Here is a 461373-nt window from a genome sequence, read left to right on the forward strand (position 1 = left end):
GCGACCTGTTACATTATTACACTTGCAGCGATGATGGAGAGAAGCGGGCTGGAAAAAGAAGACTTACAGATGGAGTCAGAAGGCATTGTCGACGTCACAAAAGGAGTCTTTACATACAAAAAGATCATTCACCGTCCCTCTGTCGTGCTTAAACATGATGCTTCACAAGACGACGTCGCATTGGCGCACAAGCTTTGTAAAAAAGCGGAGTCGTCATGCATGATTTCGCGTGCAATTCAAGGAAATGTCGAGCTGCAGCTTGAAGCCTCTGTGAAACTGGGTGGAGAATAAAGAAAACAGACGGTCACTCACAGACCGTCTGTTTTTTATCTTCAGCGTGGGCTTTCGATTGATTTAGCACGACCACGCCTGCAATGACAAGCGTGAGACCGAATACACCTTTTAAACTGATGGTTTCGCCAAAAAGCAAAAACCCGACAATTGCTGTAAGCGCGGTACCAACGCCCGACCATGTTGCATACGCGCTTGATAAGTCAATTGTTTTTAAAGAAAAGCTTAGAAACGTAAAAGCAGAAAGAAATCCGACTATGACTCCGGCAATGGGCCAGGCTTGTGTAAATCCTTCTGAAAGCTTCAGCATCGTGCTCCCAAACACTTCAGATACAATGGCGAGAGCCAAATAAAGCAATCCTCTCATCTTCATCACTCCTTTACTGCCAATTAAGTAACACGACCCCTGATAGTAATAAAAGAATCCCGATAAGCCCTTTGGCATTCAGATCTTCCTTGAACCATTTTACTCCGATCACTGTCGTCAGCACCGTGCCCGCCCCGCTCCAAGTCGCATAGGAGAGGCTCAGGGGAATATGGTTTAAAGTCAGGGACAGCATATAAAAGGCGAGGGAATAGCCAATGACGACCAAAGCACTTGGCTTCCACTTTTTGAAGCCATCAGATACTTTCAGCATGGCTGCTCCTATCGATTCCGAACATATGGCAATCGTGAGGAATATATATCCTATCAACATCATAAATTCTCCTCACTATATTTTTAGATTAGAAAAAAACTTCAGCTAGAAAAATATTAGTGTATGCCTATGTATGAGTCAAGAGATTCATTTTCACACACTTAAAAAGACCCCTTTTTAAGGGGCCTTTTGCGTTTAATAATAATAAGGGAACGGGGCATACGGATAATAGGGGTATCCGCCATAAAAATAAGGATTAAATAAAGCGCTTCCTATAAGCCCGCCTGCAAGGCCGCCGATAAACGGTCCTCCAAAAAATCCGAATGGCCGGCCAAACCCAAACCCATAACCAAATCCGGGTCTTCCAAATCCGTAACCGAACCCGAACGGTCTTCCAAACCCAAATGGTCTCCCGAATCCGAACGGTCTTCCAAATATTCTTGTATCTTCAGGGCTGAAATGCTCTAACTCGTTCATGTTTTCTTTCCTCCTGTAATAAAGTGTAGATGATGCAGTGTATTCACCCCTGCCCGGATTTGATTGGGCGAATCGAGGAAAAGGAGGATGTGAACACATTGGGCCTGTATCCATCTGACTGGTCAAAAGCACCGCCCCACGCACATGCTTATCATGTCAAAACAACGAGAGAACAGGGCCATTATCATCTCATTGAAGGGTTTACTCAGCCGGCAAACGGATCAAATACCGATCAGCATACACATTACTATACAGGGATCACTTCATTTGAAAACGGCCATTTTCATCGGTATTACGGAATCTCAGGACCGGCGATTCCTTTAGCAGATGGCACACATTATCATGAAATCGAAGAAACGACGTATCTGGCCTATAACGAGCCGATTGAGATCCAGTACGGAGGGGTTGTGTACGATCCCGGAGATGACAGAAGAAAAACGCATCGTCATACCCTGAAAGGAAGGACAAGGGAAATTGTCGGCAATGAGCCGCTCGGCTGGTAGAAGGATGTTTACCGATGCAAAAAAAGGGCAAAATGGATAGGTGGTTGTCCATGTTGAATGCTATAATGGGGGGAGATTTATAAAAGAGAGTGATACATATTGAATAATACGAAGCAGCCCGTTGTCATTTTAGTCGGACCGACGGCAGTGGGGAAAACCAATTTAAGTATTCAGCTAGCCAAATCCTTAAACGCGGAAATTATCAGCGGAGATTCAATGCAGATTTATAAAGGGATGGATATTGGAACAGCTAAAATTACCGAACAGGAGATGGAGGGAGTGCCCCACCATCTGATTGACATTTTAGATCCCCAAGACTCTTTCTCTACTGCCGATTATCAAAGCTTAGTAAGAAATAAAATCAGCGAGATTGCAAATAGTGGAAAGCTTCCGATGATTGTCGGCGGTACAGGGCTTTATATACAATCTGTGCTTTACGATTATACATTTACGGAAGAGGCAAATGATCCCGTGTTTCGAGAGAGCATGCAAATGGCTGCTGAGCGGGAAGGCGCTGACTTTCTTCATGCCAAACTTGCTGCAGCAGATCCCGAGGCAGCAGCTGCGATTCATCCGAATAATACAAGAAGAGTCATTCGCGCACTGGAAATTTTACATACGTCCGGAAAAACGATGTCCCAGCATTTGAAGGAACAAAAACGAGAACTTCTGTACAATGCAGTGTTAATTGGCCTGACAATGGATAGAGACACGCTCTACGAAAGAATTAATCAGCGGGTCGATATGATGATGGAGTCAGGCCTTCTTCCGGAAGTGAAACGCTTATACGACAAGAACGTGAGAGACTGTCAATCAATACAGGCGATAGGCTATAAAGAGCTGTATGCATATTTTGACGGTTTTGTGACACTTTCCGATGCTGTCGAACAGCTAAAGCAGAACTCGAGGCGGTATGCGAAACGCCAGCTGACGTGGTTTCGCAACAAAATGCAGGTCACATGGTTCGATATGACACCGCCTGTTGATATGGAGCTGAAAAAAAAGGAAATTTTCACACATATAGCAGGAAAACTCGAACTTTAATCGAAACTGTATGATATAGAGAATCAAGGAGGACGAAACATGAAACCGATTAATATTCAGGATCAGTTTTTGAATCAAATCCGGAAAGAAAATACGTATGTCACTGTTTTTTTGCTGAACGGCTTTCAGTTGCGGGGCCAGGTGAAAGGCTTTGATAACTTTACCGTATTGTTGGAATCGGAAGGTAAGCAGCAGCTTATATATAAACATGCGATCTCAACGTTTGCGCCGCAAAAAAACGTCCAGCTTGAACTCGAATAGATCAAAAAATGCCATGTCAAGACATGAGGAAAGGCTGCCGGGGGTTCCCGGCGGCCATTTTTAACATGCATCCACTTTTGCTCCAAGCTTTGTGTAAGCTGACCATGCCAAGGCACGGTCTTTTTTTATGAGAACAACATACGGAAGTGGAAATGGTATATTATGTATAAAATGAATTTGGGAGTGATCGACCTTGTTTGAAAGTGAAGCAGAACTGAGACGAATCAGGATTGCACTTGTATGGATAGCTGTCTTTTTACTGTTCGGGGCGTGCGGGAATCAAGATACCATTATTGAAACATACAGCGGCAATTCAGACTATGAAACGCCTCAGCCCACCTCGTTTCCACTTGAACATAACCATTTTGGCGTTATGGAGGACGGCTATATCAAAATTTATGAGTATAATGAGTCCCGCAATGAGGTAAAGCTGAAGAAAGAATACGCGGATGATGAGCTTGAATAAAATTCACAAGCATTCGAATTTACAAAGCGGATGCCAGCCGCTAAACTAAATACAGACACAGATCAAACAGAGGGTGAAAACATGAAGCATAAAGTGATCGTGAATCATTGGGAAGAAATTTGCGAAGATGATTCTTGCTATGAATACGGAACAAGTATCATTGTGAACGGAAAAGAATTAATCAGAGAAGCGTCAATTATCACTGCTTTGAAGGCGGTTTTAGAAGAGATCGGCGCGGATGTTGAAATAGAAGAAACAGTAGAGAGCGAAAAATGCTGTGATAGCTTAAGAAAAAAAAATCTAGACTACTAAGCAGTTTTTTTTCATGTTATGATATACATCGGCTAAAAACGACACCCCGAGTAGGACGAGAGATGATTCTCGTTCTGCTCTCTTTTTTGGGCCCTAATGAGTCTGCCCATTTGCCTGATTTGATCAAAATATGAATTTTTCATAAAAACGAATCTATATATTGTGTTTTTGCTAGAGGGTAGTATACTATATATAGTGTTAGTGATGAGAGATTCATATTTTTTGATAGGTCGTGATAAAACGTGGTACAAATCATATTTGATTCGAAAACAGGGAATGTTCAGCGGTTTGTGAATAAAACAGGCTTTCAGCAGATACGCAAGGTGGACGAAATGGACCACGTGGACACTCCGTTTGTTTTGGTCACCTACACGACAAACTTCGGCCAGGTACCGGCATCAACACAATCATTTCTCGAAAAATACGCCCATCTCTTATTAGGAGTCGCTGCGAGCGGCAACAAAGTATGGGGCGATAACTTTGCAAAAAGCGCCGATACCATTTCAAGACAATATCAGGTGCCGATCTTGCACAAATTTGAACTCAGCGGCACATCTAAAGACGTTGAATTGTTTACTCAGGAGGTAGAAAGAGTTGTCACAAAATCAAGTGCCAAAATGGATCCAGTTAAATAACGAAATCATGATCCAAAAAGATGGAAAATTCCAGTTTGATAAGGATAAAGAGGCTGTACATAGCTATTTTGTAGACTATATCAATCAAAACACAGTGTACTTTCACGATTTAAAAGAGAAGCTGGATTATTTGATTGAAAACCAATACTACGAAGAGGAGTTCTTAAGCCTTTATTCTTTTGAAGACATTAAAGAAGTGTTTAAGACAGCTTACGCAAAGAAGTTTCGTTTTCCTTCCTTCATGAGTGCGTTTAAATTTTATAATGACTATGCTTTGAAAACGAATGACAAGAAAAGAATCCTCGAGCGTTATGAGGACCGGATCTCAATTGTTGCGCTGTTCTTCGCAAACGGCGACACTGAGAAAGCAAAGGAATATGTGCACCTGATGATCAATCAGGAATATCAGCCGAGCACACCGACATTTTTGAATGCCGGCAGAAAACGCCGCGGAGAACTTGTGAGCTGCTTCTTGCTGGAAGTCAATGATTCCTTAAACGACATTTCAAGAGCGATCGATATCTCCATGCAGCTTTCTAAACTGGGCGGAGGGGTTTCTCTTAACCTGTCCAAGCTTCGCGCGAAAGGTGAAGCCATCAAAGATGTTGAGAATGCGACAAAAGGCGTTGTAGGCGTCATGAAGCTTCTTGATAACGCGTTCCGTTACGCTGACCAAATGGGACAAAGACAAGGCTCTGGCGCGGCGTACTTAAATATTTTCCACCGCGATATCAATGATTTTCTTGATACGAAAAAGATTTCTGCGGATGAAGATGTGCGTGTCAAAACGCTTTCGATCGGTGTTGTCATTCCGGATAAGTTCGTTGAGCTTGCACGCGAGGACAAAGCGGCTTATGTATTCTACCCGCACACGATTTATAAAGAGTACGGCCAGCACATGGATGAGATGGACATGAACGAAATGTACGACAAGTTTGTCGACAACCCTCGGGTGAAAAAGGAAAAAATCAACCCGCGGAAACTGCTTGAAAAATTGGCGATGCTTCGTTCTGAATCAGGCTATCCATACATCATGTTCCAAGATAACGTCAATAAAGTGCATGCGAATAACCATATTTCGAAGGTCAAATTTTCTAACCTTTGCTCTGAAGTGCTGCAGGCATCTCAAGTTTCTTCATACACAGACTATGATGAAGAAGATGAAATCGGTCTGGATATTTCCTGCAACCTGGGCTCGCTTAACATTCTCAATGTCATGGAGCATAAATCAATCGAAAAGACAGTCAAGCTTGCGACAGACTCTTTAACACACGTGTCTGAAACAACTGACATCCGTAATGCGCCTGCTGTAAGACGGGCAAACAAAGCGATGAAATCAATCGGCCTCGGTGCTATGAACCTTCACGGCTACCTTGCGCAAAACGGCATTGCGTATGAAAGCCCGGAAGCGCGTGACTTTGCAAACACGTTCTTTATGATGGTGAACTTCTACTCCATCCAGCGTTCTGCGGAAATCGCAAAAGAGAAGGGCGAAACGTTTGATCAATATGAAGGCTCAACCTATGCGACAGGTGAATACTTTGACAAATACGTTTCTACTGATTTCTCACCGAAATATGAAAAAATCGCTAATCTGTTTGAAGGTATGCATATCCCGACGACAGAGGACTGGAAAAAGCTAAAAGCATTTGTGGCTGAACACGGTATGTATCACAGCTACAGATTATGCATTGCGCCAACAGGCTCTATCTCATACGTCCAATCAAGTACGGCGTCTGTTATGCCGATTATGGAACGCATTGAAGAACGAACATACGGCAACTCAAAAACGTACTACCCAATGCCTGGGCTTGCATCTAATAACTGGTTCTTCTATAAAGAAGCCTACGATATGGACATGTTCAAGGTTGTGGATATGATCGCCACTATCCAGCAGCACATTGATCAGGGAATCAGCTTTACATTGTTCTTAAAAGACACAATGACGACCCGTGATTTAAACCGAATCGATCTGTATGCACATCATAGAGGAATTAAAACCATTTACTATGCAAGAACGAAAGATACTGGGCAAGACAGCTGCCTTTCTTGTGTTGTTTGATTAAAGGAGAGTTTATAGTGACAAAAATTTATGACGCAGCAAACTGGTCAAAGCATGAAGACGATTTTACCCAAATGTTCTATAACCAAAACGTGAAACAGTTCTGGCTTCCGGAAGAGATTGCTTTAAACGGCGATCTCCTCACATGGAAGTACCTCGGAAAAAATGAGCAGGACACTTATATGAAGGTACTGGCCGGACTTACGCTTCTTGATACAGAACAGGGGAATACGGGGATGCCGATCGTGGCTGAACACGTAGATGGCCACCAGCGGAAAGCGGTGCTGAACTTTATGGCAATGATGGAGAACGCTGTCCATGCGAAGTCGTACTCTAATATTTTCATGACCCTTGCACCGACTGAAACGATCAATGAAGTATTTGAATGGGTTAAACAAAATAAATATTTGCAGAAAAAAGCGCAAATGATTGTCGGGCTTTACAAAGCCATTCAAAAAGATGATGAAATTTCACTGTTCAAAGCGATGGTTGCTTCCGTCTATCTGGAAAGCTTCCTTTTCTACAGCGGTTTCTATTATCCGTTATATTTCTACGGACAAGGAAAACTGATGCAAAGCGGTGAGATCATTAACCTGATCCTTCGTGACGAAGCGATTCACGGCGTGTATGTCGGTCTCCTTGCTCAGGAAATTTATAATAAACAGACAGAAGAGAAAAAAGCAGAGCTTCGTGAATTTGCGATTGACCTTCTGAATCAGTTATATGAAAATGAGCTTGAATATACAGAGGACTTGTACGATCAAGTCGGACTCTCACACGATGTAAAGAAATTCATCCGCTATAATGCGAATAAAGCGCTGATGAACCTTGGATTTGATCCATACTTCGAAGAGGAAGACATTAATCCGATCGTTTTAAACGGATTAAACACAAAAACAAAATCGCATGACTTCTTCTCTATGAAGGGGAATGGTTATAAAAAAGCGACAGTTGAGCCGCTCAAAGATGATGACTTTTATTTTGAAGATGAAAAAGAGCAGATATAATATCTGCTCTTTTCGGCTTGAAGGTTCAAATGAGGAGGACGCAGTACCCATGGGAAAAATGGACGAAATGATTTTAGTTGCCCCGCGCGATGATGTGTTTAAGAAAGAAAGCTTAACCTTCCAGGGCGTGTACAGTGAAGATAGCAGAGTAGCCGAAATCATGGCTCAGATTGAAGCGGCCTATCGTGAAATGAGAAGAGGGGACGCAGAAGAAGATCCGCGCTTCAAGCAGCCGATACCTTATGTCGTCATTAAGCGTGAAGATGAAGTTTTTCTTTACGAGCGGCTGGCTGGCGGCGGTGAATCACGACTGCACAACAAGCTTTCTCTCGGCTTTGGCGGTCATATGAACGCCATCGAAGGGGCAGCTTCATTTGCTGAAGTCTTAAAGCTGAACACAGACCGTGAGCTTGAGGAAGAACTGCAAATAAATGAAGAAGATAAACAGGCGATTGTCACACTGGGATTGATCAATGATGATGAAAACAGTGTTGGCAAAGTGCATATCGGTATTCTTTCTGCGCTTCAATTAAAGCCTGGCGCACAAGTGGAAGTGAAGGAGAAAGAACAAATTGCGGGTAAATGGATGAAAGTCTCTGAATTAAAACAGGATGACATCTATAACCGTCTGGAAACATGGTCACAATTTGTTGTTGATATTCTTGAATAAAAAACCCGGTTTCTCGCGATGAGGAGCCGGGTTTTTTTATGAGACGCTCGTCCCCGTCTCAGCTATGATTCCAAGATCACAATAGCGTCAAAGCCGGCATTTTTCGCTCTGGCAGCGAGGGTGTCTGCATTGTCTTTGGATGAAAATGCGCCAATCTGCACTTTGTATAATCCGTCCTTTAAAAGGACAATCGAGTCAAAACCTTTGGCTTCGGCTTTACTTGCGAGCGAGTCGGCATTCGCTTTGACTTTAAATGCGCCGATTTGAACCTTATATAACCCTGAGCTGGAAGTCTTTTTAAGGTTAAAGGCTTGCTCCAGCCCGTTTGCATGTCCTCTCGCTAAGCTTTGAATAAAACTGCTCGTTTTCAGCTTATTTGCATCGGCAACGGTATCAATGAAACCGTTCTCGGTCAAGAGGGCAGGCATTGCCGACTCCCTTAGGACGTGGAAGTTCGCTGTTTTTTTGCCGCGATCGGCAAAGTCGACAGCTTGTATCACTTCAGAGTGAATTGTCGATTGATAAGTCGTCGTCGGGGCTCCTACACCTGGATAAATATAGCTTTCAAAACCTGTGCCTCCCCCGGAATTAACGTGAATGGACAAAAAGAAATCTGCTCCCCAGTTATTTGCGGCATTTGTCCGGTCGTTTAAGCTGACATATTGGTCGCTTGTCCGGCTCAGCAGCAGAGAAACGCCTTCATATTCATTAGTTAATATTGTACGTAAGGCTAAAGCGATTTGCAGGGTTAACGTTTTTTCCTGAAGGCCATTACCTGTTGCGCCTGGATCAGACCCGCCATGGCCAGGATCAATAAAAATTTTAACCATTTTTCATCACCTCATTACAGGATATGAAAAAACCCGGCTTCTGCTTGTACGATTATCATTCAACTAAAAAATGAGGAAATAACCCTTTCAAATTCGGAAATTATTTCTCGGGAAAGCGCACAATTCAACATGAAGCGACAACAGATACGGTCCGACATGAAATCTGTGCATACGCCATATGTTTGTAAGTACTATGGGTTCGGTTAACCTGCACTGATTCCTGCTGGTTTTAAGCTTTGCGTTCATATTAAATCAAGCATTTGAAACGTAAATTGATGAGAAAAGCTCCTTTCATTAAAGACACCACTTTATAAATCGAAAAAAAGAAAAACACTTCAGGTATCTTAGGGCGGGTAATACGCTTCGTACAAAAAACAGCCCGTTGCATGAAAAAAGGATTGGCGAATGGAGAAAATAATGAGAAAGAAGTTCACCTTAATACTCTGACAAAATGATTAAAAACAAAATCTCATGGTTTGTCCACCCCATGTCCGTGAATACAATAAGAAATAAAGTATTTCTCGGGAAAGCGCAGGATTCCTTATTGTTCCCGAAAAAAGCAATTGTTTCGACACATGATAGGCGTTTGTCACAATCGGCATCCGCTTGAATATCATATAGAGAGAACAGAGAGGTGAAGATGTTGGAGCGCGCTGTGACTTATAAAAACAACGGACAGATCAACATTATTCTGAACGGGCAAAAGCAGGTGCTGACGAATGCTGAGGCAGAGGCGGAATATCAGGCTGCATTGCAAAAAAACGAAGCAAAGCACGGCATTTTGAAGGAAATCGAAAAAGAGATGAGCGCATTAGTTGGGATGGAGGAAATGAAACGCAACATCAAGGAAATATACGCCTGGATTTTTGTGAACCAAAAACGCGCGGAGCAAGGCTTGAAGGTTGGAAAGCAAGCGCTGCACATGATGTTTAAAGGAAATCCGGGAACGGGAAAAACGACGGTTGCACGGCTCATTGGCAAGCTGTTCTTTGAAATGAATGTCCTGTCAAAAGGCCACTTAATAGAAGCGGAGCGGGCTGACCTGGTCGGGGAGTATATCGGACACACCGCCCAAAAGACGAGAGATTTAATCAAAAAGTCATTAGGTGGCATTTTGTTTATAGACGAAGCCTACTCGCTGGCAAGAGGCGGCGAAAAGGACTTTGGGAAAGAAGCGATCGACACACTTGTAAAGCATATGGAAGACAAACAGCATGAGTTTATTTTGATACTCGCTGGATATTCACGGGAAATGGATCATTTTCTCTCGTTAAATCCCGGTCTCCAATCAAGATTTCCCATCTCCATTGATTTTCCGGATTACTCTGTGACCCAGCTCATGGAGATTGCGAAACGAATGATCGATGAAAGGGAATACCAGCTCAGTCAAGAAGCGGAATGGAAATTGAAAGATTACTTAATGACAGTGAAAAGCACGACAAGCCCCATTAAATTCAGCAATGGACGTTTTGTCAGAAATGTGATCGAAAAATCGATCAGAGCACAAGCCATGAGGCTTTTAATGGGAGACCAATACTTAAAAAGCGACTTGATGACCATCAAAAGCCAAGATCTTTCCATTAAAGAAGAAGCATCTGGATCTGCATAGACCTCTCAGTTTTTGAGAGGTCTGTTTTTTGCTCGTATTTCCGCTTTTCAAAGCAATCGATTTGTGGTATACACATGCAGGGTTTGGTATGATAATACTACTGCCCAATATGCAAAAGAAAGGAACATCCATTTGAACGAACAAGAAACGATTCAGGAGAAAGCCATTTTAGTCGGATGTCAGCTGCCGCATATCACGGATGAGCATTTTGAAAATTCTATGGAAGAGCTAGCATCTCTGACGAAAACAGCAGACGGAAAAGTACTGACCAGCGTCACACAAAAACGGAACAGGGCTGACGCCGCTACATATATAGGAAAAGGGAAGGTAGAAGAGCTGAAGGCACTGGTGGAAGAGCTTGAAGCTGATCTCCTCATCTTTAATGATGAACTGTCGCCAAGTCAGCTGAAGTCATTGGCAACAGCAATTGAAGTGAAGATGATTGACCGCACGCAATTGATATTAGATATTTTTGCAAAGCGGGCGAGAACGAGAGAAGGCAAACTTCAAATTGAGCTGGCTCAGCTGCAATATGCACTGCCGCGTCTGACGGGACAAGGGATCAACCTTTCCCGGCAAGGCGGAGGAATTGGGGCAAGAGGTCCCGGGGAAACGAAACTGGAAACCGACCGCCGCCATATCAGAAATCGCATTCATGAAATCAACACACAGCTTTCCACTGTCATTCGCCATAGAAGCCGATACCGTGAAAGAAGAAAGAAAAACGGTGTGCTTCAAATTGCGCTTGTCGGCTATACAAACGCAGGGAAATCAACATGGTTCAACCGCCTGACGAGTGCTGACAGCTATGAAGAAGACCTCCTGTTTGCCACGCTCGATCCAATGACCAGAAAAATGGTCCTGCCAAGCGGCTACAGTGTTCTTCTTTCAGATACAGTAGGATTTATTCAGGATCTTCCGACGACATTGATTGCTGCATTCCGCTCAACGCTTGAGGAAGTAAAAGAAGCGGATTTGATCCTGCATTTAATTGATTCTTCAAATGAGGATTATGCGGGACATGAAAAAACAGTGCTTGGGCTTCTCGAGGAGCTTGAAGCAGATGATATCCCGATGCTGACGGCTTACAATAAACGTGATCAAAAACTGCCTGATTTTATACCGTCCGCCGGAAGGGATCACATTATGGTCAGTGCGAAATTTGAGGACGACGCTGCAGCCTTTAAAGAAGCGATTCAGCGCTATTTGCGCCAAGAACTGTTAACGTCTTTTGAAGCACATGTGCCGGCAAGTGAAGGGAAGCTCCTTTCCAGAATCAAATCGGAAACGATGGTAGACCGCTTCTATTTTAATGAAGAAAATGAACAGTATGACATATCCGGCTATGTCCAAGAAGAGCAAAGTATCATCGGTGAATTAAAGAAGTATATGTAGGAAGGAAAAATAAAGACATGTTTGACACATTAACACACGGAGAATTATTGAAGAAAACGGCAATGGAAGTGGAAGCGGACATTGCCGGCATTCATAAACAAATAGAAGAAATCAGCGAGCGAAATGAGTGGAGAGTGCTTCAAAGCTATAGAAAACACAAAGTAAGCGACACTCATTTCACGCCGTCTACTGGATACGGCTATGATGATATCGGAAGAGACACGCTTGAAAGCATATATGCGGATGTGTTTGGCGGAGAAGCGGGGCTTGTAAGGCCGCAAATCATTTCAGGCACACATGCCATTTCGATTGCTTTGTTCGGTGTCCTCAGACCGGGGGACGAGCTTCTTTATATCACGGGCAAGCCGTATGATACGCTAGAGGAAATTGTGGGCGTCAGAGGCGGAGAAAACGCTGGATCGTTAAAGGATTTTCAAATCGGCTATAATGCGGTTGATCTGACGAAAGAGGGAAAGATAGACTATGATGCAGTCGCCGCTGCGATCAATCCGAAGACCAAAGTAATCGGCATTCAGCGCTCAAAAGGATATGCGAATCGCCCTTCTTTCTTAATTAGTGAAATAAAAGAAATGATCCGTTTTGTAAAAGAAATCAATGAAAACCTGATCGTCTTTGTGGATAACTGTTACGGAGAATTTGTGGAAGAGCTTGAGCCTTGCCATGTCGGAGCCGATCTGATGGCGGGATCTCTCATTAAAAATCCCGGCGGCGGCCTTGCGAAAACAGGCGGCTACCTCGTCGGAAAAGCGAAATGGATTGAAGCTTGTTCATACCGTATGACGTCACCTGGCATCGGCAGAGAAGTAGGGGCATCTCTTTACTCGCTCCAAGAAATGTACCAAGGCTTCTTTTTGGCGCCTCACGTTGTGTCTCAAAGTTTAAAGGGAGCGGTGTTTACAGCGAGATTCCTTGAAAAACTGGGCTTCACTTCAAACCCGAAATGGGATGCGAAAAGAACGGATTTGATACAATCCGTTGAGTTTTCTGACAGAGAAAAGATGATTGCTTTTTGCCAGGCTATTCAATTTGCATCGCCAATCAATGCTCATGTGACGCCTTATCCAGCCTACATGCCGGGATACGAAAATGATGTCATTATGGCAGCAGGCACGTTTATTCAAGGAGCAAGCATCGAATTATCAGCTGATGGCCCTATCCGCCCGCCGTATGTAGCGTATGTTCAGGGAGGATTAACCTATTCGCATGTGAAGAATGCCATATGCAGTGCAGTGGATTCATTGATGGAAAAGCAATTAATTTAAATTTTTTAAAAATTTCTCTGTATTTGATGTTAAGAATCCTTACATCGTATTGACACAAAATATAACATCACCTATAATGAAACTAAGTTAAGAAAAGGAGGAAATTGAGATGAGTGATAATATTCGCCGCTCAATGCCTTTATTTCCAATAGGAATTGTCATGCAGTTAACTGAGTTATCAGCAAGACAAATTCGATATTATGAGGAGAATGGACTGATATTTCCAGCCAGAAGTGAAGGGAATAGACGATTATTTTCATTTCATGATGTAGATAAACTGTTAGAAATCAAGCACCTGATAGAACAAGGTGTAAACATGGCAGGAATTAAACAGATTCTGGCGAAAGCCGAAGCCGAGCCAGAACAAAAACAAAGCGAGAAGACGAAAAAACCAATGAAACATGATCTGTCCGATGACGAACTGAGACAGCTCCTGAAAAACGAGCTCATGCAAGCCGGCCGTTTTCAAAGAGGGAATACATTCCGTCAAGGCGACATGTCCCGCTTCTTTCATTAATCCGTTAGCAACTGTTTTGCTATATACATTTACCTTTTAAGAGGAGGAATTTTACCAAATGGCAAAGTACACTAGAGAAGATATCGAAACATTAGTAAAAGAAGAAAACGTGAAGTATATCCGTCTTCAATTTACTGACATTCTTGGAACGATCAAGAATGTTGAGATTCCTGTAAGCCAGCTTGGAAAAGCGCTTGATAATAAAGTCATGTTTGACGGTTCTTCTATTGAGGGATTCGTTCGTATCGAAGAGTCAGACATGTACCTGTATCCAGATCTAAATACATTTGTTATCTTCCCATGGACAGCTGAAAAAGGTAAAGTAGCACGTTTCATCTGTGATATTTACAATCCGGATGGCACACCTTTCGAAGGTGACCCGCGAAACAACTTAAAACGGATTCTGAAAGAAATGGAAGACCTCGGCTTCAGTGATTTTAACCTTGGACCTGAGCCTGAATTCTTCTTATTCAAATTGGACGAAAAAGGCGAGCCAACGCTTGAACTAAACGACAAAGGCGGATATTTCGACTTAGCGCCAACTGATTTAGGAGAAAACTGCCGCCGCGATATCGTACTTGAGCTTGAAGAGATGGGCTTTGAAATCGAAGCGTCTCACCACGAAGTAGCACCTGGTCAGCATGAAATCGACTTTAAATATGCTGGAGCAGTCCGCTCTTGTGATGACATCCAAACATTTAAACTAGTTGTCAAAACAATTGCCCGCAAACACGGCCTGCATGCGACATTTATGCCAAAACCATTGTTCGGTGTGAACGGTTCAGGTATGCACTGCAATCTATCACTCTTCAAAAATGGTGTTAACGCATTCTTTGACGAAAACGCAGATCTTCAGTTAAGTGAAACAGCGAAACACTTCATTGCAGGTATCGTGAAGCACGCAACAAGCTTTACAGCAGTAACAAACCCGACAGTAAACTCATACAAACGTCTTGTTCCTGGCTATGAAGCACCTTGCTATGTAGCATGGAGCGCGCAAAACAGAAGCCCACTTATCCGTATCCCGGCTTCTCGCGGAATCAGCACACGTGTTGAAGTACGCAGCGTAGACCCAGCTGCAAACCCATACCTTGCACTTAGCGTATTGCTTGCTGCAGGATTAGACGGAATCAAAAACAAACTGGAAGCACCGGCTCCAATCGACCGCAACATCTATGTGATGAGCAAAGAAGAGCGCATGGAAAACGGAATCGTTGACCTTCCAGCAACACTTGCGGAAGCACTAGAAGAATTCAAATCAAACGAAGTCATGGTCAAAGCGCTGGGCGAGCACCTATTCGAACACTTCATCGAAGCAAAAGAAATCGAATGGGATATGTTCCGCACGCAAGTACATCCTTGGGAACGCGAACAGTATATGTCTCAGTATTAATCTTTCAATCCCTTGGCACTATTGGTGTCAAGGGATTTTTTGATTCGTTAACAATTTTAATAACTTAATATAAATCATAGACCACCCAAAAAACACCCAAAAAACACCCGCAAAAAACAATAAAAAAATTGCTCCATAATTGTGGAGATATAATCTTTGTACTTATTCATTGAATCCCTATCAATCTTTTTGCTGATGTGTGAGTAAATATCTGACGTAACTTGAATACTTTTATGACCCAGTCGTTCTTCTACATATTTCATTGAAGCACCTGACTCAAGGAACAAAACAGCATGTGTGTCATGAAGGGCGTGAATAGGGAGTTTCTAGACCAGCTTTATTTAGTATTCGGACAAAAGCATTATAATGGAACCATCTTTGCGAGTGAAGACTAAGTTAAGGTCATGGTGAAAGATCCCGTTAAGCTGAAGTTTATCTTCGTTTTGTCGTTTTCTAAGTTCGTGAAGTTCATTTACCAACCTTTGATCAATAGTAATAATACGCCTGGATGTATAAGTCTTAGGGTCGCCAAATAATTCATCTTTTGAAGCTGCTTTAAAATCTAGAGTTTAGAAATTGAGCTGGTTTTATTTTTTAAATCAATATCTGACCACTGTAAAGCAGCAGTCTCGCCTTTGTGCATGCCAGTATTTCCGAGTGTTTTAAAGAAAATATAGTACATTTAACCATATTCATATGCTACACGTAAAAAAAGAGGTATGTCATCGCAATTGATAAACTCCATATTGTATTCTCGTTTTTTATTTGTTTTAATCTCGATACCATAACAAGGATTTTTTCGAGCTTTCCTAATATTGCTGCTTTCTCCATTGCATTTCGCATTGTTGTGTGGATAATTTTGGTGGCTAATATAAGAATTGGTTATCGTTGCCGCTCGGCCGTCTGTCGGGAAAACTGCTTTTTGCTTAAACGTTGCGACAAATTTTATGGGTAGTTCAGTAAATCAATATAGCGGCGGTGCAGTAGGTATTTTCGCTCTTGAAATGTCACATAAGTAGCTCTTAAAAAGAATGGCTTCCATTCTCGGAAATATCAATGCAGATGCAATGCGAACGGGAAATTTGACAGCGAATGACTGGAACAAGCTTTCACAAGCAAATGGTATTCTTGGTTCTGCGGATCTAAGAATATTTGACCGCCCAGGCGTCACAGTAAACGAAATATGGTCAAAGGCAAGGAAAATGAAAGAGGAGTATGCCGGCAAGGATATCTTGATCATTATTGATTATTTGCAACTGATTACAGGGTCAGCAAAACATAGGGGGAATAGAACACAGGAAATAGGCGAAATAAGCCGCATGCTCAAGCATATGGCCCAAGAGTTAGACGTTTGTGTGATTGCTCTTAGTCAGCTTTCCAGGGGTGAACAGCGGCAGGATAAGCGCCCAATGATGTCTGATATTAGGGAATCAGGGCAAATCGAACAGGACGCGGATGTCATTGGGTTTCTTTATCGGGACGATTATTATGACAAGGAAAGCGAAAGTAAAAACATAATTGAAATCATTATTGCAAAACAGAGAAATGGTCCGGTTGATACTGTCTCACTGGCGTTCATTAAAGAATATGGCTTGTTCTTAAATTTGGAGCGCAGATTTGACAGTAAGGGATTGGTATCGAGAAGCGCTGCGGCATAATTATTATTCTCTCATTCTGCTGATAGAGTTTTTGGTTTATGAGAAGAAAGCAATAAGATTAGAAGATAATGATAAAGTGCTCAAATTTTATATGCAAGAAAGTTTAAACTCAGAATGAATTCACTTTTGTTTCAATATGAAAAGTCCAAAAAAAGGAGTTAATTATGAGAATAAAAGATTTAAAAATTGATGCTAGTAAAAATAGGCTAGAGCTTGATATAATTAATAATAGGAATAACTTTACTATCGTGGTAGCTGATAGGAAAGCGAAATTAATTCAACTTCCTTCTCATGGAGAAACCAAAATAATAACTCACCAAGGAAGAGTAAAACGGATTAGATTTGATGAAGGGGAAGAATTTTGATTTTTTATTGAAAGGGGTAATTTCATGAGAATAATTTCTCTGAAGATCACAAAATTATTTGGTAAAGATTATGAATTGAATTTCAATAATAATTTAAATGTACTAGTCGGCCTAAATGGAAGTGGTAAAACTACAATTTTGAATATAATTCATGATCTATGTCAAGACAATCTTAAAGAATTATTTCAGTATCGTTTTGATTATCTTGAAATGAAATATAAAATCGGCAGAACAGAAAAAAAATTAGTTATTGAACATAATTTAAGTAAGAAATGTTATATTGTTAAATTCCCCAAAGAAGCAGCTACACTGAGAATTGGATCAGAAAGAAAAAATGAAATTAAAGAAATTTATTATGATGAAAAAAGCAGAGCACTAGAAATAAAATACCAAGAAGATGGTGGTGAAATTTTCGGATTGAGGGAAATTATAGATGATGATTTTTTGCAGTTAATGGAAACTGAGTTGAGTTCTCTCTATATACCTCTTTCAAGAAAAATAAAAAGGACTGCTCGAATATCTCCTAGAGCGAAAGGCTATCTGAAAAAACCTAATCTAACTAATAATATTGATGAATCAACTTTCACATGCGAAAAAAACTTAACTCGTTATATTACTGATATCAAATACAGAGAAAACAGGATATATAATATTACTCAGAAATCATTACTGAAGAAGTTTTTTGCTCTTTCTTCAGTTGATATTGTACAAGCAAAAGATGAATATGACTTTAAACTAACTCAAGAAGAAAAAGGGTTGTTAGTAAAATACGATTTACACGGACCATACAATGATTTATTGAATCAATATTATGAAACATTACCGTCTTATCAACAAGATAATGTTATGAGTGTAAATGAGTATGCTACTCACTTAATTGCACTTGAACAACTTAAAAAATTCAATGGGATTTTGAAGTATATTGAAGGAAGGCATCGCATTACAAATAGTTTAAACGAGAAGCTACACCAATTAGAAGAAAGTATAAATGTCTTTTATAAGGACACAAATAAAAAAATTATTTTACAAAGAAGTGATACCTTCTTAGAATCAGAAGTAGAGTTTATTAATTTAGAAACTGGTGAAAAAAGTAGTGTTCTTAAACTATCCTCAGGAGAAAAACAATTATTTATATTATTAGTAAGTTCAATGCTAAGAGATACAGATGATGAAAAAAAAGGAAGAGTTTTGTTGATCGATGAACCGGAACTCTCATTACATATAGAGTGGCAAAGACAACTGCTTAATATTCTAACAAATGTTATTGGTGATCAACAGTTAATTATTGCCACGCATTCTCCTGAAATAGTAGGGGAATTTGAGCCTTTTTGTTTACAGATTAAAGGAGTACCTAGTAAATGACAGAATTACCTAAGTACAGCGTTCAAGCTAAAAAAAATTTAAGTATTTTTTACTCCCAATATCAAGAAAAACATTTTTACATTGAAGATAAAAAAAATGAAACACAAAATGCATATAGGTTGTTATTATCTAAGTTATTTAAAGGAAAGTATGAAATAAAAAGAGTTTTCTCCCTTGAAAATAAAGATGGTGTATTAAGGGCATGTCGAGAAAACACTAACCCTGATAATTATTATATAGTTGATAGAGATTTAGATCCTTTTTTAGATGATTTTGAAGATCTAAGTTCCATTTACAACAACTTAATAATTTTAGAAAGATATTGTTTTGAAAACTATTTAATTAATGAAAATACATTCAATGATGTATTATTATTTGATTTAGATGAATCACAAATATTAGGAGAGTTCAGGAAATGGAAAGAGAGCGTCTATGATGATTTTATTATGTTATTTAAAATAGCATTGATTTCACGTAAATACAATTTATCTAGTACAATTACGGATAAAGAGTATGTGTATCTTATAAACGATAGTCATTTGTTAGATCCCGAAAAAATAGATAAACTGTTTGAAAAGAAAAAAAAGGAGTTATTGGATAAAGATATTGATATTATGGTAGAACTAGATGAAATAAGTCCATTAATAACTAATGATAAACAACTTTTTCATACATTTATCTCAGGTAAATTTTTATGGGCGAGCATTAAACGATACATTAAGAATTTAACAAAGAATTTAAATGCGGGTAAGGGGATAAATGATAAATATTTAATCACTAATTTCATTCATTGTATCGATATAGAGTCATTTGAGTTTATAAAAAAAAGAGTTTCATAGAGTTCCATATCTACCAGTAAACTGGAGACGTCAAACCTCAGCGTAATGCTGTATGTTTTGACGTCTTTTTTTATTAAGCAAAATCTCTACCGGTTGGCCTTGCCATGGAGGATATGCCTATAGAGAGGTTTATTCACGTATATATGTTGTTTTAAATGGGCCGGCATCGTTTTAAACTCAGCTCTTGTTGAGGCGTTCATAGGGTCTACTGCAAAAGGAAGTGTTTACGGAGGCGTTAAGAAAGTGTAAAGGTAATAACCTCGCCCGAAAAGCCCGTCTCATAAGGCGGGCTTTAAATAATCCACTTTATCCCATGAAAGAGCGCCTTTGCGGCTCAGGCTATCTAAAAACACTTATATCAAGTCGACTAAGTTGATGACCAAAATCAAGACTAAAATTTGATCAAAAAATATAACTAATCATACATACTGTATTACAATTTTATACGAATGAACTGCTGATACGCGTGATAAATAAGGGTTTTCATTGCTATACATTATGTATATTATCTGAAGAATCATGTTCCGCACGCAAGTACATCCTTGGGAACGCGAACAGTATATGTTTCAATATTAATCTTTCAATCTCTTGGCACTATTGGTGTCGGGGGATTTTTTATGTTAATAGGTAATAAATTATGGAGCGGCACTGCTAAAAAGCAGGGTCACTTTTATCTATGTCACTAATAAGTCTATGTACTAAATTTTCAATTAGAAAAATAATTCTATACTTAAGGAAAGCAATACGCATAAATAATTCGACAAACTCTGTGATAAATCCATTGTTCAATACTTCTACCAGCAATAATAAGATGAGTGGGTAGATGTTTATCATTGACATCATAACCAAATAAATCAATAATTACGATGAAATCTAAATCAATTTTCAAAAAGGAGATTTCTATGAAAAAATTGACTATCTTCTCCGGGGGATTAGGAGTGGTTTTTTCTGTACTGGCTCAACTGTTTGCGGTTATAGATGACTCTTACACTTTGGGGAACTTATGGTTTTTAGGTGCTTTGGCAGGAATTATAACCATGTTTGCTTCAATCCAGACAAATAATAAAATAGTCTTCAGCATATTATTAATTATTAGTTCAATAATAGGTCTACTTGGAACTGGTCTTGTATACATCATACCAACACTGTTCAATATAATAATAATTTATAAATTTTAAAAAGTAAGCCAATGGTAAAAAAGGTTCTTTTTTTATTTAGTATCCCTTTGACAAGGTCAGTAATGATGTTTATGCTTGCAACTGGTCCACACAGCTGGGACTTCCGTGGGCATGATTATCGAACGCCATGTTTCTAGGATACCGGAATTGAAACATTTGCTGAGGCATTCCGTGAAGCTGATCACTAAATGACCATTTTCATAGAGGCACGTCTAAAGAAGCTATCATAGGAGGACAACACTGTGTGGAAAGCTTTAAGTCAATTACTCAAGAAACAGAAAAATCAAAGCCCACTCGATGAGGGTTATATACAGATTCCAGAAAAGGATTTTAATCTAGAATTAAAACAAATGATATTTGAGTTGGAGAGCCAGGGGGAAGTAGTATCGAAAAAGCTGCAGAATAAGTATATAGATGTTTTTGAAGCACAGGGTAAACCAAACCTTAGCATCAAAATTTGTAGAGACATAGATGGAGATGTGCTAAATGATTTTACAGCTGAGAGATGTTTTGAAAAAGAGTACCGTTCACAAATAGCAATTAATTACTATCAACCTGCAATAGTCTGTGATGAAGAATTAGACTGTATCACAATGGATTTGTGGTATTACTACGGTGGATATAAGGGTACAGGTTATGGAACATTATTCGATTTAAATAATAATGACTTAGAAAAAGAAATTGAAGAGACGCTAATATTTTTACTCAATGACAAACAATTCGAGAAATAAAAAAGAAAGCCGCAAAGGGCTTTCAATCAACTGATGAAGCTAAGAAAAGCGTTTAAGAATTAGCTCTTGGGTGACAGCGAGTTTTCTGGGAAGGGAGCAGACAACATTAAAGCATTTTATCATGATCATGCCGGCATTCATGGAAATTGCTTTCTTAAGCATCATTTCTGCAAACTTGTAGATGCAAAGATGTAAGATGCTTACATAGAAGAGTCATTTTTAAAACATGAGCTGGCTAACGATTACACAAAATCAAAATTCATTATGTCTGAACAAAAGAAAACGATGAAAGACATTCTGAATAACATCATTGAATAAATATCTTAGAGGATAAAAAAGTGAATTGGTCAAAGGAATTGAAATATTTTAAAAGGCTATCAGGCTCCAAAACGCTTGCAATAGATTTAGAAATCCAAATGAATATTTAAGTATTTGTTTTCAGGTTTAGTGATAACTATGTCTATACTTAAAATTATATCCATTTGATAATCCAGAGAGAAAAACCTTTGCACTGCATAGTCATTGTTGTTTTGTAGTAGGTGATATACATTAATGCCCCGTTTAATAGGGGAAAGAACCACGATATCTAAGCTGTTGGTACCCTTGCCAGCAGCTATTATAAAACGTTTTTGTGACTTTGAGTTGCTCTTTCTTAGTCTGATAAAACTTCTTCATTAGCGTCCGCTTCTCAATCTAGGATATGTAAAATCCTCAATCTCATTGCAAATTCCCCAAAAGCTTTTTCTGTCTTTAAATCAAGTCCAAACTTCATTCTCTCGGCCGTCTAAGAAGCTAATTTACTGCTTCTTCTTTTCAGGTTCCATGTACCGGTCTTTACAGTGTCTGGGAGAAAAAGTGATTCAGGGCATTCATCTTTTTTTATTTCAGCTAGCGAAGTGAAAGACCGATGGCATTTTTCCTGCATATAATAGCTGGAACTATTCAAAAAGGCAGGGAATGAAGTTGAGTGAATGATGTGATTGTAAATGGAGGTTTTGAAACAGGCAATCTGACGGGCTGGGCTTCTGCAAATACGTCCGTTATTAATACTTTTGCCCATTCTGGAAGATATTCCGCACAGTTTTTCAGTAACCAGCCGTATGCTTTTTTAGGGCAGATCGTGCCTGTCGTTTCTGGACAATCTCTGATATTCATCGTTTCGCTTGGGAGAATTGGAAACAATTCCAGTCCCCAAGTAACTATACAAATTTTATTTGTTAACAGTGAAGGCGAAGAGATTGAAGGCGGACAGGAAATTATCATTGCTTCCGGAAATTTGCCAAATGTCTCATTTAATACATGGAATGAAATATATAGAACAATTGAAACCCCCGCTGAAGCAGTAAACGCAGTAGTGGTAATAAGTAAAACTACTTTTGGGTCTGTTCTAATTGATGATGTTTCTTTAATAGAGTCTGCTGGGGGAATTGGACCGACTGGACCAACAGGAGCAACCGGTCCAACAGGAGTAACAGGAACAACAGGTGCAACTGGAGTAACAGGGGCAACAGGAGCCACAGGAGTAACAGGAGCAACTGGAGCAACTGGAGTAACAGGGGCAACAGGAGCCACAGGAGTAACAGGAGCAACTGGAGCAACTGGAGTAACTGGTGCAACAGGAGTAACAGGAGCAACTGGAGCCACTGGATTACCAGGTTTAACCGGACCAACTGGTGCAACGGGAGTAACCGGACCAACTGGTGCAACGGGAGTAACCGGACCAACTGGTGCAACGGGAGTAACCGGACCAACTGGTGCAACGGGAGTAACCGGATCAACAGGAGCAACGGGAGTAACAGGAGAAACAGGAGCAACCGGACCAACTGGTGCAACGGGAGTAACTGGTGCAACAGGATCAACCGGAGCAACTGGAGTAACGGGAGTAACAGGATCAACAGGAGCAACGGGAGTAACAGGAGAAACAGGAGCAACCGGACCAACTGGTGCAACGGGAGTAACAGGAGACACCGGTCCAACCGGAGTAACAGGAGAAACAGGAGCAACCGGACCAACTGGTGCAACGGGAGTAACAGGAGACACCGGTCCAACCGGAGAAACAGGATCAACAGGAGCAACCGGAGAAACAGGAGCAACTGGAGTAACAGGTGTAACAGGTGCAACCGGACCAACTGGTCCAACTGGAGAAACTGGAGCAACCGGACCAACGGGAGCAACAGGCGCAACAGGAGTAACGGGAGTAACAGGGGCAACTGGTGCAACCGGAGTAACGGGATCAACCGGATCAACAGGAGCAACGGGACCAACAGGATCAACAGGATCAACAGGATCAACAGGAGTAACTGGTGCAACAGGAGCCACAGGAGTAACAGGTGTAACAGGATCAACTGGAGTAACAGGTGTAACAGGAGCAACCGGACCAACTGGTCCAACTGGAGAAACTGGAGCAACCGGACCAACTGGTGCAACGGGAGTAACTGGTGCAACGGGAGTAACTGGTGCAACGGGAGTAACAGGATCAACAGGAGCAACAGGAGTAACCGGAGCTACAGGAGTAACAGGATCAACAGGAGCAACAGGATCAACAGGAGCAACGGGAGTAACAGGATCAACAGGAGCAACCGGACCAACTGGTGCAACGGGAGTAACTGGTGCAACAGGATCAACCGGAGCAACTGGAGCAACTGGAGTAACCGGAGTAACAGGAGTAACAGGAGAAACTGGAGCTACAGGAGTAACAGGAGCAACTGGAGCAACTGGTGCAACGGGATCAACAGGATCAACCGGAGCAACAGGCGCAACAGGACCAACGGGAGCAACAGGCGCAACCGGAGTAACGGGAGAAACAGGATCAACCGGAGCAACTGGTGCAACGGGAGTAACCGGAGCTACAGGAGTCACCGGAGAAACAGGAGCAACGGGAGTAACCGGAGCTACAGGAGTCACAGGAGAAACAGGAGCTACAGGAGTAACAGGAGAAACAGGAGCTACAGGAGTCACAGGAGAAACAGGAGCAACGGGAGTAACCGGAGCCACTGGAGCAACCGGACCAACTGGTGCAACGGGAGTAACAGGAGCAACGGGAGTAACCGGAGCCACTGGAGCAACCGGACCAACTGGTGCAACGGGAGTAACTGGTGCAACGGGAGTAACTGGTGCAACGGGAGTAACTGGAGCAACGGGAGTAACAGGATCAACAGGATCAACAGGAGTAACCGGAGCTACAGGAGCAACTGGTGCAACGGGAGTAACAGGATCAACAGGAGCAACCGGACCAACTGGTGCAACGGGAGTAACTGGTGCAACAGGATCAACCGGAGCAACTGGAGCAACTGGAGTAACAGGAGTAACAGGAGAAACTGGAGCCACAGGAGTAACGGGAGAAACAGGATCAACCGGAGCAACTGGAGCTACAGGAGTAACAGGAGCTACAGGAGTAACAGGAGTAACAGGAGTAACAGGAGTAACAGGAGTAACAGGTGCAACAGGATCAACTGGAGTAACAGGAGTAACAGGAGTAACAGGAGTAACAGGTGCAACAGGACCAACTGGTCCAACTGGAGCAACCGGACCAACTGGTGCAACGGGAGTAACTGGTGCAACAGGATCAACCGGAGCAACTGGAGCAACTGGAGTAACTGGAGTAACAGGAGTAACAGGAGAAACTGGAGCCACAGGAGTAATAGGAGAAACTGGAGCTACAGGATCAACCGGAGTAACTGGTGCAACAGGAGCCACAGGAGTAACAGGTGTAACAGGATCAACTGGAGTAACAGGTGTAACAGGTGCAACCGGACCAACTGGTCCAACTGGAGAAACTGGAGCAACCGGACCAACTGGTGCAACGGGAGTAACTGGTGCAACAGGATCAACCGGAGCAACTGGATCAACTGGAGTAACAGGAGTAACAGGAGAAACTGGAGCCACAGGAGTAATAGGAGAAACTGGAGCTACAGGAGTAACAGGAGACACCGGTCCAACCGGAGTAACAGGAGAAACTGGAGCAACCGGACCAACTGGAGCAACTGGAGTAACCGGAGCTACAGGAGTAACAGGATCAACAGGAGCCACTGGTGCAACGGGAGTAACAGGATCAACAGGACCAACTGGTCCAACAGGAGAAACTGGAGCAACCGGATCAACCGGAGCAACTGGAGTAACCGGAGCCACTGGAGTAACAGGACCAACTGGTGCAACGGGAGTAACTGGAGAAACTGGAGCAACCGGACCAACTGGAGCAACTGGAGTAACCGGAGCTACAGGAGTAACAGGATCAACAGGATCAACTGGTGCAACGGGAGTAACAGGATCAACAGGACCAACTGGTCCAACAGGAGAAACTGGAGCAACCGGATCAACCGGAGCCACTGGTGCAACAGGACCAACTGGAGCAACTGGAGTAACCGGAGCCACTGGAGTAACAGGACCAACTGGTGCAACGGGAGTAACTGGAGCAACCGGATCAACCGGAGCAACCGGAGTAACAGGAGTAACAGGAGTAACGGGAGCCACAGGAGCAACCGGACCAACTGGTGCAACTGGAGTAACAGGATCAACAGGATCAACGGGAGTAACAGGATCAACAGGAGCAACAGGACCAACTGGTCCAACAGGAGAAACTGGAGCAACCGGATCAACCGGAGCCACAGGAGCCACAGGAGCCACAGGAGCCACAGGAGTAACAGGTGCAACCGGAGTAACAGGAGTAACCGGAGCAACTGGAGTAACTGGTGCAACAGGAGTGACAGGAGTAACAGGAGTAACAGGAGTAACAGGAGTAACAGGAGCAACCGGATCAACTGGTTCAACTGGAGAAACTGGCGCAACAGGAGCAACCGGAGCCACTGGATCAACCGGAGCAACAGGAGTAACCGGAGTAACCGGAGCTACAGGAGTAACAGGAGAAACTGGATCAACGGGAGTAACGGGAGCCACGGGAGTAACCGGAGCCACAGGATCAACAGGACCAACTGGTCCAACAGGAGAAACTGGATCAACGGGAGTAACGGGAGCCACGGGAGTAACCGGAGCCACAGGATCAACAGGACCAACTGGTCCAACAGGAGAAACTGGAGCAACAGGAGTAACGGGAGTAACTGGATCAACCGGAGTAACAGGAGAAACTGGAGCCACAGGAGTCACAGGAGCTACTGGAGCCACAGGAGCTACTGGAGAAACTGGTGCAACTGGAGATACAGGACCAACCGGATCAACAGGAGTAACAGGATCAACGGGAGAAACAGGAGCAACCGGAGCAACTGGAGCAACAGGATCAACCGGAGCAACTGGTCCAACCGGAGTAACAGGAGTAACGGGAGCAACCGGAGTAACAGGAGTAACGGGAGCAACCGGAGCAACTGGAGCAACAGGAGCAACGGGACCAACAGGATCAACAGGATCAACTGGATCAACAGGATCAACAGGATCAACTGGAGCAACAGGATCAACCGGAGCAACTGGTGCAACGGGAGTAACTGGAGCTACTGGAGCTACTGGAGTAACAGGAGACACCGGTCCAACCGGAGTAACAGGAGTAACAGGTGCAACCGGAGCAACTGGTTCAACTGGAGAAACTGGCGCAACAGGATCAACCGGAGCCACTGGATCAACCGGAGCCACTGGATCAACCGGAGCAACTGGTGCAACGGGAGTAACTGGAGCTACTGGAGCTACTGGAGTAACAGGAGACACCGGTCCAACCGGAGTAACAGGAGTAACAGGTGCAACCGGATCAACTGGTTCAACTGGAGAAACTGGCGCAACAGGATCAACCGGAGCAACCGGAGCAACAGGATCAACAGGATCAACAGGAGTAACCGGAGTAACCGGAGCTACAGGAGTAACAGGAGAAACTGGATCAACGGGAGTAACGGGAGCAACCGGAGCCACAGGATCAACAGGACCAACTGGTCCAACAGGAGAAACTGGAGCAACAGGAGTAACGGGAGTAACTGGATCAACCGGAGTAACAGGAGAAACTGGAGCCACAGGAGTCACAGGAGCTACTGGAGAAACTGGCGCAACAGGAGTTACTGGAGCCACAGGAGCTACTGGAGAAACTGGTGCAACTGGAGATACAGGACCAACCGGATCAACAGGAGTAACAGGATCAACGGGAGAAACAGGATCAACCGGAGCAACTGGTCCAACCGGAGTAACAGGAGTAACGGGAGCAACCGGAGCAACCGGAGCCACAGGAGCCACAGGAGCCACAGGAGCCACAGGAGCCACAGGAGTAACAGGTGCAACCGGAGTAACAGGAGTAACCGGAGCAACTGGAGTAACTGGTGCAACAGGAGTGACAGGAGTAACAGGAGTAACAGGAGTAACAGGAGTAACAGGAGCAACCGGATCAACTGGTTCAACTGGAGAAACTGGCGCAACAGGAGCAACCGGAGCCACTGGATCAACCGGAGCAACAGGAGTAACCGGAGTAACCGGAGCTACAGGAGTAACAGGAGAAACTGGATCAACGGGAGTAACGGGAGCCACGGGAGTAACCGGAGCCACAGGATCAACAGGACCAACTGGTCCAACAGGAGAAACTGGATCAACGGGAGTAACGGGAGCCACGGGAGTAACCGGAGCCACAGGATCAACAGGACCAACTGGTCCAACAGGAGAAACTGGAGCAACAGGAGTAACGGGAGTAACTGGATCAACCGGAGTAACAGGAGAAACTGGAGCCACAGGAGTCACAGGAGCTACTGGAGAAACTGGCGCAACAGGAGTTACTGGAGCCACAGGAGCTACTGGAGAAACTGGTGCAACTGGAGATACAGGACCAACCGGATCAACAGGAGTAACAGGATCAACGGGAGAAACAGGAGCAACCGGAGCAACTGGAGCAACAGGATCAACCGGAGCAACTGGTCCAACCGGAGTAACAGGAGTAACGGGAGCAACCGGAGTAACAGGAGTAACGGGAGCAACCGGAGCAACTGGAGCAACAGGAGCAACGGGACCAACAGGATCAACAGGATCAACTGGAGCAACAGGATCAACAGGATCAACTGGAGCAACAGGATCAACCGGAGCAACTGGTGCAACGGGAGTAACTGGAGCTACTGGAGTAACAGGAGACACCGGTCCAACCGGAGTAACAGGAGTAACAGGAGCAACCGGATCAACTGGTTCAACTGGAGAAACTGGCGCAACAGGATCAACCGGAGCCACTGGATCAACCGGAGCCACTGGATCAACCGGAGCAACTGGTGCAACGGGAGTAACTGGAGCTACTGGAGCTACTGGAGTAACAGGAGACACCGGTCCAACCGGAGTAACAGGAGTAACAGGTGCAACCGGATCAACTGGTTCAACTGGAGAAACTGGCGCAACAGGATCAACCGGAGCAACCGGAGCAACAGGATCAACAGGATCAACAGGAGTAACCGGAGTAACCGGAGCTACAGGAGTAACAGGAGAAACTGGATCAACGGGAGTAACGGGAGCAACCGGAGCCACAGGATCAACAGGACCAACTGGTCCAACAGGAGAAACTGGAGCAACAGGAGTAACGGGAGTAACTGGATCAACCGGAGTAACAGGAGAAACTGGAGCCACAGGAGTCACAGGAGCTACTGGAGAAACTGGCGCAACAGGAGTTACTGGAGCCACAGGAGCTACTGGAGAAACTGGTGCAACTGGAGATACAGGACCAACCGGATCAACAGGAGTAACAGGATCAACGGGAGAAACAGGATCAACCGGAGCAACTGGTCCAACCGGAGTAACAGGAGTAACGGGAGCAACCGGACCAACTGGTGCAACGGGAGTAACCGGACCAACTGGTGCAACGGGAGAAACAGGATCAACAGGATCAACAGGATCAACAGGATCAACAGGAGTAACAGGATCAACAGGACCAACTGGAGCAACTGGATCAACCGGAGCAACTGGTGCAACGGGAGTAACTGGTGCAACGGGAGTAACTGGTGCAACAGGATCAACAGGAGCAACCGGAGTAACCGGAGCAACTGGAGTAACTGGTGCAACAGGAGTGACAGGAGTAACCGGAGCAACGGGAGTAACTGGGTCAACCGGATCAACGGGAGTAACAGGTGCCACAGGACCAACAGGACCAACCGGTTCAACCGGGGCAAATCCACAGCTGTTTTACAGTGAAATAGCAGGCCCCGTTCCGCTTGCTATTAACGGTACTGAAACGTCGATTGGTACTTTAAGTGTGCCAACAGTCGCAGGACAATTAATAAAATTAGACCTTGCCATTTCTGTAGATGTTACAACGACAGCTAACTCAAACTTTACTTTTCAAACCAGAATTTATAGAAACGGAGTATTAGTAGATACACGCTCCGTCCAAAGAAATGTCAACGCTGCAATTACGTCAAGATTTCCAATTGCTACAACGTATGTAGATGCTACAACGGTCACAGGCACGACTTCTTATGATATTAGGATAATCTTCACAACAGTAAGTAATGTGAGTGGCAGCAGCGCACTAAACCTAGATATAAATGCTATTAGGTTCCCTTAATAATAGAGAATTAAAAAATCACTTTTTTAAAAAAATTCAAGCATATGAAACAAGAAACCTACTTTTAAACAGTAGGTTTCTTTGTCGTGGTATTGAAACCTTAACATGTCTCGGAATATTCCTCCAAAAATTTTTTAAGGTAATAAGAATACTGGTCTGTATCAAACTCATTGCCGCATGCATGTAAGACCCAAGGCTCTTTCTGATGAGGGATGCCGATAGTATATCCTTTTTTTCTAAACTCAAAGCATTGAGAAGTATCGTATAAATGCCACCCGTCAAAAATCTCTTTTCGCCATGGAACATCGTACTGAGTCGCAAGTAATAAACCGTCTAATGCTTGAACTGCTTTCACAGTTTCATCAATTTCATCAAACAATAAATAGTTGTACGTGCTGCGGTATTCAATGACTTTTCCGGCTTTTTTAGAAGCCTCCCACCAAATCCCGCTTTGCGGCACTTCTTCACCTCCTATGACGCCTATCATGCCAAGCTGATCATTGTGCTGAAAGACATGGAGAATATCATAAATAAAGGAACGATTGATGATAAATGTGTCCTGATGTAAATACACTTTATATTTTGAGTCAGAGTCCTCCATTGCCGCCTGGTAGCCCGAGGCCATACTGTCTGCGTCTCGGATATTGATTAATTTTACCTTCATATGCGGCGGTACAGAAAGAGACTGAATATGTCTTAGACAGAGATCATAAAGGGTATCGTCATTCACGCATGTAATGAAGCTAATTGAATTTTCGTTTGTATGCTGATTCATCTTTTCTCTGCCTTTATGACATATTGATAGGCTCTGGCCTCCTCCTCAAGATCTGCATGGTGAATTCCCATGCATGATCTGACATAAGCAAGTTTGCTGATCATTTTTTCATAATAATGAGTCGTAAAAACAATAGGCTCGATTTGGCTGATCTTGTAGCCTGTTTCATGAAACATCTTTTTCATTTCCTCCAAGGTGAAAAAACGGAAGTGTGTTTTATCGAGCAGCCCTGCCTGTATATACGTCCATTTGCCGGACAGGAGACTTTCGAAAATCGAGATATGTCCGATATTCGGGATGCTTGCCAAGATGCTCCCTGTTTCTTTTACGTAAGGCTTGATGTTACCTAAAACTGCCCACGGGTCTATTAAGTGCTCCAGAACATCACCGAAGATAATGTGATCAAATGTGTTTTTTTGAAAAGGTAGTTTCAGTGTTTCAATGTCTCCCGTTATTACTTCATCAATATAATGTGTTGCTTTTTCGGCAGCTGGTAGATAAGACTCAATCCCATAATAGGAGCAATTCGTTTTTTTCTTCACAGCTGCGCCAAACAAACCTTCAGCACATCCGACTTCAAGAATGGTTTTCGCATGCGGTTCTATCAGATCAAATAGCTGCCAGTTGATGCCTTTGTAATACTCTTTATCTTTTAGCTCATACTCTTTCATAGAATCGGCAAGTGAATTTTTATTGATTTCCATGATGTTCACCCCCGGAGCCGTTCTGCATCTTTAGAATATCTTCAAAATATTTTTTGTTGGCTAGCATTCTTGAATCATGGGGGCGGTATTGTAATGCCGATTCATTATGCTGATAGGCAAGCTGATGCTGGCCGAGTTTATCGTAGCAGACAGCTAATTGCAGGTGGGGAAGCCAGGTCGCGCAGGCGCGGTTTTGAAAAGCCAGGTTTTCTGCTCCTTTGTTTTCTATTGCTTTTTCATACCAATAGACCGCACTTTGAAAATCGTTTTTTTCTAAAAAAGAGTATCCCAGCCTGCAGCAGGTTTCTGCTCTAGGAGGTCCATAGACGAGCGTGTGGAGCACCCAGCTTAATTCTTTTTCCTTCAGCCCCAATGAATGATAGCAGTCTGCTAATTTATTGCACGCTCTGATATTATCCTCGACCCATCCCTGCTTCGTTTGTAAAAAACGTAAATAGTACTCAATCGCTTGCTCCATTTTTCCGTGATCACACAACTCGTTCGCATAGTAAAATAAATCTCTTGGAGAAAAATCCTTTCCTGACGAGGCCATTTTTTCATAAATTCGGAGGTTGCGATCCGCGTCATGGCTAAGTGGCAGGTGAGAAACCGCTGCATCACTGTGGTGAAGTTTCCCATATACTTCTAGGTATTCATGAACCGCGCCGATCCATTTAAAGCTCTTTTCCCGTTTTACGAGCCGGTATCTCCTTAAGCTGGATGTGACGTTATTTTCTTCATCAAAAGCCAAATGGTATTTCATTGAGACCGCGTCTATATCCGGGTCAAGCGTTCTTTTTAAATCCAATAACAGCTCTTGATCCTTCTTGGTAAACACGTCGTCGGCGTCAAGCCATAAGATATAGTCGGATGTCGCCTGCTGAAACGAAAAATTTCGGGCTGCCGCAAAATCGTCAATCCATTTAAAATCAAAGATTCTGTCTGTATAGCGAGCAGCAATGTCTTTCGTCTTGTCAACTGACCCGGTATCCACAATATTGATCTCATCAGCTATCTCCTGCACAGAATCTAAGCATCGGCCAATAACAGCCTCTTCATTTTTTACAATCATGCATAAACTGATTGAAATCACATCGCCACCTCCGTTTTATTCTGTTTTTTCTTTATGGCATGGACAAACATGTAATCAATATGGGCATGTTTTGACAAGTGATCCATAGACAAACCAAATTGCCCGGCAAGGAATTGAAGTTCTTGTAAAAAGAGCTGTATGTTTAATTCAGTACCGGAGGAATGGGAGGTGATGGATTTTATGTCATAAAGATATTCAGGAAATAGGGTATTTACGTTGCGAGGTGTGATGAAATGTGTGTACGTCGATGCACCACATAATAAAGAGAAAAATGTATCTGCATAGGCAGTATTTGGGATGCTGCAAATCAGCGAGCCAGATGGCTTTAGATAAACGGCAAGAGTCTCAATTGTATGTCTGGGATTTTTCGAGCAGTTTAAAAGGTCACCGATCAAAATGACATCGAAAAAGGCCTTAGGGTAAGGGAGGTCGCATGTTTCCACATCTGCCGAAATGACTTGTTCGTAATAGGGGCTTGCAATGGTCTGTAATAACTCATCCTTTTCAATCCCATACAATAAACAGGATTGCCGGTTCAAAAGCTCTGTCCCCGCAGCTCCCGTGCCGCAACCGATATGTAATATAGAGTCGGCTTCCGCTGGCACAAGTGCTGTCAGCTGGGGCTGGGAGTCAAAGAATGTTGTTACATCCACCTTCCATTTATCGATGAAGCGTTGCCGGTTTTCTTCATATAATTGACTGATGCTTAAATCTGGATTGCCTGTAAACGTGGCATGACCGTGATGGTGGACAAACGAATCAAGAGCGATTTTTAGCTGATACCCCGCTTGCAGTACGCGAAGGCTTAAATCATCGTCCTCAAATGAACCGCCTACAAAACGTTCATCAAAACCGCCGACTTGATCCAACACCTTCTTTTTGACAAGCAGGCAAAATCCGACCAGTCTCAATACAGCTTTTGACCTGCCTCGCTGCTGCAGACAGTAAAGACGAGAAAAATCTTCAATTTCTTCAACTTTTGTATAGTTAACGGGAACTTGCTGCGGACCGCTGACATAATTGCTTACAGGCCCGACCATACCGATTTTATCATCCTGATAAAGCAGCTTGATCATTGGCTCCAGCCATTGATTTGTTACAACAGTATCATTGTTTAAAAAAAGAATATTGTCCCCTGAGGCAACTTCAAGGCCCTGATTACAGGCTTTTGCGAAGCCTTCGTTCGTTTTATTAAAAATCGCCTTAATTGAAGTTATCTGTTTGAGGTAGTCACGTGTACCGTCATGAGAGCCGTTATCTATAACAATTACTTCTATACAGTCATTATTCGTATGCTTCCATATGCTCTCCAAGCATTGTTTTGTTAAAGCTAATTGATTATAAGTCAGAACAATAATACTCGTTTTCACCATAACCTCCGCCCTTCGCCATATCATTCGGATACTATATGTATATCGTAATGTTCAGACGGAATGATTCTTTCCTGTAAAAAGGAGAACGCTGCTTAAACGTAAAAATGTGAATGGTTTTTTAAAGAAAAAGTCGATGAATTTGTTTTACATTTAGTTTTCCCTTAAGGGGATCAACAAGGTTGGGGAATTCAGGGAAATAGGGATGATAAGTTGCCTTAACCAGTTTGTATGAAAGTTATATTTAATTCTTTCTATATTAAATGGTGAATTAGGAGTTATTTAAAGGAGAATACCGATGAGGGCATTATTTTATTTAATACGTTTATAGCAGGGGAGAAGGACGACATATCGGTCAGATAGAAATTTTTATATAGGTTTCGTGACTTTAACTAACAATCATTAATATTGTTCTTCGGCAAAGGGAACTTAAATCAAACTTTCAAAGTGGATGTAGGACCAAAGGGATCAATTATGATTTATAGAATGTTTTTTGTAACTGAAACTAGTTGAGTACTACTTTAGAAAGAATCATCGTGTACATATAAACAATGAGACAACATAATTTAATGAAATGGACATCAATGATGTTTCCAGAACATTTAACGTAGTTTAAATAAGATTTGATTGACGTATCAGAAATTGAAAAACCGTCCTTAGATGAGCAACATATTGAAGAGATGGATCTTCTAGTCTATGAGGCACTGAAATTTAACAAAGAATTGCTATCGAGACTATTTGAGATACGTCGTAAATCCACAAATAAAATCTGTTTTTGAGAAATGTTTAATTCTTAAAATGGTTAATCAATTTAAGTGCTTCATTTAAGTCTCTTATAAGCCGGTAAAGCTTACTGGAGGACACAAATCATAAAAATCCCCCCTCAAAATTTTTGAGGGGGAATAATACATATTTAAGAAGTGTGACCTCTACTTGCAACTTCAAATGAGCCTTTCTCAATAAAATACCCAATACTGGCAGTATGTCCTCTGCGTGCTTCTTGGACATCTTTTTGAGTGTTAGTTAAATAAATACTTACAAATCCAATTAAAACAATGGCTAAAATAAAGAAAGATGCATGCTTAAGTTTCATAAAGACAATCCCCTCTCTGAATTTGTTTACGGGCATAAAGCACTTTCTCATAATAAGTAACAGCCACTTTATGGTCTTCTTTTTCATTGTAATACTTCGCTGCATCTGATGCTAAATCCTCCATGTCTGAAAGCATTGATTTTACTTCTAAATAATTTAAAATCGAATTTAATTTTTCTTTGTCGTTATCAACATATAAGGCCTGAATGAATTCAAACATTTTTGCCATAATCTCATCATTTAAATTTTTGGACAAAGACAGACCGTGTGCACACCAAGAAATTCCCTCGGAGTGGTTTTTCATTTTAAATGTGGTTTTTGTCAACATAAGTAAGATGTCTAATAAACGATTTGAGTGCTCATATCCCTTATCCTGGTATACTCTAATGCCCTCCTTAAAGTACTCAGATGCCTTTTCATAAGCTTCCTCAGCAAATGAACATAAGCCAAGATTGTACAGAGATGATCCGATTAATCGTGACATATTGATTTCTCTAGATTTGTCTAGGGCATCTTTAAAATGAGGGATCGCTTTTTCAGGGAAGTCCATATCCAAATAGTTCAGACCGATGACAAATGAGCATTGAATAACTCTTACAGTGTAGTTTTCATGTGCTTTATAACTATCGATTGCTTGAACAATGTGATGCATCGACATATGTGTTTGCTTCATATGATAATAAATTTCTGCAATTTTGTAGTGGAATTCTGCTCGTTCAATTTCATCTGCAATAAGTGATAATTTTCTCTCGGCTTGCTTATAGAAGCTTATGGCATTAAGATATTCGTATTGTTCAAATTCATACATTCCCCGGAAAAAATTAAAATAATATTCAAGAATCCCTTTCAAATCAGTTTGGTTACTTTCGATCTTTTCTAATAAGTCTGAAATTTTAGGGCGTTCCTCGTTCATTGTTTTGGGTTCAAGGTAATCCAACATCAATTGATGGCGAAAACACATGAGAGAATAGTACAGCAATAAATCTTGATCTTCCTTCATATGCCTTATTTCTTCCTCGATTTCAGCTTTCAATATTTCCGAATCTGGGACACTAAACAATCTTATGTATTTATACCACTCATTTATTTTTACTCCGACTTTAGATGAAGAGATCATTTGCTCCAACACAAGCCCTCCTATATTGAATATGTAATATTTTATCATATTTAAATGAATAAGGAAGATTAATGTTATCTTAAAAAACAAAAAAGCCTCCTGTTAAATTAAGATTGAGAATCATATTCCATTGCTTGTTCACAGTCAGAAATCCTTGAGTTGTTCTAGCAAGAGGCAATATTGTTGAATAAGGATAGTTTTAAAGAGGTTATTGTTGTCTTCATATTGAAATAAAGATTAAGTATATTAGAGGGGAGTTGCTTTAATGCACATAACAACAAAAAGGTTATTGATACGTGAATTTGAATTCAAAGATTGGCAAGCTGTATATGAGTATACATCTGATAGTAATGTAATGAAGTATATACCTGAAGGGGTTTTTACTGAAGAAGATGCAAAGGCACTTGTAAGTAAAAACAAAGGTGATAACGCTGAAAAATTCCCTGTCATACTAATAGAAGAAGACTTTGTTATAGGCCATATTGTTTTTTATAAGTATTTTGGTGAACATACATATGAAATTGGGTGGGTGTTTAATCCGAATTATCAAAATAAAGGGTATGCTTCTGAGGCTGCCCAAGCTATCTTGGAATATGGATTTAAAGAAATGAACTTACATAGGATTATAGCTACGTGTCAACCTGAGAATATTCCTTCATACCGAGTTATGGAGAAGATCGGAATGAGAAGAGAAGGATTTTTTAAAAAATGTATTCCGAAAGGCAATGAATGGTGGGATGAATATTATTACGCTATTTTAGAGGAAGAGTGGAATTGTAAGAGGGGTAATGCAGGAATTTGAAACCATAACAGCTATAGAACGTATAGTGATAGTAGGGCTTATAGTGGTTAATATGAATGATGTGAGAGGGGTATCCAAATGCAAATTCATCTCACCAAAAGCGGAAAACAAGACAATCATCATAAATGGTTAGGAACTGTCTTGCTCAGTTGGGGAACATTCGTATTTGCTTTGTTTTTTGCTACTTTAGTCGGTTCACTGGCTAGCCAAGCAGGAGCTTCCAAGCTTTTGAAGCAAGGCATCCAAGCAGGTTTAGTCACATTAATAACTGTCCCGTTGCTCTATATTCTTCTTAAACGGATGTCTAGTAGACCCTTTTATTCTATAGGACTGTCTGGGTGGCGGCAAGCCATTCCGAAAGCCATAATAGGAGCAATATATGTGATTGTATTATCCGGGTCTGGTTTCGCTATCGCCCATTTATTAGGCTGGATCAAAGTTACGCAATTCCACTTCTCTGTCCATTTAGTGACAGCATTGCTCTTAAATATGATTATTGCATTCTTTTATGAAGCTTATCCAGAGGAATTAACTTTTCGTGGGACGGTGTACTATGCTCTAAATAAGCGTTGGAACTGTTTTATGGCCTTACTCCTACAACCAATCCTGTTTGTGCTTGCACCAATAATTGTAAGTGTTTTGCAATATATAGTTGGAATTGAATCACCTGCTATCACATTAGATTACATCGTTTTATTGTTGACTTTTGGATGCATCCTTCAACTCCTGCGTATTGTAACAGGAAGCTTATGGACGTCTATCGCTTTTCATCTGGTCTTTCTCGAAAATTCTCGGTTCTTCGTCCTGCAGGGGAAGGAGCGCTTTATTACCTATGAAGAAATTGTTCCGGGAACAGGTGCGCTGTTTGTGATCTTTTTTATGTTGCTTACTGTCGGTACTCTACTATTAATACCTGTTGCAATAACTCGCCGAAATACTATTCCATGGCGGAAGAATGAAAAATGCGACCAAGATGTTTAATTTCTAAGTAGAACAGTAGTTTTAAAGTGATTTTAAGGAGGATCTAGACAATGTTGAAGAAGCATTCATGATGAAAGATTAGTAGATTTTGATTCTCAAGGTGGAAACCTTATTAGTGTTTATTTAGTTACTCACTTTGAGTTATCTGATCAATCGTATTCTTTTGGGTATGAAGCATAATTGTTCGTATGCAATGGATATTCTAAGCGTTAAAGAAGAACTTGATTTCGATTTCCCATTTAATATGCTTGCAATAAAAAGCTACGTACAAGAATTAATAAAAATGTTAGGGATTGATATCACTCTGCCTGAAATGAAAGAAAGAGATTTTGACAAACTTTCTCAAGACTAAATAAAACTACAATTTTAAGGAGAACGGAGACTTGCTTTTAATATGAATATTAGAAAAGCTGCAGCTATTTTTTCAATCACGATTCCAATTATCTCAGCTATCTTAATTATTAATTTTTTTACGGGAGTTATGTCAATTCCATGGCAAGGAATGCCGGTGTTTTTTCCATTATTACTTTCTCCTATAGGAATCATTTTAGCGTTCGTTTCAATGAAGACAAATAAACGGTGTGCTGTATATGGGATTGTCTTAAATGCAATTATGTTTCCATTTCCTTTTTTCTGGTTTATCGGAGGGGCTTTGTTATTTGGAGTTTAAAATCCATTAGGCATTACGCTTATAAATTGGTATTTTCTAGCTTGTCAAAAGAAGGAATAAAAAACTTCAGAATTGCTTGGCTTTACTTTATGTTGAAAGGGGTCGAGTAAGGTGGATAGGAAAAAGGATGAAATACAAAGAAAATATAGGGAACAAATGAGGGAGAAGAAAGAACGAGAAAAAGAAGATGGCAGTTCACATACTTTTGAAATTGTTGTTGTGCTAGCCATTATCATTTTGATGTTTTTCTTTAATTCAGTTTTCAAGGCTTTTTAGATATTGTACAGATGACTTTCAGGATGTTTGAAAAAATAACCCTTTGAGATATATACCGCATGAAAGTATTGAAGGACTTATGAAAATTCAAGAGCCAGTTGAATATTAATAATTAATCACCAAATAATGGGGACGTAAAATGAAATTGTATAATGAATTTATCAATATAGCTAAAACGTTTAATAAAGAGTTAGACATAATTCCATTATTATATGGATCTTTAGGTCTTGAAAAGGTAACTGGGTTAGACTTTTCCCCAGAAGATATTGATCTCCTTATTCCTTTAATTTTTTTAGAGGAAAAGTGGGAAAAACTAAAAAGTGATGGAACTGCATGGATACAAAATGGTTGATTTACATGAGCATGAATTTAAGAAAACTAATACAAAAATAGGCATTGCTTACATTGAGGATTTAAAACCATTTGCAGATGTAGACTATAATAACCTAGAGGTTTTTGAAGATGGCGGAGCGAAATATCATTTGCTAACGATTGATGATTACCTCAAGGTTTATAAAAAGTCTTTATTAGATGGTTATAGAAGAAAGAAGAAAAATCATAAAGACCAAAGTAAAATTAACATATTGAATAAATTAATACGGAATTAATTTCTGTATTCTCTTTTGTTTCCAGTCTCAATTAAAATTTTTAAGATTAAAATAAGTTTGAAAGGATAAATCATAGTGTTTAACACAGCCATTAATCCTCAGATAGTCAAATAGCCATTTCTATTCCGGTTGAAAGCTTCTCTATTTTTACTTCTTATTTATCTTTCCTGTATTGATATATGTATGTAGGGTTGGACTTATAACATAAACTATTCTGGCCATTCCTGTTCTTTCAATTCATGACCGGGCTTGCCATCAGCATAAATCTAGGCTAACAGTCTCCATACATCAAAAATGTAACTTACCACTAACCAATTCCTTATTTCGCATAGATCATCTTTGTCATGTGTTTACACAAGAATCTGTTTTGGACTAATCGACGTTAATCGATCCATGATATTCGCAAATATTTGAGACACAGAATATAACGAAACAGTCAAAAATCAATATTTAATTCATTCTGTTTAAACTTTCTGAAAAAGATGTTGAAAAAGTCGAAAGGATTTTATAATATTAAATCAAGTTAGTTTGTTCGATCAACAAACTAATAAGATGAACTTTCATTGTCCACAAGATAAGGTCTTACTAATATGGATGGAAGGGGGATAAGAGGATCGATTTAATGGAGCTAAACAATATAAAAAACGAAAGAATGAGGCTTTTATCCTTTTCCAGGTATATAAGGTATGACGAAAAAAGATGAATTTTGTGCTTGCTGATCACCATATTTTTTTGCACTGTTTTGAAAGCGCTTTTATAAAAGTTTACTGACCGTAAATTCGAGAAATTGTTATACCGTTTCACACTGTTCCATATTAAAGGATCGAAAAGGGGAGAAATCATGCTCAGTGAAAATGTAAAGAAGATTAGCATGGTTGAAAAAGTTGGATATGCGTCTGGAGATTTTGCTTGTAATTTAATTTATGCAACAGTGTCTACGTATCTTTTGTTCTTCTATACAGATGTTTTTGGTTTATCGGCAGCAGCAGCCGGTACTATGTTTTTAGTGGTTAGAATAATCGACGCTCTCGCTGATCCTTTTATCGGAACAATAGTTGACAGAACGAACAGCAGATTTGGACGCTTTAGACCGTATCTTTTATTCGGAGCTTTTCCATTTGTCATACTGGCAATACTCTGTTTTACAACACCAGACTTTTCGGATATGGGGAAATTAATATATGCCTATATAACCTATGTTGGCTTGTCGCTTACATACACAACGATAAACGTTCCATATGGCGCGTTAACTTCTGCAATGACTAGAAATAATCAAGAAGTGGTTAGTATAACTTCTGTTCGCATGTTATTTGCGAATCTTGGGGGACTTGTCGTTGCATTTTTTGTTCCCTTACTGGCTGCTTATTTAAGCGATACTTCCGGCAACGAGTCTCTTGGCTGGCAACTAACCATGGGTATTTTGGGAATGATAGGCGGGTGCCTTTTAATCTTTTGTTTTAAAAGCACAAAAGAGCGGGTCACTCTTCAAAAATCCGAAGAGAAAATTAAATTTACGGATATATTTGAGCAGTTTCGTGTTAATCGTCCACTTGTTGTATTAAGTATTTTCTTTATTATTATTTTTGGAGTGAATTCCATCAGTAATTCGGTTGGCATTTACTACGTAACGTATAACTTAGAAAGAGAGGATTTGGTGAAGTGGTACGGTTTGATAGGAAGTTTGCCCGCTTTGGTCATTTTACCGTTTATTCCAAGGCTTCATCAATTTTTGGGGAAAAAGAAATTACTAAACTATGCATTATTACTGAATATTATCGGCCTTTTAGCTTTACTGTTTGTTCCGACAAGTAATGTTTACCTCATACTTTTCTGTCGATTAATCGCTGCTGCTGGAAGTCTCACTGCCGGGGGATATATGTGGGCGCTTATTCCTGAAACAATTGAATATGGAGAGTACAGGACTGGGAAAAGAATGGGTGGGCTCATTTACGCTATAATCGGATTTTTCTTTAAGTTTGGTATGGCCTTAGGAGGAGTTGTTCCGGGTCTGGTTCTTGATAAGTTTGGATATGTAGCAAATCAGGCACAAACCCCGACGGCATTAATGGGGATTTTAATTACAACAACCATTATTCCCGTGTTCTTGCTTGTTCTAGCTTTAATTGATATTAATTTCTATAACTTAGATGAGAAAAAATATAAAAACATGGTTCGAGAATTAGAGAATAGAGACAAAGTTTATTTGGATCATATTGATGATTTCAAGGCTTAAAAAAGAAAATAAACTGAGGAGGAGTCCCAAATGAAGATTACCAATCCAGTACTCAAAGGATTCAATCCCGATCCAAGTATTTGTAGGGCAGGAGAGGATTATTATATCGCGGTATCTACATTTGAGTGGTTTCCGGGAGTCCAGATACACCACTCAAAAGATTTAGTAAATTGGCACTTAGTTGCACATCCATTACAGAGAGTTTCACAATTAGACATGAAAGGAAATCCAAATTCAGGTGGGGTTTGGGCACCATGTTTAAGCTATAGTGATGGGAAGTTTTGGCTGATCTATACGGATGTTAAGGTAGTAGATGGCGCATGGAAAGATTGTCACAATTATTTAGTTACTTGTGAAACGATTAATGGTGATTGGAGTGAGCCGATTACATTAAATAGCTCGGGGTTTGATGCTTCTTTGTTCCATGATACTGATGGAAAAAAGTATTTATTAAATATGTTATGGGATCACCGTATTGATCGGCACTCATTTGGAGGAATTGTTATACAGGAATATTCTGATAAAGAGCAAAAATTAATCGGTAAACCAAAAGTTATATTTGAAGGAACGGATAGAAAACTGACAGAAGCTCCGCACCTTTATCATATCGGGAACTATTATTATTTATTAACTGCAGAAGGAGGAACACGGTACGAACATGCTGCTACAATTGCCCGTTCTGCAAATATTGAGGGGCCATATGAAGTTCATCCCGATAATCCAATCTTAACGTCATGGCATGACCCAGGAAATTCATTGCAAAAATGTGGTCATGCATCCATTGTTCAAACACATACAGATGAGTGGTATTTAGCTCATTTAACGGGACGTCCTATTCATCCTGACGATGATTCAATTTTTCAGCAGAGAGGATACTGTCCTTTGGGCAGAGAAACAGCTATTCAAAAACTTTACTGGAAAGATGAATGGCCCTATGTAGTAGGTGGAAAAGAAGGAAGCTTGGAGGTAGATGCACCTTCTATACCCGAAACAATATTTGAAGCAACGTACCCGGAAGTTGATGAATTTGAGGATTCAACATTAAATATAAATTTTCAAACTTTAAGGATTCCATTCACGAATGAATTAGGTTCATTGACTCAAGCGCCAAATCATTTACGATTATTCGGTCATGAATCATTGACCTCGACATTTACTCAGGCATTTGTAGCCAGACGCTGGCAAAGTCTCCATTTTGAAGCCGAAACTGCTGTTGAGTTTTATCCGGAAAATTTTCAACAAGCCGCTGGATTGGTGAATTACTACAATACAGAGAACTGGACGGCTCTTCAAGTCACGCATGATGAAGAACTTGGCCGCATTCTTGAATTAACAATATGTGACAACTTTTCTTTTTCACAGCCATTACACAATAAAATTGTTATTCCTCGTGAAGTAAAGTATGTATATTTAAGAGTAAATATTGAAAAGGACAAATATTATTATTTCTATTCTTTTAACAAAGAAGATTGGCACAAAATTGACATTGCACTGGAATCGAAAAAATTATCAGATGATTACATCCGTGGGGGAGGATTCTTCACAGGGGCCTTTGTAGGGATGCAATGCCAAGATACCAGTGGTAATCATATTCCGGCCGACTTTAGATATTTTCGTTATAAAGAAAAATAATTTGCACATGAAAAAGGAGATTTCTATTTTAGAACTCCTTTTTCATACGAGAAGGTGCCTATATCACTATTGCTTCAGAAATATTCCTAGAATAAAAAAGCTCATCTTTAAAGATGAGCTGTCCATTCCATTAAAATTACATTGTAACCATGTCCAGAAAATGATCAATCACAATGGAGGACATTCCTAATGCCGGCGCATTCTGTCCTAAGGAAGATGGCAATAATTCATAGCTATTGCCTAATTGGGAATAAACCCTTGACGATACTTCACTTCTCATTGAATTTAAAACCATAGGATGCGATTCAATTATGCTATTTCTTAAAATTACGGCTTGTGGGTTGAAAGTATTTAGAATATTGGTAAGGCCTATTCCTAAATAGAATCCAAAATTTTGTAATGCATTTAAGGTTCCGATATCATTCAGATGGGCGAGGTCTATGATATCTTGATAGGACAGTTTTTTCTCTTTGGTCTGAAGAGATTTTAATAAAGCCTTCTCTGAAGCATACAATTCCCAGCAGCCTCGGTTTCCGCAACTGCATTTAGGACCATTAAAGTCTATTGTCATATGTCCCATTTCTCCAGAAAAGCCGCTTACTCCTCTATATAAATGGTTGTTGATAATAACACCGATCCCTATCCCTGTGCTGATACTTACGTAAATAATGTTATCGTGATTTTTTGCAGCTCCAAATACTTTCTCTCCATATGCGCCAGCATTTGCCTCATTTTCAATAAAAACAGGCACATTGTACTTCTCTTGTATCGAAGATTTTAAGTCAATATCTCTCCAGTTGGAGTTCGGAGTGAAAACAATTTTTTGATCTTTATCAATGAGTCCAGGCACGCAAATACCTATACCAATAAGCCCGTATGGAGATTGGGGCATATGCGTTATAAAGTGATGAATCATATCAATCAAAATGTCTTTCGTTATTTCTGGAGAATTGGATTCCAAATGACGGTATTGATCAAGAACGATCGTTCCTTCAAGGTCTGTTAAAATGCCATTAATATAATCCACACCAACATCTATTCCTACGGAGTATCCTGCCTTTTTATTAAAAACAAGCATGACAGGTCTTCTTCCGCCACTTGATTGTCCTTGACCTATTTCAAATACCAGATTTTCTTTCATTAACGTGTTTACCTGTGATGAAACAGTTGATTTATTTAATCCAGTCATTTCAGATAATTTTGCTCTTGAAATAGGTGAATTTTTAAGTATTTCTTTTAATAATAACTTTTGATTTACTTTTTTAACAAAGGCTTGATCTGCGATATCCACTTCATCCACTCCATTTGTATAACCTTTAAATTAAGTATGAACATAGTACATAGCGAATCTTATCTTAATTATATCTAATGTGTTCATAAAAAACTAAAAAAATATTGAAAATACTGACGAGGTTATATAAGATGAAAATAAGTTAGTTTGTTTAAACAACAAACTAACAGGTAATGTACTTACTATATGAAATAAAATGCATCTGTATTTGAATGAATTTATTTTTAAGGGGGAAATCACATGGCTCAATCTCATTCCAGTTCAATCAACTATTTTGGAAGCGCAAACAAAGTGGTTTACGAAGGGAAAGATTCGACTAATCCTTTAGCATTTAAATATTATAATCCTCAAGAAGTAATCGGCGGAAAAACGATGAAAGAGCATTTGCGATTTTCTATTGCCTATTGGCATACATTTACCGCTGATGGAACAGACGTTTTTGGAGCAGCTACGATGCAAAGACCATGGGATCACTATAAAGGCATGGATCTAGCGAAGGTGAGAGTAGAAGCAGCATTTGAGATGTTTGAAAAACTAGATACACCATTCTTTGCTTTTCATGACCGGGATATTGCACCAGAAGGCAGTACGCTAAAAGAGACAAACCAAAATTTAGATATGATCGTGGGCATGATTAAAGATTACATGAAAAATAGCGGCGTTAAGCTATTATGGAATACCGCAAACATGTTTACGAATCCCCGTTTCGTCCATGGTGCCGCGACTTCTTGCAATGCAGATGTGTTTGCGTATGCTGCAGCACAAGTGAAAAAAGGGTTAGAAACAGCAAAAGAGCTTGGCGCTGAGAACTATGTATTTTGGGGCGGCCGTGAAGGATATGAAACATTGTTAAATACCGATTTAAAATTTGAGCTTGATAATTTGGCTAGATTTATGCATATGGCAGTGGATTATGCGAAGGAAATCGGGTACACAGGGCAGTTTTTGATTGAGCCAAAACCAAAAGAGCCGACCACCCATCAATACGATACAGATGCAGCAACAACCATTGCCTTTTTGAAGCAATATGGCTTAGACAATCACTTTAAATTAAATCTTGAAGCCAATCATGCCACATTAGCCGGGCATACATTCGAACATGAATTGCGCATGGCAAGAGTACATGGTCTGCTTGGCTCTGTTGACGCAAACCAGGGTCATCCTCTTTTAGGCTGGGACACGGATGAATTTCCGACGGATTTATATTCTACGACATTAGCAATGTACGAAATCCTGCAAAATGGCGGCCTTGGAAGCGGCGGATTAAACTTTGACGCGAAGGTCAGAAGATCTTCTTTCGAGCCTGATGATCTAATATATGCCCATATTGCAGGGATGGATGCATTTGCAAGAGGATTGAAAGTTGCCCACAAATTAATCGAAGATCGTGTGTTTGAAGATGTGATTCAACATCGTTACCGCAGCTTTACTGAAGGGATTGGTCTTGAAATTATAGAAGGAAGAGCTAATTTCCACACACTTGAGCAATATGCGCTAAATCATAAATTAATTAAAAACGAATCTGGAAGACAGGAGAAATTAAAAGCGATATTGAACCAATACATTTTAGAAGTATAACAGGATAAGCTCCAGATCCTGCCATCAATACCAAATCACTGAATTACCCGTCATGATTCCTTTCCTATTGCTTGTTGTTATGACGGGTAACTTCTATAATTAGGATTTATTTAGAGTGAATGGTTTTTTAAAAGGACAAGGAGTGAAAAAATGAAGTATGTCATTGGAATAGATCTTGGAACGAGTGCTGTTAAAACCATTTTAGTTAATCAAAACGGCAAGGTTTGTGCAGAAACGTCCAAAAGGTACCCGCTCATCCAAGAGAAGGCTGGATATAGTGAGCAAAATCCTGAGGACTGGGTGCAGCAAACAATTGAAGCATTGGCTGAATTGGTTTCTATATCCAATGTTCAAGCCAAGGATATTGACGGGATAAGCTATTCGGGACAAATGCATGGATTAGTACTGCTTGACCAAGATCGTCAGGTGTTACGTAATGCAATTCTTTGGAATGATACCAGAACAACGCCTCAATGTATCCGGATGACCGAGAAATTTGGCGATCATCTTCTTGACATCACAAAAAACCGTGTTTTAGAAGGGTTTACATTACCTAAAATGTTATGGGTAAAGGAACATGAACCTGAGCTTTTTAAAAAAACTGCTGTTTTTTTGCTTCCGAAAGACTACGTGAGATTCCGTATGACCGGTGCCATTCACACCGAATACTCCGATGCAGCAGGAACTTTACTTTTACATATTACTCGCAAGGAGTGGAGCAATGATATTTGCAATCAAATTGGTATTTCTGCAGATATGTGTCCTCCGCTTGTTGAATCTCATGATTGTGTAGGATCGCTGCTTCCGCACGTTGCCGCCAAGACCGGGCTATTAGAAAAAACAAAAGTGTACGCTGGGGGAGCAGATAATGCTTGCGGCGCTATTGGAGCAGGTATCCTTTCTTCCGGAAAAACATTATGCAGTATTGGGACCTCAGGGGTCATACTTTCCTACGAAGAAGAAAAAGAAAGAGACTTTAAAGGGAAAGTCCACTTTTTTAATCATGGAAAAAAGAATTCTTTTTATACGATGGGCGTCACGCTCGCTGCAGGATACAGCTTGGACTGGTTTAAAAGAACGTTTGCACCAGACGAATCGTTTGAGCAATTATTGCAGGGGGTGGAAGCTATTCCGATAGGAGCCAATGGACTGCTATACACTCCTTATTTGGTTGGTGAAAGAACGCCGCATGCTGATTCTTCTATTCGGGGAAGCTTGATCGGAATGGATGGAGCCCATAATAGAAAGCATTTTTTGAGGGCAATAATGGAAGGTATCACATTCTCTTTACATGAATCAATTGAGCTATTCCGCGAAGCGGGAAAATCAGTTCATACTGTTGTTTCTATTGGTGGGGGAGCTAAAAATGATACGTGGCTGCAAATGCAAGCTGATATTTTCAATACGAGGGTAATTAAGTTAGAAAATGAACAAGGGCCAGCTATGGGGGCTGCAATGCTGGCTGCCTTTGGAAGCGGATGGTTTGAATCCCTTGAAGAATGTGCAGAGCAGTTCATTCGTGAGGCTGCTGCATTTTATCCAAAGGCGCAAAATGTTCAAAAATATAAAACACTATTTGATTTGTATAAGAACATTTATACTCACACAAAGGATCTCAATACAGCTTTGAAGAGCTTTCGAAAAAACTAATGATGTTATTGTCCGGAGATCAACCGAAAAACAATTAATGATCAATCATCATCAAAGGCCTTTGATGACATGGCTGCCTTCTTTTGAAAAGATGGTGAGAATAAGGTATCGCAACCTTTAAACAGTATTGGAGTGTCCAGCAGACAAAACGAACGAGCGGAACCGTATTCTGTCAGCGAACACTTCAAGAAGTGGGGAAGCTTAGGAATGCCAATGGGTAAGATGTATGAAACCGCGCTAACGACGGTAGAGGGATCTCTTGATTTATGATGAAATAGGAAGGATGTTTACACACAAATAATCCCCTCACATTGACGTGAAGGGGTGTTTTTTATTATCTACACTATCTAAATAGGATAATATAGGGTGTTACTATACAGCGGAAATTTTACAGGCATAGTTGCATGATTTTAGCTTGATAAGCAGAATGGAAACTAGACACGCCATTTCTCTTTCTCATTCTTTGGAAACTGCTTTCTGCTAGGTTTGCTGCTTTTTTAACAGGCAGTGTATTTCTATTTCACACAGCCGTTAAATCCTCTGTTAGTCACATAACCACTCTTACTCCAAATTGACAGTTTTTCTGATTTTGCTTCTTGCTCATCTTGTCTGAATTGGTCTATGTATGTTGTGTTAGGCTCATATACATATGCTACTCTGGCCAATCCCTCTTTTAATAATGTCTCTTGAACAGATTTGCCGTCAACATAAACGTATGCTAACAGTCTTCCATACTTATCTCTGCGATCGCCTTTATCAAATTCCAGCTGTAGCTTACCGCTGTTGACCAATTCTTTATTTCGTTTCGACGCATCCTCACCGTATGGTTGAACACAAGAATTTGGTTTCTTCGTCTCAGGTGTATCAACGAGCAAGTAGCGAACTGTGTCTTTCTTTCCGTTGTAAATAACCTTAATCGTATCTCCATCTATTGCTCTATCTAATGTAACATTGACCAATTTCTTCTGCTTTTTTGAATGAGGCGTGCCGGCCTTTTGTTCTGTCTGATTATATTCATTAGATTGAGTATCTTGAGAGACTTGCTCCGTCCCATTAGAATCTGAATGGTTTTTGGCTGCGTGATGTGATCCGCAAGCTGCCAAAGTAATACTTAAAACGATTGCGATCATACTGATCAAAATCTTCTTCATATTGATTCCCTCTTTATCATTTTCTCTTTTCGCGATTAAACATCATCATTATAACGATATGGACATTTTTTGTGAATGGAAAACTTCAAGGGAACTTATAACATTCAAATTGCCTTTGGTTAACTTCACAACGAGATGATCAAAACATCACCACCACATAGCGGAAATAAATAATTCTGAAAATAATATTGACTGAAAATGCTTTTGGAATTATGATAATATGAGAAATGACAATAATGTGACAAAAACATTACTACAATATAACAACTAATAGCTTAGGTATTCTATTGGCTAAAAATGCAAACGGTTACAAATCCAGAGGTGAAAATCTAAGATAGAGATGACTTTAGTTTTGACTCAATATCCACACTGAAAGAGTTTATTAAGTATTCTTAATAAAGGCAGGGGAAATGGATATGAATGAACATCGAAATCGAAGGTTGAAATTAATAATGATTTCAGCAACTTTTGGAGGGCTTCTCTTTGGATATGACACCGGAGTTATAAATGGAGCTTTACCTTTTATGGCAAGGCCAGATCAGCTTGATTTAACACCGGTTACAGAAGGGCTTGTTACGAGTATTCTTTTATTAGGTGCCGCGTTTGGAGCGTTGTTATGCGGAAGATTGGCTGATCGATATGGCCGCCGTAAAATGATCCTTAATCTTTCCTTTTTATTTTTCCTGGCATCACTGGGAACAGCGTTAGCACCTAACGTTTTCATCATGGCGGTCTTTCGTTTTTTACTGGGGCTGGCTGTTGGAGGAGCCTCGGCGATGGTGCCGGCCTTTTTAGCAGAAATGGCACCGCATGAAAAGAGAGGGCGTATGGTAACCCAAAATGAACTAATGATTGTTGGCGGGCAATTTTTAGCATATGTTTTTAATGCGATCCTCGGTGTAACAATGGCAAATACGGGACATGTTTGGAGATACATGCTTGTCATTTGTGCTGTACCGGCTATCATGTTATTTGCCAGTATGCTTAAGGTACCAGAAAGCCCCCGATGGCTAATCTCCAAAGGCAAAAACAGTGAGGCGCTGCGAGTTCTTAAACAAATTCGAGAAGATAAACGTGCAGAAGCTGAATGTAGAGAAATTCAAGAAGCGGTAGAAAAAGATACAGCACTAGAAAAGGCATCACTCAAGGACTTTTCTACACCATGGCTGCGCCGTCTTTTATGGATTGGAATCGGTGTTGCCATCGTGAATCAAATTACAGGTGTGAACTCGATTATGTATTATGGCACACAAATCCTTAAAGAATCTGGTTTTGGTACAAAAGCGGCTTTAATCGCTAATATTGGAAATGGGCTGATATCAGTTATTGCAGTTATATTTGGGATTTGGCTGGTCGGAAAAGTGAGACGGCGTCCAATATTATTGATTGGTTTGGCGGGGACGACTACAGCGCTCCTATTGATTGCGATTTTCTCAATTGTGCTTGATGGATCTATGGCACTTCCTTATGTAGTGCTTTCTTTGACCGTTTTATTTCTTGCCTTTATGCAAGGGTGTGTAGGACCTGTGACTTGGCTTGTCATAGCGGAAATATTCCCTCAAAGGTTAAGAGGACTTGGTTCTGGGATAAGTGTTTTTTTCCTTTGGATATTAAACTTTGTGATCGGTTTTGCTTTCCCGATCTTGCTTAGCTCTGTAGGTTTGTCTTTTACATTCTTTATATTTGTGGCTTTAGGTGTATTGGCAATCGGTTTTGTATACAAATTCATGCCGGAAACAAAGGGGCGTACACTTGAAGAATTAGAAGAGCATTTTCGTTCTCGACACGATCATAATACTCCTGAACAATCAGTTATTGAGGTATAAATATGTTGAAAATCTCTCTTCTTATAGGAGGGATTTTTTTAGTTTCAGAAAAAACAAAATCCCTCTACCAGAGGGATTTTGATTCAGCATTTTAAGATGTTCTACACGTATAATACTGGAGTTGATACTTTAAAAATCTCGCCATCTCTTATATAAAAACGAGGGATGCGGCGGCTTAATGTAGACACGACTTCATAGTTAATCGTATTGAGCATTTCAGCCACTTCATCAACGGAAATCTCGGCTCCTTTTTGCTTACCGTAAATCACGACTTCTTCTCCTTGTTTACCTTCACCGTTTTCTCCTAAACTGACCATGATCATATCCATTGTTACTCTTCCCGCCACTGGCACTCGTTTTCCGCGATGAAGAACAAACCCGCGATTGGAAAGGGCACGAGAATAGCCGTCAGCATAGCCAATCGGGAGTGTAGCAATGACTTCATTAGGTTCTGCGACGTATGTAGCACCATAGCTAACGGTTCGGGGTTCTGTACGCATGGTTTTCACATAAGCGATGCGTGCCTTTAAACTTAACGCAGGTTCAAGCTTAACGAGATTTAGTTGTTTAATATAGGCTGAAGGATATAAACCATATAAGCCGATACCTAAACGGATCATATCAGCGCTAAATTCCGGAAATGCGATAGCTGCAGCCGTGTTGCACATATGCACGGTGGGCAGCTCAATCCCCTGTTTTTTTAAAAAGCTGAGAAAACTGATGAATTTTTCGTGCTGCAGCTTTGTGAGTGTTGTGTCCGGTTCATCAGCTGTCGAAAAATGTGTGAAAATCCCTGTCCATCTGAGGAATTTACTTGCCTTTAAGGCTTTCACTACTTCTAAAAGTTCTTCCTTTGTGCGTACACCTAATCGTCCCATGCCGGTATCCACGTTAATATGAATGGCCAGCCGGTTAGCACTCGCTTCTTTTTCCAATATCTCGTTTGCTTCTTTCATCCAATCAACCTGAAATGCTGATAATGTTATATTCCAAGCTGCTGACTTCTTTACACAACTAAGGGATGTAAAACCAAGCACAAGGATAGGCGCTGTAATCCCAGCTTTTCGTAAAACGATTCCTTCCTCCACACTGGCAACAGCGAGCTCACTCGCCCCGTGTTCCAGTGCATGGCGTGCCACTTCTATAGACCCGTGACCATAACCGTTCGCTTTTACGACAGCCATAATTTTGCTCTTATGTGGAATATGACGGCGAATCGCTCGCAAATTCTTTTTAACGGCATCAAGATTGACTTCGATCCAAACTTCTCGGCAAAGCTTTATCATCAACGCTTCCTTCCTTCTTATGGATTATAAATACCACCTATTGCTGCAAGAATAAATGTTAATTGTTGGATGATTCGATCTTATTTTATTCAACTTTATTTGAAATCATTCAACAGCAAATCCATGTGATACGAGAAGGTGCCTATCAATGTTCGAATAATAGCAAGTACGGGATACATGAGGCTTGTAAGTGGGGTGTTAATGGGTACGGCGACCGAGGATTACAAAAATGATTATTTGTTTTGGGACATTTTTTTCTAAGGGTAGATGATAACGAGAAATCTAATCAGGAAATACTTACCGTTGTTATGAACATTGGAAGAACCTTTTAAATGAGAAGGGCTGAGGAAATTCTGTAAAAGGTAATCGGTTGAAAAGGCAGTCGATTCCTTGTTCCATAAACCTAACATTAGAGTATATAATTAAACTCGTATTCACAAAAATCGTTTAAGTAAGGGGTATACATGAATAGGGGAGTTAGTTTTCAAATACCGAATGAATATGGAAATTTTCTATGGAGAATACTGCAGCCGGTAGAAATAGCTAATTATAGGTGGCAAACGAGTGGGGAATCTTATTTTGTTGTAGAAGGAGAGCTCGATGATGAGGAGCTTTTTCATGACTACGCAATTGTTGAAGGGGCAGTTTTTGAGCAACAATTAAAAACGAATCAGTACTATACCATTTTCGTTGAACTGAAAGCATTTCCATATGGAAAAATGGTTAATCAAGTCAATACATATGCTGACAGTGATTGCGAACTTGTCCTTTTGATAGCAGATAATAGCTACGTTTCGATTTACTGTAAAAACAAAAAATTCATTGAAAAACTTTACTTCAATGCTTTACAGAATGATTTTGAAGACGTTCAATTTATAACTGATGAAAATGACACAAGAACAAGCCTTACTGTATGATAGTCAATAAAAATTAAAGGAGCTAGTACATGACAATGCAAATTAAAATCAAGTATCTAGATGAAACACAAACAAGAATCAGCAAAATTGAGCAGGGAGACTGGATTGATCTTCGGGCAGCTGAAGATGTAACAATCAAAAAAGATGAATTTAAGCTTGTCCCATTAGGTGTTGCAATGGAACTGCCTGAAGGTTACGAAGCACATGTCGTCCCTCGTTCAAGTACATATAAGAACTTTGGCGTTATTCAAACAAATTCAATGGGTGTTATCGATGAGTCATATAAGGGTGACAACGATTTCTGGTTCTTTCCTGCTTATGCATTGCGTGATACTGAAATTAAGAAGGGTGATCGTATCTGCCAGTTTAGAATCATGAAGAAAATGCCGGCGGTTGAATTGGTTGAAGTCGAGCATTTGGGAAACGAGGATAGAGGAGGACTCGGTTCAACAGGTACTAAGTAAACAAAATAAATCCTTGGCTGTCTTCATGCTGTGTGATTGATCAATGGAGGTTTCAGCCAAGGTACATATAAATATTATGTATAAAATGAATATTTTAATACGAAGGATTTAATTAAAAACACATTTTAAAAAGGGAAGTTTTGAAAAAGTGAAATAGTAATAACTAAAGTCGATAAAGAACCTAAAGATGTCAAAGAAACAATTTTACTGGTGCTTTGCTTTTTTGAAGGTTTACTTAGCTCGTGGATAACTGTCCCCCATAAAAGCATGGATGCTAAAATTATAATACTTATATACATATAGATGCTCCTTTTATTATATTTACATTTTTATCGATTTTACCACTTTTAGGATTGAGTTGTCGATGAAACAAGCATCTCTATAAAGAAATACTTTTATCTAAATTTTTATAAGTAGGGGAAGGCAACTACAAACTAGTAATGCCACTAATAATAAGCCAAGTTAAATGACATGTGTTCATTAATAATTGAATTTACAGCAGCCATGAGACAAGTTCAAAATATAAGATGAAATGATACATAAGACTTTACAAAAAAAATCTGAGTATCGACGATAAATATCATAAAAAAGCCCCCGGTATGTCGCCGGGGAATAAATAGACGTTTAAGAGATTTAGTGATGTTTTTTATATGATTCGACAAAATCATAATAATGATCATCGTCATCATAATACTTTTTTTCGTAATGATAATCGTGATCATCGTAATACTTTTTATCATGGTCATCATACTTTTTATCATAATCATAATGTTTTTTATCATGATCATAATACTTGTCGCAATCATAATGCTTCTTATCATTGTCGTAATACTTTTTGTAATATGTTTTTTTCCAAGTGTAATACTCTTCTTTATATTTTTTATAATAACCCAATTAAATTCCTCCTTTATTTTATTCGAATTTAATTTATGAAGTTTAAATGATATGGTATGGTCAAATGAAATAAGAATAGTAAAAAGAGACTGTTTAAAACACTTTCTGAAAAACAAAACGGATAGCTGTTTAAGAGAGAGCACTCAATCACTGTAAAATAATAGTAAAGTGTATAGGGAAGATTAGTATACGTAAAAAGGGACTTTCTCATTGAAGAATATTTGAACGTTATGGTTAAGATTCAAGAGCTCTATGATGTGATTTTTAACACTGCTTTTGAAGGATTTAGAGTTAGACATCAAAAACAAACAGCAAAACCGGTTAGAAACAGATCATATAAGGAATAAACCGCTGCCAAATAGCATAAAAAAATGAATGAAATTAGAGAGAATTTATTTTAAAGAAAGCCCAATTGCACATGGACAAATGACAATTGATATTGAGGTAAAATACAATGCATTAAATCAGAAAAAGCTATTGGAGGATTTAATGTGTTTAGACAATTTCCAATTTGGTATACACAAACACCTAACTATTTGAATTTTTATGTGCCGCAATATCAAACCATTTCTTATAATCCTCAACAATGTTATCAACGGTGTATGTACCAAACTGGCGGTAACTATGAGCTATGTGACAGACTATGTTATGGAGAAATACAGGTGTAAAAGAGGGGGGACTAACTCCTCTTTAAACACACAGTGAGTGGAATAAGATCCTCACTTTATCTGCGCGTGCTTAGTATTTGCGATAATATTGCATTCGTAATAAATTATGCTTAGCAACTGTAAATGAAAGAAGGATATGAATAGTTATGACGCAATTCGATAAACAATACAATTCAATCATTAAGGATATTATGAATAATGGTATCTCAGACGAAGAATTTAATGTAAGAACCAAGTGGGACTCTGATGGGACACCGGCTCATACACTAAGCGTGATTAGTAAACAAATGAGATTCGACAACTCAGAGGTTCCGATTTTAACGACAAAAAAGGTTGCCTGGAAAACAGCCATTAAAGAGTTGCTCTGGATTTGGCAGCTGAAATCTAATGATGTTAATGATTTAAACAAGATGGGCGTACATATTTGGGATCAGTGGAAACAAGAAGACGGCACCATCGGACATGCATATGGATTTCAGCTGGGGAAGAAAAACAGAAGTCTAAATGGAGAAAAAGTGGATCAGGTTGATTATCTTCTTCATCAATTGCAGAACAACCCGTCTTCACGCAGACACATTACAATGCTATGGAATCCTGATGAATTAGACGCAATGGCCTTAACGCCATGTGTATACGAAACACAATGGTACGTTAAACATGGGAAACTCCACCTTGAGGTAAGAGCACGGAGCAATGACATGGCATTGGGAAATCCATTCAATGTATTCCAGTACAATGTGTTGCAGCGCATGATTGCTCAAGTGACTGGTTATGAGCTTGGTGAATATATCTTTAACATTGGGGATTGCCATGTGTACACACGTCATATAGAAAATTTGAAAATTCAAATGGAAAGAGAACAGTTTGAAGCACCTGAACTATGGATCAATCCTGAAGTGAAAGATTTTTATAACTTTACCATTGATGATTTCAAATTAATCAACTATAAACATGGGGACAAGCTTTTATTTGAGGTAGCGGTTTAATGCTGCCTTTTTATTGTGCAGTGAATGGATAGCAGGTATCCTATTTTCATTAAGCAATCTGGAAGATGAATAAAAATTGAAGGACAAACACGTATAATACATAAAAAAGATTAACTCTACAGTTAATCTTTTTTATTCAGAAGAAAATATCCTAACTTTGAAACTAAATACAAAGTAAAAGCAATCATTACAGTTCTAGATATTACAATTCCATGAATAGCTAGATCATATCCAGCAGGTACCAACGCATTTGTATTACACATAAAATATATAGATATTAGAAGTGCTACAATAACTAAAATCATTCCAAAAAGACTTGTTTTTTCATATTTCATACCAATTTCCACCCTTATTAAAGTTAGGTTTAAACAAAAGAGCTGAAGAAACGAACTATGACCAGTATGCTCCAAAGAAAACCGCCAGACAATGCTGGCGGATTTTTGCGGCTTCGTTTATTTATTAACAGAGATCGTAACGTTATTTCCTGCAACTGAAACCTTTGCGAAATCCTGTGTATCTACCACAGGAGTGACGGCTTTATTGTCGATTGTGATGTTGTTAAAAGATGTCGAAAAGGTTGCTTTGATCGCATCACGCTGGCTTTCATACGAAACAGCCGCGGTAGCAAGGGTTTTCCATTTTGAAATCGTGCCGATGTTGGTTCCTTGAATTTCTGTGATAATCCGTCCGGTGTAGCCGTCATTGTTCGTTCCCCAAAGGGTCATGCGCGTATTGCCGCTTAAATTTTTATAGATTGTCATTTGGACTGTGCTTCCAGGGCGGAAGCCTTTATTGTATGTGAATTTGTCTTTTCCTTCGATGTACGTTTCTTCATTTTTGGACCCAACCTTCATGAGGGGCTTCCAGACGTTGTATTGTTTGCTGTACTGAAGCCCGATATCGGCTTCAGTTCCGCTTGTTGCCCTAAAGCCAGAATAAATATAGGGAGTAGAGACCGAGTCGTTGTTTTTGACAGTTTCAGGAAGTGTGATTTTAGCTGTAAAAACGGTGCCCGTACTGTTCAGGTAGACACGGCCGCCGATTCCGTTAGGCAGCTGGGATGCTGCTTTTGCGACTTGAGCGTCTACCGCGCGTAAGCCTGGTATACCTGATGAAAGGGTTCCGAAAAGAACTGCTGTTCCTACTGCACCTGCAATCAATACTTTTTTCACCAAAATTCCCCCTTTAGATAGTGGTTTCGCTATTTATTATACCTTATTTTGGAACTGGATTAATGTATATAAATCGACAAAATATTTCATTTTGAGTGAAGTAAGGGACGAAACGCTTCGCCAAACTGAAAGCTATATACCTTTATCAGAGGAAAGAATGAGATCAAAATCGTTTTAACCGATTTGAAATTTTCCTCAAAATAAAAGTACAAATGCTTAAAGAAACGATCATTAAAAGGATGCCCGCTATCGTTTCCCAGCCTGTAAAAAAGAGGTGACGTTTCATCAATGTCTGTCCTTGTAAAATGATAAAAGCACAGATACCGACTAAGAAAAGAAAACAAATACTTAGGATTGCTAACGCTTTACGTGAGTATGTTTTCATTTCATCTTTAAAATACAGCAATACGAAAACAAAGCAGATAACATTGGCTATTGTGCTTATCATCTCAAAGCTTTTCATGACAACTGATATAAATAGACAAAGTAAAATGAGATAAAATACGATGTTTCTATACAAAAAACCTCTCCTTTTATGTATGATCCTCAAAGAGTTTATAAAAGTTTCTTTGTAACTGCAATAAACTGAATGCGCTCACTTATGAACTAACTAAACTATGTACTAAATATTCACTATTCTTTTTCAGATTCAGTCACCAAGGTTTTCATAGAAAGGGGAGCTTCAGAAATATACATATAGTGCACAAACAAAAAAAGACCCGGCAATAGCCGGGGGAAAGTAAAAACGAGGAGATGTTAATGGCGTTTAGTAGTGTTTTTTATGCTTTTTATACTCTACAACATAATCATAGTCTTTTTTATCGTGATCATAATATTTTTTATCATAGTCATCATATTTTTTGTCGTAATCACAGTCATCATATTTTTTATCATATTCGTAATACTTCTTATAATACGTTTTTTTGACCGTATAATACTCTTCTTTGTATTTTTTGTAATAACCCATATATACTCCTCCTTTATTTTTACTACGCTTTATTATACGGCGAGTAGATTTTGCGGCTTGGACAGTTAAAATCATAGAAGGAAAAAAGGGCTGTCCAAATGATTAAAAAAAGACAGATGACACAAAAACAAAAAAAATAAAGAGCCGATTTTTCATCGGCCCAAACGATTTATCCTACATTTGTTTGTCTTCTTTGTTTTCTGAGTCATTTTTTCTGATATCCTGAGTCAGTCCGCTTGTTGCTTGTTTAAATTCTGATAAGGCTTTTCCTGCTGCACGGCCAAGCGCCGGCAGTTTATCAGGCCCAAATACTAAAAAACCCACAAACAAAATAACGAGTATTTTTGTGAAGCTTAATTCCATATCCTTTTCCCCCCTGATTGAAGTACAACCTTTTAAACAAATTATAAGAGATAGCAGTACAAATGGGAATGCATTTATTTTGAACATTTAAAACCAAAACAAAGGCGGATTCATAAAACGGCTGCTGCTGAATATAATGTCCAATGCCACCTGCCTAAGAAGCGGGGAGGCAGACTGGATCAATTATGTAGCTCTGCCGGAAATGATACAAACGTATCTGCGGCTATCATTGAAATAGAGGAGTGGTGTAGCTATGAGATTCACTAAGGTAGTTGGATTTTTGTCTGTTTTAGGGTTTGCTGCGGTTTTTCCATTAACGGCACAAGCAGAAAAAGCCGGAACTGCGGGGGCTGGAGAGTGGGATAAGTTAGGGACTTACACATATACTTACTCAAGTCCGACGGTATACTCAACCGGAGGAGATTTTAGAGTGTGCCTTTCAGGAAGCACTCCTTTTTCTGTCTCACTGCACTTATATGAAGATGATCCCGGTGACAATCCTGATGATTATGTAGGGGCAAACTATTTTTCACCCGGAGAATGCCACACCTTTGGCAGTATTGGAAAATTTGTAGATGGGAGCAATAACAAGGCCGAGTTCTTTGTTACCGATTACTCTGGTAAATCTAAAACTGTTACGTTTTATGATTGATGGACTCAAATTGTGAAGTATAACCCTTGGGAAAAAACAAAAAAGAGAGATACCTCTCTCTTTTTTATGCTTCGATAGCCTTACGAAGCCGTTCATTTACAATGCCAGTCCAGCCGCCATCCATCTTGCCGCGAACGACGGAGCTTTTCTCGTTTGCTTTGCCGATCACTTCATTCGGCTCTTTCCAGCCGCTGTGAATAAGGGTAAACCCTGTCTTTTCCCCCAAGTCTTCTAATTGAAAGGTAACGACCCATCCTTCTGTATCCCATTCAAAAGAAAGTTCAGTTGGAGCTTGAACAGCCAAAACTTTACAAGGGGACGGCCCAAACGGTGATTGTAAGTGAAATTCTTGTCCTTCTTTGAGCTGAAAGTCATTGGGCATAAACCACTTGGCAATGCCTTCTGAAGTAGAGACTGTCTCCCAGACTTTCTGAATGGGAGCCTCTAGGGTAATGATTTTCGTAATATCTGGTAATGTATTTTCGTTGTTTTGAGCCATTTCGTTTACCTCTTGACATATGATGTTTTTTCAATTCAATCATATAATAACTAATAAGATCATGTCCATAGCGTGCATTATTTATGCTAGAGCTGCTGTTCAACAGCGTGTCAGTCGCCAGTCTGATCTGTGAATGGGAGAATTCTGCATGTTCGAGAAAGAGAGAGACGTGTATGTTGTCATTTCGTTCATGCTTGTTTGCTCAGCCGCAACTGTTATGTTTGAACTGGAATTCCTGTTCAGCCAATTTATTTTGCGATTTTTGTTTTAATAGTAAATGAGCCATTTTCTAAAACAGGAGGTTTTTTATGCTTGGAAAAATCAAAGCAGCCATTGATAACAGTCCAGGGAAGCCGGCCAGAATTTTAGTTAGTGAAAAAGCGTTTCAGCAATTAGAGGAAGAAATGCGCTATGTTTACGTTTCCAAACCGAAAACGATAATGGGGATTCCTGTGGAAGTTTCAGATCAGGCAGAAAGCTTCAAGCTGGAATTTTAGTTTTCCCAGACTGCTAAAAGGCTCATTTTGTGTTAATTATGCAAAATGGTCAGGTTGATTTCTTTAAAAGCATGATGAAATGTTCATCATGTTTTTTTTATTGAGAAAAAAGACGAACATAAAAAATAGGTATACGGGAAAAATAATCCTATTAGAGAGAGGGGAAATGACAGATGGATAACATGATATCAACACTTACTGATTGGAATGTGTGGTTTCAAGCGTTAGTAGTATTTCTCGTTCCATATGTAATCTATAAAGTGTTTACTTGGATTCATGTATAAGAAGGTGCAATGATGAGGTGGCGGAACAATCAGTACAAAACACAGAAGCAGCATAAATCAGATTATTCGACAGCTGAAAAGCAGGATCAGGATGTGTTAACCGGTAACATCGGATGCGATTTAGAACATGTAAAAAGAAAAATAGGACATAACGGGGACGTTCATTTCCGTGAGCTTGAAATCACTCAATTACATGTGAAAGCGGCATTGATCTTTGTTGAAGGACTGTCTGATCAGGACTTGATTAATAAAGGACTATCAGTGTTAGTCATGAATCAACCTAATCAGGTAAGCGATGAAATTTCTCAATCCGGCAAAGGTATTTTAACTTCGAAACAGATAAAAAATCAATTCGTATCAATCGGTGATGTCATAGAATCAGAGAAAATCAGTGATATCGTGTTGAATGTTTTCATGGGGTCGACAGCGCTTCTCATTGATGGAATACCGCAGGCCTTTCTTCTGGGAACTGTAAAAAAACAAAATCGAAGTATCGAGGAGCCGCTTTCAGAAGCGCTTGTCAGAGGGCCGCGCACAGGCTTTACAGAAGAGTTGAGTACGAATACAGCTCTTTTGAGACAGCAAGGAAAAAATGATCAATTAACATTGCAGAGATTTGAAGTAGGAACACGATTAAAAAAGGATTTAATCATCGCTTATATGAATGACATTGCAGATCCAAAAGTAGTCGAGGAAGTAAGAAAAAGAGTGAGAGGGATTGAGATCGATCATTTGCCGGAGTCAGGCTACGTTGAACAGTTAATTGAGGATAATTACTTGAGCCCATTCCCGCAAGTACAGAGTACAGAACGTCCTGATCGCGTCATAAGCGGACTAATGGAAGGAAGAGTAGCCATTCTGCTTGACGGCACTCCGTTTGCTTTGATTGTTCCAGTCACTTTCAGCATGATGCTTCAATCGCCTGAAGATTATTATGAACGGTGGTTCCCGAGCTCGCTCATCAGATTGCTGAGGTTCATCGCAGCAATGATAACGTTATTTGCACCCGCTTTATATATATCATTTATTTCTTTTCATCCTGGGTTAATTCCGACCAAGCTGGCGATTTCAATTTCCGGGACGCGCCAAGGTGTTCCGTTCCCATCCCTCATAGAAGCCTTATTTATGGAAGTCGCGATCGAAATTTTAAGAGAGGCGGGGCTTCGTCTGCCAAAACCGATTGGACCCGCAATTGGCATAGTTGGCGGATTAATCATCGGGGAAGCAGCTGTGCAGGCGGGGATTGTCAGTCCAATCATGGTCATTGTTGTTGCGCTCACAGCAATTTCTTCATTTGCCATCCCGCATTATAGCACAGGTATAGCACTTCGGATGCTTCGGTTTGGCGCGATGTTTTGTGCGGCGGTGTTTGGATTGTTTGGAGTCATTATGTATTATCTGCTGCTAAGCAGCCATGTCGTAAAACTAAAGAGCTTTGGTGTGCCATACGCAAGTCCGGCAGTGCCCTATCAATTAAAAGATTGGAAAGACTTTGTTATCAGAATGCCTCTTTTAGTTATGAAGCGCCGGCCTAAAATGATGAATACAGATAATACAAAACGGGTGAAGTGATGAACTCGACAGGATGGTGATAAAGTCTCATGTTCAGCCCAACCAGTAAAATCACAACCGCTCAGGCAACGATTATCATCATTAATTATATGCTTGCTGCCGGAGTTCTTACGCTCCCTCGGACAGTAACAGAACAAACACAATCTCCTGATGGATGGATTTCAATTTTATTAGGCGGGGTCCTAGCGGTAATAGCCGGGATGATTATCGTTAAATTAAGCCAGCAGTATCCTAAGGAGACCTTTTATGAATACTCCCGACATATTGTAGGAAAATGGCTCGGGCATCTGATCAGTATTGTTTTTATTACTTATTTTCTGGCACTCGGTGCATTTGAAGTCAGAGTCATGTCCGAAATCGTGGATTTTTTTCTCCTCGAAGGGACACCGTCTTGGGCCATCATTATGACAGTTCTTTGGATTGGGATTTATTCAATTACACAAGGCCTAGATCCGATTGCACGGCTTTTTGAAATGATTTTTCCGATTACGGTCATCATCTTTTTAACGATAGCCCTCATGAGTTTAGGCATATTTGAGATCAACAATTTGCGCCCTGTATTAGGTGATGGAATCATGCCGGTTCTTAGAGGAGTAAAGACAACGAACCTTTCATTTACATGTTCAGAAATTATGTTTATTTTAGTAGCATTTATGAAAAAGCCGAAAAATGCGGTGAAAGCAGTTGTGATCGGAACAAGCGTTGTGACCAGTTTTTATATGATTACACTGATTATGGTCATCGGTGCACTATCAGTTGAGGGAGTTGTGACGAGAACATGGCCGGGGCTTGATCTGATGAGAAGTTTTGAAATACCTGGTTTAATATTTGAACGGTTTGAATCATTTCTGCTTGTGATTTGGATTATGCAGCTTTTTGCCACGTTTATTATCACTTTTTATGCAGCTTCCCTGGGAGTCTCACAAGTTTTTAAAAAGAAACCCCTTTCATGTATGTTTGGGCTGCTTCCTGTTATTTATATCCTCTCTTGCATGCCGAAAAATGAAAATGACGTCTTTATATTGGGCGATACGGTAAGTCATATCGCTTTGTATATATTTGGCGCATTGCCGATTTTGCTGTTAGTCATTTCGAAATGGAGGAAAAGAGGTGAAAAGTAAACTAAAACGTCAATTGCCTGCTATGGTCATGGTATGTTTGCTGATGATTTGCGTAACAGGATGCTGGAGCAGCCGAGAAATAGAAGATCTGGGTCTCACATTCGCTATCGCAATTGATAAAGGAAAAGAAACGAACACTGAAAAAGAGTTAAAAGAAGAGGGCGGGAGCTATCCGAAAAAAGACAACATTACGCTGACCTATCAATTTGTTAATGAAAAAGCGGCAGGCGCGGGCACTGGCGGGGGAGGCGGTAGCGGACAAGGAGCGCAAAAAGCGTATATTAATATTAGTGAAACAGGGGATTCATTACAGCAGATCGGAAGTGAGGTTGCACTAAGGCGGGACCGAGAAGTGTTTAGCCCGCATTTAAAAGTTGTTGTCATGAGTGAAGATGTGCTGCACACATTTCCTATCGACGAAATGCTGGATCAATTTTTTCGTGATAATGAAATCAGGCTAAGCTGTCTTGTTTTATCTGCTAAAGGGGAAGCAAGAGAAGCTCTCCAGCTGAAAGAGAACGGAGAAATTCCGGCTTTTCGGCTGATTGGATTAGGTGAAAATGAACATAAAGTTTCCAAAATTCTTTCCCCTGTGACACTCGCGAAACTAATTGGAAAACTGCATTCTGGCAGCAGCTTTTTACTGCAAAATGTGGTCGCAGCGAATGGAGCGATCAAGTATGCCGGAGCAGCTGTAATTAACGGAAAGTCGAAAAAAATGATCGGCACCTTAAATGAATATGAAACTGAGGGGATTACATGGATTAGAGGGGAAGGAAAAGGCGGGGTTGTCAAAAGCCATGATAAAAAGAGCCAACAGACGTTAGCGTACGATATCAATAAAATCAAAAGCAAAATTCATCCAATCGTAAAAGGGACGGATATTTCATTCCATGTCGATATTGAATCAGAAGGCGATTTGGTTGAAAACTGGAACACAAAAGAGGCGTTGGACACCCAGTTTATAGATCGTCTCGAAACGACTATTGAAAACGAAGTAAAGAAAATAGTTGGTCATGTATTAAAAAAAATCCAGCATGATTATAAAGCAGATGTTGCGGGTTTTGATGAATCTTTAAGACTTACATATCCTCACTTATGGAAAAGGGTGAAAAATAACTGGGATGACACCTTCAGTAAAGCCGACATCACATATAGTGTGAACGTCACAATTACTCATTACGGCACGGTTAAAACTCAGTAATGAATCCCAAGGAAGAGAAGGAAACCTCTCTTCTCTTTTTTATGCATTTTTTAGGATAAAGATACTTTTTTTGGAGAGATATACACTTTTCAAATCGACCAATATGCTAATATAGGAATTGCTTGAAATAGAAGGGAGAAGGGGCTGTGAGGCAGAAACCGATTTATGTAGAAATCGAAATGAAATCTGATCTGGATACACTCTGGGAATATACACAAAACCCATCACTGCATAAGGAATGGGATCTCCGGTTTTCAAATATTACGTATTTGAATAGACAACCATGCGAAAAACAGAAGTTTCTTTACGAAACAAAAATAGGCTTTGGATTAAAGGTGTCAGGTACTGGAGAAACCGTCGGTGTTTTCAACAAATGTTCATCTGAAAGGTCTTCTTCACTGGCTTTTGGCTCTGATCATCCACTATCTCTGATTCGGCATGGAAGCGGCTACTGGAAGTATATACAGAGAGAAAATGGGAAAATGACGTTTTTAACACAGTACCAATACAAAACAGCCTACGGACTGCCGGGAAGATGGATCGATCGTTTATTATTTCGACCGCTGCTTGGCTGGGCGACTGCCTGGAGCTTTGATGCATTAAGGCTTTGGGTTGAGCAAAATAAACATCCGAAGCGCTTCATTCGATCCGCTATCATCTATGTGTTCATGTGTCTGTTTTTCAGCCTGTTTTGGTTCTATCAAGGCTTTGCAGGTGTTAAGACAAGCATATTGGCAGGAACAGCGGAGATAGGCTTAGCTATTTTGTGGCTGATTCCTTTAAAAAGAAAATGGATCATTCATGGTGTCCAGGCTTGTATTTTTGCTGGGTTTGCTTGTCTAGGTTCCGAAATATTCATGTGGGTTCTATTGAGTGTGTTTTCCGCTGCAAGCGGCGCTCTTAGCCTGCAGCTCCCCAGTGCCAGGCGCACAAAACGAAAGAGAAAGAAGTGACATTGTGAGTTCGATTTATGAAAAATCAATTATTAACTATCATTTGCTGCATCCCAAGCTGCAGAAACGGTACCAATTAGACGGGTCTCATACATTCAGCGGGACGGGAACGATGTCAGAAATAAGCGGAAGCTCTTTTCTGGTTAGAATGCTGTTAAAGCTGGGTGTTTTTTTCAGATGCTTCTTTTCTGAGAGAGGCAAAGACATTCCATTTACAATACAAAATAGAACTTGTCTTTTGAAATCGCAACATACAGGGATAGAATGGAAGCGTACATTTTTCTTTAAAGGCAAAAAACGTTATTTTGACGCGATAATGATATATGACGAGAAAGAAAATAGAATACTTGATTTCTTCGGCAAACCTCATCTGCTGCTGTCTGTTTTGACGTTCGAGGCATCTCATGACGGCTCTCTTACGATCACATCGGGAAAGCAATGGCTATTAATATGCGGAAAAAGAATCCCGCTGCCGAAATGGCTGACCGGTACATCCGTAGTTTGCGAAACGTTTGATGAAAAAAAGAATTGTTTCACCATTGAAGTGCATGTGCAAAATACAATTCTTGGCACTCTTTTCTTTTATAAAGGAACGTTTCAGGAGGAAGAGAGAGAATCATGAAACGAAATGGCATAGTCAGTGCGCTTTGTTTTATAGGATTTCTTGCAGCGGAAGCACCGGATATTTCAGTGGCAGAGGCACTCGTTTTGTTATCCATTCTTTTTTTTGTGCCGGGAATTTTCCCTTTTGTTTTTCGTCAATCGCCGGTTCGTGCTGCTCAGTTTATGGAATATGGGCTAATCCAGTGCTATCCGGCAGCCGCATTCTTTGCGGTGCTGGCTCTAGTGACGGAGGTTGGAGGTTTCGCGCTAATCTGGTGGATGTACACAGTTTTTATTGCATTGTATGCGATCCTCCGCCTTTGGGAAACAAAGATACATAGAATCGAAGAGACATCAGTTTTGTTCGGTCTTATTTATTTGGCGGGAGGAGGATTTTGGTTTTTTGCTTATGCTGCCCATTTGCAGATCATGCAATTTGGCCCTCTCATCATTTTGCTGACTGCTGTCCACTTTCACTATTCTGCTTTTCTGATCCCGATCTTCAACGGCTTACTCGGCAGAACCATTAGAAAACATCGGATGTTGTATAGTTGGATAACATGGGTGATTTTGCTTTCGCCCCTTCTTATCGCACTGGGCATCACATATTCAAAAACACTTGATGTCATTGCGGTTAGCATTTATATGGCGGCGATTTATCTTCATGCATTTTTGGTGTTCACGGCAGCTTTTCGCACCAAGATGGGGACATTTCTTATTCGGCTTTCTTCCGCTGTTTTAATGATAACGATTGCTTTCTCGATGATTTATTCATTTGGTGTATTTCGGCAAGAAGTTACATTGACCATCAATCAGATGATTTGGATTCACGGTTTTGTCAACGCGTTTGGTGTTATCTTGCCCGCTCTCATAGGGTGGAGAATAGAGGATCCGAAGCCTTTTGATGCAGACAGTGTAAAGACATTCAGCCGTATCTACGGAAAAAGAAAGATTGGAGAAGAATTTTTAGCTAACATTCAAGCTGAAAATAACGCTCGGTACAGCGGACTTGTGGATGATATGGACAGCCTGCGTTCAAAAGATTTTTCACCAGAAAAACTGGCGCCACTCATTCTTTCGTTTTATGAACAAACCATCGAATACAATATTAAAGCAAAAGTAACATGGAGCACGTGGTTTTGGCCGCTTGCAATTATTTACGAATGGTTCAGCAGAAGAATCGGCCAAATACATCTTTCGACGAACCCTGACTGGTATAGGATGTACAGCAAGATAAAAGGTGTTCCTTCGAAAAAAGACGGAAGGGAAAGAGTTCGTGCCTGGATTAGAACAAATGAAAAAAACGAAACCATTTTTACTGCGCTATATTCAATGTACCGTTCAAATGGAGAGGGGTATATGAATATTTCTTTGCCGCTTCCATTCAGCAGCATGACAGGTATTTTAAAACCATATCATCATCAGGAGAAGCTGGTTTTAACAAGCAGGCGGAGAAAAAGCAGAGCGGGGGATGAGGGAATTTATCTGCAAACAAGAGCGGGAACTTGTCCGCTTCCTTTATCTGAAACCTTTCTGATAGAAGCTGCACATGACAACAAATTAACCGCTGTTCATCATATGTGGCTGTTTGGAATAAAATTTCTAACTGTTCATTACAGCATTACACATATTAACCAGCCTATTGAAAGAACCTAACACAAAGAAGAAGCTTCGTCTGCCAGTTGTAATAGATGCACTGTTTTAAAAAAATTCTGCGCCGCATCAAGACAGGAAAGGAAGGGTTTATGGTGTTTTATATCAGTTTATTTCTGATTCTTTGGCTGGCTGCGGGGTTTGCAGTGGGAATGAAACAAGTGTATGTCGATCAGCTGTTTGATAAAGCTGTGATCGAAAGGATGGAAAAAGAAGCGAATGATCATGGACACGCTGACCGGATGATCAAACAGCGCGCCCTTTATATTGCAGCAGTGACATTAAGCGGGTTTATTTCTGTTTATTATGAAATGAAAACAATCCCGCAAAGGCGAAACATAAGAAAAATTGAAAAAAACATCATGAAATTAAATCAAGCAAAAAAACGAAGAATGAAGAGAAAATAAAAATGCACAGGCCAAAGGGCAGGTGCATTTTTGTTTTGTATGGAAATGGGGGAGGTGGTGCCAGCTTACTTTTCATAAATTCAAAAATGAGAAGAACAGCGCCCGGGCTAATGGTATATAATATTGTGAATTTAACAAAAATTTAACAAGGAGGACAAGAGAATTCGTGCTAAAGCCTCAAAGAGACCTACATCCTGTTGATTTGGACTTAGAGGCGGAGTAGATGAAACCGGCCAAAGTATCCCTGCTCCGCCGTTTGCTCCATTCCTTGAAGCATGTTGATTGTAACATAGCCAAACGTTTTCCATCAACTATTAAAATTGTAAAATTATTGTTTATTTTTATGGTATTTACTCCGATTTCTTCAATTTATGCTGAAGATGTATATCAGAATTTTGAGGAATTAAAAAACAATGAAGATCCTTCTGATTACGACATTTTTACGAAAGAAACCGGAAGCCCTGTTCTTGTTTTAGCTATTCACGGAGGAGGTATTGAAGGCGGGACAAGTGAAGTAGCGAGAGAGCTCAGCAAAGAGTACTCGATGTATTTATTTGAAGGCTTAAAATCGACAGGAAACTCAGTCCTGCACATTACGAGCACGCACTTTGATGAACCTCGGGCCCTTAAAATGACGGGAAATCATGAATATGTCATTTCATTACACGGGTACGCAGAAGAAGATCAGCAGATCGAAGTCGGCGGTACAGATCGCGTAAGAGCGGCAGATTTAGTTGAGAAATTGCAGCATGCCGGTTTTCCTGCTGTATTGCTCAATACGGACCATCCACATGCGGGTGTTAGTCCGAATAACATTGCAAATAAATCAAAAACAGGTTTAAGTATCCAGATAGAAATGAGCACTGGCTTTCGAAAGTCTTTGTTCGGCATCTTTTCTTTAAAAAGCAGAGCTGTTACTCAAAATGAGAGGTTTTATAAGTTTACAGAAGTGATGTTCCGTTTTCTCAAAAATAGCTACTGAAAAATAGGAGGCGATAAGACAGCCTCCTATTTTTTATGCTTCTCATTCGTTTCGGGAAACAGCTCGTCCGCGGCTTCCGTTTGATACTGCAACGTGTTATCTCTCGCTGACAGTTCATTTCGGAAATTTTCATCAAGTACATTTTTCAGTAAATACCGATGAAAAAAGTATTCAAAAACAGTAAGACAGGCAGCAGAAAGGAGAGCTGCTCCAAATGGTGAGAAATCGTTTCTTGTTTGGGTTAAAACAAATACCCAAAGAATAACGAATGAAAGGCCAAAGTCAGCCAATGAAGCTGTAATATTGTTTGTTCTGGGTAAGATGAGCATGTCACCAGAAAGATAGGAAACAAAACCTAAGAAAAGTGCAATAAACATCACACTTAAAAAGGATGCGTGATAGACTCTGTCCAATATCACATATAAAAGGGCGAGAGTGAAAGCAATCTTTGAAGCAAGCGCAATGATATGTTTCATTTGACCACCTAATTTGTTATTTTTGAAGAAAATTCTTGGACGTAAACAAATGATAAATAATGCAATTCAAAACCATTCATAATGGTCATGTTACTATTTTAAACAGTCCGTTTTTGTTTACACTGGTATTTTTTTTCAGCAGTATGAAACTTTCTTATGAAAAAAGACGTATATGTGGATGATCAGCTTTCAAGGGGGGAATGATTTGTGGAGATAAAAGGAATCAATCACTTGCTATTTTCAGTTTCGCATTTGGATACATCGATTGATTTTTATCAAAAAGTGTTTGATGCAAAGCTTTTGGTAAAGGGAAGAACAACTGCATATTTTGACATGAACGGCATCTGGCTAGCGCTTAATGAAGAACCAGACATCCCGAGAAATGACATTAAGCTTTCTTATACCCATATTGCTTTTACAATTGAAGATCATGAATTTGAGGAGGTATCAGCTAAATTAAAAAGACTTCATGTCAATATTCTGCCTGGCAGAGAACGAGATGAACGCGATCGAAAATCAATTTATTTTACCGACCCTGACGGCCACAAATTTGAATTTCATACCGGAACCCTTCAAGACAGGCTTCGATATTACAAACAAGAAAAAAACCATATGCACTTTTATGATGAAACGGCCTTTTGATATCACACACCATATTTCATATAAGGTTAAATTGAAAGAAGGGTGTTGGTGGAGACTTTATGTTTGGGGAAGGTTTCTACCCGATTAGTTCAACGATGCCATATCTTTTGAACTGCACAAGTGATTGGGTGCAGGTGAAATTGAAATACATATTACATTTTATATGAAGAAAGCAAGCTGTTTTAACAGAGTGTTGAACTACCTAAACTATGTACTAAATTTTCAGTTATATCAATTGCCTCGCCCTTTAATAAATATAAAACCGCATCCTTCCACGACCTAAAAAATGAAACGTTTTTAAGAAGATAGCGTCTAATATTCTAAACGTACATATTTTGAACAAAAGTTTCCTGAAGGAAAGAAAATTTCTTGACTTCAACAATTGTTTGGTGGATAATTATGGTGTAAACATGATGTTCTTTTTCCTCCTATTCAGGCTCGCACCCAAAAGTCAGGGCGAGCCTGCTTTTTTTGAACAACAAACCCCCTCTCCGTAAAGGAAAAGGGGGTTATTTCATGCATCTGATAGATCAATAGATTAATGGACGGTTCTGAACACGCCAATCACTTTCCCTAGAATGCTGACATTCTGCAAAATGATAGGTTCCATCGTTGGGTTCTCAGGCTGCAAGCGAATGTGTGTATCCTCTTTATAGAATCGTTTTACAGTTGCTTCATCATCTTCTGTCATCGCAACTACAATTTCCCCATTGTTCGCTGTGTTTTGCTGTTTAACGATGACATAGTCCTTATCGAGAATACCAGCATCTATCATACTGTCTCCCATAATCTCCAGCATAAATACATGCTCGTCTGGAGGAACCATGCGGTCAGGGAGCGGAAAATATTCTTCAATATTTTCTACTGCAGTAATAGGAGATCCCGCCGTGACTTTACCGATGACTGGTACATTAACGACCTGGCTTTGCGGAATGTCTACTTCTTCATCAAGAATTTCTATTGCTCTTGGTTTTGTCGGATCCCGTCTGATCAGCCCTTTTGTTTCCAAGCGGGCCAAATGGCCGTGGACAGTAGAGCTGGACGCAAGCCCGACAGCCTCTCCGATCTCTCTCACGGAAGGCGGATATCCTTTTGATTTAACCTCTGCTTTAATAAAACGGAGGATATCAAGTTGCCTTTTTGATAGCTTCGTCATTTTTCGCACCTCAAAACGTCGATTTTAAGAAGATTATAGCATGATTTTCCTTACAGTACAAACATAGGTTCGAAAAAACAATTGACAGAAACGTTTGTTCGTATATACTGAAATTATAAAAATGCGAACAAACATTCCTGTTGGAGGTTATGATCATGAGTAAAGAATCTATTATTTTTGTCGGTCTGTTCACAGTGATTTTGAGCGCGGTTATCCTTATGCTGTCATATACAAGCAGCGACCAAGAGCTTAATCAGTATGTTAAAATAGAAGTCCAGCAAGGCGACACACTTTGGTCAATTGCTGATCAGGTAGCAGATACAAAAAAGATAAACAAAAATGATTTTATTGAATGGGTAGCTGATAAAAATCAACTTCAAACCTCTGATATCCAGCCGGGTGATGAGTTAGTGATCCCATTGAAAAAGAAGCATCAGGATGCATATGAATTAGCAACTGTAAGATAGAGAGGAAAGAGAGATAAAATGAAAGCACTCATTTATGCCCGCGTAAGCACAAATAAAGAACAGCAGGAAACGTCATTAAAGCGGCAGGAGGAGGAGCTTACGGCCATTGCAGCGGAGAACGGCATGGAAGTGGTCAAAGTGATTTCAGAAAAAGCCAGCGGATATGAAATGGATCGGGATGGTGTATTTGAGCTGCTTGATGAGATTAAGAACGCTGGAATTGATGTCATTTTGGTTCAGGATGAGACAAGGCTCGGACGGGGAAACGCAAAAATCGCACTGCTTCATTGTATTTATAGAGAAGGTGTGAAAGTCTATACAACGGCTCATAGAGGTGAACTGGAGTTATCGGAGGCTGACTCAATGGTCTTGGAAATCGTCAGCATTGTGGAAGAGTATCAGCGAAAGATTCACAACATGAAAATCAGACGGGGAATGAAACGTGCAGTAAAAAACGGTTTTAAACCGCAAAAAAACTTAAAAAACCAACATGGGAACAGTGGAAAAGAAAAAATAGAGGTGCCAATCTCAGAGATCGTCCGCCTGAGAGCGAATAAACTGACGTTTGCTGAAATCGCGGCTACCCTAAGAGGGTTTGGCTATGATGTCTCTAAAGCAACCGTTCACCGGCGTTTTCAGGAATACATAGAGAATGAAGAGACAGCAGAGTGAATCAGTTGTAAAACTTTTTTTGATCTAGTACTATATAGACAAAATGCAATAAAGGAGTTTAACATGATTTCAAACGCGAAAATTGCCAGAATTAATGAACTTGCTGCCAAAGCTAAAGCTGGCGTTATTACAGAAGAAGAAAAAGCCGAACAGCAAAAGCTCCGTCAAGAGTACTTGAAAGGTTTTCGTTCTTCTATGAAGAACACGTTAAAAAGTGTGAAAATCATTGACCCAGAAGGCAATGATGTTACACCAGAAAAGCTAAAAAGAGAACAAAGAAATAACAAACTTCACTAATATAAGAGGAATACGGCAATATCGTATTCCTCTTTTGCATATACTATAATCAAAACTCTTATGTGACAAAATTCAACAAGTTTCTCTCAAATTTAAGCTGAAACAGTTGAGAAAAAGTCGTCAGACATTTATGATGTAAGGGTACAACACATAAGGAAGGGGATTTTTATGGATACAATTGAAAAGAAATCAGTTGCTACCATTCGCACACTGTCAATAGACGCTATTGAAAAAGCAAATTCTGGTCACCCAGGGATGCCGATGGGGGCCGCTCCAATGGCATACACGCTGTGGACAAAATTTATGAACGTAAGTCCGGCAAACCCTGGCTGGTTTAACCGTGACCGTTTTGTTTTATCTGCTGGACACGGGTCAGCACTATTATACAGCATGCTTCATTTAAGCGGGTTTGATCTTAGTATTGAAGATCTTAAGGGATTCCGCCAGTGGGGCAGCAAAACACCAGGACATCCGGAATTCGGACATACTGCCGGTGTTGATGCTACAACAGGTCCGCTTGGCCAAGGAATTGCCATGGCAGTCGGTATGGCAATTGCTGAACGCCATTTAGCGGAAACATACAACCGCGATTCATTTAACGTAGTCGATCATTATACATACAGTATTTGCGGTGATGGTGATTTAATGGAAGGTATTTCTTCTGAAGCCGCTTCACTCGCAGGCCATCTTCAGCTTGGCCGTCTGATCGTACTATACGATTCTAATGACATCTCTCTTGATGGAGACCTCGACCGTTCATTCTCTGAAAACGTGAAACAGCGTTTTGAAGCAATGAATTGGGAAGTTCTTTATGTTGAGGATGGAAACAATATTGAAGAATTAACAGCGGCTATCGAAAAAGCACGCCAAAATGAAAAGAAACCTACATTAATTGAAGTGAAAACGACAATCGGATTCGGTTCACCTAACCGTGCCGGTACATCCGGTGTTCACGGTGCGCCGCTTGGTAAAGAGGAAAGCAAATTAACAAAAGAAGCTTATGCGTGGACATATGAAGAAGACTTCTACGTTCCGTCAGAAGTTTATGAGCATTTCGCTGCAGCTGTTAAAGAATCAGGTGAGAAAAAAGAACAAGAATGGAATGCTCAATTCGCTAAATATAAAGAAGTTTATCCTGAACTTGCTGAACAGCTTGAACTGGCAATCAAAGGAGAGCTTCCGAAGGACTGGGATCAAGAGGTTCCTGTGTATGAAAAAGGAAGCAGCCTGGCATCCCGTGCATCTTCCGGTGAAGTTCTCAACGGACTTGCGAAAAAAATTCCTTTCTTTGTCGGAGGTTCTGCTGACCTAGCGGGATCGAACAAAACGACTATTAAAAATGCCGGTGATTTTACAGCGGTTGATTACTCAGGCAAAAACTTCTGGTTTGGTGTACGTGAATTTGCGATGGGTGCAGCCTTAAACGGTATGGCGCTTCATGGCGGTCTTCGTGTATTCGGCGGAACTTTCTTTGTCTTCTCTGATTACCTGCGTCCTGCGATTCGCCTTGCAGCGTTAATGGGCCTTCCTGTGACATATGTCTTCACACATGACAGTATTGCGGTAGGTGAAGACGGTCCGACGCACGAGCCTGTTGAACAGCTTGCTTCACTCCGTGCGATGCCTAACCTTTCTTTGATCCGTCCAGCAGACGGCAATGAGACAGCAGCAGCATGGAAGCTTGCAGTGCAAAGCACTGACCACCCAACAGCGCTAGTGCTTACACGTCAAAACCTTCCTACCATCGATCAAACATCTGAAGAAGCATTGGCAGGAGTAGAAAAAGGTGCATATGTCGTTTCTAAATCTAAAAACGAAACACCTGATGCTCTTCTCATCGCTTCCGGATCAGAGGTAGGTCTTGCAATTGAAGCGCAGGCTGAATTGGCAAAAGAAAATATCGATGTTTCTGTTGTCAGCATGCCTTCAATGGACCGTTTTGAGAAACAATCTGATGAATACAAAAACGAAGTCCTTCCTGCAGATGTGAAAAAACGTCTTGCAATTGAAATGGGCTCATCATTTGGATGGGGCAAATACACAGGGCTTGAAGGTGACGTTCTCGGCATAGACCGATTCGGTGCATCTGCTCCTGGTGAAACCATCATTAACGAATACGGCTTCTCAGTTCCGAACGTAGTGAATCGAGTTAAGGCATTAATCAATAAGTAAGCTTTTGAAAGAGGATGAGTCAAATCATCCTCTTTTTCTTGTTTATCCGACAAAAATAGTATTGGCTGTTTAACAGTAATAGACAATTCTTTCTTTTCTTCTTTTGTATAATAGAGAGCAAATGAAATGCTGCTGGAAAAGGGGATGAAAAGATGGAACGTCACTACTATACGTACCTGATCAAAGAGGAATTTGCCAATCACTATTTCGGCCGGGAATCGGTTATGTTTGAGCTGTTTCAAGACTATCATTGGACAAGCCTTGAAAAGCAGCAGTATGAAATGACAGAGAAACAGATTCAATATATTACACAACCAATCCCGATTTTACATATGCATCAGCGGTTAAAAATGAATTTAAACAAGACGGATTACAGGCAGCTGGATTATATTTATAGAATAGCTTTGCCGAAAGCAAAAGGCCACGCGACGTTTATGATGAAGGAGCACATGATAGAAATTGTGGCTTCGGGAGATTACGAGGCAGAAACGATATTCTTTGAAGTGTTAAGAAAAGTAAGCCCTTGCTTTTTAGCAATGGATTTCAATTCGAAGCGTTACGGATGGCTAAATCCGGTGAAAGAAAGAAATTTTGTCTAAAACCGAAGAAAAAGAGATGTAAATGTTGTATAATAGCTTTTGGTTTAGTACACTTTAAACTAGACAACATGAAGGAGGAAATAAAATGACTTTATGGGTTGGCATCCTAGTGGGCGTTGTTGCATTGCTCATAGGTGTTGCACTCGGGTTTTTTATTGCTCGTAAATATATGATGAGCTACCTGAAAAAGAATCCGCCTATTAATGAACAAATGTTACGCATGATGATGATGCAAATGGGAATGAAACCTTCTCAGAAGAAAATCAATCAAATGATGAAAGCCATGAATAATCAAACGAAATAATACGTAAAGATTATGATATAGAGAAACATGGTTATAAAATAAAAAACCCTTATACGGGTTTTTTATTTTGCAATCATTCATCACCCGCTACTGCTCGAAGGCGCTGCTTTTGATATTGTATGAGAAGATGGTCAAGCTCCTGACTGAGCTCTATCGTAATATGAGATGTCATTCCGTTCGCCATGACAATTTGCAGCAGCTCTGCTCTTTTTTTTTCAATTTCTTTTAATAGATGCTCTCTAATCACAGGGATGTATCCTTTCATACATTAGATCTTCAAAGTGAATGTTTATATTATATCCATATTTATACTAATTTTCAAATGAGAAGGAGTATAATGTCTCAATGTCAAATTAAATTATATAAGTTTTTTCTGAAAATAGAAATCCTTCAAGTGAAAGTGTTAAAAAAATGAAATGATTTTGTCATAACTTGAAGGAATGTCAAATCATGAAGGGATGATGACATGGGAGACGTGAATTATTTTTTGACATTCGGTGCGGGGTTTTTATCCTTTATTTCGCCTTGCTGCCTGCCGCTTTATCCAGCTTTTTTGTCATATATTACAGGGGTCAGCATGGACGATGTAAAAACAGAAAAGCTGCTGCTGCAGAAAAGAAGCCTGTTTCATACTTTGTGTTTTTTGCTTGGCTTTTCAGTCATTTTTATTGCTTTAGGCTATGGAACATCTTTTATTGGCAGCCTGTTTAGGGATTATCACGATGCGATTCGGCAAATTGGCGCGTTGCTTATTATTTTGTTCGGTTTCATTACACTCGGTGTGTTCCGGCCTGAGGCTATGATGAAAGAGCGGAGAATCCATTTTAAGCATAAACCAACCGGGTTTTTAGGGTCGGTCTTAATCGGAATGGCATTTGCAGCTGGATGGACACCATGTACCGGTCCGATATTAGCTGCTGTTATCACACTTGCAGGCACCAATCCGGGTTCAGCGGTGCCATACATGATGTTATATGTACTCGGTTTTGCGGTACCGTTTCTTTTATTGTCTTTTTTTATCACAAAGCTGAAGTGGATAAGGAAGAACCAGCTTTTCATTATGAAAGCTGGCGGCGTTTTGATGATTGTGATTGGTGTGCTGTTATTCTTTAATTGGATGAGCCTGATCATTATTTTGCTGTCAGATCTTTTTGGAGGCTTTACTGGTTTTTGACGGTAAATTACTTTCGTACTACTACTAATCCTTTTGTTTTTGGTACAATAAGACTATTATCTGTGGAAATCGATTGTTGGAGGGGAATATGACAAGAGTTTTAGTTGTAGACGACGCCAAGTTCATGAGAGTGAAAATCAGAGAGATCTTGGAAGAGGCAAATTACATAATCGCAGGCGAAGCGGCGGACGGTGAACAAGCAGCGGACCTGTATAAAAAACTGCGACCGGACCTTGTGACAATGGATATTACAATGCCGGTGAAAAACGGCATAAAAGCGCTTCGTGATATCTTAACCTTTGATCCTAAAGCGAAGGTCATCATGTGCACCGCCATGCGCCAGCAAAGAATTGTAACGGAAGCAATTGAGCTGGGGGCAAAGGATTTTATTGTTAAGCCGTTTGAGGAAACAAAAGTGCTGGAAGCTGTAAGCCGCGTTATGGGACATTAAAGTCATTTCTTTTCAAAATGGTTTTTTTTATTGTTTTGGAGTATAGTATATAGTATCAACACTCCGAGAAACAAAGGAATGATAAATATGATGATTATAGTTTCATCGATTATTGCTGTGTTAATGGCTGTAGCTGTGATGGTGGTCAGAATAAAGTCCTCTGACAAGCCTGTTTCACCAAAAAAAATCATTCTTCCGCCGATTTTTATGAGTACGGGAGCGTTAATGTTTTTATTTCCAGTATTTTGGGTAACTGGTGCAGAGTTTTTGGAAGCATTCACTTTAGGTGTGATTTTCTCTATTTTTCTAATCAAAACTTCTAAGTTCGAAATTAAAAATAATGAAATTTACATGAAACGCTCTAAAGCATTTGTTTTTATATTAGTCGGTCTTTTGGTGATCAGAATTGTGATGAAATCAATCTTGAGCACATCAATCGATTATGGTGCACTGAGCGGAATGTTTTGGATTCTGGCTTTCGGTATGATTGTGCCTTGGAGAATCGCCATGTATTTATCATATCGAAAACTTCATAACGAGCTGCAGTCAGCTAATATTCAAATGAATTAAAAAACCTTTCCTCTTGTCAGGAAAGGTTTTTTATTTGAGAAGGGTCTGATAAGGTTCCAAATCGATTTTTTTGTCCCGCAGATGCCTTTTTAAGAAGGTATGGTCTCTTTTAGGAGTTGCGAGAATATAGCCTTTGATCATAAGTTGCTGATCAATCTTTGCTACCTTTTCTTTTAATGCAAGCTCACCGATTTTGCCTGCGATTTTGGCTTTTGCTGCATCTCTGAACAGCTCTGGCACCGGCGCAGTCAATTCATCTAGAAACTGTTTGTTTTCATCGTTCCATAAATGTCTGCTGTTTTCAATATAGTAATCCTGCCAATCAAGCTCTGATCTGCCGTCCTCTTTTGGTAAACGCTTTAAAAACTTTCGAAACATGAAAAAACCGCCGATTGATAATAAGACTACCATCATGATCACCCAAAACAGAATAAACCATAAAAACCATCCTTCCAGCATCAAGCATTCCCCCTTATTCTAACCATATTGTATACGAAGAGAGATTAGAAGAACACAGTAAAAAAAGAATAGAAAAAAGTGATAGACGTCTAGTCAAAAGAGATAGTAGATCATATTCTATTGTATAGTGAATCTGCTATTTGGCCATGGGAGAGTCACTAGAGGGTATTTGACGATAAATGGACGGAAAAAAAAGTCACTTTCATAATAGGGGATGAAAGTGACTTTTTATGTTTAGCTGAGAGGAAATTGAAGAGAAAAAGAAGAGCCATCTTCTGTTTCTTTATTGACGGCGACTGTGAGTATTTGATTTTCGCATTCGGCTTGAATGGTTTTGTCATTAAAATAAAAAGGAAGCATCATTTGTTTTTCAAAAGTCTGTCCTGACGATTTGACAGTTAAGATGAACTCGCATCCAGAAAGGGTAACTGTTACTTGTGTAGGCTGTAAAAAAGTCAGATCCGCTTCTATAATATACTGCTGACTTGTTTCATATAAATCAATAGGCAATGTTTCGTCGTACCAGGCGAAGGGGTCTTCAAAAAATTGCCGAAGCCATTCATCCATACTATCGAAATCATTCGCATCGTTGCGTTTTGAATGGTTCATGGAAGCATTCCTCCACATATCAACCTTGCTTAACATCATATGCGGTGGATTATAAATGGGTGAACGCATAAAAAAACAGACACTAAGGTCTGCTTTTCTTACATATCATGGCTTGAGTTGTGCTTTTGTCTTGTATGGTTTCGGTTCTTTACTTTTTTGCTTCCGCTTAGAGGCTCGGGTTGTCCGGGATTGTGTCCTTTAGGGGCGTTTTTATGCATATCTTTACTTGTATTCTTATTGGTCATAAATTGAGAACCTCCTTAAAAGAGTTCGGTGTTATTGATTGGTTTTTCTTTTTTTGTTATTTTGGCGTTCTGCTTCAGTCAGTACAAGCTGGTCGTTTTCAATATAGCCGGCGCCTTTGCCTTGGCTTTTTGCGTCATTCATTCCGTTAATGACGTGATTCGCTTTTCTTTTGACCATCATTATCACCTCAATCATAATATGGCTCCTTTTATTGTGTTATATGAGAGAGCGTAAACAGTAAAAATTACCGGTACATTTTTCTCATAAGTCGAACTTATTGTATTTAATAAAAACATTGATATTTACTTATGTATGATTTTGTTTTAATATGAAATTGTGAGAAAATTGTGATGGAATGTAATGTTCATCTGAGAATGATCTGATCTGAAGGGGGATTTTGGAGAATGGCAAACGAGCAAAAAACTGCAGCAAAAGACGTTTTCCAAGCGAGAAAAACGTTTACTACAAATGGGAAAACATATCATTACTACTCTTTAAAAGCGTTAGAAGATTCAGGTATAGGAAAGGTTTCGAAGCTTCCTTATTCCATCAAAGTTCTTTTAGAATCCGTATTGCGTCAAGTTGACGGCTTCGTTATCAAAAAAGAACACGTGGAAAATTTGGCAAAATGGGGAACTGCCGAATTAAAGGATATCGACGTTCCGTTCAAACCGTCTCGTGTTATTTTACAAGACTTCACAGGGGTTCCGGCAGTAGTAGATCTGGCTTCACTGCGTAAAGCAATGGCAGCTGTCGGCGGAGATCCTGATAAAATCAACCCTGAAATTCCTGTTGATCTCGTTATCGACCACTCTGTACAGGTAGATAAAGCGGGTACAGAAGATGCATTAGCAGTAAATATGGACTTGGAATTCGAAAGAAATGCAGAGCGCTACAAATTTTTAAGCTGGGCAAAGAAAGCGTTTAACAATTATCAGGCAGTGCCGCCTGCAACAGGTATTGTGCACCAGGTCAACCTTGAGTTCTTGGCAAGTGTTGTCCATGCCATTGAAGAAGACGGCGAGCTTGTAACGTATCCTGATACGCTTGTCGGAACAGACTCACACACAACAATGATTAACGGTATCGGTGTTCTCGGCTGGGGTGTCGGTGGAATTGAAGCTGAAGCGGGAATGCTTGGACAGCCTTCTTACTTCCCAGTTCCAGAGGTAATCGGCGCGAAACTTGTCGGCAAGCTTCCAAACGGAACAACAGCTACTGACTTGGCGTTAAAAGTAACACAAGTGCTGCGCGAAAAAGGCGTTGTCGGTAAATTTGTTGAATTCTTCGGGCCAGGAGTTGCTGAACTGCCGCTCGCAGACCGCGCAACAATTGCGAATATGGCTCCGGAATACGGTGCTACATGCGGATTCTTCCCAGTAGATGAAGAAGCGCTTAACTACCTGCGCCTGACTGGCCGTGATCCTGAACATATTGATGTTGTTGAAGCATACTGCAGAAGCAATGGCTTGTTCTACACTCCTGATGCGGAAGACCCTCAATTTACTGATGTGGTTGAAATTGACCTGTCTCAAATTGAAGCAAACTTATCGGGTCCAAAGCGTCCTCAGGATTTGATCCCGTTATCTGCTATGCAGGAAACGTTTAAAAAGCACTTAGTCAGCCCTGCAGGTAACCAAGGATTCGGTTTAAATGCTGAGGAAGAAAATAAAGAAATTAAGTTTAAACTCCTTAACGGTGAAGAAACAGTTATGAAAACGGGTGCGATCGCCATTGCTGCGATTACAAGCTGTACAAATACATCAAACCCATACGTTCTGATCGGCGCCGGACTGGTAGCGAAAAAAGCGGTTGAGTTAGGGCTTAAGGTGCCTAATTACGTGAAAACGTCACTTGCACCGGGTTCTAAAGTTGTTACAGGATATCTTGTGAATTCAGGCCTTCTTCCATACATGAAAGAGCTTGGCTTTAACCTCGTTGGGTACGGCTGTACAACATGTATCGGGAACTCAGGTCCGCTTTCACCGGAAATCGAAGAAGCGGTTGCGAAAAATGATCTTCTGATTACGTCTGTCCTTTCCGGAAACCGTAACTTTGAAGGACGTATTCACCCGCTTGTTAAAGGCAACTATCTTGCTTCACCGCCGCTTGTTGTGGCATATGCGCTGGCTGGAACGGTAAACATTAACTTGAAAACTGATCCAATCGGTGTGGGCAAGGATGGTCAAAACGTATACTTTAATGATATTTGGCCGTCAATGGACGAAATCAATGCACTTGTTAAGCAAACTGTTACGCCAGAGCTATTCCGCAAAGAGTATGAAACAGTATTTGATGACAACAAGCGCTGGAACGAAATTGAAACAACAGATGAAGCTTTATATAAATGGGATAGCGAGTCAACTTACATTCAAAATCCGCCATTCTTCGAAGAAATGTCTGTTGAGCCAGGCAAGGTTGAACCATTAAAAGGTTTGCGTGTTGTCGGTAAATTCGGCGATTCAGTCACAACTGACCATATTTCTCCTGCGGGGGCAATCGGAAAAGATACGCCTGCCGGAAAGTACTTGCAAGAAAAAGGTGTTTCTCCTCGTGACTTTAACTCCTACGGTTCCCGCCGCGGAAACCATGAAGTCATGATGAGAGGAACATTTGCAAACATTCGCATCAAAAACCAAATTGCACCGGGTACAGAGGGTGGATTTACGACGTACTGGCCGACTGGTGAAGTAACATCCATCTATGATGCGTGCATGAAATACAAAGAAGATAAAACTGGTCTTGTCGTATTAGCAGGAAAAGACTATGGTATGGGATCTTCACGTGACTGGGCTGCAAAAGGAACAAACCTTCTCGGCATCAGAACGGTCATTGCAGAGAGCTTCGAAAGAATTCACAGGAGCAACCTTGTATTCATGGGTGTGCTGCCGCTTCAGTTTAAACAAGGTGAAAATGCGGATACACTCGGCTTAACGGGTAAAGAAGTCATCGAGGTAGATGTTGATGAAACAGTTCGTCCTCGTGACCTTGTGACTGTAAGAGCAATCAATGAAGACGGCAATGTAACAACTTTTGAAGCAGTCGTCCGCTTTGATAGTGAAGTTGAAATTGATTACTACCGCCATGGCGGCATCCTTCAAATGGTGCTTCGTGAAAAAATGAAGCAGTCCTGATGAATACAATAGGAAGAGAAGGCATTTCGCTTTCTCTTCTTTTTATGACACAATTTATGACACAATGTGCTGCGGAGGTGGCATATGCTGAAAAAATGGTTCGCAGGGATTCTGCTTATCATGCTTGCCGGTTATACGGGATGGAATTTATATCAAACATACAGCAAAAAAGAAGTCGGAATTCAAGAGGGGAAACAAGCACCTGATTTTACTTTGAAAACGCTGTCAGGAGAGAAAAGCTCTTTACAGGATGCAAAAGGCAAAAAAGTGCTGCTCAATTTTTGGGCAACTTGGTGTAAGCCGTGCCGTCAGGAAATGCCTGCGATGGAAAAGCTGCAAAAAGAGTACGCCGACAAACTTGCGGTTGTTGCGGTAAATTTCACTTCAGCTGAGAAAAGTGAGAAACAGGTCCGAGCGTTTGCTGATACGTATGATTTAACGTTCCCCATTCTGATTGATAAAAAAGGGATCAATGCTGACTATAACGTGATGTCATATCCAACGACATATATCTTAGATGAAAAAGGTGTTATCCAAGACATACACGTTGGCACCATGACAAAAAAAGAAATGGAACGAAAACTGGATCTTGATTAGATTCAGTTTTTTTTATGCTCAGATATGCTTACAAGTTTTCAGAATTGGAAAAAATAAAAGAATATGCGGAGGTGAGAAGCGTGAAGAAGATGAGAAAACGTTCTTTTCATGAGCTCGTCATGGAAAACAAAAAAGAGCTGATGACCAATACAGAGTATTTAAATCAGCTTGAGGAAAAGCTTGAACAGCGATTTAAGCAAAAATAACCTTTAATTTGTATTCATGTTTACCCCTCCTTTTGAGAAACCTATCTGTTGAGGAGGGATAAACATGGGAAACAACAAGAAAAACGGTCAGCCTCAATATGCTCCAAGCCACTTGGGTACAAAGCCTGTAAAATATAAAGCCAATAAAGGGGAAAAAATGCATGATACTTCAGGTCAGCGGCCGATCATCATGCAGACAAAAGGCGAGTAGCGAAAAATCGAGTTTATTTCTAGGAGGTACATCCGAATGACAAAGAACCAAAATCAATATCAGCAGCCTAATCCTGATGATCGCTCTGACAATGTGGAAAAATTGCAGGATATGGTTCAAAATACAATTGAAAATATAGAAGAAGCAGAAGCATCAATGGAGTTTGCTTCAGGAGAAGATAAACAGCGTATCAAAGAAAAAAATGCAAGACGCGAACAGAGCATTGAAGCGTTTCGTAATGAAATACAGGACGAATCTGCAGCGAGACAGAACGGATACCGTTCTTAAAAAACCAGGGAAACCTGGTTTTTTTCTTTCTGATTTGGTTATGGTAAAATGGGGCTAAATTGACGTTAAGGGAGCAGAGTAATCTTGCATGTATCAAAAAAAGAAATAGAAGTGCGTTATGCAGAAACAGATCAAATGGGGATTGTCTATCACGCAAATTATCTTGTGTGGATGGAGGTCGGCAGAACGGCCTTAATTAAGGACTTAGGCTTTTTATATAGTGATATGGAAAAAAGAGGCGTTCTGTCCCCAGTCGTTGATATCAACATTTCCTATAAAAAGCCGCTTCATTACGGAGAAACCGCGGTTGTACATACATGGATAGAGGAATATAACGGCTTTAAAACCGTCTATGGTTATCACATTTATAATCCGGCCGGTGAGCTTTCCATCAAAGCCACTTCATCTCATATTTGTGTGGATAAAGAAAGCTTTAAGCCAATTCAATTCCGCAAAGCTTTTCCTGATTGGCACACAGCATATGAAAAGGCCAAAAAATAGGGAAGTGAACGGGATATGGCGTTTGGTGTGAAACGGGAGGAACTTAACCGGTGGAAACAAGCAGTGAAAAGAGGAGAAATCGCATTTTTAACACATTACTGGCTGGATGACCGATTTCCAGAAGCAAGGACTGTGACAAAAGCCGGCTGTGCAGACATTGATAAGCTGGTTCAGTGGGGAGCGGCGTACGGGTTAAAAAAAGAATGGATCCATAAGAAAAGTGAATTTCCTCACTTCGATCTGCTGGGTGAAACACAAAAATATATTTTAGAACAAGAAAACCTAACCGATCATCTTATACGATTTCATTTGTAAAAAAAGAACGCACATGATGTGCGTTCTTTTTTATTGGTATTCAAAAACCGGTTCATTAGCGTCTTTTGAATAGCTGACGAGAAGGTCGTGGTTATCAAAGTACCATAAATCACTTTCTTCAATAAAGAAGGTAATGCCGTCAGCTTCTGCAGTGACTCCAGCCTCTTGTGGGGCATCTTTCGCTACACCGAGAGAAAAACCCTTTTGAACGTTGCTGCAGCCTCCATAGCGGACGAAAAAGCGAACCTGGTCTCCGCTTTCCAAATCGAGTTCTTCTTTATACCAGTTCAATGCGTCTTCGTTAATTGTCATATTCATAACAGAACACCCCTTTGTTCTTCATTTGAATTTTCTCTATTATAAACGTATTAGGCTATTCTGTGTCAAAAGAGAAGTTTTTTAAGCTTATAGCCATTTTACTTTAGGTTCTGTTTTATTGATAATTCGTTTAATGTTCGCTCGGTGTCTGTATATCACAAAAATAGTGAGCAGGGTAACGACAATCAATAAATACGTATCATGGACAAAGAAGCTATATATAACAGTATAGATCCCTGTTAACATCGATGAGAGAGAAACAAATTTAGTCAGGTATAAAAAGATGAAGAATACCGCAACCATCGTGACAAATAACAGGGGTGCGTAAAACAGCAAAACGCCTCCTGATGTCGCCACGGCTTTACCGCCTTTAAATTTGGCGAAGATGGGAAACACGTGGCCTAAAACCGCAAAGACTCCTGCAAGAAGCGGGTGAATATCAACATGCATGAGAAAAGGCAATGCAGTTGCCAGTGTCCCTTTCAAAATATCTCCGGCTATGACGACCGAACCAGCTTTTACACCTAATGTACGGAATGCATTGGTAGCGCCTAAGTTGCCGCTTCCGTGCTCCCGAATATCAATTCCCTTGGCAAGCTTGCCCACAATTAAGCCAGATGGAATGCTGCCTATCAAGTAGGCCAAAATAATCAATAAAGCAATTAACATCTACATTTCTCCTTTTTCAAATTCCCTTCTTTTTATTTTAACATGAGATGTCATGATCTGATGATAAGTTTTTTTGTAAAGTTTGCTTACAAATCCAATCAAACATGCATCATATTTTGATTTCTCCTGTTTTGATCGTGTAAAATAAGTGAAAAAGGAGTGACACACGATGCAAAACCCTTCTAAAGCGGAAATTAAAGAGATTCTTCAAAGAAGCAAACGTATAGCGGTAGTAGGGCTTTCAGACCGTCCGGATAGAACATCACATATGGTTTCAAAAGCAATGCAGGACGCAGGTTATGAAATTATCCCTGTGAACCCGACAATTGATGAGGCGCTAGGTGTCAAAGCCGTTTCATCTTTAAAAGAGATTGATGGTCCGATTGACATCGTCAATGTATTCAGGCGCTCAGAACAGCTTCCCGGAGTGGCGGAAGAGTTTTTAGAGACAGATGCGCCAGTATTTTGGGCACAGCAAGGGCTAGTTAATGAGGAAGCATACCAGATGCTAAAAGAAAAAGGCAGAACGGTTATCATGGATCTGTGCATAAAAGTGGCACACGCTGTAACAAAATAGGTGCAGAACTGCAAAAATCCTTGTAAATTCAAGGATTTTTGCTTTTTAATTTTAAGATATTGTTTGCGTATTACGGTGAAACAGATACAATAAAGCTTGAACAGCTTTTTTTGAATACCTTGTCCAGCTGGGTTTCGGCCGTTCGATTTGCGAAGGTCTGCTGCTTTATATATAATAAACAAACATACGTTCTCATAGTGTAAAAACAGCACTAGCCGATGTTTTGAGAAGAACTGATTCGTTAGCTCTATGTTGCGATTGCAAACATATTGGTTATAATGAAGAGTCCAAGGCAGTACTGGCTCGAGGCGAGGTTTATAAAAAATATCTTATATACAAATGATGTGTAACACTGAAAAAGAGAAAGACAATGTTAGTTTTTGAAAGGGGTTTGTACGTTTGGCTAGAAAACAGCAATTTGATTACAACGAAGATGCCATACAGGTGCTCGAAGGCCTTGAGGCTGTCAGGAAAAGGCCGGGTATGTATATTGGCTCCACTGACGCGCGGGGTTTGCACCACTTGGTTTATGAAATTGTAGATAACTCTGTCGACGAGGTGCTTGCCGGCCATGGAGATCACATAATCGTCAAAATACATAAAGACAATAGTATTTCTGTACAGGATAGAGGCCGCGGCATGCCGACCGGAATGCATAAGCTCGGCAAACCAACCCCTGAAGTGATTTTAACGGTGCTTCATGCCGGAGGAAAATTCGGCCAAGGCGGCTATAAGACAAGCGGCGGGCTCCACGGAGTTGGTGCATCAGTCGTGAATGCTTTATCTGAATGGCTGACGGTTACCATTGAGCGGGACGGTTTTGTCTATCAGCAGCGATTTGAAAATGGAGGAAAACCGGTTACATCTCTCGAAAAGATCGGCAAAACAAAAAAGACGGGAACTCTTACACACTTTAAGCCAGATCCAACGATGTTCAGCACAACCACTTATAATTTTGAAACGCTCTCTGAGCGCTTAAGAGAGTCTGCGTTTTTGTTAAAAGGACTGAAAATTGAGCTGATTGATGAACGCAATGACCAGCATGAGGTCTTTTATTATGAAAACGGCATAGAAGCGTTTGTTGCTTATTTAAATGAAGAAAAAGACGTCTTGTCTGAAGTGGTCTCGTTTGAGGGTGAGCATCATTCTATAGAAGTGGACTTTGCGTTCCAGTTTAACGATGGTTATTCTGAAAATATTTTGTCGTTTGTCAACAATGTCAGAACAAAAGACGGCGGGACGCATGAGTCAGGTGCAAAAACTGCGATGACGCGTGCTTTTAATGAATATGCGCGAAAAGTGGCTTTGCTGAAAGAAAAGGATAAGAACCTTGAAGGCACCGATATAAGGGAAGGGCTTTCAGCCATTATTTCTGTCCGCATTCCTGAGGAGCTTCTTCAATTTGAGGGACAAACAAAAGGAAAGCTCGGTACCAGTGAAGCAAGATCAGCGGTTGATGCGATTGTTTCAGAGCAGCTTGCTTACTTTTTAGAGGAAAATCGGGACACCGCAACGCTTCTTGTCAAAAAAGCAATCAAGGCGAGTCAGGCGCGCGAAGCGGCACGCAAAGCCCGTGAAGAAGCAAGAAGCGGCAAAAAACGAAAAAAATCAGAAGCGACTTTAAGCGGAAAGCTGACGCCTGCGGGTTCAAGAAACCCGGCAAAAAATGAATTGTATCTCGTTGAGGGAGATTCAGCAGGCGGGTCAGCCAAACAGGGAAGAGACCGCAGATTCCAAGCGGTTCTGCCTTTACGCGGTAAAGTCATTAATACAGAAAAAGCTAAGCTTGCTGATATCTTTAAAAATGAAGAGATCAATACGATCATTCATGCGATCGGCGGGGGAGTCGGAGCAGATTTCTCAATCGATGACATCAACTACGACAAAATCATCATTATGACCGATGCCGATACTGACGGCGCCCATATTCAAGTGCTGCTTCTTACCTTTTTCTATCGCTATATGAAACCGCTCATTGAGCATGGCAAGGTGTTCATTGCACTGCCACCTTTATATAAGGTCAGTAAAGGAAGCGGGAAAAAGGAAATCATTGAATATGCATGGTCTGATGAAGAGATGGGTGATGTCCTGAAAAAAGTCGGCAAAGGCTATACCATTCAACGATATAAGGGTCTTGGAGAGATGAACGCAGACCAGCTGTGGGAAACGACGATGAATCCTGAGTCCCGCACACTTGTTAGGGTCAAAATTGACGATGCGGCACGTGTAGAGAGACGTGTAACGACGCTAATGGGAGACAAAGTAGAGCCGCGCAGAAAGTGGATTGAGAAAAACGTCGCTTTCGGCTTAGATGAAGAAAGCAATATTTTAGAAAATGAAAACTTATCGGTCGCTGAGGAGGTTTAATGATTGTCACAGCCAGAATTATTTCATGATTTACCATTAGAAGAGGTGATCGGCGACCGTTTTGGACGCTACAGTAAATATATTATTCAAGACAGGGCGCTGCCCGATGCGAGAGACGGCTTAAAGCCGGTACAGCGCAGAATTCTGTATGCAATGCATACAGATGGAAACACGTTTGATAAAAACTTCAGAAAAGCGGCCAAAACGGTCGGTAACGTCATCGGTAACTATCATCCGCACGGTGACAGCTCGGTTTATGAAGCAATGGTACGGATGAGCCAGGATTGGAAAGTTCGTAATGTGTTAATCGAAATGCATGGAAACAATGGAAGCATCGACGGAGATCCCCCGGCAGCCATGCGTTATACAGAGGCACGATTATCTCCGATTGCATCTGAGCTTCTTCGGGATATTGACAAAAACACGGTTGAATTTGTGCCGAACTTTGATGATACAAGCAAGGAGCCTGTCGTACTCCCGGCGATGTTTCCTAACCTATTGGTCAACGGATCTACCGGGATTTCAGCAGGATACGCGACCGACATTCCCCCTCATCATCTGGGAGAAGTCATTGATGCTGTCATTAAGCGTATTCAAATGCCATCTTGCTCTGTTGATGAACTTATGGAAGTCATTAAAGGGCCTGATTTTCCGACAGGCGGTATTATTCAGGGCGTTGACGGGATAAGAAAAGCTTACGAAACCGGAAAAGGAAAAATCATTATCCGCGGAAAGGCTGAAATTGAAACAATCAGAGGCGGACGAGAACAAATTGTCATTACTGAAATTCCATTTGAAGTAAATAAAGCAAACCTTGTAAAAAAAATGGACGAGTTCCGTATTGATAAAAAGGTTGAAGGCATCTCAGAGGTTCGTGATGAAACGGATCGAACAGGGCTGAGAGTGGTCATTGAACTGAAAAAAGAAGCTGATGCCAAAGGCATTTTGAATTTCTTATACAAAAATACTGATTTGCAGATCACATATAACTTCAATATGGTGGCTATCCATAACCGCCGTCCGATGCTGATGAGCCTGCCGTCTATTTTGGATGCATATATCGGACACCAAAAGGAAGTTGTCACAAACCGGTCCGTTTACGAGCTTCAAAAAGCAAAAGACAGACATCATATCGTAGAAGGGCTCATGAAAGCTTTGTCTATTTTGGATGAAGTGATTGCAACAATCCGTTCTTCTAGCGATAAACGTGACGCTAAAAACAATTTGATCGCCAAATATGAATTTACAGAGCCTCAGGCTGAAGCCATCGTGTCATTGCAGCTATATCGTTTAACCAATACAGATATCACAGCGCTTAAGGAAGAGGCAGAAGAGCTCGGTAAAAAAATTGAAGAGCTCGAATCTATTCTGAGCAATGATAAAAAACTGCTAAAAGTGATTACAAACAGCTTAAAAGCACTGAAAAAGAAATATGCAGATACGAGACGCTCCGTGATTGAAGAAAAAATTGAAGAAATTAAAATCAATCTCGAGGTCATGGTTGCATCTGAGGATGTATATGTAACTGTTACGAAGGATGGTTACCTAAAACGGACGAGCCAGCGCTCATTTGCCGCTTCCAACGGTCAGGATTTCGGAATGAAAGATACGGACAGGATGCTGCATCAGTTTGAAATGAATACGACTGACGTGCTGCTGCTCTTTACGAACAAAGGAAGCTATATCTATTGTCCTGTTCACCAGCTGCCTGATATCAGGTGGAAGGACATGGGCCAGCATTTTTCAAATCTGATCACTATTGACCGTGATGAAACGATTGTAAAGGCCATACCGATAAAAGAATTTGATCCGTCGGCATATCTTCTATTCTTTACGAAAAACGGGATGGTGAAAAAGACAGAGCTTACCCATTATAAAGCACAGCGTTATTCTAAGGCACTTGTAGCCTTAAATCTGAAGGGTGAAGATGAACTGATCGATGTACATGTAACAAATGGGGAAAGCCAGATCTTTATGGCCACTCACTTAGGGTACGGCCTATGGTTTGGAGAAGACGAAGTGAATGTAGTTGGCGCGCGTGCGGCAGGTGTCAAAGGGATTAACTTAAAAGAGGATGACTTTGTTGTCTCTGGTGAGATCCTTCAGCAATCTGATTCAATTGTCTTGTTCACACAGCGGGGAGCGGTAAAACGCATGAGTCTTTCTGAGTTCGAGAAGACATCCCGTGCAAAACGCGGTGTCGTAATGCTAAGGGAACTGAAAAAGAATCCTCACCGTGTTGTAGCACTGTTCGCTTGCGGTCTTGAACAGCGACTAATGGCAGAAACAGAAAAAGGCGACAGAAAAGAACTGCAGGCAAAAGAGTTGCGGACAAACGACAGATACAGCAATGGCTCTTTCTTTTTTGATGAAGAGGAATCAGGCAAGGTTACAGCTGTTTGGCGCCTTCATACAGAACAATAATAAAAAACCCGCTCATACTATACGAGCGGGTTTCGTTATTTTTTATCAGCTTTCATGGTTGGTGAATAGATCTGTTACAGCATGAATGACTTCAATCCCCTGCCATACAAATAAATTCAGCGCTGTGAAAGAAAATAAGCCTAAAATCACCATTCTTAAGATAAACAACATGTTAAACAGCCTCCTCATATTTTCGTTACATAATCGGGTGATGTTGAACATGAAGTTTGCCGAAATAAGACGATTGATAAAATTTGGCCAGTATAAAGCTTTTTTTCCGCTGACGTCTGCGGGAATATCCCGTACTTTTGCTTTCAGCGGTCAGCAGCAGAACAGCCATTGCCCATAAAGCGGTCAGCGTAAATGCCCCTGTGATGGATTTCTTCTCATCATCAGCATTTTGGCCGGCTTTCATTTCATGCATTTCCTGCTGGTCGGCTACGGCTTTATAATGATGGCCGATATCAAAGGCGTGGGGAATTGAGAGCAAATGAAAACTGGCAATCGCCAAGAATAAGATGGATGCTTTCAATATCGTTACTTTTTTCAAATGATCTCCCCCTCCTTTAATATTACTGAATATTTTTATAATAATACCCCAATCCATCCTAAAAGTAAACCTGATTTATTAAATTTAAAAATAAATTTAACCTTGTTAAGTATATATCTTTTTGCTTATTTTTGAAAGAGAAAACTTCTTTTATTAGCATATGTATACCCGGTTTATGGTGTGAATAAAAACATATTTTAAATGATATGTTTGTTGTTTAGGGTTTATTACTTTATTTAAGAGCTAAATCATAGGGAAGGCAAGAGAATGGGAAGAAATCATTACATTGTTAATAGGGCACTCTTAATTAAATGCCAGCTTGCAAGGAATGTTTTTATTCGTAGGAAAATAATAGAGAAGGGATCAACAGAGTAACATCTGGATATGACAATATTCTTCTCGAAAAAACTTCCTAATTCGTCATATTGTGATATAATAAAACTCGTTATGTTAAAAAATCTAACATCAAAATCGAATTCGTGTTGAATTGATGAAAACGGGAGGTAAATATGGAGTCTTTTTTCAATAGTTTGATTAATATTCCAAGTGATTTCATCTGGAAATACCTATTTTATATTTTAATAGGGCTTGGATTATTTTTTACCATACGTTTTGGTTTTATCCAATTCCGTTATTTTATTGAAATGTTCAGAATAGTAGGGGAGAAGCCGGAAGGAAATAAAGGTGTTTCATCTATGCAGGCATTCTTTATTTCGGCCGCATCCCGAGTCGGCACAGGGAATTTGACTGGTGTAGCCTTAGCAATTGCGACAGGCGGACCAGGCGCTGTATTTTGGATGTGGGTAGTGGCTGCAGTAGGTATGGCTTCAAGCTTTGTTGAGAGTACGTTAGCGCAGCTTTATAAGGTGAGAGACGGGGAGGATTTCCGCGGAGGGCCGGCCTACTATATTCAAAAGGGTCTTGGTGCCAGATGGCTTGGCATTATTTTTGCTGTCTTAATTACTGTCTCATTCGGCTTGATTTTTAACGCTGTTCAAACAAATACAATTGCTGGAGCATTGGATGGCGCATTCCATGTGAATAAAATAGTTGTAGCCATAGTTCTGGCGGTTTTAACTGCGTTTATCATTTTCGGCGGTTTAAAACGTGTTGTCGCTGTTTCACAGTTAATTGTGCCGGTTATGGCAGGCATTTATATCCTTATCGCTTTATTTGTTGTGATCACAAATATTACGGCTTTCCCTGGTGTTATCGCTACAATTGTTAAAAACGCTTTAGGTTTTGAACAAGTTGTCGGCGGCGGAATTGGCGGCATCATCGTTATCGGTGCGCAGCGCGGACTTTTCTCAAACGAAGCAGGGATGGGAAGCGCTCCAAATGCGGCTGCAACAGCTCATGTATCCCATCCGGCTAAGCAAGGATTTATTCAAACATTAGGCGTATTTTTCGATACATTTATCGTATGTACGTCCACAGCATTTATCATTTTGCTGTATAGTGTAACACCAAAAGGCGATGGTATCCAAGTCACACAGGCTGCCCTTAATCATCATATTGGAGGCTGGGCGCCGACTTTCATCGCAGTCGCAATGTTCTTGTTTGCATTCAGTTCAGTTGTCGGCAACTATTATTATGGTGAGACAAATATTGAATTTATTAAAACAAGCAAAACATGGTTGAATATATACCGGATTGCGGTTATTGCTATGGTTGTGTATGGATCTTTATCAGGCTTCCAAATCGTTTGGGATATGGCGGACCTCTTTATGGGTATCATGGCGCTGATCAACTTAATTGTGATTACGCTGCTGTCAAACGTTGCTTACAAAGTGTATAAAGATTACGCGAAACAGCGTAAGCAAGGACTTGATCCTGTGTTTAAAGCGAAAAACATCCCAGGGCTGAAAAACGCTGAAACATGGGAAGATGAGAAACAAGAAGCATAATATAAATATAAAACAAAGCTGCATTCAATTGTTGAATGCAGCTTTTTCATTATTGGAAATAAATTTAATTTTTCGACTCGATTGAAAAATGACGTGTAAAGTCCCAACTCAGTCCGGTTTTCTTTGTTCTATATGTGTCATGTGTATCTTATTCAATAGAGATAGAGCAAATTGACAGGCTTTTAAACCTCCCAAAAACAAGAAATTAGGTTGATAGACAATCATGAGAAAGATTTTTACAATGAGTTCATGCTCATAAGAAGTGAAGAGCCAAAATGATGCGAAGGAGGAAAAGATCAGATATGAAACGGTCAATCTCGATTTTTATTACGTGTTTATTGATTACGTTATTGACAATGGGCGGCATGATGGCTTCGCCGGCATCAGCAGCAGGGACAAAAACGCCAGTAGCCAAGAATGGCCAGCTTAGCATAAAAGGTACACAGCTCGTTAACCGAGACGGTAAAGCGGTACAGCTGAAGGGGATCAGTTCACACGGATTGCAATGGTATGGAGAATATGTCAATAAAGACAGCTTAAAATGGCTGAGGGACGATTGGGGTATCACCGTTTTCCGTGCAGCGATGTATACGGCAGATGGCGGTTATATTGACAACCCGTCCGTGAAAAATAAAGTAAAAGAAGCGGTTGAAGCGGCAAAAGAGCTTGGGATATATGTCATCATTGACTGGCATATCTTAAATGACGGTAATCCAAACCAAAATAAAGAGAAGGCAAAAGAATTTTTCAAGGAAATGTCAAGTCTTTACGGAAACACGCCAAACGTCATTTATGAAATTGCAAACGAACCAAACGGTGATGTGAACTGGAAGCGTGATATTAAACCGTATGCGGAAGAAGTGATTTCCGTTATCCGCAAAAATGATCCAGACAACATTATCATTGTCGGAACCGGTACATGGAGCCAGGATGTAAATGATGCTGCCGATGACCAGCTAAAAGATGCAAACGTTATGTACGCACTTCATTTTTACGCCGGCACACACGGCCAGTTTTTACGGGATAAAGCAAACTATGCACTCAGCAAAGGAGCGCCTATTTTTGTGACAGAATGGGGGACAAGTGATGCTTCCGGAAATGGCGGTGTATTCCTTGATCAATCGCGGGAATGGCTGAAATATCTCGATAGCAAGACCATTAGCTGGGTGAACTGGAATCTTTCTGATAAGCAGGAATCATCCTCAGCTTTAAAGCCGGGGGCATCTAAAACAGGCGGCTGGCGGTTGTCAGATTTATCTGCTTCAGGAACATTCGTTAGAGAAAACATTCTCGGCACCAAAGATTCGACGAAGGACATTCCTGAAAAGCCAACACAAGATAAACCCACACAGGAAAACGGTATTTCTGTACAATACAGAGCAGGGGATGGGGGTATGAACAGCAACCAAATCAGTCCGCAGCTTCAAATAAAAAATAACGGCAATACCACGGTTGATTTAAAAGATGTCACTGCCCGTTACTGGTATAACGCGAAAAACAAAGGCCAAAATTTTGACTGTGACTACGCGCAGCTTGGATGCGGCAATATGACACACAAGTTTGTGACGTTGCATAAACCAAAGCAAGGTGCAGATACCTATCTGGAACTTGGGTTTAAAAACGGAACGCTGGCACCAGGAGCAAGCACAGGGAATATTCAGCTTCGTCTTCACAATGATGACTGGTGCAATTATGCACAAAGCGGCGATTATTCCTTTTTCAAATCAAATACGTTTAAAACAACGAAAAAAATCACATTATATGATCAAGGAAAACTGATTTGGGGAACAGAACCAAATTAGTTAAGCTTTTTTTGGCGGACATCAGTAACGATGTCCGTTTTTATCATCTAATAGGAGGTTTGCGTTGTGGATGAAATACTGAAACAGTATATGGTGATGTACAAAGAAATGAGTAATGTGATAAATGGTCCGGACTATCCAGGTAAGGAAAAAGACATCCAGCATCAAAAAGATCAGATCGAAGTTTACGAAAAACAGCTGCAGCAAGGATTTTCTACAGATTATGACTATGATGTGTTTGCTGACTCTGTTATCAAATGCGCATATGGCGATATGACGCTGGAGGATTTAGAAGCCGTTTATTATGGATTGACAACGCCATTTTTTTGATTTGTCATTCAGCAGAAAAATTTCAATTTCTGTCTCACTAACTTAAGTATACTTTTATATTGAGACAGAAATTTATTTATTTTGTTTACTTCCTAGAATATATATTATGTAAACTAGAAAAGATGAAGATTAAAGCTTTGCTGTTTTTATGTACATCCTTTCTTCTTCCTGTAATTCAGCAACAAAATAAAAAAGCGATTTCCCAATCGGAAAATCGCCAATTATGTGTGCCTTATGTGCTCTTAACGATTTACAACAAATGTTGTCACGCTTTGAGCTGGAAGATGGGCCCAAAAATGATTGCCTGATACAGTGAGATTCGTTCCAGGTTGTAGATTGCTGCTGCTGCTCGTGATCCATCTAGATACGTTTGAAGCAGATCCATTCTGCAAAACAAAGTTTTGGTTGACTCCTGTGTTGCTTTTATTGATAGCAACAATAACGACCTTGTTGTCACCTTTATAGGCTGACACGTAAACGTTCGCATTAGGGTTTTTCGTTGCATCAATCCTTACATAGCCGGGACGCACAAACTTTGAGAAATGAGCCATATTGTAGCCGCGTTTGCTGATCGTACCATCTTCTTTCATAGGTCCATATGATCTTCGGATGTACCACCATACATAAGCTTGAAAGTCCCCCTCTACCATCGCATTGTGAATATGCTGTGAAACATCCAATGCCTCAGGCCATCGATCCGCCGAGTTGTTATCACTGTTTGGATAGTATACTTCCGTCATCCAAAGGTCCTTCCCCGCTCCTTTTTGTTTGAAAAGAGGATAAGGGAATTGGCTGACCTGGGTGCCGTACAGGTGAGTTCCGAGAATATCCATATTGGCAAGAGCCTGCGGATCGTTCAAGATCGGGTCTGACAAATTCTTTAAGTATTGAAAAGACTCAGGTGCAATGACGCGGGCATTGATCGAGCCGGCGTTTTCTCTCATAAAGCGAAGTATTTCTTGCGGCGTCCACCACGTCCACTCGTGAGCGTAATCAGGCTCGTTTTGTACCGAAATCGCGTAAAGATTCACACCATTATTCTTCATGAAGGTAACAAAATCGTTAAGATGCTGCGCGTATGCTGCGTACTTGTTGTATTTCAGCCGTTTAGCCGATGTGTCACCATTACGATTAAAGGTCTCAACCATATCACTTGGAGGATTCCAAGGAGAAGCAAAAACGATTGCTCCATGTTTGACCGCACTCTTTGCAGTCTCCACCTCTTTATACCAATTATTTCGATTTTCATCTACATGAATTCTTAAGATTGAAAATCCTAACTGGTTCTGTCCATTGCCAAAAGCAGTTTCTCTTTGAGCTGCTGTAAGATCCCCAGTCCAAGCCGGATGATTCATCCCTCCAAAACCGCGAATCACTTGTTTCTCTGCAGATACATTAACTGTTACATCACTTGCTGCCAAAACTTCAGTAGCGCCTGGCCCTAACATGACTGACAACATAGTGAAACATACTAATAGTACACAAATTGTTTTTTTTATGCGTGGAATCATTTATTTCTCTCCTTCGTAATGTGTCTTTTACGGTATTAAAAAATCTGCATGGCATATCCATAATGGCGGGCTGTCCCGGTGCTGGCCCGTACTTCACCCGCCTCGTTTTTAAGCGGTCCCATTACGAGTACTATCTTTGCGTAAACTGCCAGTAATCAAAATTAAACAAGTTTCCTGTACCTGTTCCGGTAAATACAAAGAATACTTTGTGCACACCGGTTGCCCCGCTTACTGCAGTTTCTATTTCTCTCCACGTTTGCGCTCCACCTGTGGAAGGTACATTCAGAGTTCCAACAAGCTTACCATCAGCACTATCGAGGCGCACTTCTATTTTCCCGCCTAAAGTGGATGCTACATTTGCTTTAAATGTCCTGGCACCGCCCGCTCCGAAGTCTGCATTTCCTACAGCAATCCAGTCTCCATTTTGAATGCTTGTTACATGCTGATTATTTACTGGCCCGCCGGGTGCTGTGGACTTCTCTGTCAAAATGCGTCCATTCCAAGCAAACGTTTCAGCTTCTACCCGGTTATAAGGATTCAAATTGGAAAGCTGTGTTACACCTGCATAATTTGCTGCTACCTCTTGGATGGATCCATCTGGGTTATGCACCAGCTTATTAATATGGGGAGAACGGTATCCTTTGCCGGCCCCGAACAGAGCGGAACTGACAGTTTGCGCGTGGTACACCACATACCACTCGTTTTTAAAATTGAAAACAGCATGATGGTTGTTTCCGCCACCTCCGAAAAATGCGCCCGGATTTTTCAGGAAATGCCCTCTATATGTAAAGGGACCCATGGGATTTGAACTGGTCATGTAGCCGATCTCACCCGGGGGTTTATCGGCCGGGTGCGTGCCGCCGAAATTAATGCAATAGGAGTAATAATATGTTCCGTTATACTTGTGCAATCCCGAATCTTCAAACATGAAAGGCGCATCAATTGTAGATGCACTTCCAACAACACTTGTCATATCAGGCCCCAATTTTATGACTCTAGCCGTTTTAGGATTGGCCCATTGTGCCTGCGTTGGATTTGAACCGCCAGGAACGCCTCCCCCGGCATACAGGTAACCGGTGCCGTCATCATCTACAAATACTGCCGGATCAAAAAGCCATACAACACCAGACATTCCTGGCGTACTTGGCATAACGAGCGGTTTTCCGATTGGGTCGGTCCATGGACCAATCGGGCTGTCTGCGGTGAGAACCCCGATACCTCCGCCGCTGTTTGCGAAATAAAGGAAGAATTTATCCTTGCCATTAATTTTTTTAACTGCGATTGACGGTGCCCATGACGCACCTGCCCATTTTGCAATTCCCCGGCCTTCATTAGCTCCATTGGCACCTGCTACCGGAATGGCTCCGTGGTCTGTCCAGTTCACCATATCCGCTGAAGATATGACGAATACTCTATTCAAATTGGCAAATGAATTATCTTTAATTGTTCCGTTGCTATTATATTCATAGTCATCACTTGACATATAGATGTAGACTCTTCCGTTATAGGTCAGCGCAACCGGATCCGCTCCCAAATGATGGTCGATAAGCGGGTTTGAATTCCCTATATGTTTTGCAATTGTAGTACCTGTGGCAGCATACGCAGACTTCCCAGCTAAGCAGCTCAATAGTAAAGCAAAAACAAATAAACATACGCTACACTTTTTCCTCATCACTTAACAGCCTCCTTTTTCCTTAAAATGAAGGGTTCTTTTGAAATTTGTTAACAACAGGTCATGAAGACTGCACCACTTGTTTCTTCAAGATCAATCTAGAAAAGTTCCCCCATTCCTAGCGGTCATTGTCCAGAAAATAAAATGGCGAATTGTTCAAGTCCCCTATAACGCTTGAGCAGGTATGTATATTTATTCAAAAAAATCCCTTTATCTAACATCCTACATTATTAAAAAAATAGTGTATAGAATACTTTTGGAGGAATTCGTGTTCGATTCTACAAAGGAACTGGATACATTTATTCATTGTTTAGATGGGGCTACATATACGGTTGTTACCGACTCTTCTTCGCTTAGACTGTTCCCTCGATTATTGACATAATAGACATCATCTCTGCTGATAGGGAATCAAGGCTTAAAACCACTCAATCTATTGAAGTATTGTTCTCTTCTTTGCAAGACCTTTCGTTATCATTTCGCCCTCTTCCCCTGCGAAATATGTCATATTTTTTCATCTTTATGTAATGAGCGTTTTCGAAAAATCAGCGGTTCATGCCGCTGCTTTTTAAAGAGTATAAAAACTATTGAGCAGTATACCCGCTTTTTCATGTTTTGTTCATATTTTATTAATTGTTTATTCAACACTGTCCGCTATAGTAATCCATATCAACAAATATGACTGCGACTCGCATCTTTTATGAAGGGAGGTCCGTTACGCTGAAAGAAAAAATAAAGACCTTAGGCCGTTTTTGCACCGTAGGCGTCGGCAATACGCTGATAGATTTTGGTGTCTTCTTTCTTCTTACCGCTTGTCATGTCTCTTATCTGCCGGCGCAGATCTGCTCCTATACTGCAGGTATCGTCAACAGCTATGTGTGGAACCGGAATTGGACGTTTTGTGTGAAACGTAAGGCTGACGGGAAAGAGATCGTGCGTTTTCTCATGATTAATATTGCCGCGTCGGGGATCACCTTTTTGCTGCTTTATTTGTTTCAAAATTGCGGCTGCTCGCTTTTGGTGAGTAAGCTCGCCGCCACTATCGGCGGAATGATGATGAATTTTATCGGAAACCGAATCTGGGTATTTGGAGATTCACTGAAAAACATACAGGATCAGGAGTGAGGATGAATGAGAAAAAAAGTGAGAAAAGCAGTTATTCCCGCAGCGGGTTTAGGAACGAGATTTCTGCCGGCGACAAAGGCGCAGCCTAAAGAAATGCTCCCAATCGTCGACAAACCAGCAATCCAATATATTGTAGAAGAGGCCGCAGAGTCAGGAATTGAAGATATACTGATTATTACAGGGAGAAACAAACGCTCGATTGAAGATCATTTTGATCGATCGGTAGAATTGGAATTCAATCTCCGGGAAAAAGGCAAGACGGAGACACTTAAGGAAATGCAGCAGATTGCCGATTTGGCCAACATTCATTACATCCGCCAGAAAGAACCGCTCGGATTAGGCCATGCGGTGCTGTGTGCGGAGCATTTTATCGGAGATGAGCCTTTTGCTGTTCTCTTAGGTGATGATATTATGGTGTCTGAAACACCGGCTCTTCGGCAATTAATGGATGTATATGACGTTTATGGCACAGAGGTTGTCGGTGTACAGTCAGTTCTCCCTGAGGATGTCAGCAAATATGGTATTATAAATACATCAGGGTCTCAAGGGCATGTATACGAAGTGAACGATTTAGTGGAAAAGCCTTCTCCTGAAGAAGCACCTTCGGAAATCGCAGTAATGGGACGTTATGTGCTGAATTCTTCGATCTTCTCCGTTTTGAAGACAATTGGCAGAGGCGCGGGCAACGAAATTCAGCTGACAGATGCGCTTCGTGAGGTTTGCCGTAAGGAGCCGATCTATGCCCGGCTGCTGGAAGGAAATCGATATGACATTGGCGATAAGCTGGGCTGTTTTAAAGCGAGCACCGAAATCGGCTTAATGCGTCCCGAAATGAGATCTCAGCTTTTGGCCTATTTAGAAGATGTGATCAAATGGGAAACGAAAGAAATGCTGCGGTAAAAAAATTGTAACCATCTTGCTCGTCAATCAGTCATATAATAGTGAAAAAGATTAGGACAGGTTGTGAAGAATGTGGGCAGTTTGATAAGCGAAATTTTAACATGGCTGACGAACATGGGATATGCGGGTATTGCGATTGGGTTAATGATTGAAATCATTCCGAGTGAGATTGTATTAGCTTATGGCGGCTATATGGTATCGGAGGGCACGATTGGATTTATTGGCGCAATTATTGCGGGTGTTATCGGGGGCACCATTGCCCAGATCTTTATTTACTGGATCGGCCGCTATGGCGGCAGGCCATTTCTGGACAAATACGGGAAGTATTTATTGATTAAAAAGCATCATATCGACATGTCGGAAAACTGGTTTCAGAAATACGGCGCCGGAGTTGTCTTCTCGGCTCGTTTTATACCGGTTGTCAGACATGCCATATCCATTCCGGCAGGTATTGCCAGAATGCCTTTTCTCAAATTTGTGGTACTGACTGTGCTTGCTATCATTCCATGGTCTATCCTGTTTGTTTATTTAGGCATACAGCTAGGAAGCCAGTGGGATGATGTTGAGAATATAGCAGGCACTTATACAACACCGATTATGATATTGGCTGTTGTCGTGATAGCCCTTTATTTTGTGATTAAGAAACGTACAGCCATATTTAAACGATAGCTAGCAGATATGCATAGGGGTGACTGACGCTCCCCTATGCATATTTTTTTACTTCCGATGTTGATTTGCCAGCTTCAGATTCTCCGCTAAAAATGCGACAAACACTTCATCCCGCACGAGCGATGCGGCATAATTTCTCTTAATAAACCATTCTGCCTCTTCAAACGATGCGAATGTTTCGTCTTGGGTTTCTCCGTTAATTTGAATATTCCATTCGTTGTCTAAAGGGAAAAGAAAAAATCTCATTTGTGCGCGATTTTCATATAATGATCCATTCGCAGATCCCTTTAGATTATAGATGTTACGGAAGGCATCCGGCCGTACAGGATCAATACGGAAAGCTTCAGCTACAAACAACTCGTATACTTCATCGGTTATTGAACAGCCGGACGCTTTTGCATGCCCTCCGCCGCCATATCGGCCGGCGATTTCTGACACATCGATGTAATCATGAATGGTGCGGAGACTGACTCGTTTTGACCCCATGCTCAAAATCGCAATGTAATCGAGGTGCGGATTATCTTTCCCTAGCCTGTTCCCCAGCTCTGAATGGTACGATTCAGCGTGAACGATGCCTACACAGTGTTCGTGAACAAAGGTTTGTACCATTTCCCTTTTCTTTCTGCGGAGGTAGCGCTCGATTTTTTCGTCTTCTAAATCAAGCAGTTTTTCTTCAAAATCATCGAAGAAAAATTCGTCATGCGCGGAAAGGCGCTGGATCATTTTTGCTTCAAATTCATCGATTGACAGCAAAAAGAAAAGATCATTAAGCCGCTTCGCCTGTTTTTGATCGTACCGCTCCCACTCCCATGTATCGTATTGGCGGACGAGCTCTGTGAATTGATCTAAGGCGTTTGTCGGTTTCATGAAGCCATTTTCAACGAGATAGCCATATAAAAGCGATGTCGCGGATGTGAGCCTTCCATCATCGTATTCCACCTGGACAAATCCCCATTCATGCTCATTCAAATGAAGGGCTGTTTTATGATGGTCAATGAGCTTCACTTTGCCCCCTGCATGAAAATACTCATTCAATCTCTCTTCGTTTTCTTCATTGACGGCGAGATCGGTGATGAATAACGCGTCCTGTCTGTTGCTCTCCTTCGCTTTTTCTAAAAAGTACTGCACCTGTGCGTTTAAGCCGTTGACAGAGTTATACCGGACCTCTACGTCTTTTCCGAACGCTAATTTTGCTACGATTCCGCACCCTACTCCGTCCAAGTCGTTATGTGAATATAAATGATACATAATGTGGGCCCCTTTTTATGATAAACTGACAATTGCCGCTAGAGGTGCGGCAGCCTTTATTTACTATTCTAAAAAACAAAGTGTTTTATGCAAATGTAATTAGTTGACATAATGTTGTTATTGTAAATATATAAAGGAGCGCTTTTTACGCTCCTAAGTTCTTGCTTTTATACTGGATAAACCGGATGCTTTCGATTGGTAAATGTCATTTCCTTTGTCATGTATGCCTTGAGCCGTTTGGCCAGCTCATCACGCAGCGAATTGGCTGGGATAACAGCATCAATGATCATTTCTGAAGCCAGACGGTAGATATTGATGTCCTCTTTATATTCTTCCCGTTTGCTGCTGATAAATGCGGCTCTCTCTTCTTCTGGCAGCTCGGCGATTTTTTTAGCGTAGACAGCGTTTACAGCGGCCTCAGGGCCCATGACGGCGATTTGGGCGGTTGGGAGCGCTAGACAGCAATCCGGTTCAAATGCCGGCCCTGCCATTGCATACAACCCCGCTCCGTACGCTTTTCGGACAATGACAGAGAGCTTTGGAACAGTTGCCTCCGACATCGCAGAAATCATTTTCGCTCCGTGTCTGATAATCCCAGCCTGTTCTACTTTAGTGCCAATCATAAAACCGGGGATATCGGCTAAGAACAGCAATGGGATATGAAAAGCGTCACATAAGGTAATAAACTTAGCCGCTTTGTCTGCTGAATCGTGGAATAAGACGCCTCCTTTTACCTTCGGCTGGTTTGCAACAATGCCGACAGGCTGTCCGTGGATTCGTGCGAGGCCCGTCAATAATTCCGGTGCAAATAAGGCTTTGATCTCAAAAAATGAGTCTTCATCTATGATCCGCTCAATCAGCTCATGCATATCAAAAGGCGCGTTTTGATTTTGCGGAATGACGTCAGCAAGCGGAGTTTCGAAGTGTTTTGGCGGGCGTTTCTCATGAATGGGCGCTTTTTCTTGAAAATTTGCCGGAAAGTAAGACAAATAAGCCCGCGCCAGTTGTATGGCTTCTTCTTCAGTTTCTGCAAGAATATCTCCGCAGCCGGAGATTGAGCAATGCATGCGGGCGCCACCCATTTCTTCGAGAGACACTTTTTCGCCAATAACCATTTCCGCCATCCTTGGCGAACCTAAATACATGGAGGCGTTACCGTCTACCATAACGACGATATCACAGAAGGCCGGAATATAAGCGCCACCTGCTGCAGATGGTCCGAAAAGCAGACAGATTTGCGGAATGCGTCCTGATAATTTGACTTGATTGTAAAAAATTCTTCCTGCACCGCGTCTCCCTGGAAAGACATTGATTTGGTCGGTAATTCGGGCGCCTGCCGAATCGACTAAATAAATGAGCGGACAGTTTAATTTTTCGGCGGTTTCTTGAATTCTGATGATTTTTTCAACTGTTTTAGCTCCCCATGACCCCGCTTTCACTGTTGAATCATTCGCCATGACGCAAACAGTTTGGCCGCCGATTTTGCCGATAGCGGTGACAACTCCGTCAGCGGGAAGCCCGTCTGACATACATTCCGCAAAAAAAGCGTCTTCTAGCTCAATGTCATCGTCAAAGAGAAGGGAAAGCCGCTCTCTGACAAAGAGCTTGCCTTTTTCCCGATTGCTTTGATGATACTTTTCCGCTCCGCCTTTTCGAATCCGTTCAGCCCGTTCTGTTCGTTCCTTTTCATAATCCATGAGCATTGCCTCCCTTTTATATTCCCTTGTATACGGCCCGTCTTTTTTCTTGAAAGGCCTGAAGCCCTTCTCTCCTGTCTTTTGTCGGGATGGTTTGTTCATACGCTTTTTGTTCAATCGCAAGGCCTGTAGCGAGATCTGTCTCCAATCCTTTATTGATTGCAAATTTAGCCTGACGGACAGCGATCGGCCCGTTGGCAGAAATGGCTGCGGCCAGTTCCTCTGCTTTTGGCATAAGGTCACAAGGAGCCGTGACATGCTCTACAAGGCCGATTTCTTTTGCTTCGTGTGCGGTCACGCGTCTGCCTGTATAAATGAATTCTTTTGCTTTTCCTCTGCCAATCAGCCGGGGCAGCCTTTGGGTCCCTCCAGCGCCCGGGATAATAGCTAACCCTGTTTCCGGAAGTCCCAGCACAGCTGCTTCAGTTGCGATTCGAAGGTCGCATGCCAATGCCAATTCTAGTCCGCCGCCTAATGCGCTTCCATTTATCGCAGCTATGACCGGCTGCGGCAAGGCATCAAGTAACGCCGCCGTTCTTTGAATGAGAGATACACTTTCCAGAACCTGATCTTCTTTCAGTTTTATCCGTTCCTTCAGGTCTGCCCCTGCACAAAACGCTTTTTCACCGGTGCCTGTGAGGATGACGCAACGGATGTTTGAGTTGAATTCAATTTCCTGAAGAACCATTTGCAGGTTTCTAAGCATTTCCGCTGAAAGAGCATTTGCTGCCTGAGGCCTGTTTAAGGTGATCAACGCAATATGTTCATTTTTAACAGTAAAAAGAATAGAGTCTCCCATTGTATGCGTCCTCCCTTTTATCAAGATGATTTAAACACCTGTAAATTTCTGCTTGGCAGCGGTTTGCCCATTTTTTCTTCTATCCATTTGGCCGCAGATAGCAGTTTTTCTAGCTTTACATTTGTTTTGATATCCATCTGTTCAAGCATGTACACGATATCCTCAGTTGCGGCGTTTCCTGATGAACCTGGCGCATATGGGCATCCCCCAAGCCCGCCTGCCGAGCCGTCGAACACCGTGATGCCCATTTGGAGTGCTGTGACCATGTTGGCCAGAGCTGTTCCTCTCGTATCATGAAAATGCAGGGCAATTTGATTAGCCGGGAATCGTGCCAAAAGAGCTTCAAGTACAGTTTCCACTTGGGCGGGATTAGCCGCTCCAATCGTATCTCCAAGCGACAATTCAGAAATCCCAAATTCAAATAGAGCTTCTGAAAGGCGAATGACTTGTTCAATGGGGACATCTTTTTCGTACGGACAGCCGAAAACAGTCGAGAGGTAGGCTCTTGTTGTGAGGTTTGCTTTTTGTGCGTCGTTGTTTACTTGTTTGAGTATATGAAGGGATTCAGAAGTGGATTTATTGATGTTTTTTCTGTTGTGCGTCTCGCTGGCGGACATAAAAACGCAAGCCTCGTTAATGCCTCCTTCAAGCGCATTCTCCAGTCCTCTTTGATTCGGGACAAGTGCCGCGTACGTTACCCCTTTTAAACGGTCGATGCCTTTTGCTACGTCGATAGCATCTCGAAGCGCCGGAATCCATTTCGGGTGAACGAAGGATGTGATTTCAATATACGAAAGCCCTGTCCGGGAAAGCTGGTTGATCCAGGTTATTTTATCCTCTGTTGCGATCCATATGGGCTCGTTTTGTAAGCCGTCACGCGGGCCGACTTCTTTGATTGTCACTTTTTTAGGATATGACATGGTCTTCCTCCAAATTATTGAGTGGAATCGCTCAGTTCGAGCAGTACGTCTCCTTCATTTACAAAGTCGCCTTCATTTTTTTTGACTTCTTTTACGACTCCGCTTCTATCTGCAACGATCGGGATTTCCATTTTCATCGATTCCAAAATGGCTACCTCCTGGCCCTTTTCGATTTGGTCGCCGGCTTTGACGTGGACTTTCCACAGGTTTCCTGCCATTTGTATGCTAACCGTCATGACAACTGCCTCCTTTATAGGTGTTGTTTCAAAAAGTCAGTCGTGACATCCCCTTCTTTAAATGCCTTTGTTGCCGCAGCCTGTATGAGAAGCGGAAGATTTGTTTTGATTCCCTCTACACGATAGTCGCGAAGCGCTGTCTCTAGTTTTTCAATTGCTTCTGTTCTGGTTTGGCCTTTAACAATCATCTTAGCGATCATCGGGTCATAAAAAGGGGTAACGGTGCTGTCTTTTGCTACCGCACATTCGTGTCTGACTCCTTTTTGGTCAGGAAGTGAAAACGCAGTGATCGTACCCGGTGACGGGAAGAAGGTCTTGGGATCTTCCGCGTATATTCGAACCTCTATCGCATGCCCGTTCCGTTGGATGTCTTTTTGGGAGAATGTGAGTGTATGGCCCGCAGCAATCCGCAGCTGCTGCTCAACTAAGTCCAGGCCTGTTATTTCTTCAGTCACGGGGTGTTCAACTTGCAGTCTCGTATTCATTTCGAGGAAATAAAAATTTTGCTTCTGGTCAACTATAAATTCGATGGTGCCTGCGTTCGTATAGCCGATTGCCTTCGCTGCTTTTACCGCTGTTTGCCCGATCTTCATTCTTAGTTCATCGTCTACAAATGGAGACGGTGCTTCTTCAATGACTTTTTGGTGGCGCCTCTGAACAGAGCAATCACGTTCAAACAGATGTACTGTATGGCCGTGTTGATCGGCCAAAAGCTGAACCTCGATGTGACGCGCATGTTCAATAACTTTTTCTATATACATCGACCCGTCACCGAAAAAATCTGCTGCGCGCTTTTTGTTTCCCTCGTACGCTTTTTTTAATGCTTCTTCATTTTCAACACGCTGCATTCCGATGCCCCCTCCGCCCGCTGAAGCTTTCAGCATGACAGGATAGCCGATTTGACTTGCGGTGCGGCAGGCTGCCTCTATATCTCCGAGGGATTCAGAAACGCCCGGCACCACAGGGACACCTGCAGCCTCCATTGCTTTTCGCGCTTCAATTTTGCTGCCCATCTTTGCGATGATATCAGGGGAAGGTCCGATAAACACGATGTTTTCTTGCTTGCAGCGTTCAGCGAATCGGCTGTTTTCTGATAACAATCCATATCCAGGGTGGATCGCGTCGGCATTTGCTTTTTTCGCCGTCTTTATGATTCTCTCTATATTTAAATAACTTTCACTGACTCTCGATTCCCCGATCAAATAAGCCTCTGTAGCGGCTTTTGTATGGAGCGCGTCCTTGTCTGCTTCTGAATAAACAGCGACCGTTTTAATGCCGAGACGGCTGCATGTTCGGATAATTCTCATTGCAATTTCTCCGCGGTTGGCGATCAGTACTTTTGTAAACATGATTTCACCTCATTTACTTGATGATAGGTTGAACATTTCAATCGTTTTTTCTCGCAGTTTATATTTTTGAATTTTGCCTGAGGCCGTCATCGGATAGTCATCCGTAAAAATAACATAACGCGGAATTTTGTGGCGGGCGATTGTCCCTTTGCAATAGGCTTTAAGCTCATCAGGTGAAACGCTTTTACCGTCTTTCAGTTTAATCCAGGCTGCAGCTTCCTCCCCGAATTTGGCGTCAGGCACACCAACCACCTGTACATCTAAAACAGCGGGATGCCGGTATAAAAATTCTTCAATTTCCCGCGGATAAATGTTCTCGCCGCCTCTGATGAGCATATCTTTTAATCTTCCGGTGATGCGGCAGTACCCGTCTTCATCCATGACAGCAAGATCTCCGGTAAACAGCCATCCGTCATGATTGATTGCTTTTCTGGTCGCTTCTTTGTCTTTATAATAGCCTTTCATGACGTGATAGCCACGGGTGCACAGTTCTCCCTGCATGCCTCTTTGAACTTCTTGACATGTCCCAGGTTCTACAATTTTCACCTCAGTATGTGGCAGGGCGCGGCCGGTTGTTTCGACTCTTCTTATGAAGGAATCATTTGCTCTCGTTTGCGTAATGACTGGCGAGGCTTCGGTTTGTCCATAGGCGATCGTAATGTCTTTCATGCCCATCCTTTCAATCACAGCTTTCATCACTTCACTTGGACAGGGAGAGCCGGCCATGATTCCTGTTCGGAGCGTCGATAGATCATATGCATCAAAATCCGGATGATGCAGCTCGGCGATAAACATGGTAGGCACACCATGGAGCGCTGTGCATTTCTCTTTTTCTACCGTTTTAAGGACGGTAACGGGATCAAATTCTTGCACGGGTATCATGGCTGCCCCGACGGATACACATGCCAAAACCCCAAGCACGCATCCAAAGCAGTGAAAAAACGGAACCGGGATGCACATGCGGTCTTGAGAGGTTAAAACCATACATTCAGCGATATTGGCAGCGTTATTGATGACATTAAAATGGGTCAGCATCACGCCTTTCGGAAACCCTGTCGTTCCTGATGTGTATTGCATATTAATCACATCGTCTTTATCCAGGCTGTTCATTCTTTCTTCCAGCTCAGCATCTGTCACTGTTTTCGCCAATATCTCTGTATCGTCCCAATGATACATGCCAGCCAACCGTTTATTGCCAATATAGATCAGCGTTTTTAAAAAGGGATAGCGTTCAGATTTCAGTTGGCCGGGCTTTGCTTCTTGCAGTTCTGGAATTAAACTGTTTACGATGTCTGGATAAGAAGTGCCCCTGTATGAATCCATGATAATAAGCGCGGCGGCATCCGATTGCTTTAACAAGTAGTCCAGTTCGTGTGCTTGATAATTGGTATTGACGGTTACGAGCACGGCTCCGATCTTTGCAGTTGCGAACTGGACGGCAAGCCATTCAGGGATATTAGAAGCCCATATGGCGACGTGGTCTCCTTTTCCAATCCCCATCCGCATGAGACCTTTAGCGGTTTGACGGCACAGACTGTTAAATTGAGCGTACGTATAACGGATATTTCGGTCTGGATACACAACAGCGTCTCGATCGGGATACGCATCAGCTGTTTGTTCCAGCAGCCTGCCGATTGTGGAATGGATGAGTTCAGCCATTCATTGTTCCTCCTTTCTTAATGATAGGAAAGCGTTTACATTTTTATTTTAAAAGCTGTCTGGCGATCACGAGACGCTGAATTTCAGATGTGCCTTCACCGATTTCCATTAATTTTGCGTCCCGCAGCATCCGTTCCACCCCATACTCTTTCATATAGCCTGAACCTCCATGGATTTGAATGGCTTGATTGCAAGCTCTTGTCGCCATTTCAGATGCGAATAGCTTGGCGTACGCCGCTTCTTTGGTGAACGGGCGGTTATGGTCTTTCAGCCAGGCGGCTTTTAACACCATTTGCCGTGCCAGATCAATTTCCATCGCCATGTCAGCAAGCTTAAATTGAATCGCTTGAAAGGAAGAAATCGGCTGTCCAAACTGCTTTCGTTCTTTCGCATATGCCAATGATGCGTCAAGGGCCGCTTGGGCAATGCCGACTGCAAGAGCAGCGATGGAGATTCGCCCTCCGTCCAGCGTATATAGAAACTGTTTAAACCCTTTTGTTGGATCGCCAAGTAAGTTGGCCGCAGGCACTCTTACATCCTCAAGCAAAATTTCCGCTGTATTCGATCCGCGGACGCCCATTTTATCGTACGGGCTCGTAATCGTAAGTCCTGGTGTGTCAGTTGGCACGATTAATGCGGAGATGATGTTTTTTCCGTCTTTGTTTTTGCCTGTTACGGCGGTTACAATAACTGTGCGTGCGTAGCTTGCATTAGTGATCCAGCACTTTTCGCCGTTGATTACATACTCGTCACCATTTGAAATCGCTTTTGTTTGAGTGCCTCCTGCATCTGAGCCGGCATTTGGCTCCGTCAGGCCGAATGATCCGAGTGCTGTGCCTGAAGCCAGCGGCGTCAAATGCGTCTGTTTTTGCTCTTCTGTTCCGAAGTAGTATAGAGGGCTTGCACCTAGCGAGACCGCTGCAGCATAGCTTAATCCAGTACTGCCGCAGGCTTTGCCGACTTCTTCAACCGCTAAGGCATATGAAATCGTATCACCGCCAGATCCGCCATATTCTTCTGGAAATGGAATACCCATCAGACCGAGTTCACCCATTTTTTCAAATGTTTGCATCGGGAACTCGCCTGTTTGATCTACATGTTCAGCGTGAGGAGCAATTTCTTTTTTCGCAAAATCTTTTACCATTTCACGCACCATTTGTTGTTCTTTTGTCAGCTCAAAATTCACATCGTTTCCTCCTTCACATCTTTGTAACATCCTATTAGGCGAGTTCTATAATCATTCCCTGACAAGAAAAGTCTGAAAATTAAAACTGAATCATTTTTTATGTGATAATTTCAGCGGAATGAGCAAATACATGCAGTAGGCGCATACCATCCATATCGCAAACGCAATAACTTGGCCCTTTGATAAAGCCGGGAAGATGAGGGAGATTCCAAAGGGAAATCGTATCAATCAATAAACCGACCGCTGATCCCCATATACCTAGCTTGATCACTACGAACTGTGATTGATCGAGTTTTTGATAGAGAAAGAACACAAGGCATAAAACAAGAGCGGTGCCCGCTCCCAAGAGAAGAAAGTTCGGCAAAAAGGCTTCTTCAGCCGGATCAGTCAACACAGCATCTCCGAACAGCACAAAAAATAATGTGGCAACTAACCAGACTAGAAATGAAAACGTAAAACACGTCCTGTACGTGTTTCTCTTCGATTTTATTTAGCACTAGTTTCTCAGATTCCAATAATGGAAAATGTCCAAACACCGCCTCCATATTCATGTGAATCTCACCTTTGTTTTTTAAAAAAATACAGCGGTTTACCATCGTTTCCTGTCTCCAAAATCACTTTTAAAAAAAGACGACTTAGAAAGCCGTCCTTCTCATTTCTTATTTTGTTGTTCGTTTGGAAGCCTTGCTTTCGTTATGAAGCCGGTCTGCTGAAGTGACATAATACGTATATTTCTTGTTAGGATCTGCCGTGTTATCTAAGAAGGTTTGCTGCTCATGTGTTTTTCTTTGCGTTGCCAGCAATGTTCTCTGCTTTTTCCCTTCGGCTCTGTATATCGCATAATAGGCTGTTTCTTTCGTTTTTTGATTTGATGGGTGATCTTTAATCTGCAGAAGATTGCCGTTTTTGTCTTCGGTGACTTTCGTAAGCTTCGGTTTTTTTGGGGCGGTATTGTCAAGCCAAGGCATTTGCGGAACCAGTGCCGGCTTGCTGTAAAGATCGGTGCTGAGCCTGTCTTTGATGCCAAGCGGATTTTTGTTGAGGTCCTTGAGGCTGAAATGCATGCTTCCTTTCACCAGTTCAAGCTGGCGGTTCAAAGTGATTTGCCGCACATATTCCTCAGGGTCGGACCAAGGCGGATCAAAATTGTTATTGATTTTATATGCTGCCTGGCCAATATATAAGTGAACAGGCCTATTTTTGACTTCATTGCTCCACCAATCAGCCAGCACGTCGTACGCCGCTGCGTTAAAGCCGATACTCCAATAAATTTGCGGAGCAATATAATCGATGTCGCCTTCTTGGATCCAATGCCTTGTGTCTGCATATAGATCGTCATAATTTCTGACGCCTGCTTTTGTATTCGATCCGGTCGGGTCATCTGCGGCGTTTCTCCATACTCCAAAGGGACTGATGCCGAATTTGACATACGGTTTTGCAGCTTTAATTGTTTGGTTGATTTGTTTGACAAGCTGGTTCACATTGTCCCGCCGCCAGTCATCGATATTAGAAAAAGCGTCTTTTCCGTATTGTTCATACTGTGCTTGATCAGGAAATTCCTGTCCTGCTATTTTATAAGGGTAAAAATAATCATCCATATGAACAGCATCGATATCATAATGTTTTACGACTTCTTCAATGCCTTTGACGATAAAATCTCTCGCTTCTGGAATGCCTGGATGATAATACAGCTGGTTTCCGTAGGCGGCAACCCAATCTGGATGTTTTCTTGCCGGGTGACTCTCAGACAATTTATTAAGATCTGTATGATTCATTGTAATACGGTAAGGGTTAAACCACGCGTGAAATTCCAAATTTCGTTTATGGGTTTCTTCAATCATAAATGCAAGAGGATCATAGCCCGGGTCCTTCCCTTGGACACCAGTTAAGTATTCCGACCAAGGCCCGTAAGCTGACGGATAAAAGGCATCAGCCGTCGGTTTAATCTGAACAATAACGGCATTCATTCCCATTTTCTGCACATCGTCCAGCAGTTTGATATACTCCTGTTTTTGCTCTTTCACAGATAACCCTTTTTTGGACGGCCAATCAATATTTAATACGGAAGCAATCCATACGGCTCTCAGCTCCCTGTCAGACTGCGCATTGGCCATAAACGGAACGGAAATGACAAACGTTCCGATGATCAAGCTGACAAGGAAACGGACAATCGACTTTTGGCAAACCTTCATTCTGTTTCTTCTCCCCCATTACATCACTTTCACTATTCGCTATTACGGTATTCCCGGGCTATAAAAGGGTGATTAACAGAATGTCTATCTCACTAAATAAACGAAAAAAGTCCTAAAGCATGTTGTGAACCGCTTTTAGGACTTTTTATCATTCATCATGGTTTGCAGACTTTTTAACACGTCAATAAGTTTTACGCCGACACCGACAGCCGTTTCAAGGATCGCTTGTGCTCCGGCAATGGCTAAAATAAAGATCAGCGGTATTGCAATACGAGGCAAAAATAGATAGCCAAGTCCGATCAAGATGGCACACCAAACACCGGCACACCAGTAGCAATTGAGCATGTATCCAAAGTTAGAAGCCGGCACGCTTTTTTCATCTACATGCCCGTTTTGATCAACAATCCTTTTCTTTTTCATAAAAGGTTTTCGGATAAATTCTGTGATTTTGTCGAATACAATCAAATGTGTCAGCCTGTAACTGGCTAGAATCAGCATGATAAACGTAAGAAAAGATAGATGATCCATGACAAGCCTCCAAGAAAAAGGATGATGTTATCATTCCCTAGTGTCATCGATCCATTCTTTGATACAAAAAGAAGCGGACAGAGAATGCCTCTGTCCGCGAATCCGCTCTATTGTTTGTGCGGGATTGCTTTATTTGAAGTGATCTTTTCTAAAATGTCGAGGATGATGTCAGCATTCTTTTCAGCATATGTTCCTTCCAGCATGTCTTTATGAGCGCCAAAACCCGTGTACTCACTATAGTTTCCACAGGCGCCTTCCCATTTCGTTAAGCCTGTATTCTCGCTGGTTTCGGGGCGGATTCCAGCTTCGATGAAATGAATGCTTGCTTTGATGTGCCCTTCATTCAGCAATTGTGCCCAATATGCCTGATAGTTTCTTTTTTTCTTCATCACCTTTTCTCTGACTGCTTCAGGCAGATATGCTGCAGATTCGTCATTCCCGGTATCGATAGGCAAAGGCTGTTCTTTTAGATAAGCGTCCACGATAATGAAGTCGCTGACTTCCAATCCTTTGCGCTCCATAGCCTGTGCCACTTCAAAAGCTAGGTTTCCGCCTGCAGAGTAGCCTAATAAAACGTATGGGCCCTCAGGCTGTATGTCAGTCATGCAATTAACATATTGTTCAATGCGGGTGTCTTGTTCAATAAAGTGAAACCCGTATACGGCTGCCTTCTCATTCAGCAATAAAGCAAGGTCTTTGAAATAAATGCCAAATCCTGATATCGGCGGGAAGCAGAAAAGATTTTGCGCGCCGTACTGGTTCAGTTTGATCACATGCTGTTCATCTGCCGCTGTCAGCTGTTTAGAATAAAGTTTTTCGGCAATCTGAGCGATTGTCGGATGTTCGAACAAGAAATCAATCGGTATGTCAATGTGCTGCTGATGTTTTAGTGTATGTATGACTTGCAGTGCTTTTAGTGAATGTCCGCCAATAGCAAAGAAGTCATCATCAATACTGATTGTGTTAACACCGAGGACTTGCTTCCAAATGTTCGCCAATTCTTCTTCAACCAAGTTTCTTGGCAATATGATGTCCTGTCGTTTGGCAGGCTTATTTTCTGGAATAGGCAGCGCGCTGCGGTCTATTTTTCCGTTTCCGGTAAGCGGCATCCGCTCCACACGCACCCAGTGCTGCGGGATCATATAGTCTGGAAGCACACGCGCCAAATCGGCGCGAAAATCCGTATCTGTTTTTTTGTGATCACCGACGTAATGAGTGTACAGCTGCGCCTCTCCATCTTTTTCTCTCAATGTCACTGCTGCTTCTTGAACGCCTTCCATTTCTAACAGGCGCGCTTCTATTTCGGCAGGCTCAATTCGTTTTCCGCGGATTTTCATTTGCCTGTCAATTCTGCTGATGTATTCTAAGTTTCCATCAGGCAGCCAGCGCGCCAAATCACCGGTACGGTATATTCTTTCTCCAGGCAAGAAAGGATGAGGAGAAAAAACAGCATTTGTCAGGTCATCTTTGTTCAAATAGCCTTTAGCGACCCCATCACCGCCAACACAAAGCTCGCCGGGAACGCCTATTGGCAAAAGACGTCCTTTTGTATCTAAGATGTAAGCGGTGCTATTGCTGATTGGTTTTCCAATCGGAATCGGCCCCGCATAGTCTCTCTTCATTTCAAAAAAGGTTGAAAAAGTCGTGTTTTCCGTAGGCCCGTAAATATTATGAAGCGCGAGATCTGGACAGGCGTGCCTGACAGCATTCATCAGGGCAGGAGAGAGTGCTTCTCCTCCGACATATAACGTATGGAGTCCGCGAAACATGTCAGCTCGTACCTGTGCCAGCTGATTAAAAAGAGCCGTCGTTAAAAATAGCACTGTGATGCCATTTTCAAGCAAATACGCTCCAAACCGATCAGGTGTCAGCATTGTCGATTTATCAATGATATGAAGGCTTGCGCCATTTAAAAGCGCCCCGAACATTTCAAAGGTGACGGCGTCAAAGCTGATAGATCCAGTCATAATAAACCGGTCATCACCGGACGCAGACGTGTAATTGCTGTTGCTGACAAGGGACACGACATTGCGATTCGTGATCATGACCCCTTTCGGCCGGCCTGTTGATCCTGAGGTATACATGATGTACGCAAGATCATCCGGGCTGGAGCTGATATTAATAGGGATATCGTTCTCTTCCATCAATCCCTGCGCATCTGAAATGATACATGTTCCTGAGAACGCAGCGTTTTGCTCCAATCCCTTTTGAACAATCAGCATTTTTGCCTGCGTTTCCTCAAGCATAAAGCTGACTCGTTCAGGCGGAAGCTCCGCATCAAGCGGGAGGTATGCTCCCCCTGCTTTTAATACGGCAAGCACACTGATCATGAATTCGGGAGAATGTGCAGCCAATATTCCGGCTGTCTCGTTTTTCCGAAATCCCTTTTGAATTAACTCTCTGGCGAGCGCATTAGAGCGTTTATCAAGCTCTTTATACGAAATAGACATATTGCCATACACAAGTGCGGTATGGTCTGGCGTCTTTTCTGCTTGTTCGCGAAATAAATCGATAATTGTATGATTCTTTGGATACTCCGTTTTTGTATTGTTGAACTGTGTGACAATCTGCTCTTTTTCTGTTGCATCAAGAAAAGAAAAATCAGCAATTGGCATATGAGGGTGCTGTGCAGCTGTGCTAAGCGCTTGCGTAAATTGCCTCTTGATACAGCTGATCCAGGCAGCATCGTAAACGAATGCATTATAGCTGAACTTGATGACAAGCTCTTCGCCAGGAGCAACGACAAGATTAAAGTTATATCCTGATTGCTCGGATACTTGAACTTGATCGATTTGCAGCGGTGAATCGGTTTGATCAGCGGAATCGGCGATTTTCTGCTGTAACGGATAGTTTTCAAAGACGATAATGTGATCAATCAGTTCCTGTTTTAATGCGGTGTTTGCCTGAATATCAAATAAAGGCTGGCAGGTAAACGGCTCAGCTTCCAGCATTTCTTTCTGGCAGCGTATGAGCAGCTCGTGAAACGTTTCGTCTTGGTGTGTTTTAATTCGAATCGGTATGGTATTGATAAACAACCCTATCATTTGCTCCACGCCTGGGATTTCTGACGGTCTTCCTGATACAACCGCACCAAACACAACGTCGTCTGTGCGGTTATATTGCTGCAGCATTACACCCCAGACAGCCTGAATAAGGGTAGCGAGCGTGACGCTGTGTTGTTTGGCAGTCTCTTTCAGCTTGTCTGTCAGTGGTTTATTTAATGAAAATATCAAATCTTCACGGTGATAACCTTCTTTTGTTTCTTTATCAGACACACGAGGCAGAGGTGATGGAGTGCTGTAGTTTTTTAAATAGGTATCCCAGTAGGCCGCTGCTTTTTCTTTGTCTCGGTTTGTCAGCCAGGAAATATAGGTGCTGTACGGACGGACAGGGTCTAATGAAAGCGGTTTTCCTGCATGAATCGATTGATAAATTTGCATAAATTCCTGCATAACAATACCTAGGCACCATCCGTCCATTAAAATATGATGGTGACTCCAGATACAGACATGTTCATCTTTAGCTGTTTTGAATAGAGAAATCCGCATCAGCATGTCTTTTTGCAGATCAAAGCCTTTTTGTTTGTCCTTCTCTTTAAAGCGTTCAATATACTCATTCTGATCGTTTGTTGGCAGATGGGAAATGTCTTCGCTGTACAAATGGAATTCACGTTCTGTCATCACGACTTGCCGAGGTCCCGACAAATGCGGGACGTGCGGCAAAAACACGGTTCTGAAAATATCATGGCGGTCGATAATGGCTTGAATGCTGCGCTGAAACCATTCATAGCTGAGGCTTCCTTTAATGGTGAAGAGCGACTGCTCAACGTATGCCCCCTCCTCTTTACGGAGGAAGGAATGAAACAGCATTCCCTCCTGCATATGACTCAGAGGATAAATGTTCTTGATTTTTTTAATGTTATCCATAGTGTCTGCACCTTTCTTCACGGTTTCATTAGTGAAAACTTAGCATATCAGCAATCTCTTGCAGCGCGTCCTCGGTCAGTTCTTGATCATCAAAATCACTGATCGTCTTTTCTGTTTCTCTTTTGTTCTGGCAGTGTTCGATCAGCTGTAATAAAAATTGACGGCATGTTTCGCTAAGCTGTTCGATGGTTTTGCGCTGAAAGCGGGCATTGTCATAAGTCATATTGACAGTCAATTTTCCTTCTGCAGCGATTGCGCTGATATCCAGCGACTGTTCACGGTTCCATGTTGTGCTGATATCACCTCCGGCACCAAGCGGAGAGAATGAGAAGGCGTCCTCCTCAGGTACTTCAGCTGTGCTGCCGCTTTCAAATTGACCAAGATAATTGAAGCTGATTTCTGGTGCCCCTATGAAATCGATGTCTTTTTTGCCAGGCGGAGTCAAATATTTAATGACGCCGTAGCCGAATCCTTTGTCAGGTACACGTCTCAGTGTATCTTTTGTTGTTTTTAGCACATGAACCATGTATTCTTCCGAGTCTGGCAAGTCTGCGTTCAGTTTAATCAATAACGGATAAATGGCGGTAAACCATCCAACCGTCCGGCTCACATCTATTCCTTCTAATACATCCTCTCGCCCGTGGCCCTCTAATGATAGTTTGAAGGCGGATTGATTGGTCCAATGGCGCAGCGCAAGAATGACAGAAGCGAGCAGCATGTCCTGCGTATCAGTGTTATATGCGCTGTTGGCGTCTTTTAAGAGTGCTGCTGTCTCTATATCGTTTAAGGTAAACGAAATTGTGGACCGTTGTCCCTCGTGTGCTCTAGTTCCATCGATTTGATCAAAAGGCAATGCCTCTGTTTGATACTCTTCGGCTTCGCGCCAATACTTGAGCTGCTTCATTAGCTGCTGGCTTTCAGCGTAGTCAGAGAGCTTTTTCGCGTACGCTTTAAACGAGCTTGTTTTAGGCGGCAGTTTGATATCCTCCCCGCCAGCAGCTTGGCGATACCCTAAAGCCAAATCTTCAAGCAGAACCCGCCATGAGATGCCGTCAACGACGAGGTGATGAGCAGATAAAAATAAGAAATCACCGTCAATTGTGTGGAAAAGACCGGCTTGCAGCAGCGGACCATTCTTCAAATCCATTTTCTGCTGAATATCAAGTACATGGCGTTTGATAATAGGCTCATACGCTCTATTTCCATCAGTGCCGTCCGGAGCTGATAAATCAATCATCTGAAGGCCGTACAACGCGTCGTCCGAATGACTGAGCGGCCGATTATATTGATCCCACTTTCCTTGTTCATTCTGTGTAAACACCACTCGCAGCGCATCATGATGACACGTTATTGCTTTTAACGTTTTTCGCAGTGCGTCTTCTTGTACAGAGGTGCTTCGATGCAGCATTACGGACTGATTAAAATGGTGTTTTTCTTTTATATCTTGAGAAAGAAACCATTTTTGAACAGGCGACCATTGTACATCTCCCTCAACCGCAGCTTGGCTGGAACTTGTATCTGAATCACGGATATAAGCTGCCAATTCTTGAATGGTCGGATGGCTAAACAAATCTTTCATTGCCATTTGCTTGCCTATCCGGTGAAGCCGCGCAGATACCTGTAACGCTTTGATTGAATCTCCGCCAAGTTCAAAGAACGAATCAGCTGTTCCGATCTTTTCTGCCCCCAGTACTTCTTTCCATATATCTGCCAGTATTTGTTCCATTTTGCTGGCTGGCGGGAGGAATGGACGTTCACCTTCGTAGTTGTATACAGGTTTTGGAAGTGCTCCGCGATCCAGCTTGCCGTTTGGTGACAATGGAAGTGAGTCCAGTTTTTCAATAAACGCAGGGTGCATAAACACCGGCAGCTTGTTTTGTAATTCTGAGCGTACAGCATTTGTGCTCAACTCTGGTTTTGTCACCACATAAGCACTTAATTCGGTTTGTCCTGACGCTGTTACATGAGCAACTACTGCGGCGTCTTTTACACCATTTATACACCGGATGACCGATTCAATTTCTTTCGTTTCTACACGGTATCCTCTGATTTTGACTTGATCATCGATTCTTCCGAGATATTCGAGTGTACCGTCGGCCATCCATCTGGCGGCGTCTCCTGTTCGGTACATTCGTGTTTCGGGTTTAAATGGATTCTGCGTGAATGCTCTCTCTGTCAGTTCTGGAAGATTGACGTACCCTCTTGCAAGCCCTGTTCCTGCTATACAAAGCTCTCCCGCAACACCGATTGGCTGAAGCTGATGATTGCTATTTAAAATCAGCACTTGAGTCCCGTCAATCGGCTGGCCGATGCTTACGTATGCCTGCTTTTCCATATGTCTCATGACGGTAGTCGCCACGCTGTTTTCTGTCGGTCCATATTCGTTGGCGAGTTCGGTATGCGGACATATAGCTAAGCTGCGGTCGATCAATTCGCGGTCAGCCGCTTCTCCCGCCAGTGTGACGACTCTAAGTGTCTTTACATCTTCCGGCTGCACTACGTCCAAAAGCGCTCGATATAAAACAGGCACAATAATCATATGTGTAATCCGTTGACGAGACAGCTGATGCTTAATGGCCAGAATATCCTTCGCTTCCTCTTCATAAAGCAAAACGGCTTTTGCACCTGACAAAAGCGGTGTGAACATACTAGTTAAAAAGCCGTCAAATGAGAAAGAAAAGAGCTGCAGGATGGTATCTGTCTCGTTGAATGCATAAGCGTTTCGCCGCCACTGAAGAGTGTTGGCAATACCTTTATGCTCGACCATTACCCCTTTTGGACGGCCCGTCGTTCCAGAGGTATAGATGATATAAGCCAAATGATGGGCAGACGACATTTGCGGCAGCGGCGATTTATCGTCTGCCTCTACGTTTTCTATCGTCAAGATCTCTCCTTCAAAGTCAGCAAGTACTCCCCGATCCGCTTCATTTATTGTCATCAGCAGTTTCGTTCCGCTGTCGCTGAGGATATAGCGTTTCCGTTCTGTCGGGTATTCAGGATCAATGGGAACGTAACAGCCTCCGGCTTTCCACACACCAAGTATGGATGCTATCATACTGAACGAACGATTCATCATGATGCCTACTGGTGTGTCCGGCTTAACACCTCGGCTGCGCAATGCACGTGCGATTCCATTGGACCACTCGTCCAACTCTTGATACGTCAGTGTTTTGTCTCCGCTGACAAGTGCAGAAGCTTTTGGTGTTCGTGCGGCTTGCTGCTCAAACAATTGACTGATTGTTTGAACTCCGTATTGATTCGCCTGCCCGGTGTTAAACTCATTAAGCAGCTGGTGCCGCTCTTCTTGGGTCAGGATTTCGATATGGTTGAGTGTCACCTCCGGGTTTTTACCGATGATGCTAAGTACATTTGTTAAATGCGATGCCCAGCGTTCAATGGTGGTTTTCTCGAACAATGCGGTTGAATATTCAAAAAGGAAATGAATGTTTCCGTCGCCCTCAGATGCCTGTAGTGTCAAATCGAATTTAGAAACGAGATGAGAAACTTGTGCCGGCTTCATTTGCAAATCATGAAGATGCAATGGCTCGTAATCATTATTTTGAACAACTAACATCGCATCAAACACTGGATTCCGGCTCATATCCCGTGTCAATTCAAGCTTATCGACAAGCTCTTCGAACGGGTAATCTTGGTGCTCAAAGGCTTCCAATGCTGTCTCACGCACTTCCTGCAAATACTGTACAAACGGCTTCCCGCCCTCCGGGCGCGTCCGAAGCGCCAGCGTGTTCACAAACATGCCGAGTATCGGCTCAAGATCCTTGTACGGCCGGCCGGCAATTGGCGAGCCGACGATGATATCTTCCTGTCCGCTTAAGCGTGACAAGAACGCGGTGTAAGCCGCAAGGAGCACCATGTACAGTGTGCTTCCGTTTTCTCGTGCCAGTTTGTGAAGGCCTGATGCAACCTCTGGATCCAGGGTAAATGAGACCTTGTCACCCGCGAAGCTTCGCACCGGCGGGCGGGCATGATCAGCAGGAAGATCCAGCACAGGCAGCTCGCCCTCGAGCTGCTTCAGCCAGTACGCCTCCTGCGTTTTGTACGCATCTCCTGTTTTAAATCCTTCTTGCCATACGGCATAATCTTTATATTGAATGCGCAGTGCCGGAAGATTCCGATTATTGTACAGCTCGCCGAATTCCCGAATCAGAATGTTGACGGAAACACCGTCTGAAATGATGTGATGCATATCAACCAGCAACAGGTGCCGCTCATTTGATACCTTTACGATTTGGGCACGGAACAGCGGCGCTTGGCTGAGATCAAACGGTTTGATAAATGCAGCTGCGGCCTCCTGTTCGGTTCGTGCGCCGAGAACTGTAGTCTGTAACGTAAACGGCACCTCGTCATGGATGCGCTGCACCGGATCGCCTCCTGCGTCCTGTTCGAAGGCGGTCCGAAGCGACTCGTGGCGCTTGATCAGCTCTTTGAAAGCTCTGTCCATCCTTTCAGGGTTGAGCTTCCCTTCGAGCTCTAACACAGCCGGCATATTGTAGCCTGTCCCTCCGTCCTCCAGCTGCTGAAGGACATAAATCCGCTTTTGGGCAGAGGAAACCGGATAGGTTTCCTGTTTTTCAGCGGGCTTAATCGCTTCATATGGACTGTCCGTTCCTTCACGGATAACGGTAGCCAGTCCTTCTACCGTCGGATGGGCAAACACATCTTTTAGCGGCACCTGTACATCGAATTCTTTGGCGATCCGTGAGACAAGCGCCGTTGCTTTTAAGGAATGTCCCCCGCGGTCAAAAAAGTTGTCGTGAATCCCGACAGGGCCATTTTTCAGCACGTCCTCCCACAGCTGAGAAAGCTTCATCTCAGTCACGTTTCTCGGCGCCGTGTAGGTCTCCGCATCTGCCGCTCCGTCAGGAGCTGGCAGGGCGTTTCGGTCGAGCTTTCCGCTTGGCGTAACCGGCCACTGTTCCATCTCTATCATATAGGCTGGGACCATGTAGCCCGGCAACAGTCTCTCAAGCTGTGCCCGCACTTCGTTTCTTCCGAGCCCTTCTATATAAGCGCATAATTCCGGCTCGCCGCTGTCTGTCCGTACGGTAACGGCCGCTTCTCTTACACCTTCTATGCTTCTTAGTGCCGCTTCAATTTCTCCCGGCTCAATCCGGTAGCCGCGGATTTTCACCTGATCATCCAACCGCCCGAGGAATTCAATATTCCCGTCAGGGAGCCAGCGCGCCACATCCCCGGTTTTGTACATGCGTTCACCCGGGTAAAACGGGTCCTCAAGAAAACGCTCCTCCGTTAATGCCGGCCGATTCAAATAACCTCTGGCAACACCCGCTCCGGCAATGTATAGTTCACCGATACATCCAAAAGGCAGCATCCGCTGATTCTGATTCAGGATATATAATCTGACATGATGAACAGGTTTTCCAATTGGGATCCGTTCAAGTTTTTCATGCGGCGGACAATCAAAGAATGCAGCTTCTACGGTTGCTTCCGTTGGCCCATAGGAATTGGTTATTGAAACATTTGGAAGCAACTCGTGAAATCGGGAGACAAGATGGGTCCCCAACTGTTCTCCCCCAGAAAACACTCGCTTGAGTCTGTTTGTCTTAAACGGTACAGAGCGATATTTTATATGTTCTAAAAATGCATGGAGCATTGAAGGCACAAAATGCATAGCTGTGATCTTTTGTTCTTCTATGGCCTTCACGATCACTTCAGGTTCTTTTTCGCCTCCCTGAGGAAGCAGATAAACAGAAGCACCGGCATAAGACCACCAAAACAGTTCCCATATTGAAGCGTCAAATGAATAAGATGTTTTATGCATAATCACATCTGATTGGTTCAGTTGATAACGGGACTGAAGGGAATTCAAAAAATTCACCGCTGATCGATGTTCAACTTCAACACCCTTAGGCCTCCCGGTAGAGCCGGATGTATAGATGACATATGCTAAAGATTGCGGGAGAACGTCCACATTCGGATTGGACAAACGATGTTTCAGCCCGCTATTTGTCTGATTGAGATAGACAATCTCCCATGCAAATGCCGGAACATGCAGGCCGTCAGACTGAAGCAGGAGAATGTTTGTACCGCTGTCCTCCAGCAGAAAGCTGATTCGTTCTTCCGGATAATCCGGGTCAATGGGCAGATAAGCGCCGCCAGCTTTAAGAATGCCAAAAATGCCAATCAGCATTTCAGGCGAACGCCTTCCCATAATGGCAACTGTTGTTTCAGATTTTACTCCTCGTCCGATCAGCTCCCAGGCGATACGGTTAGCCTGTTCATTCAATTCTTTGTAGGTCATCGCTCCATCTTCAAAAACAACAGCCGTCTGATCAGGCGTTTTTGCTGCCTGCTGTTCGAGTGCATAGTGGAGCGTTTGATTCATTGAATAGCCCGTCTCCTCAAACAGATGGCATGATTCAATGAGATCTCGCTCTTCTTCTTTTGTTAAGATTGGAATATTGTCCAATTCTGTTTCAGGACTGGCAGCTGTATGTTCCACAAGCGTGGTGAAAAGGCTGGCCCACCTTTGGATGGTTTCTTTCTCAAACAAAGCTGTACTGTATTCAAACTGACAGAAAAGCTCGGAATCATGTTCTGTAACGTATAGGGAAATATCAAATTTTGATATTGGGTGCACCAAGTCGTTCCACTGAAGCTGTACATCATTCATTTTTAGCTTTTGCTGTTCCATATTCTGAAGGACTAGCGTTGTGTCAAACAAAGGATTCCGGCTCATTTCCCGCTGCACACCGAGTTTGTCCACAAGCTCTTCAAACGGGTAATCCTGATGATCATACGCTTCTAGTGCCGTCTGTCTGACTTCTTTCAGAAATTCCTCAAATGTCTTATTACCCGCCGGGCGTGTGCGGAGAGCCAGTGTATTGACGAACATCCCAAGAACAGCTTCAAGGTCGGCATGGGGCCGTCCGGCGATAGGTGAACCAATCACGATATCATCCTGACCGCTTAACCGAGACAAAAAGGCTGAATACAAAGCGAGAAGCGTCATATAAAGCGTGCTTCTGTTTTTATGGGCGAGCCGCTTTATGCGGGCCGTGATCTCTTTGTCCAATTGAAAGGTTACTTTTCCGCCTATGAATTGCCGTTCTGCCGGACGTCGTTTATCTGTTGGAAGCTCCAGTATAGGAAGATCCCCGCTAAACTGCTGCTGCCAGTAAGTCTCCTGCTTTTGGTACGAGTCTCCCTTTTTAAATTTCTGCTGCCATACGGCGTAATCTTTATATTGGATCCGCAATGGCTTAAGCTGCCGGTTTGCATAAAGATCGGTAAATTCTCGGATTAGGAGCTGAACGGATACGCCATCTGAAATGATATGGTGCATATCCACCAGCAATACATGCTTCTCGTTTGACACTTCTATAAGGCCTGCTCTAAATAATGGCGCCTGGCTGAGATCAAAGGGACGGACAAATCCCTCGATAGTGGTCTCTTTACTTAACGTAAACGGCACTTCGGTGTGGATACGCTGAACCGGCTCGTCATCAGCTCCGGATACAAAGGAAGTTCGAAGCGGCTCATGCCGGCTGATCAGTTCTTTACATACAGCAGACAGTTTGGCGACATCCAGTGCACCTTCCAGTTCTAAGACCGCAGGCATGTTATAGGCGACACCCTCATCAAGCTGTTGAAGCACATAGATTCGTTTTTGGGCCGAAGATACAGGATATGTATCCCGTTTTTCTGCTGGTTCAATTGCTGCATACGGATTTTGTTCTGCCTCTCGAATGATTAAAGCTAATCCTTCAACAGTCGGATGAGCAAAGATGTCCTTAAGTGAAACTTGCACATGGAATTCCTTTGCGATCCGTGACATAAGCACTGTTGCTTTTAACGAGTGGCCGCCATTGTCAAAAAAGTTGTCTTGGATGCCTACATGCCCATTCTTTAGCACATCTTCAAATAGTTGCGAAAGCTTTGCCTCTAACAGATTTCGAGGGGCAGTATATGGGTTTCCGCTGATTGAAGCATCTGGCTCCGGAAGTGCTGCGCGATCTACTTTTCCGTTTGGGGTAAGAGGTATGCTGTCAACCCATACCCATTTCGCCGGAATCATGTATTCTGGGAGCTCACTAGCCATATAACTGCGTAAATCTATTGCATTCAGCTTTTGTACACTGCAATAGTAAGCGCATAATTCATGTTCACCGTTTTGATCTTGCCAGATGAGAATGGCAGCCTCACTAATGTCCGGATGATTCATTAGCGTGACTTCGATTTCTTGCGGCTCAATTCGATAACCTCTGATTTTCACTTGATTGTCTGCCCGTCCGATATATTCGATGTTGCCGTCTTCAAGCCGTCTGGCCAAATCACCTGTACGGTACATAATCACACCAGGCCTGAATGGGTCGGATGAAAATTTGTCGCTTGTCAGTTTATCGTGATTGACATATCCTCTGGCAACACTTGCGCCGGAAATATAGAGTTCGCCTGGTACGCCGCATGGCTGAAGCTGTTTTTGATGATTCAAAATATATAGATCAGTACAGCCTATCGGTTTACCGATTGGCGGAAGCTCAGGAATAGGGTCTCCAGGATGAATGGTATACGTAGATACCACATGAGTTTCTGAAGGTCCGTAATGATTGTGCAGGTGTATGCCGCGTTCACGCAACACATTTTGGAAAAGGTCTGAAATCATTAATTGTTCCCCGGCTGCGATCAGGTGTTTGACGCCATCAGGAAACGAGTTCGCAAGTTCTCGCTCGCTGAAAATCATTTTGATAAAAGCAGTTGGGAGAAACACAATATTCGTCTGATGCTTGTTTATAAATGTAAACAGCTGAGGCACATCTCTTTTTATGTCTTCTGGAACGATGTGGAGTGTGCCGCCTTTCAGAAGCGCAGAAAATATTTCTTGATAGCAGACGTCGAAGGAAGGTGTCGCAAATTGCAGAACATCTGCTTCAAAGTCAATGCCGGAGTGAGTATATTCGAATTTCAGCAAGTTAGCCATGTTTCGATGCTCAAATTGAACACCCTTTGGTTTACCTGTTGTGCCTGATGTATAAATCATATACAGCAGATCGTCAGCATCGTTGACTGACTTTATGTTACTGCCGTCTACTTTGCTTTCGATATCTTCTGGATGAGTGATAATGTAATTGTCTTCTAACGATGAGGAAAGATGCGCTTGTGAAACAACATGCGAACAGCCGCAATCATGCAGAATATAACGGATTCTGTCAGCCGGGTAATGCGGATCAACCGGAACAATGGCGCCGCCTGCCTTTAAGATACCAAGAACACCTGTGATAAACGCCGCTGAGCGTTCCATCATAATCGCAACGGGTTCCTGTCTCACAACGCCTTTCATTCGTAAATGCCGTGCCAATCTGTTAGCCGCTTTATTCAGTTCTCTGTATGTTAATGAGCAGGCTTGATCAATTACAGCATGAGCATCTGGTGTCTTTTCCGCTTGCTTTTCAAACATGGCATGGATGGTTTCGTAAACTGGTGTTTGATCTGTGATTTCTCCAATCAGCTGCCGCTTTTCAGTATCTGTCGTGATATCGATTTCTTCAGGTGGAAGATTCGGATTATTTAAGATTTGTGATACAGCATTCAGAAGATGCTCTTTGACAGAGAGCACAAAAGACCGATCGTGCTGCTCCGCATCATAGTTCATTTTGATATGAATTTCTTCCCCTGGCGCCACCATAAGATAAAAGCTGTAGTTGGTTTCATCTGCGACAGTGAAATTATGAATCTGAAAAAGATCAGAAGCATGTTCCTGTTTGTTCAGCATTTGAATCTCTTGCTGCACCGGATAGTTTTCAAATACGAGAATATGATCAATCAGTCCTTGCTTAACAGCTGAGCGGGATTGAATCTCATATAAAGGGTGGTAGCTGTACGCTTCAGCGGCAAGACGGTCTTTTTGCATATCTTTTATAAGTTGAAGAAATGGCGTTTTTGCCCCCTGCACCCGAACTGGCATCGTATTAATGAAAAGACCGACCATATGTTCAATGCCTTCGATTTCCGCAGGTCTTCCTGAAATGACAGAACCGAATACGGCGTCATCGTTATTATTATATTTTTGCAGCAGAATGCCCCAAATGGTATGGAAAATCGTACTGAGTGTCACTTCTTCTCTAGCAGCAAGCTCTGAAAGCCTGCTGCTTTCTTCCTTAGAGAATGAAAATGTAACGTGTTCCTGCCTGCTTTTTCCCTTTGTTTTTTTCTGCTTCGGGAGCACGGTTTGCTGTTCGTGGCCGGAAAGATAATGGTCCCAATAAGAAACCGCCTGCTCTTTGTCTTGCTCCATCAGCCATTTGATATACTTTCCGTATGGCTGGACCGGCTCCAATGTTATAGGGGATGCATTTACATAAGATGCGTAAATATGCAGAAACTCCTTTAGCACAATGCTGAGGCACCAACCGTCCATCATGATATGATGAAAGGTCCAAATGCAGGAGTACTGGCTCTCTCCTGTTTGAATAAGAGCGATGCGCATGAGCACATCCTTTTGCAAATGAAACCCCCGGTCCCGGTCCTTTTCTTTCCATTGCTCGATAAACTGTGATTGCTCCGCCTCGTTTAAATGAGTAATGTTTTCTTCCAGGACGATGACATTTCGTTCTCTCAGAACAACCTGCTGGGGGGAGGAAACATTTTGGCTGATAAAAATCGTTCTGAAAATATCATGTCTTTCTACAAGAGCGTTGATGCTGTTTTGAAAAAACTGCGGGTTGACTTTTCCTTCTATTGTAAAAGAAGCTTGCTCAACATATGCCTGTGAATCTTTTTGCAGGAGGGAATGGAAAAGCATCCCTTCCTGCATGTAAGACAGCGGATAAATATCCTGAATTGAATTCGCTTTTGTCATGTTCATGTCTCCCTGTCACGATTTTCTACAATTCTTCCACCAAGCTGGATATGCTGTCCAAGTCCTCTGCCGTTAATGATTGACTGCTGAAATCGCTCAGTGTCTTTTCTGCTTTCTGTTGACCGGCGCAGTGTTTCATAATGTCCAGCAAAAAGTGTTCAATCCTGTTAATAAGCTGCTCCATTGTGTTTTTGTGAAAGCGGGCTGGCGGATAACTAAGATTGAAATGGAGCTTTTTGTCTGCTGCCATTGCGCTCATCTCGATGATTTGCTCACGCTTCCATGTATGAGTGATATCCTTTCCGCTACCAAGGCTTGATGGGCGGAAGGTGTCCTGTCTTTCGATGTCGTTGAACTGGCCCAAATAGTTAAAGCTGATTTCAGGTGTTTTTGAAAACGTAATGCTTTTATTTTCAGGGTGTGTAAGGTATTTCAGCATACCGTAACCTACCCCTTTGTTTGGTATCCGGCCCAGTGTATCTTTAACGGTTTTTACTGAGGTTCCGAGCTCATCCCTATGATTTTCAAAGCTTATGAGGGCCGGGTACATGGATGTAAACCAGCCGACCGTCCTGCTGATATCTAACTCTGGCAGAATGTGTTCTCTCCCGTGTCCTTCCATAGCGATACGGAGCTTGCTTCCTCCTGTCCATTCACAAATCGCCAAGGATGCTGCGGTTAACAGAATATCTTGTGTATCTGTGCCATAGGCGTGATTGACGTTTTGCAGCAAGACGGCGGTGTCTGCTTCAGTCAGTGAAAAGCTTAATGAGTCCCTTTTGCTGAAGTCGATGTTCACATGATGCGGTATTTCATAGGGCAGTTCTGCGGCTTGCTGTTCTTCTACACTTCGCCAATACGCCTCTTCGCGAATCAGCTTACTGCTTTGGGCATATTCCTGTATGCGTCTTGCGTATTCCTGGTAGGAATCCGTTTTAGGCGGAAGCTGGATCGTCTGGCCTGCAGCAGCTTGTTGATATCCGGCTGACAAATCCTCCAGCAAAATCCGCCATGAGACACCATCAACGACAAGGTGATGGATCGCAAGGAACAAGTAATCTCCGGTCAGTGTTTTAAACAAAGCGGCGTGCAACAATGGTCCTTCCTGTAAATTGATGCTTTGCTGAAGATCTGCAACTTCTTGTTTGATTTTCGTCTCCCAGCCGCTTTCTGACTGTGAAAGATCAGAGATTCTTAAGTTGTATAGCTGTGACTCATGAATGCCTTGGTTGATTTGAATCCATCGCCTATCATCGTTGCGATAAACCATCCGAAGCGCATCATGATGCTCCGCCAGTTTTTTCAAGGCTGGTCTAAGGGCGTTTTCAGACAAACGTCCAGAATGGAATAGCATGACAGACTGATTGAAATGGTGTCTTTCTTCAATATCTTGTGAAAAAAACCATTGCTGAACAGGCGTCCAAGGAACGTCTCCCTGAACGGGTCCTTGCTCTATGATTCTCTCTGACTTACGGATAAATGGTGATAAGTCCTTTATCTTTGGATGACGGAATAAATCACTTACCTGCAAGCTTAGTCCATAGCGCCCAAGGCGTGCAGAAACTTGAAGGGCTTTGATTGAATCTCCGCCCAATTCAAAAAACGAATCCTCTATTCCGATCCTCTGGATGCCGAGAACCTCCTGCCAGATCAACACAAGTTGGTCTTCAAGGTCATTTCGAGGCGGAGCGTACGTTTGTTTAGATGTGAAATTTGGTTCAGGAAGTACTTTTCGGTTCAATTTGCCGTTTGATGTGAGCGGAAGAGTCTCCATTTCAATAATGTACGCCGGGATCATATAGTTTGGCAGCGAACGCGCGAGAAGTGAACGCACTTGTTCAGCATTCGTGCCTGCTTTTACGCTGATATAGCCAAACAGCTCTTTGCTCCCGGTCTGGGCTGTACGTGCTAACACTGCGGCTTCTTTGACCCCGTCTATTTGACGAAGCGCTGATTCGATTTCACCCAGCTCCACCCGATAGCCTCTGACTTTTACTTGATCATCAATACGGCCAATGTACTCAATTGTGCCATCAGGAAGCCAGCGCGCCAGATCACCTGTGCGATACAGTCGATCGCCAGGTGCAAATGGATGTGGGACAAATTTCTCTTTCGTTAAATCAGGACGGCCCAAATATCCTCTGGCGACGCCATCTCCGCCGACACAAAGTTCACCGACAGCTCCGACCGGCTGCAGCACTCCCCATTGATTTAAGATATAAGCGGTGGAATTACCAACCGGCCGCCCGATCGGAATGGAAAGTTCATATGTTTTTTGAATGTGAAGGCATGTCGAAAAAGTTGTATTTTCGGTAGGGCCATATCCATTCCATATAGATACTTCAGGGCAGACATTTCTGATTTGATTGACGTGGCTCGGCGACAAAGCTTCTCCGCCTATAATCAAATGTTTCAGCTGTGAAAATGTTTGTTCATTTTGTTCTGTCAAATGATTGAATAGAGAAGATGTCAGCCAAATCGTTGTGATTCCTTGATGTTCTATGTACCTCTTAAGCTGATGGGAATCGAGAAATGTTTGTTGATCGGACAGATGCAAAGCGGCACCATTTAGCAGCGGTCCGAAAATTTCAAATGACCCAACGTCGAAACCGATTGATGATGTCATCAGAAGGCGGTCTTCAGGTGTAAATGTAATATAATTGCTGTTTTTAACAAGACGAATTACACTTCGCTGCTCAATCATGACACCCTTTGGTTTACCGGTTGATCCAGAAGTATAAATGATATATGCGAGTGAATGTGGCCCTGCTGAAGAATCAACGTTCTTCGTTTTTCCTTGCTTTTGAATATCTTCGATTATGATTTGTTCACATTCAATGTCTAATAGTTGTTTTTCTGTTTTTTCAGATTGAAGGAGTAATGCCGCCCCGCTGTCTGACAGCATATAAGCTATTCGTTCAACAGGCAGATCAGAAGCAATAGGCAGATAGGCTCCCCCGGCTTTTAGAATGCCCAGCATTCCTGCAATGAGTTCTGGTGTTCTGCCTGTCAACAAGGCTACAACACTATCAGGCCCTACGCCCTTTATCTGTAGAACTGAGGCAATTTGATTTGCCCAGCTGTTCAGGTCCTCGTAAGTGAATACTTGGGTGTCGCTGACAATTGCTACAGCATTAGGCGTTTGTTCTGCCTGCATTTCAAAGAGTCTGCTGATGGTTTCATTTCTTGGATAATCTATTGTTGTACGATTGAGCTCGTGGATAAGGTAATGGGTCTCATCCTCATTCAGGATATTTATTGTTCCGAGAGCGGCTTTGTTGTCTTTGATGATGGAGAGTAACATATTGATGAAGTATTGAAGCCACTTTTCTATCGTTTTTTTCTTATATAAGTCAGTACTAAACTCCATTTGGAACGTCAGCAAACCGTGGGGCTGTTCTTGGGCATATAGGGTTAAATCAAATTTGGACGTTTGATGCCCATTGTTTGCTGCAGGTTTGAGACAAAGTTCATCCAGCTCCAACGATTCCTGATCCATGTTTTGAAGAACAAACATCACATCAAACAGCGGATTCCGGCTCATATCCCTTGTCAATTCAAGCTTATCGACAAGCTCTTCGAACGGATAATCCTGATGTTCATAGGCTTCCAATGCAGTGTCGCGCACTTCCTGCAAATACTGTACAAACGGCTTCCCGCCCTCCGGGCGTGTCCGCAGCGCCAGCGTGTTCACAAACATGCCGAGTATCGGCTCAAGATCCTTGTGCGGCCGGCCGGCAATTGGCGAGCCAACGATGATATCTTCCTGTCCGCTTAAGCGTGACAAGAACGCGGTGTAAGCCGCAAGGAGCACCATGTACAGTGTGCTTCCGTTTTCTCGTGCCAGCTTGTGAAGGCCTGATGTAACCTCTGGTTCCAGCGTAAATGAGACCTTGTCACCCGCGAAGCTTCGCACCGGCGGGCGGGCATGATCAGCCGGAAGATCCAGCACAGGCAGCTCGCCCTCGAGCTGCTTCAGCCAGTACGCCCCCTGCATTTTGTACGCGTCCCCTGTTTTAAATCCTTCTTGCCATACGGCGTAGTCTTTATATTGAATGCGCAGTGCCGGAAGCTTCCGATTATTGTACAGCTCGCCGAATTCCCGAATCAGAATGTTGACGGAAACACCGTCTGAAATGATGTGATGCATATCAACCAGCAATAGGTGCCGCTCATCTGATACCTTTACGATTTGGGCACGGAACAGCGGCGCTTGGCTGAGATCAAACGGTTTGATAAATGCGGCTGCGGCCTCCTCTTCGGTTCGTGCGCCGAGAGCTGTAGGCTGTAACGTAAATGGCACCTCGTCATGGATGCGCTGCACCGGATCGCCCCCTGCGTCCTGTTCGAAGGCGGTCCGAAGCGACTCGTGCCGCTTGATCAGCTCTTTGAAAGCTCTGTCCATCCTTTCAGGGTTGAGCTTCCCTTCGAGCTCTAACACAGCCGGCATATTGTAGCCTGTCCCTCCGTCCTCCAGCTGCTGAAGGACATAAATCCGCTTTTGGGCAGAGGAAACCGGATAGGTTTCCTGCTTTTCAGCGGGCTTAATCGCTTCATATGGACTGTCCGTTCCTTCATGGATAACGGTAGCCAGTCCTTCTACTGTCGGATGGGCAAACACATCTTTTAGCGGCACCTGTACATCGAATTCTTTGGCGATCCGTGAGACAAGCGCCGTTGCTTTTAAGGAATGTCCCCCGCGGTCAAAAAAGTTGTCGTGAATCCCGACAGGGCCATTTTTCAGCACGTCCTCCCACAGCTGAGAAAGCTTCATCTCAGTCACGTTTCTCGGCGCTGTGTAGGTCTCCGCATCTGCCGCTCCGCCAGGAGCTGGCAGGGCGTTTCGGTCGAGCTTTCCGCTTGGCGTAACCGGCCACTGTTCCATCTCTATCATATGGGCTGGGACCATGTAGCCCGGCAACAGTCTTTCAAGCTGTGCCCGCACTTCGTTTCTTCCGAGCCCTTCTATATAAGCGCATAATTCCGGCTCGCCGCTGTCTGTCCGTACGGTAACAGCCGCTTCTCTTACACCTTCTATACTTCTTAGTGCCGCTTCAATTTCTCCCGGCTCAATCCGGTAGCCGCGGATTTTCACCTGATCATCCAACCGCCCGAGGAATTCAATATTCCCGTCAGGGAGCCAGCGCGCCACATCCCCGGTTTTGTACATGCGTTCACCCGGGTAAAACGGGTCCTCAAGAAAACGCTCCTCCGTTAATGCCGGCCGATTCAAATAACCTCTGGCAACACCCGCTCCGGCAATGTACAGTTCGCCGGCGACACTAGAAGGCTGTACGGCTAAATGCGGATCTAAAACATACAAACGCGCACCGGGTACGGGCTTTCCAATCGGGATCCGCAAGCGGTCCCTGTCCCGCTCTGGATCCAACACGTAAAATGCCGCGTCTACCGTTGCTTCTGTCGGCCCGTAGCCATGGATTAATGATACCTGCGGCAATACAGAAGCAAAACGGGCTGCCGTACGCGGCGCAAGCGGTTCACCTCCGGCGAATACACGCTTCAGGCTTGTCCTGTCACTCAGCCTTTCGATTTCCGCTTGATCGAGAAAGCTGTTCAGCATAGCCGGAATAAAATGAGCCGTTGTCACGTTTTCCTGATGAATGGCTTGTACGATCAACGCGGGGTCTTTTTCCCAGCCGGGCGGAAGCAGATACGCCGAAGCACCGGAAAGAGTCCACCAAAACAGCTGCCACACAGACGCATCAAAGGAAAAAGAGGTTTTCACCATGACAATGTCATCTTCCGAAAGCGGAAACTGGTGCTGCATGCCGGTCAGAAAGGAAACAGCCTGGCGGTGCTCAACGGCCACTCCTTTCGGCTGCCCGGTAGAGCCTGATGTATAGATGACATAGGCGAGAGATCCGCCGTCAGCAGGAGTAAACTCATGGTTTTCTGCTTTTTCGCTCGCAAGAGATGTCATGTCCACTTCAAGCGTTTCGCCAGAAAAGTTTGGTGCGGAGCATCCCGGCTGTGTCAGCAAGAGCGATGCCCCGCTGTCTTTCAGCATGTAGCTCAGCCGCTCCCTTGGATACGCAGGATCAAGCGGCAAATACGCCCCTCCGGCCTTCAATACAGCAAGGACAGCGATCAGCATGTCAGGTGAGCGTTCAGACAGGACACCGACGATACTTTCGTTTGTGACGCCGCGTGCCGCAAGGTGCGCAGCCAGCCGGCTGGCATACATATCAAGCTCAGCGTATGTCAGCGAACCGCCTGAAAAGCGAATGGCCAGCCGCTCCGGTGTGAAAGCCGCCTGTCGCTCAAACAGGCCATGCAGGGTTGGCGCTTCAGGTGAAACAGATACTGTCCTGTTATTTTGAGAAACGATTTTCCGTGTTTTGTCCTCATCTAGCAATGTCATCTTTGACACAGGAAGAGATGGATCAGAGATGACGTCAGAGATCATGTGCTGTAAATAATCTTTTATTTCGGACATCATATTTGGTTGATAAGTGCCTGTATGAAAATGAATCCGAACGTACAAAGTACGCCCTGGAATCACTTTGACACTGCATCTATAATTAGTTACCTCTTCCATCTCAAAATCTTTTACGGAGAAATCAAATGATCCAGCTTGATTCAGCTCTTCAATCTCTTGTTGAGTAGGTGTATTTTCAAAGACGATAATATGATCAATCAGCTCTTGTTTAAGAGCACTCTGCGCCTGAATGTCATATAAAGGGAAGTAACTATACGCTTCTGCTTCAGTCATGTCCTTTTGCATTCCACTGACTAGGTCAGAAAAAGACAGAAAATCACTTTGGACTCGAATAGGAATGGTATTGATAAAAAGTCCGACCATGTTTTCCACATCTTTTAGCTCAGAAGGTCTGCCTGATATAACTGATCCGAACACAGCATCGTCGCGGCGATTGAACTTTTGGAGCATGATTCCCCATAAAGCTTGGAAAACAGTGTTAAGTGTCGCACCACATGCTGCAGCGATTTTCTGTAATTCGGAGGTTTCTTTTTCAGGAATGGTAAACGTGATCTGCTGTAATGTCCCGTCCGACATTTGATCTGTTCTTTTTGGCAGAGGCGAAGCTTTTTCGAAATGCTGAAGCCTTTTTTTCCAATACTCAGCTGCTTCTTCACGCTCTTGCTGCATCAGCCATTTAATATACGTCCCGTACGGCTGTACGGGAGGCAAATCAGGAAATTGCCCTTTTCCAAGCGCTTGATAAAGATGGAGAAAGTCTTTAATGACGATGCCTAAACACCAGCCATCCATTAAAATATGATGGTGGCTCCAGATACAGACATAATGATCAGGCGCCCATTTTAAAATAGATATTCTCATCAGTACATCCGTTTGGAGATCAAAGCCTTTTGATTTGTCCTGTTCTTTGAATGCCTCTGTACAATGTTCTTTATCTTTTTCATTGAGATGAGAAATATCTTCAACATGAACATGGCAATGACGTTGCTTGAGCACGACTTGACGAGGTTTGGCTACATTTTTATAGATGAATGCTGTTCGAAAGATATCGTACCTGTCAAAAACAGCATCCATACTTTTCTGGAAACGCTCCAAGTCAAGCTGTCCATGGATCGTAAAAGAAGCCTGTTCAAAATAAGCTCTCGACTGCTCATCATACAATGAGTGAAAAAGCATCCCTTCCTGCATAAATGACAAAGGGTATATATCCTGTATTTCAGGTTGCTGCGGCATCAGTGAATCTCCTCTCCTATAGTTTGTTGACGGCTCCCATGATCTCACTCAATTCATCAAGCGTTAAGTCTTCATCAGTGAAATCAGATGCGCTCCACTCTCGGTTTTCTTTGCCGGTACAATGCTCAATGATATTTTCCAGAGTCTGTTTAAAATGCCTGGAAAATGTTTGGATTGTTTTTTCCTCAAATTGAACCCTGTTATAGATGATGTGCATGTTCAGGCACCCCGAAGAAACGGCGCCGCTGATATCCAGTGCATAAGGACGCTCCCAGTTCGGGCTGATCTCATTTCCTGGCTTGATGTCAGACACCTCAAAGGCATTTGATTGAATATCCTGATCAAACTGGCCTAAATAATTAAAGCTGATTTCTGGGCTGTTTTTCTGAGAGCCCCATCTTTTGCTGATATATTTCAGCACGCCGTAGCCCGCGCCTTTATGCGGTATACGGTGCAGCATATCTTTTGTCTGTTTAATAAGGTGGCCCAGCCGCTCTTCTTTGTCCTTATGATCGGAATCTCTCATATCAAGCCACACAGGATAAATGGAGGTGAACCAGCCAACAGTTCTGCTAATATCGATGTCCTCAAGATATGATTCCCTTCCGTGGCCCTCCATGCTGATTTTAAATTGGTTATTTCCCGTCCATTTCTGCAAAGCAAGACCTAAAGCTGTCAGAAGGATATCATTCATCTCCGTGCTGTAAGCTTTATGTGCAGCCGTTAATAGTAATTCTGTGTGATGGCGAGATAGCTCAAAATCAATCACTTCTGTATCTTTGAATGTGTTAGATGCTGCGTCATTGTCTTTTGGAATAGGCTGGATGTGACGGCTCTCGCACTCATCCCAGTACGCTGCTTCGCGTTGCACCTGGCGGCTTTTAGAGTAGTCAGCTATTCTTTGTGAATACGTTAAATATGAATCTGTTTTTTGCGGCAGTTTAATAGATTCTCCTGAGACTGCCTGTTTGTAAGCACCTGAAAAATCCTCGAACAAAATTCGCCAGGAAACCGCATCAACAACTAAGTGATGAATCGTCAGAAATAAATGGTCACCATTCTCGGTTCTAAACAATCCAGCGTGAAGCAAGGGGCCGGTTTCCAAACGAATATGTTCTTGCATCCGGCTGGCTGCTTCCTCAATCGTGTTCCGTGCTTCTGTTAGGCTATCCTTTACATCAAACAGTTCAAGTGCATATAGCTCCTCATCTGAAAGATCTATCCCTCTGTTTATCTGCACCTGCCTGCCATCTTCATGCCGGCATACGATTCTCAGTGCATCATGATGAGTCACAAGGCTTTTTAGTACTTTTCTAAGCGCAGCCTCATCAAATCGTTCAGCCCGGTAGATCATAACGGATTGGTTAAAATGATGGCTTTCCAGAGATTGTGAGAAAAACCACTGCTGGATAGGTGTCCAAGTAATCTCGCCTTTGACCGGGCCTTGGTCAATGGCGCGTACGTCTTTTCGAACCCGGGCGGACAGTTCACCAAGAGTCTGATGTTCAAACATCTCACGTACTGTCGTTTCAAATCCACGCTGCTTCAGTCTGGCACAAACCTGCAGCGCTTTAATAGAGTCTCCGCCAAGCTCAAAGAAATTGGCGCTTACACCCAGCTCATCTACATTAAGAAGCTCCTCCCAAATTTCAGCCATCACCGTTTCAATCTCATTTCTAGGACTGATATCATCAGCTGTATAAGCGTGTTTTTCAGGCTCTGGCAGGGCTTTCTGATCGAGCTTTCCATTAACAGTCACCGGGATGCTGTCAATTTGTATCATACGGGCAGGCAGCATAAAGTCAGGCAAGGCGTTTTTTAGGTAAGTTCGGATGTCTGATATATTCGCAGCCTGTTGATCTTTTATCACCATATATGCATATATAGCTGTTTGCCCTTGCTCGTCTGCTCTGGTAATGACAGCCGCCTCTTTAATCATTGGATACTGAAGAAGTGCCGCTTGGATTTCGCCTAACTCAATACGGTGCCCTCTGACTTTCACCTGCTCATCAATGCGGCCTAAGTATTCCAGCTCGCCATTTGACAGGCGCTTAGCAAGATCTCCTGTTCGGTATAATCTGTCTCCCGGAAGATAAGGATTGGATACAAAACGGTCACCGGTCAGCTCATCTCTGTTGAGATATCCCCGTGCCACACCTTCGCCGCCTATATACAGCTCCCCTGGAACTCCGATCGGCTGCAGATTCATATGAGCATCCATCACATAAGCCTGCAGAGTTGAAAGCGGCCGTCCGATATTGCTTTTATTTTTTGCAATGTCTGCTGCGGACAATTTTTTGAATGTTACATGGACCGTTGTTTCTGTAATACCGTACATATTAATCAAATCAGTATGAGGATATTTTTCATTCCAGCTTTGAAGCAATCCGGGCTGTAAGGCTTCGCCGCCAAAAATCACGTAGCGGATGTTTAAATGATCTGTATGATTTTGATCTTCAAGCATCAAGCCGGAAAAAGCAGTCGGGGTCTGATTGAGTACAGTGACGCGTTCTTTTTTTAACAATAATCGGAATGCATGGGGGTCACGGGCTGTTTCTTTAGAGACCACGACTAATGTACCTCCGTTCAATAGTGCACCGAACATCTCCCATACAGAGAAATCAAAGCAATAAGAATGAAATAACGTCCAGATGTCTTCATGGTTAAATTCAAAAGGCAGGTTTTGATGCTTCAAGAGACTGATCACATTGCGGTGCTCGACAATGACGCCCTTTGGCTGGCCAGTCGTTCCAGATGTGTATATCACGTATGCGGGCTGATCTGTTACTATTTCTTGAATGTTTGCATCAGCCGGAATTGAGTCGTTTTCACATTCATCGATATACAAAATATGCCCGGTGTAGTCTGCAGGTTTGTTTTGACCGCGCTCTGTCAGCAGCCGTTTTGCTCCGCTGTCATTGAGCATAAAGCTAATACGCTCCTTGGGATATTCAGGATCAATCGGCAAATAGGCCCCGCCAGCTTTTAAAATCGATAAAACGCCAATGATCATATCAGGTGACCGATCGAGCATCAGACCGACGATATCGCCAATTCTCACCCCTTGTTTGATCAGCATAGCAGCTGCCCGCTCGGCTTTTTCATTCAGGTCTCGATACGTAAGCTGAGAATGGCCGCACACCACTGCGATATGCTCCGGATATTTAGCGGCTTGCTTTTCAAATAAGCTTACTATGTTTTCATTTCTGGGATAAGCTGCATACTGCCCCATTTTTTCAAGGAGCAACCTACGCTCTGCAGCAGGAAGCAATTGCATGTCCGAAATTCTCATCTCGGTATCCGCCGTTACCCCTTTCACCAATTCAATAAAATAGGATGCCCACTGCGTAATGGTTTCTTCTTCAAAAAGAGCAGTGCTGTATTCAAAACGGCAGCGTATTCCACTCGGATGCTCCTCAGCGTGTAATGTTAAATCGAATTTAGATATATCATGTTTAGGAGTGACAGACGAAATCGACAGACCAGGCACTTCGAACCGAAAATCTTCACTGCTTTGAAGCACAAGCATCGCATCGAACAGCGGGTTGCGATTTACCTCCCGATTTGTATCGAGCTTATCTGCCAGCTCCTCAAAAGGATAATCCTGATGCTCGTAAGCGGTCAGAGCCAGGTGGCGAATGTCCTGCAAATAGGAGCTGAACGTTTTGTGGCCCTCGGGCTGGCTGCGCATCGCCAATGTATTGACGAACATCCCGATGACGCGCTCCAGATCAGCGTGCGGTCTTCCGGCAGCAGGCGAACCGACAACAATATCCTCTTGCCCGCTTAGCTTAGATAACAAAATAGAATAGACAGCCAGAAGAATCATATACAATGTTGTTCCCGTTTCAGCCATTAAACGGTGCAGTTCATCAGCCATGTCTTTATCAATGTTGACTTCAATTGTTCCACCGCTGAAATCAGGGAGACGCGGCCTTGTTTTATCAAGCGGTAATTCTAGTGTAGGAAGACTCCCGCCAAGCTGACCGAGCCAGTAGGCCTCCTGTTTTTTGTATAGCTCTTTCGGGTGCTTCTCTTGCTGCCAAACAGCAAAATCCTTATAATGCAGGTTTAAAGCTGGCAACTCTTTTCCGCAATATAAGTCAGTAAATTCTTGGACAAGAGTGCTCATCGAGACACCGTCGGCAATAATATGGTGCATATCGAGCAGCAAAAAGCCGCGATTATTGCCCATTGTAATGACACATGCTCTAAAAAGCGGACCGGATGATAGATCAAACGGTTTGATAAAAGTCTCGATTGCAGACTCAAGCATTTGTTCTGATTCCATTTCAAGCTCTTTTAGATCAAAAGCTATCTCTGGATAAATGATCTGCACAGGCTCGTCTCTGTCAAGCACAAAAACAGTCCGTAATGCTTCATGCCGATTCACAAGTTCTGCGAGAACGCTTCTCAACCGCTGGCGATTCAGATTTCCGCGTAATTCAAGTACAGCTGGCATGTTGTAGCCTGTGCTGTCATCTGCCAGCTGATGAAGAGCATATAATCGTTTTTGCGAGAAAGACAGTGGATAGACATCTCTTTGATCCGCAGGTTCAATCTGTGTAAAAGCGTGTTCTTTTAAGCTCATCAATTTGCCCGCCATGCTTTCAACCGTCGGATATGAAAACACCTCACTGAGCGGCAGCTCGACATTAAGCTTTTTATGTATTCTTGATACCAGTGCGGCCGCTTTTAAGGACTGTCCGCCTAACTGAAAGAAATCATCACGAATGCCGATTTGCTGTTTATTCAGCACATCTTCCCAAATATGTGCGAGATCAGCTTCGATTAAGGTTCGGGGCGCCATATATGTGACACTCGTATTGTTTTCTGGTTCAGGAAGCGCAAACCTGTCAAGCTTGCCGCTGGATGTTAATGGCATCCGGCCGATGTTGATAATACTTGCTGGGATCATATAGGACGGCAATGTCCCGGCAAGATGCTGATACAAATCTGGGAGGCTGTTTCCCTTTTCTGGAACGATATAAGCAACAAGCTCCTTTTCCTCAGCAGAAACATCACGGGCCAGTACCGCGGCTTCCTTTACCCCCGGTGCTTGTCGAAGAACTGTTTCAATCTCTCTCAGTTCAATACGGTAACCCCTAATTTTTACTTGATCATCAAAACGTCCAATATATTCAATCGTTCCATCAGGCAAAAAGCGGCCTGCATCACCTGTTCGGTATAAACGTTCCCCTTCAAGGAATGGATGATCGGAGAATGCTTTCTGTGTCAGCTCTTGCTGATTGTAGTATCCTCTCGCAAGACCCGCGCCGGAAATACACAGTTCACCCGCCGCGCCGATCGGCTGCATTTGATTTCCGTGCAAAACAAATACTTTTGTGTTTCTGATCGGGTGTCCGATCGTGATCCTCTCTTTTTCATTCAGATGCCGCAATATTGTTGTTGCCACACTGTTTTCTGTGGGCCCGTATTCATTTGCCAGTTCTGCAGAAGGACAAATCATTTGACTCAACTCAAGCAGATCAGGCGTGACCGCTTCACCCGCAAATGTCACAATACGAAGACTTTTTGCATCGTCAGCAGTCATCACTTCCAATAACACCCTGTACAGGGAAGGAACAATGATCATATGGCTGACCTTATAACGGGCTATTTTTCGCTTAAGGGCCAGCACATCCTTCGCTTCGTCATCTGTTGTCAGCAGTACGCACGCACCAGATAAAAGCGGGGTAAATAAGCTCGTTACACAGCCGTCAAACACGTACGAAAACAAATGGAGGGATATATCCTGTTCGGTCATGCCATACTCTTCCCGTCTCCATTGCAATGTATTGGCAATACCGTGATGATCAACTAAAACCCCTTTAGGGCGCCCCGTCGTTCCCGACGTATAGATCAAGTAGGCTAGGTCACCTGGCGGCATATTTGGCGCTTCTGTTTGGTAACTTTCTGTATGTTCTATCGTTATCGTATTTCCTTCATAGGACGGAGGGATCAAGGAAATAAGGTCTTCTTCTATCAGCAATTGAGCCGCTTGACTGTCCTTCAGCAGGAAAGAAAGACGTTCTGCTGGAAAATGTGGATCAAGCGGCATATAAGCGCCGCCTGCTTTCCAAATCCCAAGCAAAGCTGCAGGCATTTCCATTGACCGGCCCATCATTACAGCAACGATATCTCCAGATCCAACACCTTTTTCTATCAGGGCGTGCGCAATCTGATTGGCTCTTATATTTAATTGGCGATAGGTCCAGCATTCGTCTCCCATTTTCAATGCAGCAGCTTCAGGTGTTTTGTGAGCTTGTTCCTCGAACAATTGAGGTATTGTTTTGTTCACATAAGGACGCTCAGTTTCGTTAAACAATTGGATAACCTGTTGCTCCTCCGGCGGCACGATATTGATGTCACTGACGGCAACATCGGGATTTGTCAAAATGCAATCCAGTGCTTGCTTTAGATGCCCCTGAATTCTCAGCATCTCCTCCCGCTCGTAAACGTCTGCGTTGTAGCTGAATTTGATATAAAATGATTCTCCCGGAACGATAACGATATTAAAGTCGTAATTGGTTTGTTCCGACATTGAAATGTCACTCAGCTTCAGAGCGCCTTCGTCATTTTCACTCTCCACGCTTAATGCCTGATGAAGCTGTACAGGGTAATTTTCAAAAACAAAAATATGATCGATCAACCCTTGCTTCAATGGACTATGGTTTTGAATCTCATAAAGCGGATAATAGCCATGCTGTTCAGATGATAAAATATCCTCCTGCACGGATTTGACCAGCGAAGAAAACGTTATGCCTTCCGCAGATCGGATTCGCACTGGAACAGTATTGATAAACAAGCCGACCATTGATTCAATCCCGTCAATCGCTGACGGGCGTCCCGAAATGACGGAGCCAAAAACGGCATCATCTGCAGCATTATATCGATGGAGCAGCACGCCCCAAATACTCATAAACAGCGTGTTTAATGTCACTCCCCAGTTTTGGGCAGCCTCTGTCAGTTTCTCAACTATATCCGGCGCTAATGAAAAGCTGACCTGGGCGGCTTTATAATCCCCCTCTGCCGTGCGGCGCCTTATTCGGGGAATAGAAGCAGTATTGCCGTACTCCTTCAAATATTCGCTCCAGTAGGCAGCAGTCTCTTCTTGATCTTGTTCTCCGAGCCATTCAATATAACGGCTGTACGGCACCGTGCTGCCAAGCTGTACAGGTGAGTTATTTTTGAGCGAATCATACATGCTGAAAAACTCTTTAAGAATAATGCCGAGACACCACCCATCCATGATGATATGGTGATGTGTCCAGACACATGTATATTGGCTGTCTCCTCTATCAAAAAGGGCAAGACGCATTAAAGGATCTTTTTGCAAATCAAATCCTTTTTCCCGATCCTTAGTCATAAAAGCATCAATCAGCGCCTGCTGTTCTTGATCAGCCAGGCGAGAAATATCTTCTCTATATACTGTCAATTCCCGGTTTGATAAGACTACCTGCTGCGGACCTGTAAGATCTGGTACTTCTTTAATGAAAATCGTTCTGAAAATATCATATCTAGAAACAAGAAGGTTTAAGCTCTTTTGAAACGAGTCGACGCATAGATTCCCTGTGATCGTAAACGAGGTCTGTTCGATATATGCTTTCGAGCTGAAATCCATTAGTGAATGAAACAGCATTCCTTCCTGCATGTGCGATAACGGATAAATATCTTGAATTTGTGCCGATTGTGCCATCAATTCCACACACCTTTTCAAAAGTTAAAGATCTTTCACGAGATCTTCGATGCTAGATAATGCAGACAACGTTAATTCCTTATTGCTGAAATCGCTCAATGTTTTTTCGCGTGCTTTTTTCTGCGAACAATGCTCAATCGTCTCGATAAGATGCCTGTGAAAACGATCCATAAAGCACTCAATTGAGTGTTTGCTGAACACCTGGGTGTATACCGCTTTTACTTGAAGCCGTCCGTCCGTAATGAGAGCATTGATGTCCAGCTCATACTCTCGTTCTCTCTCACCCGCTATTTCGTAACGGGGCTGGTAATATGATAATTGAAACGTTTCAGCTTCCTTCTCTTCGCTAAATTGACCGAGATAATTAAAGCTGACCTCAGGCTCTTTATGCCGCAGTTCTCCTATCTGTGTTAACAATCCGTATCCAGTTCCTTTGTTCGGTACTCTTCTCAGCATATCTTTAGTCGTCTTAATTCGGTATGCGAGCTGATCCTCGAAAGGCTCGGGAATACCCATGTCTAGCAGAATAGGATAAATGGAAGTAAACCATCCAACGGTCCTTGAAATATCAATGTTGGGCACATGCCTTTCTCTGCCGTGTCCCTCAGTGCTGATCACGATTTGGTCATGCCCAGTCCATTCAGAAAGCGCCATTCCTAAAGCCGTAAGCAAAAGTTCGTTGGCATCAGTGCCATAGGCTTGCTGGGTTTCAAACAGCAATTTTTCAGTCCAGTCCCCGGATAGTACAAACGCTGCTGCGTCGCTATTCATTTGGAGTCTGTCTGGTACATTTTCTATGTCCTTAGGAAGAAAAGCAGTGTGAGCGTCTAAAATCGTTTGCCAATACGTTTTCTCTGAAAGCAATTGTTTACTTTCAGCTATTTGGGTAAGACCATCGGCGTAGGATAAATAAGAATCCGTTTTTGGCGGTAATTGGATTTCTTTCTTTTCTAAAGCCTGTTGATATGCTGCAGCTAAATCTTCAAGCAGAATTCTCCAAGAAACGCCATCTATCACAAGATGATGAAGTGCAATCAGCAAATGATCCCCTTCTGCCGTTTTAAACAAACCTGCTTGCAGCAAAGGCCCTTTTTCTACATTCATTTTGCTTTGAATGACGGTTTCCTCAGCGGCAAGTTTTTCATCAAGATGAGCCCTTTCTAGCGATGCTTTTGTCCAATCTGAAATATAAAGGCCAAACAGTTCATGATCCTTGTGATTGATTCCGCGATTAAACTGAATGACATGGCCGTTTTGGTCACGTTGGAAAATCATGCGAATGGCATCATGATGCTCGGTTATTTTACGCAGCGCTAGATGAAGCGCGTTAGCATTGAATCCTTTTTCACTGAAAAGCATGACGGACTGGTTGTAATGATAGTGAAAAGCATGTACCTGTCCGAAAAATCTTCGCTGAATCGGGGTGAGTTCAGCTTCACCTTCCGCAGGTCCCTGGTCCGCTTGAGATGCCAATGGTGTGATATGTCCGCATAGTTCCTGAATCGTTGAATAACGGAATAAGTCGCGTATTGTCATGCTCCAGCCTTCAGCTGCCAGACGTGCTGCTACTTGTAATGCTTTAATTGAGTCTCCGCCAAGCTCAAAAAAGGAATCGTGAATGCCGACTCGTGACATGCTCAGTACATCTTCCCATATATACGCCATCGTTTTTTGTATGTCGTTAACTGGTGCGGTATATGGACGCGATAACACATTATTTGGAGCCGGCAAGGCATTTCTGTCCAGCTTTCCGTTTAGGGTTAGCGGCATGTTTTCTAAAGGAATCAGATGTGCAGGAATCATATACGCTGGTAGCTTCTTTGTTAAAGCAGCACGGAGAGCATTCGTATTGACGTCTGAAGGCACAATATATGCTGCCAAACCAGCCTGTCCATTTTTATCATGCTGAACGGCAACAGCAGCTTCTCTGACAAGCCCCGTTTGAAGCAGAACACTTTCAATTTCTTCTGTTTCAATTCTGTATCCATTTATCTTTACTTGATAATCCATTCGGCCAAGAAGCCGGATCGTTCCGTTTGGAAGCCAGCATGCTCGATCACCGGTTCTGTACAGCCTTTCTCCAGAGACAAATGGATTTTCTGTAAATTTCATTTGCGTTAAGTCAGGTTTATGATGATAGCCTTTCGCAACACCTGCCCCGCCGATGCACAGCTCGCCGGCAACACCGATCGGCTGAATTTGATCAGTCTGGTTGAGTACGTACATGTGTACATTCGGCAGCGGGCTGCCGATTGGTACGTTATCTCCCGTACACTCTCCACCCATACTGGTTTCATAGAAGCTCGAATCAATGGTTGCCTCTGTGACACCATAGCTATTAATGATGCGCATGCTTTGGCCAAAGCGATCTGTCAATGTTTTGAAATCTTGAGCTTTCACCATGTCGGAGCCAAGAATCAGTATGTCTAAGTCAGGAAGCTTGAACTGGTTACGGTATACATACTCCATCACCGGGATAATGAGAGCCGGTGTCGACTCCATCACCGTGATTCTCTGAGAGTTCATGATTTTATATATTTCAGCAGGTTCCAGCCGTGTTTCATCTGGGCAAACGATTAGAGTCCCGCCGTTGGTCAATGTTCTCGCCAAATCTCCTGAGAAGACATCGAATGAAAAGCTCGCGATTTGAAGCAGTCTGACAGGCTTCCGATCCAGTTCATAAATTTGACGCCAAGCAAGAGCAGCATGAGTAAAGTTCTGATAGGTGACAATAACACCTTTAGGCGCACCCGTCGTTCCTGACGTATAAATGATATATACCGGCTCTTCAGGAGCAGGAGATAAGTTAAGGTTGCAGTTACTTTCTTCATAAGTGCTTTCATCGTCAAGGCAGATATGAGACATCTCAGATTCAGGCAAGTTTGAAATCAAATGCTTCAATTTCTGCTGTGAAAGTAGAATATCTGCTCCGCTATCACGAAGAATATATTCAATACGAGCTTTTGGATAATGTGAATCGATTGGGATATACACTCCGCCAGCTTTCATCACTGCCAGCACCCCAACAATTGCATCAATGGACCGCTTGGCTAAAACAGCCACAGTTGGCTTCGGTCCTTTTCTGTTTTGCAATGTTCGTGCCAGACGATTGGCTCTTTCATTTAGAAGCCGATAGCTAATCTCTGTTTCGTTATCAATAACAGCTATATGTTCTGGAATTTCTTCAGCTTTCGCTTCAAATATGCGATGAAAAGGAACATCTTTTTGAGCAAATTCAACCTGAGTTTTGTTAAATCCAAAGACTATTTTTTGTTTTTCTTTATCACTAAGTATGTTTATTTGTGCAAGGCTTGTTTCAGGAGTTGAAAGTGCCTCATGCAGAAATTCGATAAAATGATCAGCCCAGCGTTCAATCGTAGCTTTCAGGAATACTTCTGTACTAAATTCCATTTCGCAGCAAATAGATCCACTTATTTCCGTAGCTATTAATGTGATATCAAATAAAGAAATGTGATGTGCGAAATTGACAGGCCGGACTTTTATTTCTCTCAGATCCATGTCCTGTTTTTCCACATTTTGAAGGATAAACATCGCATCAAACACTGGGTTCCGGCTCATATCTCGTGTCAATTCAAGCTTATCGACAAGCTCTTCGAATGGGTAATCCTGGTGCTCAAAGGCTTCCAATGCTGTCTCACGCACTTCCTGCAAATACTGTACGAATGGCTTCCCGCCCTCTGGGCGCGTCCGAAGCCCCAGCGTGTTCACAAACATGCCGAGTATCGGCTCAAGATCCTTGTGCGGCCGGCCGGCAATTGGCGAGCCGACGATGATATCTTCCTGTCCGCTTAAGCGTGACAAGAACGCGGTGTAAGCCGCAAGGAGCACCATGTACAGTGTGCTTCCGTTTTCTCGTGCCAGCTTGTGAAGGCCTGATGCAACCTCTTGATCCAGCGTAAATGAGACCTTGTCACCCGCGAAGCTTCGCACCGGCGGGCGGGCATGATCAGCCGGAAGATCCAGCACAGGCAGCTCGCCCTCGAGCTGCTTCAGCCAGTACGCCCCCTGCGTTTTGTACGCGTCTCCTGTTTTGAATCCTTCTTGCCATACGGCATAATCTTTATATTGAATGCGCAGTGCCGGAAGCTTCCGATTATTGTACAGCTCGCCGAATTCCCGAATCAGAATGTTGACGGAAACACCGTCTGAAATGATGTGATGCATATCAACCAGCAACAGGTGCCGCTCATCTGATACCTTTACGATTTGGGCACGGAACAGCGGCGCTTGGCTGAGATCAAACGGTTTGATAAATGCGGCTGCGGCCTCCTGTTCGGTTCGTTCGCCGAGAACTGTAGTCTGTAACGTAAACGGCACTTCGTCATGGATGCGCTGCACCGGATCGCCTCCTGCGTCCTGTTCGAAGGAGGTCCGAAGCGACTCGTGGCGCTTGATCAGCTCTTTGAAAGCTCTGTCCATCCTTTCAGGGTTGAGCTTCCCTTCGAGCTCTAACACAGCCGGCATATTGTAGCCTGTTCCTCCGTCCTCCAGCTGCTGAAGGACATAAATCCGCTTTTGGGCAGAGGAAACCGGATAGGTTTCCTGTTTTTCAGCGGGTTTAATCGCTTCATATGGACTGTCCGTTCCTTCACGGATAACGGTAGCCAGTCCTTCTACCGTCGGATGGGCAAACACATCTCTTAGCGGCACCTGTACATCGAATTCTTTGGCGATCCGTGAGACAAGCGCTGTTGCTTTTAAGGAATGCCCCCCGCGGTCAAAAAAGTTATCGTGAATCCCGACAGGGCCATTTTTCAGCACGTCCTCCCACAGCTGAGAAAGCTTCATCTCAGTCACGTTTCTCGGCGCTGTGTAGGTCTCCGCATTTGCCGCTCCGCCAGGAGCTGGCAGGGCGTTTCGGTCGAGCTTTCCGCTTGGTGTAACCGGCCACTGTTCCATTTCTATCATATAGGCTGGGACCATGTAGCCCGGCAACAGTCTCTCAAGCTGCGCTCGGACTTCGTTTCTTTGGAGCCCTTCTACATAAGCGCATAATTCCGGCTCCCCGCTGTCTGTCCGTACGGTAACGGCCGCCTCTCTTACACCTTCTATGCTTCTTAGTGCCGCTTCAATCTCTCCCGGCTCAATCCGGTAGCCGCGGATTTTCACCTGATCATCCGTGCGCCCGAGGAATTCAACATTCCCGTCAGGGAGCCAGCGAGCCACATCCCCGGTTTTGTACATGCGTTCACCCGGGTAAAACGGGTCTTCAAGAAAACGCTCCTCCGTTAATGCCGGCCGATTCAAATAACCTCTGGCAACACCCGCTCCGGCAATGTACAGTTCGCCGGCGACACTAGAAGGCTGTACGGCTAAATGCGGATCTAAAACATACAAACGCGCACCGGGTACGGGCTTTCCAATCGGGATCCGCAAGCGGTCCCTGTCCCGCTCTGGGTCCAACACGTAAAATGCCGCGTCTACCGTTGCTTCTGTCGGCCCGTAACCATGGATTAATGATGCCTGCGGCAATACAGAAGCAAAACGGGCTGCTGTACGGGGCGCAAGCGGTTCACCTCCGGCGAATACACGCTTTAGGTTTGTTCCGTCACCGAGCGCTAACATTTCCGCTTGATCGAGAAAGCTGTTCAGCATAGCCGGAATAAAATGAGCCGTTGTCACTTTTTCCTGATGAATGGCTTTTACGATCAATGCGGAGTCTTTTTCCCAGCCGGGCGGAAGCAGATACGCCGAAGCACCGGAAAGAGCCCACCAAAACAGCTGCCACACAGACGCATCAAAGGAAAAAGAGGTTTTCACCATGACAATGTCATCTTCCGAAAGCGGAAACTGGTACTGCATGCCGGTCAGAAAAGAAACAGCCTGGCGATGCTCAACAGCTACCCCTTTTGGCTGCCCGGTGGACCCCGACGTATAAATGACATAGGCGAGAGAACCGCCGTCAGCAGGAGTAAACAGATGGTTTTCTGCTTTTTCGCTCGCAAGAGATGTCATGTCCACTTCAAGCGTTTCGCCAGAAAAGTTCGGGGCGGAGCATCCCGACTGTGTCAGCAAGAGTGATGCCCCGCTGTCTTTCAGCATGTAGCTCAGCCGCTCCTTTGGATACGCAGGATCAAGCGGCAAATACGCCCCGCCGGCCTTCAGTACAGCAAGGACAGCGATCAGCATGTCAGGTGACCGTTCAGACAGGACACCGACGATACTTTCGTTTGTGACGCCGCGTGCCGCAAGGTGCGCAGCCAGCCGGCTGGCGTACATGTCAAGCTCAGCGTATGTCAGCAAACCGCCTGAAAAGCGAATGGCCGGCCGCTCCGGTGTGGAAGCTGCCTGTCGCTCAAACAGCCCATGCAGGGTGAAAACTTTAGACGAAACAGCTTCCGTCTTGTTAAACTCATACAACAATTTTTGCTTTTCTCTGGTATTCGTCATATCTAATTCTCTTATAAAGCTGTGCGGATGTTGAAGGGCGTTTTCCAGTATGGTAAGCAGATGAGATTGTATTCGTTTAATATCCTCAAGAGAAAACAAGGTATTTTGATAGTCGAAATTTAATTGAATGGTTCCATTGTCTATCCGTTCTTGTATTTGAACTGAAAGCTCATTCGCGGTGTATCCGCTGAAATAAAGCGCTGTTTCATAGTCAAAATCATCTGCATTATGCCACTGAAGTGGCTGATACTGCATAGATATACCGATAAGGTTGTGTAAATCCTTCTGTTCATTTCTTAATTCATTTACAAGCAAATTATAAGGAAACCGTTGATGACGCATAACAGAAAGCTGTTCCCTGCCTATTGTGCGGACAAAGGAAAGAAAATCTGTGTCAGGATCAACCGTTATTCTGATTGGAAGAGAACTAACGAACATGCCGAGCATTTCTTTTTCAGCCTTTGACCCTCTGTTGCCATAGTAGGTGCCAATGGCAAGATCTTTTTTAGAAGTGATTCGGCTGATGCATATGTAAAATGAAGCCATAAATAAGGAAATGATATTGATCTTGTGTTCTTCGCAGAAGATTCGAATCGTTTGCTCTAGATCAGGTGAAAGAATGATGGTGTCTCTGGATGCAGATGTGCTCTGTTTTTGTAAGGACGTCTGGTCGGCTAACGAGTGGTATTCCAACGGGTGCTCAAAGGTTTGCGTCCAAAATAAACGGTCCTTTGCAAACCGCGGAGATTGTAGATATTGACTCTCTTTTTCGATGTAACTCAAGTAAGAAGGTTCCGGCTGATCAGGTAAAGGATCTTTCTTTTTCATTTTTTGATAAAGATCTATAATTTGATTTCCCATCACATTTAAAGAGATTCCATCCATTATGATATGATGGAATTTCGCAAATAGCCAAACTTCATGAGAGTCAATTCTAAGGAGGTAAAATTGATAAAGAGGCGAGTTGAACAGTTTAAATGGAATGCTCGCTTGATCCTGAATCCATTGCTCTATTTCTATCATTTCAACATTTGAAAAATCAATTATTCTAAGTGGATAATATTTATATTCAGTAAGGTGCAATCGCGGCTCAAGCTCTTCTCCTTCTAACAGCTGAAATCTAATGGCGTCGTTGCGGGAGATGGAATGATTCAGCGCTCCCTCTAGAGTATCAAGCTCAATATTGCCTTTGAATTTCACACAGGCTGTGAGATTGCAAATGCTGGTATCTGGCTCCAGCAGTTCGGTAAACCACACTCTCCTTTGGGCATGGGTTAAAGAATAAGTATGTTCGCTCAACGGATTCCCTCCAGTTCTCATAATAAGAGGATAAGAAAAAGTAGAAAAAAGCAGAAAAATGACAATAAAAGAAATTATATGACTATATAATCCATATATGCACTATATTAACGGATATTTTTTAAAGTACAATAAAAAACATTAAATTTTTATAACATTTTTTTGAATATAGTATTATTTCTTTATTTTTCGTTTCTTTTTTTATCAAATTTCCGGATATAAAGTGATAAAAGTATTGTTTTACATAAGGTCTTATACACTACTTTTTAATCGAACTAATTTGCTTTTGGCATCATTCTTCTAATTGTTGGAAGGTTCGACAAAGCGTTATTACAGACATAAAAAAACCTGTTTTCTCTTGGAAAACAGGTCTGTCGCTATTATTGATTTGCCAAAATGACAGCGATTTGATCCTCAATATCTTTTCCATCCTCTTCATCAATCAATCCATTTAGAAGAATAGAGAAAACAAGTTTTTTTCCGCTCTTTGTTTCTGCGTACCCCGATAGAGAGCTTACCGTACTGAGCGTTCCGGTTTTTGCTCTTACTTTTCCTTGTGCAGGAGTGTCTTTCATGCGGTTTCTCAGCGTTCCGCCCACCATTCTGTCAGGATTGCCCGCAACAGGTAAAGAATTTAGATAAGCCGAGAACCAACTCTGATCCTGAATGTCATATAACAGCTGTGAAAGTTGATCTGAGGATACAGCATCAATATGTGAGATTCCTGATCCGTCCCTTAAGACGAGTGATTTAGAATCAACACCAAATTCCGGAAGCGTACTGTTTAACACTTCGAGCCCCTTTTCCCAGCTCCCTTCTCCTTTTTTCACTTTCCCCATCTCTTTTACGAGCACTTCGGCATGTCCGTTATTACTTAATTTCATGAACGGCACAAAAAGTTTCGATAAAGGCATTGAGCGATGAGAGAGCAGCACATCTGAAGAACTAGGTGCTTCACCCGTCTTGATGTCCCCTTTCACAGTAATACCTTGTTTTTTTAGTGACTGCTTAAATAAATCTAAGGCATATCCGGCAGGCTCCCAGACAGAAATCCATTCCTTTGTCTTGTTTGCGTCAACCGGTACGCTCCCTTCAATTGTAATCGTGTTTGTTCCATGCTCTCTTTCGATTGTGAGGTCTTTCTCTGAACCGGCAGCAGTCGTTTCAGCACCGTTCTTTATCGTTATATAATCGGTTTTCGGAGAGATAGACACGGCAGGCTCTTCCCCTTCTTTTTGATTTGGGGTGACCTCAACAATCACAGTGCCTGCATCATAGTCTTCATTTGGAGACGCTGTTAGAGCGGAGATTGGCGCGCCATAATATGTGTATTCATCGCTCCAAGGCATATCAGGTGATAATCGCATGTCATCATACCACGTATCATCACCGATCAGATTGCCTTTAATTACTTTTACGCCGGAATGTTTCAATTTCTCAGCCATTTTGTCAAAATCAGATGGTAAAAGTGTCGGATCACCTTTCCCTTTCAAATAAAGGTTACCATTCAGCTTTTTCCCTTTCAGTGTGCCATCCGTCCGGACCTCGGTTGTAAAAGAATAGTTCTCGCCAAGGACAGAAAGTGCCGCGGCCGCTGTCAAGAGCTTTAGAGAAGAGGCAGGTCTCATTCGGGTGTCTCCTGAATGTTCATATAGAACAGCACCTGTTTCCGCAGAGCGAACGGTGATGCCGGCCATTGCGCCTTCGAGGGCAGGATGATCAGCTAAAATCTTATCGATCTGCTCGGAAAGTGCATCTTGTTTTTCAGCGGCAAGCGCATCCTGATGCATATAAGGCACCGAAGCAACGACGAAAAGCAGTAAAACAGCAACATAAAGCTTTATGCTTTTTTTCATTAATTTCCCCGCCTCTCTGCGCTTTATCATTGGCTATTGATGATTCAGTTCAATGGTGATACTGCTTTTAGCTGTCGTTTCTTCTCCCGGCTCCAGCACTTGTAAACCAGTGAGTGACGAAGGTAAATCAAGATTTACAGCGTTTGTCACCCATGTGTAAGGTTCAGGGCATAAATACCCTTGTTTTCCGTCCGCATTGTATACAACCCAATGGTTAAACTGTTCATCTGCCTTATAAATAATGCTGATATGTGCATGTTGATGATAAATGACTGCCTGGTTTTCTCCGCCCCTCTTCTGATAAGAAGATAAAAAGACATCATCCAGCTGCTTGTGGCGCAAATCCATTCCTTCATGCAAAGCTTCTTTATTCGGTACATCCATCAGTTTCCCGGTCGGCAGCAGGCGTTCATCCAACTCCCATTGCTGATCTGCTGTCAGGGAGAATAACGAGCTTTCTGCCGGAAACACAAATGTAGTATGATAACCAATTCCCCAAGGAAACGCTTCCTTTCCTTTGTTCATGACCGTCGCATGTTTAAATAGGGTATTCCCCTTGATCGTGTATGTCATCCGAACGACGGCATGATGAGGAAATTGATTCTGCACATGGGGAAGCTCAGAAAGATCAATTTCTGTTTCAACAATCACTCCTTCATCAGTTTTCTTCGTGGTCACGACATTCCACTTTTCATGGTAAAGAAACCCGTGAAGATGGTTGTGTTTATCCTTCTCGTTGATATCAAAATGATACGTTCTGCCCCGGAAACTGAATGTACCGTCACTTATGCGGTTAGGCGGAAACAGGATTGGAATGCCATACAATGTTGGTGTGTCGTGAAATCTTTCTGCTGTTTCCGGTTCACGCAAAAGCTGGACATTTGTTGTTTTGTCCACGAGAGAAATGACGTTGCTCCCCCACTCAGGGACAACAATCATTTCTAGATGTTCGTTGCCCGCTTTGATGGCCGGCGTTCCCAAATACGTGATTTTCTCAATAAAGTTTGCCATGTTTACTCAACCTCTCCTTGATTCATTGCTAGTATAAGAATTCAATGTACTGTACCATATTTCCTCCATTTTATATTTTCCCCTATCAAATAAAAAAACACCGTTCAAACTTATGAACGGTGTGATTCGGAGGCTATTGGATGAGACGTGTGATTTGTTTCTTTTTCCAGACGAATTGATAATACCCATAAATCAACAGCAGGCTGACGGCAAACGCAGCCGGATAGCCAACCCAAACGCCGAGTATTTCAAGCTGTGTGTAGTGAGAAAGCACGAACGCGACAGGCACCTCAACTCCCCAGATTGCAAAAATACTGATGACGGTCGGCCATAAAACCGTTCCGCTTGCCCGCATCGTTGCAGAAATAATTTGGGCATTTCCAAACAGCAAATAGCTCCACAATGTAATCATCAAAAGACGGTGCGCAATGTAAAGCGTCTCTTGCTCGGTTAAAAATAACGATAAAATCTGATGTGAAAAAACATAGATCAGAATGATCAGTACGCCGCCAATGATATAATTCAGCCAAATCCCCACGCGAATGACCTGCTTTAAGCGGTCAAACTCGTTCGCTCCGATCGATTGCGCAGCGAAAATAGAAACCGCAATACCAAGGCTGACGGCCGGCATCTGTACATAGCTGGCTACCTGGTTGACCACTCCGTATGCAGCTGTTGCATTAGAGCCGTAATGATTGACGAATGAAATAACCGCTATCTCTGATAATGAGACAAGAATCATATTGATGCTTGCTGGGACCCCAAGACGCAGCAGGAGAACCAGCAGTTCCTTATCCATTTTCAAATAACGACGCACTGTTTTATCAAATTGCAGCGGGTGTTTTCGCTTTCGTAAATACACCATTAACACGAGAAAAGTCGCAATCGTGGAAATGACAGTTGCATATGCCGAGCCGTATATGCCCAGTTTCGGAAAACCAAACATGCCAAGGATTAAGACAGGCAAAAGCGCGATGTTGATGACCGTGCTCACAATCAGCGTATAAAACGGTGTCTTAGAATCCCCTGTTCCGCGCAAAAAGGTAGTATATGCAAAATATAAAAACATAAACGGCATAGCATAAAATAAAATACGTGCATAGTTAGCGCTGACATGAATGACATTTTCAGGTGTTCCCATTAAACGAAGGATATCCAGAGTGAAAATACTGCCGATGACGGCTAACACAACGCCTAATAAAAATGTAAACGTGAGCGTCGTCCCGACAACAGCCTTTAGCCGTTCCTCATTTTTCGCTCCATAAGCTTGTCCGATCAGAATCGAACTTCCTGAACCGATCCCAATCGTAAATGAGATTAAAAGAAAAAATAACGGGAAAAAGGATGATACAGCTGCCACTGCATCAACACCGAGCCATCTGCCTACAGCCATCATCCCGACTAGCTGGCCGACTGATTGCAGCACATTGCTTAGCAGAAGCGGCACCAAAAAGAGTGACATCGACCGCCAAACTGATGGTTTGCTTTTCTTTTGAGTTACAAGAGGTTCTTGTGATGTTTCCATATTAAAGGACTCCTTTATTTGAAATCGTTTTTAAACATGCCCTTATTTTTTGACAAAAACAGGATATGTAACATGTTATTATTCATCACTGCACATATGAAACCCTTCCCGATTCTTCTAATTTTACACATCTTTTTAGCTTATGAAGAATAAACTAGCAAGTAATGGCGTATTTTTTGTGAGTAAAAGAATAAAAAATAATTTATGCAAAAGTATTGTAATCTACCCGTAATTATTGTAACATTTGTAACATAAGAGAAAGAGATTTTGAAGGAGAGAGCGATAATGAAAAAATGTCTTCTATTTCTAACAACCATTGCACTTATTCTGTCATTAAGCACAAATGCATTTGCGAAAAATACATCAGGCGATTTATCACAAAAACAAGCATTACAGTTGGCATTATCCGCTAGAGAACATTTTTGGAACACCATGAGCGGCCACAATCCGAAGGTGAAAAAAGCAGTTTGCCCATCAGGCACATTCGAGTATCAAAATCTTCAATATGTATACATGTGCAGTGATCTAGGCACTAAAGCAAAAGCGGTGAATTACTTAACTCCTATTTTTACAAAAACAGCAATCGAAAAAGGCTTTAAAGATTATCATTTCACTGTTTCAAAAGGAAAACTTGCTGTTCCAATCGGTGACGGAGACAATCTTTTGAATTGGAAAAAATCAACTGCTAAACTGATCTCTAAAAAAGGCAGCACAATCACATACGAATTTACCGTCCCTACATTAGACGGATCCCCTTCTGCAAAACGGAAAGTGACATTTGTGAAAGAAAACAAAAAATGGAAAGTCAATCAATTTGACGCAGTTATATAAGAAAAACGCCCGGTATAAGCGGGCGTTTTTTATTTGGTCTGCATAAAGAAAGACAACAGGCGAAAAGTGCCTGTTGTCTTTTTGTGAATATAACGCTCTAGGAGAGATTCGAACTCCCGACCTGCAGTTTAGGAAACTGCTGCACTATCCGCTGTGCTACTAGAGCTTTTAGTATTTATATAGTAGCTCTGATGATCAATATTTTCAAGCGATTTGTATTAAAGCCCTCCAAAAACCTTATATGCGGCTCTTGTTGTATCTTCATCAATACCAATATACCGCATTGTAATTGATGGTGATGAATGATTTAGTATTCTCTGCAGCTCGGCGATGTCTTTCGTTCGCTGATAAAAATGATAGCCAAACGTTTTCCGGAGTGTATGCGTCCCTATCTCCTCAAGTCCGCACGCCGCAGCGGCCTCTCTTAAAATTCTGTAGGCCTGAATGCGGGAAATCGGCTTTCTGGTCCGCACTGATTTAAAAAGATATTCGTTTTCCTTCATGTCTTTCGTATACTCGTATATTTCCTGTTTCAGCGATTCTAAAATAAGAATCTTTCTTTTCTTTTTCGTTTTGCTTTCAGTCGCCCATAAATGATCTTTATTTTGAACGTCCTTCACTTGCAGCGGCAGAATATCAGAAATGCGAAGCGCGCTGTTGATGCCGAAAATAAACAGAAAATAATCCCGCTTGTTTTTGTTAAGCAAATACTGTTTGACTTCTTGGATTTTCTCTAGACTGCGAATCGGCTGTACAATATGCATCAAAAAACTCCTTAAAAACCGTCATGTAACGTTTTGAGGTCTATGTTACTATTATAGCTGAAAAACGTTGAATGTCAAAGTGCGGCGGCGTTTATGTAACATAATATACATAGTGTTACATAAGCTTTTAAAAAAGCTTCTTCCAACCTTCACCCTATAAAATAAGCTTTAAAGCCTCTTATAAAGCTTTTAACCTCTTGGATACCTATCCCTCTACTAATCATCAAAAAACCTCTTAAAACGAAATCTGACACTCCCAATTTTCTGGAGCTTCCGCAAAAATATACAAAAAAAGACACAATTTCAAATTGTGTCCTAATCCTCATCCTTTACATCAATATCTTCCGGGATCGGTTCATTTAATATTTCCTGCACCAGTGCTTTGTAATTCTCCAGCTGTTCGAGATGCGTTTTGAACTGTTCCTTATAAATCAAAAATTGCTCCCCGTCATGAACGGCTCTGATTTTCCCTTCGAGCACCAAGCTTTTAATATAATCCTCTGAAAGATTTGTATATTCTGCTGTTTCTTCAATCGTTAAATACATATAGCAGTCCCTTCTTAATCCGTATGCTGATTCTAATATAGCACATGGCTCATATCAATATAATCAATTTTGCACAGAAAAACCGCTTTATGTACTATATAATATACCATTTGTCACTTGTGAAAACGCTGTAATTTTTTTACGCTAAGATTGTAACAATACAGCTTCATATAGGAGGGAGAACATGAAAAGAACGTGGAACGTCTGTTTAACAGCTCTGCTTAGTGTTCTGTTAGTCGCTGGAAGTGTCCCTTTTCACGCGGAAGCTAAAAAACCGCCCAAAAGCTACGATGAGTACAAACAAGTAGATGTAGGAAAAGACGGCATGGTTGCGACCGCACATCCTCTTGCTTCTGAAATCGGTGCTGATGTGCTGAAAAAAGGAGGAAATGCTATTGACGCAGCGGTTGCCATTCAATTTGCACTCAATGTAACAGAGCCGATGATGTCAGGCATTGGCGGCGGCGGTTTTATGATGGTGTATGATGGAAAAACGAAGGATACAACGATAATCGACAGCCGTGAGCGTGCTCCAGCAGGCGCAACCCCTGACATGTTTTTGGATGAAAACGGCAAAGCAATTCCTTTCTCTGAACGTGTGACAAAAGGTACTGCCGTTGGTGTTCCAGGCACGCTGAAAGGGTTGGAAGAAGCCTTGGATAAATGGGGAACCCGTTCAATGAAGCAATTAATTACCCCTTCTATTAAACTCGCTGACAAAGGCTTTCCGATTGATTCAGTGTTGGCAGATGCCATTTCTGATTATCAGGAAAAACTTTCACGGACTGCCGCAAAAGATGTGTTTTTGCCAAATGGCAAGCCGCTGAAAGAAGGCGATACCCTTATTCAAAAAGATTTGGCCAAAACGTTTAAACTTATTCGCTCCAAAGGCACTGACGCTTTTTATAAAGGAAAATTCGCCAAGGCGCTTTCTGACACTGTCCAGGATTTCGGCGGATCAATGACGAAAGAAGATTTAGAAAATTACGACATCACAATTGATGAACCGATTTGGGGAGACTATCAAGGCTATCAAATCGCTACCACCCCTCCTCCAAGCTCCGGCGGTATTTTCTTATTGCAAATGCTGAAAATACTTGATGATTTTAACCTTTCACAATACGATGTCCGCTCATGGGAAAAATATCAGCTGCTTGCTGAAACGATGCATTTGTCTTATGCCGACCGTGCGTCTTACGCAGGTGATCCCGAATTTGTAAATGTTCCTCTCAAAGGCCTGCTTCACCCCGATTATATTAAAGAACGCCAGCAATTAATCAACCTAGATCAAGTGAATAAAAAACCGAAAGCCGGTGACCCTTGGAAATACCAAGAAGGATCAGCAAACTATAAACAAGTTGAACAGCCGAAAGACAAAGTAGAAGGCCAAACAACCCACTTTACAGTTGCTGATCGATGGGGAAATGTTGTTTCTTACACAACAACAATCGAACAGCTATTCGGAACGGGTATTATGGTCCCTGATTACGGTGTTATTTTAAACAATGAATTAACGGATTTTGATGCGATACCAGGCGGAGCTAACGAAGTACAGCCAAACAAACGGCCTTTAAGCAGCATGACCCCGACGATTTTATTTAAGGATGACAAGCCTGTCCTCACGGTTGGATCTCCTGGCGGGGCCACAATTATTTCATCCGTTTTGCAAACCATTCTCTACCACATTGAATATGGTATGGAATTAAAAGCAGCTGTTGAAGAGCCGAGAATTTACACAAACAGTATGAGCTCTTACCGTTACGAAGACGGAGTTCCTAAAGATGTCCTCAGCAAGCTGAACGGCATGGGCCACAAATTCGGCACAAGTCCGGTGGATATCGGAAACGTGCAAAGCATATCGATCGACCATGAAAACGGCACCTTTAAAGGTGTAGCTGATTCAAGCAGAAACGGCGCGGCGATCGGCATTAATTTAAAACGTAAATAAATTAAAAAACTGTACTCGCTTCAAATGAGTACAGTTTTTTATGCAGATCTTTAATAACAACGGGCATTGCTGATGCTCTGTATCCCTGATTGCAAGAATGATGACTGCTTCTTTGACAAAATCTTTATTCTGCTAATGCACGTCTATCTTCATCTTTTCATTTCGTTTATCTCATCAAGAAATGTCTGAAACGCACTCGTAATAAAAAAGTCTTTCCTGTATATAAAGACGATCTCTAAGTCTTGATATGCTGGTGGCAATTGATGAATCCATACATTTGTACGATGCTCGGAGCAGTCAACAGCGGACTTTGGGAGCAGCGCCGTACCCATCCCAGCGGAAACACCTTTTATAATAGCCTCCAATGTGCCATTCTCTATGATTTTTTGATTGTGTATGTCTGCTTCCTCTAGTAATCTTTTGACCCTGTCACGATGAGAACAGCCAGCCCCAAAAAAGAGCATCGGCTGCTGAAGCATGTCTTCTGCCGTCCCTTCTCGTGATGAAATCAAAACTAATTCATCATGGGAGACATGGAGTTGTCTAACTGCAGCGTGCTCAACCGGCCCATATACAAAAGCGCCATCAACTTTATGATCAAGAACCTGTTGAATCAAATGATGCGTATCAGCTGTGTTCACTGATAAATCCACTTCAGGAAAACGCCTGAGGAAGGATGCTGCATGCTCAGGCAGATGCGTTACCGCCGTCGTTTCCAGTGATCCGATCCGCAAAGGCCCTTTCGGATGCCGGCTCATCTGTGCCGATTTTTCAGCTTCGTCTAACAGCAATAATACTTGATCAGCATATTGCAAAAGATTTTCTCCCACAGCAGTCAGCTTCATTCCCCGATTCGTTCGATGAAAAAGCCTGATATTCAAATCTTCCTCAAGGTTATGCACTCTGGCTGTCACATTCGACTGAACATAATTCAGCATTTGGGCTGCTTTCGTTATGCTTCCTTCGCGAGCAACAGCCTGAAAAATCTTTAAATCTCCGCTTTCCACGCGCTCTCACCTGCTTGCTATGATGAAAAGTGATATTGGCTATCATATTTGTTCATTTTACTCGAAGAAAACCGCTATGTAAAATATGTAAAGATATGAGAATACAATTCAATGAGGAGGCAGACAGCATGAAAGCTGTAATTCACAACGGAAAAGCCGGTCTTCTGGGGTTATCAGTTCAGGACGTTCCATCAACAAAGCCTGGATACGGAGAGGTAAAGGTTAGATTAAAATCTGCGGGTCTGAATCATCGTGACTTGTTTCTTATGAAAAACAAATCTGAACAAGATCCTCACGTGATCCTCGGTTCTGACGGCGCGGGTATCATTGAAGAGATTGGTGAAGGCGTGAAAAATGTTACTGTTCAGACAGAAGTAGTCATTTTCCCGACATTGAACTGGGATTTGACAGAGAATGTTCCACCTGTACCTGAGATTCTGGGAGGTCCTTCGGACGGAACACTTGCTGAATATGTGATCATTCCTTCACAAAATGCAATCAAAAAACCTGCTTATTTATCTTGGGAAGAAGCGGGCGTTTTACCTTTATCCGCTTTAACTGCATATCGGGCCTTGTTTACAAAGGGGCAATTAAAAAAAGGCGAGCATCTATTGATACCCGGCATCGGAAGCGGGGTTGCAACCTACGCTTTATTGATGGCTAAAGCGATTGGGGCAACAGTAAGCGTGACCTCCCGCAGTGAGGAGAAAAGAAAAAGGGCGCTGCAATTAGGTGCTGATTACGCATTTGACAGCTACAACAATTGGGATGAGCAGTTGCAGGGAAAAAAGGCGGATGTTGTTCTTGACAGCATAGGACCTGCCCTCTTTTCGGAATACTTCCGCCATGTAAAACCAAATGGCCGTATTGTCAGCTTTGGGGCAAGCTCAGGGGATAATCTCAGTTTTCCGGTGCGTTCTTTATTCTTTCCTCAGGTCAATGTTTTGGGAACCTCGATGGGAAGCGGTGAGGAATTTCAAGCTATGCTCGCTTTCATTGACAAACATAAGCTGCGGCCTGTAATTGACCGGATATATCCTTTAGAAAAAGCATGTGAAGCATATAAAAGAATGCAGGAAGGCAGACAGTTTGGAAACATCGGGATCGTAATGGAATAAAAAAAGAAACCGGCTGGCAGCCAGACCGGTTTCTCTTATATGATAATCCCCTTTATTTACGGAAGAACTGAACTCCCCATCAAATATCGATCCACTTCCCGCGCCACTTCACGGCCTTCATTAATCGCCCATACGATTAAGCTTTGGCCTCTTCTTGCATCCCCTGCGGCGAATACACCATCGATATTTGTTTGATAATCCCCATATGCTGCACTGATTTTGTTATTTACTGAATCAACACCGAACTGTTTCAACAGCGGCTGTTCTGTGCCTTCAAAGCCGATAGCGATAAAGACAAGCTGAGCAGGCCATACTTTTTCCGTTCCAGGCAGCTCGCGGAACTCGTATTTACCATGCTCATTTTTCACTTTTTCCATTTGGATGGTATGAAGCTCTTTCAGCTTTCCGTTTTTATCCGCGACCATTTTTGTCGTTTGAATGGAGTATTCTCTCGGATCTCTTCTGAATTTTGCTTCTGCTTCCTCGTATGCATATTCAAGCGTAAAGACGTGTGGCTGTTCAGGCCACATATTGTCATTCGTGCGGGCTGGCGGAAGTTTCGGGTGTTTGCCGAATTGGTGCACACTTTTGGCTTTTTGACGCAGAGCGGTAGCCACACAGTCAGCTCCTGTATCTCCGCCTCCGATTACGATGACATCTTTCCCTTTGGCATCAATGAATTGCTTGTCTTTAAAATTAGAATCTAAATAGCTTTTTGTTGCAAGTGTGAGGTAGTCCATCGCGTAATGGACTCCTTTTGAGTCGCGTCCTTCAATTAAGAGGTCCCGCTGTTTTTGAGCGCCTGTGCATAAGATCACAGCATCAAATTGCTCCTTTAGCTCATCAGCTGTAATGTCAACTCCGATTTCTGTGTTCGTTACAAAATCAATTCCCTCTTGCGTCAGCAATTTAATTCGGCGTTCTACAATGCCCTTCTCAAGCTTCATGTTTGGAATGCCGTATGTTAAAAGGCCGCCCGCTCTGTCTGCTCGTTCAAAAACAGTGACGGAATGTCCCGCTTGATTCAGCTGGTCAGCACTCGCCAGTCCGGCTGGGCCTGACCCGACGATGGCCACTTTTTTGCCTGTTCGTTTTTTAGGAATTCTAGGTTGAATCCAGCCGTTCTCAAATCCTTTGTCGATAATGGTTCGCTCGATATTTTTAATTGAAACGGCCGGGTCTGAAATCGCTAAAGTGCATGATCCTTCACAAGGAGCGGGACATACCCGCCCTGTGAATTCAGGAAAGTTGTTTGTTTTCAAAAGGCGTTCCAATGCTTCCTTCCATCTGCCCCGGTAGACAAGATCATTCCATTCAGGAATTAAGTTGTAAATCGGACAGCCGGATGTAAATCCGTTAATGTCCGCACCGATCTGGCAAAACGGTGTACCGCAATCCATACACCGCGCCCCCTGCCGTTTCGATGCTTCTTCTGAAAAAGGAGCAGAATATTCTTTCCAATCCTTTAAGCGAGTGAGAGGGTCCCGCTCCGCAGGTTTTTCTCGTTTGATCTCCATAAATCCAGTTGGTTTCCCCATGTTCCTCTCCCCTTCCTTACTGTACTACCGCTTGTTTTTGTCCCGATGCTGCTGTATTCTGCTTTGGCTTCGTGTTGGCCTCAAAAGCGAACATGATGGCTTCTTCATCTGATAAACCTGCAGCTTTTTGCTCTTGGATGCTTGCAAGCATTTGTTTATAGTTTTTCGGAATGACTTTGACGAATTTTTTCACACTGTCTTCCCATTGATCAAGCAAATCTTCTGCTTTTTGGCTGTTTGTATACGCAGTATGTCTTTCAAGCATTGCTTTGATTTGCTGGATTTCTTTCTCGTCCTCTAATGATTCAAATAAAATCATCTCAAGGTTGCATTTGCGTTTAAACGCTTTGACATCTTCGGTCAGTACATAAGCGATTCCGCCGGACATACCTGCCGCAAAGTTTTTGCCTACATCACCGAGAACGACAACGCTGCCGCCAGTCATGTATTCACAGCCGTGGTCGCCGATGCCTTCTACAACTACGTTCACACCGCTGTTTCGAACGGCAAAGCGTTCACCAGCACGCCCGTTAATATATGCTTCTCCGCTTGTCGCACCGTAAAAAGCCACGTTGCCGATAATGACATTGTCATCCGAAGCAGAGTTGAATCCTTCTGGTGACTTGACGATGATTTTTCCGCCAGAAAGCCCTTTTCCGACGTAATCATTTGAGTCTCCGTCTAAATAAAGCGTCATCCCTTTAGGAACGAAAGCTCCAAAGCTTTGGCCGGCTGATCCGGTAAAGTGCAGCTTGATTGTATCTTCAGGAAGCCCTTCTTCTCCGTAACGCTTTGAGATTTCACTGCCGGTTATCGTTCCGGCTACACGGTTTGTATTGTTGATTTCGATAGAAACTTCCGCTTCTTTTCCAGACTCGATGGCTTCTTGTACGGCCGGGAGAATCGCTGTAATATCAAGTGATTGATCAATTTTATGATTTTGCGGCGATTGGAACGTCCGCACCCCTTCAGGCTGATAAAGAAGGGTAGACAAATCAAGCTGGCTTGCTTTCCAGTGCTCCTTTGCCCGTTCACTTACATGAAGTACATCAGTGCGGCCGATCATTTCATCAAATGTCCTGAAGCCTAACGCAGCCATGTACTCACGAACCTCTTCGGCAATGAACAGCATATAGTTCACAATATGGTCAGGATCTCCCATGAACTTTTTGCGAAGCTCTGGATTTTGTGTCGCTACACCGACAGGGCATGTATCCAAATGGCAGGCACGCATCATGACACAGCCGAGTACAACTAACGGAGCCGTTGCGAAACCAAATTCTTCGGCGCCGAGCAAGGCAGCCATCACAACGTCGCGGCCCGTCATGAGCTTTCCGTCTGTTTCTAATACAACACGGTCACGAAGTCCGTTCAGCATTAATGTTTGATGTGCTTCTGCAAGGCCAAGCTCCCACGGAAGCCCTGTATGTTTAATACTGGTTTTCGGAGAAGCGCCTGTACCTCCGTCATAGCCGCTGATCACAATGACATCTGCAGTCGCTTTGGCAACACCTGCAGCAATTGTTCCTACACCTGCTTTTGACACCAGCTTTACGCTGATTCTTGCGTCACGGTTGGCATTTTTCAAATCGTGGATCAGCTGGGCTAAATCCTCAATCGAATAAATGTCATGGTGTGGCGGAGGTGAGATTAATCCGACACCTGGCGTTGAACCGCGGACATTGGCAACCCATGGATATACCTTGTTGCCAGGAAGCTGCCCGCCTTCACCCGGCTTAGCACCTTGAGCCATTTTAATCTGCAGCTCATCAGCATTGACGAGGTAATGGCTTTTGACACCAAACCGTCCGGATGCAATTTGTTTGATCGCACTTCTTCTATCATCGCCGTTCTCATCTGGAACAAAGCGTTTGGGATCTTCTCCGCCTTCACCGCTGTTGCTTTTTCCTCCAAGACGGTTCATTGCGATTGCTAAAGCTTCATGCGCTTCCTTACTCAAGGACCCGAATGACATCGCACCCGTTTTAAAACGTTTGACAATCGATTCAGCGGATTCAACCTCCTCCAACTTCAAAGGCTTGCGGTTTCCGTCAAATGCGAACAAGTTCCGCAAAAATCCGATGCGTTCTTCATCAGCTGCTTTTGTATACTGTTTAAACAGATTGTAATCATTTCTGCGGCACGCCCATTGCAAAGTATGAATCGTTTTCGGATTAAACGCGTGATGCTCTCCGCCATTTCTCCATTGGAAGTCACTTCCCGGTTCAAGCGTTTTGCTGTAATCATCCTGATACGCTTCCCGGTGGCGGCGCTGTGCCTCTTCTGCAATTGTTTGTAAATCGATGCCGCCTAGCTGTGATGCAGTACCTGTGAAATAGCGGTCGATCACATCGCGGCTGATTCCTACCGCCTCAAAGATTTGGGCGCCTCTGTAGCTTTGCACAGTTGAAATCCCCATCTTGGACATCACTTTTACGACGCCCTCAGTAATGCTTTTTCCATATTTGCTGACCGCTTCTTCATAGCTGATATCCAAACGGCCTTCATCAATTTCCTGCTTGTAGGTCGCATAAGCGAGATAAGGATTAATCGCATCTGCTCCATAACCGATTAACGCTGCAAAGTGATGCACTTCACGTGCTTCTCCCGATTCCACAATAATGCTGACCTTTGTACGCAGCCCTTTGCGGATTAAGTGCTGGTGCAGCGCGCTTACTGCCAGAAGCGGCGGAATTGGTGTCAGTCGTTCATTCATCTTTTTGTCTGATAAAATTAACAAACTTACGCCTTGGCTGATGGCTTTCTCTGCCTGTGTGAACATGTCCTTTAATCCGCGTTCAAGATCTTCTGAAAACAGCACATCAATTTTTTGGCTTTTTAAATCAGGATGAACAATCGTTTTCAATGCGTAAAACTGTTCATTGGATAAAACGGGTGTATACAGTTTAATCCGGCGAACATTTCGTTCACTTGGATGAAGAAGATCGCCTTCCACACCGAGCCAAGTCATCGTTGAAGTGACAAGCTGCTCACGAATCGCGTCGATTGGCGGGTTCGTTACTTGTGCAAACAGCTGTTTAAAGTAGTTAAACAGTGATTGCGCTCGGTCAGAAAGTACAGCAAGCGGCGCGTCATTCCCCATTGAACCAAGTGGATCTTTGCCTTCTTTAATAACAGGAATTAGATATTTTTGGATATCTTCATATGTGTATCCGAATGCCTTCTGGCGAGTAAGAAGATCACTAAATTGTTCTTCTTCTCTTGACTCCGGATCAGGATTTACTTGTACAAGCTCTTCTTCAAGCCATTTTTGGTACGGATACTCAGTTGCAATTTGTGTTTTGACTTCCTCATCGGAGATAATACGGCCTTCTTCCAGGTCGATTAAAAGCATTTTCCCAGGCTCAAGGCGGTTTTTATATAAAACGTTTTCCTGTTCAACTTCAATAACGCCTACTTCAGATGAGAAAATAATATAATCATCTTTTGTGACATAATAACGGGCCGGACGGAGACCATTCCGGTCAAGGATCGCCCCGATTTGTTTACCGTCAGTAAATGAAATGGCTGTCGGTCCGTCCCAAGGCTCCATCAGGGAGCTATGGTACTCGTAGAACGCCCTTTTTTCCTTGGACATATGCGTATTTTCCGTCCAAGGCTCTGGAATGAGCATCATTGCCGTATGTGCCGGTTTGCGTCCAGCCATCACAAAAAACTCAAATGCGTTATCCAAAATGGAAGAGTCACTGCCGTCAGCATTGAGAATCGGCAAAATCTTGTTTAAGTCCTCACCGAAGCTTTCAGAAACAAATTGCTGCTCACGTGCTCTCATCCAGTTGATATTTCCGCGAAGGGTGTTAATTTCACCGTTGTGAACCAAATAGCGGTTAGGATGCGCTCTTTCCCATGTAGGGAATGTATTGGTACTGAAGCGTGAATGAACGAGCGCAAAAGCAGAAACGAATGCTTCGTCTTGCAGATCAGAATAAAATGCATCAACCTGTTCAGGTGTTAAAAGGCCTTTGTAAACAATGGTCTGGCTTGAAAGACTGGCAAAATAAAAATCAAGACCTTCCGTTACTCCCCAATTTTCAGCCTGTTTACGAATGACATACAATTTTCGTTCAAAAGATAAATTGTCCTTTAGATCAGAATTTGCGCCGATAAATACCTGACGGACAAACGGACAGCTTTTTTGCGCCACTGTTCCGATTTTTCCGACATTTACAGGTACAGTTCTCCATCCAAGAACGACTTGGCCTTCTTGTTCAATCAGTGCATTGATTTGCTTTTCAATTTTTTTTCTTTCATCTTCTTTCTGTGAGAAAAAGACCATTCCTACCCCGTAACGTTCTTTTTCTGGCAGATTGATGTCTTTGCACTCTTTTCTAAAGAAAGCATCAGGGATTTGAACCAGTAAGCCGGCTCCGTCTCCTGTATCCGGATCACTGCCTTGCCCTCCTCTATGGTCTAGCTGGCAAAGCATCTTAAGTCCTTGTTTGACAATGTCGTGAGTCTGCTTGCCCTTTAAGTGTGCATATAGGCCGATTCCGCATGCATCATGTTCAAATTCAGGACGGTAGAGACCTTGAGCTTTTGGCATTTGATTGTACGTCATAATTCCTCTCCCCCGATCAATTTCCGATAATACCGGTCATAAAATCTAACAACTCTATAATCATTGTAGGTTTTCAAAACGATATAAACAATATATAATTTAGATCAAAAGAATCTCAAAATGAGATAGATGGATGTGAGACAAACATGGAGCTGCGCCAACTGCGTTATTTTATGGAGGTGGCTGAAAGAGAACACGTTTCAGAAGCCGCTGATCATTTGCATGTGGCCCAATCAGCAATCAGCAGACAAATTGCCAATCTTGAAGAAGAATTAAATGTGACCTTATTTGAGCGTGAAGGGAGAAATATCAAACTCACGCCAATCGGAAAAGAATTTTTGATTCATGTGAAAACGGCGATGAAAGCCATTGATTATGCGAAAGAACAAATTGATGAGTATCTTGACCCGCATCGCGGAACGGTAAAGATCGGCTTTCCTACAAGCCTCGCCAGCCAGCTTTTGCCGACTGTCATTTCAGCGTTTAAAGAAGAATATCCGCACGTCGAATTTTTGCTGCGCCAAGGCTCCTATAAGTTTCTGATTGAAGCTGTCAGAAACCGCGATATTGATCTGGCCTTATTAGGGCCGGTGCCGACGAATTTCTCTGACATAACGGGAAAAATATTATTTACTGAAAAAATTTACGCGCTTGTTCCATTAAATCATCCGCTTGCTAAACAAAAAACGGTTCATTTAATCGATTTGCGCAACGACCAATTTGTATTGTTCCCGGAAGGATTTGTACTTAGAGAGATGGCAATCGATACTTGCAAACAAGCAGGTTTTGCTCCTCTCGTTTCCACGGAGGGTGAGGATTTGGATGCGATCAAAGGGTTAGTGTCCGCAGGAATGGGCGTTACCCTTCTGCCTGAAAGTACTTTTGCTGAAACAACACCTCGTTTTACTGTGAAAATTCCAATTGAGTTCCCTCAAGTAAAACGGACTGTCGGAATCATTAAACCGAAAAATAGAGAGCTTGCGCCTTCCGCGAATGATTTTTATGAGTTTGTCATTCAATTTTTCTCTAAGCTGGAGCAGTATCAATAAAAAAATGAACCCGAGCTTCTATATAGAAGCTTCGGGTTTTTTTCTGCAAATTAATTTACAGGTAAAGAAAAATCCACATGGCAAACAAATGCTTCTTGATCAATTAGAGCTCTGTTTGTCAGTTCCTTTTTCTTTTCCGGTTCTTGAAGCTGTACAGAAGAGTAATTGACGATTCCAAGGCCGATTTCCGTCCCTTTTGAATCCATCAGCCGAACAACTGAACCGCTTTTGAATTTCCCTTTAATCTTCTGTACACCGTCCAGGTATAAACACGATTGGCCGTTTGTTATTTTTCGTGAACAATCATCTGATAAAATCATTTCACCTTCCGGACCGGAATTAAAAGCGATCCATTGCTCCTTTTGATTCAACGGAAGCGTTCCTTCTGCTTCAAAATAGGTGCCTTCCGCCTGTTCATGAACGGCGTGGTATAAAATATCGCCAGCATCTGCCTGACCTAGGAAACCTTTAATGCCAGACGCCATTACGATTTTAAACGCATCAAGCTTAGAGCGCATGCCGCCGGTGCCAACGATGCTTCCAGTGTCACCTGCGCATGCTTCGATATCAGGTGTTATTTCACTCACCCGCTGTATCCTTTTCGCTTCTGGATTTGTGCGCGGATTGCCGTCATATAATCCGTCTATATCTGATAAAATCACAAGCATATCTGCATCAATCAATCCTGCGACTTTTGCTGCGAGCGTATCATTGTCGCCAAACTTGAGCCGATTGACGGTAACTGTGTCATTTTCGTTTATGATCGGGATGATGCCGCGCTCGAGCAGTACATTCATTGTATTCCTGACATTGTTGTATCGATATTCATCAGAAAAATCGCTTCTCGTAATTAAAATTTGGGATGCGACATAGCCGTGTGCCAAAAACAGCTTTGAATAAGCCTCCATCAGCAATCCCTGGCCGATTGAAGCTGATGCTTGTTTTTCTGGAAGCTTCTCGGGCCTTTGGATAAATCCGAGCTTCCGATATCCCGCCGCCACTGCGCCTGAGGAAACCAAAATCACTTCATAACCGGCGTCTTTGAGTTTGACGACCTGGTCGACCAACGCTTCTAATTTTCGAATGCTGATTTCTCCATGAAGGCTTGTTAATGAACTGCTTCCAATCTTCACAACGACTCTTTTCATGCTTGTATCAGGCGTCACTTTATCACTCCTGATAGCGGCGCTGCAGTTTTTTCGATATCTTCGCTGATTTCCTTTGAACGCTTAGCAGCATGCTTTATTGCTTGAGAAATCGCTTCTCCGCTGCCGCTCTTTTTCAAGGCTTGCAGCCCCGCTGCTGTCGTTCCGTTCGGTGACGTGATATTATCTCTTAAGATCTCAGGATGTTCTCCTGTTTCCATGAGCATTTTTGCGGCACCTAAAAGTGTCTGTGCGCCGATGCTTCGAGATAACTGTTTATCGAGGCCCGCTTCCTCGCCTGTCTTTTCAATGAATTCCATTAAATAATAAAAATACGCGGGTCCGCTGCCTGCAATTCCGGTGAATATATCCATTTGATTTTCTTGGATTGTATAGACTTCGCCCATGCATCCGAGCAATGCTTCGGCCAGCTTCTTCAGGTCTTCCGACACATATTTGCCAAGGGCAATAGCTGTTGCAGAAGCGCCAATCATACTAGAAGTGTTGGGCATCACTCTGACAACCGGCTGTTCATTAAGCAATGATTGTTCAATAAAAGAGGTAGTTATGCCGGCAAGGACCGACAATATTAATTGATGGGGTTGAATACGTGATTTTAGTGATGACAGAGCGTTTTCGGCGTCTTTTGGCTTCATTGCCAAAATGAGCACATCCATGTCTTCAATACATAGTTGGTTCGGCAAGGCGCCTTTAATGCCATATTGAAGTTCAAGTTCAGTTAATCGCTCTGTATTGCTGCGGTTTGTAACGCAGATGTTTTGTTTCGGGATTTTGTTGGCACGAACGATACCTGATATCATTCCTTCCGCCATAGATCCTGCTCCTATAAAGGCTACTTTCTTTTGATCAAAGATCGGTAACATCTCCTTTGTTCGCTTTTTTGTTCGCATTTTCACACGTTTAAAATGTTACCACGTGAGGAAATGATGTCAAGTTTGAAGGTCATCATTGATTTGTATTGTTTCTTTTCGACAAATATGTATAATGAAAAGCAGAAAACACCCGGTTCACACTGCTGCGCCGGGTGTTTGTTTCTATTAAAAATTATCTGAGAGAGCTTTTTCAATCAGTTTTTTACAGCGATCCAGCTCTACCTTCAGCTGTTTTTTATATAGCTTGGCGGCTTCGTAATCTTTAAATTGATAGAGGACGACTTCCTGGAGCTTAGCCCCTTCTTTTTTTACTTTAATTTGTTTTAGTATCCCGTCATCAAGAAGCTCATGCAAAGACCGGTATACTTCTGTATGATTTGGTTTAAAACCAATCTCTTTAAATTCAGACCGAAGTACTTCAAGCAGCTTTAACCCATAGAGTCTCTCTTGCTCTGTCATCGTTATCATATAAAGCTTCAAAAATGCGCGCTGTTTCACTAAAAAGCCTGTTGAACTCCTTTTTTCTTCTTTCATCATATGCACTCCTTTTTCTGTCACTGACAACACTATGTACTAAATATTCAATTTTCTTTTAATGTTTTCCTTCTTTATATTAAAGACTGATAGTTCAGTCATTAAATGTTTACTGATTATAGGTGTAGCGGAAAAAATAAATTCCTACTGAACATTTGGTACATAGTTTTCTTAGTTCTATTATAGCCTGTATTCACTGCTATCTTCAATTTAAACGATTGTCAGGTTTACATATCGCATTTTACCGGTACGGATTTCATTCAAATAAAAAAACCTGTCGAAAGACAGGTTTTCATTTTTAAGGATTTGTTGACCATAATCCCGCTGTTTTGATGAAAATACGAGGATCTAATTTCAATTGTGCCACCATGTACTCAGCAAGATCCTCAGGCTGCATAACTTTTTCAGGATTACCGTCTGTTAAGTTCAATTCGATAGACATATCACTAGCGACAGTGCTCGGCGTTAACGCGCTGACTCTGATATTATGCTTTCTCACTTCTTGCATAAGAGACTCTGTTAACCCGAGAACGGCAAATTTAGAAGCGCTGTAAGCACTTGTTGCAGCAGCTCCTCTTTGACCCGCTGTAGACGAAATATTAATGATGTCTCCGGCTTTGCGTTCGATCATTTCCGGAAGCACCGCGCGCGTGACATGGTACACACCCATTAGGTTGACTTGAATAATATTTTCCCACTCATCGGCTGACAGATCTAAGAAACCGCCAAATTTGCTGATGCCGGCATTATTAATGAGAATATCGATATCACCGAGCTGTTCCTTCACTTGAGCTACAGCTTGGTTAACCTGATCGGCATCTTTTACATCTGCAGCAGCAAATGCAGCTTTTACACCAAGCGCTTTGACTTCTTCAGCCACTTTTTCTACATTAGCGGAAGTCCGGCCAATTAACCCGATATTCACGCCTTCTTTGGCAAGCGCCAGAGCAGTAGCGCGGCCAATTCCTCTGCCTCCGCCTGTGATTAGTGCAGTTTTATGTTGTAAACTTTGCAATTGAAGCACCCTTTCTCTGTTTACATATGTACGATATCACATTATAAGTACAATACATCCAATACGCAAATCAAACGAACTGTGTAAATATCATTTCTTCTGATTAAAAAAACGGATACAGGGTAATGACATAAGAAAAGGAGTGAACATATGATTATAGTTTATATCAGTCTTGCAGTATTAGCAGTTTCTATTATCTTCTTAGGAGTTACCGTGATTCAAAACAAGAAAAAAATGGACCCTGCACTAAAGGAGCTTTCCTCTGTTACGCAGGCTATGCAAAAACAAATCGAAGGATTAAAAACAGAAACAGAGCTGCTGACGCAAAAACAAAAGAAGATTCAGCAGGATGTCCAAATGAAAAAATCCGCGTTTCAGCAGTCCGCAGCTGAAGTAAAAGAAGTTCCTAAAGCTGTTAAAGAGGTGTGGCAGGCTGGCCATTTAAATAGCAGGTCATGATGAATGATATCCCGTTGTTTCGATCAGAATGGACAATGGGATATCATTTTTTGAGGAGGCTTTCGCATGATAGTAAACCGCAGCTGCTTAAAGGAGTTCACAGAAAAACTACATTCTCTTCCCTCTTCACTTACAAAGTCGGATTTACTTATTTCTCCATTTCATCTCCATCAAGAAAATGAACTTGACATCTACTATTCACCTCATAATGAATATATCAATCGGACTGCTACGATTGTGATTGCCGGGATCACGCCGGGTTTTTCCCAGATGAAAACAGCGTACGAAACAGCAGTCGAAAGTCTGCGGCAAGGCCGCACTCTTGAGCAAATGGCGGTAGATACAAAAATAGCAGCGGGTTTCTCCGGGTCGATGAGACATAACCTTATCACCATGCTGGATTTATGCGGGCTGCCGCAAGCTTTCGGCATTCAAAGCGCCGCAAAGCTTTTTGGAGACTTACGGCATATGCTCCATACAACTTCCGTTATTAAATATCCTGTCTTTATCCAGCAAAAAAACTATACCGGATACAAACCGGCTATCACTCATTCTCCTATCCTAAACAACTATGCTTTTGGGCACTTCCCTGCGGAGCTTCACCATGTGACGGGACCAGCTCTTCTCATTCCGTTAGGAAAAGCGGCCGAAACAGTATGTGAAACATTGACCAGACAGCACAGCCTCCAGAATATGATTTGCCTTAACGGCTTTCCCCATCCATCAGGCGCGAACGGCCATCGTTTGAAACAATTCAGCAAAAACAAAGAGCAACTAGAAACACAAATTCGTTCCTTTGCTTCATTGGTTGATTTCGCTATAGAAAAGAGGAAATAAAAGGGATATGATAAACAAAAACACAAACGCGGGGAGTGGTTGAATGTTTCCTATATTAGAAACCGATCGGCTTACACTTAGGCAAATCACAGATCAGGATGCGGAAGCCATTTTTGCTTGTTTCTCAAACGATGAGGTGACACGCTATTATGGGCTTGAAAACATGGAATCTATAGAACAGGCCATTTCAATGATTCAAACGTTTGCTGCCCTCTATCAAGAAAAACGCGGTATACGGTGGGGAATTGAAAGACGGGACACTAAAGAACTGATCGGAACAATTGGCTTTCACGCTCTGGCCCAAAAGCATAGGCGCGCGGAAATCGGTTATGAAATCATCCCGGAGCATTGGCGAAACGGATTTGCATCAGAAGTCATTTCAAAGGTCGTATCTTACGGATTTTCTGCCCTTGGACTGACGCGTATTGGCGCAGTTGTATTTATCGCTAATGAAGCATCAAATCGTCTGCTTCTAAAAATGGGTTTTCAAAAAGAAGGCGTTTTAAGACAGTACATGTATCAAAATGGGACTCCATATGATACAAATGTGTACTCTATTGTAAAACCAAGAGAATGACGGCATTCTCTTGGTTTGTGCCACATCCCTTTTCCTTTAAAAAGATAAAAAAGCGCCCCTCAAACAGGGCGCTTTCTAATTAAGATGCATATTGAGGAGATGTTTCCTCCTTAACTGCTTTTTCCTCAGGTATATTAATACATTTCGTCAAGACCGCACTTGCAAGGTAAAGGGCCGCAAAGATCCAGACCACGCCTTGCGCACCGACGAGACCGATAAACAGCCAAGCGAGTGCGGGGCCGACAAACGCTGATAAACCTGCAGCCAAATTCAATACAGACATAGCTGCCCCTTTATCTTTTCCTGCCACCGTCGGCACAATTGCACCAATCGGCACATAGCCTGCCAGCAAACCGCCCCAAATAAAGCCGATCACGCTGACAACCGCTAAGCTTCCGCCGGAGAAAACAGGTGCGTAGTATAATAAGAGGGTGAAAATGCCGCAGCCGACTCCGCCGAACCAAATAACAGTATTTTTCCAGCCGAATTTATCGCCGACAATACCAAAGATAAGGTTAAACACAATGTTCCCCAGGAAAATCGTTCCCCAAATTTGCAGCCACACATTGGTTGAAATTCCATGCTGGGCCATGTGCATCGGCAAAAAGACTGGAAAACCATATGTACCAATGCTGTTGATGATTCTGATGATTCCGCCTGTAAGCACGCGCGGATTTGTAAATAGAATCGTAACCCCTTTTAAAAGCTCCTCAGCTGTTTCTGATCTTTTTCTTTTCTTCTTTTCAAAACGGTCTTTATTGATAAACAATGCAAAAAATGCACCGAGGCATACCCAGAAAATAGAGCTCCAAAGCGTATTCAAATAACCGAACGCTTTGATCGCGTAGCTTGAGTACCAAGCGCCGAACACAAACATGCCGAGGCAATATGCAATCCAAAACCAGCCGACAGCAGTGCTCAGTTTGCTTTGCGGTGTTCTGTAAATGACCCATGTCAAGAAAGAATAAGCAAAAAGCGGGTAACCTAACCCTTTTACGAAGTAAGTCACATACATCACTGGCAGGTTCAGCTGTTCAAATCCAAATACGATAAAAGCAGCTGTACCGATCACATAAAACAACAGCCCCATAAACATCGTTCGTTTTGCGCCAAATGCTTCGAGACATACACCCGAAAACCAGGAAGCTATGGCAAGCGCAATTCCGTATATACTAAAAATGGAAGCGGACTGCTGAACGGTGAGCCCGTTTTCGATCAAAAAAGGACTGAGCCAGCCTTGTTCAAGGCCATCTCCCATCATAAACAAAACAACCCCTAAAAATCCCCAGGCAAGCCGCTTCGGTATTCCTATTTTATCCAACATATCTGTCTCCTCCTTAGATGCTCATATCAATCAATTACCGTATTACCTTATTAAAGTTGAAAATTAAATGATTCCTCAAAACAGCAGAAATGCCGCCTTAAATTAATACTTTGCTTTCTGAACCTGAAAAAAAGCGCTGTGTTTGCTTCCATTTCTCATATAAAGCCAATTCTGTCTGACAGTCCTTCGGTTCGATCACCCGGACATTTGCTGACATCTCCTCCGTTAATTGAAAGGTTTCATTGCAAATGACTGCAGCTCCAACAACAGATGCCTGATGATATCCCTCTTGGACATAGACCTTTTTTTGAAGAAGATCCGCGATATATTGAGTGAGCGCTTTGCTTTGGAATCCCCCTCCGCACACCCAAACATAGTCACGTTCAAACGGAGTAACCTCTGTTAAAATGTCAAAGTTCCATTTGATTGAAAATGCGATCTCTTCTAGCGCTGCACGTACAAAATGTGCCCTCTTTAAATGTGCTGACAGCGGGGCATCAAAAAGAAAACCGCCTCTCGTTAACGCATTCTTTTCAGCCGATAAATAAGAGCCGAGAGCCGCTACACATGCATGGTCTTCTTTTGCAAGTGCAGAAATCTCCTCCTCCATTACTTCGTACGTTTCATTCGGATAAAAAATCTGTTTTAATTTTTGATAATTCAAGCCGGTAATTCCCGGATTCGTTTCCACAAGCCAATGCCCTTGATCTGTATGACAGTTCAGCCAGGCTTTATGTTTTGTGTCGCCATGATCTGCAGTAATTTTGGTTATTGGCGTTGTTGTCCCTGATACAATGACAATGTCCTCAAGTCCAGCTCCGGTGCTTTTGACAGCCAGCTGTGTATCCCCGCCCCCTGCTATAACCTTAGCATTTATTGAAAGGCCTAATTCGGATGCATATTCATTTGCTATCGTTCCAATTGCTGTTCCCGCTCTTACAAGAGGCGGAAGGATAGATGGAGAAAAGCCGAATATGTCGCACATCTCTTCTGACCAAGTGTTTTGCTTCACATCAAACAGCAGGGTTTCTGTTGCCTGTGATGGTTCATATGTTAATATTCCGCTCAGTTGGTACGTCACCCAATCACTGATGCTAGTAAAGCTTGCAGTCTTTTCCCATAAAGAGGGCTGGCACTGTTTTAATCCATAAAGCTTGAGCGCGGAAAAAAGTGCGGTTGGCAGGCGGCCTGTGCGGCTGTATATCTCTTCCCGATCGGGAATGCTCGCCTCCCACTCTCGACCGCGGTTATCGATGTTCGGCAGCCCAAGAAAAGAATCGCCGTTTTGATCGATCAGAACAATCCCCTGTCTTTGACTCGTCGATGTCAAACCAATGATGTCAATATCACACGAACGGGATAGCACACGTTTTGCCAAATTCATCACCTGCTTCCACAGCACCTGAGGAGAAAAATAACGGCTGTCCGGGTAAAGCGTCTCTGTGGAATACACGATGTCCTCCCGTTCAACTGTTAGAACACTGCCAGTTACACTCACGACCGCTACCCTCGCATTGCCTGTGCCAATATCAAAAACGAGATAGCCTTTTTGTTTTTTCATTCTGTTAGCCTCCTTTCTTATACCCCTGTTTTCAGTTCGTCCTTGTTATACATTGTCGGAATATTAAGAGTTTTTTCACCCTTCCACTTTTTGAGGGCTTTATTCAGTATCGTCACGTGATGATCCTCCACTTCAAATGTTGCTCCAGCGAGATGCGGTGTTGCCAGAACATTAGGCAATGAAATCAATTCATAATCTGATTCCTCTGGAGGTTCATGATAAAAAACGTCTAATATCGCACCTCTGATTTTGTGTTCTTTTAATACAGATAAAAGATCTTCACGGTTTACAACAACTGCTCTTGAAGTATTGACGAAAATCGCACTCTGTTTCATCAGATCAAAATACTTCCGATCAATAAATCCAAGTGTTTCCTCAGTACGAGGCAGATGGACAGAAACGATATCACTGTCTGAAAACACCGTTTTAAGAGATACTTTTTCATACAGCGGATGATCGTCTTGAATGAATGGATCGTAATACTTTATTTTACAGTCAAACGCAGTCAGCAGTTTTGCAATCCTTTGGCCAACCGCCCCGAACCCAATCATGCCAACCGTTTTTCCTGTTAATTCATTTCCTTTAAATTTGACATAAGCCTGCAGGTAATCACTGTTCCACTTTCCATCCTTCAGCCATTGATTCGAGGCGCTGGTATGGCGCAGAAAGGAAATCACATTTCCAATAAACATTTCAGCAACGGCTTGTGCATTCCGCCCTGGTGTATAAAAAACAGGTATGCCTCTTTTTGAGGCAGCTGCCACATCCACATTGGAGGGCATTCCCCTGCAAACACCGACAAATGAAAGTTCGGGAACAGAAGCAAATACGCTGTCTGTTACCTGATCAAGTTCAGTAATCAAGCCTGTCGCATTTGTTGCTTTTAGCAGCTGAATGAGTTCATCCTCCCGATATGCCCGGCCTTGTTCCTTCCAAGATTGATAAGCAACTGAGCCAAACAAGTTTTCTAGCTCTTTTCGTCCTTCTTCGTTGTACGGTGCTGTAACCAAAACCGTCATGGTGCAAAACATCCTTTTCATCGTATTTTTTCATAAAAAAATCTCTTTCCGCAGATGGAAAGAGATTCATATATAGGCGCGCTCTGTTACAGGCAGACGCCGGTATAAACCTTGCTTTCCTATCTTTCAAGCTGACGCTTGCTGGAATTGGCACAATAATGTTGCCGAGGTTTCATAGGGCCAGTCCCTCCACCTCTCTGGATAGAAAATGTTGAGTATGTAATTTTCAGAATGAAGAATACGTTTATCATAAAGAAGTCTCAGATTGATGTCAATCTCTTTTTTCAGAATTGACGTTATCATCCGAAATGTTATAATTCTTACAAAATATCTAACTAGAGAGAGGAACTGGGCCATGAAATCTTTTGCCACACAACAAAACGGCATTTTCAAATCCGTTTGCTCGCTGGACTGCCCGGATCAGTGCGGATTGTTAATACATAAAAAAGACGGGAAAATCGTAAAAATGCAAGGAGACCCTGATCATCCTGTCACAGCCGGAAACATATGCAACAAAGTCCGGAATATGACGGAGCGCATATATGATGAAAAGCGGCTGACTACACCGCTCAAACGAACAGGTGCGAAAGGCCAAGCGATATTTGAACCGATTTCTTGGGAAGAGGCAATCGATACGATCACCTCCCGCTGGAAACAGCTGATTGATGCAGAGGGAGCTGAAAGCATACTTCCTTACAGCTTTTACGGAAATATGGGGAAATTGACAGCTGAAGGAATGGACCGCCGCTTTTTTTACCGCATGGGGTCAAGCCAGCTTGAACGGACGATTTGCAGCAAAGCGGGATCTGAAGGCTATAAATATACAATGGGCATAAGCGCGGGAATCGACCCTGAGGAAACCATTCATACAAAACTATTTATTTTTTGGGGAATAAATGCGGTCAGCACAAACATGCACCAAATTACGATCGCCCAAAAAGCGCGAAAACAAGGTGCCAAAATTGTCGTGATCGATGTGCATAAAAATCAAACAGGACGTCTTGCAGATTGGTTTATCCCAATAAAACCGGGAACCGACAGTGCACTTGCTCTTGGCATCATGCACATTTTATTTAAAGAAAACCTTCATGATGAAGCATTTCTGTCCAAGTACACGGTTGGCTATGAAGAGCTCCGTGAACACGTGAAACAATATGATCCTGAAAAGGTATCGACGATCACCGGTGTCAGTACCGAAGATATTTACCGACTGGCAAAAATGTACGGGGAAACCTCCCCTTCTTTTATCAGAATCGGAAACGGACCCCAGCATCACGATAACGGCGGGATGATTGTAAGGACGATTGCCTGTCTTCCGGCGATCACCGGCCAATGGCTGCATAAAGGGGGCGGCGCAATTAAGCATAACAGCGGAATTTTAGAATATAACACAAATGCCTTGCAGCGGCCCGACTTATTGAAAGGACGCACACCGAGGTCGTTTAATATGAATCAGCTTGGCAAGGTGCTTTTGGAAACAGATCCGCCTATCCGCTCTCTATTTATTTACGGAACAAACCCTGCCGTCGTCGCGCCCGAAGCAAACAAAGTCAGACAGGGCTTGCTGCGGGAAGACTTGTGTACTGTGGTTCATGATTTGTTTTTAACGGAAACGGCTGCATATGCGGACATTGTACTGCCTGCAACATCCGCTTTTGAGAACACTGATTTTTATACTTCCTACTGGCACCATTACATTCAGCTTCAGCAGCCGGTGATTGAGAACTATGGAGAAAGCAAGTCTAACACTGAGGTGTTCCGATTACTGGCTGAAGCAATGGGATTCACAGACCAGGAGCTCAAGGATTCAGATGAAGAATTAATCCGCCAAGCGCTTGACCATCCAGATAATCCGCATTTGGCAGAGATTAATTACGATTCGCTTACTAAGCATTCATTTATGAAAGCGAAACGCAATAAACCGCTGTTTCCTGGCAAACTTCCAACGCCAAGCGGAAAAATAGAATTATATTCAGAACAAATGAAACAAGCTGGCTTCCCGGCTTTACCAACATTTACGCCTCTTGTAACCGATAATGAACATCCGTTTATGTATGTTCCGGCGCCAAACCATAATTTCTTAAACTCAACGTTTTCAAACAATGAAAAACACATCAAACTCGAAAAGACGCCAAAGCTCTTTATCAACACAAAAGATGCTGAAGTACATGGAATCGTTGATGGGGCTCCTGTACGAGTTTGGAACAGCCGGGGAGAATGTGAGCTGACCGCATCAGTCGGAGAACAAGTACTGCCAGGTGTCGTTGTCAGCCAAGGATTATGGGCAGATGAGCAAGGAAAAAAACAGCTTGTAAACGCGCTAACCCCAGACCGATTGTCCGATATGGGCGGCGGCGCCACCTTTTTTTCAGGACGCGTGCAGATTGAAAAGGTTTGAAAAATAATGAAACCGCTAGTATGCCAAGCCCGTATAACATAACATCGACATAATGGAGTCATACACATGGACGTTTTTTTAGGAATTGGTATTGCTTTGGCTGGATATTTTATCGGTGAAGGCTTAAAGCAGATGAACCATACAAAAGGTAGTGAACAAAATGATATCTTGCTTATTAAAGAACGGGATATTTACTTTTACATCGGACTTTTTTTAGGAATAACAACGACTGAAGCAAAACAGTTAGCTGGAGACATGGCAGACCTGCCTTACATCGAAATAAACGGAAAAAAATATGTCCAGAAACATATGTTAAAAGATTGGACATTCACATTAGTTGAAAAACATCAGGGTGAATAAAACAAATCTGAGGAGAGCGAGATTCATTGTCACGCTCTCCTCTGTTTAGCTGTATGGATTGACCGCCACCAAAACTTTGTTCCATAAGCGCTGATAAAACGATAAACCACCATCTATGTTCTTTCCTCAAACAACTCAAGATGCCCGTTCCACAACAATAGTTTTTATATTCCGATGACGTGATGATCTTGATGAACGTATGTATCGTAAAACACTTAGAAAACCTATTCGGTTCGAATGTGTGCTCTCATTATGCCCCCATACTGCGCCTTTATCCACGGAGGATTTTTTTAAAAAAATATGAAACCTAAAGCTTTTAGATCCTGAATTTTTATTGAACCTCCATATTTCTCCGATTGGTGAAAATTAGCCTATACACCGGAAGCTGTACGTTTATAAAGGATCAGAGAATCCCATAACCAGTAAATCACTGCAGCCGCAATACTTAACAAATAATAAAAGTACGATTGCATTGTCCATGCTATTGACGCAGGTTCATTGATAACAAAAAACAGGAAAGCTGCGATAAAAGCAACCACACTGTAAATCAATAGGTACATGATATTGAAAGTTCTCGCTTTTTTCTGCAACTTCATTTGGAGCGGAACAGCAAAAAGGCCATACACCACAAAACCGTATAATAAAGCAATTGCTCCTGTAAACAATGCAATTATCATATCGCCATACATAACAAAAGAATAAAATCCTAAAAACAAACCAAATGTTAGGCTGGATAGCCCTAATGTCATTAAATAATATGATGCGCTTTTTTTCATTTTTTCACCCCCCTTGTTTGATTTATTCACAGTGCTGTTAGTATAAATTCACAACCTTTGTATTTCTTTTATCGAGATGTCTTCCCCAACAATGCGATGATAAAAAGTTTCAAAAATACGACTTTTTATTAAATAATACGACTGGCATGAAAATGCCTCTCCTCATTGGCCAAAGCGCGAATGAAAAAAGTGCATGAATACCTGATCAACAGACAAAATAAGAAGAGTTGATATTCAACACTTTTCGTAAAGGAGTGAAACCAATGAGTAAAAAGGGAATTCAAAATTCAAGTATTGAACAAATGAGAAATGACCATGAGACTGAAACAGCTTTTAAAGCAGATGATCCTAAAAAACATGGTTCTGAGCCTAAAAGAACGAAATAAGTTCTTACCCCCACTAAAATATCAATAATCTGGAGGAAGTAAAGTGACTCAAAAAAACGGTGCAGACAGACCTGATGATTATAAAAGATTTTCTTCATTAGACAAGGAATATGATTTTCAGCAATCTATAAGCAGCAATACTGAGACAGAAAGTGTAAACACTGAAACACAAACTCATAACAAAGAAAACAAAAATGACACAACAGATGTAGCCGGGAAATACTTTGAGCCCTCAGATTATAAAGGAAGCACGCAATTGGAAAAAGGATTGGCTGAAACTCATGAACAGGTGAGCGATGACTATTTTGAAGGAACGATCGATCAAAATTTGGACTAGCCATACAAACGGAGCTAACTTAAAAGAAGTCAGTTAGCTCCGTTTGTAGAAACAACCACAGTAAAAGTAGCCAACCCCCACCGAATAAGATGGGGGTTGCACGTAAGTAGCCTGTTTAATATTTAAAACGATTAATGACGGTTTGAAGCTCTTCTGCCAACTGAGATAGAGATTCTGCGGCATAGGAGATTTCCTCCATTGAATGTAGCTGTTCCTCTGATGATTTTGCAACCGCTTCTGTATTTGCTGACGTTTCTTTTGTACCAGCAGCCAATGTATGAACTGTGTGCTGAATCACTTCAACGCCTGAAGTAAGCTGTTGAGTTGCTGCTGCAACTTCTTGTATTTGAGAAGTGACCTGTTCCACAAGGTTCAGTATTTCATTGAAATTTCCTGTTGTCTCTTGAGAAAGAACAATACCTGAGCTCACATTTTCTTGAACAACTTTAATATTATTTACCGTTTCTATCGATTCGTTTTGGATGGTCGCTACCACCGATTGGATGTGGTTTGCTGATTTATTTGTTTCATCCGCTAATTTCCGAACTTCTTCAGCCACCACGGCAAATCCTTTTCCTTGCTCTCCGGCTCTGGCCGCCTCGATCGCTGCATTTAGTGCCAACAAATTTGTCTGCTCTGAAATCGTCGTGATAAGCGAAGAGATATCGCTGATTTCTGCTGTGCTCGCTACCAATGTTTGCAATCCATTGCCGGCTGAATCTACAGATTTATCAATGAATTTCATCTGATCTAACATCTTGTTGACGGACTTAGAGCCTATTTCAGCTTTGTCTCTCATCGAAGAAGAAAGATCCGCTATGTTCCCTGTATTTGAAGCGACTGATGATATACTGTCTAATAATTCAGTGATGGATTCTGCGCTCTTTTCTGTCATTGAGCTTTGCTTCACATTGCTGTCGGCAGCCATCTGCATGGCTCGTGAAATATGTTCAGATGTTGATTTCGATTCTTCCGCGCTTGCCGATAATTCTTCGGAGGAAGCGGCGACTTGTTCAGATGAGCTGCTGATCTGCTTCACAATTTGAGTTAATGAATGAGTAAAAGAATTAAACGATTGGGCAAGCTGGCCAAATTCATCTTTATTTTTCACAATGACTTTTTTGGTTAAATCAGCGTCGCCGTGTGCAATTTCCTCCAGCTGCTTATTTATGCTTCTTAGTGGCACCATAATGGACTTTAACAGCATTATGCTTAGAACAATGCCTAATATTACTGATATCCCTGTGACAATGATAATGAGCGATTGACTCATTTTCCCATTGCCCCGTATTTCATCCTTTAGATCCTCTACCTCTTGATCCAGGCGATCAGACAGCTTATTGACAGCCGGATCTACGACTTCTTTTCTTAATGTTCTTTCTTCTCCAAAATGGATGGTTTCTGCTTTTTTAGGATTTGAAGAGTAGGCTGTTACTACCTGCTGATTCAAAGCTCTATACTGAGTAAAACTTGTCTTAATGTCTTCAATATTGGATTGATACTTCTCTTCATCAATCAAGTCATTAACCCGGTCAAGGCTCTTTAAGACATCGTCTGCTTTTTCCTTCATACCCTCGTCGTATTCTTTGTCTCCGGTAATCAAGAAGCCTCTTTCATCATTTGATAACCCGGTCAATTCATATTGGATGTGTTTTATCTCTTTTTGGAATTCCATTTTGTCTTTAAGTTCTTCATTCTTTTTCACAGTAGAAGAAATCATAAATACTGAGGAGCCTCCAATTCCAATAATTGAAACAACTAATATTGATATAATCCCCAGCAATTTTGTTTTCACTTTCATGTGTCGTTTTCCCTTTCTGCACGATGTAATCGCTGAAATAAAATATGTTCAAGCGCGTTTGAATCCAATTCGCTTACGCTCATGTCCATAATATCGACACGTGTTATCAAGTTTTATAGTGCTATTTTCATATGAATAAGCAAATTCTTTACGGCTCTAAATCTTCAGAAAGGCTTCACGAAAAATTGACTGTCTTTTGTCGTATAAGTCACTCTTATTCTCATTTTCTATTAGGCATACAAAAAAGGCTTTTCCCACCTCAAATTGGCTGAACCGGCTGTTTTCTCGAAAATATAATACAATACGCAGCATAATATGAAGGAGCGAAACTTAAATGGGGATCATCAATGGAAAAGAATTCATTGACCGATTGAATAAACTAGAAAACGAAATATGGTATGATGGCGAAAAAATAAAGGGTAACATTTCTGAGCATCCTGCATTTAAAGGAATAATCAAAACAAAAAGCTCACTTTATGAACTGCAAACAAAGGATGAGTTAATACATGAAATGACTTATTGCCTTCCTGGAGATCATAATCGAATCGGCCTTTCCTATCTCCAGCCTAAAACCAAAAATGATTTGAAAAAAAGAAGGACCATGATTGAACATTGGGCTAGACATACTCACGGAATGATGGGGAGAAGTCCGGATTACATGAATACGGTTATGATGAGCTTTGCTTCGTCAGCGGAGCTTCTAAAAGATAAAGAGAATTGCTTTCCTGAACATATACTAGATATGTATGAACAAGCTGCTAAGCATGACCTTTCTTTTACCCATACATTCATTACTCCGCAAGTGAACCGGTCACAGTCCTATTTTGGGCTAAGTGAAAAACCGATATCTGCTAAAGTCATTGATAGAACCGAAAAAGGTTTAATGATTCATGGCGCACGACTGCTTGCAACACAAGGCGGATTGACCGATGAAATCTTGGTTTTTTCAGCGCCTAAATTTTTCTTTGAAACAGATGAAGCTTATGCTTTTTCAATCCCTTCTAATACAAAAGGCGTAAAATTCATCACAAGAGAATCATTTGTATTAAGCGACTCTTCCTTTAATCATCCCTTAAGCTCAAGGTATGAAGAAATGGATTCAATTGTGGTTTTTGATCATGTGTTAGTGCCGTGGAATCGTGTGTTTTTTTACGATAATGTGGAAGCAGCTAAAGATTTTATGACAAAAAGCTCCTTTCATGCCTTTACCTTTCACCAGGTTGTCATTAGGCAAATGATAAAAATTGAATTTCTATTAGGTGTTGCACAGCTTCTTGTCGACACCATTAATGTTTCCGAATATCAGCACATACAAGAAAAGCTCTCAGAAATCATTGTGGGATTGGAAACAATCAAAGCGCTCATTGACAAATCGGAAAATGATGCTCAGTTAGATGAATTCGGCTATATGCGACCCTCTTTAATTCCTCTTCAAGTCATCAGTACAATCATTCCTAAGCTATATCCTCGATTTACTGAAATCATACAATTAATTGGAGCTAGCGGAATGGTGACATTGCCTACCGAAAATGCATTTGACTCAGAGATACGGGAAGATCTTGACCAATATCTTCAAGCAACCAATACAAATGCTGAAGAACGTGTGAAAATTTTCCGTTTGGCATGGGATTTAACAATGAGTTCATTCGGAACTAGACAAACTCACTATGAAAGATACTTTTTCGGAGATCCTATTCGGATTTCAAGCAGGCTGTATACCAGTTATCCAAAGCAGGAGCAGTTGAACATGATTAAAACATTTTTACATGCAGATGCAGAACAATGAAAAAACAGCGGGAAAAGATCCGCTGTTTCGTATTTTTTATTCAGGAAACTGAACATGGCCCGGTACAGTATAGGCTTTGGACGTTCCGCTTTCAGGCAGCTTCGGAATGGTGTCTTTCACAACTTTTCCGCGGATGTCAGTCATTCTGACTTTGAGAGAGCCTGTCCCTAAATTCGTACTCACAAAATGGTTATAGTCCATTTTCTCCATGTTGATCCACTTACCATCCTTTTCATATTCCATTTTCATAACAGGATACTTGTGATTTCTGACTTGGATTGCTGCCCACCACCTGCTGCTGCCTTCTTTGATCCGGTACGTGAAATTGCCGGTGATTGGGGCTTTGACAACACGCCATTTAATATTGATTTTTCCGTCTTTCATATTGCCGATTTTACGGAAGGCATTAGGTGACAGATCAAGAGCTCCCCGAGCGCCTTCGGGATAAAGATCAGTAACATATACGGTTGTTTTCCCTTTTGGCCCTTCAACTTCCAAATAAGAGCCGGCAAGTGCTGCTTTTACTCCTCCGTAATTGAGATCCGCCGGATTTATTGCAGTAATCTCCATATCGGAAGGAATGGGATCCAGCAGGAAAGCTCCTCCTGAATAACCTGACCCTGTATACGTTGCATAACCTTCATGCAGGTCGTCATATGCTGCCGAAGCTTGCGGCGAAAAACAGAGGATCGTCAACAAAACCATACCAACAAATGCACTCATGATCTTTTTCATATTTGGTCCTCCTCAAACCAGACTTCAAATGAGAATCATTATCATTATAAGACTCAATCCATCTGGTTTGAAAGAGGAAATAGATTCATAGATGATTTTAAGGCAAATTCACTATCATTCATATATCAAATGTAGGTACTTATGAAAAAGCCAATACAAATGAACGAATGTGCACTTCAGCCGAATGTCTTATTTTTCCCTCTCAAAATTCGCATTACAATAACGAAATGAAACAGGCTGTTGGCCTGATAACAGCTACACAGGAAAAGCTATTTTTCCCCGCTCAGTTTCAACTTAGCTGTCATCATAATGCCAAATATCAGCACAATCGGAACCCAAATAATGAAGTGATAAAAATCAGGCTCAGCCAGAGCAACAATAATAGCCCCCACACAATACAAAATAATAGCCAGTGCTCTTAACACAGTATCTCTTAAGAAAGTCTTCTTTTGCTTCTTAAAAAACAAACGGCCGGATATATCCTCTAAAAGAGAAGCCAAAGTGCCGGTCAACACAGTTGAAGAAATACCTGCGATCCCCAGTTTTTTTGCTGCTGTAGTTTGAATCCCCATAGAAATGCTCATGAGTATAATCAGAATGTGCACAGGAACAAATGCCCGGTAAAAAGAAAGACAAGCAAAGACAAACAAAATGAATGCTTCAAGTGCGAGGGCTTTTGTCACAGCAGAAGGCCAAAGGGTATTTTCCGCCTTTCCGACCATCAATGTGGCAATGATCACGCCGCATATAAATCCGATTAGCGCAATCAAGGAATTAAAAACAGTGACCTGAATGGATTTGCCGATAGCTAACCCCAATAATACAATGTTTCCAGTCATATTAGCTGTGAACACATGTCCCAGGCTTAAATACCCGATTACATCCACGATTCCAGCTGTTAAACATAAAAGTGATAGCAAGGTGTTTCGATAAGCTGCTGCAGTCAACGGTGTATCAATCCTTTCTTCTATTTCAATTGTTAGTATGTCTTTTGGCGCAATCTCTATTTTTTAAGTAACCCAACATTAATTAGGAAGATAGAACCTATCATTCCTTTCCATTAACTGTAATAATAATCCCGCAAGGAAATGATTAAAATTGAAAGGAAGCATATTGTGATGAAACGACTTTGTTTATGGTTCACCGTCTTTAGCTTGTTTTTGGTTCTCTTGCCTGGAAAAGCATTAGGTGCAGTCGATTTTCCGAATACCTCAACAAATGGCCTTTTAGGTTTTGCCGGAAATGCCAAAAATGAAAAAGGCATCTCTAAAACGGGCACAACGGGTGGAAAAAACGGGCAGATTGTTTACATTCAAAGCGTAAATGATTTAAAAACCCATCTAGGAGGATCCACTCCGAAAATTTTAGTGCTTCAAAATGATCTTTCCGCATCTGCGAAAACAACAGTTACCATTGGCTCAAATAAAACACTCGTGGGCTCTTACGCGAAAAAAACGCTGAAAAATATTTATTTAACAACTTCATCAGCTTCTGGAAATGTCATTTTTCAAAATTTAACGTTTGAACACAGTCCGCAGATTAACGGAAATAATGATATCCAGCTTTATTTAGATTCCGGTATGAACTATTGGATTGATCACGTCACATTCTCAGGTCATAGCTATAATGCAAGCGGAAGCGATTTGGATAAACTCGTGTATATCGGAAAATCCGCAGATTATATCACGATCAGCAACTCAAAATTTGCGAATCATAAATACGGTTTGATTTTAGGATACCCGGATGATTCTCAACATCAATATGACGGCTACCCCCACATGACAATCGCCAATAATTATTTTGAGAACTTGTATGTTAGAGGCCCAGGTCTGATGAGATACGGTTACTTTCATGTTAAAAACAATTACAGCAATAATTTTAACCAGGCGATTACAATTGCTACAAAAGCAAAAATATATTCCGAATATAATTACTTTGGGAAAGGCAGTGAAAAAGGCGGCATCCTTGACGACAAGGGCACTGGTTATTTCAAAGACATAGGCAGCTATCCATCACTCAACAAGCAAACCTCTCCGCTGACTTCTTGGAATCCCGGGTCAAACTATAGCTATCGTGTCCAAACGCCGGAATATACAAAAGAATTTGTCACGAAATATGCCGGATCACAAAGTACAACTCTGGTATTTGGCTACTGATATAAAAGAGGCCCTGCGTTAAAAACGCTGTGCCTCTTTTTATACTATAGGCTATTTTTAAGCGATCCTTGTAATTCTATCAAGATCCAGCGTCGGTCAAACCAAAAAGCATATGTTCTTTTCCACAATAACTTCTTAACTGGCTTTCTTATTATACCAGTTTATCGCAAGTGAAAAGAAATCATTGTTCAGGACCTGTATTAAATGAACGTTCGTCCCACAAACTATTCAAAAACCCCTAAAAAGGATGATGGATATGTGCGGCAGGTTTACTTTGTACTCTGCATTTGATGATATTATTGACCAATTTGACATCGATCAATTTTTTCCTAAAGGTGAATACCAGCCAAGCTATAATGTCGCACCATCACAAAACATCCTTGCAATCATCAATGATGGATCAAATAATCGCTTAGGCAAGCTTAGATGGGGACTTATTCCACCTTGGGCAAAAGATGAAAAGATCGGTTATAAAATGATCAATGCTCGAGCCGAAACAATTACCGAGAAACCGGCCTTTCGAAGACCGCTTGTCAGCAAACGCTGCATCATACCAGCAGACAGTTTTTATGAATGGAAACGGCTTGATTCCAAAACCAAAATCCCAATGCGGATCAAATTGAAATCATCTGCTCTTTTTGCGTTTGCTGGCTTATATGAAAAGTGGAGCACACATCAAGGAGATCCTCTTTATACCTGCACCATCATAACAACTGAGCCTAATGAGTTCATGAAAGATATACACGACCGAATGCCGGTTATATTGGCCCATGATCATGAAAAGGAGTGGCTTAACCCCCAAAATACAAGCCCTGATTATCTGCAAAGCTTGCTGCTGCCTTATGATGCTGATGACATGGAAGCATACCAGGTTTCATCATTAGTAAATTCACCTAAAAATAATTCAGCTGAGCTTCTTGATGCAGAAAATCATATGTAGTGATTGAAATTCTCTAGTAAGAACTTGTCAATAGCTTTGTTCCTTAGGTGCCAATCCCTCTAGTAATTATGAATATTTAGTATATAGATCAATTAGTTTTCGATATCAGTTCGAAATAATTTTATTATGTAAACTTAAATAAGCAATGTTATCCCTTTCATATAAAATAGTTTACATTTTTATAAAATCGCTTCACCTTTCTATTTTGTCAGCAAAAAAACTGAACCACATTAAACTTATGAAACCTGCCGCACCTGTGATTGCAAATATGATATAAGCCCATAGAGGTAAATCCATACACTTTCCCTCCTAAGAATTAAATGAAATTTCTTTCATCTTACATGGAGGTCTTCTTTCTTTTGTTTATCCAGTGTAATACTTAATAATATGTTGATGAATGCAGCTGGGAAATATATAAATCCCACTCCAAGAATGCCTAGTATCGTACTTAAACTTACTATGTAATTCTTTGTCATCGTTTGACTATCAATCAATATTAGAAGTGAAATCAATCCAGCTAAAACACCTATAAACCAAGCATCGCCAACAGCATAAGAATCATCCAGCATCCCTAACCATCGCCCCAATATAGAGCTCCCAATGGCAGTCAAACTGGATAAAAATATGAGTGCTTTCATTTCTTGTCCTCCTTTAAAGCCAATCAAACTGGTAGAAATCGGCCATTGAATTCCCATTATCGAATGGTTATCATTTCCACATTAACATTTTAAAGCTCATTACAATACGATTCAAGCAGAAAAACCCTACATAACGTATATATAGGGATTTGATAAAACACAGGCCAACACCCAGCTCTAGTTACTTTAAGACCACTGTGTGATCGGTTCAGTCTTTACGTACCGGGATATTTCACAACAGGCACTTTCTTCTTACGCAGAGAATCAAGCATGACTGATCCAGCATTCAAGTTGCTTTGCACTAATTCTTTAGGCGTCAATGCCATCCACTGATTGAGTGACACATCTGCATAGCGGTTACTTTTGAACATTTCTAAAAACCATAATGTTTCTGTACCAGTGTTTTGTATATAGTGGCCGGCATTAGAAGGCACGTATCCAACGTCGCCTGCTCTATAATCAAATGTGCGGGCAGTCCCATTTCCGATAAATACCGTCATTCGTCCCTGTCCTGTTAGATAATATTGCCACTCATCGCTATTGGGATGCCAATGAAGCTCTCTCATCGCGCCAGGCTCAATCTGAACAAGTGCAGCGGCTATCGTTTTTGAAATTGGGAAGTTAGAAGAATCCACAATTCGTACACTCCCCCCTGGCATTTGAATTGGGGGTTGATTTAACAGCTCGTGTTTAAAGGTCATGGGGACTTTTCCATATGGTGACTGAATGTCTTCACTCGCGACTGATCCCGGCACATTCCCTTGGTAAATATAGACTTGCTCAGACGGAAGAGAGTTGAAAGCATTCTCTGGGACACCGAAATTTGCAGACAGAACGTCTTTTGGTGTGTGTGCAAGCCAATCTGAAATGGTTAACGTTGAAAACTCAGAAAAGTTTCCATCATCGAATACGAGCAGAAACTCGCAGTGTTCCAATCCCTGTATGGAATGCGGAATTCCTGCCGGGAAGTACCAAAGGTCGCCGGGACCAACATCAGCAATGAAATTTCGTCCGTCTTGGTCAACAGCGGTGATACGTGCCCGTCCCAAAAGCATATAAGCCCACTCCGCTTGCTTATGCCAATGAAGCTCACGGACGCCTCCCGCAGTTAAGCTCATGTTTACACCTGCAATCGCAGTCGAAATCGGAAGCTGTCTTACGGTAATTTCTCTTGACCAGCCGCCGTGATCTAATTTCATGGGAGCATCTGAGAATGAAAATCTCAAGTTAGGAATCATACCCTCATCTGTAACAGGCGGAACAAGTATATTCGGATTTTGAATATCCCGCATTATATTTCGCGGGCCTGCATCAATAGCTCCAGCTCCATCACTTCGAATAGGCTGCGGCACGTTTCTGTCATCATGATTGATTGGTTGTTGTTCCAACAGCATGCACCTCGTTTTAGAAATGAACAAGATTTTATTTCAGCCTATGCAGAATCTTAGATTGCTGTGCCTAGGAATCCGCAAATAAAAAAGTGACCACCAATGTGATCACAAATACATCAAATAAGCTATTTTTTATACCATGGCTTCTTATGTAATTTGATTTCTTCTGTCTGTTTTTTCTGGCCTGTCTTCCACTCCACTTTCACTAATACATCATGTCCTATCACTTCATCTTCAGGCATATAATCAAAGGTGGCAATATGGTCCTCCATGCGTCCCCCACCTGGCATTTCATCACCTGTGTATTCTGACAAATCATAATTTTCCCTGTCATCATACATTTTACCATCTATGTATAAGGTGATTTTTTCTATGACAGTCCTCTTTTCGTCCTTCTTACTCCCCTGCCAATACAGATTTAGAAAATAATTGGGTCCAATTGAAGTTTTGTCTGATTTTTCAAGGTTAGACATCCACAGTCCGCTTTTCCCGCTGCCCTCATATTTCACTTTGTTTCCTGACACCATTACAAATAATGTGCTAATGCAGATGATCAAGAATCCAGCAATGATCAATAGCCATTTCTTAATATTGTTCTTTTTTCTCATCCTTTTCCCCACTTCCCTAACTCTTTAGTAGGAAAATATGATCAAAATGTTACCGAAAAGAAAATAAAAAAGAGCTAATGATCTAACAGATGACTGTCTAAACTTTTGACTTAAATTAAAGCGCTCTCTAAAGACAAGATTAAAACGTATAACAGCTCTTAATTGCATTTTTTGTTTCATTGAGTCAAGAACCTTAAAATGGCTTTTTATTATTAAAAATCAAGCTAGTGTATTAAGTAATTTTTCAAATTTATTTATACTCATGATCTCGTGAGTCACAAATCTCCCATCAAAAAAACGCTAAAAGTTGTCCATAGCTGGTGACTTTTGTGCCTCTTCTTTCGATGATAACTGAATTGACTGAAATTGAACTCTGAAAATTTCGAAATTAGAGTTTTTTAATAATGAACGGGCTGCACTTGTTTAGGTGTTACTGTCATTATCAGTAAAATGTTAAGTTGAAATGCGCAGTCAGTCACAAAGTCTCTATTCGTATTCAATAAAGACCTTGTGATCATCGACAACATTTCACTCCATCGGATAATGTATCCAAAAGTCCTCCTCTGGTTCTTCTCTATAGTCATTAATCACAGTCACTTTGACATTTGACTCAGCTATGATTGGTTTTCTAACAATTATTTTCGTTTTTTCCTCAGGCAAAGTAAGAGATCGAATCATCAAAGCCATTCTATCTTTACTGTCTAATTAACGCCATCTTCAGTGAATTTAAAGGTCTGTTTTAAATTGCGTCCTTCTTGCCCCTTCTGTGTCCAAATTATAACAACTTCTAATTCAGAGGCTTTATCTGCCAGCATAAAATGATTGAACTTCAGCGGTGAGCCATCATTTAAACTTTCAGCTAACATTTTAGAATCTTCTTTTGGTTTGTCACAATTTTCATCGAGGCATCCAAAAAGTGAAAATCTTGTGATTGAATCAGGGTCATTTCTATACAATTGCACATCCACTGTAGCTGCTTTTTCCCCTATATTTTTTACTTCCAAGGAATATACTTGATATTCTCCTTTTTGAGGTCTCGCAAATTCCTTTACATTTTTTGCTTCACTTACTTTTACTGACCACTGGTCTGTTTTTTGTGTAATAGGCAACACCGTAAAAGTCAGGGCATGCGCTTTTGATTGGCAAAACGTAAATCCAACTGCTGTAAAAACAATTACAGAAAATAATACCCTTTTCACTTCATTTATCCCTCCTTCCTTTTCACTGGCCGCTCCTTAAAGAATTGATTTTGAGCAATCTACAAGCTCTCTTAACCAAAACCTTACCTGAGGTTTTGTCTTTTTACTGCTCTGCATTTATTTCTTTCGGTATCCGAGATGGAGCTTTGGGGATTTTTCTCAATTTGCTGTTTATCACATCAGAAGAGTATAGCGTAATAATCATACTTCCCCCATACCTTTTTGCCCGAATTAAGATTGGTTGGTTATATTGGTTTTGAAAGCGAAAGTCAGGCCCTCCCCAGCTTACCGTCGCATCCCGTCCGGGCGGTACATATGGTACACTTCTAGTATGAGAATAGCGCTGAACGATCTGCAGTCCTGCACGATCAACTGCATTAAATAGAGTTGAGGACACCTGACAAATTCCTCCTCCTACACCTTCAGACAACTCCCCTTTTACAATAATGGGTGCACTTTTATATCCTTTGTTCCGAGTTCTCATTCCCACAACTTGGTTAAACGAAAACGTCTCATTAGGGAAAACAACGTGATTGTCGATTGCTTTTGCAGAAAGAGAAATATTGTGTGAACGGCTTTTATTGCTTGAGTTAAAATACGTCACGTACTGACCAAGCTGCTGCGTACTGATGTGAGCTAGCAGCTCGCTGTCAACTTTCGGATAAATGTTCATTTCCGGCACTTCTATCTTGGAGGGACCTTGCCCATAAAAATACGCATAAAACTTTTCCATAAACGCCTGTTGATACAGTTTGTAGCCAACCCTGCCCGGGACGATGCTTCCATGATCGTTAAGGACAGCATTTATCGGCTCACGGTACACTTTCTGATCAAGCTGTTTGATGAATTTACTGTATTTTTCATAGTCAACCATTGGAGTGCCGGGAAGAGGCATTGTAAAGTCTTCACGGTTAACAGTGGCGATCGTCCGTCCTTGCTGTGTGACCGTTAAACTGTCCTGCGGCTCACTCGGCTGAGCCAATAAAAAAAGACCAGTGATCAAAATTTGTATCATAAGTCGGTTTACCTCCCGATCATTAGTATGAACAGCCGCTTATCCTTTGATGTATTTCTTCCCATCGTTCGTTTGAATCTTTAGACGTTGATAAAAACCTTCATAAAAGAGCTTAGCTTTATGTTCACACCGATCCCTGAGCTCACTGAGGCACACGGTTCATTCAGTCGGCAAGTTTGCAGTAGTTCAGTATCTCCCAGTGATGAGGGATGCTTTTTTGTCTTGTCAAAAATGAAAAGGGTCTCCTATAACAACAACAAATCAATCCATTTCAATATTTTTTTATTGAGAAACGATAATTTTTTTGTTACATTCAATTAGACAACAAATAAATGAGGTGCTTGTTATGAATCGAATGTCGACAATTTTTTTAAAGATAGCTTTGGTTCTTATTGGAATTCCAATTCTTGCTTTATGCATTTTTTTAGTGCCTAAGATAGCCAACTATTCAGCAGAATTATTTCCAAATATCGCTTATATAAAATATCTCGTTTTCATCTATTTGTATGTAACGGCGTTACCTTTTTACTTTGCTCTTTATCAAGCGTTCAAACTTTTAAGCTATATTGACAAAAACAAAGCTTTCTCGGGTTTGTCTGTAAGAGCTTTGAAGAATATAAAATATTGTGCAGTCACTATCAGTATCTTTTACGCAGCAGGCATGCCTGTCTTTTATCTGATGGCCGAGATAGACGACGCCCCGGGTATCATTGTGATCGGATTGGTTATTATTTTTGCTTCAATGGTGATTGCGGTCTTTGCTGCTGTTCTTCAAAAACTGTTAAAAGAAGCGATAGATATAAAATCAGAAAATGACTTAACGGTCTGAGGTGATGACATGGCGATTATTATCAACATTGATGTGATGCTTGCTAAGAGGAAAATGAGCGTAACAGAGCTTTCAGAGAGAGTTGGCATCACCATGGCTAATCTTTCGATATTGAAAAACGGAAAAGCAAAGGCTATTCGATTATCAACTTTAGAAGCGATTTGCAAGGCTTTAGAATGTCAGCCCGGGGATATATTGGAATACCGAAGTAATGAAGACACACAGGATTCGTAAAAAAATAGGTAAGATCAACAGAAAAATAAAGTGATTGGCGGTGAGCTTATGGACATAAACTTATATCCATCTAGCTACTATACTAAGCGTCCCTTCCATACACGAAGAACACAACTATGGAGGAGGCATACATCATGAGAGCAATAAAACAAATCGTTCATTTTGGCTGGGAACAAGCCCTTTCATGCTTGTTTCCTGCCGTTATTTTTGCCTCTTTGGCTATTACGCAAATCATCCCACTGCCCTTCTTGCCGCGATATGACTGGCTGCTCATTATCTGCGTTCTCATGCAATTGTGGATGGTGCGTTCCGGTCTTGAAACTAGGGATGAATTAAAAGTGATCACATTATTCCACCTTATTGGGCTTGCTCTGGAACTTTTTAAAGTCCATATGGGCTCCTGGTCTTACCCAGAAGAAGGATACTCCAAAATATTTGGAGTACCTTTGTATAGCGGCTTTATGTACGCAAGTGTAGCCAGTTATTTGTGCCAGGCATGGAGAAGGCTTAAGGTTGAGCTGGTTAAGTGGCCGCCTTTTTTTGCAGTTGTTCCGCTTGCCGCAGCGATTTATTTGAATTTTTTCACCCACCATTTTTCTATAGATATTCGATGGTGGTTATCTGGGCTTGTCATCATTGTCTTTTGGCAAACATGGGTTACATACGAGGTGAATGGAGCTCGTTACCGTATGCCGCTCGCACTTTCTTTTGTACTCATCGGATTTTTTATATGGATAGCGGAAAATATCGCTACGTTTTTTGGAGCTTGGAAATATCCAAACCAAATCGATACATGGAGTCTTGTACACCTTGGAAAGGTAAGTTCATGGCTCTTGCTAGTGATTGTTAGCTTTCTTATAGTAGCATCATTAAAACAAGTTAAGGAGCAGAGTCCCACAAAGACAGAGATGGATGAATCTTTTTCTTAGCATACAAGGTCACAAATAGAGTGAAAAGCAACGTTCAAATGGTTGCTTTTTTCTTTTATGTAACTCTTCCGGTGAGTATTCATCTTCTTCAAATTTCATCGCAACACGATAACTGATTCAGATTACCACTGCTTTCAACACCTTGATAAACTCATGCGCCGCCGGCGTTATCTCTTCAAATGAATGTGCGATGACGCCAATATCGCGTGTGACCCTAGGAAAGATGTCCTTTTTAATCAATTGATGCGGGACAGATGAAAGTGTAAAGTTTGAAATGATGCCGATACCCAAATTATTTTTAACCATATTAATCAAGGTTTCGGCATTTTGCACAGTTAAGTTTTCCTTTAATTCGATGTTGTATTGCGAAAATGCGTTTGACATCGCGATTTCATGACCGCCTTTACAAAAAATGAGGTCATCTTGATATGTTTCAAGGTCGACATGCTTTTCAAGTTTTAATTCGTCACGCTGTGGCGGGATGACGGCCACCATATAGTCGTTACACAATAGCTGATTTTCAAACGGTTCAAATGGAGATGCTGCGATCCCGATATCAACCGTCCGATCTTCAACCCATCCTTTTATTTGGCCAGAGGTTCCTTCGATCAATTCTATGCGGATCAGCGGGTAGTTTGATCTGAATGCCGCAATCGCCTGTGGCATGATATTTGTTGAAACTGCAGGAAATGAACCAATTTTCACCTTCCCGTTTAACAGCTTGTTTTCCCGGTTGGCTACTTGATATATTTTGCTTTCAATTCCCTTCATTTGCCTCGCCAGCAGCAATATTTCTTTTCCGATGTCAGTCAGCATTAAACCATGATGTTTATCCCTGATCAATAATTTGAGCTGCAGTGAGCTCTCCAGGTTTTTTATCGCTTTGCTTACCGCCGGCTGAGAGATGAACAATTCTTTTGCCGCTTCTGTAATATTTAATTTCTCCCCGACTTTTACAAATATGTGAAGATGGTTCATGTTCATAACCATTTGGTTATACCCCCAATAATAAAAATGTATTTCAGTTATACATAAATGTAACATATGATAGAAACCAGCACGATATTTAAACAAGAAAGGCGGCTTCATTATGGTAAAAGTTATGCTGGGAATCATATCTGTCACACTTATTTGGGGTTATACTTGGGTTGCGATGAAAGTAGGAATTCATGACATCCCCCCGCTTTTATTTTCGGGTTTGCGCCTGTTCATCGGAGCAGTTCCTTTATTTCTCATTCTCTTCATCCAAAGAAAAAAGCTTTCAATTCAAAAAGAACATCTCAAAAGCTATATTCTCATGAGCCTGTTGATGGGGCTGGGCTATATGGGAATTTTGACGTATGGAATGCAGTTTGTCGATTCAGGGAAAACCTCTGTTTTAGTATATACAATGCCTATATTTGTTACGGTGATCAGCCATTTTTCATTAAACGAGAAAATGAATGTGTATAAAACGATGGGACTGGTCTGCGGCCTCTTCGGACTGTTATTTATATTTGGAAAGGAAATGCTCAATATCGATCAAAGCGCTTTATTTGGGGAGCTGTGCGTACTTGCGGCAGCGCTTAGCTGGGGAATCGCGAATGTGTTCAGCAAGCTACAATTCAAGCATATCGATATTATTCACATGAATGCCTGGCACCTTATGATGGGAGCCGTCATGTTATTGGTGTTTTCCTTTATATTGGAGCCGGTCCCTTCAGCCGAGTGGACATATCAGGCGGTGTGGTCATTGCTGTTTAATGGCTTGCTTTCCACCGGCTTTACCTTTGTCGTATGGTTTTGGGTGCTCAATCAAATCCAAGCGTCAAAAGCATCCATGGCATTAATGTTTGTTCCCGTATTGGCCCTATTCTTTGGATGGCTGCAATTGAACGAACAGATCACCATCAATATTATCCTCGGCGCACTGCTGATATGCTGCGGGATTTTTATGAATACATTTACATTTTCACGACGGAAAGTGTGAATGATATACATTTCCCCTGTCATTTGGGCTTCATGTGACAGGAGACGACTATAAGTCTTCTAGAATCGTGACGACAGCCTATTAAACAATGAAAAAAGCTAATGTCTGCATGTAGACATTAGCTTGGCTGGCGTTTAGGCTGGTGAGAATCCAGATTCTTTTTTATTACCATTCTGGCTGATCAAACTGAAAACCGTATAGACCTTTTACTTTAACATCTCCGCAATCTGGATCTTTTGTCAAAATCAAATAATGAGTCTTATAAGGCATCGTCTCAACTCGATCAGTTGCACTCAAATCAAAATGATCCCCTGAGAAGTTTTTTTCACTAACGGTTATTTCATATCCTGACAAAGTCATTCGCATGATTCTTGCGTTAATTGTACATCCTTCAGTATCGAAAATGGTGAATCTGTACCCAAAGTGAGATGTCCAACGGTTTGAATTTTGGTCATCAGACTTCATAAACCATTTTTCATTTTCTGTCATTGTAAAACTCACTTTCTCCTCATCTTTCACGATAACGGCCGAAGCTTCCCCTACATGGATAGTGAAAGCCAAAAGAAATGTAAAAGCTAACATCAACATCTTTTTCAAAAGAGTTCCTCCCGATATCTTTTACTTCAATATATTGGAAGGGTCTGTTCTGATCAAGACAGTCTTCTCCAAATGAATCTTTAGCACCATGAAATGAGCCTTAATAAGAACAGTTTTAACCCAAATCAAACTCTATTCGAAATAAGGCCTACCAATCTATATTCTTTTTTAGAGTTTCTGCATTTCTTTATTTAGCTCCTAGACACATATAAAAAATGCTCCTATAAGTTCAGGAGCACTACAAAAAACTGCTAAAGTGTTTTCTATCGATTTATTGTATTCATTAGCTCAAAGAAATATTCAGGCTTTTGAGTCTTATTTAGCTTATACCATGAACGCAATGTATCTGGTGCAAATACATCTAATTTTTTCAATACTTCTACCGCAAATTCCAGAGGAGCAATTCCTGATGCAGTAACCAAATTTTTATCAGATACTGCTGGTTCCTTTTCATATAGTGTTTCTCCTTTGTAATTAGGGCAGACCATTTTCATATACTCTAGGTCATTGCTTGTGTGCTTTCTCGAATTTAAGTATCCTTCATTCGCGAGGCCCAAGGTTGCCCCACAAATTGCAGCAATAGTCGTGCCGAGCTTTAAAGCGTCGCCAACTTTTTTCAAGATCGGCTGATGAATATCTTCTCCCCAAGTGTTTCCTCCGGGTAAAATGATAAGATCTTGACTCCCAAGAGTACATTCGTCAAGAGAAATATCTGGTTTTATGCTTAATCCTCCCAACGTAGTTATCATTTCTTTATTAACCCCTACTGTAACTACTTTTAAAGATGCTGCATCTTGTTTAAAGTATCTCCCTGAGTTTAGTTCCGCAATTAAATATCCATATTCCCAGTCTGACATTGTGTGAAATACGTAGAGATAAACTTTTCTCGTTTGCATCCAATAACACTCCAATCACAATTGATAAAGCTTTCTAATAGATGACTTTGCTGACAGCCATTGTCAGCATATGTAATCTGATTTGCCTATTCTTATATAATACCATGTAGGTGGGCAATTGCCCTTGTTCTCCCAACTTATTGAAAATATAAGATCAATTGATTCTATGTTTACTAGCTCAAAGGGGTTTGTTACACTAACTGTCATGGGAAACATTTCATTGGAAATATCTATTCCTGCTTTTGTGATGTGAATTAGAAGGTAATACAAAATCATTTGAATGAGGAGGCCTGATGAAGTTGAAAAATAAAGCGTCAATAAAATTCGGAATATGTGTTGGGCTTTTATGTTTAAGCATTACTGTTTTCACACCTTTTTTCAACTCAACACATGCCGAAGCAAAATCCATAGAAGACACAAACATGGCAAGCTGTATAACGAATAAAAAATTTGTTCAACTTGAGAAAAAATTTGATGCCAGGCTTGGTGTTTATGCAATTGATACAGGTTCAAACAAGACAATCGCCTATCGGCCGAATGAGCGATTTGCTTACGCATCAACCTATAAAGTTCTAGCCGCAGCTGCTGTCCTGAAGAAAAACTCAATTGAAAAACTTAATGAAGTCATCCGCTACAGCAAGGACGATCTTGTTACATATTCTCCAATCACAGAGAAACACCTAGATACAGGCATGAGCCTAAAAGAAATCTCGGAAGCGGCTATCCGTTACAGCGATAATACCGCTGGGAACATCTTGCTGCAACAGCTTGGCGGCCCTAAAGGTTTTGAAAAGTCACTGAAACAGATTGGTGATCATGTAACGAAAGCTAAACGATTCGAGACGGATCTAAACTCTGCGATTCCTGGTGATATTCGTGACACAAGCACCGCAAAAACACTGGCAACCGATCTTAAAGCCTTCACTTTAGATAACACTCTCACGACTGACAAACGCACGATCTTAACCGATTGGATGCGAGGCAATGCTACTGGTGACGAACTGATTCGGGCAGGCGCTCCAATAGGATGGGAAGTCGGCGATAAATCCGGAGCCGGAAGTTACGGGACACGAAACGACATTGCTATCGTTTGGCCGCCTAACAAAGCTCCTATTGTTTTGGCAATTCTGTCAAACCGCTTTACAAAAGATGCTAATTATGATAGTGCTCTTATCGCTGAGGCTGCAAAAGTCGTCCTTAACGATCTCAAATAAAGTGTTTAGCCTTTTGCCACAAAGGAAAAGACATTACTTTTTTAACTCCTACCGTTCATTTTTTGATGAACGGTTCTTTCATAAGACCTCTAGAATCAGATATTTAAACACCACAAAATTAAACGTTATTATAATTAACGGCAAGTTTTCATTCTATGGAACAAGTAAAGTTTGACCTGACAAGAATTAAGATTAAGCACCCTAAAATCCATTTTCTTCTCCTTCAAGTAAACATACAATGCAGACAACTCTCTTAAGTCTCTTATTCTGTGACCAATTTGTAATACTCATTGATATTCGGACTCTCTTCCCAATATTTCGTCTCGTTCGAAGACACTAACATATCAAACCACTTGAATTAACATAACTGAACTTGATATCGGTCACTGGCAGTTTCAATGCAATAGAACAACATTTGTTGTCTCAGAGGTTATCTATATGAGAATTCAACAATTTTTTTTATAATAATTCATATTTTTGTATCGTTGCACTTGGTGGATTTGACTCTTTAAGTGTATGGAACCACACTTTTATTTTTTCACCTCTTTTGAGATCATCTGTGTTATCAATCTCACTTAATCCTACAATTACTATGTTATTTTTAAACTTGTTCATAAGTTGTCCTTCAGAAAGATCGTAATCTTCTTTTACTGGAGCTTTTGTATCGGTAATGAGAATTGCCCTTTCATTGTCTTTAAGCACGACATAGCCTACTAGGCTCTGCATCTTTGTTTCGTCACCGTTTTGTTCACTTTTATTGCAGCCTGCAAGAAAAATAATGAGCACTATCAAGCTTACTCCAATTTTCGGCAACCTTTCTCCCTCCCGTCATGTTTAACAATCTCACTCCATAACTACATATCAATAAACTGTAGTGTAAACCTATCCAGAAACTTCTTCATTTTCTCATATTGAATCTTTTACAAGCTGTTAATACACAGACTAAATCGGGTAAAAATTCGTAGAGGTGATTTCATTGAATGATGATCATAAAGTAACTCATTACTCTTCATTTATTTTTTCAACAATCATGGTATTGGTGGTCGCCCTCTTTCCACAATACACTTCTTGGTTTGTAACAGTTTTCTTCTTGGGTTTTGCACTTATCTATACATTCCAAAAACATAAAACAAGTTCTTCAAAAGCAATATCTTATATTTCGTATTTTTTATTCATTGTTTCATTGACTTACACTTTAGTTAATATGTAATAGTAATCCTCCCTTTGTGGGAGGATTTTTTGTTTAAGCTTATTTCTAAGTGCTTTTGGACCTCTATCTATAATGATAAAACTATCTGAACCAATTTTTTCTTCCGATCTTTGTCTTCGTAAATAGCAACATTGTGGCGTGTCATTAATGTAATACCGCCCATTTTAAACTCTTTTTGTTCTTTAAAATAAACAACAGGGACATTCACCAAACGGATCTACTTCTTTTTGTTCTTTCTCAAATGTTCGTATGTGGTTGCCTTCGAACCATACCCTTACTCTTATTCCGCTTTCAAACTCATTATTGTATGCTGCTTCTTTTTGGGTTCCAGCATAAATATACTTATCATTACTGTCGTCTACTATATATTTGCTCCCTTTAAAATCGAGATTTTTACTTTTTATGATCCGTTATTCACTTTCAAAATAACTTCCAATTACAACATAATATATGTATAAATTATAAATGGAGTTGATGTAATTGAAGATTAGGAAAATCTTATTGAGTTCTGCTTTATCCTTTGGCATGCTCATATCTGCGGTTCCCGCATTGGCTGCTGGCACTTCGTCTGAGGTTGCAGTAAAAAGTGATGAATATGATTATGACACTATATACCGCATTAGTCCTCTGCCAATGGACTTCCAGCCAACAATAGAATACAACGGTTATACTTATAAGCTTACACGTCATTATTTTGATTACTCAATCGGGTTTTACACGGCTATTTATACAAAAGTTGTTTAAATTTATAAAGGAGCTTTTTAGCTCCTTTTTCTCTTGTTTTAAGCACAAATACAAGTTTAAATGCTGGTAATAAAAAATTCACTTTAAAGAAGCGCCGCCCGCAAAATGCGGCTTTTGCACACTACGCCAATTTTATATAGAAAAGCCAGACCTCCTCCAAGAGGTTCCAGCTTTTCTTAATGGGCTATCGATCTTCGTTAGTTCAACGGGGACTTTTTATCATTCGGTACAAATTCAGCCTCCCGACTTCTAGTTAGGGCTGATGGGGGGATATCTGATGGCTCCCTGCACACATCAGACATTATAAGATTTCAATGTAGCCTTCTGTACCGTGAACGCGAATTCGTTGCCCATCTTTTATCAGCTTGGCAGCATTTTCAACGCCAACAACTGCAGGTAAGCCATATTCACGCGCTATAACAGCTCCATGGGTCATCAGTCCACCAACTTCGGTGACTAAGCCTTTTATGGATACAAACAATGGTGTCCAGCTTGGATCGGTAAAGGAGGTAACTAATATATCTCCATCTTCTAAATCAGCATCTTCCATGTTTAAAATGACACGCGCTCGCCCCTCTATCACTCCGGAGGAAACAGGTAGACCTACAATCGCTCCGGCTGGGAGATTTTCTCGTTTATACTCACCTGTAACGATTTCACCATCAGACGTGATAACACGTGGTGGAGATAGTTTTTCATATAATGTGTACTCGGCTTTTCGTGTACTGATGATTTGATAATCCAGTTTATGTGTGCGTACGACTTCGTGAAGTTCTTCAAAAGTGAGATAGTATATATCTTCTTTTTCATGAATAACGCCCGCTTCCACGAGTCGTTCGGCTTCTTTCAGTAAAGCCTGCTTATAAACGAAGTATCGATTAACCATGCCGTATTTTGGATATTCCCTAAACCCGCTGAAATTCCGGATGATATCTATCATTCGTTTTGTTTCTTTGGCTTTTTGTTCACCATCCGGTAATTGCTTTAATCGATCTAATAACTCTTGTTCTTTCTTCAAAGCTTCCTGTCGCCCTTGCTCAAATTTCCGATGGCCGACATTAGGCTCAAAATTTTTAATATTATTAAGAATCATTGGGACAAGTGTAGTTGGTTTTTCGCTCCATCGAGTTCTTGTAATATCAATTTCTCCGGTACATCGCATTCCGTATTTGCTGAGATAATCATAGATCGCGTCTCGGGTTTTGCTTCCGCCATCAAACTTAGCCAGTTCATCCAAAAAATTATCATCTTTTACTTGTTGTAAGTAATCAATTACCTCTGGATAAGGACGAATCACATCTGCGACGTCTAATAGCGCAAGACCCATTTCTGAAGTAATATTATGGGGTACAGATTGAGAAAGCGTATCTGCTGCGTTTTTTTCACCTAACCACTCGTTCATTTTTTCGTTAATCCATAATGAAGCATTCATAGCAGTTCGAATCACAACCGAACTTTCTGGGTTAAATAAAATCTTCTTTAATTCCTGGATATCTTCTAGAATAAAACGAAATAAATCTGATCCTGATTTCGTTTGGATGTTTTGTTTTAACTCTTCTATCGATGTTTGACTGCTCTCAATCAAATCAGACACGATTGTCGGATCGTTTTCAACTTGAGCCGGCATATCTGCATTGCCTCTGCTGGGATTTGGTGCTGTTTTATCATTTGGTATCGACTTTATGAAATCTCGTCGCTTTATTATGGTCATAAGTGCGTCTTTTAAGAGCTGATCGTGCTGCCCCATGCCTTTTAAGAAAACTTCTCTGCTGTCAGGGGATGCCAGATGATGTGTGACATCAACAAATAGCCTTCCACCGGCTTTACGCATGGGTGCAGCAGTCGTCAACAGAAAAAAAGACAATCCCAGTGGTTTTATGGGATCCGTCATCATTTGTTGATGACCAACAGAAATATAGACGTGATTTTCTTGGTCACTCGCTTCAGGGATGGGGAATAAAGTAGTGATTGGACGACTCTGTACAATATAAAAAGTATCGCGGGCCAAACACCATTCGATATCTTGCGGCTGGCCGAAATGAGCTTCGATCTGTCTTCCAATGCGTGCCAGCTGTAAAATTTGTTCATCAGTCAGTGTTTGAGCCTTTTGCTGATCAGAATCGATCTGCTGTGTTTCTGTTCCGCCTTCTTTTCGTCCGTAGATAGCCAATTTTTTAGTTGCTATTCTCTTATCGATGATTTGCCCATCCTGTACTTTATAACAATCGGCAGATACCAAGCCAGAAACCAGTGCCTCACCAAGTCCAAAACCGGCATCGATGGATAACACCTTTCGGCTTGAGGTAATCGGATCAGCGGTAAATAAAATCCCCGAAGCTTGAGGGAAAACCATCCTTTGAACGATAACGGATAAATAAACTTGGCTGTGGTCAAATCCATTTTGCATACGGTAAATAACCGCGCGATCCGTAAATAGGGACGCCCAGCATTTACTGATATGCTGCAAGATTGCATCGACGCCGATAATATTTAAATAGGTGTCTTGTTGACCGGCAAAAGAAGCATGTGGTAAATCTTCAGCAGTCGCACTAGAACGCACGGCATAGGCATGTTCCTCGCCAAACTGGGAGAGATATTGAGCAACTGCTTTCACAACATCAGAAGGAATGCCTACTTCCATAATGATTTGCCGAATCTTTCTGCTGATGTTACCAATTTGATCTCGGTCCTCAACTTTTAGCATGGTCAATTGATCCAACAACACTTGTAACGTTTCGTTTTGTTCGATGGCTTTTTGATATCCTACTGTTGTGACACAAAATCCTTCTGGTACTTGTATACCTTGAATTTTTGATAATTCCCCTAAATGTAACCCTTTTCCTCCAACAAGCGAAAGCTGTGTTTTTTCAATTTCATGTAAACCGAGAACCAAAGAACTCATTCTACATCTCCCCTTCAAAAAAAATATTGACAAGAGCTTCCTAGCAGGATATAATAAAATTATAAAATGGACATCTATAACTTCTAACTAGAAAGCGCACGTAGTGTGATTATATCACCGTGGCTATTTTTGTGCAATATAAAAAGAACCTGGGCAATTTCACCAGGTTCTTTCTTAATTTCCATAGCTAGTCGCATTAAAAAACTTGGTTCGAGCTGATACAATCCTCTAAGGAAATCCTAAAGTTGGGTTCTTTTCGAACTAACCTGTCTTGTTCCGTAGAGTCCCCATTTATAAATTAGACTTTTTGTTCTTAACAGTCCCACCTTTAACTAGTATAAAGTTATGAGGATCTGGCTAACTACTGAGATATTTTTATTTTGAGTAAGGCTTATGTTTGATATAGAAGGGTTATGTAAAGGTGTCTGTTGTGAGCAAGCGCTGACTACAAAAAATTGATAGCATTTTCATTTAAATACCATTCTATTAACCTATAGGAAAAGTTATAAAACCAGATGGAGAATACCCTACCTCCAGCAATTGCAAGGCCGTTCACCTAGTAGAAAACAACCTTTAACCATTACTAATGATTTTAATAATCATTGATTATAAAACTTCTCAAGGAACGATCAGCAGCCCGTTAGCTACCCCTGATTAAAGATGATCTGCTACCACACTGTTACGTTAGAACTTCCACTACTTTGATATCCTTCTGTCGCCATGACTTGGTAAGCCCAATTACTGCCCAGATTCATTCCATGGCTCTTCCATGCGTTCACATGATTGCTGAAAGTGATTGTAGCGTTGCTTCCAGTTGGTCTCTTCGTCTGGCGAACACTCCAGTACTGCGTAAAAGTAGTGCGATCGCCATCAATGGAAGGTGCGTTATAACGTGTAGTTGTATATATGTCATATGTACCCCCATCACTTTTTACAGTACCTTTATACGTTCCAGTAGGTCTATAAGTACCCCATGAATCCACTACATAATATTCTATGAGAGGTGATCTCGTCCAACCATATAAAGTTAAATATCCATTGCCATTCGGTGCCCAAACTCCGGCATTATAGTTTATCGTCCTAAATGGCGAACCTGTAGTCCAACCTTTACCAACAACGAAATTTCCGGTATTAGACCAATTAACACTGTAATTCCCGCCAGACCCATTGACGGCGTTTACTATACCGCCCCCATCAGTCCAATTTTGCCAGTAGTCTGTGCTAGCTGCAGAGGCGGTTGCCGAAAACAAGCTAATACTCATTAAAGCTGCCGATAATCCAACTAAGAAATTCTTTTTAAACTTAAACATATGTTACCTCCTATAATATTTTTTCCAACTTTGAGGTAGCACTCGTATACATTTAAAACATTTTTAATTACTAACGCCAAAGCTTTTGATCGTCCCCTTCAGTATAATACCACGAATTCATGAGCAAATATTAAAAGTATTTGTAATTTAATTACAAATACCTAGAAATGCATTATAAGTGGCCTTGTTCCACCATATCCTGATCCTTTTTTCGCAGGATCACAATTCTTGTTTCTAATTCAGATGGAGTAATACTGTAATGAATTCCCATTGAACCATTGCGTATGGAGATATACAGTAGAGATTGTGAAATCATTGTAGCTGACCCAGGTGGTGCTCTTGACTTTGAAGCTGCAGTGCAACGTTTCATGTCCAAAAAATCAGTCCATAAGGTAGTTTACTGTGTCTTTGATGTAATTTGATGGGTATTCAATCGCTAATAAGCCACTCAGTGAACGCAAAAATATGCTTTTAGATCTCAACCTTGACCATGATAATGTATTTGTTATTGAAGGCCTGCAAGGAAACGAATTAGCTTACTTTAATCTGGCCAAAGAAAAGAAATCAGCTTGTGATATTGCAGTGGACAATGGTTTTTCGGGAACTGTAAATGTGCACTCTTGATCTTCAGGCATCTCAAAAAGTCTCGATCCTGTTTTTCTTTTTTAAACGCAGGAGACGCAGCTAACACTACACTTCCCTGTCTCTCCATATTTCCTACAACAGCAAGATACTATGTTAAAGGATTAAGCCCCATTGCAACAGCCGATACAGAAGCATAAAACACAAAGTATATTCTTACGTGGAAATTGTGAGTAATCCATCATTGTATGTAACTCCTATGATGTTATTCATGTTGATATATACTGTGTTGTTATGTTGATCTTTAACGTGAAGCTTGTGTTGTTCAAAATTAATGTAATGAACTCTACCGGCGGCATTTTCAAACAAATCCATAGTTTAAAAGTTTGAATTTCAAAAAAATTCAAGTTCTTCAGAAACGAAAACGCCCATCTCTTCAATTTGTTGATCATCTCAATTTTTGATCCATCAATCAAATCTTGTTTAAGCTGTATTAAATGTTCTGGAGCATCATTGATATCCATTGATTGTTCCTCGATCCCTAAACATATCGACTCACTCCTTTATTGATCTAATACTAATAGAACGATCGTTCTCGTTTTAACGCAAATCAGAACAAAGGTTCGATGTATGTTAGAAATAAAATATAAAGGTCAATAATGATATACGTAGTATTAATAAAGGAGAAATTCTTATCGACGAGGGAGAGTGAGATGGTGAATGAAGAAGAGGTTAATTGGATTTTTGATTTTAGTTCCTGTTTTGATTATATCGGGTATTACTTTAATCGAATCAAACAAAAAAGCACCTGAAGAAGTTTTAGAAAGTGCTTGGGATGAATTTGGTTTATTTAGTTTTCAAATTGGAATAACAGATCCGGCAATTACAATTGGCATGGATCAAACCAAAAGTGAAGCAAAGCTCCGTGAATATTTAGAACATAATCTGTCAAGAGAAGCAAAGGAAAAATATAAGATCTATATATTTAAAGATGATATTGAAAAGTTGAACAAAGAACATCGAGAGTATCTGAAAGCAAATAACTCTAATAAATAAAATGCCCAGCACTTTTACTAAGCTGGGCTCTATTTCAAATTCAAATTGAATTTTTGTAAGCATTAACTGCTTCGTTTCGCAACAGCATATTATCTTTGTTAACCATGCCTAAGTTGTAAGCTTTTTTGATAATATCTAATACCTGAGAATCTAACGCCGAAAGATTACCGCCTGGATTAAATCTTGATTTCCAATAATCTAAAGACTTATTTAGGTCAAGTGAGCTTTTTTTGTTCTCGGGTTTAACTACTTCATTTTTCTCAAGTTTTTCACAGAATTCACTAAAACCAATGGATTTACTGGGAGCTGAGTTATTTCCCCCGTATCCTTCTGTAGCCAAGCTGCAAAATGCTAAGAATTTCGGATCATAAATAAGATCACTTGAGTTTACATTTACCATCGATAAGCACGATCCTTTCAGAGCTTTTTATAATTGTAGCACCTTTTCCATTTTTACACATGTTAAATATCGACAATCATTCAAATGATTTAATAAGGCTCTGATAAATTTTAATGTTGATAAATACGCAAAAATAAAAAGAAACCATAGTAGATAGGGTTTCCTTCAATCTTGTTTATGTAACGCACCCGATTCTGGAACAATTAATTTTCTCAAATAAGACGGTTCTCTAAAGATTCGATTGCCAGTTTTAGTGCAGTTAAGCGACGCTCATTTAATGTTTTTTGAGAACTGCCTTCTTTTGCTTTTGCTATTTGTTTTTCAATAGATGGAATGATATCTTGTAGAACTTCTTTATTAGTCAATATGATTTCTTGCTCATAGCAAAAATCTTCACCATTCCAAGTACCTTTTAGGCTTTCTAAACCAATTTTTACAGCGTTCAGTCTCTTTTTGACAAGAGATGTGTTTGAACCTTTTTCTGTCGTGCTTTTATAAGCATTTGAAAGTTTACTAAAAGTTGATTCCAAGGATTTAATGGACAAATCTTGAATTTCTTGGCTAACAATCTTCATATACAATCCTCACTTTTCATTTTGAAAACAACAAATCAACACTTTTTAACAATCCTACTCAATAGCTGAATTAGGACTACGCCTTGAATTTTGCGAGTCGCAAACTACCATATGTGTCTGTCATTTCAATTGTAAATGATGTTAATAGAAATTCTATTAAATGCTGTTGTCAATATATTGTTTGAATTTATAACGTCAAGGGAATTTAGCATAGTATTTCCTGCACATTAAGTTTGCTCACTCAAGGGAGTTTTGCTCATCCCCTATGAAAGAGGGTGAGGCTATGTCAACATCCAGGCATTAATGATAATGCTTGCATTCGGGTCATTTGTAATTGCCCTGTTGACATATATAAATAAAAAATAGACCTCCCTTGAGCCTAAGAACCTGAAGGGATAGGTCTACCAAGAAATCACATCGAGCAAGCCCTTTAGTGGGTAGCTTTAGTACAGAGACGGGGTGTTGATAGCACCCTAGTCTTTTTATTTTATGCATTTTTTATACTTTAAAAAGCATAATCCTTATCCTAATTATAACCATATAGAAATGTTATTTGAATACAATTGCTTTATGGATAAAACCATTATTTTATTTGGATTGAGGATGTGCAACTCAAGTGTATCTATTGAGCAATTGCAATACTTTTACTTAATCGTCCCAGTCTTCATCCTCATCCCAGTCATCTTTCGCTTCCTGAATCTTATTATAAAAAAATTCAATAAAGCTGTCTGCAACAGTATCTTGATAACCAATTACCCTATCCCATTCAACTACAGGGCATTCTCCGTCTTTCATTTTATTTGTATCTAGACAGTAAGCAAAGTAATCAACATCTTCAATAACCACAAGTCCATCAGTAAGGCCATAGTGTTCTTTATATTCATTAGTTCTATTTACAACTGATGCATGATCAAAGTTGTAACCTAAAACTAAAACGCCGAATAAACCACCAGCACCGTATTTTTCTAAAAACCATTTATAGCTATTGGGAAGATCGCATTGGAGGTTTTCTTCAATGCGACCAATGTTTTCATGACTTGCGCCTTCTGTAAATATAGCATTTTGTTTATTTTCATTAATAAAGTTCTCAACCTTTGAATAAACCATATAAGCACCTCAATTCTCATTTTCAAATTGTTTCGCTCTCCACTTCCAATATCTCTTTCTAAAGCTCTCGTATTGTGCTTTTAAAACCTTATCGTTTCTAAAACTTTCACCATCAGACTTAAGCTGATGAATGACATCACTATATTTTGTATGTAAACTGTTCGGGATTTCAAGCATTGGGCCAGGTTCTTCTTGAATCAAGTGATGTAGATTAATCTGTGTGCCATCTTTTGCATAAGGGGCATTCCCGTTTTTCATTAGCTGAAGATTTGTAACGCCGAATTCTGTTTTTTGATTAATATCTATATCTTTCATAGTATACACTCTTCGACTTACATCTTTAACTTTCCCCTTCGCCTTTACCTTCCCCTTTATATCATACGCTTCATACTTTTCTTTATTTAGCCATGGGGGACTTATCTTTTGGCCAGTAAACGGTTTTCTTGTTCCATCTGGTATTTTCTTCGCATTAGTCAAAAGTTCATTCTTAAGGTTTTGGCTATCAACCACATTGTATGGCACGTTATCTGCTAGAGCAAGCTTATACTTAGGGTTGTAAGGCAGCAAATCTGGAATCTTAACGTCCTTGATTTTCTTACCTGCTTGACTTGCTTTATTTATTACCTTGCCCGCTGCATCTGCTTTGTTAATGGCTCCTGCACCTTTGGTTCCAAAAACAGCTACTGCCACTGAACCAACAGCATAGGTAACCCATCTTGATCTAGAATAGGCATCTCCATTCACCATATCCTTTTGATATGACTCTTCTATTGCTGCTGAAATGGCATCGTAAGTTTTCACTGGATGAATAACTGCATTCCCCAGTGCTGAGAGTGTTTCTCCTGGATCGGTGATGAAATCCCATATGCCGGTTACAGTGTCTTTACCAACATCATATAAGCCTACTCCTACACCTTTTACGATATCCCAAGTGATTTCTCCTGCTCCTTCTAGTTGCTTCGCTTGTTCAATTTGCACTGCAAGCTGTACTTGAGCTGGCTCCAGATTCTCGTACCCTACTTTCTTAGCAATCTCTAAATATTCATCAGGGTCAGAGACACCGTCATTAAGTTTTTTCTTTAATTCCTTGATTTCACGTTCCTTTGCTTCTTCTTTCTTCACGCTTAAGTAAGCTTCAGAATGCTTCTCTATATCGCCTTTTTTCTTATGTATGTCACTTTCTCTATACGCTTTGGCGTTATAGTGAATCGGAGTGGCGTTCTTCCCTTTGCCTGTTGATTCCTGCAGCTTTTTAAAATCTTGCTGGATGAACTGTTCGTTAGGCTCTGTTTCGACGTATTCTGTTTTTAAATCCTCATCAAGCTTGTTTAGCTTATCGATTGTTTTTTCACGTTTGTCATCTGCAGAAGAAAGTTTTTCTTTGAAGTCTTCTATTGAAAATATTTCAAGGGGAAGAATATCATTGATGTCGTTTAATATGTCTTTCATTGCTTTTTTCTGTTCAGACATAATGGATTTTGATTTTGTATAGGCTTTAGCCAACTCGTGTTCTAAAAAGGATTCTTCTATGTAAGCATCAGACATCTTAGCATCTTCAAGTTTTGCAGACATGCTGCTTAAGAAAGCAATCTTCATGTCAATTAAATCAATCCATTGATCAGTAACACCGACATGATCATGATAAAATGCTTTAATGTTGTCAGCACCCTTGCCTGAAAACTCACTGTCATCTAGGGTAGTTCCTTATACTCTTTGGTTCTTTTATCGGCCTCAAAGGAGTAATGAATCAGCCTCAAATACCTTCATATCATTTCTCCTTCCTAGACTACTCTATGTAGGTTTTACCACAGTAATCTATTTGAATAACAGAAAAAGACAGCCAAAATGACTGTCTTATACATCACACTATCTTGTTCTATAATAATTTTCTGCGGTATAGTAGCGCCAATCCCAAAAAGATTCCCCATTGCATTGTATATACCGATCTAGAAATATCTCAAAATTTAAATTTAATGGTGTATACTCTCCTATTGCTAATATAAACAGATAGTTGGGATCCCCTTTATCCAATTTATCTTTGTCGATCATCAAATGACACCCTTCTAATAAGTGACCAATTGGGATACCATTGATACCCTCAAACAAAGCCTCATATTTTAATTCTTCTTCAATCTCTTCAAGGCTAAATAAATAAAGTCCTCCACCTATATTCTCCCCATCAGAAAGAATTTCAAAAATTTTCGCACCGTTATGTAGTGTCAAGAACTTCTGATAATCCTCTGGAAGGGTAAGCTGGTGTTTAGCCTCAAAGCTTTGAATGTCATTCAGGGTTGCTTTGTCCGGTGAAAAAGTAACAAGGAACTCCATGATGTCACCTTCTGAACAAAACGATTTAATGGCTCCTTTTACATCTAAAAGACTTTTCAAGCCATTTACCGTCTTATGAACAAAGTTAGTCACATACATCACCCCTTTATTTCCTTTTAACAATAACCTTTCAAATTCCAAAAGATGTGAACAGATCGTGATAGGTGCTCTTTTCAGTGAATATAATGCAATAAATTCTAAAAAGAGGTGCCTTCAAAAAGTGAATTCTCTAATGAATGATGACATGGTAAAGATCATTCGAAATGGCCTTAGCGCATCGCAGCATCCAAAGCGCATTCTTGTTGTAGGAGCTGGATTGTCCGGGCTTGTATCAGCATCATTGCTGAAAAATGCCGGTCACAGAGTAACGATTCTCGAAGCGAGCGGCAGAGCGGGCGGCCGGGTCTGCACTTTGAGATCTCCCTTTAGTGATGATTTGTATTTCAACGCTGGCCCGATGCGCATACCGAATAACCATTCGTTAACCTTAGAATATATCAAAAAATTCAAATTGCCAACAAATGTATTTACCAACAGAACCCCGATGGACATTATTTATGCAAATGGAATCAAAACACGTCTCCAAGTTTTTGAACGAGCTCCTGGAATATTGAGATATCCAGTTGCACCAAATGAACAAGGGAAAACGTCTGAAGAGCTGATGCTTTCTTTACTGCAGCCTATTCTAAATTTTATCAATCAAAATCCAGCGAGAAATTGGCGGATTGTCGAAGAACAATACAAAAATCATTCGTTAAGCTCTTTTTTAAACACGTATTTTTCATATGGTGCGATCGATATGATCGGTGTACTTTTGGATATGGAAGCGTATATGGGGATGTCCCTTGTTGAAGTATTGCGGGAATCTATCTTTTTTTCATCGCCCGCTCACTTCTATGAGATAACTGGCGGCATGGATCTGCTGCCTCACGCGTTTCTTCCTCAATTAAAAACAAACATTCTATACCATCAAAAAATGATGAAAATGTCTCAGGGTGAAAATAGGGTTACGATCCATTGTCAGCATCAACAAACGGCAGAATTCACATCATTCACAGCTGATCTCGCTATTGTAACCATTCCTTTTTCAACATTGCGATTTGTAAAAGTCGAACCATACCATTCATTCTCGTACTATAAACGAAGGGCAATCCGTGAGCTAAACTATATCAGTGCAACAAAAATCGGCATAGAGTTTAAAAGTCGATTTTGGGAAAAAGCCGGTCAGCGCGGCGGCAAATCTATTACTGATCTTCCGATTCGTTTTTCATATTATCCAAGCAGAAATATTGGAGCAAATGGACATGCCGTCATTCTGGCGAGTTATACTTGGGCTGATGAGGCACTAATATGGGACAGTCTTTCAGAAGGAGAGCGAATCCAGTATACTTTACTGAATTTATCTGAAATCTATGGTGATATTGTGTGGTCTGAATTTGTGTCTGGCACTTCTTTTAGCTGGAGCCAGTACCCGTATTCTGCAGGAGGTTTTACAGCTTTCGAACCAGGACAAGAATTAGAGCTGTATCCCTATATTCCTGTCCCTGAGGGCAGAATTCATTTCGCCGGAGAACACGCCTCACTCACTCATGCGTGGATGCAAGGCGCGATTGAATCTGGAATACGTGTTGCTTATGAGGTCAATCGCTTACCTTAGATCATGCTCACCTTTTGTACTAAAAGATTATTACATTTCATATAATAAGATCTTGATTAGACGAACAAATTCAATCACTATAACAAAGTAATCCTTGCATTCCTTCGCTCTCCATGCTATATTCATATAGCGATGAGCTGAATTGTGTAAGCCGATGTACATGCCTTTACGGCACACACGAATGTGGCGTGTGGTGCATCGCCTCAATACGCAAAAGACGTTTGCCTTAGGCAAACGTCTTTTGCGTTATCCGATTTTTGTGCCGTTTGGGACAGGCTGATCCGGCTGCAAAAGGACGACGTCGGCCTGGCCGGGTATGCCGCCGAGGACCAAGACTTCCGATTTAAATCCGGCGATCCGGCGGGGCGGAAAGTTCACGACTGCTATGACTTGCTTGTTGACGAGACCTTCCGGCTGGTAACGCTTCGTGATCTGCGCACTCGATTGTTTTATGCCGATTTCTGTCCCAAAATCTATTACAAGCTTGATTGCCGGTACTCTTGCTTCAGGAAATTCTTCCGCTTTTACAATTGTTCCCGTTCTGATATCCAATTTCTCAAAGTCTTCAATGACTGCCATATCAATAACTCCTTTTTCTCCTATTGTAAAGGAGATATTCAAGATTCGTTTAACCAAATAGCCATTATTTTTTATCTGAATATAAGGTGTTTCGATACAGGCGGGGCGGCATTCCTGTGCTTTTTGTGAACCATCTTGTAAAAGAAGAAAGGTTTTGAAAGCCCAGCGCCTCGCTCACGACGGTAAGGGTTTCATTTCTCTCCATCAGCATTCGTTTTGCTTCCTCAAGGCGAAGGTCGGCAATATAGTGCTGCGGGGACTTCCCTGTCTGTTTTTTGAACCAGCTTGAATAGTAAGCTGGGTGATAATGCTCGAGTTCTGCCAGCTTCTTAATCGTCAGCCGCTCAAATAAATGGCTGTGAATGTATGCAATTGAGGCATAGCTATGGGATTGAAGCTTTTCTTTTATGTATTGTACTAGCATATGAAGCGAGTTGGCTGTTCCGGCCTTTGCTTCCTCTGTCAGCAAGTACCTGATCGAAGACCAGAAAGGATCGAGTGCAGCTTCAATTCCCGATCCTGCACGATACTCATCAATTTTCATTGCATGAAGCGGAACATCCAGTACAAGACATTCATTTCTTCCGATAGAACGGAAGCGATGCTCACACTGCGGCGGAATATATAAAAAATGGTCCGGATTTAATTTCACCTGGCGCCCCTCAGTCTCAAGATCTATACTCCCTTCAAGCGGAAAAAGAAATTGGCTGTACGCGTGCTTATGTGAATGATAAAGGCGTGTGTATGTCCGTTTTTCGCAAATTATCTCTTGAAGCGAGTCCATTAGCAAACACCTTCCTTTGCTCATCTTTTAATCCGGTAATGGTGTTCCGATATAGGCGAAAATCCGATTTTTTCATATAAAGAAACTGCCGCCAGATTTTCTTTCATCACTTGTAAAAACATGCGTTCCGCTCCGTTGTTTTTTGCCCATTCAGTCAATACCCTGATCACTTGGGTTCCTGCCCCTTTTCCTCTGTGCTCCTCAGCTACAACGATATTACTAAGTCCGCCATAACCATCAATGACAGAAACCGTGCCAAGCGCTGTCAGGCTTTCTTTGTCATACATCTTGAAAAAAGTTTTACACGGCGGCATGCGTTCGAAAATGTGTTTGTAACCTTTGTGACGCTCGGGTGAAAACCCTTCTAATTGAATAAATTCATCTATCCAAACAGATGATGGCTCTTGTTCCCACTTGTATGTAAATCGGCTGTTGTCATTTGTTCGGCTCATAATTGACCGGCACAACGCTGTCATCTGGAAGCACTCGTCTACCTTTTCATAACGGCTGTCTGCCAATGCGTCATCAAGCCCTTTCGGTGATGCGTTGCTAATATGAAAACAAACAGGTAAGCCTAAACTTTGATAAAAAAGTTCGGCCTCTAGCTGAAAATCCCCTTCAGGCATATCCGCAGACGTCCATACGCTATTTGCCCTTTTGGTTACGCCAAAATTCGCTCTGAGAAGCCATTGCCCTATGCTTTTTTGAAAATAAGCCGGCCATGAAGCTGCCGCTAATCGTTCAATCTTGTGAATGTCATCCATTGCATAATGCCTCTCCCCTATGTATACTCCCTTGATATTATACAATATTCAGAAATATAAGACATCCATTTATTTGTTTACATAATATTTTTATTGTTTATTAATAATCCTGACAAAAATGTCCGAATTGAAAATGACAGGCTTTCTAAAATGTCCTCCTCACGTTCAAATGCTTCTTTTGCGATTAAAGCAGTAAAGCCATGCAGCAGGCTTCTAAGCCCCCTTGTCGCATGAATGGCAGTCTTTTCACTTGCATAGCCGTTTTCAATGAGCAGCTTCGTCACAAGACAGACAATTTGGTCAGAGACGATTTCCGTCCGTTTGTCCTGAACCTTAAGCAGAGCCGCTTCATAATATCCGGGATTTTCAATTGCAAAATCAACATATGCATGTGCTAAAGAAAGCATCGCGGAATCTCCCTTTAGTTCAGTTACGGAGTCCGCCATTTGATCAAAAAGCTTTGTCAGTCCTCTAACAGCAAGTTCTGCTCTGATCGCTTGCAGCCCGTTGATATGGTTATACAATGACGGGGAGCGTACATTCATTTTTTTAGAAAGTGCCGCAAGTGAGACACCATTTACCCCTTCCTGATCGGCAATCTCCGCTGCAGCGTCTACAATCATTTTTTGGGTCAAACCTATTCTCGGTGACATGCTCATCATCCTTTCTTTGCTTTTTGGATTGCCTGTCTCATCCGCTCTGAAGGTGATCGCAGGAATTTTCCATGTCCGACAGCGAGACAGGAAGGCGCCTTATCTGCGAGCAATTGTGCACTTTTGATGGCCTCCTCCTTATTCCATGTGGCGAAAGCGGGAAAAGGAAACGTCCATTTTATCTGGCCTGATACAGCGATTCCTCCGTGCAACTGAAACGCATCTCCTGCTATTAAAGTGCCGTTTCTTGTATCAAGAAATGACATGCTGCCCGGTGTATGGCCCGGTGTTGGAATGGCAAGCAGAGAACCAATTGTTTCACCGCCCGTCAGCAGTTGGTGAGGCTTTGTTTGTATGTGTTTCGGAATACCTCCTTTTATAGGCGTCTGCGGCTCATCTTGCCGCAAGGATGTGTCACCTTGCAGCAAGAATGAATCCCGTTCCGAGATCATGACCTTTGCATGCGGAAATGTTTGTGCCAATGTATCCAGTGATCCGACATGGTCCCCATGTGCATGAGTCAGTAAAATATGCTGAAGCGGTTTTCCAAGCTGATTCACAGCTTGAATAATCCCTTTATAGCTGCCTGGCAGTGCGGCATCAATAAGGGTGACTTCGTTTTCTTCCTCTACTAAATAGCAATTAACCGGAAACAATGCTGGAAAAAAAGTCAGCTGCCAAACCGTTTGGTACTGAGTCATTCTCATCTTTTTATTCCTCCTAATAAAAACTAATGGTGTTAGTTTTATTATTAACTAACACCATTAGTTTTTCAAGAGTTTATTATTTTTTTATCGCTACATAAATGTTAACTTGTGCTCGCTGTGGCACTGCGGCACTTTGATCATACATCTCAAAGTCACCTGTAAACGTGCGCAGATGCCGCTTATCCCAAGTCCAAATTTCCTTCCACGTTTCAAGCACAATCTCTTCAATAGGGCCGATTCTGGAAGTGAAAACGGCGTAAGCGGAAGCCGGCAAATCAATGTTTTCATATGGTCCCGGAAGAATGTCGTCGTATTCCTGAAACGTTCCGACTGAAAACGTATAAAACCCATTCGTCTCTTGTTCATAATTCGAATATAAGGCAATAATGCTCTTGTCTTTTTCAGCCTGTGATAAAAGAGCGCTCATATCCTGCTTCCAGAATTGATCCCACAGTGCCGGAATCCTCCTTTCTTCCGTCATTTCCAGTGCGTTGCTTGTCCGTTGTGACAGTCCGGCAAATCGTTTCCGGTCTAAGTGTGTTATATGTGAAAAGCCCATACGATCTCCTCCTTTTTTTAAGATTATAGACAAAGAAACCTGACAACAGTGTGTCAGGTTTCATATATTTTTTGCATGTGATGAATGGTTTCTTTTACTTTCTCCCGTATATAAAGAGGCTGCAGAACCTCAATATCCTTTCCGAACTGGAGCAAAAAACCGATCAGCCATTGATCTTCTGGAAGTGAAATCACTGCCCGGCAGATTTCATCTTCATCACAGTGAAGGACATCATATCCGAACCATTCACCTATGCGCTGACGTGCTGCCGGCTGAACAAGAATAACCAATTCAGTTAAACGGTCCTTTTGGTACCAACTCTTATCCCATGGCAAAGTGTCCAGCTGAATGTCTTTTCTGATAAAGGTCTGATGTAAGATGGCCAGATCTTTCATCCGATTTAGTTTAAAAAAACGAAAATCATTTCTTACCAGGCAATAGGCATATAAATACCAGTGCCCCGCCTTGCAAACCAATGTATAAGGTTCAGTTTCCCGAAGTAGTGTTTCCCCGCTTGCGCTTGTATATGTAAAAGATATCGTTGACAATCGATCGATAGCAGCGCTGATATTCTCACGAAGCGCCTTTTGATCCTCGGTATGACCCCATGCCGTCATGTCAATAAACCATTTTTCTGTTTGGTGCTTAAATGCTTGAGCAGAGTGCTCCGGTATAAGGTGTTTAATTTTTTGATAGGCTGTGCTGTGAGAAATTGGTTCATACATAGATGAAACGCTTTGCAAAGCGGAAGCAATTGCAAACAATTCCTCCTCCTTCAGCCACTCTCTTTCAAGCCGATACGTTTCCATGATGCCAATTCCGCCCCCGGAACCCTGTGAGGTCACAATCGGAATACCAGCCCTATTGATCGTCTCAATATCACGGTAAATTGTTCTGACAGATACTTCAAACAGCTCAGCAAGCTCTGCAGCCTGCACTTGTTTTTTGCTGATCAATAACACAACCATCGCTAACAAACGTTCCAGTTTCATTCTGCGCACCTTTTCTTCTTGTATTTCCATCAAAACAATCATAACATTTTGATAAAGCTTGGGCATATCTATTATGCCGCCGAATACCCCTCGCATATGTTATGAAAACAGGGGTTTCCCCCTCTTTTTTGTGTTCAGTATTTTATTTCAGCTACTATTTCCAACCGGATAAGCATACACTTCTCAACGGAGGGGATTTCACATCATGCATTTTACACTTCAAAGCGTTTATCCTGCCATGATTATCATCTTTTTTCTGTATAAAAAAATTAAAAGGTCCATCGGATACCAGCCGCTGAAGCCCCGCTGGCTGTTCACCCGCATCATTCTTTTCTCGCTGTTTGCTTTTGGCCTTTCAATCTTCAGCGCCATCCACCCTTTTTTATATGGATATCTCATTTTGGGCATTCTTGGTGGATGGCTCCTTGTCTTTTTCGCTAAGAAAAACATCTCCTTTGAAAAACGCAGAGGAAAGATCTATTTTCGGACTCATATTTGGGTAGAGGTGATTCTCTTAACTTTATTTCTATCAAGATTTCTGTATCGAGTGACGGAGCTTTATCTTACCTCACCTGATCTAAACAGCCTTGGATCATACAGTCAGTCAATCGGAACGGACCCTCTGACAATTGGCGTCTGTTTTCTGATAGCCGTTTATTATATCGGTTTTTCTTCTTTTGTCATCAAGCTCAGCAGAAACGAACTCGAACAGCACGAATACAATAAAGAAAAAGACATCCTTGCCCGCTAACAGCGAGTTAAGCAAGGATGTCTTTTTCAATCATGCTGTGTATGATGGATCATTTGCTGAAGAACATCTAAAACATGTTCATCCTCCGGAGAGTAATAAATCGATGTTCCTTCTCTGCGCGATTTGACAAGCCGAAGATTTTTCAAAAATCTAAGCTGGTGGGACACGGTGGATTGCAGTAAATTCAGCTTTTCTGCAATTCCGTTTACAGCATGCTCACCCTGGGACAATAAATGGAGAATCCTGATTCGGGTTGGATCAGAAAGCGCTTTGAATGTTTGCGCGACTAGAAACAGCGTCTCCTCGTCCAGATCAGCAGCCGATTGTTCCGTTTCTCTAAATTCAGTCATATGTATCACCTTTCTTTATTCATAGTTTTATCTTATAACAAATGCGCTTGAGTGCAAACCAGCCTGCTTGTATTCCATTTCAATCTCATAGTTTAAATTTATGTTTCAAATCAGGTTTTTACTTGGTCTGATTTGTCGTTCTATGTCATAATAAAAAGGTCATACTGCTCCAAACATTGAGGGTGAAACACAGTGAAGAAAAAGAGAAAAGGCTGTTTCGCTGCCGCGGGTTTTATGATGATTTTTGTCTTTGTCATCGCCTCTTTTTTATTGGTCCTGCTTTTTTTCAACCGGGATTTAATCAAAAAACTTCCGATCGATACGAAAACGATTGTTTTAGAACGTTTAACCGATTACAAACCCTTGGTGGAAGAAGAGCTTGAAAGCCAAGGACTCTCTCATTATACATCACTCATATTAGGCATGATGTATCAGGAGTCAAAAGGAAAAGGCAATGATCCCATGCAGTCCTCTGAATCTCTGGGGTTAAAACGCAATGAGATAACAGACCCTCAACTCAGTGTTAAACAAGGCATCAAGCAATTTACCCTCATGTACAAGACCGGTAAGGAAAAAGGCGTGGATTTGGATACCATTATTCAAAGCTACAACATGGGGGCAGGTTACATTGATTTTGTAGCTGAACATGGAGGAACGCATACTGAGGAATTGGCAAAACAATACTCCGAGCAGCAAGTCAAAAAAAATCCTGATCTGTATACTTGCGGGGGAAATGCGAAAAATTTCCGCTATCCGTATTGCTACGGTGATTATACGTATGCAGAAAAAGTAAAAGAAAAAACAAAAACTGTTGAAGAATCTTTGCAGGTTGCAACACTTGAAACCATGGAATCCAAGGCTCATGAATAAGAGTCTATCAATTTACTGACAAAAGCCCAAAAATGAATTTGGGCTTTTGCCATGTTTACATGTAAAAAAAGCCATACTGAGTATGGCTTTTAATAATACGGTGAAATCATCAAATATACAATAACGCCTGTAAGGCTTACATACAGCCATAGAGGCATTGTCCATCTCGCAATTTTTTTGTGGCGCTCTACCTGCATGCTGAAGCCTCTGATCAGCGTAAACAGCGCAAGCGGCACAATGATTGCAGAAAGGCAGATATGTGTAATTAAAATAAAGAAATAAATCGGGCGCATAATACCTTCTCCGCCATAGAGCGTGTTTTCCGCAATCGAGTGGTACGTCACATAGCAAATCAAAAATAGTAATGTTGTTGTGAATGCGGCCAAAATAAAGCGTTTGTGAGCTTTGATATTTTTCTGTTTAATCATAATCAGCGCGGCCAATAAGAAGATAAACGTAAAGCTGTTGAATATCGCATTCAGCATTGGCAAAATGTGAATATTCGCATGGCTGAACTGATCTAATTTAGGCATAAAAAACAGCACTGCGATTAAACCGTTAATCAGAACTGTCAGCGTAAGGACAATCCCCGTGTAATTTTTCGGTTTATTTTCTGTTTGGTTCATTTGGTGACCTCTCCTAATTTGTACTGGCTATCCAAATCGTATGCAAATTCAAAGAAGATGTCAACGGTTTCGATTGCTTCGTCAGAAATTAGACACACTTCAAAGGCCGGAGGCTATTAGCCCCGGCCTGTTAGGTTTACGCCTCTTTTATCAAATGTTCAATGACCTTATGTTCATTTTCATTCAGCAGGTTCTTTTGAATTTTCGAATTGATGGGTTTATTCATATGCTGATCCAAGATATCGGCCGTTTCTTTATCCCCGGCAATAACCATTCGTTCCCATCTTTTCGCGGCAGCTTTTTGATCAAGGCTGGCAGCCAGCCGCTTATACAGTCTCGATTGGTTCTCTGTTACATGTTCCCTCATCCGGTTCTCTTCAAATGGTGGCGCTTTGTCTACAGCGGAATAGCTATTCTTCCAAGACTCATTGATCATATCATACTCATAACGCTCCACCGCCTCAATTTTTCCTAAAACGGTTTCAATAATTTTCACTTCATGCTGCTGAGTTAAAATAAACGCCGTACTTGGGTATGCCTTGCGCAATTCCTTCAGCTGATCCAGGACAGCTGTTTCTTCCCAGTAAAATCTTGTATCTACAGGGACTTGAAGCTTAATAGGTTCCCATATGCCGCTGTCGGAAACAAAAAACACGAGACTGCGGGGCATGTCTTTTCCCATTGCATTCAAGTATTGATTCATTTTAGCCCTGATTCCATCCAGACACTTTTCCTCCTCTGGATCACTAGCTGCCAAATACTCTTTTAATCGGCTGAATCCTGACTTTAGGGCAATCTTCCATTCTCCCCCCTGCTGCTCTGGATCTCTCATGTCTGTATTGAGATACAGAGAGAGAATTTTATCCGGCGGTTCCAATTGGACATACTGTAATTTGTTAATCAATGAATCAATCGCCATTCCGATTCCTCCTTTTTCACAGGTTAGTTTTCTTTTTCCTCTCTTAAAAACGATCAAACCTGACTTTCCGCTAATTTCTAGTAATAATGGAATTGTTGTTTACAATACGCCTCTCTTCTAATACAATTGGTAACTGTGTTTCTAAGCTGTTTTTTGAAAGGAGTTTGATCTTGTTTACTATTAAAGAAAAAAATCGTCAAGAGCTTGAAGAAGAACTAAATGATTTAGAATTTCAAATTTATCGCATGCAGGAGAATATGAAGGATTTATCTAAAGATGCCAAAGTGCTTGGTATTGATCAATCGAAACATGATGAGTGGATGATTGTTTCCTCGATTGATGATGGCCAAACATGCAAAATTATGCTAACTGATTGTAAAACGGCATACCGAGGAAAAGGCTGTTTTTCACTTGTAGCGTCTTACAAGGACGATGCCATTCATATAGGGGATATAAAAGGCCCTCCGAATCACGGGTTTGGCTCCATTTGCATGAAATATTTAAAAGATATTGCAAGAGACCATAATATACCGAAAGTCACCGGAGACATCGCCAAACGGGATTGGAATCATGTAGACCGGCTGATTCACTTTTATGAAAAACATCACTTCAAAGTTTGTATCGATCATGATACCCAATCCGGCAGCATTAAGTGGGTTGATTTGTAAAAAAAGTCTGGAAGAAAGAGCCAAGATATGCTGTAATGGTATAAAACCATTGATGGAGGGGTTCTATGTACGCCTCAAAACTGAAAAAGGGAGACGAAATCCGGATCGTGTCTCCCGCGACCAGCATGTCTATATTATCAAATGAAGCAAAAATCCAAGCAAAAACGGCGTTAGAACGTTTAGGTTATCGGGTAACCATCGCTGAACACGCAAATGAATGTAATGAATTTGATTCATCCTCTATCGAGTCAAGAGTCAATGATCTGCACGCTGCCTTTTTTGATCCAGGCGTCAAAGCGATTTTAACGACACTCGGAGGGTTTAATTCAAATCACCTGCTGCGCTATCTTGATTACGAGAAAATCAAACGACATCCTAAAATCCTGTGCGGCTATTCCGATATAACCGCTCTTTGCAACGCTATTTATCAAAAAACGGGTCTTGTTACGTATTCAGGTCCCCACTTCTCAACATTTGCAATGAAAAAAGGACTCGATTATACAGAGGAGTATTTTCTTTCTTGCTGCGCTTCAGACGATTCGTTTGAAATTCACCCCTCAAGTGAGTGGAGCGATGATCGCTGGTTTTTGGATCAAGAAAACAGGCGTTTTTATCCTAATAACGGCCCTGTTGTAATCCAAGAAGGTTATGCGGAAGGCACTTTAATTGGCGGAAACTTATGCACGCTTAATTTGCTGCAGGGTACGGAGTATTTTCCTGAAACAGAACATACTATTTTATTGATTGAAGATGATTATATGTCAGACATCCACATGTTTGACCGCGATCTGCAATCACTCATCCACCTCCCCGCTTTTTCACATGTAAAGGCGATTTTGATCGGCAGATTTCAGAAAGCATCAAACGTATCAATGGATCTTGTAAAAGCCATGATCGAAACAAAAAAAGAATTATCCGGCATCCCGATCATCGCAAATATAAATGCCGGACATACTTCGCCAATTGCCACGTTCCCTATAGGAGGAACATGCAGGATTGAAGCTATTTCGGGCACATCACGAATATGGATTGATAAACATTAATCAGCTTGTAAATTTTTTTACAAGCTTTTTTAGCGCAATCGGTTATGCAAGCCGCACGCGACATGACAAATGTCATATAGGAGGCATGATGTGTGCTACTACAAAGATATCTTCCTCTTTCGTATACTTAAGCGAGACACACAATGAGAGGATACTTACTATGACTGAACAAACCATTGCACATAAACAAAAACAGCTGACAAAGCAAGTCGCTGCATTTGCTCAGCCTGAAACAAAAAACAGCCTGATTCAGCTTTTAAACACGTTTATCCCATTCTTCAGCCTATGGTTTCTTGCTTATCTCAGCCTCGATGTCTCCTATCTTCTTACGTTAGCATTAACGGTGATTGCCGCAGGTTTTCTGACAAGAATTTTTATCATCTTCCATGACTGCTGCCATCAATCTTTTTTCAAACAAAAACGCTATAACCACATTCTCGGTTTTCTGACAGGTGTCCTGACTTTATTCCCGTATCTTCAATGGCAGCACAGCCATTCGATTCATCATGCAACTAGCAGCAATCTGGATAAACGCGGAACAGGAGACATCTGGATGTTAACAGTAAACGAATATAAAGCTGCATCCAGACGAACAAAGCTTGCATACAGACTTTATAGAAACCCGTTTATCATGTTTATTCTCGGACCGATTTATGTTTTTCTGATCACGAACCGTTTTAACAAAAAAGGCTCAAGACGCAAGGAACGTGTAAACACATACCTTACGAATCTGGCAATTGTCGCGTTGGCTGCCGCTTGCTGTCTGATCTTTGGCTGGCAATCGTTTTTACTGGTGCAAGGCCCGATATTTCTGATTTCAGGTTCAATCGGTGTTTGGCTGTTTTATGTGCAGCATACCTTTGAAGATTCTTATTTTGAAGCGGATGAAAACTGGAGCTACGTTCAGGCTGCTGTTGAAGGCAGTTCATTTTATAAACTCCCGAAACTGCTTCAATGGCTAACAGGCAATATCGGTTACCACCACGTTCATCATTTGAGTCCAAAGGTGCCTAACTATAAGCTTGAAGTTGCTCATGAACATCACGAACCATTAAAAAACGTACCGACAATCACCTTAAAAACAAGCCTGCAATCACTCGCGTTCCGTCTATGGGATGAAGATAACAAACAGTTTGTGTCATTTCGGGCTATAAAACATATACCTGTAAGCCTTCCGCCTGATTCACCAGAAAAACAGAAGCTGCGGAAGAATGCCTGATGATAAAGGAGGTCTTCTAATATACTAGAAGGCTTCCTTTTTATTGTTGGAGGGTGCATTCTGGCTTTCACAATGATAAAGTTACAAGTAAGATGAAAAGCTGAAAATGAGGTAAGATCATGATTAAAAATCATTTTACATTTCAAAAACTAAACGGGATTACGCCCTATATATGGACGATATTTTTCATCCTCCCCTTCTACTTTATATGGAAATCATCATCTACATTTGTTATTATTGTCGGCATCATTTTGACGCTTTTATTTTTTTCGGTATATCGATTTGCTTTTGTCTCAAAAGGCTGGACCATTTATTTGTGGGGATTTTTATTAATTGGCATTTCAACCGCCTCCATTACCCTGTTCAGTTATATTTATTTTGCTTTTTTTATCGCGTATTTTATTGGAAACATTAAGGAACGCGTCCCTTTTCATATTTTATATTATGTCCATTTAATAAGCGCAGCCGTCGCAGCCAATTTCAGTCTCGTATTAAAAAAGGAATTCTTTCTGACACAAATTCCTTTTGTCGTCATTACCCTCATCAGCGCAATTTTATTGCCCTTTAGTATAAGAAGCCGCAAGGAGCGCGAACGGCTTGAAGAAAAGCTCGAGGATGCAAATGAACGGATTGCAGAACTGGTAAAATTAGAAGAGCGTCAGCGAATTGCCCGCGATCTCCATGATACGCTTGGGCAAAAGCTTTCTCTTATTGGTTTAAAAAGCGACTTAGCAAGAAAATTGATTTACAAAGATCCCGAACAAGCAGCTCGTGAACTGAAAAGTGTTCAGCAAACAGCGCGAACTTCTTTAAATGAAGTAAGAAAAATCGTTTCCTCTATGAAGGGCATCCGGCTCAAGGATGAACTGATCAACATCAAACAAATTCTCGAAGCAGCTGACATTATGTTTATCTATGAAGAAGAGAAATGGCCTGAAAATATCTCATTGCTGAATGAAAACATTTTGAGCATGTGCTTAAAGGAAGCTGTCACAAATGTCGTCAAACACAGCCAGGCTAAAACTTGCCGAGTAGACATTCAGCAGCTCTGGAAGGAAGTTGTGATTACAGTGTCTGACGATGGAACATTCAAAGGAGAAGAAAATTCCTTTTCAAAAGGACATGGCTTACTCGGGATGAGAGAACGGCTTGAGTTTGCAAACGGAAGCCTTCACATCGATACCGAAAACGGAACCAAGCTTACCATGGCAATTCCTAATAATTCAAAATAAACATAAAGGATGGCTTATATGATTAGTATATTTATTGCAGAAGATCAGCAAATGCTGCTGGGCGCTTTAGGATCACTTTTAAACCTAGAAGACGATATGGAAGTCGTAGGCAAAGGTACAACCGGCCAAGATGCTGTTGATTTTGTCAAAAAACGCCAGCCTGATGTATGTATTATGGACATTGAAATGCCCGGAAAAACAGGGCTTGAAGCTGCTGAGGAGCTAAAAGATACAGGCTGCAAAATTATCATCTTAACCACCTTCGCCAGACCCGGTTACTTTCAGAGAGCTATTAAAGCTGGAGTTAAAGGCTATTTGTTAAAAGACAGTCCGAGTGAAGAGCTGGCCAACGCCATCCGTAGCGTCATGAATGGAAAACGCATCTATGCACCTGAGCTGATGGAGGACTTATACAGCGAAGCTAACCCTCTTACAGATAGAGAAAAAGAAGTGCTTGAACTTGTGGCTGACGGTAAAAACACAAAAGAAATCGCTCAGGAACTCAGCATCAAAAGCGGGACGGTGCGGAATTATATCTCAATGATTCTAGAAAAGCTTGAAGTGAAAAATCGAATTGAAGCCATTACCCGGTCAAAGGAAAAAGGCTGGTTTAAATAAAAAAGGATCTTGGCATCTGCCAGGATCCTTTTTTTAACCTGAAATTCCCGTTTGAGAACCTCGCCGCAACCAGAAGAATTAAACTGATCCATATCCTCGCTCCTATGCCCGCTGAACGATTGCTTGGTTAACAGCCCAATAAAAGACTGGATTGAATGATATCCCTGTTAAAATAGTCGGCCATTGCACATCAGCAGAATTTCAGATATTGATTGTATTGTATTTTCAGTATGACAAAGTTGTGCCACTTCGCTCCCGAAGCTGCCATGCCCAACTGCAAGAGCCTAATAACACAATTAAAAACCGTCTGAAATCAATCCGAATCCGTCAATGGCATCTGCTACATCCAACTGCTTATTATCTGCCAAAAAAGATACAACACCAGCTCGTTTCGCTGATCAAAGATAGTAACAACCAGCTATAAATGTCATGATGCCGAATGTCTCTGTAATACGGAATCAATCTTTTAACCCGAGAGCCCCTGAATCGCACATAAAGAGAAAAACGGGACCACTTTCTTTTATCAGCATATGATATAAACAGCTCTAAGCAGAACAAAAAAAGACACAAGCCAAAAGCTCATGTCTTTTTATCACAATCTATATTATTAGTTTAAGACTTTAACTCTTACAGTTTTGACGCCCCAATTAGAAGCATCACTTTTACTTGGTACAAATACGTCGATTTTATTTCCTTTAATAGCGCCGCCAGTGTCTGCTGCTGTTGCTTCCCCGTAGCCTTCAACATAGACTTTAGAACCTAGCGGAATTACATTAGGATCAACCGCAATAACTTTCGCGTTCGGGTTCTTATTTAAGTCAATGCCTGTAGCTGTAACGCCGGAAATGCCGCCGTCGTTAGCAGTGTAAGCAGTAGCAGTAACTGTTAGTTCTTTTGAAGCTTCTTGATTATTTGTATTTGATTGAACAGCCTTCTCCTCTGTGTTAACAGAAGTTTCTGCCTCAGCCTTTGTTTCTTGTTTAGGTTGCTGTTGTACAGCTTCTTGTTTAGGTTGCTCTTTTTGCACAGCCTCTTGTTTTGGCGCAGCTTGAGGTGCGTTTGTTTGCGCATTCTCAGTAGCTGTGTTTTCTGCTGTTGCCTGACCTTTTACTGAAAGAGTTGATCCAGCATAGATCATGTCAGAGCTTAAGTTATTCCAAACTTTCAGGTTGTTGACTGTCGTGCCGAATTTTTGAGCAATCTTAGAAAGCGTATCTCCCGCTTTAATTGTATATTGCCCAGTCGTGGTTGTTTCTTCTGAAGAAATGGTCAGTTTTTCTCCTGCAATGATTTTATCAGAAGTTAACTTGTTCCATTCTTTTAAGTCCTTTAGGTTCACTCCATTTTTCTGAGAGATTCCCCAGAGCGTATCACCCTTTTGCACCGTAATTTCTTTTGCAGAAGCGTGAGCTCCGAATGCAGTTGTTGAAAGTGCAGCAACTGCCACAAAGGACATAATCGTCTTCTTCATAAGTAAATCCTCCCTTGTTAGCTTTTTATTGGCGGCTAACAGGTGATATCGTAACACACGTAAATGTCAAATCAATAACAAAAAGATATGATTTAGATTACAGTTCCTTTACATGAAGGATTTCTCTCTGATGGAAAGACTTGCTGAACCCTTGATATAATAGGCTTAGCAGGTCTTTTTATTTTGAGGCGAAACAGAGAAAATAAAATGTGTTTTTTATAGAAAAAAAGATTGTTTTTCTGTTTTTTTAGTCTGTCATCCTTGCATAAGCTTGTATTTCTTGTAAAAAAAGCCGGCCGTATTTTGCTCTTTTTTGTTCTCCGACTCCTTTTATAGACAAAAGTTCATCATCATTTACGGGCTGTTTTCCTGACATTTCTTTTAACGTTTGGTCAGAGAAAACAACAAATGGCGGAACACCCTGCTCAGCCGCAATTTCTTTCCGAACCATGCGCAATCGTTCAAATAGCTCGTCATTTTCAGTAATCGCTGCCGCTTTTAACGCTTCTTTTCTCGCTACTGATAATTCTCCTTTCAGCACATTCCTTCCTTTACTGCTGACAAAAAGAGTCGGAAACGTTCCGTCTGACATCCTGATGAAGTCGTCAGAAATAAGAAATTCGATAAAATCGCTGATTTCGCCAACGGATTGGTGTTTTAATATCCCGTATGTTGAAAGGTCTGAAAAGCCGTTTTCAAGAACTTTTTTATTTTTGGAGCCGGCAAGCACCTGGGCAACCATCGTCTTGCCAAACCGTTCTTTCATGCGAATGATACAAGATAAGACCATTTGCGCCTCCCGCGTCACGTCATGGGCCGCTCTTGTATCGGTACAGTTTCCGCACTGTCCGCACGCATCAGGCTCCTTTTCTCCGAAATACATAAGGATAAAACGCTGCAGACAATCTTCGGTATGACAGTAGTCGACCATTTGTCTCAGCTTTTTTAAATCCTGCTTTTGTTTCTCTTCATGTTCTGATTGCTCAATTAAGAAGCGCTGTACCATAATATCCTGCGGTGAAAACAGGAGAACACATTCACTGGCAAGACCGTCCCGTCCAGCTCGTCCTGCCTCTTGATAATAGCTTTCCATATCTTTCGGAATTTGTGCATGCAGAACAAATCTGATATTTGATTTATCAATACCCATTCCAAAAGCAGAGGTTGCCACCATCACTTGAAGCTCATCATTTAGAAACCTTTCCTGCTGCTCTTTTCTCTCATCATCAGCCATACCTCCATGATACCGGCCTGCCCTGACATGATTTCGTTTCAATCTCTCATATATCCGATCAGCTTCTTTTCTGGTCGCTGTATAGACAATTCCTGCTTCATGCCTGTTGTTTTGCACATATTCGTCTATAAACCGATCTTTATTTTCTCCTTTTACTACTTTAAAGGTTAAATTCTCTCGGGAAAATCCGGTATATACCGTGTTTTCTTTTGGAATATGCAGCTGTTTGCAAATATCATCATGAACCTCGGGTGTGGCTGTTGCTGTTAACGCCATGATGACAGGCTTGTCGTGTAATTCACGGAACAAGATTTCAATATTCCTGTAGCTTGGCCTGAAATCATGGCCCCATTGAGAAATACAGTGCGCCTCGTCTATTGCGACCAAAGGAACATCTATGCCCTGCAAAATCCGGATAAACTCTGTGGACGTTAGTCGCTCTGGTGTAATGTAAAAAAGCTTATAAGCCCCTTCTTTGAGTCCGTTCAGCCTCTCATATATTTCCTGATTGGATTGTGTGCTGTTAATGTAGGCGGCGTTAATCCCCGCTTCTTCTAACGCATCAACTTGATCCTTCATCAAGGAAATCAACGGTGATATGACGATCGTCGTCCCTTCAAACATTAATGCCGGAATTTGATAGCAAATCGATTTGCCGCCTCCCGTCGGCATAATGCAGGCCGTATTTTGCCTCGCTTCCGTCACCAAGCGGATCGCTTCATCTTGGCCGCTCCGAAACTTCTCATAACCAAAATAATGAGCCAGAAGGGATTGGGCTCTATGTAACATAACGTGTAAACCTCGCTTTTCCTTGAATTTCTCCCATCATATCATAAAAAAGCGGCCTTCATTTCTTTCACACAAAAATGGAATATTCACTATACCAACCTTTTTAGATAAAATAAAAAGCCATTTCCAAAAAGGAAATGGCTTTCGCTACGTCTTGCCGTATGCAAGTAAGAAAGTTTTAAACCACCACTCCTCAAAGTGGGTGTTTGCAGAAACGTTCCTGTCGTCCTCTGCAATGGAGGCATGACATTCCGGCTTCGATATAAAACTCCCTATTACAGCTTAAAGGTTAAAACTTAATTAACAATACGCACAAAGTAGCTTCTTTAATATAGTACACCATCAGGCGGTTTTAATCAAGAGGTCAGAACAATTGTTTAGAAAAACTTTTTCCAGTGAATAAAACTGCTTTTTCTCCAAAATACCTGACAATTCGACAAACAAAAAATATATTACAATAAAAAAAACAGCCTTTTTCGCTAAAAGCGAATGATTATTTTCTTCTATATTAATGTGTATATACAAAAAGACTCCTATTTGAAACGATAGGAGTCTTGGCTTTATTAGAATTTTGCAGCAAGATCTTTTGCTTCTTGTAAACCTTTTTCAACGATTTCTTGCGCTTGATCAGGTGCTGCGTTATGTCCTTCGATGACAACTGTGTGCAAGTCTTGAACACCCCAGAAACCAAGAACTGTTTTCATGAAGTTTAATGACATTTCAAGTGCAGCCATTGGTCCTTCTGAGTAGACACCGCCGCGAGCGTTAAGAAGCGCAACTTTTTTGTCGCCCATTAAACCGACTGGTCCTTCTTGTGTGTATTTGAATGTAACGCCTGCGCGAGACAGATAATCAACATAAGTATGAAGCACTGCTGGCACTGTGAAGTTCCAAAGCGGGAATGCGAAAACAACTTTGTCAGCTTTTACAAACTGGTTCAGATATTTGTCAGCAATTGCTGCTTGTTTTTTCTCATCTTCTGTCATTTCCATTCCTTGACCTGCTTTAAATGTTCCGTTAATCATATCTCTGCCAAGGTAAGGAAGGTTTTCCTTATGAAGATCTAATTCAACCACTTCATCATTAGGGTTGTTTTCTTTATAAGCAGCTAAGAAAGCTTCGTAAAGTTTAGTTGAAACGCCTTCTTCAGCTGTACGGTCGCTTGATTTTACAAATAAAACTGTAGACATTTGTATTCCTCCCGGTAAACTTTTTATATTTACTTACAAATAGTATGTTACTTTCTTTTTTATGCAAAGTCAATCACTTTATTTTGAATATGAGATTTTTTTTCAAAAAAAAGCAAGTACATCTAATATCGGTGTACTTGCTTGCCATTTTTACTTCGAATCTTGTTCACGATCCAAGATTTCATACGTCTGCGAGCTTTTTTGATCAATTGTTTCTTTGTTGGATAAGTCTTTTACCTGTTCATGAAACTCTCTTTCATAAGAAGGAGCATCTGTCTCCAGATCATCCTCCACATCAGCTTGGGCCTCAACTGTCATTCTTGCATAAGGAACAGCTTCAAGTCTTTCGTAAGGAATCTCTTGACCGGTTTTTTCACACACGCCGTAAGTTCCGTCTTTCATCTTTTGTAATGCACGGTTGACCTCCTCTAACAGCTCCCGGTCAATCTCTCTCACTGTTTGGTCTGTCATCCGGTCTGTGACGAGCGTCCCGTGGTCTGCCATATGGTTGTCAACCCCATTGGAAAGCTCCCCCACTTCTTCCGTCATTGATTCTGTTTCCTTTTTCTCGCCAGACAATTCTTTTTGCATATCGAGCAATTTATGATAGAGATGCTGTGTTTGTTCTTTTGTCAGTGCCATGTATATCCTCTCCTTTCTATCCTGTTTCCCGTTTTGCCTTCTGTCAAACATGGGAACATCGATGGAAAGATGAGCTACTGCCTTTTTGAACGGATCGTGAACGCTGGCGTCGATGGTGCTTCAGGTTTTCGTTGGCACTTTTTGTCCTTCTCTTCTGGCGGTATATAATAGGTTGCGCCTATATTTAATCTGCCGCTCAGTTCATCAATGGTCAGCTCGCCGAATTCAAGATGATAGTCAATTTTTTCGACATTCAGCGTTTCAATATGTATATAGGTTTCTTCAGACTCCTGTTTGCTGCTTTGTTTTTGTTTCTCAATCACTGAGAGTCTTTCTTCACATTCACGCAGTTTGTCAAGTTCTGGTTTCAAGCAATGCCTGATCAGCGACCGGAACATTTTTTTCATGACATCACGACCCTTTGCATACTCCTCTTTCGTCTACATATATAATGAGGTATATCCCATAGAAAGGAGAGATTTTCATGCTTCCGACTAACATCAATATTTCTCATCTCAAGACTAACTCGATAGGCACCGGCTCATCCCTTACCTTTGGTTCTGCGGAGTTAAGGAACAGGTGCTCTGCTATCAAAAGAAATAACGGTTTTGGGGAACAAAATGCAGATGTTATTGTTATGGTCATTCCGATTGAATCAATTGATGACCGTGATGGGGCAGATGCACTCAGTATGAAAATCAATCATCAATAACAATGGTTTTCGCTTGACCTTCGTCTTTTTGAATAGTGATGTATAGGATTCCGTCTTTAAAAATGGCATTCATCTTTCCATGAAGATGATCGGAAAGCGGAATTTTCTTTTCAAAACTTCCGTATTTCCCTTCTTTTTGGCGAAAGTCCTGTTCATTAAAATAGGAAAAGCGCTGCCCCTTCACCACTAAATAATCTCCGTACGATAATATGTGAACGTCTTGTTTACGGTAGCCTGGAAGATAAATTAAAAACTGCACTTCCGCAACGGTATCTACAATATCCATGCTCGGAAATGAAGCATCTCCTTTCCCTCGCTGATCTTGCTGCGCAAACGGAAACGGAGATTGGCCATTTGTCATAAAAGGGGTTTTTTGGTCTTCATCAAATACCTGTTTCCAAAAGTCACCGCCATACATCTGCTGTGCGAATTCCATCCACTGCTTCATCTTTTCGAAATCCATTTGAAGCCCCCTGTCTTAACATACTTTATAACCGCCAGCATACAACTATAGAAAGGAGGTTTGCCTGTGGTTCAACCAACTCCGTATATCAATATTAATATTTTCATGCTGAAAATTAATTCCTTTGAAAATGCTTCAGCGGTTAACGTAGGACAAAATTTATTGGCAGAATGGCAAAATTCAGATAAAAAAAATCAAGGCTACGGACAGAATTTTGGAGATGCGAGCGGATTTATGGGCACGAGAAGCCATGTGGATGACAGAGACCAAATTGATTCTCCGGCCTCTTTTGAAAGTGAAGCGGTTAACTCCTCAATCAAAAGGAAGTGATGAGATGTTCTTTTCTCCCTCCGTCGTGAATGTCGGCGGATTTAAAATCAATACGATGGACCGTGGTTCCTCTTTAACACTCGGTCCGTATCAGCAGGTCGATTACTTTTTATCAGCTAAAATAAATCAAGGGTTTGGAGAAGAAAATGGCGACTTTACTCCTCTTGTCGTACCGATTTCAAATGTATTAGATGCAGATCTCGTTGATTCGAACTCAGCGAAAAACAGTGTGGTGTAATAAGAACAGGGCGCACATGCCCTGTTCTTGTTTTTAAATATAAAAAAAAGCCTAACCATTTTTTGAACGGCTGGCTCATTAAATATTCAGCTGCACAAATGCTTTGTCAGCACCGCCTGAACCTCGCTTAAATCGGTGTCTTTCGCAAATTCTAATTCGAACGTTTTGCTTCTTGTCATCAATAAAAGCCCAGTGTCCGGATCAAACATTCCCGCTTCTTGGATGGCAAAGCTTTCAATTGTTTTATATGGAAGAAATACACGAACCTTCTTTTTAGAAAACATTTTATTGTCAAAGAAAATGATCCGCTTATTTGTAAAGCAAATTTGGTCGACTCGGAGCTTATAAATCGATTCTATTCTTTCCCCTTCAACGAGCAAAGCCTCAAGCTTCTTTGCGTCCGTTGATCTGCTAACAGAAAAAATACCCAATGAAGAACCCCTCTTTCTGCATTTATCTATTTGTTTTATCATTCACTACATAAAAATAAGTCCTTTATCCCTATATAAGAATACGACATAGAAGACATTTAAACCATTACGAACAGATTACATTTTTCAAATTTTTGATTTGTTTTTTGGCTTTTAAGCTGTTGTCATCAAGTAATACGCACATATAGAGAAAAAAGTTTCAATATTCAGCAATGTTTTTATAAAAAAGCGGTTTTTAATGATATTTTTCATTTTGTTTTATATTTCCTGTTTTAAACACAAAAAAACCGCAGCTGTGCTGCGGATTATGTATCGATGTTTTAACAAAATCTGTATGATGCTTCAAGGAAGCATTACATCTCTTCGAAGTATTCTTTATAATAGCCGCCGACTTTATTCGTATTGTCGACCACAAAGAGAAACTCCTCTGTTTCATTTTTTACTTCATATTCTTTTCCCGGCGTTAAAACGCGGTTTACAATATATTTTTTTGCGTTTGTCTGCACACACTTTACTTTTTTAATTGTTTCTTTTTCAAGCCAATTTTTATGAATCATGATGAAATCTCCTTTTCTTATCTATAAGCTTATTGTAGCTTTTTTCTTTTGTAAATTGCAATATCGGTTATTCATTGATTTTGTCTTGATTTCTATTATAGAATGTTTGTATACGCTTACGTTTGAAGCAACTATCACAGCTTATTTCTGCTAATCAATCCAGGAATCAATGTGCTATCACCAAGAATCTCAGAACAGACCATAAAAAATGACTGGAGGTTTGTTACGGATGAGTTCTTTAACGATGCAAGTGACGAAAAGGCTGGAGACATTTTTACAGGGAACAAAGAAGCTTTATATTGACGGAAAGTTTGTTCCTAGTGCCTCAGGGGCAACCTTTGACACTCCAAACCCGGCGACTGGCGAAACCTTGATGACGCTGTATGAAGCCCAGGCTGCGGATGTGGACAAAGCGGTTAAAGCTGCCCGGAAAGCCTTTGACCAAGGTGAATGGAGAACAATGTCTCCAGCTTCGAGAAGCAGACTGATGTATAAGCTGGCAGACTTAATGGAAGAGCATAAAACTGAGCTTGCTCAGCTTGAAACACTTGATAATGGGAAACCGATCAATGAAACGACTAATGGAGATATTCCGCTGGCTATTGAGCATATGCGCTATTACGCCGGCTGGTGTACAAAAATAACAGGACAGACGATTCCGGTTTCCGGCGCTTATTTTAATTATACGCGTCATGAGCCTGTCGGTGTCGTCGGCCAGATCATTCCATGGAATTTCCCGCTCCTGATGGCGATGTGGAAAATGGGCGCGGCACTTGCAACAGGCTGTACAATCGTCCTCAAACCGGCTGAACAAACACCGCTTTCAGCTCTTTATTTGGCAGAATTAATTGACCAAGCCGGTTTCCCTGCCGGTGTAATCAACATCATCCCAGGATTCGGTGAAGATGCGGGAGAAGCGCTGACGAACCACGAAGCGGTTGATAAAATTGCCTTTACCGGTTCCACTGAAATCGGAAAGAAAATCATGTCCACCGCAGCGAAAAGCATTAAGCGTGTTACATTGGAGCTGGGCGGAAAATCGCCTAATATTCTTCTGCCGGATGCGAATTTGAAAAAAGCCATCCCGGGCGCTTTAAACGGTGTGATGTTTAACCAGGGCCAAGTCTGCTGTGCGGGCTCACGTGTCTTCATTCATAAAGACCAATATGATGAAGTTGTTGATGAAATGGCGGCCTATGCTGAGTCACTCCGCCAAGGAGCGGGACTTCATAAAGATACTCAAATCGGGCCTCTCGTAAGCAAGGAACAGCATGAGCGCGTTCTTTCCTATATTCAAAAAGGAAAAGATGAAGGAGCAAAAGCAGTGACCGGCGGAAGCTGTCCTTTTGAAGCAGGATATTTTGTCGCACCGACTGTGTTTGCGAATGTTGAAGACGAAATGACCATCGCAAAAGAAGAAATTTTCGGACCCGTGCTGACTGCAATTCCGTACGAAACTGTCGATGAAGTTATTGAACGGGCAAACCATTCAGAATATGGGCTTGCGGCCGGACTATGGACAGAGAATGTCAAGCAGGCTCACTATATCGCGGACCGACTTCAAGCCGGAACCGTTTGGGTGAACTGCTATAATGTGTTTGACGCGGCGTCTCCATTTGGCGGTTATAAACAGTCAGGACTCGGACGAGAAATGGGATCATATGCCTTGGATAATTACACAGAAGTCAAAAGTGTATGGATAAACCTTGAAGACTAACATGTATGTTTAAAAAACTGCTGCATGCCAGCAGTTTTTTTCTTTCTGTAATGGCAGTAAAAGACGCTGAATATATATGCTTCTGAAGGAGTTGAGCGTGATGGGCACACTTCAGGAGAAAGTGAGGCGTTTTCAAAAGAAAACCATTACCGAGTTAAGAGACAGGCAAAATGCTGATGGTTCATGGACATTTTGCTTTGAAGGACCAATCTTGACAAATTCCTTTTTTATTTTGCTCCTTACCTCACTAGATGAAGGCGAAAATGAAAAAGAACTGATATCATCCCTTGCAGCCGGCATTCATGCAAAACAGCAGCCAGACGGCACATTTATCAACTATCCCGATGAAACGCGCGGAAATCTAACGGCTACCGTCCAAGGATATGTCGGGATGCTGGCTTCAGGATGTTTTCACAGATCTGAGCTGCACATGAAGAAAGCTGAACAATTTATCATCTCACATGGTGGTTTGAGACATGTTCATTTTATGACAAAATGGATGCTTGCCGCGAACGGGCTTTATCCTTGGCCTGCTTTGTATTTACCATTATCACTCATGGCGCTCCCCCCAACATTGCCGATTCATTTCTATCAGTTCAGTTCATATGCCCGTATTCATTTTGCTCCTATGGCTGTAACACTCAATCAGCGATTTGTCCTTATTAACCGCAATATTTCATCTCTTCACCATCTCGATCCGCACATGACAAAAAATCCTTTCACTTGGCTTCGATCTGATGCTTTCGAAGAAAGAGATCTCACGTCTATTTTGTCACATTGGAAACGCGTTTTTCATGCATCATTTGCTTTTCAGCAGCTGGGCCTACAGACAGCTAAAACGTATATGCTGGACCGGATTGAAAAAGATGGAACATTATACAGCTATGCGAGCGCAACCATATTTATGGTTTACAGCCTTCTGTCACTTGGTGTGTCACGCTATTCCCCTGTTATCAGGAGGGCGATTACCGGCATTAAATCACTGGTGACTAAATGCAACGGGATTCCTTATCTGGAAAACTCTACATCAACTGTTTGGGATACAGCTCTAATCAGCTATGCCCTTCAAAAAAATGGTGTGACCGAAACGGATGGCTCTGTTACAAAAGCAGCCGACTTTTTGCTAGAACGCCAGCATACCAAAATAGCAGATTGGTCTGTCAAAAATCCAAATTCAGTTCCTGGCGGCTGGGGGTTTTCAAACATTAATACAAATAACCCTGACTGTGACGACACTGCAGCCGTTTTAAAAGCGATTCCCCGCAATCATTCTCCTGCAGCATGGGAGCGAGGGGTATCTTGGCTTTTATCGATGCAAAACAATGACGGCGGATTTTCTGCTTTCGAAAAAAACGTGAACCACCCACTGATCCGCCTTCTGCCGCTTGAATCCGCCGAGGACGCTGCAGTTGACCCTTCAACCGCCGACCTCACCGGACGTGTACTGCACTTTTTAGGCGAGAAAGTTGGCTTCACAGAAAAACATCAACATATTCAACGCGCAGTGAAGTGGCTTTTCGAACATCAGGAACAAAATGGGTCTTGGTACGGCAGATGGGGTGTTTGCTACATTTACGGCACTTGGGCTGCCCTTACTGGTATGCATGCATGCGGGGTTGACCGAAAGCATCCCGGTATACAAAAGGCTCTGCGTTGGCTCAAATCCATACAAAATGATGATGGAAGCTGGGGAGAATCCTGCAAAAGCGCCGAAATCAAAACATATGTACCGCTTCATAGAGGAACCATTGTACAAACGGCCTGGGCTTTAGACGCTTTGCTCACATATGAAAATTCCGAACATCCGTCTGTTGTGAAAGGCATGCAATACCTTACCGACAGCAGTTCGCATAGCGCCGATAGCCTCGCGTATCCAGCAGGGATCGGATTGCCGAAGCAATTTTATATTCGCTATCACAGTTATCCATATGTATTCTCTTTGCTGGCTGTCGGGAAATATTTAGATTCTATTGAAAAGGAGACAGCAAATGAAACGTGAATCTTATCAAACGGAGATGTTCAATTGGTGTGAAGCCCTGAAAGATCAGATTCAAAAGCGAGGACAGCTTGACCAGTTTGAAGATCAAATCGACAAGATGATTGAGGCTCTGGAAGATGACCAAACAACAGAAGAAGATTGGTATAAACAGGCCGCTGCCCTTTACCGGGATATTACAGAATCAGATGATACAAGTGAAAGACGCGCATATGTCCCTATAGGGAAACACGTGCTGCCAAAGCTTCCTTACAAATACTCCGCCTTAGAACCTTATATTTCACGCGATATTATGGTCCTTCATCATACAAAACATCATCAAAGCTATGTCGATGGCCTGAACAAAGCAGAATCAGAGCTTAAAAAAGCGAGAGCAACAAAGAATTATGACTTAATCACTCATTGGGAAAGAGAGCTTGCGTTCCATGGAGCAGGCCATTATTTGCACAGTATTTTTTGGTTTTCTATGCATCCAAACGGAAAACGGCGTCCTACAGGGGCATTGTTCCAAATGATAGACCTTTCATTTGGAAGCTATTCCGCTTTTAAAGAACATTTTACCCAGGCCGCTAAAAAAGTGGAAGGCGTCGGCTGGGCCATTCTGGTCTGGGCACCTCGATCAGGACGGCTGGAGATTTTAACGGCAGAAAAACACCAGCTCTTCAGCCAATGGGATGTAATCCCCCTTTTACCGCTTGACGTATGGGAGCATGCCTACTATTTGCAATATAAAAATGACCGGGCCAGCTATGTCGACCACTGGTGGAATGTCGTGGATTGGCGCGAGGCAGAAAAACGTTTTGAGCAGGCAAAAGAAGTCGTTTGGAAGCTCTATTAAAAAAAGCCCCCTTTCCCCGGGGGCTTCGTGTTTTAAAAAATCCCTACCACATGCAAAAACACGATGATGATGGCAACAGGAGATAGATATCGAATGAGCAGCAGCCAAACCGCAAACCACTTTCGTTTGAGATTGGAACCGCTTTTCAGCTCGTCAAACAAATCCTGTTTCGGTATTTTTAGCGGAACAAAAATCGAAATCAGTAACGCACCTAACGGCATTAAAATATTGCTCACAAGATAGTCAGCCGCATCAAAAATAGACAGATGAAATATAGAGACGTCACTTAAGACACCGTATGATAATGCAGACGGCACACCGACAATAAAAATAGCAATTCCGCCTAACCAAGCGAATCGTTTTCTCTTATTGACATCGCCTTTCGACAGTACTGCGACCAAAATTTCCAGCATTGAAAAAGCAGATGTCAATGCAGCAAATAAAAATAGAAGTAAAAATGCTAATAAAAAGATAATTCCGAACGGCATTTGATTAAACACAGTCGGCAGCACGTTAAATAACAGAACCGGGCCTTGGTCTGGTTTGAGGCCGAATGAAAAGACAGCTGGAAAAATCGCAATTCCGGCCATTACAGCAACAAGCATGTTCATAACAGTTACAGATACAGCGGACTGTACCAGATTTTCCTGTTTCTCTAAATAAGCGCTATACGTTACCATGACAGATACACCGACACTTAATAAGAAAAAGGATTGTCCCATTGCATATAAAATGGTATTGGCATCAATTGCAGTTAAATCAGGCATCAGGAAAAATTTGATTCCTTCCATCGCGCCATCAAGTGTAACCGAACGCACCATTAAAATGATGAATAATAGAAAAAGCGCCGGCATTAATACTTGGCTTGCTTTTTCAATTCCGCTGCTTACCCCTTTTGCAACAACTAAAATTGTTACCACCATAAAGAGCAGCTGGCCTCCTACAGCCAAATAAGGATTTGAAATGGTACTTGCAAATATCGTATCAAAACCAGATGTTTGCGATAAACCGCCAGTGAAGCCTTTTATAATATAAATTAAAATCCATCCGCCGACGACACTGTAGAAAGATAGAAGAATAAAGCACGTCACCATGCCTAAATAACCGATCCAATGCCACTTCGTTCCTGGAGCAAGTGTTTTATAGGACTGAACGGCATCTTTCTGTGTTCTTCTGCCTATGATGAATTCACCTAACAATAAAGGCAGTCCGATTAAAACCGTAAATAAAATAAAAATAAGTAAAAATGCGCCTCCTCCGCTGGTTCCGGCAACATATGGGAATTTCCATATCGCACCAAGCCCGATAGCTGATCCTGCCGCGGCTAAAATAAAGCCGAGCTTCGAAGACCATTGATTTGCTTCCTTCACCGTATCACTCCTATTTGATCTAACCATTATAAAGGTTCATTGTAAGAATATCTTCCTATATAGTCAAGAACATTTTGATTAGTTTACATCATATATCTATAGACATCTGTCAAAAACTAATATTGAATTATTCAGAAAATTATTTATAATAAGAGAATGTTATGAAATTTGTAAGAATTTCTGCTGAAGTTCTTGATAAGTGTGTTAGGAGTGTTTTTATGGACATCATTAGAAAAATAAGTCATTTTGCAGGACAAACCTTTGGCATATGGGTCATTGTTTTTGCAGTGCTGGGATTTTCTTTCCCATCTTTATTTACGTGGATCAGTTCTTATATTACGATTTTTCTTGGCATTATCATGTTTGGGATGGGCCTTACACTGCAAGCCGATGATTTCAAAGAGCTAGTCAGAAAGCCTTGGCAAGTTATTATTGGAGTAATAGCTCAGTATACGATCATGCCGCTCGTTGCTTTCGGCCTCGCATTTGGGCTTCATCTTCCAGCTGAAATCGCAGTTGGTGTTATACTTGTCGGCTGCTGTCCCGGGGGAACTGCATCTAATGTTATGACATTCTTAGCAAAAGGAAATACTGCCCTTTCTGTTGCGGTTACGACAATTTCTACCTTATTGGCACCTGTTGTAACACCGTTGTTGATTATGCTGTTTGCCAAAGAATGGCTTCCTGTCTCGCCGGGGTCTTTGTTTATCTCAATCTTACAGGCGGTTTTATTTCCGATCATTGCAGGTCTGATTGTCAAAATGTTTTTCAGAAAACAAGTGGCAAAAGCCGTACATGCTCTTCCTCTTGTTTCTGTCATTGGCATCGTTGCGATTGTCTCAGCTGTCGTCAGCGGCAATCGGGAAAATCTGCTTCAATCGGGGTTGCTCATTTTTTCAGTTGTTATCCTGCATAACGGTATCGGTTATTTACTTGGGTTTCTTTGTGCAAAGCTTTTAAAAATGGATTACCCGTCTCAAAAAGCGATCGCAATCGAAGTCGGCATGCAAAACTCCGGACTTGGGGCTGCACTTGCCACGGCTCATTTCTCACCGCTATCTGCCGTACCAAGCGCAATATTCAGTGTGTGGCATAACCTTTCAGGTTCTATGCTTGCAACATATTGGTCAAAAAAAGTAAAAAAGAAACAAGCTGGATCCAAAAGCAGCAATCCATCACTTTAAATATGCATCAAAAAAGGTACATCACTTTATCGTGATGTACCCTTTTTATTATCCTTCTAATAAAAGCTGTTCAGGATCTTCCAGTAAATTTTTGATTGTCACGAGGAAACCAACCGCTTCTTTACCGTCTACAATTCGGTGATCATAAGATAAAGCGATATACATCATCGGACGGTTTTCGAAACGCTCTTCATCAATGGCTACAGGACGCAGCTGAATCTTATGCATGCCCAGTATACCGACTTGCGGGCTGTTTAAAATTGGAGTTGACATCAATGAACCGAAAGTCCCTCCGTTTGTAATCGTGAAGGAGCCTCCCTGAAGCTCACTAAGGGTTAATTTATTGTTTCTTGCTTTTTTCGCAAGCTCGCCGATCTCTTTTTCGATTCCTGCAAATGTCAGGCGATCCGCATCCCGCACAACCGGAACGACAAGGCCTTCATCAGCCGCAACAGCGATTCCGATATCGTAGAATTTTTTAACGATCAACTCATCGCCTTGAATTTCTGCATTCAACAGCGGATATTTTTTCAATGCAGCGACGACCGCTTTCGTGAAGAAAGACATAAAGCCGAGCTTCACTTCATTTTGCTCAAAGAATTGATCTTTGCGGCGTTTTCTGAGATTCATGACAGCCGTCATGTCCACTTCATTAAATGTGGTCAGCATCGCTGATGTTTGCTGTACCTCTACAAGGCGTTTTGCAATCGTTTGTCTGCGGCGTGACATTTTTTGCACTTCAACAGGTTTTTCAAAGCTTTGCTGTGCTTTTTGAGCCTGAGGCTGCTGCTTTTGCTGAGGAGCCGGTTTTGATGCCGGTTTTTCGTACGCTTCGACATCCTGCTTGCGCACTCTTCCAAGCGGATCTCCAGTTGGAACTTGAGACAGGTCAATTCCTTTTTCTCTCGCAAGCTTACGGGCCGACGGAGAAGCGATCGTTCTTGATTTTGCTTCAGATTGTGCTTCCTCGCTCACCTCTTGTGCAGCTGGTTCAGCCTGTTTCTCTTCTTTTACGCTTTCCTTGCTTTCTGCTTTCTCTGTAGGAGCAGGGGCAGAACTTTCACCCGCGCCTTCTGAAATCGTACCGATAATTTCTCCGACCTGGACGGTATCACCCGAATCTTTCAATACCTCTTGAAGTACACCCGATTCTTCTGCTGTCAATTCAACATTCACTTTATCCGTTTCTAGTTCAAGCAGATATTCACCCTGTTCTACATAGTCACCAGGCTGCTTTAACCATTGGGCTATTGTTCCTTCTGAGATTGATTCTGCTAATTCAGGTACCTTAATTTCCGCCATTTTTTCATTTCCCCCTTAGTTTTTGCGAGTCAAGCTATCAGATACAATACGTTCCTGTTCTTTTTTATGAACTGTCGGATCTCCCTCTGCAGGGCTGGATCGTCTTCTTCGACCAATATATTGAACGCTTACTCCCTCTGGTGCAATCTCTGTCAAATACGGGCTGATATAACCCCAAGCCCCCATGTTCTGCGGCTCTTCCTGCACCCAAACGATTTCTTTCAGGTTCGGAAGTTTTGCAAATAATTCTTTGACTCCTTTTGCCGGGAATGGATACAGCTGTTCGATTCTCGCAATGTGAAGCCACTCTTTACCGTCTTCTAACTTATTAAAATGATCACTGATGTCTATAGACACTTTACCGCTGGATAATACAAGTCTGGTTACTTTTTCATAGTCATGAGAAAGTCCCGACTGTTCATAAACAGGCTGAAAGCGGCTTTCGCTGAGCTCCTGCACTTCCGACACCGTATTTGGGTTGCGAAGAAGGCTCTTCGGCGTCATAATGACGAGCGGTCTGATTTCTTCACGAAGCAGCATTTTAGCCTGTCTTCTTAAAATATGGAAATACTGTGCCGCGCTTGTCAGGTTGGCAACCGTCCAGTTGTTTTCCGCTGCAAGCTGCAGGAATCGCTCGATTCTTCCGCTTGAGTGCTCAGGCCCCTGTCCCTCGTAACCGTGCGGGAGCAGCATGACTAATCCGGATTTTTGGCCCCATTTCGCGCGTCCGGCAGAAATAAATTGGTCAAAATACACTTGAGCAGCGTTGGCAAAATCTCCATACTGTGCTTCCCACAAAACAAGCGTTTCCGGTGAATGCACGTTATAGCCGTATTCAAAACCGAGAACCGATCCTTCAGACAGCGGGCTGTTATGAACAGCAAATGATGTGCTGCAGTCAGATAAGTGATGAAGCGGCACAAATTCTTTGCCCGTCTCACTGTCATGAAGCACAAGGTTTCTTTGGGCGAACGTTCCGCGCTCGGAATCCTGTCCTGTTAAACGAATCGGTGTTCCGTCTTTCAAAATTGAAGCAAACGCGAGTGATTCTGCCAAAGACCATTCCACTTTTCTGTCATCATCGAACGCCTTGGCGCGTCTTTCTAAAATGCGCTTTAGCTTGCCGAAAACATTAAATGACTCCGGCCAGTTGATCAATTCGCCATTCAGCTTGCGGAGCACATCAAAATCAATCGAAGTGTCCACATCTGGGAAACCGTTTGATACAGGCTCTGGAAGTTCAATTTCACAAGCAGTGTGTTCCTTTTTAGACGGAACTTTCTGATATGCATCCTCAATGCGCTTCGTTACCGATTTTTCGATGTTTTGAACGACTTCCTCGGTAAGCACGCCTTCTTTTACCAGCTTTTCAGCGAAAATTTGTTTGACGGTCGGATGCTTTCTGACAGCATCATACAGCATTGGCTGAGTGGTTGATGGTTCATCCATTTCGTTGTGTCCATAGCGTCTGTACCCGATCAAATCAATCAGAAAATCCTTGTTGAATGTTTTTCGGTATTCGACCGCAAACTTAACAGCTGAAAGACAAGCTTCAGGATCGTCCGCATTCACGTGAACAATCGGAATTTCATAACCCTTGGCCAGGTCGCTGGCATATTTTGTCGATCTGGATTCAGCGCTTTCTGTTGTAAATCCGATCATGTTATTGGCGATAATATGAATCGCACCACCTACTTGATACCCTTTTAAAGAGCTTAAATTCAATGTTTCAGCTACAATTCCTTCCCCAGGGAATGCAGCGTCTCCATGGATTAAAATGGCAAGCGATTTTGTTTCATCTTGTACCGGGTATCCGCTTTGTGTTCGCGTTTCCTGTGCTGCTCTTGTGCTGCCTTCAACAATCGGATTGATAAATTCCAAGTGGCTCGGATTGTTCGCTAACGTAATGCGCGCTGATTTTGTTTCAGCGTCTTGAAGCTCCCGATTCGCCCCCAAATGGTATTTGACATCCCCTGTCCATCCGTAGCTGATTCCAATTGATCCCTCAGACGGGACAAGATCTTTATTCGGCGCATGCTGGAATTCAGAGAAGATGATTTCATACGGTTTGCCGAGCACATGTGCCAAGACATTCAGGCGTCCCCTGTGCGCCATCCCGATGTTGACGCTTGTCGTACCTGATTTGACAGATTGTGCAATAATGTCATCAAGCACTGGAACAAGAGCGTCCAGACCCTCAATGGAAAAGCGCTTCTGCCCGACGAATGTGCGGTGCAAAAACTGCTCGAAGCCCTCTACTTCAGTCAGTCTTTCCAGCACAGCTGACAGTTTTTCAGCTGAGTTCTTCTGGAACAGCTCGCCAGATTCAATCTTTCTTGTCAGCCACTCGCGCTCTTTGAAGTCATGCACATGGTCAAATTCAAAAGAGATGGTTCTTTTATACGTATTTCGTAAATACTGAATGGCTTCTAAACCGTTCGTAATGTTTTTAGGAGCGTCTTTGCAGATGACAGACGCAGGTATTGCTTTTATTTCCTCTTCTGTTAGCCCGTAATCGGATAATGGAAAAAGTTCGCTCTTTTTCTCATCCTTTCTGAGCGGATTGACGGAAGCGTTCAAATGGCCATAGGTTCGGATATCTTCTGCAAGTCTGACTGCGGATGCGATCTTTTGAATCAGATCGGCTGTAACACGTCCCTTTTCTTTTGTTCCCGAGGCCTCTTTTATATCGCTTGGCGGAGCACCGAGCTCGTCGAACATTTCCTTCAAATCCGGGTCAATGCTGTTCGGATCCTGGGTATACTGATCGTAAAGCTCCAGCGCATAGCCGAGGTTCGGACCGTAAAAATCTTCCCAATTCATTCGTTGTTTCATACTATTTTGAAACATTTGAATATTACCCCCAACTTAAATAATCAAGTGATTGATTCACTATCTTGAAATAACTTTCGAACGCTGTGTCCAAAATTATGTAATAAAAACGCTTCCAACGATATTTTACCACTGTTTGCAATTTGATTCTACCTTGATTGTTCACAAAATAGTAAAAAACCTTTATAAAAAACAAAAAATTTAATCATTCGAAAAAACAAACGCCAAAAAGCATAGGATTAAGGGCTATCCTATGCTTTTATGAAGCAGTTTTTTCAGCAGCGGATACAAAACATCCGGTAGCTGATCAACATCCGGGACAAATATACTGAATTTTCCGTACATATCCTGGATCGTCTTCATTTGCGATTCTTCTATTTCTGAGTTGGAGAGAAAAACATTTATCACTTCTATTCCTCTTTTTCGGGCTTCGATAACCGCCTCACTTGTATCAACGATCCCATTTTGTTCGTAGCCAAATGCGGCCGGCTCTCCATCTGAGAAAACAATTAAGAACTTTTGCGCCTCGCTGCGATGCAGCATTTTTTTCGTCATCTGCCTAATTGCGTACCCGTCACGGTTATCTTCCTCTGGCTCAAGCTGCATAATGGCCGGTCCAGACTCTTGTCTTAATGATGATTGGAAGGGAATAACCGTATTGAAATAGTTTGGCTGGCTTGTTTCGGTTGCATCATTTGTGTCCTCCCAAAAACCGACAATCTGATGCGGAACCGCTACCGATTTCAACGCTTCGTGAAACAGCACGATTCCTCGTTTTGTTTCGTCCATTTTGTCGAACATGCTGGCTGAACAATCGACCAGCAATGTAAAAACTGCGTCGATTTCTGAAGATGGTTCTTGCTTTTTGTAGAACAGGCGCGGATTTCGCTCAGTGAAGTAACGAAGAAGCTTATTGTTCAGTCTCCCGGCATGAAGGTCTGTTCTCGGCAATGTTTTTTTATGCTCCAGCGTTTTTTGAATCATTTGTTTTAAACGCTTTTGATACGATTCAATCGTTTTTGCCTGCTGTTTATAAGAAAGCTCTTCTTCACTGGTTGCCGGCTGCGGTTCTTTATAAATTGGAAATGCATATTTATTTTCTTTGCCGTCAGCCATACCCGCTCCGTTCGGCTGGTCTTTTTGGGACTCCAGCGCTTCCAGCTTGGAATAGTCTTTCCGTTTCGTTTGTCTGGCTGATCCTTGAACAGAGCCAAGGGCCTGATCTCCGTCGTCGCCTTCCCTTGAAGCATCTTTTCCTAAATCTGATTTTGCGCCGTGTTCAATATCAAATTGAAGGAAGCTTTTAGACGGTGCTTCAGTTTCCCGGTGCCATGTCGGCATTTCTTCTTCATGGATATCCTCATCACCGTCTGATTGTTTTGGAAGCGTGATGTCATCACTCAGCTTCGGCGCTTTTTTCTCTTCTTCAAATAACGGCTGTTCTGCAGCTTTTGCGTAATCAAGCTCAGGCAAAAAGAAGTAGGTGTTTAACATGTCTTTATCGAGTACCTCTTCAAGTCCGTCCATGAGGTCCTCAACAATTTTCAGAACCTGCCGTGTCGAATCTGCTTCATACACACGCAAGAGCTGCTGCTCAATAAACGGGCGCATCAGATCGATATCTTCACGCATGGATGGAAGGGTCTCGAGCGGCGATTTCGCTGTGAGCTTGACATAGATCGCGCAAAAGAGCGCATCGGTAAAAATGCTTCGTTCCAAATTTAAGGTCAGCTGGGTTGAGAAATGTTTTCTGTACATGTCTTTTCGCTTCGCAAATACATGTTTCGTACCCGGACGCTCACGTTTGATGCATTCTTCGATCCTAATGTCTTCAAGCAGCATAAAGAGCTGCTTGGCAAAACTTTTAAAGGTGAGATGACGATGGGTATCATTCAAAAAGTTCGCAAACTCATGCAGCGAGCTATATCTTGTTCCGACTGAACGCAGGTAGACGTCGCTTTTCAGACCCGCTTCCATGTCCTCAGCTGCCCTGTCTTTCCAAAAGTGGCTCATATAGATTTTCTTTTCGAATGGATTGTAATAGGACTGAACGCCATACTCCACTTCTACCGCTTCACTCTTGGTGAGTGTTTTGGCCAAATCAGTCAGCATCATAAATAAAAATGAATCAATCGTGCTGTCGTTAAATTTGATAAATTTCATCGCAGCCCCCTCATTCAAACAGAGTTTCTGCAATATTTCGGACGGCCGCTTTTTCCCGATCATCATCAAGCTTTTCTACAATTCCCCGCTCAATGGCACGACGCGGCGGAATATAAGCAGCTAAATCACATGTATCGATTAAAGCTCTGATGGACGCCGCTTCTTCAGACACCTGTCCGTTATTGGCCTGAACGATCAAGTCAGAGGAAAGCGTGATAAATCTGTCAATCAATTTCTCGTCTTTCAGGGCTGACTGAGACATGAGCACTTGTTTCAGCAGCTCGCCTTTAATATAAGGCACATCAATGATGACAAAACGGTTTTTCAACGCTTCATTCAGAGGAACAGTTCCGACATAGCCTTCATTGATGGCTGCAATGACTCCGAAACCGCTTTTAGCCCGTATGACCTCGCCTGTAAACGGATTTGTCATCATTTTTCTGTAATCTAATACACCGTTTAAAATAGGCAGTGTTTCCGGCTTCGCCATATTGATTTCATCTATATAAAGAAAATGGCCTTCCTTCATTGCCTTTGTAACAGGTCCTGAAACAAACTCGATTGTCGCCTGGCCAGATTGATTTTCAATCGTTTTATAACCGACCAATGCCTCAGCGTCCAAGTCGACTGAACAGTTGACGCTGTGCATCGGTTTATGAAAATAGCTGGACAATGTTTCTGCCAACTTTGTTTTTCCTGAACCTGTAGGCCCTTTCAGCAGGACATTTTTCCCCATGGCTAATGCAATAATGGCGTCAAATAAAATGGCTTCATCCTCCGCCTCATAGCCTGATGTTCCTATAAGCGATTGAAACTCCGGGGAAATAGGCTGCTCTTTATATGATAAAAGCTTTTGTTGTATATCTTCCGGCAATGTTAAGTGCTGTAGTTGAGTTGTCATAGACAGATTCCCTTTCCTATTCATATTCCATTAACGAGTATACTAAAAAAGCCCCTGTATGCTCAATACAAAAGGGCTTGGATGATATTACTGCTTCTCGTTATTTCCCAAAAGGGCTCCGCAGACAATACGCGCACCGGAATTGCCGCTTGGGTTTGTCAGATAATCGTCGGCTTGTTCATGAATAATAAATGCACTTCCGTCCTCGTCGAGAATATTTAGTTTACTTCCTTTTTTCAGTGAAGTGTCAGGCGCATTCATAATGACATCTACCTTTCCATCAGCACCGACTTCAAGGTTCGGCAGATCTCCGGCATGATGCCCCATCGGATTATTGAAGCCGTGTTCTTTGTTCAGTGGATTAAAGGGACCGCCCGCTGATTCAAAATCCGGCCTGACACAAGAACCTTTCTCATAAATATGAAAACCGAGAGAAGCACCTGGACGCAGGCTGTTTGCGGAAATATGAATATCGAGGCCTTCATCATCTGATTCTTTGATCTCTATAAAACCGACTGCTTTCCCTTCACGATTGACCAGCTGGACATGATGACCAAACGCTGACGTTTCAACCACTTTTTTTTCCGGCACCCGGTTAGGAGGGTCTGGAGGTTTTTTTTGTCCGCATCCGGCAACTCCCAGTGCCGTCAGCATCATCAACAGCAAGAGACGGTGCATACTGTCTCCCCCTTGTTTTTTCTAACAGTGTGGTCAATCATTGTCTGGTATAAACAAAAAAGCCTATAAAAGGCTTTTTGTCATACTCATTTTTAAAAATAACTTCTGGCGCCCAAGTACCGCTGTTTCCAATACGAATTGCTGAGATTGGAAATGTCGACGCCCGATGAGCTTGCATGAATAAAATCACCGCCGCCTAGATAAATCCCCATATGAGACGGGCCGGATTTATATGTGGTAAAGAAGACAAAGTCTCCTACTGACGGCTGGCTGACTTTCTGCATGACATTCCAATATCCTGCCGTACTCAATCTTGATATAGATGATACATTATTAATGAGGTAATAAATGAAGCCGCTGCAATCAAAACCGGCAGGCGTGTTTCCGCCCCATCGGTAAGGAACTCCGACATATTTTTTCGCTTCCGTGATCATTCTGTCAATCTTCGAGCCTATTTGAATGTTTGACCCTGAGTTATCTTTTGGCTTTGTTGGCTTTGTCGGATGTGAAGGATTAGATTTTGATGCTCCCGAAATAGTCAGAACCTGCCCGATTTGCAGCACATCCGATGATAAATTGTTTTTATCACGGATGCTTTGGACAGTGACTCCGAGCCGATTTGCAATTTTCCACAGCGAATCGCCTGCTTTTACCTTGTACGTCGTTGTTTTTGAGGGATTGGAGTTTGACGGCTTTTTGGAACCGCTGTTTCCGTTCTTAGGTGAACTGCTTCCTTTTATTTTGAGCACCTGTTTAGGATAAAGTGTATCTGATGTTAAGCCATTTAAGGTTTTTAATTCGGCTACAGTCATATTTAAGCTGTTTGCGATTTTCCACAGTGAGTCACCAAGCTTGACCGTATATGTACTTTTTGAAGAACCTGAAGAATTGGAACCGCTGTTTTTCTTTGATCCATTTGTTCCGCTTGAACTGCTTGTCCCTTTGATCTTAAGCTTTTGCCCCGGACGAATCAGGTCACTGCTCAGGCTGTTTAAGCTTTTAAGCTCAGAAACACTCATTTTATGATTTTTAGCAATCATCCATAGGGAATCACCATATGCAACTGTGTATGTTGACGTTTTGCTTGAATTAGATGGGGATGTCGTGCTTTTTTTGCTGCTTTCAGGAACCTTAAGACTTTGTCCGACATAAAGCACCGTTGATTTCAATTTGTTTTCGGATTTCAGAGCTGATATTGTCGTATCATACTGGCGGGAAAGTTTCCAAAGAGAGTCACCGCTTTTTACTTTTATCGTTTTTGCTTCCGCTGGTGCTGCGGCCATCGACGACCCAACAACTGCAGAAACAGCCAAGCCGGCTACAATCTTCTTTTTCATTCATTCAACCTCCTAAACTGTTTTTTGTAAAACAGCTAGTATTTTGTTTCCAAAAATGGTACACAACTGTTTTATCGTCAATTTTTCAGCAAGTTAAACCCTTTTCAAACATTTGGCGCAGTATTTTCAGCATCGTTCGACCTTTAAACCTTCAAATAAACATCCAACATTTTACATAAGCACGATATGTTTTTCGAAAGTCTAAGGAACTATTTAAGTGAGGGTAAAAATGATGGTTTTCTATTGATGAACGAAGCAGTTTCTCCTCCTTTCTTGTCTATTTTTCTAATCAATTCTCTATCGGCGTATCAAATCCCTTCCTCTGCATTCTTATGAAATGGCAAAAAGCCTGTTCTTTCGATAAGAACAGGCTTTTACACTATGCGTTTGCTGATTGAGTTTTTTGTTTTACAGCTTCAAGAATGGTATCGGCCGCTTTTTTAGAGCCGCCTGCGGCTTTCAGTGATTGTCCAATTTCTTTTGCCTTTTCAGCATACGAACGATTATTCATTACATCTTGTATCGTCTCTTTCAGAAGGCTTTCAGATAATTCTTCTTTTTTTAACACTTTTCCTGCGCCGACTTTTTCCACCTGATCTGCGACAACAAATTGGTCGCCTCCCATCGGAATGACAACGAGCGGGGTTTCAAAATACAAACCTTCACTTGTGCTATTCATTCCGCCGTGTGTCACAAATAAGCTGGCTCTTTTCAATATCTCAAGCTGAGGGACATACGGGCGTACAATGAAATTCTCCGGAATGTCGTTTAACTCACTTGTTTTAATATGCTTGCCGATGGAAAGCACAACTTTACCGTCAAAGTCCTTACACACTTCAAGGCATTGATTAAAAAACTGCTTTTGATTATTAAAAATGGTTCCCATTGAAATAAACAGCACGTTTTCATTGTCAATCTGATCAAATGGGAAATCATTGTTCCCGGCTCTTTCTGTAATGGAAGGACCGACAAATACATATCGCTCGCCAAATTGCTCAGCCAGTGGCTGAAATTCCCTTGATGTAAAGACGATTGTCAAGTCACCATCAGCTAAAAAAACATCAAATGGCTTCTTGATCTCTGCTTGAAAATCAGCATTTAACGTTTCTGCAAGCTGCTGGTATGATTCATAATGAGGCGAATCTTCAAGTGATCCTTTCATGTACGCTCCCATCATTTCCTTCGCAAATTCCTCATTCATCGCAAAGGTTGTACACAATGAAAATCTTGGCAGCTTCAGCATGTTGGCAATGACTTTACCCGCGAGAAGATGGTGATCATATATGACATAATCATACGATTCATGTTTGACTTCCTCATAAATATGAGTCGCGATATCCTTACAGGCTTTCAAAAAAGCGCAGAGCATTTCTGTGAAATCTCTTTCTTCATCGCCGGTTGCGTTTTTCCCGAAGTAATCTCCTCTGAAATCATGATACTCACGAAACTCTATATCAAGAGCTGTGATTTTTTCTTTATATTCCTTCACTGCGTAGTACGTAATGTTTTCTCCCCGGGATTTCAGCTCCTTCATCACACCGATAGAGGGATTAATATGCCCTTCACCGGGGAAACCGATCATTAATACATTTGCCATGCGGCAGCACCTTCCTTTGAAAATTTATATAATATTTTATACGGTACTATAAATACATAAACAGGTAAAGTATTTCACTTGATTAATATTCATTACATATAACTTTTCTACCAGTTTATATTCCCTGTCTTCAAGACAAAAAGCATTCAGCTTGAAGCGAATGCTTTAATAAAGATACGAATTCAGTCATTTTGTCTCATGATAGGATTCTTAATCAGGCCCTTTTTATTATTTTTACGTTCTTGGTGAAATTAACGGATATAATACACCGTCTTTGGCAAACGACATCTTCCCTGTTTCCTCTGAAACCACGAGCACCAGTGCATCCGTATAGCCCGACATACCGAGAGCCGCCCGGTGCCGGGTTCCCAAATGGATATCCACTTCCTTAGTCGTCAGCGGGAGCACATTGGCTGCTGACACGAGTTTGTTTTCCCTCACTAACAAAGCGCCGTCATGAAGAGGGTTTCCGGGAAAAAAGATGCTTTCAATTAATGAAGAGCTGATCTCGGCGTGCAGGGCGGTGCCTTTTTGAATAAAATGTTCAACCGGGTCTGCTCTTTCAATCACAATTAAAGCTCCATGCTTATGTTCCGATAAGGCTTTAATCGCCTTGGCCAGCTCAATAAATGCCGGCGTAAATTCCTCAATGTATGATTGCAAATAAAAGGAGGATGCAATCCCCTGCATGTCCTGAAAAACGTGCCCCAAATCATCTAATTCACAAAGGAGACACTGGTCTTTTTCGTGAAGCGTTTTCAAGATTAGAGATGCATCACCTAATATTTGCTCTAAGTATACCTGTATTTTCCCCTTGAACGCATTTTCTGATATCTGCTCATAGTGCATAATCTTCATCTCCTGTTCAAATTTCCAACTTTTCACGAATGCTTATCTTATTGATGCACATTCTATTGGTAAAGGAGGGATGTAAAGAATGGAAATCGAAAGAATCATTCAGTATATTTGCACCTTTTTAGGCGTGATTTCGCTTTCTTTTATTTATGCCCAAATGTTTAGAAAAACGAAACCGACAAAAAAAGAATAGGCCCGGCGTTCATTGCTTTTTATACATAAAATGTTATAATTTCTCTCGTTATGAAAAAGAAACGGAGATCAATGTATGAAAGAAACTCAAAACGCCCGGGAAAAAATCAAACAGCTCTTGCACATTTTAATACCGATATTCATTACCCAGGCGGGGCTTTCTCTTATGACTTTTCTAGATACGGTGATGTCAGGGAAAGTCAGCCCCGCTGATTTAGCGGGTGTCGCGATTGGCTCAAGCCTTTGGACCCCTGTTTACACAGGACTTGCAGGTATATTAATGGCGGTCACCCCGATTGTCGCTCAGCTATTAGGCGCAGAGAAAAAACAGAAGATCCCATTTACTGTTTTACAGGCTGTATACGTGGCCGCGCTACTTAGCATCGCCGTTTTATTGATTGGATATGCTGCAGTTGACCTTATTCTTGGCCGATTGAACCTTGATATTCACGTGCATCAGATTGCTAAACACTTTTTAGGCTTTTTATCACTGGGAATTTTCCCTTTATTTGTTTACACCGTGTTGAGATCATTCATCGACTCATTAGGAAAAACGAGAGTCACCATGATGATTACACTCAGTTCTCTTCCGATCAATTTTGTATTGAATTATGTATTTATCTTCGGGAAGTTCGGAATGCCGGCACTTGGGGGTGTCGGCGCGGGGCTGGCATCCGCGTTAACTTATTGGTGTATCTGCATCATCAGTTTTTTCATTATTCATAAAAACGCACCGTTTTCTGAATACGGGATTTTCCTTACCATGTATAAGTTCTCTTGGAAAGCATGCAAAAATTTGCTCAAAATCGGGCTGCCTATTGGGTTCGCCGTGTTTTTTGAAACGAGCATTTTCGCAGCTGTCACGCTTCTAATGAGCCATTTTCATACAGTGACCATCGCGTCCCACCAGGCAGCCATGAATTTTGCGTCTCTTTTATATATGCTGCCGCTCAGCGTATCTATGGCTTTAACAATTGTTGTCGGGTTTGAAGCTGGTGCAGCCCGTTTTAAGGATGCACGCTCATATAGCTTAATCGGCATCATGATGGCGATCGGCTTTTCTTTATTCACTGCCGCCTGTATCCTTTTATTCAGAGAGCAAATTGCGGGCATGTACACCTCTGACCCCGATGTGCTCCGGCTGACACAGCACTTTTTAATTTATGCGCTATTTTTTCAGCTTTCCGATGCTGTTGCCGCACCGATCCAGGGAGCACTCAGAGGGTACAAAGATGTGAACTATACGCTTGCGGCCGCTTTTGTCTCTTACTGGGTCATTGGCCTTCCGGTCGGTTATATGGTCGGTACGTTTACAAGCCTAGGTGCATTCGGCTATTGGATTGGATTAATAGCGGGACTCGCCGCCGGAGCAGTTGGGCTGTTTTTCAGGCTGGCAAAACTGCAAAAACGTTATTCGTAAAAACAACACATTTAAAAGAGGTGATCAATCATGGCAAAAAACAAAAAATTATTCGAGTATCTTTCCCAGCATGCGGAAACCATCAGTTCAACATGGTATGAAACAATCGAGGAGACTGATCCCAATTCCATTTATGCCTCAACAGACCCTGTTGTCATTCACAATTTAAAGAGCCAGAATCTTGCCTTTAACTATAAAATAAACCGTATTTTTATAGATGATGAGGACGTATACTTGCCTATACTGAAAGAATGGGCCTTTGAAGTCACACAGGATCAAGAGCATTTAAAAACTCCTATCCACTATATTATTCGGGAGTTTGTCAGAGTGAGAGATTTATATGTTTCCTATGTGAAAGAATTTGTCCATCTCAATCAGGATACTGTGAAAAGCGAAGAAGCCGAAGACCTGTATCACGCCCTTATAAAAGCGTTTGATCTTGTGATTCATATTTTTATAGAAGAAATGTACAAAAACACAAGCCTTCAGCTTCAGGCCCAAAAAGATATGATTACTGAATTGAGCGCTCCGGTCATCGTGCTGTTTCACAGCGTCGGACTGCTGCCTTTAATCGGAGATATTGATACAGTCCGCGCCAAGCTGATTATGGAAAACACACTGCATCAATGTGCGAAAAAAAAGGTGACACAACTGTATATTGATTTGTCAGGAGTAGCTGTGATTGATACGATGGTTGCCCATCAGCTGTTCAGTCTGATTGAGGCGCTTCGTTTAATCGGTGTTTCTTCAACTTTGTCTGGAATCCGTCCGGAAATCGCGCAAACAGCGGTTCAGCTAGGTTTGTCTTTCGAAGGTATTTCCTTGAGATCCACTCTCGCTTCAGCAATTGCATCGGACTTAAAATTAAAAAAGGTATAAGGCTTAAGGCCTTATACCTTTTTGATTAATCATTCCATTGATACGTCCAATATATTTCTTCTTCAAACCATGTTGCCATAACAGGTTCATTATTTTTCAATTTCTCTTCAAGCTCTCTGAGCATGCCTTCTGTTTGTGTGCGGTGAGCTCTTAACGCATTCATTTTAATATCAGCTACTTCTTTGATATCAAGTACGACATCAGCTTCGCCGAGAACCTCTTCTCTGTTGCGGGTAATGGCCATGCAGATTGTGCGCGGACGGTCTTCTTTCTTTTTGCGGTATAATGCACGGATAACCGCTTCCCCGCATGCATCATGGTCAGGGTGCACACCGTGTCCGGGATAAAATGTGACAATTAAACTTGGTTTTACATCATCTATGATCTCTTCCATGATATCAGCTAAATACTCATCATCTTCAAATTCGAGCGTTTTGTCACGGAGTCCAAGCATACGAAGGTCATTGATATCCATTTCTTTGCAAGCGTTGATGAGCTCTTGTTTTCTTAGCAGCGGCAACGTTTCACGATTCGCGAAAAATGGATCGCCCATATTTCTGCCCATTTCACCTAAAGTGGCGCAGGCATACGTAACGGGAATGTCTTTTTTTCTGTTTAAGGCAATGAGGCCTGCCACTCCATATGATTCATCATCAGGGTGAGGCAGGATTACTAGTACATGTTCTTTCATTATTATTCACCCTTTTCTTTAAACTGTGAACGGTTTTTCGCTGATTTGCAGAGAAATAGCCAGTTTACCGCCCGGCAGGTGTCCCGCCATTAATAAACGGTTTTCTTCATCTACCGTGTATTCAGTCAAGCCTTCAGCATAAATCCAGCCTTCTTCTGTTTTCAAGCCAACGCGGTAAGGCCCGTTGCCTTTGATTTTTGCCTGATGATAAGTGACTTTTGCATTGCGGATATACGCAACAACCGTCATGTTCTTTTCATTTAAGTGCGCTGAATAAGAACCTGTGGTGGTTTCTAAATGGATATATACAGGGCGGTCCGCATATCGTTCTAAAGAAGCTTGCACATCTTCTTTTATGATTGCTTTCATGATTGCTCCCCTCTTTCTTCTTTTAAATACTCTGCACGTTTTGTATGTAATTTGACCAGCTGATATTTCACAGCCGGTTCGAGCTGTGAATTCACGATGCGCTGAATCGCGGCAAAATATTTTTCCAGCATCGGTTTTCGGAGTCTTGGATGTGTTCGTTTATCCAAAAGCTCAAGATCAATCGCCTCTGCTACCGCTTCTGCATTATCATGTGCGAGAGATCGGTTATTCCAAAGTGAAGCATAGGCTTTCACTATCTCTTTATCATTGTCCATCGTCTTGCTCCTTTATGTCTTACATACATGAAATGATTATACATAATATATGCATCAGCTGAAAAGCCAAAGGCCTCAATGGCTTTTTGACGCCCGTTTCCACTTCACTTGTGAAAACGTAAACAAGAGCAGCGCAGCCCATATACAGCTGAATGTAAAAGCCTTCGAGCTTGAAAATGGCTCATGGTAAACAAACAGCCCGATCAGAAGGGTAATGGTCGGCGCAATATATTGTAAGATACCGACTTGATACAGTGGCAGCCGTTTCGCTCCTTCCGCAAACAATAAGAGCGGCAAAGCCGTAAACACACCGGCCAAAAAGAGAAGCAGCCACGTCCCTCCGCTTTCTGCACCCGCTGGCTGAACATGTCCGCTGAACAGCAAATACCCTAATGCAATCGGCATAATCATGAATGTTTCCAGTGTTAAACCGATGGCGCTCGGCAGGCTTGTTCTTTTTTTGCTTAACCCGTACAGCCCAAAGCTGAATGCGAGGAGAAGCGCAACATAAGGAATGGAGCCGTATTGGAACGCCGAGATGATGACACCGGCTGCCGCAATCGAAACGGCCACTAATTGCAGGCGATTCAGTTTTTCCTTTAAAAATAAAATCCCAAGGAGCACTGATACAAGCGGATTAATGTAATAGCCAAGACTAGCCTCAAGCAAAAAGCCGTGGTTGACAGCCCATATGTATACAAACCAGTTGATCGAAATCAGGATAGAAGCAAGAAATAAAGAGAGGATCCCTCCGTTCTTTTTCAGAGAGCGCAGCTCCTGCCATCCTATTTTCCATTGCCGCAAGAAAAAAAGTACGATACACATAAAAACAAAAGACCATATAATACGATGAGCCAAAATATCAAGAGCCGGCAGCTGTTCGAGAAGCTTCCAATAGAGCGGAAACAGGCCCCACATGATAAAGGAAGCGGCTGTGTAAATAACGCCTTTTTTTGTTTCTGAATATTGCATTTATATCCCTGCCTTTCTTTAGAGCATCTTATATTATATCACGTGAAAGATCTGGCGGGCATATACTATTTTGTCCGTGAAGAAAGGATGTGAAGACAATGTTTGAGTGGAACAAGTACTTTCCTTTCCACAATCAATTTTCTAAAGAAGCATTAAAAAAAGCTGATCCGAAAGAAGTTGAAACGTATGTCAATCGTGTGATGGAAAGTGTGTTCGGCAGTGATTATGCGGCTCAATTTCCTTTCCGCGATCCTCTCCCCCAAAAAGAACAGCCCGCCAAACCTGATGTCAAACCTGATATTGATATATTCGAAACTGCAGACCATGTGTTTGTAAAGGTGCCAATCAGCGAAGAATGGCTGGAACAAGTGAGAATCAAACACACATCTCACGAATTATGGTTGGAAAACTTCCCAAGAGCAGATCATCCGAAAAAAGTAAATCTTCCTTGTTTAGTCAAACGCAAAGGAACAAAAGCCGTCTATAAGGATGGACTTCTGGAAGTCATGTTTCAAAAGCAGCAAGACTACAATATGTCCGAGGTAGAAATCATCCGATAAAAAACGGCCTGCAATCGATGCAGGCCGTTTTTATTAATAGAAGCCGGGATATCCCCCGTATGGCACGCCGGCACCAAAACCGTACGGTCCGCCTCCGTATCCATAAGGGCCAGGAGGATAGGCATAGGGACGAGAATAGTTAAACAGCGCACTTCCGAGAAAACCGCCTAATAAACCGCCGACTAGAGGAGCGCCAAACAAAAAAGGACTACGCGCCGGATATCCGGCTGGACCTGGGATTCCGCGATAACACGAATGATGAGGGTACATGATTTTTTCCTCCTTTATGTCTGCCTATACGTAAAGTATTCAGCAAGGAAGAAAAACGATTGGGCTACGGACTGTCTATGATTGTTACATCACAAGCCCTGCCAATAACACACAGCCGAGTCCTGTAACCGAAAGAACTGTTGTAAGCAGCGTCCAGGTTTGAAATGTTTCTTTCATGCTCAAGCCGAAAAATTCCTTTACCATCCAAAATCCTGCATCATTTACATGACACGCAATGACACTGCCGGCTCCTGTTGCAAGCACCATTAACGCGGGGTTTACACTGCCAGCTTCCATAAGCGGAGCTGCCATTCCCGCTGTGGTAAGTGCAGCCACGGTAGCAGAGCCTAGACACAGACGCAGAACCGCGGCGATGGTCCATGCAACGAATAGCGGCGACATGTTTGTTTGGCGGAAAAAATCAGCGACATAATCGCCGACCCCGCCGTCAATCAGCACCTGTTTAAACGCTCCTCCCCCTCCTATGATGAGCAGCATCATCGCAATTTGCGAAATTGATTCTGAAATAGATCTGCTGATTTCCTGCATAGATATTTTACGGGCATATCCCATCGTATAGAGTGCAAGCAACAGCGAAATGAGCATTGCCGTTCCCGGAGTGCCGATAAATTCTATAATGTCTTTTCCTTTTGAATGTTCATTCAATAATAAAGAAAAAACTGTTGCCATTGCCATAAAGATAACCGGGAATAAAGACGTGACAGCACTGATCGCAAAGCCCGGTGTTTCATCCAGCTGAAATTCTTTCCTCGGTCCTAACCCCGATAAGTTTCCATGCTTTTGATACGCACCAGGAAACCGTTTCATCGCAAATTTATTAAATAAAGGCCCGGCAATCATAGTTGTCGGAACAGCGATGATGATTCCAAAAAGCAGCACCTGGCCAATATGGGCACCGTATGCAACTGAGATAGCAGTTGGAGCAGGATGCGGGGGCAAAAATCCGTGAGTAACATTTAAGGCGGCGGCCATCGGGATTCCCATATACAGAAAAGGCATTTTTAATTCTTTAGCAATCGCGTAAACAATCGGTATCAACAGAACAAGACCCACTTCAAAAAACAGCGCAATACCGATGATAAAAGAGGCAACCACAACCGCCGCCTGTATTCGTTTCCTCCCGAATTTGTCAATCAGCGTAATGGCAATCCGGTAGCCGCCCCCAGCATCAGAGACAAGCCTCCCAAGCATCGCGCCAAGTCCAGACACTAAAGCTAAATGCCCCAGCTGCCCGCCAATTCCAGTCTCAATTGAAAGAACAATTTGATTGATATCCATTCCAAGTCCGATGGCTACTAAAAATGAAACGACAATCAGTGAGACAAAGGTATTTAATTTTACTTTAATAATGAGAAATAACAGAATCAGCACTCCGACAGCTACAATTAAAATCGGCATGGTACCCCTCCAAAAGTGTTTTATATGATTCTCGCGACAATGTTTTGGCGCTTTTCATGCCTAGATGAAAAGAAAACGCTTTCATCAATAACTAAAAACGTCTTGGTTATATGATTGTTATCTTTTGATCAACTAATATGTTCATACTAATCTCCTAATCAATGACTGTCAATCGTTTTTATGAGCTTGTCTCGATTACCTTTCGCCTAACTAAATGATGTATTAGTTATATGTTGATTAACTTTTGGTTATATGTTATGTTTTTTAGAGTTGTCTGCCAATCATTATATCTATCCATTGTCTGGAAGCAAATGAACCAATATGAGAACAGACGGATAACAACTTCACAAGAGGAGGAGTACACATGCCATTATTGCGTTTTGATGTAATTGAGGGCCGTGACGAAAAATCGCTGCAATTGTTATTAGATACTGCTCACCAAGCCATGGTTGAAGCATTTGGTGTTCCGGAAAGAGACCGTTATCAAATTGTCCATCAGCATCCCGCAAACGAGCTTATAATCCAAGATACGGAATTAGGGTTTCAGAGAACCAAGGATCTGGTCATCATCAGTATGACCAGCAAAGCAAGAACCGAAAGCCAAAAGGAAAAATTGTATGCTCTGCTTGCTGAAAGGCTAGAAGAAAAATGCGGAATTTCCCCTGAAGACCTCATGGTATCTATTACTGAGAATGGTGACGCAGACTGGAGTTTCGGTCTCGGTGAGGCGCAATTTTTGAATGGAAAACTATAAGCTTTCGTCTCCCCATAAAAAAGAAGAGAGAGCTCCAAAGAAGCTCTCTCTTTTTTTCATAAATGCGGAAGTCATCAGTATAGAAGCATCCAGCAATACGAAAAACCTGGATCTCCTTTTAGATCCGGTTTAAATGCCAATAGGAAGCTGACTTTGGCCGAAAATATAAAATTTTGCTGATTTGCATAATAAGATACATCATAATCCCCATTTACAATAGGTTGGATGTTATAGCTTATTGATCATTTCCTATTTTATATATCCCCTTCATATGCACATGACACTTTTGCCAATCCGGAAATGTCAGTCTGACAAATATAAAAAGTCATGTAAACGGGTGTGAACCGTACTTACATGACTCACCATGGAAACAAGAGCGCTTTTTCAGAGGCCGCTTTCCTTATTTCTCTTCTTCACACACTGTGTCACCAGGCTCGCAAAATTGATCGGCCCATGCCTGCATCTCTTGAAATACAGCTTGAAGCGCTGTTCCTTTTTCAGTCAGCGTGTAGATGACTTTGACCGGCGTTTCAGGGAGAACCTGCCGTTCGACAATCTCGTTTTGTTCAAGCTCCTTCAAGCGCTCTGCCAACATTTTTTGGCTGATCATCGGTATTGTTTCCGTTATCTCTTTAAACCGTTTCGGCCCATCCATTAGCACATGGATGATCAGACCGTTCCATCGTTTTCCCAGCAATGAGAATGCGGATTCCATTTTAGGGCACATCGTATTTCCCACAAGTCTTCATCCCTTCATCTATTGATTGACATGTATTCAATGATCCATTACAATAATCTTTCAAGTTACATTTAGTAAGCTTCTAACTTTTCTATTATCATACCACGTTTATCCGAAGGAGGAAACACTATGACGAATACTCTGGATGTTTTAAAAGCACGTGCATCTGTAAAGGAATATGATACAAATGCCCCGATCTCTAAGGAGGAGCTGACTGAGCTATTAGACCTTGCCGCTAAAGCGCCTTCCGCTTGGAACCTTCAGCATTGGCATTTTACAGTATTCCACAGCGATGAATCAAAAGCGGAGCTTCTTCCTGTAGCGTATAATCAAAAACAAATCGTTGAGTCTTCTGCTGTTGTTGCCATTTTAGGCGATTTAAAGGCAAATGAAAACGGTGAAGAAGTTTATGCTGAATTAGCAAGCCAAGGCTATATTACGGATGAAATCAAACAAACATTGCTCGGCCAAATCAACGGTGCTTACCAAAGCGAGCAATTCGCACGTGATTCCGCTTTCTTAAATGCTTCTTTAGCTGCTATGCAGCTTATGATTGCCGCAAAAGCAAAAGGTTATGACACTTGCGCAATTGGCGGATTTAACAAAGAGCAGTTCCAAAAGCAATTTGATATCAGTGAGCGCTATGTTCCGGTTATGCTTATTTCAATCGGCAAAGCAGTGAAGCCTGCGCATCAAAGCAACCGTCTGCCGCTTTCAAAAGTATCAACTTGGCTGTAAGGATATGAAAAACCTTAGTCCGAAATCCGGACTAAGGTTTTTTTATACAATCGCCTCTTTGTACCATTCACGAGCCTGTTCAGCTTCATGCTGAGTCAGCTGATGGCCCCCGTCCTGCCAGTAAACGGAGGCTGATGCCCCGCTGTCACGCAAATAGCGGTAAAGCTCTTCTGATTCTTCCTTCGTGCAAAGAGGATCGTATTTCCCGGCACCGATAAAAACAGGGAGCCCCGCCATATCAGGCAGCTCGATACCCCGAATCGGAACCATTGGATGATGCAGAATAGCCCCTTTTAACACATCTTTATAATGAAAAAGCAGGCTTGCCGCAATGTTTGCGCCGTTTGAATAACCGACTGCAATCACTTTGCCGCGATCAAACTGATGCGTTTCTGCAGCCTCGTCGATAAAATCTTTCAATTCTCTTGTCCGCACCACAAGATCCTTTTCATCAAAAACTCCTTCACTCAGACGTTTGAAAAATCGCGGCATTCCATTTTCAAGCACCGATCCTCTGACACCAAGCAAATGGGCATCAGGGTCTATAAACCGCCCCAATGAAAGCAGATCGTGTTCATTACCACCCGTGCCATGCAACAGCAAAAGTACGTTGTCAGATGTTCCTTTTTCATAAATATGCTTCATTATAAATTCCCCCTTTTAAAGTTCAGGTAAAATGTCTGTAATTTGTTGTCTATGTTTCTCCAGCCATTCAGGCAGTTTTAAGGAAGTCCCTAGCTCAGCAAACGTTTCATCTGTCATAAAGCCCGGTTCATCTGTGGCAATTTCAAATAAGATACCGCCTTTCTCCCTGAAATAAACTGATGTAAAGTATTCCCTGTCGAGAATTTCTGACGAAGGCAGATGGTTTTCAGCAATAATCGGCAGCCATTTCGCCTGTTCCTTTTTCTTAGTCCGAAACGCTATATGGTGTACCGTACCATATCCACCGACTCCTCTTTTTTCAGGATGTAAATGGACATCAATGACACCGCCGACGGCCGCTGAGGATGCCAGTCTGACAATCTGGTCTTCTTCGGCCACTTTGGTGTATCCAAAGCTTTCCGTTAACAATTGTATGGTCGCCTGCGGGTCGTAGGAATATAGCAGCACACCTTTCATTCCCGTAATTGCTTCATTTGTTGTGATCCCGTCAGGCGTCCACTCGCTTTTGCCGCTTTTCGCATCCTCCATGATCGCCAGCGGAAGGTCTTCTGTATCATCAAAAATAAGACCTTTTTCACCAAACAACGTTTTTTCCTCTAGGCTCAGCCCGCTTTTCTCAAGACGCTCCTTCCAAAAAGACAGGGAGCCTGAGGGAACTGAAAAGTACACCCGGCCCGCTTGGCCTTTTCCTACCGTTCCCTGTCCGCTTCCTTGGAACGGAAAAAAGGTCATTATTGTACCGGGATCTCCGTTTTGATTCCCAAAGTAAAAATGATACGTCCCGGGATCATCAAAGTTTACTGTTTTTTTAACAAGCCTGAGCCCAAGCACTTCTGTATAAAATCGCAAGTTTTCTTGCGGATCTCTGGCGAATGCTGTGACATGGTGCAATCCTTCTGTTTTCATTTTCTCACTCCTATTTATCTCGATTTCAAGATATTTATTATTTTAAACCTTTATTGAAAAGGATGCAAACCATGTGTTTTGATTAAATAATTGAAAAAATCATTTTTTTCTAATAATTATCTTGTGATCTTTTCTTACAACTGCTATTATAGTGAGCATTATCATGTTTCAGGAGGAAAGTAAATGGTTAAAAAAGCACTTATTGTTATTCTCATTCTTTTGCCATTCGTTCAGCTCGCGCTTTTGCCGCTTGTGAATCGAATAGAACCGATTTTGTTCGGCCTGCCGTTTTTCCACTTTTGGCTGCTGCTGTGGATTATTGTTACGCCGTTATGCTCGTTTGGCATTTATCAGATGCAAAAAAAAGATGGAGGACTTGAATAATGCAAGGGAATCTGACTGCACTTCTCATTACTTCTATTATTGTTTTAACCGTTGTCTGTATCGGCTTTCTCGCCGGAAGAGACAAATCCTCGCGCACTTCTGTGGAAGAATGGTCTGTCGGCGGCAGACGCTTCGGCGGTCTTCTCGTCTGGTTTTTAGTAGGCGCTGACCTTTATACGGCCTATACTTTCTTAGGGTTGACCAGTACTGCTTTTACAGGCGGAAGTGTTGCATTTTTCGCCATTCCTTATTCTGTGTTGGCCTTCTTTATCGCCTACTTCTTCTTGCCAAAACTTTGGAAAGTTGCGAAAATTCATAAATTAACAACACTCGCGGATTATGCCCGGGAACGTTTTAACAGTAAGCTTTTGGCAAGCCTCGTTGCCGTCGTTGGGGTACTCATGCTTATTCCGTACATATGCCTTCAGCTGAGCGGCATTCAAGACACGCTTCAGGTTGCCGGTACCGGATATATTAACGTAAAATTCGTTGTGATCATTTCATTTATTCTTGTTGCTCTTTACACATTCTTCAGCGGGATTAAAGGGCCCACATATACAGCCATCATTAAGGACATTTTAGTATGGGTCATTATGCTGTTTATGGTGGTGTCCCTCCCTCTCATTCATTTTAACGGCTGGACGCCAATGATTGACACGTTAGTGAAGGAAGCGCCGCAAATGCTGACGATACCGTCAGAAGGACCAAAAGGCATTCCTTGGTTTATCACAGCATCTATTGTTTCCGCTCTGGCACTTTTTATGTGGGCACACGCCGCTACAGGAGTTTTTACAGCGAAAAGCGCCGATGCAGTAAGAAAAAACAGCATGTTTTTGCCGCTTTACAATATTGTGTTAATTTTGGTCATTTTTCTTGGCTTTATCGCCTTTCTTATCCTGCCGGAAGATACAAATCCAAGACTCGCGCTGCTGCATTTGATTCAAACATCTTACGGCGGCGTGGCACAAGGTTTTGCATATGCCACTATCGCTCTTGCTTCATTAATACCTTGTTCCATTATGGCAATCGGCGCATCGAATTTATTCGCCAACAACCTATACCGGGATTTGATTCATCCGAATGTGTCCCAAAGCAAGCTGACCCTCGTCACACGTTCAATGGTGTTTGTTGTCATCGGTCTCGCGCTGCTGTTTGGAATGCTGTTCCCGACTGCCTTAGTGACACTCCAGCTATTAGGTGTATCCGGCATGGTGCAAATCTTCCCGGCGATTGCTGTCAGTCTATTCTGGAAGCGTCAAACGAAAGAAGCGACAGTTATCGGATTATTAGTCGGCCTTGCGGTTACGTTTATTGTGTATACCACTCAATCCGCACATGGCATTTATGAAGGATTCTGGGGATTGGCCGCCAACATGATCACTGTGGTTATCCTGAATCCGCTGTTCGTTAAAAACGCGGGATCCAATCCTGTCATTGAAGGTTTATTTGGCAAAAAACAAGACGCTAATCCAAATCAAAAGGGTGCATAAAAAAACCATACGCGGCAGCCGCGTATGGTTTTTTTACATTTCTTTTTTCAGTGTTTCAATTGCCTTTTCCATTTGCGTATCATTATCAGACAGCTTCTTTTGAAGTTCTATCATTAATTTCGTTGTTGTATCGCCAGTCAGTATGCCTGTTTCATTCAGCTTCTCTTTTTTCTGGAACTGTTTGACGACAGATACAAAATCCTGGTCATACGTACTGTTAACCTTCACCTTATAACCAAGTGCTTTAAGCATTTTCTGAGCCACTTTGACGTTTGTGCCTGTATCACCTGATTTGTACGTTTTATCTGCATCCAAATACGGCAGCTTCGCGTAATCAGGCAGCTCTGCTTTCACTTGAGGCTTGATGCCTTTTTTGTGAATCCATTCGCCGTCAGCAGTCAGCCATTTGGCAACTGTCAGTTTGACAGTAGAGCCATCATCATATTCTTTTGCCGTTTGTACTGTACCTTTGCCGAATGTCGTCTCGCCGATTAACGGTACGTTTGACGATTCATGAAGGGCAGCGGCCATAATTTCGGCTGCGCTTGCTGTACCGTCATTTACTAAAACGACGGTCGGCTTGGTCACTTTCCGTTCTTTTTCGGCCTTCATGACTTCTTTTGAACCGTTTTTGTATTCAACCTGCATGATGTTTTTCCCTTTATCAATGAACAGGTTGCTCATCGTAATCGCCTGTTCCATTAAGCCGCCCGGGTTGCCTCTCAAGTCTAAAATATAGCCTTTGGCGCCTTTTTTCTCTAAACCGTCAATCGCATCTGTCAGCTCTTTAGCTGTTGTTTCAGAGAAAGAAGTGATTTGAATTTCTCCAATGTTGTTGTCTTTCATCTCTGAATAGACAGTCTCTACAGGAATGGTATCGCGCTTAATGGAAAGATCGATATTCCCCACTCCCGCTCTGTTCAGTTCAAGCTTCACCTTTGTGCCCTTTTTGCCTCGGATTAAAGCGACGGCTTCATTTACATTCATGCCTTTTACGCTTTTTCCATTTACCTTAATGATTTGGTCCCTCGGTTTGATACCGGCTTTTTCAGCAGGTGAACCTTTAATTGGGGATACAATAAGGATTTCTCCGTCTTTCTCCTCTACTTGGGCTCCGATTCCTTCAAAAGATGCTGAAATCGTCTCGTCGAATGATTTCGCTTGCTCTTGATCCATATATGTAGAATACGGATCATCCAGTGATTGAATCATTCCTTTAATTGCTCCGTCTACTAATTTGTCATCATCTGTTTTTTGGTAATAATCACTTTTGATTTGCTCATACGCTTTATTTAATTTGTCGAACTTGCTGTCTCCTGTGCTTGTTGATTTTTGGCCCAGGATACTGGAATTGCCCGTAATAAATAAAGTAAGCGCCGAAGCGACAACTGCAGTGATCAGCACAATAAAAAACAGTTTTAATTGCCGTTTCAATTAAACACCACCTTTTTCTTCTTACATTATTATCATGGACGAATTCTTATTCGTCAACTCGGAGCAGAAATGAAAGAGAAACGCCCTTCTTTTGCTTTTCATAAACCTATGTCTTTATACGACATATGATAAGGAAAAAGGAGGATTCGATATTGAGCCGATATTTAGAAATGCTGTCCTTATTCGGTGTCGCAGGGGCGCACCCAGGCGGGCTGGCTTTTTCAAAAGCGGTCTTGCAAAAGGCTGCACCCTCTCCGAATCAGCCGATTCTTGATGCCGGATGCGGAACAGGGCAAACGGCGGCTTATTTAGGACATTTGCTGTATCCTGTAACAGTCGTTGATAAAGATCCTATTATGCTTGAGAAAGCGAAAAAAAGATTTGCGAATGAAGGGCTTGCCATCCCTGCTTATCAGGCGGAGCTGGAACATCTCCCGTTTTCTTCTGAGTCCTTTTCCTGTGTCCTGTCAGAATCGGTCCTCAGTTTTTCACGCCTGACATCCTCTCTTCAAGAAATTTCAAGAGTTTTAAAACCCGGCGGGATGCTGATTGGTATCGAAGCTGCTTTAAAAAAACCGATGCCCCCTGCAGAAAAGAAGCAAATGATGGATTTTTACGGATTTACTTGCTTACATGAAGAAAGCGAATGGCATAAACTCCTAAGATCCTATGGCTTTCAAAAAACAGAAGCGATGACACTTCTTCCGGAAGACATGGAATTTGAACCAACCACAGAAATGGATTTATCGCAAACGATTGATCCCATCTATTACGATACGCTTCAAACACATTATCAGCTCATGCAGTTATATAGTGAGTACATGGGTCATTGTATTTTTATCGCGTACAAGTAAAACGGCGTATCGCCCCCTGTTTTCGTCCAACCTTTTTTTCCTATCTATCATATGCTGATAGAAAGTCAGGATAGGAGGGGAACAATATTGGAGAGATATTATCATCTTTGCAAAAACCATCAAGGTAAAGTCGTCAGAATTACAGAGAGAGGCGGGAGAGTTCACGTCGGCAGAATTACCCGTGTAACAAGAGACAGAGTTTTTATAGCTCCGACCGGCGGAGGGCCAAGAGGTTTCGGTTACGGATATTGGGGCGGTTATTGGGGATACGGAGCAGCTTACGGGATTTCCCTCGGTTTAATTACAGGGGTCGCTCTTGCTGGTTTATTCTTCTGGTGAGCATAGAACAAATGCTAGATTCACCAGACACAATGAAGCCCGCTTATCTAGTGTAAGCGGGCTTTTCATTTTAAATTTTCTTCACTTTTTCAAAGTACTCTTCAAGCGTTAAATCATTATCTTGGATGACCTTTGCGGCTTTTTTGCCTACATAGCGCAAATGCCATGGCTCATATTCATATTTCGTGATATCTTCTTTATTTTTTGGATAGCGAATGATAAAGCCATATTTATAAGCATTGTCCTGCACCCATTTCCCGTCTGCCGTGCTTCCGAACGCTTCATTTAGCTCAAAGCCATTGCTCCGGCTCGAAATGTCCATCGCAAGGCCTGTTTGGTGCTCGCTTTCACCAGGGTAAGCGACCGCTTCCTTTGCCTTCTTTTCCCCTTTTAGGCTTACTTCATTGTCAAAAATGACTTTCTGTCTGTCATACGAACGGTACCCTGAGACAGCTGCCAGTTCATAGCCTTCCTTTTTGGCAGCATCGAACATTGTTTTTAATGCGTCGGCCGCTTCTTTTCTGATGTAACGTTTTTGAATCTTTTCTTCAAAAGAAAACTCTACATCAGGTATGACAAGATCGCTAGGTTCATAGTTTCCGGGCAGTGCATATTGTTTATTGACAAGCGCGAGTATATTTTCTGGATTTTGAATGGTTTCCAGACCATCGACTTTTTTAATATCATTGAAATACTGGCTTTCCAATGAAAACTCACTGTTTTGAGTGTTTGATTTTTTGCTGTCAGCTGTTTTTTGTTCTGTTTGCTTTGTTTCTGCTGTGGTTTTCGTATCCTTTTGAGCATCTCCGTTCGACATGCTGCAGCCGGCTCCGACTATTGCCGTTACACTCAGAGCGGCAGCCAGTGAGAACCATTTACCGGACTTTTTCATATTACATTACCTTCCTTTTATCAATCGTTTCCGCATTCATAAAGAAGAGGCTGCCGGCACCCAGCACGCCTCTTGATATATTTTATTGTGATACGGAATGTAAAGCCACTTCTATCATATCATGAAATGTCGTTTGACGCTCTTCCGCTGTCGTTTCTTCTCCTGTTAATACGTGATCACTCACGGTGAGAATTGACAGGGCTTTTCTTCCGTGCTTCGCTGCTAATGTATACAATGCAGTTGTTTCCATTTCAACGCCAAGCACACCGTATTTTGCAAGTTTTTCAATTTGCGAATCGTCATTGTAGAACTGGTCAGCTGTAAATACGCTTCCTACAGTCACCGGCACACCTTTATCCTTTGCGGCATCATAGGCATTTTTTAAAAGCTCGAAATCTGCGCAAGGCGCAAAATCAACGCTTCCGAAAGCAACTCTGTTCATTTGTGAATCAGTTGAGGAGGTCATCGCCAAAATGACGTCTCGCACTTTGACATCTTTACGAATAGCGCCGCAGGAACCGACTCTTATTAGATTTTGCACATCGTAGCTTTGAATTAATTCATTCACATAAATTGAAATAGACGGAACGCCCATTCCCGTGCCTTGTACTGAGATTTTTTTACCTTTATATGTACCCGTAAATCCATACATGCCTCTGACTTCATTGTAGCATTCTACATTTTCAAGATACGTTTCTGCAATAAATTTTGCTCTGAGAGGATCTCCCGGCAAAAGCACTGTATCCGCAATTTGTCCTTTTTCAGCACCTATATGTACACTCATCTCATATCCTCCTGTAAATCTAAATTATCATCCAGCCCGTCCATTTTACAACGAATGTCATGATGAAACAAACTTCAGCATTGATTATAAAGGAATATGTCGAAAAAAGAAATGTTCGAGGATCTGTTAGGCACTTCCTCAGAAAAACGGATAATCGGGGTGTTAATTTGAAAACCTAACCGCAGGAAGGAGGGGTGGGACATGGGTAAAAAACATCGCAACCGGATCACCGGCCAAAAAAAGAACAATCATATACCTGAAAAAGATATCATTGCAGCTGAAGAAGCACACGGGAAAGAATATTCTGCTGCCAAACGCAAGCCTTAAAACTGCAGAAAACTGCGGGTTTCCGCAGTTTTCTTTTCATTATGTCGTTTGTACAATCAGACGATTGATTTTCCTCCAGCCGGCGGGAAGCAGTTGATAATATGTTTTCCCTTTTCTGCCTTCATCAATCAGGATCACGTCCCCTGTGGCCATGAATCTTGCATCATAATCACTCGGAACAGTGTCGAATACATTAAACAAAGAGAATGCTCTTTTCAGCACGTCTTGATGATCGCTCCCGTTCAGTTCAGTTCGATAGACGGCTCTGTAGCCCTTTTTTTCGCCAAACCGGGGTGTCTGAAATATTGTCACGTCATAGGAACAAGACTTCTTTTTAAACACGGATAACATCATCAAGATCCCCTCCCTTTTATTTCTTTAACATATTGGCGTTTTTGCTGTGTTTTCCTCTCTCTATTTTTGTCGAAACTGCTTAATCTTTTCGTCAAAACCTTTTACTAGGAAAAACAGAAGCAAGCCGAGGCTAAAGCCGCCTAACACATCTGTCACAAAATGAACCCCCAGATAGACTCTGCTTATGCCGACCAAAACAGCAATTACACCGGCTATGATATATACCATTTTTTTATGCTTGGACAAAAACGGGAGGTGTTTCACTAAAAAGTAAGCAATAACAGGATAGACACAAGCCGCATTCATGGAATGGCCGCTCGGAAAACTGAAGGATGATTCATGAACCAGCGGTGCAAAATCAGGCCTCACTCTTTCGATCCATTCTTTTAAGACTTTGTTTAACAGCCGATCTGTGCCGAATACTAAGAGCATCAACAGGCCGTCCCATGTTTTTCTGTAGAAAAACATGCCTGCTCCAATGATGACAATTAGAGGGAGCAGAAAAGAAGAAGCACCAAGATGCGTGATCCCCGTCATGACTTCATTAAGCCATGGCTGACGGATCAAAACAGCTGCCTTGCTTATTGCTTCATCTGCAGATTGAACAGCATTTGTATGAATGGCCGCAGCTAGAATTAAAAAGAAAAGAAACAAACTAACGGGCTTGTACAATTTTAACCACCTCAATTTTCACAGAAGTCATAGAACATGAATAATAAAACCGGAGCTGACCGCTCCGGTTTTAAGCCTCACTCATCTTCATCCAGCTCTTCATCTATCATACATTTTTCTATCAAATAATCAAAGGTAATATCAGCGATTTCAAACAGCTCATCCTCACTCGGTATGTAGCCCCGTCTTGCAAGCTCTCTGTAAAAAAATTCAGCGATTTCTTCCGTATCAATCACAAGATCTATTTCTTTCATCTCCGTACCGCCTCCTTTTTTATGTTTTATGAAAAAACAGGCTGAATTATACCCGGTGTTCTAAACAATTCTTTCAGTCATATATTGAATAAAAAACGAGCCATGGGAGGCTGACGCTATGATTGCTAAAATGATGGAAGCACTGGACGGAGAAAGATTTGATATCATAATGGAAAAAACGCTCAAAGGAATGACGCGTGTGATGATTTGGGGCTGTCTGCCATATTTTTTATATGTCTTGATCCGTATGTTCACAAACTAACTGAAATGCTCTTTTAAACTTTCCAAAACAAACATCATCATGTCTTTATATTCTTCATCATGAAACATTTCGTACAGAATTTTGTAGTCATTATAAATATCCAGAAGCTCATCAACAATTGACACAGCAAGGATGTGAAGGGTATCTTGATCTTCATCATCGCCTTCAAACTGAAGAAGAGCAGACGATGCGATATCTTCGCCGATCTCATGGCCAGTTTCTCCGACATAATGGACAAACAACAGCTGATGCACAAACTGGTCCATTTCATATTTTCTAAGCACCAGCGTGAGATCCTCTTCCTCCGTTTCAAGCCACTCTCCATCCTTTAAACGGGTCAGCTCATAAATGATATCTTCCCAGCCATCTTCTAAATATCTCCAAATTTCTGTTCTATGGCCGATAATGCGAAAGAGTTCTTTTCCATAATCTTTTACATAAACAACGTCCCCAATAAGGAATTCATACTCAATATCAAGCTTCTCCATGTCGACAATGACACCCTCATAATCTTTATAAAGCTGAATAGATGATTCAAAGTATAAAACTTCGTTATGATTGACTTCATAAAGATAGTGTTTATCAATTTGGTGTACTTTTGTGATGGTGCCGACTGTTCCATACATAATGACGACTACGATATCCCCTACTTGGAATTTCGGTTTATTTTGCTTCATGGTGTCTCCCCCTCGCCGCAACATTTCTCATACGCTATCGTATGCCGGGTGAAGCCAATTCGCATGGGCATGAAAACCAAAGGAAATATCCAATTATGGTATGGGGGATATAAAAAAATCCGCAGTGATCTGCGGATGAAACAGCTATTATCTGCCGTGCACTTCAGACTCGTATTGATCCCAAGCTTCATCAAACGTCGCCATCGTGTGAAGGTAATCAGCATTCAGCTCCAAATATGAACTGATTTCATGATAATCGGTTGATGTTTTTGGAAAGCTGTGATCCTCATACGCCTGATTGGCAAATTCACTGATGCTGTCCTTCGGCTTAGGGTGTCTGTATTTCAATAAATAGTGATAAAAGGATTTCATGGGTTTCCCCTCCTGGTGTCTGTCTTTTGTTGTTCTATTATACAGTTCAAGTGTAAAATTACAACAAAAGAATACTGAAACATGACTCAGGAGAAGTCAAAATAGTTGCGTTTCAAAATTCTTTCTGTCTCCATGAGCTGCTGATATGTCAGGCTTTCAGGCAGTTTTTTTGTTTGAATTAAAAGCAGCTGATCCTCAATCTCCTTAACCGTGTTTTCCTCTTGATAGGTCATACCGCAGGAAGAACATACCATGGCAGGGGTGTCTGTCAGTTCTATAGCCCTCGATCCATCAGGGAGCTCCCAGTACACCGTGTTCCTGCCGGGCACCGCTTCAAGCTCGCCGCACCACTCGCATGTTTTCATGAAGAATCCCCTCCGCATTCAGTCTCTTTCTGTTTTTTCTGCTGCGCCAAAAATTTCTTTTCTTTAAGCTGATCTCTTTTCTCACGCCGATCTTTTAATGTTTCATGCTCCGGATTTGCGATGTATGCCTCTCTCCTTTTGATTCTGTCTACATTTTCAGGTGTAAACGAAACTTCTTTGTCAGCAAAAATGGCACTCAGCCCGATCGGCTCCTTTTTGTCAGCGGTTTCAGGGAAAACAGACTCAAAATAGGCGTCTGCCTGATTGGGGATATAATTCTCTGGTTCCGGATATGACGTAATCACACCTTCAAAATTTCTTAAGATCACTTTGTCAGGACTTTGTGACAGTACATAGTTTGGCTGCAGGGCGATTTTACCGCCGCCGCCTGGTGCGTCAACGACAAAGGTAGGAACCGCATAGCCTGAGGTATGACCTCTCAGCCCTTCAATGATCTCCAAACCTTTGGAAACAGGAGCTCTGAAATGCCCGATTCCCTCTGACAGATCACATTGGTAAATATAATAAGGACGGACTCTGATTTTTACCAAGTCATGCATGAGCTTTTTCATAATTGGAACCGAATCATTAATACCTGCTAATACGACAGCCTGATTTCCGACCGGCACTCCCGCGTTCACCAGCTTTTCACATGCCTCAACGGATTCTTCTGTCATTTCGATGCTTGTGTTAAAATGGGTGTTCAGCCAGACCGGATGATATTTTTTCAATATCTCGCACAGATGATCGGTAATGCGCTGCGGAAAGACGACGGGCGCTCTTGTTCCGATTCTGATGACTTCCAGATGCGGAATGCTGCGCAGCTCTTTTAAAATATATTCTAAAATTTGGTCGTTGATGAGCAGCCCATCACCGCCTGAAATTAAACAATCTCGGATTTCAGGTGTTTCCCGGATATAAGCAATTGCAGCATCAAGCTGTTTTTTGGGGACTCCCATTCCGATTTGTCCGGAAAAGCGCCTTCTTGTGCAGTAGCGGCAGTACATGGAACATTGATTCGTGACAAGAAACAGCACACGGTCGGGATAGCGGTGTGTCAGACCGGGTACCGGTGAATCTTCATCCTCATGAAGCGGGTCTTCCAGATCGTATTTTGTTTTGTGCATTTCTTCAGAAAGCGGCACAGACTGCATGCGTACCGGGCATCTCGGATTGTCGGGGTCCATTAAAGAAGCATAGTAAGGTGTAATATTTAAGGGGATCGTTTTGGTAGAAATTCTGACGCCTTCCTCTTCATCCTCGGTCAGATTGATGACTTTCTTTAAATCATCTAACGTTCTTACAGTGTGTGTCAGCTGCCAAAGCCAATCGTTCCATTTCTCTTCCGGAACGTCCTTCCATAACTCGATCTCCTTCCAATGCCGTTTCGGTTTATACCATTTGTTTTTCAAACGAACTCCTCCTCGCGCATATTTTGACTTACAGTTGCTTGCACCAAATATTCATGTTTTCAAGGCCTTCGGCTATAAAGCAATTATTGATCAGCCTTCCGCCATACTGATAACCTGAATGGTACAACACAGCATTCATCCCAAAAGACGAAGCACGGGCGAGAGAAAACACATGAAAGATATCCCTTCCAGCCATTTCTTTTTCTAACGCCTTGATTAAAAAGCTTGTTAACGAATGGCCGCGATATTCCGGCAGCACAGCGCAATCGGTTATTTCTGCATGCCCAAGCTCTGGATTGATTTCTGCGCTTGCTGCGCTGATCAGGCGGTCATGATCAAGCATGATATAATACACCGTATTTGCATTCATCGTCTTTTCAATATAAGCGGGGTCAAATACCGGGGTTGGGTACGTGCGGAATACTTTTTTATACAGCATCGATAGCTGGTACATGTCGTTTGTTTCTGCTTTTCTCATCGTAAAAACGGGTGTACTGTCGTTGCGAAGACGGGGCGCTGTGCGATATATGGCTTCGATGATCTCCTGTTCCTCTGTATAAGAATCTGTTTGTCTCCGGCTTTCTGAAAGGTAACGTACCATGACACAAGCCGAATAGCCGAGATAATAGCCCTTTAGATAGCCCTCCGGCGCAAATAATTGTTTGGCAAGGATCAGCTCATCATGCTGCTTCGCATAGACAATGATTTTTTCTGCATTCTCTTCTTTTGCCGCTGCCACGATATCCGGCAGGGCCTTCTCAATAGCTCCGTCATAACGAACCACTCTGATTCGTTTATTAAAGCCGTCATGGTCCAAAACTGCTGTGACACCGCTACTCTTTATTGACTTGAGCATCCGCATCCTCCCCATCTGTATGAAGGCCGCACCAATCCATGACAAAAAGTGCAATAATTTTAGCAGATTCTATCATGGCTTCAACCTCAATGTATTCATTGGCCTGATGAGCCGTTTTTGTTTCCCCCGGCCCGAAAACGATCACTGGTGTATCTCCTGCATGGTACAAAAGCCCTCCATCCGTTCCCCACGGGGAAGCCTCAATAATCGGCTCTGTCTGTTTCATTTTTTGATAGGCTGATTGCAGCACAGAAATTAAAGGGTGATCATCAGGTAAATCATTCGGCAGCCATTGAGCGCCAAACCATTCGACTTGTACGGGATGGCGTTTAAACCATTCGTCATAGTATTCTAAATCCTTCAGCCAGTTTTCCAATTCAAGTTTTACAGCTTCTGGTTTCTCATGGGGAGCAATTCCGCATCTCCCCTCTATGACGACACGGTCTGCAACTGAAGATGGCCAGGCCCCGCCTGAGATGGTGCCGATATTCACCGGTACCGGTATTGGGATATTGTCATACAGCGGATCTGAAATTCTCGCATTGCGGACTTTCTCCAGCTCTTGTATCGCTGTGATAACGTGCATGCTTTTTTCAATCGCGCTTACCCCTTCATAGCGTGTGCCCCCATGTGCGGATAATCCCTTCACAGTGATCCGAAACCACATCGATCCCTGCTGCTTAATAAATAGTTTCATATTCGTCGGTTCAGGAATCAGCGCCCCGTCAGCACGATAGCCTCTCATGATGGCGGACAGTGTACCGGCGCCGCCGCACTCTTCATCTACAACACTCTGAAACAATACATCTCCCTTCAGTTTGACATCGCAGGCGTGCAGGGCTTCTAAAGCAAAAAGAAGGGCTGTATTGCCTCCCTTCATATCCGTTGAGCCGCGGCCGTATATTTTACCGTTTTCTTCGACAGCTTGATACGGTTCATACTTCCAATCCTTTACGCTTCCTTCAGGCACAACATCGATATGGCCGTTCAAAATCAGGGACCTGCCTCCGCCGGTTCCCGTTTTTTTAGCCACGATATTCGGGCTCTCATGAAAATCGGATCGGTTAGATTTAAAGTAGGGATGCTGTTTTAATTGCTTTATGCTTGGCTCCCATACATCAATGTCCATATGAAATTGCCGCAGCTTTTCAAGCACAACAGCTTGGGCGTTAAACTCTGACCCCAATGTGCTTTTTTCCCCAATCAGCCTTTTGAGAAGACGAATGGCTTTGGCCGAATGCTGATCAAGCCACTCGATTACTTTTCTTTCAATGTCTTGCATCCTCATTCCCCCTCTTAAGAAAAAGGCATATCTATTTTGATTTCAGCTTCTGTCAGTCTCGTCACCTCATCGATTGTCGAGCCATTCATCAGCTCTTTTAAAATGAAGTGATGGCTATCGACCTCAAGAACCGCTTTTTCGGTAATAATCAAATCTACACAGCCTGCAGCAGTTAATGGCAGCGTACATCTTTCTGTTAATTTAGGCCTTCCCTTTTGATCTGTATGACTCATGACGACAACCACTTTTTTCGCTTTTTGGGCAAGCTCCATCGCCCCGCCCATACCAGGCACCTTTTTTCCCGGAACAAGCCAATTTGCCAAATCTCCTGATTGGCTCACCTGCAGGGCGCCTAAAATCGTAATGTCAATTTTGCCTTTTCTGATCATCGCAAAAGACATGGTCGTATCAAAATAAGACGCCCCTTTTACAGCGCGGACAGGATATCCCGCGGCGTTGCATAAATGCGCATCCTCTTCTCCCTTTTCGGGACTTTCCCCAATGCCAAGGACACCGTTTTCCGCTTGAAACATGACCTGCATGTCAGGCTTCAAAAAGTTCGGTACCAAGGATGGGATACCGATACCGAGATTCACAATCATGCCCTGCTTAATTTCAGTAGCAGCGCGTTTTGCAATCTGTTCTCTTTCTGCTACTCCCAAGCCCATTTCCACTTCACTCCCTCGCTTCGTACAACCCCCTCAACAAAAACCCCCGGTGTGACAATCATTTCTTCAGAAATCTCACCTTTCGGAACGATACGCTCAGCTTCGGCAAAGGTTCTCCTGGCGGCCATTGCCATAAGCGGATTCATATTGCGCGCGGTTTTGTCATACGTTAGATTGCCGAATTCATCTGCAATGTAAGCATTGATAAAAGCAAAATCAGCCGTCAGCGCCTCTTCAATCAAGTATCGTTTTCCCGCCACTGTTACGATGTCCTTTTTTTCGCAAACCATTGGATTATCAATGCCCACATCGGTTAAAATACCGCCAAGTCCCGCTCCGCCAGCGCGAATCCGTTCCGCAAGCGTTCCCTGAGGTGAAAATTGAACCTCTAACGTCCCCTCTGTCATCTGTTTTCCGGCTACAGGATTGGAACCGATATGCGAGGCGATCAGGGTTTTGACCCGTTGATTAACAATAAGCGGGCCGATCCCTATATCCGGGAAACCGGCGTCATTGCAAATCACAGTTAAATCCGTTACACCGCTGTCCAATATCGCTTCAATCAATGAAGGAGGCGACCCGACTCCCCCAAAACCGCCAAACATCAGAACCGATCCATCCCGAACATCTGCAATTGCTGTGTCAATGCTGATTGCTTTTTGAAATGGCGCCATTTAATGTCAATCCTTTTTTAAGTTTTTTTCGACCGCTGCAACTGTTTCTGAAAAAATAGAGATAAGCTCTTCCATTTCACCGTCTGAAATGGTAAAAGGAGGAGCAATAATGACAGCATCTCCTTCTCCGCTATCTATTCCAGCTTTGGAAGGATAAACAATCAGCCCGCGTTTTTTCGCCTCGCTGACAATAAGCTGGGTTACCGCCTGCTCTGGCGGAAACACTTTCTTCGTTTTTTGGTCTGTCACAAATTCAATGCCTAATAGCAGTCCTTTTCCGCGCACATCACCTATAATGCCGCTTTGAGATGCCGCCTCATCAAGCTTTTTCTTCAGCACAGCGCCCTTTTTTTCTGATTGTTTGATCAAGCCGTGCTTTAACACATATCGCAAAACTTCAAGAGCAGCTTTGGCTGAATAGGGATGTGCACTATATGTGTGACCGCTCATAATCACACCTGACCCTTGTTTTATCGTTTCAATAATAGAATCAGATACGACGGCAGCGGCAATAGGTGCATACCCCGCACCGAGTCCCTTCCCCAGTACAGCAATATCAGGTACGGTGTCCCAATGCTCTGTCGCGAGCATCCTTCCTGTTCTCCCAAGCCCCGTCATCACTTCATCTGCAATAAAAAGCACATCGTGTGTGCGGCATACCTCACTTAATCTCTCATAATATCCCGGAGGCGGAGTAATCGCTGCTCCTGCAGCACCAATAATAGGCTCAGCCACAAAGCCGGCGATGAATTGGCTTCCGATTCTTTTGATCATAGTGTCCAGTTCATCAGCTGCAGTCTGAACAAAGTCTTCTTCTGTCTCGTGATTCAGCCGATAAATATGTGGAACTGAGATAGCTGGATACCGCTCAATGAGATGGGTGAACCGGTATCTCCTTTCATAAAAACCAGACAATGAAAGCGCTCCCAAAGTTATTCCGTGGTAACTGCTCCATCGAGACAAAAAGATGGATTTTTGTGGTTGCTTTTTTTCCTGCCAATACTGAATGGCGATTTTCATAGCTGTTTCTATCGCTTCTGATCCGCTGTTGACAAAAAAAGACCAATTCACGTCTCCGGGCAGCTCCTGTGCCAAGAGAGCGGCTAATTGCTCGGCGGGCTCACTCGTAAACTGTGAGCGGTAAGCAAAAGACACCTGATCAAGCTGTTCTTTCAGCTTCTCAATCACATCACGAACTCCGTGGCCGATATTACATGTCACCGCACCTGACGAGCCGTCGAGATATTTTTTTCCGGTCTGATCATAAACATATGAACCCTTGGCATAACTGACAACCGGATAGGCCGAGCTAAGCTCTGGCTTAATCAAATAACTGCTCATGCTCCCACCTCAAAACCCCTTTTACCATATTGTATGAGTGTCCAAATGGCGGCATGACGTTCCCCGCAAAAACTTTTTCACATAAAAAGAGCCTTCCTAATAGGGAAGGCTCTCAGGCTGTCGAGAAAATCTCGACAGCCTTTATTTTTCCCTTAAAATATCAATTCCCCTGTAATAAAATAAAAGAAAGACTGAAAAGGACGGTGTCTTTCTTATGTTCCACACAAGAAACTCTTCTCAAAACACAGCCGAATTTGTTCTGCTTGACCAACTCGTCGAAGAGGATCACCTGCTTCGAAAAATTGATCAATACATAGACTTCTCTTTCATCATTGAAAAGGTTAAACCTTACTACAGTGAAAATAAAGGCCGCCCCTCACTTGATCCGCTTATTTTATTTAAAATGATGTTTATCGGATACCTCTATGGTATCCGTTCAGAAAGACAACTTGAAAAAGAAATTTACTACAATATGGCGTACAGATGGTTTCTTGGATTGAACATAAATGATCCAGTTCCGCACCACTCCACCATCAGCTGGAACAGACGCACACGCTTTAAAGATACAACCATCTTCCAAGACATCTTTGATGAGATCGTTCTTCAGGCCATCAACCACGACATGGTGGGCGGACGAGTCCTATTCACTGACTCCACACACCTTAAAGCCAATGCCAACAGGCATAAATACACAAGAAAAACAATTGCGCAGGATACCCAAAACTATATCAAGGATTTAAATGAAGCCATTCAAGAGGATCGGGAGGAACACGGAAAAAAGCCATTAACAGCCAAAGAGGAGGTGAAAGCTGAAAAAGAGATCCGCCACAGTACAACCGATCCGGAAAGTGGCTATCTGTATCGTGAAAACAAACCAGAAGGTTTTTTCTATTTAGATCACCGTACAACAGATATGAAATTCAACATTATCACCGATGCCTATGTCACACCCGGAAATGTCCATGATTCTGTGCCCTATCTTGACCGATTGGATCACCAAATCGCACGATTTGGTTTTCAAGTAGAAGCCGTCGCCCTTGATTCCGGATATTTAACGACTCCGATCTGTAAAGGATTATCTGACCGACAAATCTTTGGTGTCATCGCACATAGACGTTATCACCCTACCCGAGGGTTGTTTCCAAAATGGAAATTTCATTACGACATTGAAAAAGACAGGTACATTTGCCCGAACCAGCAAACACTCACATACTCAACAACTGACCGAAAAGGATACAGGTCATATAAATCAAATCCTGAAACATGTTCCTCATGCCCGCTGCTTAAAAACTGTACAAAATCAAAGAATCAGCAGAAAGTGATTACTCGGCATGTATGGGAAGATCATAAAGAAAAGGTCAGACAAAATCGCTTGTCTGTTTCAGGAAAAAACCTCTACAAAAAAAGAAAAGAAAAAATAGAGCGAAGCTTTGCAGATTCAAAACAACTGCACGGGCTTCGCTATTGCAGGTTGAGGGGAAAACGGAATGTGAGCGAACAAGTTCTCCTCACAGCCGCATGCCAAAACATGAAGAAGATTGCCACATACCTAGCCAAGCAAGGCTAGGCATGTGGGAGTGCTTTTTCTGCACCTGAAATCAGATGAATATGTAAAGAAACAGCCCAAAACAAAAAAAGCTTGTAGAAAAAAACACCGTTTTCTCTACAAGCTGAGAGCCTTCCTAATAGGGAAGGCTCTTTTGAAATTTCAGCATCTAGCAAATAAAAGCGGCTCCAACAATAATTAATAAAATGAACAAGACAACAATTAACACAAATGTATTTGTCCCGCAGCCAAATCCGTAACCGTACCCAGAGTATCCATACATGCTGTTTTCATCCTTTCTTATCACGATATACGGCATTTTATGCGGGCCAAGTCCCAAATGGTTTGTGCAAACGCCTATTTCATGTAAGGAAATAATGAAATACAGTATGCACCCGCTCATATTTTTTAAACGTCAGCTTTTCGTAAAACTGAGTTGCACCGTCAGTGCTTGCAGCCACTAAGTAGGCTGCTTCCATTCCTAGTGATTTGGCGATGGACAGCATTTCTTTCACTAAGATACTGCCGTAGCCCTTCCTTTGAAACTGATCTAAAATTGCCACTTCTTCGATTTTAGCCGATTTCTCTTGATGATCGATAAACAGCTCGCCGCACCCAATGGGAACTTTCTGTGCCTGGTCGCTGTAACAAACAACAAGAATGATTATACCTGCTTCATAGAAAGGATATTTTCTTTTTAATTTTTGTTCAGCGATTGCTTCTCCAATATAAATGGAATCGTAAATTTTCATAATAGAAGATCCGTCGCTAAGACTTTTTGCCGTCCCCCATGCGGTTAAAGGATGTCCCATCTGCCCCTTCCAGTCACTAAGCTTCATGTCATATAGTAGCTCATCCTCGACGACAAAACCGCTTTTTATAAGCGACTGCTTCAAACCGAGCGGAAAAACATGCTGCGGCGACGCTTTTAAATGGAGATAATTCGCATCAAGCAGCTTTGGTACGGAGGGTAAAAAGTTAAGTAACCGCTCCAATGGAAACGTATCATGGAGCTGAACAAAGTTATGAGAAAAAATGTGCGGAAGCTGCGGATCTCTGTATACGCTGTAATGATCAAACGATGCCGATTCAGACGTTAACAATATATATTGATGTTCCGTTTTTGAATAATGTCCTGTCATGAACGTCTCCTTTTTATGACCTATACCTTTACTCTGTTGCAATATTCAATTTCTTTATAATCTCATCGTACACCGGATAAAACGGCTTTCCAATTGGAAATTGCTGAATATTTCGGAAAGAAGCGGAGATTGGCTTCTGATGTAAAAAAAACTTCCTTGCTACTTGTTCACTAATCGGGTGAAAGACGCCGTTTAGAAACAAAAACGGCTCGCGTTCGATGAAAAACAGACGTCGGCCAGGCGGATTTTTGATCAATTCAGATCGTTTCCACATAATCGGCGGCCCTTCCGGAAGCGTCTCCATCTCTTCTTTTCCGATTGTCACTATGTCTTTTCTTTGAAATTGATAAAATTGAAACGCATACTGGTCCACAATTCGCCTTTTTTTTCCGGCTTCGATATAAAATATTGCAGGATGGTCAGCTTCCTTTACTAAAATATAATTCGGAATGTTTAAAATTTTTCCAGTCCTATATTGGAATAAATATGGGTCTGGAACAGCGACAGTCCGATTTAGATACAAAAAACCCCACTTTTCTCCAACAGGATGCCTTACACCCTGATCAAAAAAACACACATTTTGATCTGAACCTTTTACAAAAGAGCCGTCAATCAAATCGGCGGGCAGAAACCGATATGCATTTTGAAATGAATCGGGGGTTTTATAGGTTGTGTCTAATACTTCATTTATCGGCAGAAATGGGGTAAAGTTGTTGAGTCTCGCCCAAAAAATTGCGTCGCCATGATTCCAATGCTTCATATCATCATCCCAGTAGCCTCCAAATTTATGGTGGATGAGATTAAGTAACGAACGGCGATGCATAACGGAGCAATGATCAACTTGAAAAGCGGCCTGATCAAGCACTGCATTGGCATTTCTGTAGAAATGTGAGATTTCCTCTCCCCTTTCGTTTACATGTACAACTTTTTGTTTTGAATAGACCGCCTGCGCTTCAGGCTTATGTGAAAACTCTTGCACCATACGGCTCAGCCGCTCAGGATGATAAACAGTGTCGTCAGTAAGATAGGAAATGTAATCGCCGTCTGCAAATGGGAGCGCACTGTTAATTAATGTGGCATAACGGGCTGTTTTTAATCGATCTGCAGGATGCACGAAACTGTTATGATATTGAATGCGCCGGTCATGGAGATACTTGTGAATCACCGCAGTTGTTTCTGCATTCGAATGATCATCCATGATAAAAAGCTCCCAAAGATCATGCGTTTGCTGTATTACGCTTTCGATCGCTTTTTGCAAATAATCGGGTTTGTTGTAACTTGTTAAAATAATAGACACTTTCTCTCCCATCTATACCGCCTCCCGCCGTCAAACATAAAAACGGCTCCGCAGCAAGCAGAGCCTCTGTCATCTTTTAAAAAGCACCCCAGCTTACAACACTTGAAAGTGAAACATGAGATCTCGTGTTATTTAACGGGTTTTGGAAAATAACCAAATCAGTCAGAACTTCTTTTACGATGACATTTTGAAGTGTATCTCCGTTAATCAAATTGACTTTTGAAACCGGTACGCCCAGCTCTTTTGCAAAAACCAGCTGGCGTCTGAGGTCAGATGGATTTCCTTCAGAAGACGATTGACGTATCAGCAGAATCAGCAAAAGCAAAATAAAATGTAGTTCATCTTGGTTTTCTTCTCGATCCACTTGTTTCTCTAAATCCAAATCATCCCTCTCCCTTATCCTTATCTCTGTTTCACAATATGTGCGACTCCGATTTATGGTATAGGCTATGTCCACTCCATAAAAAAATCAGCATTTTCCTTAAATAGATGAAAATTAGATCAGGTACGGCGTTCGACTCATACCAAATAACAGCCGGAAGAATATGATTAACGTGAGTTCACTATCGAATAGGAGGTGTGTGTAATGAGCTCTGAAAATGCACAGTTAAAAAAGGATTTAATTAAAGCCGTTTTAAGCCCTTTATTTCCAACTGCAACAGAAGGAGGAGAAAACATGGATAGTAACCTTAAAGACTTGCTTGAAGCTGCCATCGATCAAAGAGTAGATGAAAGTGAGACGGTTACGGCAGAATCTCTTTTAGACCCTTCCCTTCCGGCAAGATGGATTTTTGCCAGAGTTACGCCAGGCACGACAATCAGCATTGTAACCGATTCGGGAGACATGATCGGGCCGGTTGTCTTCGTTGCTTTCGATCAGGTTCACGGGATCGTATTTGTAACACAGGAAAGCTCCGTCACTCCAGCAGGCCAAGCTACAACATTAATTGATGTAGACAAAGTAGAAAGCGTTACGTTCTTTTCATAACATCCGATGAAAGTGTTGTATATCCAGTCGGGATACGGAGGAATATATTGTTATTTTGATCGCTGGGCTGAAGAATGTTTTCGGAACACTCATACAGAGTATATGTCTGCAGATACACTTGAAACAGAAACTTTGGTGAAGATCGAAACGTTTCAGCCGGACTTCGCACTCTTGATGGTTGGAGACCGCGTTCCTCACGACTGGCTGACCTGGTTAAAGGGTAAGGGTATTCCCGTATATGTTTGGCTGACCGAAGACCCATTTTATATGGATATCAGCCTACAGGTAATCAAGCTCGCTGACGCCATATTAACGATTGAACAAAATGCCGTTCTCTATTATCAAGGGCTCGGCTACCAGCACGTCTATTATGTTCCGATACCAGTTAATCATCGGCTGTTTAAAAAAATGGGCACCGAACATTCCTATCATTCAAATCTGTTAATCATCGGCTACCCTTACCCTAATCGGGTTCAGCTTATGAAAGAAGCGGTCTATCTGCCATTCACGGTTCGGGTAATCGGCAAGGAATGGAGAAAATATCTGCCTAAAAAAGTGCTCAAACAGCCGCATATTGATGTCGTCAGCACATGGGTTCCACCCGAACAGGCCGTTCATTATTATAATGGGGCAGACATCGTAATTAATGCGCATCGTCCCTATCATTTTGCTTTCAACCAAAATACTATGCGCATCAAAAATGCCAGTTTTAATAACCGAACGTTTGATATTGCTGCATGCGAAGCATTTCAATTAACAGATTTACCCGCGGCGCATCCTTTTTCATCCTTTATTTCTTATCACGGCATGAACGACTTTAAGGAAAAAGCCGCTTTCTATATCAACAATCCTGAAGAACGGCAAAAAGCTGCAGCAGCCAATTATAAAGAGACCGTACCCGCATTTACGTTTGATGAGCTTCCTGCAAAACTAAAAGCGATTCATCTGGCGCTTTCTTGAAAAATCGTTCATGCTATGAACGATTTTTTTATTCATAGAAAAAAGCAGCTGCACAGGCTGCTTTCTATTCTAGCCGTCAGAACGGTCTTTCAGCTTCCTCGGATTTACCTGTTTATGAAGATCAGGTTTTCCGCCGAGATGCTGTGCAATTTGTTCCCACGATACAATTTTGAAATTTTGATTGACGGCTTGTCCGTTATCGATATTTTCGCCATCCTGCGCCACAAAAATCCCGTACGGATATTTTGGGCCAAGTCCGAAACCGAGAACATCAATACCATCCGTGTCACTAGTACCGTCTATCTTCTCGCCATCTGTAATCTCAAAGTTGGCTACATAGCGATTTTTCCCCTGCCGTTCATACATTGCATAGCTGTTATTTCCTTGACTTGAAGCCATGAGATATCCTTTGCCATTTGGTGCATAATAGATTGTCAGTCCTTCAATATCAGCTGTCAAATGATCTCCTGTCACACGGTCAACAACCTGCCCCTTTGACCCTCCGCCGGGCTCAGCGTTAAATTTCCAGATGGCTTCATCTTCCTCTGCTATGTATAGGTTCCCATACTCATCATCCGCAACAAGGCCTTCGGTCTGAGAATTCAACTTAAATTCACGCACCTTTTTCCCTGTTACATAACCCTTTCCACCATCAACAATTTCATACTGCTCAAATTCCCCTTGTTTGCCTGTCACTAATGCGTAAAATGCTCCTGTTTTCTGGCTGTGATACAGGCCGAATCCATAAACCTCAGAAATATTGGTGGAAATAGGATGTTTTGGATCTGTAATGCTTTTCAATTTTCCTTTATCCCCGTCTATTGCATATACATCAATTGTATTTTTTCCTTCGGACCGGTTGGATGCGGCAGCAATATCAATTTTTTCGCCGTTCAATGGAAAATCATAACGCAGATCAACATTATTGAGCTTGCCAAACTCATAAGAATGAAGCTGTTTTCCGTCTAAATCATACACGACGAGCCCTGACTTCTTATTTGTCGTAATCAACTTGCTTTTTTCCGGGTGTTTTTCATGAACCCAAATGGCCGGGTCATCTGCTGCGTCATCGCCAGATGCGACCGGATCTGTCTCCGTGTGTGCAGTCACTTTGAAATGATGTTCCTCATTCACATAATGAGCCGACACAGAGGTTGCTGTCAGGCTAAGCAATAAACCCGCGGCAGTGCTTAGCAGCATTGTTTTTGAAACCTTCATTTGGTACCCTCCTCTTTTATCACTATCACTATTATTGTAAAATATATACAGGTGATTACCGTGAGGAAAATGAACCTTTTTTTATAGGGTTTCTGACTCATAAAACAACTAGGTACGTGAGATGGACTTTGCCAGATTTCCTTTTGCGGAGCGAAATAAAAATATGTTGAATATTTAGTACATTGTTTATTTAGTTTTATCGTTCCCTAGTTACGTCCGTTTTTCCATTTTCTATTAAAAAAGAACACTTTGTGACATGATCATTCCCCTAAATTTTTCTTTATTGGTTGCTTTCATTAATTCGATTACAAAGTTGAACATATGATGCATGGTAGAGAAACGAGAGTTGGAGGATAAGCCATGCCTAAACAGCAAACAGCAGAACTAAAACCATTTTTCCATAACAAAACAGTTTTAGTCACTGGCGGAACGGGTTCAATCGGGAGTCAAATTGTCAAACGCCTTTTGCTGCTTACACCTAAACAGGTGATTGTATTCAGCAAAGACGACAGTAAACAGTATGTCATGAGCCAAAAGTATGCGGAGGATAAGCGGCTATTATTTGTACTCGGAGATGTACGCGATCACAGAAGGGTGAATCAGGTGATGAAAGGCGTCGATATCGTCTTTCACGCGGCTGCGCTGAAACAGGTTCCGACATGTGAGGACCATCCATTTGAAGCGATTCAGACCAATCTCATCGGCGGACAAAATGTGGTGGAAGCTGCCCTTTCACACCGAGTGCAGCATGTCATTAATATCAGTACAGATAAAGCTGTATCTCCTGTGAACACAATGGGTGCCACCAAGCTGTTATCTGAAAAGCTGTTTCATCAAGCAAACCGCCACGTCCAAAACAAAGGAACCTTGTTTTGTTCGGTCCGCTTTGGAAATGTTCTCGGTTCCAGAGGTTCGGTCATCCCCATATTATTTGAACAGATGATGGAGGGTGAACCTCTGACTATCACAGACAAAAACATGACCAGATTTTTCATGTCAATAGACGATGCAGCTACATTGACATTACAATCGGCTGCTATTACAAAAGGCGGAGAAACTTTTATTTTCAAAATGGAATCACTGAAACTTGAAGAACTGATTCATGGGTTTGAAGAATATGCATCGCAGCACGGGCTCCCGCTGCCGGCTGCAGTAGAAGTGGGCAAGCGTCCAGGTGAAAAGCTTCACGAAGAATTAACATCTCCACATGAAATTGAATCACTGTATGAATGGGGCAACCTTTATGCAATCCTTCCAGAGCCGGAAAAACATCCTGACTTTCGCAAAGTCAATCTGCCTGGGTATCAATCAGATCAAGCCCCGCTTATTACGAAAGAAAGAATTGCTCAGATTATTGAAGAATTGCATCAAGAGAAAAAGGCATAAAAACAAGCCTGTCTATCCATTAGGCAGGCCTGTTTTTAACACTTTATTTATTAAAGAGATGCAGATAGCTTTCGTATCCTTCTTCTTTTAGCTTATGCTTCGGAACAAACCGCAGCGCTGCTGAATTTATGCAGTAACGAAGTCCGTTTGGCCCCGGTCCGTCATTAAATACGTGGCCAAGATGAGAATCAGCAGTTCGGCTTCTTACTTCTGTGCGAATCATGCCGTGGCTCGTGTCCAGTTTTTCTTCCACTTCTTCTTCTTCAATTGGCTTTGTAAAGCTTGGCCAGCCGCAGTGGGAATCAAATTTATCCTTGGATGTAAACAATGGCTTGCCTGACACAATGTCTACATACAAGCCTTCTTCCTTATGATCCCAATATTCATTTTGAAATGGCGGCTCCGTGCCGTTATTTTGCGTTACTTCATATTGCATGCGATTTAATGACTTCAATTTTTCTTCTTTATTGTACGCCATTTATTTAGCCCCCCAATGCTTGCTGATAAATCCCGCGCGTCCGGAACCTGTCCGGTAGCGCTGATAATGTGCTGGATTCTTTTTATAAAAATGCTGATGGTAGCCTTCCGCTTCATAGAAAGGTTCAGCTTTTAAAATGTCCGTTACAATCGGATCTTTAAAGATGCCGCTTTCCGCCAGACGTTGCTTGGAAGCTTCCGCAAGCTCCTTTTGTTTATCATTATGATAAAAAATGGCTGCGCGATAGGAGCTGCCGCGATCAGCAAACTGCCCCCCGGCATCTGTCGGATCGATTTGCTGCCAAAATAATTCAAGCAGTTTTTCATAAGGGAATACATCAGGATTAAACGTGATTTGAACGGCTTCACGATGTCCCGTCGTTTCACTGCACACCTCTTCATACGTAGGGTTTTCAGTATGGCCGCCTGTATACCCGGACACCACTTTTTCAATTCCCGGCTGTTCGTCAAAAGGTTTAACCATACACCAAAAACAGCCTCCTGCAAATGTGGCGATTTCTTTTTTTTCAGACATACTGGTGCCTCCTTTGTTAATACGTGGTATTATTATATTATAGCATGTAAAAATAGAATGAAAATGATTCTGCTTTTCAATAAAATCTATAGGTTTTAAGCAATATGCTTATGTAATGGAGGTTCACAAATTTGAAAGTAAGAACACAGATGATGTACGATATGGAAACTTTACTCCGTAAAGTCTTTAAACAAATACGCAATGAAATCAATGAAATTTTAGATAAAGAGCTGTCGCGGAATGAATTCACCATTCTTCGGATCCTCAGTGAACAAGGGCCTAAAAAAGTCACTGAATTTGCGCCTATTTTAGAGGTATCGGCAAGCCACATTACGGCTGTGACCGATGCACTGGTAGAAAAGGAATGGATTACGAGAATCAGATCGAAGGAAGACAGACGCATCATCCGTATTCATATCACTGAAGCGGGCGAAAAAGTCCTTCAGCACTTTAACGAGAAAAAAACGGAATATTTCTTTAAACGCTTTGACTGCTACACGGATGCTGAACTTGCCACGTTAATCGAGCTCTTCAGCAAACTTGATAAAAAACGGTGAACAAAAGCACATACCGATATAAAGGTATGTGCTTTTCGCAGTGCTTCACTTATTTTTCAGTAAACAGCTTCATTGCTTTCCAGCGGCCATATCTATAATACAAAAATGCCGCGCAGCTGCTTAATAAAAAACTCATTCCGATTCCAAGCCCGATTCCTTTTTGTCCAAGCCAAGCTGAAAATAGAGCTGTAAAAGGATATCTCAACACCCAAAACGAGATCAAATTTAATACCAGAACCTGCAGCATCGCTCCCGCGGCCCTGACGATTCCGTTCAGCACAAAATTAATCCCAATAAAAGGGTAGAAAAACGCGATCCACTTCAAATACTGTTCACCAAATGCGACCGCATCGGGCTCACTGATAAATAACCTTATGAGATATTTACCAAATACCCAAATCATAACCGCAATCACCAGCATGCAGGAAATAACAGCCATCACACCTAGCCTTGCAATTGTTCCCACTCTTTTTTCGTTTCCGATTCCAATATTTTGCCCTGCCATACTGTTGACGGCCGTACCGGCAGCCATTGCTGGAAGCGTGATGATGCTATCAAGCCGCTGCACCGCGCCAAAGCCTGATACCACGTGATCCCCGTATGAGTTAACAACACTCATAATCGCCATCATACCGCCTGTAATCACCATCATCTGCAGACCTGCCGGAATCCCGAGTTTCAAAATCAGCGCGGACTCTTCCCACTTGGGCATTCTCGGAATTGAGAATGGCACAAGCTTGTGTTTGACGACATAAAACAACCCATATAGAAACGCAATTCCCTGTGACAAAATCGTTGAATAAGCCGCTCCCGCTATTCCCATGCGGAACACAGAAATAAAGAGCGGCGCAAGCACTGTATTCAGTACAACAGCAAACGCAATAAACCGGAGAGGTGTCTTGCTGTCGCCCAGCGCACGAAGCACAGTACTGATAAAGTTATAACCAAACAAAAATAAAATGCCGATAAATTGAATCTGTAAATACGTCTCAGCAAGCGGTATCATTGACTCCGGTGTTTTTAGAAGACGCAGCAAAAGCTCTGAGAGAAAAAAACCGGCAGCGCCGAATCCGATGCTTAGGCCTGTTAATAAAACAACAAAAGCGTTAATATACGATGCCATTCCTTTTACATCATCTTTTCCTTTTTGCTGAGATAAAATGGTTAACGTCGCATTGTTAAGGCCCAAAATAAAAGACAGCACGGTCAAAACAATCGTGCTTGATACCGCGGCTGCCCCAAGGGCCTTTGCCCCCAGTAAATTGCCGATCCACAAGCTGTCTATAAATTGAAAGGAAACCTGCAATGCGTTTCCGAGCATAATAGGCATTGAAAACAGTACAAGCTGTTTCAGCACGTTCCCCTGTGTAAAATCGTATGCTTTCATCTTTTCTCCTTGTGTTCTCAAATTTTCTTCGGACCGCACGAAAAAAGAGACGTTGTTTCATGTCTCTTTTTCATGACTTATCGGTTTTTTTTCGGTCTCTCATACCGAATGTAAACACCATCACACTTAGGAACAAGGCACAATAGGAAACATTCAAATACATTTGATCCATGTCTTCAGCGGCCAGATGATGATAAGCAAGCCAGCCGAAGTACAGGGAAAACGTAAAGGATAATAAACTGAAATACTGGTAAATCCGTTTCATTTTCAGTCACCTCTATTGTTTAGGATGGTAATAGGAAAACTCAATTTCATCTTTTTCTAAATTTATCTTATCCGCTTTGACATACATTCCATTCGTTAAAGGCATTTCTGACAAACGCACTTCAATGCTTTTATCTCCGGGGTGAACATGGACAAATGACGGCAATTCATAAAAGCTGTCCATATAATTTAACACAAAGCTAATTGGTATACTCAATTTCCCTAACGAAAATTTCGTGACATTCAGCTCTACATCACCGTTTTTTTTCACAGTTGGCTCAAAAGCGATAAACGCATCAATAGACGTGGAAAATGCCTTGATTTTCCCTGCGACATGAACATCATCATCAATCTCTACTTTATAATCAAGCTTGTTTGATGCTTTGTCGTTTAAATATGAGTTAACAAACGCAGCTAATGATTCTTTTGTGCTTGTCACTTGAAATCCATACTCGCTCTCAGATGAATCCTTCACCTGAGCCTGTTCCCCCGGGAGCAAAACAAGTGCCACAAACCCGGCGGCGAGGATAAAATTAATTGTAAGCAATATAAAAAACAGTCGCTTCCACTTATTCATGCTGTCACCCTACTCTTTCGGTAATCCTTCTTTTTTAATGGCTTGATAGACGCGCTTTGCGATAAGAGAATAACCCGTACCATTAGGATGAAAATCATCTTCCTCAGAAATTCGGCTGCTGTCACTTTTTTGATTGAACAAATCTTCGATATGAACGATTTTTGCATGTTTATCTTTTTTCAGCTCTTTTTCAGCAATATGGTTCCAATCCGTGACGACACCATTTATTTCATTTAGTTCTGATAATGTAAACGTAAACGGATTGTACATGCTGACATAAATCAGCTCAGCGTGATCATTCAGCTCGCGAATTTCAGAAATGATTTTTTCAAAGCGATTTTCGTACGGTTTTTCCGCTTCCTGAAACGGTTCAACGGTTAATTGCAGAAAGTTTTGGCGAAGGATTTTCATCAAATCATTACCGCCAATTGTAAAAAAGACATAATCTGCGTCCTTTATGCCTTTTTGAACCTTTTTATCTTTTAGTTTTTCTAATAAATCATCCGAACGGTTCCCTTTTACGGCATAATTTTTCACGTCGACCGTTTTGACTTGTTTATCTGACCGGATAGAATCCGCCACCTTGCCGACATATCCCTTTCCGTCGGGATCTCCGACTCCTTCTGTCAGCGAATCTCCGACAGCCGCTATGACAATGTGTTCTTTTGTTTTCGTTTCATGGGCTTTTTGTTTTCCCTCAGATGATGTACGTATGCTCGTACACGCAGTAAGAAGCAAAATCAAACTGGCCATGATTGAAAAAATGCGCAGCTTCAATCTTGTTGCTCCTTCCCATTCTACTAGTGGAAAGTGTATCATGTTTTAGAAGATTTGCAAATGCCTAGTCTCTTAGCTTACTTGAGTGTACTGGCTGACTTCACATCGGAAATGATATCATCGTACGGTGTATTCTCCACTCCATTGTAATCTTTCAGCACCTTACCGTCCGGACCTACCAAATAAAAAGAAGATTGATGAATCACTTGGTCCTCTCCCTCCGGCTTCTTTACGATCGCTTTAAAGCTCTTAAGTGCGAACTCCTCAATCTCACTCTGGCTGTATCCAGTGAGAAAATCCCAGTTATCAAAAGATAATGGATAATTTGCGGCAAATTTCTTCAGCTGTTTCGGCTTATCGTTTTCTGGGTCAACACTAAATGATATGATGCGGACATCTATATTTTCGGCTTTCAATTTTTTTTGCAGATCAGTCATATGAGCGGTCATTGGCGGACATATAGTTTCACAATTGGTAAAAATAAAATCCGCCAGCCATACTTCTCCTTTTAAGCTCTCTAAAGAAACGTTCTTGCCGTCTTGGTTTTGAAATGTAAAAGGCTCCACCTCGTAATTGAGCGGATTTTTAATCTGCTGTCCTCCGCATGCACACAAAAACAGAAAAATCAGCCCAGCCGTTAACCCCTTGATAACCTTCATGACATCCACCCTTTCCAGCCAGCATAAAAACGCTTTCTAAAACCGTCCTTACTGTCCCATGTTTGTATTCGATACTGAGCAAAAAAAATCCTGCATGCCTCCCCATTAACGATTACAAAGGAGGGCATGCAGGTAAAAAACGGCATGTTACGCGTTGTGCTTTAACACCTCTTGATGAAATACAGCCTGATAATCTGCCCACTTCATCCGGCGCTTCATATAATGTCGGAAAGAATACACTTTTGCCCTGCTGTTTGATGAAAACACTTCTTTTAAGTAGAATTGCAAATGGTGATGTAACATAAAGAAATAGTGCTCATCTTCCTTTAATACAGGTATTTCTGTCACTTTCACCTGAATCCCGTCATCGCGTTTGAACTCTAGGCTTTTGAGTAACAAGCTATCAATCCTCTTTTTTGTTTTTCTTCTATTATATATGATGCCAGCCGGGCTGTCTGTCATTTTGCGCGGTTGTGTAAAAAAATTAGATTAGCAAATGGAACAAGTCCTCATCCTTGTTCACCTCTACATAATGAAACGGTTTTTTGTTCATCCGTTCAATCAGCGGCCCATAATCGGCTTTGTTCTGCAGCTCGATGCCGACAAGAGCAGGTCCGTTGCTTTTATTATTTTTCTTCGTATATTCAAATCTTGTAATGTCATCATTCGGTCCGAGGACTTCGTCAAGAAATTCGCGGAGCGCCCCCGCTCTTTGCGGAAAGTTGACGATAAAATAATGCTGAAGACCTTCAAAAATTAAGGAACGCTCCTTCATTTCCTGCATTCTTCCGATATCGTTATTGCCCCCGCTTACCACACACACCACGTTTTTCCCTTTAATTTCATCCTTGTACAAATCAAGCGCTGCGACAGAAAGAGCTCCAGCCGGTTCAGCAACAACCGCACATTCGTTATATAATTCAAGAATGGATGTACATACTTTTCCTTCAGGCACAAGGAGAATGTCATCAACGACAGTTTCCAGCGTCCGGAAGGTTTCCTCGCCAATTTTTTTAACAGCCGCCCCATCTACAAACTTATCAATTTTATCAAGTGTGACGACATGCCCAGCTTTGTTTGATTCAAAGTAGGATGCCGCTCCCGCCGGCTCAACAGCAATAACCTTTGTATCAGGAGACACGTTTTTCAAATATGTACCTACCCCAGAGAGAAGGCCGCCGCCTCCGACACTTGCAAAAAGAAAATGCGGTTCTGTATCAATGTCGTTTAAAATCTCGACTGCGAGCGTTCCCTGTCCGGCCATCACATCCGGATCATCGAACGGATGGATAAACGTCCGAGATTCCGCCTCACAGCATTCAGCAGCGCTTTTATACGCGTCGTCAAACGTATCGCCTGTCAAAATAATATCGATAAATCCTTTTCCGAATAGTTCAACTTGAGATACTTTTTGTCTCGGTGTAGTAGACGGCATAAAAATTTTTCCGTGAATGCCAAGATGTTTACACGAAAATGCCACACCTTGAGCGTGGTTTCCGGCACTTGCACACACAACTCCGTTCTCTGTCTGCTCGCTGGAAAGCTGTTTCATTTTATGATAAGCCCCTCTGAGCTTAAAAGATCTGACAACTTGCAAGTCTTCACGTTTTAAATAGATATTGCATTCATATCTCTCAGAAAGTCTGTCATTCCTCTGCAAAGGTGTGTGAATGACAACGTCCTTTACGTTTTGGTGAGCCTTCAAAATGTCTTTCACTTGGATGAGAGAGTTTTCTTTAAGCAACGGTTTCATGTACAGATTCCTTTCTTGTTTTAAATCCCTATTTAATATGCCATTATAACATGAATATTCAAAAAATAAGACAATTATTTTTATTTAATAATTAAAAAAATACAGACTATGTCCACCACATCTTGTGGTAACTTCTGTTCAACCATTATCCTGCAGAGCCAAGAAAAAAGTTGATCGTAAAATAAAGGGTGTTTTCAACCAAAAGGCATGATATAATGAAACCAATTAGAACCAAAAGGAGCCAATTGATGAATAGTGCACCAAAACTCAATACATTTCAACTTCTAATCGGAGAACATCAAACTTTCCTGGAAGCGAAGCGAATCGCCAAGCAGTTCTCGTTATCGGAGCTTCCTGTCTTAATAACAGGAAAAATCGGAACAGGCAAAAATCACTTCGCACATGCCATACACTTGGAATCTTCGAGAAGCAATGAACCGTTTATAAGCGTCAATTGCAGCACCCATTCGGAAGAAACCCTTATTCATGAGCTTTTTGGCCCTAACGGAAACACAGGTGTTTTTCAAAAAGCGGTACGAGGAACCCTTTTTCTTGATGATGTATGGCGCATGCCTGCTTCTGTACAAGCTCAGCTGTTAAAAGCGCTTGATTCAGACACGGAGAAACCGCGAATGATCTGTGCTTCTGCAGACCGATCCGTGGAACATACATTCAGGCAAGACTTATTCTACAGACTGAACATTTTAACGCTCGCACTGCCAGAATTATCGGAACGAAAAAGCGATATTCCGCTTTTGACACAGCATTTTCTCTCAAATTCCGGTCGGCAATTGTTAATCGATCCCTCCGTTTTTCCCATGCTTGAGAAGCATGCATTTGAAGGCAATGTCAGGGAATTAAAAAACGCTGCAGATTATATGGCGGCAGTATCAAGCGGGGGAACGATTCAGCCATATGACCTGCCGCCATATATTAGAGGCGCGATAGACGGAAAAACATCGAAGAAAAAAGCGAAGCTGCTGACTTTAATGGAAAAAGCTGAGTTTTTGTTTATTTTGGAAACAATAAAAGTATTGAACGAAAAAGGAGAACCTGCCAGCAGACGGATCATTTCTGAACACAGCAAAAATACCCAAACCTCGTTAACGCCGCAGCAGGTCAGAAGCCGTCTCGACTATTTGGAGAAAAAAGATTATGTCACCAAAAGCCGCGGACGCGCAGGCACAAAAATTACCTTTGAGGGCTTGAGCTTTATAGAGACGTTAAAAAATCAAATGATCTAGTGATCGAAAGGAGAATGCACTTGTTTACAATCAAAGAAGAGATCGCCAATGCGATTACACACGGCATCGGTGTCCTCTTATCCATCCCAGCATTAGTGTTTCTAATCATATTTGCGGCTAATTACGGGTCTGCATGGGACATTGTCAGCTTTACAATATTCGGTGTCTCTATGCTGCTGTTATATTTGAGCTCCACCCTGCTTCACAGCATCACACATAAAAAAACGAAGGACATTTTGGAGATTATTGATCATAGCGCGATTTACGTACTCATCGCCGGAACCTACACGCCTTTTTTGCTTGGGCCGCTGAAAGGCACACTCGGCTTTACCCTGTTGGTTATCGTATGGTCACTTGCCCTAGGCGGAATCGTTTTTAAAATTTTCTTTGTGAAACGGTTTATCCTATTGTCAACCTTCGTGTATTTAGTCATGGGGTGGCTGATGATTATTGCAGTTAAACCTTTATATGCTTCACTGAGCGGAGCGGGATTCACCCTCCTTTTTCTCGGCGGCATTTTATACTCTGTCGGAACCATCTTTTACATTTGGAAAAAGATCCCCTTCCATCACGCCATTTGGCACAGCTTTGTATTGGGCGGGAGCGCTGCCATGTTTTTCTGCGTGCTCTTCTATTGTGTAAAGGTGCCGTTCCTTTCGTAACAGTAACAGAAAAGCGCAGTCTTCACGACTGCGCTTTTTTATGCACGTAATTGTTTTTCATTGGCAGGTATATAAGCTTTTGAAAAGGACAATTCAATGTCTGTCGGTTTTAAGCGTTTAAAAAACGAGCCCTTTTGCATGTTATCTGTTCCTTTCGTTTCCACCATCACCAACGGAAGATGATAGCGGGCCGCAAGTTCTACAGGATCAATAGAACCATCTAGTGAAAGAATCAGGCTTTGTCCCTTTTCCAGCTGTTTTGTCACATCTTCATATACCTTTTCTGAATCACCGTCTGAAATCACATCCATCCGATCCAGCCATTGCCCGATAAAAGGCAAGCGGAACACTTTTGGGTTGGCGATAAAGCCGGCCGGTTCCTCAATATATCCAGCAATTAAGGCCAGTTCAGCCAAACGCAAACGGGGATGCACATACAAAACAGGACCGTGTGGTATTGGCTCTGGCTGATGGATCGTCACAACTGAACCGGAGATGCCGATACAGCCTTCCAAAAACGCCTTTGGCTGTTCGTACACAAGAGTCATCTGTTTTTTGTATGACAGACGGGGATCGAGCATTGTTTGATTAAATAATTGTTTCATATTTTTTAACAGCATATACACAATATAAACCACTAGAAGGCTGTAGCGAACCAATTAAAATCCTCCCGCTTTAGAAGAATTCTTTTTTTCATACATTAGAAATTCGTAATCATACGGGTTTTTTTCGTCTTTGATCCCCTGCTCAGAAGAAACCAGCTTCCAATTGGATTCATCAAATTCAGGGAAGTGACGGTCACCCTCAAACTCGTGATGAATTTTCGTCATATACAGTCTGTCCGCATAAGGGAAAAGGTCCGTATAGAGCTGAGCCCCTCCGATCACAAAGCATTCTTCAGGGCCTGAACAAATGTCCAGTACATCCTTTAATGAACTGACAACCGTGCATCCCGGAAATTCTGAAGCCGGCGCTGAGGTAACGACAATATTTTTCCGATTTGGAAGCGGACGTCCGATCGATTCAAATGTTTTTCGGCCCATAATGATTGAATGGCCCGATGTTACTTTCTTAAAGTATGCAAGATCATTGGGCAAATGCCACGGCAAATCATTGTCTTTGCCGATAAGCCTGTTGGCATCCATTGCAAAAATGAATGAAATCATACGCTAACCGCCCCTTTTATATGAGGATGCGGATCATAATCCTCGATGATAAAGTCCTCAAATGCAAAGTTAAAAATAGAATCAACCTTTCTGGCGAAACGAAGCTGCGGAAGCGGTCTAACATCTCTTTCCAGCTGCAAATTGACTTGTTCAATATGATTTTGATAAATATGAACATCACCAAACGTATGGATGAACTCGCCCGGTTCAAGCCCAGTCACATGAGCAATAATCATGGTTAGCAGGGCATAAGATGCAATATTAAACGGCACACCTAAGAAAACATCGGCAGAGCGCTGATACAGCTGACAGGACAGCTTGCCGTCAGACACATAGAATTGAAACAGGCAATGGCAGGGCGGCAACGCCATTTTATCAATTTCACCAACATTCCAGGCGCTGACGATTAAGCGTCTGGAGTTCGGATTTGTCTTAATATCTTCAATAAGACGGGAAATTTGATCAATGGTTTCTCCATCAGCTCCCCGCCAAGAACGCCATTGGGAGCCATACACAGGTCCAAGTTCACCGTTTTCATCAGCCCACTCATTCCAGATTCGCACTCCGTTTTCCTGCAGATAGCGTACATTCGTATCTCCTTTTAAGAACCACAGCAGTTCATGCGCAATTGATTTAAAGTGGAGTTTTTTAGTGGTGAGCATCGGAAAGCCTTCCCGTAAATTAAATCTCATTTGATATCCGAAAGTGCTGATTGTTCCGGTCCCTGTCCGGTCTCCCTTTTTCTCACCATGCTCTAAAACATGTCTACATAAATCCTTAAACTGTTTCATTTTTTTCATCCTTTAAAAGTAGTCTTCTAGTAGTGTAACACAATAAAAAATCATTTCTGAACCCAGAAATGATTTTTTTATAGTCAGCTGACGACAGGCTTTTCATCCTGTTCTTTTTCTTCATCTTGCAGATCCTGATGCGTATGTGCAATTCTGCTCGCCGCTGCTGCAGCAAGTGCTGCCACAATATCATCCAAAAAGGTGTGAATACCGTCTGGACTTTCATCAAGTTCCTTAATAATTCCAATCTTCTCTTTATCCAAATAACCGAAATTGGTCAAACCGATCGACCCGTACACATTAACGATTGAAAGCGGGATAATTTCATCTATGCCGTAAAGCGGTTCATCCGTTTCAACAAGGTGCTGCAGCGGTTCGGGGAGAAGCTTCTGTTCTGCAAGCTGATCGAGTGCAAGGCCTGTCAAAACAGCATGAATAATTTCACGTTTGTTCAGGACTTTTTCTACATTCTCCATGCAAACACTGAGCGGCAGATTTGGATTGTATTTTTCCTGAAGTTTTTGAACAATCCGTGCAATATCTTCTATCATAACGCCCCGTTTGTTCAGCATATCCTTTGTTATATCGACCATTTCATTCATTGTGTACTTTTTCATGTCTAATGGCATCTCCTTTAGGCACTCATCCAGTTGGGAGGCGTGTTGCGGTCCCAGTAAATGCTCCCAAGCTCATGATGTGATTGAAATCCATCTTCTGCTGTATGATAATGAAAATTAAACCAGTAGCCGTCATGAGGCGGGTGGTCTCTTCGCACATGGAATCTGAGAAGATCTTCTCCAGTTGTCCGATTATAAACGTTGAAAATTTTTTCCGTTTTGCCCGCTGAAGGCATGCTTGAGATCACAACATCTTGGTACGCCTCATCATCTTGCAATGTCGCTAAATAATCACTAATCACATTTTCGATTTTTGGCAGGATCTCTTTCCGATAGTCATCCTCAATGACAGGAGCGATTCTGCTGCCGAATTTTAAAAAGGACTGATCCTCAGCGCTGTCAAGGAGCTGTTCCTTGTACGATTGAAAAAGCAGTTCAGGATCTCGCCTGTCATCCGACTCATCATCGTACAGGTCATGCTCATCATAAAAAGCGGTGTAATCATTCTGCTCAAGACTGCTCGGCTGTCCGGAAGGCTTGTCCGCCATAAGGGCAGCCGGAGGAGATACGAGCCCGAACGTTACAATGGTAAATAAAACCACAAGGGTCTTTCTCATCCACAATTTCATGACTGCTTATTCCTCTCTATTTTATTGTCATGTTTCTCTTATTTTAGCACATCCAAAACATTCAAGTCATGTACTATATGAAACTGATATGCAAATTAGGAGATTCGTTGCTATGCACTTTGCGTAAAAACGCTTACAATATTCCGTGAAAGGAGGCTTTCCGCATGATTGACGCTCTGTTTGCCACAGTTTCACTCTTAACATTGTTATACTTTGTCGTCATGGAGGTCACCGATTAACAGAAAGCCCGTGATATGAATCACGGGCTTGTTTGAATGACGCCATAATGGAACAGTGCTGTTTTTCTTTTCATGACGTTAAAACCAAACTGTTCAAACCGCGGGCTTTTCCAGTGGTCTTTTAGCACAACGCTTTTTCTGGCGACTCGTACCGCTTCATTGATACATCCTTCGTGCAAAACGGAATCCTCTGCCAAATCACGTAAAGGCGCGATGCCGTCAGAGGTTTCTACAGGTTCATGAAACATTGGATCGAAATAAACCACATCAACAGAGTTGTCAGGAAGCTGCTTGAGGTGTTCAAAGCAATCACCATTCTTCACCTGGATTCTTCTCATCGCAACTTGAAGCTCTTCTATACCCGTTTCCCATGAATGCAGCCCCGTCCTCACTAAAACAGACACAAGATGGTTTTTTTCAATCCCAACAACAGAACCCGTTTCGCCTACTGCCATACTTGCGATAATGGCATCTGACCCCAGCCCGAGTGTGCAATCTAAAAACGCATCCCCTTCAGATAAGCCGGCAGCCCGAAGCATAGGCTCTTTCTCCCCCTGTAAGAAGCGTTTGGCTCTGAACATCGCTGTATTCGGATGAAAAAAGAATTTGGCACCTTGTTTCGTATACAGCTCAAACCGCTCTTTGCCGACCACAAGCAAATCACGTTCAGCTGACTTCAGCAGGTGTTCAACCGTTTGTTTATTCCGGCCGCAGTATGGCATATTTAGCTCTTTAGAAAGCTGCTTTGCGGTTTTTATGTTGTGTTCAGACGGTCTATAGCTTGTTGTTATCATCTTCTGTACTCCCAAAAAGAAAATGCCCGGAAAACGGGCATTTAGCAGTGCGCATCGAAGGCAGCAGTCAGATTTTTCATGATTTCTTCCATATCGTGTCCTTCAATTTCATGACGCGGAATAAAATGTACGACTTCTTTGCCTTTCAAAAGAGCCATTGATGGTGAAGAAGGCTCCTGGCCAGTAAAATACTCACGCATTTTCGCAGTAGCTTCTTTATCTTGGCCCGCAAAAACAGTCACCGTATTGTCAGGTGTTTTGTCATTCTGGAGGACTGCCTGTGTAGCCGCAGGACGCGCAAGGCCTGCCGCACAGCCGCATACAGAGTTAACGACTACAAGAGTTGTGCCCTCTGCCTTTTCCATAAAGTTTTCTACTTCTTCCGCTGTTGTTAACTCTTCAAAACCTGCTCCAGTCAGCTCGCGGCGCATCGGTACGACAAGCTGGCGCATGTATTCTTCATAAGCCATTGACATAAAAAAAAGCCCCCTCTAGTATCCTTCATCTGAAGTAAAGGATACTATAGAGAGGGCCGGATTTCAAATGTTCACGCCTTAAAATAAAAGAAAGTGTCCCCAGCTGTCTAGATTTTCATAATACCGCCGGTGTTGGCACTCGTCACAAGTTTAGAATAACGTGCCAGGTAGCCGGTTTTCACTTTCGGTTCAAAACCTTTCCAGTTCGCTTTTCGTTTTTCCCACTCTTCTTCTGGCACTTGTACATCCAAGATGCGTTTTTCAATATCAACGATAATATGGTCTCCGTTTTCAACAAAGGCAAGTGGCCCGCCCTCAGCTGCCTCAGGTGATACGTGGCCGATTGAGAGGCCACGGGAGGCTCCGGAAAAACGTCCGTCCGTAATCAATGCCACTTTTGGTCCGAGTCCCATTCCAACGATTTGGGATGTTGGCGCCAGCATTTCCGGCATGCCAGGTCCGCCTTTTGGCCCTTCGTATCTGATGATGACAACGTCGCCTTCTTTTACTTTTCGGTTGATAATGCCGTCAAGCGCCTCGTCCTGAGAATCGAATACGACAGCCGGCCCTTCGTGTCTTGTAATCCCATTCTGTACGCCGCCTGTTTTAATGATAGCGCCGTCCGGAGCTAGATTACCGAATAAAACAGCAAGGCCACCCTTTTCAGTGAATGGTTGATCCAGCGGATGAATGACGTCATAATCCTTTACTTCATGTCCGGCAATGGTTTCTCCAAGAGTTTTTCCTGTAACAGTCAGCGCATCTAAATGAAGCGCTCCTTCTTTCTTGGAAAGCTCATTCAGAGCCGCTGACACGCCGCCCGCTTCATGAAGATCTTCAATAAACACATCCGATGCAGGCGCCAGCTTGGCCAAGTGCGGCACGCGCTCAGCGACTTCGTTAATGCGTTCTAAAGAGTATTCAACGCCGGCTTCGTTTGCAAGGGCAAGCGTATGAAGAACGGTATTTGTAGAACCTCCGAGCGCCATATCGAGTGCAAACGCGTTATCAATCGCTTTTACTGTAACGATATCACGCGGTTTGATATCTTTGCGAATCGTTTCCATTAATTGCGCAGCCGATTTTCTCACAAACTCTTTGCGTTCCGGAGATGTCGCCAGAATGGTTCCATTACCCGGCAAAGCAAGACCAAGTGCTTCTGACAGACAGTTCATTGAGTTCGCCGTAAACATGCCTGAGCAAGACCCGCACGTTGGGCATCCGAACTGCTCTAGTTCTTGAAGCTCGTTTTCGTTGATTTTCCCTGCTTGGTAGGCGCCTACCCCTTCGAATACTGAGGAAAGGGAGATTTTTCGCCCGTCACTTGTTCTTCCTGCCGCCATCGGTCCGCCGCTGACAAAAATCGTCGGAATGTTAATGCGCATTGCCGCCATAAGCATTCCCGGTGTGATTTTGTCGCAGTTCGGAATACAGACCATTCCGTCAAACCAGTGTGCGGATACAACCGTTTCCACAGAGTCTGCGATAATTTCACGGCTTGGCAGCGAATATCTCATACCAATATGCCCCATTGCGATGCCATCATCTACCCCAATGGTATTAAATTCAAACGGAACGCCCCCTGCTTCTCTGATTGCTTCTTTTACGATTTTCCCAAACTCCTGCAAGTGAACATGACCGGGAACGATATCAATGTATGAATTACACACCGCAATAAACGGCTTGCCGAAATCCTCTTCTTTTACTCCTGCTGCACGAAGCAAACTGCGGTGCGGAGCTCTATCGATTCCTTGTGTGATCATATTACTGCGTAATTCTGCCATGGTGATCCTCCTAAATTCTTTCAATTGTTTGATTGGATTTTATTTTGACAATTTTCAGTTTATTTATGGGCTGTTTTTGCAAATAAGATAAAATACAGGCCGCCCTCACCTTGTTTTGTTCTATCGTGTTTTTATATTTATATAGCTTTCTTTCGATTTGAACCCTCCAACTATTAATATTGTTACTTACTATAAATAGTTTTCGGATATTTTTCAACAATATTCGAAATAATTTTTATAAAAAGTGAATTCACATAAAAAAGGTGCATGATCTGCACCTTTTTTATTTCTATTCGCCTTTTTTTCTGCTTTCTGTCATTTGTTTCCAAACAGAACCTTTTGCTTCTTCTCCATGCTCAATACGTTCAAGCGCCATTTTGACTTGAAGGCTGACCTCAAATTCGGGGTCTTCTTCTGCAGCGCGCAAAGCTTCAATTGCACTTTCATCCCCGACTTCGTACAGGAACATGGCCGCACGCCAGCGAACAAGCTTGCTGGAGTCGCTTAACGACTTGATCATAGCGGGCATGGCTTGAGGATCGCCGATATCAGACAGGCAGTCTCCGGCCGTTCTTCTGACTGATACAGCTTTGTCCTCAAGTGCTTTATACAATAGAGGAAGAACATCAAGTGTTTCAATCATCCCTAAGTACACAACAGCCTGTCTTCTGATGGACACCTTTGGATCATCCAATGCCTTCTGTAAAACCGGGATATCCTCTTCTTTCGGATCCATCTGTTCCAAGTGTGCATAACGCTTTTTCCAGTCCTCATCATCCAGCATGTCAAGCGTTACTTTATACGCTTTGCGCTGTACAGCTTGTTTTGCTTCGCCCTTTCCTTGAGCGGCTGCTTCAGTCAGTCGTTTCAGCCGTTCATCACTGTATGCCGCCTGAAGCTCTTCTGTCACATCATGGCCGATTTCATCAAAGTCACCGAATCTGACACCTTGTTCTTTCCAAGCCCGCTCAAACACAACATTGGAAGCTTCAGATCTAAGTTTTAAGATCGCCTGCTGAAAGCGTTCAGGTAAGCCGAAGCGTTCTTCCCGCTCTCCATCGGTCAATTTAACTTGCATAGGAATGCCGCTGAACATCTGCACAAAAACTTTTACCTCTCCAAAAGATTCTTGATCAGAACGATTTTCTTCCGCGCTTTCAGCACTTTCCATCCCAAATGCAGTGCGGACTTGCGGTAAAATGTCTTTCCAGTCGTATCTTGCATTCCGTTCAACAGCAAGAAAATCTGCGACGTGATATACCCCTTTAACTCCATCTATTTTAAGAATTTCCGCTATAACAGGCGGTGCGCCTTCTGCTTGCTCAGGTTTATAGTTATTGCTTTTGCCCGCCGGAAGCTCTTCCGTTAAGATGACTTTCATTGTATTCGGGCTTGGTGTAGGTTCAATTGATTTTATCTTCATGATCGTCCTCCTATAGCATATCTGTGACTTATTCTATCATAGTCGCTCCAAGCCTTCTATTACGACGTTTTGGCATCAATCCCGGGTATTTCTTTTTCTAATTGGCGGACAAACTGAAGCATAAAATTGTGTCTTTCTTCTGCCAGTTCCCGTGCAGTGTCTGTATTCATCATATCTTTCAGCCGCAGCAGCTTATGAAAAAAATGAGCGTAGGCGCTTTGCTCATCTCCATAAAGGCTATGCCCGTTTGCGCCCGCAAACATGAAAGCTCTCGCAATGCCGACAGCACCAATCGCATCAAGTCTGTCAGCATCCTGTACAGCTTTTCCTTCAATTGAGAGCGGCTCCTTCGCCAATTTCCCCCTGTCCCGAAAGGACATCCTTGTTATAATATGAATCACCCTGTCTGCATTCTCTTTTCCTACTCCGAAAAAAACGAGCTGATCATATACTTCGCTCACAGAAAGCCTGACCGTGTCAGGCAGCTTCACATCAATTAAATCATGAACCAAAGCCGCCGTTTCAACAATGAACAAATCCGCTTTTTCCTTTTCTCCAATATACGCTGCAAGATCTGCTACTCTTGATACATGATGCCAGTCATGTCCAGAGCTTTCGTCAGTCAGGATAGATTGAACCCATGCCCTGATTTGCTCTGCCTGCTTCAATTCCTTCACAAAAACACCCTCTTTTTATTGCTCTAACAGCTTCACGATATCGTTTTCCAGCTCTTTCGGATTTGTATTTGGTGAATAACGGCCAACGATTTCTCCATTTCTATCCACTATAAATTTCGTGAAATTCCACTTGATCGCCTTAGTTCCCAGCATCCCTTTCGCATGTTCTGTCAAATACACAAACAGCGGGTGGGCATTTTTCCCGTTTACATCCACTTTTGAAAACATAGGAAATGTAACACCGTAATTTGTTTCACAAAATTCCTGTATGTCAGCCTCTTCACCAGGCTCTTGGTTCATGAATTGATTGCAGGGGAACCCTAAGATCTCCAGCCCATCCTGCTGATATGTATCATATAATTCCTGCAGCTGCTTCAATTGGGGAGTAAAACCGCACTTACTTGCTGTATTCACGATCATCAGTACCTTTCCCGCGAAAGGCTGAAGTGTCATGTCTTTCCCTGTGATTGTACGTACCTTCATATGATAAATAGACATGTAAGTCCCTCCTATGTCCCTGGTGCTGATTATTTTACCTTTTTTAAATCGCAATTCAAAATGTAAACATCAAATAAGAACTCATAAGAAACTTAACGATATGAGCGTCCGTTCATTATCAATTCATATGGCTCATTTTTTATCTTATCATTCTATAAAACATTACAATTCCCTCTGACATCTTTGAAAATCATTTTACTGTGAAACCAAAAGGCGTGTCAGTGCGTTTTATTTAAAGAGTTTTCTGTTGTTTCCCCCTCAACACGTATAGATAGATTGAAAATTGGCGTGAAAATTCCTATAATGAAGAAAATTAAACGGGGAAATAATGGAGGTGGCACGTTGCCTATTAATATACCAACACACCTGCCGGCAAAACAGGTGCTTGAAAGTGAACATATATTTGTAATGGATGAAAGCAGAGCATTTCATCAGGATATCCGGCCGCAAAAAATTATTATATTAAATTTGATGCCGAAAAAAATCCAAACAGAGACTCAGCTTCTCAGATTGCTTGGAAATTCGCCTTTACAGGTTCATTTCACATTTTTAATCCCAAGCACACACACGCCGAAAAATACTGCGAGAGAACACCTTGACGAATTTTACACGACTTTTTCCAATATCCGTCACAAGAGGTTTGACGGCATGATTATCACCGGTGCGCCGATCGAGCATTTGGCGTTTGAAGATGTTTCATATTGGGAAGAGCTCAAGGAAATCATGGAGTGGAGCAAAACAAATGTCACTTCAACCTTGCATATTTGCTGGGGTGCTCAAGCAGGTTTGTATTACCATTACGGTGTGGAAAAAATTCAAATGCCGAAAAAAATCTTCGGTGTGTTCGAACATACCGTTCTTTCAAAACACGAAAGATTGGTAAGAGGTTTTGACGAGCTATACTACGTGCCGCATTCCCGGCATACAGATATAAATATGGAACAGCTTCAAGCAGTGCCCGAGTTAAACATTCTTACCGCATCAAAGGAAGCCGGGGTTTGCTTAATTGTGTCTAAAGACGAAAAACAAGTCTTTTTGACAGGGCACCCTGAATATGATACAAATACGCTTCTTCAAGAGTATGAAAGAGATTTGGAACGAAACCTTTCTACTGTCGAGGCACCTAAACATTATTTTGCAAAAGGCAGCAACGAGCCAGTGAATCGCTGGAAAGCGCATGCCACATTATTGTTTATGAATTGGCTGAATTATTACGTTTACCAAGAAACTCCTTATGAATGGGACTAATTTTTCTTTTTTTAGTGATACGCTGAGCAAAAAATATGATAAAATACATCTGATTCAGTCTGCGTATAACAAAAATTTAAAATACTGGAATCCAAATCATTTAAAATTAGCTTAACTTTTTCACTGCATTAATAATTCGATTATGTATTTGTGTTATGTTTATGTATAGACAATAACTCCTTACGATGCATGAAGCTTGCTTGTTGTTGATTACATTGAGGTGAATTTACTTGAATACCAATAAAAGAGTATTAATTTTGACTGCAAATTACGGAAATGGACATGTGCAGGTAGCCAAAACACTTTATGAACAATGTGTACGGCTCGGCTTTCAGCATGTAACAGTTTCTAATTTGTACCAAGAGTCAAATCCGATTGTTTCAGAGGTAACTCAATACCTTTATTTAAAAAGCTTCTCAATCGGGAAACAGTTTTATCGTTTGTTTTATTACGGAGTTGACAAAATCTATAATAAACGTAAATTCAATATTTACTTTAAAATGGGTAATAAAAGATTGGGCGAACTTGTCGATGAACATCAGCCCGATATTATTATTAATACATTTCCGATGATCGTCGTGCCGGAATACAGACGCCGAACTGGAAGAGTCATTCCTACCTTCAACGTTATGACTGATTTTTGTCTTCATAAAATTTGGGTTCACGAAAACGTTGATAAATATTATGTGGCGACAGATTACGTGAAGGAAAAACTGCTGGAGATCGGCACTCATCCAAGCAACGTAAAAATCACAGGAATTCCAATCAGGCCGCAATTTGAAGAATCCATGCCGGTTGGCCCGATATATAAAAAGTACAATCTTTCACCAAACAAAAAAGTGCTTCTGATCATGGCAGGTGCTCACGGTGTATTAAAGAACGTAAAAGAGCTGTGCGAAAACCTTGTCAAGGATGACCAAGTGCAAGTGGTTGTCGTTTGCGGGAAAAATACGGCTTTAAAAGAATCTTTGAGTGCGCTTGAGGCGGAAAATGGTGACAAATTAAAAGTTCTGGGCTATGTGGAGCGCATTGATGAACTATTTCGGATCACAGATTGCATGATTACCAAGCCCGGCGGCATTACTTTGACAGAAGCCACAGCCATTGGAGTGCCTGTCATTCTGTACAAACCCGTGCCTGGCCAGGAAAAAGAAAATGCAAACTTCTTTGAAGACCGCGGAGCTGCCATCGTTGTGAACCGTCATGAAGAGATTCTCGAATCAGTCACTTCCCTTCTTGCAGATGAAGATACCTTGCAGCGCATGAAGAAAAACATTAAGGACCTTCATTTAGCAAACTCCTCTGAAGTGATTTTAGAGGATATCCTGAAGGAATCAGAAATGATGACTGCCAAACAAAAAGCCAAAGTGCTATCGTAATGGCGTACTTGAGAGCATACGAAAATCGTGTGCTCTTTTTATTTATATTCAGCCATCAATAAAAGCGGTTACATTTTTTTATGGAACTTGCCCTTCTTTTGAAAAATAAGCCGTTTCGCAACTTGACGGGTGCTCCCAGATGGTGTATAGTTGAACCATCATTTAACAATGAATCAAAGTTAAATGATGACAAAATTTTTTTTAGCACATGGGTGCTACAGTACTAGGAGGAATTAAGCAATATGCAAAACGGTAAAGTAAAATGGTTCAACAACGAAAAAGGATTCGGCTTCATTGAAGTTGAAGGCGGAGACGATGTATTTGTTCACTTCACAGCTATCGAAGGAGATGGATACAAATCATTAGAAGAAGGACAAGAAGTTTCTTTTGAAATTGTCGAAGGTAATCGTGGACCTCAAGCTTCTAATGTTGTAAAACTCTAAACTCAATACATGATGATGAGATGACAAATAGAGGAGAGGCATTCGCCTCTCCTATTTGATTTTCATCTGGATTTCAATCGCCAAAATGTTTTGTTTGCACCTCTGTTCAATCTCTTCAACATACTTTTCCATTGATGGTTTTCCTTTTTTCGCGATATCCGCCAGTTCTTCTAAATCACTGTATATTTCTATAAATGTTTTGTGAAGGATCAACTTCAAGTCTTTATCATCCATAGCTGCGTTCCCCTTCTCTATCAAGATACCTCAAATAGTAAAAATGGTCCTATTTATTCTGGTTCAATAGTTATATCGGCTTATTTTTATTTTCTTTTCTATTTTGGTACATAAATTTCAAAAAAACTCTGCAAAATAATGGCGGAGGTGTTTTTGGTGACTTCAGAATTTCATAATGAGGATCAGACTGGCTTTACGGATAAGCGGCAGCTGGAACTAGCGGTGGAAACAGCGCAGAAAACAACAGGAGCCGCGACGAGAGGCCAAAGCAAAACATTAGTCGACTCTGCATACCAAGCCATTGAGGATGCTAGAGAACTGTCACAATCTGAAGAGCTGGCAGCTCTCGATGATCCTGAATTTATAAAGCAGCAACAGCAGCTGCTAGATGACAGCGAGCATCAGCTGGATGAATTCAAAGAATAAAAACCGCAGCTTCTGCGGTTTTTATTTTTAGTGATTGGTTAAGACATCTCCGTATTGTTTCAGCTTTTCACCAACCGTACATTTATTGATACAAAATGAATGCGCATAAGTTTTGCCAAATTCTTTGCGAAACTGCTTCTTAATAAAACAGTCCTTGCAATATTCATCGTGCAGTTCTGTCAGTTCTTTAAAGATCATTTTCTTATCCAATATCGTCATCTCCGTTACGGTCTAATTTCGTGTGGCTTTCTACGAATTGATGGGATAGAATTTTTTTAGCGAGGCCGTCAGCTTCCTGATTGTCTTTTCGTTGTATTGTTTCGTAGGTTGGAGTAAGCTTCAGCGATTCAAGGAGTGCTTCTATTTTGTCCAGCCATTCATTATGAGATGGATCATAACAAGGCCAGCTGCCGTCAAGCTGATTCAGCACAACAAGCGAGTCCCCTTTGATTGTAATTGAATTTCTGCTTGCCCCAAGCTCTCTTACTTCTCTTATTGCTTCATAAAGCGCTGCGTATTCAGCTTCATTATTGGTTTTCAGCCGGAAGCTTTTATTTTTTCTCAAGCGATGCCGGATTCCTCCCAATGAATAATAGATGACGATCCCGAGACCGGCCAGTTCGCTCTCTTTATCGAAACTGCCGTCAAAATAAACAGTAATGTCATCAGGCTCTTGAGCAAGCTCCTCTGTCAGCTTTTCCAATTCCTTCAGCGTCCAGCTGCCGCCTTTCTCGTCTTCGAACTCTAGCTCCTTCATGTATGGAAAACGGCCAAGTTCTCTGGCGAACATACGTGCCTGCTGTGCTGTCAACCAGTCTTCGCTAAAAAATGAGACGGATCCCGTTCCTTTTGCTTCTATTTTCAAATGCGGTCTGAGCTTCATTACAATCACCTTACCATTCATTAGTTGCCGGGCTTATGCTATAATCAAACCAATCTTACCCCGGAAAGGAAGCTTTTTCATCTTGTTTAATAATTCGTTTTGGATCTTTTTTGCGATCATTCATTTTATCATTGTTCTTTTATTTTATAAAGGATTTGGCAAAATGGGACTGTTTGTTTGGATCGGTTTTGCGACAGTCTGCGCCAACCTCCAAGTCGTCAAAACAGTCGAACTGTTTGGCTTAACAGCGACACTCGGGAATGTGATGTATGGCACAATCTTTTTTGCGACAGATGTGCTGAATGAAAAATACGGACCAGCTGAAGCCAGAAAAGCGGTATGGCTCGGATTCTCAACGCTCCTGACGCTGACATTTGTCATGCAGGGTGTGCTGCTTTTCGAACCGGCTTCCAGCGACATATCACAAACAGCGCTGGAAACGATCTTCGGATTCCTTCCGCGAGTTGCGTTAGGAAGTCTGCTTGCCTTTATCTTCAGCCAAACGCTGGATGTTTATGTATATTCGGCAATTAGAAGGATATTTCCTTCTGATCGGCTTTTATGGCTCAGAAACGGCGGCAGTACAGCAGTCAGCCAGCTGTTTGATACATTCATATTCACTTCAGTCGCCTTTCTCGGCATTTATCCGGCAGGCGTGTGGCTTCATATTTTTATTTCTACATATTTGATTAAGTTTGCGGTATCTTTGATTTCATTGCCTTATGCTTATGCAGCCAAAAAAATGATACCTAAAGATGAAAGGAGTTCATAATGCCTACAGAAATATACGTAGACGGCGCAAGCGCTGGTAATCCCGGGCCTTCGGGTATCGGCATTTTTATCAAACATGAGGGAACAGCAGAATCCTTCTCTATTCCAATCGGAGTGCATACAAATCAGGAAGCGGAATTTCTTGCATTAATTGAAGGGATGAAGCTATGTGCAACGCGCGGGTATCAATCGGTTTCCTTTCGAACCGATTCAGATATTGTGGAACGCGCCACTGAGCTTGAAATGGTTAAAAATAAAATGTTTCAACCGTTCGTAGAAGAAATCATCCGATTAAAAGCGGCATTCCCTCTTTTTTTCATCAAATGGATACCGGGCAAGCAAAACCAAAAAGCCGATCTTCTGGCAAAAGAAGCGATTCGGCTGAATGAAAAGAATTAAATCTTGATCATTGGTTCATCCTAATGGCGAGGTGAACTAACATGAAAAAGAAAGATAAAGGCCGGCTGACCGGCGGTGTTACTCCGCAAGGCGACCTGGAAGGCAATACACATAATGACCCTAAAACAGAGCTTGAGGAGAGAGCAAAAAAAAGCAATACAAAACGCTAGAGAAGGATCTAAACGATCTCTCTAGCGTTCAGCTTTTCAAGCATACGCTCAATTCCTTTGATTTGGTGGCGGCGAAGCATGTCAGCCGCCTGCTCCATTTGCAAAGTAAATAAAGCGTCTTTCAGTGTGCAGGCCAGCGGCACTGAGCAATGAATTTCCGCAAGCTTCCTCGACATCTCCAAATCGCTTAAACCTTGCTGAATTTTTCCCTGCTGTCCTTTTGGAAGAAGAGAAAGATTTTCCAATAAACGGTCAATCGTTTCGTATTCACGAATCAGTTTGTAGGCTGTTTTTTCTCCAATCCCTTTGACTCCGGGATAGTTATCACTAGAATCTCCCATAAGCGCTTTAATATCTATCAAAGCCTTCGGCATTACGCCTGTTTCTTCATAAAAAGTCTCTTTTGTATAGACTTTATAATTTCCGATTCCTTTTTGAAGCAAAGCAACGCTTACTTTATCCGTTAACAGCTGAAGTAAATCTCTGTCCCCTGTTACGACCGTAATGTCCGCTTCATTTGCAAATAAATCGGCAAGAGTACCGATACAGTCATCCGCTTCATAGCCTGCAAAGCCAATATTCATGATTCCAAGCTCTGCGGCTGCTTCCTTTGCCAAATCAAACTGAGGAATCAGCTCCACAGGCGGCGCGCTGCGGTTGGCCTTATAATCTTGGAACAAGTCATTTCGGTACGTTTTGCTCCCCATGTCCCAGCAGCAGACGACGTGTGTCGGCTGGAATGTTTCCACAGCTGTAATCAAATGCTTTAAAAAGCCGTTGACGCCGTTCGTCGGCACCCCGCTGTCATTTATCATAAAGTTGCGATGTACGGCCGTGGCAAAAAAGGCCCTGAATAAAAGAGCCATGCCGTCAACCAGCAATAGTTTATTATTATTCATCAAATAACTCCCTTTTCTTTCATTCCTTCTATTTTATCATAAAGCAGCCCAAAAATAAAAAACAGTATCTCTTTAATTAGAGATACTTTAGAGATACTGTTTGGATATTTATCAATCGTTGTGTCTTTTGTTGCTGGCGATCAGCTTTTCAGCTTCGCGTCCTGCGTAAGAGTCAAAATGGGTTTGAAATCCGTTTTTCTTTTTGGCATTGTTATTCGCCTGTGCATTTCTGTTTCCGAGCTTTGTTCTGCCCAACATGAATCCCCCCTTACGTCGGATGCATATAGTATATGCTTCCGGCAGGAGGTTCACTCGCGACAGGATCATCCAGCTTACATGCGGCTTACGTATTCTCTGACCATTTCTTTTGATACAAGCCGTCTTGTCGGGACGATGCCTTTTTTAGCGAGCTGATTCATTTGCTCGGTAATTTCATTAATTGCATCTGTAGTATAAGGCTCATCGTTTTTGCATTTAGCAACAGCTTCTTCAATCGCCAATTCACGCATATTTTCAAGACGCATAAATGCTTTGATATGCTCGTGCTGTTTTGATGAATGTGCTGAAATTGCTTTATGTACCTCTGACATTAATCGTTCATCTCGCTTTTTTCTATTTAGTCTATCATGACTTGAAATACAAGCCAACTGAATTTTACATTTTTATTGTATTGTCTGAATTTTTCCAGGAGATGCACGCCTGGTACGCTATTTCAATCTCTTTCGCATGTTCCCCTTCCGCATATCCTCTTAAATATGTCTCTTTTTGATCCGTTATTTGCGCGATTGCTTTTTCGCCCATATCTTCCTGTAAGCGTCTGAGGTGAGCTGTGTAATGAGAAATCAGGCTTTCTTCTTCATTTTTTATCCATGCCTCTGTGATTTTCGTAAGTTTCATCCGTACAGCTTCGATAAAGGCCGATTTTCCTTTCTGCTCAAAAAACTGCTTCGGTGATTTGACCTCTTTTAGTTCCTGCTCAAAAGCACGTTCTTCTATTTCTGGTTCAACTTCCTTCAACTGTATGCCGTTTGAATGCTGATCACCCGCATAAACGGAAAAATAGCCGTCCTCGTTTAATGTTTTTTGAAACTGATCCAGCCATTCTTCATTGATATGCCGTTCGATGAAACCGCTCATGCGAACATCAAGCGTTTTGATTTCCTGAATATATTCAAATTGATATTCATGTAAGGCTGTTGTCATCGCCTTACTGACGTTCTTTTTCCAATCCCCGTTTTGCAGCCCGGGATGAAATGCCGATTTTAATAAATCATTTGCAAAATATGATAATCGCTGTGTAATGTGATATAGCTGCTCTCTTGTATCTTTTTTTACTTTTTCAATGATGGTTTCTGAGTTCCGCCGTTTCTCGATATCGGCCGCTGTCCGCTCAAATGACAGCATAAGGCGCTGTTTCTGCGCTTCCTTCTCTTCTCGGGACTGATGCTGGGATTGGTGAAGCTGAAAAACAGTTTCGCATAGTTTGTCTGCCTCCGAACTGAGCTGCGCTGCTGACGCTTTTTTTACATCCACTTCGATAAACCGGTCTAAGTGTTTTCTTACTTTCGGGAACTGATTATAAAATGACTCCGGTTTTCCCACCAGTTCCTCCTTACTTGATACGGTAAAGAGCTGCGGCTCATAAACCCCTTCTTTTACAAGCTCTGCGCTGACATAATCGGTCACTGTTTCGAGCTCTGTTTTATCTTTTGCAAGGTCTGCAGCATTAATAATAAAAAACATTTTATCCATGCTGAGCGATTCTTTCACAAGTCCAAGCTTTCGCAAAAATGAACGGTCTCCTTTTGAAAAAGAGTGCTGATAATAAGTCATATAAAAAAATGCATCAGCATCTTTGATATATTGGAATGCCAGTTCTGTATGCCGTTTATTCATGCTGCTCGCGCCGGGTGTATCAACGATCGTAATCCCTTTTTCAGTGAGCGGGCATGTATAGTAGACCGTTACCTCTTTCACAGCACAGGCCGTTGTTTCCTCTGCTACATACGGCTTTAATTCAGATAGCGGAATCGTTAATTTCTTCTGTTCCTGTATATACTGCTGATACTTCTCGTATGCAAGCAGGAAATTGCTGATCAATTTCACGTGTTCTTCCTGCAGCCTGTTTTTTTTGACTGCCTTTTCCCACTTCTCTGTGAAAGAACGGCCTGCCGGCTCCTTTGGTATTCCGGTGAGCTGCAAAATTTCAGCCGTTATGTCATCCTCTGTCTTAAACGCTACATCCGCTGTTTTGTTTAAGTTGCCATTGATTGGCATTGTGATCTTGTTAATTGTCGCTGTGGTTGGCGTTGGTGAGGATGGCAGCACTCTTTCGCCGACAAGCGCATTGGCAAATGATGATTTCCCCGAGCTGAAGCCTCCAAAAAGAGCGAGTGTAAATTTCCGTTCCTCAAGCCTTTTCACCCTTTCACGAAACGCTGAAGTTTGCTTTAACAACATGCTGCATTCGCCTAAAAGGTCAGACAAAGTGTAAAAGCGTTTGATTTGGTCTTGAAGCGGCATTTCTTGTTCCATTTTGATTTCTGATTTCGGCATCGGCTGCGCCGTCAGCTGGCTTTGGCCTTGTTTCTGCTCTGGAGCCGCCACTCTTGTTTTCTTCGATTTAAACCATTCTGTGTCTATATGCATTGGGCATTCGGACTCTTCTTCCCAAATGGCCCACAGGCGATCGGTTTTCTCTCGGGCATTATTCTCTAAACGCGCCTGTTCTTGAAGAAAGACAAGTTTTTCTGATTCTTGGACGAGCCGGTCGTTAATCGTTTGCACATCTTTGGAAACACGCTCTTTCACCATAGCGGAGAGCACCTTTATGATGTCTGCGGCTTCTCTTTTCGCCTCTTTCCGGATGAGCTCTGCCAAATCTTTTGTATATTGCAATACATATTCAGAGGAAAAGGCTGCACCATGCTTGACCGCGCGTTCAATGATGCTTATATCAAGCGGTGTGCGATAGGCCTGAATCAGCTTTTCACTTTCAGCGGTATAGACATCAAATGCCTTGGCGAGTTTATGAAGCGTGTCTATTATATGCCAATCCGCTTCGGCCTCTGTTCGTTTTGCCACATCAGAGAAAAAAGCATTCCGCCTTTTATCTCTTTCCTGTGCAGTTTTCGCTTTAGAAAAGAAAAAGCCGGTTTTAAAAGAAGGCTCTTGTGATTCTAAAAATGCAGCCGCCAATTCACGGTTTTCAAAAGGCGTCAGGTTGGCGTTTTTTAAAATACGATTGATTTCTTCCTGCATCCTCTTCTCTGCCTCAGTCGTTTGTTTTTCGGCCTCATCCAATTGATCACGCAGCGATTGGACCAGTCCAGTTTGGATATTAAGCTGTTCAGCGAAACTCGGAGCGCCTGTTTCGTCTTTCTTCAGCATTTCCGTATGTTCCTTTAGCAGATTACGGACTTTTTGTTCGGTTAAAGCCTGCATATTGCTTTTTGATTGCTGTTCTATTCTTCTTAACTCTTCTCTCAGGGCCCCCATCTGATTGAACGGGTGGTCCGGTTCTGTTACTGACGTAAAATAGAGCGCTTCCTTTGAAATCCCTTCATTGCAAAGCATCTCCTCTACCTGCGCTTTATAGTCTCCAAATTTCGTCTCCGTCTCATCATGGCGGTCAATTTGATTGACGATAAAATACACATTCGGAATGCTTTCTTTTATTGACCTGAGAAACTTTACATTTTCCTCAGAATGCACGTGATTATAGTGAACGACGTAAAACAGCGCATCCGCCTGGTGAAGAATAGAAGCAGCCGATAGAAAATGCGCATCATCAGTTGAATCTATCCCTGGTGTATCAATATACGCAACCCCGGAATCGATCTCAGTATACCTGTCAAAAATTTCGACGCTTTCAATCTGTTCCCCGTCTTTACAATATTGCTGCACCTTGTCTTTCTGGTAAGCCCCTTCCAGCTCAGCACACGCTCCGTCTGTTGTATGAAGCCGAACTCGCTTTTCCCCGTTTCTGATCACAACAAGGTTAGCGCTTGTCGGAATCGGGCTTGTCGGCAAAATATTCTCCATTAACAGGCAGTTCAGCAGTGACGATTTCCCCGCTGAATAATGCCCGGTAAACGCGATATAAACCTCTTCATCAGCCGCTTTTTTCATGACCGCAGCCAGTTTAGCAGCCCTTTGTTCATCTTGATTCTCAATAAATTGCTTATAAAGTTCCCCGGTTTTATGCAAAAGCTCTTTTCTGTTTTGATCTGTCATAAGTCTGAACCCCTTTGTGCCGTTTCAATTGTGAACCTTTTTCGAAAGATCTGAATTCATTCCCTTTTCATTTTACACAAGAATAAACCAAATTTCTTTAGGAGAATAGAAAAAAGCCGCCATTACGGCAGCTTCTATAAAAGAAAATCTGCAACTTTTACAAGTTCCAGATTCATCAAACAGATTTATTAGAGATTCCTTTTAATACAAAACCAATTAATACACTATATGTACAAACCGCTCCAAGCAAAAACAGCATTGTCATTTGCTTCACCATCCTGATTGAGAATCTTTTTCAAATCCATTTTAACATGGTTGAGAATGATTTTCAATCGCTATTTTACGCTGTATTCCTGTAATGCTTTGTCTTCTGCGCGAATTCTGACGCTTAACAACACGGCATTGAAAATGGAAAACAGACACATGGTGACGTATGCTTGATAAAGCAGCGGAATCAGCAAAATTTCGAGTATAACAACGGCATAGTTTGGATGTTTCATCCATTTATATGGACCTTTTTTTACAAGCTCTACACCTGGAACAACAAGGATTTTCGTATTCCAATATGCCCCTAAGGAACAAAGCGCCCAATACCGTACGATCTGTACGCTTAAAATCACTGCAGCGATACCGAGCCACCAGCTGGACGGCTGTTTATTCATCAGCAGCACTTCGGCAATTAAGGACAGGAAAAAAAGGATATGCATCGTAATGATATATGGATAGTGGCTCTCGCCAAATTCAATTGCTCCTTGCTTCTTTACCTTTTGTTCGTTTTGCCTGGCCACTGCCATTTCTGCTGCTCTTTGAACAATGAGAATGGCGATCAACAACCAAAACATGAGTCAGGCCCCCTTTTCCCAGCTGAATAACAGCAACTCTGATGAGAAACCCGGCCCTAATGCGCCAATCATTCCTCGTTCAGCTTCCTTTTTATGTCCGTTCTGCAGATGGTCTTTGATCACATACAAGATTGTGGCTGAAGACATATTTCCGTGCTTTTGCAAAATGGTTTGCGCAGATGAAAGCTTTTCTGACGACAGCCCGAGACTTTTGATGTATGCATCGATCACTTTTTTTCCGCCTGGATGAGCCAAAAAAACACTGATATCATGGAATGACAGCTTATGTTTGTCCAAAAAAATCTGTACATTTGTTTTGAGCCATTTTTCCACCAAGGTCGGAATGTCTCGTGAGAAAATGACTTTGAATCCTTGATCGGTAAAGTCCCAGCCCATGACATCTTCTGATTGTTTCATCAAAACAGATTGGGCGTCCATTATCTTCGGCGCAAGCTTCAGCTTTGACATCCTGCGGTCCGCCTTCTCTCCGCATAATAAAGCTGCGGCAATGCCGTCACCAAAAAGCGAGGTGCCGATCAGATTGCTTTTCGTTTTATCTTCCGGCTGGAATGTCAGGCTGCATAGCTCGGCAGCAATGACAAGCACAAAAGCCTCAGGATACGCTTTGCAGTATTCGGCTGCACGCGCAAGTCCGCTGGCTCCTCCTGCACAGCCAAGCCCCCAAATCGGAATCCGCTTCGTATATGGAGAAAACGGAAGTTCATTCATAAGCCGCGCCTCGATACTCGGTGTGGAAAGACCTGTACTGGAGACGAAAAAAACAGCTTCCACTTTCTCATAAGGAATGGCTTCTTGAAAAAATTCCGGATGAGAGAGGCACTCACGAACAGCCGCTCTGCTGTGTTTAAGTGTTTCTTCTATGTATATTTGATTTTTTTCTTCAAAGCTGTGCCCCTCTTTATACCATTCAATCGGCTTAACAAACTGTCTCGAATGGATTTGCCCGTTTTTAAAGGAGGATAACAGCCGGTCAATATCCTTAAAAGAATGCTGAAACATATAGCGGGCGAACTCGGCCGCTTTCTCTTGATTTACATTATACGCAGGAAGACTTGTTCCAATGGATAAAATAAACGCCATGCGATCACCTCTTTGCATACATTGTGCCGCAACAATCTTTTTTATATGCAAAAAAACTCCGCCGCGGCGGAGTTAGACTGCTGTTTTTTGTTCAGCGAGGTCAGCTTCTTGTTCTGTTTTTTTAGCTTTAGAAAAAACGTTATATACAATATTTAAGACGACTGCAGTAAAGCTGCCCGCCACAATGCCATTCGTTGTAAGCAGCGTTAAGGCACTCGGAAGCTGTTTGAAAATATCCGGCACAACGGTCACACCGAGCCCCAATCCCACTGAGCAAGCAACAATCAGCAGATTTTCCTGTTTCGCAAAATCAATGCGGCTGAGCATTTTAATTCCGTAAGCAATCACCATTCCAAACATCGCCACCATTGCACCGCCCAAAACAGCGGATGGAATAATGGTCGTGAAAGCAGCGATCTTTGGAAACAGCCCAAATGCCATTAGGATCACACCTGTGACCACAATGACGGCATTTTTTTTGATCCCTGTGAGCTGAACAAGCCCGACATTTTGAGAGAATGCCGTGTAAGGAAAAGCGTTAAAAATACCTCCCAGAAGCACAGCCAGTCCTTCAGCTCGATAGCCTTTAGACAAATCTTTCTCTGTCAAACGGCGGTTTGTCAGGTCACCTAAAGCAAAGTAAACACCAGTTGACTCCACAAGGCTGACAATTGCAACGATGGACATCGTAATGATAGGCGCTGCATGAAAAGACGGCGCGCCGAAGTAAAATGGCTGAATCATTTGAACAACTGCCGCGTCCGAAACATTATCAAATTGAACTTTCCCCATAAAATAAGCGATGAAGGTGCCAATCAAAATACCGATCAAAATCGAGACGGACTTGATAAAGCCTTTTGTAAAACGGTACAGAAGCACAATGATACTCAACACGGTAAAAGCAAGAACAAGGTTGGAGAGATCTCCGAAATCTGCACTTCCTTCTCCGCCGGCCATGTTATTCATGGCAACCGGCATCAGTGTAATACCGATAATCGTAACAACAGAGCCTGTCACGACCGGCGGAAAAAACGATACGAGCTTTCCAAAGAAAAATGAAATAAGAATGACAAGAATGCCTGAAGCGATAATGCTGCCGTAAACTGTTGAAACCCCATATTCAGATCCAATCGCAATCATTGGCGATACAGCTGTAAAGGTACATCCAAGCACTACCGGAAGCCCGATCCCAAAAAATCGGTTGCTCCACACTTGCAGAAGTGTAGCCACACCGCACATAAAAATATCAATTGATACTAAGTAAGTCAGCTGCTCGACGGTCAGTCCCATTGCTTTTCCGACAATCAGAGGAACGACAATGGCGCCGGCATACATGGCGAGAACATGCTGAATCCCTAAAGACAGCGTTTTGCCAAATCCATTTCTCATGAATGAACCTCCTGTACGAAGGACACTTTTCCTTCTTCTAAAGACTGAATTCTTGCCAAAGATTCCACTCGGTAGCCCAGTTTTACAAGTTCTTCTCTTCCCGGCTGAAATGACTTTTCAATAACAATGCCAATTCCCGCGATAGAAGCTCCCGCTTGCTTCACAATCGACACAAGCCCGTGCGCTGCCTGTCCATTTGCCAAAAAATCATCGATAATCAGCACATGATCCTGTTCCGATAGATGGGTCCCAGACACTGCGATTTGGCTTTCTGTTTGCTTCGTAAAGGAATAAACAGACGCTGTCAGCAAGTTGTCGGTGAGTGTTAACGATTTATGCTTTCTCGCGAAGACAACTGGCACACCCAGCTTCAAGCCCGTCATTACAGCGGGGGCGATACCTGATGATTCGATTGTCACAATTTTGGTAATACCGTCTTTTGCAAACCTGGACGCAAATTCGTCACCAACTCTCTGCATAAGCAGCGGATCAATTTGGTGATTCAAAAAAGAATCCACTTTCAATACCTGATCAGATAATACGACGCCTTCTTCCTCTATTTTCCGTTTCAGTGCTTCCATCCTGTCTTACCTCCGTTATGAGAATAAAAAAAGCATTGCCCGCTCAAATAAAGAGCAAGCAATGCTGATATCACAAAAAACCGTACACGTGCGGTTCCATTGCTCACCCATAGTCGGACATTTACGGTGCCCGGTAGAAACTTGCGTGCCATATCCACGCGATTATATGAGTGTTCCTATTATATTGTAATAAATTATATCAAGATTCTAATCTCTTGCATAGGCTGAAAATAAAAATTCCCGAACTTTATTTTTGTTTTTTTAGATATCATTCGTATTTCAAGGGTATACGATATAAAAGAGCCTGACGACCGCGCCGCCAGGCTTTTGATTATGACAGATAGAGATTTGAATATTTGTTTGATAAATAATCAATTAAATAGCGAACATTCAGCTCTTCTCCTGTTGCATCTTTAATAATGTCTAACGGCTTTTTCCGTTTTCCGTGAATGTGCACCTTTTCCGTCAGCCATTGCTTTATCGGATGGAACTCTCCTCTTTCCAAGAGAGCGTCAAATTCAGGGAGATCCTCAAGCATTTTTTGTTTCAGCTGAGCCGCATACATGTAGCCGAGCGCATAGGATGGGAAGTAGCCGAAATCTCCCCCTGCCCAATGGACGTCCTGTAAAATCCCCTCTGCGGCGGTCTGCGGTGTAATCCCTAAATAATCCTGGTATTTTTGATTCCAAAGCGACGGCAGATCTTCCACAGACACTTCATTGCTGAAAATCGCTTTTTCAATTTCATAACGGATGATGATATGAAGAGGATACGTCAATTCATCCGCTTCGACCCTGATAAATGAAGGTTTTGATTCATTGATTGCCCGGACAAAATCATCCAGGGAGATGTCCTTGAACTGTTCAGGTGATGCTTCTTGAATCTTCTGATAGTACGGTGTCCAAAAATGCTTGTTGCGGCCGATAAAATTCTCGTAAAATAATGATTGCGATTCATGAATTCCCATTGATGCGCCGTCTGACAAATTCGTGCCACTGAGTGCTTCATCAATATTTTGCTCGTATATCGCGTGCCCGCACTCATGAATGGTGCCAAAGATCGCCGTCCGGAAATCTTTTTCATCATATCTCGTCGTGACCCGAACGTCTCCCCGGTTCAGCGTAGTTGCAAACGGATGAACGGTTTCATCAAGTCTTCCGCCATCAAAATCGTAGCCAAGCTCCTGTAAAAAATACAGACTGAGCTCTTTTTGCTTTTCTTTCGGGAACGCTTTTGTAAGAAAGCTTGTATCTGGTTTATTTCCGGAAGCTGTCACCTGTTTAACAAGAGGGATAATCGCTTCCTTCAGCTCAGCAAACAGCTGATCAAGCACCTTTACCGTGACGCCGGGCTCAAACAAATCAAGCAATGCATCATAAGGATGCTCTTGATATCCCCAATACGTAATAAAACGTTTATTGAATTCAATCAGCTGTTCTAAATAAGGAGAAAACAAGCTGAAATCAGATTTTCCTTTCGCTTCCTCCCACGCTGTTTCTGCCTTTGAACACAGAATCACGTATTCTTTGTATTCAGCCTCAGGGATTTTCTTATTCTCTTCATACTCTTTTTTCGCCAGTTCCACTGCTTTTTTCGTATCTTCCGACAAGTCATCAAATCGTTCATACAGGACATCGATAAGCTCCTTCATTCGATCTGATGTTTGGATATTGAATATATCTGTTGAAAGCTGGCCGATACTTTCGGCACGATCCTCTGAGCCGTTTTTCGGCGCGCCTGTTCTGGAGTCCCAGTGCATTAACGCAACTGCTTCGCTGTAATGTGAGATTCTTTTTAAAAGATCAAAAAATTCTTTTTCATATGTATGTATCTCCATATCCATTCCCTCCCTATTCTAGCCGTTCCATTACAGGCTAATGGAAGGGGGTATGAAAGTCAAATTGTTTGTATAAAAGGCTGCCGGTATGTTTTGTGGCAGCCTTTTTATTCAGTTGATCGTCATTTGATTTTTTGGCGGAGGTGTTCTCCGCTTTTTCTGCTTGATTTTTTTATCCACCCACACTGTTGCCAGCGGGGTTAAGAGCGAGGTGACAATAACGCTTGTCGCGATAATTGCAGTTGCCGACTCAGCAACTGGCGCAAATGAGGCATTCGCTTCCGCTAATGCGTATGGCACGGCTACAGCCGCCCCCGCCGTAGAAGAAGCGGCCACTCCCGCGACACCATCTCCCCGCGCAATAAAACGATCAAGCAAAAACAAAGAACTGCCCGATAAAATGACGACAGAAACTCCGATAAAAATGCCGAGCAGCCCTGATTGGATCAGCATTCCAAAATTCAAGGTATTGCCGAGCGAAAAGGCGAAAAATGGAATGATCGCCGGCACAACCTTGCTGAATAAGTCTCTGAGATCGTGATCCAGATTTCCAAGTATACATCCAAGTAAAAACGGGATGACTGTCGCTGCCAGCGTTTCCCATGGGAATGCGGCAAGTCCCGTCACACCAAACGTCACCATGGTCATAAAAGGACCAGATTCTGTACTGATAAAGGCGAAAGCGCCCGCATCCTCTTTTCTTCCCATGTGATTCATGAGCGCCAAATACAGTCCGCCGTTCGTTTCATTCATTACCGCGACAATTGCTAAAACAGAAAGGCCTGCAAAAAAGCCGGATTGTATGCCTTCGTCAGGTATAAATTGCGCTGCGATCACGCCGAGCAGCGCCGCAAATCCGACCTTTCCCAATAATAACGTGATTCCTTTTCTTGCGATATAGCCTGATGAACGAAAATCAATCGTTGCTCCTACGCAAAAGATAAAAACACCCAGTATCGGCAGCGTTCCGGTAATCAAAGCACCCGTAAACCCTCCAAAGAACTCCGCTGTTCCAGGGGCAAACGTGTTGAGCGCCGCTCCAAGAAATAGCGGAATAATCATCATTCCTCCAGGTACCCGTTCAATTGTCGCCTTGATTTTCATATTGTGGATTCTCCCATCCTCCGGTTATGAAAAAACAATTCCACTTACACTTGGAAAACAGCCTGCAAATCCTCTTTTGAACAGCTGCCCAGCTGGTTGCCGACTCCGACGGCGCCAGCTCCGGCTCTAAGCCAATCCGGCACTTCAGACGGATGTATCCCGCCTGTCGGAATAAAGGTCACCTGCGGGAAAGGACCCGCTAAATTTTTCATAAACGGGATGCCAAACACACCGCTTGGGAACAGCTTTAATGTCGTAAAACCGAATGTCAACGCTTCCATAATTTCGCTCGGAGTCAAGACGCCGGGGATATAATGTGTCTTTACAAAAGATAGATGTTCAGCAAGATCAGCTGAAAAACCCGGACTGACAATAAACTGCGCGCCAGCCTCAGCAGCTTCCCCAGCTTGCTGCGCGGTGATGACCGTGCCCGCGCCAATTAAAATATCTTCCCTATTACGGAAGGATTCGATAATATCTGATGCCCCGGGGGTCGTATACGTCACTTCAACTGCACGAATCCCTTTATCTAATAAACTCTCAATCTGCTGACAGGCCTCCTGCTTATCCTTTGAACGAATGACTGCAATCAGCTTTGCTTCTTTCAGACGGTTTTCAACGACTTTGGACTCCATATTAATAATCCCCTTTCTTTTGGTGAACCGTTCTTTGAGCAGATAAAAAAGAAGCTAATTTCTCCCTGGTCGGCAAACCGTCCATATCCCCCGGTGCCTGCACTTGCAAAGCGCCAATCGCATTTCCCCTTTGCACCGCATCCTTGTACGACAAACCGTCTAGGATACCGCTGATTACACCGACTGCAAATCCGTCTCCAGCGCCGACCGTATCAACCACCCGGTCGACTCGGCAGCCTTCTAGAAATCCTTCACTTGTCCCCGTTTTAAAATAAGCGCCTTCTTTTCCGAGTTTAATAGCAACAAAGCTGGCACCTTTTTTCAAATAATAGTCGGCAATGCCTTCAGGTGTTTTTTCTCCGGTCAATAGCTCTCCCTCTGCGATACCCGGGAAAAACCAGTCTGCAAGCCCAGCCAGATCATTAATTGTGTGTACCATTGTTGCTTGATCAGGCCAAAGCGAAGGTCTTACATTAGGGTCGAATGAAATGGTCTTCCCTGCGTTTCTCATGTCGTTCATGACATGATACGTGAAGTCTTTCATCTCGGCTGATAAAGCAGGCGGAATGCCTGTCACATGCAAATGGCCTGCGCATTGAAAATAATCTCTCGGATATTCAGCAGAAGTTAATGTGCTTGCAGCTGAGTTTTTCCTATAGTAGGTAACTTGCGGGTCGCCTTCTTTCACTTTTGACTTCAGCAGCAGCCCAGTGGGATTTTCGTCCTGCGAGCGGATCACGCGGGACACATCCACTCCCTCTTTTTTAAGTTCCTGTACAATAAACGTTCCGAGCTGATCATTGCCGACCTTGCTCATCCATCCCATTCGGAATCCGAGTCTGGCCAGGCCGCAGGCGACATTGCTTTCTGCTCCGGCAAGCCCTTTAGAAAAAGTGGATACTTCATGAAGGCCTCCATACTCATTTGCGTAAAACATAGCCATTGATTCCCCGAATGTCACCGCATCAAGCTTCATCTCTTCCCAACCTCCTCTTAGTTGAGGGCACCTAGGATTAAAGTGATTTTCTCATGATGACTTTTGCCTCTAATTCAATGGTTTGAGGCGCTCCTTTGTCACCTTCAATCCTTTTTAATACACGTTCCATAGCCGTCCTGCCCATATCATGTGACGGCTGGGCGATCGTTGTAATGCCTGGACCGATCAGTTTATACCATTCTGTATCATCAAATCCTGCAATCCCTATATCTTGAGGGATGCGCAGGCCAAGCTCTTCCATACAGCTGATGATTTTCAGCATAATCAAGCCATTCAAAGCCAGAATCGCTTTTTTTTGCTCCGGCATTTCCTTGTGAAAAGAACGAAGCGCCGCCTTAAGCTGCTCCTTGTCCTTTACGTCAATTTCATGCAATCTGACAAGCCCGTTCACATTATGAACCGAAGCCATTTCCTGATACACAGCTGCTCTTTCTGCACGAGGGCTGATAGAGGAAATCGGTTCGGTAAACAGCGCGACATCAGTATACCCTTTGCTGTACACCTTCTGAAGAATCTCTTTTGTGATCCATCTGTTGTCAGTCGTTACGGTATCCAATTTCAGATCCGGCAGTTTCCGGTCAATTAAGATTGTTGGAATTTGCTGTTCAGCAAAAGCGCGGAGTACATCATTGTTTTCCCCTGTTGCGTTTAATATCAAGCCCTCAACCGAATGGGCTTCTAGCTTTAAGAGCATTTCCCGCTCTTTTTCAGGACTGTTATCTGTGTTGCACACCATAATGCTGTAACCATATTGATCACAAACCTCTTCGACTCCCCTGAAAGCAGCGACCGAAAAAGGATTTGTAATGTCAGCCACAACAAATCCGATTAACTTGCTTTTTTTTATTTTCAAACCTTGTGCCATTTTACTCGGCCGATAATTCAATTCTGCGATTGCCTTTTTAATGTTTTTCACTTTTTCAGGAGAAATCGCGTCAATTTTTCCGTTAATATAGCGGGAAACTGTCGATTTCGAAACTCCTGCACATTCAGCTACATCTTTGATGGTTGTATGGCCTGTTGTTTTCTTTTTCATTCAAGTGCTCCTGTATCTCATATATTTGAAACCGATTTCAAAACCGTTACAACAAAAGAATACCATAATTTTAAAATTTGGAAAGAGTTTTTTTAATAATGTGTTAATTCATTATTTTTTCATTGACTCTTTTCACTATTTATCCTAAAATTTTCTTTGAAACCGTTACCAAAATATTTTCATTCAAGTGCTGCTGAAATCCTAACCAAGGGGGAAATATAATGGAAAATCGTTATTCTGTACATCCTGAACAAGTAAAACGCTTTACAACAGAGGAGCTTCGCAGTCATTTCTTAATGGATTCTTTATTTACAGAAAACAAACTTACGATGTATTACTCACATGAAGACCGGGTTGTCATCGGCGGAGCGGCTCCAGGGCAAAGTGAACTGAAGCTTGATGCAGGTGATTTTCTAAAAACAGACTTCTTTTTGGAACGGCGTGAAATCGGGATTATTAATGTCGGCCAGCCTGGTGCCGTTAGAGTCGGCGATGATAAATATGTGCTTCAAACAAAGGATTTTCTCTATATCGGAATGGGTAATCAGGATGTATCATTTTCAAGCCTGAACGGTGAAAAAGCGAAGTTTTACTTCGTCTCCGCTTGCGCCCACAAAAGCTATCCGACACAAAAAGCCGCCCTAGCTGAACTGACACCGGACCGCCTTGGTGATGATGTAGCGTCTAATGTCAGAAGTCTGTACAAAGTCATTCATCAGGATGGCATTAAAAGCTGTCAGCTGATGATGGGAATAACGATGTTAGATCAAAACAACAACTGGAATACCATGCCAGCACACGTTCATGACCGTCGGATGGAGGCTTATCTTTATCTGGATCTTGAAAAGGACTCAAAGGTATTTCATTTCATGGGCCAGCCGGACGAAACACGCCATCTTGTTGTTGGAAATGAGCAGGCTGTCCTTTCTCCCGCTTGGTCTATTCATTCTGGCGCAGGAACATCAAACTATAGCTTTGTGTGGGCGATGGCTGGAGAAAATTACACATTTACGGACATGGATCTCATTCCGATGGATGGGCTGAAATAAGATGGGTTATCTACATGACGCCTTTTCATTAGAAGGAAAAACAGCGCTGGTGACAGGCCCTGGAACAGGGATCGGTCAAGGAATTGCCAAAGCCCTAGCCGGTGCTGGCGCTGATATTATCGGCACATCACATAAAAGCAGCCTGTCTGAAACACAGCAGCTTGTGGAACAGGAAGGCCGGATATTTACATCTTTTACATTGGACATGAGCAAGCCGGAAGCGATAAAGGATTCTGCAGCTGAGCTGTTTGAAAACAGGCAGATCGACATCCTTGTCAATAATGCCGGCATTATTCATCGGGAAAAAGCGGCAGATTTTCCAGAAGAGAACTGGCAGCACGTACTGAATGTCAATCTAAACAGCCTGTTTATTCTGACACAGCTTGCTGGCAGGCACATGCTGAAAAGAGGTCATGGAAAGATTATTAATATTGCCTCTCTCCTGTCTTTTCAAGGCGGCATCCTCGTTCCGGCTTACACCGCGAGCAAACACGCTGTTGCCGGTTTGACAAAATCATTTGCAAATGAGTGGGCAGCGTCAGGTATTCAGGTCAACGCAATCGCCCCAGGCTATATTTCTACTGCGAATACAAAGCCTATTCGGGATGACGAAAAGCGAAATGAGGACATTTTAAAGAGAATTCCTGCCGGCCGCTGGGGCCAAGCGGATGATATCGGGGGGACTGCAGTCTTTTTGGCATCACGTGCTTCAGATTATGTAAATGGACATATTTTAGCAGTTGATGGCGGCTGGCTATCCCGCTGACAAATAAAAAAAGCTGACGAACGATCGTCAGCTTTTTTCCATTACATCATGTGCGGTTCAACAGGCAAGACCTTTTTGACCTCATCAATGATGCGTTCATTTTCTCCGCCAGCGTAAATGTGAATCGAGCCGCTGTCTTGATTCGAGCGAATCAGGCGCCCGATGCCCTGCCGTACACGTAACAACATATATGGCAGATCAACTTCTTCGAACGGATCTTTTTTCGCTCCGTTGCGCTTCGCTGTAAATACAGGATCGTGTGGCGGGAACGGCAATGACCAAATGGTAACATTCTTCAATGCGTCACCGGGAATGTCGAGTCCTTCCCATAAGTGAACTGAACAAAGTACTGTTTCCTCTTCCTCTTGGAATTTCTCTACTAAGCTGCTGATTTCCTCATCACCTTCGAAGAAAATTGGATACGGCAGCTCCCATGCCACCGACAGCTCTTTAAACTCGTTTAATTCTTCAAAAGAAGGGAAAAGCACCAGCGTTCTTCCTTTGTAACGTTTGATTGTTTCAATCGTTTCAGCCGTTTTTTGTTCAGCGGCCATATCTGTTTTTGCGTATAGATTAATACTCATTTGCTCGTCATAATCATAAGGGGAATCAACAGTTAATGACAAATAATCATGAATCCCAAGACTGTCGGCAATATAATCAAACGAACCGCCTTCTGACAGCGTAGCAGAAGAAAAGATATAAGGAATTTTCTTAGAAAACACTTTTTCGCCAAGTACTTCTGCTACCGTTCTCGGCATCACGACAAAAGTTGATTCTGCTTCCTTTTTCTCCAGCCAGCTGATCGCATCCTTTTGATATAGAGATAATGAATACGCCATTTGTTCAACATATTCTTCCACTACTGACAACTCGTATTGATCAATCGTATACATTTCAGACTCAAATACAAGTGCCTCACCGATTTTATCAAGTAAACGGCAAAGCTCGTCCGCCGCCTTTTTGACACGCTGGTCATTTGTTATTTCTAAACGGTGTGAACCGGCTACTTCCTTTGATTCTTCAGAAAGAACATAGAAAAATTCGTCGTTTGCGAGAAGCGCATCTTCAATCAATTCTGCAAACTCTTCTCTGATGTCATTTTGCAGCAACCGTTCTAAAAACAATTCAAGAGTAGACTGCTTCACTCTATAGGTTAGCGCTTTTTGCGCAGCAAACTCTAACAAGTGCCCCTCATCAAATACAACTGCACTATGATCAGGCAAGAGCGGCAACTGGCCCTCTCGTTTGCGTGATTCTTCCGTCCACACATGCTCCATATAAAAATCATGGGAACAAATGATTAAGTCCGTTGACTTGCGGTAATAATTCCTGGAAAGCGTCAGACCGCATCTGTGTCTCATATCACAAGTCAGACAGTCCTGAAACGAGTCGTAGCTTACGTCAGACCACTCTTCATTCGATAGATTTGCGTACTGCTTACGGTCGCCATACGGATAAAAGCGCTGCATCGCCTGTGACTCGTGGACAAATGACGGTAACGACTCATAAAGATCCAGCCATTTATCATCATCAGAACGCTGCATTGTTTTTTCAAGCTTCTTCAAGCATAAATATTGCTCATGTGATTTTGACAGCCTTGTATCAATTTTCAGATCAAGATGCTCAGCCAGCTTAGAAATATCGCCCTCTTTTTTCACTAGCTGTTCAATTAATGTTTCATCTGCACAAGCGATGATGGCGGGTTTGCCGACATACCTTGCATAGCTGATTGCAAAAAGAAGATAAACCAGCGTTTTCCCCGTTCCCACTCCAGCTTCGGCGAACATGACTTTTTTCTCTTTAAACGCCCGCTCCAGCTGAAAAGCCATAAATACTTGCTCGTCCCGAAGATCAAACCCTTTTTCGGGAAGGATATCGTAAAACACGTCACCAATCCAATTGTTCAATTCTTCATAAAAATTCTTTGTTTTCGTTAAAGAAAAAGGCAAACGTGATGTTGTCACCTAGTTCCAACCCCCAACTATTCGACATTCAGACCACCAATAATATCATTTTCCGCTGATGAATACAATAAAAAAACTTGGCAATGCCAAGTTTTTTGCAGTTTACTTACGATTGATCACATGCGACGATAAAAAAGGATGGTCTGTTGAATAAATATGTTCTACCGCTTTTTCTAAATCAGTTTGCGCATGCGAAATCACAGACGGAGACGATTCAGTCCCGAGCTCCTTCAGCTCGTTTGCTGTTGCGTCAAGCGCCCTTTGAATAAGATTAAAATGTTCGCTGTTCAGCATGAGATCACCTCTGATGGAAATAATCATCATTGTATGCGAACTTTTCATTATATATACATGCTTCCCGCATGTTATCACCGAAACATGCACAAACTACACTTGATATTCCGTCTCCGGATTATCCGTCTTATCAACAATATTCTATCAGGGAGTGATGTTGACATGAGTTATAGAAACCGATTAGATCAGCATTCTGAACTGTTTCATCACAATTGGACGCGGCCTAAACGTTCTAAGTCTCAAGTAAACGGTCACACTGAAATGTCCCAAACCAACATTATATTGAGAAGCAACGCGAAAGCTCACCGTTGGTAACGATAGAATAGGGCTGAAAGATGAAAGAAGACGCATGCAGAGCGTCTTCTTTTTATGCGTTTTCTGTTTTCTTTCGCTGCGGCCTTACTTTTGACCAATATTGATAATAATCCGTTTTAATAAACCCGTTAAAGAGCTTTCGTTTCTTCGTTGCTTTTCTGCCATATGCTTCCTCAAAGTTTTCATTTGATGTCAGCATATACACAGACCAAGTATCAAGCGGCTCGAACGCCTTCCCCATTTCTTTGTACATCTGCTCAACGGCTTTTTTCTCGCCGAGACGCTCTCCATATGGCGGGTTGCCGACAATTACGCCAAACTCCAGATTTGTGGTAAAGTCTTTGACCTGCATCTGTTTGAACTGGATTAGATCTCCCAATCCTGCTTCCTCTGCATTTTCTTTTGCTATTTGAACCATGCGGTGGTCTATGTCGCTAGCGAAAATTGTAAGCGGCTGGTCATAATTTGCCTTCTCTTCGACTTCAAGCCGCGCTTTGTTCCACAGATCTTTACCGATCCATTCCCAATCCTCTGAAACAAAATCGCGATTGAATCCCGGGGCGATGTTTTGACCGATTAGCGCCGCTTCTATCGCGATTGTTCCGGAGCCGCAGAAAGGATCAACAAACGGGCGGTCCGGCGTCCAATTGGTTAATTGCACCAAAGCGGCAGCAAGTGTTTCTTTAATCGGCGCACCGCCCTGATCGACACGGTATCCTCGTTTGTGAAGGCCTGTCCCTGATGAGTCCAGTGTAATCAAAGCCTGATCTTTCAATAAAGAAATTTCGACTTTATACTCGGCACCTGTTTCTTCAATCCAATCATTGGCTTTGCCGGACTGCAGCTTGAGCTTTTCGACAATTGCTTTTTTGACGATCCGCTGACAGTCGGGAACGCTTGCAAGTGTTGATTTTACCGATTTTCCGATGACAGGGAATTTCCCGTTTTCAGGTATAAATGAGCGCCAGTTAATCGCTTTCGTTTTTTCAAACAGTTCATCAAATGTTTTCGCTTTAAAAGAAGCAACCTGAACCTTTATGCGGTCGGCTGTTCTAAGCCAAAGGTTCGCACGGCAGATGGCAAGTGCATCACCTTCAAAGATAACTTTCCCGTTATCAACCTTGCATTCGTATCCTAAATCTCGTACTTCCTTTGCGACAACAGCTTCAATGCCCATCGGCGCCGTTGCAATTAGTGTATACTTCTTCATCGTATCACCCTGTCTTTTAAAACTTTTCTCTTTTCAAGATAAAAGCTCTCCTTATACGGGAGAGCTTGTTTTCATCATTTTAAATGTAAGTGGTCTAACGTTCTGTAAGCCATGTTTTGTTCCGTCGTACTGCAAACGGCTCATCACCTCGTACTCAGGCGGCAATCATCTATCTACAGAAAGCATTCTGTCCTTCTCTCCGTTGAATTCCGTCAAGAAGGTTCCCCTACCAAAATTTGGGTTTCTCGCTCGAGGGGTTTACCGCGTTCCACTCTCACCATTTCTAGTGAGACTTCGTCACTGTGGCACTTTCAAGGATACTCAGCCATATCCGAAGACGTAGGCTTTTTTCCTGCCGTCAGCCTCTAAAGACTGCCCTAGCTTATGACTTCGCTAGGCACGAACACTACGGGCATCTCAGCACCGTGCGAGCATGGACTTTCCTCTACAGATTTAAGATCTGCAGCGATTACCCGAACGTTAAGAACATGAATTATTATATAACAACTGATTACAATTTACAAGCGCCATTTTTTTCAAGCGAGATCAATCATAAAGCTTGCTGCCAAAAACGTGTTTTTCTAAGTTAGACAGCCGTTTTAAAATATCAAAGTTTGTTGTGTTAGATTGCACAGGCTGTTTTTTGCTGGCTTCTTCAAGCTGTTTTTTCAGCTGCAGATTTTCCTGCTGCAGTTCTTCAATTTCTTGATGGAAGGTTTCATAATCCTTAATAATCATATCTAAAAATTTGTCAACGTCTTCTTGCTTGTAGCCTCTAACGCCTGTTTTAAATTCTTTTTCCAAAATTTCTTTCGCAGAAAGCTTTACTTTATCAGCAAGCATCTTTTTCACCTCGTATCGTGAATCATCACATATATTTTTTCAGAAATCTGTACGGTTGTCAAATTTCTCTTATTGCTATGAGTAGCTGTCTTCCTCTACTGTCACTCTCAAGTCATCCATTGTAATAAAGTAGATGGGATAGCCATCCTTTTCGCGCCTTTTTTCCGCTGTCCCAAGCATATACTTAGGGGAGCCTTCCTTTTCCGGGTCATATAAAAGAAGAAGCCCGTCGGACTTATCAATGAAGAACTGATTTTTTTGTTTGAATTGAAGCGGACTTTCATAAGGACGGTGAGTCAGGCTTGCTTCATAGTCTGCCTGAGCCAGAACTGCTTCATACAGTTCCTTATTCGGTTCTTTCCAGTTCTTTTCCTGATCGTAAAATGGTGTGATGACAGCTACCTTTAAGTCAGGGTATTCCTCCTGCAAATCATATGCAGCTTCTGCCGCCCACAGCTCCGCTCCAAGCTGGCCCGAAATTAAAATCCATTCTAATCCTTCATCCAAAAAAGCAATCAGCCGGTTCTTAATGGCTTTTTTTATGTAATACAGCGCCTTATCATCCTGCTTAAATATCCCGAGTTCAAACGGTTTATAGCCCGTAATTGCCAGTACTTTCATCATTTCACCTGCTTTAAAAAATGGGGCTCCCGTGGGCCCCATTTGTTGTGCTACATTGTTTACACCATCAAGCTGCACGTTTTCCATACTAGTAGTCGCAGCAAGGTTTTCCTGCTTGAAAATGCTGATGCGTAGCCGGGTCAACATTTGAGAAAGTGTGTGGAAAGTAGTGAACGTGCTGAAAATGCTGGTGGTTTACGTTTGTTGTATGCTGTGGGTGAATGTGCGGCACGATAGTCTTCGAAAACGTATGGTGTTCACAGCAATGAGTAGGATGGACAATTGGCGCCATCATATGCGGTCTGCAGTGATGCATGATAAAATCCCCTTTCCATAAACTTTATTACAATACTAAGCTATGAAAAATAAGGGGTACATGTTCTGATGCAAAGACCTATTTTAAAAGTGTGCAATTAAGCTGTCTTTAAAGTTTGAAAACACAAAAGCAATCAAAAATACCACAACAAAGAACAAGTAAAAAACACCCTTATACATACCAACTCTCCCTTTAAAAATAACTAACGTCATTTTACAGGATTCGCCGCTATTCTACAACAAAATCAATGTGAATTCAGCAAAAAAATTCATGGCGAAACAAGTCGTCTTTTGCGCTTTCCCGGGGAATATTTAAGAGGAATATTTCCTCTTCAGCCGGGCAATTCTCACATGCAGTTTTTCAGTTTCTTTCTCTGATAAGCATGCCGCCTCGCTAAGCAATTGCTCTGCTATATGCAATGCTTTTCCGAATTCTTTTTTCTTATGCTCAAAATATTTCGCGAGCTCTATTACAGCAGCGTATCTGCACTTCTGGTTTTGCGAGCGGGACAGCTTTTCCCAAAGCGGCACTGCTTCTTCCAAGCGGTTTTGTTTTTTGTACAGGAGCGATAAATCCAGCCGTGCACTGTCCTGGTCCTCAAACGATTTTTCTATAAGCCTTTCCAACTGCTTGATCGCTTGGTCCGTTTCTTTATGAGCCATAAACCATTTCGCCATAGCATAGGCTTCACTGTGTTCTTTTGGCGCATGTGATTCTGAAAGGATTTTTTTAGACATATGGATGTACAATGAAATGAGTGATAACACATCCATTTCATTATGATGCAGGACACCTTTTAAAAGGTCCGGCTCTTGCGCCTTTATAAAATGAAAGTAAAGCATTGGCGCCAAGTAGCCCGGTGTGTCTTCTAGTCTGCGGATGCCGAGCTCCTCTTTTTCAACCGTACCAAGAGATACGCGGTCCATTTTGTGTTTCCACAGGCGTCTAGCTCCATGCAAAAGATCAAAGTGGCCAAACTCCGGAAGCTTCGGAAGTCTGTCACGGATCAAGGTGTGCCTTGTTTTCACCTGCGGCCAATCAAAGGCTTTGCCGTTGTAGGTCACAAGTGATGTAATGTCAACCTCGCTTAAAAAGCTTTGGTACAAGGCGACTTCGTTCCCCGGTTTGGGCAAAAGATGCTGTTTGACTGTCACTCGGTCTTCATATACTCTCGCATGCCCAAGCAAAAAAATGGTATTCCCAGCTCCACCCCCAAGACCGGTTGTTTCTGTATCAAAGAAAAAGAGGTTGTTTTTGTTATACCCTTTTGCTGACAACGTATGCGACAGACCGCTTTGATTCCACAGTGTGATCACTTCCTCAAGCTCAAAAAAGCTGTATAACCCATGGCGGTGAGAAAGCGGATATTCTACTTCTCTGATGAGGCAATATTCATCTTCGAAGATGAAAGGCTTCATGCCAAAAGCCTCCCACTCTTCTAAAAACGGGATGTCATCATAGTGGTTTTCTTGTTTGCCTGCTTCTATTTTTTGTTCTCCTTCGTCGAGCACCATGTGCTTTTTCATCCGATGGAGTTTCCCTTTTAATGACATATCCGGCCCCCCCTCCTTACGACATTTGATCCAACAGCTGCAAAATTCTTTCCTTTGCTTTTATCCCTTCTATTTCCGTACCTATACAAGACGGACAGCCGTCATGACAAGGACAATGTGTAATCAGTTGTTTCGCCGCTTCATTAATGTCTGAAAAACGTTTAAAGACTTCCTCCGCCAAACCGATACCGCCCGGATAATGATCATATAAAAATATGGTTGGCAATCCGGTATGGGCTGCTTTGATTTGAGAAACAACATGAACATCATTTCGATCACACATGATATACACAGGGACAATATGCTGCAGCACATTCGAGATGCCAAGAAGCAGCTGTTCCAGTGTCTTTTCCCCGATGTCTTCATCCGCTGTTTTGATTTCGAGCCAAGCTGCACTTGTATGCAGTTCTTCTTCCGGCAAATGAATAGGTCCAGACCCAATATTTTCAAAAGTGGTCATTTTTATTTTTTTAAAAATGGTCGGCAGGGCATTGACAGTGACGTCTCCGTAGTGCAATGACGTACGGCTTTTTTCTTTCGTTTTATCGATTTCTAATACCTTCAGCTGAACTGCCAGGTTTGCATCCGTATAATATTCGACATCGACTTTTCTGACATACGCTTTTTTATGGTCCCAATCGAGCTTCTCAACTTGATACTGAACGCCTTCATGCAAATAAATTGCTTCATCATGTAAAAGCGTCATCGCGCTAAAACGGTCCATTTCACCGATAATCCTTACATTTGCAATATCCGACTGATCAACTATAACGACATTTTCCTGGGAGGCGGAACGCAAACTGATGTTTGAAGCAGGGAACGACTCACTTGCCCAATGGTACCGTTCGCCGTTGCGGTGAAGAACAGCCTCTTCCTGAAGATATTCAAGAATATCACTGACTTCCATGGGACCAAATTCTTCATCAGCTCTAAAAGGAAGCTCATAAGCCGCACACTTTAAGTGGTCTACTAAAATAATCAAATTCTCCGGATTGATTCTTGCAGATTCCGGCGAACGATTAAAGAAATATTCAGGATGCCGCACAATATATTGGTCAATCGGTGTTGAATTGGCTACCATGATAATCAAAGATTCACCGTGTCTTCTGCCGGCTCGTCCGGCCTGCTGCCAAGCACTTGCAACACTTCCGGGATACCCCGTCATTACACACACTTGCAGCTGGCCGATATCAACACCAAGCTCTAAGGCATTCGTACTGACCACTCCTAAAATGTCGCCTTCTCTCAGGCCTTTTTCGATTTCTCTTCGCTCTTTCGGCAGATAGCCTCCCCGATAGCCTCTGATTGATTTTGTTCCAATCTCTTTTTTCACAAGCTCCTGAATATGGCTTAAAATAATTTCCACCCGAACTCTGCTTCTGGCAAAAACAATGGTCTGCACTTTGTTTTTAAGGAACTCTTTCGCCAGTTCATTCACTTCTGCGGTTGCGCTCCTTCTAATATTCAGCGGTTTGTTCACAATTGGCGGATTGTAAAACACAAAATGCTTGCGTCCGCTCGGGGCGCCGTTGTCATCAACCAGCCGCATCGGTTTGCCTGTCAGCTGCTCTCCCAATTCCTTTGGGTTGGCAATTGTTGCGGAAGTACAAATAAAAACCGGATCACTTCCATAAAATCGGCAGATCCGCTTTAGCCGCCGGATCACATTTGCTACATGGCTGCCGAACACACCTCGATACGTATGAAGCTCATCGATGACGATATACTTAAGGTTTTCAAACAAACTGACCCATTTCGTATGATGCGGTAGAATGGCAGAATGCAGCATATCGGGGTTTGTAATGACAATATGACCTGCTTTTCTCACCTTTTGTCTGATTGCCGGAGACGTATCCCCGTCATATGTAAAGCTTTTAATATCAATGCCCATTTCATCAATAATTTCATTTAGCTCGCTCTTTTGGTCTTGTGCCAGCGCTTTAGTCGGAAATAAATATAACGCCCGGTTTGTTTCATCTTGGGCGATGGACTGCAGGACTGGGAGGTTGTAGCATAACGTTTTTCCTGATGCTGTTGGCGTTACGGTAACGATGCTCTCTCCTTTTTGCACATATTGAAAAGCGGAATATTGGTGAGTATATAGTTCATCAATGCCCCTTTTCGAAAGGGCCGCTTTGATTCTCTCGTCTATACTTTCGGGCATAGGCCTTGTTTTTGCTTCCCGAGGCTCAATTTCATGCCAATTCACAACGTTTTCATTTCCTTTTAAATCAGAAATGAGTTCAGTCAGTGATTTCTTTTTCATTCTTTACACCTCTTTGTCAAGTACAGTTTACCGAATATTTGTTTGCATGGCTAGGTGCAAATTTTATACAGTTGAATAAAAAAAGCAAGGCATACGCCCTGCTTATTTCGCTTTTATTGTAAGGAGCTTTGATTCGCCTTTACGAGCAGCCTTTTCGCCTGCCGGTACAATTGATCCTACAGCCTCACCATTCATTATAACGATTGGGATGACTGTGCTGCTCGCTTTTTCTTTTATTAATTCCAAATCACATGTAATCAGCGGGTCACCGACCTTCACTTTATCCCCTTCTTTAATGTGGGCAGTAAATCCTTCTCCGTTCATATTGACTGTCTCCAGCCCGACATGAATTAACAGCTCAATTCCCGAGCGAGTCCGAATGCCAACGGCGTGTTTGGTGTGGAAAATCTGAATGACTTCACCTTCAGCGGGAGAAACGATTTCACCGCTAGAAGGTTCCACCGCTATTCCTTCTCCCATCATTTTCTGTGAAAAAACAGGGTCCGGCACATCTGACAGGTCCATTACTGTACCGTCTGCCGGAGAATAAATAACCTCTTCTGTCACCTTTTCCTGAGTTTTGCCCATTCCGAATAATTTTTTCAGCAATGTATTTTCTCCCTTCTCATTCACTTCAACCGTTATCCCTTCATTCACCACTATTTAACCATACTTTCAATTTTGCTTCAATTTATAACAACATCTGGCATAGACGCATAATCTGGTTAAAAAAGGCGGTGGCGAAATTGGAATTCTATGATGACAAAAAGAACGAACTGCAAAAGAAAGAAGAAATCATAACGGAGGCAATCGACACTCTTTTTCAATCCTCAGCGTTCGGCAACCTTATAAACGGATTTCAGAACCTGATCAACTCGAGTTTAAAGGATGTGCAGACGACCATACATGTCAGAGAAAGAGATACTGGGCTGTATATCGATATTACCATTCCGGCGACGTTTCGAGATGGCGAGATCGTCGTTGATGTTAAATCGAGGTATCTCCATGTAACACTCCAAGAAAAACAGAAACACCAAAATGAGGCTACCTTTACAAGCATGACAAGAACGGTTCAGCTGCCTTATGAAGTTCGCCAAGAAGATACGGAAACGTCTTGGAACGAGCAGACAATGACACTTTTCTTTCCAAAAAATAAGCATGAATGAACGATTCATTCATGCTTCTATCATTTAAAAAAGCTGGTAAATCCCTTTATTAAAGATCCGACCTGATTCATTGCACTCATTACTTGACCTGTCGTATCCATCATTTTATTAAAATCAAATTGCCCATTGGCTTTTTTGAACTGCGACATAATGCTTTGAAATTGCGAAGGCTGCTGTTGATTAGGCCTTGGGATAGGATAAGGGTTAGAAAATACAGGCGGCTGCATAGGCATAGGCTGGATCGGAGCATAGGGCTGATAATAATCCTGCTGTCCATAATGCTGCTGAGGCAGTTGTTGCTCTAAATAACCGGGTGCAGCCTGCTGATAATATCCTTGCATTTGCTGAGGATCATAATAGCCCATTTGCCGAGGATAGCTTCGAGAGCTCCTGTTCATTGCGATTCCCCCCTAAACACAACATATTTCTCTTCTATATATGTATGAATGACTTCTATTGTTTGTGTCACAAGTGATGATTAGCATTTGTCAAATTGTGTCGAAAGTTTAAATTTTTTAAAAACAGAAAAAAGTCGAATCATTATGGTACCATATTTTCAATACAGATGAGAGGGGATGCACCATAATGAACGTATCATACTTAAGCAAACGTTTTGCAGAAATGAAGAAATATGAAACAGACTGTATGAATAAACTGATGGACTTTGCCAAGTTCCTCTATATTCAAGGACATCTCAGCATAACTGAGTTTCGTAACAGTATGAAGGTTCTCGAAGCAAATGGAGCAGAAAGCCCGGCATATGAGATGAATTAACGTCCGGCCCCCTATAAAAACGAAAAGAAGACAGCCTTTTACCGGCTGTCTTCTCAGGCTGTCGAGAAAATCTCGACAGCCTTTATTTTTTCTTAAAATATCCATTCTTCTGTAATAAAATAAAAGAAAGACTTCAAAAGGACGGTGTCTTTCCCATGTTCCACACAAGAAATTCTTCTCAAAACGCAGCCGAATTTGTTCTTCTCGACCAACTTGTCGAAGAGGATCATCTGCTTCGAAAAATCGATCAATACATAGACTTCTCTTTTATCATTGAAAAGGTTAAGCCTTACTACAGTGAAAACAAAGGCCGCCCCTCACTTGATCCGCTGATTTTATTCAAAATGATGTTTATCGGATACCTCTATGGTATCCGTTCAGAAAGACAGCTCGAAAAAGAAATTTACTACAATATGGCGTACAGATGGTTTCTCGGATTGAACATAAACGATCCAGTTCCACACCACTCCACCATCAGCTGGAACAGACGCACACGTTTTAAAGATACAACCATCTTCCAAGATATTTTTGATGAGATCGTTCTTCAGGCCATCAATCATGACATGGTGGGCGGACGTGTCCTATTCACTGACTCCACACACCTTAAAGCCAATGCCAACAGGCATAAATACACAAGAAAAACAATTGCGCAGGATACCCAAAACTATATCAAGGATTTAAATGAAGCCATTCAAGAGGATCGGGAGGAACACGGAAAAAAGCCATTAACAGCCAAAGAGGAGGTGAAAGCTGAAAAAGAGATCCGCCACAGTACAACCGATCCGGAAAGTGGCTATCTGTATCGTGAAAACAAACCAGAAGGTTTTTTCTATTTAGATCACCGTACAACAGATATGAAATTCAACATTATCACCGATGCCTATGTCACACCCGGAAATGTCCATGATTCTGTGCCCTATCTTGACCGATTGGATCACCAAATCGCACGATTTGGTTTTCAAGTAGAAGCCGTCGCCCTTGATTCCGGATATTTAACGACTCCGATCTGTAAAGGATTATCTGACCGACAAATCTTTGGTGTCATCGCACATAGACGTTATCACCCTACCCGAGGGTTGTTTCCAAAATGGAAATTTCATTATGACAGTGAACAAGACAGATACATTTGTCCAAATCACCAAACACTTACATACTCAACAACTGACCGAAAAGGCTACCGGTCATACAAATCAAATCCTGAAATATGTTCCTCATGCCCGCTGCTTAAAAACTGTACAAAATCAAAGAATCAGCAGAAAGTGATTACTCGGCATGTATGGGAAGATCATAAAGAAAAGGTCAGACAAAATCGCTTGTCTGTTTCAGGAAAAAACCTCTACAAAAAAAGAAAAGAAAAAATAGAGCGAAGCTTTGCAGATTCAAAACAACTGCACGGGCTTCGCTATTGCAGGTTGAGGGGAAAACGGAATGTGAGCGAACAAGTTCTCCTCACAGCCGCATGCCAAAACATGAAGAAGATTGCCACATACCTAGCCAAGCAAGGCTAGGCATGTGGGAGTGCTTTTTCTGCACCTGAAATCAGATGAATATGTAAAGAAACAGCACAAAACAAAAAAGCTTGTAGAAAAAAACACCGTTTTCTCTACAAGCTGAGAAGACAGCCTTTTACCGGCTGTCTTCTCTTGCAATTTCATCCTTTACTGCGTGCAATGTATAAAGGACTGACTCAGTGATGTCCTTGAATCGTTTTTTATGAATATGATGAACATATGATTGAAGGACCAATTCCAGGAAATTATCCTTTACGGTCTCAATTTGCTCTTTATGCACATATTTAGGCCGGCGGACTTTTATCAATTCAAGAGCACCCTCTGCCCAGCGAGCGGCCAGTTCATCATTCTCTTCAACTGCAGGCTTTATCGTCTCAAAAAAATCATAAGAATGATTACTGTTTTTCCCTTCCTGATACCGATCAGCGCCTTTTTCAGCAACTTCAATCATTTGCTCGGTCATTTCCAGCAAAGTTTGTGATAGCAATATCTTTCACCTCAATGCCTATCGTACCAAATTTCACTCGCAAATTCAGCCGATGCGGTATACCTTCTCAAACGCATACCTGTGTTCAGGCGATTGATACAGCTCATTTATACAAATATGAAGATCTATGATTTCTTCTTCAAGCACACTCAGGCGATCGTTTTCCGTTTCCCGCATCTCAGCCTCTAATGCATTTACAGAATGATTCAGGCTTTGCTCAGCTCGCGTTAATTCATCTTCTATATCAGAAAGCATACGGAGAATATCTGTCTTGCTAACATAACCGGACATTCGTGTACCTCCCTTTCCTCGTCTCTCCCGGTTAAAATTCTTTGCTCTCAAGGCTCTTTCCTTCCTCATGACAAAACTAGAAGCAAATCGCCAAACAAACAGGTATTCCACGAAAAGCTGAAGTTTTCGACAAAAACACCCGCAAAAATTGTATGATCCTCCCCCTTAATGCAAACGATACTTGTGAGGAGGTGCCGTATGAAAACAAGACCGAAAAAAGCCGGCCAGCAAAAAAAGACTGAATCTAAGGCAATCGATTCTTTAGATAAAAAATTAGGCGGCCCGAACCGCCCTTCTACGTAAGAAGCAAGGAATTTCCTTGCTTCTTTATTTTTTCAGCCACTGCTCCACCGCAAAAAGCGCATGAAGCTGGCGCTTTTTATGTAAATACCAGTCTGTCAATTCAATCTGCTTCGGCAATTCCTCGCGCCTAAAGAACGTTTTCTTTATCTTTCCATGAAACCAATCTGTTTTCGTTCCGTCTAATGAGTGGATTAACTCAGGGTAGCATGTCCTTAGCATAGGAGATGTTCTTTTTGTAATCCCGATTATCTTTTCCATATCAAAACGGGAACCTGTGTGCGGCACTGTGTGCAAAAAGTGATAAAAAGAGGAGAACAATTCTGGCTTGAACAGCAATTGAGACAGCTGCTTTCCCAGCCTTATCCTTTCCTCCGCCTTTGAAAAGCGTTTCACTGAAATGCCGTAAAGAAACCCATTTGAGGAAGGAAAAATAACGGTGTTAAAATGCAACCAATCACTTAAATAAAAAGGAATCGTGTCAAAAACATTCTTTTTAAACGAAGGATTTTGTATAATAGGTGTTTGGATAGTGTTTTGTTCATTTATAATGAGGGCATACATTAGCCGCTCCGTATTTCGCTCATGCCAAAAACGGGTCCATTCTTCCGTCATAAATTGTGAGACGCCAAACACATGCAGCAGATGAAACAGCGGTTTCCCGACTCTTTTTGACCATTGGTATAATAGAAGCTGCGGATAGGCATCCGAAAATATAAGCCAGTTCGCTCTTTCATAGGCTAAAAAGAACCATTTTTGCTGTCTCTCACGGAGTCCAAGCTGAAACAGACTGCCTTTTAAGTCAGTCATTGACCAGCCTGCATTACGAGAAACGAAAGAAGCCAAAAGCGACCATTTGATTTCCGGATGACGGTCGTAAAATGCTTTATAAGCATTTGTTCTTGAAATGTTATCCGCGTTTTTTATTTTTGTCTGCCGCTCAATCCGGCTCAGAAGCTTTCTGATGGTCTGTTGTTCTTGCACGTTCATTCACTTCCGTCATGATTAGTTTAATAAGGAGGATGAGAAAGTGATTCGGTATCCTAACGGAAAAACATTTCAGCCGAAACATTCGGTTTCATCCCAAAACAGTCAGAAAAGGGCCCCGTCTTACAGTAATCGCGGAATGACCCTCGAAGATGACTTAAACGAAACGAATAAGTATTATCTGACAAACCAAATTGCCGTTATACACAAAAAGCCGACACCTGTTCAAATTGTAAATGTCCATTATCCAAAAAGAAGTGCCGCAGTGATTAAAGAAGCTTACTTTAAACAATCATCGACAACAGACTACAATGGGATTTACAAAGGGCGGTATATTGATTTTGAGGCGAAAGAAACGAAAAACAAGACCTCTTTCCCCCTGCAGAATTTTCATGACCATCAAATCGAGCATATGAAGCAGGTAAAGGCTCAAGACGGTATTTGTTTTGTTATTATATCCGCTTTCGACCAGGTTTATTTTTTGGAAGCCGATAAGCTGTTTTATTTCTGGGACAGAAAAGAAAAAAACGGCAGAAAATCAATTCGAAAAGATGAGTTGGAAGAAACAGCTTATCCGATTTCTCTTGGATACGCACCCAGAATTGATTATATTAGTATTATTGAACAGCTTTATTTTTCGCCATCATCTGGTGCGAAAGGTTGATTAACGAAAGGTTGAGATGTTATGTCAGATCAATTTAACAGCCGTGAAGCTCGACGAAAAGCGAACAGCAAGTCGAGTCCTTCACCGAAAAAAGGCAAGAAACGAAAAAAGGGCGGATTGTTTAAAAAGACCCTTTTCACTTTACTCATTCTGTTTGTTTTAGGCGTAGTCGGCGGTGCTGTTACATTTGCCGTCATGGTTTCTGATGCGCCGTCCCTTGATGAAAGCAAATTGAAGACGCCTTATTCATCAACGATTTATGATAAAAATGGAAAAGAGATCGCCGAAGTCGGCGCCGAAAAACGGACCTACGTCTCGATAGATGAAATTCCCGATGTTGTAAAAGAAGCCTTTATCGCGACAGAAGACGCTCGTTTTTATGAGCACCACGGGATTGACCCTGTCCGTATCGGCGGTGCTTTAGTTGCCAACTTTAAAGACGGCTTCGGGGCTGAAGGCGGAAGTACGATCACCCAGCAGGTCGTCAAAAACTCCCTTCTTTCACATCAGAAGACGTTGAAACGGAAGGTGCAGGAAGTATGGCTTTCGATTCAGCTGGAGCGCAATTACTCTAAAGATGAAATTTTAGAAATGTATTTAAACCGGATTTATTTTTCTCCTAGAGCATACGGAATCGGAAAAGCGGCGGAAGAATTTTTCGGCGTTACAGATTTAAGCAAATTGACTGTCGAACAGGCTGCGACGCTTGCAGGGATGCCGCAAAGCCCGACAGCGTACAATCCGGTCAAAAACCCGGATAAAGCGGAAAAACGACGGAACATCGTACTCAGTCTGATGAAAAAACAAGGATTTATTTCTGATTCTCAATATAACAAAGCGAAAAAAGTGGCAGTGAAAGACGAAGGCGTCGTGTCACAGAAGGAATATGAAAAAGCAAGTACAAACAAATACAGCGCATTTGTTGAAGAGGTTATGAAGGAAATTGATGAAAAATCTGATGTCGATCCATCTGCTGACGGATTAAAGATCTATACGACATTAGATACAAAAGCACAAGATAAACTAGATGAATTAATGGACGGAGACACCGTCGGATTTACTGAAGGCATGCAGGGCGGTGTGACGCTTCTCGATACGAAAACCGGAGAAGTTCGGGCGGTTGGAGCTGGAAGAGATTCTACGGTTGGTGGCTATAATTACGCGACCCAAGCCCAGCGACAGCCTGGGTCTACCATTAAACCTATTCTCGACTACGGTCCAGTGATTGAAAATAAAAAATGGTCAACTTACGAGCAAATTGATGACTCAGCTTACACGTATTCAAATGGAACACCTATCCGAGACTTTGACCGTTCCTATAAAGGGGTCATGTCTATGCGTGAAGCCCTTGCCCAATCACGTAACATCCCGGCTCTAAAAGCATTCCAAGCAGTCGGAAAAGATGCAGCAGTTGATTTTGCTAATGGACTGGGGCTCGGATTAAATAAAGAAAAAGTGTATGAATCATATTCTATCGGAGGATTCGGAGAAGGTAATCCCGGTGTCTCTACTCTAACTATGGCTGGAGCATACAGTGCATTCGGAAATAACGGAACATATAATGAACCGCATTTTGTGAAATCAATAGAATTTAATGACGGCACGAAGCTTGACTTAACACCGAAATCAAAATCAGCAATGAGCGATTATACAGCCTTCATGATTACAGATATGCTGAAAACAGCTGTTAAGACAGGTACTGGACAGCTCGCCCAAGTTCCGGGAGTGGAAGTTGCAGGTAAAACAGGTACAACAAACTTTGATGAAGCGGATATGCAAAAATACAATATCGCACAAGGCGGTGTACCAGATTCATGGTTTGTAGGATATACACCTCAATATACCGCTGCTGTTTGGACAGGTGTAGATTCTCAAAATAAGATAGGAAAAAAATCTTTAAATAAAACAGAGCAACAGATTGCAAAGCGCATATTCGCCCAGCTCATCGCCGATGTCGATGACGGAAGCGGATCATTTGAGAAGCCTGACAGCGTAGTGGAAGCCTCTGTAGAAAAAGGCTCAAACCCTGCAAAACTGGCAGGTCCAAATACGCCAAGCGATAAGAAGCTCACAGAGTACTTTGTTAAAGGCACAGCTCCTTCTACTGTTTCTAAAACATATGAGAAAGAAGAAAAAGAGGAAACTGCTAAACTGTCCGGTTTAAACGTGAAATACGATAAAGACAATCAATCTTTAACGTTAAGCTGGAATTACGACGGAGATGCGACCTTTGCTGTTAAGCAATCTGTTGACGGCGGCAGCTACTCGGAAATTCAAAACAGCTCTGCAAAAGAGGCAGTTATTTCGGGTGTGCAGCCAGGATCTGTGTACAAATTCGAAGTAACAGCCGTCAGTGATGATGGCAAAAGTACAGCTTCCACATCCTATGAGGTGCCAAAAGCTGAAGACGATGAAGATAAAAAAGACCAGCAACAAACGGATGATGAAAAACAAGATGATGAGAAGACTCAGGATGATACACAAACTGATGATACTCAAAAAGATGACGGTCAGACGGATCAAGATCAGACAGATGATTCAACAAACGATCAAGACAAAAAACAAGACAATACGAACACCAATCCGTCCGACAACAATAACCAAGACCAATCAAACGATAACGATAACGACAACAGTAACAACCAGGATACGTCGGATGGTGATTCGAACTCTGGTAAGAATGATTCAACAGGTTCTGACACGAATAAAAATAAAACAGACACATCTAATAAAACCCAAACAAACTCATCATCAATTGAAAAAACAAATTAACCAAAAAAGCCGTCACCTTTGGGGTGATGGCTTTTTTGGTACACAATAAAAAACCTCCCGTTTTAACAGGAGGTTTTATCGATTCATCGCATGATATTTATAAAAATGCTTTTTCATTTCGGTAATCAGCTCATCAAGCTGAATAAAGCAATGGTATTGGGTCGGTTTAAGAAGAATAAATTCCACTCGTTCAGCCCAATTAATCGGCTTTGCGGGATATGATTTCTCCCTCAGTTCTTGCCAATCGAGCGATTTCACCGGCTCACCTGCTGTCCAATGTAACGAAGCCAGCAAACACACAATGCCCTTTAACATTTCGTTTTGGTCACATCTCGATTTTCGTGTTTGAAAGACTGGGAGAAGTGATGCTTTGATGTCATCCCACACTTCAAATAAAAGCGGAACGTATTTCCCGCTGTCCTCCCATGGCAAATCGCCTTGTAATTCCGTGCAGAAATCAAAATACACGGGATTGGTCTGCAAGGTTTTCTTCATATCCGAGGAACTCTTCTGGCCAAGACTGCGCAAGTATTGCTCATAGGAAGCCAACACTTCTTTTGCTTGCGTCATCGTTTCACCAGTCCTTTTTTATCCCTCTTCTGCCCTTCTCTGCACAAAGAAAGCAGCGGACACTCCGCACAGCGCGGAGATTGGGCTTTACAGTGATATCTGCCGAAGAAAATAAGCCGGTGATGCGTAACGGACCAGTCTTCTTTGGGAACCTTGCGCATCAGCGTCTTTTCAACTTCCAGAACCGAGTCCTTCCACCGGCAAATGCCCAATCGTTTGCTGACTCTCTCCACATGGGTATCTACGGCAATGGCCGGCACGCCAAACGCAACGGATACCACTACGTTTGCGGTCTTTCTCCCGACCCCTGGCAGTTTGACAAGCTCATCGCGGTCTCTCGGCACTTCTCCGCCGTAATCCTCAATAATCATTTTACTCAGCTTTTGAATATTTTTCGCTTTATTACGATATAAACCGATTGATTTAATATCCTGCTGAAGCTCTTCCAGCGGAACAGCCAAATAGTCTTCCGGCCGTTTATATTTTTGGAATAATATTTTGGTCACTCTGTTTACAAGTGCATCTGTACATTGCGCAGATAAAGCAACAGCCACCACTAATTCAAAAGGATTGGAATGAACCAGTTCACACTCCGCATGAGGAAACATGTCACCTATCTTGTCTAAACAGAATTCAATTTGTTTTAGATTTAACACGATTGTCACCTTTTCACTTTATTGTTCAAGCCAATTGTAAAAAGGAACCTGCCTTTTATACTCTTTTTGCGGTTCATTCTGCTTTGCTTGTACACGCCGGAATTTTCGGCTGTGTATTTTTGCCTGCTCCACAGTTTTCAGCCCGTTTTTCTTCCATTCAAACAAAATGCGGTCAATGTAGCGGAAACTGAGTTTTCCTGATAGTACAGCCTCTTTTAACGCGTGTTTGATCAGCTGTGCGTCATGCTGATCTTGGTCCTGCCAGATCGCCAGCGTTTCACACTCCAAAGGCGATAACGGCCTTGCAAACTCTTCCTCAAAAATGGTATAAAGGCTTTTTTGTTCCCCTTCTGCTTTTCTTTCCTGTGTTTGATTCTGTGCAAGCTGAATATACTCGTACAGCTTCCCCCATAAAGGCTGAAGAGAATATTTCTCAAACTTGATGCCGTTTTGATCCTCGCATTCTTCAATAAACAGAAAGCCTTTTTGAATAAACATCCGCAATCTGTTTGTGCATTCTTCAACAGAAATTGACATACCTTCCTGCAGCTGATTCGGTGTAGGAAAATATGATCCTTTTTCTAAATGCATTTTAATTTTTAACAGCAGAATAAGTTCTGTTTCATTAAGCCCAAGCTGTTTATAATGCGTGAGCAGAAGATTGGGGATGGTTGATGTTCCCTGCTCCTGCATATCAATAAATTGCTGTTTTTTCATCGTCACACCTCTTACTGTAAAGGATTGTGATTGCCCCTTTACTGTAAAAAGTCTCCCTTGCAGGAGACTCTTTTTTGTTTCATTTGAATGTATTACGGATACAGACGGTTTAACAGTCTTGGGAACGGAATCGTTTCACGAACGTGAGGCGCTCCGCTGATCCAAGCTACTGTCCGCTCTAATCCAAGGCCGAAGCCGGAATGAGGAACTGATCCATATTTTCTAAGTTCAGCATACCATTTATATGCGTCAGAATCCAGCCCATGTTCTTTAAGACGCGATTCCAAAAGTTCCATATCGTGAATCCGTTCAGACCCGCCGATGATTTCTCCATAGCCTTCCGGCGCAATCAAGTCAGCGCAAAGCACAACGTCCTCACGGTCAGAAGCCGGCTGCATATAGAACGGTTTTAAGGATGTCGGATAGCGAGTGATGAATACCGGTTTGTCATAATGTTCAGCAATCGCTGTTTCATGAGGCGCTCCGAAATCATCTCCCCACTCGATATCGTCAAAGCCTTTTTCTTTCAGAAATTCAATCGCTTCATCATACGTGATTCTTGGGAACGGGGCTTTGATTTGCTCAAGTTTTGACGTGTCTCTTCCTAATGTGTTTAATTCAATTTTACAATTCTTAAGAACTGATTGCACGATGAAAGAAACGTAATTTTCCTGTACTTGAAGGTTTTCTTCAAATTCTACAAACGCCATTTCCGGTTCGATCATCCAGAATTCGATTAAGTGACGCTTTGTTTTAGACTTTTCCGCTCTGAATGTCGGTCCGAAAGAGAATACTTTTCCTAAAGCCATTGCCGCAGCTTCCATGTAGAGCTGGCCGCTTTGAGACAGATATGCATCTTCATCAAAGTACTTTGTCGCAAAGAGTTCTGTTGTTCCTTCAGGTGCGCTTCCAGTCAGAATCGGCGGATCCACTTTTACGAAGCCTTCGTTATTAAAGAATTCGTAAGTCGCGCGAATGATTTCATTACGGATTTTCATGATCGCATGCTGGCGCTTTGAACGCAGCCATAAATGTCTGTGATCCATCAAAAATTCCGTTCCGTGTTCTTTTGGTGTAATTGGATAATCGGTCGCTTCGTGAATGACTTCAATATCTGTCACAGCAAGTTCATATCCAAGCGGAGAACGCTCGTCCTCTTTGACAATCCCTTTTATATAGAGCGACGTTTCCTGCGTCACTGATTTAGCTGTTTGGAAAATGCTTTCTTCCACTTCCGCTTTTACTACGACACCCTGAATAAAACCGGTACCGTCCCGAAGCTGTAAAAACGCAATTTTCCCGCTTGAACGCTTATTAGCGACCCAAGCTCCGATCGTTACTTCCTCACCTACGTGCTTGTACACTTGGTTGATTGTTGTTTTCAACATATTTCCCTCCAAAACAAGAAAGACATTCGGAAGCTCAATGCCCCGCGAACTCTTTTATCATCACTTTATTATACCCGCTCTTAACTAACCGGGTCAATGCAGATAAAAAGCGGCTTTTCTGTCAGCCGCTTTTTGATCTGTTAGCTATGTTTTTCTACAAAACGCTTGATTCTTTCAATGGCTTTCTCAAGGAGATCTAACGATGTTGCATAAGAAAGACGGACATTCTCAGGAGAGCCAAATCCGGATCCTGGAACAATCGCAACTTTTTCCTCCTCGAGAAGCGCTTTAACAAATTCATCTACATCTTTGAAACCGCAAGATTGAGCTGCCTCTTTTGCATTTGGGAACAAGTAAAAAGCACCTTCCGGCTTCACACAGCTGAACCCTGGGATTTCTATGAGCTTTGCATAGATCGTATTTAATCTATGTTCAAATGCTTCTCTCATTTCTTCCAATGGCTCAGAAGGCCCGTTATAAGCAGCAATCGCTCCGTATTGTGCGATTGATGTCGGGTTTGACGTGCTGTGGCTTGCAAGGTTCGTCATCGCTTTAATAATGTCTTCAGAGCCTGCCGCATAACCGATTCTCCAGCCTGTCATGCTGTGGGACTTCGATACGCCGTTTATAATGACCGTTTGCTCTTTCAGTCTGTCTGACAGCTGTGCAATGGAAACATGTTTCTTTCCGCCGTATGTAAGTTTTTCATAAATTTCATCTGACACAATCAAGATATCATGTTCAAGGCACACTTCACCGAGCGCAGATAGTTCTTCTTCCGTATACATGACACCAGTCGGGTTGCTTGGAGAGTTAATAACGATTGCTTTTGTTTTTTCCGTAATTGCATTTTTCAGCTGCTCAGGCGAAATTTTGAAGTGATTTTCCTCAAGCCCTTCTACATAAACAGGCTTTCCGCCAGCGAGTTTCACCTGCTCCGGGTAGCTTACCCAGTAAGGCGTTGGAATAATAACTTCATCTTCTTCATCCAAAATCACTTGGAAAAGGGTATACAGAGCATGTTTGGCACCAGTGCAGACAATAATTTGAGACGGTTTGTATTCAATATTCTGGTCGCGTTTAAATTTCTCTGCAATGCTGTTTTTCAGTTCAGCCAAACCACCGGAAGGCGTGTATTTCGTATGGCCCTCGTTCATCGAACGCACAGCGGCATCAATAATATGCTGCGGTGTATTGAAGTCAGGTTCGCCTGCTCCTAAGCCGATGACATCATGGCCTGCGGCTTTCAGTTCTTTCGCTTTCGCTGTGATTGCCAGTGTGGTTGATGGTGTTAATGCGGATACTCTTTTTGCCAGTTTCAACTTGAACTCCCCCTAATTCGTCTTAAGGCGTGATATTTTTGAGAATCTTTCCAGTTGTAAAGTCCACATAACTTAAACTGTATTGCCCTTCTTTGTCTAAGTACGTCACTTCCCAAAGCAGGACGTTTCCTTCTCTTGCCAGATGAACCTCTTTTTGCTTTGAAACCAGCCCTTCATCCTTTATGATTTTCGCCGCTTTGTCTTCAGAGATTCCCTCTTTCGCTTCTTTTGAGAGAATTTTTGCTTTTTTATCGGCAGGAACCCAGACATATAATGCAGTGCCTTTTTTATCCGTTCCCTTTACAACATAATATTTTTCTTTTCCGACAAATGTTTCGACTTGATCAACATTGGCGAGATCGGTTTCTTTTTTAGCTTCAGCAGCTGCTGCTTCGTGCCCCTCTTCCTTTTGTGCCATGGCTGATTTATAAATGCTTGCCGAGACAAGAAGTACTGCTAAAAAAATAATACCAAAAATGACGGTAAATATTAATGCTTTTTTTCTCATCTTCTCACCTACGTACGATAAATGGTAAAAACGGCTTGGTTTTTGTTTTCTTCATCCAGCGCAAGGCCGAACATCAGATTGTCTCTTTTCAATGTACGATTCAATGTGTCCACAATTTTATACAGATCATCAGAATGCTCTACATTAATTGTTGAAAGAATTTCGATTTTACTTTCCATTTTTTCATCCTCCAGTTTGAACAAATATTGTTAGTCATACTCCATTTCAGGACACGCCATACTAGTATCACAGAGCGGGAAATCCGCTTTTAAATAAAACACCATCCTACTCCCACACCGCAAAAGCCGCTTTATGCGGCTTTTATTCTTTTTCCCCTGCAACATAAGCTTCAAGCTCGCTGTCAGTCATTTCGGATACTGAGGTTGTCGGCAAGGCATCAAGAAACAGCCGGCCGTAACCAGCGGTTTTAATCCGTCTGTCCAATATCATAATCGTTCCCTTGTCTCCCGCAGAACGCAGCAAGCGTCCGATTCCTTGCCTGAAGGTCAGCACAGCTTCCGGTAATGACACTGTTTGAAACGGATTCTTTCCTTTTTTGCGGGCTAGCTCACATTTTGCAGCATGAAGCGGGTGATCAGGGGACCGGAATGGGAGCCTCACGATCATTACTGTTGTCAGCTCATCACCAGGGAAATCAACGCCTTCCCAAAAATGATTTGTTCCGAGCAGGATCGCCTGATTGGATGTTTTAAAAGTCTTCATCAGTTTGCCGGGACTTCCGCCTGTAATCCCTTGTGCCAAGAGCTGAATGCCGGAAGCACTCATGTTATGCTTGAGCTCCTGGTGAACCTTTTTCAGCATATCATGGGATGTAAACAGCACAAGGATTTTAGGCTGTTTTTCCTTTGCCATCAGTTCGATATAACGGGCTGTATCCTGTATAAATTCAGGTTGACCGGTATCCTGAATTGATTTCATTTCCTTTGGAATCATTACCTGCATACGCTCATCGTAAGAAAAAGGTGACTCAATTCTCATTGTCCGCGGGAAAAAGTCACTCAGTCCCAGTCGTTCAATCATAAATTGAAAAGAACCTTCGACTGTAAGGGTTGCAGATGTCAGCACCACACTATTTTTGCGCGCGAAAAACTGATCAGCCAGAAGTTCACCAGGTTCAAGAGGCTGTGCGTAAATGGCCACTGCATTTTTCGCACCCTTTGCATCTATTTCAATCCAAACCGCTTCATCGTCATCAGACCCAAAGAAGAGCTTCTGCAACGTCTGACAGTAATGCTGCAAGCCTTTCATGCTTCTTTGGTATTCATCGGCTAAAAAGACGGTTTTGCTCTTCATACCCTTCAAATGTTTTTCCATCAGGGATGACTGCGCCTCAAAAAGCTGCTGCAAATGTGTCAGCATGGAACAAAGCCTCTCCGCACCATCTGTTAAGATCGACCAGCTTTTATCCTGGCTTTCTTTGTTCACCTTAAACACTAGACGGTTTAAGTCTTCTTTAGGTTTTCTTCGTTTGACAAAAGAATGTACAGAGCTGAAGAAAGCATCACTTTCTGCTTGAACGTGCTGAAGCCACTCTTCCAATTCGAAAAATGAATCAACCGTCAGGCTGTTTCGCTGGAATAGCTGTCTCATCTTTTTTAGAAGTCCCTGCTCCTTCAGAGTGCCGATTCTGCTCAATTTCGTATGCAATTCTATGTACGTGGCTCTTTTCCCTAAATGTTCGCTTGCCGCACGTTCAAAATGGTGTGCTTCATCAATAATAAATGTGCCGCTTTCGGGAAGCCTTTTTTTCTGGCTGCCTTCATCTGTCAGCAAAAGAGAATGATTGGTGATCACCAAATCGGAACGCATAGCAATCTGTTTGGCCCGCTCGTAAAAACCGATCACATGCTCACTGCGACTTCTTTTATAGGAGTCATCGTCATAAGCCAATCTGTCCCACAGCAATTTTCCGCCTGAAGGCAAATTCAGTTCCGCTACATCTCCTGTATTTGTCTCTGTCAGCCAAACGAGAAGCTGTGCCTTTGTCAGTACGGCATCATAATTATCATCTTCTTCATGAAGTACCTGCTCAAATTTATACAGGCATAAATAATGCGATTGCCCTTTTAAAATCGACGCTGTTACCGGAAATGGAAACAGATCTTGGACAATCGGCAAATCCTTTGTGAGAATCTGCTGCTGTAAAAGCGTCGAATACGTGCTGATTATGACCGGCTTTTTTGATTTCTTGGCAAAAAGCGCAGCCGGAATCAGATAGCCAATCGTTTTTCCGATGCCTGGAGGAGCTTCAATCAGCGCATGCTCACGATTGGCAAACGCATCAGCCACCTCTCTCATCATCATCATTTGGCCGTCTCTTTTTTCATACCCAGGCATTAACTCTGACAGCGCTTTTTCATTTCCCGCTTCCCAGCTTTCGATCTCAAATGAGAAGTTCTCGTCCTCATTTATACGAACATCGATAGCTTCAGGTTCTCTGACAGAAAACGAAGAAAAGCGCGTATAGCCCGGTATCTCGGTATGTCTGTTTTCATTAATGAACATATCCAACAAATGCGTCAGATCACTGATAAAATGCTGCGAAAGCCTTCTTAACTGCTTTAATGTCGGATAAGGAAGCTGCCGCAGCTTTTCAAGGATTTCCAAAAAAATAAGCCCTGTCACTTCAGCATCGCTGTCAGCCCGGTGCGGCTGATCATGCCGCAGCTGAAGCTCCTCGCTTAATTCCGTCAGCTTATACCCTTCAAATCCCGGAAAAACAATACGTGAGAGCTCGACAGTATCAAGCACTTCACAATCTGGGAGCTGAAAGCCCGCCTTATGTAGCTCATACTTGACAAATCCAAGGTCAAAATGGATATTGTGGGCGACAAAATAAGCGCCGTCAAGCAATTGGAATACTTCTTCAGCAACTGCTTCAAATGGCTGTTCATTCTCGACCATTTGATTAGAGATTCCAGTAAGCTGCTCAATAAAAGCAGGGATTGATTTATTTGGATTAATGTATTTTGAAAACCGCTCAGTAATTTGTCCATTTTCGATTACAACCGCTGCGATTTGTATGATTTTATCGCCTTTCTTCGGCGAATTCCCTGTTGTCTCTACATCTATAACAACGAACCGTTGCTTATTCATTAAAATGGACACCTCAATTCTTGCATACGACAAAAGTGTAACACGTTTTGTACGGAAATGGAGCGGCAAAACCGTTTTACTCTCAAAATCTTAAAAGAAAACCCCCGATAAAGGGGGCTTTTCTTCTACAAAATTGTACGGGCTGGTTCGTTCCCCAGCATTTGTTCAATTTTGTTTTGATCATTCAGAACAGCCACTTTCGGCTCATGGCTTGCCGCTTCTTGATCAGACATCATTTTGTAGGAAATAATAATGACCTTATCTCCTTCCTGCACAAGGCGTGCGGCTGCACCGTTTAAGCATATGACGCCGCTTCCCCGTTTACCAGGAATAATATACGTTTCAAGACGTGCTCCATTATTATTATTCACAATTTGTACTTTTTCATTAGGAAGCATTCCCACAGCATCAATGAGATCTTCATCAATTGTAATGCTTCCCACATAGTTCAGATTTGCTTCCGTAACAGTTGCCCTGTGAAGTTTGCCGCTCATCATTGTTCGATACATATTATATTCTCTCCATTTCTCGAATATCAATAATGATATTATCTATTAAACGCGCTTTTGAAAAAGCAACTGCAACAGCGAGAATCATCTTTCCAGCAATTTCATTCACAGGCTCGAGTTCCGGATAGGAATAAAGCTCTACATAGTCTATGGTTCCGCTAGTCGTTTCAATGATTTCTTTTGCAGCTTTTATCACCGCTTCAGGATCTCTTTCACCGGCTTGGATCAGTTCCGCACTTGTTTGAAGGGCCCGATACAGCTTAGGCGCTTCTTTTCTTTCCTCAGCTGTTAAGTATACATTGCGAGAGCTTTTGGCTAAGCCGTCTTCCTCTCTGACCGTATCGACAGGAACCAATTCAATATCCATGAAGAAGTCGCTGATTAACCCATCAACAACAGCTACCTGCTGCGCATCTTTTAAACCGAAATAGGCACGAGTCGGCTTGACTAGATTGAAAAGCTTCGTCAGTACGATCGCGACCCCGTCAAAATGTCCTTCTCTTGAGCGCCCGCATAACACGTCTGTGCGTCTTTCTACATGAATCGTGACATTCTTCTCACCGGGATACATATCCTTAGCATCTGGCGTAAAAAGAATATCAACTCCGGCGTTTTCTGCAAGAGCTGCATCCCGCTCAATATCGCGCGGATATGCTTCAAAATCTTCATTAGGGCCGAATTGTGCAGGATTCACAAAAACACTCATAATAACGGCGTCGTTTTCTTGTCTTGCTTTGTCTGCTAAGGTTAAATGCCCCTCATGCAGAAACCCCATCGTCGGGACAAATCCGATTGACTTGCCCTCTGAATGATATTGTTTTATGGCTTCTTTCAGCTGTGAAATATCAGTAATCTGTCTCATCTTATTTTCCCCCGTACAAGCCGTCCAGCACTGTCTGGTTCATTTGAAAGGAATGCTTTTGTTCAGGGAAAGCACGATGTCTTACATCCTGAACATATCCGCTGATTGCTGTTTCGATGGTTTCATCAATGCGCGTATATTGCTTTACAAATTTAGGTGTTCTCTCAACACCGTGGCCAATAATATCATGATAAACGAGAACTTGTCCGTCCGCTTTCACACCAGCACCGATTCCAATGACCGGTATGCTTAGCGTTTCGGCAATTTTGGCTGTGAGTTCTGCCGGCACACATTCCAGCACAAGCATCATAGCTCCTGCTTCTTCGCATTTTATACTGTCTTCTATTAATTTTTTGGCGCTTTGTTCGTCTTTGCCCTGTACTTTATAGCCGCCCAGTACGCCGACTGACTGCGGTGTCAAACCTAAGTGACTGACTACTGGAATGCCTCCAAGCGTCAATGCGCGAATGGATTCAAACACGCCTTCTCCGCCCTCAAGCTTCAGTGCGTCAGCTCCGCTTTCCTGAACGATAGCCGCTGCATTTTTCAGCGTATCTTCCTTAGACAGGTGATAAGACATAAACGGCATATCTGTCACAATAAAGGTATTCGGCGCACCCCTTTTAACGGCTTTTGTATGATGGATCATGTCCGCAACTGTCACACCGACAGTTGAATCAAGGCCGAGGACGACCATTCCAAGTGAATCACCGACTAAAATCATGTCAACTCCCGCTTGTTCAGCAAGTTTAGCTGCCGGATAATCATAAGCGGTCAGCATAACAATCGGTTCTTCAGACTCCTTCATTTTTAGAAAATCCAGTTTTGTTTTCATGTTTTCTCCTCCTCATGTTTAGAGGAGATGATCTGCCGTTTTCTTCTGCAAGCCAAAAAACCTTCCGTTACAACGAGAAGGATTCTTCACTTTCTAAAGTTCGGCGAGTTTCATCCCTCTGTCCCAGTCCTTTTTTGGATCAAGGCAGACTGCTGCAATGTCTATCTATTTTAATAATAGGTGCAGTTCGCAGGCGATACTGCCCAATGGAAGTATACCAAAATCAACGGGCTTGTACCAACACATTAGCCCAATTCGATATCGGCAGAATAGATTTTTTTAATGCCTTCGTTCGTTTCTAAAAGCAGAACGCCTTCATCATTTATACCTAACGCCTTACCGTAAAAGGTTCCGTTTAACGTTCTGGCTCTCATATTAGTGCCAATACCGAGCGCATAGCTTTCCCATAAAAGCTTAATCGGCGTAAATCCGTGCGTCATATAATCCCGGTACCGTTTCTCAAAGCATAATAAAATATGCTGGATGACGCCGGCCCGATCAATTTTTTCCCCAGCAGCTTGGCTGAGGCTTGTCGCGATGTCCTTCAATTCATCTGGAAAATCATTAGGCTGCTGGTTAACGTTAATGCCGATCCCAATGATCACTGAACGTACGCGGTCTTCTTCAGCCTGCATTTCCGTTAGGATGCCAACTGTTTTTTTTCCGTTAATCAAAATATCATTTGGCCATTTAATATCCGTTTGGATGCCTGCTGCCTCTTCTATTCCCTGCACAACAGCTACTGCAGCAAGAAGAGTCAGCTGCGGTGTTTTTTGGAGCGGAATGTCAGGCCGCAAAATCAGGCTCATCCAAACGCCGTTTCCTTCTTGAGAATGCCATACCCTAGACATTCGGCCCCTTCCGGCTGTTTGTTTGTCAGCCACCACGAGGGTGCCTTCCGGTGCGTTATTATTCGCGAGCTCATGAGCCGTTTTTTGCGTGCTTGAAAGAACGTCATGATAAATAAGATGCTGGCCCATCACTTCCGTTTTTAATCCAAAACGAATTTCGCTTTCACTGAGTTTTCCGGGCTTTTTGATGAGCCGATATCCTTTTCTTCTAACGGCTTCTACTTCATAACCCTCTTTCCGAAGTTCTTCAATATGCTTCCACACAGCAGTTCTTGAACAGCCGAGAGCATCACTAATTTTTTGGCCGGAAATAAATTCATTGCCGGCCTGAGAAAATAATTCAATAAGGTCTTTTCTTAATGTTGACCGCATGTCTTCAGCCACTCCTCTATGTGTTTCTTTTGATTGGAGAGCTTCCCTGTCACAACAGCCTGCTCGATCCGCTGTAATTCTTCCGACACCCATTTTCCGGCCGGCCGGTTTCGAAGCGCAAGTAAGTCCTTACCCGTGATATCAAGATCCTTAAGGCTTTTGATCGGCAGGTTTTGATAAGCGTACTGAATGTCCTTCAGTTTCTTTTCATCCAGTTTTTCGTTTTGCCGAAGCTGCGATATTTTGGCCGCTGAGAGCAGTGCTTTTTCCCCAGCTCTGTACATTGTCATTACGTCAAGGCTCTGGCCAAACGTATCGGCAATGTGAATGGCTTCCTTGATCACTTTTCCCGGGAGCTTCCAGGCTTTCAGGAAAAGGGGCGCGTCTTTCAAAACTATGCCAAGGTTAATTAAAAGAGCAGCCCAAAGCTCCTCACGGGATGTTAAAGAGAAGAACGGAAACTCACTCGTTGAAATCAGGTTTTCTCGTTTATGATAAAAACCAGGAAGCTCTTCATACAATCTCGTTTGAATGAGTGTTTGAAGCGCCTGGCGAGAAGCTCTTCCCTGCAGCAATTTCTCGAACTCTATAGTTTTTCGTTCGACTGAAACATGGGAGAGGAATGATTTTTCTTTCGCAATGGCTTCTTCTGTTTCCGGTGAAAGCGTAAAGTCAAGCTGGCTCATAAAGCGTACGGCTCTCAGCATACGAAGCGCATCCTCTAGAAATCTATCCTCAGGCTTTCCAACGGTTCGAATCACTTTCTGATCAATATCTTTCTTGCCGCCAAAATAATCAAGCACCTTCCCGTCCGCTGTCATGGCCATCGCATTGATCGTTAAATCTCTGCGTTTTAGATCCTCTTCTAATGATGAGATAAATTGCACTTCTGACGGTCTTCTGAAATCAACATAATCAGATTCAGTCCGGAATGTCGTGACTTCATAGGTTTCATCCTCCCAGAGCACAATAATGGTCCCGTGCTCTTTGCCTACATCAACAGTCCGCTGAAACAGCCGTTCTACTTGATCAGGTGCCGCATCTGTCGCAATATCGACATCTCCGATCGTTCGTTTCATATAGCTGTCACGAACTGCGCCCCCGACAAAATAAGCCTGATGGCCTGCTTCGATTAAGATGCGGAGCACGGGAAGTGCTTTGATAAAAACTTTTTCCATGTGATCACTCCGGTTCTGCTAAATCGGCATAAATCTGTTCATACTGACTGACAATTTTTTTTGAAGAAAATTCATTTTCAAGCATCTCTATTGCCGCCTTTGTAAAACGATTGCTTAGCTGTTCATCTTCTAAAATGCTCATCGCGCGGGCTGTTGCGGCCCCAACATCACCGACGTCCACCAAAAATCCGCTCACATTGTTTTTAATAACCTCAGGGATACCGCCAATGTTTGTTCCGATACAAGGCACTCCGCAAGCCATCGCTTCAAGCAGGACAAGGCCGAAACTTTCTTTTTCAGATAGCAGCAGCTTCAAATCGCTAATAGAATAAAGCTCTTCAACACGGTCTTGATTTCCAAGCATTAAGACTTGGTCTTCCAAGCCATATTTTCTGATAAGCTCGCAGGCTGTCGATTTCTCCGGACCGTCTCCGACTAAAAGCAGCTTCGCTTTCGTTTTGCCAGCGATATTGCGGAACACACGGATGACATCCTGCACGCGTTTAACTTTTCTGAAGTTGGACACATGGATGACGACTTTTTCATCTGGTAAAATTCCATGTTTCTCTTTAATTGCCGCTGTGTTTTTCTTCAGATACACGCGCTCGTCTATAAAGTTATAAATCGTTTCAATTTTTTTCTCCGGTTTAATTAAATCGTATGTTTCAGCCGCAAGCGCTGAGGAGACGGCCGTCACCCTGTCTGATGACTCAATAGCAAAACGGATCAGATCTTTTAGAGACGGATCATAACCTAACACCGTGATATCCGTGCCATGCAAAGTGGTAACAATGCCGATATTGCGTTTCAGCATTTGTTTTGCAAGATAGGCGCAAACGGCATGCGGGAGAGCATAGTGAGCATGGATAATGTCTAAATTCTCCCGTTCCGCCACCTCAGCGATTTTGCTTGCCAATGTCAAATCATACGGAGGATACTTAAAAACAGCATATTGATTAACCTCAACTTCATGAAAATGAATATTGGGATGATATGTATTCAGTCTAAACGGAATGCTTGATGTGATGAAATGGATTTCATGTCCCTTTTCAGCAAGCTGCTTCCCCAGTTCTGTCGCAATGATACCTGAGCCTCCAACGCTCGGATAGCATGTGATTCCTATTTTTAGTTTTCTCATTGTTCGCCCCCAAGCACATCATGATCAAGCATCAGCATCCGTTTTGAAAAGAAACCTTCGGCATACTCCACGCCCGCTTCTTTACCGTAAAGCTTTTCTCTCGCTTCAACGATTTCAATATACCCATTCGTCAGAGGAGTAGAAACGGAATCCTTTGACGGGATAAACTGGCTTTTGTAGGCGTTGAGGCTTTGTTTCTTTGCCTCTATTGTATCCGAGATATCAATAACAAAATCCGGCTGATGAAAACCATTTATCATATAATAGTAAACCTTGCTGACTTTATGCGCCGGAAGGCTTTTTTCGTCTTTATATTTATGGATTCCGGCGGAAAAGATCGCTTCTTCCACCAGTGCAGCCGCATTGCCGTGATCCGGATGGCGATCCTTTTTATACGGCATAAAAACCGCTTTTGGCCGACAGGTTCTGATGACAGTGACAATCGACCGAATTGCCTGATCACTCATTATTAGGCCGCGGTCTGGAAGCGTTAGCTGAATTCTTTTATCTGCGCCTAATATGCGGGCTGCTTCAGCTGCTTCTTCTTTACGCAAACTGACCGTACCGTTAGAAGAGAGTTCCGCTTCTGTCAAATCGCATATCATTACTTTTTTTTCCTGTTTGACAAACTTCGCTATTGTGCCGCCCATTCCGATCTCGACATCATCACTGTGGGCGCCAAAAGCAAGAACGTCAGCATTATACATTCGGCTCTTCTCCCCGAAGAAGGTCACGGAATTCGAAAACACCTTCATCAAGTGTGCGGACGAGAATTTCCGCAGTACCCATATTTGTGGCGAGCGGAATGGAATACACATCACATAACCGGATTAATGCCGAGACATCCGGTTCATGCGGCTGCGCGGTCAGCGGGTCGCGCAAAAAAATGACAAGATCGAGTGCATTGGCAGCGATCAGTGCACCGATTTGCTGGTCTCCCCCTAAAGGGCCGGATTGAAAACGTTCAATTTGAAGACCTGTCGCCTCTTGAATTTTCAACCCTGTGGTTCCGGTTGCGTATAGATCATGATTCTTTAAAATATCCCGATAGGCAGTCGTAAATTGAACCATATCCTGTTTTTTCTTGTCATGCGCGATCAAAGCAATTTTCATTGTTTATCCCCCCGTCTAATCAATGATATTTTCTAAACCGTACACAAGCTGATCAATCTTCATGACTTGTTCGACTGACAGTTTAACGCCTGACATGAAAGAAGCACGGTTATAAGAATCATGGCGTATCTGAAGCGTTTGGCCATCCATGCCGAACATGACCTCCTGATGCGCGATCAGTCCCGGAAGACGGACGCTGTGCAAGCGAATGCCGTTTTGCTCCGCTCCTCTTGCTCCTGGGAGAATTTCTTTTTCATCCGGATGTCCTTGCTGCTTTTCTTTACGGACTTCTGAAATCATTTCCGCTGTTTTAAGCGCAGTTCCGCTTGGTGCGTCAAGCTTCTGGTCATGATGAAGCTCAATAATCTCAACATCCTCAAAATAGTTGGCAGCCATTTTTGAAAATTTCATCATCAGTATCGCACCGAGCGCAAAATTTGGCGCAATGATGGCTCCGATCCCTTTTTCTTCTGTTAAAGACGTGAGCTCTTTTAAATCAGCTTCTGAGAAACCGGTTGTTCCGACAACTGGACGGACTCCGTGCTCTAATGCAATTTTTGTATGTACTTTTCCGATTTCGGGCGTTGTTAAATCAATCAAGACATCCGGTTGTGTTTCTGTAAAACAGGCATGGATATCTGTATAAATGAAAGCATCTGACTCAACAGGTATCACATCAGATAATTTTTGCTGATCGTATGTATGGTCTATGGCCCCGACAAGGTCAAAATGAGGTGTTCGTTCTGCCAATTTAACAGCTTCCTGCCCCATTCTTCCACGCGGTCCCGCAATGACTACTTTAATTGTTTCGTTTGACATCTCGATCTCCTCTACTTTCCTTCTTCTTTTCTGGTCCAGCGATCTTTATCTCTTGTATTAAATTTATGCATGACTCGGTCGTGGGCTTCCTCTAAAGAGATATCAAGGGAGTTGGCCAAACAAACCAATACAAATAGCACATCGCCCATTTCCTCTTCCATGCTTTTATCATCTTCAGTCGCTTTTTTTGGTTTTTCTCCATAACGGTGATTCACTTCTCTGGCAAGCTCGCCCAGTTCTTCAGTCAGCCTCGCCATCATGGCCAGCGGGCTGAAATATCCTTCTTTAAATTGGCCGATGTAACGGTCTACTTCAGCCTGTATGTCTTTCATTGTTTTATCACTCACTGAACGAAACCTCCTATCATCCTCTTACATGTTAGCTAATTCAGATACGTTTGACAAATGTTTAAGCACGTTTGCTGTTTTCTTTTTCATCCACTATAATATAAACGCTATCTAATGGAAGGAAAAGGGGTTTTGTGTGATGCTTGGAGAAATTAGATTAAAAAACATATTTTTTATTTTAATCGGAGCGGCAATTTTTTCATTTGGCTTGGTTCATTTCAATATGCAGAACAATCTGGCTGAGGGCGGTTTTACAGGTATTACACTTTTGCTTTATGCCCTTTTCCACATCAGCCCCTCTATCTCGAACCTGGTGTTGAACATTCCGATTTTTTTTATTGGCTGGCGTTTGCTCGGCAGGACAATGTTTGTTTATACCCTTGTCGGCACTGTAGCCTTGTCTTTGTTCCTCAGCATCTTTCAGCGATATGAAATCCATATGCCCCTTCAGCACGACTTAGCGCTCGCCGCTTTATTTGCCGGCGTATTCATCGGAGCCGGACTGGGAATTATTTTCAAGTTCGGCGGAACGACAGGCGGTGTTGATATCATCGCACGTTTAGTGAATAAGTATTTTGGGATCCCGATGGGCAGAACGATGTTTGCTTTCGATGCCTGCGTCATCATTTTGTCTTTGCTTACTTATCTCTCCTATAAAGAAGCGATGTATACGCTGGTAGCTGTATTTGTAGCGGCAAGATTAATCGATTTTATTCAGGAAGGCGGATACGCTGCTAAAGGCGCTACGATCATCTCTTCGAAAAACGACCTGATTCAGAAAAAGATTCTTGAAGAAATGGAACGAGGCGTCACCATTTTGAAAGGACAAGGTTCCTACACAAAAGAGGATATAGATGTACTTTATTGTGTGGTGCCGAAAAACGAATTGGTGATGCTGAAAAGCGTGATTAACTCCATTGATCCCCATGCCTTTGTAGCGGTAAGCGATGTTCACGATGTGCTCGGAGAAGGATTTACGCTTGATGAAAATAAAAATCCGCTTCCGCGCTGACATGTAATAGAAAAAAGGCGGCTGACCGCCGCCCCTCATCCTTATTTAGGGTAGTCCCTTTTTTTCAGCTTGTTTTTTTCCGCCTTGTACTTTCTGTAACCGACATAGGTAAGAGCAGTAATGATGATACTGCCTGTTGTAATGATCACCCAGAGTAAAGACGGATCGGCATCATCCTCCTCCACCCTGTCAAACACATTTTTCAGGTCATGCTGAAGAAGGGAAAGCCGTTCAAGCTTCGTGCTCTCTGTCATTTGCTGAAATTCCTCTTGCTCAATAACATCTATATGTTTTCCGACTGTTTCAAGCTGATCCTCTGATACATCGATTGTAAGACTGGGGTAAATCAAGTCATATAAACTGATAAATTCATTCCATTTTTCATGAAAGCTTGTGCTTCCATTCTTTTGGACATCTCGCTTCAGCTCAGTAAAAGCTTCCATAATCGGTTTTTCCAGTGAGCCCCAAAGCGGATCAGACCGATTGTCAACCGCATCCATCAGCATTCTGAACTGCGCGGCTGCTCTGAGTTTTTGTGTGTCTGATGTATCAGCTTGCTTTAAACTCCGAACCATATCATTATAGCCCAATGTGATTTGCCGAATTTGGGCTCCCGTTAGCATGGGGTCTTGCTGTTTTTTCTCAGCGGATTTTAATGTTTTTTCAAAATACTCCAAGACTTGAAGCGCCTCTTCATATTTCGCCTGTCGGGTCATTTGAAAGACTGTATCGGATAGATCATTCAATTCCTCGAGGCTTCCCCGCTCTGCAGCCTTGGCATTTCCATTATAAAAAATAAGTGCAATCAACAAACAGATCGTCAGCTTTCGTTTCATGCAGGTCCCTCCCACTCTCTCTCCTTACAGAATATGAAGAAAGGGACAAGGATAGACCAACATTGTCTTTACATCAGCTCAAGCTTCGTTTGCTTTTTTGAGACCACAAGAAAGTAAGCGAGCGCGATTGAAAAGATGCTTAGCCAAAATGTTCCGTATCCTATTTCAGTCATATAATCAGAAAGCATAGAATACCGCGGCATCATATCAAACAAGTAGTCAATGACATCGTTATGCAGTGTCCAAACTGCAGCAATTGCAAGATGCCAAAATGAAAAACGAAAATACGGACTGTATAATACGCCTTGAACTGCCATTGCAAAATGCGAAGCAATTAGCATGTAGCCCTCCCATGGCAAGTCACCAGTTACTGCAAGCACAAGAAAATTCATAGCTACCGCCCATAGGCCATACTTTACGAGGGTAACTAGCGCAAGCGCCTCAAAGAGCGGAGCATTCCGTTTCATGAGAAAGGCAAGCAGCACAAACAGAAAGAAAAACGTTGCTGTCGGACTGTCCGGAACAAAAATCAGGAAACGGGCCGGTGTCTCCAGAAGCTGCGGCAAGTACCAATAGTAGCCGTAAACCGTTCCCAGAAAATTAATGGCTAAGACAAGAATAAGCATCGGCCGCTGCCCTAATACATATTGAAACCATTTCACATCGAATCAACTCTCAGTCTGTAAAAATAATATGTCCATATAAAAAAGCTGACGCCGGGTCAGCTTTTGATAATAAAAGTATATCCTTCCATTTGACAATTCACAATACGTTATTTTGCGGTTGTTTCAGAAATAAATTTTGCAAGTTCTTCGAGCTGCTTATCATTTCCTTTGAACACACCCGCCGGCATTTTGCCTTTCCCTTCTACAGCGATTTTTTTGATTTCATCCGGTTTCAGCCCGCTGTCAACCAATGAAGGCCCGGCCGCTCCTCCTTGAAGGTTATCCCCATGGCAAGAAATACAGCCCTGTTCCTTAAAAACCTTATATCCTTCTGCATTGGTGTCAATGTCGGCTTCTTTTGTAATTTTCCCCTGTTCTTCTGCCTTGGCCCAGTCATGAGTAGCAACTGACTGCCACGTCAAAAATACAGCAGCGGAAATGGCCAGAAGCATCATACCGACAGCGACCGGACGCTTCCACGGCCTTCTTTCTGTCCCTCTGTCTAGGAATGGAGCCAAAAGCAGGGCCCCAAAAGCGAGACCTGGCATAATCATGGCGCCGACCACTGTAAAGCTTCCAGCGGCGTATTCATACTTCAACAGCTGGTATAAGAAAAGAAAATACCAATCCGGCAGCGGAATATAACCAGTATCAGTCGGGTCCGCCATCCGCTCCAAAGGCGGCTGATGCACAATCGTCAAAACGAGAAAACCGATGAGAAAGACAGCTCCAACCATCCATTCCTTTAACAAGAAATTTGGCCAGAAAGCCTCTGTTTTACCGGGATACTCCGAATAATCCTTCGGTATATTCGGCTTTTTTTCAGCCGGTATCCTTGAGTCGCCTACAAATTTCATCCCTTTGCCCCGGTGCATGTCATCCCCTCCCTTTTATTCGCAGATCAAGAGTTTAAAGCGGTCCTGAAATCCCCTGCTTCCGGATCATAATAAAATGTGCAGCCATCAGCCCGAACAATGCGGCAGGAAGAAAAAATACATGGATCGCAAAAAACCTAGTCAGCGTTTGGGCGCCTACAATATCCGGATGCCCTGCAAGGAGCGTTTTAACTTGCGTTCCGATCAAAGGCGTGGCTTCGGCGATCTGCAGCCCGACTTTTGTTGCAAACAGAGCTTTCATATCCCAAGGAAGCAAGTAGCCTGTAAAGCCAAGACCGAGCATAACAAAAAAGATCAGCACACCGACAATCCAGTTCAGCTCGCGCGGTTTTTTATACGCGCCTTGGAAAAAGACCCTCAGCGTATGTAAAAACATCATCACAATGACCAGGCTCGCACCCCAGTGGTGCATCCCCCTGACAATCTGGCCGAATGCCACTTCATTTTGCAAATAATATACCGATTCCCAGGCATTTTTGATATCAGGCACATAATACATCGTTAAAAACATTCCAGATAATACTTGGATAACGGTTACAAAAAACGTCAGTCCCCCAAAGCAATACACAAACGCAGAGAAATGATGGGCGGGATTCACATGTTCCGGTACTTCGTGATCGGCAATATCCCTCCACATCGGTGTAATATCAAGCCGCTCGTCTACCCAGTCATAAATTTTGTTCAGCATGTCACCCTTCCCCCTTAGGCTTTGCTTTTCCAAGATACAGGAAGCCGTCTTTTACTTCTTGCTCATAATGATCAAGAGGCGCAAGCGGCGGCGTGCCAGGGACATTGGTGCCGTCCTTTTCATAGAGTCCGTAATGGCATGGACAAAAGAATTTATTCGGGTTTTTAGGATCACTATTCCAGTTCACCGTACACCCTAAATGTTTACAAATTGGCGAAAGTGCTACAATTTCATCCCCGTTTTTGAAGACCCAGGCTGATCTTGACTCTTCAGACTCATACCAGGCATCGACTTGATTAATTTTAAAATCAAAGCGCTGCGGCTCTTTTGTCAACTCATCAACGCTGACAACCTGAACCATATCCTGCTTCCCTGTCGATTTTAATACCGGGTCGAGTGCGAAGCGAACCATAGGCATGAGCATACTAGCCGCCATAAAACCTCCTACGCCTGTGAGCGTGTAATTCAAAAATTGACGTCTGGATATATCATGTTTTCCGCCCATCTCTTCTCCCCCCTCTAGGTCACCCCTGCAAACTGACTAAAATAGAAAATATTGCAATAACTCTAGACACCCTCATAATATATGAATCTCTCAGCAAGGTCAATATAGCCAAAATATTGTTCATAAGGAAATGTAAGTGTTTTTATGAAGTGCTCCATAACTGTAACAAAACGTTCAAAATTTCAGCAGTGCGTTCATCCAATATTTTTCTTTTTAAAGAGTCATTTAAATGCTCTAATGGAACAGACGGTGTAACAATCATTTTGCCTAACGCATCCTCAGCTCTCCAACTTTCGTCAGATGTGAGCAGGACAACATGCGGAAATTCCGTTATCAGCTCTTCCCGCAAATCCTTAAGCCCTTGAACGGTTATTTCATTTCTATCAACATATGTATAAGGCGGAAGTAAATATACCCGTCCCTTTAACTGCCTTTCAAGTTCTTCTGAGAGAAGCTGCGTAAACTCGCCTTTCTCCGCCGCCATTTTAAAATGGTTATTAACCCTTATGTTAATTAATGGTATGACAGCGGTATCAATGTAATCCTTAGCTTGTAAATAGTCCTTGGCATCAGTGATTCTCCACCTCATCGTTCTCCCCCTTTACGGCAACAAGCCTTGCAATTCACTGCAAGGCTGGTCATATTATGTGAGCTGATTTAATTGGCGCGATAATTGTTCAAATGCCTCTTTATCATGACGATCTAACGCGTCGTCAATGTCTTTTAATAATTTTTCTCTTTGGAATGTGGAAATAGCGTGCTCTAAAATCTGTTCCGCCAATCCCTGATCTTTTTTATTCTCAAAAAGGTTTTTCGGAATATGCGGGTTGGACTCCAGCACCGCCGCATATTCAGGTGAGCTGTAAGCCGAACGGAAATTAAGCTGGATAAACAAATCCTGCTGTTTATTTAATCTAATATCATGAAAAGATTTTTCCGCGTCGGTAGTCATGACATTCTCTTTATAGAACCGGAACGGAACTTCTTCAACACAATGTGTTGACATTATAATGCCTCTCGGGCAAAATTCAGCCTGCTCCACAAAATGAACCTTCTCCATGAGAGAATCATGGCTCATTAAGTAGTTCAAGATCCAAACGCACTCTCGGCGCTTTAACTGATAATGGTTTAAAAACCAACGGATAAAATCTTTTTTCTCATTGACAGAAACAGGGGTCTGCATGTAATTCCCTCCTCTATCGTTCGTATAATCTATATACTTATATGTTCCACATGAATGGTTAATATTCCTGCTTATCTAGAAAATTCATCCTCGATTCGCAAAATCGTTTCTTCAAGCTCTTCATTGGCTCCGTCCATTTCAAGAACCTTTTTCAAAAGCGGCAGCGCTTCTTTTTGAAGGCCTTCTTCTAATAGGAAGCTTGCGTATTCATATAAGAAATCTCTATCCTCCCGATAATGAAGATAGGCAGCCTCAAAGGATTGTTTTGCTTCCTCGTATTGCTCTAATTCAGTATATGCGCTTGCAAGATACCAATTGTATTTCGGATCTTCTTCACCGTAGCTTCGAACCTCTTGAATAAGATAAATGATCTGATCATAATCCTCTTCTTTGTGATACACGGCAAGAAGTGTATGAAGCGCCTCGACAAAGCCCGGATCAAGCGCAAGCGCCTCCTGAAGCAGCTTTTTCCCCTCTTCTGACTTCCCGATTTTTAAGGCCATTTTGGCGGCATAAAGGAAAAGTTCTTTGTTATATTCATCATATCTGATCCCCTCTTTTGCCGTTTTTAATGCCTCTTCATACATTCCTTCTGCTTCATAGCTTTTCGAGAGCGGCATATAAAGTGAAGTATAAGATGGATCAAGCTCCTTTAAATCAGACAGCTGCTTAATAGCTGTTTTCACAAGCCCCGCCTGTAAGGCTGTAAAACCATAGCCGAAAATCGTATTAGGGTCAGGATTCTCATCGACAGCTTTCTCATACCATGGAATGGCATCCTCAAATTCACCAGAGGCACTTAACGATTCTGCCAGTCTTTGATGGACATTAACGCCTCCGATCTCACTCTGCTCCTCAGCCGTTGTTTTAAAATATTGAACCGCTTTTGCATAGGCTCCCTGAGCAAAGTAAAGTTCTCCCAGTGCAAAATCAATAACAGGTTCATTGTCCAGAATGGACTTTGCTTGTAAAAGCTTTTGTTCACTGACTTCGAATAACCCCTGCATCTGATAAAGATCCGCCATAAGCAGCAAACTTTCCGGATATGATGGATCTGTTTCCGGAATAGTCTCCAGCACAGCGAGGGCTTTTTCTTCTTCGTCAATATCTATTAAAAGTTCAGCGTAGAAATTCGTCAGTTCTGTTTCATTTGGATATAAATCATGTAGATCACTAATCAGTGAAATGGCTTTTTCTACATCGCCCCACTCGTAATAAAGCTGGGCTGCAATGGCTTTATCTTCATCATGCAGCTGTTTTTCAGCCTTCGAGAGCGTGTTGAGGCCTTTTTCTGTTTCACCTGCTTCAACTAATTTTATGGCTTCTTGAATCAATGTATTCAAATCGGACCGGTCCTTTCTTTTCCTATACAACATCAACCATACAAAAAAGCTTTATTTGTTCGGGTTAATCTTATCATAATTCAGACGAATGCCTCCGGCAAATAAGATGCTTCTGTACGGAAGGGAATTATTGAGTCTTATTAGTTTACCAAAAGATCTTGAGATAGAAAATGAAAAAAGGAAGATCGCCCTCTGTACAGTAAAGCAGCTCTTTGACCTGCCGGCTTGTAAGTAAAGCACATCCCCCCTTTTCGTTTTTCTATCCCCTCTATAAGACAAGCTATGTTTTTTCGCCTCGAATTATGATCTGCATAAAAAATCCTGAAGTAAAACTTCAGGATTTTTTCGAAAGCTTATTTAAATGCTCGAAGAAGGTTGGATAAGAAACGTGAATGGCATCTGTGTGCTCGATTTCAATCGGCTCCTCCGTTATACAGGAAGCAATACCAAGCATCATTCCGATTCGATGATCTCCGTGGCTGGACACTGCAGCGCCGCCTTTCAACGTTTGTTTGCCATAAACCTTCATTCCATCTGCTGTCGGTTCAATTTCAGCACCCAGCTTGCGAAGCTCAGAAACAACAGTATCAATACGGTTTGTTTCTTTCACTTTTAGCTCTGCCGCGTCCTTAATAACGGTGGTTCCTTCCGCCTGAGTCGCAAGAAGCGCGATGATAGGGATCTCATCAATTAAACGCGGAATGATATCTCCTCCGATTTCAACTGCTTTTAGAGATGACGTTTCTATAATCAAATCTCCATAAGGCTCTGCACCGCTATCAGCAGATGGTTTGATTTCAAGTTTTGCCCCCATGTTTTGAAGGACGTCAATAATACCTGTCCGAGTCGGATTTAAACCTACGTTTTTCAATACAATTCTGCTGTTTGGAACCATCGCGCCAGCAGCAAGGAAAAACGCGGCTGAAGAAATGTCTCCAGGAACAAAAATATCAGCAGCTGTCAGTTTCTGGCCACCAGCAATGGAAACACTCGTTTGATCTTCAGAAAGCTTAACGCCAAAAGCAGAAAGCATCCGCTCAGTGTGGTCCCGAGATTTATGGGGCTCTGTGACAGTTGTTGTGCCCTCAGCCTGTAATCCGGCCAACAAAACAGCAGATTTAATTTGCGCGCTTGCAACAGGTGATACATATTCAATGCCTTTTAATGAAGCGCCGCTCACTGACAGCGGTGTAAATTCTCCGCCGGCTCTGCCGTCGATTTTAGCCCCCATTTTTTTCAAAGGCTCAGTCACACGCTTCATTGGGCGCTTCGCAATGCTCTCATCTCCGGCTACCGCGCTGTAAAAAGGACGGCCCGCTAATATTCCGAGCATCAGGCGAATCGTTGTACCTGAATTTCCGACATCTAAAAGGCTTTCTGGCTCTTTCAGGGCATCGATTCCTTTTCCGTGAACCACGACATCGCTGCCGCTTTGCTCAATGTGAACACCCATTTTTCTAAAGCAATCGATCGTGCTCAGACAATCTGCTCCCGGCAGAAAGTTTTTAACTGTTGTTGTGCCTGCCGCTAGCGCGCCAAACATAACAGAGCGGTGAGAAATGGATTTATCACCAGGAATATGTATTTCTCCATGTAAGGTCTGCACCTTTTCTCGTTTCATTTTTTCCACCTCAATCAGCATAAAAAGTTTCATATTCCGCCCGGGCTTCAATGCATTGTTCTGCCCTTTTGCGGTCGTCATCAGACTGAAAACTGATCCTTAAAATCCCGTTAATATCCTCTCGTGTTTCGATAATGCGGATATTCGTGATACTGATGCGCTCCGCAGCTAAGATCGCTGTTATCTCGGATATTACACCCGGATGATCGGGTACATCCACATATAAATCATAAAATGCAGGTATCGCTCCCTTCTGCCGAAGCGGCAGCCCGTCACGATAATCCTTGGCGGTTTTAAAATAACGAAATAGATTTTCCGCATCTTCTTGTTCTACATATGTACGGATCTTGTCAATTTCACGAATCCACTCATCAAAACGGTCTAAGATTTTATCTTTATTATGTAATAAAATATCCCGCCACATTGCCGGGCTGCTTGATGCAATCCTTGTAATATCTCTGAACCCGCCGGCAGCAAAACGCTTAACAAGCGGATACAGGTTTTCCGAATGATGGGTTTGGTGAACAAGGCTAGCTGCTACAATATGCGGAAAATGACTGATTACGCTTGTAACGCCATCATGCTCCTCAGGCGACATTTCCACAAAATGGGCATTTGTCCCCTTCAGCAGGTTTTTTAACTGTTCCACAGCTTGTTTGTCCGTTTTCTGGCCTGGCGTTAAAATATAAAATGCATTTTCAAACAGGAACTCCTTCGCAGCGGCCACTCCTGATTTATGTGAACCCGCCATCGGATGCCCTCCGACAAATTGATAGCGGCTAGGCAGCACTTGATCAGCGTAATCAACCACTTTTTGCTTTGTGCTTCCTACATCCGTAATCAAAAGCTCATGTTCAATTCCTGAATGAGCCAGCTCTTCAAGCATAACCAGTGTTTGTTCGACAGGTGTCGCAATGATTACTGTAGCTGCCTCTTTCGCACCGCTAATAAACGAATCAGCACGATCGTCTATCACACCTAATTTTAATGCCGCTACCGCCTGTTCATCAGAGATGTCGATTCCGATAATCCGTTTGCCGGGATGATTTTTTTTGATCGCTAGGGCAATCGAACCGCCTATCAATCCGAGACCGGCGAGCAATATTGTATCTTTCATTTGATTCATACGTCATCACCTGGTTTATAGACTAAAGAGGTGATATTAGATCACCTCTTATAAAATTTCAGCTAAAATTGCAAGTATTTCTTCATTTTGCTCTTTTGTTCCGATCGTAATCCGGAGTGATGTCGGGAAACCTAATGCATTTCCTGACCGGACGATATAGCCTTTTTCCAGCAGAGCCTGAAACAGTTCATCAGCAGGACGTTTAAAGTCAATTAACACAAAATTTGTCTGTGAAGGGTAGCACTTTAAACCATGAGTTTTCGCAAAATCATAATACTGCTGAAGGCCTGCATTATTTTGCTCGACACAGGAAGCAATAAACGCTTGATCATCAAGAGCGGCAATCGCCGCAGCCTGGCCCAGACGGCTCGTATTAAACGGCTCTCTCGCCGGCTCAATCTGGCGAATCAGGTTCTCGTCAGCAATTCCGTATCCGACTCTGAGCGCTGCCAGACCGTATGCCTTTGAAAATGTGCGCAAAATCATCAAATTGGAATACTTGCTTAAGAGCGGCACGGTTTCCGGGTAATCCTCTGCTGTTACATATTCATAATATGCTTCGTCAAGAACAACAAGGACACGTGAAGGAACGCGCTCCAGAAATGCGAGTAATTCTCCTTCAGATGTATAAGTGCCAGTCGGATTATTCGGGCTGCATATCCAAACGACTTGTGTCTGTTCGTCGATGGCTTCTAACATGGCGTCTAAATCATGTGAGCCGTCGGGACGAAGTGCAATTTCACGCACTTCAGCACCTTCAATGACCGCATTATGTTTATATTGCGGAAAAGTGGGGGCAGCAGTAACCGTGTTTGTTTTATCGTTAAAAAATGCCCGGCAGATGATCTGTATGATTTCATCAGAACCGTTGCCGAAAATAAGTGATGTTTCGCTGACATTGAGGTGCTTACTGAGCCTTGTCCGCAAAGCGGCGCTATACCCGTCCGGGTAAAGGGCAAGCTGTTGAATCTCATGATGAAGCGCCTCTTTTGCAGCCTCTGAACAGCCGTAAGGATTCTCGTTTGAAGCAAGCTTCACCACTTTATCCAAGCCATATTCTGATTTCACTGCTTCAATCGGCTTTCCAGGCTGATAAGGCTTCAGCTGTTTTAAATGTTCTTTGATACGCAAATCAGTCACCTCATTTTAAACTGTACAAGCCGCTAAACGCCATTGCGTAATCCTCAAACTCCTGCAGCGCCTGATTTCTCGTTTCAGCGCTGATGAGCCGGTCCTTTAATTCTTCTATTTTTCTGACGAGCGCACTTCCCACTACGACACCGTCACAAATTTCATTCATCTTTATGACCTGTTCACGGTTTGATATACCGAACCCTACAGCAACCGGAACAGTGCTGAGATTCTTCACTGTCCGAATGAACGGGTACACGGATGAATTGAACTCATTGCGGACACCGGTCACACCCAGAGAAGATACACAGTAGACGAAGCCCTCGGCTTGTTCAATAATGGTTTTCAAACGGCTTTCGCTTGTCGGCGCAACCAAAGAAATATACGTCACCTCATGGCTTTTACATTCCTCTTGAAGGCTGTTGCTTTCTTCTAGTGGCAGATCCGGAACAAGCAGACCGTCAATATGATTTTCCCGCAGTAAAGCGAAAAAGTATTCTTTGTTCAATTGTAACACAGGATTATAATACGTAAAGAGGATAATCGGAATATTCACTCCGTTTTTTTTCATTTCTCCGCCTAATTCGATTGCCTTTACGATATTCATTCCTTGATCAAGTGCCCGCTTTGAAGCCCGCTGGATCACCGGACCGTCTGCAAGCGGGTCAGAGTATGCAACACCAAGCTCCAATGCAGTGGCGCCTGCTTTTTGGAGTGACTTCGCCAGTTCAATCGAAACCTCAGGAACTGGATCGCCCGCCGTAATAAACGGGATAAACAATTTTTCTGATGGTTGAAGATCCAATTTAAACATGGGCTTTCACCTCTTCTTCCAATACCTTCATTAATGTGTTGACATCCTTGTCTCCCCGTCCTGATAAACAGACGAGAATGAGTTGACCGCGATCCATTCCTTTGGCGAGTTTGAATGCTTTCGCTAACGCATGGGCAGATTCGATTGCCGGCAAAATCCCCTCTTTTTCTGACAAAAGCTTTAATGCATCCACCGCTTCTTCATCAGTGATACTGTCATAAGTGACACGGCCGCTCTTATGCAAGTATGCGTGCTCCGGACCGATTCCAGGATAGTCGAGACCGGCTGAAATAGAGTAGGGCTCAATAATTTGCCCGAACTCATCCTGAATGAGATAAGTCAATGAACCGTGAATAACCCCTACGGTTCCTTTCGAAATAGTGGCGGCATGAAGAGGCGTATCAATTCCTTTTCCTGCTGCTTCAGCGCCGATCAGTTCAACATCTTCATTTAAAAATGCCTGAAACATACCTATCGCATTGCTTCCTCCGCCTACACATGCCACTACTTTATCAGGCAGAGTGCCTTCAATACGTTTCAACTGGTCCTTCGCTTCCTCTCCGATCATTTTTTGAAATTCACGGACCACTTGCGGATAAGGATGCGGGCCGACAACTGATCCAATCATATAAAAGTGATCCTCACAATGCTGAACCCAGTACCGGATCGCCTCATTTGTGGCATCTTTCAATGTTCCGTTTCCGCTTGTTACAGGCACTACCTCCGCTCCAAGAAGCTTCATGCGGAAAACGTTCAGAGACTGGCGGGCAACATCCTCTTCACCCATAAACACAGTACAGGAAAAGCCGAATTTGGCTGCAACTGTTGCAGCGGCAACGCCATGCTGACCGGCACCAGTTTCAGCAATGATTTTCGTTTTGCCCATTTTTTTAGCAAGCAGCGCTTGACCTAGCGCATTATTGATTTTATGAGAACCTGTATGGTTTAAATCTTCTCGTTTCAAATAGATTTTCGCGCCGCCTAAGTATTCAGTGACTCGATCAGCGTATGTTAATGCAGTCGGCCGTCCGGAATAGTCCTTTAACAGCTTATAATACTCTTCACGAAAAGCGGGATCATCCTTGATTTGCTTAAATGCTGTTTCTATTTCATCTAACGGCCGCATGAGTGTTTCCGGAACAAACTTTCCACCAAAATCACCGTATCTGCCTATTTCATTCGGATATGGATACATATCGGTTCATCCTTTCTTCTAAAAGCCTCATCAGATTCTGATCTTTTTGTCCGTTTTTTTCAATTCCGCTGGCAAGGTCAATTCCTTCTGGCTGCCATTTCAATAGGCCTGTGATGCTATCCGGATTCACGCCGCCAGCGATAAAGCAGCGTTTACCAATAGCCGCCTGCTGATATTCCGGCACACATTCCCAAGAAAATGCAACACCAGTTCCGCCTCTAGACCCTTTTACAGATGAATCAATCACAAAGCCGTCAACATGATCTTTAAAGCGGGCTATTTCTTGAGTTGTGTTATCTTGATGGTGAAGCGCCTTCCATATTTCACAGCCTGTCAGCTTGCGAAGAGCATCAGCATCCGCCGGTTTTTCATCACCGTGAAGCTGAATAACGTCGAGCTTCAAGCTCTTGGCAACACATGACATCGTCTCTAGTGATTCATTAACAAAAACACCTGCAACCTGTTTTTCGACACGAACTTGGTTCAGCCATTTTTTCACATCTTGCGGAGATACTTTTCGTTTGCTTTCAGCAAAAATAAATCCTAGGTAATCAGCCTGTGATTCCGCCGCAAGCTGCAAATCCTTTAGTGACCGAATACCACAATATTTTAATGCCGGTTTCTTCACAACCTCACTCCCTAAACAAAGCATGGATTGCTTTACGCTGAGAAGTTTGTCTCATCAATGATTCACCGATAAGTACAGCTCGCGCCCCATGTTCATTGACAAATGTTAAATGTTCTAAAGAACCGATTCCGCTTTCGCTGACAAGCAAGGATTCTTTCGGAACGAGAGATGCGATTTGTTCTGTCTGCTTTACAGATGTTTCAAACGTTTTTAGGTTTCGATTATTTACGCCGAGAATGTCGGGTGTGAACACTTTCAATATTTGTTCTAGCGTTGATGCATCATGAACCTCCACTAACACGTCCATCCCCTTTTCACCTGCTTCAAGATATAATTCATGAAGGTGTAAGGGATCAAGCACCTCGCCGATTAACAATATGGCATCCGCTCCGATTCTTCTTGATTCCTCTACTTGAAGAGAATCAATAATAAAATCTTTTCTAAGTACAGGAATCGAAACAGCACGCTTTACGTCTGATAAATAGCTGTTTTCTCCTTGAAAAAACGGGGTGTCTGTTAAAACGGAAATCGCATCTGCCTTCGCAGCCTCATAGTCTTTTGCAATCTGCACAGGCACAAAATCCTCTTTAATAAGCCCTTTTGACGGCGATGCTTTCTTCACTTCAGCAATCAACCCGATAAACCGATTCGGGCTTACCAGCGCCTCCTTAAATGAACGTTTCTCGAAAGGCTGCTCTACCGGCAGAACCAGTGTTTTCACTTCTTCTTTCTTTTGTTTGATGATTTTTTCAAGCATAGATCTCTTCCTCTTTCTGCTTTAGTCGTTCAAGCTGCGCGGCAGCGCCTCCGCTTGTAATCGTCTCTAACGCCAGCTCCGTTCCTTCCTTCAGTGAGGCGGTAATTCCCGCCGTGTAAATCGCAGCACCCGCATTAAAAGCCGTAATAGATAAAGCGGAACTGCTGCTTTTATTTTCAAAAATATTCTGAATGAGATAAGCGCTCTCTTTCGGAGACTTCACCTGTAAATCTTCAAGTCTGCCATTTGTGAAACCGAAATCTTCGGGTGAAACGGTATACTCCCGGCGCTCTCCGTCCTTTAATTCAATCACGTCGGTCGGTGCTGTAATTGAAAGCTCATCTAAACCGTCACGGCTTGATACAAACATAACGTGCTTCGGCTGAAACGTCTCCAGTGCGCTTGCCATCAGTCCAGCTTTTTCAACAGAATAGACCCCAATCACCTGACGCTTCGCCTGTAAAGGATTGCTGAGCGGCCCAAGCAGATTAAATACCGTTCTGAAACCTAGCTCTTTTCTAGTACCTGCTACATGTTTCATAGACGAATAGTAAAGCGGCGCAAAAAGAAATCCCATGTTGTTTGTTTCAATGCTGCTTTTGACCTTTTCGGGAGTGGTTTGAATAGAAACCTCTAGCTCCTCTAAAACATCAGCGCTTCCGCTTTTAGAAGAGACAGAGCGATTGCCATGCTTAGCGATTTTCGCGCCAGCTGCCGAGGCAACAATTGCCGAGGCCGTTGAAATATTAAAAGTGGAAATACCGTCTCCCCCGGTTCCGCATGTATCAACAATATCAGGAAGTCCATCGACTGTAAGAGCGTGTGCCCGCATTGCCTTCACAAAACCCGCAAGCTCTTCTGGCGTCTCCCCCCGATGAGCAAGAATAGACAATATACCACCCATTTCAGAAGGAGTCATTTCCGCTGCCATCATCATATTCATCAGCGTTTCAGCCTCACCGGCAGTAAGGGTTTTTCCGTCAACGCACAATTGTAGAAATCTGTTCATCAGCTTTATCCTCCTTGCTATGAAACATGTCTTCTGCAATATGAATCGTTTTCAGCAGCGCACCGGCTTTATTACAGCTTTCTTCGTATTCGGCTTCCGGAACAGAATCAGCAACAATGCCAGCACCTGCCTGTATCGATGCAACGCCGTTCTTTACACTCATCGTGCGAATCGTAATACAAGAGTCGATATTCCCGTCAAACCCAATGTAGGCAATACATCCTCCGTATGTCTCTCTCGGTGTTGGCTCGAGCTCTTGCAAAAGCTGCATGGCACGGATTTTGGGTGCGCCTGTTAAAGTCCCCGCCGGGAAAGCAGACATCAGTGCATCGACAGGATGAACCCCTTTTTTCAATCGGCCTGTAACCACCGAGATAATGTGCATGACATGTGAAAAGGAAACAATTTTTGTGAACTCCGGCACAGAAACAGAACCATACTCTGCTACTCTGCCGATATCGTTTCGGGCAAGATCAACGAGCATGTAATGCTCCGCTTTTTCTTTTTCATCCTTCATGAGCTCAACCTTCAGTCTCTCATCTTCAGCTTTGTCTGCACCGCGTTTTCTCGTACCGGCAATCGGATGGATTTCCAAGTGCCCGTCTTGAACGTGGATTAACCGTTCCGGAGAGCTGCCGACTATTTCTCTGTCTAGCAGTTTCATATAATACATATACGGCGAAGGATTGACGATCCTAAGCACTCGGTATAACTCAAAAGCATCTGCTTTTATCGGCACCTCAAATTTTTGTGATAAAACACCCTGGAAGATATCGCCTGCTTTTATATAGCTTTTGATTTTTTCTACATCAGCCATAAAAGCCGATTTTTCATAATTAGAAGATACCGTCTCAAAGCTGGGTGTCTTGTATGAATCAGCAGAGAGAAACAGCTCTTTTATGTTTTTTTGGCCCATCATTTTTTCAATGAGATTTTGAAGCTCCAGATGATTTTGATGGAATACATCCATTTTTTCGTTTTCTGTTTCCTCTCCATTAAGCCTTGCATATTGGATAAAGTGGACGTTTTTGGTTTCATGATCATACGCAATTAATGTCCGGCAAACAAACAGCATACACTTTTCCATGTCTGTTTCTTTTGTATGCGAAGGAACAGAAGGCTCAATCAGCGGGATCATATCATAGCTTAAGTACCCGACAGCTCCGCCGACAAAAGGAATGCCAAGCTGAGGTGTTTTGATTTTGTATGTGGTATTCATCCAGTTCAGCACTTCTTTTAGTTCATTTCCTGTGTAAAGAGAGTTGCTGTCCTGATCAGCGGCCGAAAAACGGCCCTGCTCTTCTTTAATTGTGAGAAATGGATTCAGGCCGATAAACGAATATCTTGACCAAGTGGATGTATCGTCCTTGCTTTCAAGAAGATACGTAATCTCCCTGTCAAGCTTCTCTATCATTTGAATGGGTGTCAGTGTATCGACTGTGAAGGTCTCCACAATCGGTATCGTGTGGTGGGACAAGCTGTCCTCTAAAAATGCGGAAATGTTTGATTGGAAATTCATTGCTCTCACTCCTTATGGCAAGGAGAATGAGAAGATGGCATGAGAGGATAAAATACTATATAACAAATAAACCCAAAAGAAAGACTTCTTTTGGGTAGAATAAACATACATGTCTCAGCTCAACTAAACTCATTCTCTGCTACCCTATTCTCTAACTCAACTCATTCTAATCGCTTTATACACACTCTTGTGTATTTCTAAGCTGTTCTTATCGTATTACAATTCAGTATTTTTTGTCAATGATAAATCGGGCCTCAATACGACGGCTTTTTCTAAATATACATGTCTGATCTGATCCTGAGGGACATCTGTCTGGACCGTCATCATGACTCTTATGCACTTTTTCAGACCGCCCGTTACGTCCATTTCCTGCATACATGTTACCGGTACATACTGCCATCCTGAAAGCTCGCGAACAGCTTTTGCCGGGAAAACAGCGTGCAAGTCAGGTGTAGCCGAAAGAAGCATTTGAACAACATCTTCCGGTTTTGTATGATTTTCTTCTATGATTTTCTCTAACAGCTGTTTTGTTTTTTGTAAAATTTCTTCTTCAGTATCCCGTTCAACTGTAGTTGCTCCGCGAATTCCGCGAATCATCATGATGTCTCCTCCAATCGCCATTTGTTCAGCCAGCTCTCAAGTTCATTTCTGGAAAATGTATGATCAGCAACTTTCCCTAATTCGTTGAGCACAATAAACTGAATCTTCCCGCCACGGGTTTTCTTATCATTCATCATACGGTCCAAGAGAACCGAAGTTTCCGTCTCTTTTCTGATTTGACTTGGATAACCCAGGCTTTTTAGCCAGCTGACCAAACGTTTTCTGTCCATTTCACAGCCTACAGTCTTTTCGCTTATATATAAAGCAAACTGCATTCCGAGGGCTACGGCATCACCGTGAGTGATCTGCCCATATCCATATTCCGCCTCAACGGCATGACCGAGCGTATGCCCAAAGTTTAAGTAAGCTCTTATCCCCTCTTCTTTTTCATCCTGCTGAACGACAGACGCTTTAATTGAAATGCCTTTAAAAATCATGTCATTCAGCTGATCATTAGTGATATCACGCAGTGAGTGGATATTCAGCAGCTCCTCCAGAAACGCTCTGTCATAGATAAAAGCGTGTTTAATCACTTCTGCCATTCCGGACCTAAGCTCTTTTTCAGGCAGAGAACGCAGGAAATCTGTATCATAGAGCACGGCTTTCGGCTGATAAAACGCACCGATTAGATTTTTTCCAAGCGGATGGTTCACGGCTACTTTTCCTCCGACTGCGCTGTCATGCGCCAAGAGCGTCGTAGGCATTTGTATGAAATCAATGCCGCGCATAAAAGTGGCAGCCACAAAACCGGCAAGATCTCCTACAACACCGCCACCGAATGCGATGATGCATGAGGAGCGATCCAAATGAAAACGAATCGCTTCACTCTGCAGCTTTGTGTACATGTCCATGGATTTTGCCTGCTCTCCACTCGGTACCGTCACTTTTTTCACAGGCCATTTATCTTGCAGCAAATGAAGCATTTCATCACCATACAGACGGTCTACTTCTTCATCCGTGACAAGCATAATCCTTGTTAAAGGCCTGTTTAAAGAGGTTAATAGTTCGCAGGCCTTTTTTCTGATACCTTGTCCGATAAAAACAGGATATGACGAGGAAGCAGTTTGAACATGCAGTGTCTTCATTAAAATTCCCTCGACAGTTTTCTCATATTCTCCACATTTTCTCTAATGCGGTCAATTTGATCTAATCCGAATTGTTCAACGACTGCGTTCGCAATTTCCCAAGCGACAGCGGCTTCAGCGACTACACTTGCCGCAGGAACAGCACAGCTGTCTGAACGTTCAATGCTGGCGGAAAACGGTTCTTTCGTTTCAATATCGACACTTTTCAGCGGTTTATACAAAGTCGGAATCGGCTTCATGACTCCGCGGACAACAATTGGCATTCCTGTCGTCATGCCGCCTTCCAGTCCGCCAAGTCTGTTAGTAGCACGGGTGTATCCTTTTTCCTCGTCCCAAATGATTTCGTCATGGACTTCGCTTCCATTTCGGCCTGCCGCCTCAAATCCGATCCCGAATTCCACACCTTTAAATGCATTAATTGACAGTACAGCGGCAGCAAGCTTGCTATCCAGCTTGCGGTCATAATGGACATAGCTGCCCACGCCTACCGGCATTCCCTCGACAATGACTTCTACTATTCCGCCGATGGAATCTCCGTTTGCCTTTGCTTCATCAATGGCAGCCATCATTTTTTTGCCTGCCTCTTCATCGTAGCATCTGACAGGAGACTCTTCCGTTACGCGCTGCAGGTCTTCAATTGACGTATATTCTGTTTTTTCAGCTTTAACAGCGCCAATTTGCAACACGTGGCCCGTCACCTTAATGCCAAGCTCAGAAAGAATCTTTTTAGCTACAGCCCCTGCCGCCACTCTGACAGTTGTTTCCCTTGCTGAAGAACGCTCAAGCACATTTCTCATATCACGATGATTATATTTAATTGCACCGTTTAAGTCAGCGTGCCCAGGTCTAGGCCTGGAAATCTGGCGCTTCATTTCCTTTTCTTCATCTTCTGTAATCGGAGCGGCGCCCATGATTTTTGTCCAATGCTTCCAATCGTTATTTTCAACTACGAGAGCAATTGGTGAACCGAGTGTACGTGCATGGCGCACCCCGCTCATAATTTTGGCCTGGTCTTTTTCGATCTGCATGCGGCGGCCGCGGCCGTGTCCTTTTTGGCGTCTGGCAAGCTCAAAATTGATATCTTCCTCCGTTATGTAAAGCCCGGCAGGTACACCCTCAATAATGGTTGTCAGTTGAGGGCCGTGTGATTCTCCGGCTGTTAAATATCTCATGACTTCTTCTCCCTTCATCGCATTAACGCTTTTAAGTAAGACTACTATAACATATTTTTCAGCAAAAAGTCAGTCTATCTTTTTTGATAAAAGAATGTATCGGCTGGTACTAGGCCAAATTTCTCGGGGTTGAAGATTTGCTCGGTGCTGCCGACAAAAAGAACTCCATTCTTCTTCAAGCTATGTGCCATTTTTAAATACAGCTCTTCCTTCGCGCTTTCTGTAAAATAAATAAATACATTGCGGCACACGATTAAGTCAAAGTCTTGTTCATAACGATCTGCCAGCAAATTGTGCTTTTTGAATGTAATATTCTTTTTGATTTCCGGTTTCACTTCATAACTTCTATTAGCGTTTTGCGTAAAATAACGATCTTTCACAGATAGCGGCACTTCCTGTAAAGACCGCTCCTGATAAACGCCTTTTTTCGCTTTTTCCAATGCTTTTTCATCAATATCCGTCGCCAAAATCTGATAGCCCGGAAGACCTTTTTGCTGGTCCAAAAGCATGGCAAGCGTGTATGGCTCCTCCCCCGTTGAGCAGGCGGCACTCCAAATCTTTAAAGGCCTAGAGGTCTTGATTAACGGCAGAATTGCAGTCTCAAGAACTTCCCACCTTTTATAATTACGATAAAATTCTGAAACATTGATCGTCATTCTGTCCAATGTTTCATTTAAGAGAGCTTGATCCTTTTCCAATGCCGCCGCAAAGTCCTTAAAGCTTTGGAACCCCTTTTTCTCATAAAGTGACGTTAGCCTTCTCTTCATTTGTGCTTCTTTATATAGTGTCAAATCGACTCCGGTTAATTGTTTCCATTTCGTTGTAAATACGCTGTATGTATCCATCTCTACTCTCCCAGTCTCGCTGTCTTTTTGTCCTAGTATAGCTTGTTTTATCAGGAAATTGTATTGTTTCAATAAAAAAATCAGCTTTTCAGCTGATTTTAGATCGTTGGGAAAGGCAGAGGTCTGATGCACACTGCCATTCAACCCTTTATTCACTTTAATGTAAACCTTTACAAAACAGATCAAAAACCGGCGGCGTTATATGATGCCGGCTCTTTTACTTATTTTCACAATGATTAATAGATCCAGCCTGCCATAAGCTGCTGATATGATACTAATTCTTCATTCTTAAAGAAAATGTTAATCTCGCGTTCTGCACTTTCGAGAGAATCAGAGCCGTGGATGATGTTTTTTCCGACAAACATGCCATAATCCCCACGAATCGTACCAGGTAAAGCTTCTTTAGGGTTTGTTTTTCCGATCAGCTGTCTCGTCACTTCAATGACATTTTCGCCTTCCCACACCATTGCGAATACAGGTCCTGAAGTAATAAACTCAACGAGCTCTCCGAAGAAAGGCTTTCCTTGATGTTCGGCGTAGTGTTTCTCAGCCATTTGTTCAGTCACTCTCATTAACTTGGCGCCAGCTAATTGTAAGCCCTTACGTTCGAATCTAGATAAAATGTCCCCAATGAGCTGACGTTGGACACCGTCTGGTTTCACCATGATAAAAGTCTTTTCCATCATATTCTCCACCCCATCATTATGTATGTATAGGCTTTCACACTGCACACCGAAATCGTAACATCTTTCTGATAATTAATCAATCCGGGGCGGAGAAATTTCTTAATATCTACAAAAATTAAAATTTTCTTTTACCGATATATTTTGCGATGGCTGCAAGAGACGAGCGTGCGCGCCCTCGAGGAAGCGTGTTTAATTTCTGAAAAGCTTTCTGCAGATACATTTCGCTTACTGCCATAGATGCTTCAATTGCATCTGTTTTTTTGATTTCTTCAATGATTGGTTCAAGCTGTTCCTGCGTTGTCTCACTGTTAATCAATTTAAGCTGGTTTTTTAATGCAGGATTTTTCAGGGCATACAGCACTGGCAATGTGACGTTTCCTTGAAGCAAATCTCCTCCAACGGGTTTACCCAGCTCTTCTTCAGTTGAAGTAAAATCAAGAATATCATCAATAATCTGATAAGACATGCCGACGTAATACCCAAACCAGTACAATGCCTTATGAATCTTCTCATCAGCTCCAGACGCAATGGCACCAAGCTGGCAGCTGACCGCGATCAAGAGAGCCGTTTTTCTTTTGATACGCCGGAGATACGTTCTGAGATTTTGTTCCATGTTGTATTTGTCTTTGATCTGCTCAATTTCCCCTAGACAAACCTCAACGATCGTCTGTGACAAAATCCTATGGGCTTTCGGTTCGTTAATTCTCGTCATCATTTCAAGAGATCCCGCAAGCATATAATCGCCTGTGTACATCGCAATACGATTGTCCCACTTTGCTTTGATTGTCGGTTTTCCTCGGCGAAGCTCCGCATCATCAATGACATCATCATGAACCAAAGATGCCATGTGAATCATTTCCAGAGTGACGGCGACATATTTAATCTTATTAATATCGTAATCGCCAAACATGCCGGAAAGCAGTACGAAAACAGGCCGAATACGTTTCCCTCCGGCCTGCAGCAGGTGAAGACCTGCCTCGCTTAAAAGCGGGTAATCGGAACGTACGGTTTGTTCAAGTTCTCTTTCGATTACATCAATATCGTCATTTAAAAAAGAGTAGGCCATTTTAAATTTCATATCATTCACCCAAACATCTGTGTTTTCATTTCCATCCGATATGCGTGGCAGCGACTCCGCCAGTAAACGAATGATATTTAACATTTTTCAGACCCGCCTCTTCAAACAGGCCTGCCAGTTCCTTCATTCCAGGGAAATCTCTGGCTGATTCTTGAAGCCAAGAATATTCCTTATAGCTCTTCGCAAACAGTTTCCCGAAAAACGGCATAATGTACTTAAAGTACATAAAGTAAGCCTGTCTGAATCCGAACATTTCCGGCTGGGACGTTTCCAGACATACCACCTGCCCGCCCGGCTTCACTACACGTCTCATCTCTTTCAGTACAGTCAAGTAATCAGGGACATTGCGGAGTCCGAAGCCAATGGTGACATAATCAAATGTATCATCATCAAAAGGAAGCTCCATCGCATTTCCGTGCAGCAGTTCAATTTGGCTGAATCCGCCGTCTTTTACTTTCTGCTCGCCGACACTCAGCATATTTTCACTGAAATCCAAGCCCTTGATCTCGCCGCTTTTGCCGGCCGCTTTTGCTAGAGCGATCGTCCAGTCAGCCGTTCCGCAGCAGACATCAAGTGCTTTTGCGCCTTCTTTTACATTCATGATGCGCATCGTTTTGTCGCGCCATTTTTTATGCTGCTGAAAACTGATGACAGAGTTCATTTGGTCATAGTTTTTATATATTTTTTCAAATACTCCGTGTACGCGCTGTTCTTTTGAGTCCTGCATAATGGTTTACCCTTCTTCCACTTTCTGATGATAGGTTTGATCTTGGCTGATTGTCTTCAGACGGTTTATTAAAATGTTCTGAATAGGTGAATTTAGAGGCAGAAGTGACTCAATGCTGTTTTTCGCTTTTTTAAAACAATCTTCTAATATCTCTTCTTTTGTTTTTCCCAGCTGTATAAAACTGCCGATCACATCCAGAAATGCATCATTTCCGTTCATAAGCCGCTTAAATACAAAAAAATCACTCGACAGCTTTTTCCAGCGCGGGAGGCTGAAGTGTTCCGCCACACGATGGAATAAAGCTGATTCAACGATGCCGACACTTTCGAAAAAATCGTTTTCGTCCTTGAAAGAACGGTCATACAGACGAATTTTATGTTCGTTGATTTCTTTAATGGCTGTAGCAAGCGTCCGAATCATGTAGATATCCTTCATTTCAGATAGTAAAGAGTAGTACAGCCCGCTGAAATAATCGCCCGCGAGAACAGTCAATTGGCGGTTTTTGTTTTCGTCTCGTTTTATGACTCTAGCTGTCGTCACTTCATCATGGGTATCAAGGGCGCTTTGTACAAGCATCGCTGTTACAATATAATTTTCTCTGTCGTTGTTTTTTATGTCAGCTTCTTCAAATAAAGCATGAAAAAGAAGAAGCTTATCCTCATCAATTTTCGGCGCGGAAATATGCTTCGCTAAATAAGGATGAGACAGCTTTTGTTTTAATTTCGTGTTCAGATTGGCTAAAGTTCCGTAGATGTCTTGCAAAAATATCACCCTTGTCCCCAAATTCACATTTATTTCTTAATCTATGTATGAGTTTTATCTTTTCATTCGCTTACGCAGGTATCATTATAGCATAAAAAAAAGAAATTGGCTGTATCCTCCCGCTGTTTGCGAGCATTTGCTTTTAACAGCGGGGACAGCCAGCTTATTTTTTTTCGCTTTTCATTTCTCCGTACGCGGTTTGAATCAGTGCCTCTCCTCTGACTTTAATGGCAGAAGTATGCTCTGTAAACTGAGCGATGATCACTTCTCCCTTGTCGAGTTTTTCGGAATGGTGAAACTTTGTGTCTGTTCCTCTTGTCAGGCCGATCACATTCACTCCGTCCTCAACGGCTTTAATGACGACAAAATCACTTGAATGCTTTTGGTTCATTTATAGCACCCTCTATCTTTATTAGTCCTGGCGTTTAATATGTTCCAATACTTCTGCACGGGCAGCGGCATCATCTTTAAAAACGCCTCTGACTGCTGAAGTCACAGTTTTCGCACCCGGTTTTCTTACACCGCGCATCGTCATGCACATGTGTTCCGCTTCAACCACTACCATTACGCCATGCGGATCAAGCGTTTCTACGATGCTTTCTGCAATTGTAGAAGTGATGCGTTCCTGAAGCTGCGGGCGCTTTGCAACGGCTTCAACGGCACGTGCCAGTTTGCTGAGTCCTGTGACCTTTCCGCCTCGCGGGATATATGCAACATGTGCTTTTCCATAAAAGGGAACAAGGTGATGCTCACACATAGAATGAAACGCGATATCTTTTACAAGAACAAGCTCCTCATGGTTTTCACCGAAGATAGTCTGGAAATGTTCTTTTGGATCTTCATTTAAGCCGGAGAATACTTCGGCATACATCTTTGCGACTCTTTTCGGAGTATCAAGAAGCCCTTCTCTATTCGGGTCTTCTCCGATCGCTTCTAAAATTTGACGAACAGCTTGTTCGATTTGCTCTTTATTAACTTCTTTCATGTTCTATGTCCTCCACCAATGAATACATTTAATTTCGATTCTAGCACATATGCCCCGCTAAAAGCAAAGTGAATGCCCTGTCAGGAAGCCCATGCTCTTGAAATATGAAAAGCCCCTTATAAAGGGGCTTTTCTGTGAAGAAATAAAGTGTATGTAAGCTAGATGCATACACGATCTATATTCACAATTATTTTCCGGCAACTGCGTCTTTAAGCGCTTTACCTGGTTTGAAAGCAGGTACTTTGCTTGCTGGAATTTCGATTTCTTCACCTGTTTGAGGGTTGCGTCCTTTACGTGCAGAACGTTCACGCACCTCGAAGTTACCAAAACCGATCAGTTGGATTTTATCACCGTTTTTAAGTGCATCTAAGATCGTATCAAAAACAGAGTCAACTGCTTTTGTAGCGTCTTTTTTAGACAATTCGCTTGCTTCTGCAACCGCATTGATAAGTTCTGTTTTGTTCATGCCTTTCACCTCCTCCCAAAAGGATACATTCAGTTCGTTTATTATCATTTCTTCACAGTTCAGTCTGATTCTAAACCTGTCTCAGAAAAAAATGAGATCAAGTAAGAGAAAGACAATTAAACGGCTTTTTAAGAAAAACTGCACTCTGAGGAATGTTTGTCCAACAAAGTGAAGAATTTCTGTATGTAGAGTAACACATATAAAAAGCCATATCAAGCATTTTAAAGCGTCAATCCCTTGCTCGTCAAGGATTTAAGGTGATTTACCGAACAAATATTCCTTTTTTTCCTTTTTTCATCCTATTCCTTGATCCTTTTCCATTATTAAGAGCAAAGAAAAAAGACCTCCCATTCTATAAAGAGGTCTACCGGTATTACAGGATGATGGCGATTAAGCCGCCAGAGCCTTCGTTTATGATTCTTTCTAATGTTTCTTTTAATTTATACCGTGCGTTTTCAGGCATTAATGACAGCTTTGCCTGAATCCCTTCTCTCACAATTGAGCTCAGCGACCTTCCGAAGATATCGGAATTCCAGATGGAGAGCGGATCATCCTCAAAGTCCTGCATTAAATAGCGTACAAGCTCTTCACTTTGTTTTTCCGTTCCGATAATCGGGGCGAATTCGCTTTCGACATCGACTTTGATCATATGGATCGACGGAGCGACAGCTTTCAGCCTCACACCGAATCGCGAGCCCTGCCTTATAATTTCCGGCTCATCGAGACTCATATCAGCTAAAGCAGGCGCTGCAATACCGTATCCCGTCTGTTTGACCATTTTTAAGGCATCAGACACTTGATCATATTCTGTTTTCGCATGGGCGAAGTCTTGCATGAGCTCAAGCAGATGGTCTCTTCCTCTGATTTCGACGCCCACAACTTCTTTTAAGATTTGATCATATAGATGATCCGGCGCGTACAAATCAATTTCTGCCACTCCTTGGCCCAGCTCAATTCCGGCTAATCCGGCACTTTCAATGAATTCAAACTCGCTGAATTGGCCGACAACCCTGTCTACGTCCCGGAGCCGTTTAATATCCTTAACCGTTTCCTTCACGGACTCCTGATAGCTTTCACGCAGCCAATGGTTTTCTTTCAGCACCATTACCCAGCTTGGGAGATTGACATTCACTTCTAGCACCGGAAACTCGTAGAGGGCCTCTCTGAGCACACTCAGCACATCTGATTCCCGCATGCTCTCTACACTCATTGCCAATACCGGGATATCATATTTTTCGCTTAAATCCTGGCGCATGGCTTCCGTTTCCGGGTGATACGGCCTGACTGAGTTGATGACCATAATAAAAGGTTTGCCAACCTCTTTCAGCTCTTCAATGACTCTTTCTTCAGCCTCTATATAGTCACTTCTGGCGATATCTCCAATGGTGCCGTCTGTCGTAATGACAACTCCGATGGTCGAGTGTTCTTGAATGACTTTTCGTGTGCCGATTTCAGCAGCCTCATGAAATGGGATCGGTTCTTCGTACCAAGGCGTATTGATCATCCGCGGCCCGTTTTCATCTTCATATCCTTTAGCGCCGGGCACTGTGTAACCTACACAATCTACTAATCTTATATTCACATCGAGTCCGTCTGACACATGAACAGACATCGCCTGATTCGGAACAAATTTAGGCTCTGTAGTCATAATGGTTTTGCCGGCTGCGCTCTGCGGCAGTTCATCCTGCGCTCGGGCCCGGTCTGCTTCGTTACTGATATTCGGGAGCACCACAAGCTCCATAAATTTTTTAATGAACGTGGATTTTCCTGTACGGACAGCACCTACGACTCCTAAGTATATATCGCCTCCTGTTCGTTCAGCGATATCCTTGAAAATATCGACCTTTTCCAAGTGATCCCCTCCCGGACTTCCTATCCTTTTCAATTTTATTAAGCTCTTTCAATCAAACACAGGACACTATATGTGTATGACGTTGTCCTATTTGAATATGACATCTTTAGAAAATTTCTCATCCTCAATCTATTAAAGTATAAAAAAACCTTTCTCCCTATTTGTATGCAAGGGAGAAAGGTTCATTCCTTTTTCATATCATTTTCTAAAAAAACAGGTTCCTGTTTGTCATTTACCGTATATGTTACAGAAAACGCGGGGACAAAGGGGGTTTCCTGCCAAATCATATCCTGGATTTCAGTCCCGGGTTTAAACGTTTTCTTGCTTTTTTTGAGGCAAGAAGCCAGCTCAGTCCGGTAATCAGCATATATTTCTCCGTCTCCGTCAATCATAAGCGGCAACGAATTCCCTGAGATTGGGCTTGTCACTGTAAGAGAGCTGCCATCCCCAAGCTTCTTCTCATCGAGTGTAAATAAATCACGAGATAGCACATCCTTGTAAGGCGGATATTGATGCTCCTGACGATACATTTGGATGCGCAATTTCACATCGCGAATTTTTTCTGCCATCTTTAGATCAATTAATTTAACAGTCGGATCGTTCTCTACGTCAACAAGCACGTATTGATAGTCTCCCCCGCTTTCAAATGCCGTACTTGGAGGTTCAGCTATGTATCTTGGCGCTAACCGGTTAAAGTCTATCGGATATTTTTGATATAGCGGTGTCGACATATCTTTGGTTTGAATGGGAAGCAGCCCTCCATTTGCCTTTTGAAATTCATCAACAGCAGACTGAACCTGCTTTAGCTGGTCTTGATAAGGAATGGCATGCACACTGCTTTTCCGTTCATTTGGATATAAACATCCGGATAAAAACACGACTGCCGCAAAAATGATTGCGCACTTCAGTTTACCCATACAGCACTTCCTTTTACAGCTTTATTCATTGACAGGGCCGCTAAAAACCACGACAAACACAATAATTCCAGATATGAGCATACACATGTATGCAAATGATGAAATCGCAATCTTCAAAAAACGGTTTTGGCACTTAAAGCGGCTTAAATAGATGGAAGCTACAGCCAGAAACATCAGACCCATGGACCCTAGAGCAAACCACATTTTCATCAATGCCAGATTCAATGACGTGCGCCTCCCCGATATGTATGATGTAAGCGTTATATTATATTTTAATATACAGCGCCGGAAAAGATCAACCAGATTTTCCATCCTTTGATAGAACAAAAAAAACTGAAGCAAAGAGGGGGACCTTCGCTTCAGTCAAATTGACTATATTCACCTGCACGTTTAAGAAACACTCTCTTGGACTTCGATGCTATAGTATGCGACATGGCATACAGATGCATCCTCTATTGCCTAAATCGGCAAAATGTTTCAGGAGATCCCAAGACTTGGGTGTTCTTCTGTTTTTCGGGCTTTCGTTCAATTAAGATATGCGTTTCACCATACGATTGACACTTTTACTTCACTTGATTTTCAAACGTATTTACCAAATCCTCCATCTCGTGGGTTTTCCCTCTCGCCATTAAAGATTCAACAGCGGTTTCCACTTTTTGTCCGTTGAATAGGACCTGATGGAGAGCTTCTGTAATCGGCATTTTAACATCATATTTCTTCGAAAGCTGGTAAGCCGCTTTCGTCGTGCGGACGCCTTCGACTACCATTCCCATCTCTTCAAGAACATCTTCAAGCTTGTACCCTTTTCCGAGCAAATTGCCCGCACGCCAGTTTCTGGAATGAACACTTGTGCACGTCACAATCAGATCGCCTACTCCTGTCAATCCAGAGAACGTCAAGGGATTTCCGCCCATTTTCGTTCCGAGTCTCGCGATTTCGGCAAGTCCGCGTGTAATCAAAGCAGCTTTGGCATTGTCGCCGTACCCTAAACCATCTGTAATTCCTGCAGCAAGGGCAATAATATTCTTTAAAGCCCCTCCGATTTCAACTCCGATAATGTCAGGATTTGTGTACACCCGAAAATTGTGATTAATAAATAGATCCTGCACCTCTTCTGCTGCCCTCATGCTCTTTGAAGATGCAGTAACAGTTGTGGGGTGCCGCAGCCCTACCTCTTCCGCATGACTCGGGCCGGAAAGGACAACGATATCTTTTCTGACATCACTCGGGAGCTCAATTTCCATAATTTCAGAAATGCGCAGAAGTGAATCCGGCTCAATACCTTTGCTGACATGAACAAAGACTGCCTTTTTCGTTATAAAAGGGACAGCCTGTCTCAGCACTTCCCGAATTGCTTTTGTTGGAACAGCAACGATAATGAAATCCGCGTCTGAAACAGCTGTCTTCATATCCGTTGTTGCCTCAATAGATTCTGGAAGCTTGACGTTCGGCAAATAATCTTTATTTTCATGCTGATCATTGATTTGATGGATCAGATCTGCACGGTGCCCCCACATGGTTACATCGTGATGATTATCAGCTAACACTAAAGCCAGTGCTGTTCCCCAGCTCCCCGCTCCGAGCATTGTGACTTTTTTCATATTTGCTTCACACCTTTTTATTTTCTAGCTCTTGCAAATATTTTGATTGGTGTCCCCTCAAAACCGAACGCGTCTCTGATTCGGTTTTCTAAAAACCGTTCGTATGAAAAATGCATCAATTCCGGATCGTTTACAAACACAACGAAGCTTGGCGGCTTTACCGACACTTGAGTCGCATAGTAAATCTTCAAACGAGAACCGTTATGAGTCGGTGTCGGATTCATTGCCACAGCGTCCATGATGACATCATTTAAGACGTTTGTTTGAACTCGAAGTGAATGATTTTCACTTGCTTTGATAATCGCAGGCATCAACGTATGGATCCGTTTTTTCGTTAAGGCAGACATAAATAGGATTGGCGCATAATCCAGAAATTGAAAATGATCGCGAATATTTTCTTCAAATTCTTTCATCGTGCTCTCATCTTTGTCAACAGCATCCCATTTGTTTACGACGATTACGACGGCCTTGCCCGCTTCGTGTGCATAACCGGCGATACGCTTGTCCTGTTCAATAATGCCTTCTTCGCCATCCAGCACAACCGCCACGACTTCTGAGCGGTCAATCGCTTTCAGCGCCCGCAGTACACTATACTTCTCAGTCGTTTCATAGACTTTCCCTTTTTTTCGCATACCGGCAGTATCGACAATGACAAACTCCTGCTGGTTGTAAGTAAATGCCGTATCAACAGCATCTCTTGTGGTTCCAGCCACGTTGCTGACAATAACGCGTTCTTCGCCGAGCATCGCATTCACAAGTGAAGACTTTCCGACATTCGGACGTCCGATCAGACAGAATTGAACAACTTCCTCATTGTATTTCGTTTCTGGAATGTTTTTAAAATGCTCTGCAACGGCATCCAGTAAATCACCCAGTCCGAGTCCGTGTGTTCCCGAAATTGGATACGGCTCGCCAAAGCCTAGCGAATAAAAATCATAAATATTCGCTCTCATTTCTGTGTTATCCAGTTTATTAACCGCTAAAACAACAGGCTTTTTTGTGCGGTACAAAATTTTCGCCACTTCTTCATCAGCAGCTGTCACGCCTTCACGGCCGTTCACCATAAAAATAATCACGTCCGCTTCATCCATGGCGATTTCAGCCTGCTGGCGAATCTGCGCTAAGAACGGCTCATCACCGATATCAATACCGCCCGTATCAATCAAATTAAAATCATAATTCAGCCATTCAGCCGAGCTGTATATCCGATCCCTTGTCACGCCAGGGGTATCTTCTACTATTGAAATTCTTTCTCCCGCAATCCGGTTAAAGATTGTGGATTTTCCTACATTTGGTCTCCCGACAATGGCTACGACAGGTTTACCCATAGTACCCTTCCTTTCAATCCAGCCGCTTTCATTTTTACATAAATTTTCAACCGGTTATTAAAATCATTTCATTCACTTTTATGAAAAGAAACCCTTCAGAGGAAGGGCTTAACTCATTTATTATATCAGTTTTTACTGGGATCACAACTATTCTTAAAAATGTTTCACGATCAAATACACGTCATCTCCGATTCTGTGAGCTATTCCATCAAGGATCGCCTCAAGATTTTTAGCGAAAAGCTCCATCTCCTTTTGGTCATTGCAAAAAAAGACAGGTGCTCCCCCTGCAACCCGGTTTCGATTTGTCGTGATTACAGACAAAATCACTTTCGTAAGAGATTCACTCATCCTATCACCTTATCCTGATTCTTGATAAATTCAGTCGGCATTCTAATCGCATTTTCCAGAGTTGGAACATTGCTAATAATTTGAACAGCCGTTTCGGGATGGTGAATTTGCGGGAGAACAAATACTGCCACTCTCCCATCATTTAAATCCCGTTTTGCAATTGGTGTCAAAGATGGCTCCCCTGAATCCCGATAAACCCCGAGCACATTGGAAACATCAAATAAAATGGCCTGACGTTGCCCTAAATTTGCTATCGTCGCTGCTGAATTAAAGTTTTTTGGCGTCAAAATAAAGCCCATGCTATGCTTTAAAATCAGTTCCTGTTTCTCTGGAAGCCCGATATTCATCATATAAATATTATCAACAAACAGTCCCGGACCGTCAAAGCGCGGCTTTATGTACTCGATGTCTACAATATCCTTCAACACACTGCCCGACATAAATTTCATGGCCAGTAAAAAACAAACGACAGCCGCTATGACAGCAGCCCAGATGGATAAAAACACATACGCAGAGGTTGTCAAAAGCGCTGTAAAGATCACAATATAATTTCTGCTTTCAAACGCAATGGCAATCCCCTCAATATATGTGCTTCCCCTTGAGACAAGTTCATACGAATCCATTTGCGTCAATGTGTTCCGCTCCATGTTTCGGACATCTCTAAATTGCGTCGCTGCCAATGTTAAAAATGTGATGGCCGTAAATTCCTCCTGCAAAAGCGCCGGCATAATAATTGCACCTAAACCAGCCGCTATCAACCCCAGCGCGATGTGAATCACTTTCCCATGAACATAGGTCGGATACTGGCGGTAATCCGTTTTCAGCATATAAAGCCTTGTCGCAATTCCGGCAATGACCCCAGCAATAATCGGATAGATGTAATCACTCATGACATTTTGGTAGCTCCTTTGTTTGATCTTTTGCTTTTCTGACCAATCTGGCTTGCGAGGTGTTCGTATTTAGATATGCCAAACAGCAATATCATCCCCGCAGAACACGCATTCAGCCATTGAAAGCCGCCAACAGCCATAGCCCCGGCCAACTTCTGGATCACAAATGAATACACCAGTTCGCCTTGGCACATCCCTAGGACAAATAAGACAAGCTGCTTCTCAAAATTCCTTTCAACAGAAGCTGTTAAAAGCACTATGAATATAACAGCAGCCCACTCAGGTTTTATGATGAACCAAACCGGGTCATATAATGCAAATAGATAAACAAACGCATACGCGGCAACAAGCGTCAGATAGACCATGATGTAACGAAAACGATACATTCCCAAATACCCGGCATAGATACATCCGCAAACGAAAAACATCATATATGCAGCATTCAGGGAAAAATATAAAGCGATTTCATGTATGCTTAGAATAATATTAGTTAAAATAAAGACAGAGACGGCAATTCGTCTTTTCGTCTTTTCAAAAATAAATGTTGTCAGAACCCACAGAAACCACATTGACCAATAGTAATAAAATTGTTCCATTTTACTTCCTCCATATTCCCAGTATGGAGTTCAAGCACATTTTTTAAACAATCGATCTCACATTAAGGAGTATGATCATGGGAAAAGACAGACAAGAGAAAAAACTCAAAGCTTCAGGCAGAGTCGAATCAGACCGCGACCAGTCCATTCACTATGACGGAGCGACAAGCCTTGAACAAAACGGAAGATTCAAAAAGCGAAAATCATAATACAAAAAGCCCAAACCACATATGGTTTTGGGCTTTTATCATTTATCGCACACTATAGCTTGATGTATTGACCCCTCTCTCCGTGAGCCAATGATGGGTTTCACCTTTGATCACAAGGGGCGCCTTTTGTAAATCGGCAATCGTTCTGGCACCCAGCACGGTCATAATCATCTTTAATTCCTCAAGGATCAGCTGAATCTCCTCAAGCAGTCCTTCCTCACCGCTGTCAGTCAGCGCTTTTAAAAAATGCCCTGCCATTCCGGTGCAAGAGGCCCCAAGCGCAATTGCCTTTGCCACGTCAAGTGCATCTTGCAGACCGCCAGAGGCGATCATGGTGCTTGTAGGAAACTCAGAGCGGATTTCCGCCAAACTTGCAGCTGTCGAAATGCCCCACGAGTTAAAAAAGGAGATTTGCCGCTCTCTTCGGAGATTTTCGATTTCCGAGAAATTTGTTCCCCCGTAACCGCCAATGTCAACAGCTGCAGCACCAGCTTCATACAGCTTTCCTGCTGATTCTTTGCTCATACCGAATCCGACTTCTTTCACAATGACTGGTACACTGACATGACTGCAAATTTGTTCAATACGTTCCAGTGCGCCGCTAAAGCTTCTGTCTCCTTCAGGCATCACAATTTCCTGAATCACATTGAGGTGGATCTGCAGCGCGTTTGCTCCAATCATCTCAACAGCTTCCTTTGCCTGAGCAGCCGTTGCCTCGCTTCCCAGGTTGGCAAAAATCAGCCCGTTTGGGTTTTCCTTTCGAACGATTTCATAGGAAAGACGCTCTGATGGATCTTTTAATGCTGACATTTGCGATCCCACAGCAAGAGGTATTCCAGCCTGAGAAGCCGCTCGCGCAAGCGATTTATTAATCTCATATGTAAGTTGTCCGCCGCCGCCAGTCATTGCATTGATAAAAATCGGCGAACTGCTTGAAAGTTCGCCGATTTTTGTGGAAATATCTACTTGTTCTAATGCAAGATCGGGCAGACTGACGTGAACAAACGTAATATCATCAAGACCTGTTTCCCGCTTCTGACCGGTGGACAGGGCATGATTGATGTGTTGTCTTTTCCGTTCTGCTCGAGTCACGTTTATCACCAATTATTTTAGTTTATTCAGCTTATCTCCGATCAGATCTCCAAGCTGGAAGCCAGTGCTTGTTTCTTCCTTCGCTTGATATTGACGGTAATCTTCCTGATCAGCTTTAGGCGTTTCTTCAAGTTCACGCATGCTTAATGAAATGCGCTCCTCATTTTCATTCACATCAAGTACCTTCACTTTTACAGTCTGTCCTTCTTCAAGGACTTCATGCGGCGTGCCGATGTGTTTATTGGAAATTTGAGAAATATGAACGAGACCTTCAACACCTGGAAGGATTTCAACAAAGGCACCGAAGCTTACAAGACGCTGTACGGTTCCTTCAAGCACATCGCCAGGCTTCACTTTTTCGCCGATTTGGCTCCAAGGTCCAGGCAGTGTATCTTTGATTGATAAAGAAATACGTTCATTATCACGGTCAACCGATAACACTTTCACTTTTACTTCTTGTCCCTCTTCAACAACGTCAGACGGTTTCTCTACATGAGAGTGGGAAAGCTGTGAAATGTGTACAAGTCCGTCGATGCCGCCGATATCAACAAATGCGCCAAAGTCAGTCAGGCGCTGTACTTTGCCATCAAGTACACTTCCAACTTCAAGAGACTGAAGAAGTTCTTGTTTTTTATTCGCTTGTTCACTTTCAACTACAGCACGGTGTGAAAGGATCACGCGGTTTTTATCACGGTCAAGCTCTACAACGAGCAGTGACAGTGTTTTTCCTTTATAGTCAGTGAAGTCTTCAACGAAATGTGCTTCAACAAGTGATGCTGGAATAAAACCGCGAACGCCGATATCAACGACAAGGCCGCCTTTCACGACATCTTTCACTTCAGCTTCAAACACTTCTTTTGTTTCAAATTTTTTCTCAAGGTCTTCCCAAGCGCGGTCTGCATCAACAGCACGTTTAGATAAAATCAAAGCATCGTCTTCCACTTTTGTTACTTTCAGGTCAAGCTCGTCGTCTACTTTAACAACATCCGATGCTTTCTCTACATGAAGACTTGATAATTCACTGATTGGAATAATACCGGATTGTTTGACATTGATAATTTCTACATCTACATGTTTGTCTTCTACCTTTGTCACAATCCCTTTAACTACATCTCCAACCTCTGGCACTTGAACATCAATTTGATTCATTTCCTCTGTCATTTGAATAACCTCCTTGGTCCAAACCTACACAGCTTAATTAAAACGGTTTGAAAGCTGAACATATAACATGCCCGCTTTTAGCCGAATATGTATTAAAGAATCATCCAAAAAAGTTTTTTGAATGATCAATAAAAAGTTTTATTAGTATTAACTTCTAATAAAAGGACAGGTTTGTCAAGCAATAACATTCTATCTTCGTTGAAAAATTCAAAAAAAGTGGCATTTGCCATCCTCAGCGGGACTTTTGCTCCACAGCCTCGAGGATTTTATCAGCTACCTCTTGAATGGAAAGCGATGTCGTGTCGATTTCAAGAGCGTCTTCTGCTTTACGCAGCGGAGATACTTCGCGCTCTGAATCAAGCTTGTCTCTTCTTGCAATTTCCTCAATTAATGTTTCGTAGTTGACATCAAAGCCTTTTTTCACATTTTCTTCATAACGGCGTTTCGCTCTCTCTTCAACAGATGCCAAAAGAAAGATTTTTACTTCTGCATTTGGCAGCACATGCGTCCCGATGTCACGGCCATCCATGACGACGCCGCCTTTTTCCCCAAGCAGCTGCTGGCGTTTCACCATTTCTTCTCTGACACTTCTGTGCTTGGCCGCAATTGAAACTTGGTTGCTGACTTCATCTGTTCTGATCGCCTCAGTTACATCGGTGCCGTTTACAAGCACTTTTTGTCCATCTTTTGTTGTAATCAGCTCAATGTCTGTCCGCTTTAGCAGCTCAGCCAGTTTTTCTTCATCTGTCAGATCAACGTTTTCCTGTAAAGCCGCGTACGTAATCGCCCGATACATTGCTCCTGTATCAATATATATGTACGATTTTTTCTCAGCCACAATTTTGGCAACGGTGCTTTTCCCCGCAGCTGCCGGGCCGTCGATTGCAATCGATAATTTCTTTTCCATAATTCCTCTCCTTGCTCTTTTCTCCTCTATGGATTGTATCACGAACTTTATGAAAAAGGGTGAAAAATTGATGAATAATTAATGTTTGAAGGTTTCAATCTTATTGTCCCCCTCCATGTTATCCACCCCTTCATATTGAATCACTTTTGATACGTATGGTTCAATATGCTGATAGTGAAAAAGAAATTGGACACCAAATAAAATGATGGCCTGAATGAACAATAATTTGATCAGCAGCCGTTCAAATGTTTTCATTGGAGCACCTCCATTACAAATAGTATGGAAGTGTTTGCCGATGTTTATTCCATTCGGGCCTTTCTTCTCTTATTTAACTGGCGCCTGATGCAGTATTGAAGCAAAGCCTGCTGGTCACCTGCTGCAATTTCTGAATACTCTAAAGTCATTTTGCGTTTTCCTGACTTGGGGTCATTAAAGATTCGTTTGACAACTGCTTCTGTTTCTATTTGACGTGTGTGCTCCTCTTCAGGAAGACGGATGATCAGGCGCAATGATTCCCCCGATTGAAAAGAAAGGCCATCATCTAAAACCACGGCGATGCCGCCTGCACTGATGTTATAGGATAGTGTGCGGATCTCTTCCTCATTTCCCGGCTGAATTTGCACATCTAATACCGCATCAGTTCTTACATATTGGCGGCGCTGGATTCTTTTCATTTTTTCACGAGGAGGCATTTCAAGACAGATCATTTGAAGTTTGTCCTTCACTTTACCTATTATACGGCTTATAAAGCGATAAGGAACTTCGTCTTTTCCCACAAACTCTACCGTTACTTCCATATCGTTATGTAAAATCACAGTTCGCCCTGTAACTACATCAACAGGATACGCGATCAAAAGTTCATTGTTTTCGATGCTGACCGCCTTGCTTTTTGCCTTTTTCAATTCATTTTCTTCTATATATTCTAAAAGTACATTTTCTCCAATCTCTATCATTGACTTCACTCTTTCGCATTCAATATACTCACGTTTTTATTAAAGCACGTAATGAAAAAAAGGAAAAGACATTTAGTCCTTTCCTCCTGTTTTTTATAGGTCTTTATATATAGGTTCTGCATTTTTTAGTTTTTCAACCTTTTCTTCCGATCCGTCTTTGGCATTGATATACATTCTGAATGTGTCATTTTCAATTGTCCCAAGCATTTCGTAGCATAACACTTCTTGACCTAGTTCATTTGTAATCAAAGCGAGCCTTGTTTCTCTCACTTGTACATTTTTATTTAATTTAGACTTTGCCTCTGCTTCAGTAATTGCAGGCTTAGGTATGGTTCTTTTTCTGTGAGATGTGAGGAAGTCTCTTGCTGAAAAGCCGACAACCTCACCGTCATCCAAGGCCACTTTCATACGAATTGCCTCGGGGTACATCCGGACTTTATTTTCAACAGGAACATATGAAAATACACCGATTTTATCATATTGCGCACTTTCATCAATTTCCAAATCATCTGTTTCAAATCCGTTTTTCTTTAAAAATGCAAGCGCTCGGTTCGATCCGTCATTTAAACTGATTTTCTGATCTTTCACTTCTCTGTTTTGGATCAAGTATACCGGATGCCCGCCCTTCTTCGTAATATCCATATAAATCACTGCTTTATGGTCTGGATCTTTCATGCTGATGCTATATACATCGCGATTTGTTTTTTTTCCGCTCTTTACCACTTTAATTGAATAATTGTCATCTGGGGCAAAGCGCTCAGCAATTTGTTTTGCTTCCTGTTCGGAAATTTGTTTTCCCTTCAGATGGCTGAAGCCTTTCTCTTCTTTTTTCGTGCTGGTGAAACTCGGACCAAGATCAGTGCCAGTGGAGAATGCACCAACATTTTTTTCGACTGTTTTAAAGCTGTTGATAATCGTATTATCACTTTGTTTTTCGTCAGAAGCCAGGGCCATTTCTACGTCCATCCAGCGAAGGTTTTTGCTCATGACAAGGTGCTGAACATGACGCAATTCATTTTGTATATCTTCGGACTGCTGATATAGCTTATTTAGTGATGTATACTCGTTTTTATCAAGCGGCTTTTGGTCCAAATCTCTGACTGACGTTTTATAGCTGAAATCGCCGATCTTTGATAATAGCTCTTCAGTTTTATTAAACGGCATTAATGTTAGCGGCAGCTGACTGACACTGTTATGAGCTTCTGATGTAATCCTCCACACATCGATCAATGCAGGCGACAGTGATTTTTGGCTGTTCATGGCAAGTGTTGTTCCGATTTTATCATGAAGCTGATCCATCTGATAGGTAAGCTCATGAAACGCCCGCTGATAGTTATTTTCAGCATGAAGAAGAACTGCGTCTTTTTCCTGGTGTTCTTTGTATCCCCAGTAGCCTGTACCGACTATTGCAATACCAAGCACGGCGATTAAAATTCCTCTGATCATTTATCACACCTCTTTTTATGCTTTCTCATATCTGCTACTCACAGAAAATGTGTTTACCGATTCTTTTAATCTGTGGACGCCCCCAAATCCACGGACTTGTAGCCGTATCCGGATTAAAGTAGTAAAGTGCTTCCTCTGATGGGTCCCAGCCATTGATGGCATCCAGCACTGCTTCTCGGGCCGTTTCATTCGGCTGCATGTAAATTTGTCCGTCGGCTACTGCTGTGAAGGCAAGCGGCTCAAAAATAACCCCCGCTACTGAATTTGGAAATAACGGGCTGTTCAAACGGTTTAAAATGACTGCTGCAATAGCAACCTGTCCCTCGTACGGCTCGCCCCGGGCTTCGCCATAAACCGCTTGAGCAAGCAGCCTGATATCGTTGTTGGAAAATCCACCAGGCATGTTCGCTGCTACCGCATCCTGTTTTCTTGCTTTTGCTGGTGTATTGTTTTGCTGTTTATTCGCATTCGCTTTAGGCTGCTGCGTTGTTTTTTCCGCAGGCTGTTTCTGCCGTGCTTCTGCTTGTTGTCTTGCCTTTTGTGTTGATGCTTTTGATGGTTTCGTCTGATACTTTAGCGGAATTTTTCCGTAATGCGTGAATGTATTCCCCTTATTGAGCTGTTCAATGACATATTCACGATAGTATTTTGATTTACATATTAAGGTTTGCTTTGTTTTAGCTCCTACAAGGCCGTCAACCTCTTTTAACCCGAATTGATCCTGAAAATTTCGAACTGCCCAGTACGTCCCCCATCCATAAACCCCGTCAATTTTTCCGTTATAATATCCGTTGTATTGAAGACGCGCCTGAAGCTCGACCACATCATCCCCGGTTGCCCCTCTTTGAATGACCTGATTCGAAAAGGCAGAGATCGTTTCAGTATTAATAAACGTGGTTATTGTAAAGGAAAAAAGGATGAGACATGCCATAATCGATCCTTTGGACTTCATCTTTTCAAGCCTCCTACTGCAAATTTTTAAGTGTAATCGTATTTTCTGTAACGAGGTTATTTTTATACACTCTTTCCTTGTTATCCCTCAGAACATAAAACTGCACACAAAAATGCCGCACGGTTTCTGTGCGGCTTCTATACTTGCATCATATTAACGGAACGGGCTTTTTTCGCTTTACGCAAACCAAACCACCATAAAAATACCATAAATGGAAGCATATAATAAATCCAATTGCTAAGCGCTGTTAGGATAAAATCATATGATCCATGCAAAAGGGATGGGACAACTAAAGAAAGAGTAAGCCACTTTACACGCGCCTTATCAGCGGAAAAACGGGCTTTTCCAAGGTAAAATCCCATTATAACGCCAATCAAGGCATGGCATGAAACAGGCAGCAGAGCCCTGACAAACGCATGCTCCACGCCGTGGCCAATTAAATAAAGAATATTTTCGAGGGTTGCAAAACCGAGTGATACACTTGCACCGTACACAATCCCGTCATAATGCTCATCAAAGTGGGCGTGCGGGTAAACACTGATCATCAGTATAAACCATTTTAATGATTCCTCCAAAAACCCCGAAGATAAAAAAGAAACGAAAAAGCTTCCGCCTCCTACATTCTCTTTTTCAAGTACATACTGGATAAACATGATGGGAAATACAAGAACAACCCCGAGAAAAAACGACCGTAGCACCATATGTACAGGTTCATTATCATACTGATCTTTTAAATAAAAATAACTTAATAACGCGATGCCGGGGGCAATTCCTGCAGAGATGATTGCAAACATCAGGCAACCTCTTTCCTTTATATTCCTACGTCTATCCTACCATGTTGTTTAAAATTTTACATCTGTCTGCACTTAAAAAAACAAAAAGAGCATACGAATGCATCATATGCTCCTCATCTTTAATGGTTTTCTCTTTTGGCGATTTCCGCTGCGATATGCCCCCCGTGAAACCTGCCGTTTTCAATAAATATTTCATTTGCATTATTTCCCGCAGCAATAACCCCGGCAATAAAGACACCTTCAACGTTCGTTTCCATCGTTTCTTCGTTGAAATATGGACGCCCTGTTTCTTTATCAATTTCAACACCAATTTTTTCAAGAAATTGATGATCAGGATGATAGCCTGTCATGGCAAATACAAAATCATTTTTAATGGTAATAAGTTCTTTCTCTCCGGAGCGAAACACAACTTCATCCTCGGTGATTTTTTCGACACAAGCGCCAAATTCCATACGGATTGTACCGTTTCTGACGAGGGCTTCAAATTCCGGCAGAATCCACGGCTTAATGCTTGGAGAATACTCATTGCCCCTATATAAAACTGTGACACGCGCCCCAGATTTCACGAGTTCAAGGGCAGCGTCCACGCTTGAATTTTTCCCGCCGATGACAACAACATCTTTATCAAAATACGGGTGACCTTCTTTAAAATAATGAAATACTTTCGGCAAATCCTCACCGGGTATATTCATATAGTTTGGATGATCATAATAGCCTGTGGCGATGATACAATATGGCGTCGTGTAGGTCTCTTTTGACGTCTCAATAACGAATGTGTTTTTTTGCGTTTTCGTCACTTTATGCACCATTTCAAACGCATTAACACGGATGTTTTTCCGTTTAACGACTTCACGGTAATACGATAAAGCCTGGATTCTGACAGGCTTCCTGTTCTCTGTAATAAATGCGACATCTCCGATTTCGAGCTTTTCACTTGAGCTGAAAAAGGTTTGATGCGTCGGATAATTGTAAATACTGTTAACGACATTGCCTTTTTCAATGACGAGGGCATCAATGCCAATTTGTTTTAGGTGAATGGCAGCAGATAGTCCGCAAGGTCCTCCGCCTATAATAATTGCTTTTTCTTGAATCATTTCCGTCAACTCCTGCGATTGGCATTTCACTTCATATTTTCTATTTCCGAATAAAAAAATCTCCTATTTTATCATAGGAGATTTTTTATTTTTATGCAAATCATCAACTTATATCCAGCCTCTAAAACGCGAAGCTTCAGCCATTTTGCGAACGCCGACCATATATGCAGCGAGCCTCATGTCAATTCTTCGGTTGTTAGCCATTTCATAAATATTGTTAAATGATTTGACCATCATTTTTTCTAATTTTTCTTCTACCTCTTCTTCACTCCAGTAGAAGCCTTGGTTATTCTGAACCCATTCAAAATAAGAAACTGTTACGCCACCGGCACTTGCCAGCACGTCTGGTACAAGCAGAATGTCCCGGTCTGAAAGAATCTTTGTTCCTTCAAGCGTTGTTGGCCCATTCGCTGCTTCAACGACAATTTTAGCCCGGATATTATGAGCATTTTCTTCTGTAATTTGATTTTCAATCGCAGCAGGAACAAGAATATCACAATCCAGCTCCAGCAGCTCTTGGTTGGTAATGGTATCGTTAAAAAGCTTTGTTACGGTACCGAAGCTGTCGCGTCGGTCGAGTAAATAATCGATATCAAGGCCTTCCGGATCATAAAGTCCGCCATACGCATCTGAGATGCCGACAACTTTTGCCCCCGCATCATGCATAAATTTTGCCAAATAGCTTCCAGCGTTTCCGAAGCCTTGGACAACAACACGCGCACCTTTAATATCGATGCCTCTCTTCTTAGCCGCTTCTTTAATACAGATGGTAACACCTTTTGCTGTCGCAGATTCTCTCCCGTGAGATCCGCCAAGCACAAGCGGTTTGCCTGTAATAAATCCAGGCGAATTAAATTCATCAATTCTTGAATACTCATCCATCATCCAAGCCATGATTTGTGAGTTTGTAAATACATCCGGTGCCGGCACGTCTTTTGTCGGGCCGACAATTTGGCTGATCGCTCTGACATACCCTCTGCTCAGACGCTCCAGCTCTCTAAACGACATATCCCTTGGATCACAAACAATTCCGCCTTTACCACCGCCATATGGAAGATCAATTATGCCGCATTTTAAACTCATCCAAATTGAAAGCGCCTTCACCTCTTTTTCTGTTACGTTCGGGTGAAAACGTATCCCGCCTTTCGTTGGACCGACAGAGTCATTGTGCTGCGCACGATATCCTGTGAAAATCTTTACTGAACCGTCGTCCATACGAACAGGTATTTTTACCGTTAATAACCTCATCGGCTCTTTTAACAATTCGTATACCTCTTCGGGATATCCCAATTTTTCCAGAGCCTTATGTATTACGGTTTGGGTTGATTTTAATACATCAAGTTTGTCCTCTTCTGTATGACCGGTGTTTCGATCGGCTGCCATTTGAGTTAACCTCCTAGAATCTTCTGTTTCTCACATGCTCCCTTTCAGAGAATAGTATACACCTTCATATGATCTGTGCATAGAATAAACGTTATGTTTTTCCATGTTTTTTAACGAAAAAAACTGCTGAAATCAGCAGTTTTCCGTTGCATTCTTATGAAAAATGAGTTTGTATCGTCTCTACGGCATTACCGTCCATAATGAGCTTACCATACTCTTGCAGGCGATAAATCGTTAAAGTTGTCGGATTGCCGTATTCAGCCAGAACCGCCACAACCCCTTCAGCCGTATGTGACCCTAGATCTTCAAGGCTTAAAAAGTACTGCCCGTCATAGTGGTAGACAGTTCCCCCTGTGATACCGATTCGCTGTAAGCTTTCTGAAAGCTGAATGATATCTTCAAAGGAATGGAATTGATATATGATGTCCGCGCTTTCATCAAGCTTGACTTGCATTTCGATGTAATCATCATCATACTCATCGTCTTCTGAATCGGCGTCTTGGTTCTTTGTTACAATCACGACCATCCCTTGTGCTTGGAGAGAATACACTTCCACTGCAATCGGTCCATTCGCTTCAAAGCCGAGCTCTGTATTTGCTTCATTCATCATATCTTTAAATAACTGGTGGACTTTAAATGAGTCCTTCCAGAGGTCTTCTTTTGTCAATCCCCGGTCTGTCAAATCATCGAGGGTTAAAAAGATTTTGATCTTATTATAATTCAGACGCTCAAGCCGCATAACGTTCCCTCCTGCCTCTACTTGCACACAAATCATATAACACATTATATGAGATGATGAGTCATAGGTTCTTAATTGTTATCAGTTTACACTGAGTTCACTAGTAAGACAAGCACAATGCAGTTTTTATTGCCATATGGATTTTTGCTTTTTAGAAGTTATTCTGGCCCGCAAAGAGTCACAATGTGTGTTTCAGGCTCAGCACCTAAACGAAGAGGCACTTTTGTCGTGCCGTAGCCGTTGCTGATCAGATATGCCGCGTTTTTAACAATACCTGTTTTCCCCAGTTCATAAGGGCCAAATTTTCCAAACCTGATCTGGCCTCCATGGGTATGTCCGCTGAGTATCACATCAATACCGTCATCTTCATTGATTTGTTCATGAATCTCCGGATTATGACAAACCAGAATATTCAGCTGGCTTTCATCAAGTTCTTTGATGGCTTCCTCATAATGATCCATCTCCATCCTGATATCATCAACCCCCGCAATCGCAATCGTATGCCCATTGTATGAAAACGGGACTGACTCATTTCTCAGAGTGATGACGCCGTGCGCTTTAAATATGGAATACAGCTTATGCTGTTTGACTTCATAATCATTATTCCCCCACACAAACACGATAGGGACCCCGAAATGTACGAGCCTTTTGATGTTTTCCTCGATTCTCGCACTGGGCACCCCGCCCTCAGCTAAATCACCGCCGATTATAACCAAGTGAGGGGCATGGCTTCGCGCTTTTTCTAAAAGGTCTTGATCGATGAGACGTTTGTGAATGTCTGAAATAAAAAAGATTGTCAGAGGCGGCTTGCCCTTCATCTTTGATAAAGGAAACGTATGTGTCTTCAAATGATTGCCTTTTGCTGTTGCATACATTTTTGCCGTCATTGCCGCTGCCGCAACAGTTAGTACACCGGCAATTTTCACTGATAGCTTCATAAAAAACTCTCCATTCTTTTTAGAACTTATCAATAAGACGGACAATAAAAAAAAGACGTTTCTATCGTTTGAGAAAACGCCCCATTTTATTTACTTTCAAAATATAGATTAATGTCATATTTGTGCTTCATCATATGAAAAACAGACTCTCTCGCCTTCCATTTATCGGGCTGCGGCCAGAGATCAGTGCTTTTCTGAATAATTTCACATCTCAGTTTATGGAAATCAGTCTCGGATTTTTCTTCCTTTTTCTTGAAATAATATGAAGTGCAGTAGGCAAAAGCGGTTGCCAGCATCCAAAATAAATAAAAGGTATGGCTAAGTATTTCTTGAAGTATAAGCTGAGGCTCCGGGCTTTTGATCATGATCATAACACATAATAAGCCTAGGCAGATAAGTGAAGCCCATCGCCATCTGCGGCATTGTGCTGCATAATTTTCGAATTTTTGTTTTCGTTTTACCAGCGCTTGGAGCATCTGTTTGGTCGGCGCGTCTGTAAACTGATCCAGCTGATTCCATAAGGATTCCATACGCTTCACACCTTGTCCATTTTCATTGCTATAATATATGAACGTAAAATAAAAATAATACCCTATTCATCCATTAAGGGGATGTCCAAAACTTGTCCGGTGTAAACATCATTTCCATTCAGATGATTATACGCTCGAATTTTTTCTTCTCCTGTCCGGCTTTTATAATACTTCATGGAAATGCGGTATAGCGTTTCTTTCTTTTGGACGGTGTGCTTGACAACGCGATTCGGCACATTTTGAACTGGCTCAGCCGGCTGCTGTTGCTGTTCTTGCTGTTGTACTGTTGATTGGGAAGAGGAAGCAGCCGCGGCGGTTGCTTCCTCCTTATTTGCCGAGTCTTCTTTTTCGGCTACAGCAGTCTGTTTCTTATCAGCAGCTGTTTGCTCTTTTGGCTTGGAATCTTCTGGCTCTTTTTTTGACTCCTTCTGCAGTGCGGTTTCTTTAGTGTCTGCGGTATCGTTTTTATCCTCTGATTTCGGGACAATCTCATATTTGCTTTGGCTGCTGTCAATAAAAACGTCTTCATAATCGTCATGATTATCCGGGTGGCTCTTTAGATAAAATAAGGTGACTAAAACGATAACCGGCACAAATACAAATATTACTGCGAGTACTGTGAATAATGGCGTTTTTGTTTTACCTTGCTTTTTTTTCTGTTCTCTTTGATTTTTTACAGATTGTCTTGTCGGAAGGCTTTCTCCATCATCGACATAATCGTCCGCCAATGCGGCGTTTTGATCTTCATAAAGATTCTGGGCTTTTCTTCTCTCTACTCTCGACATGTTCGTCATGTTTATCCCTCCTCACATGTTCAAAACGAATCTGACAGGCAAACACGGCATCAATGATAAAATGCGCCGTCATCGGAACAAATAAGTTGCCGGTCCATTCATACATCAGACCGAGCAAAAAGCTGATTGCTGTCACCATAATAAATAACAGCCATTTTGACAAATACCGAAAGTGCAGAGCGGCAAATATAAGGCTGGCCGCCCATAAACCGATATGAGTCTGCAGCACTCCTCTGAATAACATTTCTTCCGCGAAAGCAATCAGAAGCGTTAAAAATATAATATGAGGGATTGACCTCTTACTGAATATTTTTATATTGATTCCACCGTCATCATATAAATGAGGCGGAAACCATTTCATTACTGCCATATCGGCTAAAATAACAATAACAGCTATAGAAACACCATACCAGATGATTCGCATATCGCGAATGTCCCAGAGCTTTAATACGTCCCGTACATCCTCAAAAAAGAACAGTCCTGCTGCAGCAGCGGCAAAGATGATGAGTAGCTGCGTCAAATATAACTGCTTCAGCATATCACGGTCAGTCATATGCTGAATATAATCTTTTTGCTGTTTCAGTTCAGCTCACCTACAGTCTGCAAGCTGAATATCCGGTGCAATTCCGAACTCCAGCTGTCTAATGGCGCCATTTTACTCCGTTCCCCTTTTTGTTCATACAAGGATAAATCAAAACCGCAATGTGAACAGCACGGGAGGTTTCCGTCATCAGGCTCGTATGATTCATCAAAGTAGGTTAACAGTGCCTGCCTTAAACAGCCGTCACGCTGAAGCAAAAATGATACACGGTGCATTTTTTCCAGCTTCAGCTCCATGCGATATGAAATTTCTTTCTTCATCAGTTCAACTGATGTTTTTCCCTGCATAAAGAGATGAATCATCATACGGGCCTGTGTCTCTCCGACACCATACTGAAGTAATACGTCACGAAGCCTTCTCTCATCCCGCTCCTCCGTCTTCTCTAGCACACGGATTACGTCGGCGATTTCTTCAGCTGTGACACTCTCCATCTGGATAATCTGTTCCTGCAATTCAAAATCCCCTGGCGCCCGCAGCAAAATGCTGACACTCGGCTTTCCATCGCGGCCCGCTCTGCCGATTTCCTGCATAAAAGCTTCTGCCGTCTGCGGGAGGTGAAAATGAATCACATATCTGATATCGGGTTTATCGACACCCATTCCAAACGCATTCGTACAACATATCACATCAAGCTGGTTATGAATAAACTGCTGCTGAATTAAAATCCTGTCCCCTGACTCCAAACCGCCATGGTAAAAGTCGGCTCTGCTGCTCGTTTTGCTTTTAATTTCACCCGCTAATTCCTCAGCCCATTTCCGTGTCGGACAATAAACAATTCCCGGACCTTGCAGGTTTTCAACCAGCTGAATGACCCTATCTATTTTTTCGGCAGTATCCGCCGCATTTTCAACCCTCAGTGCGATGTTTGGGCGGTTGACTGAGTTGAGATGGCGTACAGCATGTTGCAGCTCCAGCAGGTTCATGACATCTTGCAGCGTTTCCTTTGTAGCCGTGGCGGTCAATGCCAGAACGGGCGGGTGTCCAAGTTTTTTTCTCAGCTGTCCGAGCTTTGAATAATCAGGCCTGAAGTCGTGTCCCCATTCAGAAATACAATGCGCTTCGTCAATAACAAATAGGCTGATCGGGACGCTTTTCAGTTTTTCCAATACATATGGAGACTGTAAAGCTTCAGGAGACAAGTACAAAAATTTATATCGATGAATATGTTCTAAAACAAATTGTCTTTCCTGCCTGTTAAGCATGCTGTTCAAAGCTGCAGCACGCTTTTCCCCCCGGGCTTTCAGCTGCTGCACCTGATCCTCCATTAAAGAAAGCAGTGGAGAAACGATTAATACCATGCCGTCAAGCATATAACCAGGCAGCTGGTAGCAAAGCGATTTCCCTCCCCCAGTCGGGAGCATTGCAATGGTATCCTTCCCGCTGAGTATGCTTTCAATAATGTCCTGCTGCCCTTTTTTAAAGGAAGTAAAACCAAAAAACTGATATAACGTTTGCTGTAATTTAGTCATATTGCTGCACCTGCTTTGTCAATGCCAGTCTGATTTGAAAGTAGCTGAACCGCTGTTCCAGCCCGTCGCGAATTTGTTTGATTTTATTCGTCCGCATCCGTTTGGCAAACTCTGCGATTTGGAGCTGGTCTTCTGCTGATACATAGTCATTAATCATAAACGCAGGCTCATGGAGAGAAATCTCGACAATGTGGTCTTCGATCGTCGCTGTTTTCAGCTTTCTGATTTCAGCAATTCGATGTATCGGAAACCCTTGTTTGACCATCTGCCATGTTTTCCTCGTCGACTCTGTCAGGGCATTATCTAAATGCACATCAGAAAGGAGATCCTTTAACAAAGCATCTTCACACTCCGGAAGAGAATGAATAAAATAATGTACTGAAGCCCAAAACATGATATAGACATACCATTCATCTTCTTTCAGCGTATCAGCAAGCTGCCTGCTCGTATAACCGATCCGATGGTGCGCGGTTAAGGAGTAGACAAAAATTTGCGCTGCTTTGTTTTCAATCTTTTTTAAATGCGCCTCAAGCATGGCAAAAAGGCTTTTTGCCATCTCTATATGATCCGTATGCCGGGACAGGTATTTCTTTACCCAGTGAAGTGTCTTATGATCCTTAGTGACAGGGATATACTGCCTGCTCCCTTGCTGTTTATGGGATAGGACCTGCACAAGCAGCGAAAGCCTTTTCCAAAGCACACCGGCAGCCTGCTGATAATGAGCGCCGTGACAATGAACGGGCCAAGGCCGCTCGCTAAGGGCATGCCTTAAAACTGCTGCGCCGCTGGCTGTCACTTTGTATGTATCTGTTTCAGACATTGGCGAGAGATATGAATGCTTTTCAAGCTTGTCAAGCGACGCAGAAATATCGCTTCTCGAACATTGCGCCGCCATTCCAAAGTATTTTGCAGTCTGAAATAAGCCGGCATCTTGAATGGTTTGTGACGATCTCTTGCCTTTGAATAGGTGAAAAACAGCGCTTCCCGACCGTTCCCCGTTTATTTTGCAAAGACAATCGAGAACCATAATATCGAAGTAATTTAATGACAACCTATCCACCTACATTCTTCCTGACAAAAATCGTTGATTTGCTCTTTTTATTTTAACAGATTTCAAACAGAAATCGACGTTTAAAGTCATCATTAAGGGGGATGTTATGTAGATAACCCCTTATGTGATAAGCATTCTCAATCATTTTTCTGTTGAAATGTGGCAGCAACATCATTACAATAAGTAAGAGGAATAGGTGTTAAATTGATTAAATATAAAGATTGATCCATTTGTTCCACCAAGAACAATCTGGGAGGTTTTATTCATGGCAAAGTACACAATCGTAGACAAAGATACATGTATTGCATGCGGCGCTTGCGGAGCTGCTGCACCAGACATTTACGATTACGATGATGAAGGCATCGCGTTCGTAACGCTTGATGAAAACAAAGGTGTTGTCGAAGTTCCTGAGGTACTGGAAGAAGATATGATTGACGCATTTGAAGGATGCCCTACTGATTCCATCAAAGTGGCGGATGAGCCATTTGAAGGCGACCCGCTTAAATTTGAATAGAAGTAACTAAAAAAAGCTCCCGAACGGGAGCTTTTTTATTTAATGGATATGTGCACTTCGCTGCTGCTCAATCCATGGCTTAAGCTTGATAAAAATTAGTGAGAATACAACCGTAATTACAATACCTTTTATCATGTTAAACGGCAGGATACCTGCGACGACAGCTGTTTTTAGCGCGCTGTCGGATAATGCCGGTGAATGTAAAAACCACGTGTATGCCGGAAGAATCAGAACATAATTTAAAATACTCATTAAAATGGTCATCGCTGCAGTTCCCAAAAGCAGGCTGACAGCCAAGCCCTTTGCTGAGTTGAGTTTTTTAAATAAGAAAGCAGTCGGTAATATAAAGAGTGTTCCTGCAATAAAATTCGCAACTTGCCCTACAGGAACTCCGGCCATGCTTCCCTGAATGATATACTGAAGAACATTTTTTATCGCTTCTACGGCAATACCCGCCAAAGGTCCGTAAATCAGAATGGCAATAATAGCGGGAACGTCGCTAAAATCGATTTTTAAATAATCCGGAAGACCCGGAAACGGGAAATTTAACAGCATCAAAACAAATGCAATGCTGCTCAGCATGCTGACCACAACTAATTTTTTTACTTTCACTTCATTCTCTCCTTTTCGATCACATCTTACTCGAAAACGGAAAGGTTCTTTTCCAGCCAATAAAAAAAACCGCTTCATATATAAAAGCGGGGTTTCGAAAATTAGGCTAGGCAAAGAAACGTTTGAAAAATTCAATTTCAAAACGCTTATGAACCTCCATCTTCTCCCATCCAGACTGTACTGTCGGCTCCGGAATCTCACCGAATCCTGCTGTAAAGACAGCTCGCGGGCTTAGAGCCATTGGCTCATCACCGCCGGTAGGGAATTTCACCCTGCCCCGAAGATTGATCATATGAAATTTAATTACATTATAAACGATAACTGGTTGGCTGTATAGAGAATTGCTTCAAATTATATATATTACCTGCAAGCTGTCAAATCATTGATTTATTAGGCTTTACTTTTATCCTTTACTGCGTCAATACACGTTGACACTCTTTTGAGAATATGTTAAATTATCAGATATTTAGTTTGTCAATTTAGGAGGAAATCTAACGATGTTTCGAGTATTGGTCTCAGACAAAATGAGCAACGACGGTTTACAGCCACTTATTGAATCAGACTTTATTGAAATCGTTCAAAAAAACGTAGCAGATGCAGAAGATGAATTACATACTTTTGATGCTCTTTTGGTGCGAAGTGCGACAAAAGTAACAGAAGACCTTTTCAACAAAATGACTTCTTTAAAAATTGTCGGAAGAGCCGGTGTCGGTGTCGATAATATCGATATTGATGAGGCTACGAAACACGGGGTAATCGTGATCAATGCTCCGAACGGCAACACCATTTCGACAGCTGAGCATACATTTGCAATGATCTCTTCTTTAATGAGACACATTCCGCAGGCTAATATCTCAGTGAAATCCAGAGAGTGGAACCGCACAGCTTATGTGGGTTCAGAGCTCTATGGAAAAACGCTTGGTATTGTAGGATTAGGCCGAATCGGAAGTGAAATTGCACAGCGTGCGAGAGCGTTCGGTATGACAGTGCACGTTTTTGATCCTTTCTTAACGGAAGAAAGAGCGAAAAAAATCGGCGTAAACAGCCGTACATTTGAAGAAGTGCTTGAAAGTGCGGATATCATTACCGTTCACACGCCTTTAACAAAAGAAACAAAAGGCTTATTGAATAAAGAAACGATTGTAAAAACGAAAAAAGGCGTTCGCTTAATTAACTGTGCGCGAGGCGGAATTATCGATGAAGCAGCACTTCTCGAAGCTTTGGAAAACGGGCATGTTGCGGGAGCAGCGCTTGACGTTTTCGAAGTTGAACCGCCAGTTGACAACAAACTTGTTGATCATCCATTAGTCATTGCCACTCCTCACTTGGGAGCATCAACGAAAGAAGCACAGCTCAATGTCGCCGCCCAAGTGTCAGAAGAAGTTCTGCAGTTCGCAAAAGGCCTGCCTGTCATGTCAGCTATCAACCTGCCTGCCATGACAAAGGATGAATTTGCTAAAATTAAGCCCTACCATCAAATTGCAGGAAAAATTGGCAGCCTTGTATCACAGTGCATGAAAGAACCAGTACAGGATGTTGCCATTCAATATGAAGGCACAATTGCTAAACTTGAAACATCGTTCATTACAAAAGCCCTTCTGTCAGGCTTTTTAAAACCGCGCGTTGACTCTACTGTTAACGAGGTCAATGCGGGGGGTGTCGCAAAAGAACGCGGCATCAGCTTCAGTGAAAAAATTTCCTCTTCTGAATCTGGATACGATAACTGCATCAGCGTAAAAGTGACAGGAGACCGCAGCACCTTTACTGTAACAGCTACGTATATTCCTCATTTCGGAGAACGAATTGTCGAGATCAATGGATTTAATATTGATTTTTATCCGACAGGTCACTTGGTGTATATCCAGCATCAAGATACAACAGGTGTCATCGGCCGAGTAGGACGTATTCTCGGAGATAACGATATTAACATTGCAACTATGCAGGTTGGCCGTAAGGAAAAAGGCGGAGAAGCCATCATGATGCTTTCCTTTGACAGACATCTGGAAGATAAAATTGTGAAAGAACTAACAAATGTCCCTGATATTGTGTCTGTGAAGCTCATTGATCTGCCATAATAAAAAAAACTCAAGCTATAAAGCTTGAGTTTTTTTATTGTTCTATCCTCGTGTGTATTTATGCAAAATGTCTAAGACACTCCTTAGCTCAGAAACAGGTATTTGGCCTGGTGCGGACGCCTCTTCTCCAGCTCCAAAAGTACAAGCCGATCCAAAAACCTCACCGCTCAGCCTGCTGATGAGCCCTGTAGCAGCCATTGACATTGTAATAATGGGGCGGTCTGCATATTTTGTTTTCATTGTATACGTCGCATCAAGCAGCGTTAGGAGATCTCCAGTATCATTCGGCATGACAGCCATTTTGGGAATATGTGCCCCTAAATCCTGCATTTTCCGAAGTCTTGAAAGAATCTCATCTTTCGAAGGCGTTTTTTCAAAGTCGTGATTTGACATCACCACATAGACGTTGTTTTCTTCCGCCAGCGATACTAACGCCTTTACATTTGCATCTCCTGAAAATAATTCGATATCTATCAGATCGATGTCTTTTGTTTGGATTGCCGATTCCAGCAAAGCAAGATAGGAGCTTTCGTCCATCTCCATGCTCCCGCCCTCTTTGTGGGTTCTGAATGTAAATAGAAATAGCTTGTCTTCTAAAGAATTACGAAGCTTAGAAATGAGCTTTGTGACCGCTTCTCTGTCATTAGCTTTTTCAAATACGTCGACTCTCCATTCAACAATGTCCGGATTCAGTAATTTTACTGCCTCTGCTTCATTCAGAATTTGTTTTTCCGTCTTTCCCATCAGCGGAACGATGATTTTCGGCATTCCTTCCCCGATGGAAACTCCTTTAATTGTTAACACGTTCACTCATCTCAAATCCTTTCAATCGTTACCTTGTTTTATTATACACGTACAACTTTTTTTTGAAAATTTCTATTATATGAATAGCAACTAAAAAAGAGCCTCAAAGGGCCCATTTTAGTTTAAGAAAATCGGATTTGGAGCAGCCGGTACCGGAATTGCATCTGATACGTCATATTTGCCGATTTTGTTTGTTCTGGTTTCGGTAAAGGTCACTTCTGTGAAGCCAAACTCTTTTGCGGTTAAAAGAAGTCCCTCAATCATTAAAATACTGGCAATAGAATCCTCAACTTCTGAGTCCTTTGAGAAACGGATATATAAGTGCTTCTGTTTCTTCGTTACAGATTGGACAGTACCCGCTTGAATAAGCGGTGTTGTATCTTTTTGACTGCTCGATTCCATTTCATTAATCGCTTCTTTTACCGTATCAAATGTTTTTTCTGACGGAATGAGAAAGTTCCCTTGTTTATTTTTGTACAAGTAGTAAGCTCTTTTTGACTGTTTTGGAATCGAAATTTCCGTAAAAGTGCCATATGAGCCAATCCGAACCCCAGTCTCATTTTGATCCGATAAAAATTTGACTTTTTCATAAGGACTCCATTTTAAGGATTCTTTAAGCAATTTTTTTAACAGTGTATCATCTTTTACAGAAAATGCCGTAGCTGGCTGATGGACTCGTATACTTAATTCCTTCTGCTTTGGTTTTTCTTTTATTTCTACTTCATCTATGAAGGATGGAATTGTAATGGCATGATCCAAGATATCCAATTCACTACTTACAGTCAGCATGTCCTGGATCGTTTGGTATGCATTTGTTTTTTGAATGCTGACGGGTATGACTGCAGATGTATCGGCATCAGCAACTGCTACAGTGATGTAATTGTCTTGTTCCTTTTCAGGTACAACAAACGATGTATGATCCAGGGATGACGCAGCTTTTGGGCTGTCTTCTGTCTCAGTTTTCGTTACTGCGTTCTTTTGGGACGCTTCTTTTTGTTGAGGCTGTGCCTGATCAAAGAAATGAGGAGAAATAATGAAGGCGATAAAAACCGCAATTGCAGCGGCACACGCGGGGCCAATCCACCTGACAGCGGGCTTATTTTTACGCTTTTCCATCGTCAGCCGCTTGTAAATAACCTGAGGCGAACGATGGTCTTTAACTGCCGGAAGTTGACTTAACAACTCCTTTATCTGTTCTTCGTTCCATTCTGACTTCATCATCCATTAGCTCCTCCCTCAAAAGCTCCATATGTTTCCGAAGTACTTTGAGCCCTCTGTGCTGGGTCGTTTTTACTTTGCTTTCCGAGAAGCGCAGAGCCTTGGCTGTTTCCTGTATTGAATATCCCTGAATAAACCGCAAGATAATCACAGCTCTTTGATCGATTGTACATTGATCAAGCGCAGCATAAATTTCCCGGACATTTTCATGTTGAACCGCAAGTTCGTCCGGCAGCAATTGCTGATCCCTGACATCCTGTGTATCCCAGTCAAATGTACCGAGTATACGCTGTCTGATTGTTTGCTGTTTACGAAACCAGTCTATCGCAACATGGCGTGCGATAGACAAAAGCCATGTTTTTTCACTGCTTCTTCCTTCAAACGTATGATAAGAATTTAATACCCGGATATAAACCTCTTGAAGAAGGTCTTCTGTCTGGTTTTTATCCTTTACCATATAAAATAAAAATTGGTACAAATCTTGATGATATGTATCATATAATAATTGAAAGGTTTCTTCCATTTGAAACCCCTCCGTTCACTTTTTTGTCGTATGAATAGCTTGAAAAGTTACATTACAACTATATTACGAGTAACTGGAATTTGGAAGGGAATTTATATTAACATATCCTTAAATTTTATTAATGTTGGCTATTAAAAAAACACCCGCTCAGTCAGCGGGTGTTTCTTATGGAACAAGATTCTTCGGCAAATTCAGACTCGATTTTACCGTTTTGTCGGAATATAAAAAGTAAATGTTGTTCCTTTATCTATTCGGCTGTGCACAGTAATTGATCCGTTGTGGGCTTCCACGATATTTTTAACGATAGCCAGCCCTAACCCGGTTCCTGCTCTGCCCCTTGTCCGCGCTTTATCTGCCTTATAAAACCGCTCAAAGATAAATGGCAGATCTTCTTCCGGTATGCCGGACCCGGAGTCTTTGATATCAATTTTCAATCCATCCTTCACAGAATGGACTGAAATGGAGACACTGCCACCGGATGAAGTATGCCGCAACGCGTTATCGATCAAATTGGTAAATACCTGCTCCATCTTGTCTTCATCAAACATAAATTCCTCTTCTGTGAGGGAAATGTCATGATGTAAAGCAATATTTTTTTCTTTCGCAACACCGGAAAACTTCCGAATGATCTTTTCTAAAAACTCATTCACATTGATTTTTTCATAATGTAAGCCTGTATGGCCTGATTCCATTCGGGCTAAATCAAGCAAATCATTAACTAAACGGCCCATTCGGAGCGATTCGTCATAAATGATTTGGGCAATTTCTTTCCGGTCTTCTTCAGAGCTTGCAATGTCATCGACAATTGCTTCACTGTATCCCTGAAGCATGGAGATAGGTGTTCTCAGCTCATGACTGACATTTGCGATAAAGTCCTCCCGCAGCTTATCAAGGCGGCGTTCTTCTGTCATGTCACGCAGTACGGCAACCGCTCCTCTGACATGCGATTCCGCATAAAGCGGCGACATCAAAAGCACCCATGATCTGCCTTGCAGCGTCATCTCAATCATTTGTTCTTTTTCAGTGCTGACAGCGTTTTGAAACAGCTCTTTTGCTTCAGGCGGAAGATTGTCGCCTTCTTTGATATTCATGTTCTGTTCATAATACCAAGCCTGAAGAAAACGTTCAGCCGGCGGGTTGGTCACGAGAATCGTACCGTCAATATTAATGGTAATAACCCCGTCAGCCATACTGCTCAAAATGTTAGAAAGCTGCTCTTTTTCTTGATTGAGCGCATTGATATGAAAGTTAAGCTGCCGGCCCATTTGATTAAAAGCGGTCGCCAGTTCACCGATTTCATCCTGAGTTAAAATCGGGATTTTTGTATCGAACTTGCCCTTCGCCAAATCCTGCGCGCCTTCTCTCATTTTTCGGAGAGGGTACGTGACCCTGCTTGATAAAAAGAATGCGAAAAATGTGGTCAGCACAATTGCAATTCCAGCGGCAAGAAAAATATAGCGGGTCGTATGTTTTGTTGTATCTTTAACGGCAAGCAAAGACTGGGATAAAAAGACCATGCCTTTCTTTCCGTCTTTTTCATACGGGACACCTACAATCAGGCGTTCATTATCCGTGTCTGTATCGCTCAGTCCCGTCCGTTTGCTTACTTTTTTATGGTCTTTGAGAGCTTTATTTAAGTCTTTGTCATGCTGTATTTGCTCAACCGTAATAGACGACAGGCGATTTTTATCATTCGGAGAATACCAGTGGTTTTTCTCATCCTGGATGATGGCAATGCTTGTTAAGTTATCCGCGAGCTCCCAAGTGATTGACCTTGCCAGTGCCTGGTCCTCGTGATTTTCTAGGATGACAGCAACTTTATTCGCAAGCTGTGTTAAATCATTCTCAGCTTCTTCCACATGGTAGTTTTCAATAAACTCCAGCAAAAGAACCGTTAAAATGAACAATACGATCAAGACGAGTGAAAGGATCGTAAACCACAGCTTGCCTACTACGCTTTTCCAAAATTTCATTCAGCGCCGACCTCAAATTTATAACCTACACCCCATACGGTGACAATTTTTTTCGCAGCTTCCGGAGATACCTTGTTCAGCTTCTCTCTCAAGCGTTTGACGTGAGTGTCCACTGTCCGTAAATCACCAAAAAACTCATATTGCCACACTTCTTTCAGAAGCTTTTCCCGATCATACACCTTGTCAGGCGTTTTCGCTAAGAAATATAGAAGCTCATACTCTTTTGGCGTCAGGCTCACTTCTGTTCCATCAGCTGTTACGCGGTGAGCATCATGGTCTATGGACAGATGTGAAAACACGAGCACATTTTTCGTCGGTGTATTGGCATTGAAATAAGAGGTTTGGGATGCTCTTCTCAAAAGGGCCTTTACACGAAGCACGACTTCTCGCGGGCTGAACGGCTTAACAATATAATCATCTGTTCCCGCTTCAAACCCCTGCACCCGGTTTGCTTCTTCTCCTTTTGCGGTCAGCATGATAATGGGTGTCGCTTTTTTTTCACGAATTTGCCGACACACTTCAATTCCATCAGTCCCCGGCATCATCAGATCAAGCAAAATTAAGTCATAATTGGCTTCAAGCCCTTTGGCAATGGCTTCATCACCATTTTCAGCTTCATCTATAGCATAATTTTCACGTTCAAGATACATTCTTAAAAGGCGGCGAATTCTGGCTTCGTCATCTACTACTAATATTTTTGTTTCATTCGTTTGGTCCATGTTTTCCCCCTGCTTTCCTTCTGTTACTTTCATTTTATCAAATCGTGAGAAAGTTTGAGAACTGTGTCGCTTTCAAAGGACTATGCATAAGAATGAAGTCCGGCAAGCACAAGATTTACGAAAATTAAATTAAACATAATAATAGCAAAACCGATTACGGCCAGCCATGCTGACTTCTCACCGTGCCAGCCTCTTGACAGTCTTAAATGCAAGTAAGCGGCATAGAACAAAAATGTGATCAGCGCCCATACTTCCTTAGGGTCCCAGCCCCAAAATCTGGTCCACGCGAGCTGAGCCCAAATCATTGCAAAGATCAGCGCGCCGAGTGTAAAGATCGGAAATCCGATTGATACGGCCCTGTACCCAACCTCATCCACCAGATCAAGATTGACGTTTTTCACCAGCGGATGTAATAGAGCGCTGATTCTTTTTCTGATGATCAGACGGAGAGCCCCATACAACACAAGACCTGCTCCAAATGACCAAATGACTGTGTTCACTTTTCTGCCTGAGAAAAGCGCGGGAAGATCAACAAGCGGTTCCATTCTTCCTTCGGTCAAAAGCTCGCCCTGATGCGGACCGACAAGCGCGGGCATTTCGTACACCATCACGCTTTTTTCTTTGTTTTTGTCCACCCAGTTAAACTCCGCTTCATAGCCTGCAAGACGAAATGCTGATGTGATTGCAATAAAGGCGACGGTTGTGACCAGGATAAACATAATCGCTTCAAGCCAGAAAGTCTTTTTGCTCGGCTTTGTCTGGTCTACATGCTTCAAAAGAAAGATAACACCAGCGACAAAGCTGATGGCAAGTATAGCTTGCCCAAGCGCGGCCGTTGTTACGTGAATATACAGCCAGTTGCTTTGGAGCGAAGGAATTAAAGGCGAGATATCTGTCGGAAACATGCTGGCGTAGGCAATCAGCAATAAAGCAATTGACAGCGTAAACAGGCCTAATGAAGGCAATCTATAGAGAAAATAAAGAATGATAAACGCCAAAACAAGCATCATGCCAAAAGCGGTGGTGAATTCAAACATATTGCTGACCGGCGCATGGCCGCTGGCAGCCCACCTTGTGATGAAATATCCAAGGTGGCAGAAAAAACCGACAATAGAAAGGGTGATTCCAATGTTGGCCCATCGGTTTGGCCTGCCCTTTTTATCTTTATTCCCGCGTATGGCCCCGCCGAAAATTGGTACAGCGATTAAATACACAAGAAAGGCCGCATAAAGAAAATTTCCGCTCAGCTCTGCCATGACATCACTCCCTTTTCGCCTATTTCTGTGTTTTGATTAATTCTTTTTGGTCCGCCGGTTCAGTCAGTCCGGAATCAGCCAATATAAATGCTAAATCCTTCTTCAGGCCAAACCAGTTTTTATTGGTATGCCCCGCTACCATAACTGCGCCGTCCTGTGAGTGCAGCCAAATTCTTCGATGCTGCCAGTACATACCTTGAATGACACCGATCATAAAAATGGCTCCGCCGACAACAAGCACCCAGAGTGTCAGATCCTTTCTGACTGTAAGTCCAGTAATGTTTTTCGTTTCGACATGGTCAAATTTCAGCTTGTATTTATTATTGCCTGATCCTTCGATGGTTTCTTGGATGGCGACAAAGCTCTTTTCGCCTTTCGGTTTGTCCGGCGTTATAATATTAAAGACAAAAGCCGGATTGTTAGGGATCTTTGTTTTTGTGCTCGGCTCTCCGTCCTGATTAAAATAGAAGTCAGGCAGGTAGCTGGCGATTTCCACCTTGTAACCGTTGCCAAGATCATAGACCGAATCTGGATCCAGAAGGTTGATCTTCAGGCTCCCAAAGGATTTTTTTGTTTTTTTATCAATCAGCTGGAACACCATTTTGTCAAGCTGATTCTCTTTGTAATCCACCTGGTAAACGGAAAAAGAATCAAAACGCAGCGGCTGATTGACACGGATGTCTTCTTCTGTTACTTTTTTCAGCTTCGGCTTCTCGCCATAAACAATTTTTCCTTCTCTCTTGTAGAGTACGGCATCGGTTTGAAAGTTCTTTGCCACTCTACCGTCCCCGACTCTGTCAATGGCATCTGCAAATACCTTTTTTTCTGTTTTGCTGTTATAGGTCTCTACGCTGAATTGATTGTTTTTTAAATAATATTTTCCGTCTGTACCCGGAATTGCTGCGGTTTCGCCTTCTCTGACCCAAAGCGTCTCATCGACGTACATGCCAGGCACAAATCTCAGCATCGCACCAATCAGAAAGATGATCAATCCAATATGGTTGACATACGGGCCCCAGCGGGAAAAGCGTCCTTTTTCAGCAAGAATGCTGCCCTCTTTTTCTCTGATTCTATAATGTTTTTTCTTTAATAGAGCAACTATCTTTTCTTTCGATTCCCCGTTCAGTACTGTAACTGTTTCACTGAACAAGCGCTGCCTTCTTAAAAAAGCCGGGCTCCTTCTGACGCCTTGGTTTTTTAACGCTCTGTACAACGGAATGACCCGATCAAGGCTGCAAATCACAAGTGAAATGCCGATCGAGGCAATGAGCAGCAAATACCACCAAGAACCATATAAATGATGAAACCCGAGCAAATAATAGAGCTGGCCGAACGTGCCGTACTGCTCCTTGTAATAAGTATCAGCCTGTGCGCCCGGAGGCAGATAGGCTTCCTGGGGAAAAATGGTGCCGAACGCTGATGCGGCAAGGGTTATGACGATAAGCCATATTCCCACCTTAACCGAGGAAAAGAAATTCCAAATTTTATCGATGATCGTTTTGTTATAGGTTTGCGAACGTCTTGCGCTTCCGTCATATCTCATATCAGCGAGCGGAGGTTGAGTTTCCTGAAGAGCTCTTCCGCACGATTCGCATAAAACGGTTCCGACCGGGTTTATATGTCCGCATTCACATTTGACTTGCTTCATCCCGAAGTCTCTCCGGGTTTTATGAGATTCATATAATCGTGTATCATGCTTTCTGTCATAGTGCCGGTCACCACCTTGACAACTTTTCCTTCCGGATTGATCAAAAAGGTTGTCGGAAGCGGAGATACGTCATAGGCATCAAGCACTTGGCGATCTGTATCCAGAACAACCGGGAAATTGACTCCGTAGGATTTCATAAAATTATGTACTGCTATCTTTGACTCCCCAACATTTACAGCGACAATTTCAACACCTTGGCTTTTAAAATGCTTATATTGGTTTGCCATATAAGGAAACTCTTTTTTGCACGGTTCACACCATGTACCCCAGAAATTCAAAAAAACACCTTTCCCTTTTAAGTCACTGAGCTCGATACGTTTCCCATTCGTATCCTCAAGGACAAAATTCGGTGCGTCGGACCCTTCGGATATACTCTCTTTGCCGGCAAATACAGCATTGTAAATGGTATAGCCGAGTGCGCAGATTAAAACGAGAAGGATGCCGGTCCGAATGAATAAACGCCTTTTTTTCTTCATTGTCCACTGCCCCCTTCCCCCTATTGCAGATCCATTCAATTATATCATTGCACGTTCATTTCACATTTCTTACTTTTTGAAGGTTATGTGAAATTTAGAAAGCGTTTTTACCGTGATCCGCCAGTGCTCTGAGCCTTTTTACTTCGTGGGGCGTAAGCTCTCTGGCATCGCCCGTGTGCAGGCCTCGCAGGTTTAAAAACGCGTATTCCTCACGCTTCAGCTTGATTACCTCATGTCCGATCGCTTCAAACATGCGGCGCACCTGTCTGTTGCGTCCCTCATGGATCGTCAGCTGAATAATGCTTGTCTGCTTTTTCTTATCCAAAGACAGCAGCTTCGCTTTAGCAGGCGCTGTTTTGCCTTCTTCCAGCCTAATTCCGCGCTCCAGCTTTCTGAGCAGCTCTTTAGGCGGGATTCCTTTCACCTTCGCCACGTATGTTTTGTCTATTTCATACTTAGGGTGCATCAGCTTATTGGCGAATTCACCGTCATTGGTTAAAAGCAAAAGACCGCTCGTATCATAGTCCAGACGCCCAATCGGATAAATGCGCTGCGGAATATTTTTAAAAAAGTCCGTCACCACTTTGCGTCCTTTATCATCTTGCGCTGCGGAAATAACGCCTCTTGGTTTATATAAGAGAAAGTAAACCGGCTCTTCGCGTTCAACCTTTAACCCGTTTACCTCAATCTGATCAGAACCGGTGACCTTAACACCTAGCGCTGTTACTACTTTGCCATTCACCTTTACTTTTCCTTCTTTAATCAGCTCTTCTGCCTTTCTGCGCGACGCAACTCCGGCATGAGCAATCACTTTTTGCAGTCTTTCCATGTCTTTCACCTCAAGTATTATCTTACTTTTTTCAACCTTAACAAACAAGCTTTTTCAAATTCCTATGCCAAATCTAAAAAAAACGCCGTTTTCAGGCGCTCCCAAATAATAACGTAACGATGATGATAGATGCAACTACGCCGATTAAATCTGCAAGAAGTCCCACCTTTAATGCATCACCCATTTTTTTAATGCCGACTGCTCCGAAATACACAGTCAGTACGTAAAGCGTTGTATCTGTAGATCCCTGCATGACGGAAGCCAGCCTGCCGATAAAGGAATCGGGCCCGTATACTGCAATTAAATCGGTCGTCATTCCGAGAGCGGCCGTACCGGAGATCGGGCGGATCAGAGCAAGCGGCACTACTTCAGCAGGAATGCCGATAGCGGAGAAAACCGGTTTTAAAAGATCCATTATAAAATCAAGCGCGCCTGATGATCTGAAAACAGTTATAGCGACAAGCATGCCGACTAAATAGGGGATAATGGAAAAGGCGATTTCTATCCCCTCTTTTCCGCCTTCGACAAACGATTCATATGTCGGAACCTTTTTGATCGTTCCATAAAGAAGAATTCCGGCAATAATGATTGGAATCATGGCTAAAGACAGCCAGTTGATGATTTCCATCCGCTCACCTTCCCTTCTTTTTGCGGCGGTAATAAAAATACCGATCAATGATAATGGCACCGATTCCGGAAATAAGCGTTGCCAAAATGCTTGGCCCGACGATATCTGTCGGCGTTTTGGAGGAATATGCCATTCGGACAGCGATCACCGTTGTCGGGATGAGTGTGATGCAGGACGTATTAACAGCTAAAAAAGTAATCATCGACCGGCTTGCTTCCGATCGGTTTCCATTCAGCTTTTTCATTTGTTCCATTGCTTTAATACCAAGCGGAGTTGCTGCATTTCCGAGGCCGAAGAAATTCGCCATAAGATTAGATAAAATATAGCCCATCGCCGGGTGATCCGGCGGTATATCAGGGAACAGTTTAGATATAAAAGGCCTGCACATCCGGCTGAAAATATCCAAAAGCCCTGACTGCTCGGCGATTTTCATTAAGCCAAGCCAGAAAACAAGCACGCTCATCAATCCGAATGAGATCGTAATCGCTTCTTTTGCACCCTTAAACACGGCTTCATTTACATCTTGCAGAGTTCCGTTGCACATCGCAAAAACGAGTCCGATCACGGTTAAACTGACCCAAATTATATTGACCATTTTGCTCCGCCTGCCGCATTCAGAAAGATTGATTTAAACGTTTCAAAAAATTGTTTCTTCGGTTTTTGATGCCGCTCATTTTCATAATAGATCGGCACTTTTGCGATGGTTGCATCGTTGAACATGATCTCCATGTGCCCTACGATGTCAGGGATTTTCGAGGCATCTTTTTCCCATGCTTTTTTCGGCTTGAGCAGTGTGGTATTAATTTTTACATCTTCTTTTTCCTCTTCGGTCAGCAAATAGGTGATATCACGTTTGATAAAAGCCTTCGATTCATAAAATGTGCCTTTCAGCTTTGGAATATCCCCTTTTTTTGCAATTAAATAGGTTTGATAATGCTCAAACACATAGTTAAACATCTTCATATGGTCATCCCAATCATTAGGGTCATTAATGGTGACGGCTATCAGGTCAATGCCGTCCTTTGAAGCCGTAGAGACCAGTGTCCGTTTTGCAAGTTTTGTATAGCCTGTTTTTCCTCCTGTGCTGTACGGATAAAGCATGGTCAGCAGTTTATTTTTGTTTTTCCATACGCTTTCCATCGTTTCCGCTTTGTATATTTTTGTGCCTGAAATCTTTTGATAGTCTTTCAGCTTCATAGCATACTTAGTTAAAATGGCCATGTCATAGGCTGTTGAATAATGATTTTCATGGTCGTCCAATCCGTGCGGGTTTTGAAAACGGGTGTTTTTCATACCAAGCTGCTCGGCTTTTTGATTCATCATATAAACAAACCCATCGAGGCTCCCACCGACATGCTCAGCAATCGCGACAGCCGCATCGTTTCCTGATCTTAGCATCAGGCCATACACAAGATCTTTTAGCTTCACTTTTTGACCTTCTGTTAAATAAATGGCGGAGCCTTCTGTTCTGACAGCATTTGCCGAAACCGTCACCGTTTGATCCATTTTGCCGGATTCGATGGCGAGGACGGCGGTCATAATTTTTGTGATGCTCGCGATCCGCCTTTTTTGATGCTCATCCTTGGCATATAACACTCTGCCTGACGCACCGTCAATAATGATCGCGCTTTTTGCACTGACATCTATAGCAGCATGTGCTGTATTCACATTTACGGTTGCAATTAGAAAAGAAATCATGATCACGAATACTGCTTTTTTGAAAATGCGCATGTTTGCTCACGTCCTTGTGGTGGTTTGTACAAGTTTATGCGCATGTCCATCAGTTATGAATAACAATTATATTTCTGGAAGCAAACATAAAAAAACTCTCCCTGAAAAAGGGAGAGTAAACGTTATCTGATTGGCGCCATGCTTGATCCGGACGCTTCGTAATGAGCCAGCTCTTCCCTCATCTTCAGAAAGGCAGCGCTCAACGGCAATAATAATTGCTCAAGCGACGCAGGAACAGCATGATAAAACTCAATTGCGCTGACCCCTGTATAAGACGCCCGGCTATTTTCACACCACGTGTCTTTTTTCGGCATAAAGAACTCTTCAATGCATTGGTGATACACATTATAAAGTGTTTTTTCCGCTCTGGCTTCCTGAAAAGGCTTCTGCATCAGGAGACGGCGGCACGCTTCTGCGCCTCCTTCACAAAATACTGCCATTCTTCTCAGAGTGCTCAGCACATCACAGCAGTATCCTTTTTCAATAGGCAATTCAGCCTGTAAGGACTCAAGCGTCGTTTGATTTAGGTAATCGTTCACGGTATTGACAACCATTGATAAGAATTCGCCTGTTTTTTGAGTCTGCGCTCGCACAATCGAATGTCCCATTTCGTTTGGTATCTTCCCCTCATGTCTTTGTCTCTCACATTTTGCTTCTTTCATGATAGCTTCTTCCTTATATCTTATGATGATGAAAAAGCGCGATTCATTAAACTTCTATTTTATATCTTCGAAGGTTTGGTTAAAGTTTTCAAAAAATAAATCTGCTTCTTCTTGAAGAACGTCTTCTTCCGCATTTTCAGGCAGCGGCGGAAGCTCGTCCAGCGTTTTCAGACCGAATTGTTCAAGAAAAGTCGGCGTAGTACCGTATAAAATGGCCCGCCCCGGACCATCGGCACGCCCTACTTCACACAATAGCGCCTTCGCGACAAGACTGTGTAAAATCCGCTCTGATTTTACTCCTCTGATTTCTTCAATTTCTGCTCTCGTAATTGGCTGTTTGTATGAAACAATGGCCAGTACTTCTAAAGATGCTTGAGAAAGGCCCTTTGACGGCACTTCAATCAGTTTTTTCAAGTAAGGCGCAAAGTCTTTTTTGGTAGAGAGCATGTACGTATCTGCATACTCAATAAGTTCAATCCCTCGTGTATCTCCGCGGTATTCGTCCGCCACATCCGCCATGATAGTGTTCAGTTCAGGCTCTTCGATTTCAAGCACTGTTAACAGCTGCTTTTTTGTAAGCCCTTCATCGCCTGCCGCATAAAGAAGGGCTTCCACAATAGCTTTCCAATTCACGATATCAAGCCCCATGAATGGATTCACTCCCCGTAATGTAAATATCTGAAAAATTGTGCTCCTGTTCAATGAGGATTAGCTGATTTTTCATCAGCTCAAGAACAGCTAGAAAGGTCACTACTAAATGTTCTTTTTGCTCATATGGAAACAGATCCATAAAGTTAATTCTCGTTCCTCTAGATTTCAAGCTGTGCACGATTTCGTTCATTCTGGCTTCGATTGGTATGTCCTGTCTTGTAATTGTTGTTTCCATCGGCCTGTTTATTTTTTTGCGTTTCAGCACTTTTTGAAAAGCTCCGATCATATCATAGACCGTGACAGAGAGCTTTTGCTCAGACTGTTTTACTTCTTTTGCATATTCACTCAAATCACTCGGCGGTTTCGTGAACGATTTTTGTCTTTCTTCTTCCCGTTCTTTTAAATCCTTCGCCGCATCTTTATATTTTCGGTACTCAATCAGCTTTTCAATCAGTTCCTCCCGCGGATCTTCTTCTTCAAGTAATTCATCTTCAAAAAGCTCCTCCTCTTGCTTCGGGAGCAGCATTCTGCTTTTAATGCTGAGCAGCGTGGCAGCCATAACCAAATACTCGCTGGCAATGTCGAGCTCAAGCACGCGCATCGTATGTACATATAATAAATATTGTTCAGTGATCTTCGCCACAGGTATATCATATATGTCAATTTCAAGACGATTGATTAAATGAAGCAGCAGGTCCAATGGGCCCTCAAACGTATCAATTTTCACTTGATATTCTTCCATCATCTCACCATTTTCAAGTATCACTCTCATTGCCGGAAAAACTGGCTACCCTATAGTATAAGCCACCAAAAAGCTCTCGTCCAATACTATTTCATATCCTGTTTTGAAGGAGTTTGTACAGAATATTCAAAACACAAGAGGTGTTTGCTCGGAGCGCAGAAGCGGGAGAAAAAGCCTTTGCTTCTGGTTTTCCTTTCTAAGAAGCACTAGAGGCCGGGCGTTCTTTTTTCCTTTTATCCCTTCTATGGTACACTAAAAGCACATTAAAGGAGGAAGCACCTTGTATCCGAAAGCTTATATAGATTATCTCGTTGAGTTTCACGCGACACGGGATTATTTTGAATGCCATGAAATATTAGAAGAATATTGGAAGGAAGATCCGCCAAAGAAACGAAAACGCTATTGGGTCGGCTTTATTCAGCTTGCAGTTGCTTTATATCATCACAGAAGGCAGAATACAGCCGGGGCAAAAAGACTGATGGCGAACAGCATCCGGATTCTTCAAGCAGAACACCGGGCAGTCGAAGACTTAGGGCTCGATCATGGCCGTTTGCTCGAACTTATGCAATCGGTTTACGAACAAATCGAAACCGGCTCTGCCTATAAAAGCATTATGCTGCCAATCAAAGATGAGAAACTGGAGGAAGCATGCAGGATCGAATGCAGGAAAAAAAAGTATACATGGGGGCAGCCCAGTGCACTCAGGAACATATTTCTGATCGACAAACACCGTTTGCGGGATCGGACTGACGTCATCCGTGAACGTGAAAGAGAAATAGAACGCAGAAAAAAAAGCAGAGGCTGATGACAGCCTCTGCTCAGCGTGTCGACAAACCCTCGCATTCGTTGTCAAGCCTGTGCGTTGGTGCTCACGAATGAAAACATTCGCTCCGCTCCAATGCTCAGCTTTCCTAGACTTCAAGGGTTTTCAATCGCGCTGAAAGGATGACAAAAACCTAAAACAAAACTGTTTTCGGATTTTGTCATCAAACTAAAGCAGAGGCTGATTACAGCCTCTGCTTAATTATTGTATGAAATGTCTTGATCCTGCTGACCTTGACAACGTTCGAAAAAGCTCTGCGTTAATTCATTTGGAACCAGTACTTGCGTTTTGAATAAATGCTTTAAAGCATCCATCATCTGTTTTCCGATTCCTTGATGGCGATGAGAAGGATTCACACTGATATGCCGGATCTCAACCTCAGAATCCTTTTTTTCGACTCCGATTGCTCCGACGATATCCTCGTCCTCTTTCCAAAGAAAGAGCTGGCGGTCTGTATCCGTTTCGTAGTCCTTAATTGTCTGCTGAAGCTGCTTAAGGTCTTTTTCATTCGGCATAAACGAAAGAAGCCCCATCGCAATCTTTTCAAACGATTTTTTATAACGAATTAACATAAAAACCCCTCTATATCCAAAATGTCCAGTCTGCTATTAACGGATACGAATAGGTGATCCGTTTTCTCACATTATATCATTTTCGCCATATTTTTAAACTGTTTTCAGCAAATTATTCAAATGAGCGGTTTAAATTTGCCATTTCAATGGCAGAAACAGCACAATCTACACCTTTGTTGCCCGCTTTTGTGCCCGCACGCTCGATGGCCTGTTCGATGTTTTCAGTTGTTACAATTCCAAAGATGACAGGTACACCAGTAGTGTTTGCTGCTTGCGCGATGCCTTTTGCAGCTTCATTGCAGACATAATCGTAATGTGTCGTCGCGCCTCTGATGACAGTGCCCAATGTGATAATAGCATCATATTTTTTTGTTTCCGCCATTTTTTTCGCAGCAAACGGTATTTCAAATGCGCCTGGAACCCAAGCCACATCAATATCATTTGTGTCTACGCCATGTCTGAGCAGCGCATCTTCTGCTCCGCTCAGCAGCTTGCTCGTAATAAAATCATTAAATCTTCCTACTACGATTCCGATTTTAAGACCTGTACCAACTAAATTTCCTTGTATGATATTCATATGATTCCCATCCTTTTTTGTGATATTTGTGATTAGAAATGAAGTAAATGACCTAGCTTGTTCATTTTGGTTTGCAAATATTTTTTATTGTGTTCTTTCGCCTCCATTTGAAGCGGCACTCTTTCTGAAATACTGAGTCCGTAGCCTTCAAGGCCTGCGATTTTCCGCGGATTATTCGTCAAAAGCTTCATATTCCGGACACCGAGGTCGCGTAAAATTTGTGCTCCGATGCCATAGTTGCGAAGATCCGGCAAGAATCCAAGCGCCTCATTGGCTTCTACGGTGTCATAACCTTGTTCCTGAAGCTTATAAGCTTTTAATTTATTGATTAAACCGATGCCTCGTCCTTCTTGGCGCAAGTACAGAAGCACTCCACGGCCTTCTGCGGCAATTTGGTTCAGCGCGGCGTGCAGCTGCGGTCCACAATCACAGCGATGAGAGCCAAACACGTCACCTGTGAGACATTCTGAATGCACCCGGACCAATACCGGTTCTTCTCCGAACGGCACATCTCCCATCACAAATGCGACATGCTCTTTTCCATCTACCTCATTTGTGTATCCATAAACCTTAAATGTCCCAAAATCAGTAGGCAGCGTAATGTCAACTTCACGCTCGACAAGTGTTGTCAGATTGTAACGGTATTGAATCAAATCCTTAATGGTGATCATTTTTAATTGATGCTTTTTCGCAATTTCAATGAGCTCAGGCACTCTCGCCATCGTTCCGTCTTCATTCATAATTTCACAAATGACGCCGGCTCCTGGAGATCCGCAGGCTTCAGCAAGATCAACAGCAGCTTCTGTATGGCCCGCTCTTTTCAGGACACCTCCTTTTTTCGCAATCAGCGGAAAAATGTGCCCCGGCCGCTGAAAATCAGAGGGCACGGATGTGCTGTCCAGCAATGCTTGAACGGTAAAAGATCTTTCTTGAGCGCTGATACCTGTTTTCGTTTCACGATGGTCTATGCTTACGGTAAATGCAGTATGGTGAGAATCTGTATTATGCTCCACCATAGGGTGAAGATCAAGCCTGTCTGCGATTTCCTCACTGAGCGGCGTGCAGATCAGTCCTCTCCCATGTGTCGCCATAAAGTTAATGACTTCCGGCGTTGCATGCTCGGCAAGAGCCACAAAGTCTCCTTCATTTTCTCTGTCTTCATCATCTACAACGATGATGACTTCGCCTTTTTTTAAAGCGTCCAGTGCTTCTTCTATCGGATGAAACATGCAAATCTTCCTCTCTAAAAGCCGTTTTCGCTTAAGAAGGCTTTTGTAATGGTTTGTTGGGTCTTATTTTCATTGGCTTTATGCAAAAATCGATACATATATTTTCCGATCATATCGCATTCGATATTCACTTTAGAGCCGATCGTTTTTTCTGAAAAGATCGTTTCGCTGATTGTATGCGGTATTAAGGAGATCGTCACTGTGTCTTCTGTCAGGCCGAATATGGTTAAACTCACGCCATCCACAGTAATTGATCCCTTTAAAACCAATGTTTTTGTTAATGACGGGTCCATTTTTAAATCATAGTAAACTGCGTTGCTTTTCTCTTCAATTCGTGTGATTTCCGCAGTTCCGTCGACATGGCCTGAGACGAAATGGCCTCCGAAACGGCCGTTTGCCGCCATTGCTCTTTCCAGATTTACTTTGCTTCCTTTTGTTAAATCATTCAGTGACGTAGCTTTGACTGTTTCAGGCATAACATCCACTGTGAATTGATTTTTTGTAAAATCAGTGACAGTCAGACAAATGCCGTTCACTGCAATGCTGTCGCCAAGATGAACATCCTCTAAAATCTTTGAGCATTTAATTGTTAAGGCCATTGAATGCCCTGCTTTTTTCATGGATTCGATTGTGCCTGTTTCTTCGATAATTCCTGTAAACATGGTCACCATCCTATTCCTTTGTCGGTTTTGCCGTCAGTTTGATATCACGGCCGATTTGGGTTATATCAGTGAATTGTAATAAGGGGACATCTTTCATTGATTGAAAACCTTCACCGGAGATTAAGCTGGGAGCATGCGTTCCTCCGATTAGTTTAGGGGCAAAATAGAAGATGATTTCTTGAAAACAGCCTTCTTTGACAAAGCTTCCGTGAACAGCTGAACCGCCTTCCACATACACCGACATGATGCCTTCTTCCGCTAGGATCTTCAAAACATCGGGAATTTGAATGCGCTCGGTTTCAAGTGTAAATATGTTCACTCCGAAAGCTGAAAGCCGTTTTTTCTTTTCCTCGTCTGCGCGTGCCGTCGTAAAAATCCATGTCGGCGCTATTTGATCGCAAATCACTTTAGCGTCCTCAGGAATCGAGAGTACGGTATCAAGTATGACCCGAACCGGCTGTTTTGTTACATTCGGCAGTCTGCAGGTTAAGCTCGGATTGTCGGCTTTCACTGTGCCAACTCCGACTAAAATGCTTTGGTGTGTTTTCCTGTATTGCTGAGCATCCTGTCTTGCAGCCTCTGACGTGATCCATTTGCTGTCACCCTTGCTGGTAGCTATCTTACCGTCAAGGCTGGCAGCCGCTTTTAGCGTGACGTACGGAAGGCCTGTCCTCATAAAGTGCAGAAATTTTTCATTCAGCCTCTCCGCCTGGTCTGCCAGGATGCCTTCCCTTACCTCAATGCCGGCTTCTTTCATCATGCTGATCCCTCTTCCAGCCACAAGCGGATTAGGATCTCTCATCGCCACAAACACTCTTTTGATGCCAGAGTTGATAATCAATTCTGCACATGGCGGTGTTTTTCCGTAATGGCTGCACGGTTCGAGTGTAACGTAAATGTCGGCACCCTCTGCATGTGCTCCAGCCATATGGATGGCATGAACTTCTGCATGAGCTTCCCCATATTTTAAATGGGCGCCCATTCCGACAATTTGTCCGTCCTTTACGACAACAGCACCGACGAGCGGATTGGATTCGGTCTGTCCTTCGCCCTGCTTCGCAAGATCTAATGCCAGCTTCATATAATACTCTTCCATTTGTTTCCCTCCCCTCTTTTGTTATTTACCGTCAAAAAAGCCCCGAATTCATAAAAAATTCGGGGCTTTAGGTATTTTACGCAATAAGAAATAACACTATGCATTTTTGAACCATTTGCATAGCGGTTCATCATCCTTCTCCCATCCAGACTTTCACTGTCGGCTTCAGCTTAAACTGAATCCACCGCGTGCTTATGCACACGGGTCACGGGCTCTAAAGCAAATGTGCTTTACTACCGCCGGTCGGGATTTCCACCCTGCCCCGAAGGATACAATCTTTATTCATTTGTCCTTATTGGCTATTATAGCGATCCTTTTTAAAGTACGCAATGAAATAAACTTACAATTTGAGAAAAACAAAACATCACCCTTCGATCCGAAAGGTGATGTTTTGTTAATCATTCACTTTTGCAACCTTGATTAATCCGTCGATCCGCTTTGATTTGCTGAAGTAAGCCTTAATCTTGTCACCTTCTTTTATATCAGATAAATCCTGATTTAATTTTTTTCCGTTGAAGATGATTTTCGTTCCGTTTTCTGCTACTCCATGATACTCTGAGCCGTCAATTTTCGTCACTTTATATTCCTGGATGGTGTATTCCTCTTCTTCCGAGGACAAGGTTTGTCCAATTGCTGTCGGAACATCCTTCAGCTCAACATCATTTATGTACATATAACCGCCTGCAAGTAAAAGCAAAAGCACTAACAGAATGGTAATCTTGGTTTTTATTCTTCCCATTTCTAAACCTCCAGCCAATATGAATCTATTCATTCATATGAGTTATTCCTTTTTTTCATGAATAAAAAACCGTAAATTCTCGTAAATTATTAATATAACGATGCATAACGGGAATATGTTTCACATTTCTGCAAAAATTTCTTTTCTATAGATATACGAATTTATGTTCTGTTTTTAGGGGATGACCATATAAAAAAAGCAGCCCCAATGGGAAACTGCTTGATCCTAATTTGTTTTGCGCATTTCATTAAACGGGTAGAAAACAAACTTTGACGTACCCGCAATTTGTTTTTTCGTGAAGAGGCCAAGTCCGTTACGGCTGTCCATGGAATTCCGACGATTGTCACCCATCACAAAATACTTGTTATCAGGCACTTTAACCGGGCCGAAATCATCGGTCAAATGGTCAAAACCGTCCTGTTTCGCTCTCTTTTTATTAGCCGCCAAATAAGGTTCGTCCACCTTTTTCCCGTTGATATAGAGCTGGTCATTTTTCATCTCAAGCGTATCGCCGGGAAGGCCAATAATACGTTTGACATAGTGAACATCATCTCCGTTTAACACGACGATGTCTCCTCTATCAAACTCGCCGATGTATTTGACTGTCATATTGACAAAGACCCTTTCACGGTTGTGAAGTGTAGGATACATAGAGTCACCATCAACGACATACGGCGCAAAAATAAAGTTGCGGATGAGCAAAGCAAGAACGACAGCAATCACAATTGCTTTTGCCCATTCTAATATTGATTTTTTCTTCGAAACATTTTCTGATTTCAACTGATTTCCTCCAATAAACAACGGTCTTCAATTTATGTTATCACGAATCGAAAAAAAATCCCATTAGGACCATTGAAGTGATTTTACAAACTGTTAATCTTCTACCCACATCATGCCTATTTTTTTCTTGTCGATCATAACCAGGCCTGCAAATATTGAAAGAAATGAATCGCATAATTCAGAAGCGGTGGACTCAGAAGAAAGAGAGTTCTCATATGCTAAATCTTTAGATCGTATATAAGGCATGAGGTTAGGAACAGTTTGTTCATTTACTGCATTCCATTGATGTCCCAGTCCATGATACCCATGGCATTTGACAAAAAACAATTCACGTCATAAAGGTTACTGGAATGTTGGCGGCAACCTATTTCGCAGGTGATAACCGCACCCCATTTTTTGCTTTCATAATAGGTTTAAAATCATTCAAGCTCGAAAACATGGATCAGCCTCCAAAAAATAAATCGAATATATTCCCAGCAGTTGAAGACTCTTTATTATAAAACTCTGAATATCCGCAGTTCTTACAGTAAACCACTAGAAATCGGTTATGCTGCACGTCAAACAGCTTTGATAATCCCGTGCCGGTTGTGGCTATTTCTTTTTGTCCGGCTTCAGTACTGCCGCATTTTATACAGCCTTTGTTGTCCATATCGCGATCTCCTTTTCATTACATCACGTTTATTTGATTATTTTACTACAAAATACCAATCCCAATGAACAGGCATCTCCTAAATATTTTTGCCATTAAGTTTACGCTAATCAACTCTAGCACTAATACATATAAAAAATAGAATGATATGAAAGGAGACTTGATAGTATGATTGATTATCCCATTAATATAAACAACGTTTCCGGGAACAGTGTAATTAACGTAGGCGGCGCTTTTATGATCAGGCCTTTAACTTTGTCCAAATCTGTGTTTGGCTCCGGAGGTTTAAACACAGGAATTGTCTTTGAAAATAACTTTGTAAGCAAGGCTAAAATGATTAATCATCAATTTACTGATCAGAACGTCACCAAAACTTTTTAATGTATTCAATACACGGGGGTCACTAACTAAACACCTGGTTTTGCCAACCGCCATCAGCACTCGGCGGTTTTTTATTGAACATTTTTACCCAATAAAAAAGCTCCCTCTATATGAGGAAGCCTTTTGCCTGCCGATTAGCCTTCTACGCGAACTTCTTTCATGACATCGCCGTTAGACATGTTTTTCGCGAATTCTAATCCGCTTGTTACTTTACCGAATACAGTGTGAACACCGTTCAAATGAGGCTGTGGCTCATGAACGATGAAAAATTGGCTGCCGCCAGTGTCTTTTCCGGCATGTGCCATAGAAAGTGCGCCAGCCACATGTGTATGCGGGTTGCCTTCTGTTTCACATTTGATTGTGTATCCCGGGCCGCCAGTACCAGTTCCGTGCGGGCATCCGCCTTGGCTGACGAAGCCAGGGATCACTCGGTGGAATGTAAGCCCGTCATAAAAGCCTTCGTTTGCAAGCTTTTCAAAGTTTGCAACAGTTCCAGGTGCAGCTTCAGGATAAAGTTCAAATTCAATTTTGTTCCCGTCTTCTAATAAAAAGTAACCTGTTTTCAATTGTATGCCTACTTTCTTTATTTTAATTTTCAAAGGAGATTATGTATGATAGGTTATAGCCTGTCTCTCCTTGTCGCGGCTATTATACCACACCTTTCGGGGGAAAACGAATCTCCCGAGCTTTACTAAAAAATAAAAATGAAACCTGAATCTCTTTATCTCCGTCTAACCTAACGGAACTGTATTTTTCATGATTCAGGTCCTCACAAAGCAGCACTATCCAGCTGCTTGTGAAATTGAAGGAGGTCAAACTGCTTTGAAGAAAATTTGGATTGGAATGCTGGCAGCGGCCGTTTTGCTGCTGACGGTTCCGAAGGTCAGTCTCGCGGATGCCGCAGTTGGAGATGTCATTGTAACACTGGGTGCTGATTTGTCAGAATCCGACAAACAAAAAGTGCTTGATGAAATGAATGTCCCTGATAATGCCACAACGGTAACCGTGACCAATAAGGAAGAACATGAATATTTAGGAAAATATATATCAAACGCGCAAATCGGATCGAGAGCGATTTCTTCATCGTCAATCACCATTGCCAAAAAAGGCTCCGGATTGAATGTTGAGACCCATAATATCAGCGGCATCACGGATGAAATGTACCTGAATGCACTGATGACAGCCGGTGTTAAAGATGCGAAGGTGTATGTTACAGCACCGTTTGAAGTATCCGGGACTGCGGCTTTAACTGGATTGATTAAGGCGTATGAAGTTTCTTCTGACGAAGCGATCTCGGAGGATGTTAAGCAGGTCGCCAACCAAGAGCTTGTCACGACATCAGAGCTTGGAGACAAAATCGGTAACGAAAATGCATCAGCCCTGATTGCAAAAATCAAAGAAGAGTTTGCTAAAAACGGGGTGCCTGATAATAAAGCTGACATCGAAAAACAAGTGGATGACGCAGCTTCTGATTTAAACGTCACACTTACAGACAGCCAAAAGAATCAGCTTGTCTCCCTATTCAATAAGATGAAAAACGCTGACATTGACTGGGGACAGGTCAGTGACCAGCTTGATAAAGCGAAAGATAAGATTACGAAATTCATAGAATCAGATGAAGGCAAAAACTTCATCCAGAAAGTCATTGATTTCTTCGTATCTATCTGGAACGCGATTGTGTCTATATTCAAATAAGAAAAGCGCCGAATAATCGGCGCTTTCTTTTATTGCTTTACACCCGTCTTAAATGGCAGATCAAGTTTTACAATATCTTCGTATGTTTCTCGCTTCACGACTAAATGAGCCTCACCGTTTTCGACAAATACAACGGCGGGTCTCGGAATACGGTTATAATTGTTGGCCATGCTGTATCCATAAGCGCCTGTACAAAAAACGGCTAGAAGATCGCCTTCTTTTACTTCCGGCAGGTCAATATCCCAAATCAGCATATCTCCGCTTTCACAGCACTTTCCGGCAATTGATACCGTTTTGTCATGCGCTTCTCCGATCCTGTTGGCTGCCGCAGCTTCATATTTAGCTTGGTAAAGCGCAGGACGAATATTGTCGTTCATGCCTCCGTCTACAGCCACATATTGGCGGACACCCGGCACTTCTTTTTGAGAGCCAACCGTATAAAGAGTTGTGCCTGCGTCTCCCACGAGAGAACGGCCCGGTTCGATCCAAATTTCCGGGATGTCAAAACCGTAACGGGAAGCATTTTCTTTCACAGCTTCGATAATTTTTTCAACGTATTCAGTGGCATGAAGCGGTTCATCATCTTCCGTATAACGAATGCCGAAACCTCCTCCAAGATTCAGCACCTTGGATACAAATGAATATGAATCTCTCCATTCGTCTAGTTTTTTGAAGATTTTTTCCGCTGCTAACACAAAACCGGCCGTATCAAAAATTTGCGAGCCTATATGGCAATGGACACCCAGCAGCTGAATGTGTTCCGATTGTAATACTTGTTCAATGGCCCGTTCAGTTTGTCCGTTATGAAGATCGAAACCAAACTTTGAATCTTCCTGACCCGTTGTAATGTAGTCATGCGTATGCGCTTCTACTCCGGGCGTGATCCGAAGAAGAACGTCGATGAAGTGACCCGTTTCTTTACATAGGTCTTCAAGAAGCGCAATTTCATAGAAATTATCCACCACAATGCAGCCGATGCGGTGCTCAAGCGCCATCCGCAGTTCTTCCCTGCTCTTATTGTTCCCATGAAAGTGGATGCGTTCTGCCGGAAAGCCTGCCGCAACAGCCGTATATAGCTCTCCTCCGGATACGACATCTAAAGAAAGTCCCTCTTCCTCAGCGAGCTGAATCATTGCGACTGATGAGAATGCTTTGCTCGCATATGCCACCTGTGCTTTCAGCCCTGCAGAAATAAACGCCTGCTTAAAGCTTTTAGCACGCTCACGTATTAAAGCCACATCATATACGTAAAGAGGTGTACCATATTTCTCCGCTAAATAGAGAGCATCCACACCTCCGATTTCTAAATGACCATGTTGATTTTGTCTGCTTGTGCCGTGTAAGAACAATGTCATTCCCTCTTTCTCCGCTTATGGATGAAAGGACAGTTTTATGGACTGTCCTTTCATAATTAAGACATACATTATCATACTCTTCAGTCAGTTTCAATGCGATTATGAATTGGTAGGCTGTCTTAAGCGATTTTTGGGGTGAACGATACTGGGTCTTACTTTTGCGCCAGGTTTCGCTGTGCGGACAAGAACCTGCCACAGCGCCTTTCCGTTAAAGGGAATCAGCGGCCATAAGTACGGTGTCTGAAGGGATTTGATGCTTGCCATGGCAATAATTAGCACTGTAAATCCGATGACGAGCCCTTTTATATGAAATAAGGCAACGAGTATCATGAGGACAAGACGGCTCATTTTGTTTGCCAAGCTTAATTCATAACTAGGTGTCGTAAAGGTTCCAATCGCCGCAAGTGAGACGTACAGGATCACCTCAGGAGAAAAAAGGCCGACCTCAATCGCAATCTGCCCGATCAGAACAGCTGCAATTAAACCCATTGCTGTCGATAAAGCCGTCGGGGTGTGAATGGCAGCCATTCTGAGAAACTCGATTCCTAAGTCAGCTAAAAATATCTGCAGGATGATCGGGATATGCGTATCTTTATTTAAACCGATAAATTTCATATTGTCCGGGAGCAGATCAGGCTGAAGCACAAAGAGAAACCAAATCGGAAGAAATAAAGTAGAAGCAAGAATACCGAAAAATCTTACCCATCTTAAAAAGGTCCCGACTGAAGGCGCCTGCCTATATTCTTCAGCATGCTGCACATGGTGAAATAAAGTCGTCGGGGTAATGATCACACTCGGCGATGTGTCCACTATAATGATAACATGGCCTTCTAGAACATGATTTGCGGCCACATCCGGTCTTTCTGTATAGCGCACGAGCGGAAAAGGATTATAGCTTTGATTAACAATGAATTCCTCGACAGTTTTGTCTGCCATTGTTAATCCATCGACATCAATGGATGCAATTTCTTTTTCTACGATCTCAACCAGATCCGGATCAGCTATATCTTCTATATAACAAATGCTTAAATCCGTCTTTGACCGCTCGCCAACTTTAGTCATCTTGACTCGAAGGCGCTCGTCTCTGATCCGCCTTCTGAGAAGGGCCGTATTGACGACGATATTTTCAACAAATCCGTCTCTGGCTCCCCTGACTACCTTTTCCGTATCAGGTTCTTCCGGGTTTCTGCCCGGATAGCTTCTGACGTCAATTATAAATGCGAAGCCTGCACCTTCAACAATGACAGCGACGAGCCCGGACAGCACTTGGTCGGTGGTTTCATCCAAGGTTTTTACTTTTTCGACCTGGGCGTTAAGCAGCCTGTTTTCGACGATGTCGACCAGCTCATCAGGGTCTTCTTTCCGATTGTTAATGGCAACAAGCTCTCTCATTAAATGAATAATATAGGCTGTATCGCATAATCCATTTAGATAGTAAAGCTGGATCTCTTTATCTAAAATCGTGAGCTTGCGAACACCTACATCATAGCTCGTCCCCATCCCAACACGGTTTTTGAAATACTCTTCATTTTTAGCTGGATTCCGATAAACCCGAATTTTCTCTTCCTTGTGGTCCGGCATGATACCCGCTCCTTTCTAAAATAAACTCGACCGCTTTCATGGTGATTGGCGACCCTTTTGAGATATCGTCTTTTCTGCCCATTTTGCCGATATCCCCGATACCGACAATAAGCGGGAGATCAAGTTTATCAAGGCAATAGACTGTATCTCCACTCATTCTGTGGTCATCAAATTCCCTTTCCCCGACTTTATCGACGCCGTATTCAGTTATTTCTCCATTGCGGTCAATGCTTACATCGACCCTGGTCCATTCAGCCTGATGTGTTTTTGACGCGACCGCAATCACACCGAGCACTTCAATAGACGGATGGGTTGCGACATAGGTTAGAGCGGCTTCTCCCGGACCCTCTCCTTGAAGGCCGGAGTCGTCAAACATGACAAATACAGGATCATACGGTGCTGAGGCGATCAGCTTGACAAGCTCGGCCCCGCTGCGGGTGGAAGGATTCCCTTTTGATTGTGAAATGCATCGACCTCCCACTTTGCTTGCGGCGTATTCAATTGTTTTAGCGGCATAAACATCCCCGTCTGTTACCAGTATGACCTTTCGTTTTGTCGTCATGTCGGCATTATCCTTTCGGTTTGAAAATAACAGCTACGATAAAGGCGAAAAGAATAGCGGCTGAGATACCGGCCGAGGTCAGCTCAAAAATCCCCATGCCGATTCCGATAAATCCGTGTATATGCGCCTGATGCATGGCGCCGTGCAGAAGACTGTGACCGAAGCTGACGATCGGAACGGTGGCGCCTCCTCCGGCAAATTCAATAAATTTATCGTAAATGCCGAAACCATCTAATATTGCACCGATTACAACAAATGATGTCATGACATGAGCTGGCGTCAATTTAAAAATATCCAAGAGCAGCTGGCCGACGATACAAATGGCCCCGCCGCAGACAAAAGCCAAAAGGTAGTCCATGTTAAGATGCACCTCCTGCACGCTCAAATACAACCCCGTGGGCGATAGTCGGGATGGTTTCTTTTTGCTGGATCATCGTCGGGCTTAATAGCGCCCCGGTCGCCACGACAAATACACGGTTTAGTTTTCCTTCTCTCAGCTGCTTAAAAATATGAGAGTAGGTGACAACCGCTGAACAAGCACAGCCGCTCCCCCCGGCAAAGACCTGCTGATCCGGAGTGTAAATCAGAAGCCCGCAATCATCATGCTTTGTGCCGACTGGATATCCATCTTCTTTTAAGATGTCTTTTACGATTGGAGAACCGACGCCTGACAGGTCACCTGTCAGGATTAGATCATAATCATCCGCTGTCCGGTTGAGATCTTTAAAGTGCTGCTTAATCGTATCAGCTGCAGCCGGAGCCATAGCCGATCCCATATCAAAAGGGTCTGTAATTCCTAAATCAGAAACCTTTCCGACAGTCGCACTTGTGATTTGGATATCACCCGGTGTCTGACTGATGACAACTGCACCGCTTCCGGTTACAGTGGAGGTAGCAGTGTCCGGTTTTTGGCCTCCGTATTCTGTCGGATAGCGAAACTGTCTTTCCGCAGTTGCATTGTGACTGCTAGTGGCAGCGAGTGCCCTTTTGGCAAACCCGCCATCAACTAAGGCTGATGCGACAGCCACTGTTTCCATTGATGTTGAACAGGCACCAAACATACAAAGAAATGGGATTTTCAAGTGTCTTGCCACATAGTTAGCCGTCACGTTTTGGTTCAGCAAGTCGCCTGCCAGCAATAGGTCAATATCATCTTTTGTCAGATTGTTTTTTTGAAGTGCAACATTAACAGCGTCTTCCATCAGCTGCCGTTCCGCCATTTCCCAGCTTTTTTGATTACAATGCATTTCGTCATAGGTTTTATCAAATAAAGAGCCGAGCGGTCCGTCTTTTTCCTTTGGTCCTGCTGCCGTTCCCGCTGAGTTGACAAATATGGGATGTTCAAATACCCAGGTTTGCTTTCCTGTTAATTTCATTTTCTTCTCCTCCTATGACATCAGTTTCTCAAAAGCAAACCGAATCATTCCAACGATGTATGCAGCTACAACTCCGAAAACAATAACATTTCCTGCCAGTTTAAACATATTTGTCGCTACTCCAAGCACTAATCCTTCGCTTTTATATTCAAGAGCCGCGCTTGCCATACTGTTGGCAAAACCTGTGACAGGTACGGCTGAACCTGCGCCTGCGAATTGTCCGATTCTGTCATAGATGCCAAACCCTGTAAGCAGGGCAGAAATTAATATCAGCGTTGCAGCTGTTGGATTCCCCGCAGTTTTTTCATTGAAATCAAAAAAATGGATATAAAAATTTTGCAGACCTTGCCCGATTGCACAAATCAGTCCGCCCACTAAAAAGGCTTTTACACAGTTCCAGACGTAAGGCGGCTTAGGCTGATATGTTTTCACTTTTGATTTGTAATTTTCTTTTATGTTTGTCATCTTGAAACCTCCTTATGAATGGTCAATAAAGTACAGCCAGTGAAATAAAGATCCCGCGATTTTCCCAATCACGATGGCCATTAATAAAATAATGATTTTACTTCTGAGCCCGATTCGTTTCGCCAAAATCGGCAGGACATTTAAAACTTCTGTAAGAGCAGCCGCTAGCATCCCGACGAACAAACCTGCCAGAAGCCCGACCGGCACAGCTATCCATTTTGTTAGATAAAGATGATTCATATGAAGCGTCTCCCATCCCCCGCAAACCGCGCCAAGAATAACAGCCGCTTCATAAGCCTGAACAAATCTCATTGTTTTGGTGAGCTGCATCAGCCGCGGAATGATTCCCATTACGGTTAAAAAAGCAACGAAACCCGCCCCCACCGTTATGCCTCCGCCGAGCCCTACAAAAATAATGAACAATACACTAACGATCATGCAGATCCTTTATGGTTTCTTGATTCTCATGCATGGCCACATATTGATCGAGATCAAGCTGATAGTTAAACATCTCAACCTCCAGCGGGCTGGGCTCTTCATTTAGGCGCTTTTTAAATATGTGGTTAAAAAACACGATCATCCCTAGTCCCAAACCGATGCTGTATGGGATTTGAAGCAAATATGGATAGTCATTCCTCTCTCCGGTTATGATTTCATATAGTGCGATATGAACATCTCTCATGCTTACATCCTCATGAAAGTTCATGATGGCAAGACACGATCCAATAAACAGAAGCAGCCAGACACCGATAAATAGAACCGTTGATAAATTTCGCTTTCGATACTGAATTTCAACAATGGTTTCTGCTCCGCCTACGGTTTGAACATCAAGTGTCGGATCTTGTAAATGAATGGCTCTGAGGACTTGTATGATATCCAGAATTACGATATTTTTATCTTTTTCGCTCACCTGATAAAGCGGCATAGCCGAAAGTTTCTTTTTCAGCTGAAGCTGCCCTTCTATTTGCGCGGCATCTCCAACGGTAATAATATCTCCTGGGTGTGCAAGCACCCGGTGGCGAAGCCGGATAAATATTCGTCGTTCCATCATTGATCACCATCTTTCGGTGGTTATATATGTAGTATGTGGTTCGATTTTGTTCTCATTCATCCGCTCGAAAAGACCATAAATTACCACGCTTTTGCACACAAAAAAGCTAGCCTGCACTGCAGACTAGCCATCCGTATGATCCATTTGAACCTTGATCTGTTTTAATATTTTCTTTTCAAGCCTGGAAACCTGAACCTGAGAGATCCCGAGCCGCTCAGCCACCTCAGACTGTGTCTGGTCTTTATAGTATCTGAGATAGACGATTAGTTTTTCCCTTTCCTCCAAATCGCTGATCGCTTCTTTCAGCGCAATTTTGTCAAACCATTTTTCTTCTGAGTTGTCAGCGATTTGATCGAGCAGGGTAATCGGATCTCCGTCATTTTCATAAACGGTTTCGTGAATCGAAGATGGAGCCCTTACCGCCTCTTGGGCCAGTACAACATCCTCAGCTTCAATCTCCAAATGGTCAGCGATCTCCTGCACCGTCGGCACTCTGCCCAGTGTTTTCGAAAGCTCATCCTTTGCGCGTCGGATTTTGTTTCCAAGCTCTTTTAATGACCGTGATACCTTTACGGTTCCGTCATCACGGATAAATCGTTGGATTTCTCCGATAATCATCGGCACTGCATACGTTGAAAAACGCACATCATAGGTTAAATCAAATTTGTCAACAGATTTTAACAGCCCGATGCAGCCGATCTGGAAGAGATCGTCAGGCTCATATCCTCTGTTTAAAAACCGCTGTACGACAGACCAAACAAGACGCATGTTTTTTTCTATGAGGAGGTCTCTTGCCTGCTGGTCGCCATTTTGGCTTTGTTTGATTAATTCCTTTACTTCATGATCCTTCAGCTGAGCGTTTTTGCCGTTTTTCTTAACCTCCACATCCATAACAAATCTCCTTAATTACAAAGCGCTTTGCTTTTTGATAAGTGCTTTGTTAAGCGAATCGTTGTTCCCATTTCAGGCGATGAATCGATACTGACATCATCCATGAAATTTTCCATAATGGTAAAGCCCATTCCAGAGCGCTCAAGCTCAGGCTTAGTCGTAAATAGAGGCTGACGGGCTTCTTCAAGATCTGTAATGCCTAAGCCTTCATCACGAATAGTCATATATACGACATGATCTTCCAGCGTCACTGAAATGTAAACTTTCCCTTCACAGTTCTCTTCATATCCATGGATAATCGCATTCGTGACAGCCTCTGACACGACTGTTTTGATTTCAGTCAGTTCATCCATTGTCGGGTCCAGCTGAGCTATAAATGAAGCAACTGTCACACGGGCGAACGATTCATTCTGACTGAGGGCAGAAAACTCAATGTGCATTTCATTTTTCATGATGCCACCCCCAGTGTCAGGAGCGCCTGCTGTTCAGATTGTTCAAATCGGATAATTTTAAACAGGCCCGACATATCAAACAATCGCTTCACCGCAGGAGAGATAGCGCAAACGACCATTTCCCCGCCAATTTGCTTAATTTGCTTATATCTTCCTAAAATAACGCCAAGCCCCGAGCTGTCCATAAAGGAGAGGTCCTCCAAGTTCAGCACGATATGGCGAATATCATCCTTCTCCAATGATTGAGTCACTTTTTGCTTCAGGGTTTCAGCCGTATGGTGATCGAGTTCGCCTGTTAATCGAATACAAAGCACAGATTCTTTGACATGCATGTCAATTCCAAGGCTCATGCTCATTCCTCCTTGATATGATCGGATAATGAGTGTTTCGATTTCGACGGAATGAATTCCTTCACCGTGACAAAACTAGTGGTCATTCGGCATAATTACTTAAATTTTGTCCAGTCTCCCATCGTCCGCTTCAAGAATGTGATAAACCCGGCTTTCTTCATTTCTTCTTTTGCAGCAACAGGACTTTCAGCGAGTACTTCTCCATCCTTTTTCAGAACAAGAGTGCCAAGCTCTTGGCCTTTTTGAATCGGAGCACTAATATTGTCCTTCATCTTGATTTCTTTTTTCACATCGTTCATATCCTCGCCTTTTTTCGTCAATATTGAAATCGGCTCAGATGTAGTGAGTTCGATAAATTTTTGTTTCCCTTTTTTGACCTTTACTTTTGCTACTGTTTCATTTCGTTTATATAAAGGATGCGTTTCATACTGGCTAAAGGCGAAGTCAAGCATTTTTGTCACTTGCGCGTTTCTTTCTTTAGGCGTGCTCGCTCCGAATACAACCGCTATGGCCCGCATGTTTCCTTTTTTAGCCGAAGCAGTCAGACAATATTTCGCTTCGCCTGTATAGCCTGTTTTTACGCCGTCTACACCAGGATAAAATTTGATAAGGCGATTTGTATTCACAAGCCAAAACTTTTTATCTGTATTTTCACGCAGATAATCTTCATACGTGCCGGTAAACTTCGTAATTGATTCGTATTTCAATAATTCCTTAGCCATGATTGCCATGTCATAAGCAGAGCTGTAGTGTCCTTCCTCGGTCAATCCTGTTGGGTTTTTAAAGGATGTATTTTTCAATCCCAGCTCTTTTGCTTTTTTATTCATTTTCTTCACAAATTCTTCTTCAGAGCCGGAAATAAATTCAGCCATGGCGACGGAAGCGTCATTTCCCGAAGCGATTGCGATGCCTTTCAGCATTTCTTTGACAGTCATTTCTTCGCCGGGCTCAAGGAATATCTGTGAGCCGCCCATTGACGCCGCATGCTCGCTTGTACGGACCTTATCACTCATTTTGATTTTGCCTTTATCTAAAGCTTCCATAATCAAAAGCATCGTCATGATTTTCGTCATGCTTGCAGGCGCCAGTCTCTCATTGCTGTTCTTGTTGTAAAGCACTTTTCCCGTGTCACGTTCTATCAGCACCGCAGACTTCGCTTCATGAGCAAGCTCCGATGTACGTTTTCCGTCTTGTTTTGCAAATGCAGACGGTGCAAATGTAAGCAGCATTATACCAATCAACAAAGTGGATAAAAGACGTTTCATCTCAAAAGCCCTCCATTTCATAATCCTTTTTATTTTTTCCAAGCGGGATGGTTTTATACGCCACTGATGGAAAATGTTTCGAATTTTGAGCATAAAAAAAGACAGCTGTGTGATATCAGACACAGCTGTCTTTTGGTCCTGCATTGATTCATTTTTATTCGTACTGAGCGACGATCGCTTTAACAAGCTTCAAGAATCCAGCTTTTACTTTTTCGGTCACTTCCATAACTTCATCGTGACTTAAAGGCTGATCCAGAATTCCGGCTGCCGCGTTAGAGATGCAGGAAATGCCAAGAACCCGCATTCCCGCATGATTCGCTACAATGACTTCCGGAACAGTAGACATGCCGACAGCATCAGAGCCCATCGTTCTTAAGAAACGGACTTCTGCCGGTGTTTCGTAAGAAGGTCCTGTCACAGCAGTGTACACGCCTTTTTGAATTGGGATATTAAGGTCTTTCGCAATCTTTTCAGCCAGGCTGGACAGATCTTTGTCATAGGCTGAAGACATATCTGGAAATCTGGCGCCGAAATCTGCTTCGTTTGGCCCGATTAACGGGTTTGTTCCCATAAAGTTGATATGATCGGTAATAATCATTAAGTCCCCCGCACGGAATTCAGTGTTGACACCGCCTGCGGCATTTGTCACGATCAACGCTTCCACACCGAGCGCTTTCATCACGCGTACAGGGAATGTGACTTTCTCCATTGAGTAGCCTTCATAAAAATGAAAGCGGCCCTGCATTGCAATGACGGAAACTCCTTCAAGAGTGCCAAGCACAAGCTGTCCGGCATGCCCTTCAACAGTAGATACCGGGAATTCAGGTATGTCTTCATATTTCAGCTTGACCGGATTTTCGATTTCGTCCGCCAAAATGCCAAGACCTGAGCCTAAAATAAGGCCGATCTTCGGAGATTCCGGCAGGTTTTGTTTAATAAAAGCGGCTGCGCGTTCAATTCTGTCCTTCAAGAAACAGTCCCCCTATTGTAATAAAGATAAAAAGCTTTTCCCGTATTTCGGTTTATTCGTTTGGAAATTATCAGCGATCGTTGCGCCAATATCGGCAAATGTATCTGCAAGCGGCAGCATTTGCGCTTTCTTATGTTTTTTGCTGTAAGCGAGAATCGGCACATACTCGCGTGTATGGTCAGTCCCATGATGAATCGGATCATTGCCGTGGTCGGCTGTAATAATTAACAGATCGTCTTCTCTCATTTTTTCAAACACTTCCGGAAGCCGCGCATCAAATTCTTCAAGCGCGCGTCCGTAGCCTTCAGGGTCACGGCGGTGTCCGAATAACGCGTCAAAATCAACAAGGTTCGCAAAGCTCAGACCCGTAAAATCTTCTCCCAGCGTATCAATCACCTTGTCCATTCCGTCCATATTAGAAACCGTTCTGCGTGAAGAAGTAATGCCTTCTCCGTCGTAAATATCAGAGATTTTACCGATTGAAATCACATCTAAGCCGCTGTCTTTCAATTCATTCATGACAGTGCGATCAAACGGTTTAAGGGCATAGTCATGGCGGTTTGGCGTCCGTTTGAATTGACCCGGCTCTCCGACGAACGGCCGTGCAATAATGCGGCCAACCATATATTTCGGATCAAGCGTCAGCTCTCTCGCCGTTTCGCAAATGCGATACAGCTCCTCAAGCGGCACAACCTCTTCGTGAGCGGCAATTTGCAGAACAGAGTCAGCAGACGTGTAAACAATTAAAGCCCCTGTCTCCATGTGCTCCTGACCAAGCTCATCCAAAATCGCTGTGCCGGAAGCCGGCTTGTTTCCAATAATTTTGCGGCCAGATCTCTTTTCCAGCTCTTGAAGCAATTCATCAGGAAAGCCTTCCGGGAACACTTTAAATGGTTTATCAATGTATAAACCCATAATCTCCCAATGGCCAGTCATCGTATCTTTTCCGTTTGACGCTTCTTGCATTTTTCCATAATGGGCAAGCGGATGTTCTGTTTTTTCTACACCTTTGATATCTTCGATAAGACCAAGGCCGAGCTTTGCCATATTTGGCATATGTAATCCATTCATATGCTCGGCAATATGACCGAGCGTATGAGCGCCTTCGTCATTAAAGTCAGCGGCATCCGGCGCTTCGCCGATTCCGACTGAGTCCATCACAATTAAAAACACACGATTATATTTGTATGCAGGCATCTTGAAAGCCTCCTTTTTTTTCTATACGTCTATTGTATCGCTAAGAGGTCTGACAACTCAAGTATAAACCGTTTTCATTCCCGTTGACAATGTATTTGGAAATAATGAGAAACTTCAATATTTTCTGTCGCTCTAAACAAAAAAGCCGCAGCCACCTGCGGCTATGCTCGCGGATGAAACTGCTTGTACACATCCTTCAGCCTTGTTTTCGTCACATGCGTATAAATTTGCGTCGTGGATATATCCGCATGACCGAGCATTTCCTGCACCGCTCTTAAATCTGCCCCGTTCTCAAGCAGATGCGTCGCAAAGGAATGCCTGAGCGTATGCGGAGTCAGCTCTTTCTTAATGCCGGCTTCCAACGCGATTTTTTTCAGGTTCTTCCAAAATCCCTGGCGGCTGATCTGTTTGCCGTGATGATTTAAAAAGAGGGCGTCAGATACATTGTTTTTTAACAGTTTTCCCCTGGCTTTTGTCATATATTCCTCAATGGCGGAAGCAGCGGCTTCACCAATTGGTACAATCCGTTCTTTTCTTCCTTTGCCGAAGCATCGGATAAACCCCATAGATAAATGAACATCTGCCGTTTTCAACTCAATCATTTCACTGACTCGTATGCCTGTCGCATAAAGCAGCTCCAGCATTGCTTTATCCCGATAGCCGAATGGGCTCGTCAGCTTAGGCGTGTCCAATAATCGCTCGACTTCATTGAGTGCGAGCACCTTCGGAAGCGCCCGTTCCGTCTTTTGTGTTTCGATATGAACGGAAGGGTCCTTATCCGTTACTTTTTCCCTGAGCAGAAATTGATGAAAAGAGCGAATGGATGCCAAATGCCGCGCCGATGTCTTGCCGGATTTCCCCGAGTCCTTCAAATGCTTTAAGTATTGGATAATATGTATGCGGGTAACGTGATTCCAATCTGTAACATGAAGGGTTTCTGTTAAGTAGAGAGAATAGCTTTTCAAGTCACGTTCATAGGATACGATCGTATTTTGAGAGAGCCCTCTCTCTACCATGACGTAGTGGATGAAATCCTTTATTTGATCTTTCACTCTTGATCTACTCCCCGTTTTGGTAAAAAAAGATCAACCGGTCGAACCATCCGCCTTTTTCATCCTGATCCATTTCAACAACTTTTACAGCGGAGCCTTCCGGTTTATCATACCGATGATAGTTTTCATACTCTTGATTCACCCATATCATAGCATAATAGAACAAAGCGGTAAAACCAGTAAACAGGATGAAAACTTTCAATGCATCGACAGCTGTTTTCAGGAATCTTCCCATGTCCTAATCGATCCTTTCCCTATGGTTCCAGTTATATAAACCATATGCCAAATCAGAAAGGTTTTATACATAGAAACAGCAAAAAACCCTTTCCCCATGAGAAAAGGTTCGCGCTCGGCACCGTCTATTCAGTTTCTTTTCCGTTACAGCGGTGGCAAATGCCGTGAAACGTCAATCTATGATCTTTAATCTTAAATTTCCAATCACGTTCAATGATTTCTTCCACGTCTTCAAGCAAATCTTCTTCAATTTCATCAACGGCTCCGCACTCCATGCACACCAAGTGGTGATGAAAGTGAGCTGCGCCCTCTTTCCGAAGGTCGTAACGGGACACACCGTCTCCAAAGTTAATTTTATCTACGACTTTTAATTCAGTTAATAATTCAAGCGTACGGTATACTGTAGCGAGACCGATCTCAGGAGATTTCTCTTTTACGAGGAGGTATACATCTTCTGCGCTTAAATGGTCTTCTTCGTTTTCAAGCAGCACTCTTACTGTCGCTTCACGCTGTGGCGTAAGTTTATAGCTGGATGAGTGCAGTTGTTTCTTAATTCGATCAATACGGTTTTCCATGTCTTTCCCTCCTACGCCGCATTCCATGACTCATTATAACAAAATACGCGCAGAGTTCCAACTATAATTATTATAAACTGATAAATAAAACGGTTTTCTTTTAATAATAATTTTAAAAAAGTCTAGATGTAAGCTTTTCCATTAAAACAGGAGATAAGTATGCTTCAAAGAGAGATGAGATCAGCGCTAAAAACAGAATGACCAGCAGCACAAAGGCATACCGCCCGAACCATTGAATCGGCGCGTCATGCAGGCTTCGTTTCACGAACAGCTGTCTGATTAACTTTAAAGAAAACGCAATTGCACATGTGCCCATAATGAGATAAGCCGGAATCAGCAGCACATTTTGCGGCAAAACGGAGACAAATGATAGGAAAAACCCGCTCACTCCCATCTGATTGACAAGGAACCCGACAGTAAAGCCGACAACGATCCCTTTCAGAAAGACCATGATGAAAATAATCGGCATCCCAATGACAGAAATCCCCAAGATCCACATCAGGCCTAAATACTTTGCATTATGAAAGATACTTTGCCCAAACATATCAGCTGAACTTGCCTGTTTTCCATCCGAAAGCTGTCCAAAAAATTGACTTAAGTAGTAGTATAAATCTTCTTTCTGGCTGATGGTCATACTGTTGACAATAATCGCGCCAAAGATGACACCCATGAAAAACAGCACTGACACAAATATATAAAGAGAGAGATGATCTTTGACATGCCTGAGAAACATGTCCTTATAAGAGATTTTTCGCATACCGTTTCCTCCCGCCCGTTCTAGTGATTTGATTTAATAGATTGTATGAAAGAAACGGAAAAACATGCCCTTTTTCAAAAAACGATAGAGACGAATGCTAGGCGGCTTTTTTGGGCACAAAAAAATCCTTATCATCAACTGCCATATGATCATAAGGATTCTTATGTTTTCGTTTATTCAAAATCTCTTTTTTGCTTTTTGTCATTCTTTCATGCGTGCTGAAAGATGGTGTGCTGCCTCTTGATAATAAGACGTCACGTCCGCCGTTTCTTAGTTGATGCTCCCGCTTCTTTTTCGCTTGGCTTTTTGCCATGTGATCACTCCCTTTTTTATTTTCACAATAATGATAACAAAAATTGAACACTGATAAGAAAAAAACAGCACCTGCTACGACAGGTGCTGTTTAGCTACATTTATTTCACTGCTGTAAGAGCTGCATGCTCGACAGCTGCTGCTACCGCATGATGGACTTTTGAATCAAGCGGCTGAGGGACAACATCACCTTGTTTAGTGCAAGCTGCGATGGCCTCTGCTGCTGCGACAAGCATATCATGATTAATCTCCGTGCTTTTTGCGTTAAGCGCTCCTCTAAAAATTCCCGGAAAACCGAGTACATTATTAACAGAACGCCCGTCAGCTGCATATGCGGCCCCAGCCTGCAGTGCGGCCTCCGGCTCAATTTCCGGCTTCGGATTCGATAAAGCCAAAATCACTTGACCAGAACGTACAAATGCCGGTTTTATTAAACCCGGAACGCCCGTTGTAGCAATGACAATATCACATGTTTCCATGAGCTCCTCAATACTGGAAACTGCCTGTCCGCCGTATTGTTCGAGACGGTTCATTGCTGACTCTGATTTGTCTGTTCCGTACACAGCATTCACACCATAAGCCATGAACATCCGGCAGATGGCCACGCCTGCTGCGCCAAGGCCGATTTGCCCCACTTTCGCTTCCTTCAGGTCAACCCCCGCACTCCTGCATGCCGAGATGGCAGCTGCCAGCGTCACTACAGCTGTACCATGCTGGTCATCGTGCATAACAGGGATGTTCAGCTCCTCTTTTAGGCGATCCTCGATTTCAAAACAATGCGGCGAACCGATATCCTCAAGAAGGATGCCGCTAAAGCCCGGAGAAATATGTTTTACTGTTTTGATGATTTCTTCAGGATCACTTGTATCAAGCAGTATCGGAATGCCGCTAATACCCGCCAGCTGATCAAACAAAGCAGCCTTTCCTTCCATGACAGGCATGCCAGCCACAGAGCCGATATTTCCAAGGCCTAAAATTGCGGTTCCATCTGTTACAATTGCAACAGAATTGCTGATCGTTGTATAAATAGAAGCTTTTTCAGGTTCTTTTTCGATCAGTCGGCACACGTCTGCAACACCTGGTGTATAGACACGTCCCAGCTCTGCCAGTGAACGGATCGGCATTTTGCTTTTCATTTGGATTTTTCCGCCTTCATGTGCGGACAGGACTTCATCAGATACGGTGTGAAGCCTGATCCCTTCTCCGAGGGCCTGTACAGCCGCGATCACTTCCTGAAGCTGTTCTTCATTCTCCACTTGAACGGTAATATTCCGCATTGTGTAATTGGGTCCGACTTTTACCGTCTCCACTTCACCAATATCTCCGCCCAGAAGGCCGATTGCCGTAGCCACCCTTCCAAGATTTCCGGGAACCGAAGGCGTTTCGATCATCAGTGTCCGAATCATGTGTTTCGCTATCATTCAGTGATCCTCCCCTATTAGCCTAGTTTTTCGGCTTTAACTGTATTGTTTTTCGTATACCATATAAATTTTCCTGTATAACCATAGATAATTGCAAGACCTATTGCTACAAAACTGAGCCACATAAACGGCAGATAAGAGAAGGTAGAAACACCTAAAATACCAGCCATGTAAATCCCATTATCAGACCAAGGAACCATCCCCGAAGTCAATGTTCCCCCGACCTCTGAGTTACGTGATAACACTCTTCTGTCCAGATGTAAGCGATCATAGCTGTCTTCCATAATTTTCGGAGTCAAAATAAGAGATACATACATCGCACAGCCGAAGATGTTCGCTAAAAACGCTACGATCAGTGTAGACAATGTGACATTGCCGGCTGAAGTTAATTTCTTTTCAAACATAGAGACGATGACTTTCAGCACGCCGAGTTTCTCAAGCAGGCCTCCAAAACCAAGACCAAATATAATCACGACAAGGGAACTGAGCATTCCGACAATTCCGCCGCGGTTTAACAAGCCGTTCAAAAATTCAACATCTGTTTTAATAGAAAATCCGTTGTACGCAGTGGCAATCGCATCGGCAATATTCATGCCCTGGAACACAGCAGCCCAGATTGCGCCAAGCAAAGCACCGATCACGATAACCGGCATCGACGGCTTTTTCATCGCCAATAAGACAATGACGACAACAGCCGGAATCAGCATCCAAATATGAATATCAAACGTATTTTGCAAAGATGATTTCAAAAATTCAACTTTATCAAGATCAATATTTTTCCCGCCGTACATAAAGCCGGTAATAGTAAATAAAATAGCCGTAATCACATATGCAGGTATTGATAAATAAAGCATTGCTCTCACGTGGTCCAATACATCGACTTTTGATAGTGAGGAAGCCAAAACTGTACTGTCAGACAGAGGAGAAAGCTTGTCCCCAAAATATGCGCCTGAAAGGATAGCTCCCGCTACTAGAGGAAGCGGAATGCCTAAACCCTCTCCAATTGCGATCATGGCAATGCCGGCAGTTCCGACTGTTCCCCATGACGTTCCTGTTGCCACAGACATAATGGAACAAATAATTAACGTTGCCAGCAAAAAGATACTTGGGTGAATAAATTCCAGTCCGTAATAAATCAAAGTCGGCACAACGCCTCCGGCAATCCATGTTCCGATGAGCGCCCCAACTGAAACGAGAATCAGTACGGCTTCAAGGCCATTTGATATCCCATGTACAATCGCATTTTGTAAATCTTTATAAGAATAACCGAGTCTTATACCTAAAAGCATTGCAATAAACCATGAAACAAAAAGCGCCAGCTGTATCGGCAAGTCGAGAAAGACTGTAAACGATAGAACAAGTGCTAAAAATACTCCTAGTACAATAATAATTTCAAATAGTGTTGGCAATCTTACATCCTTCAAAAGAAGTCCCCCTTCATGTAAAAGCTAAAACGCTTTCAATATATAGTGCAACACGTATACTATACTTCCTCATCCCTATGTTGTAAACAGCTTATTCATCCGACTATTCGGAGATGAATAAGCTGTATTTTGTACAAATTTTATTTTTCTAATAGTTCTTTCCCTGCGATACCTGGTTTGGTCATCTCATATGGGTTTAAAATAATATCCAATTCTTCTTCAGTCAGCACATCATGCTGCAGACAAAGATCCCGGACAGATTGCCCTGTCATAATTGCTTCCCTGGCAATTCTAGCTGCCGCTTCATATCCAAGATGCGGATTGACTGCAGTGATCACTCCAGCGCTTTTTTCTACATATTGCTTCAACCGCTTTTCGTTGGCTTCGATGCCTTTTAAGCAATGATCAGTGAACGAACGGAAGCCGTTGTTCATGATGCTGATGGATTGAAGCAAATTAAAGACAAGCACGGGCTCCATGACGTTCAACTCAAGCTGGCCCGCTTCTGAAGCAAGGCAGATTGTATTGTCGTTTCCGATAACCTGGAACGCAATTTGGTTGATCAGCTCCGCCATAACCGGATTGACTTTCCCCGGCATAATAGATGAACCCGGCTGACGTGCAGGCAGAGAAATTTCCGCAAGTCCGGCGCGCGGCCCCGACGCCATTAAGCGCAGGTCGTTTGCGATCTTCGACATGTTCATCATGCAGACTTTTAATGAAGCTGATACCTCTGTATAGGCATCTGTATTTTGTGTCGCATCAACAAGATGATCAGCGCCGACAAGAGGAAGCCCGCTAATATCAGCAAGGTGCTTTACTACCTGTTTGATATATTCAGGATCAGCGTTCAGCCCTGTACCAACAGCAGTTGCGCCCATGTTGACTTCATACAGGTGCTGGCGCGATTGCTTGATTCGTTTGATATCACGCTCGAGAACACGGCTGTAAGCTTCGAATTCCTGGCCAAGACGGATCGGAACCGCATCTTGAAGGTGTGTCCGGCCCATTTTAATAACAGAGTCAAACTCCTGTGCTTTTTGCTTAAACACACTATGCATATCTTCCATTGTTTTCAGCAGTTTTTCCAAGAGCTTCAATGTGGAAATATGAATAGCAGTCGGGAACACATCGTTCGTAGACTGTGACATGTTCACATGTGTGTTTGGACTTAAATGGATATAATCTCCCTTTTTATGGCCCATGATTTCAAGCGCCCGGTTTCCGATAACCTCATTCGCGTTCATGTTCATAGAAGTTCCGGCACCGCCCTGAATCGGATCGACGATAAACTGATCGTGCCACTTGCCTTCCAGAATCTCGTCAGCGGCTTGTACGATAGCTTGGCCAATTCCTTCATACAGCCGTTTCACGTCCATGTTGGCAAGAGCCGCAGCTTTTTTCACAATCGCCAGTGCGTTAATCATTTCCTCATGGATTTTGTATCCTGTGATCGGGAAATTTTCAGAAGCACGGAGCGTCTGAATTCCGTAATAAACATCTGCCTCAATTTGTTTTTCCCCAAGGAAGTCTTTTTCCACGCGATATTCTTTTTGGCCGTTTAACATAATCTTTAACCTTCTTTCTCTTTGCTGGTTATCGTTTTTACATTTTACAGGACAACGTCATCAGCTATCGGCGTTTCCATAATTCTCTTGACGACAGGAAGATCCGAAGACTGACCTAGCGCCCACATCAATTTTGGCACAATTGCTTCTGTGTTCATATTTCTTGATCGGATAATTAAGTCTTGGTTGACTCTGCGGCCAACCTCGTAAATGCTCATGTCTTCGCCTTCTTCAAGACATTGAGTCGTAATGACGACGACAATGCCGCTTTCGATCAGTTCATTCACTTTTGACAAAATGTCTCTGCCTTCAAACGGCACCCCTCCGCTGCCATAACTCTCAATGACAATTCCTTTGTACATGCTTTTCAGGGCATCAAACATTTCGGGCTTTAAGCCTGGATGCAGCTTCAGCAGACATACATCTGTGCATAGTGAAGTGTCAACTGTGAAGGTGTCGTTCTCAGGTTCCGTTACTTGTTTGTTGTATTCGATCCCGTCTTCATTGATAAAAGCGATATATGGGTAATTGATGCTTTCAAATGCGTCGTAGCTTTTCGTTCTTAATTTGATCGCACGCGTTCCCTGAATGACTCTGCCGTCAAATACAACATAAACGCCGCCCACGCCTTCACAGGCAAATCGAATGGCATCAGTAATATTTTTTTTGGCATCGGTTTTTTGGAACGTGATCGGAATCTGCGAGCCGGTGATGACAATCGGCTTTTTGGCATGCTGCAGCATATACGATAGTGCGGCAGATGTATAGGCCATTGTATCTGTACCGTGAGTAATAACAAACCCGTCATAGGCATCATAATTTTCCTTAACGGCTTCCGCTATTTCCACCCAGTATTCAGGCTGCATATTGGTGCTGTCTATATTCATAAGCGACTGAGTTTCCATTGTGTAATCGTTATCAAGTTTTGATACGTAACTTAATAATTCATCAGCCTTGACTCCGGGAGCCAGCCCATTTTCCCCTTCAACTGAAGCAATCGTTCCCCCAGTTGTCAACATCAATAATTTTTTCATACCATGCACCTCTTCACTGTATCTAAAGATGGGTTGCGAGAAGGTATTCGCTTTTCGCATACTTTTAATGCAATTATAGACACGGAAAATAAAATACGCAAGACATTATTATTCAATTCGCGTACACTTCCTAATACCTATATGATATAATCAGCTCAAGGTGAAAAAGGAGCGGAAGTTCATGAATCTAGATCGTTTAACTGAATTGAGAAAAAAGAAAAATTGGTCGCTTCAATATACAGCTGACCTTCTCGGTATCGCAAAAAGCACATATGCCGGCTACGAGTCAGGCTACCGACGGCCTTCACTTGAAGCGCTCGCCATGCTGGCTGACCTCTTTGACACAACCTGCGATGAACTTTTAGGCCGCGAGAAACAAAAGCAGACTGCTCCTCAGGCCATAGAATTGGCCACGTGGAGCAGCCTTGACTTTACCATTTCTGTTGATGGCCAGCCGCTGAGTGAAGATGAAATCATCCAGCTGATTACCTTTATACGCACAAAAAGAAAAGTACAGGAGGAACTGAGTTAATCTTTAACTCACGGTTTAATTTTACCGTAGGTTCCTCCTCCTCCGGCTTTCAATTCCAGTTTTCCGGATCTCGCTTTTACGATAAGCGCCGCGGTTTTCGGCGGGACAACGCGAGCCAAATCTTCTTCTGCAG

At 42.4% G+C, this 461373-nt stretch carries 463 protein-coding genes, 1 tRNA gene, 2 other RNA genes, 21 pseudogenes and 4 riboswitches (2 of these 491 running past the window's edge); of the genes and pseudogenes, 162 read left to right on the forward strand and 325 right to left on the reverse strand.

Features of this window, described 5'->3' with window-relative positions; genetic code table 11:
- A protein-coding gene (locus NYE53_RS09310) for an OsmC family protein (RefSeq protein ID WP_003231775.1) crosses the window boundary here: on the forward strand, window positions 1-291 show its 3' portion. It extends 162 nt beyond the left edge of the window; the window shows 291 of its 453 coding nt (coding positions 163-453); its start codon lies beyond the left edge, outside the window; its stop codon occupies window positions 289-291.
- A 13-nt stretch (window positions 292-304) separates the two neighbouring features.
- Here the strand turns inward: NYE53_RS09310 and ebrB are convergent, their stop codons facing one another.
- From ebrB to NYE53_RS09325, 3 genes are all read right to left on the reverse strand, one after another.
- Window positions 305-658, reverse strand: a complete 354-nt coding sequence (ebrB, locus tag NYE53_RS09315) for a multidrug efflux SMR transporter subunit EbrB (protein WP_014476870.1) — start codon at window positions 656-658, stop codon at window positions 305-307.
- Window positions 659-671: 13 nt separating this feature from the next.
- Window positions 672-989: a multidrug efflux SMR transporter subunit EbrA gene (ebrA, locus tag NYE53_RS09320; protein WP_015483253.1), complete on the reverse strand. Its 318-nt coding sequence runs from the start codon at window positions 987-989 to the stop codon at window positions 672-674.
- A gap of 135 nt (window positions 990-1124) precedes the next feature.
- Window positions 1125-1406, reverse strand: a complete 282-nt coding sequence (locus tag NYE53_RS09325) for a hypothetical protein (protein WP_080529344.1) — start codon at window positions 1404-1406, stop codon at window positions 1125-1127.
- Window positions 1407-1495: 89 nt separating this feature from the next.
- Here NYE53_RS09325 and NYE53_RS09330 point away from each other — a divergent pair, with 89 nt between their 5' ends.
- The 9 genes from NYE53_RS09330 (at window position 1496) to NYE53_RS09370 (ending at window position 8366) form a co-directional block, all read left to right on the forward strand.
- Window positions 1496-1909, forward strand: coding sequence for a YmaF family protein (locus tag NYE53_RS09330; RefSeq protein ID WP_339248327.1), 414 nt, complete (start codon window positions 1496-1498; stop codon window positions 1907-1909).
- A gap of 99 nt (window positions 1910-2008) precedes the next feature.
- On the forward strand, window positions 2009-2953 hold the full coding sequence (gene miaA / locus NYE53_RS09335; protein WP_339248329.1) for a tRNA (adenosine(37)-N6)-dimethylallyltransferase MiaA: 945 nt from the start codon (window positions 2009-2011) through the stop codon (window positions 2951-2953).
- Window positions 2954-2992: 39 nt separating this feature from the next.
- On the forward strand, window positions 2993-3214 hold the full coding sequence (gene hfq / locus NYE53_RS09340) for an RNA chaperone Hfq (protein WP_003221097.1): 222 nt from the start codon (window positions 2993-2995) through the stop codon (window positions 3212-3214).
- 193 nt (window positions 3215-3407) lie between these two features.
- Window positions 3408-3680: a YmzC family protein gene (locus NYE53_RS09345; protein WP_339248331.1), complete on the forward strand. Its 273-nt coding sequence runs from the start codon at window positions 3408-3410 to the stop codon at window positions 3678-3680.
- 81 nt (window positions 3681-3761) lie between these two features.
- Window positions 3762-3992 carry a hypothetical protein gene (locus NYE53_RS09350; protein ID WP_003245262.1) on the forward strand — a complete coding sequence of 77 codons (231 nt, stop codon included), beginning with the start codon at window positions 3762-3764 and terminating at the stop codon, window positions 3990-3992.
- Window positions 3993-4234: 242 nt separating this feature from the next.
- Window positions 4235-4627 (forward strand): class Ib ribonucleoside-diphosphate reductase assembly flavoprotein NrdI, encoded by a 393-nt coding sequence (gene nrdI, locus NYE53_RS09355; RefSeq protein WP_003231758.1) that lies wholly within the window; start codon window positions 4235-4237, stop codon window positions 4625-4627.
- On the forward strand, window positions 4587-6689 hold the full coding sequence (nrdE, locus tag NYE53_RS09360) for a class 1b ribonucleoside-diphosphate reductase subunit alpha (protein ID WP_014476877.1): 2103 nt from the start codon (window positions 4587-4589) through the stop codon (window positions 6687-6689). The genes nrdI and nrdE overlap by 41 nt, the downstream gene beginning before the upstream one ends.
- A gap of 17 nt (window positions 6690-6706) precedes the next feature.
- Entirely contained in the window at window positions 6707-7696 is a 990-nt protein-coding gene (nrdF, locus tag NYE53_RS09365) for a class 1b ribonucleoside-diphosphate reductase subunit beta (protein WP_003231754.1), read from the forward strand.
- Window positions 7697-7745: 49 nt separating this feature from the next.
- Window positions 7746-8366 (forward strand): hypothetical protein, encoded by a 621-nt coding sequence (locus tag NYE53_RS09370; protein WP_003245105.1) that lies wholly within the window; start codon window positions 7746-7748, stop codon window positions 8364-8366.
- A gap of 62 nt (window positions 8367-8428) precedes the next feature.
- Here NYE53_RS09370 and cwlC read toward each other — a convergent pair whose 3' ends face one another.
- Entirely contained in the window at window positions 8429-9196 is a 768-nt protein-coding gene (cwlC, locus tag NYE53_RS09375; protein WP_014476879.1) for a sporulation-specific N-acetylmuramoyl-L-alanine amidase, read from the reverse strand.
- Between the two features lie 640 nt (window positions 9197-9836).
- On the opposite strand from cwlC, the gene spoVK reads away from it, so the two are divergent.
- From spoVK to NYE53_RS09440, 13 genes and pseudogenes are all read left to right on the forward strand, one after another.
- Window positions 9837-10805, forward strand: coding sequence for a stage V sporulation protein K (gene spoVK / locus NYE53_RS09380; protein ID WP_003231746.1), 969 nt, complete (start codon window positions 9837-9839; stop codon window positions 10803-10805).
- Window positions 10806-10937: 132 nt separating this feature from the next.
- Window positions 10938-12200 carry a GTPase HflX gene (gene hflX / locus NYE53_RS09385; protein WP_029317828.1) on the forward strand — a complete coding sequence of 421 codons (1263 nt, stop codon included), beginning with the start codon at window positions 10938-10940 and terminating at the stop codon, window positions 12198-12200.
- Between the two features lie 17 nt (window positions 12201-12217).
- Window positions 12218-13483, forward strand: a complete 1266-nt coding sequence (locus tag NYE53_RS09390; protein WP_339248334.1) for an aminotransferase class I/II-fold pyridoxal phosphate-dependent enzyme — start codon at window positions 12218-12220, stop codon at window positions 13481-13483.
- 109 nt (window positions 13484-13592) lie between these two features.
- Window positions 13593-14000 carry a transcriptional repressor GlnR gene (glnR, locus tag NYE53_RS09395; RefSeq protein WP_014476884.1) on the forward strand — a complete coding sequence of 136 codons (408 nt, stop codon included), beginning with the start codon at window positions 13593-13595 and terminating at the stop codon, window positions 13998-14000.
- 58 nt (window positions 14001-14058) lie between these two features.
- The gene (glnA, locus tag NYE53_RS09400) at window positions 14059-15393 is read left to right on the forward strand and encodes a type I glutamate--ammonia ligase (protein WP_014664076.1); all 1335 of its coding nucleotides are present in this window, start codon (window positions 14059-14061) and stop codon (window positions 15391-15393) included.
- Between the two features lie 875 nt (window positions 15394-16268).
- A pseudogene (locus tag NYE53_RS09405) lies at window positions 16269-17051 on the forward strand (DnaB-like helicase C-terminal domain-containing protein); the annotation flags it as partial.
- Between the two features lie 164 nt (window positions 17052-17215).
- The gene (locus tag NYE53_RS09410) at window positions 17216-17416 is read left to right on the forward strand and encodes an XtrA/YqaO family protein (RefSeq protein ID WP_339248337.1); all 201 of its coding nucleotides are present in this window, start codon (window positions 17216-17218) and stop codon (window positions 17414-17416) included.
- Between the two features lie 24 nt (window positions 17417-17440).
- A complete protein-coding gene (locus NYE53_RS09415) occupies window positions 17441-18778 on the forward strand; it encodes an AAA family ATPase (protein ID WP_339248340.1) in 1338 nt (445 codons plus the stop codon).
- Window positions 18775-19617: a hypothetical protein gene (locus tag NYE53_RS09420; protein ID WP_339248342.1), complete on the forward strand. Its 843-nt coding sequence runs from the start codon at window positions 18775-18777 to the stop codon at window positions 19615-19617. The genes NYE53_RS09415 and NYE53_RS09420 overlap by 4 nt, the downstream gene beginning before the upstream one ends.
- Window positions 19618-20519: 902 nt before the next feature.
- The gene (locus NYE53_RS09425; protein WP_339248344.1) at window positions 20520-20795 is read left to right on the forward strand and encodes a hypothetical protein; all 276 of its coding nucleotides are present in this window, start codon (window positions 20520-20522) and stop codon (window positions 20793-20795) included.
- 242 nt (window positions 20796-21037) lie between these two features.
- A complete protein-coding gene (locus NYE53_RS09430; RefSeq protein ID WP_339248346.1) occupies window positions 21038-21526 on the forward strand; it encodes a hypothetical protein in 489 nt (162 codons plus the stop codon).
- Between the two features lie 24 nt (window positions 21527-21550).
- A pseudogene (locus tag NYE53_RS09435) lies at window positions 21551-21835 on the forward strand (T7SS effector LXG polymorphic toxin); the annotation flags it as partial.
- A 658-nt stretch (window positions 21836-22493) separates the two neighbouring features.
- Window positions 22494-25073: pseudogene (locus tag NYE53_RS09440) on the forward strand (NTTRR-F1 domain); the annotation flags it as partial.
- 1004 nt (window positions 25074-26077) lie between these two features.
- Here NYE53_RS09440 and NYE53_RS09445 read toward each other — a convergent pair.
- From NYE53_RS09445 to NYE53_RS09465, 5 genes and pseudogenes are all read right to left on the reverse strand, one after another.
- Window positions 26078-29551 (reverse strand): annotated as a pseudogene (locus tag NYE53_RS09445) (hypothetical protein); the annotation flags it as partial.
- A gap of 530 nt (window positions 29552-30081) precedes the next feature.
- Window positions 30082-30756 (reverse strand): glycosyltransferase family protein, encoded by a 675-nt coding sequence (locus tag NYE53_RS09450; RefSeq protein ID WP_339248349.1) that lies wholly within the window; start codon window positions 30754-30756, stop codon window positions 30082-30084.
- Entirely contained in the window at window positions 30753-31460 is a 708-nt protein-coding gene (locus NYE53_RS09455; protein WP_339248351.1) for a class I SAM-dependent methyltransferase, read from the reverse strand. Before NYE53_RS09455 ends, NYE53_RS09450 begins: the two co-directional genes overlap by 4 nt.
- Window positions 31447-32553, reverse strand: coding sequence for a glycosyltransferase (locus NYE53_RS09460; protein ID WP_133953845.1), 1107 nt, complete (start codon window positions 32551-32553; stop codon window positions 31447-31449). Before NYE53_RS09460 ends, NYE53_RS09455 begins: the two co-directional genes overlap by 14 nt.
- Window positions 32550-33926, reverse strand: a complete 1377-nt coding sequence (locus NYE53_RS09465) for a glycosyltransferase (RefSeq protein WP_336154799.1) — start codon at window positions 33924-33926, stop codon at window positions 32550-32552. The genes NYE53_RS09460 and NYE53_RS09465 overlap by 4 nt, the downstream gene beginning before the upstream one ends.
- Window positions 33927-34546: 620 nt before the next feature.
- Between NYE53_RS09465 and NYE53_RS09470 the strand changes: the two genes are divergently transcribed.
- Window positions 34547-34702 carry a hypothetical protein gene (locus NYE53_RS09470; RefSeq protein WP_339248353.1) on the forward strand — a complete coding sequence of 52 codons (156 nt, stop codon included), beginning with the start codon at window positions 34547-34549 and terminating at the stop codon, window positions 34700-34702.
- 134 nt (window positions 34703-34836) lie between these two features.
- Here the strand turns inward: NYE53_RS09470 and NYE53_RS09475 are convergent, their stop codons facing one another.
- Both NYE53_RS09475 and NYE53_RS09480 read right to left on the reverse strand, forming a co-directional pair.
- Complete coding sequence (locus NYE53_RS09475; protein ID WP_160243757.1) at window positions 34837-35016, reverse strand: aspartate phosphatase; 180 nt, start codon at window positions 35014-35016, stop codon at window positions 34837-34839.
- Complete coding sequence (locus NYE53_RS09480) at window positions 35006-36142, reverse strand: Rap family tetratricopeptide repeat protein (protein WP_339248354.1); 1137 nt, start codon at window positions 36140-36142, stop codon at window positions 35006-35008. Before NYE53_RS09480 ends, NYE53_RS09475 begins: the two co-directional genes overlap by 11 nt.
- 256 nt (window positions 36143-36398) lie before the next feature.
- Here NYE53_RS09480 and NYE53_RS09485 point away from each other — a divergent pair, with 256 nt between their 5' ends.
- From NYE53_RS09485 to xynB, 8 genes and pseudogenes are all read left to right on the forward strand, one after another.
- Window positions 36399-36935 carry a GNAT family protein gene (locus NYE53_RS09485; RefSeq protein WP_339248357.1) on the forward strand — a complete coding sequence of 179 codons (537 nt, stop codon included), beginning with the start codon at window positions 36399-36401 and terminating at the stop codon, window positions 36933-36935.
- Window positions 36936-37013: 78 nt separating this feature from the next.
- Complete coding sequence (locus NYE53_RS09490; protein ID WP_335389026.1) at window positions 37014-37916, forward strand: CPBP family intramembrane glutamic endopeptidase; 903 nt, start codon at window positions 37014-37016, stop codon at window positions 37914-37916.
- A gap of 63 nt (window positions 37917-37979) precedes the next feature.
- A pseudogene (locus NYE53_RS09495) lies at window positions 37980-38268 on the forward strand (hypothetical protein).
- A gap of 42 nt (window positions 38269-38310) precedes the next feature.
- Window positions 38311-38586, forward strand: coding sequence for a hypothetical protein (locus NYE53_RS09500; RefSeq protein ID WP_128747121.1), 276 nt, complete (start codon window positions 38311-38313; stop codon window positions 38584-38586).
- A gap of 111 nt (window positions 38587-38697) precedes the next feature.
- Window positions 38698-38862 carry a hypothetical protein gene (locus NYE53_RS09505; RefSeq protein WP_003245467.1) on the forward strand — a complete coding sequence of 55 codons (165 nt, stop codon included), beginning with the start codon at window positions 38698-38700 and terminating at the stop codon, window positions 38860-38862.
- A gap of 139 nt (window positions 38863-39001) precedes the next feature.
- Window positions 39002-39470: pseudogene (locus tag NYE53_RS09510) on the forward strand (hypothetical protein).
- A gap of 841 nt (window positions 39471-40311) precedes the next feature.
- Window positions 40312-41703, forward strand: a complete 1392-nt coding sequence (locus NYE53_RS09515; RefSeq protein WP_339248362.1) for an MFS transporter — start codon at window positions 40312-40314, stop codon at window positions 41701-41703.
- A 30-nt stretch (window positions 41704-41733) separates the two neighbouring features.
- The gene (gene xynB / locus NYE53_RS09520) at window positions 41734-43335 is read left to right on the forward strand and encodes a xylan 1,4-beta-xylosidase (RefSeq protein ID WP_339248364.1); all 1602 of its coding nucleotides are present in this window, start codon (window positions 41734-41736) and stop codon (window positions 43333-43335) included.
- 136 nt (window positions 43336-43471) lie between these two features.
- Here xynB and NYE53_RS09525 read toward each other — a convergent pair whose 3' ends face one another.
- Window positions 43472-44626: a xylose repressor gene (locus NYE53_RS09525; protein ID WP_339248368.1), complete on the reverse strand. Its 1155-nt coding sequence runs from the start codon at window positions 44624-44626 to the stop codon at window positions 43472-43474.
- Between the two features lie 240 nt (window positions 44627-44866).
- On the opposite strand from NYE53_RS09525, the gene xylA reads away from it, so the two are divergent.
- The 3 genes and pseudogenes from xylA to NYE53_RS09540 all read left to right on the forward strand — a co-directional run.
- Complete coding sequence (gene xylA, locus NYE53_RS09530; protein ID WP_339248370.1) at window positions 44867-46204, forward strand: xylose isomerase; 1338 nt, start codon at window positions 44867-44869, stop codon at window positions 46202-46204.
- Window positions 46205-46354: 150 nt separating this feature from the next.
- Window positions 46355-47854 carry a xylulokinase gene (gene xylB / locus NYE53_RS09535; RefSeq protein ID WP_339248373.1) on the forward strand — a complete coding sequence of 500 codons (1500 nt, stop codon included), beginning with the start codon at window positions 46355-46357 and terminating at the stop codon, window positions 47852-47854.
- Window positions 47855-47958: 104 nt separating this feature from the next.
- Window positions 47959-48124, forward strand: a pseudogene (locus NYE53_RS09540) (glycoside hydrolase family 11 protein); the annotation flags it as partial.
- Between the two features lie 245 nt (window positions 48125-48369).
- Here the strand turns inward: NYE53_RS09540 and yncB are convergent.
- Entirely contained in the window at window positions 48370-49005 is a 636-nt protein-coding gene (gene yncB, locus NYE53_RS09545; protein ID WP_339248376.1) for an endonuclease YncB, read from the reverse strand.
- A 410-nt stretch (window positions 49006-49415) separates the two neighbouring features.
- Between yncB and NYE53_RS09550 the strand changes: the two genes are divergently transcribed.
- Window positions 49416-50831: a sugar porter family MFS transporter gene (locus NYE53_RS09550; RefSeq protein WP_010886516.1), complete on the forward strand. Its 1416-nt coding sequence runs from the start codon at window positions 49416-49418 to the stop codon at window positions 50829-50831.
- A gap of 101 nt (window positions 50832-50932) precedes the next feature.
- Here the strand turns inward: NYE53_RS09550 and alr are convergent, their stop codons facing one another.
- Window positions 50933-52117 (reverse strand): alanine racemase, encoded by a 1185-nt coding sequence (gene alr / locus NYE53_RS09555; RefSeq protein ID WP_021479223.1) that lies wholly within the window; start codon window positions 52115-52117, stop codon window positions 50933-50935.
- Window positions 52118-52581: 464 nt separating this feature from the next.
- Here alr and NYE53_RS09560 point away from each other — a divergent pair, with 464 nt between their 5' ends.
- Together NYE53_RS09560 and dutA are read left to right on the forward strand one after the other, a co-directional pair.
- Window positions 52582-53034, forward strand: coding sequence for a DUF2691 family protein (locus NYE53_RS09560; protein ID WP_339248379.1), 453 nt, complete (start codon window positions 52582-52584; stop codon window positions 53032-53034).
- 29 nt (window positions 53035-53063) lie between these two features.
- Entirely contained in the window at window positions 53064-53498 is a 435-nt protein-coding gene (dutA, locus tag NYE53_RS09565; RefSeq protein ID WP_003245820.1) for a dUTP diphosphatase DutA, read from the forward strand.
- Between the two features lie 633 nt (window positions 53499-54131).
- On the opposite strand, the gene cotU is transcribed toward dutA, so the two are convergent.
- Window positions 54132-54392, reverse strand: coding sequence for a spore coat protein CotU (cotU, locus tag NYE53_RS09570; RefSeq protein WP_003231648.1), 261 nt, complete (start codon window positions 54390-54392; stop codon window positions 54132-54134).
- Window positions 54393-54767: 375 nt separating this feature from the next.
- Here cotU and NYE53_RS09575 point away from each other — a divergent pair, with 375 nt between their 5' ends.
- Complete coding sequence (locus NYE53_RS09575) at window positions 54768-54932, forward strand: hypothetical protein (protein WP_003231643.1); 165 nt, start codon at window positions 54768-54770, stop codon at window positions 54930-54932.
- Between the two features lie 274 nt (window positions 54933-55206).
- Window positions 55207-56046 (forward strand): thymidylate synthase, encoded by an 840-nt coding sequence (locus NYE53_RS09580; protein ID WP_339248380.1) that lies wholly within the window; start codon window positions 55207-55209, stop codon window positions 56044-56046.
- Between the two features lie 122 nt (window positions 56047-56168).
- Here the strand turns inward: NYE53_RS09580 and NYE53_RS09585 are convergent, their stop codons facing one another.
- The 5 genes from NYE53_RS09585 to tatAC form a co-directional block, all read right to left on the reverse strand.
- Window positions 56169-56456: a hypothetical protein gene (locus NYE53_RS09585; RefSeq protein ID WP_125121357.1), complete on the reverse strand. Its 288-nt coding sequence runs from the start codon at window positions 56454-56456 to the stop codon at window positions 56169-56171.
- A gap of 42 nt (window positions 56457-56498) precedes the next feature.
- Window positions 56499-57221, reverse strand: coding sequence for a YrpD family protein (locus NYE53_RS09590; RefSeq protein WP_335389033.1), 723 nt, complete (start codon window positions 57219-57221; stop codon window positions 56499-56501).
- A gap of 160 nt (window positions 57222-57381) precedes the next feature.
- Entirely contained in the window at window positions 57382-57738 is a 357-nt protein-coding gene (locus NYE53_RS09595) for a YoqO family protein (protein ID WP_339248382.1), read from the reverse strand.
- Window positions 57739-57984: 246 nt separating this feature from the next.
- Window positions 57985-58185, reverse strand: a complete 201-nt coding sequence (locus NYE53_RS09600; RefSeq protein ID WP_014479921.1) for a spore coat protein CotC — start codon at window positions 58183-58185, stop codon at window positions 57985-57987.
- A gap of 174 nt (window positions 58186-58359) precedes the next feature.
- A complete protein-coding gene (gene tatAC, locus NYE53_RS09605) occupies window positions 58360-58548 on the reverse strand; it encodes a twin-arginine translocase TatAC (RefSeq protein ID WP_003231634.1) in 189 nt (62 codons plus the stop codon).
- A 72-nt stretch (window positions 58549-58620) separates the two neighbouring features.
- On the opposite strand from tatAC, the pseudogene NYE53_RS09610 reads away from it, so the two are divergent.
- A pseudogene (locus NYE53_RS09610) lies at window positions 58621-58786 on the forward strand (hypothetical protein).
- A gap of 15 nt (window positions 58787-58801) precedes the next feature.
- A complete protein-coding gene (locus NYE53_RS09615; protein ID WP_100506857.1) occupies window positions 58802-59200 on the forward strand; it encodes a hypothetical protein in 399 nt (132 codons plus the stop codon).
- 64 nt (window positions 59201-59264) lie between these two features.
- Here NYE53_RS09615 and NYE53_RS09620 read toward each other — a convergent pair whose 3' ends face one another.
- The gene (locus tag NYE53_RS09620) at window positions 59265-59699 is read right to left on the reverse strand and encodes an SRPBCC domain-containing protein (RefSeq protein ID WP_339248385.1); all 435 of its coding nucleotides are present in this window, start codon (window positions 59697-59699) and stop codon (window positions 59265-59267) included.
- A gap of 148 nt (window positions 59700-59847) precedes the next feature.
- Here NYE53_RS09620 and NYE53_RS09625 point away from each other — a divergent pair, with 148 nt between their 5' ends.
- From NYE53_RS09625 to pghL, 10 genes are all read left to right on the forward strand, one after another.
- Window positions 59848-59970 (forward strand): hypothetical protein, encoded by a 123-nt coding sequence (locus tag NYE53_RS09625; RefSeq protein ID WP_015713998.1) that lies wholly within the window; start codon window positions 59848-59850, stop codon window positions 59968-59970.
- Window positions 59971-60007: 37 nt separating this feature from the next.
- Window positions 60008-60196: a hypothetical protein gene (locus NYE53_RS09630; RefSeq protein ID WP_021479214.1), complete on the forward strand. Its 189-nt coding sequence runs from the start codon at window positions 60008-60010 to the stop codon at window positions 60194-60196.
- A 293-nt stretch (window positions 60197-60489) separates the two neighbouring features.
- On the forward strand, window positions 60490-62052 hold the full coding sequence (locus NYE53_RS09635) for a spore germination protein (RefSeq protein WP_339248388.1): 1563 nt from the start codon (window positions 60490-60492) through the stop codon (window positions 62050-62052).
- A 29-nt stretch (window positions 62053-62081) separates the two neighbouring features.
- Window positions 62082-63173, forward strand: coding sequence for a spore germination protein (locus NYE53_RS09640; protein ID WP_336154823.1), 1092 nt, complete (start codon window positions 62082-62084; stop codon window positions 63171-63173).
- Window positions 63163-64377, forward strand: a complete 1215-nt coding sequence (locus tag NYE53_RS09645; RefSeq protein ID WP_336154825.1) for a Ger(x)C family spore germination protein — start codon at window positions 63163-63165, stop codon at window positions 64375-64377. The genes NYE53_RS09640 and NYE53_RS09645 overlap by 11 nt, the downstream gene beginning before the upstream one ends.
- A gap of 146 nt (window positions 64378-64523) precedes the next feature.
- The gene (locus tag NYE53_RS09650) at window positions 64524-65330 is read left to right on the forward strand and encodes a hypothetical protein (RefSeq protein WP_339248390.1); all 807 of its coding nucleotides are present in this window, start codon (window positions 64524-64526) and stop codon (window positions 65328-65330) included.
- Between the two features lie 4 nt (window positions 65331-65334).
- Window positions 65335-65952: a DUF4166 domain-containing protein gene (locus NYE53_RS09655; protein ID WP_339248393.1), complete on the forward strand. Its 618-nt coding sequence runs from the start codon at window positions 65335-65337 to the stop codon at window positions 65950-65952.
- Complete coding sequence (locus NYE53_RS09660) at window positions 65949-67589, forward strand: YndJ family protein (RefSeq protein ID WP_339248395.1); 1641 nt, start codon at window positions 65949-65951, stop codon at window positions 67587-67589. Before NYE53_RS09655 ends, NYE53_RS09660 begins: the two co-directional genes overlap by 4 nt.
- A gap of 89 nt (window positions 67590-67678) precedes the next feature.
- Window positions 67679-67993, forward strand: coding sequence for a membrane protein (locus NYE53_RS09665; protein WP_031314944.1), 315 nt, complete (start codon window positions 67679-67681; stop codon window positions 67991-67993).
- Between the two features lie 223 nt (window positions 67994-68216).
- Window positions 68217-68975 carry a gamma-polyglutamate hydrolase PghL gene (pghL, locus tag NYE53_RS09670; protein ID WP_021479204.1) on the forward strand — a complete coding sequence of 253 codons (759 nt, stop codon included), beginning with the start codon at window positions 68217-68219 and terminating at the stop codon, window positions 68973-68975.
- Window positions 68976-69001: 26 nt separating this feature from the next.
- Here pghL and NYE53_RS09675 read toward each other — a convergent pair whose 3' ends face one another.
- Complete coding sequence (locus tag NYE53_RS09675; RefSeq protein WP_339248397.1) at window positions 69002-69451, reverse strand: YndM family protein; 450 nt, start codon at window positions 69449-69451, stop codon at window positions 69002-69004.
- A gap of 207 nt (window positions 69452-69658) precedes the next feature.
- Here NYE53_RS09675 and fosM point away from each other — a divergent pair, with 207 nt between their 5' ends.
- Window positions 69659-70093, forward strand: coding sequence for a FosM family fosfomycin resistance protein (gene fosM, locus NYE53_RS09680; protein WP_070549066.1), 435 nt, complete (start codon window positions 69659-69661; stop codon window positions 70091-70093).
- Window positions 70002-70279 (forward strand): annotated as a pseudogene (locus NYE53_RS09685) (hypothetical protein). Before fosM ends, NYE53_RS09685 begins: the two are co-directional and overlap by 92 nt.
- A 352-nt stretch (window positions 70280-70631) precedes the next feature.
- On the opposite strand, the gene lexA reads toward NYE53_RS09685, so the two are convergent.
- Entirely contained in the window at window positions 70632-71249 is a 618-nt protein-coding gene (gene lexA, locus NYE53_RS09690) for a transcriptional repressor LexA (protein WP_003238209.1), read from the reverse strand.
- A gap of 149 nt (window positions 71250-71398) precedes the next feature.
- Here lexA and yneA point away from each other — a divergent pair, with 149 nt between their 5' ends.
- The 6 genes from yneA (at window position 71399) to NYE53_RS09720 (ending at window position 75760) form a co-directional block, all read left to right on the forward strand.
- Complete coding sequence (gene yneA / locus NYE53_RS09695) at window positions 71399-71716, forward strand: cell division suppressor protein YneA (RefSeq protein WP_339248399.1); 318 nt, start codon at window positions 71399-71401, stop codon at window positions 71714-71716.
- 18 nt (window positions 71717-71734) lie between these two features.
- The gene (locus NYE53_RS09700; RefSeq protein WP_015714011.1) at window positions 71735-72388 is read left to right on the forward strand and encodes a recombinase family protein; all 654 of its coding nucleotides are present in this window, start codon (window positions 71735-71737) and stop codon (window positions 72386-72388) included.
- Window positions 72389-72451: 63 nt separating this feature from the next.
- Window positions 72452-72685, forward strand: coding sequence for a DUF896 domain-containing protein (locus NYE53_RS09705; protein ID WP_003231595.1), 234 nt, complete (start codon window positions 72452-72454; stop codon window positions 72683-72685).
- Between the two features lie 168 nt (window positions 72686-72853).
- Window positions 72854-74857 carry a transketolase gene (gene tkt, locus NYE53_RS09710; protein WP_003231593.1) on the forward strand — a complete coding sequence of 668 codons (2004 nt, stop codon included), beginning with the start codon at window positions 72854-72856 and terminating at the stop codon, window positions 74855-74857.
- 152 nt (window positions 74858-75009) lie between these two features.
- The gene (gene sirA / locus NYE53_RS09715) at window positions 75010-75456 is read left to right on the forward strand and encodes a sporulation inhibitor of replication protein SirA (RefSeq protein WP_003231591.1); all 447 of its coding nucleotides are present in this window, start codon (window positions 75010-75012) and stop codon (window positions 75454-75456) included.
- A gap of 85 nt (window positions 75457-75541) precedes the next feature.
- Window positions 75542-75760, forward strand: coding sequence for a YneF family protein (locus tag NYE53_RS09720; RefSeq protein ID WP_003221221.1), 219 nt, complete (start codon window positions 75542-75544; stop codon window positions 75758-75760).
- Window positions 75761-75833: 73 nt separating this feature from the next.
- Here the strand turns inward: NYE53_RS09720 and ynzD are convergent, their stop codons facing one another.
- Entirely contained in the window at window positions 75834-76007 is a 174-nt protein-coding gene (gene ynzD / locus NYE53_RS09725; protein ID WP_010886518.1) for an aspartyl-phosphate phosphatase YnzD, read from the reverse strand.
- A 219-nt stretch (window positions 76008-76226) separates the two neighbouring features.
- Here ynzD and ccdA point away from each other — a divergent pair, with 219 nt between their 5' ends.
- The 3 genes from ccdA to NYE53_RS09740 all read left to right on the forward strand — a co-directional run bounded on the left by ccdA (window position 76227) and on the right by NYE53_RS09740 (window position 77955).
- Window positions 76227-76934: a cytochrome c-type biogenesis protein CcdA gene (ccdA, locus tag NYE53_RS09730; protein WP_251188433.1), complete on the forward strand. Its 708-nt coding sequence runs from the start codon at window positions 76227-76229 to the stop codon at window positions 76932-76934.
- Between the two features lie 88 nt (window positions 76935-77022).
- A complete protein-coding gene (locus NYE53_RS09735) occupies window positions 77023-77385 on the forward strand; it encodes a response regulator (protein WP_003245707.1) in 363 nt (120 codons plus the stop codon).
- A gap of 78 nt (window positions 77386-77463) precedes the next feature.
- Window positions 77464-77955: a CcdC family protein gene (locus NYE53_RS09740; protein WP_148961712.1), complete on the forward strand. Its 492-nt coding sequence runs from the start codon at window positions 77464-77466 to the stop codon at window positions 77953-77955.
- A gap of 30 nt (window positions 77956-77985) precedes the next feature.
- On the opposite strand, the gene yneK is transcribed toward NYE53_RS09740, so the two are convergent.
- The 4 genes from yneK to sspO form a co-directional block, all read right to left on the reverse strand.
- A complete protein-coding gene (gene yneK, locus NYE53_RS09745; RefSeq protein WP_003231580.1) occupies window positions 77986-78414 on the reverse strand; it encodes a DynA interaction protein YneK in 429 nt (142 codons plus the stop codon).
- A gap of 234 nt (window positions 78415-78648) precedes the next feature.
- Window positions 78649-79041 carry an outer spore coat protein CotM gene (gene cotM, locus NYE53_RS09750; protein WP_015251997.1) on the reverse strand — a complete coding sequence of 131 codons (393 nt, stop codon included), beginning with the start codon at window positions 79039-79041 and terminating at the stop codon, window positions 78649-78651.
- Between the two features lie 80 nt (window positions 79042-79121).
- The gene (locus NYE53_RS09755) at window positions 79122-79268 is read right to left on the reverse strand and encodes a small acid-soluble spore protein P (RefSeq protein WP_003221237.1); all 147 of its coding nucleotides are present in this window, start codon (window positions 79266-79268) and stop codon (window positions 79122-79124) included.
- Between the two features lie 31 nt (window positions 79269-79299).
- Window positions 79300-79446 carry an acid-soluble spore protein SspO gene (gene sspO / locus NYE53_RS09760; protein ID WP_003244839.1) on the reverse strand — a complete coding sequence of 49 codons (147 nt, stop codon included), beginning with the start codon at window positions 79444-79446 and terminating at the stop codon, window positions 79300-79302.
- A 227-nt stretch (window positions 79447-79673) separates the two neighbouring features.
- On the opposite strand from sspO, the gene acnA reads away from it, so the two are divergent.
- From acnA to NYE53_RS09795, 7 genes are all read left to right on the forward strand, one after another.
- On the forward strand, window positions 79674-82403 hold the full coding sequence (gene acnA, locus NYE53_RS09765) for an aconitate hydratase AcnA (RefSeq protein ID WP_339248403.1): 2730 nt from the start codon (window positions 79674-79676) through the stop codon (window positions 82401-82403).
- Between the two features lie 84 nt (window positions 82404-82487).
- Complete coding sequence (locus NYE53_RS09770) at window positions 82488-83000, forward strand: redoxin domain-containing protein (RefSeq protein WP_339248405.1); 513 nt, start codon at window positions 82488-82490, stop codon at window positions 82998-83000.
- An 80-nt stretch (window positions 83001-83080) separates the two neighbouring features.
- Window positions 83081-83206 (forward strand): FbpB family small basic protein, encoded by a 126-nt coding sequence (locus NYE53_RS09775; protein ID WP_003244964.1) that lies wholly within the window; start codon window positions 83081-83083, stop codon window positions 83204-83206.
- A gap of 64 nt (window positions 83207-83270) precedes the next feature.
- A complete protein-coding gene (gene sspN, locus NYE53_RS09780; RefSeq protein WP_003231569.1) occupies window positions 83271-83417 on the forward strand; it encodes an acid-soluble spore protein SspN in 147 nt (48 codons plus the stop codon).
- A gap of 36 nt (window positions 83418-83453) precedes the next feature.
- Window positions 83454-83705: a small acid-soluble spore protein Tlp gene (gene tlp, locus NYE53_RS09785; RefSeq protein WP_003231568.1), complete on the forward strand. Its 252-nt coding sequence runs from the start codon at window positions 83454-83456 to the stop codon at window positions 83703-83705.
- 84 nt (window positions 83706-83789) lie between these two features.
- The gene (locus NYE53_RS09790; protein ID WP_017696516.1) at window positions 83790-84206 is read left to right on the forward strand and encodes a YbgC/FadM family acyl-CoA thioesterase; all 417 of its coding nucleotides are present in this window, start codon (window positions 83790-83792) and stop codon (window positions 84204-84206) included.
- A 15-nt stretch (window positions 84207-84221) separates the two neighbouring features.
- Window positions 84222-84521, forward strand: a complete 300-nt coding sequence (locus tag NYE53_RS09795) for a hypothetical protein (protein ID WP_024571429.1) — start codon at window positions 84222-84224, stop codon at window positions 84519-84521.
- A gap of 30 nt (window positions 84522-84551) precedes the next feature.
- Here NYE53_RS09795 and NYE53_RS09800 read toward each other — a convergent pair whose 3' ends face one another.
- Window positions 84552-84839 carry a HesB/YadR/YfhF family protein gene (locus NYE53_RS09800; RefSeq protein WP_047182678.1) on the reverse strand — a complete coding sequence of 96 codons (288 nt, stop codon included), beginning with the start codon at window positions 84837-84839 and terminating at the stop codon, window positions 84552-84554.
- 87 nt (window positions 84840-84926) lie between these two features.
- Window positions 84927-85508 carry a glycerol-3-phosphate 1-O-acyltransferase PlsY gene (plsY, locus tag NYE53_RS09805; protein ID WP_339248408.1) on the reverse strand — a complete coding sequence of 194 codons (582 nt, stop codon included), beginning with the start codon at window positions 85506-85508 and terminating at the stop codon, window positions 84927-84929.
- A 169-nt stretch (window positions 85509-85677) separates the two neighbouring features.
- Between plsY and NYE53_RS09810 the strand changes: the two genes are divergently transcribed.
- From NYE53_RS09810 to parC, 3 genes are all read left to right on the forward strand, one after another.
- Window positions 85678-86085: a CoA-binding protein gene (locus NYE53_RS09810; protein WP_003245606.1), complete on the forward strand. Its 408-nt coding sequence runs from the start codon at window positions 85678-85680 to the stop codon at window positions 86083-86085.
- Between the two features lie 399 nt (window positions 86086-86484).
- A complete protein-coding gene (parE, locus tag NYE53_RS09815; protein ID WP_014479944.1) occupies window positions 86485-88452 on the forward strand; it encodes a DNA topoisomerase IV subunit B in 1968 nt (655 codons plus the stop codon).
- 3 nt (window positions 88453-88455) lie between these two features.
- Window positions 88456-90876 carry a DNA topoisomerase IV subunit A gene (gene parC / locus NYE53_RS09820; RefSeq protein WP_014479945.1) on the forward strand — a complete coding sequence of 807 codons (2421 nt, stop codon included), beginning with the start codon at window positions 88456-88458 and terminating at the stop codon, window positions 90874-90876.
- 45 nt (window positions 90877-90921) lie between these two features.
- Here parC and NYE53_RS09825 read toward each other — a convergent pair whose 3' ends face one another.
- Together NYE53_RS09825 and NYE53_RS09830 are read right to left on the reverse strand one after the other, a co-directional pair.
- A complete protein-coding gene (locus tag NYE53_RS09825; protein WP_003231548.1) occupies window positions 90922-91047 on the reverse strand; it encodes a hypothetical protein in 126 nt (41 codons plus the stop codon).
- 25 nt (window positions 91048-91072) lie between these two features.
- A complete protein-coding gene (locus NYE53_RS09830; RefSeq protein WP_014476950.1) occupies window positions 91073-91426 on the reverse strand; it encodes a hypothetical protein in 354 nt (117 codons plus the stop codon).
- Between the two features lie 509 nt (window positions 91427-91935).
- Between NYE53_RS09830 and NYE53_RS09835 the strand changes: the two genes are divergently transcribed.
- From NYE53_RS09835 to NYE53_RS09845, 3 genes are all read left to right on the forward strand, one after another.
- A complete protein-coding gene (locus tag NYE53_RS09835; RefSeq protein ID WP_326213748.1) occupies window positions 91936-93333 on the forward strand; it encodes an alanine/glycine:cation symporter family protein in 1398 nt (465 codons plus the stop codon).
- A 302-nt stretch (window positions 93334-93635) separates the two neighbouring features.
- The gene (gene eglS, locus NYE53_RS09840; protein ID WP_339248415.1) at window positions 93636-95135 is read left to right on the forward strand and encodes an endo-1,4-beta-glucanase EglS; all 1500 of its coding nucleotides are present in this window, start codon (window positions 93636-93638) and stop codon (window positions 95133-95135) included.
- 66 nt (window positions 95136-95201) lie between these two features.
- Window positions 95202-95465, forward strand: coding sequence for a YnfE family protein (locus NYE53_RS09845; protein ID WP_251188425.1), 264 nt, complete (start codon window positions 95202-95204; stop codon window positions 95463-95465).
- A 242-nt stretch (window positions 95466-95707) separates the two neighbouring features.
- On the opposite strand, the gene xynC is transcribed toward NYE53_RS09845, so the two are convergent.
- Together xynC and xynD are read right to left on the reverse strand one after the other, a co-directional pair.
- Entirely contained in the window at window positions 95708-96976 is a 1269-nt protein-coding gene (gene xynC / locus NYE53_RS09850; protein WP_339248417.1) for a glucuronoarabinoxylan endo-1,4-beta-xylanase XynC, read from the reverse strand.
- Window positions 96977-97106: 130 nt separating this feature from the next.
- Complete coding sequence (gene xynD / locus NYE53_RS09855; RefSeq protein WP_339248419.1) at window positions 97107-98648, reverse strand: alpha-L-arabinofuranosidase; 1542 nt, start codon at window positions 98646-98648, stop codon at window positions 97107-97109.
- A gap of 675 nt (window positions 98649-99323) precedes the next feature.
- On the opposite strand from xynD, the gene NYE53_RS09860 reads away from it, so the two are divergent.
- From NYE53_RS09860 to NYE53_RS09870, 3 genes are all read left to right on the forward strand, one after another.
- Window positions 99324-99770, forward strand: a complete 447-nt coding sequence (locus NYE53_RS09860) for a GtrA family protein (protein WP_014479951.1) — start codon at window positions 99324-99326, stop codon at window positions 99768-99770.
- A gap of 6 nt (window positions 99771-99776) precedes the next feature.
- A complete protein-coding gene (galU, locus tag NYE53_RS09865; protein ID WP_339248421.1) occupies window positions 99777-100670 on the forward strand; it encodes a UTP--glucose-1-phosphate uridylyltransferase GalU in 894 nt (297 codons plus the stop codon).
- A gap of 72 nt (window positions 100671-100742) precedes the next feature.
- Window positions 100743-101339, forward strand: coding sequence for a DedA family protein (locus tag NYE53_RS09870; protein WP_003231529.1), 597 nt, complete (start codon window positions 100743-100745; stop codon window positions 101337-101339).
- A 48-nt stretch (window positions 101340-101387) separates the two neighbouring features.
- Here NYE53_RS09870 and nrnB read toward each other — a convergent pair whose 3' ends face one another.
- The 20 genes and pseudogenes from nrnB to NYE53_RS09970 all read right to left on the reverse strand — a co-directional run bounded on the left by nrnB (window position 101388) and on the right by NYE53_RS09970 (window position 155413).
- A complete protein-coding gene (gene nrnB, locus NYE53_RS09875) occupies window positions 101388-102587 on the reverse strand; it encodes an oligoribonuclease NrnB (RefSeq protein WP_339248423.1) in 1200 nt (399 codons plus the stop codon).
- Between the two features lie 167 nt (window positions 102588-102754).
- Window positions 102755-104290: an acyl-CoA carboxylase subunit beta gene (locus NYE53_RS09880; RefSeq protein ID WP_217002342.1), complete on the reverse strand. Its 1536-nt coding sequence runs from the start codon at window positions 104288-104290 to the stop codon at window positions 102755-102757.
- A 10-nt stretch (window positions 104291-104300) separates the two neighbouring features.
- A complete protein-coding gene (locus tag NYE53_RS09885) occupies window positions 104301-105083 on the reverse strand; it encodes an enoyl-CoA hydratase (RefSeq protein WP_339248428.1) in 783 nt (260 codons plus the stop codon).
- 20 nt (window positions 105084-105103) lie between these two features.
- On the reverse strand, window positions 105104-106003 hold the full coding sequence (gene ldeG, locus NYE53_RS09890) for a hydroxymethylglutaryl-CoA lyase (protein WP_326211526.1): 900 nt from the start codon (window positions 106001-106003) through the stop codon (window positions 105104-105106).
- Between the two features lie 14 nt (window positions 106004-106017).
- A complete protein-coding gene (locus NYE53_RS09895; protein WP_335451600.1) occupies window positions 106018-106239 on the reverse strand; it encodes an acetyl-CoA carboxylase biotin carboxyl carrier protein subunit in 222 nt (73 codons plus the stop codon).
- A 14-nt stretch (window positions 106240-106253) separates the two neighbouring features.
- Entirely contained in the window at window positions 106254-107588 is a 1335-nt protein-coding gene (locus NYE53_RS09900; RefSeq protein WP_024573041.1) for an acetyl-CoA carboxylase biotin carboxylase subunit, read from the reverse strand.
- 9 nt (window positions 107589-107597) lie between these two features.
- Window positions 107598-109247 carry an AMP-binding protein gene (locus NYE53_RS09905; RefSeq protein WP_339248434.1) on the reverse strand — a complete coding sequence of 550 codons (1650 nt, stop codon included), beginning with the start codon at window positions 109245-109247 and terminating at the stop codon, window positions 107598-107600.
- A 43-nt stretch (window positions 109248-109290) separates the two neighbouring features.
- On the reverse strand, window positions 109291-110433 hold the full coding sequence (locus NYE53_RS09910; RefSeq protein ID WP_064911698.1) for an acyl-CoA dehydrogenase: 1143 nt from the start codon (window positions 110431-110433) through the stop codon (window positions 109291-109293).
- A 90-nt stretch (window positions 110434-110523) separates the two neighbouring features.
- A pseudogene (locus tag NYE53_RS09915) lies at window positions 110524-110827 on the reverse strand (DUF5367 family protein).
- Window positions 110817-110984 (reverse strand): hypothetical protein, encoded by a 168-nt coding sequence (locus NYE53_RS09920; protein ID WP_339248516.1) that lies wholly within the window; start codon window positions 110982-110984, stop codon window positions 110817-110819. The pseudogene NYE53_RS09915 and the gene NYE53_RS09920 overlap by 11 nt, the downstream one beginning before the upstream one ends.
- Window positions 110985-111092: 108 nt before the next feature.
- Window positions 111093-112625, reverse strand: a complete 1533-nt coding sequence (locus NYE53_RS09925; protein WP_021479789.1) for a glycoside hydrolase family 10 protein — start codon at window positions 112623-112625, stop codon at window positions 111093-111095.
- A 135-nt stretch (window positions 112626-112760) separates the two neighbouring features.
- Window positions 112761-113153 (reverse strand): DUF1360 domain-containing protein, encoded by a 393-nt coding sequence (locus tag NYE53_RS09930; protein WP_014476970.1) that lies wholly within the window; start codon window positions 113151-113153, stop codon window positions 112761-112763.
- 107 nt (window positions 113154-113260) lie between these two features.
- The gene (gene ppsE, locus NYE53_RS09935) at window positions 113261-117100 is read right to left on the reverse strand and encodes a plipastatin non-ribosomal peptide synthetase PpsE (protein WP_339248436.1); all 3840 of its coding nucleotides are present in this window, start codon (window positions 117098-117100) and stop codon (window positions 113261-113263) included.
- Between the two features lie 7 nt (window positions 117101-117107).
- Window positions 117108-127919 carry a plipastatin non-ribosomal peptide synthetase PpsD gene (gene ppsD / locus NYE53_RS09940; protein WP_339248438.1) on the reverse strand — a complete coding sequence of 3604 codons (10812 nt, stop codon included), beginning with the start codon at window positions 127917-127919 and terminating at the stop codon, window positions 117108-117110.
- 25 nt (window positions 127920-127944) lie between these two features.
- Window positions 127945-135612, reverse strand: a complete 7668-nt coding sequence (gene ppsC / locus NYE53_RS09945) for a plipastatin non-ribosomal peptide synthetase PpsC (protein ID WP_339248441.1) — start codon at window positions 135610-135612, stop codon at window positions 127945-127947.
- 16 nt (window positions 135613-135628) lie between these two features.
- A complete protein-coding gene (gene ppsB / locus NYE53_RS09950) occupies window positions 135629-143311 on the reverse strand; it encodes a plipastatin non-ribosomal peptide synthetase PpsB (protein WP_339248443.1) in 7683 nt (2560 codons plus the stop codon).
- A 24-nt stretch (window positions 143312-143335) separates the two neighbouring features.
- Entirely contained in the window at window positions 143336-151021 is a 7686-nt protein-coding gene (gene ppsA, locus NYE53_RS09955; RefSeq protein ID WP_339248446.1) for a plipastatin non-ribosomal peptide synthetase PpsA, read from the reverse strand.
- Window positions 151022-151401: 380 nt separating this feature from the next.
- Complete coding sequence (gene dacB, locus NYE53_RS09960) at window positions 151402-152877, reverse strand: D-alanyl-D-alanine carboxypeptidase/D-alanyl-D-alanine-endopeptidase (protein WP_339248448.1); 1476 nt, start codon at window positions 152875-152877, stop codon at window positions 151402-151404.
- Window positions 152878-152910: 33 nt separating this feature from the next.
- Window positions 152911-153888 (reverse strand): aldose 1-epimerase, encoded by a 978-nt coding sequence (gene galM / locus NYE53_RS09965; protein WP_339248451.1) that lies wholly within the window; start codon window positions 153886-153888, stop codon window positions 152911-152913.
- 133 nt (window positions 153889-154021) lie between these two features.
- Complete coding sequence (locus NYE53_RS09970; protein ID WP_251187700.1) at window positions 154022-155413, reverse strand: MATE family efflux transporter; 1392 nt, start codon at window positions 155411-155413, stop codon at window positions 154022-154024.
- Window positions 155414-155698: 285 nt separating this feature from the next.
- Here NYE53_RS09970 and iseA point away from each other — a divergent pair, with 285 nt between their 5' ends.
- Window positions 155699-156244: a DL-endopeptidase inhibitor IseA gene (gene iseA / locus NYE53_RS09975; RefSeq protein WP_004399558.1), complete on the forward strand. Its 546-nt coding sequence runs from the start codon at window positions 155699-155701 to the stop codon at window positions 156242-156244.
- Window positions 156245-156337: 93 nt separating this feature from the next.
- On the opposite strand, the gene NYE53_RS09980 is transcribed toward iseA, so the two are convergent.
- From NYE53_RS09980 to NYE53_RS09990, 3 genes are all read right to left on the reverse strand, one after another.
- Window positions 156338-156410: transfer RNA gene (locus tag NYE53_RS09980), tRNA-Arg, on the reverse strand.
- A 52-nt stretch (window positions 156411-156462) separates the two neighbouring features.
- Window positions 156463-157008, reverse strand: coding sequence for a site-specific integrase (locus NYE53_RS09985; protein ID WP_003231473.1), 546 nt, complete (start codon window positions 157006-157008; stop codon window positions 156463-156465).
- Window positions 157009-157323: 315 nt separating this feature from the next.
- Complete coding sequence (locus NYE53_RS09990) at window positions 157324-157554, reverse strand: excisionase family DNA-binding protein (protein WP_003231472.1); 231 nt, start codon at window positions 157552-157554, stop codon at window positions 157324-157326.
- 184 nt (window positions 157555-157738) lie between these two features.
- On the opposite strand from NYE53_RS09990, the gene ggt reads away from it, so the two are divergent.
- Window positions 157739-159502: a gamma-glutamyltransferase gene (gene ggt, locus NYE53_RS09995; protein WP_339248454.1), complete on the forward strand. Its 1764-nt coding sequence runs from the start codon at window positions 157739-157741 to the stop codon at window positions 159500-159502.
- Between the two features lie 149 nt (window positions 159503-159651).
- Here ggt and yofA read toward each other — a convergent pair whose 3' ends face one another.
- Window positions 159652-160509 (reverse strand): LysR family transcriptional regulator YofA, encoded by an 858-nt coding sequence (yofA, locus tag NYE53_RS10000; RefSeq protein WP_339248456.1) that lies wholly within the window; start codon window positions 160507-160509, stop codon window positions 159652-159654.
- 128 nt (window positions 160510-160637) lie between these two features.
- Here yofA and NYE53_RS10005 point away from each other — a divergent pair, with 128 nt between their 5' ends.
- A complete protein-coding gene (locus NYE53_RS10005) occupies window positions 160638-161627 on the forward strand; it encodes a zinc-binding dehydrogenase (protein WP_339248458.1) in 990 nt (329 codons plus the stop codon).
- A gap of 56 nt (window positions 161628-161683) precedes the next feature.
- Here NYE53_RS10005 and gltD read toward each other — a convergent pair whose 3' ends face one another.
- Both gltD and gltB read right to left on the reverse strand, forming a co-directional pair.
- Window positions 161684-163165: a glutamate synthase small subunit gene (gltD, locus tag NYE53_RS10010; RefSeq protein WP_339248461.1), complete on the reverse strand. Its 1482-nt coding sequence runs from the start codon at window positions 163163-163165 to the stop codon at window positions 161684-161686.
- A 16-nt stretch (window positions 163166-163181) separates the two neighbouring features.
- Complete coding sequence (gltB, locus tag NYE53_RS10015; protein ID WP_339248464.1) at window positions 163182-167744, reverse strand: glutamate synthase large subunit; 4563 nt, start codon at window positions 167742-167744, stop codon at window positions 163182-163184.
- Between the two features lie 146 nt (window positions 167745-167890).
- On the opposite strand from gltB, the gene gltC reads away from it, so the two are divergent.
- On the forward strand, window positions 167891-168793 hold the full coding sequence (gltC, locus tag NYE53_RS10020; protein ID WP_004399246.1) for a glutamate biosynthesis transcriptional regulator GltC: 903 nt from the start codon (window positions 167891-167893) through the stop codon (window positions 168791-168793).
- A gap of 50 nt (window positions 168794-168843) precedes the next feature.
- On the opposite strand, the gene proB is transcribed toward gltC, so the two are convergent.
- The 4 genes from proB to NYE53_RS10040 form a co-directional block, all read right to left on the reverse strand.
- Entirely contained in the window at window positions 168844-169959 is a 1116-nt protein-coding gene (gene proB / locus NYE53_RS10025) for a glutamate 5-kinase (RefSeq protein WP_339248465.1), read from the reverse strand.
- A complete protein-coding gene (proC, locus tag NYE53_RS10030; RefSeq protein WP_339248519.1) occupies window positions 169956-170849 on the reverse strand; it encodes a pyrroline-5-carboxylate reductase in 894 nt (297 codons plus the stop codon). The genes proB and proC overlap by 4 nt, the downstream gene beginning before the upstream one ends.
- 147 nt (window positions 170850-170996) lie before the next feature.
- Complete coding sequence (rtp, locus tag NYE53_RS10035; RefSeq protein ID WP_003220337.1) at window positions 170997-171365, reverse strand: replication termination protein; 369 nt, start codon at window positions 171363-171365, stop codon at window positions 170997-170999.
- A gap of 298 nt (window positions 171366-171663) precedes the next feature.
- Window positions 171664-172380 (reverse strand): 3-ketoacyl-ACP reductase, encoded by a 717-nt coding sequence (locus tag NYE53_RS10040; RefSeq protein ID WP_038429073.1) that lies wholly within the window; start codon window positions 172378-172380, stop codon window positions 171664-171666.
- 150 nt (window positions 172381-172530) lie between these two features.
- Here NYE53_RS10040 and NYE53_RS10045 point away from each other — a divergent pair, with 150 nt between their 5' ends.
- The 3 genes from NYE53_RS10045 (at window position 172531) to NYE53_RS10055 (ending at window position 174253) form a co-directional block, all read left to right on the forward strand.
- A complete protein-coding gene (locus NYE53_RS10045) occupies window positions 172531-172839 on the forward strand; it encodes a DUF948 domain-containing protein (protein ID WP_339244556.1) in 309 nt (102 codons plus the stop codon).
- 66 nt (window positions 172840-172905) lie between these two features.
- On the forward strand, window positions 172906-173676 hold the full coding sequence (locus tag NYE53_RS10050) for a hypothetical protein (RefSeq protein ID WP_327846581.1): 771 nt from the start codon (window positions 172906-172908) through the stop codon (window positions 173674-173676).
- A 43-nt stretch (window positions 173677-173719) separates the two neighbouring features.
- Window positions 173720-174253: a GNAT family protein gene (locus NYE53_RS10055; protein WP_327846582.1), complete on the forward strand. Its 534-nt coding sequence runs from the start codon at window positions 173720-173722 to the stop codon at window positions 174251-174253.
- A 79-nt stretch (window positions 174254-174332) separates the two neighbouring features.
- Here NYE53_RS10055 and NYE53_RS10060 read toward each other — a convergent pair whose 3' ends face one another.
- The 3 genes from NYE53_RS10060 to NYE53_RS10070 all read right to left on the reverse strand — a co-directional run bounded on the left by NYE53_RS10060 (window position 174333) and on the right by NYE53_RS10070 (window position 178178).
- Window positions 174333-175577, reverse strand: a complete 1245-nt coding sequence (locus tag NYE53_RS10060) for an MFS transporter (RefSeq protein WP_339244563.1) — start codon at window positions 175575-175577, stop codon at window positions 174333-174335.
- 97 nt (window positions 175578-175674) lie between these two features.
- The gene (locus NYE53_RS10065; protein ID WP_308154209.1) at window positions 175675-177138 is read right to left on the reverse strand and encodes an FGGY-family carbohydrate kinase; all 1464 of its coding nucleotides are present in this window, start codon (window positions 177136-177138) and stop codon (window positions 175675-175677) included.
- Between the two features lie 17 nt (window positions 177139-177155).
- Window positions 177156-178178 (reverse strand): 2-hydroxyacid dehydrogenase, encoded by a 1023-nt coding sequence (locus tag NYE53_RS10070; RefSeq protein ID WP_339244566.1) that lies wholly within the window; start codon window positions 178176-178178, stop codon window positions 177156-177158.
- Between the two features lie 95 nt (window positions 178179-178273).
- A riboswitch (SAM riboswitch) is annotated at window positions 178274-178365 on the reverse strand.
- Window positions 178366-178512: 147 nt separating this feature from the next.
- On the opposite strand from NYE53_RS10070, the gene NYE53_RS10075 reads away from it, so the two are divergent.
- Window positions 178513-180555 (forward strand): molybdopterin oxidoreductase family protein, encoded by a 2043-nt coding sequence (locus NYE53_RS10075; protein ID WP_339244569.1) that lies wholly within the window; start codon window positions 178513-178515, stop codon window positions 180553-180555.
- Window positions 180556-180621: 66 nt separating this feature from the next.
- Window positions 180622-180915 carry a hypothetical protein gene (locus NYE53_RS10080; RefSeq protein ID WP_015251960.1) on the forward strand — a complete coding sequence of 98 codons (294 nt, stop codon included), beginning with the start codon at window positions 180622-180624 and terminating at the stop codon, window positions 180913-180915.
- A 371-nt stretch (window positions 180916-181286) separates the two neighbouring features.
- On the opposite strand, the gene NYE53_RS10085 is transcribed toward NYE53_RS10080, so the two are convergent.
- A complete protein-coding gene (locus NYE53_RS10085) occupies window positions 181287-181691 on the reverse strand; it encodes a UPF0715 family protein (protein WP_339244572.1) in 405 nt (134 codons plus the stop codon).
- 263 nt (window positions 181692-181954) lie between these two features.
- Here NYE53_RS10085 and NYE53_RS10090 point away from each other — a divergent pair, with 263 nt between their 5' ends.
- Together NYE53_RS10090 and NYE53_RS10095 are read left to right on the forward strand one after the other, a co-directional pair.
- Window positions 181955-182077, forward strand: a complete 123-nt coding sequence (locus tag NYE53_RS10090; RefSeq protein WP_029318080.1) for a hypothetical protein — start codon at window positions 181955-181957, stop codon at window positions 182075-182077.
- A gap of 43 nt (window positions 182078-182120) precedes the next feature.
- Window positions 182121-182414 (forward strand): YozQ family protein, encoded by a 294-nt coding sequence (locus NYE53_RS10095; RefSeq protein ID WP_014477001.1) that lies wholly within the window; start codon window positions 182121-182123, stop codon window positions 182412-182414.
- A 115-nt stretch (window positions 182415-182529) separates the two neighbouring features.
- On the opposite strand, the gene NYE53_RS10100 is transcribed toward NYE53_RS10095, so the two are convergent.
- Window positions 182530-184215: a methyl-accepting chemotaxis protein gene (locus tag NYE53_RS10100; protein WP_339244574.1), complete on the reverse strand. Its 1686-nt coding sequence runs from the start codon at window positions 184213-184215 to the stop codon at window positions 182530-182532.
- Window positions 184216-184549: 334 nt separating this feature from the next.
- Between NYE53_RS10100 and hpaB the strand changes: the two genes are divergently transcribed.
- Window positions 184550-186001: a 4-hydroxyphenylacetate 3-monooxygenase, oxygenase component gene (gene hpaB / locus NYE53_RS10105; RefSeq protein ID WP_134157009.1), complete on the forward strand. Its 1452-nt coding sequence runs from the start codon at window positions 184550-184552 to the stop codon at window positions 185999-186001.
- A gap of 36 nt (window positions 186002-186037) precedes the next feature.
- Here hpaB and exlX read toward each other — a convergent pair whose 3' ends face one another.
- Window positions 186038-186736: an expansin ExlX gene (gene exlX / locus NYE53_RS10110; protein WP_339244577.1), complete on the reverse strand. Its 699-nt coding sequence runs from the start codon at window positions 186734-186736 to the stop codon at window positions 186038-186040.
- A gap of 269 nt (window positions 186737-187005) precedes the next feature.
- Window positions 187006-187683, reverse strand: coding sequence for a YoaK family protein (locus NYE53_RS10115; RefSeq protein WP_339244580.1), 678 nt, complete (start codon window positions 187681-187683; stop codon window positions 187006-187008).
- A 171-nt stretch (window positions 187684-187854) separates the two neighbouring features.
- Between NYE53_RS10115 and NYE53_RS10120 the strand changes: the two genes are divergently transcribed.
- Both NYE53_RS10120 and NYE53_RS10125 read left to right on the forward strand, forming a co-directional pair.
- Entirely contained in the window at window positions 187855-188892 is a 1038-nt protein-coding gene (locus NYE53_RS10120) for a polysaccharide lyase family 1 protein (RefSeq protein ID WP_004399365.1), read from the forward strand.
- Window positions 188893-189148: 256 nt separating this feature from the next.
- The gene (locus tag NYE53_RS10125; protein ID WP_163130807.1) at window positions 189149-189832 is read left to right on the forward strand and encodes an SOS response-associated peptidase; all 684 of its coding nucleotides are present in this window, start codon (window positions 189149-189151) and stop codon (window positions 189830-189832) included.
- A gap of 332 nt (window positions 189833-190164) precedes the next feature.
- On the opposite strand, the gene NYE53_RS10130 is transcribed toward NYE53_RS10125, so the two are convergent.
- The 8 genes and pseudogenes from NYE53_RS10130 to NYE53_RS10165 form a co-directional block, all read right to left on the reverse strand.
- On the reverse strand, window positions 190165-190470 hold the full coding sequence (locus NYE53_RS10130) for a membrane protein (protein ID WP_004399414.1): 306 nt from the start codon (window positions 190468-190470) through the stop codon (window positions 190165-190167).
- Window positions 190471-190685: 215 nt separating this feature from the next.
- A complete protein-coding gene (oxdD, locus tag NYE53_RS10135) occupies window positions 190686-191864 on the reverse strand; it encodes an oxalate decarboxylase (RefSeq protein ID WP_338734083.1) in 1179 nt (392 codons plus the stop codon).
- A 122-nt stretch (window positions 191865-191986) separates the two neighbouring features.
- Window positions 191987-192469: a DUF4944 domain-containing protein gene (locus NYE53_RS10140; protein ID WP_339244583.1), complete on the reverse strand. Its 483-nt coding sequence runs from the start codon at window positions 192467-192469 to the stop codon at window positions 191987-191989.
- A 24-nt stretch (window positions 192470-192493) separates the two neighbouring features.
- Entirely contained in the window at window positions 192494-192649 is a 156-nt protein-coding gene (locus NYE53_RS10145) for a hypothetical protein (RefSeq protein ID WP_339244587.1), read from the reverse strand.
- A gap of 39 nt (window positions 192650-192688) precedes the next feature.
- A pseudogene (locus NYE53_RS10150) lies at window positions 192689-192841 on the reverse strand (YoaP domain-containing protein); the annotation flags it as partial.
- Window positions 192836-193066 (reverse strand): annotated as a pseudogene (locus NYE53_RS10155) (hypothetical protein); the annotation flags it as partial. The pseudogenes NYE53_RS10150 and NYE53_RS10155, both read right to left, overlap by 6 nt.
- A gap of 104 nt (window positions 193067-193170) precedes the next feature.
- A complete protein-coding gene (locus NYE53_RS10160) occupies window positions 193171-193668 on the reverse strand; it encodes a hypothetical protein (RefSeq protein WP_021481414.1) in 498 nt (165 codons plus the stop codon).
- 103 nt (window positions 193669-193771) lie between these two features.
- On the reverse strand, window positions 193772-194683 hold the full coding sequence (locus NYE53_RS10165) for a VanW family protein (RefSeq protein ID WP_015714063.1): 912 nt from the start codon (window positions 194681-194683) through the stop codon (window positions 193772-193774).
- Between the two features lie 346 nt (window positions 194684-195029).
- Between NYE53_RS10165 and NYE53_RS10170 the strand changes: the two genes are divergently transcribed.
- The 3 genes and pseudogenes from NYE53_RS10170 to NYE53_RS10180 all read left to right on the forward strand — a co-directional run bounded on the left by NYE53_RS10170 (window position 195030) and on the right by NYE53_RS10180 (window position 196675).
- The gene (locus tag NYE53_RS10170) at window positions 195030-195512 is read left to right on the forward strand and encodes a DUF2975 domain-containing protein (protein WP_339244590.1); all 483 of its coding nucleotides are present in this window, start codon (window positions 195030-195032) and stop codon (window positions 195510-195512) included.
- Between the two features lie 9 nt (window positions 195513-195521).
- Window positions 195522-195754: pseudogene (locus NYE53_RS10175) on the forward strand (helix-turn-helix transcriptional regulator).
- A gap of 126 nt (window positions 195755-195880) precedes the next feature.
- A complete protein-coding gene (locus tag NYE53_RS10180) occupies window positions 195881-196675 on the forward strand; it encodes a DUF817 domain-containing protein (protein WP_339244593.1) in 795 nt (264 codons plus the stop codon).
- Between the two features lie 117 nt (window positions 196676-196792).
- Here NYE53_RS10180 and NYE53_RS10185 read toward each other — a convergent pair whose 3' ends face one another.
- A complete protein-coding gene (locus NYE53_RS10185; RefSeq protein WP_339244596.1) occupies window positions 196793-197665 on the reverse strand; it encodes a LysR family transcriptional regulator in 873 nt (290 codons plus the stop codon).
- Window positions 197666-197765: 100 nt separating this feature from the next.
- Between NYE53_RS10185 and NYE53_RS10190 the strand changes: the two genes are divergently transcribed.
- Complete coding sequence (locus tag NYE53_RS10190; RefSeq protein WP_339244599.1) at window positions 197766-198644, forward strand: DMT family transporter; 879 nt, start codon at window positions 197766-197768, stop codon at window positions 198642-198644.
- A gap of 165 nt (window positions 198645-198809) precedes the next feature.
- On the opposite strand, the gene NYE53_RS10195 is transcribed toward NYE53_RS10190, so the two are convergent.
- Together NYE53_RS10195 and NYE53_RS10200 are read right to left on the reverse strand one after the other, a co-directional pair.
- Entirely contained in the window at window positions 198810-199241 is a 432-nt protein-coding gene (locus NYE53_RS10195; protein ID WP_336156005.1) for a hypothetical protein, read from the reverse strand.
- A 263-nt stretch (window positions 199242-199504) separates the two neighbouring features.
- Window positions 199505-200137 (reverse strand): type 1 glutamine amidotransferase family protein, encoded by a 633-nt coding sequence (locus NYE53_RS10200; RefSeq protein ID WP_339244602.1) that lies wholly within the window; start codon window positions 200135-200137, stop codon window positions 199505-199507.
- 293 nt (window positions 200138-200430) lie between these two features.
- On the opposite strand from NYE53_RS10200, the gene bla reads away from it, so the two are divergent.
- Complete coding sequence (gene bla / locus NYE53_RS10205; protein ID WP_339244605.1) at window positions 200431-201351, forward strand: class A beta-lactamase; 921 nt, start codon at window positions 200431-200433, stop codon at window positions 201349-201351.
- 262 nt (window positions 201352-201613) lie between these two features.
- Here bla and NYE53_RS10210 read toward each other — a convergent pair.
- Window positions 201614-201703: pseudogene (locus tag NYE53_RS10210) on the reverse strand (SMI1/KNR4 family protein); the annotation flags it as partial.
- 107 nt (window positions 201704-201810) lie between these two features.
- Window positions 201811-202164 (reverse strand): DUF3221 domain-containing protein, encoded by a 354-nt coding sequence (locus tag NYE53_RS10215; protein WP_049141155.1) that lies wholly within the window; start codon window positions 202162-202164, stop codon window positions 201811-201813.
- A 163-nt stretch (window positions 202165-202327) separates the two neighbouring features.
- On the opposite strand from NYE53_RS10215, the gene NYE53_RS10220 reads away from it, so the two are divergent.
- The gene (locus NYE53_RS10220; protein WP_074794570.1) at window positions 202328-202561 is read left to right on the forward strand and encodes a hypothetical protein; all 234 of its coding nucleotides are present in this window, start codon (window positions 202328-202330) and stop codon (window positions 202559-202561) included.
- Between the two features lie 218 nt (window positions 202562-202779).
- Here the strand turns inward: NYE53_RS10220 and NYE53_RS10225 are convergent.
- Window positions 202780-202965, reverse strand: a pseudogene (locus tag NYE53_RS10225) (hypothetical protein); the annotation flags it as partial.
- 76 nt (window positions 202966-203041) lie between these two features.
- Between NYE53_RS10225 and NYE53_RS10230 the strand changes: the two are divergent.
- A complete protein-coding gene (locus NYE53_RS10230; RefSeq protein ID WP_080529402.1) occupies window positions 203042-203305 on the forward strand; it encodes a hypothetical protein in 264 nt (87 codons plus the stop codon).
- 301 nt (window positions 203306-203606) lie between these two features.
- Here NYE53_RS10230 and ppsA (NYE53_RS10235) read toward each other — a convergent pair whose 3' ends face one another.
- From ppsA (NYE53_RS10235) to NYE53_RS10245, 3 genes are all read right to left on the reverse strand, one after another.
- A complete protein-coding gene (gene ppsA, locus NYE53_RS10235; RefSeq protein ID WP_335388578.1) occupies window positions 203607-206207 on the reverse strand; it encodes a phosphoenolpyruvate synthase in 2601 nt (866 codons plus the stop codon).
- A gap of 668 nt (window positions 206208-206875) precedes the next feature.
- Complete coding sequence (xynA, locus tag NYE53_RS10240; protein ID WP_015251938.1) at window positions 206876-207517, reverse strand: endo-1,4-beta-xylanase XynA; 642 nt, start codon at window positions 207515-207517, stop codon at window positions 206876-206878.
- 172 nt (window positions 207518-207689) lie between these two features.
- Window positions 207690-207833 carry a hypothetical protein gene (locus NYE53_RS10245; RefSeq protein WP_339248590.1) on the reverse strand — a complete coding sequence of 48 codons (144 nt, stop codon included), beginning with the start codon at window positions 207831-207833 and terminating at the stop codon, window positions 207690-207692.
- On the opposite strand from NYE53_RS10245, the pseudogene NYE53_RS10250 reads away from it, so the two are divergent.
- A pseudogene (locus tag NYE53_RS10250) lies at window positions 207820-208078 on the forward strand (ATP-dependent DNA ligase); the annotation flags it as partial. The gene NYE53_RS10245 and the pseudogene NYE53_RS10250 overlap by 14 nt on opposite strands.
- 62 nt (window positions 208079-208140) lie before the next feature.
- On the opposite strand, the pseudogene NYE53_RS10255 reads toward NYE53_RS10250, so the two are convergent.
- A pseudogene (locus tag NYE53_RS10255) lies at window positions 208141-208344 on the reverse strand (UV damage repair protein UvrX); the annotation flags it as partial.
- A pseudogene (locus NYE53_RS10260) lies at window positions 208316-208623 on the reverse strand (YolD-like family protein). The pseudogenes NYE53_RS10255 and NYE53_RS10260, both read right to left, overlap by 29 nt.
- 196 nt (window positions 208624-208819) lie before the next feature.
- Between NYE53_RS10260 and NYE53_RS10265 the strand changes: the two are divergent.
- Window positions 208820-209155, forward strand: coding sequence for a bacteriophage protein (locus tag NYE53_RS10265; RefSeq protein ID WP_015383839.1), 336 nt, complete (start codon window positions 208820-208822; stop codon window positions 209153-209155).
- Between the two features lie 40 nt (window positions 209156-209195).
- On the opposite strand, the gene NYE53_RS10270 is transcribed toward NYE53_RS10265, so the two are convergent.
- Window positions 209196-209555 (reverse strand): hypothetical protein, encoded by a 360-nt coding sequence (locus NYE53_RS10270; protein WP_326209361.1) that lies wholly within the window; start codon window positions 209553-209555, stop codon window positions 209196-209198.
- Window positions 209556-209767: 212 nt separating this feature from the next.
- On the reverse strand, window positions 209768-210130 hold the full coding sequence (locus tag NYE53_RS10275; protein WP_339244610.1) for a hypothetical protein: 363 nt from the start codon (window positions 210128-210130) through the stop codon (window positions 209768-209770).
- 309 nt (window positions 210131-210439) lie between these two features.
- Between NYE53_RS10275 and NYE53_RS10280 the strand changes: the two genes are divergently transcribed.
- Window positions 210440-210496, forward strand: a complete 57-nt coding sequence (locus NYE53_RS10280) for a putative holin-like toxin (protein WP_224912973.1) — start codon at window positions 210440-210442, stop codon at window positions 210494-210496.
- A gap of 282 nt (window positions 210497-210778) precedes the next feature.
- Here the strand turns inward: NYE53_RS10280 and yobK are convergent, their stop codons facing one another.
- The 3 genes and pseudogenes from yobK to NYE53_RS10295 all read right to left on the reverse strand — a co-directional run bounded on the left by yobK (window position 210779) and on the right by NYE53_RS10295 (window position 213658).
- Window positions 210779-211237, reverse strand: coding sequence for a type VII secretion system immunity protein YobK (gene yobK / locus NYE53_RS10285; RefSeq protein ID WP_153529781.1), 459 nt, complete (start codon window positions 211235-211237; stop codon window positions 210779-210781).
- 9 nt (window positions 211238-211246) lie between these two features.
- Window positions 211247-213004, reverse strand: a pseudogene (gene yobL, locus NYE53_RS10290) (LXG family T7SS effector ribonuclease toxin YobL).
- Between the two features lie 99 nt (window positions 213005-213103).
- The gene (locus tag NYE53_RS10295; protein ID WP_339244613.1) at window positions 213104-213658 is read right to left on the reverse strand and encodes an SMI1/KNR4 family protein; all 555 of its coding nucleotides are present in this window, start codon (window positions 213656-213658) and stop codon (window positions 213104-213106) included.
- 127 nt (window positions 213659-213785) lie between these two features.
- On the opposite strand from NYE53_RS10295, the gene NYE53_RS10300 reads away from it, so the two are divergent.
- Window positions 213786-215222 carry a flavin monoamine oxidase family protein gene (locus NYE53_RS10300; protein WP_339244614.1) on the forward strand — a complete coding sequence of 479 codons (1437 nt, stop codon included), beginning with the start codon at window positions 213786-213788 and terminating at the stop codon, window positions 215220-215222.
- 246 nt (window positions 215223-215468) lie between these two features.
- Here the strand turns inward: NYE53_RS10300 and csaA are convergent, their stop codons facing one another.
- The 7 genes from csaA to NYE53_RS10335 all read right to left on the reverse strand — a co-directional run bounded on the left by csaA (window position 215469) and on the right by NYE53_RS10335 (window position 220260).
- The gene (gene csaA, locus NYE53_RS10305) at window positions 215469-215801 is read right to left on the reverse strand and encodes a chaperone CsaA (protein ID WP_339244616.1); all 333 of its coding nucleotides are present in this window, start codon (window positions 215799-215801) and stop codon (window positions 215469-215471) included.
- Between the two features lie 64 nt (window positions 215802-215865).
- Window positions 215866-216591: a helix-turn-helix domain-containing protein gene (locus NYE53_RS10310; RefSeq protein ID WP_339248522.1), complete on the reverse strand. Its 726-nt coding sequence runs from the start codon at window positions 216589-216591 to the stop codon at window positions 215866-215868.
- A 14-nt stretch (window positions 216592-216605) separates the two neighbouring features.
- The gene (locus NYE53_RS10315; protein WP_033884020.1) at window positions 216606-217349 is read right to left on the reverse strand and encodes a GNAT family N-acetyltransferase; all 744 of its coding nucleotides are present in this window, start codon (window positions 217347-217349) and stop codon (window positions 216606-216608) included.
- 77 nt (window positions 217350-217426) lie between these two features.
- Window positions 217427-218002, reverse strand: a complete 576-nt coding sequence (locus tag NYE53_RS10320; protein ID WP_339244619.1) for a WHG domain-containing protein — start codon at window positions 218000-218002, stop codon at window positions 217427-217429.
- A 5-nt stretch (window positions 218003-218007) separates the two neighbouring features.
- Window positions 218008-218709: an MBL fold metallo-hydrolase gene (locus NYE53_RS10325; protein WP_225722014.1), complete on the reverse strand. Its 702-nt coding sequence runs from the start codon at window positions 218707-218709 to the stop codon at window positions 218008-218010.
- 76 nt (window positions 218710-218785) lie between these two features.
- Entirely contained in the window at window positions 218786-219268 is a 483-nt protein-coding gene (locus tag NYE53_RS10330; RefSeq protein ID WP_014480008.1) for a GyrI-like domain-containing protein, read from the reverse strand.
- Window positions 219269-219321: 53 nt separating this feature from the next.
- Window positions 219322-220260, reverse strand: coding sequence for a YafY family protein (locus NYE53_RS10335; RefSeq protein WP_339244621.1), 939 nt, complete (start codon window positions 220258-220260; stop codon window positions 219322-219324).
- Window positions 220261-220465: 205 nt separating this feature from the next.
- Here NYE53_RS10335 and csk22 point away from each other — a divergent pair, with 205 nt between their 5' ends.
- Window positions 220466-221011, forward strand: a complete 546-nt coding sequence (csk22, locus tag NYE53_RS10340) for a mother cell-specific sporulation protein Csk22 (protein WP_335388592.1) — start codon at window positions 220466-220468, stop codon at window positions 221009-221011.
- A 26-nt stretch (window positions 221012-221037) separates the two neighbouring features.
- Here csk22 and czrA read toward each other — a convergent pair whose 3' ends face one another.
- The gene (czrA, locus tag NYE53_RS10345) at window positions 221038-221361 is read right to left on the reverse strand and encodes a Zn(II)-responsive metalloregulatory transcriptional repressor CzrA (RefSeq protein WP_003231284.1); all 324 of its coding nucleotides are present in this window, start codon (window positions 221359-221361) and stop codon (window positions 221038-221040) included.
- A 192-nt stretch (window positions 221362-221553) separates the two neighbouring features.
- Here czrA and NYE53_RS10350 point away from each other — a divergent pair, with 192 nt between their 5' ends.
- Window positions 221554-222231: a lysozyme family protein gene (locus NYE53_RS10350; protein WP_327829451.1), complete on the forward strand. Its 678-nt coding sequence runs from the start codon at window positions 221554-221556 to the stop codon at window positions 222229-222231.
- An 89-nt stretch (window positions 222232-222320) separates the two neighbouring features.
- Here NYE53_RS10350 and NYE53_RS10355 read toward each other — a convergent pair whose 3' ends face one another.
- Entirely contained in the window at window positions 222321-222857 is a 537-nt protein-coding gene (locus tag NYE53_RS10355; protein ID WP_003231280.1) for a DUF420 domain-containing protein, read from the reverse strand.
- A gap of 136 nt (window positions 222858-222993) precedes the next feature.
- Entirely contained in the window at window positions 222994-223776 is a 783-nt protein-coding gene (locus NYE53_RS10360; protein ID WP_339244624.1) for a VLRF1 family aeRF1-type release factor, read from the reverse strand.
- Between the two features lie 170 nt (window positions 223777-223946).
- Here NYE53_RS10360 and NYE53_RS10365 point away from each other — a divergent pair, with 170 nt between their 5' ends.
- The 5 genes from NYE53_RS10365 (at window position 223947) to desR (ending at window position 228556) form a co-directional block, all read left to right on the forward strand.
- On the forward strand, window positions 223947-224444 hold the full coding sequence (locus NYE53_RS10365; RefSeq protein ID WP_015714090.1) for a GNAT family N-acetyltransferase: 498 nt from the start codon (window positions 223947-223949) through the stop codon (window positions 224442-224444).
- 65 nt (window positions 224445-224509) lie between these two features.
- Entirely contained in the window at window positions 224510-225487 is a 978-nt protein-coding gene (locus NYE53_RS10370) for an LD-carboxypeptidase (RefSeq protein WP_339244628.1), read from the forward strand.
- Between the two features lie 160 nt (window positions 225488-225647).
- A complete protein-coding gene (gene desE / locus NYE53_RS10375; protein WP_339244630.1) occupies window positions 225648-226706 on the forward strand; it encodes a fatty acid desaturase DesE in 1059 nt (352 codons plus the stop codon).
- Between the two features lie 119 nt (window positions 226707-226825).
- Window positions 226826-227938, forward strand: coding sequence for a two-component sensor histidine kinase DesK (desK, locus tag NYE53_RS10380; RefSeq protein ID WP_015251908.1), 1113 nt, complete (start codon window positions 226826-226828; stop codon window positions 227936-227938).
- Between the two features lie 18 nt (window positions 227939-227956).
- The gene (gene desR / locus NYE53_RS10385; RefSeq protein ID WP_004399356.1) at window positions 227957-228556 is read left to right on the forward strand and encodes a two-component system response regulator DesR; all 600 of its coding nucleotides are present in this window, start codon (window positions 227957-227959) and stop codon (window positions 228554-228556) included.
- Between the two features lie 607 nt (window positions 228557-229163).
- On the opposite strand, the gene NYE53_RS10390 is transcribed toward desR, so the two are convergent.
- From NYE53_RS10390 to NYE53_RS10415, 6 genes are all read right to left on the reverse strand, one after another.
- Complete coding sequence (locus tag NYE53_RS10390; RefSeq protein WP_339244632.1) at window positions 229164-230027, reverse strand: LysM peptidoglycan-binding domain-containing protein; 864 nt, start codon at window positions 230025-230027, stop codon at window positions 229164-229166.
- A 247-nt stretch (window positions 230028-230274) separates the two neighbouring features.
- The gene (recQ, locus tag NYE53_RS10395) at window positions 230275-232050 is read right to left on the reverse strand and encodes a DNA helicase RecQ (RefSeq protein WP_339244633.1); all 1776 of its coding nucleotides are present in this window, start codon (window positions 232048-232050) and stop codon (window positions 230275-230277) included.
- A gap of 140 nt (window positions 232051-232190) precedes the next feature.
- Window positions 232191-232377, reverse strand: a non-coding RNA gene (gene ssrS / locus NYE53_RS10400) — 6S RNA.
- Between the two features lie 236 nt (window positions 232378-232613).
- Complete coding sequence (azoJ, locus tag NYE53_RS10405; RefSeq protein WP_339244635.1) at window positions 232614-233240, reverse strand: FMN-dependent NADH-azoreductase AzoJ; 627 nt, start codon at window positions 233238-233240, stop codon at window positions 232614-232616.
- Between the two features lie 150 nt (window positions 233241-233390).
- Window positions 233391-233882 carry a TraR/DksA family transcriptional regulator gene (locus tag NYE53_RS10410; protein ID WP_014477068.1) on the reverse strand — a complete coding sequence of 164 codons (492 nt, stop codon included), beginning with the start codon at window positions 233880-233882 and terminating at the stop codon, window positions 233391-233393.
- Between the two features lie 74 nt (window positions 233883-233956).
- Window positions 233957-234289 carry a hypothetical protein gene (locus tag NYE53_RS10415; RefSeq protein WP_339244637.1) on the reverse strand — a complete coding sequence of 111 codons (333 nt, stop codon included), beginning with the start codon at window positions 234287-234289 and terminating at the stop codon, window positions 233957-233959.
- A gap of 77 nt (window positions 234290-234366) precedes the next feature.
- Between NYE53_RS10415 and NYE53_RS10420 the strand changes: the two genes are divergently transcribed.
- The gene (locus NYE53_RS10420) at window positions 234367-234594 is read left to right on the forward strand and encodes a hypothetical protein (RefSeq protein ID WP_015383862.1); all 228 of its coding nucleotides are present in this window, start codon (window positions 234367-234369) and stop codon (window positions 234592-234594) included.
- Here NYE53_RS10420 and yocM read toward each other — a convergent pair.
- Window positions 234581-235057 (reverse strand): salt stress-responsive protein YocM, encoded by a 477-nt coding sequence (yocM, locus tag NYE53_RS10425; protein WP_003231255.1) that lies wholly within the window; start codon window positions 235055-235057, stop codon window positions 234581-234583. The two genes, NYE53_RS10420 and yocM, sit on opposite strands and share 14 nt — an antisense overlap.
- Window positions 235058-235123: 66 nt before the next feature.
- Between yocM and NYE53_RS10430 the strand changes: the two genes are divergently transcribed.
- Both NYE53_RS10430 and NYE53_RS10435 read left to right on the forward strand, forming a co-directional pair.
- Window positions 235124-235387, forward strand: coding sequence for a hypothetical protein (locus NYE53_RS10430; RefSeq protein WP_004399338.1), 264 nt, complete (start codon window positions 235124-235126; stop codon window positions 235385-235387).
- Between the two features lie 4 nt (window positions 235388-235391).
- Window positions 235392-235625 (forward strand): hypothetical protein, encoded by a 234-nt coding sequence (locus tag NYE53_RS10435; RefSeq protein WP_003231251.1) that lies wholly within the window; start codon window positions 235392-235394, stop codon window positions 235623-235625.
- A gap of 86 nt (window positions 235626-235711) precedes the next feature.
- Here NYE53_RS10435 and NYE53_RS10440 read toward each other — a convergent pair whose 3' ends face one another.
- Window positions 235712-236056: a PH domain-containing protein gene (locus tag NYE53_RS10440; RefSeq protein ID WP_003220141.1), complete on the reverse strand. Its 345-nt coding sequence runs from the start codon at window positions 236054-236056 to the stop codon at window positions 235712-235714.
- 353 nt (window positions 236057-236409) lie between these two features.
- A complete protein-coding gene (locus tag NYE53_RS10445; RefSeq protein WP_003231245.1) occupies window positions 236410-236613 on the reverse strand; it encodes a DUF6501 family protein in 204 nt (67 codons plus the stop codon).
- Between the two features lie 229 nt (window positions 236614-236842).
- Here NYE53_RS10445 and dhaS point away from each other — a divergent pair, with 229 nt between their 5' ends.
- The 3 genes from dhaS to NYE53_RS10460 all read left to right on the forward strand — a co-directional run bounded on the left by dhaS (window position 236843) and on the right by NYE53_RS10460 (window position 241164).
- The gene (dhaS, locus tag NYE53_RS10450) at window positions 236843-238330 is read left to right on the forward strand and encodes an aldehyde dehydrogenase DhaS (protein WP_339244639.1); all 1488 of its coding nucleotides are present in this window, start codon (window positions 236843-236845) and stop codon (window positions 238328-238330) included.
- A gap of 100 nt (window positions 238331-238430) precedes the next feature.
- Entirely contained in the window at window positions 238431-240329 is a 1899-nt protein-coding gene (gene sqhC / locus NYE53_RS10455; protein ID WP_339244642.1) for a sporulenol synthase, read from the forward strand.
- A complete protein-coding gene (locus NYE53_RS10460; RefSeq protein WP_015251901.1) occupies window positions 240319-241164 on the forward strand; it encodes a superoxide dismutase in 846 nt (281 codons plus the stop codon). Before sqhC ends, NYE53_RS10460 begins: the two co-directional genes overlap by 11 nt.
- Before the next feature lie 32 nt (window positions 241165-241196).
- Here NYE53_RS10460 and NYE53_RS10465 read toward each other — a convergent pair whose 3' ends face one another.
- On the reverse strand, window positions 241197-242534 hold the full coding sequence (locus NYE53_RS10465) for a sodium-dependent transporter (protein ID WP_014480024.1): 1338 nt from the start codon (window positions 242532-242534) through the stop codon (window positions 241197-241199).
- Between the two features lie 218 nt (window positions 242535-242752).
- Here NYE53_RS10465 and NYE53_RS10470 point away from each other — a divergent pair, with 218 nt between their 5' ends.
- On the forward strand, window positions 242753-243718 hold the full coding sequence (locus tag NYE53_RS10470; protein WP_339244645.1) for a bile acid:sodium symporter family protein: 966 nt from the start codon (window positions 242753-242755) through the stop codon (window positions 243716-243718).
- A 48-nt stretch (window positions 243719-243766) separates the two neighbouring features.
- Here the strand turns inward: NYE53_RS10470 and odhB are convergent, their stop codons facing one another.
- The 8 genes from odhB to cdaS form a co-directional block, all read right to left on the reverse strand.
- Window positions 243767-245020 (reverse strand): 2-oxoglutarate dehydrogenase complex dihydrolipoyllysine-residue succinyltransferase, encoded by a 1254-nt coding sequence (gene odhB / locus NYE53_RS10475; protein WP_014480026.1) that lies wholly within the window; start codon window positions 245018-245020, stop codon window positions 243767-243769.
- Between the two features lie 15 nt (window positions 245021-245035).
- Window positions 245036-247870, reverse strand: a complete 2835-nt coding sequence (gene sucA / locus NYE53_RS10480; protein WP_015483337.1) for a 2-oxoglutarate dehydrogenase E1 component — start codon at window positions 247868-247870, stop codon at window positions 245036-245038.
- A 228-nt stretch (window positions 247871-248098) separates the two neighbouring features.
- On the reverse strand, window positions 248099-250015 hold the full coding sequence (locus NYE53_RS10485) for a nitric oxide reductase activation protein NorD (protein WP_327829440.1): 1917 nt from the start codon (window positions 250013-250015) through the stop codon (window positions 248099-248101).
- A 10-nt stretch (window positions 250016-250025) separates the two neighbouring features.
- On the reverse strand, window positions 250026-250940 hold the full coding sequence (locus tag NYE53_RS10490) for a MoxR family ATPase (protein WP_010886530.1): 915 nt from the start codon (window positions 250938-250940) through the stop codon (window positions 250026-250028).
- A 63-nt stretch (window positions 250941-251003) separates the two neighbouring features.
- Complete coding sequence (locus NYE53_RS10495) at window positions 251004-251594, reverse strand: superoxide dismutase family protein (RefSeq protein ID WP_004399243.1); 591 nt, start codon at window positions 251592-251594, stop codon at window positions 251004-251006.
- A 92-nt stretch (window positions 251595-251686) separates the two neighbouring features.
- A complete protein-coding gene (gene cwlS, locus NYE53_RS10500) occupies window positions 251687-252931 on the reverse strand; it encodes a D-gamma-glutamyl-meso-diaminopimelic acid endopeptidase CwlS (RefSeq protein WP_339244648.1) in 1245 nt (414 codons plus the stop codon).
- A 379-nt stretch (window positions 252932-253310) separates the two neighbouring features.
- On the reverse strand, window positions 253311-254528 hold the full coding sequence (locus NYE53_RS10505; RefSeq protein ID WP_339244651.1) for a macrolide family glycosyltransferase: 1218 nt from the start codon (window positions 254526-254528) through the stop codon (window positions 253311-253313).
- Window positions 254529-254762: 234 nt separating this feature from the next.
- Window positions 254763-255386 carry a cyclic di-AMP synthase CdaS gene (gene cdaS, locus NYE53_RS10510; protein WP_339248525.1) on the reverse strand — a complete coding sequence of 208 codons (624 nt, stop codon included), beginning with the start codon at window positions 255384-255386 and terminating at the stop codon, window positions 254763-254765.
- Between the two features lie 265 nt (window positions 255387-255651).
- On the opposite strand from cdaS, the gene NYE53_RS10515 reads away from it, so the two are divergent.
- Window positions 255652-256995 (forward strand): MATE family efflux transporter, encoded by a 1344-nt coding sequence (locus NYE53_RS10515; protein ID WP_339244654.1) that lies wholly within the window; start codon window positions 255652-255654, stop codon window positions 256993-256995.
- 30 nt (window positions 256996-257025) lie between these two features.
- On the forward strand, window positions 257026-257874 hold the full coding sequence (rsbRC, locus tag NYE53_RS10520; RefSeq protein WP_014480032.1) for an RsbT co-antagonist RsbRC: 849 nt from the start codon (window positions 257026-257028) through the stop codon (window positions 257872-257874).
- Between the two features lie 25 nt (window positions 257875-257899).
- Here the strand turns inward: rsbRC and bshB2 are convergent, their stop codons facing one another.
- The 4 genes from bshB2 to rarD form a co-directional block, all read right to left on the reverse strand.
- Complete coding sequence (bshB2, locus tag NYE53_RS10525) at window positions 257900-258565, reverse strand: bacillithiol biosynthesis deacetylase BshB2 (protein WP_003231215.1); 666 nt, start codon at window positions 258563-258565, stop codon at window positions 257900-257902.
- Between the two features lie 18 nt (window positions 258566-258583).
- Window positions 258584-258934 (reverse strand): YojF family protein, encoded by a 351-nt coding sequence (locus tag NYE53_RS10530; RefSeq protein WP_003231213.1) that lies wholly within the window; start codon window positions 258932-258934, stop codon window positions 258584-258586.
- Window positions 258931-259209 (reverse strand): hypothetical protein, encoded by a 279-nt coding sequence (locus tag NYE53_RS10535; protein WP_336154385.1) that lies wholly within the window; start codon window positions 259207-259209, stop codon window positions 258931-258933. The genes NYE53_RS10530 and NYE53_RS10535 overlap by 4 nt, the downstream gene beginning before the upstream one ends.
- Window positions 259210-259284: 75 nt before the next feature.
- Entirely contained in the window at window positions 259285-260181 is an 897-nt protein-coding gene (rarD, locus tag NYE53_RS10540) for an EamA family transporter RarD (protein ID WP_339244658.1), read from the reverse strand.
- Between the two features lie 98 nt (window positions 260182-260279).
- Between rarD and gerT the strand changes: the two genes are divergently transcribed.
- Entirely contained in the window at window positions 260280-260741 is a 462-nt protein-coding gene (gene gerT / locus NYE53_RS10545; RefSeq protein WP_021481480.1) for a spore germination protein GerT, read from the forward strand.
- A 33-nt stretch (window positions 260742-260774) separates the two neighbouring features.
- Here the strand turns inward: gerT and NYE53_RS10550 are convergent, their stop codons facing one another.
- Together NYE53_RS10550 and NYE53_RS10555 are read right to left on the reverse strand one after the other, a co-directional pair.
- Complete coding sequence (locus tag NYE53_RS10550) at window positions 260775-261011, reverse strand: hypothetical protein (RefSeq protein ID WP_339244661.1); 237 nt, start codon at window positions 261009-261011, stop codon at window positions 260775-260777.
- Between the two features lie 84 nt (window positions 261012-261095).
- Window positions 261096-262430: a gluconate:H+ symporter gene (locus tag NYE53_RS10555; RefSeq protein ID WP_339244664.1), complete on the reverse strand. Its 1335-nt coding sequence runs from the start codon at window positions 262428-262430 to the stop codon at window positions 261096-261098.
- Window positions 262431-262794: 364 nt separating this feature from the next.
- Here NYE53_RS10555 and NYE53_RS10560 point away from each other — a divergent pair, with 364 nt between their 5' ends.
- Window positions 262795-263184, forward strand: coding sequence for a tautomerase family protein (locus tag NYE53_RS10560; RefSeq protein ID WP_339244667.1), 390 nt, complete (start codon window positions 262795-262797; stop codon window positions 263182-263184).
- A 400-nt stretch (window positions 263185-263584) separates the two neighbouring features.
- Here the strand turns inward: NYE53_RS10560 and yodB are convergent, their stop codons facing one another.
- On the reverse strand, window positions 263585-263923 hold the full coding sequence (gene yodB, locus NYE53_RS10565; protein ID WP_004399427.1) for a transcriptional regulator YodB: 339 nt from the start codon (window positions 263921-263923) through the stop codon (window positions 263585-263587).
- A 129-nt stretch (window positions 263924-264052) separates the two neighbouring features.
- Between yodB and NYE53_RS10570 the strand changes: the two genes are divergently transcribed.
- Window positions 264053-264661, forward strand: coding sequence for a nitroreductase family protein (locus tag NYE53_RS10570; RefSeq protein WP_014477092.1), 609 nt, complete (start codon window positions 264053-264055; stop codon window positions 264659-264661).
- Between the two features lie 42 nt (window positions 264662-264703).
- Here the strand turns inward: NYE53_RS10570 and NYE53_RS10575 are convergent, their stop codons facing one another.
- Together NYE53_RS10575 and NYE53_RS10580 are read right to left on the reverse strand one after the other, a co-directional pair.
- The gene (locus NYE53_RS10575) at window positions 264704-265306 is read right to left on the reverse strand and encodes an alpha/beta hydrolase (protein WP_069837576.1); all 603 of its coding nucleotides are present in this window, start codon (window positions 265304-265306) and stop codon (window positions 264704-264706) included.
- 15 nt (window positions 265307-265321) lie between these two features.
- Entirely contained in the window at window positions 265322-266233 is a 912-nt protein-coding gene (locus NYE53_RS10580) for a ring-cleaving dioxygenase (protein WP_339244672.1), read from the reverse strand.
- A gap of 183 nt (window positions 266234-266416) precedes the next feature.
- On the opposite strand from NYE53_RS10580, the gene NYE53_RS10585 reads away from it, so the two are divergent.
- Together NYE53_RS10585 and NYE53_RS10590 are read left to right on the forward strand one after the other, a co-directional pair.
- Window positions 266417-266617 (forward strand): DUF3311 domain-containing protein, encoded by a 201-nt coding sequence (locus tag NYE53_RS10585; RefSeq protein ID WP_339244675.1) that lies wholly within the window; start codon window positions 266417-266419, stop codon window positions 266615-266617.
- Window positions 266617-268107: a sodium:solute symporter gene (locus tag NYE53_RS10590; protein ID WP_339244678.1), complete on the forward strand. Its 1491-nt coding sequence runs from the start codon at window positions 266617-266619 to the stop codon at window positions 268105-268107. The genes NYE53_RS10585 and NYE53_RS10590 overlap by 1 nt, the downstream gene beginning before the upstream one ends.
- 33 nt (window positions 268108-268140) lie before the next feature.
- Here the strand turns inward: NYE53_RS10590 and ctpA are convergent, their stop codons facing one another.
- Window positions 268141-269541, reverse strand: a complete 1401-nt coding sequence (gene ctpA / locus NYE53_RS10595) for a carboxy-terminal processing protease CtpA (protein WP_339244680.1) — start codon at window positions 269539-269541, stop codon at window positions 268141-268143.
- A 152-nt stretch (window positions 269542-269693) separates the two neighbouring features.
- Here ctpA and NYE53_RS10600 point away from each other — a divergent pair, with 152 nt between their 5' ends.
- Window positions 269694-270395: a class I SAM-dependent methyltransferase gene (locus NYE53_RS10600; RefSeq protein ID WP_014480045.1), complete on the forward strand. Its 702-nt coding sequence runs from the start codon at window positions 269694-269696 to the stop codon at window positions 270393-270395.
- An 87-nt stretch (window positions 270396-270482) separates the two neighbouring features.
- A complete protein-coding gene (locus NYE53_RS10605; protein WP_014477099.1) occupies window positions 270483-270734 on the forward strand; it encodes a hypothetical protein in 252 nt (83 codons plus the stop codon).
- A gap of 70 nt (window positions 270735-270804) precedes the next feature.
- Here the strand turns inward: NYE53_RS10605 and ldcB are convergent, their stop codons facing one another.
- Together ldcB and deoD are read right to left on the reverse strand one after the other, a co-directional pair.
- Complete coding sequence (ldcB, locus tag NYE53_RS10610; protein WP_014480046.1) at window positions 270805-271626, reverse strand: LD-carboxypeptidase LdcB; 822 nt, start codon at window positions 271624-271626, stop codon at window positions 270805-270807.
- Between the two features lie 82 nt (window positions 271627-271708).
- A complete protein-coding gene (gene deoD, locus NYE53_RS10615; RefSeq protein WP_003231176.1) occupies window positions 271709-272410 on the reverse strand; it encodes a purine-nucleoside phosphorylase in 702 nt (233 codons plus the stop codon).
- A gap of 201 nt (window positions 272411-272611) precedes the next feature.
- On the opposite strand from deoD, the gene NYE53_RS10620 reads away from it, so the two are divergent.
- Complete coding sequence (locus NYE53_RS10620) at window positions 272612-272737, forward strand: hypothetical protein (protein WP_003231174.1); 126 nt, start codon at window positions 272612-272614, stop codon at window positions 272735-272737.
- Window positions 272738-272776: 39 nt separating this feature from the next.
- Here the strand turns inward: NYE53_RS10620 and yodL are convergent, their stop codons facing one another.
- From yodL to NYE53_RS10635, 3 genes are all read right to left on the reverse strand, one after another.
- A complete protein-coding gene (gene yodL, locus NYE53_RS10625) occupies window positions 272777-273091 on the reverse strand; it encodes a shape determination protein YodL (protein WP_004399431.1) in 315 nt (104 codons plus the stop codon).
- 60 nt (window positions 273092-273151) lie between these two features.
- Complete coding sequence (pgpB, locus tag NYE53_RS10630; RefSeq protein ID WP_339244683.1) at window positions 273152-273763, reverse strand: phosphatidylglycerophosphatase PgpB; 612 nt, start codon at window positions 273761-273763, stop codon at window positions 273152-273154.
- A 77-nt stretch (window positions 273764-273840) separates the two neighbouring features.
- Window positions 273841-274017 carry a YozD family protein gene (locus NYE53_RS10635; RefSeq protein WP_003231166.1) on the reverse strand — a complete coding sequence of 59 codons (177 nt, stop codon included), beginning with the start codon at window positions 274015-274017 and terminating at the stop codon, window positions 273841-273843.
- A gap of 118 nt (window positions 274018-274135) precedes the next feature.
- On the opposite strand from NYE53_RS10635, the gene NYE53_RS10640 reads away from it, so the two are divergent.
- Window positions 274136-274279 (forward strand): hypothetical protein, encoded by a 144-nt coding sequence (locus tag NYE53_RS10640; RefSeq protein ID WP_003231164.1) that lies wholly within the window; start codon window positions 274136-274138, stop codon window positions 274277-274279.
- On the opposite strand, the gene NYE53_RS10645 is transcribed toward NYE53_RS10640, so the two are convergent.
- From NYE53_RS10645 to NYE53_RS10690, 10 genes and pseudogenes are all read right to left on the reverse strand, one after another.
- Window positions 274276-274956, reverse strand: a complete 681-nt coding sequence (locus tag NYE53_RS10645) for a hypothetical protein (protein WP_014480050.1) — start codon at window positions 274954-274956, stop codon at window positions 274276-274278. The two genes, NYE53_RS10640 and NYE53_RS10645, sit on opposite strands and share 4 nt — an antisense overlap.
- Window positions 274957-275103: 147 nt before the next feature.
- Entirely contained in the window at window positions 275104-275328 is a 225-nt protein-coding gene (locus tag NYE53_RS10650) for a YozE family protein (protein ID WP_003231160.1), read from the reverse strand.
- Window positions 275329-275414: 86 nt separating this feature from the next.
- Entirely contained in the window at window positions 275415-275693 is a 279-nt protein-coding gene (locus tag NYE53_RS10655) for a YokU family protein (RefSeq protein ID WP_032722011.1), read from the reverse strand.
- Window positions 275690-277105, reverse strand: a complete 1416-nt coding sequence (gene ablA, locus NYE53_RS10660) for a lysine 2,3-aminomutase (protein WP_004399420.1) — start codon at window positions 277103-277105, stop codon at window positions 275690-275692. Before ablA ends, NYE53_RS10655 begins: the two co-directional genes overlap by 4 nt.
- A 28-nt stretch (window positions 277106-277133) precedes the next feature.
- Window positions 277134-277961 (reverse strand): putative beta-lysine N-acetyltransferase, encoded by an 828-nt coding sequence (ablB, locus tag NYE53_RS10665; protein WP_327829428.1) that lies wholly within the window; start codon window positions 277959-277961, stop codon window positions 277134-277136.
- Window positions 277939-279249 (reverse strand): peptidase, encoded by a 1311-nt coding sequence (locus NYE53_RS10670; protein ID WP_327829427.1) that lies wholly within the window; start codon window positions 279247-279249, stop codon window positions 277939-277941. Before NYE53_RS10670 ends, ablB begins: the two co-directional genes overlap by 23 nt.
- Before the next feature lie 8 nt (window positions 279250-279257).
- Window positions 279258-279911, reverse strand: coding sequence for a 3-oxoacid CoA-transferase subunit B (locus NYE53_RS10675; RefSeq protein ID WP_004399417.1), 654 nt, complete (start codon window positions 279909-279911; stop codon window positions 279258-279260).
- Entirely contained in the window at window positions 279896-280585 is a 690-nt protein-coding gene (locus NYE53_RS10680; RefSeq protein WP_063335188.1) for a CoA transferase subunit A, read from the reverse strand. The genes NYE53_RS10675 and NYE53_RS10680 overlap by 16 nt, the downstream gene beginning before the upstream one ends.
- Before the next feature lie 6 nt (window positions 280586-280591).
- Window positions 280592-281926 (reverse strand): aspartate aminotransferase family protein, encoded by a 1335-nt coding sequence (locus NYE53_RS10685; protein WP_339244687.1) that lies wholly within the window; start codon window positions 281924-281926, stop codon window positions 280592-280594.
- Window positions 281907-282038: pseudogene (locus NYE53_RS10690) on the reverse strand (hypothetical protein); the annotation flags it as partial. The pseudogene NYE53_RS10690 and the gene NYE53_RS10685, both read right to left, overlap by 20 nt.
- Window positions 282039-282140: 102 nt before the next feature.
- On the opposite strand from NYE53_RS10690, the gene NYE53_RS10695 reads away from it, so the two are divergent.
- A complete protein-coding gene (locus NYE53_RS10695) occupies window positions 282141-283493 on the forward strand; it encodes an IS1182 family transposase (protein ID WP_339244688.1) in 1353 nt (450 codons plus the stop codon).
- A 148-nt stretch (window positions 283494-283641) separates the two neighbouring features.
- On the opposite strand, the gene yoyG is transcribed toward NYE53_RS10695, so the two are convergent.
- The 4 genes from yoyG to cgeC form a co-directional block, all read right to left on the reverse strand.
- Window positions 283642-283755 (reverse strand): YhzE/YjcZ family sporulation protein YoyG, encoded by a 114-nt coding sequence (gene yoyG, locus NYE53_RS10700; protein ID WP_003218179.1) that lies wholly within the window; start codon window positions 283753-283755, stop codon window positions 283642-283644.
- A 79-nt stretch (window positions 283756-283834) separates the two neighbouring features.
- Window positions 283835-284614 (reverse strand): spore maturation N-acetyltransferase CgeE, encoded by a 780-nt coding sequence (cgeE, locus tag NYE53_RS10705; RefSeq protein WP_339244689.1) that lies wholly within the window; start codon window positions 284612-284614, stop codon window positions 283835-283837.
- A gap of 28 nt (window positions 284615-284642) precedes the next feature.
- Window positions 284643-285923 carry a spore maturation glycosyltransferase CgeD gene (gene cgeD, locus NYE53_RS10710; protein WP_327829422.1) on the reverse strand — a complete coding sequence of 427 codons (1281 nt, stop codon included), beginning with the start codon at window positions 285921-285923 and terminating at the stop codon, window positions 284643-284645.
- Window positions 285924-285987: 64 nt separating this feature from the next.
- A complete protein-coding gene (gene cgeC, locus NYE53_RS10715; RefSeq protein WP_014477111.1) occupies window positions 285988-286293 on the reverse strand; it encodes a spore maturation protein CgeC in 306 nt (101 codons plus the stop codon).
- 204 nt (window positions 286294-286497) lie between these two features.
- On the opposite strand from cgeC, the gene cgeA reads away from it, so the two are divergent.
- Window positions 286498-286899 carry a spore crust protein CgeA gene (gene cgeA, locus NYE53_RS10720; protein ID WP_017697128.1) on the forward strand — a complete coding sequence of 134 codons (402 nt, stop codon included), beginning with the start codon at window positions 286498-286500 and terminating at the stop codon, window positions 286897-286899.
- Between the two features lie 6 nt (window positions 286900-286905).
- A complete protein-coding gene (cgeB, locus tag NYE53_RS10725) occupies window positions 286906-287859 on the forward strand; it encodes a spore maturation protein CgeB (RefSeq protein WP_339244693.1) in 954 nt (317 codons plus the stop codon).
- Window positions 287860-287928: 69 nt separating this feature from the next.
- Here cgeB and NYE53_RS10730 read toward each other — a convergent pair whose 3' ends face one another.
- A complete protein-coding gene (locus NYE53_RS10730) occupies window positions 287929-289077 on the reverse strand; it encodes a phytase (protein WP_327829418.1) in 1149 nt (382 codons plus the stop codon).
- A gap of 360 nt (window positions 289078-289437) precedes the next feature.
- Here NYE53_RS10730 and NYE53_RS10735 point away from each other — a divergent pair, with 360 nt between their 5' ends.
- On the forward strand, window positions 289438-290463 hold the full coding sequence (locus NYE53_RS10735; protein WP_064671101.1) for a nucleoside-diphosphate sugar epimerase/dehydratase: 1026 nt from the start codon (window positions 289438-289440) through the stop codon (window positions 290461-290463).
- Window positions 290464-290506: 43 nt separating this feature from the next.
- Here NYE53_RS10735 and msrB read toward each other — a convergent pair whose 3' ends face one another.
- Together msrB and msrA are read right to left on the reverse strand one after the other, a co-directional pair.
- Window positions 290507-290941 (reverse strand): peptide-methionine (R)-S-oxide reductase MsrB, encoded by a 435-nt coding sequence (gene msrB / locus NYE53_RS10740; RefSeq protein ID WP_024572009.1) that lies wholly within the window; start codon window positions 290939-290941, stop codon window positions 290507-290509.
- Entirely contained in the window at window positions 290942-291475 is a 534-nt protein-coding gene (msrA, locus tag NYE53_RS10745; RefSeq protein ID WP_339244698.1) for a peptide-methionine (S)-S-oxide reductase MsrA, read from the reverse strand.
- Window positions 291476-291606: 131 nt separating this feature from the next.
- On the opposite strand from msrA, the gene NYE53_RS10750 reads away from it, so the two are divergent.
- A complete protein-coding gene (locus tag NYE53_RS10750) occupies window positions 291607-292032 on the forward strand; it encodes a MarR family transcriptional regulator (RefSeq protein ID WP_004398634.1) in 426 nt (141 codons plus the stop codon).
- 49 nt (window positions 292033-292081) lie between these two features.
- Here the strand turns inward: NYE53_RS10750 and NYE53_RS10755 are convergent, their stop codons facing one another.
- The 7 genes from NYE53_RS10755 to ilvA all read right to left on the reverse strand — a co-directional run bounded on the left by NYE53_RS10755 (window position 292082) and on the right by ilvA (window position 297449).
- Window positions 292082-293419, reverse strand: a complete 1338-nt coding sequence (locus tag NYE53_RS10755) for an MATE family efflux transporter (RefSeq protein WP_339244699.1) — start codon at window positions 293417-293419, stop codon at window positions 292082-292084.
- 70 nt (window positions 293420-293489) lie between these two features.
- Window positions 293490-293684: a protein YpmT gene (ypmT, locus tag NYE53_RS10760; RefSeq protein WP_003230808.1), complete on the reverse strand. Its 195-nt coding sequence runs from the start codon at window positions 293682-293684 to the stop codon at window positions 293490-293492.
- Window positions 293685-293696: 12 nt separating this feature from the next.
- Complete coding sequence (locus NYE53_RS10765; RefSeq protein ID WP_339244702.1) at window positions 293697-294260, reverse strand: YpmS family protein; 564 nt, start codon at window positions 294258-294260, stop codon at window positions 293697-293699.
- A 9-nt stretch (window positions 294261-294269) separates the two neighbouring features.
- On the reverse strand, window positions 294270-295037 hold the full coding sequence (locus NYE53_RS10770; protein ID WP_339244705.1) for an SGNH/GDSL hydrolase family protein: 768 nt from the start codon (window positions 295035-295037) through the stop codon (window positions 294270-294272).
- A 77-nt stretch (window positions 295038-295114) separates the two neighbouring features.
- Window positions 295115-295696, reverse strand: coding sequence for a cytochrome c oxidase assembly accessory protein ScuA (gene scuA, locus NYE53_RS10775; RefSeq protein WP_024572006.1), 582 nt, complete (start codon window positions 295694-295696; stop codon window positions 295115-295117).
- Window positions 295697-295843: 147 nt separating this feature from the next.
- On the reverse strand, window positions 295844-296095 hold the full coding sequence (locus NYE53_RS10780) for a DUF2535 family protein (protein ID WP_014480066.1): 252 nt from the start codon (window positions 296093-296095) through the stop codon (window positions 295844-295846).
- 85 nt (window positions 296096-296180) lie between these two features.
- On the reverse strand, window positions 296181-297449 hold the full coding sequence (gene ilvA / locus NYE53_RS10785; protein WP_014480067.1) for a threonine ammonia-lyase IlvA: 1269 nt from the start codon (window positions 297447-297449) through the stop codon (window positions 296181-296183).
- A 248-nt stretch (window positions 297450-297697) separates the two neighbouring features.
- Between ilvA and NYE53_RS10790 the strand changes: the two genes are divergently transcribed.
- Window positions 297698-298693 (forward strand): sigma-54-dependent transcriptional regulator, encoded by a 996-nt coding sequence (locus NYE53_RS10790; RefSeq protein ID WP_339244709.1) that lies wholly within the window; start codon window positions 297698-297700, stop codon window positions 298691-298693.
- A 20-nt stretch (window positions 298694-298713) separates the two neighbouring features.
- Window positions 298714-299355 carry a hemolysin III family protein gene (locus tag NYE53_RS10795; protein ID WP_251187780.1) on the forward strand — a complete coding sequence of 214 codons (642 nt, stop codon included), beginning with the start codon at window positions 298714-298716 and terminating at the stop codon, window positions 299353-299355.
- A gap of 38 nt (window positions 299356-299393) precedes the next feature.
- Here NYE53_RS10795 and NYE53_RS10800 read toward each other — a convergent pair whose 3' ends face one another.
- The 11 genes from NYE53_RS10800 to NYE53_RS10850 form a co-directional block, all read right to left on the reverse strand.
- Window positions 299394-300014: a 1-acyl-sn-glycerol-3-phosphate acyltransferase gene (locus NYE53_RS10800; RefSeq protein WP_336154349.1), complete on the reverse strand. Its 621-nt coding sequence runs from the start codon at window positions 300012-300014 to the stop codon at window positions 299394-299396.
- Window positions 300015-300521 (reverse strand): dihydrofolate reductase DfrA, encoded by a 507-nt coding sequence (dfrA, locus tag NYE53_RS10805; RefSeq protein ID WP_015383909.1) that lies wholly within the window; start codon window positions 300519-300521, stop codon window positions 300015-300017.
- Window positions 300518-301312, reverse strand: coding sequence for a thymidylate synthase (locus tag NYE53_RS10810; protein ID WP_213783403.1), 795 nt, complete (start codon window positions 301310-301312; stop codon window positions 300518-300520). Before NYE53_RS10810 ends, dfrA begins: the two co-directional genes overlap by 4 nt.
- 83 nt (window positions 301313-301395) lie before the next feature.
- Window positions 301396-301929: a phosphatidylglycerophosphatase A gene (locus NYE53_RS10815; RefSeq protein ID WP_003230797.1), complete on the reverse strand. Its 534-nt coding sequence runs from the start codon at window positions 301927-301929 to the stop codon at window positions 301396-301398.
- A gap of 17 nt (window positions 301930-301946) precedes the next feature.
- Window positions 301947-302558 carry a YpjP family protein gene (locus NYE53_RS10820; RefSeq protein WP_009967559.1) on the reverse strand — a complete coding sequence of 204 codons (612 nt, stop codon included), beginning with the start codon at window positions 302556-302558 and terminating at the stop codon, window positions 301947-301949.
- A 259-nt stretch (window positions 302559-302817) separates the two neighbouring features.
- Window positions 302818-303591: a class I SAM-dependent methyltransferase gene (locus NYE53_RS10825; RefSeq protein ID WP_339244716.1), complete on the reverse strand. Its 774-nt coding sequence runs from the start codon at window positions 303589-303591 to the stop codon at window positions 302818-302820.
- Window positions 303592-303632: 41 nt separating this feature from the next.
- The gene (gene brxA, locus NYE53_RS10830; protein ID WP_003230794.1) at window positions 303633-304067 is read right to left on the reverse strand and encodes a bacilliredoxin BrxA; all 435 of its coding nucleotides are present in this window, start codon (window positions 304065-304067) and stop codon (window positions 303633-303635) included.
- A 107-nt stretch (window positions 304068-304174) separates the two neighbouring features.
- On the reverse strand, window positions 304175-305851 hold the full coding sequence (gene ilvD / locus NYE53_RS10835) for a dihydroxy-acid dehydratase (RefSeq protein ID WP_009967560.1): 1677 nt from the start codon (window positions 305849-305851) through the stop codon (window positions 304175-304177).
- 289 nt (window positions 305852-306140) lie between these two features.
- Window positions 306141-307274 (reverse strand): conserved virulence factor C family protein, encoded by a 1134-nt coding sequence (locus NYE53_RS10840; RefSeq protein WP_339244719.1) that lies wholly within the window; start codon window positions 307272-307274, stop codon window positions 306141-306143.
- Window positions 307275-307333: 59 nt separating this feature from the next.
- Window positions 307334-307951, reverse strand: coding sequence for an Mn(2+)-dependent (deoxy)ribonucleoside pyrophosphohydrolase (gene hdhQ, locus NYE53_RS10845; RefSeq protein ID WP_327829397.1), 618 nt, complete (start codon window positions 307949-307951; stop codon window positions 307334-307336).
- 15 nt (window positions 307952-307966) lie between these two features.
- Window positions 307967-308449, reverse strand: a complete 483-nt coding sequence (locus NYE53_RS10850) for a glutathione peroxidase (protein ID WP_327829396.1) — start codon at window positions 308447-308449, stop codon at window positions 307967-307969.
- Window positions 308450-308791: 342 nt separating this feature from the next.
- Between NYE53_RS10850 and metA the strand changes: the two genes are divergently transcribed.
- The 4 genes from metA (at window position 308792) to cspD (ending at window position 311519) form a co-directional block, all read left to right on the forward strand.
- Window positions 308792-309697, forward strand: a complete 906-nt coding sequence (metA, locus tag NYE53_RS10855) for a homoserine O-succinyltransferase (RefSeq protein WP_326225386.1) — start codon at window positions 308792-308794, stop codon at window positions 309695-309697.
- 230 nt (window positions 309698-309927) lie between these two features.
- Entirely contained in the window at window positions 309928-311076 is a 1149-nt protein-coding gene (locus tag NYE53_RS10860; RefSeq protein ID WP_072175969.1) for a diglucosyl diacylglycerol synthase, read from the forward strand.
- Between the two features lie 80 nt (window positions 311077-311156).
- Window positions 311157-311303 carry a hypothetical protein gene (locus tag NYE53_RS10865; protein WP_120028300.1) on the forward strand — a complete coding sequence of 49 codons (147 nt, stop codon included), beginning with the start codon at window positions 311157-311159 and terminating at the stop codon, window positions 311301-311303.
- Window positions 311304-311318: 15 nt separating this feature from the next.
- Window positions 311319-311519, forward strand: a complete 201-nt coding sequence (gene cspD / locus NYE53_RS10870; RefSeq protein WP_003230776.1) for a cold-shock protein CspD — start codon at window positions 311319-311321, stop codon at window positions 311517-311519.
- A gap of 51 nt (window positions 311520-311570) precedes the next feature.
- On the opposite strand, the gene degR is transcribed toward cspD, so the two are convergent.
- Entirely contained in the window at window positions 311571-311753 is a 183-nt protein-coding gene (gene degR, locus NYE53_RS10875) for a transcriptional regulator DegR (protein ID WP_003230774.1), read from the reverse strand.
- A 156-nt stretch (window positions 311754-311909) separates the two neighbouring features.
- On the opposite strand from degR, the gene NYE53_RS10880 reads away from it, so the two are divergent.
- The gene (locus NYE53_RS10880; RefSeq protein ID WP_130572491.1) at window positions 311910-312179 is read left to right on the forward strand and encodes a DUF2564 family protein; all 270 of its coding nucleotides are present in this window, start codon (window positions 311910-311912) and stop codon (window positions 312177-312179) included.
- A 27-nt stretch (window positions 312180-312206) separates the two neighbouring features.
- Here the strand turns inward: NYE53_RS10880 and NYE53_RS10885 are convergent, their stop codons facing one another.
- Window positions 312207-312389, reverse strand: a complete 183-nt coding sequence (locus NYE53_RS10885; RefSeq protein ID WP_004399003.1) for a zinc-finger domain-containing protein — start codon at window positions 312387-312389, stop codon at window positions 312207-312209.
- Complete coding sequence (locus NYE53_RS10890) at window positions 312382-313062, reverse strand: ribonuclease H family protein (protein ID WP_128747140.1); 681 nt, start codon at window positions 313060-313062, stop codon at window positions 312382-312384. The genes NYE53_RS10885 and NYE53_RS10890 overlap by 8 nt, the downstream gene beginning before the upstream one ends.
- Before the next feature lie 82 nt (window positions 313063-313144).
- Between NYE53_RS10890 and NYE53_RS10895 the strand changes: the two genes are divergently transcribed.
- From NYE53_RS10895 to sspL, 3 genes are read left to right on the forward strand one after another with little or no spacing between them, the layout of a single operon-like run.
- Window positions 313145-313834: a queuosine precursor transporter gene (locus NYE53_RS10895; RefSeq protein WP_014480082.1), complete on the forward strand. Its 690-nt coding sequence runs from the start codon at window positions 313145-313147 to the stop codon at window positions 313832-313834.
- Complete coding sequence (locus tag NYE53_RS10900; protein ID WP_015714135.1) at window positions 313834-314232, forward strand: reverse transcriptase-like protein; 399 nt, start codon at window positions 313834-313836, stop codon at window positions 314230-314232. Before NYE53_RS10895 ends, NYE53_RS10900 begins: the two co-directional genes overlap by 1 nt.
- A gap of 41 nt (window positions 314233-314273) precedes the next feature.
- Window positions 314274-314402, forward strand: coding sequence for a small, acid-soluble spore protein L (sspL, locus tag NYE53_RS10905; protein ID WP_003218255.1), 129 nt, complete (start codon window positions 314274-314276; stop codon window positions 314400-314402).
- A gap of 8 nt (window positions 314403-314410) precedes the next feature.
- Here the strand turns inward: sspL and exnP are convergent, their stop codons facing one another.
- From exnP to kdgR, 14 genes are all read right to left on the reverse strand, one after another.
- A complete protein-coding gene (gene exnP, locus NYE53_RS10910) occupies window positions 314411-315301 on the reverse strand; it encodes a 5'-3' exonuclease ExnP (RefSeq protein WP_003230763.1) in 891 nt (296 codons plus the stop codon).
- Window positions 315302-315412: 111 nt separating this feature from the next.
- Complete coding sequence (locus NYE53_RS10915; protein WP_003230761.1) at window positions 315413-315559, reverse strand: hypothetical protein; 147 nt, start codon at window positions 315557-315559, stop codon at window positions 315413-315415.
- Between the two features lie 74 nt (window positions 315560-315633).
- Entirely contained in the window at window positions 315634-315891 is a 258-nt protein-coding gene (locus NYE53_RS10920; protein ID WP_014477141.1) for a YpbS family protein, read from the reverse strand.
- Window positions 315892-315955: 64 nt separating this feature from the next.
- The gene (gene dynA, locus NYE53_RS10925) at window positions 315956-319537 is read right to left on the reverse strand and encodes a dynamin GTPase (protein ID WP_339244725.1); all 3582 of its coding nucleotides are present in this window, start codon (window positions 319535-319537) and stop codon (window positions 315956-315958) included.
- 175 nt (window positions 319538-319712) lie between these two features.
- On the reverse strand, window positions 319713-319802 hold the full coding sequence (gene fbpC, locus NYE53_RS10930; protein WP_100069434.1) for a Fur-regulated basic protein FbpC: 90 nt from the start codon (window positions 319800-319802) through the stop codon (window positions 319713-319715).
- Window positions 319803-319872: 70 nt separating this feature from the next.
- On the reverse strand, window positions 319873-320379 hold the full coding sequence (bpsB, locus tag NYE53_RS10935; protein WP_004398552.1) for an alkylpyrone methyltransferase: 507 nt from the start codon (window positions 320377-320379) through the stop codon (window positions 319873-319875).
- 3 nt (window positions 320380-320382) lie between these two features.
- A complete protein-coding gene (bpsA, locus tag NYE53_RS10940) occupies window positions 320383-321480 on the reverse strand; it encodes a type III polyketide synthase BpsA (RefSeq protein ID WP_339244727.1) in 1098 nt (365 codons plus the stop codon).
- Window positions 321481-321552: 72 nt separating this feature from the next.
- On the reverse strand, window positions 321553-322869 hold the full coding sequence (gene pbuX / locus NYE53_RS10945; protein WP_021481516.1) for a xanthine permease PbuX: 1317 nt from the start codon (window positions 322867-322869) through the stop codon (window positions 321553-321555).
- A complete protein-coding gene (gene xpt / locus NYE53_RS10950) occupies window positions 322866-323450 on the reverse strand; it encodes a xanthine phosphoribosyltransferase (RefSeq protein ID WP_032726019.1) in 585 nt (194 codons plus the stop codon). The genes pbuX and xpt overlap by 4 nt, the downstream gene beginning before the upstream one ends.
- A 90-nt stretch (window positions 323451-323540) precedes the next feature.
- Window positions 323541-323640, reverse strand: a riboswitch (purine riboswitch).
- A 141-nt stretch (window positions 323641-323781) separates the two neighbouring features.
- Window positions 323782-325287, reverse strand: a complete 1506-nt coding sequence (gene ypwA / locus NYE53_RS10955; RefSeq protein WP_327829389.1) for a carboxypeptidase — start codon at window positions 325285-325287, stop codon at window positions 323782-323784.
- Window positions 325288-325398: 111 nt separating this feature from the next.
- Window positions 325399-326391, reverse strand: a complete 993-nt coding sequence (gene kdgT, locus NYE53_RS10960) for a 2-keto-3-deoxygluconate transporter (RefSeq protein WP_014477146.1) — start codon at window positions 326389-326391, stop codon at window positions 325399-325401.
- A 44-nt stretch (window positions 326392-326435) separates the two neighbouring features.
- Window positions 326436-327026: a bifunctional 4-hydroxy-2-oxoglutarate aldolase/2-dehydro-3-deoxy-phosphogluconate aldolase gene (gene eda, locus NYE53_RS10965; RefSeq protein ID WP_339244728.1), complete on the reverse strand. Its 591-nt coding sequence runs from the start codon at window positions 327024-327026 to the stop codon at window positions 326436-326438.
- Window position 327027: 1 nt separating this feature from the next.
- Window positions 327028-328002, reverse strand: coding sequence for a 2-dehydro-3-deoxygluconokinase (kdgK, locus tag NYE53_RS10970; protein WP_015383934.1), 975 nt, complete (start codon window positions 328000-328002; stop codon window positions 327028-327030).
- Between the two features lie 37 nt (window positions 328003-328039).
- Window positions 328040-329059: a pectin utilization transcriptional regulator KdgR gene (kdgR, locus tag NYE53_RS10975; protein ID WP_339244731.1), complete on the reverse strand. Its 1020-nt coding sequence runs from the start codon at window positions 329057-329059 to the stop codon at window positions 328040-328042.
- A 221-nt stretch (window positions 329060-329280) separates the two neighbouring features.
- Here kdgR and kduI point away from each other — a divergent pair, with 221 nt between their 5' ends.
- Both kduI and kduD read left to right on the forward strand, forming a co-directional pair.
- Complete coding sequence (gene kduI, locus NYE53_RS10980; RefSeq protein ID WP_339244732.1) at window positions 329281-330108, forward strand: 5-dehydro-4-deoxy-D-glucuronate isomerase; 828 nt, start codon at window positions 329281-329283, stop codon at window positions 330106-330108.
- A gap of 1 nt (window position 330109) precedes the next feature.
- Window positions 330110-330874: a 2-dehydro-3-deoxy-D-gluconate 5-dehydrogenase KduD gene (gene kduD / locus NYE53_RS10985; RefSeq protein ID WP_015714147.1), complete on the forward strand. Its 765-nt coding sequence runs from the start codon at window positions 330110-330112 to the stop codon at window positions 330872-330874.
- Between the two features lie 41 nt (window positions 330875-330915).
- Here the strand turns inward: kduD and NYE53_RS10990 are convergent, their stop codons facing one another.
- Together NYE53_RS10990 and NYE53_RS10995 are read right to left on the reverse strand one after the other, a co-directional pair.
- On the reverse strand, window positions 330916-332841 hold the full coding sequence (locus tag NYE53_RS10990) for an ATP-dependent DNA helicase (protein ID WP_327829387.1): 1926 nt from the start codon (window positions 332839-332841) through the stop codon (window positions 330916-330918).
- A 102-nt stretch (window positions 332842-332943) separates the two neighbouring features.
- On the reverse strand, window positions 332944-333135 hold the full coding sequence (locus NYE53_RS10995) for a hypothetical protein (RefSeq protein WP_123373263.1): 192 nt from the start codon (window positions 333133-333135) through the stop codon (window positions 332944-332946).
- A gap of 162 nt (window positions 333136-333297) precedes the next feature.
- Here NYE53_RS10995 and NYE53_RS11000 point away from each other — a divergent pair, with 162 nt between their 5' ends.
- Entirely contained in the window at window positions 333298-333450 is a 153-nt protein-coding gene (locus NYE53_RS11000; protein ID WP_010327933.1) for a YpzG family protein, read from the forward strand.
- A gap of 52 nt (window positions 333451-333502) precedes the next feature.
- On the opposite strand, the gene NYE53_RS11005 is transcribed toward NYE53_RS11000, so the two are convergent.
- The 9 genes from NYE53_RS11005 to NYE53_RS11045 form a co-directional block, all read right to left on the reverse strand.
- Window positions 333503-334660 carry a class I SAM-dependent RNA methyltransferase gene (locus tag NYE53_RS11005; protein WP_021481520.1) on the reverse strand — a complete coding sequence of 386 codons (1158 nt, stop codon included), beginning with the start codon at window positions 334658-334660 and terminating at the stop codon, window positions 333503-333505.
- Between the two features lie 100 nt (window positions 334661-334760).
- An RNA gene (rnpB, locus tag NYE53_RS11010) (RNase P RNA component class B) lies at window positions 334761-335141 on the reverse strand.
- Between the two features lie 65 nt (window positions 335142-335206).
- Window positions 335207-335503 (reverse strand): cell division regulator GpsB, encoded by a 297-nt coding sequence (gpsB, locus tag NYE53_RS11015; RefSeq protein ID WP_003225629.1) that lies wholly within the window; start codon window positions 335501-335503, stop codon window positions 335207-335209.
- A 75-nt stretch (window positions 335504-335578) separates the two neighbouring features.
- Window positions 335579-336124: a DUF1273 domain-containing protein gene (locus NYE53_RS11020; protein WP_339244735.1), complete on the reverse strand. Its 546-nt coding sequence runs from the start codon at window positions 336122-336124 to the stop codon at window positions 335579-335581.
- Window positions 336125-336212: 88 nt separating this feature from the next.
- Window positions 336213-336440, reverse strand: coding sequence for a spore coat protein CotD (gene cotD / locus NYE53_RS11025; RefSeq protein ID WP_010886551.1), 228 nt, complete (start codon window positions 336438-336440; stop codon window positions 336213-336215).
- Between the two features lie 83 nt (window positions 336441-336523).
- Entirely contained in the window at window positions 336524-336652 is a 129-nt protein-coding gene (locus NYE53_RS11030) for a hypothetical protein (protein ID WP_003230707.1), read from the reverse strand.
- A 99-nt stretch (window positions 336653-336751) separates the two neighbouring features.
- Window positions 336752-337993, reverse strand: coding sequence for a metal-dependent exonucleaseMrfB (gene mrfB / locus NYE53_RS11035; RefSeq protein WP_339244738.1), 1242 nt, complete (start codon window positions 337991-337993; stop codon window positions 336752-336754).
- A 16-nt stretch (window positions 337994-338009) separates the two neighbouring features.
- Window positions 338010-340259, reverse strand: coding sequence for an ATP-dependent helicase MrfA (gene mrfA / locus NYE53_RS11040; protein WP_326132196.1), 2250 nt, complete (start codon window positions 340257-340259; stop codon window positions 338010-338012).
- A 102-nt stretch (window positions 340260-340361) separates the two neighbouring features.
- On the reverse strand, window positions 340362-340868 hold the full coding sequence (locus NYE53_RS11045) for a PTS glucose transporter subunit IIA (RefSeq protein WP_015483368.1): 507 nt from the start codon (window positions 340866-340868) through the stop codon (window positions 340362-340364).
- A gap of 137 nt (window positions 340869-341005) precedes the next feature.
- Here NYE53_RS11045 and NYE53_RS11050 point away from each other — a divergent pair, with 137 nt between their 5' ends.
- Complete coding sequence (locus NYE53_RS11050) at window positions 341006-341425, forward strand: Hsp20/alpha crystallin family protein (RefSeq protein WP_339244743.1); 420 nt, start codon at window positions 341006-341008, stop codon at window positions 341423-341425.
- Between the two features lie 20 nt (window positions 341426-341445).
- On the opposite strand, the gene NYE53_RS11055 is transcribed toward NYE53_RS11050, so the two are convergent.
- Window positions 341446-341823: a YppG family protein gene (locus NYE53_RS11055; RefSeq protein ID WP_339244746.1), complete on the reverse strand. Its 378-nt coding sequence runs from the start codon at window positions 341821-341823 to the stop codon at window positions 341446-341448.
- A gap of 187 nt (window positions 341824-342010) precedes the next feature.
- Between NYE53_RS11055 and NYE53_RS11060 the strand changes: the two genes are divergently transcribed.
- Both NYE53_RS11060 and NYE53_RS11065 read left to right on the forward strand, forming a co-directional pair.
- Complete coding sequence (locus NYE53_RS11060) at window positions 342011-342199, forward strand: YppF family protein (protein ID WP_003230690.1); 189 nt, start codon at window positions 342011-342013, stop codon at window positions 342197-342199.
- 155 nt (window positions 342200-342354) lie between these two features.
- The gene (locus NYE53_RS11065) at window positions 342355-343707 is read left to right on the forward strand and encodes an IS1182 family transposase (RefSeq protein WP_339244749.1); all 1353 of its coding nucleotides are present in this window, start codon (window positions 342355-342357) and stop codon (window positions 343705-343707) included.
- A 118-nt stretch (window positions 343708-343825) separates the two neighbouring features.
- Here NYE53_RS11065 and NYE53_RS11070 read toward each other — a convergent pair whose 3' ends face one another.
- On the reverse strand, window positions 343826-344197 hold the full coding sequence (locus NYE53_RS11070) for a YppE family protein (protein ID WP_021481525.1): 372 nt from the start codon (window positions 344195-344197) through the stop codon (window positions 343826-343828).
- A gap of 45 nt (window positions 344198-344242) precedes the next feature.
- Window positions 344243-344488, reverse strand: coding sequence for a DUF5446 family protein (locus NYE53_RS11075; protein ID WP_021481526.1), 246 nt, complete (start codon window positions 344486-344488; stop codon window positions 344243-344245).
- A 198-nt stretch (window positions 344489-344686) separates the two neighbouring features.
- Between NYE53_RS11075 and sspM the strand changes: the two genes are divergently transcribed.
- A complete protein-coding gene (gene sspM, locus NYE53_RS11080) occupies window positions 344687-344791 on the forward strand; it encodes an acid-soluble spore protein SspM (RefSeq protein ID WP_003225606.1) in 105 nt (34 codons plus the stop codon).
- A 24-nt stretch (window positions 344792-344815) separates the two neighbouring features.
- Here the strand turns inward: sspM and NYE53_RS11085 are convergent, their stop codons facing one another.
- A complete protein-coding gene (locus NYE53_RS11085; protein ID WP_021481527.1) occupies window positions 344816-345778 on the reverse strand; it encodes a DUF2515 domain-containing protein in 963 nt (320 codons plus the stop codon).
- A 40-nt stretch (window positions 345779-345818) separates the two neighbouring features.
- On the opposite strand from NYE53_RS11085, the gene recU reads away from it, so the two are divergent.
- Together recU and NYE53_RS11095 are read left to right on the forward strand one after the other, a co-directional pair.
- Window positions 345819-346439, forward strand: coding sequence for a Holliday junction resolvase RecU (gene recU, locus NYE53_RS11090; protein ID WP_004399067.1), 621 nt, complete (start codon window positions 345819-345821; stop codon window positions 346437-346439).
- Window positions 346440-346460: 21 nt separating this feature from the next.
- Complete coding sequence (locus NYE53_RS11095) at window positions 346461-349211, forward strand: PBP1A family penicillin-binding protein (RefSeq protein WP_339244753.1); 2751 nt, start codon at window positions 346461-346463, stop codon at window positions 349209-349211.
- 75 nt (window positions 349212-349286) lie between these two features.
- Here NYE53_RS11095 and NYE53_RS11100 read toward each other — a convergent pair whose 3' ends face one another.
- The 18 genes from NYE53_RS11100 to NYE53_RS11185 all read right to left on the reverse strand — a co-directional run bounded on the left by NYE53_RS11100 (window position 349287) and on the right by NYE53_RS11185 (window position 365513).
- Window positions 349287-349781 (reverse strand): YpoC family protein, encoded by a 495-nt coding sequence (locus NYE53_RS11100; RefSeq protein ID WP_009967579.1) that lies wholly within the window; start codon window positions 349779-349781, stop codon window positions 349287-349289.
- Entirely contained in the window at window positions 349778-350437 is a 660-nt protein-coding gene (gene nth / locus NYE53_RS11105; RefSeq protein ID WP_339244757.1) for an endonuclease III, read from the reverse strand. Before nth ends, NYE53_RS11100 begins: the two co-directional genes overlap by 4 nt.
- Window positions 350438-350455: 18 nt before the next feature.
- A complete protein-coding gene (gene dnaD, locus NYE53_RS11110) occupies window positions 350456-351154 on the reverse strand; it encodes a DNA replication protein DnaD (protein ID WP_339244759.1) in 699 nt (232 codons plus the stop codon).
- Window positions 351155-351246: 92 nt separating this feature from the next.
- On the reverse strand, window positions 351247-352539 hold the full coding sequence (gene asnS, locus NYE53_RS11115; RefSeq protein WP_004398777.1) for an asparagine--tRNA ligase: 1293 nt from the start codon (window positions 352537-352539) through the stop codon (window positions 351247-351249).
- Between the two features lie 143 nt (window positions 352540-352682).
- Window positions 352683-353864 carry an aspartate transaminase AspB gene (aspB, locus tag NYE53_RS11120; RefSeq protein ID WP_003230667.1) on the reverse strand — a complete coding sequence of 394 codons (1182 nt, stop codon included), beginning with the start codon at window positions 353862-353864 and terminating at the stop codon, window positions 352683-352685.
- A 22-nt stretch (window positions 353865-353886) separates the two neighbouring features.
- Entirely contained in the window at window positions 353887-354372 is a 486-nt protein-coding gene (gene tseB, locus NYE53_RS11125; RefSeq protein ID WP_014477164.1) for a cell wall elongation/penicillin-binding protein regulator TseB, read from the reverse strand.
- An 8-nt stretch (window positions 354373-354380) separates the two neighbouring features.
- Entirely contained in the window at window positions 354381-354551 is a 171-nt protein-coding gene (locus NYE53_RS11130; RefSeq protein ID WP_003225588.1) for a YpmA family protein, read from the reverse strand.
- Window positions 354552-354693: 142 nt separating this feature from the next.
- Window positions 354694-357489 (reverse strand): ATP-dependent DNA helicase DinG, encoded by a 2796-nt coding sequence (gene dinG / locus NYE53_RS11135; protein ID WP_339244763.1) that lies wholly within the window; start codon window positions 357487-357489, stop codon window positions 354694-354696.
- A gap of 125 nt (window positions 357490-357614) precedes the next feature.
- Window positions 357615-357998 carry an aspartate 1-decarboxylase gene (gene panD / locus NYE53_RS11140; RefSeq protein WP_003225586.1) on the reverse strand — a complete coding sequence of 128 codons (384 nt, stop codon included), beginning with the start codon at window positions 357996-357998 and terminating at the stop codon, window positions 357615-357617.
- Window position 357999: 1 nt separating this feature from the next.
- Complete coding sequence (panC, locus tag NYE53_RS11145; RefSeq protein ID WP_339244766.1) at window positions 358000-358860, reverse strand: pantoate--beta-alanine ligase; 861 nt, start codon at window positions 358858-358860, stop codon at window positions 358000-358002.
- A 1-nt stretch (window position 358861) separates the two neighbouring features.
- Window positions 358862-359695 (reverse strand): 3-methyl-2-oxobutanoate hydroxymethyltransferase, encoded by an 834-nt coding sequence (gene panB, locus NYE53_RS11150; protein WP_003230652.1) that lies wholly within the window; start codon window positions 359693-359695, stop codon window positions 358862-358864.
- Between the two features lie 245 nt (window positions 359696-359940).
- Complete coding sequence (locus NYE53_RS11155) at window positions 359941-360918, reverse strand: bifunctional biotin--[acetyl-CoA-carboxylase] synthetase/biotin operon repressor (protein WP_046340246.1); 978 nt, start codon at window positions 360916-360918, stop codon at window positions 359941-359943.
- Complete coding sequence (locus tag NYE53_RS11160) at window positions 360903-362096, reverse strand: CCA tRNA nucleotidyltransferase (RefSeq protein WP_336154314.1); 1194 nt, start codon at window positions 362094-362096, stop codon at window positions 360903-360905. The genes NYE53_RS11155 and NYE53_RS11160 overlap by 16 nt, the downstream gene beginning before the upstream one ends.
- A 4-nt stretch (window positions 362097-362100) precedes the next feature.
- Window positions 362101-363234 carry an N-acetyl-alpha-D-glucosaminyl L-malate synthase BshA gene (gene bshA, locus NYE53_RS11165; RefSeq protein WP_033884169.1) on the reverse strand — a complete coding sequence of 378 codons (1134 nt, stop codon included), beginning with the start codon at window positions 363232-363234 and terminating at the stop codon, window positions 362101-362103.
- Entirely contained in the window at window positions 363231-363941 is a 711-nt protein-coding gene (gene bshB1 / locus NYE53_RS11170) for a bacillithiol biosynthesis deacetylase BshB1 (protein ID WP_015383958.1), read from the reverse strand. The genes bshA and bshB1 overlap by 4 nt, the downstream gene beginning before the upstream one ends.
- Window positions 363934-364347, reverse strand: a complete 414-nt coding sequence (mgsA, locus tag NYE53_RS11175) for a methylglyoxal synthase (RefSeq protein WP_014477171.1) — start codon at window positions 364345-364347, stop codon at window positions 363934-363936. Before mgsA ends, bshB1 begins: the two co-directional genes overlap by 8 nt.
- A 15-nt stretch (window positions 364348-364362) precedes the next feature.
- Window positions 364363-365166: a 4-hydroxy-tetrahydrodipicolinate reductase gene (gene dapB, locus NYE53_RS11180; RefSeq protein WP_327829369.1), complete on the reverse strand. Its 804-nt coding sequence runs from the start codon at window positions 365164-365166 to the stop codon at window positions 364363-364365.
- Between the two features lie 11 nt (window positions 365167-365177).
- Complete coding sequence (locus NYE53_RS11185) at window positions 365178-365513, reverse strand: nucleotide pyrophosphohydrolase (protein ID WP_004398044.1); 336 nt, start codon at window positions 365511-365513, stop codon at window positions 365178-365180.
- A 139-nt stretch (window positions 365514-365652) separates the two neighbouring features.
- Here NYE53_RS11185 and NYE53_RS11190 point away from each other — a divergent pair, with 139 nt between their 5' ends.
- A complete protein-coding gene (locus tag NYE53_RS11190) occupies window positions 365653-366525 on the forward strand; it encodes a YitT family protein (protein WP_003230635.1) in 873 nt (290 codons plus the stop codon).
- 41 nt (window positions 366526-366566) lie between these two features.
- Here NYE53_RS11190 and ypjB read toward each other — a convergent pair whose 3' ends face one another.
- The 36 genes from ypjB to NYE53_RS11370 form a co-directional block, all read right to left on the reverse strand.
- On the reverse strand, window positions 366567-367361 hold the full coding sequence (gene ypjB / locus NYE53_RS11195) for a sporulation protein YpjB (protein WP_003230633.1): 795 nt from the start codon (window positions 367359-367361) through the stop codon (window positions 366567-366569).
- A 68-nt stretch (window positions 367362-367429) separates the two neighbouring features.
- On the reverse strand, window positions 367430-368023 hold the full coding sequence (locus NYE53_RS11200; protein ID WP_014480114.1) for a DUF1405 domain-containing protein: 594 nt from the start codon (window positions 368021-368023) through the stop codon (window positions 367430-367432).
- Between the two features lie 110 nt (window positions 368024-368133).
- Window positions 368134-368901: a menaquinol-cytochrome c reductase cytochrome b/c subunit gene (locus tag NYE53_RS11205; RefSeq protein ID WP_003225562.1), complete on the reverse strand. Its 768-nt coding sequence runs from the start codon at window positions 368899-368901 to the stop codon at window positions 368134-368136.
- Window positions 368902-368935: 34 nt separating this feature from the next.
- Window positions 368936-369610, reverse strand: coding sequence for a menaquinol-cytochrome c reductase cytochrome b subunit (gene qcrB, locus NYE53_RS11210; RefSeq protein ID WP_003225560.1), 675 nt, complete (start codon window positions 369608-369610; stop codon window positions 368936-368938).
- A gap of 1 nt (window position 369611) precedes the next feature.
- Window positions 369612-370115 carry a ubiquinol-cytochrome c reductase iron-sulfur subunit gene (locus NYE53_RS11215; RefSeq protein WP_003230627.1) on the reverse strand — a complete coding sequence of 168 codons (504 nt, stop codon included), beginning with the start codon at window positions 370113-370115 and terminating at the stop codon, window positions 369612-369614.
- A gap of 142 nt (window positions 370116-370257) precedes the next feature.
- Complete coding sequence (locus tag NYE53_RS11220) at window positions 370258-370704, reverse strand: YpiF family protein (RefSeq protein ID WP_014480115.1); 447 nt, start codon at window positions 370702-370704, stop codon at window positions 370258-370260.
- Window positions 370705-370758: 54 nt separating this feature from the next.
- Window positions 370759-371298 (reverse strand): ReoY family proteolytic degradation factor, encoded by a 540-nt coding sequence (locus NYE53_RS11225; RefSeq protein ID WP_004399171.1) that lies wholly within the window; start codon window positions 371296-371298, stop codon window positions 370759-370761.
- A gap of 71 nt (window positions 371299-371369) precedes the next feature.
- Window positions 371370-372641: a tetratricopeptide repeat protein gene (locus tag NYE53_RS11230; protein WP_339244776.1), complete on the reverse strand. Its 1272-nt coding sequence runs from the start codon at window positions 372639-372641 to the stop codon at window positions 371370-371372.
- 334 nt (window positions 372642-372975) lie between these two features.
- Complete coding sequence (gene aroA / locus NYE53_RS11235) at window positions 372976-374262, reverse strand: 3-phosphoshikimate 1-carboxyvinyltransferase (protein WP_327829368.1); 1287 nt, start codon at window positions 374260-374262, stop codon at window positions 372976-372978.
- 10 nt (window positions 374263-374272) lie between these two features.
- Entirely contained in the window at window positions 374273-375388 is a 1116-nt protein-coding gene (locus tag NYE53_RS11240) for a prephenate dehydrogenase (protein WP_014480118.1), read from the reverse strand.
- Window positions 375389-375436: 48 nt separating this feature from the next.
- On the reverse strand, window positions 375437-376519 hold the full coding sequence (gene hisC / locus NYE53_RS11245) for a histidinol-phosphate transaminase (protein ID WP_327829367.1): 1083 nt from the start codon (window positions 376517-376519) through the stop codon (window positions 375437-375439).
- Window positions 376520-376529: 10 nt separating this feature from the next.
- On the reverse strand, window positions 376530-377333 hold the full coding sequence (trpA, locus tag NYE53_RS11250; RefSeq protein ID WP_339244779.1) for a tryptophan synthase subunit alpha: 804 nt from the start codon (window positions 377331-377333) through the stop codon (window positions 376530-376532).
- Complete coding sequence (gene trpB / locus NYE53_RS11255) at window positions 377326-378528, reverse strand: tryptophan synthase subunit beta (RefSeq protein ID WP_327829365.1); 1203 nt, start codon at window positions 378526-378528, stop codon at window positions 377326-377328. Before trpB ends, trpA begins: the two co-directional genes overlap by 8 nt.
- Window positions 378509-379156, reverse strand: a complete 648-nt coding sequence (locus tag NYE53_RS11260) for a phosphoribosylanthranilate isomerase (RefSeq protein ID WP_327829364.1) — start codon at window positions 379154-379156, stop codon at window positions 378509-378511. The genes trpB and NYE53_RS11260 overlap by 20 nt, the downstream gene beginning before the upstream one ends.
- Before the next feature lie 4 nt (window positions 379157-379160).
- Window positions 379161-379913, reverse strand: a complete 753-nt coding sequence (gene trpC / locus NYE53_RS11265) for an indole-3-glycerol phosphate synthase TrpC (protein WP_339244783.1) — start codon at window positions 379911-379913, stop codon at window positions 379161-379163.
- Window positions 379906-380922 (reverse strand): anthranilate phosphoribosyltransferase, encoded by a 1017-nt coding sequence (gene trpD / locus NYE53_RS11270; protein WP_327829362.1) that lies wholly within the window; start codon window positions 380920-380922, stop codon window positions 379906-379908. Before trpD ends, trpC begins: the two co-directional genes overlap by 8 nt.
- Window positions 380894-382441 carry an anthranilate synthase component I gene (gene trpE / locus NYE53_RS11275; RefSeq protein WP_339244786.1) on the reverse strand — a complete coding sequence of 516 codons (1548 nt, stop codon included), beginning with the start codon at window positions 382439-382441 and terminating at the stop codon, window positions 380894-380896. The genes trpD and trpE overlap by 29 nt, the downstream gene beginning before the upstream one ends.
- A gap of 216 nt (window positions 382442-382657) precedes the next feature.
- Complete coding sequence (aroH, locus tag NYE53_RS11280; protein WP_004398675.1) at window positions 382658-383041, reverse strand: chorismate mutase; 384 nt, start codon at window positions 383039-383041, stop codon at window positions 382658-382660.
- Complete coding sequence (aroB, locus tag NYE53_RS11285; RefSeq protein WP_014480126.1) at window positions 383038-384126, reverse strand: 3-dehydroquinate synthase; 1089 nt, start codon at window positions 384124-384126, stop codon at window positions 383038-383040. Before aroB ends, aroH begins: the two co-directional genes overlap by 4 nt.
- On the reverse strand, window positions 384126-385298 hold the full coding sequence (aroC, locus tag NYE53_RS11290; protein WP_339244790.1) for a chorismate synthase: 1173 nt from the start codon (window positions 385296-385298) through the stop codon (window positions 384126-384128). Before aroC ends, aroB begins: the two co-directional genes overlap by 1 nt.
- A gap of 74 nt (window positions 385299-385372) precedes the next feature.
- Window positions 385373-386143 carry a protein-glutamate O-methyltransferase CheR gene (gene cheR, locus NYE53_RS11295; protein WP_014477188.1) on the reverse strand — a complete coding sequence of 257 codons (771 nt, stop codon included), beginning with the start codon at window positions 386141-386143 and terminating at the stop codon, window positions 385373-385375.
- A gap of 236 nt (window positions 386144-386379) precedes the next feature.
- Window positions 386380-386829, reverse strand: a complete 450-nt coding sequence (ndk, locus tag NYE53_RS11300; RefSeq protein WP_010886554.1) for a nucleoside-diphosphate kinase — start codon at window positions 386827-386829, stop codon at window positions 386380-386382.
- A gap of 115 nt (window positions 386830-386944) precedes the next feature.
- The gene (gene hepT / locus NYE53_RS11305; protein ID WP_003246013.1) at window positions 386945-387907 is read right to left on the reverse strand and encodes a heptaprenyl diphosphate synthase component II; all 963 of its coding nucleotides are present in this window, start codon (window positions 387905-387907) and stop codon (window positions 386945-386947) included.
- 25 nt (window positions 387908-387932) lie between these two features.
- Window positions 387933-388634: a demethylmenaquinone methyltransferase gene (gene menG, locus NYE53_RS11310; RefSeq protein WP_003230580.1), complete on the reverse strand. Its 702-nt coding sequence runs from the start codon at window positions 388632-388634 to the stop codon at window positions 387933-387935.
- A 6-nt stretch (window positions 388635-388640) separates the two neighbouring features.
- A complete protein-coding gene (gene hepS, locus NYE53_RS11315; RefSeq protein WP_014480130.1) occupies window positions 388641-389396 on the reverse strand; it encodes a heptaprenyl diphosphate synthase component 1 in 756 nt (251 codons plus the stop codon).
- Between the two features lie 163 nt (window positions 389397-389559).
- Window positions 389560-389787, reverse strand: coding sequence for a trp RNA-binding attenuation protein MtrB (gene mtrB / locus NYE53_RS11320; protein ID WP_003230576.1), 228 nt, complete (start codon window positions 389785-389787; stop codon window positions 389560-389562).
- 21 nt (window positions 389788-389808) lie between these two features.
- Window positions 389809-390381 carry a GTP cyclohydrolase I FolE gene (folE, locus tag NYE53_RS11325; RefSeq protein WP_003225516.1) on the reverse strand — a complete coding sequence of 191 codons (573 nt, stop codon included), beginning with the start codon at window positions 390379-390381 and terminating at the stop codon, window positions 389809-389811.
- 187 nt (window positions 390382-390568) lie between these two features.
- The gene (hbs, locus tag NYE53_RS11330) at window positions 390569-390847 is read right to left on the reverse strand and encodes a non-specific DNA-binding protein Hbs (protein ID WP_003153447.1); all 279 of its coding nucleotides are present in this window, start codon (window positions 390845-390847) and stop codon (window positions 390569-390571) included.
- A gap of 373 nt (window positions 390848-391220) precedes the next feature.
- The gene (gene spoIVA, locus NYE53_RS11335; RefSeq protein WP_003230572.1) at window positions 391221-392699 is read right to left on the reverse strand and encodes a stage IV sporulation protein A; all 1479 of its coding nucleotides are present in this window, start codon (window positions 392697-392699) and stop codon (window positions 391221-391223) included.
- Window positions 392700-392881: 182 nt separating this feature from the next.
- On the reverse strand, window positions 392882-393616 hold the full coding sequence (locus tag NYE53_RS11340) for a hypothetical protein (protein WP_063335237.1): 735 nt from the start codon (window positions 393614-393616) through the stop codon (window positions 392882-392884).
- A 21-nt stretch (window positions 393617-393637) separates the two neighbouring features.
- Entirely contained in the window at window positions 393638-393841 is a 204-nt protein-coding gene (locus NYE53_RS11345; RefSeq protein WP_004399143.1) for a DUF2768 domain-containing protein, read from the reverse strand.
- A gap of 338 nt (window positions 393842-394179) precedes the next feature.
- Window positions 394180-395217, reverse strand: a complete 1038-nt coding sequence (locus tag NYE53_RS11350) for an NAD(P)H-dependent glycerol-3-phosphate dehydrogenase (RefSeq protein WP_015251807.1) — start codon at window positions 395215-395217, stop codon at window positions 394180-394182.
- A gap of 17 nt (window positions 395218-395234) precedes the next feature.
- Window positions 395235-396545: a ribosome-associated GTPase EngA gene (gene engA / locus NYE53_RS11355; RefSeq protein ID WP_181219680.1), complete on the reverse strand. Its 1311-nt coding sequence runs from the start codon at window positions 396543-396545 to the stop codon at window positions 395235-395237.
- Window positions 396546-396698: 153 nt separating this feature from the next.
- The gene (locus NYE53_RS11360; RefSeq protein WP_003230563.1) at window positions 396699-396893 is read right to left on the reverse strand and encodes a hypothetical protein; all 195 of its coding nucleotides are present in this window, start codon (window positions 396891-396893) and stop codon (window positions 396699-396701) included.
- The gene (locus NYE53_RS11365) at window positions 396890-397783 is read right to left on the reverse strand and encodes a YIEGIA family protein (RefSeq protein ID WP_339244796.1); all 894 of its coding nucleotides are present in this window, start codon (window positions 397781-397783) and stop codon (window positions 396890-396892) included. Before NYE53_RS11365 ends, NYE53_RS11360 begins: the two co-directional genes overlap by 4 nt.
- Window positions 397780-398379, reverse strand: coding sequence for a hypothetical protein (locus tag NYE53_RS11370; RefSeq protein ID WP_339244798.1), 600 nt, complete (start codon window positions 398377-398379; stop codon window positions 397780-397782). Before NYE53_RS11370 ends, NYE53_RS11365 begins: the two co-directional genes overlap by 4 nt.
- Before the next feature lie 77 nt (window positions 398380-398456).
- Here NYE53_RS11370 and NYE53_RS11375 point away from each other — a divergent pair, with 77 nt between their 5' ends.
- Window positions 398457-398588, forward strand: a complete 132-nt coding sequence (locus NYE53_RS11375) for a YpzI family protein (protein WP_003225499.1) — start codon at window positions 398457-398459, stop codon at window positions 398586-398588.
- A 42-nt stretch (window positions 398589-398630) separates the two neighbouring features.
- Here NYE53_RS11375 and fni read toward each other — a convergent pair whose 3' ends face one another.
- From fni to NYE53_RS11460, 17 genes are all read right to left on the reverse strand, one after another.
- On the reverse strand, window positions 398631-399680 hold the full coding sequence (gene fni, locus NYE53_RS11380; RefSeq protein ID WP_339244800.1) for a type 2 isopentenyl-diphosphate Delta-isomerase: 1050 nt from the start codon (window positions 399678-399680) through the stop codon (window positions 398631-398633).
- A 12-nt stretch (window positions 399681-399692) separates the two neighbouring features.
- The gene (gene rpsA / locus NYE53_RS11385) at window positions 399693-400841 is read right to left on the reverse strand and encodes a 30S ribosomal protein S1 (RefSeq protein ID WP_014477197.1); all 1149 of its coding nucleotides are present in this window, start codon (window positions 400839-400841) and stop codon (window positions 399693-399695) included.
- Between the two features lie 232 nt (window positions 400842-401073).
- Window positions 401074-401748 carry a (d)CMP kinase gene (gene cmk / locus NYE53_RS11390; RefSeq protein WP_332276435.1) on the reverse strand — a complete coding sequence of 225 codons (675 nt, stop codon included), beginning with the start codon at window positions 401746-401748 and terminating at the stop codon, window positions 401074-401076.
- 78 nt (window positions 401749-401826) lie between these two features.
- Window positions 401827-402003 (reverse strand): YpfB family protein, encoded by a 177-nt coding sequence (locus NYE53_RS11395; protein WP_021481556.1) that lies wholly within the window; start codon window positions 402001-402003, stop codon window positions 401827-401829.
- Window positions 402004-402047: 44 nt separating this feature from the next.
- Window positions 402048-402701: a cyclic di-GMP receptor DgrA gene (gene dgrA / locus NYE53_RS11400; RefSeq protein WP_339244805.1), complete on the reverse strand. Its 654-nt coding sequence runs from the start codon at window positions 402699-402701 to the stop codon at window positions 402048-402050.
- Window positions 402702-402794: 93 nt separating this feature from the next.
- A complete protein-coding gene (gene ypeB, locus NYE53_RS11405; protein ID WP_029726759.1) occupies window positions 402795-404147 on the reverse strand; it encodes a germination protein YpeB in 1353 nt (450 codons plus the stop codon).
- 34 nt (window positions 404148-404181) lie between these two features.
- Entirely contained in the window at window positions 404182-405099 is a 918-nt protein-coding gene (sleB, locus tag NYE53_RS11410) for a spore cortex-lytic enzyme (RefSeq protein ID WP_339244808.1), read from the reverse strand.
- 137 nt (window positions 405100-405236) lie between these two features.
- Entirely contained in the window at window positions 405237-405893 is a 657-nt protein-coding gene (gene prsW, locus NYE53_RS11415; RefSeq protein WP_003230542.1) for a glutamic-type intramembrane protease PrsW, read from the reverse strand.
- Between the two features lie 119 nt (window positions 405894-406012).
- A complete protein-coding gene (locus NYE53_RS11420; RefSeq protein ID WP_029317974.1) occupies window positions 406013-406987 on the reverse strand; it encodes a YpdA family putative bacillithiol disulfide reductase in 975 nt (324 codons plus the stop codon).
- A 108-nt stretch (window positions 406988-407095) separates the two neighbouring features.
- The gene (gudB, locus tag NYE53_RS11425; RefSeq protein WP_003230536.1) at window positions 407096-408370 is read right to left on the reverse strand and encodes an NAD-specific glutamate dehydrogenase; all 1275 of its coding nucleotides are present in this window, start codon (window positions 408368-408370) and stop codon (window positions 407096-407098) included.
- Window positions 408371-408524: 154 nt separating this feature from the next.
- A complete protein-coding gene (locus tag NYE53_RS11430; RefSeq protein ID WP_003230533.1) occupies window positions 408525-409109 on the reverse strand; it encodes a genetic competence negative regulator in 585 nt (194 codons plus the stop codon).
- A 158-nt stretch (window positions 409110-409267) separates the two neighbouring features.
- Window positions 409268-410047, reverse strand: a complete 780-nt coding sequence (locus tag NYE53_RS11435) for a metallophosphoesterase (RefSeq protein ID WP_339244811.1) — start codon at window positions 410045-410047, stop codon at window positions 409268-409270.
- Between the two features lie 86 nt (window positions 410048-410133).
- On the reverse strand, window positions 410134-410577 hold the full coding sequence (locus NYE53_RS11440) for a YpbF family protein (RefSeq protein WP_003230531.1): 444 nt from the start codon (window positions 410575-410577) through the stop codon (window positions 410134-410136).
- Window positions 410578-410639: 62 nt separating this feature from the next.
- A complete protein-coding gene (locus tag NYE53_RS11445) occupies window positions 410640-411371 on the reverse strand; it encodes a LysM peptidoglycan-binding domain-containing protein (protein ID WP_072173297.1) in 732 nt (243 codons plus the stop codon).
- Window positions 411322-411924: a CPBP family intramembrane glutamic endopeptidase gene (locus NYE53_RS11450; RefSeq protein ID WP_339244815.1), complete on the reverse strand. Its 603-nt coding sequence runs from the start codon at window positions 411922-411924 to the stop codon at window positions 411322-411324. The genes NYE53_RS11445 and NYE53_RS11450 overlap by 50 nt, the downstream gene beginning before the upstream one ends.
- A 26-nt stretch (window positions 411925-411950) precedes the next feature.
- Complete coding sequence (locus NYE53_RS11455; protein WP_015251799.1) at window positions 411951-413441, reverse strand: ATP-dependent DNA helicase RecQ; 1491 nt, start codon at window positions 413439-413441, stop codon at window positions 411951-411953.
- Window positions 413434-414492, reverse strand: coding sequence for a helix-turn-helix domain-containing protein (locus NYE53_RS11460; protein WP_085187754.1), 1059 nt, complete (start codon window positions 414490-414492; stop codon window positions 413434-413436). Before NYE53_RS11460 ends, NYE53_RS11455 begins: the two co-directional genes overlap by 8 nt.
- Before the next feature lie 265 nt (window positions 414493-414757).
- Between NYE53_RS11460 and NYE53_RS11465 the strand changes: the two genes are divergently transcribed.
- Window positions 414758-415006: a ferredoxin gene (locus NYE53_RS11465; protein ID WP_003225461.1), complete on the forward strand. Its 249-nt coding sequence runs from the start codon at window positions 414758-414760 to the stop codon at window positions 415004-415006.
- Window positions 415007-415045: 39 nt separating this feature from the next.
- Here the strand turns inward: NYE53_RS11465 and fmnP are convergent, their stop codons facing one another.
- Entirely contained in the window at window positions 415046-415618 is a 573-nt protein-coding gene (gene fmnP / locus NYE53_RS11470; protein WP_004399159.1) for a riboflavin transporter FmnP, read from the reverse strand.
- Between the two features lie 154 nt (window positions 415619-415772).
- Window positions 415773-415907: riboswitch (FMN riboswitch) on the reverse strand.
- Window positions 415908-416115: 208 nt separating this feature from the next.
- Here fmnP and serA point away from each other — a divergent pair.
- Window positions 416116-417693, forward strand: a complete 1578-nt coding sequence (gene serA, locus NYE53_RS11475; RefSeq protein WP_339244818.1) for a phosphoglycerate dehydrogenase — start codon at window positions 416116-416118, stop codon at window positions 417691-417693.
- A gap of 42 nt (window positions 417694-417735) precedes the next feature.
- Here serA and aroD read toward each other — a convergent pair whose 3' ends face one another.
- The 15 genes from aroD to scpA form a co-directional block, all read right to left on the reverse strand.
- The gene (gene aroD, locus NYE53_RS11480) at window positions 417736-418503 is read right to left on the reverse strand and encodes a type I 3-dehydroquinate dehydratase (RefSeq protein WP_339244822.1); all 768 of its coding nucleotides are present in this window, start codon (window positions 418501-418503) and stop codon (window positions 417736-417738) included.
- A gap of 111 nt (window positions 418504-418614) precedes the next feature.
- Entirely contained in the window at window positions 418615-419718 is a 1104-nt protein-coding gene (locus NYE53_RS11485; protein WP_326225327.1) for a sigma-X negative effector, read from the reverse strand.
- Entirely contained in the window at window positions 419654-420238 is a 585-nt protein-coding gene (sigX, locus tag NYE53_RS11490) for an RNA polymerase sigma factor SigX (RefSeq protein WP_003230521.1), read from the reverse strand. Before sigX ends, NYE53_RS11485 begins: the two co-directional genes overlap by 65 nt.
- Before the next feature lie 203 nt (window positions 420239-420441).
- On the reverse strand, window positions 420442-422211 hold the full coding sequence (gene resE, locus NYE53_RS11495) for a sensor histidine kinase ResE (RefSeq protein ID WP_021481567.1): 1770 nt from the start codon (window positions 422209-422211) through the stop codon (window positions 420442-420444).
- Window positions 422208-422930 carry a DNA-binding response regulator ResD gene (resD, locus tag NYE53_RS11500; protein WP_003246107.1) on the reverse strand — a complete coding sequence of 241 codons (723 nt, stop codon included), beginning with the start codon at window positions 422928-422930 and terminating at the stop codon, window positions 422208-422210. The genes resE and resD overlap by 4 nt, the downstream gene beginning before the upstream one ends.
- An 80-nt stretch (window positions 422931-423010) precedes the next feature.
- Complete coding sequence (gene resC, locus NYE53_RS11505; protein ID WP_015714189.1) at window positions 423011-424186, reverse strand: cytochrome c biogenesis protein ResC; 1176 nt, start codon at window positions 424184-424186, stop codon at window positions 423011-423013.
- A gap of 19 nt (window positions 424187-424205) precedes the next feature.
- Window positions 424206-425834, reverse strand: coding sequence for a cytochrome c biogenesis protein ResB (gene resB, locus NYE53_RS11510; RefSeq protein ID WP_339244825.1), 1629 nt, complete (start codon window positions 425832-425834; stop codon window positions 424206-424208).
- Window positions 425831-426370: a thiol-disulfide oxidoreductase ResA gene (gene resA / locus NYE53_RS11515; RefSeq protein ID WP_003230513.1), complete on the reverse strand. Its 540-nt coding sequence runs from the start codon at window positions 426368-426370 to the stop codon at window positions 425831-425833. Before resA ends, resB begins: the two co-directional genes overlap by 4 nt.
- Window positions 426371-426464: 94 nt before the next feature.
- Window positions 426465-427199: a 23S rRNA pseudouridine(2605) synthase RluB gene (gene rluB / locus NYE53_RS11520; RefSeq protein ID WP_339244828.1), complete on the reverse strand. Its 735-nt coding sequence runs from the start codon at window positions 427197-427199 to the stop codon at window positions 426465-426467.
- A gap of 91 nt (window positions 427200-427290) precedes the next feature.
- Window positions 427291-427827, reverse strand: a complete 537-nt coding sequence (spmB, locus tag NYE53_RS11525) for a spore maturation protein SpmB (RefSeq protein ID WP_003223896.1) — start codon at window positions 427825-427827, stop codon at window positions 427291-427293.
- Window positions 427828-427831: 4 nt separating this feature from the next.
- A complete protein-coding gene (gene spmA / locus NYE53_RS11530; RefSeq protein WP_004398980.1) occupies window positions 427832-428422 on the reverse strand; it encodes a spore maturation protein SpmA in 591 nt (196 codons plus the stop codon).
- Window positions 428410-429558, reverse strand: coding sequence for a D-alanyl-D-alanine carboxypeptidase DacB (dacB, locus tag NYE53_RS11535; protein ID WP_014480157.1), 1149 nt, complete (start codon window positions 429556-429558; stop codon window positions 428410-428412). Before dacB (NYE53_RS11535) ends, spmA begins: the two co-directional genes overlap by 13 nt.
- Before the next feature lie 122 nt (window positions 429559-429680).
- Window positions 429681-430220 (reverse strand): YpuI family protein, encoded by a 540-nt coding sequence (locus tag NYE53_RS11540; RefSeq protein WP_335450681.1) that lies wholly within the window; start codon window positions 430218-430220, stop codon window positions 429681-429683.
- 54 nt (window positions 430221-430274) lie between these two features.
- Entirely contained in the window at window positions 430275-430868 is a 594-nt protein-coding gene (gene scpB / locus NYE53_RS11545) for an SMC-Scp complex subunit ScpB (protein WP_003223904.1), read from the reverse strand.
- Window positions 430858-431613: a segregation/condensation protein A gene (scpA, locus tag NYE53_RS11550; RefSeq protein WP_339244833.1), complete on the reverse strand. Its 756-nt coding sequence runs from the start codon at window positions 431611-431613 to the stop codon at window positions 430858-430860. The genes scpB and scpA overlap by 11 nt, the downstream gene beginning before the upstream one ends.
- Window positions 431614-431893: 280 nt before the next feature.
- Between scpA and NYE53_RS11555 the strand changes: the two genes are divergently transcribed.
- Window positions 431894-432418 (forward strand): DUF309 domain-containing protein, encoded by a 525-nt coding sequence (locus tag NYE53_RS11555; protein WP_032722049.1) that lies wholly within the window; start codon window positions 431894-431896, stop codon window positions 432416-432418.
- A 215-nt stretch (window positions 432419-432633) separates the two neighbouring features.
- Here NYE53_RS11555 and ribT read toward each other — a convergent pair whose 3' ends face one another.
- The 7 genes from ribT to lepB all read right to left on the reverse strand — a co-directional run bounded on the left by ribT (window position 432634) and on the right by lepB (window position 438091).
- Complete coding sequence (ribT, locus tag NYE53_RS11560) at window positions 432634-433008, reverse strand: GNAT family N-acetyltransferase RibT (protein WP_003223910.1); 375 nt, start codon at window positions 433006-433008, stop codon at window positions 432634-432636.
- A 112-nt stretch (window positions 433009-433120) separates the two neighbouring features.
- Window positions 433121-433585: a 6,7-dimethyl-8-ribityllumazine synthase gene (gene ribH, locus NYE53_RS11565; RefSeq protein ID WP_003223915.1), complete on the reverse strand. Its 465-nt coding sequence runs from the start codon at window positions 433583-433585 to the stop codon at window positions 433121-433123.
- A gap of 32 nt (window positions 433586-433617) precedes the next feature.
- Window positions 433618-434814: a bifunctional 3,4-dihydroxy-2-butanone-4-phosphate synthase/GTP cyclohydrolase II gene (locus NYE53_RS11570; protein ID WP_032726065.1), complete on the reverse strand. Its 1197-nt coding sequence runs from the start codon at window positions 434812-434814 to the stop codon at window positions 433618-433620.
- A 14-nt stretch (window positions 434815-434828) separates the two neighbouring features.
- A complete protein-coding gene (gene ribE / locus NYE53_RS11575; protein WP_014480161.1) occupies window positions 434829-435476 on the reverse strand; it encodes a riboflavin synthase subunit alpha in 648 nt (215 codons plus the stop codon).
- A gap of 10 nt (window positions 435477-435486) precedes the next feature.
- Window positions 435487-436572 carry a bifunctional diaminohydroxyphosphoribosylaminopyrimidine deaminase/5-amino-6-(5-phosphoribosylamino)uracil reductase RibD gene (ribD, locus tag NYE53_RS11580; RefSeq protein ID WP_032726066.1) on the reverse strand — a complete coding sequence of 362 codons (1086 nt, stop codon included), beginning with the start codon at window positions 436570-436572 and terminating at the stop codon, window positions 435487-435489.
- A gap of 129 nt (window positions 436573-436701) precedes the next feature.
- Window positions 436702-436846: riboswitch (FMN riboswitch) on the reverse strand.
- Between the two features lie 120 nt (window positions 436847-436966).
- A complete protein-coding gene (locus NYE53_RS11585; RefSeq protein WP_003230488.1) occupies window positions 436967-437311 on the reverse strand; it encodes a hypothetical protein in 345 nt (114 codons plus the stop codon).
- Between the two features lie 225 nt (window positions 437312-437536).
- Window positions 437537-438091 carry a signal peptidase I gene (gene lepB / locus NYE53_RS11590; protein ID WP_339244837.1) on the reverse strand — a complete coding sequence of 185 codons (555 nt, stop codon included), beginning with the start codon at window positions 438089-438091 and terminating at the stop codon, window positions 437537-437539.
- 261 nt (window positions 438092-438352) lie between these two features.
- Between lepB and NYE53_RS11595 the strand changes: the two are divergent.
- A pseudogene (locus tag NYE53_RS11595) lies at window positions 438353-438591 on the forward strand (hypothetical protein).
- Here NYE53_RS11595 and NYE53_RS11600 read toward each other — a convergent pair.
- Window positions 438534-438740 (reverse strand): zinc ribbon domain-containing protein, encoded by a 207-nt coding sequence (locus NYE53_RS11600; RefSeq protein WP_133953202.1) that lies wholly within the window; start codon window positions 438738-438740, stop codon window positions 438534-438536. The pseudogene NYE53_RS11595 and the gene NYE53_RS11600 overlap by 58 nt on opposite strands.
- Window positions 438741-438908: 168 nt before the next feature.
- Here NYE53_RS11600 and NYE53_RS11605 point away from each other — a divergent pair, with 168 nt between their 5' ends.
- Window positions 438909-439121, forward strand: a complete 213-nt coding sequence (locus NYE53_RS11605; RefSeq protein WP_003230479.1) for a spore germination protein — start codon at window positions 438909-438911, stop codon at window positions 439119-439121.
- Window positions 439122-439255: 134 nt separating this feature from the next.
- Here the strand turns inward: NYE53_RS11605 and NYE53_RS11610 are convergent, their stop codons facing one another.
- On the reverse strand, window positions 439256-439687 hold the full coding sequence (locus NYE53_RS11610) for a peptidylprolyl isomerase (RefSeq protein ID WP_335388644.1): 432 nt from the start codon (window positions 439685-439687) through the stop codon (window positions 439256-439258).
- A 256-nt stretch (window positions 439688-439943) separates the two neighbouring features.
- Here NYE53_RS11610 and NYE53_RS11615 point away from each other — a divergent pair, with 256 nt between their 5' ends.
- Window positions 439944-440816, forward strand: coding sequence for a DUF1002 domain-containing protein (locus tag NYE53_RS11615; protein WP_021479957.1), 873 nt, complete (start codon window positions 439944-439946; stop codon window positions 440814-440816).
- A 29-nt stretch (window positions 440817-440845) separates the two neighbouring features.
- Here NYE53_RS11615 and lysA read toward each other — a convergent pair whose 3' ends face one another.
- The 23 genes from lysA to ansA form a co-directional block, all read right to left on the reverse strand.
- Window positions 440846-442165, reverse strand: a complete 1320-nt coding sequence (gene lysA, locus NYE53_RS11620) for a diaminopimelate decarboxylase (protein WP_327846652.1) — start codon at window positions 442163-442165, stop codon at window positions 440846-440848.
- Window positions 442166-442270: 105 nt separating this feature from the next.
- Complete coding sequence (gene spoVAF / locus NYE53_RS11625; protein ID WP_003230471.1) at window positions 442271-443752, reverse strand: spore germination protein SpoVAF; 1482 nt, start codon at window positions 443750-443752, stop codon at window positions 442271-442273.
- A complete protein-coding gene (gene spoVAEA, locus NYE53_RS11630) occupies window positions 443703-444314 on the reverse strand; it encodes a stage V sporulation protein SpoVABEA (protein WP_003230469.1) in 612 nt (203 codons plus the stop codon). The genes spoVAF and spoVAEA overlap by 50 nt, the downstream gene beginning before the upstream one ends.
- A 7-nt stretch (window positions 444315-444321) precedes the next feature.
- Window positions 444322-444672 carry a stage V sporulation protein AE gene (spoVAE, locus tag NYE53_RS11635; protein ID WP_003230467.1) on the reverse strand — a complete coding sequence of 117 codons (351 nt, stop codon included), beginning with the start codon at window positions 444670-444672 and terminating at the stop codon, window positions 444322-444324.
- Between the two features lies 1 nt (window position 444673).
- Window positions 444674-445690, reverse strand: a complete 1017-nt coding sequence (gene spoVAD / locus NYE53_RS11640) for a stage V sporulation protein AD (protein ID WP_003230465.1) — start codon at window positions 445688-445690, stop codon at window positions 444674-444676.
- 12 nt (window positions 445691-445702) lie between these two features.
- Window positions 445703-446155: a stage V sporulation protein AC gene (gene spoVAC / locus NYE53_RS11645; protein ID WP_003223947.1), complete on the reverse strand. Its 453-nt coding sequence runs from the start codon at window positions 446153-446155 to the stop codon at window positions 445703-445705.
- Between the two features lie 12 nt (window positions 446156-446167).
- Window positions 446168-446593, reverse strand: a complete 426-nt coding sequence (gene spoVAB, locus NYE53_RS11650) for a stage V sporulation protein SpoVAB (RefSeq protein ID WP_003230463.1) — start codon at window positions 446591-446593, stop codon at window positions 446168-446170.
- Window positions 446583-447203: a stage V sporulation protein SpoVAA gene (gene spoVAA / locus NYE53_RS11655; RefSeq protein WP_015714205.1), complete on the reverse strand. Its 621-nt coding sequence runs from the start codon at window positions 447201-447203 to the stop codon at window positions 446583-446585. Before spoVAA ends, spoVAB begins: the two co-directional genes overlap by 11 nt.
- A gap of 126 nt (window positions 447204-447329) precedes the next feature.
- Entirely contained in the window at window positions 447330-448097 is a 768-nt protein-coding gene (gene sigF / locus NYE53_RS11660; RefSeq protein WP_003230458.1) for an RNA polymerase sporulation sigma factor SigF, read from the reverse strand.
- An 11-nt stretch (window positions 448098-448108) separates the two neighbouring features.
- Complete coding sequence (spoIIAB, locus tag NYE53_RS11665; protein ID WP_014477237.1) at window positions 448109-448549, reverse strand: anti-sigma F factor; 441 nt, start codon at window positions 448547-448549, stop codon at window positions 448109-448111.
- Window positions 448546-448899 carry an anti-sigma F factor antagonist gene (spoIIAA, locus tag NYE53_RS11670; protein WP_003223957.1) on the reverse strand — a complete coding sequence of 118 codons (354 nt, stop codon included), beginning with the start codon at window positions 448897-448899 and terminating at the stop codon, window positions 448546-448548. Before spoIIAA ends, spoIIAB begins: the two co-directional genes overlap by 4 nt.
- 95 nt (window positions 448900-448994) lie before the next feature.
- Entirely contained in the window at window positions 448995-450164 is a 1170-nt protein-coding gene (dacF, locus tag NYE53_RS11675; protein WP_339244843.1) for a D-alanyl-D-alanine carboxypeptidase DacF, read from the reverse strand.
- 154 nt (window positions 450165-450318) lie between these two features.
- Window positions 450319-451134 carry a purine nucleoside phosphorylase I, inosine and guanosine-specific gene (locus NYE53_RS11680; protein ID WP_003230447.1) on the reverse strand — a complete coding sequence of 272 codons (816 nt, stop codon included), beginning with the start codon at window positions 451132-451134 and terminating at the stop codon, window positions 450319-450321.
- A gap of 12 nt (window positions 451135-451146) precedes the next feature.
- A complete protein-coding gene (gene deoB, locus NYE53_RS11685; RefSeq protein ID WP_339244845.1) occupies window positions 451147-452331 on the reverse strand; it encodes a phosphopentomutase in 1185 nt (394 codons plus the stop codon).
- 161 nt (window positions 452332-452492) lie between these two features.
- Window positions 452493-453383 (reverse strand): site-specific tyrosine recombinase XerD, encoded by an 891-nt coding sequence (gene xerD, locus NYE53_RS11690; protein WP_004398985.1) that lies wholly within the window; start codon window positions 453381-453383, stop codon window positions 452493-452495.
- Window positions 453384-453390: 7 nt separating this feature from the next.
- Complete coding sequence (locus NYE53_RS11695; protein ID WP_003230440.1) at window positions 453391-453618, reverse strand: YqzK family protein; 228 nt, start codon at window positions 453616-453618, stop codon at window positions 453391-453393.
- Window positions 453619-453742: 124 nt separating this feature from the next.
- On the reverse strand, window positions 453743-454192 hold the full coding sequence (gene fur / locus NYE53_RS11700; RefSeq protein ID WP_003223972.1) for a ferric iron uptake transcriptional regulator: 450 nt from the start codon (window positions 454190-454192) through the stop codon (window positions 453743-453745).
- 112 nt (window positions 454193-454304) lie between these two features.
- Window positions 454305-454949: a stage II sporulation protein M gene (gene spoIIM, locus NYE53_RS11705; protein WP_014477241.1), complete on the reverse strand. Its 645-nt coding sequence runs from the start codon at window positions 454947-454949 to the stop codon at window positions 454305-454307.
- A gap of 97 nt (window positions 454950-455046) precedes the next feature.
- A complete protein-coding gene (locus tag NYE53_RS11710) occupies window positions 455047-455262 on the reverse strand; it encodes a hypothetical protein (protein WP_014477242.1) in 216 nt (71 codons plus the stop codon).
- Window positions 455263-455362: 100 nt separating this feature from the next.
- Window positions 455363-456682, reverse strand: a complete 1320-nt coding sequence (locus NYE53_RS11715; RefSeq protein WP_004398731.1) for an NAD-dependent malic enzyme — start codon at window positions 456680-456682, stop codon at window positions 455363-455365.
- A gap of 17 nt (window positions 456683-456699) precedes the next feature.
- A complete protein-coding gene (gene mleN, locus NYE53_RS11720; protein ID WP_339244848.1) occupies window positions 456700-458106 on the reverse strand; it encodes a malate-H+/Na+-lactate antiporter MleN in 1407 nt (468 codons plus the stop codon).
- Window positions 458107-458246: 140 nt separating this feature from the next.
- Window positions 458247-459674 carry an aspartate ammonia-lyase gene (gene aspA, locus NYE53_RS11725; RefSeq protein WP_014480179.1) on the reverse strand — a complete coding sequence of 476 codons (1428 nt, stop codon included), beginning with the start codon at window positions 459672-459674 and terminating at the stop codon, window positions 458247-458249.
- 44 nt (window positions 459675-459718) lie between these two features.
- Window positions 459719-460708, reverse strand: a complete 990-nt coding sequence (gene ansA, locus NYE53_RS11730; RefSeq protein WP_004399032.1) for an asparaginase — start codon at window positions 460706-460708, stop codon at window positions 459719-459721.
- 181 nt (window positions 460709-460889) lie between these two features.
- Between ansA and ansR the strand changes: the two genes are divergently transcribed.
- Window positions 460890-461240 (forward strand): HTH-type transcriptional regulator AnsR, encoded by a 351-nt coding sequence (gene ansR, locus NYE53_RS11735; protein ID WP_004399024.1) that lies wholly within the window; start codon window positions 460890-460892, stop codon window positions 461238-461240.
- Between the two features lie 8 nt (window positions 461241-461248).
- On the opposite strand, the gene NYE53_RS11740 is transcribed toward ansR, so the two are convergent.
- Window positions 461249-461373 carry the 3' portion of a TIGR00375 family protein gene (locus NYE53_RS11740; RefSeq protein WP_033884655.1) on the reverse strand. The gene runs 1039 nt beyond the window's last position, so 125 of the gene's 1164 nt are visible here — the last part of the coding sequence; the start codon falls outside the window, past its right edge; the stop codon is at window positions 461249-461251.

Origin of the sequence: Bacillus sp. FSL R5-0523, assembly GCF_037975295.1 — a bacterium.
Classification (GTDB): Bacteria; Bacillota; Bacilli; order Bacillales; family Bacillaceae; genus Bacillus; species Bacillus subtilis.

Bases quoted from the DNA above. Each gene is read 5' to 3' on its own strand.
- ebrB (WP_014476870.1), bottom strand. From the start codon at position 658: ATGAGAGGATTGCTTTATTTGGCTCTCGCCATTGTATCTGAAGTGTTT.
- ebrA (WP_015483253.1), bottom strand. From the start codon at position 989: ATGTTGATAGGATATATATTCCTCACGATTGCCATATGTTCGGAATCG.
- NYE53_RS09325 (WP_080529344.1), bottom strand. From the start codon at position 1,406: ATGAACGAGTTAGAGCATTTCAGCCCTGAAGATACAAGAATATTTGGA.
- hfq (WP_003221097.1), top strand. From the start codon at position 2,993: ATGAAACCGATTAATATTCAGGATCAGTTTTTGAATCAAATCCGGAAA.
- NYE53_RS09350 (WP_003245262.1), top strand. From the start codon at position 3,762: ATGAAGCATAAAGTGATCGTGAATCATTGGGAAGAAATTTGCGAAGAT.
- NYE53_RS09370 (WP_003245105.1), top strand. From the start codon at position 7,746: ATGGGAAAAATGGACGAAATGATTTTAGTTGCCCCGCGCGATGATGTG.
- cwlC (WP_014476879.1), bottom strand. From the start codon at position 9,196: ATGGTTAAAATTTTTATTGATCCTGGCCATGGCGGGTCTGATCCAGGC.
- spoVK (WP_003231746.1), top strand. From the start codon at position 9,837: ATGTTGGAGCGCGCTGTGACTTATAAAAACAACGGACAGATCAACATT.
- NYE53_RS09390 (WP_339248334.1), top strand. From the start codon at position 12,218: ATGTTTGACACATTAACACACGGAGAATTATTGAAGAAAACGGCAATG.
- glnR (WP_014476884.1), top strand. From the start codon at position 13,593: ATGAGTGATAATATTCGCCGCTCAATGCCTTTATTTCCAATAGGAATT.
- glnA (WP_014664076.1), top strand. From the start codon at position 14,059: ATGGCAAAGTACACTAGAGAAGATATCGAAACATTAGTAAAAGAAGAA.
- NYE53_RS09410 (WP_339248337.1), top strand. From the start codon at position 17,216: ATGAGAATAAAAGATTTAAAAATTGATGCTAGTAAAAATAGGCTAGAG.
- NYE53_RS09415 (WP_339248340.1), top strand. From the start codon at position 17,441: ATGAGAATAATTTCTCTGAAGATCACAAAATTATTTGGTAAAGATTAT.
- NYE53_RS09420 (WP_339248342.1), top strand. From the start codon at position 18,775: ATGACAGAATTACCTAAGTACAGCGTTCAAGCTAAAAAAAATTTAAGT.
- NYE53_RS09425 (WP_339248344.1), top strand. From the start codon at position 20,520: ATGAAAAAATTGACTATCTTCTCCGGGGGATTAGGAGTGGTTTTTTCT.
- NYE53_RS09450 (WP_339248349.1), bottom strand. From the start codon at position 30,756: ATGAATCAGCATACAAACGAAAATTCAATTAGCTTCATTACATGCGTG.
- NYE53_RS09455 (WP_339248351.1), bottom strand. From the start codon at position 31,460: ATGGAAATCAATAAAAATTCACTTGCCGATTCTATGAAAGAGTATGAG.
- NYE53_RS09465 (WP_336154799.1), bottom strand. From the start codon at position 33,926: ATGGTGAAAACGAGTATTATTGTTCTGACTTATAATCAATTAGCTTTA.
- NYE53_RS09475 (WP_160243757.1), bottom strand. From the start codon at position 35,016: ATGAAACTTAAGCATGCATCTTTCTTTATTTTAGCCATTGTTTTAATT.
- NYE53_RS09485 (WP_339248357.1), top strand. From the start codon at position 36,399: ATGCACATAACAACAAAAAGGTTATTGATACGTGAATTTGAATTCAAA.
- NYE53_RS09490 (WP_335389026.1), top strand. From the start codon at position 37,014: ATGCAAATTCATCTCACCAAAAGCGGAAAACAAGACAATCATCATAAA.
- NYE53_RS09500 (WP_128747121.1), top strand. From the start codon at position 38,311: ATGAATATTAGAAAAGCTGCAGCTATTTTTTCAATCACGATTCCAATT.
- NYE53_RS09515 (WP_339248362.1), top strand. From the start codon at position 40,312: ATGCTCAGTGAAAATGTAAAGAAGATTAGCATGGTTGAAAAAGTTGGA.
- xynB (WP_339248364.1), top strand. From the start codon at position 41,734: ATGAAGATTACCAATCCAGTACTCAAAGGATTCAATCCCGATCCAAGT.
- xylA (WP_339248370.1), top strand. From the start codon at position 44,867: ATGGCTCAATCTCATTCCAGTTCAATCAACTATTTTGGAAGCGCAAAC.
- xylB (WP_339248373.1), top strand. From the start codon at position 46,355: ATGAAGTATGTCATTGGAATAGATCTTGGAACGAGTGCTGTTAAAACC.
- yncB (WP_339248376.1), bottom strand. From the start codon at position 49,005: ATGAAGAAGATTTTGATCAGTATGATCGCAATCGTTTTAAGTATTACT.
- NYE53_RS09550 (WP_010886516.1), top strand. From the start codon at position 49,416: ATGGATATGAATGAACATCGAAATCGAAGGTTGAAATTAATAATGATT.
- alr (WP_021479223.1), bottom strand. From the start codon at position 52,117: ATGATAAAGCTTTGCCGAGAAGTTTGGATCGAAGTCAATCTTGATGCC.
- NYE53_RS09560 (WP_339248379.1), top strand. From the start codon at position 52,582: ATGAATAGGGGAGTTAGTTTTCAAATACCGAATGAATATGGAAATTTT.
- dutA (WP_003245820.1), top strand. From the start codon at position 53,064: ATGACAATGCAAATTAAAATCAAGTATCTAGATGAAACACAAACAAGA.
- NYE53_RS09575 (WP_003231643.1), top strand. From the start codon at position 54,768: ATGAAATTAGAGAGAATTTATTTTAAAGAAAGCCCAATTGCACATGGA.
- NYE53_RS09580 (WP_339248380.1), top strand. From the start codon at position 55,207: ATGACGCAATTCGATAAACAATACAATTCAATCATTAAGGATATTATG.
- NYE53_RS09600 (WP_014479921.1), bottom strand. From the start codon at position 58,185: ATGGGTTATTACAAAAAATACAAAGAAGAGTATTATACGGTCAAAAAA.
- tatAC (WP_003231634.1), bottom strand. From the start codon at position 58,548: ATGGAATTAAGCTTCACAAAAATACTCGTTATTTTGTTTGTGGGTTTT.
- NYE53_RS09615 (WP_100506857.1), top strand. From the start codon at position 58,802: ATGAGATTCACTAAGGTAGTTGGATTTTTGTCTGTTTTAGGGTTTGCT.
- NYE53_RS09620 (WP_339248385.1), bottom strand. From the start codon at position 59,699: ATGGCTCAAAACAACGAAAATACATTACCAGATATTACGAAAATCATT.
- NYE53_RS09625 (WP_015713998.1), top strand. From the start codon at position 59,848: ATGTTCGAGAAAGAGAGAGACGTGTATGTTGTCATTTCGTTCATGCTT.
- NYE53_RS09630 (WP_021479214.1), top strand. From the start codon at position 60,008: ATGCTTGGAAAAATCAAAGCAGCCATTGATAACAGTCCAGGGAAGCCG.
- NYE53_RS09635 (WP_339248388.1), top strand. From the start codon at position 60,490: ATGATGAGGTGGCGGAACAATCAGTACAAAACACAGAAGCAGCATAAA.
- NYE53_RS09640 (WP_336154823.1), top strand. From the start codon at position 62,082: ATGTTCAGCCCAACCAGTAAAATCACAACCGCTCAGGCAACGATTATC.
- NYE53_RS09660 (WP_339248395.1), top strand. From the start codon at position 65,949: ATGAAACGAAATGGCATAGTCAGTGCGCTTTGTTTTATAGGATTTCTT.
- NYE53_RS09665 (WP_031314944.1), top strand. From the start codon at position 67,679: ATGGTGTTTTATATCAGTTTATTTCTGATTCTTTGGCTGGCTGCGGGG.
- pghL (WP_021479204.1), top strand. From the start codon at position 68,217: ATGAAACCGGCCAAAGTATCCCTGCTCCGCCGTTTGCTCCATTCCTTG.
- NYE53_RS09675 (WP_339248397.1), bottom strand. From the start codon at position 69,451: ATGAAACATATCATTGCGCTTGCTTCAAAGATTGCTTTCACTCTCGCC.
- lexA (WP_003238209.1), bottom strand. From the start codon at position 71,249: ATGACGAAGCTATCAAAAAGGCAACTTGATATCCTCCGTTTTATTAAA.
- yneA (WP_339248399.1), top strand. From the start codon at position 71,399: ATGATCATGAGTAAAGAATCTATTATTTTTGTCGGTCTGTTCACAGTG.
- NYE53_RS09700 (WP_015714011.1), top strand. From the start codon at position 71,735: ATGAAAGCACTCATTTATGCCCGCGTAAGCACAAATAAAGAACAGCAG.
- NYE53_RS09705 (WP_003231595.1), top strand. From the start codon at position 72,452: ATGATTTCAAACGCGAAAATTGCCAGAATTAATGAACTTGCTGCCAAA.
- tkt (WP_003231593.1), top strand. From the start codon at position 72,854: ATGGATACAATTGAAAAGAAATCAGTTGCTACCATTCGCACACTGTCA.
- sirA (WP_003231591.1), top strand. From the start codon at position 75,010: ATGGAACGTCACTACTATACGTACCTGATCAAAGAGGAATTTGCCAAT.
- NYE53_RS09720 (WP_003221221.1), top strand. From the start codon at position 75,542: ATGACTTTATGGGTTGGCATCCTAGTGGGCGTTGTTGCATTGCTCATA.
- ccdA (WP_251188433.1), top strand. From the start codon at position 76,227: ATGGGAGACGTGAATTATTTTTTGACATTCGGTGCGGGGTTTTTATCC.
- NYE53_RS09735 (WP_003245707.1), top strand. From the start codon at position 77,023: ATGACAAGAGTTTTAGTTGTAGACGACGCCAAGTTCATGAGAGTGAAA.
- NYE53_RS09740 (WP_148961712.1), top strand. From the start codon at position 77,464: ATGATAAATATGATGATTATAGTTTCATCGATTATTGCTGTGTTAATG.
- yneK (WP_003231580.1), bottom strand. From the start codon at position 78,414: ATGCTGGAAGGATGGTTTTTATGGTTTATTCTGTTTTGGGTGATCATG.
- cotM (WP_015251997.1), bottom strand. From the start codon at position 79,041: ATGTGGAGGAATGCTTCCATGAACCATTCAAAACGCAACGATGCGAAT.
- NYE53_RS09755 (WP_003221237.1), bottom strand. From the start codon at position 79,268: ATGACCAATAAGAATACAAGTAAAGATATGCATAAAAACGCCCCTAAA.
- sspO (WP_003244839.1), bottom strand. From the start codon at position 79,446: ATGGTCAAAAGAAAAGCGAATCACGTCATTAACGGAATGAATGACGCA.
- acnA (WP_339248403.1), top strand. From the start codon at position 79,674: ATGGCAAACGAGCAAAAAACTGCAGCAAAAGACGTTTTCCAAGCGAGA.
- NYE53_RS09770 (WP_339248405.1), top strand. From the start codon at position 82,488: ATGCTGAAAAAATGGTTCGCAGGGATTCTGCTTATCATGCTTGCCGGT.
- sspN (WP_003231569.1), top strand. From the start codon at position 83,271: ATGGGAAACAACAAGAAAAACGGTCAGCCTCAATATGCTCCAAGCCAC.
- tlp (WP_003231568.1), top strand. From the start codon at position 83,454: ATGACAAAGAACCAAAATCAATATCAGCAGCCTAATCCTGATGATCGC.
- NYE53_RS09795 (WP_024571429.1), top strand. From the start codon at position 84,222: ATGGCGTTTGGTGTGAAACGGGAGGAACTTAACCGGTGGAAACAAGCA.
- NYE53_RS09800 (WP_047182678.1), bottom strand. From the start codon at position 84,839: ATGAATATGACAATTAACGAAGACGCATTGAACTGGTATAAAGAAGAA.
- plsY (WP_339248408.1), bottom strand. From the start codon at position 85,508: ATGTTAATTGCTTTATTGATTATTTTGGCCTACTTGATAGGCAGCATT.
- NYE53_RS09810 (WP_003245606.1), top strand. From the start codon at position 85,678: ATGCAAAACCCTTCTAAAGCGGAAATTAAAGAGATTCTTCAAAGAAGC.
- NYE53_RS09825 (WP_003231548.1), bottom strand. From the start codon at position 91,047: ATGTTGTTTATCTTAAGAATGGTGATTTTAGGCTTATTTTCTTTCACA.
- NYE53_RS09835 (WP_326213748.1), top strand. From the start codon at position 91,936: ATGGAGTCTTTTTTCAATAGTTTGATTAATATTCCAAGTGATTTCATC.
- eglS (WP_339248415.1), top strand. From the start codon at position 93,636: ATGAAACGGTCAATCTCGATTTTTATTACGTGTTTATTGATTACGTTA.
- xynC (WP_339248417.1), bottom strand. From the start codon at position 96,976: ATGATTCCACGCATAAAAAAAACAATTTGTGTACTATTAGTATGTTTC.
- xynD (WP_339248419.1), bottom strand. From the start codon at position 98,648: ATGAGGAAAAAGTGTAGCGTATGTTTATTTGTTTTTGCTTTACTATTG.
- NYE53_RS09860 (WP_014479951.1), top strand. From the start codon at position 99,324: ATGACTGCGACTCGCATCTTTTATGAAGGGAGGTCCGTTACGCTGAAA.
- galU (WP_339248421.1), top strand. From the start codon at position 99,777: ATGAGAAAAAAAGTGAGAAAAGCAGTTATTCCCGCAGCGGGTTTAGGA.
- nrnB (WP_339248423.1), bottom strand. From the start codon at position 102,587: ATGTATCATTTATATTCACATAACGACTTGGACGGAGTAGGGTGCGGA.
- NYE53_RS09880 (WP_217002342.1), bottom strand. From the start codon at position 104,290: ATGCTCATGGATTATGAAAAGGAACGAACAGAACGGGCTGAACGGATT.
- NYE53_RS09885 (WP_339248428.1), bottom strand. From the start codon at position 105,083: ATGGGAGACTCTATTCTTTTTACTGTTAAAAATGAACATATTGCGTTG.
- ldeG (WP_326211526.1), bottom strand. From the start codon at position 106,003: ATGTCATATCCTAAAAAAGTGACAATCAAAGAAGTCGGCCCGCGTGAC.
- NYE53_RS09895 (WP_335451600.1), bottom strand. From the start codon at position 106,239: ATGACGGTTAGCATACAAATGGCAGGAAACCTGTGGAAAGTCCACGTC.
- NYE53_RS09900 (WP_024573041.1), bottom strand. From the start codon at position 107,588: ATGTTTACAAAAGTACTGATCGCCAACCGCGGAGAAATTGCAATGAGA.
- NYE53_RS09905 (WP_339248434.1), bottom strand. From the start codon at position 109,247: ATGGCTGAACTCATCCATTCCACAATCGGCAGGCTGCTGGAACAAACA.
- NYE53_RS09920 (WP_339248516.1), bottom strand. From the start codon at position 110,984: ATGAATATGGAGGCGGTGTTTGGACATTTTCCATTATTGGAATCTGAG.
- NYE53_RS09925 (WP_021479789.1), bottom strand. From the start codon at position 112,625: ATGAAGGTTTGCCAAAAGTCGATTGTCCGTTTCCTTGTCAGCTTGATC.
- NYE53_RS09930 (WP_014476970.1), bottom strand. From the start codon at position 113,153: ATGGATCATCTATCTTTTCTTACGTTTATCATGCTGATTCTAGCCAGT.
- ppsD (WP_339248438.1), bottom strand. From the start codon at position 127,919: ATGACAAAAGCGAATTCAATTCAGGATATTTATCCGCTGTCTTACATG.
- ppsC (WP_339248441.1), bottom strand. From the start codon at position 135,612: ATGCCGCAGCAACCTGAAATACAGGATATATACCCTTTGTCATTTATG.
- ppsB (WP_339248443.1), bottom strand. From the start codon at position 143,311: ATGGCACAATCGGCACAAATTCAAGATATTTATCCGTTATCGCACATG.
- dacB (WP_339248448.1), bottom strand. From the start codon at position 152,877: ATGAAAAAAAGCATAAAGCTTTATGTTGCTGTTTTACTGCTTTTCGTC.
- galM (WP_339248451.1), bottom strand. From the start codon at position 153,888: ATGGCAAACTTTATTGAGAAAATCACGTATTTGGGAACGCCGGCCATC.
- NYE53_RS09970 (WP_251187700.1), bottom strand. From the start codon at position 155,413: ATGGAAACATCACAAGAACCTCTTGTAACTCAAAAGAAAAGCAAACCA.
- iseA (WP_004399558.1), top strand. From the start codon at position 155,699: ATGAAAAAATGTCTTCTATTTCTAACAACCATTGCACTTATTCTGTCA.
- NYE53_RS09985 (WP_003231473.1), bottom strand. From the start codon at position 157,008: ATGCATATTGTACAGCCGATTCGCAGTCTAGAGAAAATCCAAGAAGTC.
- NYE53_RS09990 (WP_003231472.1), bottom strand. From the start codon at position 157,554: ATGTATTTAACGATTGAAGAAACAGCAGAATATACAAATCTTTCAGAG.
- ggt (WP_339248454.1), top strand. From the start codon at position 157,739: ATGAAAAGAACGTGGAACGTCTGTTTAACAGCTCTGCTTAGTGTTCTG.
- NYE53_RS10005 (WP_339248458.1), top strand. From the start codon at position 160,638: ATGAAAGCTGTAATTCACAACGGAAAAGCCGGTCTTCTGGGGTTATCA.
- gltD (WP_339248461.1), bottom strand. From the start codon at position 163,165: ATGGGGAAACCAACTGGATTTATGGAGATCAAACGAGAAAAACCTGCG.
- gltB (WP_339248464.1), bottom strand. From the start codon at position 167,744: ATGACGTACAATCAAATGCCAAAAGCTCAAGGTCTCTACCGTCCTGAA.
- gltC (WP_004399246.1), top strand. From the start codon at position 167,891: ATGGAGCTGCGCCAACTGCGTTATTTTATGGAGGTGGCTGAAAGAGAA.
- proC (WP_339248519.1), bottom strand. From the start codon at position 170,849: ATGCGAACAAAAAAGCGAACAAAGGAGATGTTACCGATCTTTGATCAA.
- rtp (WP_003220337.1), bottom strand. From the start codon at position 171,365: ATGAAAGAAGAAAAAAGGAGTTCAACAGGCTTTTTAGTGAAACAGCGC.
- NYE53_RS10045 (WP_339244556.1), top strand. From the start codon at position 172,531: ATGATTATAGTTTATATCAGTCTTGCAGTATTAGCAGTTTCTATTATC.
- NYE53_RS10050 (WP_327846581.1), top strand. From the start codon at position 172,906: ATGATAGTAAACCGCAGCTGCTTAAAGGAGTTCACAGAAAAACTACAT.
- NYE53_RS10055 (WP_327846582.1), top strand. From the start codon at position 173,720: ATGTTTCCTATATTAGAAACCGATCGGCTTACACTTAGGCAAATCACA.
- NYE53_RS10060 (WP_339244563.1), bottom strand. From the start codon at position 175,577: ATGTTGGATAAAATAGGAATACCGAAGCGGCTTGCCTGGGGATTTTTA.
- NYE53_RS10065 (WP_308154209.1), bottom strand. From the start codon at position 177,138: ATGAAAAAACAAAAAGGCTATCTCGTTTTTGATATTGGCACAGGCAAT.
- NYE53_RS10070 (WP_339244566.1), bottom strand. From the start codon at position 178,178: ATGAAAAGGATGTTTTGCACCATGACGGTTTTGGTTACAGCACCGTAC.
- NYE53_RS10075 (WP_339244569.1), top strand. From the start codon at position 178,513: ATGAAATCTTTTGCCACACAACAAAACGGCATTTTCAAATCCGTTTGC.
- NYE53_RS10080 (WP_015251960.1), top strand. From the start codon at position 180,622: ATGGACGTTTTTTTAGGAATTGGTATTGCTTTGGCTGGATATTTTATC.
- NYE53_RS10085 (WP_339244572.1), bottom strand. From the start codon at position 181,691: ATGAAAAAAAGCGCATCATATTATTTAATGACATTAGGGCTATCCAGC.
- NYE53_RS10090 (WP_029318080.1), top strand. From the start codon at position 181,955: ATGAGTAAAAAGGGAATTCAAAATTCAAGTATTGAACAAATGAGAAAT.
- NYE53_RS10100 (WP_339244574.1), bottom strand. From the start codon at position 184,215: ATGAAAGTGAAAACAAAATTGCTGGGGATTATATCAATATTAGTTGTT.
- hpaB (WP_134157009.1), top strand. From the start codon at position 184,550: ATGGGGATCATCAATGGAAAAGAATTCATTGACCGATTGAATAAACTA.
- exlX (WP_339244577.1), bottom strand. From the start codon at position 186,736: ATGAAAAAGATCATGAGTGCATTTGTTGGTATGGTTTTGTTGACGATC.
- NYE53_RS10120 (WP_004399365.1), top strand. From the start codon at position 187,855: ATGAAACGACTTTGTTTATGGTTCACCGTCTTTAGCTTGTTTTTGGTT.
- NYE53_RS10125 (WP_163130807.1), top strand. From the start codon at position 189,149: ATGTGCGGCAGGTTTACTTTGTACTCTGCATTTGATGATATTATTGAC.
- NYE53_RS10130 (WP_004399414.1), bottom strand. From the start codon at position 190,470: ATGAAAGCACTCATATTTTTATCCAGTTTGACTGCCATTGGGAGCTCT.
- oxdD (WP_338734083.1), bottom strand. From the start codon at position 191,864: ATGCTGTTGGAACAACAACCAATCAATCATGATGACAGAAACGTGCCG.
- NYE53_RS10140 (WP_339244583.1), bottom strand. From the start codon at position 192,469: ATGAGAAAAAAGAACAATATTAAGAAATGGCTATTGATCATTGCTGGA.
- NYE53_RS10145 (WP_339244587.1), bottom strand. From the start codon at position 192,649: ATGAAACAAAAAATGCAATTAAGAGCTGTTATACGTTTTAATCTTGTC.
- NYE53_RS10165 (WP_015714063.1), bottom strand. From the start codon at position 194,683: ATGATACAAATTTTGATCACTGGTCTTTTTTTATTGGCTCAGCCGAGT.
- NYE53_RS10170 (WP_339244590.1), top strand. From the start codon at position 195,030: ATGAATCGAATGTCGACAATTTTTTTAAAGATAGCTTTGGTTCTTATT.
- NYE53_RS10180 (WP_339244593.1), top strand. From the start codon at position 195,881: ATGAGAGCAATAAAACAAATCGTTCATTTTGGCTGGGAACAAGCCCTT.
- NYE53_RS10185 (WP_339244596.1), bottom strand. From the start codon at position 197,665: ATGGTTATGAACATGAACCATCTTCACATATTTGTAAAAGTCGGGGAG.
- NYE53_RS10190 (WP_339244599.1), top strand. From the start codon at position 197,766: ATGGTAAAAGTTATGCTGGGAATCATATCTGTCACACTTATTTGGGGT.
- NYE53_RS10200 (WP_339244602.1), bottom strand. From the start codon at position 200,137: ATGCAAACGAGAAAAGTTTATCTCTACGTATTTCACACAATGTCAGAC.
- bla (WP_339244605.1), top strand. From the start codon at position 200,431: ATGAAGTTGAAAAATAAAGCGTCAATAAAATTCGGAATATGTGTTGGG.
- ppsA (WP_335388578.1), bottom strand. From the start codon at position 206,207: ATGAGTTCTTTGGTTCTCGGTTTACATGAAATTGAAAAAACACAGCTT.
- xynA (WP_015251938.1), bottom strand. From the start codon at position 207,517: ATGTTTAAGTTTAAAAAGAATTTCTTAGTTGGATTATCGGCAGCTTTA.
- NYE53_RS10245 (WP_339248590.1), bottom strand. From the start codon at position 207,833: ATGATTTCACAATCTCTACTGTATATCTCCATACGCAATGGTTCAATG.
- NYE53_RS10265 (WP_015383839.1), top strand. From the start codon at position 208,820: ATGAAGAAGAGGTTAATTGGATTTTTGATTTTAGTTCCTGTTTTGATT.
- NYE53_RS10270 (WP_326209361.1), bottom strand. From the start codon at position 209,555: ATGGTAAATGTAAACTCAAGTGATCTTATTTATGATCCGAAATTCTTA.
- NYE53_RS10275 (WP_339244610.1), bottom strand. From the start codon at position 210,130: ATGAAGATTGTTAGCCAAGAAATTCAAGATTTGTCCATTAAATCCTTG.
- yobK (WP_153529781.1), bottom strand. From the start codon at position 211,237: ATGGTTTATTCAAAGGTTGAGAACTTTATTAATGAAAATAAACAAAAT.
- csaA (WP_339244616.1), bottom strand. From the start codon at position 215,801: ATGGCAGTCATTGAAGACTTTGAGAAATTGGATATCAGAACGGGAACA.
- NYE53_RS10315 (WP_033884020.1), bottom strand. From the start codon at position 217,349: ATGGATGACATTCACAAGATTGAACGATTAGCGGCAGCTTCATGGCCG.
- NYE53_RS10320 (WP_339244619.1), bottom strand. From the start codon at position 218,002: ATGTCACCGAGAATAGGTTTGACCCAAAAAATGATTGTAGACGCTGCA.
- NYE53_RS10325 (WP_225722014.1), bottom strand. From the start codon at position 218,709: ATGAGAATGACTCAGTACCAAACGGTTTGGCAGCTGACTTTTTTTCCA.
- NYE53_RS10330 (WP_014480008.1), bottom strand. From the start codon at position 219,268: ATGGGCTTTTCACATATAACACACTTAGACCGGAAACGATTTGCCGGA.
- NYE53_RS10335 (WP_339244621.1), bottom strand. From the start codon at position 220,260: ATGAAACTGGAACGTTTGTTAGCGATGGTTGTGTTATTGATCAGCAAA.
- csk22 (WP_335388592.1), top strand. From the start codon at position 220,466: ATGCATTTTACACTTCAAAGCGTTTATCCTGCCATGATTATCATCTTT.
- czrA (WP_003231284.1), bottom strand. From the start codon at position 221,361: ATGACTGAATTTAGAGAAACGGAACAATCGGCTGCTGATCTGGACGAG.
- NYE53_RS10355 (WP_003231280.1), bottom strand. From the start codon at position 222,857: ATGAACCAAACAGAAAATAAACCGAAAAATTACACGGGGATTGTCCTT.
- NYE53_RS10360 (WP_339244624.1), bottom strand. From the start codon at position 223,776: ATGGCGATTGATTCATTGATTAACAAATTACAGTATGTCCAATTGGAA.
- NYE53_RS10370 (WP_339244628.1), top strand. From the start codon at position 224,510: ATGTACGCCTCAAAACTGAAAAAGGGAGACGAAATCCGGATCGTGTCT.
- desE (WP_339244630.1), top strand. From the start codon at position 225,648: ATGACTGAACAAACCATTGCACATAAACAAAAACAGCTGACAAAGCAA.
- desK (WP_015251908.1), top strand. From the start codon at position 226,826: ATGATTAAAAATCATTTTACATTTCAAAAACTAAACGGGATTACGCCC.
- desR (WP_004399356.1), top strand. From the start codon at position 227,957: ATGATTAGTATATTTATTGCAGAAGATCAGCAAATGCTGCTGGGCGCT.
- NYE53_RS10390 (WP_339244632.1), bottom strand. From the start codon at position 230,027: ATGAAGAAGACGATTATGTCCTTTGTGGCAGTTGCTGCACTTTCAACA.
- recQ (WP_339244633.1), bottom strand. From the start codon at position 232,050: ATGTTACATAGAGCCCAATCCCTTCTGGCTCATTATTTTGGTTATGAG.
- azoJ (WP_339244635.1), bottom strand. From the start codon at position 233,240: ATGTCTACAGTTTTATTTGTAAAATCAAGCGACCGTACAGCTGAAGAA.
- NYE53_RS10410 (WP_014477068.1), bottom strand. From the start codon at position 233,882: ATGGCACTGACAAAAGAACAAACACAGCATCTCTATCATAAATTGCTC.
- NYE53_RS10415 (WP_339244637.1), bottom strand. From the start codon at position 234,289: ATGAAAAAAATGTTCCGGTCGCTGATCAGGCATTGCTTGAAACCAGAA.
- NYE53_RS10420 (WP_015383862.1), top strand. From the start codon at position 234,367: ATGCTTCCGACTAACATCAATATTTCTCATCTCAAGACTAACTCGATA.
- yocM (WP_003231255.1), bottom strand. From the start codon at position 235,057: ATGGATTTCGAAAAGATGAAGCAGTGGATGGAATTCGCACAGCAGATG.
- NYE53_RS10435 (WP_003231251.1), top strand. From the start codon at position 235,392: ATGTTCTTTTCTCCCTCCGTCGTGAATGTCGGCGGATTTAAAATCAAT.
- NYE53_RS10445 (WP_003231245.1), bottom strand. From the start codon at position 236,613: ATGATTCATAAAAATTGGCTTGAAAAAGAAACAATTAAAAAAGTAAAG.
- dhaS (WP_339244639.1), top strand. From the start codon at position 236,843: ATGAGTTCTTTAACGATGCAAGTGACGAAAAGGCTGGAGACATTTTTA.
- sqhC (WP_339244642.1), top strand. From the start codon at position 238,431: ATGGGCACACTTCAGGAGAAAGTGAGGCGTTTTCAAAAGAAAACCATT.
- NYE53_RS10460 (WP_015251901.1), top strand. From the start codon at position 240,319: ATGAAACGTGAATCTTATCAAACGGAGATGTTCAATTGGTGTGAAGCC.
- NYE53_RS10470 (WP_339244645.1), top strand. From the start codon at position 242,753: ATGGACATCATTAGAAAAATAAGTCATTTTGCAGGACAAACCTTTGGC.
- odhB (WP_014480026.1), bottom strand. From the start codon at position 245,020: ATGGCGGAAATTAAGGTACCTGAATTAGCAGAATCAATCTCAGAAGGA.
- sucA (WP_015483337.1), bottom strand. From the start codon at position 247,870: ATGTTTCAAAATAGTATGAAACAACGAATGAATTGGGAAGATTTTTAC.
- NYE53_RS10485 (WP_327829440.1), bottom strand. From the start codon at position 250,015: ATGAAATTTATCAAATTTAACGACAGCACGATTGATTCATTTTTATTT.
- NYE53_RS10490 (WP_010886530.1), bottom strand. From the start codon at position 250,940: ATGAATAGGAAAGGGAATCTGTCTATGACAACTCAACTACAGCACTTA.
- NYE53_RS10495 (WP_004399243.1), bottom strand. From the start codon at position 251,594: ATGCACCGTCTCTTGCTGTTGATGATGCTGACGGCACTGGGAGTTGCC.
- cwlS (WP_339244648.1), bottom strand. From the start codon at position 252,931: ATGAAAAAGAAGATTGTAGCCGGCTTGGCTGTTTCTGCAGTTGTTGGG.
- NYE53_RS10505 (WP_339244651.1), bottom strand. From the start codon at position 254,528: ATGGCAAATGTATTAATGATCGGTTTCCCCGGTGAAGGGCATATTAAT.
- cdaS (WP_339248525.1), bottom strand. From the start codon at position 255,386: ATGAAGATTATGCACTATGAGCAGATATCAGAAAATGCGTTCAAGGGG.
- NYE53_RS10515 (WP_339244654.1), top strand. From the start codon at position 255,652: ATGAAAGAAACTCAAAACGCCCGGGAAAAAATCAAACAGCTCTTGCAC.
- rsbRC (WP_014480032.1), top strand. From the start codon at position 257,026: ATGGCAAAAAACAAAAAATTATTCGAGTATCTTTCCCAGCATGCGGAA.
- bshB2 (WP_003231215.1), bottom strand. From the start codon at position 258,565: ATGAAAGAACATGTACTAGTAATCCTGCCTCACCCTGATGATGAATCA.
- NYE53_RS10530 (WP_003231213.1), bottom strand. From the start codon at position 258,934: ATGAAAGCAATCATAAAAGAAGATGTGCAAGCTTCTTTAGAACGATAT.
- NYE53_RS10535 (WP_336154385.1), bottom strand. From the start codon at position 259,209: ATGGACAATGATAAAGAGATAGTGAAAGCCTATGCTTCACTTTGGAAT.
- rarD (WP_339244658.1), bottom strand. From the start codon at position 260,181: ATGCAATATTCAGAAACAAAAAAAGGCGTTATTTACACAGCCGCTTCC.
- gerT (WP_021481480.1), top strand. From the start codon at position 260,280: ATGTTTGAGTGGAACAAGTACTTTCCTTTCCACAATCAATTTTCTAAA.
- NYE53_RS10550 (WP_339244661.1), bottom strand. From the start codon at position 261,011: ATGTACCCTCATCATTCGTGTTATCGCGGAATCCCAGGTCCAGCCGGA.
- NYE53_RS10555 (WP_339244664.1), bottom strand. From the start codon at position 262,430: ATGCCGATTTTAATTGTAGCTGTCGGAGTGCTGATTCTGTTATTTCTC.
- NYE53_RS10560 (WP_339244667.1), top strand. From the start codon at position 262,795: ATGCCATTATTGCGTTTTGATGTAATTGAGGGCCGTGACGAAAAATCG.
- NYE53_RS10570 (WP_014477092.1), top strand. From the start codon at position 264,053: ATGACGAATACTCTGGATGTTTTAAAAGCACGTGCATCTGTAAAGGAA.
- NYE53_RS10575 (WP_069837576.1), bottom strand. From the start codon at position 265,306: ATGAAGCATATTTATGAAAAAGGAACATCTGACAACGTACTTTTGCTG.
- NYE53_RS10580 (WP_339244672.1), bottom strand. From the start codon at position 266,233: ATGAAAACAGAAGGATTGCACCATGTCACAGCATTCGCCAGAGATCCG.
- NYE53_RS10585 (WP_339244675.1), top strand. From the start codon at position 266,417: ATGGTTAAAAAAGCACTTATTGTTATTCTCATTCTTTTGCCATTCGTT.
- NYE53_RS10590 (WP_339244678.1), top strand. From the start codon at position 266,617: ATGCAAGGGAATCTGACTGCACTTCTCATTACTTCTATTATTGTTTTA.
- ldcB (WP_014480046.1), bottom strand. From the start codon at position 271,626: ATGAAAAAGTCCGGTAAATGGTTCTCACTGGCTGCCGCTCTGAGTGTA.
- deoD (WP_003231176.1), bottom strand. From the start codon at position 272,410: ATGAGTGTACATATAGGTGCTGAAAAAGGACAAATTGCGGATACAGTG.
- NYE53_RS10620 (WP_003231174.1), top strand. From the start codon at position 272,612: ATGGGTAAAAAACATCGCAACCGGATCACCGGCCAAAAAAAGAACAAT.
- yodL (WP_004399431.1), bottom strand. From the start codon at position 273,091: ATGATGTTATCCGTGTTTAAAAAGAAGTCTTGTTCCTATGACGTGACA.
- NYE53_RS10635 (WP_003231166.1), bottom strand. From the start codon at position 274,017: ATGAAAGAAATAGATCTTGTGATTGATACGGAAGAAATCGCTGAATTT.
- NYE53_RS10640 (WP_003231164.1), top strand. From the start codon at position 274,136: ATGATTGCTAAAATGATGGAAGCACTGGACGGAGAAAGATTTGATATC.
- NYE53_RS10645 (WP_014480050.1), bottom strand. From the start codon at position 274,956: ATGAAGCAAAATAAACCGAAATTCCAAGTAGGGGATATCGTAGTCGTC.
- NYE53_RS10650 (WP_003231160.1), bottom strand. From the start codon at position 275,328: ATGAAATCCTTTTATCACTATTTATTGAAATACAGACACCCTAAGCCG.
- NYE53_RS10655 (WP_032722011.1), bottom strand. From the start codon at position 275,693: ATGAAAACATGCGAGTGGTGCGGCGAGCTTGAAGCGGTGCCCGGCAGG.
- ablB (WP_327829428.1), bottom strand. From the start codon at position 277,961: ATGCTCAAGTCAATAAAGAGTAGCGGTGTCACAGCAGTTTTGGACCAT.
- NYE53_RS10670 (WP_327829427.1), bottom strand. From the start codon at position 279,249: ATGAGGATGCAAGACATTGAAAGAAAAGTAATCGAGTGGCTTGATCAG.
- NYE53_RS10675 (WP_004399417.1), bottom strand. From the start codon at position 279,911: ATGGGCTTGGGAGTAGCAGAAAGAGAACAGATTGCAAAACGCGCTGCT.
- NYE53_RS10680 (WP_063335188.1), bottom strand. From the start codon at position 280,585: ATGGCGCCATTTCAAAAAGCAATCAGCATTGACACAGCAATTGCAGAT.
- NYE53_RS10685 (WP_339244687.1), bottom strand. From the start codon at position 281,926: ATGAGCAGTTATTTGATTAAGCCAGAGCTTAGCTCGGCCTATCCGGTT.
- NYE53_RS10695 (WP_339244688.1), top strand. From the start codon at position 282,141: ATGTTCCACACAAGAAACTCTTCTCAAAACACAGCCGAATTTGTTCTG.
- yoyG (WP_003218179.1), bottom strand. From the start codon at position 283,755: ATGTATGGATACTCTGGGTACGGTTACGGATTTGGCTGCGGGACAAAT.
- cgeE (WP_339244689.1), bottom strand. From the start codon at position 284,614: ATGACAGGACATTATTCAAAAACGGAACATCAATATATATTGTTAACG.
- cgeD (WP_327829422.1), bottom strand. From the start codon at position 285,923: ATGGGAGAGAAAGTGTCTATTATTTTAACAAGTTACAACAAACCCGAT.
- cgeA (WP_017697128.1), top strand. From the start codon at position 286,498: ATGAGCTCTGAAAATGCACAGTTAAAAAAGGATTTAATTAAAGCCGTT.
- cgeB (WP_339244693.1), top strand. From the start codon at position 286,906: ATGAAAGTGTTGTATATCCAGTCGGGATACGGAGGAATATATTGTTAT.
- NYE53_RS10730 (WP_327829418.1), bottom strand. From the start codon at position 289,077: ATGAAGGTTTCAAAAACAATGCTGCTAAGCACTGCCGCGGGTTTATTG.
- NYE53_RS10735 (WP_064671101.1), top strand. From the start codon at position 289,438: ATGCCTAAACAGCAAACAGCAGAACTAAAACCATTTTTCCATAACAAA.
- msrB (WP_024572009.1), bottom strand. From the start codon at position 290,941: ATGGCGTACAATAAAGAAGAAAAATTGAAGTCATTAAATCGCATGCAA.
- msrA (WP_339244698.1), bottom strand. From the start codon at position 291,475: ATGTCTGAAAAAAAAGAAATCGCCACATTTGCAGGAGGCTGTTTTTGG.
- NYE53_RS10755 (WP_339244699.1), bottom strand. From the start codon at position 293,419: ATGAAAGCATACGATTTTACACAGGGGAACGTGCTGAAACAGCTTGTA.
- ypmT (WP_003230808.1), bottom strand. From the start codon at position 293,684: ATGAAACGGATTTACCAGTATTTCAGTTTATTATCCTTTACGTTTTCC.
- NYE53_RS10765 (WP_339244702.1), bottom strand. From the start codon at position 294,260: ATGAATAAGTGGAAGCGACTGTTTTTTATATTGCTTACAATTAATTTT.
- scuA (WP_024572006.1), bottom strand. From the start codon at position 295,696: ATGAAGGTTATCAAGGGGTTAACGGCTGGGCTGATTTTTCTGTTTTTG.
- ilvA (WP_014480067.1), bottom strand. From the start codon at position 297,449: ATGAAACCGTTGCTTAAAGAAAACTCTCTCATCCAAGTGAAAGACATT.
- NYE53_RS10790 (WP_339244709.1), top strand. From the start codon at position 297,698: ATGAATAGTGCACCAAAACTCAATACATTTCAACTTCTAATCGGAGAA.
- dfrA (WP_015383909.1), bottom strand. From the start codon at position 300,521: ATGATTTCATTCATTTTTGCAATGGATGCCAACAGGCTTATCGGCAAA.
- NYE53_RS10810 (WP_213783403.1), bottom strand. From the start codon at position 301,312: ATGAAACAGTTTAAGGATTTATGTAGACATGTTTTAGAGCATGGTGAG.
- NYE53_RS10815 (WP_003230797.1), bottom strand. From the start codon at position 301,929: ATGAAAAAGTACACAATGAATGAAATGGTCGATATAACAAAGGATATG.
- NYE53_RS10820 (WP_009967559.1), bottom strand. From the start codon at position 302,558: ATGAAATTGTGGATGAGAAAGACCCTTGTGGTTTTATTTACCATTGTA.
- NYE53_RS10825 (WP_339244716.1), bottom strand. From the start codon at position 303,591: ATGATAACAACAAGCTATAGACCGTCTGAACACAACATAAAAACCGCA.
- brxA (WP_003230794.1), bottom strand. From the start codon at position 304,067: ATGTCAATGGCTTATGAAGAATACATGCGCCAGCTTGTCGTACCGATG.
- ilvD (WP_009967560.1), bottom strand. From the start codon at position 305,851: ATGGCAGAATTACGCAGTAATATGATCACACAAGGAATCGATAGAGCT.
- NYE53_RS10840 (WP_339244719.1), bottom strand. From the start codon at position 307,274: ATGAAGATAAAATCAATTGAACCTACACCAAGCCCGAATACAATGAAA.
- NYE53_RS10850 (WP_327829396.1), bottom strand. From the start codon at position 308,449: ATGTCTATTTATCATATGAAGGTACGTACAATCACAGGGAAAGACATG.
- NYE53_RS10865 (WP_120028300.1), top strand. From the start codon at position 311,157: ATGGAACTTGCCCTTCTTTTGAAAAATAAGCCGTTTCGCAACTTGACG.
- cspD (WP_003230776.1), top strand. From the start codon at position 311,319: ATGCAAAACGGTAAAGTAAAATGGTTCAACAACGAAAAAGGATTCGGC.
- degR (WP_003230774.1), bottom strand. From the start codon at position 311,753: ATGGATGATAAAGACTTGAAGTTGATCCTTCACAAAACATTTATAGAA.
- NYE53_RS10890 (WP_128747140.1), bottom strand. From the start codon at position 313,062: ATGAAGCTCAGACCGCATTTGAAAATAGAAGCAAAAGGAACGGGATCC.
- NYE53_RS10900 (WP_015714135.1), top strand. From the start codon at position 313,834: ATGCCTACAGAAATATACGTAGACGGCGCAAGCGCTGGTAATCCCGGG.
- sspL (WP_003218255.1), top strand. From the start codon at position 314,274: ATGAAAAAGAAAGATAAAGGCCGGCTGACCGGCGGTGTTACTCCGCAA.
- exnP (WP_003230763.1), bottom strand. From the start codon at position 315,301: ATGAATAATAATAAACTATTGCTGGTTGACGGCATGGCTCTTTTATTC.
- NYE53_RS10915 (WP_003230761.1), bottom strand. From the start codon at position 315,559: ATGTTGGGCAGAACAAAGCTCGGAAACAGAAATGCACAGGCGAATAAC.
- NYE53_RS10920 (WP_014477141.1), bottom strand. From the start codon at position 315,891: ATGTCAGAGGTACATAAAGCAATTTCAGCACATTCATCAAAACAGCAC.
- dynA (WP_339244725.1), bottom strand. From the start codon at position 319,537: ATGACAGATCAAAACAGAAAAGAGCTTTTGCATAAAACCGGGGAACTT.
- fbpC (WP_100069434.1), bottom strand. From the start codon at position 319,802: ATGACAATGCTGTTTTTGCTTGGAGCGGTTTGTACATATAGTGTATTA.
- bpsB (WP_004398552.1), bottom strand. From the start codon at position 320,379: ATGTTTTGGTTGTTGATCGCCATTCTCATTGTTCAAAGAGCAGCAGAA.
- bpsA (WP_339244727.1), bottom strand. From the start codon at position 321,480: ATGGCGTTTATTTTATCCATTGGAACAAGTCTTCCTGCGTATAATGTA.
- pbuX (WP_021481516.1), bottom strand. From the start codon at position 322,869: ATGAGAAATGGATTTGGCAAAACGCTGTCTTTAGGGATTCAGCATGTT.
- xpt (WP_032726019.1), bottom strand. From the start codon at position 323,450: ATGGAAGCACTGAAACGGAAAATAGAGGAAGAAGGCGTCGTATTATCT.
- ypwA (WP_327829389.1), bottom strand. From the start codon at position 325,287: ATGGAGATACATACATATGAAAAAGAATTTTTTGATCTTTTAAAAAGA.
- kdgT (WP_014477146.1), bottom strand. From the start codon at position 326,391: ATGAAAATCAAGGCGACAATTGAACGGGTACCTGGAGGAATGATGATT.
- eda (WP_339244728.1), bottom strand. From the start codon at position 327,026: ATGGAGTCCAAAGTCGTTGAAAACCGTCTGAAAGAAGCAAAGCTGATT.
- kdgK (WP_015383934.1), bottom strand. From the start codon at position 328,002: ATGAAGCTTGATGCGGTGACATTCGGGGAATCAATGGCTATGTTTTAC.
- kdgR (WP_339244731.1), bottom strand. From the start codon at position 329,059: ATGAAAAAGAAAACAACAGGCCATACAACCATCAAAGATGTAGCTGAA.
- kduI (WP_339244732.1), top strand. From the start codon at position 329,281: ATGGAAAATCGTTATTCTGTACATCCTGAACAAGTAAAACGCTTTACA.
- kduD (WP_015714147.1), top strand. From the start codon at position 330,110: ATGGGTTATCTACATGACGCCTTTTCATTAGAAGGAAAAACAGCGCTG.
- NYE53_RS10995 (WP_123373263.1), bottom strand. From the start codon at position 333,135: ATGCTGAACAGCGAACATTTTAATCTTATTCAAAGGGCGCTTGACGCA.
- NYE53_RS11000 (WP_010327933.1), top strand. From the start codon at position 333,298: ATGAGTTATAGAAACCGATTAGATCAGCATTCTGAACTGTTTCATCAC.
- NYE53_RS11005 (WP_021481520.1), bottom strand. From the start codon at position 334,660: ATGAAGAAGTATACACTAATTGCAACGGCGCCGATGGGCATTGAAGCT.
- gpsB (WP_003225629.1), bottom strand. From the start codon at position 335,503: ATGCTTGCTGATAAAGTAAAGCTTTCTGCGAAAGAAATTTTGGAAAAA.
- NYE53_RS11020 (WP_339244735.1), bottom strand. From the start codon at position 336,124: ATGAAAGTACTGGCAATTACGGGCTATAAACCGTTTGAACTCGGGATA.
- cotD (WP_010886551.1), bottom strand. From the start codon at position 336,440: ATGCATCACTGCAGACCGCATATGATGGCGCCAATTGTCCATCCTACT.
- NYE53_RS11030 (WP_003230707.1), bottom strand. From the start codon at position 336,652: ATGACGTTAGTTATTTTTAAAGGGAGAGTTGGTATGTATAAGGGTGTT.
- mrfB (WP_339244738.1), bottom strand. From the start codon at position 337,993: ATGTCATTAAAAGGGAAACTCCATCGGATGAAAAAGCACATGGTGCTC.
- mrfA (WP_326132196.1), bottom strand. From the start codon at position 340,259: ATGAAAAAGAAATCACTGACTGAACTCATTTCTGATTTAAAAGGAAAT.
- NYE53_RS11055 (WP_339244746.1), bottom strand. From the start codon at position 341,823: ATGAACAGGAGCTCTCGAAGCTATCCTCGGCAAATGGGCTATTATGAT.
- NYE53_RS11060 (WP_003230690.1), top strand. From the start codon at position 342,011: ATGAACGTATCATACTTAAGCAAACGTTTTGCAGAAATGAAGAAATAT.
- NYE53_RS11065 (WP_339244749.1), top strand. From the start codon at position 342,355: ATGTTCCACACAAGAAATTCTTCTCAAAACGCAGCCGAATTTGTTCTT.
- NYE53_RS11075 (WP_021481526.1), bottom strand. From the start codon at position 344,488: ATGTCCGGTTATGTTAGCAAGACAGATATTCTCCGTATGCTTTCTGAT.
- sspM (WP_003225606.1), top strand. From the start codon at position 344,687: ATGAAAACAAGACCGAAAAAAGCCGGCCAGCAAAAAAAGACTGAATCT.
- NYE53_RS11085 (WP_021481527.1), bottom strand. From the start codon at position 345,778: ATGAACGTGCAAGAACAACAGACCATCAGAAAGCTTCTGAGCCGGATT.
- NYE53_RS11095 (WP_339244753.1), top strand. From the start codon at position 346,461: ATGTCAGATCAATTTAACAGCCGTGAAGCTCGACGAAAAGCGAACAGC.
- NYE53_RS11100 (WP_009967579.1), bottom strand. From the start codon at position 349,781: ATGACGCAAGCAAAAGAAGTGTTGGCTTCCTATGAGCAATACTTGCGC.
- dnaD (WP_339244759.1), bottom strand. From the start codon at position 351,154: ATGAAAAAACAGCAATTTATTGATATGCAGGAGCAGGGAACATCAACC.
- tseB (WP_014477164.1), bottom strand. From the start codon at position 354,372: ATGAGAAAAAAAGCATTAATATTTACCGTCATTTTTGGTATTATTTTT.
- NYE53_RS11130 (WP_003225588.1), bottom strand. From the start codon at position 354,551: ATGGAAAGTAAAATCGAAATTCTTTCAACAATTAATGTAGAGCATTCT.
- dinG (WP_339244763.1), bottom strand. From the start codon at position 357,489: ATGAATAAGCAACGGTTCGTTGTTATAGATGTAGAGACAACAGGGAAT.
- panD (WP_003225586.1), bottom strand. From the start codon at position 357,998: ATGTATCGAACAATGATGAGCGGCAAACTTCACAGGGCAACTGTTACG.
- panC (WP_339244766.1), bottom strand. From the start codon at position 358,860: ATGAGACAGATTACTGATATTTCACAGCTGAAAGAAGCCATAAAACAA.
- panB (WP_003230652.1), bottom strand. From the start codon at position 359,695: ATGAAAACAAAACTGGATTTTCTAAAAATGAAGGAGTCTGAAGAACCG.
- NYE53_RS11155 (WP_046340246.1), bottom strand. From the start codon at position 360,918: ATGCGGTCAACATTAAGAAAAGACCTTATTGAATTATTTTCTCAGGCC.
- NYE53_RS11160 (WP_336154314.1), bottom strand. From the start codon at position 362,096: ATGGAAAAAGTTTTTATCAAAGCACTTCCCGTGCTCCGCATCTTAATC.
- bshA (WP_033884169.1), bottom strand. From the start codon at position 363,234: ATGAGAAAACTAAAAATAGGAATCACATGCTATCCGAGCGTTGGAGGC.
- bshB1 (WP_015383958.1), bottom strand. From the start codon at position 363,941: ATGTATAATGCTGACGTTCTTGCTTTTGGCGCCCACAGTGATGATGTC.
- mgsA (WP_014477171.1), bottom strand. From the start codon at position 364,347: ATGAAAATTGCTTTGATCGCGCATGACAAGAAAAAACAGGATATGGTT.
- dapB (WP_327829369.1), bottom strand. From the start codon at position 365,166: ATGTCAAACGAAACAATTAAAGTAGTCATTGCGGGACCGCGTGGAAGA.
- NYE53_RS11190 (WP_003230635.1), top strand. From the start codon at position 365,653: ATGCTTGGAGAAATTAGATTAAAAAACATATTTTTTATTTTAATCGGA.
- ypjB (WP_003230633.1), bottom strand. From the start codon at position 367,361: ATGAAACGAAAGCTGACGATCTGTTTGTTGATTGCACTTATTTTTTAT.
- NYE53_RS11205 (WP_003225562.1), bottom strand. From the start codon at position 368,901: ATGCACCGGGGCAAAGGGATGAAATTTGTAGGCGACTCAAGGATACCG.
- qcrB (WP_003225560.1), bottom strand. From the start codon at position 369,610: ATGCTGAACAAAATTTATGACTGGGTAGACGAGCGGCTTGATATTACA.
- NYE53_RS11215 (WP_003230627.1), bottom strand. From the start codon at position 370,115: ATGGGCGGAAAACATGATATATCCAGACGTCAATTTTTGAATTACACG.
- NYE53_RS11220 (WP_014480115.1), bottom strand. From the start codon at position 370,704: ATGAGGTGGAGAATCACTGATGCCAAGGACTATTTACAAGCTAAGGAT.
- NYE53_RS11225 (WP_004399171.1), bottom strand. From the start codon at position 371,298: ATGCAGACCCCTGTTTCTGTCAATGAGAAAAAAGATTTTATCCGTTGG.
- aroA (WP_327829368.1), bottom strand. From the start codon at position 374,262: ATGAAACGAGAAAAGGTGCAGACCTTACATGGAGAAATACATATTCCT.
- NYE53_RS11240 (WP_014480118.1), bottom strand. From the start codon at position 375,388: ATGAATCAAATGAAAGATACAATATTGCTCGCCGGTCTCGGATTGATA.
- trpA (WP_339244779.1), bottom strand. From the start codon at position 377,333: ATGTTTAAATTGGATCTTCAACCATCAGAAAAATTGTTTATCCCGTTT.
- trpB (WP_327829365.1), bottom strand. From the start codon at position 378,528: ATGTATCCATATCCGAATGAAATAGGCAGATACGGTGATTTTGGTGGA.
- trpC (WP_339244783.1), bottom strand. From the start codon at position 379,913: ATGCTTGAAAAAATCATCAAACAAAAGAAAGAAGAAGTGAAAACACTG.
- trpD (WP_327829362.1), bottom strand. From the start codon at position 380,922: ATGAACAGATTTCTACAATTGTGCGTTGACGGAAAAACCCTTACTGCC.
- trpE (WP_339244786.1), bottom strand. From the start codon at position 382,441: ATGAATTTCCAATCAAACATTTCCGCATTTTTAGAGGACAGCTTGTCC.
- aroH (WP_004398675.1), bottom strand. From the start codon at position 383,041: ATGATGATTCGCGGAATTCGCGGAGCAACTACAGTTGAACGGGATACT.
- aroB (WP_014480126.1), bottom strand. From the start codon at position 384,126: ATGAAGACACTGCATGTTCAAACTGCTTCCTCGTCATATCCTGTTTTT.
- aroC (WP_339244790.1), bottom strand. From the start codon at position 385,298: ATGAGATATTTAACAGCCGGAGAATCACACGGCCCTCAACTGACAACC.
- cheR (WP_014477188.1), bottom strand. From the start codon at position 386,143: ATGGATACATACAGCGTATTTACAACGAAATGGAAACAATTAACCGGA.
- ndk (WP_010886554.1), bottom strand. From the start codon at position 386,829: ATGATGGAAAAGACTTTTATCATGGTGAAACCAGACGGTGTCCAACGT.
- hepT (WP_003246013.1), bottom strand. From the start codon at position 387,907: ATGAAATTTAAAATGGCCTACTCTTTTTTAAATGACGATATTGATGTA.
- menG (WP_003230580.1), bottom strand. From the start codon at position 388,634: ATGCAGGACTCAAAAGAACAGCGCGTACACGGAGTATTTGAAAAAATA.
- mtrB (WP_003230576.1), bottom strand. From the start codon at position 389,787: ATGAACCAAAAGCATTCAAGTGATTTTGTCGTCATTAAAGCCGTTGAG.
- folE (WP_003225516.1), bottom strand. From the start codon at position 390,381: ATGAAAGAAGTTAATAAAGAGCAAATCGAACAAGCTGTTCGTCAAATT.
- hbs (WP_003153447.1), bottom strand. From the start codon at position 390,847: ATGAACAAAACAGAACTTATCAATGCGGTTGCAGAAGCAAGCGAATTG.
- NYE53_RS11340 (WP_063335237.1), bottom strand. From the start codon at position 393,616: ATGGGTAAACTGAAGTGCGCAATCATTTTTGCGGCAGTCGTGTTTTTA.
- NYE53_RS11350 (WP_015251807.1), bottom strand. From the start codon at position 395,217: ATGAAAAAAGTCACAATGCTCGGAGCGGGGAGCTGGGGAACAGCACTG.
- engA (WP_181219680.1), bottom strand. From the start codon at position 396,545: ATGGGTAAACCTGTCGTAGCCATTGTCGGGAGACCAAATGTAGGAAAA.
- NYE53_RS11360 (WP_003230563.1), bottom strand. From the start codon at position 396,893: ATGAGTGAATCTCTTACGAAAGTGATTTTGTCTGTAATCACGACAAAT.
- NYE53_RS11365 (WP_339244796.1), bottom strand. From the start codon at position 397,783: ATGAGTGATTACATCTATCCGATTATTGCTGGGGTCATTGCCGGAATT.
- NYE53_RS11370 (WP_339244798.1), bottom strand. From the start codon at position 398,379: ATGGAACAATTTTATTACTATTGGTCAATGTGGTTTCTGTGGGTTCTG.
- NYE53_RS11375 (WP_003225499.1), top strand. From the start codon at position 398,457: ATGGGAAAAGACAGACAAGAGAAAAAACTCAAAGCTTCAGGCAGAGTC.
- rpsA (WP_014477197.1), bottom strand. From the start codon at position 400,841: ATGACAGAGGAAATGAATCAAATTGATGTTCAAGTGCCAGAGGTTGGA.
- cmk (WP_332276435.1), bottom strand. From the start codon at position 401,748: ATGGAAAAGAAATTATCGATTGCAATCGACGGCCCGGCAGCTGCGGGG.
- NYE53_RS11395 (WP_021481556.1), bottom strand. From the start codon at position 402,003: ATGAAAACATTTGAACGGCTGCTGATCAAATTATTGTTCATTCAGGCC.
- dgrA (WP_339244805.1), bottom strand. From the start codon at position 402,701: ATGATAGAGATTGGAGAAAATGTACTTTTAGAATATATAGAAGAAAAT.
- ypeB (WP_029726759.1), bottom strand. From the start codon at position 404,147: ATGATCAGAGGAATTTTAATCGCCGTGCTTGGTATTGCAATAGTCGGT.
- sleB (WP_339244808.1), bottom strand. From the start codon at position 405,099: ATGAAGTCCAAAGGATCGATTATGGCATGTCTCATCCTTTTTTCCTTT.
- prsW (WP_003230542.1), bottom strand. From the start codon at position 405,893: ATGTTTGCAATCATCTCTGCAGGAATTGCCCCCGGCATCGCGTTATTA.
- NYE53_RS11420 (WP_029317974.1), bottom strand. From the start codon at position 406,987: ATGATTCAAGAAAAAGCAATTATTATAGGCGGAGGACCTTGCGGACTA.
- gudB (WP_003230536.1), bottom strand. From the start codon at position 408,370: ATGGCAGCCGATCGAAACACCGGTCATACAGAAGAGGACAAACTTGAT.
- NYE53_RS11430 (WP_003230533.1), bottom strand. From the start codon at position 409,109: ATGCGGCTTGAGCGTCTGAATTATAATAAGATCAAAATCTTTTTAACC.
- NYE53_RS11435 (WP_339244811.1), bottom strand. From the start codon at position 410,047: ATGAAGCTATCAGTGAAAATTGCCGGTGTACTAACTGTTGCGGCAGCG.
- NYE53_RS11440 (WP_003230531.1), bottom strand. From the start codon at position 410,577: ATGGAATCCTTATGGAATCAGCTGGATCAGTTTACAGACGCGCCGACC.
- NYE53_RS11445 (WP_072173297.1), bottom strand. From the start codon at position 411,371: ATGACGAACATGTCGAGAGTAGAGAGAAGAAAAGCCCAGAATCTTTAT.
- NYE53_RS11450 (WP_339244815.1), bottom strand. From the start codon at position 411,924: ATGACTGACCGTGATATGCTGAAGCAGTTATATTTGACGCAGCTACTC.
- NYE53_RS11455 (WP_015251799.1), bottom strand. From the start codon at position 413,441: ATGACTAAATTACAGCAAACGTTATATCAGTTTTTTGGTTTTACTTCC.
- NYE53_RS11465 (WP_003225461.1), top strand. From the start codon at position 414,758: ATGGCAAAGTACACAATCGTAGACAAAGATACATGTATTGCATGCGGC.
- serA (WP_339244818.1), top strand. From the start codon at position 416,116: ATGTTTCGAGTATTGGTCTCAGACAAAATGAGCAACGACGGTTTACAG.
- NYE53_RS11485 (WP_326225327.1), bottom strand. From the start codon at position 419,718: ATGATGAAGTCAGAATGGAACGAAGAACAGATAAAGGAGTTGTTAAGT.
- sigX (WP_003230521.1), bottom strand. From the start codon at position 420,238: ATGGAAGAAACCTTTCAATTATTATATGATACATATCATCAAGATTTG.
- resE (WP_021481567.1), bottom strand. From the start codon at position 422,211: ATGAAATTTTGGAAAAGCGTAGTAGGCAAGCTGTGGTTTACGATCCTT.
- resD (WP_003246107.1), bottom strand. From the start codon at position 422,930: ATGGACCAAACGAATGAAACAAAAATATTAGTAGTAGATGACGAAGCC.
- resC (WP_015714189.1), bottom strand. From the start codon at position 424,186: ATGGCAGAGCTGAGCGGAAATTTTCTTTATGCGGCCTTTCTTGTGTAT.
- resB (WP_339244825.1), bottom strand. From the start codon at position 425,834: ATGAAGCAAGTCAAATGTGAATGCGGACATATAAACCCGGTCGGAACC.
- resA (WP_003230513.1), bottom strand. From the start codon at position 426,370: ATGAAGAAAAAAAGGCGTTTATTCATTCGGACCGGCATCCTTCTCGTT.
- rluB (WP_339244828.1), bottom strand. From the start codon at position 427,199: ATGGAAAGACTGCAAAAAGTGATTGCTCATGCCGGAGTTGCGTCGCGC.
- spmB (WP_003223896.1), bottom strand. From the start codon at position 427,827: ATGGAAATCATCAACTGGCTGTCTTTAGCCATGATTCCAATCATTATT.
- spmA (WP_004398980.1), bottom strand. From the start codon at position 428,422: ATGGTCAATATAATTTGGGTCAGTTTAACCGTGATCGGACTCGTTTTT.
- dacB (WP_014480157.1), bottom strand. From the start codon at position 429,558: ATGCGCATTTTCAAAAAAGCAGTATTCGTGATCATGATTTCTTTTCTA.
- NYE53_RS11540 (WP_335450681.1), bottom strand. From the start codon at position 430,220: ATGAAAGAAGCAAAATGTGAGAGACAAAGACATGAGGGGAAGATACCA.
- scpB (WP_003223904.1), bottom strand. From the start codon at position 430,868: ATGGGGCTTGATATCGTGAATTGGAAAGCTATTGTGGAAGCCCTTCTT.
- scpA (WP_339244833.1), bottom strand. From the start codon at position 431,613: ATGGAAGAATATCAAGTGAAAATTGATACGTTTGAGGGCCCATTGGAC.
- ribT (WP_003223910.1), bottom strand. From the start codon at position 433,008: ATGTTAATTCGTTATAAAAAATCGTTTGAAAAGATTGCGATGGGGCTT.
- ribH (WP_003223915.1), bottom strand. From the start codon at position 433,585: ATGAATATCATACAAGGAAATTTAGTTGGTACAGGTCTTAAAATCGGA.
- NYE53_RS11570 (WP_032726065.1), bottom strand. From the start codon at position 434,814: ATGTTTCATCCGATAGAAGAAGCACTGGACGCTTTAAAAAAAGGCGAA.
- ribE (WP_014480161.1), bottom strand. From the start codon at position 435,476: ATGTTTACAGGAATTATCGAAGAAACAGGCACAATCGAATCCATGAAA.
- ribD (WP_032726066.1), bottom strand. From the start codon at position 436,572: ATGGAAGAGTATTATATGAAGCTGGCATTAGATCTTGCGAAGCAGGGC.
- NYE53_RS11585 (WP_003230488.1), bottom strand. From the start codon at position 437,311: ATGGGAAGAATAAAAACCAAGATTACCATTCTGTTAGTGCTTTTGCTT.
- NYE53_RS11600 (WP_133953202.1), bottom strand. From the start codon at position 438,740: ATGGACAACAAAGGCTGTATAAAATGCGGCAGTACTGAAGCCGGACAA.
- NYE53_RS11605 (WP_003230479.1), top strand. From the start codon at position 438,909: ATGATTGATTATCCCATTAATATAAACAACGTTTCCGGGAACAGTGTA.
- spoVAF (WP_003230471.1), bottom strand. From the start codon at position 443,752: ATGCCGGACCACAAGGAAGAGAAAATTCGGGTTTATCGGAATCCAGCT.
- spoVAEA (WP_003230469.1), bottom strand. From the start codon at position 444,314: ATGACGACAAAACGAAAGGTCATACTGGTAACAGACGGGGATGTTTAT.
- spoVAE (WP_003230467.1), bottom strand. From the start codon at position 444,672: ATGGACTACCTTTTGGCTTTTGTCTGCGGCGGGGCCATTTGTATCGTC.
- spoVAD (WP_003230465.1), bottom strand. From the start codon at position 445,690: ATGAAATTAACAGGAAAGCAAACCTGGGTATTTGAACATCCCATATTT.
- spoVAC (WP_003223947.1), bottom strand. From the start codon at position 446,155: ATGACAAACATAAAAGAAAATTACAAATCAAAAGTGAAAACATATCAG.
- spoVAB (WP_003230463.1), bottom strand. From the start codon at position 446,593: ATGATCGTTAGTGTATTGTTCATTATTTTTGTAGGGCTCGGCGGAGGC.
- spoVAA (WP_015714205.1), bottom strand. From the start codon at position 447,203: ATGGAACGACGAATATTTATCCGGCTTCGCCACCGGGTGCTTGCACAC.
- sigF (WP_003230458.1), bottom strand. From the start codon at position 448,097: ATGGATGTGGAGGTTAAGAAAAACGGCAAAAACGCTCAGCTGAAGGAT.
- spoIIAB (WP_014477237.1), bottom strand. From the start codon at position 448,549: ATGAAAAATGAAATGCACATTGAGTTTTCTGCCCTCAGTCAGAATGAA.
- spoIIAA (WP_003223957.1), bottom strand. From the start codon at position 448,899: ATGAGCCTTGGAATTGACATGCATGTCAAAGAATCTGTGCTTTGTATT.
- dacF (WP_339244843.1), bottom strand. From the start codon at position 450,164: ATGAAACGTCTTTTATCCACTTTGTTGATTGGTATAATGCTGCTTACA.
- deoB (WP_339244845.1), bottom strand. From the start codon at position 452,331: ATGCCTGCATACAAATATAATCGTGTGTTTTTAATTGTGATGGACTCA.
- NYE53_RS11695 (WP_003230440.1), bottom strand. From the start codon at position 453,618: ATGGGAAGATTCCTGAAAACAGCTGTCGATGCATTGAAAGTTTTCATC.
- fur (WP_003223972.1), bottom strand. From the start codon at position 454,192: ATGGAAAACCGTATTGATCGAATTAAGAAACAACTGCACTCATCCAGC.
- spoIIM (WP_014477241.1), bottom strand. From the start codon at position 454,949: ATGCGAAAAATCTCTTATAAGGACATGTTTCTCAGGCATGTCAAAGAT.
- NYE53_RS11710 (WP_014477242.1), bottom strand. From the start codon at position 455,262: ATGGCAAAAAGCCAAGCGAAAAAGAAGCGGGAGCATCAACTAAGAAAC.
- NYE53_RS11715 (WP_004398731.1), bottom strand. From the start codon at position 456,682: ATGATAGCGAAACACATGATTCGGACACTGATGATCGAAACGCCTTCG.
- aspA (WP_014480179.1), bottom strand. From the start codon at position 459,674: ATGTTAAACGGCCAAAAAGAATATCGCGTGGAAAAAGACTTCCTTGGG.
- ansA (WP_004399032.1), bottom strand. From the start codon at position 460,708: ATGAAAAAATTATTGATGTTGACAACTGGGGGAACGATTGCTTCAGTT.
- ansR (WP_004399024.1), top strand. From the start codon at position 460,890: ATGAATCTAGATCGTTTAACTGAATTGAGAAAAAAGAAAAATTGGTCG.